This is a genomic window from Mucilaginibacter endophyticus (genome assembly GCF_003351025.1).
GTDB lineage: Bacteria > Bacteroidota > Bacteroidia > Sphingobacteriales > Sphingobacteriaceae > Mucilaginibacter > Mucilaginibacter endophyticus.
Map to the genome: position 1 here is coordinate 230,687 of NZ_QPCG01000004.1, position 461,373 is coordinate 692,059.

The 461,373-nt window shown below is 42.7% G+C and carries 409 protein-coding genes, 6 tRNA genes, 3 pseudogenes and 1 riboswitch (2 of these 419 only partly in view); of the genes and pseudogenes, 190 read left to right on the plus strand and 228 right to left on the minus strand.

Annotation, left to right across the window (positions count from 1 at the left end; genetic code table 11):
* Positions 1-1,144: the 5' portion of an acetyltransferase domain-containing protein gene (locus DUL71_RS17790; protein ID WP_114939376.1), read on the minus strand. It extends 41 nt beyond the left edge of the window; the window shows 1,144 of its 1,185 coding nt (coding positions 1-1,144); it begins with the start codon at positions 1,142-1,144; its stop codon lies beyond the left edge, outside the window.
* A 143-nt stretch (positions 1,145-1,287) separates the two neighbouring features.
* On the opposite strand from DUL71_RS17790, the gene DUL71_RS17795 reads away from it, so the two are divergent.
* Complete coding sequence (locus DUL71_RS17795) at positions 1,288-1,902, plus strand: PAS domain-containing protein (protein ID WP_114939377.1); 615 nt, start codon at positions 1,288-1,290, stop codon at positions 1,900-1,902.
* A 75-nt stretch (positions 1,903-1,977) separates the two neighbouring features.
* On the opposite strand, the gene DUL71_RS17800 is transcribed toward DUL71_RS17795, so the two are convergent.
* Together DUL71_RS17800 and DUL71_RS17805 are read right to left on the minus strand one after the other, a co-directional pair.
* Positions 1,978-3,213, minus strand: coding sequence for a hypothetical protein (locus DUL71_RS17800; protein ID WP_114939378.1), 1,236 nt, complete (start codon positions 3,211-3,213; stop codon positions 1,978-1,980).
* Between the two features lie 225 nt (positions 3,214-3,438).
* Positions 3,439-6,834: an ABC transporter permease gene (locus DUL71_RS17805; RefSeq protein ID WP_114939379.1), complete on the minus strand. Its 3,396-nt coding sequence runs from the start codon at positions 6,832-6,834 to the stop codon at positions 3,439-3,441.
* A 307-nt stretch (positions 6,835-7,141) separates the two neighbouring features.
* Here DUL71_RS17805 and DUL71_RS17810 point away from each other — a divergent pair, with 307 nt between their 5' ends.
* Together DUL71_RS17810 and DUL71_RS32720 are read left to right on the plus strand one after the other, a co-directional pair.
* Entirely contained in the window at positions 7,142-9,568 is a 2,427-nt protein-coding gene (locus DUL71_RS17810; RefSeq protein WP_114939380.1) for an ABC transporter permease, read from the plus strand.
* A 470-nt stretch (positions 9,569-10,038) separates the two neighbouring features.
* Positions 10,039-11,499, plus strand: a pseudogene (locus DUL71_RS32720) (N-6 DNA methylase); the annotation flags it as partial.
* Positions 11,500-11,574: 75 nt separating this feature from the next.
* Here DUL71_RS32720 and DUL71_RS17820 read toward each other — a convergent pair.
* Positions 11,575-11,647 (minus strand) — tRNA-Met (locus DUL71_RS17820).
* A 219-nt stretch (positions 11,648-11,866) separates the two neighbouring features.
* On the opposite strand from DUL71_RS17820, the gene DUL71_RS17825 reads away from it, so the two are divergent.
* Positions 11,867-12,289: a nuclear transport factor 2 family protein gene (locus DUL71_RS17825; RefSeq protein WP_114939381.1), complete on the plus strand. Its 423-nt coding sequence runs from the start codon at positions 11,867-11,869 to the stop codon at positions 12,287-12,289.
* Positions 12,290-12,489: 200 nt separating this feature from the next.
* Here DUL71_RS17825 and DUL71_RS17830 read toward each other — a convergent pair whose 3' ends face one another.
* A complete protein-coding gene (locus tag DUL71_RS17830) occupies positions 12,490-14,913 on the minus strand; it encodes a TonB-dependent receptor (RefSeq protein ID WP_114939382.1) in 2,424 nt (807 codons plus the stop codon).
* A gap of 130 nt (positions 14,914-15,043) precedes the next feature.
* On the minus strand, positions 15,044-15,376 hold the full coding sequence (locus tag DUL71_RS17835) for a DUF6249 domain-containing protein (RefSeq protein WP_114939383.1): 333 nt from the start codon (positions 15,374-15,376) through the stop codon (positions 15,044-15,046).
* 124 nt (positions 15,377-15,500) lie between these two features.
* On the opposite strand from DUL71_RS17835, the gene DUL71_RS17840 reads away from it, so the two are divergent.
* Positions 15,501-16,058, plus strand: coding sequence for an RNA polymerase sigma factor (locus DUL71_RS17840; protein WP_114939384.1), 558 nt, complete (start codon positions 15,501-15,503; stop codon positions 16,056-16,058).
* Positions 16,055-16,468 (plus strand): hypothetical protein, encoded by a 414-nt coding sequence (locus tag DUL71_RS17845; protein WP_114939385.1) that lies wholly within the window; start codon positions 16,055-16,057, stop codon positions 16,466-16,468. The genes DUL71_RS17840 and DUL71_RS17845 overlap by 4 nt, the downstream gene beginning before the upstream one ends.
* Positions 16,469-16,567: 99 nt before the next feature.
* Here the strand turns inward: DUL71_RS17845 and DUL71_RS17850 are convergent, their stop codons facing one another.
* Positions 16,568-17,158, minus strand: a complete 591-nt coding sequence (locus tag DUL71_RS17850) for a C40 family peptidase (protein WP_161964463.1) — start codon at positions 17,156-17,158, stop codon at positions 16,568-16,570.
* Between the two features lie 227 nt (positions 17,159-17,385).
* Between DUL71_RS17850 and DUL71_RS17855 the strand changes: the two genes are divergently transcribed.
* The gene (locus DUL71_RS17855; RefSeq protein ID WP_114939387.1) at positions 17,386-19,317 is read left to right on the plus strand and encodes a glycoside hydrolase family 127 protein; all 1,932 of its coding nucleotides are present in this window, start codon (positions 17,386-17,388) and stop codon (positions 19,315-19,317) included.
* Between the two features lie 33 nt (positions 19,318-19,350).
* On the opposite strand, the gene DUL71_RS17860 is transcribed toward DUL71_RS17855, so the two are convergent.
* Positions 19,351-20,274 (minus strand): helix-turn-helix domain-containing protein, encoded by a 924-nt coding sequence (locus DUL71_RS17860; protein WP_114939388.1) that lies wholly within the window; start codon positions 20,272-20,274, stop codon positions 19,351-19,353.
* A 78-nt stretch (positions 20,275-20,352) separates the two neighbouring features.
* A complete protein-coding gene (locus DUL71_RS17865; protein ID WP_114939389.1) occupies positions 20,353-21,207 on the minus strand; it encodes an SDR family NAD(P)-dependent oxidoreductase in 855 nt (284 codons plus the stop codon).
* A gap of 38 nt (positions 21,208-21,245) precedes the next feature.
* On the opposite strand from DUL71_RS17865, the gene DUL71_RS17870 reads away from it, so the two are divergent.
* Positions 21,246-22,997 (plus strand): hypothetical protein, encoded by a 1,752-nt coding sequence (locus tag DUL71_RS17870; protein ID WP_154402424.1) that lies wholly within the window; start codon positions 21,246-21,248, stop codon positions 22,995-22,997.
* Between the two features lie 49 nt (positions 22,998-23,046).
* Here DUL71_RS17870 and DUL71_RS17875 read toward each other — a convergent pair whose 3' ends face one another.
* The 4 genes from DUL71_RS17875 to DUL71_RS17890 form a co-directional block, all read right to left on the minus strand.
* Entirely contained in the window at positions 23,047-24,363 is a 1,317-nt protein-coding gene (locus DUL71_RS17875; protein WP_208645592.1) for an MFS transporter, read from the minus strand.
* A 136-nt stretch (positions 24,364-24,499) separates the two neighbouring features.
* Positions 24,500-25,060 (minus strand): elongation factor P, encoded by a 561-nt coding sequence (gene efp / locus DUL71_RS17880; protein ID WP_112574922.1) that lies wholly within the window; start codon positions 25,058-25,060, stop codon positions 24,500-24,502.
* 79 nt (positions 25,061-25,139) lie between these two features.
* Complete coding sequence (locus tag DUL71_RS17885; RefSeq protein WP_114939391.1) at positions 25,140-28,796, minus strand: ABC transporter permease; 3,657 nt, start codon at positions 28,794-28,796, stop codon at positions 25,140-25,142.
* A gap of 131 nt (positions 28,797-28,927) precedes the next feature.
* Entirely contained in the window at positions 28,928-31,375 is a 2,448-nt protein-coding gene (locus DUL71_RS17890) for a TonB-dependent receptor domain-containing protein (RefSeq protein ID WP_114939392.1), read from the minus strand.
* A gap of 229 nt (positions 31,376-31,604) precedes the next feature.
* Here DUL71_RS17890 and DUL71_RS17895 point away from each other — a divergent pair, with 229 nt between their 5' ends.
* Positions 31,605-32,735: a sensor histidine kinase gene (locus tag DUL71_RS17895; protein WP_114939393.1), complete on the plus strand. Its 1,131-nt coding sequence runs from the start codon at positions 31,605-31,607 to the stop codon at positions 32,733-32,735.
* 45 nt (positions 32,736-32,780) lie between these two features.
* On the opposite strand, the gene DUL71_RS17900 is transcribed toward DUL71_RS17895, so the two are convergent.
* From DUL71_RS17900 to DUL71_RS17910, 3 genes are all read right to left on the minus strand, one after another.
* Positions 32,781-33,671 carry a toll/interleukin-1 receptor domain-containing protein gene (locus tag DUL71_RS17900; RefSeq protein ID WP_114939394.1) on the minus strand — a complete coding sequence of 297 codons (891 nt, stop codon included), beginning with the start codon at positions 33,669-33,671 and terminating at the stop codon, positions 32,781-32,783.
* 265 nt (positions 33,672-33,936) lie between these two features.
* Positions 33,937-34,650 carry a LytR/AlgR family response regulator transcription factor gene (locus DUL71_RS17905; RefSeq protein WP_114939395.1) on the minus strand — a complete coding sequence of 238 codons (714 nt, stop codon included), beginning with the start codon at positions 34,648-34,650 and terminating at the stop codon, positions 33,937-33,939.
* Positions 34,628-35,680 carry a sensor histidine kinase gene (locus DUL71_RS17910; protein WP_114939396.1) on the minus strand — a complete coding sequence of 351 codons (1,053 nt, stop codon included), beginning with the start codon at positions 35,678-35,680 and terminating at the stop codon, positions 34,628-34,630. The genes DUL71_RS17905 and DUL71_RS17910 overlap by 23 nt, the downstream gene beginning before the upstream one ends.
* A 197-nt stretch (positions 35,681-35,877) precedes the next feature.
* Here DUL71_RS17910 and DUL71_RS17915 point away from each other — a divergent pair, with 197 nt between their 5' ends.
* Positions 35,878-36,696 (plus strand): hypothetical protein, encoded by an 819-nt coding sequence (locus DUL71_RS17915; protein ID WP_114939397.1) that lies wholly within the window; start codon positions 35,878-35,880, stop codon positions 36,694-36,696.
* A gap of 45 nt (positions 36,697-36,741) precedes the next feature.
* Here the strand turns inward: DUL71_RS17915 and DUL71_RS32405 are convergent, their stop codons facing one another.
* The 5 genes from DUL71_RS32405 to DUL71_RS17940 form a co-directional block, all read right to left on the minus strand.
* Positions 36,742-37,557, minus strand: coding sequence for an endonuclease V (locus tag DUL71_RS32405; protein ID WP_208645593.1), 816 nt, complete (start codon positions 37,555-37,557; stop codon positions 36,742-36,744).
* Positions 37,558-37,677: 120 nt separating this feature from the next.
* On the minus strand, positions 37,678-38,085 hold the full coding sequence (locus DUL71_RS17925; protein ID WP_114939398.1) for an EthD family reductase: 408 nt from the start codon (positions 38,083-38,085) through the stop codon (positions 37,678-37,680).
* A gap of 214 nt (positions 38,086-38,299) precedes the next feature.
* Positions 38,300-39,334, minus strand: coding sequence for a type II toxin-antitoxin system antitoxin DNA ADP-ribosyl glycohydrolase DarG (gene darG, locus DUL71_RS17930; RefSeq protein WP_114939399.1), 1,035 nt, complete (start codon positions 39,332-39,334; stop codon positions 38,300-38,302).
* A gap of 3 nt (positions 39,335-39,337) precedes the next feature.
* Entirely contained in the window at positions 39,338-39,940 is a 603-nt protein-coding gene (darT, locus tag DUL71_RS17935; protein ID WP_114939400.1) for a type II toxin-antitoxin system toxin DNA ADP-ribosyl transferase DarT, read from the minus strand.
* Between the two features lie 124 nt (positions 39,941-40,064).
* A tRNA-Met gene (locus tag DUL71_RS17940) sits at positions 40,065-40,137 on the minus strand.
* 150 nt (positions 40,138-40,287) lie between these two features.
* Here DUL71_RS17940 and era point away from each other — a divergent pair.
* The 3 genes from era to DUL71_RS17955 all read left to right on the plus strand — a co-directional run bounded on the left by era (position 40,288) and on the right by DUL71_RS17955 (position 43,926).
* Positions 40,288-41,166, plus strand: a complete 879-nt coding sequence (era, locus tag DUL71_RS17945) for a GTPase Era (RefSeq protein WP_112574931.1) — start codon at positions 40,288-40,290, stop codon at positions 41,164-41,166.
* Positions 41,167-41,358: 192 nt separating this feature from the next.
* Positions 41,359-42,660 (plus strand): ribosome biogenesis GTPase Der, encoded by a 1,302-nt coding sequence (gene der / locus DUL71_RS17950; protein ID WP_112574932.1) that lies wholly within the window; start codon positions 41,359-41,361, stop codon positions 42,658-42,660.
* 354 nt (positions 42,661-43,014) lie between these two features.
* Positions 43,015-43,926 (plus strand): NAD(P)/FAD-dependent oxidoreductase, encoded by a 912-nt coding sequence (locus DUL71_RS17955; protein ID WP_114939401.1) that lies wholly within the window; start codon positions 43,015-43,017, stop codon positions 43,924-43,926.
* Between the two features lie 220 nt (positions 43,927-44,146).
* Here the strand turns inward: DUL71_RS17955 and DUL71_RS17960 are convergent, their stop codons facing one another.
* Positions 44,147-45,733 (minus strand): S41 family peptidase, encoded by a 1,587-nt coding sequence (locus tag DUL71_RS17960; RefSeq protein ID WP_114939402.1) that lies wholly within the window; start codon positions 45,731-45,733, stop codon positions 44,147-44,149.
* Between the two features lie 106 nt (positions 45,734-45,839).
* Here DUL71_RS17960 and murQ point away from each other — a divergent pair, with 106 nt between their 5' ends.
* From murQ to DUL71_RS17990, 6 genes are all read left to right on the plus strand, one after another.
* The gene (gene murQ, locus DUL71_RS17965) at positions 45,840-46,646 is read left to right on the plus strand and encodes an N-acetylmuramic acid 6-phosphate etherase (RefSeq protein ID WP_112574935.1); all 807 of its coding nucleotides are present in this window, start codon (positions 45,840-45,842) and stop codon (positions 46,644-46,646) included.
* A gap of 106 nt (positions 46,647-46,752) precedes the next feature.
* Positions 46,753-47,319, plus strand: coding sequence for a hypothetical protein (locus DUL71_RS17970; protein WP_112574936.1), 567 nt, complete (start codon positions 46,753-46,755; stop codon positions 47,317-47,319).
* Positions 47,320-47,762: 443 nt separating this feature from the next.
* Positions 47,763-48,497, plus strand: coding sequence for a Bax inhibitor-1/YccA family protein (locus DUL71_RS17975; RefSeq protein WP_114939403.1), 735 nt, complete (start codon positions 47,763-47,765; stop codon positions 48,495-48,497).
* A 134-nt stretch (positions 48,498-48,631) separates the two neighbouring features.
* Positions 48,632-48,741, plus strand: a riboswitch (SAM riboswitch).
* A gap of 170 nt (positions 48,742-48,911) precedes the next feature.
* Positions 48,912-52,616, plus strand: a complete 3,705-nt coding sequence (metH, locus tag DUL71_RS17980) for a methionine synthase (RefSeq protein WP_114939404.1) — start codon at positions 48,912-48,914, stop codon at positions 52,614-52,616.
* 147 nt (positions 52,617-52,763) lie between these two features.
* Positions 52,764-53,720 (plus strand): methylenetetrahydrofolate reductase [NAD(P)H], encoded by a 957-nt coding sequence (metF, locus tag DUL71_RS17985; protein WP_114939405.1) that lies wholly within the window; start codon positions 52,764-52,766, stop codon positions 53,718-53,720.
* Positions 53,721-53,917: 197 nt separating this feature from the next.
* Positions 53,918-54,475: a hypothetical protein gene (locus DUL71_RS17990; protein ID WP_114939406.1), complete on the plus strand. Its 558-nt coding sequence runs from the start codon at positions 53,918-53,920 to the stop codon at positions 54,473-54,475.
* A 60-nt stretch (positions 54,476-54,535) separates the two neighbouring features.
* Here the strand turns inward: DUL71_RS17990 and DUL71_RS17995 are convergent, their stop codons facing one another.
* Positions 54,536-56,374, minus strand: coding sequence for a transthyretin-like family protein (locus DUL71_RS17995; protein ID WP_114939407.1), 1,839 nt, complete (start codon positions 56,372-56,374; stop codon positions 54,536-54,538).
* Between the two features lie 687 nt (positions 56,375-57,061).
* Between DUL71_RS17995 and DUL71_RS18000 the strand changes: the two genes are divergently transcribed.
* From DUL71_RS18000 to DUL71_RS18015, 3 genes are all read left to right on the plus strand, one after another.
* Positions 57,062-57,550, plus strand: coding sequence for a hypothetical protein (locus tag DUL71_RS18000; protein WP_114939408.1), 489 nt, complete (start codon positions 57,062-57,064; stop codon positions 57,548-57,550).
* Positions 57,551-58,214: 664 nt separating this feature from the next.
* Entirely contained in the window at positions 58,215-59,021 is an 807-nt protein-coding gene (locus DUL71_RS18010; RefSeq protein WP_114939410.1) for a sensor histidine kinase, read from the plus strand.
* A 51-nt stretch (positions 59,022-59,072) separates the two neighbouring features.
* Complete coding sequence (locus DUL71_RS18015) at positions 59,073-59,729, plus strand: response regulator transcription factor (protein WP_112574946.1); 657 nt, start codon at positions 59,073-59,075, stop codon at positions 59,727-59,729.
* Positions 59,730-59,813: 84 nt separating this feature from the next.
* Here DUL71_RS18015 and DUL71_RS18020 read toward each other — a convergent pair whose 3' ends face one another.
* Positions 59,814-60,707 (minus strand): AraC family transcriptional regulator, encoded by an 894-nt coding sequence (locus tag DUL71_RS18020; RefSeq protein ID WP_114939411.1) that lies wholly within the window; start codon positions 60,705-60,707, stop codon positions 59,814-59,816.
* Positions 60,708-60,831: 124 nt separating this feature from the next.
* Here DUL71_RS18020 and DUL71_RS18025 point away from each other — a divergent pair, with 124 nt between their 5' ends.
* Positions 60,832-61,653, plus strand: coding sequence for a phytanoyl-CoA dioxygenase family protein (locus DUL71_RS18025; protein WP_114939412.1), 822 nt, complete (start codon positions 60,832-60,834; stop codon positions 61,651-61,653).
* Positions 61,654-61,737: 84 nt separating this feature from the next.
* On the opposite strand, the gene DUL71_RS18030 is transcribed toward DUL71_RS18025, so the two are convergent.
* The 6 genes from DUL71_RS18030 to DUL71_RS18055 are packed head-to-tail and all read right to left on the minus strand — an operon-like array spanning position 61,738 to position 68,120.
* The gene (locus DUL71_RS18030; RefSeq protein WP_114939413.1) at positions 61,738-62,727 is read right to left on the minus strand and encodes an L-histidine N(alpha)-methyltransferase; all 990 of its coding nucleotides are present in this window, start codon (positions 62,725-62,727) and stop codon (positions 61,738-61,740) included.
* A 24-nt stretch (positions 62,728-62,751) separates the two neighbouring features.
* Positions 62,752-63,903, minus strand: coding sequence for an ergothioneine biosynthesis protein EgtB (gene egtB, locus DUL71_RS18035; protein ID WP_114939414.1), 1,152 nt, complete (start codon positions 63,901-63,903; stop codon positions 62,752-62,754).
* A gap of 5 nt (positions 63,904-63,908) precedes the next feature.
* Positions 63,909-65,480 (minus strand): ABC transporter permease/substrate-binding protein, encoded by a 1,572-nt coding sequence (locus DUL71_RS18040; RefSeq protein ID WP_114939415.1) that lies wholly within the window; start codon positions 65,478-65,480, stop codon positions 63,909-63,911.
* Entirely contained in the window at positions 65,473-66,435 is a 963-nt protein-coding gene (locus tag DUL71_RS18045; protein ID WP_114939416.1) for an ABC transporter ATP-binding protein, read from the minus strand. Before DUL71_RS18045 ends, DUL71_RS18040 begins: the two co-directional genes overlap by 8 nt.
* Before the next feature lie 11 nt (positions 66,436-66,446).
* Positions 66,447-67,832: a mercuric reductase gene (locus DUL71_RS18050; protein ID WP_114939417.1), complete on the minus strand. Its 1,386-nt coding sequence runs from the start codon at positions 67,830-67,832 to the stop codon at positions 66,447-66,449.
* A gap of 6 nt (positions 67,833-67,838) precedes the next feature.
* The gene (locus DUL71_RS18055) at positions 67,839-68,120 is read right to left on the minus strand and encodes a DUF427 domain-containing protein (RefSeq protein ID WP_112574954.1); all 282 of its coding nucleotides are present in this window, start codon (positions 68,118-68,120) and stop codon (positions 67,839-67,841) included.
* A gap of 196 nt (positions 68,121-68,316) precedes the next feature.
* Between DUL71_RS18055 and DUL71_RS18065 the strand changes: the two genes are divergently transcribed.
* The 12 genes from DUL71_RS18065 to DUL71_RS18115 all read left to right on the plus strand — a co-directional run bounded on the left by DUL71_RS18065 (position 68,317) and on the right by DUL71_RS18115 (position 76,322).
* Positions 68,317-68,391: transfer RNA gene (locus DUL71_RS18065), tRNA-Glu, on the plus strand.
* A 109-nt stretch (positions 68,392-68,500) separates the two neighbouring features.
* Positions 68,501-68,572 (plus strand) — tRNA-Glu (locus tag DUL71_RS18070).
* Between the two features lie 148 nt (positions 68,573-68,720).
* Positions 68,721-69,176, plus strand: a complete 456-nt coding sequence (locus DUL71_RS18075) for a carboxypeptidase-like regulatory domain-containing protein (protein WP_114939419.1) — start codon at positions 68,721-68,723, stop codon at positions 69,174-69,176.
* A 74-nt stretch (positions 69,177-69,250) separates the two neighbouring features.
* Positions 69,251-69,610 carry a hypothetical protein gene (locus tag DUL71_RS18080; protein ID WP_114939420.1) on the plus strand — a complete coding sequence of 120 codons (360 nt, stop codon included), beginning with the start codon at positions 69,251-69,253 and terminating at the stop codon, positions 69,608-69,610.
* A gap of 587 nt (positions 69,611-70,197) precedes the next feature.
* Positions 70,198-70,353: a bacteriocin gene (locus DUL71_RS18085; protein ID WP_114939421.1), complete on the plus strand. Its 156-nt coding sequence runs from the start codon at positions 70,198-70,200 to the stop codon at positions 70,351-70,353.
* Positions 70,354-70,380: 27 nt separating this feature from the next.
* On the plus strand, positions 70,381-70,545 hold the full coding sequence (locus DUL71_RS32030) for a hypothetical protein (protein WP_154402425.1): 165 nt from the start codon (positions 70,381-70,383) through the stop codon (positions 70,543-70,545).
* Positions 70,546-70,594: 49 nt separating this feature from the next.
* Positions 70,595-70,795 carry a hypothetical protein gene (locus tag DUL71_RS18090; RefSeq protein ID WP_114939422.1) on the plus strand — a complete coding sequence of 67 codons (201 nt, stop codon included), beginning with the start codon at positions 70,595-70,597 and terminating at the stop codon, positions 70,793-70,795.
* Complete coding sequence (locus tag DUL71_RS18095) at positions 70,776-71,531, plus strand: ABC transporter ATP-binding protein (RefSeq protein WP_114939423.1); 756 nt, start codon at positions 70,776-70,778, stop codon at positions 71,529-71,531. Before DUL71_RS18090 ends, DUL71_RS18095 begins: the two co-directional genes overlap by 20 nt.
* A gap of 20 nt (positions 71,532-71,551) precedes the next feature.
* The gene (locus DUL71_RS18100) at positions 71,552-72,919 is read left to right on the plus strand and encodes a hypothetical protein (protein WP_154402426.1); all 1,368 of its coding nucleotides are present in this window, start codon (positions 71,552-71,554) and stop codon (positions 72,917-72,919) included.
* 29 nt (positions 72,920-72,948) lie between these two features.
* On the plus strand, positions 72,949-73,605 hold the full coding sequence (locus DUL71_RS18105; RefSeq protein WP_114939425.1) for a hypothetical protein: 657 nt from the start codon (positions 72,949-72,951) through the stop codon (positions 73,603-73,605).
* Positions 73,606-74,118 (plus strand): peroxiredoxin family protein, encoded by a 513-nt coding sequence (locus DUL71_RS18110; protein ID WP_114939426.1) that lies wholly within the window; start codon positions 73,606-73,608, stop codon positions 74,116-74,118.
* A 29-nt stretch (positions 74,119-74,147) separates the two neighbouring features.
* A complete protein-coding gene (locus DUL71_RS18115) occupies positions 74,148-76,322 on the plus strand; it encodes a peptidase domain-containing ABC transporter (protein WP_114939427.1) in 2,175 nt (724 codons plus the stop codon).
* A 149-nt stretch (positions 76,323-76,471) separates the two neighbouring features.
* Here the strand turns inward: DUL71_RS18115 and DUL71_RS18120 are convergent, their stop codons facing one another.
* The 12 genes from DUL71_RS18120 to DUL71_RS18175 form a co-directional block, all read right to left on the minus strand.
* A complete protein-coding gene (locus tag DUL71_RS18120) occupies positions 76,472-77,221 on the minus strand; it encodes a glucose 1-dehydrogenase (RefSeq protein ID WP_114939428.1) in 750 nt (249 codons plus the stop codon).
* 92 nt (positions 77,222-77,313) lie between these two features.
* Positions 77,314-77,904 carry a Crp/Fnr family transcriptional regulator gene (locus DUL71_RS18125; RefSeq protein ID WP_114939429.1) on the minus strand — a complete coding sequence of 197 codons (591 nt, stop codon included), beginning with the start codon at positions 77,902-77,904 and terminating at the stop codon, positions 77,314-77,316.
* Positions 77,905-78,112: 208 nt separating this feature from the next.
* The gene (locus DUL71_RS18130; RefSeq protein WP_114939430.1) at positions 78,113-79,093 is read right to left on the minus strand and encodes a hypothetical protein; all 981 of its coding nucleotides are present in this window, start codon (positions 79,091-79,093) and stop codon (positions 78,113-78,115) included.
* Between the two features lie 111 nt (positions 79,094-79,204).
* The gene (locus DUL71_RS18135) at positions 79,205-79,765 is read right to left on the minus strand and encodes a hypothetical protein (protein WP_114939431.1); all 561 of its coding nucleotides are present in this window, start codon (positions 79,763-79,765) and stop codon (positions 79,205-79,207) included.
* Between the two features lie 182 nt (positions 79,766-79,947).
* Positions 79,948-80,376 (minus strand): VOC family protein, encoded by a 429-nt coding sequence (locus DUL71_RS18140; RefSeq protein ID WP_114939432.1) that lies wholly within the window; start codon positions 80,374-80,376, stop codon positions 79,948-79,950.
* Positions 80,377-80,446: 70 nt separating this feature from the next.
* Positions 80,447-80,947, minus strand: coding sequence for an SRPBCC family protein (locus tag DUL71_RS18145; protein WP_114939433.1), 501 nt, complete (start codon positions 80,945-80,947; stop codon positions 80,447-80,449).
* The gene (locus DUL71_RS18150) at positions 80,944-81,264 is read right to left on the minus strand and encodes an ArsR/SmtB family transcription factor (protein ID WP_114939761.1); all 321 of its coding nucleotides are present in this window, start codon (positions 81,262-81,264) and stop codon (positions 80,944-80,946) included. Before DUL71_RS18150 ends, DUL71_RS18145 begins: the two co-directional genes overlap by 4 nt.
* A 306-nt stretch (positions 81,265-81,570) precedes the next feature.
* Complete coding sequence (locus DUL71_RS18155; RefSeq protein ID WP_114939434.1) at positions 81,571-82,494, minus strand: helix-turn-helix domain-containing protein; 924 nt, start codon at positions 82,492-82,494, stop codon at positions 81,571-81,573.
* A gap of 16 nt (positions 82,495-82,510) precedes the next feature.
* Positions 82,511-83,437, minus strand: a complete 927-nt coding sequence (locus DUL71_RS18160; protein WP_114939435.1) for an NAD(P)H-binding protein — start codon at positions 83,435-83,437, stop codon at positions 82,511-82,513.
* 6 nt (positions 83,438-83,443) lie between these two features.
* The gene (locus DUL71_RS18165; RefSeq protein WP_114939436.1) at positions 83,444-84,334 is read right to left on the minus strand and encodes an SDR family oxidoreductase; all 891 of its coding nucleotides are present in this window, start codon (positions 84,332-84,334) and stop codon (positions 83,444-83,446) included.
* Positions 84,335-84,600: 266 nt separating this feature from the next.
* On the minus strand, positions 84,601-85,452 hold the full coding sequence (locus tag DUL71_RS18170; protein WP_114939437.1) for a DUF3037 domain-containing protein: 852 nt from the start codon (positions 85,450-85,452) through the stop codon (positions 84,601-84,603).
* Positions 85,449-86,267 carry a HipA family kinase gene (locus DUL71_RS18175; protein ID WP_114939438.1) on the minus strand — a complete coding sequence of 273 codons (819 nt, stop codon included), beginning with the start codon at positions 86,265-86,267 and terminating at the stop codon, positions 85,449-85,451. The genes DUL71_RS18170 and DUL71_RS18175 overlap by 4 nt, the downstream gene beginning before the upstream one ends.
* Positions 86,268-86,543: 276 nt before the next feature.
* Between DUL71_RS18175 and DUL71_RS18180 the strand changes: the two genes are divergently transcribed.
* Both DUL71_RS18180 and DUL71_RS18185 read left to right on the plus strand, forming a co-directional pair.
* Positions 86,544-86,849: an HNH endonuclease family protein gene (locus DUL71_RS18180; protein WP_114939439.1), complete on the plus strand. Its 306-nt coding sequence runs from the start codon at positions 86,544-86,546 to the stop codon at positions 86,847-86,849.
* Positions 86,850-87,055: 206 nt separating this feature from the next.
* A complete protein-coding gene (locus DUL71_RS18185) occupies positions 87,056-87,706 on the plus strand; it encodes a hypothetical protein (protein ID WP_114939440.1) in 651 nt (216 codons plus the stop codon).
* Positions 87,707-87,893: 187 nt separating this feature from the next.
* On the opposite strand, the gene DUL71_RS18190 is transcribed toward DUL71_RS18185, so the two are convergent.
* A complete protein-coding gene (locus DUL71_RS18190; protein WP_114939441.1) occupies positions 87,894-88,142 on the minus strand; it encodes an FUSC family protein in 249 nt (82 codons plus the stop codon).
* Between the two features lie 188 nt (positions 88,143-88,330).
* The gene (locus DUL71_RS18195; RefSeq protein ID WP_114939442.1) at positions 88,331-89,209 is read right to left on the minus strand and encodes an alpha/beta fold hydrolase; all 879 of its coding nucleotides are present in this window, start codon (positions 89,207-89,209) and stop codon (positions 88,331-88,333) included.
* A 292-nt stretch (positions 89,210-89,501) separates the two neighbouring features.
* Between DUL71_RS18195 and DUL71_RS18200 the strand changes: the two genes are divergently transcribed.
* Entirely contained in the window at positions 89,502-90,242 is a 741-nt protein-coding gene (locus DUL71_RS18200) for a hypothetical protein (RefSeq protein WP_114939443.1), read from the plus strand.
* Between the two features lie 113 nt (positions 90,243-90,355).
* Here DUL71_RS18200 and DUL71_RS18205 read toward each other — a convergent pair whose 3' ends face one another.
* Complete coding sequence (locus DUL71_RS18205; RefSeq protein WP_114939444.1) at positions 90,356-91,252, minus strand: glycosyltransferase family 8 protein; 897 nt, start codon at positions 91,250-91,252, stop codon at positions 90,356-90,358.
* 209 nt (positions 91,253-91,461) lie between these two features.
* Between DUL71_RS18205 and map the strand changes: the two genes are divergently transcribed.
* The 6 genes from map (at position 91,462) to DUL71_RS18235 (ending at position 101,303) form a co-directional block, all read left to right on the plus strand.
* Positions 91,462-92,226, plus strand: a complete 765-nt coding sequence (gene map, locus DUL71_RS18210; RefSeq protein WP_114939445.1) for a type I methionyl aminopeptidase — start codon at positions 91,462-91,464, stop codon at positions 92,224-92,226.
* 103 nt (positions 92,227-92,329) lie between these two features.
* A complete protein-coding gene (locus DUL71_RS18215; protein ID WP_161964464.1) occupies positions 92,330-92,815 on the plus strand; it encodes a hypothetical protein in 486 nt (161 codons plus the stop codon).
* A gap of 136 nt (positions 92,816-92,951) precedes the next feature.
* On the plus strand, positions 92,952-96,623 hold the full coding sequence (locus tag DUL71_RS18220; protein ID WP_114939447.1) for an ABC transporter permease: 3,672 nt from the start codon (positions 92,952-92,954) through the stop codon (positions 96,621-96,623).
* A gap of 113 nt (positions 96,624-96,736) precedes the next feature.
* On the plus strand, positions 96,737-98,065 hold the full coding sequence (locus tag DUL71_RS18225; RefSeq protein ID WP_114939448.1) for a hypothetical protein: 1,329 nt from the start codon (positions 96,737-96,739) through the stop codon (positions 98,063-98,065).
* Positions 98,066-98,168: 103 nt separating this feature from the next.
* Positions 98,169-100,766, plus strand: a complete 2,598-nt coding sequence (locus tag DUL71_RS18230) for a T9SS type B sorting domain-containing protein (RefSeq protein ID WP_114939449.1) — start codon at positions 98,169-98,171, stop codon at positions 100,764-100,766.
* A 96-nt stretch (positions 100,767-100,862) separates the two neighbouring features.
* The gene (locus tag DUL71_RS18235; RefSeq protein WP_114939450.1) at positions 100,863-101,303 is read left to right on the plus strand and encodes a cupin domain-containing protein; all 441 of its coding nucleotides are present in this window, start codon (positions 100,863-100,865) and stop codon (positions 101,301-101,303) included.
* 11 nt (positions 101,304-101,314) lie between these two features.
* On the opposite strand, the gene DUL71_RS18240 is transcribed toward DUL71_RS18235, so the two are convergent.
* The 8 genes from DUL71_RS18240 to DUL71_RS18275 all read right to left on the minus strand — a co-directional run bounded on the left by DUL71_RS18240 (position 101,315) and on the right by DUL71_RS18275 (position 106,816).
* A complete protein-coding gene (locus tag DUL71_RS18240; protein WP_114939451.1) occupies positions 101,315-102,157 on the minus strand; it encodes an SDR family NAD(P)-dependent oxidoreductase in 843 nt (280 codons plus the stop codon).
* Between the two features lie 73 nt (positions 102,158-102,230).
* Complete coding sequence (locus DUL71_RS18245) at positions 102,231-102,980, minus strand: MBL fold metallo-hydrolase (RefSeq protein ID WP_114939452.1); 750 nt, start codon at positions 102,978-102,980, stop codon at positions 102,231-102,233.
* A complete protein-coding gene (locus DUL71_RS18250; RefSeq protein WP_114939453.1) occupies positions 102,977-104,053 on the minus strand; it encodes an NAD(P)H-dependent flavin oxidoreductase in 1,077 nt (358 codons plus the stop codon). Before DUL71_RS18250 ends, DUL71_RS18245 begins: the two co-directional genes overlap by 4 nt.
* A 111-nt stretch (positions 104,054-104,164) precedes the next feature.
* Entirely contained in the window at positions 104,165-104,542 is a 378-nt protein-coding gene (locus tag DUL71_RS18255; RefSeq protein WP_114939454.1) for a nuclear transport factor 2 family protein, read from the minus strand.
* 71 nt (positions 104,543-104,613) lie between these two features.
* Positions 104,614-105,348 (minus strand): SDR family NAD(P)-dependent oxidoreductase, encoded by a 735-nt coding sequence (locus DUL71_RS18260; RefSeq protein WP_114939455.1) that lies wholly within the window; start codon positions 105,346-105,348, stop codon positions 104,614-104,616.
* A gap of 4 nt (positions 105,349-105,352) precedes the next feature.
* Positions 105,353-105,571 (minus strand): tautomerase family protein, encoded by a 219-nt coding sequence (locus DUL71_RS18265; RefSeq protein WP_114939456.1) that lies wholly within the window; start codon positions 105,569-105,571, stop codon positions 105,353-105,355.
* A gap of 29 nt (positions 105,572-105,600) precedes the next feature.
* Positions 105,601-106,134 (minus strand): YceI family protein, encoded by a 534-nt coding sequence (locus DUL71_RS18270; RefSeq protein ID WP_114939457.1) that lies wholly within the window; start codon positions 106,132-106,134, stop codon positions 105,601-105,603.
* Between the two features lie 109 nt (positions 106,135-106,243).
* Positions 106,244-106,816 (minus strand): Crp/Fnr family transcriptional regulator, encoded by a 573-nt coding sequence (locus DUL71_RS18275; protein ID WP_112568478.1) that lies wholly within the window; start codon positions 106,814-106,816, stop codon positions 106,244-106,246.
* 192 nt (positions 106,817-107,008) lie between these two features.
* Here DUL71_RS18275 and DUL71_RS18285 point away from each other — a divergent pair, with 192 nt between their 5' ends.
* Together DUL71_RS18285 and DUL71_RS18290 are read left to right on the plus strand one after the other, a co-directional pair.
* Positions 107,009-107,494, plus strand: coding sequence for a peptide deformylase (locus DUL71_RS18285; protein ID WP_114939459.1), 486 nt, complete (start codon positions 107,009-107,011; stop codon positions 107,492-107,494).
* Positions 107,495-108,064: 570 nt separating this feature from the next.
* Positions 108,065-109,105 (plus strand): DUF4097 family beta strand repeat-containing protein, encoded by a 1,041-nt coding sequence (locus DUL71_RS18290; protein WP_114939460.1) that lies wholly within the window; start codon positions 108,065-108,067, stop codon positions 109,103-109,105.
* 67 nt (positions 109,106-109,172) lie between these two features.
* On the opposite strand, the gene DUL71_RS18295 is transcribed toward DUL71_RS18290, so the two are convergent.
* Positions 109,173-109,892, minus strand: a complete 720-nt coding sequence (locus DUL71_RS18295) for a hypothetical protein (protein ID WP_154402427.1) — start codon at positions 109,890-109,892, stop codon at positions 109,173-109,175.
* 92 nt (positions 109,893-109,984) lie between these two features.
* A complete protein-coding gene (locus tag DUL71_RS18300; RefSeq protein WP_114939462.1) occupies positions 109,985-111,148 on the minus strand; it encodes an MFS transporter in 1,164 nt (387 codons plus the stop codon).
* Positions 111,149-111,494: 346 nt separating this feature from the next.
* Here DUL71_RS18300 and DUL71_RS18310 point away from each other — a divergent pair, with 346 nt between their 5' ends.
* From DUL71_RS18310 to DUL71_RS18325, 4 genes are all read left to right on the plus strand, one after another.
* Complete coding sequence (locus DUL71_RS18310) at positions 111,495-112,112, plus strand: hypothetical protein (protein ID WP_114939464.1); 618 nt, start codon at positions 111,495-111,497, stop codon at positions 112,110-112,112.
* Positions 112,113-112,460: 348 nt separating this feature from the next.
* Positions 112,461-115,454, plus strand: coding sequence for a SusC/RagA family TonB-linked outer membrane protein (locus DUL71_RS18315; protein ID WP_114939465.1), 2,994 nt, complete (start codon positions 112,461-112,463; stop codon positions 115,452-115,454).
* 24 nt (positions 115,455-115,478) lie between these two features.
* Entirely contained in the window at positions 115,479-117,107 is a 1,629-nt protein-coding gene (locus DUL71_RS18320; protein ID WP_114939466.1) for a RagB/SusD family nutrient uptake outer membrane protein, read from the plus strand.
* A 78-nt stretch (positions 117,108-117,185) separates the two neighbouring features.
* Positions 117,186-118,280, plus strand: coding sequence for a phosphatidylinositol-specific phospholipase C1-like protein (locus DUL71_RS18325; protein WP_114939467.1), 1,095 nt, complete (start codon positions 117,186-117,188; stop codon positions 118,278-118,280).
* A gap of 63 nt (positions 118,281-118,343) precedes the next feature.
* On the opposite strand, the gene DUL71_RS18330 is transcribed toward DUL71_RS18325, so the two are convergent.
* The 9 genes from DUL71_RS18330 to DUL71_RS18370 all read right to left on the minus strand — a co-directional run bounded on the left by DUL71_RS18330 (position 118,344) and on the right by DUL71_RS18370 (position 130,823).
* Entirely contained in the window at positions 118,344-118,625 is a 282-nt protein-coding gene (locus DUL71_RS18330) for a DUF4242 domain-containing protein (protein ID WP_114939468.1), read from the minus strand.
* A 227-nt stretch (positions 118,626-118,852) separates the two neighbouring features.
* Positions 118,853-119,434 (minus strand): HPP family protein, encoded by a 582-nt coding sequence (locus DUL71_RS18335; protein ID WP_114939469.1) that lies wholly within the window; start codon positions 119,432-119,434, stop codon positions 118,853-118,855.
* 194 nt (positions 119,435-119,628) lie between these two features.
* Complete coding sequence (locus DUL71_RS18340; RefSeq protein ID WP_114939470.1) at positions 119,629-120,882, minus strand: cation:proton antiporter; 1,254 nt, start codon at positions 120,880-120,882, stop codon at positions 119,629-119,631.
* Between the two features lie 24 nt (positions 120,883-120,906).
* Positions 120,907-122,208: a flexirubin biosynthesis putative acyl-CoA ligase FlxY gene (gene flxY / locus DUL71_RS18345; RefSeq protein WP_244228790.1), complete on the minus strand. Its 1,302-nt coding sequence runs from the start codon at positions 122,206-122,208 to the stop codon at positions 120,907-120,909.
* Entirely contained in the window at positions 122,205-122,582 is a 378-nt protein-coding gene (acpS, locus tag DUL71_RS18350) for a holo-ACP synthase (protein WP_114939471.1), read from the minus strand. The genes flxY and acpS overlap by 4 nt, the downstream gene beginning before the upstream one ends.
* The gene (locus DUL71_RS18355) at positions 122,579-124,261 is read right to left on the minus strand and encodes a C45 family autoproteolytic acyltransferase/hydrolase (RefSeq protein WP_114939472.1); all 1,683 of its coding nucleotides are present in this window, start codon (positions 124,259-124,261) and stop codon (positions 122,579-122,581) included. Before DUL71_RS18355 ends, acpS begins: the two co-directional genes overlap by 4 nt.
* Complete coding sequence (locus DUL71_RS18360; protein ID WP_114939473.1) at positions 124,254-125,768, minus strand: phytoene desaturase family protein; 1,515 nt, start codon at positions 125,766-125,768, stop codon at positions 124,254-124,256. The genes DUL71_RS18355 and DUL71_RS18360 overlap by 8 nt, the downstream gene beginning before the upstream one ends.
* Positions 125,769-129,623 (minus strand): trifunctional MMPL family transporter/lysophospholipid acyltransferase/class I SAM-dependent methyltransferase, encoded by a 3,855-nt coding sequence (locus DUL71_RS18365; RefSeq protein ID WP_114939474.1) that lies wholly within the window; start codon positions 129,621-129,623, stop codon positions 125,769-125,771.
* A 3-nt stretch (positions 129,624-129,626) separates the two neighbouring features.
* Positions 129,627-130,823: a DUF2062 domain-containing protein gene (locus tag DUL71_RS18370; protein ID WP_114939475.1), complete on the minus strand. Its 1,197-nt coding sequence runs from the start codon at positions 130,821-130,823 to the stop codon at positions 129,627-129,629.
* A 449-nt stretch (positions 130,824-131,272) separates the two neighbouring features.
* Between DUL71_RS18370 and flxA the strand changes: the two genes are divergently transcribed.
* From flxA to DUL71_RS18460, 18 genes are all read left to right on the plus strand, one after another.
* A complete protein-coding gene (gene flxA / locus DUL71_RS18375) occupies positions 131,273-132,856 on the plus strand; it encodes a flexirubin biosynthesis tyrosine ammonia-lyase FlxA (RefSeq protein ID WP_244228791.1) in 1,584 nt (527 codons plus the stop codon).
* A gap of 32 nt (positions 132,857-132,888) precedes the next feature.
* Positions 132,889-133,617 carry a flexirubin biosynthesis SDR family reductase FlxB gene (gene flxB, locus DUL71_RS18380; RefSeq protein ID WP_112568435.1) on the plus strand — a complete coding sequence of 243 codons (729 nt, stop codon included), beginning with the start codon at positions 132,889-132,891 and terminating at the stop codon, positions 133,615-133,617.
* A 224-nt stretch (positions 133,618-133,841) separates the two neighbouring features.
* Positions 133,842-135,062, plus strand: coding sequence for a beta-ketoacyl-[acyl-carrier-protein] synthase family protein (locus tag DUL71_RS18385; RefSeq protein ID WP_114939476.1), 1,221 nt, complete (start codon positions 133,842-133,844; stop codon positions 135,060-135,062).
* A 10-nt stretch (positions 135,063-135,072) separates the two neighbouring features.
* Positions 135,073-135,330 (plus strand): acyl carrier protein, encoded by a 258-nt coding sequence (locus tag DUL71_RS18390; protein ID WP_112568432.1) that lies wholly within the window; start codon positions 135,073-135,075, stop codon positions 135,328-135,330.
* Entirely contained in the window at positions 135,330-136,208 is an 879-nt protein-coding gene (locus tag DUL71_RS18395) for an LpxL/LpxP family acyltransferase (protein WP_114939477.1), read from the plus strand. The genes DUL71_RS18390 and DUL71_RS18395 overlap by 1 nt, the downstream gene beginning before the upstream one ends.
* Entirely contained in the window at positions 136,205-136,630 is a 426-nt protein-coding gene (locus tag DUL71_RS18400) for a hotdog family protein (protein WP_114939478.1), read from the plus strand. The genes DUL71_RS18395 and DUL71_RS18400 overlap by 4 nt, the downstream gene beginning before the upstream one ends.
* Positions 136,631-136,638: 8 nt before the next feature.
* Positions 136,639-137,283: a hypothetical protein gene (locus DUL71_RS18405; RefSeq protein WP_114939479.1), complete on the plus strand. Its 645-nt coding sequence runs from the start codon at positions 136,639-136,641 to the stop codon at positions 137,281-137,283.
* A gap of 12 nt (positions 137,284-137,295) precedes the next feature.
* Positions 137,296-137,721 carry an acyl-CoA thioesterase gene (locus DUL71_RS18410; protein ID WP_208645594.1) on the plus strand — a complete coding sequence of 142 codons (426 nt, stop codon included), beginning with the start codon at positions 137,296-137,298 and terminating at the stop codon, positions 137,719-137,721.
* Positions 137,722-137,733: 12 nt separating this feature from the next.
* On the plus strand, positions 137,734-138,870 hold the full coding sequence (locus tag DUL71_RS18415) for a beta-ketoacyl synthase N-terminal-like domain-containing protein (protein WP_114939480.1): 1,137 nt from the start codon (positions 137,734-137,736) through the stop codon (positions 138,868-138,870).
* 252 nt (positions 138,871-139,122) lie between these two features.
* Entirely contained in the window at positions 139,123-140,373 is a 1,251-nt protein-coding gene (locus DUL71_RS18420; protein WP_114939481.1) for an NAD(P)/FAD-dependent oxidoreductase, read from the plus strand.
* A 45-nt stretch (positions 140,374-140,418) separates the two neighbouring features.
* Positions 140,419-141,033: a hypothetical protein gene (locus DUL71_RS18425; protein ID WP_114939482.1), complete on the plus strand. Its 615-nt coding sequence runs from the start codon at positions 140,419-140,421 to the stop codon at positions 141,031-141,033.
* On the plus strand, positions 141,026-141,289 hold the full coding sequence (locus DUL71_RS18430; protein WP_114939483.1) for a phosphopantetheine-binding protein: 264 nt from the start codon (positions 141,026-141,028) through the stop codon (positions 141,287-141,289). Before DUL71_RS18425 ends, DUL71_RS18430 begins: the two co-directional genes overlap by 8 nt.
* A gap of 3 nt (positions 141,290-141,292) precedes the next feature.
* Entirely contained in the window at positions 141,293-142,492 is a 1,200-nt protein-coding gene (locus tag DUL71_RS18435; RefSeq protein ID WP_114939484.1) for a beta-ketoacyl-[acyl-carrier-protein] synthase family protein, read from the plus strand.
* A gap of 3 nt (positions 142,493-142,495) precedes the next feature.
* Entirely contained in the window at positions 142,496-143,545 is a 1,050-nt protein-coding gene (locus DUL71_RS18440) for a beta-ketoacyl synthase chain length factor (protein ID WP_114939485.1), read from the plus strand.
* Positions 143,539-144,312: a polysaccharide deacetylase family protein gene (locus DUL71_RS18445; protein WP_114939486.1), complete on the plus strand. Its 774-nt coding sequence runs from the start codon at positions 143,539-143,541 to the stop codon at positions 144,310-144,312. The genes DUL71_RS18440 and DUL71_RS18445 overlap by 7 nt, the downstream gene beginning before the upstream one ends.
* 184 nt (positions 144,313-144,496) lie before the next feature.
* Positions 144,497-145,105, plus strand: coding sequence for a flexirubin biosynthesis/transport protein LolA2 (gene lolA2, locus DUL71_RS18450; RefSeq protein ID WP_208645595.1), 609 nt, complete (start codon positions 144,497-144,499; stop codon positions 145,103-145,105).
* Positions 145,068-145,703, plus strand: a complete 636-nt coding sequence (lolB2, locus tag DUL71_RS18455) for a flexirubin biosynthesis protein LolB2 (protein ID WP_114939488.1) — start codon at positions 145,068-145,070, stop codon at positions 145,701-145,703. The genes lolA2 and lolB2 overlap by 38 nt, the downstream gene beginning before the upstream one ends.
* A complete protein-coding gene (locus tag DUL71_RS18460; RefSeq protein ID WP_114939489.1) occupies positions 145,703-146,062 on the plus strand; it encodes an ApeI family dehydratase in 360 nt (119 codons plus the stop codon). Before lolB2 ends, DUL71_RS18460 begins: the two co-directional genes overlap by 1 nt.
* 175 nt (positions 146,063-146,237) lie before the next feature.
* Here the strand turns inward: DUL71_RS18460 and DUL71_RS18465 are convergent, their stop codons facing one another.
* On the minus strand, positions 146,238-146,825 hold the full coding sequence (locus DUL71_RS18465; protein ID WP_114939490.1) for a DUF308 domain-containing protein: 588 nt from the start codon (positions 146,823-146,825) through the stop codon (positions 146,238-146,240).
* A gap of 114 nt (positions 146,826-146,939) precedes the next feature.
* Positions 146,940-147,536, minus strand: coding sequence for a Crp/Fnr family transcriptional regulator (locus DUL71_RS18470; RefSeq protein ID WP_112568402.1), 597 nt, complete (start codon positions 147,534-147,536; stop codon positions 146,940-146,942).
* A gap of 457 nt (positions 147,537-147,993) precedes the next feature.
* Between DUL71_RS18470 and DUL71_RS18475 the strand changes: the two genes are divergently transcribed.
* Complete coding sequence (locus DUL71_RS18475; protein WP_114939491.1) at positions 147,994-150,417, plus strand: TonB-dependent receptor domain-containing protein; 2,424 nt, start codon at positions 147,994-147,996, stop codon at positions 150,415-150,417.
* A 57-nt stretch (positions 150,418-150,474) separates the two neighbouring features.
* Here DUL71_RS18475 and DUL71_RS18480 read toward each other — a convergent pair whose 3' ends face one another.
* Positions 150,475-150,828, minus strand: a complete 354-nt coding sequence (locus tag DUL71_RS18480) for a hypothetical protein (RefSeq protein WP_114939492.1) — start codon at positions 150,826-150,828, stop codon at positions 150,475-150,477.
* A gap of 140 nt (positions 150,829-150,968) precedes the next feature.
* Here DUL71_RS18480 and DUL71_RS18485 point away from each other — a divergent pair, with 140 nt between their 5' ends.
* From DUL71_RS18485 to DUL71_RS18495, 3 genes are all read left to right on the plus strand, one after another.
* On the plus strand, positions 150,969-151,295 hold the full coding sequence (locus tag DUL71_RS18485; RefSeq protein ID WP_114939493.1) for a nucleotide pyrophosphohydrolase: 327 nt from the start codon (positions 150,969-150,971) through the stop codon (positions 151,293-151,295).
* A gap of 116 nt (positions 151,296-151,411) precedes the next feature.
* Positions 151,412-152,296, plus strand: a complete 885-nt coding sequence (locus tag DUL71_RS18490; protein ID WP_114939494.1) for a DUF4349 domain-containing protein — start codon at positions 151,412-151,414, stop codon at positions 152,294-152,296.
* 169 nt (positions 152,297-152,465) lie between these two features.
* A complete protein-coding gene (locus DUL71_RS18495; RefSeq protein WP_114939495.1) occupies positions 152,466-152,879 on the plus strand; it encodes a hypothetical protein in 414 nt (137 codons plus the stop codon).
* Between the two features lie 173 nt (positions 152,880-153,052).
* On the opposite strand, the gene dapF is transcribed toward DUL71_RS18495, so the two are convergent.
* Positions 153,053-153,838, minus strand: a complete 786-nt coding sequence (dapF, locus tag DUL71_RS18500; protein WP_114939496.1) for a diaminopimelate epimerase — start codon at positions 153,836-153,838, stop codon at positions 153,053-153,055.
* 192 nt (positions 153,839-154,030) lie between these two features.
* Between dapF and DUL71_RS18505 the strand changes: the two genes are divergently transcribed.
* From DUL71_RS18505 to DUL71_RS18535, 6 genes are all read left to right on the plus strand, one after another.
* Positions 154,031-155,566 carry a Do family serine endopeptidase gene (locus DUL71_RS18505; RefSeq protein ID WP_114939497.1) on the plus strand — a complete coding sequence of 512 codons (1,536 nt, stop codon included), beginning with the start codon at positions 154,031-154,033 and terminating at the stop codon, positions 155,564-155,566.
* A 515-nt stretch (positions 155,567-156,081) separates the two neighbouring features.
* On the plus strand, positions 156,082-156,465 hold the full coding sequence (locus tag DUL71_RS18515; RefSeq protein WP_114939499.1) for a (deoxy)nucleoside triphosphate pyrophosphohydrolase: 384 nt from the start codon (positions 156,082-156,084) through the stop codon (positions 156,463-156,465).
* Between the two features lie 283 nt (positions 156,466-156,748).
* Positions 156,749-157,324 (plus strand): DUF6134 family protein, encoded by a 576-nt coding sequence (locus DUL71_RS18520; RefSeq protein ID WP_154402428.1) that lies wholly within the window; start codon positions 156,749-156,751, stop codon positions 157,322-157,324.
* A gap of 23 nt (positions 157,325-157,347) precedes the next feature.
* Positions 157,348-157,986 carry an RNA polymerase sigma-70 factor gene (locus tag DUL71_RS18525; RefSeq protein WP_114939501.1) on the plus strand — a complete coding sequence of 213 codons (639 nt, stop codon included), beginning with the start codon at positions 157,348-157,350 and terminating at the stop codon, positions 157,984-157,986.
* Positions 157,983-158,978, plus strand: coding sequence for a FecR domain-containing protein (locus tag DUL71_RS18530; protein ID WP_114939502.1), 996 nt, complete (start codon positions 157,983-157,985; stop codon positions 158,976-158,978). The genes DUL71_RS18525 and DUL71_RS18530 overlap by 4 nt, the downstream gene beginning before the upstream one ends.
* 266 nt (positions 158,979-159,244) lie before the next feature.
* Positions 159,245-160,999 (plus strand): carboxypeptidase-like regulatory domain-containing protein, encoded by a 1,755-nt coding sequence (locus DUL71_RS18535; RefSeq protein ID WP_161964465.1) that lies wholly within the window; start codon positions 159,245-159,247, stop codon positions 160,997-160,999.
* A gap of 212 nt (positions 161,000-161,211) precedes the next feature.
* Here DUL71_RS18535 and DUL71_RS18540 read toward each other — a convergent pair whose 3' ends face one another.
* The 6 genes from DUL71_RS18540 to DUL71_RS18565 form a co-directional block, all read right to left on the minus strand.
* The gene (locus DUL71_RS18540) at positions 161,212-162,153 is read right to left on the minus strand and encodes a nitrilase-related carbon-nitrogen hydrolase (protein WP_114939765.1); all 942 of its coding nucleotides are present in this window, start codon (positions 162,151-162,153) and stop codon (positions 161,212-161,214) included.
* Between the two features lie 77 nt (positions 162,154-162,230).
* Positions 162,231-163,037, minus strand: a complete 807-nt coding sequence (locus DUL71_RS18545; protein WP_114939504.1) for a helix-turn-helix domain-containing protein — start codon at positions 163,035-163,037, stop codon at positions 162,231-162,233.
* 309 nt (positions 163,038-163,346) lie between these two features.
* Positions 163,347-164,180 (minus strand): N-acetylmuramoyl-L-alanine amidase, encoded by an 834-nt coding sequence (locus DUL71_RS18550; protein WP_114939505.1) that lies wholly within the window; start codon positions 164,178-164,180, stop codon positions 163,347-163,349.
* A gap of 130 nt (positions 164,181-164,310) precedes the next feature.
* On the minus strand, positions 164,311-165,366 hold the full coding sequence (locus tag DUL71_RS18555) for an alpha/beta hydrolase (RefSeq protein ID WP_114939506.1): 1,056 nt from the start codon (positions 165,364-165,366) through the stop codon (positions 164,311-164,313).
* A 190-nt stretch (positions 165,367-165,556) separates the two neighbouring features.
* Complete coding sequence (locus DUL71_RS18560; protein WP_114939507.1) at positions 165,557-166,393, minus strand: AraC family transcriptional regulator; 837 nt, start codon at positions 166,391-166,393, stop codon at positions 165,557-165,559.
* Positions 166,394-166,489: 96 nt separating this feature from the next.
* Positions 166,490-166,645 carry a lmo0937 family membrane protein gene (locus DUL71_RS18565; protein ID WP_112568370.1) on the minus strand — a complete coding sequence of 52 codons (156 nt, stop codon included), beginning with the start codon at positions 166,643-166,645 and terminating at the stop codon, positions 166,490-166,492.
* A gap of 166 nt (positions 166,646-166,811) precedes the next feature.
* Here DUL71_RS18565 and DUL71_RS18570 point away from each other — a divergent pair, with 166 nt between their 5' ends.
* Positions 166,812-167,978, plus strand: a complete 1,167-nt coding sequence (locus DUL71_RS18570) for a pepsin/retropepsin-like aspartic protease family protein (protein ID WP_154402429.1) — start codon at positions 166,812-166,814, stop codon at positions 167,976-167,978.
* Between the two features lie 102 nt (positions 167,979-168,080).
* On the opposite strand, the gene DUL71_RS18575 is transcribed toward DUL71_RS18570, so the two are convergent.
* The 4 genes from DUL71_RS18575 to DUL71_RS18595 all read right to left on the minus strand — a co-directional run bounded on the left by DUL71_RS18575 (position 168,081) and on the right by DUL71_RS18595 (position 171,601).
* Positions 168,081-169,472: a hypothetical protein gene (locus DUL71_RS18575; protein WP_114939509.1), complete on the minus strand. Its 1,392-nt coding sequence runs from the start codon at positions 169,470-169,472 to the stop codon at positions 168,081-168,083.
* A 299-nt stretch (positions 169,473-169,771) separates the two neighbouring features.
* Positions 169,772-170,317 carry a YciE/YciF ferroxidase family protein gene (locus DUL71_RS18585; RefSeq protein ID WP_208645596.1) on the minus strand — a complete coding sequence of 182 codons (546 nt, stop codon included), beginning with the start codon at positions 170,315-170,317 and terminating at the stop codon, positions 169,772-169,774.
* Between the two features lie 232 nt (positions 170,318-170,549).
* Positions 170,550-171,320 (minus strand): non-homologous end joining protein Ku, encoded by a 771-nt coding sequence (gene ku / locus DUL71_RS18590; protein WP_114939511.1) that lies wholly within the window; start codon positions 171,318-171,320, stop codon positions 170,550-170,552.
* Positions 171,317-171,601, minus strand: a complete 285-nt coding sequence (locus DUL71_RS18595; protein WP_114939512.1) for a hypothetical protein — start codon at positions 171,599-171,601, stop codon at positions 171,317-171,319. Before DUL71_RS18595 ends, ku begins: the two co-directional genes overlap by 4 nt.
* Positions 171,602-171,690: 89 nt before the next feature.
* Between DUL71_RS18595 and DUL71_RS18600 the strand changes: the two genes are divergently transcribed.
* Positions 171,691-172,386: an SIMPL domain-containing protein gene (locus DUL71_RS18600; RefSeq protein WP_114939513.1), complete on the plus strand. Its 696-nt coding sequence runs from the start codon at positions 171,691-171,693 to the stop codon at positions 172,384-172,386.
* 114 nt (positions 172,387-172,500) lie between these two features.
* Positions 172,501-173,352, plus strand: coding sequence for a KPN_02809 family neutral zinc metallopeptidase (gene ypfJ / locus DUL71_RS18605; protein WP_114939514.1), 852 nt, complete (start codon positions 172,501-172,503; stop codon positions 173,350-173,352).
* Between the two features lie 80 nt (positions 173,353-173,432).
* On the opposite strand, the gene serS is transcribed toward ypfJ, so the two are convergent.
* Entirely contained in the window at positions 173,433-174,704 is a 1,272-nt protein-coding gene (serS, locus tag DUL71_RS18610) for a serine--tRNA ligase (protein ID WP_114939515.1), read from the minus strand.
* A 110-nt stretch (positions 174,705-174,814) separates the two neighbouring features.
* Between serS and rsmI the strand changes: the two genes are divergently transcribed.
* Entirely contained in the window at positions 174,815-175,546 is a 732-nt protein-coding gene (rsmI, locus tag DUL71_RS18615) for a 16S rRNA (cytidine(1402)-2'-O)-methyltransferase (protein ID WP_114939516.1), read from the plus strand.
* 176 nt (positions 175,547-175,722) lie between these two features.
* Positions 175,723-177,357, plus strand: coding sequence for an apolipoprotein N-acyltransferase (gene lnt, locus DUL71_RS18620; protein ID WP_114939517.1), 1,635 nt, complete (start codon positions 175,723-175,725; stop codon positions 177,355-177,357).
* On the opposite strand, the gene DUL71_RS18625 is transcribed toward lnt, so the two are convergent.
* The 8 genes from DUL71_RS18625 to DUL71_RS18660 all read right to left on the minus strand — a co-directional run bounded on the left by DUL71_RS18625 (position 177,354) and on the right by DUL71_RS18660 (position 186,653).
* On the minus strand, positions 177,354-177,935 hold the full coding sequence (locus DUL71_RS18625) for a TetR/AcrR family transcriptional regulator (RefSeq protein ID WP_114939518.1): 582 nt from the start codon (positions 177,933-177,935) through the stop codon (positions 177,354-177,356). The genes lnt and DUL71_RS18625 overlap by 4 nt on opposite strands.
* A gap of 105 nt (positions 177,936-178,040) precedes the next feature.
* Complete coding sequence (locus DUL71_RS18630) at positions 178,041-178,790, minus strand: glucose 1-dehydrogenase (protein ID WP_114939519.1); 750 nt, start codon at positions 178,788-178,790, stop codon at positions 178,041-178,043.
* A 525-nt stretch (positions 178,791-179,315) separates the two neighbouring features.
* The gene (locus DUL71_RS18635; RefSeq protein WP_112568346.1) at positions 179,316-180,182 is read right to left on the minus strand and encodes an N-acetylglucosamine kinase; all 867 of its coding nucleotides are present in this window, start codon (positions 180,180-180,182) and stop codon (positions 179,316-179,318) included.
* The gene (locus tag DUL71_RS18640; protein ID WP_112568344.1) at positions 180,179-180,559 is read right to left on the minus strand and encodes a response regulator; all 381 of its coding nucleotides are present in this window, start codon (positions 180,557-180,559) and stop codon (positions 180,179-180,181) included. Before DUL71_RS18640 ends, DUL71_RS18635 begins: the two co-directional genes overlap by 4 nt.
* A gap of 41 nt (positions 180,560-180,600) precedes the next feature.
* Complete coding sequence (locus tag DUL71_RS18645) at positions 180,601-181,923, minus strand: TolC family protein (protein ID WP_244228792.1); 1,323 nt, start codon at positions 181,921-181,923, stop codon at positions 180,601-180,603.
* A 6-nt stretch (positions 181,924-181,929) separates the two neighbouring features.
* Positions 181,930-185,088, minus strand: a complete 3,159-nt coding sequence (locus tag DUL71_RS18650; RefSeq protein ID WP_114939521.1) for an efflux RND transporter permease subunit — start codon at positions 185,086-185,088, stop codon at positions 181,930-181,932.
* 7 nt (positions 185,089-185,095) lie between these two features.
* The gene (locus DUL71_RS18655; RefSeq protein WP_114939522.1) at positions 185,096-186,178 is read right to left on the minus strand and encodes an efflux RND transporter periplasmic adaptor subunit; all 1,083 of its coding nucleotides are present in this window, start codon (positions 186,176-186,178) and stop codon (positions 185,096-185,098) included.
* Between the two features lie 7 nt (positions 186,179-186,185).
* Positions 186,186-186,653 (minus strand): MarR family winged helix-turn-helix transcriptional regulator, encoded by a 468-nt coding sequence (locus DUL71_RS18660; protein ID WP_114939523.1) that lies wholly within the window; start codon positions 186,651-186,653, stop codon positions 186,186-186,188.
* A gap of 182 nt (positions 186,654-186,835) precedes the next feature.
* Here DUL71_RS18660 and DUL71_RS18665 point away from each other — a divergent pair, with 182 nt between their 5' ends.
* Positions 186,836-188,590: a M61 family metallopeptidase gene (locus DUL71_RS18665; protein WP_114939767.1), complete on the plus strand. Its 1,755-nt coding sequence runs from the start codon at positions 186,836-186,838 to the stop codon at positions 188,588-188,590.
* Positions 188,591-188,956: 366 nt separating this feature from the next.
* On the opposite strand, the gene DUL71_RS18670 is transcribed toward DUL71_RS18665, so the two are convergent.
* Entirely contained in the window at positions 188,957-189,232 is a 276-nt protein-coding gene (locus tag DUL71_RS18670) for a hypothetical protein (protein WP_114939524.1), read from the minus strand.
* A 1-nt stretch (position 189,233) separates the two neighbouring features.
* Positions 189,234-189,809, minus strand: a complete 576-nt coding sequence (locus DUL71_RS18675) for a sigma-70 family RNA polymerase sigma factor (protein ID WP_114939525.1) — start codon at positions 189,807-189,809, stop codon at positions 189,234-189,236.
* Positions 189,810-190,021: 212 nt separating this feature from the next.
* Here DUL71_RS18675 and DUL71_RS18680 point away from each other — a divergent pair, with 212 nt between their 5' ends.
* Genes DUL71_RS18680 through DUL71_RS18695 form a run of 4 tightly spaced genes read left to right on the plus strand, consistent with a single transcriptional unit; the run spans position 190,022 to position 193,813 of the window.
* Positions 190,022-190,879, plus strand: coding sequence for a DUF1223 domain-containing protein (locus tag DUL71_RS18680; RefSeq protein ID WP_244228793.1), 858 nt, complete (start codon positions 190,022-190,024; stop codon positions 190,877-190,879).
* Positions 190,880-190,918: 39 nt separating this feature from the next.
* Entirely contained in the window at positions 190,919-191,626 is a 708-nt protein-coding gene (locus tag DUL71_RS18685) for a cytochrome b/b6 domain-containing protein (RefSeq protein ID WP_167443307.1), read from the plus strand.
* A complete protein-coding gene (locus DUL71_RS18690) occupies positions 191,601-192,410 on the plus strand; it encodes a molybdopterin-dependent oxidoreductase (RefSeq protein WP_167443308.1) in 810 nt (269 codons plus the stop codon). Before DUL71_RS18685 ends, DUL71_RS18690 begins: the two co-directional genes overlap by 26 nt.
* A gap of 53 nt (positions 192,411-192,463) precedes the next feature.
* Positions 192,464-193,813, plus strand: a complete 1,350-nt coding sequence (locus tag DUL71_RS18695; RefSeq protein WP_114939527.1) for an MFS transporter — start codon at positions 192,464-192,466, stop codon at positions 193,811-193,813.
* A gap of 286 nt (positions 193,814-194,099) precedes the next feature.
* On the opposite strand, the gene DUL71_RS18700 is transcribed toward DUL71_RS18695, so the two are convergent.
* The 3 genes from DUL71_RS18700 to DUL71_RS18710 form a co-directional block, all read right to left on the minus strand.
* Positions 194,100-194,984: a sugar phosphate isomerase/epimerase family protein gene (locus DUL71_RS18700; RefSeq protein ID WP_114939528.1), complete on the minus strand. Its 885-nt coding sequence runs from the start codon at positions 194,982-194,984 to the stop codon at positions 194,100-194,102.
* Positions 194,985-195,154: 170 nt separating this feature from the next.
* Positions 195,155-195,727 (minus strand): peptide deformylase, encoded by a 573-nt coding sequence (gene def / locus DUL71_RS18705; protein ID WP_091176101.1) that lies wholly within the window; start codon positions 195,725-195,727, stop codon positions 195,155-195,157.
* A 17-nt stretch (positions 195,728-195,744) separates the two neighbouring features.
* On the minus strand, positions 195,745-196,974 hold the full coding sequence (locus DUL71_RS18710) for a M16 family metallopeptidase (RefSeq protein WP_208645609.1): 1,230 nt from the start codon (positions 196,972-196,974) through the stop codon (positions 195,745-195,747).
* A gap of 147 nt (positions 196,975-197,121) precedes the next feature.
* Between DUL71_RS18710 and hpt the strand changes: the two genes are divergently transcribed.
* The 3 genes from hpt (at position 197,122) to DUL71_RS18725 (ending at position 199,412) form a co-directional block, all read left to right on the plus strand.
* Positions 197,122-197,661 carry a hypoxanthine phosphoribosyltransferase gene (gene hpt, locus DUL71_RS18715; protein ID WP_114939530.1) on the plus strand — a complete coding sequence of 180 codons (540 nt, stop codon included), beginning with the start codon at positions 197,122-197,124 and terminating at the stop codon, positions 197,659-197,661.
* Between the two features lie 128 nt (positions 197,662-197,789).
* Positions 197,790-198,257, plus strand: coding sequence for a hypothetical protein (locus DUL71_RS18720; RefSeq protein WP_154402430.1), 468 nt, complete (start codon positions 197,790-197,792; stop codon positions 198,255-198,257).
* 99 nt (positions 198,258-198,356) lie between these two features.
* Complete coding sequence (locus tag DUL71_RS18725; RefSeq protein WP_114939532.1) at positions 198,357-199,412, plus strand: toxin-antitoxin system YwqK family antitoxin; 1,056 nt, start codon at positions 198,357-198,359, stop codon at positions 199,410-199,412.
* Positions 199,413-199,574: 162 nt separating this feature from the next.
* Here DUL71_RS18725 and mfd read toward each other — a convergent pair whose 3' ends face one another.
* Positions 199,575-202,922 carry a transcription-repair coupling factor gene (gene mfd, locus DUL71_RS18730; protein WP_114939533.1) on the minus strand — a complete coding sequence of 1,116 codons (3,348 nt, stop codon included), beginning with the start codon at positions 202,920-202,922 and terminating at the stop codon, positions 199,575-199,577.
* A 156-nt stretch (positions 202,923-203,078) separates the two neighbouring features.
* On the opposite strand from mfd, the gene DUL71_RS18735 reads away from it, so the two are divergent.
* The 3 genes from DUL71_RS18735 (at position 203,079) to DUL71_RS18745 (ending at position 204,723) form a co-directional block, all read left to right on the plus strand.
* Positions 203,079-203,489, plus strand: coding sequence for a DUF4199 domain-containing protein (locus DUL71_RS18735; protein ID WP_112568296.1), 411 nt, complete (start codon positions 203,079-203,081; stop codon positions 203,487-203,489).
* A gap of 61 nt (positions 203,490-203,550) precedes the next feature.
* Positions 203,551-203,790 carry a DUF2752 domain-containing protein gene (locus tag DUL71_RS18740; protein WP_244228794.1) on the plus strand — a complete coding sequence of 80 codons (240 nt, stop codon included), beginning with the start codon at positions 203,551-203,553 and terminating at the stop codon, positions 203,788-203,790.
* Positions 203,791-204,360: 570 nt separating this feature from the next.
* Positions 204,361-204,723 carry a TM2 domain-containing protein gene (locus DUL71_RS18745; RefSeq protein ID WP_091210286.1) on the plus strand — a complete coding sequence of 121 codons (363 nt, stop codon included), beginning with the start codon at positions 204,361-204,363 and terminating at the stop codon, positions 204,721-204,723.
* Between the two features lie 155 nt (positions 204,724-204,878).
* Here the strand turns inward: DUL71_RS18745 and DUL71_RS18750 are convergent, their stop codons facing one another.
* The 3 genes from DUL71_RS18750 to dtd all read right to left on the minus strand — a co-directional run bounded on the left by DUL71_RS18750 (position 204,879) and on the right by dtd (position 208,681).
* Entirely contained in the window at positions 204,879-206,525 is a 1,647-nt protein-coding gene (locus DUL71_RS18750) for a M28 family metallopeptidase (protein WP_114939534.1), read from the minus strand.
* Positions 206,526-206,630: 105 nt separating this feature from the next.
* Complete coding sequence (locus DUL71_RS18755; protein WP_114939535.1) at positions 206,631-207,959, minus strand: APC family permease; 1,329 nt, start codon at positions 207,957-207,959, stop codon at positions 206,631-206,633.
* Between the two features lie 263 nt (positions 207,960-208,222).
* A complete protein-coding gene (dtd, locus tag DUL71_RS18760; RefSeq protein WP_114939536.1) occupies positions 208,223-208,681 on the minus strand; it encodes a D-aminoacyl-tRNA deacylase in 459 nt (152 codons plus the stop codon).
* 185 nt (positions 208,682-208,866) lie between these two features.
* On the opposite strand from dtd, the gene DUL71_RS18765 reads away from it, so the two are divergent.
* The gene (locus DUL71_RS18765; RefSeq protein WP_114939537.1) at positions 208,867-210,105 is read left to right on the plus strand and encodes a cystathionine gamma-synthase family protein; all 1,239 of its coding nucleotides are present in this window, start codon (positions 208,867-208,869) and stop codon (positions 210,103-210,105) included.
* A gap of 132 nt (positions 210,106-210,237) precedes the next feature.
* Positions 210,238-211,431, plus strand: a complete 1,194-nt coding sequence (locus DUL71_RS18770) for a serine hydrolase domain-containing protein (protein WP_114939538.1) — start codon at positions 210,238-210,240, stop codon at positions 211,429-211,431.
* 245 nt (positions 211,432-211,676) lie between these two features.
* On the opposite strand, the gene rsgA is transcribed toward DUL71_RS18770, so the two are convergent.
* On the minus strand, positions 211,677-212,597 hold the full coding sequence (gene rsgA, locus DUL71_RS18775; protein ID WP_114939539.1) for a ribosome small subunit-dependent GTPase A: 921 nt from the start codon (positions 212,595-212,597) through the stop codon (positions 211,677-211,679).
* A gap of 772 nt (positions 212,598-213,369) precedes the next feature.
* Between rsgA and thrA the strand changes: the two genes are divergently transcribed.
* The 4 genes from thrA (at position 213,370) to DUL71_RS18795 (ending at position 219,047) form a co-directional block, all read left to right on the plus strand.
* Positions 213,370-215,820, plus strand: coding sequence for a bifunctional aspartate kinase/homoserine dehydrogenase I (gene thrA, locus DUL71_RS18780; protein ID WP_114939540.1), 2,451 nt, complete (start codon positions 213,370-213,372; stop codon positions 215,818-215,820).
* 172 nt (positions 215,821-215,992) lie between these two features.
* A complete protein-coding gene (locus DUL71_RS18785) occupies positions 215,993-216,991 on the plus strand; it encodes a homoserine kinase (protein ID WP_114939541.1) in 999 nt (332 codons plus the stop codon).
* Positions 216,992-217,191: 200 nt separating this feature from the next.
* Positions 217,192-218,502 (plus strand): threonine synthase, encoded by a 1,311-nt coding sequence (gene thrC / locus DUL71_RS18790; protein WP_114939542.1) that lies wholly within the window; start codon positions 217,192-217,194, stop codon positions 218,500-218,502.
* 188 nt (positions 218,503-218,690) lie between these two features.
* On the plus strand, positions 218,691-219,047 hold the full coding sequence (locus DUL71_RS18795; protein WP_114939543.1) for a hypothetical protein: 357 nt from the start codon (positions 218,691-218,693) through the stop codon (positions 219,045-219,047).
* Here the strand turns inward: DUL71_RS18795 and DUL71_RS18800 are convergent, their stop codons facing one another.
* Both DUL71_RS18800 and DUL71_RS18805 read right to left on the minus strand, forming a co-directional pair.
* Positions 219,048-219,356 carry a type II toxin-antitoxin system RelE/ParE family toxin gene (locus tag DUL71_RS18800; RefSeq protein WP_114939544.1) on the minus strand — a complete coding sequence of 103 codons (309 nt, stop codon included), beginning with the start codon at positions 219,354-219,356 and terminating at the stop codon, positions 219,048-219,050.
* On the minus strand, positions 219,344-219,529 hold the full coding sequence (locus DUL71_RS18805; protein WP_208645597.1) for a hypothetical protein: 186 nt from the start codon (positions 219,527-219,529) through the stop codon (positions 219,344-219,346). The genes DUL71_RS18800 and DUL71_RS18805 overlap by 13 nt, the downstream gene beginning before the upstream one ends.
* Positions 219,530-219,599: 70 nt before the next feature.
* Here DUL71_RS18805 and DUL71_RS18810 point away from each other — a divergent pair, with 70 nt between their 5' ends.
* Positions 219,600-220,205: an HAD family hydrolase gene (locus DUL71_RS18810; RefSeq protein ID WP_114939545.1), complete on the plus strand. Its 606-nt coding sequence runs from the start codon at positions 219,600-219,602 to the stop codon at positions 220,203-220,205.
* A gap of 161 nt (positions 220,206-220,366) precedes the next feature.
* On the opposite strand, the gene DUL71_RS18815 is transcribed toward DUL71_RS18810, so the two are convergent.
* From DUL71_RS18815 to epsC, 3 genes are read right to left on the minus strand one after another with little or no spacing between them, the layout of a single operon-like run.
* Entirely contained in the window at positions 220,367-220,564 is a 198-nt protein-coding gene (locus DUL71_RS18815; protein ID WP_112568264.1) for a DUF5808 domain-containing protein, read from the minus strand.
* A 15-nt stretch (positions 220,565-220,579) separates the two neighbouring features.
* Entirely contained in the window at positions 220,580-221,452 is an 873-nt protein-coding gene (gene cysM, locus DUL71_RS18820; RefSeq protein ID WP_114939546.1) for a cysteine synthase CysM, read from the minus strand.
* A 25-nt stretch (positions 221,453-221,477) separates the two neighbouring features.
* On the minus strand, positions 221,478-222,308 hold the full coding sequence (gene epsC / locus DUL71_RS18825) for a serine O-acetyltransferase EpsC (RefSeq protein ID WP_114939547.1): 831 nt from the start codon (positions 222,306-222,308) through the stop codon (positions 221,478-221,480).
* 126 nt (positions 222,309-222,434) lie between these two features.
* Here epsC and DUL71_RS18830 point away from each other — a divergent pair, with 126 nt between their 5' ends.
* On the plus strand, positions 222,435-222,875 hold the full coding sequence (locus DUL71_RS18830) for a nuclear transport factor 2 family protein (protein ID WP_114939548.1): 441 nt from the start codon (positions 222,435-222,437) through the stop codon (positions 222,873-222,875).
* 138 nt (positions 222,876-223,013) lie between these two features.
* Here DUL71_RS18830 and DUL71_RS18835 read toward each other — a convergent pair whose 3' ends face one another.
* The 6 genes from DUL71_RS18835 to DUL71_RS18860 form a co-directional block, all read right to left on the minus strand.
* A complete protein-coding gene (locus tag DUL71_RS18835) occupies positions 223,014-223,895 on the minus strand; it encodes a DMT family transporter (protein ID WP_114939549.1) in 882 nt (293 codons plus the stop codon).
* Positions 223,896-224,377: 482 nt separating this feature from the next.
* Complete coding sequence (locus DUL71_RS18840) at positions 224,378-224,893, minus strand: glutathione peroxidase (RefSeq protein WP_091210258.1); 516 nt, start codon at positions 224,891-224,893, stop codon at positions 224,378-224,380.
* Positions 224,894-224,936: 43 nt separating this feature from the next.
* Positions 224,937-225,362, minus strand: coding sequence for an rRNA maturation RNase YbeY (ybeY, locus tag DUL71_RS18845; protein WP_114939550.1), 426 nt, complete (start codon positions 225,360-225,362; stop codon positions 224,937-224,939).
* Positions 225,362-225,784, minus strand: coding sequence for an ATP-binding protein (locus tag DUL71_RS18850; RefSeq protein ID WP_112568252.1), 423 nt, complete (start codon positions 225,782-225,784; stop codon positions 225,362-225,364). Before DUL71_RS18850 ends, ybeY begins: the two co-directional genes overlap by 1 nt.
* Before the next feature lies 1 nt (position 225,785).
* A complete protein-coding gene (locus tag DUL71_RS18855) occupies positions 225,786-229,115 on the minus strand; it encodes a DUF4175 family protein (protein ID WP_114939551.1) in 3,330 nt (1,109 codons plus the stop codon).
* 217 nt (positions 229,116-229,332) lie between these two features.
* Positions 229,333-229,761: a hypothetical protein gene (locus DUL71_RS18860; RefSeq protein WP_112568248.1), complete on the minus strand. Its 429-nt coding sequence runs from the start codon at positions 229,759-229,761 to the stop codon at positions 229,333-229,335.
* A 431-nt stretch (positions 229,762-230,192) separates the two neighbouring features.
* Between DUL71_RS18860 and DUL71_RS18865 the strand changes: the two genes are divergently transcribed.
* Both DUL71_RS18865 and DUL71_RS18870 read left to right on the plus strand, forming a co-directional pair.
* Positions 230,193-230,915, plus strand: coding sequence for a hypothetical protein (locus tag DUL71_RS18865; RefSeq protein WP_114939552.1), 723 nt, complete (start codon positions 230,193-230,195; stop codon positions 230,913-230,915).
* A 108-nt stretch (positions 230,916-231,023) separates the two neighbouring features.
* Positions 231,024-231,097: transfer RNA gene (locus tag DUL71_RS18870), tRNA-Pro, on the plus strand.
* 247 nt (positions 231,098-231,344) lie between these two features.
* Here the strand turns inward: DUL71_RS18870 and DUL71_RS18875 are convergent.
* On the minus strand, positions 231,345-231,812 hold the full coding sequence (locus DUL71_RS18875; RefSeq protein ID WP_114939553.1) for a hypothetical protein: 468 nt from the start codon (positions 231,810-231,812) through the stop codon (positions 231,345-231,347).
* 293 nt (positions 231,813-232,105) lie between these two features.
* On the opposite strand from DUL71_RS18875, the gene DUL71_RS18880 reads away from it, so the two are divergent.
* Positions 232,106-232,609 (plus strand): hypothetical protein, encoded by a 504-nt coding sequence (locus DUL71_RS18880; protein ID WP_114939554.1) that lies wholly within the window; start codon positions 232,106-232,108, stop codon positions 232,607-232,609.
* Positions 232,610-232,641: 32 nt separating this feature from the next.
* On the opposite strand, the gene DUL71_RS18885 is transcribed toward DUL71_RS18880, so the two are convergent.
* The gene (locus DUL71_RS18885) at positions 232,642-233,865 is read right to left on the minus strand and encodes a hypothetical protein (RefSeq protein WP_114939555.1); all 1,224 of its coding nucleotides are present in this window, start codon (positions 233,863-233,865) and stop codon (positions 232,642-232,644) included.
* Positions 233,866-234,320: 455 nt separating this feature from the next.
* On the opposite strand from DUL71_RS18885, the gene DUL71_RS18890 reads away from it, so the two are divergent.
* Positions 234,321-235,823 (plus strand): glycosyltransferase family protein, encoded by a 1,503-nt coding sequence (locus DUL71_RS18890; protein WP_114939556.1) that lies wholly within the window; start codon positions 234,321-234,323, stop codon positions 235,821-235,823.
* Between the two features lie 3 nt (positions 235,824-235,826).
* On the opposite strand, the gene DUL71_RS18895 is transcribed toward DUL71_RS18890, so the two are convergent.
* A complete protein-coding gene (locus DUL71_RS18895; RefSeq protein WP_114939557.1) occupies positions 235,827-237,359 on the minus strand; it encodes a hypothetical protein in 1,533 nt (510 codons plus the stop codon).
* Positions 237,360-237,505: 146 nt separating this feature from the next.
* On the opposite strand from DUL71_RS18895, the gene DUL71_RS18900 reads away from it, so the two are divergent.
* Positions 237,506-238,810 carry a hypothetical protein gene (locus tag DUL71_RS18900; protein WP_114939558.1) on the plus strand — a complete coding sequence of 435 codons (1,305 nt, stop codon included), beginning with the start codon at positions 237,506-237,508 and terminating at the stop codon, positions 238,808-238,810.
* A gap of 284 nt (positions 238,811-239,094) precedes the next feature.
* Entirely contained in the window at positions 239,095-239,484 is a 390-nt protein-coding gene (locus DUL71_RS18905) for a hypothetical protein (protein ID WP_154402431.1), read from the plus strand.
* 192 nt (positions 239,485-239,676) lie between these two features.
* Here the strand turns inward: DUL71_RS18905 and DUL71_RS18910 are convergent, their stop codons facing one another.
* The 7 genes from DUL71_RS18910 to DUL71_RS18940 form a co-directional block, all read right to left on the minus strand.
* A complete protein-coding gene (locus DUL71_RS18910) occupies positions 239,677-240,279 on the minus strand; it encodes a hypothetical protein (protein WP_114939560.1) in 603 nt (200 codons plus the stop codon).
* A 33-nt stretch (positions 240,280-240,312) separates the two neighbouring features.
* Positions 240,313-241,293, minus strand: a complete 981-nt coding sequence (locus DUL71_RS18915; RefSeq protein WP_114939561.1) for a relaxase/mobilization nuclease domain-containing protein — start codon at positions 241,291-241,293, stop codon at positions 240,313-240,315.
* Positions 241,283-241,660: a plasmid mobilization protein gene (locus DUL71_RS18920; protein ID WP_114939562.1), complete on the minus strand. Its 378-nt coding sequence runs from the start codon at positions 241,658-241,660 to the stop codon at positions 241,283-241,285. Before DUL71_RS18920 ends, DUL71_RS18915 begins: the two co-directional genes overlap by 11 nt.
* 206 nt (positions 241,661-241,866) lie before the next feature.
* Positions 241,867-242,784: a toprim domain-containing protein gene (locus tag DUL71_RS18925; RefSeq protein ID WP_114939563.1), complete on the minus strand. Its 918-nt coding sequence runs from the start codon at positions 242,782-242,784 to the stop codon at positions 241,867-241,869.
* Positions 242,785-243,036: 252 nt separating this feature from the next.
* Positions 243,037-244,263, minus strand: a complete 1,227-nt coding sequence (locus DUL71_RS18930; protein WP_154402432.1) for a primase-helicase family protein — start codon at positions 244,261-244,263, stop codon at positions 243,037-243,039.
* Positions 244,264-244,271: 8 nt separating this feature from the next.
* Complete coding sequence (locus tag DUL71_RS18935; RefSeq protein WP_114939565.1) at positions 244,272-244,559, minus strand: helix-turn-helix domain-containing protein; 288 nt, start codon at positions 244,557-244,559, stop codon at positions 244,272-244,274.
* A 71-nt stretch (positions 244,560-244,630) separates the two neighbouring features.
* Positions 244,631-245,785, minus strand: coding sequence for a hypothetical protein (locus DUL71_RS18940; RefSeq protein ID WP_114939566.1), 1,155 nt, complete (start codon positions 245,783-245,785; stop codon positions 244,631-244,633).
* A 486-nt stretch (positions 245,786-246,271) separates the two neighbouring features.
* On the opposite strand from DUL71_RS18940, the gene DUL71_RS18945 reads away from it, so the two are divergent.
* Complete coding sequence (locus tag DUL71_RS18945) at positions 246,272-247,009, plus strand: hypothetical protein (RefSeq protein WP_154402433.1); 738 nt, start codon at positions 246,272-246,274, stop codon at positions 247,007-247,009.
* 129 nt (positions 247,010-247,138) lie between these two features.
* Complete coding sequence (locus tag DUL71_RS18950; protein ID WP_161964466.1) at positions 247,139-250,696, plus strand: ABC transporter permease; 3,558 nt, start codon at positions 247,139-247,141, stop codon at positions 250,694-250,696.
* A gap of 243 nt (positions 250,697-250,939) precedes the next feature.
* On the opposite strand, the gene DUL71_RS18955 is transcribed toward DUL71_RS18950, so the two are convergent.
* The 3 genes from DUL71_RS18955 to DUL71_RS18965 form a co-directional block, all read right to left on the minus strand.
* Positions 250,940-252,310 (minus strand): RNA-binding domain-containing protein, encoded by a 1,371-nt coding sequence (locus DUL71_RS18955; RefSeq protein ID WP_114939569.1) that lies wholly within the window; start codon positions 252,308-252,310, stop codon positions 250,940-250,942.
* 86 nt (positions 252,311-252,396) lie between these two features.
* A complete protein-coding gene (locus tag DUL71_RS18960) occupies positions 252,397-253,626 on the minus strand; it encodes a site-specific integrase (protein ID WP_114939570.1) in 1,230 nt (409 codons plus the stop codon).
* A gap of 412 nt (positions 253,627-254,038) precedes the next feature.
* On the minus strand, positions 254,039-255,088 hold the full coding sequence (locus DUL71_RS18965; protein WP_114939571.1) for a hypothetical protein: 1,050 nt from the start codon (positions 255,086-255,088) through the stop codon (positions 254,039-254,041).
* 611 nt (positions 255,089-255,699) lie between these two features.
* Here DUL71_RS18965 and DUL71_RS18970 point away from each other — a divergent pair.
* From DUL71_RS18970 to DUL71_RS32035, 4 genes are all read left to right on the plus strand, one after another.
* Positions 255,700-257,109, plus strand: coding sequence for a Wzz/FepE/Etk N-terminal domain-containing protein (locus DUL71_RS18970; RefSeq protein WP_114939572.1), 1,410 nt, complete (start codon positions 255,700-255,702; stop codon positions 257,107-257,109).
* Positions 257,110-257,160: 51 nt separating this feature from the next.
* Positions 257,161-257,640: an OmpA family protein gene (locus tag DUL71_RS18975; protein ID WP_114939573.1), complete on the plus strand. Its 480-nt coding sequence runs from the start codon at positions 257,161-257,163 to the stop codon at positions 257,638-257,640.
* Positions 257,641-257,841: 201 nt separating this feature from the next.
* On the plus strand, positions 257,842-258,342 hold the full coding sequence (locus tag DUL71_RS18980) for a GNAT family N-acetyltransferase (RefSeq protein ID WP_114939574.1): 501 nt from the start codon (positions 257,842-257,844) through the stop codon (positions 258,340-258,342).
* A 591-nt stretch (positions 258,343-258,933) separates the two neighbouring features.
* Positions 258,934-259,137: a hypothetical protein gene (locus DUL71_RS32035; protein ID WP_112568232.1), complete on the plus strand. Its 204-nt coding sequence runs from the start codon at positions 258,934-258,936 to the stop codon at positions 259,135-259,137.
* Between the two features lie 14 nt (positions 259,138-259,151).
* Here DUL71_RS32035 and DUL71_RS32200 read toward each other — a convergent pair whose 3' ends face one another.
* From DUL71_RS32200 to DUL71_RS19025, 7 genes are all read right to left on the minus strand, one after another.
* The gene (locus DUL71_RS32200) at positions 259,152-259,748 is read right to left on the minus strand and encodes a hypothetical protein (protein WP_161964467.1); all 597 of its coding nucleotides are present in this window, start codon (positions 259,746-259,748) and stop codon (positions 259,152-259,154) included.
* Between the two features lie 114 nt (positions 259,749-259,862).
* Entirely contained in the window at positions 259,863-260,414 is a 552-nt protein-coding gene (locus DUL71_RS19000) for a DUF4256 domain-containing protein (RefSeq protein ID WP_114939577.1), read from the minus strand.
* 191 nt (positions 260,415-260,605) lie between these two features.
* On the minus strand, positions 260,606-261,184 hold the full coding sequence (locus DUL71_RS19005; protein ID WP_114939578.1) for a YdeI/OmpD-associated family protein: 579 nt from the start codon (positions 261,182-261,184) through the stop codon (positions 260,606-260,608).
* Positions 261,185-261,192: 8 nt separating this feature from the next.
* Entirely contained in the window at positions 261,193-261,582 is a 390-nt protein-coding gene (locus DUL71_RS19010; RefSeq protein ID WP_114939579.1) for a DoxX family protein, read from the minus strand.
* Positions 261,583-261,591: 9 nt separating this feature from the next.
* Positions 261,592-262,059 (minus strand): SRPBCC family protein, encoded by a 468-nt coding sequence (locus DUL71_RS19015; RefSeq protein WP_114939580.1) that lies wholly within the window; start codon positions 262,057-262,059, stop codon positions 261,592-261,594.
* A 1-nt stretch (position 262,060) separates the two neighbouring features.
* Positions 262,061-262,381 (minus strand): ArsR/SmtB family transcription factor, encoded by a 321-nt coding sequence (locus DUL71_RS19020; RefSeq protein ID WP_112568216.1) that lies wholly within the window; start codon positions 262,379-262,381, stop codon positions 262,061-262,063.
* A 100-nt stretch (positions 262,382-262,481) separates the two neighbouring features.
* Positions 262,482-262,736 (minus strand): hypothetical protein, encoded by a 255-nt coding sequence (locus DUL71_RS19025; protein WP_154402434.1) that lies wholly within the window; start codon positions 262,734-262,736, stop codon positions 262,482-262,484.
* 340 nt (positions 262,737-263,076) lie between these two features.
* Between DUL71_RS19025 and DUL71_RS19030 the strand changes: the two genes are divergently transcribed.
* The gene (locus tag DUL71_RS19030) at positions 263,077-264,570 is read left to right on the plus strand and encodes a TonB-dependent receptor (protein ID WP_114939582.1); all 1,494 of its coding nucleotides are present in this window, start codon (positions 263,077-263,079) and stop codon (positions 264,568-264,570) included.
* A 115-nt stretch (positions 264,571-264,685) separates the two neighbouring features.
* On the opposite strand, the gene DUL71_RS19035 is transcribed toward DUL71_RS19030, so the two are convergent.
* Together DUL71_RS19035 and DUL71_RS19040 are read right to left on the minus strand one after the other, a co-directional pair.
* Complete coding sequence (locus DUL71_RS19035) at positions 264,686-265,162, minus strand: hypothetical protein (RefSeq protein ID WP_114939583.1); 477 nt, start codon at positions 265,160-265,162, stop codon at positions 264,686-264,688.
* A 3-nt stretch (positions 265,163-265,165) separates the two neighbouring features.
* Positions 265,166-266,128 (minus strand): heme-binding domain-containing protein, encoded by a 963-nt coding sequence (locus DUL71_RS19040; RefSeq protein ID WP_114939584.1) that lies wholly within the window; start codon positions 266,126-266,128, stop codon positions 265,166-265,168.
* A 446-nt stretch (positions 266,129-266,574) separates the two neighbouring features.
* On the opposite strand from DUL71_RS19040, the gene DUL71_RS19045 reads away from it, so the two are divergent.
* The 3 genes from DUL71_RS19045 (at position 266,575) to DUL71_RS19055 (ending at position 269,282) form a co-directional block, all read left to right on the plus strand.
* Positions 266,575-267,645 carry a serine hydrolase domain-containing protein gene (locus DUL71_RS19045; protein WP_114939585.1) on the plus strand — a complete coding sequence of 357 codons (1,071 nt, stop codon included), beginning with the start codon at positions 266,575-266,577 and terminating at the stop codon, positions 267,643-267,645.
* Between the two features lie 13 nt (positions 267,646-267,658).
* Positions 267,659-268,219 (plus strand): AraC family transcriptional regulator, encoded by a 561-nt coding sequence (locus tag DUL71_RS19050; protein ID WP_114939586.1) that lies wholly within the window; start codon positions 267,659-267,661, stop codon positions 268,217-268,219.
* Positions 268,220-268,550: 331 nt separating this feature from the next.
* A complete protein-coding gene (locus tag DUL71_RS19055; protein WP_114939587.1) occupies positions 268,551-269,282 on the plus strand; it encodes a heavy-metal-associated domain-containing protein in 732 nt (243 codons plus the stop codon).
* Between the two features lie 161 nt (positions 269,283-269,443).
* Here DUL71_RS19055 and DUL71_RS19060 read toward each other — a convergent pair whose 3' ends face one another.
* Both DUL71_RS19060 and DUL71_RS19065 read right to left on the minus strand, forming a co-directional pair.
* Positions 269,444-269,698 (minus strand): hypothetical protein, encoded by a 255-nt coding sequence (locus DUL71_RS19060; protein WP_244228795.1) that lies wholly within the window; start codon positions 269,696-269,698, stop codon positions 269,444-269,446.
* Positions 269,699-269,793: 95 nt separating this feature from the next.
* Positions 269,794-270,159 carry a response regulator gene (locus tag DUL71_RS19065; protein WP_161964468.1) on the minus strand — a complete coding sequence of 122 codons (366 nt, stop codon included), beginning with the start codon at positions 270,157-270,159 and terminating at the stop codon, positions 269,794-269,796.
* A gap of 196 nt (positions 270,160-270,355) precedes the next feature.
* Between DUL71_RS19065 and DUL71_RS19070 the strand changes: the two genes are divergently transcribed.
* Complete coding sequence (locus DUL71_RS19070) at positions 270,356-271,366, plus strand: LacI family DNA-binding transcriptional regulator (protein ID WP_114939589.1); 1,011 nt, start codon at positions 270,356-270,358, stop codon at positions 271,364-271,366.
* 157 nt (positions 271,367-271,523) lie between these two features.
* Here DUL71_RS19070 and DUL71_RS19075 read toward each other — a convergent pair whose 3' ends face one another.
* A complete protein-coding gene (locus DUL71_RS19075; protein ID WP_114939590.1) occupies positions 271,524-272,153 on the minus strand; it encodes an NAD(P)H-dependent oxidoreductase in 630 nt (209 codons plus the stop codon).
* Between the two features lie 150 nt (positions 272,154-272,303).
* Positions 272,304-274,559: a transglycosylase domain-containing protein gene (locus DUL71_RS19080; protein ID WP_114939591.1), complete on the minus strand. Its 2,256-nt coding sequence runs from the start codon at positions 274,557-274,559 to the stop codon at positions 272,304-272,306.
* A gap of 115 nt (positions 274,560-274,674) precedes the next feature.
* On the opposite strand from DUL71_RS19080, the gene DUL71_RS19085 reads away from it, so the two are divergent.
* The 3 genes from DUL71_RS19085 to DUL71_RS19095 all read left to right on the plus strand — a co-directional run bounded on the left by DUL71_RS19085 (position 274,675) and on the right by DUL71_RS19095 (position 276,826).
* Complete coding sequence (locus tag DUL71_RS19085; protein WP_114939592.1) at positions 274,675-275,763, plus strand: Mrp/NBP35 family ATP-binding protein; 1,089 nt, start codon at positions 274,675-274,677, stop codon at positions 275,761-275,763.
* 31 nt (positions 275,764-275,794) lie between these two features.
* Positions 275,795-276,073, plus strand: a complete 279-nt coding sequence (locus tag DUL71_RS19090) for a NifU family protein (protein ID WP_112568188.1) — start codon at positions 275,795-275,797, stop codon at positions 276,071-276,073.
* A 120-nt stretch (positions 276,074-276,193) separates the two neighbouring features.
* The gene (locus tag DUL71_RS19095) at positions 276,194-276,826 is read left to right on the plus strand and encodes a hypothetical protein (protein WP_114939593.1); all 633 of its coding nucleotides are present in this window, start codon (positions 276,194-276,196) and stop codon (positions 276,824-276,826) included.
* A 382-nt stretch (positions 276,827-277,208) separates the two neighbouring features.
* Here DUL71_RS19095 and DUL71_RS19100 read toward each other — a convergent pair whose 3' ends face one another.
* Genes DUL71_RS19100 through modA form a run of 3 tightly spaced genes read right to left on the minus strand, consistent with a single transcriptional unit; the run spans position 277,209 to position 279,295 of the window.
* Positions 277,209-277,835 carry a sulfate/molybdate ABC transporter ATP-binding protein gene (locus tag DUL71_RS19100; RefSeq protein WP_114939594.1) on the minus strand — a complete coding sequence of 209 codons (627 nt, stop codon included), beginning with the start codon at positions 277,833-277,835 and terminating at the stop codon, positions 277,209-277,211.
* On the minus strand, positions 277,832-278,503 hold the full coding sequence (modB, locus tag DUL71_RS19105; protein ID WP_114939595.1) for a molybdate ABC transporter permease subunit: 672 nt from the start codon (positions 278,501-278,503) through the stop codon (positions 277,832-277,834). The genes DUL71_RS19100 and modB overlap by 4 nt, the downstream gene beginning before the upstream one ends.
* A 15-nt stretch (positions 278,504-278,518) precedes the next feature.
* Complete coding sequence (modA, locus tag DUL71_RS19110) at positions 278,519-279,295, minus strand: molybdate ABC transporter substrate-binding protein (protein ID WP_114939773.1); 777 nt, start codon at positions 279,293-279,295, stop codon at positions 278,519-278,521.
* A gap of 223 nt (positions 279,296-279,518) precedes the next feature.
* Between modA and DUL71_RS19115 the strand changes: the two genes are divergently transcribed.
* The 7 genes from DUL71_RS19115 (at position 279,519) to DUL71_RS19140 (ending at position 290,319) form a co-directional block, all read left to right on the plus strand.
* On the plus strand, positions 279,519-281,003 hold the full coding sequence (locus DUL71_RS19115; protein WP_114939596.1) for a glycoside hydrolase family 30 protein: 1,485 nt from the start codon (positions 279,519-279,521) through the stop codon (positions 281,001-281,003).
* A gap of 190 nt (positions 281,004-281,193) precedes the next feature.
* Positions 281,194-283,110 carry a 7TM diverse intracellular signaling domain-containing protein gene (locus DUL71_RS19120; RefSeq protein WP_114939597.1) on the plus strand — a complete coding sequence of 639 codons (1,917 nt, stop codon included), beginning with the start codon at positions 281,194-281,196 and terminating at the stop codon, positions 283,108-283,110.
* A gap of 739 nt (positions 283,111-283,849) precedes the next feature.
* Entirely contained in the window at positions 283,850-285,430 is a 1,581-nt protein-coding gene (locus DUL71_RS19125) for a glycoside hydrolase family 30 protein (RefSeq protein WP_244228796.1), read from the plus strand.
* Complete coding sequence (locus tag DUL71_RS32410; protein WP_208645598.1) at positions 285,427-285,732, plus strand: fascin domain-containing protein; 306 nt, start codon at positions 285,427-285,429, stop codon at positions 285,730-285,732. The genes DUL71_RS19125 and DUL71_RS32410 overlap by 4 nt, the downstream gene beginning before the upstream one ends.
* A 41-nt stretch (positions 285,733-285,773) precedes the next feature.
* Positions 285,774-287,006 carry a family 16 glycosylhydrolase gene (locus DUL71_RS19130; protein ID WP_208645599.1) on the plus strand — a complete coding sequence of 411 codons (1,233 nt, stop codon included), beginning with the start codon at positions 285,774-285,776 and terminating at the stop codon, positions 287,004-287,006.
* A 65-nt stretch (positions 287,007-287,071) separates the two neighbouring features.
* A complete protein-coding gene (locus DUL71_RS19135) occupies positions 287,072-287,965 on the plus strand; it encodes a hypothetical protein (protein WP_114939598.1) in 894 nt (297 codons plus the stop codon).
* 416 nt (positions 287,966-288,381) lie between these two features.
* Positions 288,382-290,319 carry a retaining alpha-galactosidase gene (locus DUL71_RS19140; protein WP_244228797.1) on the plus strand — a complete coding sequence of 646 codons (1,938 nt, stop codon included), beginning with the start codon at positions 288,382-288,384 and terminating at the stop codon, positions 290,317-290,319.
* A gap of 192 nt (positions 290,320-290,511) precedes the next feature.
* Here the strand turns inward: DUL71_RS19140 and DUL71_RS19145 are convergent, their stop codons facing one another.
* The 4 genes from DUL71_RS19145 to DUL71_RS19160 form a co-directional block, all read right to left on the minus strand.
* Positions 290,512-291,342: an MlaD family protein gene (locus tag DUL71_RS19145; protein ID WP_114939600.1), complete on the minus strand. Its 831-nt coding sequence runs from the start codon at positions 291,340-291,342 to the stop codon at positions 290,512-290,514.
* Complete coding sequence (locus tag DUL71_RS19150; protein ID WP_114939601.1) at positions 291,339-292,130, minus strand: ABC transporter ATP-binding protein; 792 nt, start codon at positions 292,128-292,130, stop codon at positions 291,339-291,341. Before DUL71_RS19150 ends, DUL71_RS19145 begins: the two co-directional genes overlap by 4 nt.
* Positions 292,131-292,132: 2 nt before the next feature.
* Positions 292,133-292,912, minus strand: a complete 780-nt coding sequence (locus tag DUL71_RS19155; protein WP_112576073.1) for an MlaE family ABC transporter permease — start codon at positions 292,910-292,912, stop codon at positions 292,133-292,135.
* Positions 292,913-293,009: 97 nt separating this feature from the next.
* A complete protein-coding gene (locus DUL71_RS19160; RefSeq protein WP_114939602.1) occupies positions 293,010-293,720 on the minus strand; it encodes a pirin family protein in 711 nt (236 codons plus the stop codon).
* Positions 293,721-293,801: 81 nt separating this feature from the next.
* On the opposite strand from DUL71_RS19160, the gene DUL71_RS19165 reads away from it, so the two are divergent.
* The 5 genes from DUL71_RS19165 (at position 293,802) to DUL71_RS19185 (ending at position 300,469) form a co-directional block, all read left to right on the plus strand.
* Positions 293,802-294,458 carry an oxidoreductase gene (locus DUL71_RS19165; protein ID WP_114939603.1) on the plus strand — a complete coding sequence of 219 codons (657 nt, stop codon included), beginning with the start codon at positions 293,802-293,804 and terminating at the stop codon, positions 294,456-294,458.
* Positions 294,455-296,320, plus strand: coding sequence for a ribosomal protection-like ABC-F family protein (gene abc-f / locus DUL71_RS19170; protein ID WP_114939604.1), 1,866 nt, complete (start codon positions 294,455-294,457; stop codon positions 296,318-296,320). The genes DUL71_RS19165 and abc-f overlap by 4 nt, the downstream gene beginning before the upstream one ends.
* A complete protein-coding gene (locus DUL71_RS19175; protein WP_114939605.1) occupies positions 296,320-296,565 on the plus strand; it encodes a CBU_0592 family membrane protein in 246 nt (81 codons plus the stop codon). Before abc-f ends, DUL71_RS19175 begins: the two co-directional genes overlap by 1 nt.
* A 285-nt stretch (positions 296,566-296,850) precedes the next feature.
* Positions 296,851-298,713, plus strand: a complete 1,863-nt coding sequence (gene mnmG / locus DUL71_RS19180; RefSeq protein WP_114939606.1) for a tRNA uridine-5-carboxymethylaminomethyl(34) synthesis enzyme MnmG — start codon at positions 296,851-296,853, stop codon at positions 298,711-298,713.
* A 115-nt stretch (positions 298,714-298,828) separates the two neighbouring features.
* A complete protein-coding gene (locus tag DUL71_RS19185; protein WP_114939607.1) occupies positions 298,829-300,469 on the plus strand; it encodes an Ig-like domain-containing domain in 1,641 nt (546 codons plus the stop codon).
* On the opposite strand, the gene DUL71_RS19190 is transcribed toward DUL71_RS19185, so the two are convergent.
* Complete coding sequence (locus DUL71_RS19190) at positions 300,459-300,971, minus strand: gamma carbonic anhydrase family protein (protein ID WP_112576080.1); 513 nt, start codon at positions 300,969-300,971, stop codon at positions 300,459-300,461. The two genes, DUL71_RS19185 and DUL71_RS19190, sit on opposite strands and share 11 nt — an antisense overlap.
* Positions 300,972-301,055: 84 nt before the next feature.
* Here DUL71_RS19190 and DUL71_RS19195 point away from each other — a divergent pair.
* Positions 301,056-301,128: transfer RNA gene (locus tag DUL71_RS19195), tRNA-Gly, on the plus strand.
* A 137-nt stretch (positions 301,129-301,265) separates the two neighbouring features.
* Here DUL71_RS19195 and nadB read toward each other — a convergent pair.
* Positions 301,266-302,858: an L-aspartate oxidase gene (nadB, locus tag DUL71_RS19200; protein WP_114939608.1), complete on the minus strand. Its 1,593-nt coding sequence runs from the start codon at positions 302,856-302,858 to the stop codon at positions 301,266-301,268.
* Positions 302,859-303,265: 407 nt separating this feature from the next.
* On the opposite strand from nadB, the gene nadA reads away from it, so the two are divergent.
* From nadA to DUL71_RS19215, 3 genes are all read left to right on the plus strand, one after another.
* Positions 303,266-304,258: a quinolinate synthase NadA gene (nadA, locus tag DUL71_RS19205; RefSeq protein WP_112576082.1), complete on the plus strand. Its 993-nt coding sequence runs from the start codon at positions 303,266-303,268 to the stop codon at positions 304,256-304,258.
* Between the two features lie 497 nt (positions 304,259-304,755).
* Entirely contained in the window at positions 304,756-305,802 is a 1,047-nt protein-coding gene (gene thiL / locus DUL71_RS19210; RefSeq protein ID WP_114939609.1) for a thiamine-phosphate kinase, read from the plus strand.
* Positions 305,802-306,242, plus strand: coding sequence for a hypothetical protein (locus DUL71_RS19215; protein WP_114939610.1), 441 nt, complete (start codon positions 305,802-305,804; stop codon positions 306,240-306,242). The genes thiL and DUL71_RS19215 overlap by 1 nt, the downstream gene beginning before the upstream one ends.
* Before the next feature lie 154 nt (positions 306,243-306,396).
* Here the strand turns inward: DUL71_RS19215 and DUL71_RS19220 are convergent, their stop codons facing one another.
* Positions 306,397-307,767, minus strand: coding sequence for a DNA recombination protein RmuC (locus tag DUL71_RS19220; RefSeq protein WP_114939611.1), 1,371 nt, complete (start codon positions 307,765-307,767; stop codon positions 306,397-306,399).
* Positions 307,768-307,823: 56 nt separating this feature from the next.
* A complete protein-coding gene (locus DUL71_RS19225) occupies positions 307,824-308,057 on the minus strand; it encodes a hypothetical protein (protein WP_114939612.1) in 234 nt (77 codons plus the stop codon).
* Between the two features lie 113 nt (positions 308,058-308,170).
* Here DUL71_RS19225 and DUL71_RS19230 point away from each other — a divergent pair, with 113 nt between their 5' ends.
* On the plus strand, positions 308,171-308,548 hold the full coding sequence (locus tag DUL71_RS19230; RefSeq protein ID WP_114939613.1) for a hypothetical protein: 378 nt from the start codon (positions 308,171-308,173) through the stop codon (positions 308,546-308,548).
* 6 nt (positions 308,549-308,554) lie between these two features.
* On the opposite strand, the gene DUL71_RS19235 is transcribed toward DUL71_RS19230, so the two are convergent.
* From DUL71_RS19235 to DUL71_RS19245, 3 genes are read right to left on the minus strand one after another with little or no spacing between them, the layout of a single operon-like run.
* The gene (locus DUL71_RS19235) at positions 308,555-309,037 is read right to left on the minus strand and encodes a gliding motility lipoprotein GldH (protein ID WP_114939614.1); all 483 of its coding nucleotides are present in this window, start codon (positions 309,035-309,037) and stop codon (positions 308,555-308,557) included.
* The gene (gene ricT, locus DUL71_RS19240; protein WP_114939615.1) at positions 309,034-310,566 is read right to left on the minus strand and encodes a regulatory iron-sulfur-containing complex subunit RicT; all 1,533 of its coding nucleotides are present in this window, start codon (positions 310,564-310,566) and stop codon (positions 309,034-309,036) included. The genes DUL71_RS19235 and ricT overlap by 4 nt, the downstream gene beginning before the upstream one ends.
* A gap of 2 nt (positions 310,567-310,568) precedes the next feature.
* Entirely contained in the window at positions 310,569-311,714 is a 1,146-nt protein-coding gene (locus tag DUL71_RS19245) for a DNA polymerase III subunit (protein ID WP_114939616.1), read from the minus strand.
* A gap of 184 nt (positions 311,715-311,898) precedes the next feature.
* Here DUL71_RS19245 and ruvX point away from each other — a divergent pair, with 184 nt between their 5' ends.
* Positions 311,899-312,309, plus strand: a complete 411-nt coding sequence (gene ruvX / locus DUL71_RS19250) for a Holliday junction resolvase RuvX (RefSeq protein WP_114939617.1) — start codon at positions 311,899-311,901, stop codon at positions 312,307-312,309.
* A gap of 101 nt (positions 312,310-312,410) precedes the next feature.
* Positions 312,411-312,824, plus strand: coding sequence for an acyl-CoA thioesterase (locus tag DUL71_RS19255; protein WP_114939618.1), 414 nt, complete (start codon positions 312,411-312,413; stop codon positions 312,822-312,824).
* Between the two features lie 116 nt (positions 312,825-312,940).
* Here DUL71_RS19255 and DUL71_RS19260 read toward each other — a convergent pair whose 3' ends face one another.
* Entirely contained in the window at positions 312,941-313,318 is a 378-nt protein-coding gene (locus tag DUL71_RS19260) for a GxxExxY protein (RefSeq protein ID WP_114939619.1), read from the minus strand.
* A 162-nt stretch (positions 313,319-313,480) separates the two neighbouring features.
* Between DUL71_RS19260 and DUL71_RS19265 the strand changes: the two genes are divergently transcribed.
* The 8 genes from DUL71_RS19265 to DUL71_RS19300 all read left to right on the plus strand — a co-directional run bounded on the left by DUL71_RS19265 (position 313,481) and on the right by DUL71_RS19300 (position 322,074).
* Complete coding sequence (locus DUL71_RS19265) at positions 313,481-314,119, plus strand: O-methyltransferase (protein WP_114939620.1); 639 nt, start codon at positions 313,481-313,483, stop codon at positions 314,117-314,119.
* A 3-nt stretch (positions 314,120-314,122) separates the two neighbouring features.
* Positions 314,123-314,662, plus strand: a complete 540-nt coding sequence (locus DUL71_RS19270) for a glycoside hydrolase family 73 protein (RefSeq protein WP_112574193.1) — start codon at positions 314,123-314,125, stop codon at positions 314,660-314,662.
* 64 nt (positions 314,663-314,726) lie between these two features.
* Positions 314,727-315,563, plus strand: coding sequence for a glucosaminidase domain-containing protein (locus DUL71_RS19275; RefSeq protein ID WP_114939621.1), 837 nt, complete (start codon positions 314,727-314,729; stop codon positions 315,561-315,563).
* Positions 315,564-315,697: 134 nt separating this feature from the next.
* A complete protein-coding gene (locus DUL71_RS19280) occupies positions 315,698-316,507 on the plus strand; it encodes a peptidase associated/transthyretin-like domain-containing protein (RefSeq protein ID WP_161964469.1) in 810 nt (269 codons plus the stop codon).
* A gap of 147 nt (positions 316,508-316,654) precedes the next feature.
* On the plus strand, positions 316,655-317,677 hold the full coding sequence (locus DUL71_RS19285) for a DUF3078 domain-containing protein (RefSeq protein WP_223818052.1): 1,023 nt from the start codon (positions 316,655-316,657) through the stop codon (positions 317,675-317,677).
* A gap of 169 nt (positions 317,678-317,846) precedes the next feature.
* Positions 317,847-319,175 (plus strand): signal recognition particle protein, encoded by a 1,329-nt coding sequence (gene ffh / locus DUL71_RS19290; protein WP_114939623.1) that lies wholly within the window; start codon positions 317,847-317,849, stop codon positions 319,173-319,175.
* A gap of 132 nt (positions 319,176-319,307) precedes the next feature.
* A complete protein-coding gene (locus tag DUL71_RS19295; RefSeq protein WP_154402435.1) occupies positions 319,308-320,420 on the plus strand; it encodes a hypothetical protein in 1,113 nt (370 codons plus the stop codon).
* A gap of 73 nt (positions 320,421-320,493) precedes the next feature.
* Complete coding sequence (locus DUL71_RS19300) at positions 320,494-322,074, plus strand: M1 family metallopeptidase (RefSeq protein ID WP_114939625.1); 1,581 nt, start codon at positions 320,494-320,496, stop codon at positions 322,072-322,074.
* A gap of 197 nt (positions 322,075-322,271) precedes the next feature.
* Here DUL71_RS19300 and DUL71_RS19305 read toward each other — a convergent pair whose 3' ends face one another.
* Positions 322,272-322,643 carry a response regulator gene (locus DUL71_RS19305; RefSeq protein ID WP_112574199.1) on the minus strand — a complete coding sequence of 124 codons (372 nt, stop codon included), beginning with the start codon at positions 322,641-322,643 and terminating at the stop codon, positions 322,272-322,274.
* Positions 322,644-322,920: 277 nt separating this feature from the next.
* Between DUL71_RS19305 and DUL71_RS19310 the strand changes: the two genes are divergently transcribed.
* Positions 322,921-324,327 carry a glycoside hydrolase family 30 protein gene (locus DUL71_RS19310; RefSeq protein ID WP_114939626.1) on the plus strand — a complete coding sequence of 469 codons (1,407 nt, stop codon included), beginning with the start codon at positions 322,921-322,923 and terminating at the stop codon, positions 324,325-324,327.
* Between the two features lie 36 nt (positions 324,328-324,363).
* The gene (locus tag DUL71_RS19315; RefSeq protein WP_114939627.1) at positions 324,364-326,154 is read left to right on the plus strand and encodes a cellulase family glycosylhydrolase; all 1,791 of its coding nucleotides are present in this window, start codon (positions 324,364-324,366) and stop codon (positions 326,152-326,154) included.
* Between the two features lie 410 nt (positions 326,155-326,564).
* Here DUL71_RS19315 and DUL71_RS19320 read toward each other — a convergent pair whose 3' ends face one another.
* From DUL71_RS19320 to DUL71_RS19340, 5 genes and pseudogenes are all read right to left on the minus strand, one after another.
* Positions 326,565-327,488, minus strand: coding sequence for a DUF6624 domain-containing protein (locus DUL71_RS19320; protein ID WP_114939628.1), 924 nt, complete (start codon positions 327,486-327,488; stop codon positions 326,565-326,567).
* 371 nt (positions 327,489-327,859) lie between these two features.
* The gene (locus tag DUL71_RS19325) at positions 327,860-329,311 is read right to left on the minus strand and encodes a serine hydrolase (RefSeq protein WP_114939629.1); all 1,452 of its coding nucleotides are present in this window, start codon (positions 329,309-329,311) and stop codon (positions 327,860-327,862) included.
* 157 nt (positions 329,312-329,468) lie between these two features.
* Positions 329,469-329,843, minus strand: a complete 375-nt coding sequence (locus DUL71_RS19330; RefSeq protein WP_114939630.1) for a hypothetical protein — start codon at positions 329,841-329,843, stop codon at positions 329,469-329,471.
* Between the two features lie 168 nt (positions 329,844-330,011).
* Positions 330,012-330,572, minus strand: coding sequence for an REP-associated tyrosine transposase (locus DUL71_RS19335; protein WP_114939631.1), 561 nt, complete (start codon positions 330,570-330,572; stop codon positions 330,012-330,014).
* Positions 330,573-330,665: 93 nt separating this feature from the next.
* Positions 330,666-331,532 (minus strand): annotated as a pseudogene (locus tag DUL71_RS19340) (YifB family Mg chelatase-like AAA ATPase); the annotation flags it as partial.
* A 499-nt stretch (positions 331,533-332,031) separates the two neighbouring features.
* Here DUL71_RS19340 and DUL71_RS19345 point away from each other — a divergent pair.
* The 5 genes from DUL71_RS19345 (at position 332,032) to DUL71_RS19365 (ending at position 338,249) form a co-directional block, all read left to right on the plus strand.
* Complete coding sequence (locus tag DUL71_RS19345) at positions 332,032-333,018, plus strand: nucleotidyltransferase domain-containing protein (protein ID WP_114939632.1); 987 nt, start codon at positions 332,032-332,034, stop codon at positions 333,016-333,018.
* Complete coding sequence (locus DUL71_RS19350; protein ID WP_114939633.1) at positions 333,018-336,734, plus strand: N-6 DNA methylase; 3,717 nt, start codon at positions 333,018-333,020, stop codon at positions 336,732-336,734. The genes DUL71_RS19345 and DUL71_RS19350 overlap by 1 nt, the downstream gene beginning before the upstream one ends.
* A complete protein-coding gene (locus DUL71_RS19355) occupies positions 336,734-337,372 on the plus strand; it encodes a hypothetical protein (protein ID WP_114939634.1) in 639 nt (212 codons plus the stop codon). The genes DUL71_RS19350 and DUL71_RS19355 overlap by 1 nt, the downstream gene beginning before the upstream one ends.
* Before the next feature lie 50 nt (positions 337,373-337,422).
* A complete protein-coding gene (locus DUL71_RS19360; RefSeq protein WP_114939635.1) occupies positions 337,423-337,626 on the plus strand; it encodes a hypothetical protein in 204 nt (67 codons plus the stop codon).
* A 101-nt stretch (positions 337,627-337,727) separates the two neighbouring features.
* A complete protein-coding gene (locus DUL71_RS19365) occupies positions 337,728-338,249 on the plus strand; it encodes a hypothetical protein (protein ID WP_114939636.1) in 522 nt (173 codons plus the stop codon).
* Positions 338,250-338,893: 644 nt separating this feature from the next.
* On the opposite strand, the gene DUL71_RS19375 is transcribed toward DUL71_RS19365, so the two are convergent.
* On the minus strand, positions 338,894-339,274 hold the full coding sequence (locus tag DUL71_RS19375) for a helix-turn-helix domain-containing protein (RefSeq protein ID WP_114939638.1): 381 nt from the start codon (positions 339,272-339,274) through the stop codon (positions 338,894-338,896).
* Positions 339,275-339,403: 129 nt separating this feature from the next.
* Between DUL71_RS19375 and DUL71_RS19380 the strand changes: the two genes are divergently transcribed.
* From DUL71_RS19380 to DUL71_RS19390, 3 genes are read left to right on the plus strand one after another with little or no spacing between them, the layout of a single operon-like run.
* Complete coding sequence (locus DUL71_RS19380; RefSeq protein ID WP_114939639.1) at positions 339,404-340,657, plus strand: site-specific integrase; 1,254 nt, start codon at positions 339,404-339,406, stop codon at positions 340,655-340,657.
* Positions 340,654-341,646 (plus strand): tyrosine-type recombinase/integrase, encoded by a 993-nt coding sequence (locus tag DUL71_RS19385; protein ID WP_114939640.1) that lies wholly within the window; start codon positions 340,654-340,656, stop codon positions 341,644-341,646. Before DUL71_RS19380 ends, DUL71_RS19385 begins: the two co-directional genes overlap by 4 nt.
* Entirely contained in the window at positions 341,633-342,646 is a 1,014-nt protein-coding gene (locus DUL71_RS19390; protein ID WP_114939641.1) for a site-specific integrase, read from the plus strand. Before DUL71_RS19385 ends, DUL71_RS19390 begins: the two co-directional genes overlap by 14 nt.
* 97 nt (positions 342,647-342,743) lie before the next feature.
* Here the strand turns inward: DUL71_RS19390 and DUL71_RS19395 are convergent.
* Both DUL71_RS19395 and DUL71_RS19400 read right to left on the minus strand, forming a co-directional pair.
* Positions 342,744-343,421: pseudogene (locus tag DUL71_RS19395) on the minus strand (magnesium chelatase domain-containing protein); the annotation flags it as partial.
* A gap of 121 nt (positions 343,422-343,542) precedes the next feature.
* Positions 343,543-343,950: a hypothetical protein gene (locus tag DUL71_RS19400; protein WP_114939642.1), complete on the minus strand. Its 408-nt coding sequence runs from the start codon at positions 343,948-343,950 to the stop codon at positions 343,543-343,545.
* 562 nt (positions 343,951-344,512) lie between these two features.
* Here DUL71_RS19400 and DUL71_RS19410 point away from each other — a divergent pair.
* Together DUL71_RS19410 and DUL71_RS19415 are read left to right on the plus strand one after the other, a co-directional pair.
* Complete coding sequence (locus DUL71_RS19410) at positions 344,513-347,209, plus strand: outer membrane beta-barrel protein (RefSeq protein ID WP_114939644.1); 2,697 nt, start codon at positions 344,513-344,515, stop codon at positions 347,207-347,209.
* Between the two features lie 128 nt (positions 347,210-347,337).
* Positions 347,338-348,852, plus strand: coding sequence for a PA14 domain-containing protein (locus DUL71_RS19415; RefSeq protein ID WP_161964470.1), 1,515 nt, complete (start codon positions 347,338-347,340; stop codon positions 348,850-348,852).
* Positions 348,853-348,943: 91 nt separating this feature from the next.
* Here DUL71_RS19415 and DUL71_RS19420 read toward each other — a convergent pair whose 3' ends face one another.
* A complete protein-coding gene (locus DUL71_RS19420; protein ID WP_114939646.1) occupies positions 348,944-351,904 on the minus strand; it encodes an outer membrane beta-barrel protein in 2,961 nt (986 codons plus the stop codon).
* A gap of 532 nt (positions 351,905-352,436) precedes the next feature.
* Between DUL71_RS19420 and DUL71_RS19425 the strand changes: the two genes are divergently transcribed.
* Positions 352,437-352,709, plus strand: coding sequence for a hypothetical protein (locus DUL71_RS19425; RefSeq protein ID WP_112574212.1), 273 nt, complete (start codon positions 352,437-352,439; stop codon positions 352,707-352,709).
* A gap of 138 nt (positions 352,710-352,847) precedes the next feature.
* Here DUL71_RS19425 and DUL71_RS19430 read toward each other — a convergent pair whose 3' ends face one another.
* Positions 352,848-355,490, minus strand: a complete 2,643-nt coding sequence (locus tag DUL71_RS19430) for a zinc-dependent metalloprotease (RefSeq protein ID WP_114939647.1) — start codon at positions 355,488-355,490, stop codon at positions 352,848-352,850.
* Positions 355,491-355,585: 95 nt separating this feature from the next.
* Positions 355,586-356,836, minus strand: a complete 1,251-nt coding sequence (locus tag DUL71_RS19435; RefSeq protein WP_154402437.1) for an aspartyl protease family protein — start codon at positions 356,834-356,836, stop codon at positions 355,586-355,588.
* Positions 356,837-356,895: 59 nt separating this feature from the next.
* Between DUL71_RS19435 and DUL71_RS19440 the strand changes: the two genes are divergently transcribed.
* Positions 356,896-358,221, plus strand: a complete 1,326-nt coding sequence (locus tag DUL71_RS19440; protein ID WP_244228798.1) for a D-alanyl-D-alanine carboxypeptidase/D-alanyl-D-alanine-endopeptidase — start codon at positions 356,896-356,898, stop codon at positions 358,219-358,221.
* Positions 358,222-358,937: 716 nt separating this feature from the next.
* Here DUL71_RS19440 and DUL71_RS19445 read toward each other — a convergent pair.
* The 7 genes from DUL71_RS19445 to DUL71_RS19475 form a co-directional block, all read right to left on the minus strand.
* Positions 358,938-359,933: a YihY/virulence factor BrkB family protein gene (locus DUL71_RS19445; RefSeq protein WP_114939650.1), complete on the minus strand. Its 996-nt coding sequence runs from the start codon at positions 359,931-359,933 to the stop codon at positions 358,938-358,940.
* Between the two features lie 111 nt (positions 359,934-360,044).
* The gene (locus tag DUL71_RS19450) at positions 360,045-360,728 is read right to left on the minus strand and encodes a M15 family metallopeptidase (RefSeq protein ID WP_114939651.1); all 684 of its coding nucleotides are present in this window, start codon (positions 360,726-360,728) and stop codon (positions 360,045-360,047) included.
* Between the two features lies 1 nt (position 360,729).
* The gene (locus tag DUL71_RS19455) at positions 360,730-361,956 is read right to left on the minus strand and encodes an alanine dehydrogenase (RefSeq protein ID WP_114939652.1); all 1,227 of its coding nucleotides are present in this window, start codon (positions 361,954-361,956) and stop codon (positions 360,730-360,732) included.
* Between the two features lie 53 nt (positions 361,957-362,009).
* Positions 362,010-362,426: a tRNA (adenosine(37)-N6)-threonylcarbamoyltransferase complex ATPase subunit type 1 TsaE gene (tsaE, locus tag DUL71_RS19460; protein ID WP_114939653.1), complete on the minus strand. Its 417-nt coding sequence runs from the start codon at positions 362,424-362,426 to the stop codon at positions 362,010-362,012.
* 46 nt (positions 362,427-362,472) lie between these two features.
* Positions 362,473-363,450 carry an alpha/beta fold hydrolase gene (locus DUL71_RS19465; protein ID WP_114939654.1) on the minus strand — a complete coding sequence of 326 codons (978 nt, stop codon included), beginning with the start codon at positions 363,448-363,450 and terminating at the stop codon, positions 362,473-362,475.
* 433 nt (positions 363,451-363,883) lie between these two features.
* Positions 363,884-366,394 (minus strand): TonB-dependent receptor, encoded by a 2,511-nt coding sequence (locus DUL71_RS19470; protein WP_114939655.1) that lies wholly within the window; start codon positions 366,392-366,394, stop codon positions 363,884-363,886.
* 76 nt (positions 366,395-366,470) lie between these two features.
* A complete protein-coding gene (locus DUL71_RS19475) occupies positions 366,471-366,794 on the minus strand; it encodes a hypothetical protein (protein WP_154402438.1) in 324 nt (107 codons plus the stop codon).
* Positions 366,795-367,009: 215 nt separating this feature from the next.
* On the opposite strand from DUL71_RS19475, the gene DUL71_RS19480 reads away from it, so the two are divergent.
* From DUL71_RS19480 to DUL71_RS19490, 3 genes are all read left to right on the plus strand, one after another.
* Positions 367,010-367,360, plus strand: coding sequence for a hypothetical protein (locus DUL71_RS19480; protein WP_114939657.1), 351 nt, complete (start codon positions 367,010-367,012; stop codon positions 367,358-367,360).
* A gap of 307 nt (positions 367,361-367,667) precedes the next feature.
* Positions 367,668-368,378 (plus strand): peptidylprolyl isomerase, encoded by a 711-nt coding sequence (locus DUL71_RS19485; protein ID WP_114939658.1) that lies wholly within the window; start codon positions 367,668-367,670, stop codon positions 368,376-368,378.
* A 199-nt stretch (positions 368,379-368,577) separates the two neighbouring features.
* A complete protein-coding gene (locus DUL71_RS19490) occupies positions 368,578-369,345 on the plus strand; it encodes an exodeoxyribonuclease III (RefSeq protein ID WP_112572827.1) in 768 nt (255 codons plus the stop codon).
* Between the two features lie 231 nt (positions 369,346-369,576).
* Here the strand turns inward: DUL71_RS19490 and DUL71_RS19495 are convergent, their stop codons facing one another.
* Positions 369,577-370,587, minus strand: coding sequence for a zinc-dependent alcohol dehydrogenase family protein (locus DUL71_RS19495; RefSeq protein ID WP_208645600.1), 1,011 nt, complete (start codon positions 370,585-370,587; stop codon positions 369,577-369,579).
* Positions 370,588-370,683: 96 nt separating this feature from the next.
* On the opposite strand from DUL71_RS19495, the gene DUL71_RS19500 reads away from it, so the two are divergent.
* The 4 genes from DUL71_RS19500 (at position 370,684) to DUL71_RS19515 (ending at position 375,423) form a co-directional block, all read left to right on the plus strand.
* Positions 370,684-371,541, plus strand: a complete 858-nt coding sequence (locus DUL71_RS19500) for an AraC family transcriptional regulator (RefSeq protein WP_114939659.1) — start codon at positions 370,684-370,686, stop codon at positions 371,539-371,541.
* A gap of 196 nt (positions 371,542-371,737) precedes the next feature.
* Positions 371,738-373,186, plus strand: a complete 1,449-nt coding sequence (locus DUL71_RS19505; RefSeq protein ID WP_114939660.1) for a circularly permuted type 2 ATP-grasp protein — start codon at positions 371,738-371,740, stop codon at positions 373,184-373,186.
* 243 nt (positions 373,187-373,429) lie between these two features.
* Entirely contained in the window at positions 373,430-374,365 is a 936-nt protein-coding gene (locus tag DUL71_RS19510) for an alpha-E domain-containing protein (protein WP_112572818.1), read from the plus strand.
* Positions 374,366-374,454: 89 nt separating this feature from the next.
* A complete protein-coding gene (locus tag DUL71_RS19515) occupies positions 374,455-375,423 on the plus strand; it encodes a transglutaminase family protein (RefSeq protein WP_114939661.1) in 969 nt (322 codons plus the stop codon).
* Between the two features lie 230 nt (positions 375,424-375,653).
* On the opposite strand, the gene DUL71_RS19520 is transcribed toward DUL71_RS19515, so the two are convergent.
* The 7 genes from DUL71_RS19520 to DUL71_RS19550 all read right to left on the minus strand — a co-directional run bounded on the left by DUL71_RS19520 (position 375,654) and on the right by DUL71_RS19550 (position 383,329).
* Positions 375,654-376,856, minus strand: coding sequence for a glycosyltransferase family 4 protein (locus tag DUL71_RS19520; RefSeq protein ID WP_114939662.1), 1,203 nt, complete (start codon positions 376,854-376,856; stop codon positions 375,654-375,656).
* Between the two features lie 57 nt (positions 376,857-376,913).
* The gene (locus DUL71_RS19525) at positions 376,914-377,510 is read right to left on the minus strand and encodes a ribonuclease HII (protein WP_114939663.1); all 597 of its coding nucleotides are present in this window, start codon (positions 377,508-377,510) and stop codon (positions 376,914-376,916) included.
* A 137-nt stretch (positions 377,511-377,647) separates the two neighbouring features.
* Positions 377,648-378,886 (minus strand): PP2C family protein-serine/threonine phosphatase, encoded by a 1,239-nt coding sequence (locus DUL71_RS19530; RefSeq protein WP_114939664.1) that lies wholly within the window; start codon positions 378,884-378,886, stop codon positions 377,648-377,650.
* A gap of 40 nt (positions 378,887-378,926) precedes the next feature.
* Positions 378,927-380,135 (minus strand): ABC transporter permease, encoded by a 1,209-nt coding sequence (locus DUL71_RS19535; protein WP_114939665.1) that lies wholly within the window; start codon positions 380,133-380,135, stop codon positions 378,927-378,929.
* 178 nt (positions 380,136-380,313) lie between these two features.
* The gene (locus DUL71_RS19540; protein WP_114939666.1) at positions 380,314-381,444 is read right to left on the minus strand and encodes a glycosyltransferase; all 1,131 of its coding nucleotides are present in this window, start codon (positions 381,442-381,444) and stop codon (positions 380,314-380,316) included.
* Positions 381,428-382,402 carry a lysylphosphatidylglycerol synthase domain-containing protein gene (locus DUL71_RS19545; protein WP_114939667.1) on the minus strand — a complete coding sequence of 325 codons (975 nt, stop codon included), beginning with the start codon at positions 382,400-382,402 and terminating at the stop codon, positions 381,428-381,430. The genes DUL71_RS19540 and DUL71_RS19545 overlap by 17 nt, the downstream gene beginning before the upstream one ends.
* Before the next feature lie 81 nt (positions 382,403-382,483).
* Positions 382,484-383,329: a dienelactone hydrolase family protein gene (locus tag DUL71_RS19550; protein WP_114939668.1), complete on the minus strand. Its 846-nt coding sequence runs from the start codon at positions 383,327-383,329 to the stop codon at positions 382,484-382,486.
* A gap of 246 nt (positions 383,330-383,575) precedes the next feature.
* Here DUL71_RS19550 and DUL71_RS19555 point away from each other — a divergent pair, with 246 nt between their 5' ends.
* Positions 383,576-384,754, plus strand: coding sequence for a GAF domain-containing sensor histidine kinase (locus tag DUL71_RS19555; RefSeq protein WP_208645601.1), 1,179 nt, complete (start codon positions 383,576-383,578; stop codon positions 384,752-384,754).
* A 158-nt stretch (positions 384,755-384,912) separates the two neighbouring features.
* On the opposite strand, the gene DUL71_RS19560 is transcribed toward DUL71_RS19555, so the two are convergent.
* The 4 genes from DUL71_RS19560 to DUL71_RS19575 form a co-directional block, all read right to left on the minus strand.
* Positions 384,913-385,296, minus strand: a complete 384-nt coding sequence (locus tag DUL71_RS19560; protein ID WP_112572798.1) for an RNA recognition motif domain-containing protein — start codon at positions 385,294-385,296, stop codon at positions 384,913-384,915.
* Positions 385,297-385,604: 308 nt separating this feature from the next.
* Positions 385,605-386,057, minus strand: coding sequence for a 3-oxoacyl-ACP synthase (locus DUL71_RS19565; protein ID WP_114939670.1), 453 nt, complete (start codon positions 386,055-386,057; stop codon positions 385,605-385,607).
* Positions 386,058-386,319: 262 nt separating this feature from the next.
* A complete protein-coding gene (locus DUL71_RS19570) occupies positions 386,320-387,117 on the minus strand; it encodes an alpha/beta hydrolase (RefSeq protein WP_114939671.1) in 798 nt (265 codons plus the stop codon).
* Positions 387,118-387,125: 8 nt separating this feature from the next.
* Positions 387,126-388,244: a Zn-dependent alcohol dehydrogenase gene (locus DUL71_RS19575; RefSeq protein WP_114939776.1), complete on the minus strand. Its 1,119-nt coding sequence runs from the start codon at positions 388,242-388,244 to the stop codon at positions 387,126-387,128.
* Between the two features lie 299 nt (positions 388,245-388,543).
* Here DUL71_RS19575 and DUL71_RS19580 point away from each other — a divergent pair, with 299 nt between their 5' ends.
* Positions 388,544-390,109, plus strand: coding sequence for an alpha-amylase family glycosyl hydrolase (locus DUL71_RS19580; protein ID WP_114939672.1), 1,566 nt, complete (start codon positions 388,544-388,546; stop codon positions 390,107-390,109).
* 147 nt (positions 390,110-390,256) lie between these two features.
* Here DUL71_RS19580 and DUL71_RS19585 read toward each other — a convergent pair whose 3' ends face one another.
* The 3 genes from DUL71_RS19585 to DUL71_RS19595 form a co-directional block, all read right to left on the minus strand.
* Complete coding sequence (locus tag DUL71_RS19585) at positions 390,257-390,904, minus strand: gluconate 2-dehydrogenase subunit 3 family protein (protein ID WP_114939673.1); 648 nt, start codon at positions 390,902-390,904, stop codon at positions 390,257-390,259.
* A gap of 21 nt (positions 390,905-390,925) precedes the next feature.
* Entirely contained in the window at positions 390,926-392,662 is a 1,737-nt protein-coding gene (locus DUL71_RS19590) for a GMC family oxidoreductase (protein WP_112572788.1), read from the minus strand.
* Between the two features lie 132 nt (positions 392,663-392,794).
* On the minus strand, positions 392,795-393,457 hold the full coding sequence (locus DUL71_RS19595; RefSeq protein ID WP_208645602.1) for a 3-keto-disaccharide hydrolase: 663 nt from the start codon (positions 393,455-393,457) through the stop codon (positions 392,795-392,797).
* A gap of 504 nt (positions 393,458-393,961) precedes the next feature.
* Between DUL71_RS19595 and DUL71_RS19605 the strand changes: the two genes are divergently transcribed.
* Positions 393,962-395,014, plus strand: coding sequence for a hypothetical protein (locus DUL71_RS19605; RefSeq protein ID WP_114939674.1), 1,053 nt, complete (start codon positions 393,962-393,964; stop codon positions 395,012-395,014).
* Between the two features lie 354 nt (positions 395,015-395,368).
* Positions 395,369-396,739: a histidine--tRNA ligase gene (hisS, locus tag DUL71_RS19610; RefSeq protein WP_114939675.1), complete on the plus strand. Its 1,371-nt coding sequence runs from the start codon at positions 395,369-395,371 to the stop codon at positions 396,737-396,739.
* 227 nt (positions 396,740-396,966) lie between these two features.
* On the opposite strand, the gene efp (DUL71_RS19615) is transcribed toward hisS, so the two are convergent.
* The 6 genes from efp (DUL71_RS19615) to DUL71_RS19640 form a co-directional block, all read right to left on the minus strand.
* Positions 396,967-397,530 (minus strand): elongation factor P, encoded by a 564-nt coding sequence (efp, locus tag DUL71_RS19615; protein ID WP_112572781.1) that lies wholly within the window; start codon positions 397,528-397,530, stop codon positions 396,967-396,969.
* A 457-nt stretch (positions 397,531-397,987) separates the two neighbouring features.
* Entirely contained in the window at positions 397,988-398,608 is a 621-nt protein-coding gene (locus tag DUL71_RS19620; protein ID WP_114939676.1) for an ABC transporter ATP-binding protein, read from the minus strand.
* 150 nt (positions 398,609-398,758) lie between these two features.
* Positions 398,759-399,544, minus strand: a complete 786-nt coding sequence (gene lpxA, locus DUL71_RS19625) for an acyl-ACP--UDP-N-acetylglucosamine O-acyltransferase (protein ID WP_112572778.1) — start codon at positions 399,542-399,544, stop codon at positions 398,759-398,761.
* Positions 399,541-400,947 (minus strand): bifunctional UDP-3-O-[3-hydroxymyristoyl] N-acetylglucosamine deacetylase/3-hydroxyacyl-ACP dehydratase, encoded by a 1,407-nt coding sequence (locus tag DUL71_RS19630; protein ID WP_208645603.1) that lies wholly within the window; start codon positions 400,945-400,947, stop codon positions 399,541-399,543. The genes lpxA and DUL71_RS19630 overlap by 4 nt, the downstream gene beginning before the upstream one ends.
* A gap of 21 nt (positions 400,948-400,968) precedes the next feature.
* Entirely contained in the window at positions 400,969-402,018 is a 1,050-nt protein-coding gene (gene lpxD / locus DUL71_RS19635) for a UDP-3-O-(3-hydroxymyristoyl)glucosamine N-acyltransferase (RefSeq protein WP_114939678.1), read from the minus strand.
* Between the two features lie 198 nt (positions 402,019-402,216).
* Complete coding sequence (locus DUL71_RS19640; protein WP_114939778.1) at positions 402,217-403,452, minus strand: HD domain-containing protein; 1,236 nt, start codon at positions 403,450-403,452, stop codon at positions 402,217-402,219.
* A 272-nt stretch (positions 403,453-403,724) separates the two neighbouring features.
* Here DUL71_RS19640 and porX point away from each other — a divergent pair, with 272 nt between their 5' ends.
* Positions 403,725-405,278 carry a T9SS response regulator signal transducer PorX gene (gene porX, locus DUL71_RS19645; RefSeq protein ID WP_112572771.1) on the plus strand — a complete coding sequence of 518 codons (1,554 nt, stop codon included), beginning with the start codon at positions 403,725-403,727 and terminating at the stop codon, positions 405,276-405,278.
* A 96-nt stretch (positions 405,279-405,374) separates the two neighbouring features.
* On the opposite strand, the gene DUL71_RS19650 is transcribed toward porX, so the two are convergent.
* From DUL71_RS19650 to DUL71_RS19670, 5 genes are all read right to left on the minus strand, one after another.
* Positions 405,375-406,910 (minus strand): SulP family inorganic anion transporter, encoded by a 1,536-nt coding sequence (locus DUL71_RS19650; RefSeq protein ID WP_114939679.1) that lies wholly within the window; start codon positions 406,908-406,910, stop codon positions 405,375-405,377.
* 213 nt (positions 406,911-407,123) lie between these two features.
* On the minus strand, positions 407,124-407,552 hold the full coding sequence (locus tag DUL71_RS19655) for an rRNA adenine methyltransferase (protein ID WP_114939779.1): 429 nt from the start codon (positions 407,550-407,552) through the stop codon (positions 407,124-407,126).
* A 273-nt stretch (positions 407,553-407,825) separates the two neighbouring features.
* The gene (locus DUL71_RS19660) at positions 407,826-408,611 is read right to left on the minus strand and encodes a succinate dehydrogenase/fumarate reductase iron-sulfur subunit (protein WP_114939680.1); all 786 of its coding nucleotides are present in this window, start codon (positions 408,609-408,611) and stop codon (positions 407,826-407,828) included.
* Positions 408,612-408,717: 106 nt separating this feature from the next.
* On the minus strand, positions 408,718-410,652 hold the full coding sequence (locus DUL71_RS19665) for a fumarate reductase/succinate dehydrogenase flavoprotein subunit (protein WP_114939681.1): 1,935 nt from the start codon (positions 410,650-410,652) through the stop codon (positions 408,718-408,720).
* 41 nt (positions 410,653-410,693) lie between these two features.
* A complete protein-coding gene (locus DUL71_RS19670; protein WP_112572759.1) occupies positions 410,694-411,485 on the minus strand; it encodes a succinate dehydrogenase cytochrome b subunit in 792 nt (263 codons plus the stop codon).
* A gap of 168 nt (positions 411,486-411,653) precedes the next feature.
* On the opposite strand from DUL71_RS19670, the gene DUL71_RS19675 reads away from it, so the two are divergent.
* Entirely contained in the window at positions 411,654-412,802 is a 1,149-nt protein-coding gene (locus tag DUL71_RS19675) for a hypothetical protein (protein WP_114939682.1), read from the plus strand.
* Here the strand turns inward: DUL71_RS19675 and pdeM are convergent.
* Complete coding sequence (pdeM, locus tag DUL71_RS19680) at positions 412,799-413,458, minus strand: ligase-associated DNA damage response endonuclease PdeM (protein ID WP_114939683.1); 660 nt, start codon at positions 413,456-413,458, stop codon at positions 412,799-412,801. The genes DUL71_RS19675 and pdeM overlap by 4 nt on opposite strands.
* A gap of 737 nt (positions 413,459-414,195) precedes the next feature.
* Here pdeM and DUL71_RS19685 point away from each other — a divergent pair.
* Positions 414,196-414,573, plus strand: a complete 378-nt coding sequence (locus DUL71_RS19685) for a DUF6249 domain-containing protein (protein WP_114939684.1) — start codon at positions 414,196-414,198, stop codon at positions 414,571-414,573.
* 108 nt (positions 414,574-414,681) lie between these two features.
* Here DUL71_RS19685 and DUL71_RS19690 read toward each other — a convergent pair whose 3' ends face one another.
* Positions 414,682-415,197, minus strand: a complete 516-nt coding sequence (locus tag DUL71_RS19690; protein ID WP_244228799.1) for a DinB family protein — start codon at positions 415,195-415,197, stop codon at positions 414,682-414,684.
* Positions 415,172-416,386: a sensor histidine kinase gene (locus tag DUL71_RS19695; RefSeq protein ID WP_114939685.1), complete on the minus strand. Its 1,215-nt coding sequence runs from the start codon at positions 416,384-416,386 to the stop codon at positions 415,172-415,174. The genes DUL71_RS19690 and DUL71_RS19695 overlap by 26 nt, the downstream gene beginning before the upstream one ends.
* 169 nt (positions 416,387-416,555) lie before the next feature.
* On the opposite strand from DUL71_RS19695, the gene gltX reads away from it, so the two are divergent.
* Entirely contained in the window at positions 416,556-418,079 is a 1,524-nt protein-coding gene (gene gltX / locus DUL71_RS19700; protein ID WP_114939686.1) for a glutamate--tRNA ligase, read from the plus strand.
* Positions 418,080-418,292: 213 nt separating this feature from the next.
* Here the strand turns inward: gltX and DUL71_RS19705 are convergent, their stop codons facing one another.
* The 5 genes from DUL71_RS19705 to DUL71_RS19730 all read right to left on the minus strand — a co-directional run bounded on the left by DUL71_RS19705 (position 418,293) and on the right by DUL71_RS19730 (position 422,871).
* Positions 418,293-419,048 carry a 2-phosphosulfolactate phosphatase gene (locus DUL71_RS19705; RefSeq protein WP_114939687.1) on the minus strand — a complete coding sequence of 252 codons (756 nt, stop codon included), beginning with the start codon at positions 419,046-419,048 and terminating at the stop codon, positions 418,293-418,295.
* 64 nt (positions 419,049-419,112) lie between these two features.
* On the minus strand, positions 419,113-420,192 hold the full coding sequence (gene gcvT / locus DUL71_RS19710) for a glycine cleavage system aminomethyltransferase GcvT (protein WP_112572746.1): 1,080 nt from the start codon (positions 420,190-420,192) through the stop codon (positions 419,113-419,115).
* 405 nt (positions 420,193-420,597) lie between these two features.
* On the minus strand, positions 420,598-421,086 hold the full coding sequence (locus DUL71_RS19720) for a TlpA family protein disulfide reductase (RefSeq protein WP_112572744.1): 489 nt from the start codon (positions 421,084-421,086) through the stop codon (positions 420,598-420,600).
* A gap of 39 nt (positions 421,087-421,125) precedes the next feature.
* Positions 421,126-422,142, minus strand: coding sequence for a Gfo/Idh/MocA family oxidoreductase (locus DUL71_RS19725; protein WP_208645604.1), 1,017 nt, complete (start codon positions 422,140-422,142; stop codon positions 421,126-421,128).
* Between the two features lie 123 nt (positions 422,143-422,265).
* The gene (locus tag DUL71_RS19730) at positions 422,266-422,871 is read right to left on the minus strand and encodes a DUF4142 domain-containing protein (RefSeq protein WP_114939690.1); all 606 of its coding nucleotides are present in this window, start codon (positions 422,869-422,871) and stop codon (positions 422,266-422,268) included.
* A 528-nt stretch (positions 422,872-423,399) separates the two neighbouring features.
* Here DUL71_RS19730 and DUL71_RS19735 point away from each other — a divergent pair.
* The 7 genes from DUL71_RS19735 (at position 423,400) to DUL71_RS19765 (ending at position 428,963) form a co-directional block, all read left to right on the plus strand.
* Positions 423,400-424,005: a hypothetical protein gene (locus DUL71_RS19735; protein ID WP_114939691.1), complete on the plus strand. Its 606-nt coding sequence runs from the start codon at positions 423,400-423,402 to the stop codon at positions 424,003-424,005.
* Between the two features lie 39 nt (positions 424,006-424,044).
* Positions 424,045-424,704, plus strand: coding sequence for a DUF6624 domain-containing protein (locus DUL71_RS19740; protein WP_114939692.1), 660 nt, complete (start codon positions 424,045-424,047; stop codon positions 424,702-424,704).
* Positions 424,705-424,776: 72 nt separating this feature from the next.
* The gene (locus DUL71_RS19745; RefSeq protein ID WP_114939693.1) at positions 424,777-425,340 is read left to right on the plus strand and encodes a hypothetical protein; all 564 of its coding nucleotides are present in this window, start codon (positions 424,777-424,779) and stop codon (positions 425,338-425,340) included.
* Between the two features lie 263 nt (positions 425,341-425,603).
* Complete coding sequence (gene fumC, locus DUL71_RS19750) at positions 425,604-427,001, plus strand: class II fumarate hydratase (RefSeq protein ID WP_114939694.1); 1,398 nt, start codon at positions 425,604-425,606, stop codon at positions 426,999-427,001.
* A 52-nt stretch (positions 427,002-427,053) separates the two neighbouring features.
* Positions 427,054-427,635 (plus strand): fumarate hydratase, encoded by a 582-nt coding sequence (locus tag DUL71_RS19755; protein ID WP_161964471.1) that lies wholly within the window; start codon positions 427,054-427,056, stop codon positions 427,633-427,635.
* A complete protein-coding gene (locus DUL71_RS19760; RefSeq protein WP_114939696.1) occupies positions 427,635-428,429 on the plus strand; it encodes a S1/P1 nuclease in 795 nt (264 codons plus the stop codon). Before DUL71_RS19755 ends, DUL71_RS19760 begins: the two co-directional genes overlap by 1 nt.
* A 99-nt stretch (positions 428,430-428,528) precedes the next feature.
* Positions 428,529-428,963 (plus strand): low molecular weight protein-tyrosine-phosphatase, encoded by a 435-nt coding sequence (locus DUL71_RS19765; protein ID WP_114939697.1) that lies wholly within the window; start codon positions 428,529-428,531, stop codon positions 428,961-428,963.
* 133 nt (positions 428,964-429,096) lie between these two features.
* Here the strand turns inward: DUL71_RS19765 and DUL71_RS19770 are convergent, their stop codons facing one another.
* The gene (locus DUL71_RS19770; protein ID WP_114939698.1) at positions 429,097-429,597 is read right to left on the minus strand and encodes a GNAT family N-acetyltransferase; all 501 of its coding nucleotides are present in this window, start codon (positions 429,595-429,597) and stop codon (positions 429,097-429,099) included.
* A gap of 370 nt (positions 429,598-429,967) precedes the next feature.
* Between DUL71_RS19770 and DUL71_RS19775 the strand changes: the two genes are divergently transcribed.
* From DUL71_RS19775 to DUL71_RS19785, 3 genes are all read left to right on the plus strand, one after another.
* Positions 429,968-431,206, plus strand: coding sequence for a DEAD/DEAH box helicase (locus DUL71_RS19775; protein WP_208645605.1), 1,239 nt, complete (start codon positions 429,968-429,970; stop codon positions 431,204-431,206).
* A gap of 85 nt (positions 431,207-431,291) precedes the next feature.
* Positions 431,292-432,287, plus strand: coding sequence for a glycoside hydrolase family 43 protein (locus DUL71_RS19780; protein ID WP_114939699.1), 996 nt, complete (start codon positions 431,292-431,294; stop codon positions 432,285-432,287).
* 386 nt (positions 432,288-432,673) lie between these two features.
* Positions 432,674-434,290 (plus strand): aminopeptidase P family protein, encoded by a 1,617-nt coding sequence (locus DUL71_RS19785; RefSeq protein WP_114939700.1) that lies wholly within the window; start codon positions 432,674-432,676, stop codon positions 434,288-434,290.
* Between the two features lie 90 nt (positions 434,291-434,380).
* Here DUL71_RS19785 and DUL71_RS19790 read toward each other — a convergent pair whose 3' ends face one another.
* The 12 genes from DUL71_RS19790 to DUL71_RS19845 all read right to left on the minus strand — a co-directional run bounded on the left by DUL71_RS19790 (position 434,381) and on the right by DUL71_RS19845 (position 445,212).
* Positions 434,381-435,088, minus strand: coding sequence for a peptidoglycan DD-metalloendopeptidase family protein (locus tag DUL71_RS19790; RefSeq protein WP_114939701.1), 708 nt, complete (start codon positions 435,086-435,088; stop codon positions 434,381-434,383).
* A gap of 3 nt (positions 435,089-435,091) precedes the next feature.
* On the minus strand, positions 435,092-435,469 hold the full coding sequence (gene rbfA / locus DUL71_RS19795; RefSeq protein ID WP_114939702.1) for a 30S ribosome-binding factor RbfA: 378 nt from the start codon (positions 435,467-435,469) through the stop codon (positions 435,092-435,094).
* A gap of 100 nt (positions 435,470-435,569) precedes the next feature.
* On the minus strand, positions 435,570-435,935 hold the full coding sequence (locus DUL71_RS19800) for a hypothetical protein (RefSeq protein ID WP_114939782.1): 366 nt from the start codon (positions 435,933-435,935) through the stop codon (positions 435,570-435,572).
* 15 nt (positions 435,936-435,950) lie between these two features.
* Positions 435,951-437,177, minus strand: coding sequence for an FtsX-like permease family protein (locus DUL71_RS19805; RefSeq protein WP_114939703.1), 1,227 nt, complete (start codon positions 437,175-437,177; stop codon positions 435,951-435,953).
* A gap of 60 nt (positions 437,178-437,237) precedes the next feature.
* Positions 437,238-437,876, minus strand: coding sequence for an MBL fold metallo-hydrolase (locus DUL71_RS19810; protein ID WP_114939704.1), 639 nt, complete (start codon positions 437,874-437,876; stop codon positions 437,238-437,240).
* A 638-nt stretch (positions 437,877-438,514) separates the two neighbouring features.
* Positions 438,515-439,144 carry a SprT-like domain-containing protein gene (locus tag DUL71_RS19815; protein WP_114939705.1) on the minus strand — a complete coding sequence of 210 codons (630 nt, stop codon included), beginning with the start codon at positions 439,142-439,144 and terminating at the stop codon, positions 438,515-438,517.
* Positions 439,145-439,304: 160 nt separating this feature from the next.
* On the minus strand, positions 439,305-441,419 hold the full coding sequence (gene feoB, locus DUL71_RS19820; protein ID WP_114939706.1) for a ferrous iron transport protein B: 2,115 nt from the start codon (positions 441,417-441,419) through the stop codon (positions 439,305-439,307).
* Between the two features lie 11 nt (positions 441,420-441,430).
* Positions 441,431-441,646, minus strand: coding sequence for a FeoA family protein (locus DUL71_RS19825; protein ID WP_110586276.1), 216 nt, complete (start codon positions 441,644-441,646; stop codon positions 441,431-441,433).
* Between the two features lie 618 nt (positions 441,647-442,264).
* Complete coding sequence (locus DUL71_RS19830) at positions 442,265-442,663, minus strand: VanZ family protein (protein ID WP_161964472.1); 399 nt, start codon at positions 442,661-442,663, stop codon at positions 442,265-442,267.
* 1 nt (position 442,664) lies between these two features.
* Entirely contained in the window at positions 442,665-443,045 is a 381-nt protein-coding gene (gene gcvH / locus DUL71_RS19835; protein ID WP_114939708.1) for a glycine cleavage system protein GcvH, read from the minus strand.
* 126 nt (positions 443,046-443,171) lie between these two features.
* The gene (locus DUL71_RS19840; protein WP_114939709.1) at positions 443,172-444,194 is read right to left on the minus strand and encodes a tetratricopeptide repeat protein; all 1,023 of its coding nucleotides are present in this window, start codon (positions 444,192-444,194) and stop codon (positions 443,172-443,174) included.
* Between the two features lie 43 nt (positions 444,195-444,237).
* Positions 444,238-445,212, minus strand: coding sequence for a tetratricopeptide repeat protein (locus DUL71_RS19845; RefSeq protein WP_114939710.1), 975 nt, complete (start codon positions 445,210-445,212; stop codon positions 444,238-444,240).
* Positions 445,213-445,322: 110 nt separating this feature from the next.
* On the opposite strand from DUL71_RS19845, the gene DUL71_RS19850 reads away from it, so the two are divergent.
* Entirely contained in the window at positions 445,323-446,534 is a 1,212-nt protein-coding gene (locus DUL71_RS19850; RefSeq protein ID WP_114939711.1) for a serine hydrolase domain-containing protein, read from the plus strand.
* 125 nt (positions 446,535-446,659) lie between these two features.
* Positions 446,660-446,974 (plus strand): YbaB/EbfC family nucleoid-associated protein, encoded by a 315-nt coding sequence (locus DUL71_RS19855; RefSeq protein ID WP_114939712.1) that lies wholly within the window; start codon positions 446,660-446,662, stop codon positions 446,972-446,974.
* A gap of 111 nt (positions 446,975-447,085) precedes the next feature.
* Here the strand turns inward: DUL71_RS19855 and DUL71_RS19860 are convergent, their stop codons facing one another.
* From DUL71_RS19860 to DUL71_RS19920, 13 genes are all read right to left on the minus strand, one after another.
* The gene (locus tag DUL71_RS19860; RefSeq protein WP_114939713.1) at positions 447,086-448,480 is read right to left on the minus strand and encodes a hypothetical protein; all 1,395 of its coding nucleotides are present in this window, start codon (positions 448,478-448,480) and stop codon (positions 447,086-447,088) included.
* 20 nt (positions 448,481-448,500) lie between these two features.
* A complete protein-coding gene (locus tag DUL71_RS19865; RefSeq protein WP_154402441.1) occupies positions 448,501-449,301 on the minus strand; it encodes a hypothetical protein in 801 nt (266 codons plus the stop codon).
* Between the two features lie 24 nt (positions 449,302-449,325).
* Complete coding sequence (locus DUL71_RS19870; RefSeq protein WP_114939715.1) at positions 449,326-449,826, minus strand: heavy-metal-associated domain-containing protein; 501 nt, start codon at positions 449,824-449,826, stop codon at positions 449,326-449,328.
* 68 nt (positions 449,827-449,894) lie between these two features.
* The gene (locus tag DUL71_RS19875; RefSeq protein ID WP_114939716.1) at positions 449,895-450,284 is read right to left on the minus strand and encodes an HYC_CC_PP family protein; all 390 of its coding nucleotides are present in this window, start codon (positions 450,282-450,284) and stop codon (positions 449,895-449,897) included.
* Positions 450,285-450,454: 170 nt separating this feature from the next.
* Complete coding sequence (locus tag DUL71_RS19880) at positions 450,455-451,132, minus strand: YiaD family glycine zipper/OmpA-like lipoprotein (RefSeq protein WP_112574675.1); 678 nt, start codon at positions 451,130-451,132, stop codon at positions 450,455-450,457.
* Between the two features lie 255 nt (positions 451,133-451,387).
* Positions 451,388-452,722 (minus strand): HAMP domain-containing sensor histidine kinase, encoded by a 1,335-nt coding sequence (locus DUL71_RS19885; RefSeq protein ID WP_114939717.1) that lies wholly within the window; start codon positions 452,720-452,722, stop codon positions 451,388-451,390.
* A gap of 4 nt (positions 452,723-452,726) precedes the next feature.
* The gene (locus DUL71_RS19890; RefSeq protein ID WP_112574673.1) at positions 452,727-453,410 is read right to left on the minus strand and encodes a response regulator transcription factor; all 684 of its coding nucleotides are present in this window, start codon (positions 453,408-453,410) and stop codon (positions 452,727-452,729) included.
* Positions 453,411-453,419: 9 nt separating this feature from the next.
* Positions 453,420-454,292 carry a hypothetical protein gene (locus DUL71_RS19895; RefSeq protein ID WP_149301885.1) on the minus strand — a complete coding sequence of 291 codons (873 nt, stop codon included), beginning with the start codon at positions 454,290-454,292 and terminating at the stop codon, positions 453,420-453,422.
* Positions 454,293-454,317: 25 nt separating this feature from the next.
* Entirely contained in the window at positions 454,318-454,656 is a 339-nt protein-coding gene (locus tag DUL71_RS19900) for a hypothetical protein (protein WP_114939718.1), read from the minus strand.
* A gap of 185 nt (positions 454,657-454,841) precedes the next feature.
* Positions 454,842-455,780 carry an FAD:protein FMN transferase gene (locus DUL71_RS19905; protein WP_114939719.1) on the minus strand — a complete coding sequence of 313 codons (939 nt, stop codon included), beginning with the start codon at positions 455,778-455,780 and terminating at the stop codon, positions 454,842-454,844.
* Between the two features lie 356 nt (positions 455,781-456,136).
* Positions 456,137-458,044 (minus strand): beta-N-acetylhexosaminidase, encoded by a 1,908-nt coding sequence (locus DUL71_RS19910; RefSeq protein ID WP_114939720.1) that lies wholly within the window; start codon positions 458,042-458,044, stop codon positions 456,137-456,139.
* A gap of 277 nt (positions 458,045-458,321) precedes the next feature.
* Positions 458,322-459,449 (minus strand): acyltransferase family protein, encoded by a 1,128-nt coding sequence (locus tag DUL71_RS19915; protein ID WP_114939721.1) that lies wholly within the window; start codon positions 459,447-459,449, stop codon positions 458,322-458,324.
* A gap of 183 nt (positions 459,450-459,632) precedes the next feature.
* Positions 459,633-461,373: the 3' portion of a RagB/SusD family nutrient uptake outer membrane protein gene (locus DUL71_RS19920; protein ID WP_114939722.1), read on the minus strand. It continues 44 nt past the right edge of the window; the window shows 1,741 of its 1,785 coding nt (coding positions 45-1,785); its start codon lies beyond the right edge, outside the window; it ends in the stop codon at positions 459,633-459,635.

Genomic DNA, 461,373 nt, shown 5'->3' on the forward strand with positions numbered 1-461,373 from the left:
TGTAAGCGTCATAACGTTTACATAAAGGATATAGGCCTGCTACTATTAAAATCCAGGTTAGGTAAGCCACCGGCAACGAAAATCCATAGCCTTTCAGGTCGCGCGTAAACCAGATAGGTTGTTTCAGGAACCAGATTGTCCAGTCCTGGCCAGGTGTTAATGCCGAAGCAATGATTGCTATGAGGTGTATAATATAAATGTGGATAAGATAATAGAACATAGGCACCCTGCCATATACCGAAACCACATCCACAACCTTGCCCTTTAACTTTTCAGTAAATGACAGGAACAGGAAAGCCGATCCTAACGTTAGCAGAAGGTACAGCAACGATGGCGGATACTTATTCACTTTAATGAACGACAGGAAGGTATAAAACGCATCTTTTTGTGCTGTCCACTTTACCGGGTCGCCGTATACATTGGTATAACGCAGCACGATGAACGCAACCAGGCAGCAACTGCCTGCAATCAATAAGTTTTTTTGTCGTTTGACAACATCATAGCCGGTGGTATACCATCCACCCAAACAATAGCCTAACGACATAACAGCCATTAGCGGCACAATGGGATATCCTACCAGTAAAATTTCTTTATGCCACATAAAAAATTGCTGGTCATGCAGCAGCGACCAACCAAAGGCCTCCAGGGAACTTCCGGGAACATGCACACCATCTAAAAGATTATGGCCAAATATAATTACAAGACTGATCCCCAGGATCAGTTGCTTGGGCAAATGGATCAACGCAGCCAATATGATCATACTTAAACCCAATGCCCAAATGGTGATAAAGAAAAACATGGGGAACGCAATATTGAAGTTCCAGCCGAAGTTAACCACAAACATTTCGAGAAAAATGAGCCACAAACCCCGCTTTACCAGGAAAATAGATAATTCCTTTTTAGATTTCTTTTGCCCGATGAGGCATGCCGATGTTCCAGCGAGCAACATAAATATCGGCGCGCAAAAATGGGTGATCCACCGGGTAAAAAATAATACACCGCTTGTTTTTGTAAGGTCAAGCGGGTCAAAATAAAACGAACCGAAATATAAGTAATCCCTTACGTGATCAAGGGCCATAATGATCATGATAGTACCGCGGAGAAAATCTATCGAGGTTATCCGGTTCTTTAAAATTGTGCTCATTCAGGTTTTTTGGCGTGAAATTAAAGATACCATTTTTATAAATAAACATTTAGTAAAAGCCCGGTCATTATTGTTGCTTTTATCTGACTAATAACCAAATGCTTAAAGCGCTTAAAATTTAAGTCAGGCTGTATATTTATGTCATGAAACCCGGAACCAGATTTTTACATTCTCTTTTTGAAGTAGCACACGTCGAATTTCAAACTTATGACCTTTCCAATCAAAAGGTTCTGTTTTCGAGCGGAGTAACCCGTCAGCTTTTGGGCTATTCAGAAAGTGAATATGTTAACCTAAGCAATGAATTTTATCGAAGCATCATTCACCCGGATGATTACGGAAAAGTACAGCAAACCATCAACAAAACCATTCAATCAAAAAGTGGCGATGTAATAGAAATGACAGTGCGCCTGCGCCGGATAGATGGCTCATACGTTTGGCTTTATTCAAGGCAAATGATCTACCAAAGAAACCACGCTAATAGTACGCTGACCATTATAAGGGAAGTTGAGGATGTTACCCGCCTGGTTGAGCTTCAGGGCGATCTGGAAGAAAAAGTTGAACAGCTCAAAGCAATCTCCTATAAAAACTCCCATCTGTTGCGCGGGCCCGTGTCAAGCATCATCGGTCTGGTTGATTTGATTGAAGAACACGCGGTAACAAGTGATCACAACCGGCAGATATTGCATTATCTAAAGGAAACCATAGCCAAACTGGACGGCGTAGTCAGGGAGATCAATGAAAATGCAAGGTTGGGATAACCCGTTAAGGAGAAGAGCGCTTTGCGGAAAAATACCTGACTAAATTATGTCATTACTTTATGCTGCCGGATGGCTTTAACTACGACTGATTTCTTCGCACCATCTTATAAAATCTACTGTATCCGTATCATGAAACCAAAGTTGATTTTCTTTTGCCTGGTTATCCAAAATATAATTTACTGCCTTTGTTATCTCGAAATTTATTGAGCCTGTCATTCGGGCCGCCGGTGATATTTGCGTCCCCCTGGCAATCTGCTTTTCAAGATCAAAATTCAATAAACTCCATTCTTTAGCGCCCCGGATAGATATACTTCCCCTTTCTTCTCCGTTGGCAATATGTTTTACTTTTATATGGTCGTGATCCTTATCCTTCCAGGTAGCTTTATTTCCAAATAAATTTTTCTCCTCAGGCGGTGGCGCGTCTTTATATAACACTAATATCCATCCTTTATAATCAGTTACAGTTCCATTATATACCTTATTTTCACAGGTTGATCTTGCGCTTGGAAATATCAACCCATTGGCACCGTTGCTCCGAAGCCATACGCCAATGGCCTGACCAAATATATCGCCGCCACCTATTTCCAAACTCATAATGGAAGGCAAGAGCTCTTCAAAACTATTTACGGTTCCCTTCCCCAGATAATGAATGCCCGACTTTTTTGCTGCGGCCTCTGTATTTTCCAACTCCAGGTTTACAAAGGTTTTGAAAAACCAATCTTGAGTATCGGGCAATCTCAAATCTATTATCTTGTCGATATCTGCACTAATTTGTCTTATACCGTAGGTAATAGCTGATTTCGTATTCAGTGACAAGTCGTTATAATCGTGCAATAATTTTTTATTGCTGTCCGTTTCCGTTTCCAATAAGCAGGTACAGAAATAATACGGATACCTGGCATCTTCTTCTGTAAAAAACTTTTCGGCTATTAGGTAATCCGTTAGCCAGGCATCTACCTTCGGATCAAAAATCTCGGGAATAATACCCGATGCTCCGCTATAATAAGCGTACATTTCGTCTCTTAGGGTTCCAAAATCATTAAAATCATCTTCCGAACAGATAGTAAAATACCGGTTTGAAGGAAGATCACCGCCACCGGCAAATCTTCTGTTTCTCTTTCCAAAATTAAATTCGGTACCAGCTGCAGTTACAATGGTATTAATACCCTCCTTTTTCAGCTTTTCATACATATCATGCAAATCATTAAACTTTGAAAAGATTGTATCAAAAACATCCCGCATAAAAGGGAACTTAAAATCGGTATTAAGTTGTTTTAAACCGCCTTTATAATTACTAAATGGTATATCCATGGTTAACTTCTTAGTTGATTGAAATTATGGAATTTCTTGTGATTAGTTACCCCCTCTGCCGGCAGAGGACAAAACGATAAATTAAGGTGCTATTGTACCTTCTTACATCATCCCGAAAGCAATAATGAATAATATAGATAACAACAAAAAATCGGGCAAACTTGATTTTCAAGTTTACCCGATTTTTTGCAAAGCTGGAGTCAGCCTGCTTTAAAAAATTATAAATCACTCGCTCCGCAAACTTTTAACAGGGTTGGTCAATGCGGCTTTTATAGCCTGGAAACTGATGGTCAGCAGGGTTATGGCGAGAGCAATAATTCCAGACACAATAAATACTCCCAAACCAATGCTCACCCGATATGCATATTTTTCCAGCCAGTGCTCCAGGAAGTAAAGCGCCAGCGGCGAAGCAATGAGGCAACTGATCAAAACCAGCACAACAAAATCCCGCGACAGCAACAGCCACACCTGAGCTATAGAAGCGCCTAATACCTTGCGGATACCGATCTCCTTGGTACGCTGCTCGGCCACATAAGCGGCAAGACCAAACAAACCCAGGCAGGAAATAAATATAGCCAGGGCTGCAAATACACCAGCCAGTTTGCCCAAAAGCACTTCCAGATTAAACTTACTCGCATACTCCTCGTCAATAAACTTATATTGATAAGGAAAAGCCGGGTTATATTTTTGAAATATCTTGCCTATGTTTTCGATAGTAGCGTGTGTATCGACGTTTTTGGGCAGGCGATAAGTGATTACGAAACCATAAGGATTGTGGCCGAAAACAGCAGGCGCTACGGGAGTATATGGAGATTCCATCAGAGCGTCTTTGACCACTCCGATAATTTTAACCGGCGTATTGCCGAAATTGACTTTTATAATTTGATTGACCGGATCTTTAAGACCAATGCGCTTCACCATGGCTTCATTCACAATCACATTCAATGAATCACTTTTCCAATCGCCCATAAAATTGTGCCCCGCGGCAAAGGTCATGCCCATGGTTTTAAAATAATCATCCGACACCCAGATCCCGCCAATATTCACCTCTTCTTCTCCCGCGTTTTTACCAGGCCATTTCTCCAGTGAAAAATGACTATACACCTGCGTTGCCGGCGATGTAGATGATGCTATGCTTTCAACCAATCCGGATGATAGCAAATCATTTCTTAAAGCGTCAAAATGTTGAGGAAGATCACCGTTCATATCGGTCATTACCAGCCTGTCGGCATTGTAACCCGTCGGCCGGTCCTTTACAAACTGTATTTGCTGGTAAACAATAACGGTACTGATGATCAGCGCAACCGAACAGGTAAATTGTACAACCACCAATATTTTCCGAGGTAGTGTTGCAGCTTTGCCCATTTGGATGCTTCCTTTCAGTACCTTTACCGGGTTGAATGACGACAAGTAAAACGCCGGTCTGCTCCCTGCCGCCAATCCTGTCAACAGCACAAAAGCAATCATGATGCCCCAGAAACCTATGTTATTATACGGCACCTGGATATATGACCCCGTTAAAGCATTAAATGAAGGCAGTGCCAGCTGAACAAAAAGCATGCAAAGCAAAAACGACACAGACGTGATCAAAACCGACTCAAGCAAAAACTGGTAAACCAGGTCAACTCGTCCAGAGCCTATCGCTTTGCGAACGCCCACTTCCCTCGCGCGTTTTTCGGACCGCGCGGTTGAAAGGTTCATAAAATTGATGCAGGCTATCGCCAGCACCAGGATACCGATAACGCCGAATAAGCGTACATAATCTACAAAGCCACCTGCTACCTTTCCATTCTGGAAACTGCTGTATAAATGCCAATCCTTTAAAGGATGCATAAAAACCTCAGGTTTCAGCGATCTCATCTCCGGGCTTCGCTTATCTACAATATCCCTGATCTTAGGTGCCATTTGTGCATAGCTTACACCCGGCTGCAGCGAAACATAGGCAGAGAATGAATTGTAGGTCCACTTGGTGCGCCCATCCCTGATCCAGCCCTGGGTTGCTTCTGAGTAAGCAAAAGGGGTTAGATAACTGAATTGCATAGTAGCGTTAGTGGGGATATCCTTAATAACCCCGGTAACCTTCATGCTTTGTACGTTATCAAAACGCACAACTTTGCCCATCGGATCGGCATCGCCAAATAGCGCTTTGGCGGTCGATTCGGTTAGCACGATGGAGTAGATATCAGTCAATGCCGAATTGGCGTTGCCTTTAACAAAAGGATATTGAAATATTTTAAAGAAATCCGGCCCTGCAGCTCCCCCTCCCAGGTACAGCTTTTTATCGCCCACTAAAAGATCATGGTTCATCCTGCCGATATTATCAGATTCGGCCACATACTGCACTCCCGGAATTTCCTTCCTCAACACTTCAACCAACGGAAGCGCTATAGATGTTTGGGTAGATGTGCCGTTATGTTGCGAGGTCAGGTTCATTTCTACCTGGTACGATCGTCCGTAATTGGGCAGGAAACGGTCATAGGAGTATTGATTGGTCACCCACAGTCCAATCAGGAGCGCGACGGCCATACCGGCGGCCAGACCCACGATGTTCAGCGCGCTATAAACTTTGTTATATAGCATATTGCGCCAGGCAATTTTTAAATAATTACGAAACATATGATTGCGATTTAATTTCTTACCAGACCATACAGGAATGGTTCTGTGACCCGAAATTATCGCTGCAGATGCTGATAAAAGTTCCAAATCATGATTTGGGCGCTCTTTTTTCAGTTCGCTCTTATATTCTGCCGGGCTTTTGCCCGTGATTTGTTTGAACGTGCGGTTAAAAGTAGTTTTAGAGTTGAACCCGCAATCGTAAGCTATGCCTAAAAGTGTTATCCGGTCGTAACCAGGATCCCGCATCCTCCGGGTTACATCCTGTATCCGGAATTCGTTCACAAAATCATTAAAGTTTTTTCGCAGGCCGGTATTGATGATCCTGGACAATTCGTGGATAGAAATGCCGAGCTCTTTGGCCAAAGAATTTAAGCTTAGCTCCGCATCCAGGTAAAACTTATTAACTTTCATTTGATGCCTCAACCAATAACCCCGTTGTATCAATCTATCTGCTGATGATGGGCTTGCACGCATAAACTGTTTTCCAGTTATTTTATTGACCTCTTTTTGAGCAGGATATTTAGCCAGTTTTGTACACCGGTATAAATAAGTTGCAATAGAAATAAAGGCCAGCAATTGCAATACCGGCTGCCAGTATTTATACGCCGGGGTATCATAGGTAGCAAGCCCTGTGTGCACGCTTTGAATAACAGTCAGCACGTGCATACCTTGCTCTAATAACAAAGGGCTGAAGTGTGCCAGATCTTTGGCTGTAAATTTTTCTTCCGGCTTAACTATACCACGAACATAAAAAAACGCCAGCGGGCCAAGTGTCAGCAGAAACGGCAAAGGCACCCAGCTCCATCGCGGGAAACCTCTGCTCAATTGAATGTTGATACAGAAGTTTTTGAGCAACAACAATACCATGGAGAGCAGGATAAGGCTAAGCAGGCGATTGACATATCTTTTGGAAAACCATAGACTCAGACTGGAAATCAGCCCGATGAATATCGCAGCCAGTAAGAGCAAATCAAATATGTTGATATGGAAATGATTAAGAGTCATTAGTACATTGGGCTCAACTCTTATTCCACACCGACAACGCTTTGATTTATAGATATTTATTAAGAATCGAACACGTCCATTTTGTAATGATATCGAACATTTGCTGTTCGGTTTTGAAATGTTATAAGGTTCGTTGATTTAATTTCAAAGCTTTAACCGTCCGGATACAGACAGCTATTGTTCCACTCACGAACAGTTTTTAAATGCCAAACACATTGCAAAAAACTAAAAATCAGCAACTTAAAAACATGGCACAACATTTATGCTGAGTTCTTAACAAAAAGTTTCCTACTTAAACCCAAACCATATGATACGAAACTACTTTAAGATTGCCTGGCGCACTATTGTTCGCAATAAAAGCTATTCGGCCATTAATATTGCCGGACTTTCGGTAGGTATAGCAGCCTGCCTGCTCATATTTGTAGTTGTTCAGTTCGAGCTCAGCTTTGATACTTTCCAACCGGGGTATAAAAGCACCTACAGGATAGTTACCAAACATGACCGGTCCGGAACCATTAATTATAGCAGTGGTGTTGCCGCTCCCGCTGTCGACGCTTTGCGGCTGCTTTTTCCGCAGGCCACAGTAGCAGGTATCGACGCTATATACGGCAGCCAGATCATGGCGCAATCGGCAGGAGGCAATCCTGTTAACGATAAAAAGTTTATCGAGAAAACGGGTATCATGTTTGCTGAACCTCAGCTTTTTGATGTTTTTCCGACAACATGGCTCGCGGGCAGTGCATCCGCCTTAAAAGAGCCTAACATGATAGTCATAGATCAAACCAGCGCCGAAAGATATTTTGGCGACTGGCATTCGGCTCTTGGTAAAACATTGAAGATGGACAACCTGCTAACCCTGAAAGTGGCGGGGGTAATTAAAGATGCGCCGGCCAATACGGATATCCCTCTGAAATTGCTGGTTTCATACATTACCTGGAAGAAGAATGCCAAAAGCTATGGTTATTTTAACGACTGGGGCGAAACCAGCAGCAACTACCAGGTGTACATTAAATTTCCGGCAAATGTATCGCAAAGCAATATTCAAAAACAATTGACAAGTTTTTCGGATCAGCAATTTGATAACGCTAAACGCCTGGGCCACAAAAAATACCTGACAGCACAACCTTTAACAGACCTGCACTTTGACACCCGTTTCGGCAATACATTAGGTGATCATCTTACCAGCATAACAACCTTGCGCACATTATCATTGATAGCCGCGCTGATCATTGTTATGGCATCCATTAATTTTATTAATCTATCCACCGCTCAATCCGTTGGCAGGTCAAAAGAAGTGGGTGTGCGTAAAGTGCTTGGTGGTACACGCCTGCAGCTGATTGGGCAGGTTATGGGCGAAACAGCTATTATAGTGCTGTTATCGGCCGGTATTGCATTGTTTATTGCTCAGCTGGCTTTACCATTCTTGCAAAACATAGCCAGCGTGCCTGCAACCATAGGTTTGTTCAATACCGGTACGGTGCTTTTTCTTGGCAGTGTTATCATAGTGGTGATTATACTCTCTGGTATTTACCCCGCCCTGATCGTTTCCGGCTTTAGGCCAATCGTGGCGCTAAAAAATAAGATAAACGCGGCATCTGTAGGCGGTATATCCCTCCGCCGGATTTTGGTGGTTACACAGTTTACCATCTCGCAAGTGCTCATCATAGGCACAGTGATCGCCATTAAACAAATGGATTTTGTAAACAATGCCGACCTCGGGTTCAATAAAGACGCCGTGCTGGTGCTCCCCTGCCCTGCAGATAGCATTGGCTTATCGCGCGCAGTGAGTTTTAAGCAGCAGGTACTCACCATGCCGGGCGTAAAGGCCGCCAGCTTCGCGTCTGACGTGCCATCATCAGATAATAACAATTCTACCAATTTCAACTTTGATCATTCAGATAAAGACCCCGGTTTCAACGTTTATATGAAAACAGCCGATGCCGACTACTTTAAAACCTTCGGGCTTCGCTTTGTAGCAGGCCAGGGGTACGACCAAAGCGAGATCCTGCACCAGGTAGTGATCAATGAAACCATGATGCACAAACTGGGCATCAACCGCGCGCAGGATGTACTCGGGAAAACCATGAGGTTTGGCGATAGCAACTGGCTGCCGATAGCCGGCGTAGTTGCCGACTTTAAAACCAACTCCATGCGGGAGGAAGTTAAGCCGCTTGTGATCTATCCGCAAAAAGCATTTGAACAGGAAATAGCCATAAAAATTGAGGGCAGCAAACTGACCACAACCGTAGCTGGATTACAAAACCTTTGGTTAAGCCGCTACCCGGAATACGTTTACAGCGGCTTTTTTGTTGACGACAGCATTGCCAGTTTCTACAGGCAGGAAAACCAGCTCGAACTGATCTACAAAATATTTTCACTGATTGCCATTTTCATTTCCTGTCTCGGTTTGTACGGGCTGGTATCATTCATGGTAGTACAGCGTACCCGCGAAGTGGGCATAAGGAAAGTTTTAGGTGCCCCGGTAAGCAGCATCGTGTACCTGTTTTCGAAAGAATTCATCGCGCTTATTGCCATCGCATTCATGTTGAGCGCACCAACAGCCTGGTATATCATGAAAAGCTGGCTGCAAACTTTTGCCTATCGCATCTCGCCGAGTGTATGGGCGTTTATTGCAGCTATCACGGCTTCGCTATTGATAGGCTGGCTCACTGTAGGCTATAAAGCCATTAGGGCGGCGTATGCCAATCCGGTTAAAAGTCTGCGCTCGGAGTAAGATTGGATATATTTCTACAATAAAGAGAAACATTATTTAAAGCAGAGAGCACAGAATTTAAAACTCAATAATTAACCGCAGCATGATTATGTTCTTTAGCGCTAACTTAAACCTGCATTGTTCTTCAAGATAATAACTCTAAATAGATTATCTTGGCATTTCAAATTTCTACGGACGTAAACCGAACAAAAGTATTGAGCAAAAGGAGGTAACAGTTTTGATTGTTCCAAATATCCGGGAAAGTGTCAACTGGGTTGGAGGATATGCGATAAACAGACAGCGATCAAATCTTAGAGTTATTTTAAAATTGCGAAAATGCGGCGTGTTGATCCGAAAGACTTATGAAAGGAGATTCAAATGAATAAAGAGAGTCTAATCGAAGAAAATTTAATCACGCAGTTAAAAGAGTTAAAGTATATCCATCGACCGGATATTGTTGATAGGAAAACGCTTGAACAAAATTTAAAGCCAAATTTGAGGCATTAAACCGGGTACGGTTAACAGAAAGCGAGTTTTTAAGAATACGCGAGGATATCATTAATCCCGATGCTTTTGCTGCTTCCAAACTTTTGCGCGAAAGGCAATACTTTCAGCGCGAGGATGGTACACCATTGCATTATACTTTGGTGAACATTAAAGAATGGTGCAAAAATGATTTTGAAGTCATTAGCCAGTTGCGCATTAACACAGAAAACAGCCTTCATCGATATGATATCATATTGTTGATTAATGGCTTGCCTGTAGTTCAGATTGAATTAAAGCGGTTGGATATAACACCACGAAAAGCCATGCAGCAAATAGTGGATTATAAAAATGAACCCGGTAATGGGTATGGTAACTCCTTAATGTGCTTTATACAGTTGTTCGTTGTGAGCAACCGCTCCAATACTTATTACTTTGCCAATAATAAAAATCAGCATTTTCAATTCAATGCAGATGAACAGTTTTTGCCCATTTACCAATTAGCCGACGAGAACAACAAAAAAATCACCCGTCTTGAATCATTTGCCGAAAAATTTCTGACTAAGTGCACGCTTGCCGAAATGATAAGCAAATATATGGTACTGGTAGAAAGCGAACAGAAGTTGCTTGTTATGCGGCCTTACCAGATCTATGCGGTGAAGGCCATTGTGGATTGTATACATCAAAACCGCGGCAACGGCTTTATTTGGCACACAACAGGTAGTGGTAAAACATTAACATCTTTCAAAGCATCTACACTCCTGAAAGACAATCCGGATATCGAAAAATGTCTGTTTGTAGTTGACCGCAAAGATCTGGACCGGCAAACCCGCGAGGAATTCAATAAATTTCAGGAAGGCACCCTGGCGGAGGATTTTCGATTCAAGAGCTACGGTTTGGCTCCCAAATCAGCAGCCGATTTTGCTTTCCTATTACATGGATTTCACTTTTTGGGTAAGGAAGGGACCATGGCTATCATCCTACCACATGGCGTATTATTCCGTGGTGGTGCAGAAGAGCGTATTCGCACAAAATTATTGAAAGACAACAACATTGATGCGGTTATCGGTCTGCCTTCCAATTTGTTTTATTCCACAGGTATTCCTGTCTGCATTTTGGTATTAAAAAAGTGCAAAAAAGATGATGACGTATTGTTTATCAATGCCTCTGAGTACTATGACAAGGGTAAGAGACAAAATGCACTTGATGAAATACATATCAAAAACATTGTTGAGACATATCAATACAGGCAAGAAACAGAACGTTATTCGCGCAAAGTTTCTATGGATGAAATTGAGCATAATGATTACAATCTTAATATTTCAAGATATGTAAGCACGGCGAAAGAGGAGGTAAATATTAGTCTGGAAGAAGTAAATATAAAACTGACTGCGATAAATGAATCTATTAAGGCAAATACCGATAAACACAATGCCTTCTTGAAAGAGTTGGGATTAAAAACAATATAGAATATAACAAGGAGCCATTACTTACAAAAGTCAAAAGCCTCAAGACTTCCATCTTGAGGCTTTCGACTTTTGAGGTAGCGGGAACAGGACTCGAACCTATGACCTTCGGGTTATGAGCCCGACGAGCTACCAACTGCTCCATCCCGCACTGTTTTGATAATGCAAATGTACAATAAGTTATCACATCTGTGTGTCACAAATCAGTGCAGACGGTTAACAATTACTTAACACGCTATCAACTAACCCTTTAATTTCATTGATATAAGTCAATTTCTTTCTTATGATACATCAATGTGCAACTTTCCGGCGCTTTGCACTTTTGTGATGTCCTGACCGATGAACGGTCACAATCATAAAACACAAGAAAATGAAAACCGCTAAAGAATTATTGCTCGCCTATCTCGAAAATATCAATAACCCCGATAAAGCCATAGAACTTTTTGCCGATGATGCCGTTTTTGAACTCCCCTACCTGGCAAGCCTGGGTTTACCCTGGCAATGGAAAGGCCGCGAAGTGATCTACAATTTCCTCAAAAACCTGCCTAAAACATTCGGCAATTTTAAATTTCAAAACATCAGGATCCATATTGATACGCCAAACCAGGCATTTGGCGAGTATGATGTAAATGCCATAGTCAACTCTACAGGCCGGCCCTATCCACAAACTTATATGGGGCGTGTGGTTGCAGAAGATGGCAAGATCACGCTGATCCGCGAAGCGCTGGATATGGCTATAGTAGCTAAAGGGATGTTCCCGGATGGGTTAACGCATTTAACCGAACAGGCATGATTATACAGGTTTAACGAAAAACTGTCATTTTGATTGAGCAGGCCCGGACCGGGCGAATAAGATTTCTCCTTGCTCCATCGCTCTAATCCAGCCACTGTTCGTCGGAAATGACAGTTTTTATTAAAAAAATCTATATTGAAGCTTTCCTGATAGATTACTTCATATCCCCGTCGATCTTTTTAAAATAACAACTTTCTCCATCAATTAGCCACGTCATTATTTTCAATTCCTGTCCTGTTTTTATTAATCCTGTCTTTCAGGCCACCAAAGTTATAGTTGAGGCTAATGCTAAATGACCTGTAATAGTTCATGCTTTGGTAGGTTTGATTAAACTGCGGACCAAAAGTTTTGCTTACGCTGTTGCGGTATTTGGTGAACGGATTTTTAATACCGCCAGAGATACTGAATTTATTTTTTACGATATCCTTATTGAAGTTAAACGCGCTGTAAAAAAAGCCATTGGTATACCCTTGCAAACCTGTAGGGTTCCTGCTGTTCACACCAAGATCGGCATTCAGGGCCCAACCATGATTGAGGCGCACAACGTTTGATAAAGTAACACCATACATCATTATGTTGTTGTTCACTATTTTCCCATCAGCCTCACCTTGCAGCCACAGGTACATGGCGTTACCATTCAAACTTGCATTGTATATGGAAGTTACCGGGTAGCTTAGGTTAAAGTTTACACCCGCGCTGTTAGCCTTGCCGGTATTGGCGTAAGTTACTTGTGTAATTTGGGTTACCCGGTTAAAATTAACCACCTGCACATCAAGGTTGTTCATGAATGAATAATCGAGCCCGATGTTTACGGATAGCTTTTTGTTACTGCTGTAGCCAAACTGGATATCGTTCAATAAAACCGGCCTTAAATTGGGGTTACCGGTAACTTCAATGTTGGGGTTTGAGCGATCAACATAAGGGTTAAGCCTGTTAATACCCGGCCTCCTGATCCTCTGCGAAAAACCAAAGTTGATGCTGCTTTCATTTTTAAACCGTTTGCTTATCGCTATAGAAGGCACCACGTTAAAATAATTCTGAGCGGCTACGGATGCTGTGCTCATGAAATTTGCCCGGATCACAGTTTCCTCTACCCTTACACCGGCATTGATATTCCAGCTATTTAAAGCCAGCTGATAGGAGTTATAAGCGCTAAACACATTTTGTGTATTGGTAAAGGCATTTGACTGTATGGCGTCATGCTCGTAGGTGCCGCTTGCATTATTTAGTGAGCTATAATCAAAATCGCTGCTATTGTTCCTGAATATGGCTTTAACACCGGCATCAACGGTTACTTTATTTACCGGGGTGGTAAAATCAACCTGCGCGGTATGTTCTTTAAACCGTTGCTTGTCGGTCTGCCTAAAATCAGGCGTCGTAAAGTCCACACGGTCAACAAACACCACACCGTTATTCCGGTTATTGGCTTCGGCGCTGTGCATGTATGAAAAAGTAAGCAACCTGTTTTTAAACCTTCTAAAACCTAATTCGTAGTTGATACCGGCATCAATACCATGACCGGTCGCATTACCGTCGTTTTGAAAAGTGTATTGTTCTAATTGGTTTTTACCGGTTAGTGAAGATGATTGCCCATTGTGATTATTACCCCGGGTGCCGTTATAATTGAACTGAGCGGTCAGCAAATTCAGGGTATCTATCTGAAAACTTAGTTCGGTGCCCAAATAGGCGGTTTTATTATTGGAGCGCTGATAGCCGTGCTGGTCAAGTGTGGTTAAAGCGGTATCCACACGTTTGTTTGTATTATAAGTTTGAGGAGAGTTATTAATACTGCCGCCACCAAAGGCAGAAATACCAAACCTGCCCTTTTTAGCCGTAAATGAACCGCCAACTCCGGGGCCGCCTGTGGGTAAGCTTTCATTGATATTTACAGAACCATTAATACCATCATTGATCTTTTTGCTGGTGATAATATTGATGATACCGGCCAAACCTTCGGCATCATATTTTGAAGGCGGATTGGTGATCACCTCTATCCGCTCAATAGTTGAAGCGGGGATGCTTTTCAAAACGGCTTTCAGGTTATTTTCTAAACTATTTGACGGTTTGCCGTTGATGAACACCCTAAAGCTTGAATTTCCTTTCAGTAATAAATTATCATTACCATCTAACGATAGATAAGGAATTTTGCGCATCATACTTAACACATTATTTCCTTTGCTTTCCGGATCCGCTTTCAGGTCGTAAATGATCCTATCCGCTTTTTGCCTGATGATAGGCTTTTCGGCAGTAATGGTAACCTCCTTCAGGTTAGTCATTGCATCGCTTAAATAAACCGGCTTAAGCTCCATTGTTTTTTGCTGATGTGTCAGATCAAGTGTTATTGTTTTGGGGCTGTACCCTATCGCATTAATCAGAAGGGTATAACTGGCAGCTTGTACCGGAGTAAAGCTGAAAGAACCATCTTCTTTAGTGGCCGCAACCATAATGGTTTCATTGGCCGCGTTTTTTAACCTTAGGGTTATCAGCGGCAGCGTTGCTTTACTTACCGAATCGGCAACCATGCCTTTTATTTGTACCAGGGTTTGAGCGTAGCTATTGATGCTGACGAAGATAAATACAGCTATCATGATGATGAAGCGTATTGGTGTTTGCTTAGTTTTCATATGTGTAAGGAGGTTAGATTTAGGGTTAATTTTTAGACAAAAGGGTTCCCGGAGAGAAATTTCTCTCTTAAAAATTTGGAGGTGCAGGCGGCTAAACCACCCGCTTAGTACAATAAATTAAGTTGATTATTTAGTTGCCTCGGCGGCGAAGCAAGAGGTAATAAAGCAGAAAGCCCGCAGCAATAAAGATCATTTCAACACCGTAAGGCACCGGTGAGTCTTCGGCACTGTAAGGAATAAATTGCATTACTATAAAACCAATGCCGGCGCAAAGCAGGATAAGGCCCCATTTTAAGGCTTCGTTACCTGAGTTTAACTGCGCCAAAAATTTAACACTGTTCTCATCCAGCGGTCCCGCTTTAATGATACGTTTTTTCAACATATAGTTATATAATGCAAGTATGAATATGGCTATCAGTATAAAGAATACTATGATGACGATGAATGGCATTAACTGTTTCATGATATTGTTTGTTTAAGTATTTGCTACAGTAGTCAACATCTGCGGAAGCCCGGTTGCAATTATTTTAAAATATTTTTTATTTCTTTTTTGCAACCGCCAAACCGCATATATTGACTACTGTAATATGTTTAATGAACACGAGGTTGTATCCAGGATATTAAATAAAGATCTCCGGGCTTTTGAACTGCTGGTAAAGCAGTACGAGAAGCTGGTTTTCTTTGTGATAAACAGACTGGTGCAAGACCAGCAAAATAAAGAGGATATTTGCCAGGAGGTTTTCATTAAGATACACCAAAACCTGCACCGGTTTGAGTTTCAGTCAAAGTTATCAACCTGGATAGCCCGCATTGCTTATTTAACCGCTGTAAACTATTTAAAAAAGCACAAGAACAATTCCCCTTCCGAATATCCTGAAAATATTGATAACTATCACTTTACAGATGAAACCCCGGAGCAGGAACTGATAAAAAAGAATACCGCCGCCTATGTTAACCTGCTTATTGAGCAAATGCCGCATCAATATAAAACAGTACTGACGCTGTATCACCTCAATGAGTTTTCATGTGCCGAGATCGAGGAGATCACCGGCATACCGGAAGGAACAGTAAAAAGTCACCTTTTCAGGGCGCGTAAATTATTGAAAGAAAAAATTGAAAAAGATCTTAAAAAAGAAAATATATGAAAGAGCTGGATGACGACGAATTACAGGAGCTATTGAACAATGGCCTGGTTCCGGATAACAAAACACTTTCGGACGAAGACAAGGACGATCTGCTTGCTTATCAAAACCTGTTCACCGCGCTAAGCACAGAACCGGAACAAGGCTTGCCCATGAGCTTTGCGGCAAACGTAAGACGTAAGCTACAGGAACAAGCCAACCGCAAAAGCGACCTACGCTTTAACCTGCTGGCACTGGCGATATTTGCAGCGGGCTTAACGCTGGCTTATGGCTTGCTTTCGGTAATGAGCCCCGAAAATGGCGATATGTTTTTAAGTGCTGTGATCAGTTTTAAATGGGTGTTATTGGTACTGGTTGCCGGCTTTGTAGGCTATCTGTTTATAGACCAGAGATTGGTGAAGAGGAGTTATTAAAAAAGGTGTAGAGACGCATAATTGCGTCTCTGAAAATACTGAGTGCTTGTATTATAACTTGTAAATGGGAGACGCAATTATGCGTCTCTACATAGGATTTTAACGGGCTTCTTCTAATGTATCAGGCACAGCATTCTCATCCTCTTCCTGTGCTTGCGGATCTTCCTTAAACACACGGATGGTTTTAATATACCTACGCTGGTACCTGTCGTTCATGGCGGTTATTGTAACGCCGTTCTCATCGCCAGAGGTTGAGTGGATAAATTCCAACGGCTCGCCGGGTTGTGATATAACTATACCTATATGCCCTGCGCTGTGGTAATTGTGGCTGCGGGTACCGGTGAATAATATCAGGTCGCCAAATTTGGCATCTTTAATATTAATTCCCTTAACCGGCGCAAAATCTGAAGAGCTGCGGGGAATGGAAATACCAAAATGAGTAAAAACATAATTCACAAAACCCGAGCAATCAAAACCCCGTTCGGGATTGCTTGAACCGTACCTGTAGCGGATACCTTTTAGTGTTTGAGCAAATTCAACCAGTTCATCGGGTGTGGTTTCGCCTGTTTCGTAATTAGTTTCAATTTCAGCGTAATGATGCCTTAACCTGGTGTGGCTGTGCAATTTGGCTGCTTTATTTGCTTTATGTTTTTTTGATGCATGAAGTACGGCAGGCTTTACCGGCTTCATAAGTGATAGACAAGCTACAAGGAGGAGTTTGGAACCAATTACAAAATGCATGTTGTAATGATAGGTAAAAAATTCCGGGGATAGTAATCAAATTGTAAAAAAGATGGTGGAGGTATGATACTATTATTTCATTTCCTTGATCAAAAGGATCAAATTGTGTGTTAAAATAACAATTATTAAAATCATTGCTTATTTTAGTACTGCTAATCCAATTGTAGTACCCAACCATGATAACCACAAAAATACCACATCGTTTTTTAACGCTGTTTTTAATATTAATTTGCCTTTATACTTCCCTTCAGGCGCAAAGCCAATCTACTCTGCATTCGTTTAAACTGCAACAGGTTACGCTTTTACCCGGCGTGTTCAAAGATGCTCAGTTAACCGATAAAAAGTATATCCTGGCCTTAGATCCAGATCGCTTATTGGCCCCATATTTAACCGAAGCCGGGTTTAAGCCGAAAAAGAAAAGCTATGCAAACTGGGAAAACACCGGCCTGGACGGGCACATAGGTGGTCATTACTTATCGGCCCTCTCGTTCATGTATGCCTCTACTCACGATGCTGAACTGAACCGCAGGTTAGACTATATGCTGGCCGAATTGAAACGTTGCCAGGATAAAATAGGAAGCGGCTACCTTGGTGGTACACCCGGAGGCACTGCCATGTGGAAGGATATTGCCGCCGGCAAAATTGAAGCTGATACCTTCGCCCTGAATAAAAAATGGGTACCGCTTTACAACATCCACAAGCTTTTTGCTGGCCTGAGGGATGCCTATACCATTGCCGGAAAAGCCGAGGCTAAAACAATACTGATTCGTCTTACAGATTATATTTATGGCGTTTCCTTAAAATTGAGTGATCAGCAGATCCAGACCATGCTTATTTCGGAACAAGGTGGCCTAAACGAAGTTTTTGCCGATGTATCGGTTATAACGGGTCAGGATAAATACCTCAATCTGGCCCGGAGGTTCTCGCATAAAGAGATCTTAAACCCGTTGATCCAGGGTCATGATGAACTTAACGGGTTACACGCCAATATGCAAATCCCAAAGGCGGTCGGGTTTCAACGCATTTCAGAAGTTGGCGGCGACGCGGATTATGGCAAGGCAGCACAGTTTTTCTGGGAAACAGTGACCAATAACCGTTCGGTTGTAATAGGTGGCAACAGTGTTAATGAGCATTTTAACCCGACGGGTAATTTTACAAAAATGATAACAGACATAGCCGGGCCCGAAACCTGCAACTCCTACAATATGCTCAAATTAACCCGTCATCTTTTTGAACATTCTGTAGATGTTAAATACATGGACTTTTACGAACGGGTTTTATACAACCATATTCTTTCGAGCCAGCACCCTGGCCATGGCGGGTTTGTTTATTATACATCTATGCGTCCGCGCCATTATCGCGTTTACTCGCAGCCACAGGTTGATATGTGGTGCTGTGTAGGTTCGGGTATGGAAAACCATGGTAAATACGGCGAGCTTATCTACAGCTATCAGCAAAAAAACATTTATGTAAACCTATTTATTGCCTCCCGCTTAAACTGGGCGGCGCAAGGGTTGATCCTTTCACAACAAACCCAATTCCCGGATAAGGAGACCACCAAGCTTATCGTTGAAGCGGTAAAACCGGGCAAGTTTGATATTAACATCCGCTACCCGCATTGGGTAAAAGCGGGTAAGCTGCAAATTAGGATCAATGGTGCCAACGTACCTGTTGATGCTCAGCCAGGCTCCTACGTGAAGCTTAACCGTGCCTGGAAAAAAGGCGATGCCATAGAAGTACGCTTACCCATGGAGCTGAGTACCGAAGCATTACCAGATAGCTCTCACTATATAGCTTTTTTGAACGGACCCATTGTACTGGCGGCCAAAACGGATACAACAGATCTGGATAATTTACTTGCCGACGGCGATCAGTTTGGTGGCTATCGTGCGCGGGGGAAAGTGTACCCATTAAACGAAGCTCCTGTAATAACCGGCAACCTTACTGATGTAGATAAGTACCTGAAACCGGTTGCCGGTAAGTCTCAGACTTTTGTTGCCCCGGAGTTGCTCAGTCCTGCCAAGTTTAAAAACCTGGAGCTTATCCCTTTTTACAAACTACATGATGCCCGTTATATGATTTACTGGCATGAGGGTAATCTGAAATAAACAGGGAAGTTAATAAAGGGCTCCACCCTGCTCTTAGTTAAAAGACCGCCTGAACTCGAGCGGGGAAAGGTTTGTTTTGGTTTTGAATAACTTGCTGAACGATTGCGGATGTTCAAAGCCCAGCTCGTAGGCCACTTCGCTTACCGATAAACTGGTGGTCGACAGTTTTTCCTTTGCTTTTTCGATAAGTTTATGGTGGATGTGCTGTTGCGCGTTTTGCCCGGTAAGGGAGCGCAACATATCACTCAGATAACTCGGTGAAATATTTAGCTTTTCTGAAAGATATTGCACTGTCGGGATCCCCTGGCTTAAAGATCTATCGCCGGCAAAGTATTCATCCAGAATTTCTTCCAGTTTTAACAACAGATCGCTGTTTACCGCTTTCCGGGTAATAAACTGGCGTTTATAAAACCGGTTGGCGTAATTGAGCAACAATTCTATTTGGGAGATAATAACGTCCTGGCTAAAATCATCTATCCTACTGTTCAGCTCCTCTTCAATAATTTTGAAGATGGTAATGATGGTTGTTTTTTCCTTTTCCGACAAGTGCAGTGCTTCATTGGCCGAGTAAGAAAAAAAGCCGTACTGCCTGATCTTTTTCGCCAGCGGATAATTCCACAAAAAATCCGGATGGATCAGCAAGGTATAAAGGGCGCAATTGGTTTCATTATGCGCGTTATTACCGCCGATAACCTGGTTAGGAGAAGCAAATAACAATCCGCCCTCGTCAAAATCATAATAATCCTGACCATATTTTATCGGCGTGCTGAACCTTGGCCGGTACGAGATTTTATAAAAGCTTAGCACATGACCACCGGATGGCGGCCTTGGTGTGCCCGGGCTGTTCGCTTCGGAAATTAAACTGATCAGCGGGTGCAGCGGTTTGGGTAAACCAAAAGCCCTATGCACATCCGATAACGAATCAAATTTATGAGGACTGTTATCTTCCTTTTTCATCTCAAAACTTAATACAATGATAACCGATAATATGTTTAGATACCGGTTATCATGGGTGTTTTACAAAGTTGTGATTATTTATTTTGGCTGCCCCTGAGCTGCATTTGAAACAGATTCCCATTCTTCCCAAAGGGCCAATCGCTCAGCATAAGCGGCACAGATCCATGGTAAATTATGGCTACCGAGGAAAAACCGTAGCGGAGGGTTCTCCACATCCACAATTTTGAATATAGCATCAGGCGTAGCCTCCGGGTCGCCTCTTTCCATCGTTTTTAAACTATCAACAAATTTCGTTTTAAAATCTGTGTAGAGATCCATGCCGACGGCAAACTTCAACGAATCCTGGCTGCCAAATTCAGTAGCATAAGCGCCAGGCTCAATGATGGTCACTTTAATGCCGAAAGCCTCCACCTCTTTAGCCAAACTTTCGTGAATGGCCTCAAATGCCCATTTTGATGAGCAGTAATAACCAATCACTGGCAGGGTTACATGTCCAAGTCCGCTTGATGTGCCCAGGATATGACCGCCGCCCTGTTCCCGTAACAAAGGCAATGCGGCCTTAATCACCGACAACGTGCCGAAAATATTAGTTTCATACAGTGCCCTTACGTCATCGGCACTCCCCTCTTCAATAGTGCCCACCAATGAGTAGCCGGCATTATTGAGCACAATGTCAAGTCGCCCGAAATGGGCGTGAGCTTGCTCCACAGCTGTCTTAACCTGGTCTGGGTTGGTTACGTCGAGTTGTAATGCCAATACGTTTTCGCCATACTTTTCTTTAAAGTCGGCAATACTTTCCAGCTTACGCGCTGTAGCAGCTACCTTATCGCCGCGTTTTAACGCAGCATCGGCCCAAACACGTCCGAAACCACGTGAAGCGCCTGTAATGAACCATACTTTAGTGCCTTTTGAGCTATCATTTTGATGTATCATAGATCTTTTTTGAATACATCAAAGGTGTGCAGATGCGATTGGCTATACATAACCAAACCGGGGGATTTTGTAGCCAAAATGAGAATCTTATCATAAGCAACAAAGCGTTTCATCTCGTTGATAAATCACGTTACAATATTTATCTTCATTGTGTTATGAAACATTGCCTTATCACACTAATTTTCTGTACAATTCTCTTAAATATTTCTTATGCCCAATCGCCATCCGCAGCAATTGATAGTCTTATCAAATTCAAGGTTATAACAAATAAAGACCGGCCGGTGTTGGAAGGTGTACTCAGGGAGAAGAGTCATTCTTCTAATCAGGATGCAAGATCTGTTTCTGACCGGCTTGCAATCCTTATCGGGTTAGAAAGCGTTATGGAGCAGAAAACATTTCATATAAAGTCGCGCAAAACCGGCGGTATTTGGATTTCCTATAGTGGCAGTTACCCGATTAAAATGAAACGGGATAGCGCTAACAAATCACTCGGTGCGCTGCTAACAAAAATCAATAACGCGGGGCTGCTTTCTAACAAAGTCTATAAATATGCACAAAAAGATATAGATAGCAGCCGATACATAATTGATATGCAATTGATAGCTGCTTTAGCTGAAATGACTGCGCGCCTGGAATCACTGACGCCTGCAAGATTATTACCCTTGGCGGAACAGTTGCACAAAAGTGGGATTGTTAACGATACGTCGTTTTCACGATTGCAAAATGATATCCGCAATGAAAAAATAGAATCGATATCTCAACTGAATGATTACTGGCAATTGAGCCGTACAATAGACATTGAAAAATATCCTGCCGACCCGCATCTCTGGCTGGAACAGATCTATCGCGATATTGCTTCAATAATACCAGGCCTAAGCTTTACAAATTTCAGCTATACCGAAACGCAAGATACTTCTTTATCAATAGGAAAGATACAAGCAACCAAGTTTAAGATCCGTTTTAATTGCAACGGAAAGGTTTACAAACATACATTTGCTTCTATCTTTTACAGCAGCGAGCGTGATAAATTGCATCTTTCAGGTCTAACGGCCGGAGGTTTTTTCCGGGCCCTTAATAAGGTTTTAGCAGACCAGCAATCACCATTGCGGCTACATAGTGTTATTTTTAATCCACCCTATGTGGCAGAGAATTCCACCAGGTATTTAACCACTATCGCACTGACAGCAGAACAAGCCGAGATGTTTATGCATGAACCTTATTTTCGGTATGTTCTGGTAAGTATGGACAGCTATACCTATACGCTAACATCCGCAAAAATTGACAGCGCTATAGCCGGATGGAAAACTATTGGCCTTTTTGCACATCTTTCAAAAGCGGAAATAGATACTGCGGCAGATAATGCCATGGCGGACGACTGGATTTCTATGAACAGATTGCTGACTAATTTTCCAAAGGTAATTTACCCTACGGATTCTGCCATGATGTCGCCAACTTATCCATATGTAAGTTTGTTAAAACACCTTGCCGGGATCACACATGGTGCATTTAGCCCAACAAACATCACCCAGAAAAAAGTAAAGGGAGGTGTAAAATTGCAATACTCATTTAAAGGAAAAACGCACTCGCACATTTTCAATATAACAGAGGGATGGCTGGGCACCCCATTTGTCATATTCTTGAAAAACCTTGGCTTGGGAAACAATTTGCCTGGCAAATTTTACCAGCTTGATTTTGATGACGTAATCTATTTAACCCAACAACAATATAATGCGGCTGTAAAACACAAACTACTGGATTTTACGCCAGAGGCCTCTCCCAAAGACCAATAATCCCGGTGAGCTTTCGGCTTTATTCAATTTATCTTTTGCGTGCACCTACCTACTCTGCCTGCTGCCTCATCAATTTTTTAGCGCCAAGCAAAGCCAACAACGTAACAAATGCAGCAGCCGTTAGGTAATAGCCAACATATGCAAGTCCGTATTTATGAGCTAATGTAGTTGCCAGGTATGGTGTAAGCGAAGCACCCAAAATACCGGCCAGCGTAAAAGCCAGTGAAGCACCGGTATAGCGTACTGCCGGCGGAAAAATACCCGCCAGCGCCGTGCCAATCGGCCCGTAAGTAAGGCCCATCAGGAACATGCCTATCGATAAAAACCCAGTCATCCTGGTTAAACTACCGGCGGTAAATAATGGTGCGAAAACAAGCCCGAATATGATGATACAAATTGTAGCCGCAATGAGCATGCTATTGCGGTCGTATTTATCCGCCAGTACAGCTGAAAGCGGGATTCCCAGGCCGAAAGCCAGCATAGATATCATTTGACTAATAAGAAACGAACTTTTGGTATATTGCAGCGCCGAAGTGCCCCAGCTAAGTGTAAACACCGTCATTAAGTAAAACAGCAGGAAAGTAGTAACAGTTGCCAGTGTACCTAATGTAATGGCCGCTGTATGTTTTACAAAAACGTCGGCAAACGGCACTTTTGTTCGTTCTTCGTTCTTGATCATCTTGGTAAACTCAGGTGTTTCGGATATTTTTAGCCGCACAAAAAGCCCTACCCAAACCAACAACGCGCTTGCAATAAAAGGGATGCGCCAGCCATAGCTTAAAAAGTCAGCTTCGCTTATGGCATTGGTGAGAATTAAGAATATTCCGGTTGATAAGAAGAACCCAATTGGCGCGCCCAATTGCGGGAACATGCCATACCAGGCTTTTTTGTGCGCAGGTGCATTTTCTGTAGCCAGTAAAACCGCACCGCCCCATTCGCCACCCAAGCCAAGGCCCTGACCAAAACGGAACAAGGCAAGCAATATCGGCGCTGCAATACCTATAGAAGCATAGCCCGGCAAAAGCCCGATAGCAACAGTTGATGGCCCCATGGTTAATAACGCTGCAACCAACGTAGCTTTACGTCCTTTCCTGTCACCAAAATGCCCGAATATGGCTGCGCCCAAAGGCCTGGCAAAAAAGGCCAACGCAAAGGTTGCCAGTGATTCAAGCGTAGCCGAGGTGGGGTCGGCAGATGGAAAAAACAACTTAGGGAATACCAGTACCGCAGCAGTGGCATATATATAAAAGTCAAAAAACTCGATGGTAGTGCCGATAAGGCTGGCAGTAAGTATTCGGCTAACCGGGTTTCCGGTGTTAGGTTGCTGGTTCATAGCCTCAAACATATCAAATTTGAGCGAATGCACAAATTGACTGTTTATGTGTTTTGACTATTATTATTTCGTTCAGTTACCCACAAAAGGAAGCCTCAAATCTTTCGCTTTGAGGCTTCCTTTTTCGATCCAATACAGATAACTTCATTTAAAAGTTATTCCTGATAGTCTATTTTACACGCTCAACATATTCGCCGGTACGTGTATCTACTTTTATTTTATCTCCCTGATTTATAAAAAGCGGCACTTTCATTTCTATGCCATTCTCCGTCGTCGCGTTTTTCAACGCGCCAGAAGAGGTGTCACCTTTAACAGCTGGTTCAGTGTAAGTAATTTCCAGGTCAACATGATTTGGCGCAGTTGCCATTATTGGCTCTTCACTTTCAAAAGATACAATTACGTTCATCCCTTCTTTCAAAAATTTAGCAGCCGGGCCAAACAGGGCTTTAGGAATACTATGCTGGTCATAAGTAGTATTATCCATGATCACCATGTAATCGCCCTCTTCATAAAGATATTGATAATCGTTCGTTTCTACCCGGCAAATCTCAACCTGCTCGTCAGTAGCCAAACGGGCTTCTACAATTTTCCCTGTTTTAATGTTACGAAACTTATCCAAATAGAAAGCTCCGCCTTTGCCCGGTGTGCGATGTAAAACTTCCGTAACAGTTACCAATTCGCCGTTGTAGCGTAATATATTCCCTACTTTAATTTCAGATGCCTTTGCCATGAAAATACCTTTGTAAATTTTGAAGCCAAAGATAGGTCAAGTTATTGGAAAAGCTTTATCTAAAAACAACAGGGGATTACTATTCGCTCCTCAAACTCTTCACGGGATTAGCCAGGGCCGCTCTTATCGCCTTGTACCCTACGCTTGTCCAGGCAATAACTACCGATGCTAATACTGCCACAATAAATATATCGGGACCAATACTGATCCTGTAGGTAAAATCCTGCAGCCATTTATGCATAAAATAATAGCCTATAGGCGCTGATATCGCAAACGCGATAACAATAAGGACGGTAAACTCTTTTGAAAACAGGTAAATAATGTGTCCGATAGAAGCCCCTAAGGTTTTACGGATACCTACCTCCTTGGTGCGCTGCAAAGCCATAAATGACACCAGGCCGTACAAACCAAGGCACGAAATGAATATGGCTATACCGGCAAATATTTTGAAAAGTGTAGACAGCTCCTCCTCGTTGTTATAAAAACCGGCGATAGTTTTATCAAGGAACTGGTACTCATATACCCCTTCCGGATAGGTTTTGTTCCACAGGGTTTCGATACCGGCAAGTGTCTGCCTCAGGTTTTGCGGGTGAACTTTAATATTCAATTTGGAATACTGCGATTTCCATGCCGCCATCAATACCGGCGGAATAGCGCCACGAAGCGAGGCCACATTAAAATCTTTCACTACACCTGTAATTCGTGCCTTTAGATTTTTGTTATTCCATAGCATAATGTTTTTGCCTATGGCCTGCTTCGGATCAGTAATGCCCAATTTATGGATCAAAGTTTCATTAACAACGTAGCCTGATATGGTATCTGACTTATTGTACGGTACACCCGCCAAAAACTGAATATCGTATAATTTAAAATAGTCAACATCAGCCCATTTAAGGCATGCCCCAAAGTCAACCTGCTTGTCCGAATTATTGAATTTAAAGTCGCTGAACCAACCACTGTTATCAGATGGTGCATATAAGCTAACACTTACATCTTTTATTCCCGGTTGCTGCAGTAGCTGATCTTTTAATGCCCCCACTCTCGTCCTGCTGATACTATCGCCGGGGAAAGGAACTGTAATTACAGCATCCTTATTAAAACCGAGCGATTTGCTTTTGAAATAATTCATCTGATAGATCAATACCAGCGTACCGATCACCAGGAATTGGGCAATACAGAATTGAGCTACCACCAGCACCCGGCGTAAGGAAATGCCACTCGCACGCCCGGCGTTGATCTTATTTCTTAAGGCCTCTATCGGGCTAAACCCGGATAATACCAGCGCGGGATAAAACCCTGCCAAAAATGTAACCCCAATAACTACTCCAGCCAAAAACAAGATCACCATCGGGTCGGCCAGGAAGCCCCCGCTTAGCTGCACCTCAAGCAAACTGTTCAGCATTGGTAAAGTGATAAGGGCAGCAATTGCGGCCAGCACAACGGCAAACAAGGTAATGATCAAGGTTTCGGTAATAAATTGCAGAACCAGTTGGTACCGGTTGCTGCCCAAAACTTTACGTATGCCAACCTCTTTTGAGCGGTTTACGGCCTGTGCGGTAGCCAGGTTGATAAAGTTAACACAGGCTATAACGAGCAGAAACAAACCAATCAAACTGATAACATTGATGAGTTGCTTGCTAAACGGGTGCCCGCTATATAAACCCACCTCCGTGTTATAGTGCATGTCTTTCAACGGTTGTAATTGAAAGATCTCGTTTTTGTTGTAAGGAGCCGGGACATGCTTTTTAGCCAGCGATGCAAGCCCGGCGTTCAACTGCTTTTCGCTCATGCCCGGGGGCAAAACAATATAGCAATTCCTGTCGCCGAAAGTACTTATCCAATCCTGGGCATTCCCACTAAGGTCGCCTCCTTTGTCAACAAGCGTTATCCAGGATATTGCCAGTTTTAGCGGAAAATCAGTATTCACGGGGGTATCCTCCAATATCCCGGTCACTTTCAAATCACGCCTATTTTCATATCGCACTATTTTCCCCATGGCCTTATGCCAGTCGCCAAAAAACTTATCGGCTTCGCTACGGGATAGCACAATGGTATTAGGCTCTGATAAAGCGGTATTTTTATCTCCAGCCAGCCAGTTAAATGCAAAAATCTGAAAGAAGCCCGGATCAGCATAATAAGCCAGATCTTCTTTAAACTTCTTCATGGCGCCAACATTTCGCACATCTCCTACTGCATAATGCGAACCATCATTCTTCATGATATTCGATACCTGTTTTACTTGCGGAATGTCAAACTTTAGGCCTTCTGCCAGCGGCAAAGGAGTCCCCGAGTTGGCATGCGTACCATCCGGGCCGCTGTTCACAGTCACAACACGGTAGATCCTGTCTTTATTGGCATGAAAATTATCAAAGCTTGTTTCATACTGAACAACCAGGAATATCAGCAGACACGCGGCAATACCTATTGCCAAACCTGTGATATTGATAGAAGCGTAGCTTTTGTTACGCATCAGATTGCGCCAGGCGATTTTGAAATAATTTTTGATCATTGCTTTGCGATTTGGTTTCTTGTCGGTCCACTTCGGGGCCGTTTCCTGGTACGAAAATACCGTCGCAAAACGGGGCTGGCGCTCCAAATTATAATATGGTCGCTCTTTTTTGAGTTCAGATTTGTATTCTGCGGGGCTTTTACCTGTTAATTCTTTAAAAGCGCGGTTAAAGGTAGTTTTGGAATTAAAACCCGATTCAAAGGCGATACCGAGCAGGGTTAAATGATCAAAAGCCGGATTCTGCATTTTCCAGATTACCTCGGCTACACGATATTCATTAATAAAATCATTAAAGCTTTTTTTGAGCACGGTATTAATGATCCGGGACAACTCGTTGGGATGCAACTCAAGTTTCTCCGCCAGCGAGCGCAAGCTAAGTTCCGGGTCCAGGTAATATTGATTAGCTTTTAATACCCGCTTCAACCAGGTGCCCTTCTGCTTTAACTCTGCCGGTGCCGCCGGCTTTGAAAGGGCGGGTGCAACAGCAGGCACTCCAAATTCTGGTCTTAAAAAAGCAATAGCGGCGGTTCTGATAGTTAATATCGCCCCAAAAAGGTAAAAAGGGTAATAAGCGTATACCGCTAATTTATGATGATAACCCAAATAGTCAACGACTGTAAACAGCGTCCAACATAACCATAGCAAACCGAAACCAGTTAACAAATGATGAAGCCACCGCATTTCATACCGGTACCTATCGCCATTATTAAATTTAATACGCGTATAAAAGCGCCCGATAAGCCTGTGAGATAAATACAGGTAAGTAATGACCGAAGCAAACGCGAGGACCTGCAACACCGGATTTAACTGTTGAAAAATGTTTGTATTATAGGTAGGCACACCTGTTCTTATGCTTTCGTTAACTTCTAAAATTTGAACACTCAATTCAAACAATAGCGGAATAAAATGCAGTAAATCCTTATACCGGAACTTATATTTTGGATGGGTTAATTTAAGCACATAAAAGAAGATCAACGGACCAAATGCCAGCGAAAACTGTAATGGCAACCAACTCCAACGTGTGATATAGTTCGTCAATTCAATATCAATAGCCAATATGCGGGCCATGTATAAAACAACAGCCATCAGTGCCAGGGCCAGGAAGCGGTTTGCCGCCTTATTCACTCTTTTGGTGAACCATAAAAGCATGGCAAAGCCTGCTCCAAGGAAAATAGTTCCTAAAAAGGCAATATCATAAGCGTTGATATGGAATGTATAGGTTTTCAATCAGCTTAAATGGCTCAATCGTTGTTCCAAATCTACAACACATTGATCTCCATAAAGATAATCTATTTAGATAGAAATACATCGTAACAAAACCGGACATATACCCGTCCGGTTCCGGATGCCAAAGCTGATTACAACCGACTCCGCTCTTCGCCCGAGCCGCTGTCCCTTTTCTCCCGGCTCTTACCTGTTGTCCCAAACGGGCGATAGTAACTCAGTTTTACAATTGTTCCCAGCCGGGATTCTGTATTATACCTCACGTGTACTTTGGTGTTAAAAGCATCTGTGGTAAGCAGACCAACATCGCTCTGATAGCTACCGGACCTGAAGATATCGGAAATTGAAAGTTTTAAGTTTCCCTTACCCAAATCTTTCCTGACGCCCAGGTTTACAATGGTATTGCTATACGAGTGCCAGTTGGCGCTGTACGAAGGCGAATTATAATAGCCGGATAACTCGGCCGAGAGGCCATGCTGAAATTTAAAGTTCTGGCTAAAGTTAAAAGAGCCGGCCAGGAAGATTTTTTCCAGGGGATTAGGGGTAAATGAAATCCTGTATTGCGTTAGCCCCCCGGTTAGGGTATAGGTCATATCCCACCAATTGTTGATCTTAACCGGAATTGTTGCCTGTAGGGTTACGGAATTCTGCCAGTCGCCATTTTCCGGCCGTAGATAAACCACTCCTTTTACCGGCCCAGGCGTTCCCTGGATGCCGAGAATGGGATGATCATCGCGGCTGAACAATAAGGAAAACAGGTAGTCGTGATAATTATAGCCAAATTTAAGATTCCGGGTAATTGCAGGTTTTAAGAGCGGGTTCCCTGTAAAAACCGATACCGGGTCGTTATAGCTTACGTAGGAAGCCAGCTCGCTGTACGAAGGCCTCGTGATCCTTTCCGTATACGATGCCTGCCAGGATGAGTGATCGTCTAATTTTCTTGAGAAAAATACGGATGGAAAAAATCTTCCAAGCTTGCGGTCTACCCGGTAATTAACATCGGTTGATTTATCGGTATAGTTATGCGAGTACTCGTAACGGCCGCCTGCAACCAGGCTGCTAACCGAATCAAGCTGCATATTAAAAGTGACATAACCCGCTTCAATTGCCTCGTAAGTGACAAAGTTGTTCCCGGCCCCAACAGTATTAGGTTCCCAAACACCATTTTCAAAATCCTCTATACCGGAGTTAGCCGCAGTTCGGCTATAGGTAACTTTGGCACCGGTCTCGAATCCTATTTTTTTGTTCAATTTGGCAGAATAATCAAGCTTGCCGATTGAAACTTTTATTGTTGTATTGCCAAAGCTGCGCTGTTTAGGCGAATAAAGACTATCGCCGCCACCTGCCGTGTTACCCTTATCATCGGTAAATGAGCTTTCTGAACTGGCCAGCGACCGGGTATGATAATACAGGTAATCAAAATCGGCTCGCAATTTCTGCTGTCCTTTCAGGCTTCTGTCGAGATATAAATTGGTGATGGCGTTACCGATGTGACTTGAGTTATCAAACAGCGAATTGTAGGTTAGTGTGGGCGCATGCTCAAAAATGTAATAGCCATAGTTATGAGGCTGACTGGTGTTGCCACCACCCCAATAATTAATGCTACCGCCGATGGTTGTCCCGGTATCAAGTTTGATATCTGCCCCCATAGTGCCATCGTTAAAATTAGCGATAGGCTTGTTTATGCCCGTGTAGCTAAAATCTGCTTGTCCTCCTATTATCGCCGCATTTTCGGAGCCGGTGGCATAAAGGCCGCCATAGTCATGAGCGTGCCAGTAGGAATATGATCCGTAAAGATTAACATTGCCCGTATTGTGGTTAATGTTAAACCCTGCCGAGGCTTTTTCAAACATGCCATAGCCCGCCGTAAGCGTAATTGAACCATTAGTGCCGCGCTTTTTACTCTTTTTGGTTACGATATTAATGATCCCGGCATTGCCTTCGGCATCGTACTTTGCAGGCGGTGTATTCATGAGTTCTATCTGCGTGGTATTATCTGCACTCATACTATTCAACAAGGTTATCAACTGATCCATCGACATTCGCATAAGCCGTCCATCTATCATCACCTTTACCCCCGTTTTTCCGTTGAGCGCTATGGTGTTGTTATGCAGATCTATAATGACACCCGGCGACCGCTGCAATACGTCCAGTATTGAACTGCCTTGCGTCATGATGCTATTTTGTACATTAACCGTCAGCCCTTCGGCCGTTTGCTGTACCTGCGGCTTGACCGCACGGATCACCACTTCCTGCAGTTGCCTGCCGGTTTGCTTTATTACCAGGCGGCCCAGGTCTGTTTCCTGCCCGGGGCTGATATTAAAAACTGGCGATTTATAGGCCTGATATCCTACAGCAGTTACACGCAGGGTGTATTTTCCGGGATGTATATTGTTGACGCGGAAAGTTCCGGCATCAGTTACCGCGGCGGAATTAACAACCGTGCTATCAGCTATCCGCAACAATGCTACTGTAGCGAACGGGACAGGTTTACCCGCAGTATCGGCTATGCGCCCGGTTACCTGACCAAATGCACCGATGGCTACAAACAGGCATAATAAGGAGATGGCAAAAGATCTCATATATTGTATGTTTTAGTCAAAAGAACCGCTCTTATTCCGGACAGAAAAAACAGATTGATGAGCACCTGTATCCGATTGATGAAATACGGCAACGAGAAGAATTTGCAGAAAAATGGCAATGCAAAGGGCTTATTTGCCGGATGTAAGCTGTACAATGCATTTCGTCAATTATTTAGCTCCGTTCATATGCAATGTGGGTAAATATCAGCCGATTGCCTAAATTAGTACTATGACTTTTACTCCCATGAGGCAAAACTGGTTCATCCGGTATAAATTGTATCATATTCCTTTCTGGATGTTGTACGATTACTTATTGTGGGCCCTGAAGGTTGATAGCGCTACAGACGCTGTCAGGCATATTTTCCTTTCCGTTTATTTTATCAAGTGCTTCTTTTATGTGATTTTTCCGGCATTCGCCGTATATTTTAATTTGTATTTCCTGGTTCCGCGTTATCTGGCAACCGGCCGGTATATTACTTATCTGGCTTACCTGTTCTTAACAATCATTATTGCATCTATATTTATTGTACCCGGGTATTATTTAACTGCATGGTACGCCGGCAGCAGTGTGGAAAAAACCTTTGGGTTTACTACCAATTTTAAAAGCCTTTATGAACTGGCCAAGGAAGATCCCTTCCGCTCCACACTGGCGGCCACTACCCTGGCCATGAGTATTAAACTGGCCAAAAACTGGATAGAAACACAAAGACGGCAGCGGGCGCTGGAGAAAGAAAAACTGGAAACCGAGCTTAAGTTTTTGAAATACCAGTTTAACCCACATTTTTTATTCAATAGCATCAACTCTATATTTTTCCTGATCCATAAAAATCCCGATATCGCATCCGCTTCGCTTGCCCAGTTTTCTGAGTTGCTTCGTCATCAGCTTTATGAATCGAACGACAGCCTGATCTCCTTAAAAAAGGAAATTACCTATCTCGAAAACTTTATCGAACTGGAAAAACTACGGCAACGCCCCGATCTGAAAACAGTGTTTAATATCGATGATGATTATCCGCAGTGTTTGGGCGTGGCGCCATTTATCCTGATAACTTTTGTAGAGAACGCGTTTAAGCATGCATCCAAACATACAGATAGCTTGAACTGGATCAAGATGGAGCTTAAAATTGATGGCCAGATCCTGAAAATGGTTATCGTGAACAGCAGGGCCGACAATGACTCGCGCCAGGCGATCCATTACGGTGGTATCGGGCTGAAAAATGTACAGCGACGATTGGACTTGTTGTATCCCGATGGCCATCGGTTAGACATCCAACGATCGGATGCTGATTTCAAGGTAATTCTTGAATTGCAACTGGAAGAGATAAGTGTGAATTCGCAGCTTGAACTTGTAGGTAGATAACTATTTGATTGGAAAAACCTTTGGGATTATTGAAATACCTCTGAATTACGGTTGTTTGCAGATGTGTCGGACGTGATGGTAATGATCATCTAAATTTTTATGTAGTTTAAGCAAATAATCGAGAATCGAATTTAATTGCTCGCACAAGCCTTTCCTAATTATCGACATTTCTTCGCAAGCATCCTGCCTGATTATCGGATCTCTTGAATAACTTTTAGGCCTCAATTCTACCCATCTCTCAAATAAATCCTTCATTACACCCTCATAACTTCTTATCAAAATTTTTGAATCTCTATCCAATCTTTCCAAGTCGTCCGCAGTAATAGTCTCCATTACATAATTATCCCGATTTTTTAGCTCAATCCTATTATGCTGTTGATATGCAAGAGTCGAATAATTCCTTTCTCTATTATCAAACTCTTTCCCATCTATAAATGCTTTCTGTTGCGGCAAAAAATCATCTATAATCTTCAAAACATTGCCAATTGCATTTAAATTTATCGCATTCGCAATATTTTCAGTTATCTGCACTAATACCTTATCCCTTTCAGCTTTTTCCAATTGATCAAGGGGGTTAGAAGGGTTATTTGCAGATTGAAGTTCTACTAATGCTGTTGTTTTATATGCTGAATGGCTGATTGCTATCCAATATAAAATTAATTCCCCGTTGCTGGACCTTTCCAAAATGAGCGGCAACTCATTTTCCATAATAAAGTCTGAGGCAAGAAAATTGGGCGAAACTAATAAAATGGCTACACGACACGACAATAGCCTCGCTTCAATTTCATCCCGCCAAGCGGTGCCAGGTTTTATTTCTTTATCACTCCATACGGAAATTTTCTCGCCACGGGTGTATGGTTTCAGAAAAGTTAAAATGATGTTTAGCCATTTTTCATCTACATGGCTATAACTGATAAATATACCGTTTCGATACATTGTCGATATTGTTTAGGCATGAATCTTACTTACAGAAGTTGCTGATAATTAAAGTTATAAACTATTTAACAAAATTCAAATCTATTTTAATATCGAATATTTTTCCGTGTTCCCTACGTTTGCATCAGCAATTTCCTAAAGATGCTTAATATAGAAACTGGGAAATCTTACTAATTTCCTATCAAGGCAAAAATAGTATCAAAGGTATTTTTGAGAAATGTAAGAATAGAAAGTTAATCGGCACATATAATAGGCATTCGACAATTTAACCCTGTGTTTTCATCTGGATAACCTTTAAAAACCCGGCTTTGAAAAGTCTGCCCAAAGGCAGCGGTTTATCATCGAGCATTACCTGATCGGCATTAAAACTGGTGATTTTGTCTATCGCGATGATGAATGATTTGTGGATTCGCACAAAGGAATTTGACGGAAGCGTTTCTTCCATGTAGCCGAGCTTTTCGGAAGCGATATAGGATTTGTCTTTTGTATGTACTTTAATATAATCGGCCAGCCCTTCAATGTAAAGAATATCCCTGAGCATGATTTTTACCTGTTCCCTGCCTACTTTAAAAAACATATAAGCAGTATCATTATCCTTCGCCGGTTCCGGGATTTCGGCCTTGCCGCCCCAATAATGCATAAACCTGGCTACTGATTTCATAAAGCGCTCCTGCGTAATCGGCTTAACCAGGTAATCGAATACTTCCATTTCGAAGGCATCCGCGGCATATTCGCGATAAGCGGTAGTCAGGATGATTTTGGGGCTTGATTGTAACGATCTTGCCAATTCAAGCCCGGAAACTTTTGGCATCTGAATATCCAGAAAAACCAGGTCGACCGGATTTTTTTGCAGGAAAACAAATGCATCAAGCGCGTTGCCTAACGAAGCCACAATCTCAAAATCTTCAAGGCCCGAAAGATGCAGTTTAATCAGTTCCCTTGCCGGTTCTTCGTCATCAACTATCAAACACCTGATCATTACCTTCAATTTGAATTTCTAATATAACAAGATAGGAATTTTGCCCCTGAATAATTTTCAGGCCGTGTTTACCCGGGTAAATCAGCTGAAGACGTTTTTTAACATTGGCTAAACCTATACCCCCGTTATCAGAAGTCGCCTGTTTTGTAGCACCGTCACAACTATTCTCAATCGTGATAGAAAAGCGATCTGCTTGCCTGGCTACATCGATCCTGACCCAGCTTTTTTCAATAGAATCGCCAACACCATGCTTGAAACAATTTTCAACCAACGGCAACAACAACAATGGGGCTAACCGTAGATTGTCAATTTCGCCAAAAATATTGACGGCGATATCTACCCTGCTGCCATACCTGTTTTTCTGAAGCTCGATATAGCTATTAATGTAATCAATCTCCGCGGTAAGTGCTATAGTATTCTTTGATGCATCGTACAAATTGTAGCTTAAAAAGCCCGACAGATGAGCAATCAGGGCAGCCGTTTCCGGACTTGTTTTTAGGGCCGTTCCGTAGATATTGTTCAGCGTATTAAAAACGAAGTGTGGCTGCACCTGCGATTTAAGGAGATCCAACTCCGCGAGCGTGCGCTGCTGTAATAATTCCTGCACGCGGTGTTTTTCCTGGTACCAGTAACGCAGCGAGTAATACAAGGCGTACAAGCTACTTATAGCATACAGGTTTACAAAATCGACCAGGAATTTTCCAGCCGAAAAAAGCGGCATATTTAGCGCCATCGGAAAGTAGCGCGGATAAATGATATAATAATTGAAATAACGCCTGATCAGCAGTAATAAGCAGGAGCTTACAATCACCGCAAGCCAAAAAGCAGTTTTCCTACCCTTTTGATAGTATCGCTGGAAAACTACATGAACAGCCAGTATCGAAAATACTAATGATACCGGCAGCGCCATACAGGCATTGATGAAATAGCCATTGTAGTCGCCATACAATGACGCCAGCCCAAGCCACTGGTATAAAAAATACAGCGACCAGAACATGCCATTGAATGCTATATCCTTATTAAAGGTCATGGTTCTGCTTTTTTAAGCAAGTTATAGATTTTCGGTTTCCATTTTTCGGATAGAATATCGAAGAAGTCAGGTTTTCGACCAACGACCTTATTTTTCGGTCAACGCCAGATACCGACGATTTCCGTTGTGTGCAGAAGAAAGCTATTTAAGTGCCCCTGCAGCTCTATTTTTGATTCAGAGACCAGATTCCTAAATCCATGAAAATTCTTATTATAACCGGCAGGTCCTTTTACGCATTGGCGTTAATTGTATATGGCCTGCAGCAATTTTACTTCGGAACTTTTAGAGACGTATTTTTCTCGGTTTATCAGCAGCACCTGCCGTTTTTGAACGTCCTGTCTTATTTGTTCGGCTTATACTTAATTATAACCGGCATCCTTATTTGGGTACCAGGCAAAGGCCAAAAGGCTTCGCTGATACTCGGCGGTGTTTTTATGTCGTTGTTCCTTGGCACCCACATGACTTATGAACTAAATTCCGAACCTAATAAACTATACCACCTGGGACTGTGGACAACACCACTGAAGGAGCTGGCGCTTGCCGGCTGCGCGTTCGTTGTCGCCCATTCGTTCGGCACAAACCCAAGTGTTAAGAAAACCTTTTTAGAAAAGCTTGCACCATACGGAAACCTGTTCTTTTTGTACACGATAACCAGCTACGGTATTTCGCATATTATTTATGCACCCTACTTAACAGGTATGGTTCCGAAATGGATAGCCAATCATCTCTTCTGGGTTATGCTTACCGGGATAACGCTCTCCGCCAGCGGCATTGCAATCATCCTGGGCATCCGGATCAGGATTATCGCTTTATTGCTATCCCTTCAAATCTTCCTTTGGGTATGGCTGGTACATGTTCCGGGAACATTGTCCACGCCTTTAGCCGCCGACAGGGGAAATTTGCTGGCCAGTGCTTTTGACGCCCTTGCCTTTAGCGGCACAGCCTTGCTGATTGCCTTAACCATGAAAAAGCAGAAATGGGTGGAGGATATTGAGCAATGGGGCGAAAAGGGTTAGTGGTGCTTGAACGTAATAGCATAATACGGGTAGTTTAGATGGGACTTAAACTTCCTTGGTTATTTGATCAAGTTTTTTTAATATATCGGGGATTCTAAAATCCCCTTTCATACCTTCAATTAACCGGACCGCCTCGTCCAAATCAATCCCCACCGACGAAATAAACAAGGGTTTTTCGCTTTCGCCACGCTTTAGTTCCCTAACCGTTGCTTTATTGCTCAAGAAAGATGTTTTTGCAACCCCAATAATTGGTTTACGTTCATCTAATTGTTTCCAAAGATGACCACCTAAACCGAATCTGAAATCATTATCTATATAAACATATCCATCTATTAAAATAAAATCAATAACAGATAGGTCTGTTTTTTCAATGATCTTTAAAATACATGGCAGCTCTCTTTTATAGAATTCACCAGGCACATATTCACCAATGTCAGTCAAATATTCTGTTAACACAATACGGGCATGGGGTGCGCTGGGTTCAAACACTACACCTACAGCCTTTGCAATATTTTCCCGATAATGTACATCTATCGCCAAAACAAGCATCGGCTCTGGTTCAAAAACGCCTTCATATATTAAATCTCCATTTTCATTCCATTCCCTTAAGGCACCATAAGATAAATTTCGTTTGATAAACGACTCTTGCATCAACTGTCCATTTTCGAAATATTCTCTATGAAAGCCATGGGGATGACCACCTACACACTGGATTTCCGTTTGCAAATTCCCGTTCGCAAAAAACGATTCCTCCAAAATACCTGTGAAGGGTAAATTTTTGTAATGATAGATCTCACCTCCCCCAACGTCAAACCCTGTCATATCCAGGTCGGGATCATCCCATTTAATTCTCAAGCCCATTATCTAATAAAGCTAATAATTTTTATATCCTTTTCTTTATTCTGTGATAATACCCCAAACAACAAAAGCCTCAAATGAAAATTTGAGACTTTTGTTTCAGGATAAGAACTTCAGCAATATTTACTTTACCACCTCACTAACCAAAATAACAGGAGTTACATTAGTGTAATTTGCAAAATCCGCGCGAATGGCATTTATATTAGGCCCTATAGCCGCCTGGTAGTCGCTTAGGCTTTTTACATAAAAAGTACCAATAGCCATAAAAGGCAGTGGCTGGTTAGGAACACCACTGGCAATCCCCTTTTCAATGGTGTATTTAACCAAATTTGATCCTAAAAACCGCGCTACCATGGGCATGTGCTTGGTTTCATAATACTCCATATTAAAGGTTTTACCTTCAGCGTAAGGATACATGATGGATATTTTAACTAAGCCTTTTTCAACAGTAACCGTGTTCTGTTTTTCCTGACCAAATACAGTAAAACAAGTAGCAAGAAGGAGAAATGACAAAATGAGTCTTAATTTCATAACTGGTTTAATTAAATGATAAAGTATTCTTTTCTAAGAGATTACACAATATTAAAAGAAAAGACTTTATTCCCAAAACGGTATGCCAATTAACGCTTGAAGTTTATAATTTTCCCAAACCGGCATGCATATGCGATATAAAACAAAAAAGTCTCAAACTTTCATTTGAGGCTTTCATTTCGTAGCGGGAGCAGGACTCGATACGACCTTCGGGTTATAAATTATGCTGTTCAAGTCTCGTTATCGCCTGCTCAATAAATTTCCGATTAGAAAAAAGAGTGTGCTTTCTGTTGCTCCAATCTTTCAGACAAACCAATATCTTATCCAAGTCCTTGGTTTGAAATTTAATGGAAAGGAAATCTATAGTAGACAATAACTCCAACCCGAAAGTTGAGTAAAATCCTGATAAAAAACTTTTGGTCTTATTTACAATATCGAGGAAAGCGAGATTGGTTTCTTGACTAAGGAAGGTCAAAACATCGTCCTCAGCATCCATCATAATACCCAACTCCTCAAAAGGCTTTTTATCCATAGCGCTATATCCTGTGATGTAGCTTCCGTTAAGATAATAGAGCACACGCCTCACCTTTCCCGAATACGGGCCGTAGAAATTTGGTTCAAAAGTTAACTTAAATTCACTTTTTGCCCCAAAACGTTGCAGAAAATAGGCAACCTTCTCAGCGGCAAACTCTGATACAAATTCACCACTTTTTGCCAAATCAAATAAAACAGCAAGTAACATTGCCCGTGCAGGTGTTAATTTGGCACGCTCTTCCTTCATTGCATCCTTGATCACAGCATTAGGCAAATATACCTGAATATCGCTGTCAGTATCTTTTAACGTTGATTCTATCAAGTTTTTCACTTTGGCCCACTCTAATCCGCCGTGCCCGGTACCTAAAGAAGGTATCGCAATAGATTTGATCTGCTTATCGTGTATAAGTGAAGCTAATCGCTTTAAGCCAGCCTCTACATAGCTATATTCAGATGGTTTGCGCCAATCAGTTTTTGTAGGCAAGTCAATAATAGTTTTTTTACCATATAATAATGATTCTTCTTCGGTAACTATTAAATCGCCGATCTCAAAATCTTTGGCTTTGCAAGCCTGCTGATAAATCTTAAAATTGTAGGGAAACTCTTTTTTAAATTGAAGAGCCAATCCCTTGCCCATCACACCGACGGTATTAACGGTATTCACCAAAGCATCTGCTTTGCTTTCTAAAATGTTACCTTCAATGTATGTAATCATCTGTCAAAAATAATAACCAGCTTTAACAGCTATTTTGTTTTTACCAATGCCATATTCTAAAAGTTTCTGTTCAGCGCTTTCGTTATAAACAGCAAATCCTAATATCGCACTCGCAGGAATATCATCAAACACTAAAAACTCAGCCTCTTTTCTCCTTTTCAGATCGAGGTCATTATCATCCCTCCAATAGCGGGCATTTATCGCATTCACATCGATAATATCTAATATATCGTCTATATGCGTTTTATCAAAAAAATCAGTCAGATCACTTACCGCATGGCCGTTTGAAAAAACAAACTCAAGTTTGTGCATTCTGACAAGCTCAACAGTTGTTATACAGTATATAATATTCTCTGTGGCTACGGGACCTAAATTATAGTATATACTATTAACGCCCTGCTTTATCACGTACAGCATCGGCATCCTTACGCCAAAGTAAAAAGGAATGTAACTACCAAGAGTTTTTCCATTGGGCAACAAAAAACTGTCTCTTTTCGAGATCAGATTTCCAGAGCCTATTGGCACATAATTCACGTTACTATTCAACGAACGCTGATGAGTTATTCCGTTTACAAGAATGTGCGGAATATTCTCTATATGTGTCATCCTGTATAAATATATCTTTTTCAGCTTTCGGAGGTTAGTATTGCTAAATATAATCAATACACCTAAACAAAACTCAATTCAAACAAAAAAGCCTCAAATTTTCATTTGAGGCTTTCATTCTTCGTAGCGGGAGCAGGACTCGAACCTACGACCTTCGGGTTATGAGCCCGACGAGCTACCAACTGCTCCATCCCGCACTGTATTTTGTGCTATATATTTGAGATCCGGTCATAACCCCGGAAAGGTCCTTCCAATTATCAAAATGCAAATTTGCACTCCGTTTTAATTGGACTGCAAAGATATAATTCGTTTCTTTGCAGTCCAAATATATTTTTAATTATTTTTCTATGGCTCATCAGGCAGGTTTTGTAAGTATAATAGGTAAACCCAACGCAGGGAAATCAACCCTTATGAACGCGCTGGTGGGCGAAAAAATGTCCATCATTACCCCAAAAGCGCAAACAACACGCCACCGCATTTTGGGTATCGTGAATGATGAAAACTACCAGATCGTGTTTTCGGACACGCCCGGTGTTATCAAGCCGCACTACGCTCTCCACGAGAGCATGATGCACCAGGTTGACGGCTCCATTGTTGATGCCGACCTGATTCTGCTGGTTACCGATATTTATGAGGAATATGACGAAGCCGACGTTCTTAAAAAACTGGAACGCTCGTCTGCCCCTCTTGCCATCCTGATCAACAAAATTGACCAGAGTGATGAGGAAACAGTTAAAAAGAAGGTTGAGTTCTGGAAAGAGAAATTAAACCCTAAAGCCATCTTCGCCATCTCGGCATTGCATGGGCATAACATTAAAGCCATCATGGATTTCGTGATCGAAAACCTGCCGGAGCATGCAGCGTATTACGAAAAAGATGCCCTGACGGATCGGAACGACCGCTTCTTTGCTTCAGAGATGATTCGCGAGCAGGTGTTTAAACAATACAAAAAAGAAATTCCTTACAGTACCGAGGTTATCGTAACCGCATTTATAGAGGGGGAAAAACTTTACCGCATCAGCGCAGAGATCATCGTTGAGCGTGAATCGCAAAAAAATATCATCATAGGTAAAGGCGGCGAAATGCTCAAGATAACAGGTACTTACGCACGCCGCTCCATGGAAGACTTTTTCCAGCGCAAGATATTCCTGGAGATGTTTGTAAAAGTAATTCCCGATTGGCGCACCAAAAAGAACTATCTAAAGCAGTTCGGGTACGAGGGATAAATATGAGAATTGAGATGTGAGACAATGCTCACTCTTAATTTTTAAAGCATTAGTTTAAGACAAGAATATTGAGGCGAAAGATTTGAGATAAATCTTTCGCTCTGTTTATAAAGCATTAATTTTGATGTTGATTTTGGATGAATATGAAGCCCGGTCTCATATCTCAAATCTCACATCTCAAATCCAAACAATATGAGTAACATAGTAGCCATTGTGGGCAGGCCCAACGTAGGCAAATCAACATTATATAACCGTTTAACCGAAAGTCGCAAGGCCATTGTCGATGACTTTAGTGGCGTTACGCGCGACAGGCATTACGGTGTTGCCGAATGGCTTAACCATAACTTTACGGTTATTGACACCGGTGGCTACGTTGCCAATTCTGACGATGTTTTTGAAGCAGCCATTCGCGAGCAGGTTGATATCGCCATTGAAGAGGCTACCGTGATCCTGTTTGTTGTGGATGTTACTACCGGCATTACCGACCTTGACGACGAGATTGCTAACCGCCTGCGCAAAAGCAAAAAACCGGTTTTTGTTGTAGTAAACAAACTGGACAATAACAATCAGGTTGCCGATGCCATGGTATTTTACAGTCTCGGTCTTGGTGAGATCTTTACCATATCATCAATGACCGGCTCGGGCACAGGCGAATTGCTTGATGAAGTAGTAAAACACTTTGAAGATGAAGTGCTGGAAGAAAACACCCGCCCTAAATACGCCATTGTTGGTCGTCCTAACGTAGGTAAATCATCTATTATCAATGCCCTTATCGGTAAAGACCGCAACATTGTTACCCCGATAGCCGGTACCACCCGCGATTCTATCCACATACATTATAACCAATATGGTCATGATTTTATGCTGATAGACACCGCCGGGATGCGTAAAAAAACCAAGGTTAAAGAGAATATCGAGTTTTATTCGGTAATGCGTACCATCAAGGCGTTGGAAGAAGCCGATGTTATCATCCTGATGATTGACGCTGTTGAAGGTTTTGAATCGCAGGACATCAACATCTTCCACCTGGCCGAAAAGAACAAAAAAGGCGTGGTTATCGTAGTTAACAAATGGGATTTGATTGAGAAGAACAGCAAAACCATCAAAGTTTTTGAAGAACAGATCCGCGATAAGATAGCCCCTTTTACCGATGTACCTATCGTATTTACTTCGGTTACCGAAAAGCAAAGGGTGTTAAAAGTAATTGATGTGGCTAACCAGGTTTACCAGAACCGTGCCCGCAAAATCCCTACTTCAAAACTGAACGAGGTAATGCTGCCGATTATTGAAAACTATCCACCGCCATCAATAAAAGGTAAATACGTTAAAATAAAATACATTACCCAAATTGCAGGTACTTCGCCAATGTTCGCGTTTTTCTGCAATTTACCGCAGTACGTTAAAGAGCCTTACTACCGCTTTATTGAAAATAAGCTCCGCGAAAACTTCGATTTTTCAGGCGCGCCAATACAAGTTTGGTTCAGGCAGAAATAAGAAACAGAACCTTGATTTTTAGGATTTGAGGATTAACTTGAGCTTTATCCTTATAAAATCCAGACTTACAAAGTTTCATCACCTCGTCATTGCGAGGAACGAAGCAATCCCCTATTTGCAGGTCCGCCCTGTATAGTCCGCGATTACTTCGTTCCTTACAGCAATGACGTTTTCATTTTATATAGTCCAGATTTACGAAGTTTTAAAAACTTCGTAAATCTCCCCATCCCAAGTTTCTTCATCATATCAAAGCTATGTGACTGTCTTACTTTGTCACTTTAAAGACACAAAATGCAACTAAGTTGCATTTTGTGTCTTTGGATTTTACCTTTATCGCTGTTAACTCCATATCATATGAAAGATTTTGATGTAATTATTATCGGCGGTAGCAGTGCCGGTTTGTCTGCAGGTATGGCTTTGGGCCGGGCTATGCGCAAAGTACTAATCATCGACAGCGGCAAGCCCTGCAATCGCCAAACACCCCACTCCCACAACTTTTTTACCCGCGATGGTCAAACCCCGCATGAGATTTTAACCATAGCCCGCGAGCAGACGTTAAAATATCCAACCGTTACCCTGCTTCATAGCGAAGCCACACAATGCAATCCTATTACAAACGGCTTTGAAGTGGGTACAAGATCAGGAGAAACATTCAGCACAAAAAAGGTTATCCTGGCTGCAGGTATTAAAGATCAGATGCCGAATATCCCGGGCTTTGCCGAATGCTGGGGTATATCGGTTATCCATTGCCCCTACTGCCATGGCTACGAATACGGCCATCAACGTACCGGGATCTTTGCCAATGGCGAAACCGCTTTCGAAATGGCTAAACTTATCTCCAACTGGACAAAAGATCTCACCTTGTTTACCAATGGCGCATCAACGCTAACCGAAGAGCAGCAAGCCATCATCGGTAATAACAACATTCAAATTGTAGAGGATGAGATAGAAGCACTTGACCAGCACAACGGCCAAATAAATGCCCTCCGGTTACGTAATGGTTCCGAAATAAAGTTAAAAGCACTATATGCAAGGCTCCCATTTACACAACATAGTGATATCGCCTTGCAGCTGGGTTGCCAACTTACCGAACAAGGTCATATCCAGGTTGACGCAAAGCAAAAAACGACTATACCCGGAATTTACGCTGCCGGCGACAGCGCTTCGGGCATTCGCTCATTAGCCAACGCGGTTAACAGCGGCACAATGGCAGGGGTTATGGCAAATCTGGAGTTGATTGATGAAGCTTTTCTTGTAAAGGAATAGCTTGGGAATTGACAATTCCCTCCCTGGGGAGGGGCGCGTCAGAATTGCGTATTGGCAGGGAGGGGTTTATACGCCTTGTAACAGCAAGGTATCTCGCTGAAACCCCTCCCTACACCCTCCCAAGGGAGGGAATCGCACAGCCCACACTCTTAAAACCTGCTGACTATCTTTTCAGGGCTCTTACTCTCTCATGTGGAATTTTAAAACTTTTTTTTAATTCTTACTGCTCCAGCCCTTTTTTAAAGGTTACATCATCGGCATTTATCACTTTAAAGTAGGCATTATCTCCCCATTTAAAACGCGCCGTCTGGGCTTTAAGAATAGTTTTGATCGGATCCCTCGAAATCTTCACTTCATGCGAGTCCATCTCTTTAATGGTTTGCGAAGCATACAGGATAAATTTATCCACGTCATCGTTGCTAACGGCATATTGCTTTAAAAACTCCGCTTCGGTAGGATATTTTTTTAACAAGGGTTGCTGACGATCGATAACATAAGCTGTAAACAATTGCTGCTGGCTCAAATCTTGGATAAGCGGAGTATATTTGCTGGTATCCGCCGGTACAAAAACATCGGGCATTATACCGCCGCCACTAAAAACCTTGCGTCCGCTTGATGTATGATATGATGGCGTTCCTTTAAAAACGCTGTCATTCAGGTTACTTTGCTCTGAAAAAAGTTCGCCCTTTTGCATGCGCTGGGCCAGCTCATTCCTGTAGCTGTCAACCCCGTTTTTGTATGATTTTTGAATAGAGCGGCCCGAAGGGGTATAATACCTCGCCACCGTTAAATTCACAGCCGAGCCATCGTCAAAAGCAAACTGCTGCTGTACCAGGCCTTTACCAAATGACCGGCGACCAACAATAGTAGCCCTGTCCAGGTCCTGCAACGCACCTGCTAAAATTTCACTTGCCGAGGCCGAATACTCATCAATAAGCACAGTAAGTTGCCCCTTCTGGAACATCCCCGAATCGGTGGCAAAATAATCGGTACGCGGCTCGTGGATGCCTTTGGTATAAACTATCAGTTTTCCTTCGGTTAAAAATTCATCAGCTAAGGAGGTAGCAGCATTGAGGTACCCCCCGCCATTGCCACGCAGATCGAGCAGTAGTTTATCCATCCCGTCAATTTTCAGTTCGGTTAATGCTTTCCTGAAATCAACATCGGTAGTTGCCGAAAATTTACTGATCTTGATATAACCGGTTTTTGCATCGGCCATATAAGCGGCGTCAACACTGCTTAAATCTACATGGCCGCGCTTAACACTAAGTATTTTTAAATCGTTGCTTAAAGGCGGAACCACGGTCAATTTTATTTCCTCATCCTTATCGCCCCTAAAAACTTTATTGATACGGGTTGCTGTAAGTTTACTGCCCGAAAACTTTTGATCATCAACATTAATTACCTTACTGCCTACCATTAACCCAGCCTTTTCGGCCGGACCACCAGCATAAACCTGCGTAATAATCAACGTATCGCGCAGCAATTGGTATTCGATACCAATACCGTTAAAACCACCATCCAATCGTTCGTTTATAGATTGTGCCTGCTGTTTGGGTAAGTAAAGCGAATGCGGGTCGAGGTTTTGAAGCAGATTATTAACCGATACACCTTCAATGCTGTCAATGTTTACACTGTCAACATAATTACGGTCGACCAGTTGCAGCACCTTGGCAATTTTGCTGTTCGCTGTAAATGAAAGGCCGAGGTTATGGGTCGCAAAATCCCTGTTAAGCAACAAGCCTATCATTATCCCCAAAAATAGCAGGATCATTGTCCGGAAAATTACACCCGCGGTCCTCTTCATAACTTATAACACAAAGTTAACAATTGCAGGGCCAATATTTTTTACCTGCATCCTTGCATTTGATGAATTTTACCGAATTTTGTTATAAAATATTTTAAAATAGGCTATGGAAACCACCACCGAAAGGGAATCGCACTATAAAAACCTCGAAAAACAAACCGTACGTGAAATTTTAGAAAACATTAATAACGAGGATAAAACCGTTCCCCTTGCTGTGGAAAAGGCACTACCACAAATAGAAGCCCTGGCAACCATTACCGCCGAAAGGATGAAAAACGGTGGTCGTTTGTTTTACATAGGCGCCGGTACCAGTGGCCGTTTAGGTGTAGTTGATGCCTCAGAATGTCCGCCGACATTCGGCGTTCCGTTTGATATGGTTGTAGGTCTGATTGCCGGTGGCGACAGTGCTATCCGCAAAGCCGTTGAATTTGCCGAAGATGATGCCGTACAAGCCTGGAAAGACCTGGAAGCTTTTAATATAAATGATAAAGACGTAGTGGTTGGCATTGCTGCTTCGGGCACTACGCCTTATGTGATTGGCGGCTTAAAAACGGCCAACGAACACAATATAGTTACCGGCTGCATTGTTTGTAATAGCGGCAGCCCGGTAGCGGCGGCAGCACAATACCCGGTTGAGGTAGTTACCGGACCCGAGTTTTTAACGGGATCAACCCGTATGAAGGCCGGCACCGCGCAAAAATTAGTTTTAAATATGCTGAGCACAAGCGTAATGATACAGCTTGGCCGTGTAAAAGGAAACAGGATGGTTGATATGCAGTTAAGCAACCACAAATTGGTGAACAGGGGCACCCGCATGGTTATGGACGAAACCGGGCTGAATGAAGAAGAAGCAGCCGGGCTACTTAAACAATACGGCAGCGTACGAAGCGCTGTTGATCATTTTAAAAAATAAACTGAATTTGAAGATGTGCTAATTTGGAAATTTGAAAATGCTCTACTGCATTCGATAAATTTTCAAATTCAAAAAATTCAGGTTCAGACAAATTTCGAATTAAAACATGCACGATATTGAACCATATTACCGCTGGAGAGATGATTACGTAGCATCGGAAGATGAGTTTTCACCTTTTTACGCAACCGAATACAGCGAATTTGAATTTGATAAGCAGGTGTATAATTACCTGCTGCACCCGCAATGGGATTCGTTCGGCTCCAATACACTTTACCTTAAGGTGCTTTTTGCCGACTATGATAAAGGGTACACCATCATTGAATTAATTGGCGAATGGAATGACGCTATCAACAACGACATCATGCTGCTAAAGCGCGAACTACTTGACCTTATGATAGATAATGGCATCACGCATTTTATCCTGATAGGTGAAAACGTACTCAACTTTCACTCAAGTGATGATTGTTATTATGAAGAATGGTTTCAGGATGTAGAGGATGGCTGGATAGCAGGCATCAACTTCCGCGAGCATGTGATAGATGAGTTTAAAAATAGCAACATCGACTATTACATTAATTTCGGCGGCGAGCTCGATAACCTTGGCTGGCGCACCCTGAAACCTGTGCAGGTTTTCAAAAAAGTGGAAGAGCAGTTGATGCGCCGTTTAAACTAACGCTAACCCGCCGCGTCATTGCGAGGTGTAATCAGGGATCAGGGCAGCCCTGAAAAAAATTGGAATGACGTTAAGTGAGAATATATCGTTTGGTTTGCAGTTATGGTGCGTAGGCCCGCGTTAGGGATTGCAGTGTAAAGCCCGGAGCGTGTGTTGGAATGAGGTCGGGAAAGCGAGGACTTGTAACGGAAAGCCCGGGCCGCAGGCAACGCCCAAATTGTTAATAGACATCAAGAAAAAACATATTTGATAGTCAGCAATCTACAATTACGTCATTAATAAGACACGAAGCAATCCCCGATTTGTAGAGAAGCCAGCAAACCCCTCTGTACAGTTCGCGATTGCTTCGTGCCTCGCAATGACGTGTCGAAGAGGCTAACGTATATTCTTCACACAGCATTCACTTTTTATTTATAAATTCGTAGTATAATTTTTAACACAAAATGGAATTTAAAGATCCCGAATACGTTTATAAAAACGTAATACAATTAAATGAACAGGATGCATCACGTAAATTTATAGCAAGTGTATTTTTATGGATGTTTGTTGCCTTAGGTATTTCAAGCGTTTGCGCGTTTGTATTTGCCGGCACACCTCAATTATTAAACCTGCTGTTTGATTTTAACACTGGTCACTCAACCGGATTGGGCATGATAGTTATGTTTTTGCCTTTGGCATTTGTTTTAATTATGCGCTTTGGCTTAAACCGCTTGTCATATCCTGTACTTGCGCTGTTATTTATTGCATACGCCGCTGCAACAGGAATGAGCCTTTGCTATATCCTTTTGATATACACAGCATCAAAAGTAACCCTGGCTTTTGGCGTATCAGCATTAGTTTTTGGTGTAATGGCTATTGCCGGTTATACTACAAAAACAGACCTGACCAACTTTGGCGGTATCCTGATCATGTTGCTGATTGGCATCATCATCGCCTCACTGGTAAATATGTTCTTACACAGCGAAGCTTTTGATTACATCATCAGCTATTTTGGTGTAGCAGTGTTTACCGGTTTAACCGCTTACGATGTTCAGAAACTTAAACGCATTGGCGCCGGCCTCGAATATGGTGACGCTTCTGCCAAGAAAATGGCGTTAATGGGTGGGTTGACTCTATATCTTGACTTCATCAACCTTTTCCTTTTCGTTCTTCGCTTATTTGGCGGCAGAAGGCGATAATCAACCCAAAAAAATTCAATCAGAAAGCTGCCTCCGCAAAAGGCAGCTTTTTTTGTTTAACAATGTGGCTTAGCTATGATATATAGCGCATCTTATACACTTGCAAATGACAACTTTATTGCGCAAATTTGCACTGCTTATGGAGAAAGACGGAGGGATTAGACCCTGCGATGTCTTAGCAACCTGTGCTTCACAAGGTGCTACATTCTACCAGGCAGCAATTAAGCGCCCGGACAGATAAGCGAAAGTCATAATAACACCCGACTTTTCGAGATAAGCTTTTTTTTAGTTTGCAGTTTTAAGTTAGCAGTTTGCAGTTGTTGCTTTTTGTTTAAGCTACAATGTGTTTTACCTACTGCCGCCGTAAACTGACAAACTGCAAATAGCAACACTGGCAACGGCCAACTGGAAACAATGGACATTAGAAAAGAACTACAGAAACGCATCCTGGTGATTGACGGAGCAATGGGTACCATGATTCAAAGGTACCAGCTCACGGAGAAGGATTTTCGTGGCGAGCGTTTTCGCGATCATAAAAGCGACCTGCAGGGCAATAACGACCTGCTTAATATCACACGCCCTGACATTATTAAGGCTATCCATGCCGAATATTTGGATGCAGGGGCTGATATTATTGAAACCAACACATTCAGCACACAGGTAATTTCCCTTGCCGATTATCACCTGGAAGAATTAGCTTACGAGCTAAGCTACGAAGGCGCACGCATCGCGCGTGAGATAGCCGATGAATATACCCAACGCAATCCCGAAAAACCTCGCTTTGTTGCCGGCGCTATCGGGCCAACAAACCGTACCGCTTCCTTATCGCCAGATGTTAATGACCCGGGCTACCGTGCTGTTACGTTTGATGATCTGGCCGATGCCTACTATGACCAGGTACGTGGCCTGGTTGACGGCGGCTCGCATTTGTTGTTGGTTGAAACCATATTTGATACGCTGAACGCCAAAGCAGCCTTGTTCGCCATAAAACGTTATGAGGATGAGTGTAAAGCGGCCGGCAAGGATTTCCCTGCTTTCAGGGATTCGGGTGGTATCATGATCTCGGGTACTATTACCGATGCTTCTGGCCGTACCCTTTCTGGGCAAACGGTTGAGGCTTTCTGGAATTCGATAAGCCATGCCAACCTGCTATCGGTAGGGTTAAACTGTGCTTTAGGTGCCAGGGAAATGCGCCCGCACTTAGCCGAACTTTCTGAAAAGGCTGGTGTATATATTTCGGCTTATCCAAATGCGGGACTACCAAATGAGTTTGGCCAGTACGACGAAACCCCGTACGAAACCGCCCACCAGGTTGATGATTTCATTAAAGCCGGGCTTGTAAATATCGTAGGCGGATGTTGCGGTACCACACCCGATCACATCAAATGTATTGCCGATAAAGCAGCATCCTTCCCACCACGCCCTATACCTGAAATTGAGCCGGATATGCGCCTGAGCGGTTTAGAATCGGTTACAATAAAACCCGAAAGTATTTTCGTAAACGTGGGTGAGCGTACCAATATCACCGGTTCGCCTAAATTCTCAAAACTGATTTTGGCCGAGGATTATGAGGCGGCGCTATCTGTTGCCTTGCAGCAGGTTGAAGGTGGAGCCCAGGTTATCGATATCAACATGGACGAGGGCATGATAGATTCTGAAGCCGTGATGACCAAGTTCCTGAACCTGGTAGCATCTGAGCCGGATATCGCCAAGCTGCCTATCATGATCGACTCGTCTAAATGGACCGTGATTGAGGCGGGTTTGAAATGCGTACAGGGTAAGGGTATCGTAAACTCTATCTCCCTTAAAGAAGGCGAAGAAAAGTTTAAAGAACAAGCTCGCAAAATACTAAGCTATGGTGCAGCTACCGTAGTAATGGCATTTGATGAAGTTGGTCAGGCCGACTCATTGGAGCGCCGTATTGAGATCTGTAAAAGATCATACGATATATTGGTGAACGAAGTAGGCTTCCCGCCACAGGATATCATTTTCGACCCGAATATCCTTACCGTAGCTACCGGTTTGGAAGAGCATAACAACTACGCGGTTGATTTTATTGAAGCTACGCGCTGGATAAAACAAAACCTGCCTCACGCCAAGGTGAGCGGAGGCGTAAGTAATATTTCGTTCTCGTTCAGAGGTAACAACACCGTGCGTGAGGCTATGCACTCGGCATTCTTGTATCACGCCATTAAAGCGGGTATGGACATGGGCATTGTTAACGCCGGTATGCTGGAGGTTTACGAACAAATTCCTAAAAACCTTCTCGAGTTGGTTGAGGACGTACTGCTTAACCGTCGCCAGGATGCTACAGAGCGCCTGGTGGAGTTTGCGGATACCATCAAAAGTAAAGGCAAAGAGGTTGTACGTGACGAAGAATGGCGTAAAGGCACCGTTCAGGAACGCCTCTCCCACTCGTTAGTAAAAGGTATTGTTGAATACCTTGATAACGATGTGGAAGAAGCCCGCCAGGCTTACGCGAGGCCGCTTGAAGTAATTGAAGGTCCGCTGATGGATGGCATGAACGTGGTAGGCGACCTGTTTGGTGCGGGCAAAATGTTCCTGCCGCAGGTAGTTAAATCGGCTCGTGTAATGAAAAAGGCCGTGGCTTACCTGTTGCCTTTTATAGAAGAAGAAAAAAAGAATAACGTAAATGCAGATCAGCGCTCCAACGCCGGTAAGGTTTTAATGGCCACCGTAAAAGGCGATGTGCATGACATTGGTAAAAATATAGTTGGCGTGGTACTAGCCTGTAACAACTTCGAGGTGATAGACCTTGGGGTAATGGTGCCTGCGCAACGCATTATTGAAGAAGCTAAAAAGCAAAACGTTGATATCATTGGCTTAAGCGGGTTGATAACGCCATCGCTTGATGAGATGGTGCATTTCGCCAAGGAAATGGAGCGCGAAAACTTCACTATTCCGCTGATTGTTGGTGGTGCCACCACCTCGCGCATCCACGCCGCGGTGAAGATCGCTCCGCAATATTCTGGCGCGGCTATTCACGTGCTGGATGCTTCACGCAGTGTTACGGTATGCAGCAGTCTGATGAGTAAGGATAACCGCGATGCCTATATCCAGGGTATTAAGGACGAATACGCTAAAGCCCGTGAAGCACATGCCAATAAAAAGTCCGACAAGCGTTTTGTGACCATTGAGGAGGCCCGTGCCGGAAAATTCCAGATCAGTCTTGATGGCGATGTGGCACCGAAACCTGGATTTACCGGTACTAAAGTTATTGAAAACTATCCACTGGAAGAGTTGCTTCCTTATATCGACTGGACACCGTTTTTCCATACCTGGGAATTGCGTGGCAGCTATCCGAAGATATTTGAAGATAAGTACGTAGGCGACGAAGCTAAAAAGCTGTTTGACGACGCGCAGGTATTGATGAAACGCGTTGTTGATGAAAAACTATTTACCGCGAAAGGTGTAATAGGCTTTTGGCCGGCCAATGCCGTAGGTGATGATATTGAGCTTTATACTGATGAAAGCCGCACAACTGTTTTAAATCGCATCCATACCCTTCGCCAGCAGGCCGAAAAGGTAAAGAACGATCCTTATTATGCATTGTCGGATTTCATAGCGCCGAAAGAAAGCGGTGTGCCTGATTATTTCGGCGGCTTTGCGGTAACAACCGGCTTAGGTTGTGACGAGCTGGTTGCCGAGTTTGAGCGCGATCATGACGACTATAACAGCATCATGGCCAAGGCCCTTGCCGACCGCCTTGCTGAAGCATTCGCCGAAAAAATGCACGAACTGGTACGTAAAGAGTACTGGGGCTATGCCAGAGGCGAGCAACTAAGCAACCAGGAACTGATCAAGGAAGAATACCAGGGCATCCGTCCGGCACCAGGTTATCCTGCCTGTCCGGATCATACCGAAAAAACTACCTTGTTTGAACTCCTGAAAGCCGAAGATAATGCCAACATGCACCTTACCGAAAGCCTGGCCATGTTGCCGGCTGCATCGGTAAGCGGTTTCTACTTCGCGCATCCGCAGGCAAGATATTTTGGCTTAGGTAAGATCAGTAAAGATCAGGTTGAAGATTATGCGGTTAGGAAACAAATGCCACTTGAGGATGTAGAAAGATGGCTGGGGCCAAATATTAATTATTAGACGCCCCCCAGCCCCCTAAAGGGGGAGTGAAAGCGACGAATAAAAAAAGCGAGGGAATTGAGCGATTCCCCTCTTGAGAGAGGAAATTAAAAAGTATATTATAAAACTTAAATACAAAAATTCCCCCTTTAGGGGGTTAGGGGGCAAATGAAAATACCTGAACATATAGCCAATGCTAACGGCAAAACACTTTTTTCTTTTGAACTGATTCCACCTTTGAAGGGGCAGAGCATCCAGGGGATATATAACGCTATTGACCCGCTGATGGAATTTAAACCTCCATTTATAGATGTTACTACCCTGCGCGAGGATTTTATTTACAAGCAGCACCCAAGCGGCCTGCTCGAAAAACTATCGTATCGTAAACGTCCGGGCACTATTGCCATCTGCGCGGCCATCATGAACAAGTATAAGGTAGATACTGTGCCCCACCTGCTTTGTGGTGGTTTTACTAAAGACGAAACCGAGAATGCCCTTATTGAGCTTGAATTTTTAGGTATTGAGAACGTGCTGGTACTACGTGGCGATGCCCGCCTTGGCGATTCGTCATTTGTGCCTACACCTAATGGCCATTGCTACGCTACCGAGCTACTGCAACAAGTAGTAAACCTTAACAATGGCATTTATTTGCATGAAGACCATGGCAATACTGCTAAAACCAACTTCTGTGTAGGTGTTGCCGGTTATCCCGAAAAACATTTCGAGGCCCCTAACCTTAAAACCGACTTCAAATACCTGAAACAAAAGGTTGAAATGGGCGCGCAGTTCATTGTAACCCAAATGTTTTTTGATATTGATAAATATAAGGAGTTTGTAAATGGCTGTCGTGCCAATGGTATTAACGTACCAATTATTCCGGGTTTAAAACCGATTACCTCATCTAAACAATTGGTAACGCTGTCAAAAACCTTCCATATCGATATTCCGGATGATCTGAGCGATGCTATCCACGCCTGTGAAAACGAAAAAGCTGTAAAAGAAGTGGGCATCGAATGGATGATAAACCAGTGTAAAGAACTGATTGCCTTTGGAGCACCGGTATTACACTTTTATACCATGAGCAACGCCGGGCCAACCAAACGTATTGCAGAGGCGATATTTTAAGCATATCATTTAAAATGTCATTGCGAGCGAAGCGTGGCAACCGCACGGAAGTATAACCGCTCTGCAGAGCATGCGATTGCTTCGTCGTTCCTCCTCGCAATGACATGTTTTTATTATGCCCGACACTTAAACCATTGGCCCTGTTGTGATTGATAAATTAAAATATTTACTTTTAATTATCAATCCAACGCCTGCCTATGGATACCTTTAGTCACATCAAGGCTGTTATCAGCATTACACTGGGCCTTAGCATTACGCACCTGCTTAAAGGCGCAGCCAAACAAATTCAACATCCAGGCCGTGACAAGCCTTATTGGGTGCATAACCTGTGGACACTTTACCTGTTTATTTTACTGCTGCATTTTTGGTGGTGGGAAATCAACCTTCACGAAATAAAGCATTGGCTTTTTGCCGAATACTTCTTTATCATCATCTATATTGTAACCTATTACAGCGTTTGCGCCCTGCTATATCCCGATGACCTGAAGGATTATCAGGGTTATAAAGATTACTTCTACTCGCGGCGCAAATGGATCTTCGGCATTTTAGGTGCCAGCTATCTGCTTGATCTTATTGATACGGAAATAAAAGGTGCCACTTATGTGCATCATTACAGTATCGAGTATCCTATCCGCAATATCAGCCATTTCATATTATGTATGATAGCTATAAAAGTAGAAAACCGGAAATTCCACGCAGCTTTGGTGATCCTGTTTATCCTGTACGAAACATCGTATATTTTAAGGTTATTTTAACTGCTTAAATGAGAGGGCGCCGACATGCAACGACACCCTCTTCCCCGTCCACATTGCAGGTTACTTGCAAAAGATAACCTGATTCGGTTTTGCCCAGTCATTACTTTCGCCGGTGGTTAGTTTTCGGGAAGTAGTCAGGGTTAGGCTATACGCGCATGAGGGCCATGCGCTAAAAGGAGGAGTTAAAACAAAAGGTGCCGGAGCGGCCAGGTTAAATTTCTTAGCCTCGCCACGCGGAATTGTTCCGCCCGGTAAACCGCTCACATTGCCGGTAGCGTTTGACCATACCCCCAATTGCCAACTGGCAATCAGTTCATGATCAACAGTATAATCGGCATGGGCTACTCCGCTTACCGGGGTGCAGCCGCTACCACCACCCGCAAAAAGCTCTTCCAGCTTCAGCAAACTCACTTCGTTCCAATTATTGACGTAGATTTTGCCGATAAGCGATTGCGTGTTAAGATTTGGAGAGCCTGGATTGGTCGGATCATCGGTAGTTTGAAATTTGATATACAACATTTTACCGTTCTTTTGACTGGCAACCGACACATCCAATCCTGGAGTTAACCCGGCGCTGGCATCTCCTCCGCCAATAATAGTTGTAGTATTCAGGTAAAACAGCGAACCATAAAAGCCATTATCAAGCGCGGGCTGATCTACCCTTACCCAACCATTGGCGTCAGGGTGCAGTACATGATCAGGTATGGGATTAGGATAATTATCAGCAGGTACGCTGTCTGGTACAGATGCAGGCTGATTGATATCGATCACCACATCCTGAAATGCCGTAGTACCATTCCAGGTGATTTGACGGGTGCCCACCTTTAATGCTGTAGCTTCCATCTGAGCAGTAGTTACCGGGCTATAGTTCACATTATCTGTCGAGAACAAAAAGCGGTAATAAAGCGGACTGGCAGGTGCTGTAGGTACTTTCTTGGTAGCATAGCCTCCCAGCTTAACCGAACCAAAGAAACCGAAGCCGGTGCCACCTGCTCCAAATTTGCTGATGAGGGTTTTGCCACTGCCATCAATATCAGATGTGATACTAAAATTGCCTACCGATGTAAACCATGGCGTGTCGCTGGTGATGATTCCGCCGCCCGGGATACACAGTTTTACGCAGAAACAGTTATTGGCATTGTGGCGGTCATTTTGGCGGCCACGGGTACGGTCTTCGGCCAATAGCACGGTGCCCGATGAGCTTTCAATCCTGAAATAATAATCAGGTCCGGCAGGCCACTCTACATTAAGCCATGGCAATAAGGTTTTTCTGAAATTGTCGCCGGGATATACAATGGTGAATTTGCCGTTGTTATCGGTATAAGCGGTGCCCAGAAAGTCATCCTGCAACAGGTCAACATCATAGGCAAAAACCTTAACTCCCGGAATTGGCTTTTTGGTTTCACAATCGTTTACATAACCGCAAACCACCCATATATCCAGTAGCGTAAGGATCCGGCAAAACCACTTGGCATCTATTTTATAATCAAATCTCGCGTATTGAGCGTTTTCCTGGGTAGTTTTATACAGGGGTTGCAGCGTAGTAATATGAAACTGTAATAATGGCCCTTTTTTAGGCAATGGGATTTTGAAAGGTACATTGCCACAATACCAGTCCACATCAATGCTTCCACCTTCATAACCAGATTTAGCGCCATCTATTTCAATGGTAAAGTCGCCGTTTTCCTGTACGTCGGCCTGGGTAATGAACAAGCGCTCTTTAGCTTTTAGCTCATCGTCATTTACCTGGTGAAAGGTTTGTTTTGGATCGGCCACAGCAAGCCGGGTTTCATTTTGCTGATCGGATGGTCGGTAAACCTTTACCGATGTTCCCGCAACAGGCAGTTCACAATCAGAACATAACAGCCCGCGCAGGTTTCCTTTAATAATGTAGTTCATACGTTTTTGGTTAGAATTTGTACCGGCTTACTCTTTAAACTGGATTTTCAGCATACTCCACCACAAGCAAGCCCATGCAGGGCTCTTTTGCTGAGTCAAAGTTTGGGCAAAATCTAAAGGCAATCAACGTTGCTACCACGCTAATAAAGGCTGTGCTTGTACGCGATTTAAAGACGTATCACCAACATTGAACCGGGCGTATAATTACGTGCAAGGAGAGAATAGTTAAACAAAAAAGCGCCTTCCTGATTAAGGAAAAGCGCGTCCCATAAATTTTGATTTGCTACTGGTTAAGTAAAGGACTGCAAGGCCTCGGTTCCGCCGCGAGATTATAGCTCCCGGCACTGTACAAGGCCCCACTTAATATAAATATTACTTAAGGCAAGCTAATAAATAATATTTACATTTCAATATAAAAGTCCGACCATTTTAAAACGTCTTATTTCATATATAAAACCCACAAAAAACTGCCGTTAAAAGCCACGTAAGATTACAGTTTCTGATACGTAGAAATACGCATAATAAAACCGTAATAAAACGGATTAATAAAATTAAAACACTAATTATCAATGTTTTAATCGAAACCAAAACCCATCCAATACCTTACATAGCCAGGGGATATCATTGAAACAGTAGCTTATTAGTATTAGTTTTATGTAAAAAACTCTCTACACGCTATTATTTTTTATGGAAACACAAGAAAGAAGACCCTCATCACCTATCACCGGAAAGGAAGGCGCACCAATTGAACTTGATTTAGCGGCACAATGGACCGAAAATCACCGCCACCGTAATCCTAAAGATAATATATCACAATTTTTTGGCCGCGAAATATTAAATACCATACTTAATCAGCCCGATTGCATGGGTATTCGTATTTATTATGCCAATGATCAAAGACTAAATTCCTGGCAGAAGTTTTGGATTGCTATAAGTAATTTCCTGTTATCTGTTATCGCAAACGTTGGCGGGCAGCAGCATTTCATTATAACCGGGGTTCTCGAAACCGGAGAAGATCAACTACCAGAAGACAATGCACCCAAAGCTAAATCCACAGAAGGCGTTCAAACATTTTCATTAATGTCGGCAACAACATCTAATACCCTTGGCGAGATGTCGTTACCATGCCCAGGTTCATCAGGCTGTCCACAAAATAGGCTTACAGGTAAAAGCTGAGGCCAATCGCTATGCCCATAGATATTTTATTTGGCAACATTTCTGTAATTTCCGGCTTTATACCGGTAATTGTGGCTGCAGTCAATTATAGGCAGCTTGATAAGGTATTGCGGCTGCTTGCGTTATATTTTGTTTTTTCGGTATTAGTTGATATCGACCTTTGGCTATCTCTAAATATATTCAAAGTAAAAAACACAATGCCTATCCTGCATGTGTTTGTAATGATCAGCGTAATCTTATTGGGTATTGTTTATTACTACATGTACAGTAATAATTATTTAAAAAGGATATCAATTATACTCACTATTTCAACAGCGATTATTTCGATATTTTATGCACGTAATATGTTGCTATACCCCTCAATACCAATTACGGCACTGGGTATATTGTTAATCATATTCTCGCTGATATATTTTTATCAAATGCTTTATCCACATGAATATGTTCCCCTGGAAAAACAAAGTCTGTTTTGGATAAACGCGGGGATACTTTTTTACTCTGGAGTAAATATTTTTTTGTTTATGCTCTTAAATCAGATACCCGCTCAGCACAGGGCCAATTATTATATAATTCATAATGTTACGAATATCATTGCCAATATATTATATTCGATAGGATTATTCCGCAAGCCGAAGCAATTAGCGTAAAACACGGTTTGTTCACTATGGGCATGTACAAAAACACTTTTCTGCAAATATCCGAAAACGGCCTGATCCCTGTTCTGATCATAGGGACTCTTGTGGTTGTTGTCCTCATTGTGTTTTTATTCTTCTTCGTAATTATTTATCAGCGGCGGATGCTTAAAAACCAGGCAGAGTTACGCGAGCTTAATGATGCCCGCCAAACCGAATTAATGAACGCCGTTTTTGAAACCCAGGAAAGTGAACGCCGGCGCCTGGCCGAAGATCTGCATGACAGTGTTGGCCAGGTGCTTTCGGCTATAAAACTTAACCTGCACCGGCTGGATAAAAATTGTGTAAACGAAGTTACTCAACCCCTGCTTTTAGATACCCGCAAACTGGCCGACGAATGTATCCAGGAGATCAGGAACATCATCCAAAATGTATTGCCCCCGATACTTACAGATTATGGACTGCTTGTTGCGGTTGAAGCACTGTGTACCAAGGTTGAGCATAATACCCATATCAAAGTTAAGTTCACTAAAAACTTTGCCGATAAGCGCTTCCCTAACGATATTGAACTTGCATTTTACCGCATAGCGCAGGAGCTTTTTGGCAATGCCATCAAACATTCGGAAGCCACTGCTATAAACCTCAATATGGCCCTTGATGCCGGTTACCTGGTCATGGAATTTAAGGATAACGGCAAGGGCTTTAATATGGATGATGTTAAACAGGGCTTCGGGCTTAAAAATTTACAGAGCCGTGTGCAACTCATTAACGGTGAAATAAATACATACAGCAAACCGCTAAGCGGAGCAATTACAATCATTAAATTAAAAGTAGCATAGTTAAAATCAATAGCCTATATTTATTGATTATTTGAATTTTGAAAGCAACCAATGGGCCCAATTAAATTAGGTATAGTAGACGACCATAAAATTTTTAGAAATGGTTTAAAAGCTACCCTTGAAGATTGCGGGGATTTTGAACTGTTACTCGAAGCTTCAAACGGCAAAGAGCTGATAGGCTTGTTAACCGATAAAACCCCCGACGTTATATTGATGGACATTAAAATGCCCGAAATGGACGGCATTCAAACAGCCGCTTATGTTCACCAGCATTTTAAGGAAATCAAGATCCTGGCGCTGTCCATGTTTAACGAAGACAAATATATTGTGGATATGATGAAGGCCGGAGCATCGGGCTATCTGCTCAAAAATGCCGAGCCGGAAGAGATCATCGAGGCCGTATCAACCGTTCACAACAAAGGCTTTTATTTTAACGAGCACCTTTCTATAACGCTCATCAAACAACTGGTAGGTAATGACCAGGCCGATAACATCCCCAACAACAAAACTGATCTTAACGAACGCGAAATTGAAGTGCTTAAGCTGGTTTGCCAGGAATGCTCCAACCAGGAAATAGCAGATAAAATTTTTCTGAGCGTACGCACTGTTGAAGGTTACCGTGCAAGGTTATTTGAAAAAACCGGTTCCAAGAATTTAGTAGGGCTTGTTATATATGCCATTAAACGCGGCATTATTAATGTTACTTAGTTTTTAGTCCGGAGTATGGAGTCTAAAGGAGAAGAACCTGACTTCCGACTTTGGGCTTCTGACTCAAGACTTTGCATTTAACAACTACGCCGATAACTTCTTATCCCCTGCCAAATTACGCATAAACCTTTTGCGGTAATTAAGCGGGCTCAGGTTCATTTTTGCTTTAAACATTTTATAAAAATGCGATACGTCGCCAAAGCCGCTCTCAAACGAGATCTCTGAAATAGGTTTATCGGTTTGCACCAGCTGCTGAATAGCATAATTAAGCCGGTACTCAATTATGGTTTCCATAAATGTTTTGCGGGTAACTTTTTTAAAGTACTTGCAAAAAGCATTCGGGGTCATGTTGGCGATACTGGCAGCTTTATCTAACGATACATGCTTTCTGAAATTTTCAACCAGGTAAGCAAACACGGGATTGATCCGCTCCCGCTCGGTATTGGTACGTTCGCCAATAATACGATGCTGATCGAGCAGCACATATTCATCCGACGAAGCCATCCGGTGCAAGATCTCCAGCAAACCTATCAGCATCCTGAAATTGCTTTTTTCGTTAACCAGGTTAAGCAATAATTTTTTTACTTCAACTCCGGTTTCTCCATAGAACGACACTCCGCATCCGCTTTGTTGAAAAAGCTTTTTGATAAGCTGCAGTTCAAACTTGTTAAAAAACTCTTCACCCAAAAAAGCGTCGTTGAACTGGATCACTACGGCACTCGCATCGCGCAGCACTGCTTCGTTGTGTTCAAGTTTCCAGCAGTGCGGCAAATTGGGGCCGAGCAAAACCAGATCGCCCGAGGCAAAATCCTCCATATGGCTGCCAACGTAGCGTTTGCCGGAGCCGCTAATAATACACGTCAGTTCATATTCTTCATGAAAATGATAAGGCGCATCAAATGCAAGCTTATCAAATTTCCTTATCAGAAACGACTGTGTATTGGTAGGTTGAAGAATTTCGTACGAGGCTTTTATCATTGCATATATTAACGTAAATATTATTTCAAATCAAATTACGGATAAAATCACCCATAAATGTACCATTCATTTCATTTTTTTTCAACAAAAGATGAGTTTACTTTGAAATATAAACCTAAAAGCTATGAATACACAGATCGCTCACCTTCCGTCGCTCGAAAATTCCATAAAAATATCTAACCACAATATTAATGAATTTCGCGAAAAAGGCCATACCCTTGTGCACGAAGTGCTTACAAAAGACGAGATTGCAGCCTATCGTCCAATCATTGTTGGGGCGGCCGACAGGTACAATACAGAAAAGCGCAAGCTGGAAGAGCGCGACACCTATGGCAAAGCTTTTTTACAGATCATGAATTTATGGCAGGTTGATGAGGATGTTAAAACCTTTGTAATGGCCAAACGCCTTGGCAAAATTGCCGCCGACCTGATGGGTGTTGAAAATGTACGTATTTATCATGACCAGGCGCTGTTTAAAGAACCCGGCGGTGGACCAACCCCATGGCATCAGGATCAGTATTATTGGCCCATTGACACCAACAACACCGTAACCCTTTGGATGCCCCTGGTTGATATCGATGTAAACATGGGCATGCTAACCTTCGCGTCGGGTTCATACGTTAACGGCGCTGTATTTAACACCGAAATTTCCGACGAATCCGAATCAGCATTTGATGAATATGTTAAAGAGAAGGGATTTGAAATAACCCGGGCCAAAAACATGAAAGCCGGCGACGCGACATGGCACCGTGGTTTTACCATCCACAATGCCCCCGGTAACAACTCGGATAAAATGCGCGAAGTAATGACCATTATTTACGTAGCCGACGGCGCCCGCGTTACCCCCTACAAAAACGAATGGCAAAAAAACGATCACCATAAATGGCTCATGAGTAAGCCCATTGGTGAGCTGATAGATTCTGAAATGAACCCGAAAGTGTTGTAAACAGAACCTTGATTAGCTTGATTAAAGGATGACTTGATAACAAGGGCATCCTTTAATCCTAAAATCAGGCAAATCATGGTTAGGTCACGCCGCCACCCATACCGCGTCGATAAACCATTTCTTGGTATCAAAAAACTGGCCTACCGGCTGGAAGCCTGTGTTAACGGCTATCTGATCGGTTTGCATGATGGTAAACTTCTGGGAAATCTCCATGTAGATGTACTCATCCTTTTTGAAATCTATTTTTTCGTGGCCGATAGCAACCTGCTGATCCTGTAAACTAATGAGATAACTTTTGCAGGCCCCGGTTGCGGGATCATAAGTTGGATAATGTTCAAACTTGCTCACATCAAAATTACCATGTAGTTCACGATTGATACGACGGAGCAGATTGAGATTAAATTCGCGGGTAATGCCATCTTTATCATTGTAAGCAGCAAGAACCACGCGCGGATCTTTTTTTAGGTCCATCCCAATCAGCACCATATCCCCTTCCGACAGGTTGTTTCTTAACTCGCGACAAAACTCAATAGCTCCGTCAAGCGGCATATTGCCGATGTTTGAACCTAAAAACAAAACCACCTTACGTCTTGGCGAGATAGCAGCAGCCCTTTTCAGCATTTCAAAATATTCGCCGTTAAGTCCGGTAATTTTTAAACCAGGCAAGGTTACAGGCAGGGTTATGTTGAGATAGGATATTACATTCTCCGATATATCGATGGGCAGATAAGTAAAATCAGCCTTTTTATCCAGCAGATACTTAAGCAGGTAAGTTGATTTAGTGGCGTCACCGGCACCAAGTTCTATCAGGTCAAAAGCATCGCCATCAGCAATCAGCGCATCGCAGATCTCGGCTGTTTTTTCCGAAAATATTTCCAGTTCGCAATTGGTTGGATAATATTCCGGGCAGTTCATCAACTCCTGGAACAGCTTATCGCCGTTAGCATCATAAAAATACTTTGAGTTAAGGTGCTTTGGCTCCGCTTGTAACCCCGCTATAACATCAGCATAAAACTGCCTGTTTTCTTCGCTTATGGTACAATTGACGGTTGTTGTTGTAAAAACTTGATCCATAGGTGGTGGTGGTTTTGTGACAATTTACCTCGCAAGTCTTATGCCAGTAAACTGCCAGCGTAAATTTGTCTGAAAAAAATTGCGATAAGTTGCACGGCTATGACCCGGAGGCGTAACTTCCGACGCGCCGCGCAGCACTTTCTGGTTAACCATAAATTTACCATTATATTCGCCAATTGCACCCGGTGCTTTGGCAAAACCCGGGTAAGGCAGGTATGAGCTTTCCGTCCACTCCCAACGCAGCCCCCAGTTAAATTTTCCGGATGCGGCTTCCCACTCAAATTCGGTTGGCAATCTTAAGCCTTTCCATGAGGCGTAAGCATAAGCTTCAAAATAGCTGATATGTGTAACAGCACCTTTTAAATGCAAAGGCTCTAAACCTCTATAAGTGTAGCTATACCATTTGTTATCTATCAAATGCCAGTACAATGGCGCTTCAACCTTATTGGTTTTAACCCAATCCCAGCCTTCGGCATGCCAGTGACGAAAATCATGATAACCGCCACTGCTGATAAACTCAAGGTACTCGGCATTGACAACCAATTTAGGGCTTATCTGGTAAGCATTAAGGTATACTTTATGCCGGTTTAGCTCATTATCAAAGCAAAAGCCATCGCCGGTAAAACCAATTTCGTAAATGCCTTCATCCATGTTAATAAAAGCGTCTCTTTCCCCTTCATCAATATGAGGCGTAGCATATCTTTTATTATAAGCAGGGAATAAAGGATTATGGCCTAAGATGAACTTAATGTCAGTCATTAAAAGCTCCTGGTGCTGCTCTTCATGATTAAAACCGAGGATAAGCAGCTCTTTCACATCATCGCTCACATCGCCGCACAAAAAACCTTCCATGGCCTCGTCAACGTATTTGCGATAGCTATAAATTTCAACAACTGTAGGGCGGCTCAGGTTACCACGATCGGTACGGATCACCCGTGTACCAACAGTTTCATAGTAGCTGTTGAAAACATAATTATAATCGGGATTATACTCCTGGTAGCCCATAAAGTAAGGCTTAAGAATAAAGGTTTCAAAAAACCAGGTGACATGACCAATATGCCATTTAGGCGGACTAACATCAACCACGGGTTGTACTACATAGTCTTCCGTTTGCAAATACGAGCAAATTTTTTCTGTACGCTGGCGTACTTCTTTATACCGGGTAATTAAATCCATCTAAGTTATTTCTTATCCAAAAACCGCTTTAAGTTTGAAATTGTTTTAATACCCAATTGCTTAGCCTGCTGCTGCCTCATCATTAAAGCATAAGCATTATTAAAGCCTATTGGTTTAAGCCATTTAATTTGATACTTACTTTCAAACTGGCGCTGTACATAATTGTATGTGCTATCCCTGTTTACCGTTACCTCGTTAACTGTTTTTGGCGATGCCTGCAAAATAGCCAGCAAACCAGTCCCGGTATATTCAGGATAAAAATCTATCTGGTTATTGGTTAGCGCGTCAAAACATATTTTGGTGCCCCCGAGGCCCGTTTTTGTTGATACATCATGATCAGTATATCCCTTTATCAGCATGCTGTACATGTTGGCCAGGATGTATTGCTCACCAAATATCTTTGAGCCTATGCGCACTACGCCATCGCTCCCACCCCGCTCGGCCCGCCACAGTTTGTTGGCAACCAAGAAATCTTTTGCCACCCTTTCCGGGCTTTGGTGAAGATAGTCGGTACGATAATTTAAAACCGTCATGACTGAATCATTTATTTTGCCTGCGAGCTGGTTCAATGTCGGCTCAAGGTCAGGAAATTTTTTCAGGACATCATCACGCACTATGGGAGCCGCGTAATATGGCGGAAAAATATGCTTATCATCGTCCAGCACAACCAAATCATAAGCCTTTAGCCTGCCATCGGTTGAGTAACCACTAATCACGTCAAGGTGTTTTTCAAACGCGGCTTTGTACATTACGGCATCGCTGATGACTATGGTATGGATCTTTAAACCATACTTACTCCTGAGGCCAAGATCGCCATCCTGCCTTCCCATAAATTCGGGCGTGAACCCTGCAATAAGTTTACTTTCCGATTTTGCAGGGAGGATATAAAACAGGCACAATAATATCAGCAGCACCGGAAAAGCATATAAAACACGCTTCAGTCTTTTAAAGCTGATCTTCTGCACCATCGACAACAACAAATCGAATATAACGGCAAGCAGCGCCGAAGGTATGGCACCTGCCAATATCATATTGGTATTATTGAGCGAAATACCACCGAAGATAAATTCGCCCAAACCACCTGCCGCTATGAGCGAGGCCAGCGTAGCAACCCCCACATTAATGACCGTAGCGGTGCGGATCCCAGCAAATATTACGGGCATAGCCAACGGCAATTCTACCTTAAACAATATCTGCCATTTGCTCATGCCCATAGCAACTGCCGCTTCCTTAACCGCAGCATCAACCCCTAAAATGCCAGTGTAGGTGTTGCGGATTATGGGTAACAATGCGTATAGCAGCAGGGCTACAATAGCAGGCTTGGGGCCGATGCCCAGTAATGGGATCATAAAACCAAGCAGCGCTATGCTGGGAATAGTTTGCAATACCCCGGCAATACCTAAAACTAATCCGGCCAATTGTTTTCTGCGAACAATGAGGATCCCCAACGGCAATCCCACCAATACGGCTATGCAAAGCGAAATAAAGGTAAGCCCGATATGCTGCAGGGTTTGCTCCTGTAGCTTGCCCGACTGCTGCTGCATAAACTGCCATAAGGTTTGCTGCTGCTCATTCATGGGCCTGGTGGTTTTTATATTGATAAAAGGCCGACATCAGCTGCTCAAAACTTACAGCTTTTGATTCGTTTTGATCTTTGCTGATGTTAACAGTTTCGCCGTTATTGAATTTAAAGCTTTCGAGTGTTTCCCAAAGGTTGCTACCTGCATTAAATGATGATGCTTTTGCTTCTTTATTCAATTCGGGCAACAGGCCCCACAAATCGGCCAGTTTAATGGCTTTAAACTCCAGCTGCAGGCGCTGATGCTTCAGAAAATCTTTTACAAAATCATTAACGGGGTTAAAAAGCAATTGCGCAGGCGTCCCCGACTGCACAATTTTACCCTTATTCATCAAGCAGATCCTGTCGCCCAGTTCAAAAGCCTCCTGTACATCATGCGTTACCATGATGATGGTTTTACGCTTCAACTCGTCAAGCGCTTTAAACTCGGCATGAATTTTTGAGCGGGTAACATTATCCAGCGCCCCAAATGGCTCATCCATTAGTAACACAGGTGGATCGGATACCAATGCCCTCGCCAGCCCTATGCGTTGCTGCTGACCTCCACTCAGTTCGTTTGGGTAAACATCTAAATATGATGCATCAAGATGGAGTTTCTCCATCAGCTCTGCGGTGCGCTTTTCTGTTTTCGGCTTATCCCATTTTAACAGGTTAGGTACAACAGCGATATTTTGAGCAACGGTATAATGCGGAAACAAGCCGTTATTTTGAAGCACATAACCTATTCCACGGCGCAAAGTTTCAGGCGGCTGCTCTATGATATTTTTACCATCGATATAAATGGCGCCGCTTGTTGGTTCGATAAGTCGGTTGATCATTTTCAGCGTGGTGGTTTTACCGCAGCCGCTTGTACCTAACAGGATCAGGTTTTCCTGATCTGCCACATCAAACGATACGCCATCAACCGCTTTAACCCCGCCAAAATGTTTACTTACATTGTCAACTTTTATCATGCGCGTTGGTTTTAGTCGCCAAGGGTCATGAACAGGTTGTTCAGCGATTCGGAATATAGCGGGTGGGCAAAAACACAGTAACGGATCCTGTCGTAAGTAATACCACCTTCCATGGCCATCTGCAGTACGGTCATGATCTCGCCTCCTTCGGGACCAAGTACGGTTGCACCTAATATTTTCTTTGTATCCGGATCGACAATGGCTTTCATAAAGCCCCGTGTATCGCCGGTTTCAATGGCGCGGGCTACGTGAGCCATAGGCAGCTTGGCAACTTTATATTTGATGCCCTGTTTTTTAGCCTCCGTTTCATCAATGCCAATACGGCCTAATTGCGGATCGGTAAACATGCAATATGGCACCGGGCGGTCTTTTATCGTATAATCTGTACCTTCAAAAAGGTTACGATAGACAATAGTATAATCGTTATAGGAAATATGTGTAAATGCCGGGCCACCCTTGGCATCACCAAGCGCATAAACACCAGTAGCGGTAGTTTCCAGCGTATCGTTCACTTTAATATTACCATGCTCATCAGTCTCGATCCCGGCAGCTGGCAAATTTAAAGCCTCCGTTTGCGGTTTGCGGCCTATAGCTACCAATACGTGCGTGCATTTGATCTTGTGTTCCTCGCCTTTTCGCGAAGTGGTCACTGTTATTTTGCCGCCAGTTTTTTGTTTAAACTTAATAGCTTGCGTATTGCAATGGATACTAATAGATTCCAATTCGAAGATCTTCTGCATCTCTTCTGAAATATCCAGGTCCTCGTGTGATACTATCTGCTCAGACTTTTCCAGAATAGTAACCTTACTGCCGAAGCGGCGGAACATCTGCCCAAATTCTAAGCCGATATAATTTCCACCAAGTATCAGCAGGTGTTCCGGCACCTCTTCCAGATCAAGTATAGTGGTTGAATTAAGGTATTGAATCTCGTTCAGACCTTCAATCTCGGGGATTAAAGGTAATGCGCCGGGATTTAAAAAGACAAGATCAGCAGTAAACGTTTGGATCTTGCCGCTGTTAAGCTTTACCTCCACTGTTTTCTCTCCTGTGAAAACAGCCTCACCAAATACCACATCAAGGTTTTGTGTCTTTTCGGCAGCTTTTAATCCGCCATTACGCGAACGCAACACAATTTCGTCCTTGCGCTTTTTTATGGCGGCCAGATCAACCGAAAACTTTTTCACGGGCACACCCAACTCATGACTTTTACCGGCCATGTAAGCTGCCTTTGCCGAAGCAACCATAGTTTTAGTAGGCGTACAGCCATCATTAACGCAGGTACCGCCATAAAATCGCTTCTCAATTATAACAGTCTTTTTCCCCGCTTTAGCCAGTCTTTTGGCTAAAGGGGCGCCAGCCTGACCGGCGCCTATAACGATGGCATCGTAAGTTTTCATAGTTTCTTATTCAGTAATTTTTACACCTTTCCAAAACGCCACATAGTTGGTAATGTTTTTAGCTGCCTCCTTAGGCTCAGGATAATACCATGCGGCATCCTGGTTTTCCTTACCATCAACGTCAAGGGTATAATATGATGCCTTGCCTTTCCACGGGCAAGTGGTGTGTATATCTGTTTCTTTAAGATACTCGGCCTTAACGCTTTCTTTAGGGAAGTAATGATTATTTTCAACAACAATAGTGTCATTGCTTTCGGCAATGACCTGGTTATTCCAGATAGCTTTCATAAAAAGATGATTGATTTATGGAATAAAGATAGCCTTAACCCAACAAAGATTGCAAGCCCTATCCCTAAATTTTATTTTATCAAACTGATAAACAGACACTTTCATGAAATATTAAACTTTTTTTTACTATTTGTTTTAATTTTATCACTTAAACTCTATCTTTGCAATCCCAAATCAAGGGAAACAAAATAAAAAAGGCCCGTTCGTCTAGGGGTTAGGACAGGAGATTTTCATTCTTCAAACAGGGGTTCGATTCCCCTACGGGCTACCAAGACACAAACCTCAAGTCGAAAGATCTGGGGTTTTTTAATACCTTAATCGGTCGTATAATTACGATTAAGCATTTACACAATCCCAGCCATGGGAAATAAAATAAAAATGGCCCGTTCGTCTAGGGGTTAGGACAGGAGATTTTCATTCTTCAAACAGGGGTTCGATTCCCCTACGGGCTACGAAGCCGCTTTACGAAAGTAGAGCGGCTTTTTTTGTTGTCTGTGCTTTGCGAAAGTTAAATACTTCCGATATTTTTAGTGGAAATTGAGAGTTTCGGCTAATTGGGTCATGCTCACTAATATTTAGTCATCCAATAATGACAACAATTTGGAGAAATTACTAATCATTTTTATTTTCCTGAGTTTTTCAACATCCAGTCTTTATTCTCAGAATAAAACAATTAAAGGACGGCTAATTGATGATGATTTGGAAACTTTGCCATACGTATCAATCTTGATTAATGACACAGTTAAGGTTGGCAAAACAGATTTAAATGGTTTTTTCCATATAGATATTCCTATTTCCGTGGAAAAAATAATATTTAGTACTGTTGGAATAGAGCCCGCAACTATAAAGCTTGCGGATAAATGTAATGAAGTAGAGGTTGTAATGATGCTAAGCAGTACTTATGATTTTATAACTCTAAAGCGGATAGATAAACTTCGAATGAAAAGATTTAAGAAACTATCGGAATTACATAAAAGGGCATTCGAGAAAGGAATATTTAAAACGGATAAATCTTGTTATATACAAGAGTTTATGCCTTATTATAAAAGAAAATAAAAAGTGATGACAAGCAGAATAGTTTAGTGTAGTGGGCCATTAACCACATCAAATCTAAACCAACTACTTAAAACATGAAACGGGTTAAAATAACGGTACGCAATAATACAGGTAAGGTGTTAAGATTGAAGCCAGAAGGGGCAAAGTCCTTGCATGGAAAATTCGCCATTGATCCTCCATTGACAATAGAGGAATCGGGAAGTTGGACCTGTGCCTCCCAGGGGACCCACGGTCCTGGCCCGAAAGGAACTATAACCTATGAAACCGATGAAGGAAAAATTGAGATTGAGTTTTATTATAACCATCCTATAGGCAACGCTCTCAGTACCTACTATGTTACCGGCACTCCTTCTGGCGTAATAGAATATACGATAAGAGGTGATTTTAAGGCTCGTGATCAGGACATTTCTATTGAGCTGCTCCCGATAACATAATATATCCCGGATGGTTTAACCGGCATAACACTATATTAGATGAGAGACTGCAATCCAACCATCACAGACCCTAATCCATTACGAAAACTAAATTTAAGCCGAAATCTATCTCATATTAAGCCCTACCTCTGCTACCTATAAAGCTTTGTACCGCTGCCACTTTTGGTTTGCCGGGTTATTGCCACAAGTAACTACTATGGGGACCTGAGCCGTTATCAATTGCACAAATCTCCCCAATTCAGTTTGTTACTCAAGTTTAAGACATCCAGAGCTTAAAAAAACTTTCCATAACAATCGCCTTTTTTATAAGCAGCCACGCATAAAATATTACTTACATATCACCACGCGCATAATAACTACTTAAAAATTCATAAAAACTTCATGATGATTTACTATGGAGCTATTTTTTTAACAAAAAATTTAATAATTAATCTTTTGTTAATTTTTCTTTAAAAAAATTTGCTTTTATGATATGCTATTAAATACCTTAGTAAATATTACTTCGCGGGTAATAATTATTAAATAAGGGTATTTCCATGCATGAATATCCAGTTACTTGAACCTATTAAAACAAAAATCAATTACAAATGAAAACGATTAACATCGAAGAAATGGAAAAAATTGAAGGTGGTATCAGTCTTGCCGCTTTCGGATGTGGATTAGGCTTAGTAGCCGTTTTGGCCGGCCAGGAATATTTATTGCCAACTACAGCCGCTCTTTGCGGTGCCGCGATGAACGAATAAAACCCTAACACTAAATCATTTAAAATCATGAAAAACTTATCAACCGAAGAAATGGAGACCATTGAAGGTGGTTTCCCGTGGGGTAGCTTTGCTGCCGGTGTTGCTTGTGGTGTAGGCTTACTTACAGCCGAAACCGGCATTGGCGTTGCCATAGCTTATGCAAGCTGTGCTACCGCATTCATTTCAGACTAATACCTTTTTGAATGGCGGCATTTAGTGCCGCCATTCTATTATTATACTTATGACAAACAAATTCACATTTATATATCTAAAATTTATTTTAGCTATTACCTTTTTCATTTTATCCTATAATTCTTTTAGCAAACATAATGCTGTAACATTCAAAGCTATCGCGTTTGCCGTAGTGGCAATTGCCTGGACACTGTTAGGCATTTACAATTTTAAAAAGTGGAAAGCAAACAATGGCGTTGACTATAAGTGAATTATCTAAAAGCTACAGTAATAATAATGCGCTTAACAAAATAAGCCTTTCCTGCGATCTTGGCTGGGTGTATTGCTTGCTGGGCCGAAACGGGGCCGGTAAAAGTACATTGATTAACATTATTGCCAATCTTATTAATCCCACATCAGGAAGTGTTTCTTTTAACAACCTCAATTATATCAAAAATGAAGTTGAGCTAAAAAAACAAACGGGGTTACTAAGCCAATACGATCAATTGGTGGGCGATTTAAATGCACAGGATTATTTACAATGGGTTGGTTTGTTATATGGCCTAAACAAAACCGAGGTTAAAAAGCAGACGGGCAACCTTTTAAGTTTCTTTTTTGATAACGACGAAGACTTATCAGGCCCATGCGCCGGCTACTCTGCCGGGATGAAAAAAAAGCTTACATTTTGCGCGGCCGTTATTCATAAACCTAACTTATTGCTGCTTGATGAACCCTTTGCTAATCTTGATCCTGTTGCTGCCAATAAATTGTGCGATTTTTTAATCGCTTATAAAAATAGTGACAGGTTATTATTTGTTTCGTCGCATGATTTATTATATGTAGATAAAATCGCTACCCATATTGGTATTATCAATAATGCGTCTTTAGTGTATAATAATTCGATGAGCAATTTCAAAAACGATGGCACCCGCACCTTAGACCAGGAATTGCTAAAATATTTACAGCCTAAAAACAATCACTCATCCCTGCTTGAATCAATAATATAGTGGACATCCTTGTATTTTTATTGACAAAAAGATTAAAGAGCTTTTACAGTGTTAGTAACTGGAAAGGAATTTCAAGTGTGTTTTTCTTTTCGGCCATCTTAATGATTTATGCTATCGGGGTAGCCTTCTTATATGATCATTACACCGATAAAAATTTAATTTCATCGGCACAAAACGTGCTCACAGGCATTAAAATAATGCTTGTTGTTTTACCGGTATCGCTAAAGTTCTTTCCTTCGTTTGCTCTAAAAAAGCCAATTATAAGTCCGCATTACCCTGTTAGCAATTTCAAAATAGCGTTGATAGACTTTTTAGCTATAAGCTTTATAAAAGCATCTAACTGGATATTGTTCGCGTTTATAATCGTGCTTAGCCTTTCGGCCAAACATTTGCAACCGGCAGATACCAATACCATGTATTATTACTGGCTAACAGGTTTTCTCCTATCCGAAAATATCATAAATGCTGTTAGCTGGCGCAAGTACCTGTATTTAACGCTATCTGTTTTGGCCCTGGCCGCGGCTATTGTTTTTATAAAGTACCAGCCACTCCTGCCTTTAAGCATTTCGGGAATTTATGGCATTTTAAGTGTTAATGTATTATGGTTGCTGGCCAACTACTTTATATTTTATAAAAGCGATTTTGAATTTGAACAAACGGGTGGCTATTCAAATTTGAATGAAGAAACAGGCAAATTAAGCAAGTATTTATCGTTAAAATTATTGTGGCGCAACCAAAGGTGCCGCACCGCGCTGATCATAGCGTTTGCCAGTAAAATTGGCTTTCTGATTTTATTCCTATCTGGAACAGAACGTTATACCTTTAGCCAGATCCTTCACAAGGTGCCTTTTGTGTTATTGCTTGAACCGCCAATCATTGTTTTTACCTATGTTTTTAATAACATCTGGGGATACTTCATCGATTTACAGCTTAACAACATCATTATAAATCCCTCACCCAAAACGCAGGTTAAAACCTATCTTAACCTGGTAATGCCCGTATTGGTGATCGATTTTATCATTGCCCTGGCAGCCTGGGCTTATTACGGTATTCTTGATCCTAAAATCATTATTATCTATGTTGTATTTACAGCGTATTGCCTGCCACTGGGTTTTCTGAGTTCGTTCCGAAAGTATTTCCTTGTTGATCTGTCGATAAACTTCTCCAGGTTCAGAGGTAAAACATCTCAGTTCTATTCATTTTTGATGATAGCCCCGGCCATTGGCCTTGGCTTTATTTACGATGCAGACGCTTACCTGTACCTCTATCTTGGTGTTTTACTCGCCGCTTCGGTAATAATTTCCTTCTATATAAAATCAACGTTTGATGTCCATCGTCAAATACTAAAACAATCCATTTTTGGCATAAAACCAACTGCTAACCTATAAACCAACTTTTCACATCTCACTTCAAGGTTATGATTAATGAAATAAAAAATTACAGCACTGTTAAAATGTTTGGTATCTACTGTTTGTATATCATAGCATTTATGTACCTGCAGCACTTGTTTTTAATAAATGATCAGCTTTATTACGCCTCTCTATCCAATCAATTAAGTTACGATAGTATCGATAAGATGCTGGCCTTTCAAAAAAAATGGCAATGGCTTAGTTACTGCGCAATCCCCCTGCTATACTTTTTTAAATTTTTGCTTATCAGCTGCTGCCTGCTTTGCGGGTCGATATTTTTTGACGCGAAGCTTAAGTTTTCGGACGCATTTAAGATCAGCATCTTATCTGACATTGTTTTTGTTATCCCCGTTATTTTAAAAGTGGTTTGGTTTGCGTTTTTGCACAAACAATATACACTTGAAGATATACAACACTTTTCGCCACTGTCTGTGGTCAACTTCTTCGATCCAAAATCAGTAAGCGCGCTTTGGTATTACCCGCTGCAGTCTATCAACGTTTTTGAAGTGCTATACATTTTTGTACTTGGTTTCTGGATTTACAAATTCGAGAACAAAAACTACGAAAAAGGCCTCAGGCTTGCAGTAAGCACTTACCTGCCCGGGTTATTTATATGGATAGTACTGGTAATGTTTTTAACAATTAACATCAATCCTAAAATATAAATGAAAAAAATACTGGCATTTTCCCTGGTACTTATACTTGGGGGCGGGCTTGGCTATATGATCTATCATATTGTCCGCGTAAAAAAACAAACAGACATTGCCAACCAGAATAAACAGCATTTACCCGATTTCTCTTTCTTTGACCTAAATGATGTTAAAAAAGGTAGCGAAGTTGTTAAGCCCGGAGCGCCGGTGGTTATTATTTATTTTAATAACGATTGCGAGTATTGCCAGCGGGAGGCTAAGCAGCTTAACGCCAATATGCATATGCTTAACGGAACGCAGATCTTAATGGTATCATTCAATACTGTCAATGATATAAAGCAATACGCAAAAGCCAACCAGCTTGACCAGTATAAACAAGTAACCTTTTTGCGGGACAAAGAGCTAAAGTTTACGCACTGGTTTGGCAATTGCAGTATCCCCTCGGTGTTTGTTTACAATGCCCAGCACCAGCTTGTTAAAGAGTTTTATGGCGAAGTAAAAATTGAGGCTATTAAAGCCCTGATCTGATAGCCTGAAAAATCAATAAATCCAAATTGATGAAACTTACTGCTCTAAAAAAAAGTTTTGTGTTACAGCACGACCATACCGACTGCGGCGTGGCCTGCCTGCTTATGGTAACGCGTTATTATGGTGGTAATTATCCGCTCGAGAAACTGCGTGAGCTTAGCGGTACAAATTTAACCGGTACTACTTTACTTGGCTTGTATCAGTGCGCGGGCAAAATTGGCTTCACGGCCCAGGCTTTTGAAGCCGGGCTGGATAATATTAAATTGTTAGATGGGCCTTGCATATTGCATGTAATCATTGATAACATGCAGCACTATATAGTGCTTTACGGTTCCGAAACAAAAAACGGGCAGGAGCAATTTATAGTGGGCGACCCTGCCCGCGGTATTATAAATATATCTCCCGAACGCCTTACCGAAATATGGAAAAGCAAAACGTTATTACAGCTTAAGCCAAATGAGAGTTTCGTATCCGAAAAACAACAAAATCAAATTAAATGGCAATGGTTTTGTAAACTGCTTAAAGAGGATATAAACATCCTGGTGGTTACCATGATATTGGGGGTATTGATCACCGTACTTGGCCTGGCTATGGCCATATTTTCGCAAAAACTGATTGATAATATATTACCCTCGGCCGATAGGCATAAACTTGTTTCGGGACTGGTATTGTTATTCCTGGTACTATCTATAAGGGCCTGTTTAAGTTATATGCGACAGTACTTTTTGTTGTTGCAAAGCAAAGATTTTAACAACAGAATAGTAGGTGATTTTTTTCACGCTTTGGTACGTTTGCCCAAATCCTTTTTCGACCGCCGCAAAACCGGCGACATGATTGCCCGCATGAACGATACTGCCCGCATACAACGTAACATCGCCTACATAACAGGTTCGGTGTTTATCGACATCATCATTTTTTTGGTAACCTGTTTTTTTCTGATCAACTACTCACCAGTAATATCGCTCATTGTTTTTTGCTTTATCCCCGTGTTGGTGTTTACAGTATTAAGCTATACAAAACCGGTAAAAAACAAGCAACGGGTGGTAATGGCATCCAACGCGCTTAATGAAAGTAATTACATTGATACTATTCAGGGTATCGCGGTCATTAAAAGTCATAATAAAGAAGGATTTTTTACTGACAAGATCCGCAATATTTACGGGGCATTGCAAAATGAAACGCTTGAACTGGGGAAGATAGGTAACAACTTTAGCATAACAACTGATTTTTTGAGCCTGGTATTAAATGTTATATTGATAAGCGTAGCCTCGTTTTTTGTATTGAATAAACAACTTAAAACCGGAGAGATGATAGCCATTATATCGTTGGTTAACAGTCTGATCCCGGCGGTAGCCCGTTTATCACAAATAAATATTCAATTCCAGGAAGCAAACATCGCGTTTGACAGGATGTATGATTTTACATCGATACAACCAGAATATCCTGAAACTGAAGGTTCGCTTTCGCCATTAGAGTTTACTCATCTGGCACTTGAGAATGTAGCCTTTAGATTTCCCGGTCGTAAACTGATTTTGAAAGATATTTCGTTACAGCTGCAAAAAGGCGAAATGATTGCCTTACTTGGCGAAAGCGGCTCGGGGAAAAGTACGATCATATCGATATTGCAAAAGTTTTTTACGCCAGATGCCGGCGACATTAAGGTAAACGATCAACCGCTGAAAAACATAAATACCCAACAATGGCGGGATGTTATTGCCACCGTGCAGCAGGATATTAAGCTATTTAACGGAACCCTGATAAGCAATATCGGATTGGGCCAGGGAGAAGAAGAATTAGCTTCGGTAATTAGCTTTTGCGATACAATGGGTTTTAGTCGCTTTTTTGCCGGTTTTCCGCAAGGATATTTTACCCTGGTTGGCGAAGAAGGTGTAGCGCTTTCGGGAGGACAAAAGCAATTGGTTGCTTTGGCCAGGGCGCTTTACCGTAAACCACAGATTTTGCTTTTAGACGAAGCAACATCAGCCATGGACCGCAACACCGAAAAAGCTATATTAGATATTATACAAAGTGTAAAACATAGCATGGCTATTTTCCTGATCACACATCGTGTACAAACCGCAAAAATAGCCGATAGGATATATATACTTGAAGATGGTGTTATTAAAGATAGCGGTACACCGTCTACGCTTTCTACGAGGTCCAATTTTTACTCTCAGCTTATAACTGATGTTGTGGTAGCTTGACGTTATTTGGTACGATTTGAACTTGCCGGGCTATCCTTAGTCCCGGAATATTACAGAGAAGCCGGCTTCTTCATCAGAAACCGGCTTCTCTGCAGGATTTAGCTTGGCAACGCGGTAAGTATACCCCGGCTGTAAGCATTCTGCGCTATTTACAAATCACGCAAACCTCCATCCACTAAAATTTCGGTACCGAGCAGGTAAGCAGAATCGTCAGAAGCAAGGTAAACAGCAGCTGCAGCTATTTCTGAAGGCTTGCCCAGACGCTTTACGGGAGTAAAGTTGCCCATATTCTCTGCCATTTGGCGGGCTTCATCAGCTGAACTTGCAACAGTACTGAACACAGGGGTATCAATTGGGCCGGGACTCAATGTGTTCACACGGATTTTTGACGGTAAAAGATCTGCAGAAAAGCTTCTTGCCAAAGAGCGTACCGCTGCTTTTGTTGCCGAGTATGCCGCGTGGTTCGGCACACCTTTTTCGTTGACTGTAGACGAGATCATGATCACCGAAGCACCTTCCTTCAAAACCGGAATAGCTTTTTGTACAGTGAAAAATGCGCCTTTAAAATTCACATCGCTTACTTTATCAAATTGTTCTTCGGTAAAATCAGCTAATGGATTGAGTACATAAATGCCCGCATTGGCTACCAATACATCCAATTTGTTATATTGTTGTGCCACCTGCTGATAAATACGGCTTAGATCGCTGAGGCTGGAAACGTCGCCCTGGAGGCCGATAGCTTCACTGCCTAATTCTTTTACCGCATTATCCAGAGCAGATTGATTTCTTCCGGTGATAATTACTTTGGCTCCTTCTTCTATAAATGATTTGGCGATACCTAAACCGATACCGCTGCTTCCACCTGTAATCAAGGCTATTTTGTTTGCTAACTTTTTCATAGTCATTTTTATTTGTTTTGTTGACTATGCAAAGTTGCTTCAACGCCGCCTCTTCAGGAATGAAGTAGATTAGGAAAAGAAGTTGAACTACTTCAACTTTTTGGCTTTACACGCTGATTACGGATCTTAGAAAGAAACTCGGTAGTCATGCCCAGATAGGAAGCGATAACGTATTGAGGAAAGCGATAGGCCATTGCAGGATATTTTTCAACAAACAATTCATATCGTTCTTCAGCCGATTGAGTTAAGCTGCTAATGATACGACGCTGCATAAACGCGACCGAGCGCTCGGCAAGCATACGGAAAAAGGTCTCGAATTTGTGATTTTCGTCCTTAAGCCGGCTTTCCTGTTCGTGAGTTAGTTGAAGGAGCAAACTATCTTCCATGGCGATAACAAACATCCTGGCAGGCTGTTGGAATATATAACTATTATAATCAGATATCCACCACTCCTCAACTGCCAATTGTATAGTGTGATCCTGGCCTTCTTCACCAATTACATACGCTCTTAATGAACCATTAAGAACAAAGTAGCGACTTTTAGCGGTAAAATCCGGCTGAATAATAAATTGTCTTTTTTTTACACGTTGCTCTTTAAATGCAGCCGCAAATTGCTCTCCCTCCTCATCTGTCAAGGGGACAAGCTTTCTCGCATAATTAATAATGATTTCCTGAGGGTTCATAAACGCGGTGACGTTTATTGGCAAATGTAGCGAATTTATGTTTCGACTTCCCCGCCCCGCGTGGCTATTGTGATATTTCAATCTGGATTAGAAAATGATGTAATCACAACTACAGACGGCAACAAAAGTTGATGCTTATTTTACCCATCTCTTTTGAATTAAAAAAGCCGCTTTACCATCAATAGTAAAGCGGCTTTTTTTCAACAGGCTATTTGCGCCGAAACAACCTGCTGAAAAAACCTTTCTTTTCATTAGAAAAACTCCCTGTATTTTCACCTTGTTTTGAACCCGTTTGCCGTGAATTATTTTCAGGAGCGTGAAACTGAAAGGGCCTTTCGTTGAAGGCCTTATACCTGTAACTCCGTTGAGCAACTTCAAAGCCAAGTTCAGCAGGTAATGTTCCAGTCTTTTTTTGAAATGAGCCATCAAACAAATCAAATTGCACCTGATATTCAAGACCCGATAAATTTTCTGACATCGTGTTTTCCATATCAGCCAAATTTTCCGCAGAATCATCAAATATGGTTCCCAAAACCTTCAGCCAATTATCATCAATTTTCATAAAGTAGAATTCAAAAAAATTCTCCTTTTCTACCAATAGTTCATTTTTTGCGATTACGATCCGATAAGCTGGATTTTTGCCAAACTCTATATCAAAAGACATCCAAATTGCGGGCAACGTGAAGTTGACAATATCACCCATTATGCCGCCCTTGACCCCGGCCTTGCGGGAGTAAAAATTCCTGGTAAAGGGGTGGAAATGCCAGCCTGAATAATCGGCGGATATTTTTTTTAAAATATCCATGTGCGCAGAGTGATGACCATCATTCTCGTATATTTTCTGCCCGTTTTTAACAACAAACCCATTTGACGAACATTTACCGCCAAAACAGTCAACATTTATAAATGCGATTTCTGTATCGGCAAAACTTTTCGAAAGCTCGATGCTGTAATCTCTTAATTGATTCTCTACTTTATAAATCTTATCCGCCTCGTTGTTGAAATTCTCTTCGGTAAACCGGGTAAATGGAACTTCTCTCAGATTATCATTCGTTTGGCAAACAACGCCGTGAAATGGAGTAAAAAACTCATGTACGTATTGATATCTTAAATTCTTGGTAAGAGCCTCTATTAAGGAGTCACGATTATTTTCAATTTTAGCAATTAGGTTGTAGGTGATATAACTCATAAAATAATTTCTTTCGGAAAAATTTAACCCGATTAAGTTACATTATTTGGCAACTTATTCTGATACATTTTTATAAATGTAAACTGCCGTCATACAAACATCACGCAGCTGTTAATCGGCTTTTGTGTTTTTACGTTGCTCATACAAGGCCTTGTTTAAAGCTTCCCTCTTTTTATCCCAAATCCTCATCAGGTTTAACATTTGCTTGTCGGTAAGTTCCTGAGACCAAACCAAGGTCTTGATTCCGTATATCATTACCGCAGCAGCTTTTCCTGCTGCTATAAAATGCCTGAATTCATTCCCATTTTGTAGCAAAACGGTTCCAACAACATAATTAAACTTTTCAAGTTTAACTTTTATGCCATAATCATGATGCGTTGCACCTGTCATATCACCAATATCTTCAATGCCATTTTCTTTGGTAACAATGCGCTGGGTTGTTAATAAACTGTAGTTGTCTGTATCGATAATGGTTGAACAAATGATCAATTCATCTTCTTCCAGATCTAATTGCATTTCGGGGCTGAGTTGTACAAATTCCGAATTGCTTTCATAAAACCTTGCCCATTTAAAGTGATCATTAGGTTTAAAAAGACACCTTTTAATCTCGTAAATAACAAAAGCGTGTGTTACCTGGTCCGATCTTATTATTTGATTACTATTAGCGTCCATATAAATATTTGTAAAGCTAAATAATCAATAATTCATCTTATATCCTATTCCTATTACCGCAAACCAGTAAACCATAGTAAGCATGAATTTTTAGAGCAGAAGTCTAAATCCTGAATGCGTAAAAAGCCGCTCAACTTTCGTTAGGCGGCTTTTTACGTGGGACAATTTTGAAATTTTACCCCTTATAAACTTGGATCAAATTCTACAATCCATTCAATCCCATATTTATCTCTGAACATACCGGCATATGTACCCCAGGGACTGTCGCCGATCGGGCCTTCAACCTCTCCCCCTGCTGATAATCCGTTAAATATTTTGTCGGCTTCTTCACGGCTTTCGGCACTTGCATATATTTTAGACCGGTTTTCATTTTCGCTTACCCGTCCTACAAATTCAGGAACATCATTGGCTATCAACACATTGTGTTTGCCGATAGGTAGTCCGATGTACATTATCTTGTTTTCTTCACTTTCCGCCACCTTAAATTCGGCGCTTGCCAAATCCTTGAAACGGATGATCTTGGTGAACTCTCCGCCAAAAACTGATTTGTAAAAATTGAATGCTTCCTGGGCATTACCATTGAAGTTGATCCAGGGATTAATTGCTCTCATAATTTTGGTTTTTAAATTGTTATGTTCTTTTATTATCTATTAGGTTATTGACCTAATCGGCTATTTTCTCTTATGATTTTTGCGATAAGGTTATAAGTAGCTCGTCCAGGTTTGCTAACATCAAAGTAAATCCTTTGCTGAAACCATCCGTCAGCCTTTCCATTCGTTCAAGCGACTCATTATAAATGGAGATATTCACTTTTGTTATTCCATTTTGTTCGCTGAAGCTGTAATCCCATTCAGAACCCGGTAATTCGGGATTTTCGTCTTTGTCAGCAAAAGTGTTGTATAGTTTAAAATTGGTTTTGGGCGTGATGGAAGTATATTTCTGAAGCAGCCAGCGCTCCTGTCCGTCGGGGCTTATCATCGCGTAAAACCTCCGGCCTCCAACTGTAAAATCCATATGCTTGGTTTTACTGCGCATAGGCGCAGGTGCCGCCCATTGGTCAAGTATTTCGGCTTTGGTAAAAGCATCCCATACCAACGGGAGCTCCGCATCAAATTCCCGGGTTATAAAAACAGTTTGCGCTGCTTTGTCAACAGTAAAATCAAATAGCAAATCGTTGTTCATTTTCTTTGTTGTTTAATTGTTGATAATACTTTATCCAGTTGATTAAATTGAGTTTCCCAGCTTTGCTTCAATTGCGCTAACCAATTATCAAACTCCTGCATCTTCTTTACATTAAAATGGTAATAAATTTCCCTGCCAGAATGTTCGGGTTTAATTAAATCGCATTCGTGTAATACCTTAATATGTTTCGATACCGCTTGGCGGCTCATGTCAAATTTTTCGGCCATTGCATTAGGCGTTAAAGCCTGAATAGCAATTAAAGCTAAAATAGCTCTCCGTGTCGGGTCGGCTATAGCCTGAAATATATCCTGTTTCATTTTCAATACAAAAGCGCAACCCAAAAGTTGCATATACGAATATATATGCAACTTTTGAGTTGCGCAAATTTATTTACAATTATTTTTTTGAGAGTGGGTTACAAGGGAGCTTTAATGGTTCTTGAAAATGAGCGAAACTTAAGAAACTGGCCAATTCGCAAAAAAGAAGCGGTAGGGCTTTGGGAAGATGAGGAATCAAAGTACTGGAGATATTTTGTATGTAACACCGGCTAAACCATTTGAATCATAAAATAACAATACCCCTCCATGATCGAAATGCCCCGGGTTGTGGCCGAGATATACAAATCAGTTAAACGAGTGCCGAAACTCCAATGGCGACAGGTTTGTTTTAGTTTTAAACAGCTTACTGAAGGATTGCAGGTGCTCAAAGCCCAGTTCGTAGGCAATTTCGCTCACGCTGAGGTTTGTTGTTGAAAGTTTCTCCTTGGCCAGATCAATCAGTTTATTGTGCAGGTGTTGCTGAGTATTTTGCCCGGTTAAAGATTTAAGCAGTCCACTCAGGTATCCGGGTGATATATTCAGGCTTTCAGCAATGTAAGTAACGCTTGGCAATCCTTTCCTGGCAAGCTCACCGCTGTCAAAGTAACCGGCAAGCAGATTTTCAAGCTTGGTTAAAATTTCATGGTTAGCAATTTTGCGGGTGATGAACTGCCGCTGGTAAAACCGCTCTGAATAGGTCAGCAGCAATTCAAGCTGGGCAATGATCACACTCTGGCTAAAGCGGTCGATATTGGCATTATATTCCTGCTCGATATTTTGCGTAATGGTATTGAGCATCGCTTCCTCTTTATCGGAAAGGTAAAGCGCCTCATAAACCGAATAACCAAAAAACTCGTATTGCTTGATGTTTTTAGCAAGCGGTGTATTCCATAAAAAATCCGGGTGAATGAGTAGCATCCACCCTTCAGGGTGGTGCATTTCACGTCCTTTTTCTATTTCTACACCAAACACCTGGCCGGGCGACATGAAGAACAGCACACCTTCATCAAAATCACTGGCCTGCTGCCCATATTTAAATTTTACATTCTTCACCCTTTTCATCGAGATGGAATAAAAATCATAGATCAGGCTAAAGGAACCTTCTGCCAGTGGGCGGGTCAGGTTCTCCATGCGCACAAGACTAATCTGCGGATGAGCGGGCGCAGGCAGGCCCGCAGCCCGGTGATATTCCGTGATTGAATGGAACCGATATAAAGGTTGATTATTCATATCTTCTTAAAGATCGTTATTTCTGCTGATAAACCACCGCAAATTCCTTCGCGAAGTCTGCGAGTTTTACCTTACCCATCTTCGGTTTGGCTTTATGAAAATTTTCGAGCGTTTTGCCGCTGTGCATTGCTGCCCCCATTTCAATAAGCGTTTCCGCCAATTTCTCGGGCACTTTAGCCATCTTCAATCCCTGCAACATTTCTTTGTCTGAAAGTCGCACCCATTTTAGCCAAGGCTTCCCTACCGAGGTCCCTATTATCCGGGCAGCTTCGTTACAGGTCATTTCTTCGCTGCCTACATACCTGACCGTTTTTTCCTGTGGCAGCAACAGCAGTTCTTCTGCAACGGCATCGGCAATATCTTTTGGCGATACGAAAACAATACGGTCATCCCCGCCATAGTTGCCCATCAACAAGCCTGTTTTGCCGCTTAGCAATGCCCAAAGGCCCGAATAGCGCAGGGTAAGGAATTTGCCGATAAAGTTTTTACCCCTGATAAGGTCAATGGACTGGTAAAAATTGGTGTAGAAAGCAGCTGGCCGCATAATGGTTACAGATGCGTTTAGTCCGTCAAACAAGTGCTCAACATTTTCGTCTTTAACCAAATCTGCCGCCCATCCGCTTAATAATACAACCCGTTTTACCCCTGCCGACTGAAGGGCGGCAGCATAATTTTGTGCAATCCGGTGCATATAGGCACCAAGGTCGGGTTCAGTAAAGCTCAGCGGGATCATGGCATAAACAGCATCGGCTCCTTTAAAGGTATCGGCCAGGAAGCCGCCATCCGACATAGAACCGATGGCGGCTGTAGCCCCTAACTTTTCAATCGCTGTTTGCTTCGCCGGATTGCTGCTTATTACCGTTAATTGATGCCCTCCGGCAACTAAAATCTGCGTTAGTGGTAAGCTGATATTACCCAACGAGCCAGTTATAATAATTTTCATGGCTTATTACTTGGTATAAATACCATTTGCGATATCCTCAAGCAAAGTACTGTGGGTTGGCTTCCAGCTCAAGGTTTGCTGGGTCCATTCGCTTGATGCCGGGCAATCAATGGCTGCCATGTGCGCAAACCAGCCAAAATGTTCGGCAGCGACTTCCGGGGCAATGGAAACTACCGGCAAGTTCAACTCCCGGCCTATAGCTTCGGCTATTGTTTTAACAGGGATGGCTTCTTCGACCGAGGCATGATAACGGGCTGCGGGTTCAGCATTTTCTAACGCAAGGCGGAAAAGTCTAACTGCATCCAGGCGGTGTACAGCGTTCCAGCGGTTAGAACCCTCTCCGATATACGCCGAAACACCTTTTTCGAGGGCGATATTCACCAGTATGGGAATGAAACCGTGTTTATCTTCATTGCCATGTACCGATGGCGACAGGCGAACGGCTGCGGCACGAATACCCTTTGCAGCTACGGCATCGGCTGTTTGTTCGGAAGCACGCGGCCAACCCGGACTAACCGGCGGAATAATATCTTCGGTGGCTATTTTTCCGGGGCTCACCAGCGCAGTACCCGAGGCAACAATGAACGGACGGTTAGAACCTGCCAGTACATCGCCTATGGTTTCAATAGCGGTTTTATCTATTTGGCAAATTTCCTGTAAACGCGTAAAATCGTGGACAAACCCGGCATGAATTACGCCGTCAGCAACGGCGGCACCGCTACGAAGGCTTTCCAAATCTTCCAGATCGCCCCGATGAACTTCGGCACCTGCAGCGATCAACTTTTGGGCCGACGCATCCGAACGTGCCAATCCCAATACCTGGTGACCGGCACCGATTAACTCCTGCACAATAGCAGTTCCGATAAAGCCCGTTGCTCCTGTAACAAATACTTTCATTTTGTATCTTTTTGTTGATACAAAGATGGGGCGATATCAATTGCTGGATTTATCCAAATCTGCGTTTGATTTAGTCGGAATACTTAGTATAGATAAATAACCTCGTGTTTATTATCGAACGTTGCTTCCGTACCCAGCCCTTTAACTAACATAAAAGATTTTACAGGCCGAACACACCCTTCGCGCGTGCATTCTATCCAAAGCTTTTCCAAGATTTGATCAGATATTAAGTTCTGAACGTTCTCCCAATAAAGATTATATCCTTTTTAATAAGTTTTCTCGAGTGCTGTCTTAACTTTTCTTGCAAATTGCTCTGCTTCATTTTCTGTAACAATAGTAACGTTAATATCAGCATCAGACTGAGAAAGAGTGTCCTTAATAAAGGACTTTAGGTGTTCATTGGCTTTTGGAGACGTAGTCAAAAAATAAAGATTGATTTTTTCCTTTGATGATTCGAGCTCCTTGATAATACCTGACCATTTATAAACTTTATTTTTGATAGCATCGTCCTTTTTTAGGTCGAACGATAAACTCTGATAACAGTTCCATACGCCATTTTTCCATGCTTTATCGAATTTGATTTGGTCATTATCCGTTTTAACAGTATGATCTTTTAGTTGAGCAGTAATCCCTAATTTATCGAAATGCGTTTTGTATATTTTGTTCCAAGCATAAGCATCAGAGTGTATTTCTTTCGCAGAATCTGTTGTATATTTATCAACCAAGCGGTCATACAGATCATCTAACGCTTTCTGCGCATCGAGGTCTAGCGCTTTCTTTGACTCGGAAACAAACAACGCGCTATCATCTGGGATTAATATCTTATTGGTAATTTCCAGCAGACCGAATTTGTCGGGAAACTTAATAAAATCGCTTGAATTAAAAAACAAAAGATCTACATTGACTGAGCGTATCTCTTTCTGAAAATGCTTTAAAGTGCTAAGCAAAAAATAACCATTAAACTCTTCAAAGAAATTGGAAATACGACTAAATTTCGTCAATACCTTAGCATCTAAAAAGCGGCTTTCAGGTTCAAAAAGCACAATACCCACATTAACGAACTCTCCAGTAGTTCGATCATGCAAATACCTGACAACTTGATACTCAAACGTTTTCATAACAGTATCCGGTTTAGTTCATTTGCAAATAAGTCTGCGTGCGCAATCAACTGATTTAGATAACCTTTAATATCGGATATTTGTTCAGTTAACCAACCAGCAGGCAAAATAGTTTCTATTTTATTCCAAAACACATTGTCGATGACCTCCAGCCTTCGTTGAAAGCCAGAAAAATCAAATTGTTTACCTTTTAATCTATCGAAGCAAAAATTATCCCTTATCCAGTTTAAGTCCTGGTGCCTGATGGTCCATGGTTCAGAATTCCTTAAAAAGGGAAGCTCCAAGGTAAACCCGAATGCAAGCTCATGATCAAAGATCAGAATGTCGTCCCCATCAGTCAAAAAATTAGGCTTTTCAATTCTCCGATCGGCATTGCTGATCATTAGATCAAAAGCATACAAGTCGATTAACTTTGCCTCCAATACTCCGCTGATTGTCTGATCTTTTAAAACGGGAATATATCCGGTTTTATATTCATTCCCGAAATTAAACCCCAGACTGTTAGCTGCAACTTCAAAGTTTTCGTTGCCTTGCATGGTTTCAATAAAAGCCTCAGAAATATGAATTACAACAGGTTCCGGAACAGTGAAATCTAGCTCACGCGCCATCAAAGCTGCAATTAGTTCTCTCGCGCTTGCTTCTGGCGACATACGCGTTGATCTGATAAACTTCACTACATAATCTGACTTGATACCTGTTTGAATACAAACGCCATTCACTATCTGCGGGAGCGTTGTCCCTGTACGCAGAATAACACCTGCGCCAAGGGCTTCGACGGTTGGCAAGAAATAATCAAGATGTGATAGTTTAAGCACAGATACAAATATAATTAACAAAGATAATAAATTATCATATAATCAAATAGCGTGATGCCTTGCACAACGATATGCTTTGTGCGTTTCCAAATGACAGGCATTTCGGATTCATATAACAAAATATTAACAATTAATTTTTCATGAGACTCATAAGGGCAGCAAACTACTATCAAACGGCTCGCTTTATTAATTATATTATCTTGCAGACAGTAAAACCGATTGGCCAACTTCTTTAAATTTGTATAATTTTACTTCTGTAAGATTAGTCAATTTAAGATGCTCAGAAGTGAATTAAGATACGCCATATGGGTAGCGCATGGAAAAAGAGATGCATATAGTGGAGATATGATAGAGAATTTTGAAGACCTGGAAATAGATCATATCATTCCAAAATCGACAGATAAAACATTACTCCAAGAAAAAATTTCTAAATATGATTTAGGCCCTGATTTTAGCTTGAATTCATTGGACAATTTATTGCCAACCTCTAAGTTGCTAAACCGGCAAAAATCGCATATCGCTTTTAATGAATCTTCTGAACGATTTTATTTGGCTTATGCCCGGAAAAAAAAGCAAAAATAGAAGAGGAATGTAAAAAGGCAATTAAAAATCGCAAGCTAAAGGAAAAAATACAATTTGTAAAAAGCTATTCAATTGTCAACCATAACGAATCTGCATTCAGTCCATCATATTTTAACTCTGATACATTAATTGTCTTAAATGCTCTTTTGCCATCGAAATTTATTGAGTTGGGTAGTTGTGCTATCGAGTTTTACGAGGTCAGCAACATGATTGCGTTAAATCATGATCAGATTGTGCATTTAATTGAACGGAGCAAAGAATATATGCTAGAAGAAGTGATACTACATTACTATAATGAGAAAAGTGAGACAGCATTTGTTATTATTGGCACAAGTTCGCTTCACTTGAAAAAAGAGGCTTATAACCAACTATTAACTATTCTAAAGGATTTTTTAAGCGTGTATCTGGAGTTTTTACCAAGGTTTAAAAACTTTATGGGTATCGGCAACCTTGAGTTACATCAATCAAGGGAACGTTATAAAATGATGACAATAACATCTGCAGAATGGGATTTCTTAATTCATTACGCTGCCCAAAATGATCTTGATAACTCAAATAACAATCCATTCTATTTTAGCTCAAATCCTAATTATCTAATTGCTATTAACTCTGAGAATCCCATTATCGTATTTACATTATCGCCGTTGTTTGAGCATGATAGGGTAACCTTACTATGGCATTTACCACATAAACACGACCGAAAATTTATAGAAGACAATAAAGTATGGACTGCACAGAGAACGCTTAGCTGGGTTTTGCAATTGCTTGAAAGCATCAAAAGGGCAAGAAAAGTAGAAAAAGAACAATCAAAAGCAAGAGGATCACTCTTTTCCAGAATAAGAAACCGTTTGAGGTAAAATATACAGACTTTTAGATTAACAGTAGTTTATTAGTAAGTTAAACTTTTTAAATCCGATGAAGAGGAATTCTGTAATTTTCCACTCAACGGCTTCTAAAATCGCCCTACTGCTGTAAAGCGCTTTTTACAAAAAAGTGGCACGGTATTACCAACATAACTAACCCTTGACTAGCTCACTCGTGCGCCTATTTTAAACCTTTTTCTTTTACCAGCTTTTCTACTTCCTTATTTCTCAGTTTATTCTTAGCTGCTATTGGTAAATAGATAAGCGGAAGAAAAGTCAGGAAACCAAAACCATTTCTAACAGTACTGTAAACGGCAACCCCAATTAAAAAACCGATGATTGTCGCATCTAAAATATTGCCCGATTTAATTTTTTTTGCCTCTTGTAATAATTCTTCGTTTGTTAGTTGTGATAAGTCTTTTTGTTCCATTGATGTGATATCTTTTGACGGTTAAGCTATGGGTAGTATTGCTTGCAGGCTACTTTCCATGCCACAAGTTTACGAAATAATAAATCTCCGATAGACAATTAGTCAAAACCATCAACAAGCAAAATGGCCAGCGTTAACACCGGCCATAGGCAAAGCTATTTTCAAGATAATTTCCGATACAATTGTGTTTACTTCAAAAAGCCATTCAAATATCCCAGTATGGTGCTCGTCTGCATCATCAGGCTCACGTGCCCTTGCGCCGGAACAATAGCCAAATGCGATTTTGGCATCGGCCCCATATCGGCAATAACACCGCCGCCCAATAGTTTATATGTTTTTGCCAGCTCAACTTTATCAAGCCCGTCATTGTCGCCGGCTATGATCAAAACAGGGGCCGTAATTTTAGCAATATTGTCATCACCAAAATCAAACGGTTCCGCGGCGAAAGCGATCATCTGTTCTATGAACTTTGTCCATTTAGTTTTGTCGGGGGCCACTTGATCATACGCGGCTTTCATCGGGGTGTTTGTAAAAAATTCCGGCTTCCACGATTTAAAAGCGGCGGTTACTTCAGGTAGCCAGCCATTGCTTTTATAGGTAGACGAAATGATCACTAATTTTTTTACGCGTTTAGGGCTTTGGATAGCAAACTTATAGGCGATAGAACCGCCCATGCTATAACCTACAACATCGGCGCTGTCAATTTTCAAATGATCCATTACACCTTCCACGTCACTGGCCATAGCAGTATGTGATAATTTTCGCTCTGAAAATTGCGTATGCCCGTGCCCCTGCATTTCAATGGCAATTACTTTCCTCGTTTTAGAAAGCTCGGGGATTAACTGGCCCCAGTTATCGGCAATAGTCATAAAAGCACCATGCAATAAAACTATAGGCCTACCTGTACCATAAACTTCATAATAAACTTTAATGCCATTAACCGGTGCATAGCCGCTTTCAGCAGGTTTGCTTTGTTGCCCTTTTGACCGAAGTACAGTGGTAAAAAGAAGCACAGCAATTATTGATGCAGACCGAAGGATATTAGATCCTTTAAGTATTCTTTTCATAAGATGTTTTTTAATTGTTTCGATTTGATTGACAATACAAAGATCAATGACATTTCAGGATTTTGTCCTGTGTAAAAACGACAAGTTAAGGGGGAAATCGCGACAAGATGTTGACGTTCTCTTTCTCTGCCGACATCGTTTATCAACAAATAACTCCCCCCTATTTAATATTACAAGATAAAAAACAATCAGTAAATAAATTCCCCCTTATAGTTAATAACTGTGGCCTTTAGTTTGAACAACAACAAACAGAATCAATTAAAATGCTTTTATTTGCGTTTTAATTAAATTCATGAAAAACCTTAACCTTATCTATGCCTTTTTACTTTTTTCGGCATTTGTATCATGTAAAAAAGACAGTAACCAGGAAACTACTCCAAGCAAGCCCGCTCTTCCAGCAACAACAGCTATCAGAGATTCGGTTTCTTATATTATTGACGGTAAAACATATTCGGCCGGTGGTGTAAACATTAATTCATCTTCGGCCGGTGCGCAGGATGCAAACCGGAAGCTTATTTATCCCGATAACACCAATAAATACGCGTATTCACTTGTTGGCGCTCCGGATTCTGTAATGTATTATCAGAAAAATTTAATAGCTACCAGCGGCGCACATATACAAGTATTCTTTTTAAAAAAATATATCAGGCAAAAAGCGGGCTCTACCTGGATGCCAGGGCTAAGTGATGTGCTTAAATTATTCACTACCGGCAAACACCCCTTAGCAGAAGACTTTGAATGGAAAAATTCACAAAATGGTATCGCTATCAGTGTATCAGCCAATAATGAAGACTATTTATCTTATAATGCTTATAATGGACTAAATACTGTTGAGCTTCCAACAGGGTTCCAAAAAAGCTCTACATTCGAAATCACAAGCTTTACCAAATCAGCATTTGAAGATGGCGGTCATTACAACCTGGAGGCAAAATTTACCGCACTTGTATTTGATGCTGCCGGTCATCGGAAAAAATTGGACAATGGTTATCTACGCCTTCATTTTGATCTTTCATACAGCACACGGGCTAATTGATAGAAATTAAATCACGCATTCAACAATCTCATAAAGACGATAAAAAAGCCGCTCTGAAAATGCAGAGCGGCTTTTTGACGTTTATAGACTGATAAAAGAAGCACTCAACCCTCTTACTTTGAGGTTGGGGTTTTGAGTTTATACTTGATCAATCTTCCGTATGAGCGCCGGATATTCCATGCCCTTACCAGGTCGCCATACGTTGTTCTTCTGTATTTAGAAGCCCAAAATCTCGTTAAATACTTTTCCCATTCTGCATAGCCCTGATGTAAGGCAAAAGCAAATAAATCCCAAGGCTTGGGCGAACCTACAAAATGAAATATCATCCGCTCGGCTAAATCCGGCCTTTCAAAATTTGCATACCAGGCACAATTAAACCTGCGGGGAAGGGTTTTAAATTTATTGCTGAATAAGGCGTTTAAAATGGTCTGATCTACCGCAAGAAGCTCTGAGGAGAATTTATCTCCCACATCCAAACAAGCCTGTTTTATATTATCACGCCTCCAAACATCAAGGTTCATCAACAATACACCCGAATTGAAATATGGTGACTCGGGCGATAAATTGAATTCTCTGATCAGGAACTTATGCTCTATCGCGTATTCAACAGTGCCGGTTGCCACAGCCGCTATAGCTGCATCCCCTATATCAAAGTCCTCCAAATCGGTAACATCTAAATCAACTACCAGGTCGGCATCAAGGTATAATACCGTCTTTTCCGTGGTTAAAATTTCGGGGAGCAGTAACCTGCCGTAAGGTGTCCAGTCGCCATGTAATGACCGGAGTTGTCCGAAATGTTTTACCGGATCAAAATCTATAAAATGCCAGCTTCCGGAATAGTTGGCGTCTTCTAATAAATGACTGATATTTGATTTATCAACATCGCTCAAATCGGCACACAAAAACCAGATATTTAAGGATTTTGCGCGGAAACAATTTTGAGCGAGGGAGTTCAAAGTTACACCCAAACCAATGAGTGCAAGCTTGTTAACACAAAAGGCTACATTCATAAAGCAAAGCTACCGCTTTACGAATACAACGTATAGTTGTTGGAAAAATCGTAGCATATTACCCGCAATTGAACGGTTTTTCACAGATAATCCATGAAAAAACCATGAACCATTACTCAGTTTTTTTGATGTGCTGCTTATAAACTGACACTGGGTAAATGGAGCCATGTATATTAATTGTTAATTTTGCAGCAGATAAAAATTAAAAGATGTCGATAAGTACCGAAGACGAAAGAAACGGCATGCAGCAGGCAAGTGACGCCGTAGCCATTACGCTCAAGAAAATGCGTGATTACGCTAAACCGGGTATATCTACCAAAGAGCTTGATGAATATGGCGGCGAATTACTCACGCAACTGGGCGCAAAGTCGGCCCCTTTGCTTACCTATGAGTTTCCCGGCTATACTTGCATAAGCGTTAATGATGAGGTTGCGCATGGTGTACCCTCGGCAGATCAAATTCTTAAAGAAGGTGACCTGGTGAATATCGATGTATCGGCGGAGCTGAATGGTTACTGGGCCGATAACGGCGGCTCTTTCATTCTTGGAGAGGATATCCACGGCCACGGCAAACTGGTAGAGGCATCTAAGGAGATCTTAAAAAAAGCCATCAGCAATATTAAAGGCGGCGTCAGGATCTCAGAAATCGGCAAGTTGATTGAAACTGAAGCTAAAAAGGCCGGTTACACCGTGATAAAAAACCTGACAGGTCATGGTGTTGGCCGCAGCCTGCATGAAGAACCACACGAGATTGCCAACTTTTGCGACAGGTATAATACCACACGTTTTAAAAAAAATTCGGTAGTGGCGATAGAGACATTCATTTCAACAAAATCAACCATTGCCGATACGCAAGCTGATGGCTGGACACTAAAAGGTAATAAAGGTGGCTTTGTTGCACAGCATGAGCATACCATTATGGTAACTGGTGGCGCACCGGTGATATTTACTTCACAGAATGGCATTTGGGATTAATTCTGTCAAGTACGCACGCTGAAGTAATCAAACAGAACGACGAGGTTTCTGAAAATCATATGCAAGCCTTTGGATGTTTATCCAAAGGCTTTATTTTTAATGAGTGAAAAATCTTATCCTAATTATTTTCTCATTAGCTTGTTCTCTGCTGATATTGGGTTGCCAGTCTGACCCATATGCTGGCGACATGACCACAGAACAACCTAGAAGGGAAGATATTATAGGTATTTATCGGTTTAAAGAGCAAACTATTTCTGAAGCCCCGATTGACAAACGTGGGCTGAAGGCAACAATCACCTTAAAATCAGATGGTACATACCTAGCCATTGATATACCAAATGTTTTTGGTGGGCCCGACGCCGAAAATCATAAATACATTTCTGCCAAAGGAAACTGGAAAATTGAAACAATTGGCTCCATTGATACCGGATGGGGACATCCAAAACCAAACTGGGGAATTACGTTAACAGCTATTGATGAAAGTTTAACAAATATTGGTTTTACAGGTAATGAAACACCTTACGGATTGATAGTTACTTTTGATGATCCTGATTTAGCCATGGTCATGCTTTTTAAAAAAATACGCTAAATATCCGGATTATCATTGTCCCAAACAAGCGTTACTCTATTCTACTTTAGTTTATCATCCATTTTAATTAATTCGTTAACATTTTATCTATTAGTATTTTACTAATTTGGAGTGATGATTTATTGAGTTAACCAGTTTGAAACCGTATACATTCCATATTTCCCTTTATGATGCCGCGTTTTTTGGGATGCTATTTATCGGCCTCACTTTTATCCTGCTTTTATGGTTCGCCGGGAAAACCAGCCGGTCTGCAAATCGCTTTCTGGCTACGGCATTGGCTGCCGCCGTTTTGTGGATAGCACGGATACTTGCAATTGACATTCAACTGTCGGCCTATACCCCTTCCTGGAGCCGGCTGCCGCTGCAATTTTCATTGGCCATAGGCCCGCTCCTGTTTTTTTATGTACTCAAAGTAACCCGGCCCGAATATAAATTCAGACGTAAGGATCTGCTGCATTTTAGTCCGTTGCTCCTTGAGGTAAGTGCCCATATCTCTGCAACTATTGAAAGCATAAAAACAGGTGCTCCTACTTATGATACACCGATATTTCAGTGGGTAAATCCAGCATTGCAGGCATTGGCATTTATCTCGGTGATTGTCTATTTATACCTGTGCCGAACGCTAATCGAAAATTTCTATCAGCGGCAAAAATTTAACGGAGGCGACCGGTACCGGCACGAATTACAGTGGATAAATAATCTACTATTGGCTTTCGGCCTGTTATGGATCCTGTGGATCCCCTTCATGGCGGCTGATTATTTCTATTACAATCACCAATTAGGCGCCCAGGCTTACTATCCCCTGTACCTGCTTTTAATGTTAATGATCGTCTGGATGGCCGCAAGGGCTTTTTTAAGACCCGAGATTACAGCCCTGCCAATTACTGCACCGGTTTTAAAGCCATCATTACCGGAGGATCTGAGGCAAAAAGGGATCTGGCTAAAAAGAGCGATTAAAGAAACCCAATACTACCAGGATCCGGCGCTAAGCTTGAGTTCTCTTGCCGAAAAACTTGGCTTAACAACCCATGAATTATCTCGGATCTTCAATACTGTACTTAAAAAAAGCTTCAATGATTTTATCAATGAATATCGGGTACAATCGGCCATCCGTAAAATGCAGGATGCCGCTTATGATCATATCACCTTGTTGGGAATCGCCTATGAATCCGGGTTTAATTCACAAAGTTCATTTAACCGTATTTTTAAGCAAATAACAGGTAAAAGCCCCCAGGAATATAAAAACGGGCTTAAAAAAGAGTTGCCATCTTATAATTTGAGAAGTGAAGCACAAGTTGCGCCGGTAATTTTAAATCAAGAATCCGCCACTAAATGGGTTCACGACAAATTTAACCGCAACTTTATGTTTAAGAATTATTTTAAAATCGCATGGCGTAATTTAACCCGGAATAAAAGCTATGCCGCCATTAACATCACCGGTTTGGCTGTGGGTATTGCCGTTTGTATGGTGATTTTTATCATTATACAATTTCAAACAGGCTTTGATAATTTTCACTCCAAAAAAGATCGCATTTTTCGTGTATTAACTGAATACCATCACGCCGAAACAGGCAATATTACTTATGGCAAAGACATCCCCTTTCCCCTGCCGTTAGGATTAAAGACGGCCTTCCCGCAAATAGAACAGGTAGCACCCATTTTTGCCAGCCAAAACGACCAGTTGCTAATCCCCGATGAAAATGGTACTACCGTAAAAATGTTCAAGGAACAAAGGGGCCTTTTTTATGCCAATCCTTCATTCTTTAAAATTTTCGACTTTCCGCTGCTTGCCGGCTCCTATGCTTCATTAAAAGATCCGGACAATGTATTGCTTACTAAAGAGGTTGCTGAAAAGTATTTTGGCGATTGGAAATCCGCGATGGGTAAAACCATTAAACTGGAAATGGGCGGCTTTATGTTTGAGCACGGCACGGATGTATTAAGAGTTTCGGGGATCCTGGCAAACATCCCGGCAAACTCCGACTTTCAGCTGAAACTCGTGATTAGCTTCGGCACAGGGTTTACAGGCGACTATTTAGCAAAATCAACCGATTGGAACAGAACGGTAGCCGATTTTGGATGCTACATCTTATTGCCTCAAAACCTTTCTGCCGGTAATTTTAACCGGCAGCTAAGCGCCTTCTCACAAAAGGTAAAATCTGCCGATAATAAAGACAGTCATAGCATACAGGCATTAAACGCGGTACATTATGATACCCAGGTAGGCAATTACAGCAACAAAACCATCAGTCATGAACTACTTAATGTATTGTGGCTTATCGCGGCGTTCATTTTGTTAATTGCCTGTGTAAATTTTATAAACCTCTCTACGGCGCAGGCTGTTAACCGGGCAAAAGAGGTTGGCGTAAGGAAAGTTTTGGGGAGTAATAAATCTCAGTTACAACTCCAGTTCATCGTCGAAACATTTTTGATCGTGGCAAGCGCTGTAATGTTCGCAATTATCATCACTGTACTCGCGTTACCTTACGTAGGTTCGCTTTTAGAGCTATCGCTTTCGTTCAATATATTCAGTAACCCGGCAATTATTGTATTCCTTTTAATTGTAACAGTTGCGGTAACGGCGTTGGCTGGCTTTTACCCTTCCATTGTTTTATCGCGTTTTAACCCCGTTAATGCTTTAAAAAGTAAACTTTCAACAGGCCGGGCAGATGGTATTTCGTTGAGACGAGGATTGGTGGTATTCCAATTTATTATTGCGCAGGCACTTATTATCGGAACGCTCATCATCGTAAAGCAGATGAATTACTTTATGGATCAGCCTTTAGGCTTCGATAAAGAGGCCATTATCAATGTTCCTTTCCGGGTAGATAGTGTCCGCCTCAGCAAGATGGAATATTTAAAGAACCAGCTGACATCCATAACTGACGTAAAATCGGTTAGCTTCAGTTCTAATACACCCATTGAAAATGGCAACGATACCTGGAGCGCTGTCAAATACGATCACGCGCAAAAAGAAACCGACTTTAAAGCCATTACCAAATTTGCCGACCAGGATTATGTACCTGCTTATAAACTACAATTGATAGCCGGACGAAACCTGAAACCATCCGCTATGACGAGGGAGTTCTTAGTCAACGAGTCGCTGCTGAAAAACTTAGGGATAAAAAAGCCTGAAGATATCCTAAATAAAGAAATAAGTATCTGGGACGGCCTGATCGAATGCCCTGTTGTTGGTGTACTGAAAGATTTTAACGACCGGTCCTTCCGCCAGGAACTGGCGCCACTGCTTGTCACTACAGATAATGTGATGTACAACCAGGCCGGGATCAAGCTGTCAACCACAAATATGCCGGCCACGCTTGAAGCCGTTAAAAAAGTATGGGAGCAAACATTTCCAGATTTTGTTTATGAGTACAAATTCCTTGATGATAAAATCGCGGGCTTTTACAAGCAGGAAAATCAACTGGCCCAATTATATAAAATCTTCGCGGGTATCGCGATATTTTTGAGCTGCCTTGGTTTATATGGCTTAGCCTCGTTCATGGCCGTACAGCGGATAAAAGAAGTTGGCATTCGTAAAGTATTAGGCGCTACGTCGGGCAGTATTGTTTATCTATTCTCGAAAGAGTTTATCATACTCATTGCTATTGCCTTTGCCATAGCCACGCCTATAGCCTGGTATTACATGCACCAATGGCTGCAGGATTATGTTTATCGCATCAAAATAAGCTGGTGGTTGTTTGCCGCAGGCGGATTTGCTGCAACATTTATTGCATTAGCTACCATAAGCTTCCAGGCTATAAAGGCCGCAAAAGCAAACCCGGTGAAGAGTTTAAGGAGTGAATGATTATGGACTTTAGAAAAGGTAAAAAATATAAATACTTTGTTTTAACATCCATCCCCGGTAAGTTATCGGGCTTATTTTTTAATTTTAAGGGCTTATAACTTCTGGGGATTAAAATGACGCTTAAAGCTACCTATACCTTATTTTTCTTTTTAGTATTTATTTCAGGGACCTCTCGCTGCTTTGCGCAATCGGTATTTGATAAAGACTCTTTGATAGTCAGAGGGAAAGTCGTTTATATCACGCCATCTAAAAACACCTACAGCATAAGCACCAACAAGGCGTTTCTACATTCGGGAGAAGAAAACAAAACACTAACAAACGACGCGGCGTATATCAATGGCGATTTTATTAACCGTGGGGAGTTTGCACGCAAATATATCAAAGCAATTTCGCGCCAACGGTCCATAGCGCTTGCCCGCAACCCGGATATGACACTGCTGCTCCAGTTTAATACCGCCGGCCGTGTAGACGATGTGAAGTTTGTAATTGCAAAAAACGGCAGCCTCACCCCCGAGGATTTGATGGTAATAGACTCGGCCATTAAATCCTCTGTACAAATTAAATTGCCTGCAAGCGTTAAACATGCCCATAAAATTGAGCCATACACCTATCTGTTTGATTTTTTGCGGATGGCTGCTTACAAAACAGAATGGGTAGAAGGGATAGAGGAAGATACACTTCATACCGATTGGGTTAATAACGATATCAAATTAATTAACCAGGTCGTCGCATTAGATAAAAGTAACCCCCAGGCCGTCGTTGATTTCTTCGCCCCACCAGCAGATAGTCGTCCCCGGCAAGATACTTTGGGTTTTGGATGGACGTATATATACACGGGCAAGGCAGCTGGATATATTTCTGTAACCCTTGAATATTACACACACAACGGCAAGGTTGTTAGTTATGCCCTTTCCTCGCAACTCCCATACAGAAAAACGCTGGCAAATAAATATGATTCCTTACTTCGTAAAGCGCTGCCTGTTGATTCTGCTGCCCGTTTATATTATAAATTCAGGGAAGATCGCATTTTCGCTCCCCTAAGTAATCTCGCCGGCTCCGGTTATAAAAAGCGAGCCATTCCGCTTCAAATGCTGCAATACATGTCGCCCTTATCCGGAACCGTGTATGGTCAATATGGAGGGCTGCCGATAAGCCTTACCTCAAACCGGGCCATGTTTAAAGAGATCATTAAAAGATTGTCGCCAGATCAGATTGTAACTTTAATGTACAGCATCAATCCTACATCAAGACTAACGGCAATTGAATATTATTACCGTCATCCTGAACTTTTCAAAAATCATAAAACCATCGACAAATGGATAAAGACTGTTTACGTGGAAAAGCCAACGATTGAGACTATACAAGGGTGCATCATTTCAGACCTAAACGCGGAAAGCGCCGTGAGCGGCTTCGTAAAATGGCATGATCCTTTGGATGAATGAGGCCTAATGAATACCTTTAAAAATCCTTGTTTATCTGGCGATGACGCTCCGGATCTTATTTGCGGCCCTAACGTTTTAATATTATTTTAGGGGCATCCTTATCATGTTATTAAAACGGCTATTTCTTTTACTCTTTTCACTTACAGCCCTTGGCTGTTATGCCCAGGATGTTGAATTTCATTTAAACTCGCATCTGCTGCCGGGCAAAAACATTTTAAAAGTAAAACGCGATTTTAACGATCCTTATTTATGGGTGCTTGCGCAAGGTAACGAAGTTTATCGTGTTAACAGCCTTACGCTTTCAGTTGAAAATTACTCCAGCCAGTTTGCGGCCTACAACAATCTGAAATTTATTGATATAGCAGGCCGAAGCCAGGACACAGTATTTATCGCCACAAAATCTACTAACGTTATTGAATACAAAAAGGGGATTGTTAAAGTTATAGGCCCCGCAGATGGCGTTAGCACAGAAGTTAATTCAGTTGGCATACCTAAGCGCCGCGAATTTGAATCAGATCAATATACATTACTGATTGGCTCAGACCACGGAACTTATACCTATGATATGCTAAATGAGAGAATGCTTTTTATACAGCATCAATCGGCAAGTCAGGTATATGACGCAACCTATCGAAATTTCTTATATAAAGATAGCACTGCTACCTATCCCGACTGGGATGGAAGAAAGTATGTCCCGGTTTTTGCATACGGAGAAGGAACCACATTTGGCCTTTACCTAACAGAAAGTGACATTATAGGGCATAACATTAATACAGCTCATGAGATATTTGGCTCAATGTATGACTATGATATGCGTGTTAGCTACACAGGGCTTTTCTGGGGTACACGTAATGGAATGTTTCAGTTTAATGGAGACGAAAGCTATTACATCAATCGCGATTATGGACATTATCTTGATGGCATTAATGTAAATAAGATAACCTCGATGTTTGGACTTACGGCTTTTGGAAGTGGCTGGTGGAACGGTGATGGCCGCCTTATTAAGCAAACCATGCTGATTGGTACTGATAAAGGTCTTTATTTCAGCAATTCAGTTTATCAGACTTATGACCCGCAACTTCCCGGACTAAAACAAGTAACGCTGTTTCATTTTGACCTGTTGGGCAATACTATTATTAATGATGTATGCGTAAATACCGCGTCAAAAATTGAACCTGTTTGTGATGATGGCGTGTGGGTAGCAGCTCAAGATGGCCTCTACCTTCTTAAACCCGATTATGGTAAATACCTTACAGCACAATCAATAAACGCGGTGCAGTTTGACGGCATTGACGCCTCTGTTTCAGAAATGCAAATCTGTTCGGGCAGCAGCATAACGGCTTCTGTTAACACAACGGTTTATACCGGCCATACCATTCAATGGTATAAAAATGGCACCGAATTACCGGGCGAGAGCGGCAATAAGCTTATTATCACTTCTGCAGGCAACTACAGTGCGGTAGTATATGATCCGTGTGAAAACTTGCACCTTAACAGCAATACCCTTAAGGTTGATGTTATTACAAGCCCGACAGTTACACTTAATTACCCGGACGAAAATTTTTATTGCGAGGGCAGCAACGCGACATTTAAGGTTGACGATAACCCCAACTATCAATACCGCTGGTATACCGATGGGGAGTTAAACGGTAACACTTCAAATAGCATAACTGTAAGTCAAAACGGTAACTATAAAGTAGAAGTTAGCGCATGCTCCGGAGTTTGGGTAGCCTCCAAAGAAATTAAAGTCGGATTTATCAACCTGCCCTCTCCTACGTTACAAGGAAACAAAACATCCTACTGCATTGGCGATCAGGCTACAATTTCCACTAACATACAGCCCGATCCATCTTACACCATTAATTGGTATCGTGACGGGGCTCCGTTAATTGGTAATACCAATCAAACAAGCTTCACCACCGATATTGCCGGTAATTATCAGATTGAGCTTGCCAGCAATAAAATTACTTGCACACAATTATCCGCAACGCTTCCTATTGTTTTTAACCTGCTGCCAACTATCACTCTCGAAAAAATTATAAATACCTCCCTTTGTAGCGGACAAACGGTAGACCTTCAAGCAACAATTTCTGCCGGCACCATAAAATGGTCGACAGGAGAAACCAGTAGCCGAATCAGTGTTAAAAATTCCGGCGACTATAGCGCCGTAGTTACCTCCCCTTCAGGCTGCTCCGATAACAAAAGCATCAACGTACAATTCTTCAGCAACCCCGTTTTAAATCTGCAGGACGCAATGCTGTGTCCGTTTAACCAGGAGCAAATTACACTAAGCGCACCTCCGGGCTTTGCCAAATATTTGTGGAACGGACAACCTGGCAGTGATACATTCACAACGGGTTCACTCGGAAAAGTGGAGCTTACGGTAACAGATCAAAACAACTGCACTGCTACTCAAACCATAAATATCACCAGCCATTGTACAGATATAAGAATGGCTAATACATTTACCCCGAACGCTGACGGAGCAAACGATACCTGGATAATTGAGGGCCTTGATGCCAGCGCGACAGTAAAAGTTTATAATCGTTATGGCAGTATAGTATTTAACAGCCATGGTTATCCCGAACCATGGGACGGCACTTATAAGGGCGGCAGGCTTCCTGCAGGTACCTACTACTATATCATTAATGCAAAAGCCGGCGCCCAGGTTTTAAGCGGATGGGTGAGTATCATTTATTAGCCAGAGGCCTGCTTCTATCGCAATACACAAAGCCATTGTATTTGTTTAACAAATTACATAGCTTTATTGCTATACCAACCGTAAACCCAACCACATATGTTTCCCCGTTTTAAAGAAAGCATCAGCTTTGGCAGCCTCGAAATTAATTTTTTGCTTGATGGTGATGATACCAACGGTTCACTTGTACAATTTGAGCTTGTTGTTCCGCCGGGCGTAAAGGTACCAGCTCCCCATTTTCATGTTGAAGTAGATGAAACCCTATACATACTGGAAGGCACGCTTACACAATTAATTGGTACAGAAACCCGGGAGCTACAGCCCGGCGATCATTGTTTTATAAAGAGAGGAACTATTCATGGTTTTAATAATCTGCATAGCGCCACGGCAAGAGCCCTCTGCACCCTTTCGCCCGCATCTATCGGCCCTGCTTATTTTCGCGAAATTGCGGAGGTGATCAATGCCGGCGGTCCACCAGACATGCAAAAAGTACTCGCCATTATGAAAAAACACGGACTTGAGCCGGTTAAACCGGCATAGGGTTAAACCACCTATGATTCAAAATCGGCCGCAATCGTAACCTCTTTCCATTTTTCCAATTCCGCAGTCATTGTTCCGAGTTTTTCAGAGGCCCGTTTATAAGCATCCTCGCCAAGATAAAGATGCAGCGGCGGTTCGGTCAAATCTGTTAAATTCATGATTATTTCCGATGCCTTTTCCGGGTCGCCGGGTTGTTTACCATCAGCAGCAAGGTAACGTTGCTGGGCATTTTTAACGGCTTGATAGCCTTCTATATGACTTTCGGTAAAAGCCAGTGAGCCTGTAGTCAAAAAACCCGTACGGAAACCCGAAGGTTCAACCACAGTTACTTTAATCCCAAACTCTTCAACGTCAAGCGCCAGCACTTCCGAAAACGCGGCAATAGCCGCTTTGGTAGCCGAGTAAACCGACCAGCCCGGCGCGCCAACAAAACCGGCAACCGAACCAATATTGATAACATAACCGGAGCCTTGCCCCCGCATAACAGGAAGCACAGCTTTAGTTACATCAATTGCTGCCAGCACGTTTACATTAAATATATCACGGATCTTTTGCCCTTCAATCTCCTCAACCGTACCGGCCATGCCATAACCGGCATTATTTACCAGTACGTCAATTTGCCCAAATGCTTTAAGTGTTTCACGGATGGACTCTTCAATACAATCCGGGTTGCTTAAATCAACAGCCAATGGCAAAAACCTGTCTGTATCTATTAAACCAACCGCTTGTTTTAAGGTTTGCGCGTTGCGTGATGTGGCTGCTACACGATGCCCATTATCTAATAATTTTTTCACCAGGGTAAGCCCCAATCCCTGGGACGCCCCGGTTACATACCATACTTTTGTTGAGTTCATGGTTGAAACGTTTTAGGCATGAGCCATTCAGTCCGCATTTTTTAGCAGCCCATAAACTCACGCAGGTAATTATTTATAAACTTGTTTTTATGCCAGGCGCAAGAATTTTAAGCTGCCCGGCAATGCCAAGCGCGTTGAATGATTGCTGCAGCATTTCTCCCGTTTCGGTATAATGCGACCAGCCCTCAAAGTGCACTGGTATAATGGTAGCATCAGGAAAAGCAAACGCGGTGTCTATTGCATCGTTAGTACCCATAGTTACGTTAAACGGCCCCCTCGGCTTAGCCGCACCCGCAAAAATGAACACGTACTGAGGCTTAAATTTTTCCGCAACTTCTTTTATGCCATCATAAAAAACGGTGTCGCCTGTAAAATAGATCTGGAGCCCTGCAACGGTTACAATGAAACCGGTAACATCTCCGGTTAGCTTTTCACTTCCTGCGGGGCCATGCCTTGCAGGCGTGCCGGTAATCACTACGTCATCGTTTAAAGAGATACTTTCCCATGGGGCCAGGCCAATGGTATTACCACCTAATCTTTCCGCCCCAATTTTTGTGGTGAATGTCTTAGATACCTGTTTCAGCAACGCCCTGCCCGCATTATCTAAATTATCACCATGCTGATCGTGGCTTAGCAAAACCACATCTATCTTACCAATATCAGTAGTCACCGGGCCTTCTGTTTTGTGATATGCGGGTTTATCATTGATCATGAATTGCTCGCCGGCCGGGTCAAGCGTGGGGTCGGTCATGAGCCGTAAGCCGCCAATTTCTAAAATAACGGTCGGGCCACCAATGTAGGTTACATTAACTTCGTTTTTCATGGGTTCATAATTTTGGTTGTATCTGCTATTATGGATTGCATCAGCTCTGCGGCTTTGGTATGTTTTAATACGGGCGCAATCTGTCCGCCCCAAAACAAAACCATATCTAACTTTTGCTGCTCGAGCGCTGCCTTGCGTAATGGCGCCATAAATGTTGTTTGCAATGGGAAAGGTAAAAAACTGGCTTCCTTTCCTATCAGATCTTTAGCTACCCGGCTGGTTATACCGCGGCCAAGCCTGCCTGTAAATGCCCGTGACAGTGTAGTATATTTTGCAGCGTCAGAAAAAAGCATTTGCCGGTGAACAGGAAGTGCTCCCGATTCATCACAGGCTAAAAAGGCTGTACCTATCTGCACCGCGTCGGCACCCAGCGTCAGGGCTCCTGCTACTCCTCTGCCATTAGCTATACCTCCGGCAGCGATAACAGGCATTTTAACTTTTTCCTTTATCAGCTGAAGCAACACAAATGTACCAGTGGTTGATACTTCTGCCTGCGCAAGGAATGATGGCCTGTGGCCACCAGCTTCAAAACCCGAAGCGATGATCATATCCACACCACTTACCTCCAATGCAATAGCTTCATCTAAGGTAGTAGCCGCGCCAACAGTAACTATGCCCAACCTGCGGCATTGCTCCATCACATCGGCAGGTAGTGTGCCAAACATAAAGCTGAATACTTTGGGGCGCAGGTCGAGGATAGCCTGTAGTTGGTTTTCAAACCGTAGTTTAAAAGGCGCCGGTTTGTTAGGTAATGGGATTCCGGCTTCATCAAAATAAGGTTTAAACAGCTGTGCCGCATGTTCAAACTGCTCATCGGTAGCTTCGCCATTTGGTGCATCGGTTTCCGAAACCCATATATTGATATTGTAAGGTTTGTTCGTCGCCGCCCTGATCTGCCTGTCTATCTCAACAATTTCAGGTCCGCTAAGGGTATAAGCCCCGTAGCCGCCTAACCCTCCCGCGTTTGATACGGTAGATACCAACTCGACCGAGGATAAATTACCGCCAAAAGGCCCCTGCATAATCGGGTAATCAATACCCAGTATTTCTGTTGCTTTTGTGTTATACCACATGGTTTTATTATTAAGTCAGTAGTACTAAGTCCGAAATCATAAGTCTGATTTTTACTTAAAACTTATGACTTTGAACTAAAGACTATCCTTTAGTTTACCATTGAAATGATATTAGTTAGTGTCGCTGATCATTTTATTTACGATAAACCATTTACCGTTAAGTTTATGGAACGATAAAAACTCATGGTAGTTGAAATCGTACATTTTTACCTGTACTTCGGCAACCGCGATTGAATTTACTGCCTTAACAGAAATAATTTTTCCTTCAAATGGTTTGCCCGAATCCTTAGGACTTACCCTGTTTTTTACACCATCCAGGTAAACATCTAATGTTTTAGCGTAAGGCTCGCCTTTTACATCGCCAAAAAGCAAGGTGCCGGTATTCATTACCTGGTTTAACAAATCCAAATTACCTTCATAAATCCCTTTGAAGTAATAATTTTCAAGCGCCTGTTCAATGGCTGCTTTAGCTTGATTGTTAGTTTCCATTTTGATGATAAATTAAAGCATTATGCCTGCCATTTAGCAAGGCATAATGCGGTTACTATAAATTTTTACACTTAATTTAAATTACGGCCTGCTGCTGTGCCGCCATCAACATTGATAATTGCGCCGGTAATAAAATTGCTTTTAGCAACCGAGTAAGCCATTTGAGCTATGTCTTCCACTTCGCCAACGCGGTTTAGCAAGTGCAGGCCTGCAGTTTGATCTGCATTATCGCCGTGCATTGGCGTACGAATGGTACCGGGAGCAATTGTATTTACCCGGATGTTGTCTCTACCAAACTCACCGGCCAGTTGTATGGTAAGCGCGTGTACCGCTCCTTTTGAAGCCATTTGCGCTGTAATAGGAACCCCGCTGAGCGCGTGGTTAACCAGCGGAGTACCAATATTGATCACTACCCCATCGTGCTGTTTAATCATTTGCGGAATCACGGCCTGGGTGGTAAAATAGGTGCCTTTAAGATTGGTATCTAAAAAACGGTCAAGGTATGCTTCGTCAACCTCAAGGAATGGCCTGGTTTCAAAAATACCGGCGTTGTTCACTAAAACATCTACACTTCCAAATTTATCAATAGCTGTTTGGGCCAGCTTTTCGCCTGTTGCCTTATCGCTTACGTTTCCGGCAACTGCGGCAAGGTTATCGCCTGCGCCAAGTTCCTGGTAAACTGCTTCCAGCTTATCGGCAGTTGTTGAGTTAATAACTACATTATCGCCCTTTTCTAAAAAATAACGGGCTATTTCTTTACCTATACCAGATGATGCACCGGTAACTATTATGGTTTGCTTTTTCATTGTCTTACTTTTTATCGGCAGTAATGCCTTTTTCTCTTAATACCGATACCTGTTCGCCGGCATAGCCCCAATCATCCAGTTCAATTTCGCTGATCACCACATGGGTTAAGTGCGGATCTTTGTTCAGGGTATTGGTAATTAAATCGGTTATACCCTTTATCAGGGTTTGTTTCTGCTCGCGGGTAACACCTTCGCGGGTCAGTTCAATTTTTACGTATGGCATGGCTTCGGTTTTTAAGCTAAAGCTGTTGATTAAACAGCTTTAGCAGTTATGTTTACATTCAGATCAAAATCATTATAGATCAGGGTATCACCCAGGTCTTTAAAAAAGTTTCCGGAACGGAACCTCATACCGTATTTGGTACGATCAATTACAACTTTGCCGGTTGCGCTCACGGTATCAGCGGCGGTAGTAACCTGTGCGTCAAAACTTACGGGATGAGTGATTCCTTTTATAGTCAGGTTGCCGGTGATACGATAAGTATCATTGCTTTCTTTGCTGATAGCCGTAATTACAAACTGAGCTTCTGGGTAATTATCGGAATTGAAGAAGTCGTCAGAAGCGAGGTGACCTGCAAACTGGGCGTTGGTAGCCGGATCAGTTACGTCAAGTATCTTGATAGAAGTGGTGTCGATAGTGAATTTACCGTCGGCTAATTGTCCATCTGCAAAATTTAAAGAGCCTTCTTTTATAGCGATGGTACCATTGTGTGCGCCTGTAACCTTACGACCAACCCAGTCGATATTACTTTTTGCGCTGATGATTTCAAATTTTTGAGTTTCCATTTTGTTATGTCCTTAATGACAATACAAAGTTGGGGGCAAATAGCCTGGAAACTGTGTGACCTACATCACAATTGAAACGCCGCCTTATTTATGTGACCTACATCACATTTCAGGAATGGTATAAACGGCTCAGCGTTTCCCTTGAAACACCCAGGTAAGATGCTATTAGCTGTTTTGGAACTATATTATACAATGTTGGATATTGTGCCAGCAGCTCTTCATAACGGTGTTTGGCATCGTTATTCATGAACGATAAAAGCCTTTTTTGCGTGGCCACGTAACCTTTATTGGTACGCCAGCGAAAGAAATGCTCGCCTTCATGAATTTCCCTGCAAAGTTTTTCACGGTCCTGGCTGGTGAGGCAAAGCACTTCGGCATCGGTAATACAGTCTACGTTAACTGTAGCGCGCTCACCACTGTAAAGGGCGTTGTAGTCCGACGCCCACCAGGTTGGCATAGCAAACTGCAGGATGAACATTTTCATATCATCGTTAATAAAAAACGATTTCAGATAGCCTGAAAGTACAAAATACTCACAGTCTACCTTATCACCCTCACCTATTATAGTCTGGCCTTTTTTAAAGGTTTTGTAGGTGAAATGCGAAAAGAAATAATCGAACTGTTCGTCGGTTAAAGTAATGGTTTTGCTTACGTGTTCTTTTAAAATTTCTTTAGGCTGCATGATATATAAAATAACTACAAAAACTCAAATCTGGATAAGGAAGCTAACGCTTAACTTTCTCGTTTATACGGCTTCCGCTTATTTTAGTTTCGCCATTGCAGAAATAGCAGGTACAATTGGTTTAAGTAAAATTAAGTCAATTATATATTATTGCAACATTACCGGCCATAAAAAATTTACTTTTACTATAGCATGAAAAAACTGAATGATATTTTGCTGCTGGGCGATGAACGCCTTTACCAGGTTTGTGATCCGGTAATGCAAAACGAACTCCCATTGTTAAATGGCTGGATAGCCGATATGCATAACGTAATGCAGGAGATCAGGCAGAAATACAACTTCGGCCGGGCTATTGCAGCGCCGCAGTTGGGTATCATGAAGCGGCTTGTTTACATGAATATCGACAAACCGGTTATTTTCATCAACCCCGAAATACAGGACGCCAGCGATGAACTTTTTGAACTTTGGGACGATTGTATGAGTTTTCCAAACCTGCTGGTTAAAGTTAAACGGCATAAAACCATCACGGTAAACTATCTTGACGAAAACTGGCAGCAGCAACAATGGGTAATGACCGATGCCCTGTCTGAACTGATGCAACACGAGCATGATCATTTGAATGGCGTTTTGTGCACCATGCGCGCCATCGATAGTATGTCGTTTAAATGGCGGCCATAAATATGATTAAGAATAAGCCTCAACAACACAAAGGCCGGTCATTTGAAAAGTTAATAAGATATAGTAAGGAGGATTAGCTATTATACAGTCAAACGATAGCAGGAATTTAATTGTATAACAAATTCTAAATTTTTATATAGAATTTGTTATACAAATGTATTATACAAATGTTATATTTGAGATAGAAGAAAGAACAGGAGGCGAGGGACTTAGTATGAGACCTTACCCTCGCTATCAATGCCCTAAAGCAAGTTTACCCGTTCTTCATAGAAAAAGCAATTTTAAAAGCTACTGTTACCGCAGTAGCTTTTTTTTCAATCGCTTGATTTTCAAATCTAATATACGAGTAAACAAATCATTTTGGAAATTTTTATAGTGACACACTTTTGTCAGCTGTTTAAATCGTTCATGATGAGCGATATAAACTTTTATTTAACATTTTGTGCGATACTTATTTCATTTTGAATCATTTACGAACATATAAATATTGCATTCAAATAAAACTTAAAACACCTGTAACGTATAGGGGTAATATGTGGTCATAGTTGTATCACTATTAAAACCCCTTTTATGAAAAATTATATTTTACTCCTTCTGCTTGCCGGCCAAACCGCTGTTGCGGCCGCGCAGGATGGCGATAGCCGTTCATTGTACCTCACCAGGTCATTAGCCAACGATGCCATTACCAGTGCTGTAGTACGCACATCGGCCGGTGGCATTGTAGTTAGCGGACAAGCCGGACAGGCACCGCGTGTTGAAGTTTATATTAAAGGCAATAACGGCAACGAACTTTCAAAAGAAGAGATCAAAAAACGCCTGGATAAAGATTATACCCTTGATATTTCGGTAACCGGACATGAAGTGAAAGCCATAGCCAAAAGTAAACGCCAAAGCTTTTTTAACTGGAGAAGCTCACTGAGCATCTCGTTCCGCATTTATGTGCCGCAGCAATGCTCAACCGATCTGGAAACCAGTGGCGGCGGTATTGGTCTGGATAATTTAAAAGGTAACGAGAAATTTAGCACCAGCGGCGGCGGCTTACAGATAGACAGGCTCAATGGCGTTATTCGCGGTAACACCTCGGGTGGCGGCATTTATGTTTCCAACTCTGGCGATGATATCTCTCTTGAAACCAGCGGTGGCGGCATCGAAGCAAAAAACTGCAACGGAAAAATCAGACTTGAAACCAGCGGCGGCGGCATCACTTTAGAAAACCTTAAAGGCACCATCAATGCCGAAACCAGCGGTGGCGGTGTTAACGGCAATAACATCACCGGCGAACTGATCACCAGCACATCAGGCGGCAGCATCGATCTTAAACGTATGGCGGCCAGTGTTAGCGCTGAAACCAGCGGTGGCGGGTTGTACGCGCAAATGCTTAAAGTTGGTAAATACCTTAAACTGCAATCAAGCGCGGGCAATGTCGATATCGAGCTCCCTCAAAACCAGGGCTATGATCTTGACCTCAGGGGAGAAGGTGTATCTCCATCATCAGTTGCAAAATTTAACGGGCAATGGGAAAAAGAACGGGTTAACGGCAAATACAACGGCGGCGGTATCCCGGTTAAAGCCGAGGCATCCGGCGGTAGCGTTAATATTAAATTCAGGTAATTCAATGACGCATAAAAACAAGAAGCCCGGGCAAATCTGCCCGGGCTTCTTGTTTTTACAATACGATTTATTTAGCTACGTTTTTTGAATTGTAGTCATTAAACGCGGCTACTATACCATCTGCTTCCTCCTGTTTAAAAGCAGTTTTTTTGGCCATGGCTACCATGCGGGCCGCCAATCCTTTTTTTACAGGCTGATTTCCGTAGCTTCCGCTTTTGTATTTCTCCAGCACCTCCGGTGTATCTTCAAAATATTTCTGAAGGTCATAATCAAAAGCATTCCGCAGTTTATCGTTATCCTTCTGAGCCAATATAAAATACCCGCGAATCAGGGCATCCTTTTTCTCTTTCTCTCTTCTTTCCACCTCCTCTTCGCTGGCTATATAAACAGCTACATCAGCAGGATATTCATAAAAACGATGTGCCGTGATCCGGCCAACAGCCAGCCGTTCCATCATATGGTCGTTAGTGCCCATACTTTTAAGTTGAAGGTTTTGCAGGTCGACATAATGTACCTTATCAAACAAACGGGTACCAACCACATAAAACTTCATATCATCGGCCTTGATGCGCCTTGGCTTTACATTCGGATCTTTAGCAAAATCAACTGAATCTTTAACCCGGATATAGCGCTGATTATACCAGGGCTCGGCTTCGTTAAGGGCTATTACACCACCCACACGTGTGCCATCATTCATTATTACATAGCCTGGTTGGTAATCTTGCGCTTTACAGATAGAAACGCCAATAAATAATATAAATACTAATAAGGTGTAAGATTTTTTCATGTCATAAGGTTTATAAATCATTATAAAGCTACCAATTATTCACAAATGCCCTACATTAATATTATTTAATAACATTGGCATAATAATGCCGGTTAGCTATTGGTACGTTTTAACAAGGCCAGTAAACCCAGTAGCGGCCCTACGGCCAGCAGCGTATAAATATATCGTGCGTTTTCAACCGTCCGTAAAGCGGTGATGAGTTGAATACTTACAATGGTAATAGCAAAGCCAATGCAATTAACAATAGTGAGCGCGGTACCTTTTGATCCCGCATCGGCATTTTGCGCAACCAGTGTCGAAAACATTGGCGAATCTGCAATAACAGCAATACTCCATATCAATAGAAAACCGACCATAACCCAGGCCGAACCCGCAAACAAGAACAGCGGCGACACTAAACAGCAGGCACATGAAATTGCCAATGCTGACACTGCCACATTTTTTACCCCCCTATACTGAGACAGGATGCCGCTGCCCGTACACGCCAGCGCCCCCACACCTATAATAAGGAAGGATAATAGCGGTACATTTAAATCAGCCTTAGTGTACCTGGTATTATAGGCACTTAAGATGACCGGTACAAAGGCCCAAAACGTGTAAAGCTCCCACATGTGTCCGAAATAACCAAAAGCGGCTGCCCTGAATTGCCTGTTGCCAAAACTTTTAACAAACGCCGCCGGACTCAGCGCCGCTCCCTGTTTTCTTTCTGCACCGTCGGGCACAAGCAGTACCATGGCACATCCACCCAAAGCACTTAGTATCGAAGTCGACAATATAACATAACGCCATGGCAATGCTGCCATCAGGCTTTTAAGCAGGTGCGGGAACGATGTGCCCAAAACCAATGCACCCACCAAAAAGCCCAAAGCTTTACCCAACCCCTGCGGATAATGATCGGAGGCGATCTTCATTCCTACCGGATAAATGCCGGCCAGGAAAAAACCTGTTGTATACCTTAACACCAATATAATCGAGGCACCAGTTCCTGGCAGGCAGGCCAGCGTGTTAACAGCCGCGGCAATAAGCGCGCAGGTAAAAAACACGCGCACAGGCGAAAACCTGTCGGCAATGCTCAGGATAGCAAAAACCAATGTTCCGGTGATAAAGCCCAATTGAACGGCGCTTGTTAAATAAGCCAGATATGATGGTTCCAACTGCAATTGTTTGGCGATATCACCCATTACCGCGTTACCTGCAAACCATAAAGAGGTGCAAAAAAACTGGGAGAGTACAATTACCGGGAGGATACGTTTCATTGGGTTTTATCAAACGTTTTAACGCGTTGATTAAAGTGCACAATAATAGTTATAAACTGTGCTTTAAGAAAGGCGTCTTTTCTTCCGAATCTTCCATTTTGAGAGGTGCCTACGGAGCCAATATCCGCTGTTTGTATTTTTTCTATAACAGGTACCTCTACGGGGTGACTAATCACAATTTTTAACTCCGTAGGAGTATCATGTTTATAGCAAACACCTATCGGATATTGGCTCCGTAGGTGCCTCCTATTATAGGAGCGATATCGTTCGCAATTTTATTTCCTATTGCGTTGTTTTCACAAAAAATGTATCTTGAATTTCCAAAACAAACCTAACCTCATCACCTATGGAAAAACAACAAATTATTGATCAGATAAAATGGATGATTGCCGACGGCAATGCAGATCATGAAATTGAAGCCCTGCTGATTGGAGAGGGTGTTGCCCGGGCCGAAGCCAAATACACGCTTTCTGTAGTCAAAAATGAATTGTTTCCTAATGAATATCCGCTAATCATTGAACCTAAAAGCAACCGCAGCTACCTGTGGGCCGGCTTACTGATTGTTGCAGCATTGGTATCATTATTGGCTTTTCACCCATGGCGTAAATCATTAGGCACAGCAGAAAGAGAAATAAACCCTGCCGATATGATCAGGCTTATGAAAGGAGGTCCCGGCGTTTATACTACCGAGCTCAACAAGATCAATACAGGATGGACATTTAATCAGGATAAAGACAGGTGGGAAAACACAAAACGAAAAACTGCTCTCGCCATCAGAATGGACCAGGTTCTGTATATGTGTCCCGTATTGCGGGACCATTCGTTCCAGGACTATCTCGAAAATCACGAATTCAGAGATATTGTTTATTCTAAACCCGGCAGTAAGATCTTTCAAAACGACGAATTCACGTTCACGATCCAAACCAACGCAAACTATACCATGATTTCGCTGGCTTACCGGTAATTTTCATCTTACTCCCTTCTGTATACCACATATTCCATCGATTGAAAAAAGTCCAAAATTCACTTTGAATTTTTCGGGTTGCCCGGCAACCAGCTTTTTACAAAATGCTAAAGTTTAAAATCCGTTAACCCTTTGTTAACAGAGCTTATTTGTGTACGCATAGCAAAAAGCTGAAAATCAACCTCAAATAGCACATTTTAAAAAATCAAGATCAATTTTAATTAATAGATAAATTAACCCCGCATTTATTTACTGATAATAAAACAACCGTTGCTTTGCAGCAATTTATCGCCCTCATATTCTCAACTTGGGCAACTATTAAAAGGGGTTTATCATTAATTAAAAACTATGGAAAAACATTACAGATCTATCTTAAGGCTATGCCACAGATCAGGTAAAACGATTTGTCTTTTTATGCTGATGTTCATGGCTACATCAATGGCTTTCGCGCAACAACGTATCATCAGGGGTACCGTTACCGACGAAACCAACTTACCGTTACCGGGGGTGGTAGTAACAGTTAAAAGCACAGGCAAAGCTACCCCAACCACAGCAAATGGTATTTATCAGGTTACGGTGAGCGGACCCGATGACGTAATCAAGTTTACTTTTTTAGGTTCGTTACCTAAAGAGGTTACCATTGGCGACAAAAAAGTAGTTAACGTTACCATGGTAACTGATACCAAACAATTGAAGGATGTTGTAGTAATTGGCTACGGTACAGCAAGCAGGAAAGACGTAACCGGCGCTATAACATCGGTAAAAGCCGAAGAATTTAACAACGGCGTTTTAACTACTCCTGCCGAGTTATTGCAAGGCAAGGTAGCAGGTTTAAACATTACCAAAAGTGGCGACCCTAATAAACCACCTGCTGTTATTTTAAGGGGGCCATCAACCCTGCGCGATGGTGCTGCAATACAGCCTTTTTACGTAATTGACGGTGTTCCGGGTGCTTCTATTGATCTTTTAGCTCCTGCCGACATCGAAAGCATCGACGTACTGAAAGACGCTTCATCTACCGCTATTTACGGTTCGCGTGCTGCCAACGGCGTAATCATTGTTACAACCAAAAGAACTAAGGCCGGCCAAACCCGCTTAACCTACAGCGCTTACGGCGCAGTTGAAAATGTTTCAAAAAACATTGACGTACTTACCGGCGATGAGCTGCGTAAATATTTAACCGATAACGGCGTACCTAAATTAAGCGCCGCTGACGATGATGGCTCAAATACCAACTGGCAAAAACTGGCCGAAAGAACCGGTTACTCTCAAAACCACAATCTTTCATACGGTGGCGCAGGTACCAACTCCGAATATGGCGCAAGCGTAAACTACATGAAAAACAATGGTATTTTAAGAAATACCAGTCTTGAACGTACCATTTACAAAGGCTATATTAACCAGCGTTTTTTTAACGACCGTTTAAAACTGGGTATTACGCTTACTAACAGCGCTACCAAAAACAACGACATTTTTCAGAGCCAGGTGTTATCAGGTATATTATTTTACCTGCCAACAGTAGGCCCTTTTAATGCCGATGGTACTTATAAAGAAAACTACAGCCGTACAGGTAGCGGTCCGTTAAATCCATTGTCATTAATCAATAACAACTTTATCAAAACTGAAAATAACAAAACCCTTATTAATGGTTTTGCTTCAGTAGATATCTTGAACGGACTGAAATTCACCATATCCGGATCAACCCAAAAAGAACAAAATAACGTAAATACCTACTCTACAAGCCAGTCGGGCATATATGTTAACGCAGGTGGTGTGGCCGCACGTAGTGCTTATACCAATACCAGCAACGTGTTGGAAGCATATTTTAATTATGATCGCACATTTGGCCAGCATTCATTGAAGTTGTTGGGCGGTTACTCTTATCAGCAGGATCGTAACAACGACGGCTTCGGCGTACAAACACAAGGTTTCTCTAACGATTATTTGACCTATAACTTTTTGGCGCTATCAAACCCTACACAGCTGTCACAAATTGTATTTAACCCGGCTTATATCTCAACCTTGAGGTTTATCTCGTTTTATGGTCGTGCACAATACCAGTTTGCAGATAAATACCTTTTACAAGCCTCATTAAGAGAAGACGGTTCATCTGCATTTGGTATTAACCATCGTCATGGTTATTTCCCTGCGGCTTCTGCCGGTTGGAAAATCACCAACGAGGATTTCATGAAATCTGTCCCGGTTATCAGCGACTTAAAATTAAGGGCCGGCTACGGTGTATCTGGTAACAGCCTTGGTTTTGATGCCTTTACAGCACAGTTGATTTACGGTGTTCCTCCGGGCGGTGGTAAATTTTTGAATAATGGTAATATTGTTAACCCAATTGGCCCGGTACGTAACCCTAACCCCGATTTGAAATGGGAAAGTACCGCAACTACCAACATCGGTCTGGATTTCGGTATTCTGAACAATCGCATTACCGGTTCGGTTGATTATTATATTAAGAAAACATCCGACCTGATCACCACCCTGCAGGTATCAACTACTCAATACTTTTACCAGTATTTAACTGCCAATGTTGGTAAAATGAAAAACAGTGGTATCGAGGTTGTGATTAATGCCGTTCCGGTAAAATCACAGGCTTTTACATGGCGTACGTCTTTAAACTTCACCCACAATAAAAACATAGTTGAAAGTTTATCACAAGGTGGCCTGGCCCTTCCTTACATTCAAACAGCCCAGTTAGGTGGCAAAGGTCAGTCAGGCAATTTCAGCCAGATCATCCAGCCGGGTTACGCATTGGGAACTTTTGACCTATGGCACTATACCGGAAAAAACGCCAATGGTGTTAGTACTTTTGAAAAGGCCGACGGCTCTATAGTAGCAAGCCAGCCACTCACTACCGATCAGTTTATTAAATATGACGCGCAGCCAAAACTTATTTACGGCTGGACCAACAGCTTCTTTTACAAAGGCTTTGACTTGAACTTCCTGGTACGTGGTGTTTATGGCAACAAGATCCTGAACGGAACTCTTGCTTCGTTAAACAACCCGGCTGATGCTAAACTGCAAAACATCCCACGGTTTACTTTAGGCGAATCATTCAAAGATATCAACGCTTATCTGATCTCAGATCGTTTCCTTGAAAGTGGTTCATACCTGCGTTTGGATAACGCTACATTGGGTTATACTATTAAACCGCACATCCAGGCCATAAAGAGCCTGCGCTTTTATGCATCGGGCAACAACATTTTCATCATCACAAAATACCGTGGTGTTGACCCCGAAGTTAACATGGGCGGCCTGACCCCAGGTATCGATAACCGCGATTTTTACCCTAAAACACGCACATTCAGTTTAGGTTTAACCGCATCATTCTAAACAAAACCATCAGAAAGAAAAGAGATGAAAAAGATATTTATAGCATGTACAGCTTTCGCCACCATGATTGGCACATATTCATGTACAAAACTAAATGTACCTGTTGAATCACAGTACGTACAATCAAACTTTCCATCAACCGACGCGGATTACACCGCATTGCTGGGCAGTATTTATTCCAACCTTTCGTCAAGCTATGCTGTACCTTACTGGCGCATGCAAGATATGTCTACAGATGAGGCTATCCTACCCGCCCGCGATGGTAACTTTGACGATGGCGGCCAGTACCGTCAGCTACACTATCACACCTGGACCTTTGACCACCCTAACGTTATAGGCGTATGGCAGTGGGGCTTTGGCGGTATTAATAGCTGTAACCGTATCATGAGCGTTATCAATAACTCCTCATCATCGGCAGCAAAAAAAGCCTCGTCAATTGCAGAGGTTAAGGCCATGCGCGCACTTTACCTTTATTTCATGATGGACCTTTATGGTAACGTGCCAATCATTACCGATTTCCCGGTAACAACACAACCTGCAACCCAGCCGCGTGCTAAAGTGTATGAGTTTATAGAGAGCGAACTTAAATCTGTTTTACCTTTATTACCAGCCAAAAGCAACAACTCGGCAACTAACGTAGCGCAGTACGGTCGCCCAACTAAAGGCATGGTGTTTGCCCTACTTGCCAAAATGTACCTTAACTCGGGCGTTTATACCGGCACCACCCGTTACCAGGAAACCGTTACCATGTGCGATAGTGTACAGGCCAACACCAACTATTTCCTGGATGCCAAATTCCGCGACATATTTTTGCCAACAAACGGTCCGCAAATCAATGAAACTGTTTTCGCGGTTCCTTATGACCAGCAGATTCCGGGCAACCAATTTACCCGTTTTGGTTTCTTCTACTACCTGGTTAACGCGTATGGCTTTAACGTAGGTTTGAGTATTGCCATGAGCACTACGCCTGAGTTTTATAACCGTTTCAACATTCCGGGCGATGATCGTACCAAAACCTGGCTGGCCGGTCCGCAATATTATCCTGATGGCAATGGCGGCTTTACCAATCAACCCGTGTATTTTCCGACAGGAACCGCAACAGTTCCGCCAAATACACAAATCAACATCATCCCAACTTTAACCTTAACCGGTTCAAAACCGATGGACCTTGGTAACGATGTGTTGACTTCACAATCAGAAGGTGTGCGTTCAATTAAATACTATCCTGATATTAATATCATTCAGGCAACCCGTTTAAACAGTAACGACGTACCGGTATTCCGTTTGGCTGACATTTACCTGATGAAAGCCGAAGCTATTTTACGTGGCGCCGCGCCTACAACTATCAATGGCGACGCGCAAACTCCGCTTACTTTGGTAAACAAACTGCGTACCCGCGCCCACGCGCAGGCCGCCACCTCAATTGACCTTGATGGTTTATTGGACGAGCGTGCACGTGAACTTTCATGGGAAGCATGGCGTCGTAATGACCTGATCCGTTACGGTTTATTCGAGAAAGAATATCCGCTACCGGTTATGGGGGGCAAAACCGATGATCTGAAAATGAACACCGACCCAACCCGCAGGTTATATCCAATTCCATCAACCGAGTTAAAAACCAACCCTAACCTTAAACAAAACCCGGGTTATTAATCATCAACATTTTTTATAAAGCGCAAAAGAGAATCCTTTTGCGCTTTATTTCGTTAAACCAATAATATATCTCCCAAAATGAAATTTACAGGCGGATTAATCGCAGGCATTGTTCTTTCAGCATCAGCGTTATTGAACAACCCCGACGATCAGAAAATGAACCACTTCCAGGTAATAGGATCGCACAACAGCTACAAACAGGCTATTAACCCCAAGCTGTTCCGCTTTTTACAGCAGCGCGATTCGGTTGGCATGAGCAAGATAGATTATGAGCACATCAGCCTTAGCGATCAACTTAACTTAGGTTTGAACGCTTTGGAGATTGATGTTTATGCCGATACCAAAGGAGGCAAATACGCTCATCCAAAAGGGTTAGACTGGGTACCGGGCCAACCAGCATTTGACACCCAGGGCGTAATGAAGGAGCCTGGCTTTAAGGTTTTCCATATCGAGGATATCGACTTCCGCAGCAATTGCGCCACTTTTAAGCTTTGCCTGCAGGAGTTGAAAAAATGGAGCGATGAGCATCCGGACCATAACCCCATCTATATTACCATGAACGCCAAGGACGAGGCTTCCGACAAGCCCGGATTTACTGTTCCTGAAAAATTTACCGCTCAAACCTTTGCCGATTTAGACAAAGAAATTTTGACCTACCTTGGCAAACAGTATTTAATTACTCCTGATGATGTGCGCGGCTCATACAAAACCCTTGAAGCCGCAGTACTGCACAATAACTGGCCAACACTAAAAGCAGCCAAAGGCAAATTTATCTTTATCCTTGATGAAAAAGGCGAAAAAAGAGCGACTTACATAGCCGGTCATCCTTCATTAAAAGGCCGTGTATTATTTGCCGACGCGTTGCCCGGAACACCGGAAGCTGCTATCCACATCATGAACGATGCTAAAAAAGATCTGGCAGCCATTCAAAAACTGGTGAAGAAAGGTTACATCATCCGTACCCGTGCCGATTCTGATACCCAGGAAGCCCGTGCCAATGACATGAGCTCATTTGAAGCGGCGCAAAAATCAGGCGCGCAGATCATCAGTACCGATTATTATAAAAAAAGCACCCATTTTAATTCTGATTACGTGATCAGCTTTAATGGCGGTACTTATTTTAAACCCGATCCATTGTTTCAAAACGGATCGCAAGGTTCTGTTGGAAATTAATCCATACAAACACAAAAAGAGAAGGCCTGTAATTGATTACAGGCCTTCTCTTTTTGTGTGAGATTAAACTGTAACGGTACTTGTTGTGGGGTCGATCACGGCTTTCACTTCGGCAATACTGGTTACCGGGAAGCCGCCTTTCATGGCGTGTTCGCGAATAACCTCTTCGCTTTCGGCAATGTGGATGCAATAGATCTTATCGGCAGTAACAAACGATTGGATCCAGTGATATGGCTTGCCCAGGTCATTTACAACCGAACATGATGTTTGTGAAATAGCCTGTAATTCTTCGGGCGAAAGGTTGCCCGCGCCAGGCAAGTCCCGTTCAATAACAAATTTTTTCATGACACATAATTTAAGGGTTACTATTGATTGTTGGTTTAGCAAATAAACGGCGATATATTCCTTACAGATAATGTTTAAGGACTACCTGAGGTATAATCAACAACTCACCGAAAAACTAATTGGGGCAGGACGTAATACTATTTAAAAATAAATATTAGTTTCTTAGCAATCAAGCCATTAAAAAAGATTAAGCTACCAAGAGCACAGGCAATAATGATGTACAATTATTACCGCTGGTATCGCCGCCACACCTGCAGCCATTTTTTATTATTAGGATAATGCCTGTGTTTGGTCATGTTGTTGAACAACAAGGCTATCAGCAACAGGATCATTGCACCTGAAAACACGGGGCTAAATACATACATATAACCCAGCGCTTTTATTTTTTCAGAGCCGATGTTGGCTATCAAAGCTGTGGCCCCGCCCGGCGGATGAAGGGTTTTGGTAATTTGCATCAATACTATTGATATCGACACTGAAAGTGCTGCGGCCAGCCATAATTCGTTAGGAACGAGTTTGTGTATCGTAACACCAACCAGGGCACAAAGCACGTGCCCGCCTACCAGGTTGCGTGGCTGTGCCAGCGGACTATTAATCACGCCATAAATCAATACCGAAGAAGCCCCAAACGAACCGATCAGGAAAAGGTTATCTGAAGCAGTAAAGTATTTGCTGTTTAGCAAGCCAATTAGCGCAATGCCCGAAAACGAGCTGATAAATGTCCAGAAGTGTTCTCTGAAGTCAACTAAAGTTTCTTTATAAACAATGTACTTTGCTGCGCGTATGTGCCTGTGTATCCTTCTTCTCATATTATCATCGGTTTTAGCCGATAGTTTGTTCTTCTTATTTTAAAACAGGCAGTTCTTTAGCCTGTTTAATGTGCTGTCCGAAGTCTGTGACTTCTGACGACTATGCTTGTAGTCTTTGACTACATGTAGTTACAAACTACATCCATAGCTAATTCGAAGTCAGAGACTTCGAATTAGCAGTATCTGCAACGATTTTAACCAATACTTGATTCTTCTTCTGTTAAAACGGGCGGTTCTTCCAAACGTTTAACCAATTTCTTACCGGCATGCTCGGTAGCAAATGAAGCTACCACACAGGTCACCAGGATCAGGATAATAGTGCCGTTCAAAATATTATCGTCTATGATCTGTGCCTTAAAGCCAACCAGTATAATGGCCAGTGTAGCGGCGGCATGGGCACTGCTTAGGCCAAATATTAGCGTACGCTGTGTCGCCGAATATTTGAATATTTTTTGGGTGGATAGCGCCGCCAGCCATTTCCCTAACAAAGCGCCAAGCGTAAGGCTCAGGGCCACAATAGTAGCTTGCGGACCACGAGTAAGCACCCGCAGATCAACCAGCATGCCCACGCTGATGAGGAAGAATGGAATAAATATGGCATTACCTACAAAATCAATCCGGTGCATTAATGGCTGCGATTGCTGTACAGCCTTGTTCAGCGCCAGCCCGGCCACAAAGGCCCCGATAATGGGTTCAACCCCGGCAAGCTGCGAAAGAAAGGCCGACAGAAACACGATGAACAGCACAAATACATAAGGCAATGTTTTGCTGTCGCGATAGCGGTTAAAGAACCAACGCGCCAGTGGCGGTATCAGCACAAACATGATAAAGGCGAAAATCGACAGCGAGATCATCAGCTGCAGCCAGAAGCTGAAACCCAGCCCGCCATTTTTAGCACCCATAATTACCGGCAATAATATTAGTACGGCGGTATCGGTGAGGATAGTACCGCCAACGCTAATGGCCACGGCCTCATTTTTAGCCATACCATATTTGCTCACAATAGGATAAGCCACCAGCGTATGCGTAGCAAACATACTCGCTGTTAATGCCGATGTTATCAGCGGATAACCCAGCAGGTAATAACATATCGGGAAGCCAATAAGTATAGGAATACAAAAAGTAAAAAAGCCGAATACCAGGCTGCGATGTTTCTTCTGTTTAAACTCATTCAGGTCAAGCTCAACACCCGCTATGAACATGATATACAATAAGCCAATGGTAGAGAACAGGTCAATTGCCGAATTTTTCTTGAGCAGGTTTAACCCATGCGGACCAACAGCTATCCCAGCCAAAATAAAACCCACTATGCCCGGAAACCTGAACTTGCCCATAATAATAGGAGCAAGTAAAATGATCAAAAGTATCAGCGAGAAAACGAGTACCGGGTTACTAAACGGCAATTCAAACTGCTGCGTTAACCGGCCCAGGATATCGGCATTATGCATGCCGCAAAGTTAGCACATAATCACTTACTTTCTTTTATCGATGAATTTAACCGGCTTACGTACCGCCTCAGGGAATTGTAATTTCTGCATTTCATCGTGTTTTAAATAAGTGATGTGCGGGCTCACCCTCAGTCGGGCCTGTAAATTTGCACGGATCTTCCGGTCGCACTCATCGGTGTAGTTTAGTGGCAACAGATGCAGTAGCACTTCATCCATTCCTATTTCGTTAGAGTATACTTCGGCTACAAAATCTTTGATCTCTTCCATACCATTCAGCAGATCGAACAATGCCGGCGGGTAAAGGGTTGTCCCTTTAAATTTGATCATTTGTTTTTTACGACCAACGATGGATGACAGCCTGATGCTTGTACGACCGCAGGTACAGGGCTCGTCAAAATAATGGCAGATGTCGCCGGTTTTGTACCGCAATAACGGCATACCCTCTACGCCGAGCGTGGTAATTGTTACCTCGCCTGATTCGCCGGGAGCAACCGGGTTATTACCCTCGTCCAATACCTCCACTATCAGTAGTTCGGGTTGGTGATGTCCGCCCCTGCCCTCGCCGCACTCGGTAAAGGCGGTTTGCATTTCTGTAGAGGCATAAGTTGAATACAATTTGATATTCCAGGCCTCGGTTATTTTTTGGCCGAGGATATTCAGGCTAAAATCGGTATTGCGGATATTTTCACCAATACAAACCGCCTTTTTAACCGACGAAGCATTGATATCGATATTGTGCTCCTGCGCAAACTGGATCAGCTTTAAAATAAACGATGGTACGGCTACAATAGCCGTAGGCTTTAGCCTTAAAATAGTTTCCCACTGCAATGAGGGCACGCCCGGCCCCAGCCTTATAATACCGGCCCCTATCTTGCGAATGCCCGAATAATAAGCCATGCCGGCCATAAACTGCCTGTCGAGCGTAAGCATCAGTTGGTACAAATCGGCAGGCGAACCATCGGCACAGGTAAAAGAATTATACTCGTTGTATGCCAGTCGCTCTAAGTCATTTTCAGTAAGTGCTATAGTTACCGGGCTACCCAGCGTACCTGATGTAGAACTGTACTCAATGATCCTCCCTTTATCCACGCATAAAAAATCATCATTGCGTTTTTGCAGGTCCTCTTTAGTGGTAGTCGGTATCAACCGCAGATCATCAAGCGTTTTGATCTGGCTGATATCGATATGATGTTTGGCAAAAAGGTCTTTATAAAACGGAGAGTTGAGGCTGAGGTAAGCCAGCAATTCCTGCAATTTTTGCTCTTGTATTTCAACAACCTCGTGCTTAGGTTGGTATGCTAATGATTTAGGTGGATATGCTATCACTTTTCGATAATTACCACGGCTGATGCCATTGTTTTTAAATGGGTTAATGATACGGATATTTTAAGCGGGCCCTCACGATTGATTACTACGGCACTTTCACCAATGGCTTCAAGATATGGCTTGCCGTTTGCATCATTGCTGATCTCAATTTCGTTAAAGGCGGTATCTTTTAGCCAGCCTGTGCCTAAGGCTTTAAAAAAAGCCTCCTTAGCGGCAAAGCGGGCTGCGTAGTGCTGATACTTGTTGGCTTTACTCTCGCAATAAGCAATCTCCCTTGCCGAAAAAACCAGCTCACGAAAGCCCTGTTCTTTGGCAATGCTGCTTTGCACACGCTCCACTTCTATCATATCAATACCTACTCCTGCTACCGTCATGAGCTTAGCTTTTTAGTACATTTTTCAACCTGCTTTTTAATATAGTTTCCCTCGTTTACGGTGGCAACAACTTTGGTTAAAGCCGTTTTATAATACTCCAGGGCTTTTTTATAGTCGTTGTGCTTAAACGAGTAGTCGCCGGCTATTACATACGCATGGTAAAACTGCGGGTTGCTGGCTACCACACTATCGGGGCTAATTTCGCCGCCATCAAAAGCTTTTTGTTTCAGCGTACGGAAAGTTATGAAATCATGGTAAGCTTTGCTGTTTAAAAACGGATCCGGTTTAATGGTTCGAGCGCTGTCGATAACTTCATGATCGGTTTGCATGCCTTTCATGGCAAAAATCTTTTTCAGATCATAAGCCACAAATTGCCCCAGCTGCCATGGCGAAGTGGATACCCAAACCAACAGCTTTTGCGGTTCAAACACCACTGAGTGATGGGCGATCAGTTGGTTCAACGCCTTTTCGTTACCCATGCCAATATCCTCGCCGTGTAAACCCTGGCGGTCACGTAAAATATCAACAGTTTTTTGCACGGTGTTTTTGCCCTCGGCGTTCAGCAATTCCATTAAGCGTTGGTAGCGATATGGCGAAGCGCTGTTGCTCAGTTGTACCAGGTTTTCTTTAGAATGTGCCAGTCCTTTGCTTTGAAAATGGTTGGCGCAAACTATATAGTTTTGGTGCGGGTCATACACATCCAGCGTATCGGGCGTTTTTTCGATCACTACCGCTCTATTATCCTCTGCCGAGGCTACCAGGAATGATTCGGACACAAACATTTTGCGCTTTTTGGCGATAGCTATGGCTTCGTTAATGTTTTCGGCGTATTGCAATATCTCACGGGCAACCAGGGATACCGGCGTGGCCGAACCTGAGGGGATATTGGTTTTATCGGCATTGATGGTAACGCTCAGGCCTTTTTCGTTCATGCCCGATACCGCCCCTACAAAACCGCCCCAGGTTATGGTCATGAATTTATGCCCCTCGGATGGGTTAAAGAAAGCCACTATTTTATCGTGCGCGAAGTTATCACCTACATAAAAATCAAAATTACGGCCTACAATCATGGTACCATCAGCCGAGCGGTCATTCCAGGTACCAAAGGAGGTGCAGCCCACCAGCGCCATGCTTTGCAGGGCATGACCAATGTCATGCGCGGCATGGTAATTCAATATCCGCTGATAATTGGAACCGATATACTGGTATTTATCCGAGGCCGATTTAGAGATGCCGTAAATCTCCTCTTTATATTCTTCACTCACATTTTTCGCCAGATCGCGGTTAAACCAGGCTATAAAATACTTCAGGAATGACAGGTAAGATTTTGAAGGGATAATCTTGTTGATCTGGTCGGTAAAGTAGACTTCCTGGTTAACCACCAGTTCTTTACTCAGTTTACCGTTAATCACCCCACGTTCAAAAGGTTTACCCTCTACATACATCTCAAACAAGCCGCTTTTACTTTTCCTGAACCAGTTATTATTGATGGTATAAAAGCCCGGCGACGGTTGCCTCCGCTGTAACTGCAAGCTGCTCAGATCGGCAGGTTTTGGGGGATAATCAATAGCTACACAATACAGGTAAATAAAGCCAATAAGCAGTAGCCCCACAAACACCAGGCTTGTGTACAGCAACCGTTTCCCAAACCGCTTCCAGCTGAATTTCCTGTTACGCATTTCTTATTTTATCTATCAGATCATCATTGCCCAACAAAGCGCAACAGGTTACTATCCCGCTCATCGCTGCCCCCAAAATGCCATGTAAATTAAGGTTTTGCCCCGTGAAGTACAAATTGGGCAGTTTGGTGCGTGGCGAGATGAATGTTTTTAGCGGATGTTTATAGTCTTTAGCTATGCCGTAAAGTGAGCCATCGTCATTACCAATATAGTCACGGTACGAGAGCGGTGTGGCGGTATAGTATGAATGGATCTTATCCCTTAATCCCGGAAACTTCAGTTCCACATCATCCAGTAAAACTTCGGCTTTACGCTTTTTAAATTGCTCATACGTTTCGCCGCGATAAGCTTCGTCAGATACGGTATTAAAAGTATCCTCCCAGGGCTTTACTTCCTCATAGCGCATATATGCCAGGATGGTCATGCCCTCGGCATATTCCTTGTTTTTTGATGATGGCGTCATGAACACAGCATAACCCAACGGCCAGTTTTGCTGCGTATAATTGGCCATATGCCATACCTGCCCGTCCTTAAAACTGTAAACGTTGTGGCTAAAATATTTAAACGTTTCTTTTTTAAACACGATGTTGATGGTGAACGACGATACCGAGTTTTCCAGGCTTTTCAGGCGATTACGGTACACGTTCTTGATCACCGCCGAATCCGTCATTTCCAGCGTTTTTACCGGGTGAATGTTGGAAATGAAATGACCGGCATACAGCTTTTCGCCATGCTGTAATTCAACATACGCTATTTTACCATCCTGTTCCACCAATTTTTTTACGGCTTTATTCCGGATGATAACGCCGCCCCTGTCGCGGATATTGCGGGCAATGAGTTTAGCAATCTGCGAACCGCCGTCAACACATTTCCAGGAACTTTCAATGTAACTGTTGAGGATGAGCGCATGTACGTATAGCGGCGTTTTATCGGCTTCCCCGGCGTATAAGGAGTTGTTACCGGCCAGTACCTGTTGCAGCTTTTTATTATTAGTGATAGATGCCAGGAATGCTTCAGTATCTACCTCCAGCACATCGGCCTTTTCATAAAAATCATCCGACGAGCGCAGGTTATACAACGGGAATTTGTCACAAACTTCCTTCAGCTTGTCACAATAGGCGCGCAAAGCAGGCCCTTCATCCGGAAAATAAACCAGTAGTTGTTTGATAAAATTATCATAACCCTGAGCCTGCGGATACTCCACCGGATCATTATCGATCATGATCTTGTCAAAGGCATCGGGGTTTTGCTTTTCCAGCTTCAGGTTATCAATAATATCAATGTACTTAAAGATCTGGTATAGGTTTTGGCCTTTATCAAGTCCACCAAGATAGTGCACCCCCGAATCAAAGATCACCCTGTCGCGCACATAGGTTTGCAATGAGCCACCAAGCTGCCTGTTCTTTTCAACAACGCAAACGCGGTATCCTTCGCGACCGAGCATATCGGCACAAACCAGGCCACCCATTCCGCTGCCAATGATCAGTACATCAAACTTATCGTCCATTTAAACCTGCTTCCCTTCCTTTTTCATCACAAAAATAATATTTGATGTGTACCGGCTATTGTCAACCTGAGTGCATGACATACCATGCACCGCGGCCAGCTCCCGGAGCACTTTTCCCGAAATAAACGACAAGCCTTTTTTTCCTGTTTTATTAAAGCCCAACAAACGTGTGGAAAAAAGCTCGGTTAAAGCCGTTCCCCTTTGCCTCTGCTGCAGATCGGCATCCCCATCGCGGATAATAAGCGTACCGGCAGGATTTAAATTGGCGATACACTTTTCAATCAATCGCGTTTGCTCATCGGGCTGTAAATAGTGTAGCATATCTGCCATGATAATGGCATCGTAGTGCTGCATTTCAAAGGCAAGGGCATCGGCATAACCAAAATTGATACCGTCTGTTTTGCCGAAGCAATTTGCAGCCACCTCTATTTTTTCCTCATCGTAATCAACCCCGGTAAACTCACGACCTGGTGCTGCAAAATGCAGCATGTAAGGCATAAAGCCATACCCACAACCCATATCAAGCATTTTGCCTTGTTTAGGCAGCAGATCATGAAATACCTGGTAATTTTTTTCGAGCCTTAGCTTGATACGCATGTACCATTCCAGCACCGGGCCCTTGTACAGGTAATTGTATATCAGTTGCTCCTTAAAATAAGCAGGCAGCTCAATTTCGGCGCTTAATTTCTGGTATTCTTCTTTAAAATAACGGCTGATATTTTTAGTGCGCTCGGCATAACCTGTACCAAATGAAGCATCATCAGCTGCTATACGCGGCAGGTACTTGATGGTGATCGTTCCGTTTTTCAACAGAAAATCGCCTTTGGTCATGTTGTAGCCGGTGCCGTGCAGCACAATGGGCAGGATATCCATGCCCAGTTGTTCGGCCAAAAAGAACGCGCCTTTATGGAAACGCTTCATTTTGCCATCGGGCGATCGACTGCCCTCCGGGAAGATCACCATCGAATAACCCTGCTTTACTTTTTCGGCCAGTTCATCAATGTTCTGCTCCACACCTTCGGCCACCGGAAAATAGCCTGCCATCCGCACTACAGCTCCAAACACCGGCGAATTCCATACCCAGTGATTGGTAAACAGGATGAGCTTAGGATGCTGCATGATCAGCACCAAAATGTCCAAAAACGATTGATGGTTGCTGATTACCACGGCGGGTTTTTCAAAGCTGTCCTTATCCACCACGCGCTTACGCAGGTTGGGCATAATATACATCATCGACCAGCAAAACTTCGCCAGGATAGCATGGTAAACATATTTGCTCCTTTCGCCTTTAAATGGATTAAGCTTGATCAAAACAAAACCAATCAGGCTTGACAATAAACAACCGCTTACAAAATAAGTGAACGCGAAAACCGAGATCACAAAGCCGCTCAGCGTCCATGGGAAGCGTTTAGCCTTTACCCTGTTCCTGATCAGCAGGTTAAACAAAAACGGGATCAGGATCTGGGCCATCACCACCACGCAAACTATACCGATAATGGAGATCAACGCGATGGAACGCAAGGCCGGGTGTTTGGCAAATATCAATACGCCCAAACCTACTACCGTAGTAATGGCCGACAGGAATATAGATGATTTGTACGACGACAGGTTTTTTTTGCCGGTTTTATACTCCTGCAACAGCCCATCCATAATAAACAGGCTGTAGTCATCGCCTAAACCAAATATCAGGGCCGATATGATGATGTTTACAATATTGAACTGAATCCCCAGCAAACCCATCAAACCCAATATCCAAATCCAGGAAATAAACATCGGGATAAATGAAACCAGCGTAAGCTCAATTCGCCCGTACGTAAGTAACAGCACCGTAAACACCAATAACGACGACATGATAGCGATGCTTGCAAAATCATTGTTGATGATACCCACAAAGCGGGTGGTAAGGTATTGTTTATCAACTACGGTAACATTTGTTGAGCTCTCAAACAGGTTGTACAGTTTGGTTTTATCCTCCGGGGATATTTTAACCAGTGTGATCACGCCCGCCCGACCCGGTCGCTCGGTGATATAATCATCCAGTAAACTTTTACGGATGCCGGCCATTTCCTGCTGTCCAACCGGTTTAAAGTTTTTGTTGATGAGCTCCTGAAAATGATCAAAAGCGGAAGGCTTAAAACCTAAAGCGGTTCCTTCTTTAATCAATACCGCCATCAATTGCTGTTTCTTAGCGGGTGTCCAGTAGTTATTCCATCGGGCAATTCGCGCTTTTTGCAGCGAATCAGATATGATAAGCGATGATACTCCGGAGTATTTTTTGACGATATTCTTTTCTTTCAATGAGTCTATCCGGGCCGATAGTTTTTCATTAGTCCGAAGAGCTTGATCCAGTGTCTTGCCTTCGGCCAGCAGATAAACCGATTGCAGGGCATATTTATTAATGGTGTTCAGTTTGGCTTCGGATGCTTTGAGCTTATCGGTCATGAAATTCATGCGGTTCATATCCGTTTCAAAACTCACATTGCGGGCGGTGTAGCTAAATACAACCGTAAGTACCACAATAGCCGAAATAATAAATTTATTATATTCGGGGTTGTAGGCCGACAGCTTGTCTATCCAGGAAAGCTGGGCGATATGTTCATGCTGCTCCTTTTTTGAGGCGATGAAATGCGGCAGGAACACCAGCGAACAAAACGAAGCGCCAATTAAACTAAAGGCCGCGAACAGACCAAGGTCTTTCAGCATTTCAGATTGTACAAACTCCAGGCAAAAGAAACCGCCTATGGTTGTAAAGCTGCCCACGGTAAGCGGCATGGCTAAATCACGGATCACCTGTTCAATGCTCCGGGTATGGCGGTAATGGTTAAACACATGCAGCGAATAATTAACCGCTATGCCCAGCACCACCGAACCTGTGCCCAGGGCAATAACCGAAATACTGCCTTTCACAAAATAAACCACCGCCAGCGAAAACAACGCGCCAAACAATACCGGCACCAGGATCACAACCGGGGCACGCTTTTTCCTGAAATAAAAACCCAGGAACACAATCAGGAACACCACCGTAATGCCCTGGGTAAACATGGAGTCGCGCCGTAATTGCAGGGCATTGCCCACCGATACGGCTGTAGTGCCGAAGTAGCTGCAATCAACCGTTTTAAAATTTTTAGCTTCCAGGCTATCAATAACCTGGTCTATGCCTTTAAGCATTACCGCGTTCTCGCCGGTATTATTGGGCGAGTATTTTGGCGTGATGAACAATAGCAGGTTCTTGTGATCTTTAGTCATCACATAGCTATCATACAGTTCAAAATTTTCGTCGTACTGTAGCTGCTGTAATTTTTTTAAGCCGAGGTATGAAATACCAACAGGATCGCTGCTGATCATGCTTTTCAGCGCAAGTCCGGCGGGAGAGGTAAGCGTACGCAGATCACGGGCGAGGGTTTCTTTTACCTGATCCGGGCGGATGAGCGTATCGATATTGAGGTAATCACGTTCGGTGAGGTAAATGGGCAGGCTTTTATTAATAGTGCCAAACAACTCTAATACCAAGCCATCATCAACCTTAGCATTTATCTTACTGATATACCGTGGCAGTTTTTGCTGAATGGTTTCTGTAAAATTATCAGCAAAGGCTATGAGGCTATCGGGTTGCTGCTGTGCGGAATCTTTAAGCGACACCATCACCACCAGCTTATCAACAAATTTGGAGTTCTGGAAAATGTAGTTGAGCTTTTCTATTTTTTTATCTTTGGGAAGTATCTTGGAGATATCCTCTTCAAACCTTATCCGCGAAGCAAAAAAACCTACAAGCGCAAAGCTTAGCGCAAACACCGTATAAAACAGCGGCTTGCGGGCATTAAAATAAGTATAGATGCCTACCAGGATTTTTTCCATGAATTACAGCGCGGGGACAGGCCTCCGCTTAAACAGCTTTAGTAACGCAAAAGTGAGCAATCCTGCTATAATACCTGCAAAAATGGCCAGCGAAATGCTGCCGTAAAGATATTGTTCCAGATGTTCGCCAATGGCCTTAATCGAAATTTTATCCAGGGGGATCTCCACATTACCGCTGCCCATCCATAAACTACCTGTTTTATAGCTCAGAAAAATAATGACCGGTATCATTGGCGGAAAACTAATATGCGCCGCCGTAATTACAATAGCCTTATTAAGCCTGAATATGAAAGCCAGCGAAATAGCCACTAATAATTGAAAACCCCAGATAGGCACAATCCCCATGAAAACGCCAAAGGCTACAGATTTAGCCTTAAGCTGCGGTGAATGCTCGGGGTTAAAGAACAGGTTTTTGAGCATCTGCTTCGCTTTTTTTTTATCAAAAAGCGTCCTGAAAAAGTCGCGGGGCTTAATATAAGCGAATGTAATGATCACCAATATAGTGTTAAGCACACTGATGCGGGAGAAATCCTGAAAGGGGCGAAAATGCGATACCCGAGTTTCTTTCGGGGCATAATAAACTTTTACCGGTACCCAGTCTATCTTGATGCCTTTCCAGGCGGCAAGTACTATAACCTCTATCTCAAACTCGTATTTACGAGTGATAAATTTAGTGTTTTTGAGCAGGTGGATGGGATACAAACGGTAACCAGATTGCGTATCCGGGCATTTGATCCCGGTTTCTACCCAAAACCAAAAATTAGAAAACTTATGCCCGAAACTGCTTTTCCCCGGCACCGATGATTGCTCCATATTGCGCGAACCAATGATCAGCGAATCCGGTTCCTGTTCCAGCTTTTCAATAAAAGCGGGCAGGTCGGCCGCAAAATGCTGCCCGTCCGAGTCAATGGTGATGGCATGCTGATAACCCTGTTCTGTGGCAAATTCAAAAGCTTTGCGCAAAGCCCAGCCCTTGCCTACATTTTGGATATAGCTTACGGATTTAACCTGCGGAAATGAATGGATAATAGCTTGTGTACCATCTGTCGAACCGTCGTTTACAACAATAATCTGATCGGTATAAGCTAAAACATCGGCAATAACAGCGGCCAGCGTGCCCTCGTTATTATAGGTGGGTATAATAACGCATACCTGTAATTGTTTAAACTTTGCCTGTATAAGTTGTAAGTTATCCGTCATATAATCAATCGCACGTACCGGCTTCAGTCCAGGTTTTTATCAATGGGTTTTGTGGGTTTACGTTTAATGCTTTACAAAGTTATTCTTTCGGGTTAAATTAAACGTTAAATTTTTGTGTGGAAGTATGTTGTTTATTAAAAAGTATTTTGTCATGCTTCGTTCCTCAGGATGACAAATTCAAAAAATGGGTGTCATGCTGAGCCTGTCGAAGCATGGTGGGTGGGCCTCTGCGCGCGTCCTTCGACAGGCTCAGGATGACAATCCCTCCACACCTAATGTTATCTTACCTTCACAGATCTCTATTTTCTTCAATTCAGCATGACAAAGCGTAAAGGTTCATACAATACCCGTCGGCCAGAGGCCGTTTAATAGCTGCCACCCGGCTGGAGCCGGGCGGTGACTGTGTTATTTTCAAATCCGAACATTTACCTTATTTTCGCCCTGATTTTGTGGAAAAGAATAATCAAACCTTATTAAATAAAACTGCTGTGCCCATACTACAGGTTGGAGGAAAAGCCCTTACACTGGATGATTTTTACCAGGTAATTTTTAAAAACACCGCGATTGTTCCCGACGAACAGGCGCTCGAAAAGGTAGAGGCCAGCTTTAACTTTCTTGGCAATTTTTCATCCAATAAATTGATTTACGGCATCAATACCGGCTTTGGCCCCATGGCACAATATAAGGTGAGCGATGAAAACCGGCTGCAATTACAGTACAACCTCATCCGCAGTCATGCCTCTGGCGGCGGCAATTTAATGCAGCCCCAACTGGTAAAAGCTTTAATGCTTGCACGGCTTAACAGTTTTATGCAGGCACATTCAGGCGTGCATCCCGAACTGGTGAACCTGCTTGTCGAGCTCATCAATAAAAATATTACTCCCTGCATATTTGAACATGGCGGCGTAGGTGCCAGCGGCGACCTGGTGCAGTTAGCCCACCTTGCCCTGGTACTCATCGGCGAAGGGGAAGTGATTTACAATGGTGAAGTAAAACCAACAGCTTTTGTTTTTGAGCAACTGAATATCAAACCCTTGCAGATCCATATCCGTGAAGGGTTGGCTATTATCAATGGTACATCGGCCATGACGGGGATTGGTTTGCTGAATATTATCCGTGCTAAAAAACTACTCGGCTGGTCGGTGATGCTCTCAGCTATGATCAACGAAGTTGTGGGCGCTTTTGATGATCATTATTCGCACGAGCTGAACAGGGTAAAACACCATACCGGGCAAAACGCAGTAGCGTCACAACTGAGGGAAATCCTGAAAGACAGCCAAATGACCCGCAGCCGGTCAGAGCATTTGTACAATCCCGAAAATATCGACCAGGAAGTGTTTGAGGATAAGGTACAGGAATACTATTCGCTCCGTTGTGTTACGCAGATCCTCGGCCCGGTGTATGACACCATTGCCCAGGCCGAACATGTGGTTGTAGATGAGCTTAACTCGGTAAATGATAACCCGGTTATCGATCATGAAAATCATAATATTTTTCACGGTGGCAATTTCCACGGCGATTATGTTTCGCTGGAGATGGATAAACTAAAGATAGCCGTTACCCGCGTATCCATGTTATCCGAAAGGCAGCTCAATTACCTGCTCAACGATAAACTAAATCAGAAATTTCCACCGTTTTTAAACCTGGGGGTGCTCGGTTTTAACTTCGGCATGCAGGGCATGCAGTTTACGGCCACCTCAACTGTTGCCGAAAATCAAACCCTTTCGTACCCAATGTACGTACACAGTATCCCAAACAATAATGATAACCAGGATATTGTAAGCATGGGCTGTAACGCGGCGTTATTAACCAAAAAGGTGATCGATAATAGTTTCGAGGTATTGGCGATACAGGCTATGACCCTGCTACAGGCCGTCGATTATCTTGATTGCGCCAACAAGCTATCAACCCAAACCAACAAAGTTTATACAGACTTAAGGGCTATTTTCCCTAAATTTATTGAGGATAAACCCAAATACCAGGACCTGCAACAAGTGAAAACCTATTTTGAATCGGCCGAACTTATTTCCTGAATTATTAAACCTTTTAACACCAAAAATATCATATGAAATGTGCATTAGTAACCGGCGGCTCAAGAGGAATTGGCAGGGCCATTTGCTACAAAATGGCCGCTATGGGTTATTATGTGCTTGTTAATTATAAAGGCAACATTGATGAAGCCGACAACACCCTCGCCGAGATCAAAGCCAATGGCGGCGATGGGGAATTGTTGCAATTTAATGTGGCCGACAAGAACGATATCCAACAAAAATTAGGTAGCTGGATAGAAACCAATACCGAAAAGTACATTGAAGTTTTAATAAACAACGCCGGCGTTAAAGACGATGGCCTGATGATGTGGATGACCGACCAACAATGGGATGGCGTGCTGAACACCAGCCTAAACGGTTTCTTTTATGTTACCCGCCTGGTGTTAAACAGCATGCTGGTTAAAAAATACGGTCGCATTGTTAATGTGGTTTCACTATCAGGGTTGAAAGGCTTACCGGGACAAGTAAATTACTCGGCCGCCAAAGCGGGGGTTATTGGTGCTACCAAGGCATTAGCGCAGGAAGTTGGTCGCCGGGGTATAACAGTAAATGCTGTAGCCCCGGGCTTTATAGCTACGGATATGACTGCCGGGCTTGATGAAAAGGAATTGAAAGCGATGGTGCCGCTAAAAAGGTTTGGCACACCGGAGGAGGTTGCCCATGCGGTAGGTTTTCTGGCTTCGCCGGAAGCCGCTTATATTACTGCCGAGGTGCTTTCGATAAACGGGGGATTGTATTCCTAATCCCCAAAGGCCACCGCTCGGCTCCAGTCGAGCGGTGGCAAATTGATTTGAGAGTAATTAACTCTTAATATTAACTTAATTATAAGCTATTAACATACAGGTATTTTAACCGCTTATATTTGAACCACTTTAAGGAACGCGATACATACAAAAGCATTGAAGTTTAATTTTTTTGTATTTTTATCATATTTTGTTGACTATGTATTATCAGTTTTTGCTCAGATATGAATAGGGTTGTGATAACAGGGATGGGTATCTATTCGTGTATTGGGAAAAATCTTGATGAAGTTAAAGAATCCCTTTATACCGGCCGTTCCGGCATTGTATATGATGCTATCCGTAAAGATTTTGGTTATCGCTCAGGCTTAACGGGCGCGGTTGAAAAACCAAACCTGAAAGGTACGCTTGATCGCCGGGCTCGCATTATGCTGCCCGAACAAGGCGAATATGCCTACATAGCCACTATCGAAGCGCTACAGCAGGCCGGTATCGATGCTGAATACATCGCCCAGACCGATGTGGGTATTTTATACGGTAACGATAGTACTGCAAAAGCTGTTATTGAAACCACTGATATCATTCGCGAGAAAAAAGACACCATGCTTATTGGTTCCGGTGCGGTTTTTCAAACCATGAATTCTACCGTTACCATGAACCTGGCTACTATATTTAAGCTTCGCGGGGTTAATTTTACCATCAGCGCGGCTTGCGCCAGCGGTTCTCATTCTATAGGTATGGGTTACCACCTGATTAAAAGTGGAATGCAGGATTGCATCATTTGCGGCGGCGCGCAGGAACTGAGCCATTATTCGATGGGGAGTTTTGACGCGCTTTCGGCATTTTCTATACATGAAACAGATCCGGCCAAAGCCTCCCGCCCGTTTGACCGCGATCGTGATGGTTTAGTGCCAAGCGGTGGCGCGGCTACTGTGATATTGGAGAGCCTTGATTCGGCACTCAAAAGAGGTGCTACTATTTTAGGCGAGGTTATCGGTTACGGCTTTTCTTCAAACGGGGCGCATATCTCAAACCCCACAGTTGAAGGTCCGGTACGCTCGTTGAACATGGCACTGAAAGATGCCGGCATACAGGCTTCTGAAATTGATTACATCAATGCCCACGCTACCTCCACCCCTGCTGGCGACGCCAGCGAGGCAAAGGCTATCGACGAGGTTTTTGGCGATTATAAACCGCTGGTAAGCTCTACCAAATCCATGACCGGCCACGAGTGCTGGATGGCTGGCGCGAGCGAGATCGTTTACTCGATGCTGATGATGCAAAACTCGTTCGTGGCACCCAACATTAATTTTGAAAACCCCGATGAAGATTCGGCTAAGCTTAATATCGCTACCGAAACCGTCGAAAAAAATATAGATACATTCCTGTCAAACTCGTTTGGGTTTGGCGGCACCAATTCGTCCCTGATTATTAAAAAATATATTTAAACCAGCCATTATGCAAATTGAAGAGATCATTGAAAGAATCAACAGCTTCCTGGCCGAAGAATTTGAGGTTGATGCAGATAAAATGGTACCCACAGCAAACCTGAAAGAAACCCTTGACCTGGATAGCCTTGATTATATCGACCTTGTTGTTGTAATTGAAAGCAACTTTGGGTTCAAAGTAAAACCAGAGGATTTTACGGGCATTGTTACCTTCCAGGATTTTTACGATTACGTAGTATCACGCGTACAACCTAAGGAGCTTGCATAATGCCCGCCTGGCAGGGAAAGTCTAAAGGCAACACCCTTGGCTATCGCATTTTTGTAAGCGTTTTAAAAACTGCCGGTGTAATGCCGGCTTATTTTATGCTGAGGTTTGTGGCGCTTTACTACTTCCTGTTTTCGTGGCAAACATCAAAAGGCACTTACTACTATTTCCATAAGCGGCTCGGTTACGGCAAGGTAAAATCCATATTCAAGCTCTATCGTAATTATTACCTTTTTGGGCAAAGTATTATTGATAAAGTGGTGATCATGTCGGGCATTCCCAACAAGTTTACCTTTAATTTTGATGGGATAGATAACCTGCGGCAGATAGCAGCCATGAACAGAGGCGGCTTACTGCTCAGCTCGCACATAGGCAGCTGGGAAATAGCAGGCGAACTGCTTGATCACATCAATACCCGCATTAACATTGTAATGTTTGATGGCGAAGACAAGCAGATCAAGCAATACATGGATTCGGTAACGGGCGAGCGGAAAATAAATATCATCGTGATCAAGAATGATCTGTCGCACATATTCCGGATCAACGCGGCATTCCAGAACAATGAGCTGGTTTGCATGCATGCCGACAGGTATATCGAGGGCAATAAAACCATAACACGGGAGTTTTTAGGTGAGGACGCGAAATTTCCGGCAGGCCCTTTTGTAATGGCCGAAAAGTTTAAAGTGCCGGTAACATTTGTTTACGCACTTAAAGAAAGCGCGTTGCACTATCACTTTTTCGCCAGCCCGGTAAAAGATTATTCGGACCTGGGCAAGGGTAAGGGAATGGAACAGCTGATAGGTGATTTTATCACCAGCTTTGAAAACAAGGTAAAAACGTATCCCGAACAGTGGTACAACTATTATAATTTTTGGAAATGACCTTACCAACACAGGATGTTTTATCACTTGTTCCACAGCGCCCACCGTTTGTGATGGTTGATACACTGGTGTCTTCATCTGATAATACCACGTTGACCTCGCTGCTGATACTACCAGAAAATGTATTGGTAAGTGACGGAGAGTTAAGTGAAGCCGGTATGGTAGAGAACATTGCCCAAACCGCTGCGGCAGGCGCCGGATATGTCGCCCAACAATTGGGCAAACCCGTGCTGCCGGGCTTTATTGGTGCTGTAAAAAACCTGGAAGTTTTTGCTTTGCCAAAAGTTGGCGACACCATAGAAACCGAAGTAAAAATTGAGAACCAGGTTTTTGACGTTACCATCATTAAAGGAAGAGTTACCTGCAAGGGCAGTACGTTAGCCCAATGCGAAATGAAAATATTTATACAACCCCAACAATAATATCAACCATGAAAAAAACCGCAATTAAACTGAGTTTACTTATAGTTTTATTAACCGCTTTCTTAAAACCGGCATCAGCCCAAACAAAGGCCGAGGTGTTCGACAAAAAAACACCTGTTACCTGGCTGGGACTTGATTTTTCTCAAATGAAATTCATCGGTTCGGAAGCTGCTTATAAAGGTGAGGTGATCAATGCCGAATTTGTTGGCAAATACATCCCGGCCTGGGCAAATTTCTTTATCATCGAGCCTAAAAAATATAACCCGGCTAAAGCTGTTCACCGCGACTCGGTTCATTTTGCCATGAACGTTACCGAAAAAGTTAACAACGCGCTTACCAAAAACTTTTTTGATACCAACCCTAACGATTTCAAAGTACTGACCGAAAAAGACATTGATGCCCTGGTTAAAAACTACGATTTTATGGGTAATAAAGGTATCGGCATGCTGCTTATTGTTGAAGGTATGGATAAAGGCCGTAAAGAAGCCGGAGCCTGGGTAACCTTTGTAAACATGAACGATAAAACTGTGCTATACACCGTTTTCCGTACGGGCAGCAGCTTTGGTTTCGGCTTTAAAAATTACTGGGCGCATCCTTGGTACGAGATCCTGAAAGATTTTGGTAAAGATTTCGACCTGTTTAAAAGATACTAATCCCTTCGTGTTTTGCAGCAATCTTTAATAAATACTATAGAAATAGAGGTCAAATTCAGCGATGTGGATATGCTGGGCGTAGTTTGGCATGGCAATTACATTCGTTATTTTGAGGACGGCCGCGAAGCTTTCGGCAAGCAATATGGCCTGGGTTATATGGATGTGTATAACGCGGGCTATGTTGTACCTATAGTTAATGTAAACTGCGATTATAAACGCTTTTTACGCTACGAGGATAAGGTGATTATCGAAACCACTTACACCCCTACCGAATCAGCGAAGATCAATTTTACGTACCGGCTGCTCAACGCTCAAACCGGCGAACTGATTGTTAAAGGCTCAACCGTACAGGTATTTGTGCGCCGCGAAAATTTTGAACTGCAACTCACCAATCCGGATTTCTTTTTGGATTGGAAACAAAAACAAGGATTGATATAACACAACGCCACGATGAAGAAGGTTTTCCTTGTTGCCGATAATATTATCTCGCCGCTGGGCACTACAACTGCGCAAAACTTTGAGCACTTGGTTAACGGCGTTACGGGCGTGAGGCAACATGATGATAAAGCCATGTCTGACGGGCGTTTTTTCGCATCGTTATTTGAAAAAGGATATTTTCAAACTGATGAATGCTGGACAAAATTCGAGCACCTCCTCATTGCTTCTTTAACCGAAATCTTGTATGGAGTCGATAAAAATATATCCGACAAAAAAACTGTTCTGATCATTTCCACCACTAAAGGCAATATCAGCCTGTTGGAAACTGAAGAACCAGGCCCGGAATTAGATGCGCGCATTGCCCTGCATACTTCAGCCAAAAAAATAGCCCGGCATTTTGGTTTTGTAAATGAACCTATAGTTATTTCGCATGCCTGCATCTCGGGTTTAGTTGCCATGATCACCGGGATGCGATTAATCCAATCCGGGCAATACGACCATGTTGTTGTTGCCGGGGCCGATGTGATCTCAAAATTTGTATTATCTGGTTTTCAATCTTTCCAGGCTGTTAGTCCAGGCTTGTGCAAACCTTTTGATACAGACCGGGACGGGATCAACTTAGGCGAGGGCGCAGCTACAGTTATTCTATCGGCAGAAAGACCGGATGGAGAAGTTATTGAATTAGCTTCGGGTGCCGTGAGTAACGATGCCAACCATATTTCGGGGCCATCGCGCACCGGCGAGGAATTATTTTATGCCATCAATAAAGCGATGGATACGGCAGGCTTAAAGCCGGAAGATATCGACTTCATATCTGCCCATGGCACCGCGACCGTTTATAACGACGAAATGGAAGCAAAAGCTGTAACGCTGGCCGGTTTGCAAAATGTTCCGCTCAATAGCCTGAAAGGCTTTTATGGGCATACTTTAGGTGCTTCGGGCTTGATAGAAGCTATTATTTCAGCGCAATCGCTGAGGCAAAATACTATTATACCAACAAAGGGCTTTAGCAAGCAGGGCGATGCCAACCCGGTAAATGTTTGCAGTCAATTGATATCAAAGCCGCTCAGCAATTGCCTTAAAATAGCATCGGGCTTTGGGGGCTGTAACGCGGCTATAATTTTAACCAAATTAAAAACAGCACCATAGGGTTGTGCTATATTTCTTACAATGAATAGGACAGGAATAAAAAATATAACAGCACAGCGCGTACACAATTTGGAGATTCAATTCATTGCCGTTGGCTTTAGCCAACGGTAAAAGAGACAGGCAATACGGGCTTTAGCCCAAATGTCCGCGTGGTATTGGGCTGAAGCCCTTGTTAACTTTACATTACTCCGTTGGCTAAAGCCAACGGCAATGAAATTTTAAATACATAAATAATATAATCATAGATTATAAATGAACACAGAACAGGTAGACGTATTGGTAATAGGTGCCGGTCCGGCGGGAACGGTAGCCGCATCCATTGTACACCAGGCAGGTTTTAAGGTAAAAATTGTAGAAAAACAGCTTTTCCCCCGCTTTGTAATTGGTGAAAGCTTACTACCACGCTGCATGGAAGCATTATCCGAAGCCGGTTTTGTGGATGCAATAAGCGAAAAGGGCTTTCAGCAAAAAGCAGGTGCCAAATTTGTGAAAGACGGCAAGATCTGCGATTATCAATTTGCCGATCAGTTTACCCCCGGTTGGAACTGGACCTGGCAGGTGCCCCGTGCCGATTTTGATAAAACATTGGCCGACACCGTTGAAAAAATGGGTGTGCCTGTTCATTACGAAACTACCGTTACCAATATCGTTTTCAACGGCCAGGATTCGGTAACCACGGTGGTGGATAAAGAGGGTAACCAAACCGAGATCTCGGCCCGCTTCATTATCGATGGCAGCGGCTACGGCCGGGTGATCCCGAAACTGTTTAACCTCGACAGGCCATCAACCCAGGTTCCGCGCAAAGCGCTTTTTGTGCACACTGTTGATAAAAAACGATCAATGGCCGATGAGCCAAACCGCATCACCATTGTGGTTCACCAGCCCGGCGTTTGGATCTGGATCATCCCTTTTGCCAACGGCATTACCTCGCTTGGCTTTGTGGGCAATCCGGAGTTTTTTAAACAATACGAAGGTACCGACGAGGAAATTCTGCGCGGCTTAATTGCATCGCAGCCATATTTTGCCGAGCGTTTTGAAGATGTGGAGTTTGCCTTCGCGCCAAGGGTTTTGGAGTCATGGTCTGCCACTACAGATAAGTTTTACGGCGATGGTTTTGTACTTACGGGCAATGTTACGGAGTTCCTTGACCCCATATTTTCATCTGGCGTAACACTGGCTACAGTATCGAGCCAAACAGCAGCCAAACTGGTGATCCGTAAGTTGAACGGAGAAACTGTGGATTGGGACAAAGAATACATGCAGCACATGATGCAGGGTGTAAATACCTTCCGCTCATATGTTACCTCGTGGTATGAGGGTGTTTTGGATACTATATTTTTTGCGGATAACCAGGATTCGCTTGTGAAAAGCCAGATCTGCTCCGTATTGGCAGGTTATGTATGGGACCTGGATAACCCTTACGTTAAAAATCACGAAACGGCATTGCATAAACTGGCCCGTACCATTACCCTGAGGGATATGGTAGCGGCCGATAAAAGCTAAAAGCCTTTTACTTGATTGTGAATCTATCAACAGACACTATATAAATTGAACGATCAGTATTACATATCAGCTCATTGCAGTATCAGCAACAACATTGTTAGTTATAACAACGAGGCGGTGTTTGAGGGTACCGGTCATGATATTCCCGGTTTTTTACTGTCGGTTTACCAGCATCTTGGGGTAAAATACCCTAAGTTTTATAAAATGGATAACCTGGCAAAGCTGGGCTGGCTTGCCGCCGAAGTTTTGCTGAAGGATTTTGATAAGACAAAATATCAACCGACCGACATAGGCGTGGTATTAAGCAATGCGGGTTCGAGCCTTGATGCTGATAAGCGATACTATGATTCGGTGCAGGATATTGCAAGTCCGGCGTTGTTTGTTTATACCTTGCCCAATATTGTTATTGGAGAGATCTGCATTCGTCATCATTTTAAAGGCGAAAACGCTTTTTATATTTTTGAGCGGTTTAATGCCGAATTCATAAGCAGCTACGTTTCTGTTTTATTGGAGACCGGACAATTACAAGCTTGTATCTGTGGTTGGGTAGAAATGACGGCGACAGGCTATAAAGCCGTTTTGTTTTTGGTAGAAAAAGAAGGAGCAACACCCTTCACAACAGAAAATATTAATAAAATTTACAGTACAGCAAATGGATAAATTAATAGCCGATCTGAAAGAGCAGATCATCGAACAGTTGAACTTACAGGATGTGAAGCCGGAGGATATAGGTGATGATCAGTCGCTTTTTGGTGATGGTTTGGGGCTTGATTCGATAGACGCGCTGGAGCTGATTGTGCTGTTACAGCAGAAATACAAAGTAAAACTCTCTAATGCAGAGGATGGCCCTAAGATCTTCCGTTCGGTTCGTACCATTGCCGAGTTTATTGAAAGTAACAAGATCCCGAACGCCTAAGCAATGGATCAACCTGTTTTTATAGCCGGTGCTGGGGTAATTTCGGCCATAGGTAATACTGTGGCTCAAAACCTGCTGTCGCTTGAACAGGAAAAAACGGGCATTGCCCCTATCCAATACCTGGATTCAGAACACAAGGATGAATTTCCGGTTGGAGAAGTTAAACTAAGCAATGATGAGCTTGCGGAACTGTCGGGATTTAAACCCGGAATCAGCCGCACAGCTATGCTGAGTTTAATCTCCGCGCGGGAGGCTCTAACCGATGCAGGGATCGCCAATCTTGCAGGCTTAAGAACAGGCTTCATTTCTGCCAATACCGTTGGCGGCATGGATAAAACCGAAGATTTTTTCAGGGATTTTTTAAGCGATAATGCCAAAGGCAGGTTACGCGACGTAGTTAACCACGAATGTGGAGCAGTTACCAATTTAGTTGCTGATCAACTGGGGATCCGGCATTATGTAAGTACCATCAGCACGGCATGTTCTTCATCGGCCAACGCCATTATGTACGGGGCAAGGCTCATCAAAAATAACATGCTCGATGTGGTGATAGCCGGAGGCACCGATGCCCTAACCCGCTTTACACTGAATGGCTTCAATACCCTTATGATATTGGATAAGCAGCCTTGCCAACCCTTTGATGCCAATCGCCGTGGCCTTAATCTTGGCGAGGGTGCAGGCTATGTGGTACTGATATCTGAGCGGATAGCGGCATCGCTTAAAAAAGAATTGTATTGTACGTTAAGCGGTTATCACAATGCCAATGATGCTTATCATCAAACAGCATCATCGCCTACGGGAACAGGATCATTACTGGCAATGGAAGGGGCATTAAAAAGAAGTGGTTTGCAACCTGCTGATATCGGTTATATTAATTTACACGGTACAGGCACACAAAATAATGATAGTTCGGAAGGGGCGGCTATCAGCAAGCTATTTGCAGGGCATAATCCAAAAATGAGCCCTACCAAAGCTTTTACCGGGCATACGCTTGGAGCCAGTGGCGGCATTGAAGCCGTATTTTCGGCATTGGCTGTGCAGCGCGGCTTGGTATACCCTAATCTGCGTTTTGAAACGCCTATGGAAGGATTTCCCTTTACGCCCGAAACCCGCTTTTCATCACAGCCGGAAATAAAACATGTACTGTCCAACTCGTTCGGATTTGGCGGTAATTGTTCATCATTAATATTTTCAAAATTATAGGCGATGTACATCAGGGCAGCAAGCAATATATCGCCACAAAATACCTTCGGCAATCAGCCGTTACTTCAGGAACTGGCCGAATACACCGGCGACAGGCTGAGCTGTATCGAACCGGATTATAAAGCCCTGATCGATCCCAAACTCATCCGCCGCATGAGCCGCATCATTAAAATGGGCGTAGCCGCCGGGATGGATTGTTTGCATCAAGCCGGGATCCAAATACCCGATGCAATTATCACCGGAACCGCCTATGGCTGTTTGGAAGATACCAATACTTTCCTGAGTAAAATGGTGCAGCAAAACGAGGAAGCACTTGCCCCTACCGCGTTCATCCAATCAACCCATAATACCATCAGCGCGCAGATAGCCCTGTTGCTCCAATGCCATCAGTATAACAATACATTTGTAAATGGCGGAGCATCATTTGAAAATGCCCTGCTTGATGCCATGATGCTTTTGTACGAGGGAGAGGCCTCCAATGTATTGGTTGGCGGCATTGATGAAATCACCAATAACAGCCACGCTATTTTAAAACGGATAGGCTTATATCGCAGTCAACCGGTATCAAACTTTGAACTGTTTAATACTCCGGGCAAGGGGACAATGGCTGGCGAAGGTTCGGCGTTTTTTATGTTAAGTAAGGATGCTTCCGATGCCGATTGGGCTAAAATTGATGGTGTATCCAGCTTTTATAAACCTCGCAATACTGCTGAAATAAAGCAACAGATCAGCATCTTTTTGCAAAGCCAAAACACCAATGTCCATGAGATAGACCTGGTAATAACCGGCAATAACGGGGATTTAAGAAATGATGCCCTTTACGGACAATTGCAGCAATATGATTTTGCGAATGTGCCCGCGATTAATTACAAAGCCCTCTGTGGCGAATACCCAACCTCTTCCGCATTTGCAATGTGGCTGGCGGCTCATGAAATTAAAAATGGAACCTGTTCATTTGTACCAGAAAGCGAAGAAATTCCGTTAAAGAAAGTGCTCATTTATAACCACTATGAAAATATCCACCACTCGTTAATCCTGCTTTCGGCATGCTAAACTTCAGGAATACCAATATCCTTTTTATTGGCCTGCTGGGGTTAATAATCTGGCAGCACATTACCGAAGGGGTATCATGGTGGAGTTACCCGGTGCTGATCTTTGTTTACTCGCTGATATTGTTTTATGGATGCTATTACATCGGCTCCAACTTTTTTATGCGGGTGATGTGTTCGCTTAAAACAAACAAAAAAATCATTGCCATTACTTTCGATGACGGGCCAGATGCCGTGGCTACCCCTCAGATCCTGGATATTTTAAAACAGTATAACACCCCTGCAGCGTTCTTCTGTATTGGTAACAGGATCCAGGGCAATGAAGCTATTGTAAAACAAATTCACGAACAGGGGCATATTATCGGCAACCATAGTTTTTCACACCATTTCTGGTTCGATCTGTTTTCAGCGGTCAAAATGCAGGATGATCTGCTTCAGGCCAACCAGCTGGTCAGGCAGACTATTAATTTAAGCCCGCTATTGTTCAGGCCTCCTTATGGAGTGATCAACCCCAACCTTAAAAAAGCAATTTTAAGAAGCAGGGCGATACCTATTGGCTGGAGCGTACGATCAATGGACACCGTTATTAGTGATCCTGAAAAACTGTTAAAAAAGATCACCCGCCGCTTAAACCCCGGCGCAATTTTCCTGTTTCATGATACGGGAGCCGCAACAATTTTGGTATTGCCCCTGTTTATTGAACAGGCCAAAGCAAAGGGCTACGAGATAGTGCGGCTGGATAAAATGCTAAATTTACAGGCTTATGTGTAGATTGATTTTTATTGAAGAAAATATAAAAGATGTTGAATTTGGGGCTGTGCGATTCCCTCCCCTGGGAGGGTGTAGGGAGGGGTTTGATCCGCGTTTAACCCCTACCTCCTCCTTCCCCAAGGAAGGAATCGCACGTCCCGTCGCACATTTAACATTCTATAAATTATTGCTATTTTTTTGTATCGTGTTTGGCTCAGCCATCACCGCCCAGGCTCAACACGCAGGCTATACCCAACTCTCCGATCTCACCAAATTCAAACAGCAGTTTGCCGAAGTAGCAGCGAAAACCAACAGTATCAAAAGCGATTTCACTCAGGAAAAAAACCTGAGCATGCTTTCGGAAAAGATCACTTCAAAAGGAAAATTCTGGTACCGCAAGCCCAATATGCTGCGGATGGAATATACCCAACCATTCAACTACCTCATGATCCTGAATAAGGATAATGTATACATTAGAGACGGTCAAAAGGAAAACAAGGTATCCACCCGTTCAAATAAAGTTTTTAAACAGATCAACAAAATTGTGGTCGACTGCATCCAGGGCACAGCCCTTAACAGCGGCGATTTTAAATCGGCAGTTTATGAAAACAAGGGCACCTACCTGGTTTCACTTTCGCCGGTTAACAAACAACTGAGCGATTTTTTTAAAACCATTGAGATCACCGTAGACAAAAAAGATTATTCGGTAAACACCATCGAAATGCTGGAAAGTTCGGGCGATAGCACCATCCTGCATTTTACTAATAAAGAGATCAATGCCAATATTCCGGACGCGCTTTTTGCTATTAAGTAGTTGCCTGCTCGTACTGGCCGGCTGCTCATCGGTTTACAAAAACCTGAAACCGGCAGAGGGTAACGTACGTGAGATCAAGAAATTCGCGCCCGATTTCACCAACGTACTTTATAAAACCGAGGTAGATGTTGTAGGCGGTCACCATTTGAGCGGACTGCTACTTATTAAAACCCTGCCCGATAAAAGCGTACGCATGGTATTCAGTAATGAGATGGGTTTTAAGTTTTTTGATTTCGAATTTAAACCCGATGGAGGGTTTAAGGTATATTATATCATTAAACAAATGGATAAGCGCCCGGTGATCGTCACCCTGCAAAAAGATTTTGAACTGGTGATGATGCGTAAACAAAACCCCGAAACAGGTTATATGCGCCAGGATAATAGCTTCCTGTACTATGTTTTCCCGCAGGAAAAAGGCGCTAATTATTACATTACCAACCAAGCAGGAACAGAGCTTATCCGTATCGAGCGCTCATCCGACAGGAAACCGGTAGTGCAGGCCATTATGCATAATTTTCACGATGGCATTCCTGATACCATAGGTATCAGCCATAAAAACTTTAAATTTAATATTGGCCTAAAACGCCTAAAACGATAATGCTCAAGGATACTTTTTTTACTTTCAGCCCCCCTGAAATTGATGGCAATTTGCTTAAAACCACCATTACCCTTAACCCAACGCATGATATTTTTAAAGGGCATTTTCCGGGCAACCCTGTTGTGCCAGGTGTTTGCATGATGCAGATGATCAAAGAGGTATTGGAGAGCTATTTAAGTAAAAAGCTGAAGCTTGTTAAAGCTGATAATATCAAGTTTCTATCGTTCATTGATCCTAATCAACATGGGCAGGTTGGATTACAGGTTAAGATGAGCGTGGTTAATGAACAGGTTAAAACCGATGCGCAACTGGTAAATGAAGAGGTTGTGTTTTTGAAGTTTAAGGGAATTTTTCAATAGAAATATGCCATTCCTTAATTCCCTCCTCGGGGAGGGCTGCGAAGGAAACGAGTAGTGGCAGGGAGGGGTTTATCCAACTTCTTTATCGAATAAGCATGTTGAAGAAACCCCTCCCTACACCCTACCAGGGGAGGGAATCGCACATCCCCCCGCTCTCGTTGGCTAATGTTAACTATTAATTCTGTGCAACCGCTTTAGCGCTTTTACCTAACCTGATAGCCGCTAATAAATAATAAAAAGCGCCAAAGGCCGAATATCCTGCCAAATTCACAATACCCATATTAGGCGAATGTGCCATGGCGATAAATGATATACCGGCAAGCATGGATTGGCCGCCGCTTAATATCATTGGCCATTGGCCGCCAAATTCTTTCCGTCTTTTTAAGCCCAATACCAATTGGATCAAGCCAGTTAATAAGGCCCAGGCCCCAAATACAATTAAGGCCGCAGGTACGCCTTTGGTTATAGCAAAACCCACTGCCAAGGTGGTGACAATACTGATGGCGGCGTTAACATACTGTGGCGTTACAGATGTTCCATTACCCTTATTAGCGCGAATATCGAGGAATGTACCTACAACATCCCACAGCGGATAGATCACGAGCAGTACAACTGCCGCGGTGTAAGATGTTTTAGCCAATAAGGATACCAATAATACCCAGGTAACAGAAAATGCTACCCTGATAAAATAAAGTTTGCGCAGCTCGCGCGCTGTATTAGCCGCGGCTGATGTTTCTATGATCAATGTTTTATTTGCTGACATGGTTTTCAATATTTATTTCGTTTTGTTTGACGAAGCAAAGTTGGGCACAAAACGAGGCAGTAATTTTCACCTGGGTGAAAACTACAGACGGCATTTGTCAGCAGAGTTTCGTTTTTAGGGCTTTTGCTGCGATAGCCGCTTTTTGATGCGGGTAAGCGACGGGTTTTTGATGCCCAGGTAGGATGAAATGTGATATGCAGGAATACGGCTTACAATATTGGGGTGCTGTGTTATCATTTTTAAATAACGTTCTTCAGCCGTATTGAACATAAATTCTTCGGTACGAGCCTGGGATTGGTTAAAGAATAATTCGGCTATCAGGCGACCGAAGCGTGGCCAGCCGGTTGGCGTGCCATAAAGATACTGCAGGTCGTTGTAGTTGATGGATATGATCTCGGCATCTTCCATAGCCTGGATATAATAAGCGCAGGGATACTGATTGACAAAACTCCGGAAGGATACCAGGAACTGCCGCTCGGAGAAAAAGTAGATATTTTTTTCTTCCTGCGTTTCGGGATGCACATAGTAGATCCGGAACAGGCCTTTGGTGATCAGCGCCAGATCGGTACATACAATGTTCTGCATGTTAAAAAAATCGCTCTTCTCAATTTTACGGGTGCGCCAGTAAGGCAAACTAACGTTGACATCGTTTGCCGATAGCTCGGCAAACTTGCCAAGCAAATCGTTCAATACTTCCTGTTTTGATTCCATACTGTTAACAAAGCGTAATCATTCCAAATATCGGCACAAAAAACCACAGTAATTTTCACCAGGGTTAATAACATCAGGTTTTATTTTCTTATTTTACAATCAAACTAAATTGAACAAAAAACAATCACGTAATCAATCAATATCATGAAGAATATAAATACATCTCCCCATGTTAGTGAGTTTGATAGAGATAACCCTCTTCCTGGCAGCTATTATCCTGGCCGTGTCGGGTCCTCGAAAAAGCAAAAAGAAAAGTAATAACCTCCATTCGGATGCCCTTTTGCGCTCCGAATATCACGTAACCGAAAGTGGGGGATTGGAACATGTAAAAAGCGAAATCTAATACAAGGCCAAGCCTCCGGAAACATATCTAAAAATAAAATAGAGCCGTCGCTAAACAATTAGCGGCGGTTTTTTATTTATTTTACAAACATTATAAACCACAACCTGCCCCCGTTTGAAACATATTTACAGCGTTCTGTTTTTCAGTTTGATTTATAGCGGCCTGTTTGCCCAGGTAAAAGTATCCGGTAAAGTAACCGGCGTTTCCCAAAATCCCTTAGTCTTTGCCGTTGTTAATCTGCAACAGCAAAACTCCGAGCAAACCCGGGCGGTACAAACCGATTCAGTAGGTTGGTTTAGCTTTACTGCTGTTGATAAAGGCAATTACAACCTAACCGTCACTTATACCGGCTATCAAACAACAGTGCTTAAATTAAGCCTGCAGCAGGATACTACCTTATCCGTTACCCTTGTGGATAATACCACACAGTTAAATGAAGTAAAAGTAACCGCAAGTAAAGCCTCTGTCGAAAATAAAAGCGATAAACTGGTTTACAACGTATCTACAAGTGCAACATCTGCCGGGGCGGATGCGCTTACAGTTATTGGCCGGGTGCCGGGCGTAAAAGTTGGGGATAACGATTTAAGCATTGTTGGCAAAGGCAGTGTTAAAGTTATGGTGAACGAAAGACTGGTTCAGCTGGCAGGTACCGATCTGCTTCGTTACCTGCGGTCGTTATCCGCAAGCCAGGTTGGCACCATCGAGCTGATTAAAAACCCGGGGGCCGCTTATGATGCCGAAGGGAACGCCGGGCTTATTAATATTACATTAAAGCATAGCAAAAAGCAGGGTTATTCGGGCAGTGTGCAGGTAAATCAAAAACAATGGCTGCATAATCCGGCTTCGGTTTATGGCACCAGCAACTATTGGTGGCTTAATGCAAGCGGCGATATCAATTATAATACAGCCAAACTATCAGCCTATGCTAGTGTAAACGTTGATCATGACCACGAGCTGGAAGGCTTTGAAACCGATATCTATTACCCTAAACAAACCTGGCTGCAAACCGATACGGGCAATTACCGCTACCATAATTTAAATTTTATTGCCGGGGCCGATTACCGGTTTAGTCCGAAGGTTACCGCCGGGGTAAACTACCAGGGCGGCAAAAACACTTATGATGGGTCGGACCATGTGAATAACCCAATCATCAATAACGGCAGCGGCGCTATCGATTCAACGCTGAAAACCTACGCTACTTATCACCCGGTGGCCATCAGCAACGCGGTGAACCTGCATAGCACTATCAGCCTGGATACCGCCGGCGCAAAACTGGTACTTAATGCCGACTATTTTAATTACTACCGCACCGACCGATCTGATTTTGAGAGCAACACCTACCTTGCCGATGGCTCATTGAATGCCGACAGCCGAAACCGCTATCATGATACCAATAAACAGGATATCAACATTTACACTTTTAAAGCAGATGCTTTTTTACCTACCAAATACGCCCGCTTTGCTTTTGGTGGTAAGCTGAGTTTTATCAATAATTACAGCAACGCTTTTTACTATAAAAAGACGGCTAACGATTCATTGAGTTATGACCGCAACCTGAGCAATGAGTTTACCTATACCGAAAATACCCAATCGGTTTATGGCAGTATCAACCGCGAAGATGGTAAATGGAAATACCAGGCCGGCTTGCGTGTTGAACGTACCGAAACTAAAGGTTTTTCGCATACGCTTAACCAAACTACCATTAACAATTACACCCGGCTATTCCCGTCGGCAACAGTTAGTTACCAGGCAGGAGTCGACCACAGCCTTGCGTTAAATTTTGGCAGGCGGGTTAACCGGCCAACTTTCTGGAACCTTAACCCATTCAAGAGCCTGTTCACCGCTTACAGTTACGGCGAGGGGAACCCTTATCTCCAACCTGAGTACAATACCAACTTTGAGCTTTCGCATACCTACAAAAACAGGCTTACATCGGCCATATTTTTAAACGTCACCAACAACGGTTTCAACAACGTAACCATTGCCCGGGCAGATACCAACCTGGTTTATACCACGCCGCTCAACTTTATTAAAACTTACCGGGCAGGCATCTCCGAAAATTATTCGATGCAATTGCTGAGCTGGCTTGATAATAATAACCAGTTCACGTTTTACCATACCGATGCAAAATCGGCATTAGCGGCAGTAAAAGGGATCAGCGGGTTCGGGGCTTATATAGCTACCAACAATAACATTTATTTTAATGCCGGTAAGAGTTTTTCTGGAGCCGTGAATTTCTGGTACCAATTTCCTGAAATTGATCACATTGGCCGCAGCGATGCTTATTATAAACTTGACCTCGGTATTAAGGCCTCCGTTTTTAAAAAGAAGGTAGATGTTTCATTTGTGATGAATGATGTTTTCAGGAGCAGCGCTTCGGCAGTTACTACCGTTGTCAATGGTGTACGGCAAAAGTATACCAACTTCCAGATTAACAGGTATGCCCTGGTGGGCATCAGCTATCGTTTTGGGAATAGCCTAACTAAAACCGAGAAACAGGATACCGGCAACCAAGACGAGAAAGGCAGGATCCATTAAAAGCAAAAAGGGAGCCACTGCGGGCTCCCTTTAAACAATCACAAAACAAAAGCAAGGTTACATTTTACCTGAGCTGTCTTTGCCCATTTTACCTTTACTCATTTTACTTTTAGACATTTTATCGTGGCTCATTTTATTTGAACCCATTTTGTCTTTTGACATTTTATCAGCGCCCATTTTGTCTGAGGCCATTTTATCGTGGCTCATCTTGTCTTTGCCCATTTTATCTGAGGCCATTTTATCATGACTCATTTTGTCTTTACTCATCTTATCCTTTTTCATTTTACCGGTATCACTAAGTAAAACGGTATTATGCAAAGGAGCCAATGTTTTAGCCTGTACATTAACTGTAAGGCCGGCAATAGCAAAAATGGCGATAAAAGCGCCTGAAATGATTGATCTGGTTTTCATGTTTGATTTTTTAAGTTGTTTGCCCCTTAGTCGTGCCGGGCAACGAAACCTTACAATGTATTTTCATTTTGTTTTCGGGAGATACCTATTCGCCTCATTCCAAAAATTTTCATGAAATTCGGCCACAATAAAACTGTTTTATGGAGATCAGCGAAGCACAAAAACTGGTAGATAACTGGATAAAAACAATGGGGATCCGGTACTTTAACGAACTCACCAACACCGCCATCTTAATGGAAGAGGTTGGTGAAGTAGCCCGCATTATGGCCAGGCAATACGGCGAGCAATCATTCAAAAAATCAGATACCGAAGTTAACCTTGCCGATGAAATGGCCGATGTGCTTTTTGTGCTCATTTGCCTGGCCAATCAAACCGGCATCGACCTTACCGAAGCCCTTGAAAAAAATATGCAAAAGAAAAGTATCCGCGATGCTGAACGGCATAAAAACAATAAAAAGCTCAAATAGATAAAATTTAATTTTATCTATTGCATAAAAACAAAATTAAATTCTTTAAAACTTAATTTTAATGCAATTTAATAAGGAAAAGGACGTTTAATCCAAAACAATTAAACAGCCTTATTATGAAAACCTATTTTTTCCTGTCGATAAGCTTTTTGCTTGTACTAACATCATGCAAACATGATACAGAACAAAAAGTAAAGGTGCAAGACGTAGTGTTAACGCCACCTCCTCCTGTAGAAGAAAAGAGCATTGCAGCTACAGATCAGCTGGAAGATGCCGGTACTGCTAATAAACCGGCCGCGCCTAACCCATCCATTACCGACACTGCTAAAAAGATCATTAAGGAAGGTGATATTCGCTTTGAAACTGGTAACCCAAAGGCGGCTAAACAAAATATCGTCTCTTCACTAAAAAAGTTAGGCGGTTATCTTGCCGAAGAAAACGAAACTACCAGCAGCGAAACCAATCAGAAAGAGTATAGCCTCAAGATCAGGGTGCCCTCCAAAAACTTCGATGTATTTTTAAACAATTTAACGTCCAGTGCAGACCATATCGAATCAAAGAATATCCATATCCGCGATGTAACCACGCAGTTTATAGATGTTCGCGCCGAGATCGGCAATAACAAACAGTTAGAACAACGTTATCTGCAACTGGCGGCCAAAGCAACCAAAATGACCGATTTGCTGGCGATAGAAGATAAACTGGCCAGTATCCGTACAGCTATTGATTCGGCCCAGGGGCAACTTAATTACCTGAGCAGCCAAGTTAGTTACAGCTCACTTGATATCAGCTTTTATACCCGGCATGCGGGAGAAGTAAACACCGGCAACGGCTTTGGTTATAAATTTAAGACCGCAATTGGCGAGGGCTGGGAAGTTTTACAAAACCTGTTTTTCGCGCTTATAGCATTGTGGCCTTTAATGATGGGCGCTGTCATCTTTCTGCTGCTGATCAGGCGCTGGAAAAGGCGGAGAAAAGCAAACATTATAACCGAGGTGTAAAAATTATCGCTAAAGTTAATTTAATATTAAAATTATAAAATACTAAAATGATAAAAGGTATTACTTTATGAAGATTTAATTATAAGAGTAGAATCTTTATTAAATTAATTAATAAATGCTTGACAAGTAGAAATTTAACGCTAATTTTAAGCATCCTAATTGATTGATCATGATCCGTGTACGGTCTAAAGTTGTACTGTTGGTTGCCCCACATGTAGTTGGGCTTGAGGTATTGCCTAATAACAAGGTTTTTAAACATATTTCAACAACCGCGGCTATCTTTCCGGTCATACATGATATCAAACCCAACCTGCTCATTCTCGATTACGACTATCTTGTTCAGGATATCGAAAAAATCCTTCGTCGCTTAAGTTCAAACCCCGCATACAAAGGCATCAAAATTTGCTGCTATAAAAATAAATGGCACTCTAAAGTCGATCCTTTCCTGAAAACCTTAGGCGTTGATCATATTTTTTACGCTGAAGACATGAAGCAGGAAGCCTCTCGCAAAACCGCCTTTGAAGCCATCGGCGATGTTATAATGGATGGAACGTTTTTCAACTTGCTAAAACCGGTACATTAAGAGCCCCTCTATTATTTCATGCCGTTGCGAGGAGGAACGACGAAGCAATCGCATACTATACAGAGCTACTCTGCTTCCGTGCGGTTGCCACGCTTCGCTCGCAATGACATAGTTTTTTGCCCCCGTTTTTCAACTCCAAAACTCTTGATTCCTGAATCTAATAGTCCTGATTCTTAAATAACCACTTCTCCCTCAAAAACCTTAACAGCCGGACCTTCTAAGAAGATATCGGTAAAAGCTTTGCCATCATAATCAAAGCGAATGTTGAGGTTACCGCCCAATACCTTTATAGGAGTGGTGATATGTCCTGTTTGTTCGTTATGTTGCGCCATGGCTAATGCTACCGCTGTAACACCCGTACCGCAGGCAAAAGTTTCATCCTCTACCCCACGCTCAAAGGTGCGTACAAAATAACCGTCTTCGGCAGGCTCAACAAAATTTACATTGATGCCTTTTTCGTGATAGGTTTCATTATTGCGGATGGCATAGCCCTCGGTATACATATCGCGCTCGGCCAGGCCGTCAACCAGTTTTACATAGTGTGGCGAACCTGTATTGAGCACATAGGCCTCAGCATCTTTGCTAACATCGTTTACATCTATCATTTGCAGGCTCACCCAATCGCCCTCGTCTGAAATTTTGGCATAATGCGGACCATCGACAGCCAAAAATTCAGTTTCGGATTCAATAACGCCTAAAAATTTGGCAAAAGCCACAATGCACCTACCGCCATTGCCGCACATGCTGCTCGGCTGACCATCGGCATTGTAATAAACCATCTCAAAATCGTACCCTTCTTTGTTCTGCAGCAGCATGAGGCCATCGCCCCCGATACCAAAACGGCGGTCGCAAAGGCTTGAAATTAGCTTAGGATTATGATGATCAACGCTGTTATCGCGGTTATCTATCAAAATAAAATCATTTCCGGCGCCCTGGTACTTATAAAAATGTAAATTCACGTTATTATACTATTTAATGTCAGCTTATTAGTATTAGCAAAACCCGTGCTAACAATTAAAAAAGCCAATGTTGATCTATTTAACAAATTTTAACATAAAACGCAATAACTTATCGTTGATTATCTCGTCTATATGGTATTAAATTTGATTTGTAAAATAAGTAAACTTAATAATAAGAAAGGCAAATTATAAATGAAAAAGATAGGTTTAACACTATTAACCGCTTTTGTTGGAGGGGCGATGGCCTTAGGGGTATACAAGGTTATCGAAAACAAGTACTCAGACAACATGAGCTTTGAGGACAAACAGAAAGTATATTTTACCAGCAACCCGTCGGCTCCGGTATCATCAACCGGCGATCTGGATTTTACACAAGCGGCTGCCGTAGCTACCCCAGCGGTGGTTTACATCCGCACTACGTATAGCAGCAAGGCCAGCGGTGGCGGTCAGGATCAGCTGGAGCAAATGTTTGGCGATATGTTTGGTCAGCGTTCGCGTCCGCAAGGTCCGCAAATGGCATCTGGTTCGGGCGTTATCATTTCGCCTGATGGCTATATCGTAACCAACAACCACGTGGTTGAAAAGGCCGACAAAATTACTGTTGCCACCAATGATCACCGTACATTTAGCGCCAAAGTTATAGGTACCGATCCAAGCACCGACCTGGCCCTGATTAAAGTAAGCGCTACCAACCTGCCTATTGTAAAATTAGGCAACAGCGACGACGCTAAAGTTGGCGAATGGGTTTTAGCCGTTGGTAACCCGTTTAACTTAACTTCAACCGTTACAGCCGGTATCATCAGCGCTAAAGGCCGTAACATAGGTATTATTGGCAGCGAAGATAATTCGGACGAAAACCCGTTCGGTCGTACACGCCAGCAAACCGGCCCTAAGCTGAACAAGGCTATCGAGTCGTTTATTCAAACAGACGCGGCCATTAACCCTGGAAACAGCGGTGGCGCGTTGGTTAACACCCGTGGCGAGCTGATTGGTATTAATGCTGCTATCGCTTCGCACACCGGCTCATACGAAGGCTATGGCTTTGCTATCCCGGTTAACCTGGCTAAAAAAGTATTGAACGATATCAAAAAATTCGGTACTGTAAAACGCGGTTTTGTAGGTGTTACTTTCACCGAACTTAACCCTGATGTAGCTCAGAAACTTGACGTAACAACCACCAACGGTTTATACGTTAATGATCTTGTACCGGGTGGTGGCGCCGAACAGGCAGGTTTAAAGAAAGGCGATATCATTGTTAAAGTTGAAGGTCAGCAGGTTTATGAATCATCCGACTTGCAGGAACGTGTAGGTCGTTTGCAACCTGGCGATAAGATTAACGTCACCGTATTGCGCGATGGCAAGGATAAAGATTTCGCGGTAACCCTTAAAGGCGACGCGGCACCGGCAACTAACCGTACTGCAGCCACATCTAAATCGGCCGAAGAGCTGTTTAACAAACTGGGCGCAAGCTTCCACGCTTTAACCCCGGCCGAAAAAGCAAAACTGCATGTTAACGGTGGTGTACTGGTAACCCAGGTACGCGAAGGTGGCTTATTTGATGCTGCCGAAATTCCCGAAGGTGTGGTAATCACCAGCATCAATAAAATAGCCATAGGCAGCATTGATGATATTGACAGGGCTATTGTAAAGCCGATACAAGGCAATATTATCATCGCCGGTATCTACCCTGATGGGTCGCACTTCAGCAGCGCGTTCCCGGCTCAATAAGTTTTTTAAGTGATTTTCTATATGAAGCCCCGGTCTATTTAGATCGGGGCTTTCTTTTTTGGCTTTAAAAAAGCGTGGCCTTGAGCGATTCCCTCCCTTGGGAGGGTGTAGGGAGGGGTTTCTTCAACCATGCTTATTTTGTTAATTAGGCGTATAACCCCTCCCTGCCAATACACAATCCTAACGCCCCCCTCCCAAGGGAGGGAATTGTCAACACACGGGTGTGTTTCTACAATAGCTAGGATTCGTAACTTAAGAACTTTTGTTGTAACCAACTTACATCGTCGCCCTCTTGGCCGCGGAGGCCAGTTACTTTACCTTAGATGCAAAGTAACCAAACATCAAGACAAAAAAATGCTTCCCCCCACAGGCTATACTCCCAGGCCCGCTTTTTTGTCGGGCCGGCGCGCTTTTGTTTTGGGGATAATAATGTCTTCTGTTCTTTATAAACTTTACGGTCTTGTTTCCTGACTCTTGCCATCTGGTTTCTTCTTCCAAACTCATATCTTAGAAACGTGATCAAAGTAACCTGCGCTATTATTGTTAATGCCGACGGACTCGTTCTCGCCGCCCAGCGGAGCGCGACCATGAGTCTGCCGTTAAAGTGGGAGTTTCCCGGCGGCAAAATTGAATCCGGCGAAACCGCCGAAGCCTGCCTCATCCGCGAGATTAAGGAAGAGCTTCATGTGGATGTTGAAATTGTTTCTTCTTTGCCAGCTAATACCCACCTTTATCCTAATGTGACCATACAACTGATCCCTTTTATTTGTAGAATTACCTCTGGCGAGATTATTCTTAAAGAGCACCTTGATTTCAAATGGCTACCTAAAGATGAATTGTTAGCTTTGGATTGGGCGGAAGCGGATGTGTCGATTGTTAAATATTATATTGAAAATTAGTTTCTCTTTTCTTTCCAATTATTTTCTACATTTACAATCTATATAACTCACATAGACATAGTAGTATTTAATTAATCAAACAAAATAATGCAAAGGCATAGGGGTAAAAGTTTAGAGTGTTGTAATAAAGTAAACGCGTTAAAAGCTTTATTCAATCACTTTAAAATAATTACCCATGATACCCGCTTTAATAATTTGGTTATTTAAAAAATATATCCGGCCTGCCCTCCAAAACAAAACTTTTCCAACGTTAAATATTTCCGCTCCGCTCAAGTGGATGGCAATGGCAGTTGCTTTACTGTGTCTTGCTGCCGGGGCTGTGGCGCAGGAGCAAACAGTTAAGTACAACGTGTTGCACAGCGGCAAGGTGGTTGGTCACATGAACCTGTACCAAAAACGCCAGGGCGATGAGTTATACCTCAAAATGATCTCCGAGGTAAAAATGCGCTTTATTTTCAGCGTTAAAGTTGATATCCAGGAGGAGAGCATTTTTAATAATGGCAAACTCATCAGTTCTCAGGTTTGCCGTAATGTTAACGGTACCGAAAAGTGTAACCGTCAAACTAAAGCCATCGCTTCGGGCTACCAAACCATTGCCGAAGGTAAATGCGGCAAGACTGTTGATCAAAAACAAATTGCCGCCAACCTGATGTTGTTGTACTGCCGGGAGCCCGAAAACCAGGCGCAGGTATACTCTGATAACTTTCAGCAGTTTTTGCAGGTTAAACAGGTGAGCCCGCATGTATACCGGATAGACTTGCCCGATGGTAACTACAATTTCTACAGCTATACCAATGGTGTGTGCAGCAAGGTTGATATCCATCACACATTATACACCATCCAGATTCAGCTGGCGTGATTGATTTTTAACATTTGGGCTCTATGAATTTAACGGCCAAACAAGCTATCTTTAGCGCTAACATCTCCCCTCTTAAAGTGGAATATAGCGATAGCACGGCCATTGGTTTAATTAAACAGGGAAGCCAGAAGGCTTTTGAGCGACTTTTTAAAGATCACTTTAAAAGCCTGCATGCCTACGCCTACACTTTTTTAAAGGATGATGAAATGGCCGAAGAGGTAGTACAAAATGTTTTTTGCCGCATTTGGGAAAAACGCGATCAGCTTAAAACCGATGGCAGTATCAAGGCTTACCTGTACCGGTCTGTACATAACGAAAGTTTGAACTATTTAAAACACCAGAAGGTACGCGCCAATTTCGGCGTTTATTATGCCGATGAAATGGAGCAGGTTGGCAATGATGATTCGGCTTCAAAAAAGCTGCTTACGGCCGAACTTCAAAAGCATATTGAAAAAGCACTGAGCGAACTGCCCGAGCAGTGCCGAATCATTTTTCAGCTGAGCAGGTTTGAGCAGCTTAAGTACCAGCAAATTGCCGATCAGATGGGACTATCGATCAAAACCATCGAAAACCAGATGGGCAAGGCGCTGCGGGTAATGCGCCAGAAACTGGCGGAGTTTTTACCCATTATTTTATTGTTATTTATTAATTGGTTTGTATGAGCTATACCGGTATGCCCATAGATGATGATTTGCTGGTGAAATACCTGGTTGGCGAAGCTACGCCAACCGAGGAGGAAGCTATACAGAACTGGATTGCCGCTTCGCCTGCTAACAGGCAGGAGTTTGATAATTTTAAACTGATTTGGGATGAGAGCCAGCATATCGCCTCTACCAAAGCCTTGGATGAAGATGCCGCCTATCTCCGCCTGCAAAAAAGGCTAAACAACACAACACCGAACGTTGAAGCGCGATCAGCGCAAGTCCGCAAAATGAAACCCAGCTGGTGGATTGGCATAGCGGCATCGTTATTATTGATTTGTACCGTGGCCTGGCTAACCATCAGTCATTATTATGATAATAGAAACATTGCTTTTGTTAAGATAAACAGCGAGGCTAAAACCCGTACACAAACCCTGCCCGATGGTTCGGTGGTTACGCTGAACAGTCACAGTACCCTTATTTACCCGGAAAAATTTACAGGTACCATCCGTCCGGTTACTATGCTGGGCGAGGCGTTCTTCAAGGTAACGCCTGATAAAACAAAACCTTTTATAATTAAGGTGAACGGTGTAACGGTTAGGGTGGTTGGCACGTCATTCAATGTGAAAAGCCGCGACGATAAAACGCAGGTAATTGTGGAAACGGGCATTGTTAACGTTAGCGAGAAAAGCAGGAATGTAAATCTTAATCCCGGCGAAAAGGTATTAGTTACAAAAAAGGATGGCCTGCTGGCTAAGGAGAGCATCAAAGGGCGCTTATATAACTATTATGCAACTCACGAACTGGTTTGCGACGAAACCCCACTACATGAACTGGTAGGTTCGCTGAATGAGATTTACGGATCGCATATTGTTATCGGCAACAAGGCTATTAATAATCTGCCTATTACCACGGTGTTTAAAGATCAGTCGTTAGATGAAACGCTGCTGGTGATTTCTGAGACCTTTAAGATTAAAGTGGAGCGTGGAAAAAAGGGGATTGTGTTGAAGTAAGCACTGCACGATAAATAGAAACGGGCATTACTATAAAACCATGTCATTGCGAGCGAAGCGTGGCAACCGCACGGAAGCAGAACGGCTCTGTATAGTATGCGATTGCTTCGTCGTTCCTCCTCGCAATGACACAATTAAAACCAGTGTCATGCTGAGCCAGTCGAAGCATGGTGGGTGGGCCTCTGCGCACGACCCTTCGACAGGCTCAGGGTGACAGAGCCCAGCCTTGGTTAATGACATATTTTAATATACATGTTAGATATTTTATGTTGTATAAACTACATCGTTACCTAAACTATACCATCTGCCTGCTGTTCCTAACGGCCTTCACTGCCCATGCCGATTCCATCCTATCAAAAAACATATCCGTCCATGTAACCGAAATGCGCCTGGGAACGGTGCTAAAAACCATAGAGCAAAAAGAGAATTTTTACTTTTCTTACAATAGCAATATCGTAAAAACGGATAGCCTTGTTTCCATTAATGCCGATAACTGGACCATCAAAGAAGTGCTTGACCATATGCTCAGCTACCGCTTTGAATACCGCGAAACCAAGAATTTCATTATCCTGAGATATGCGCCGCTCCAGCTCACCATAGTTACCGACAAAGCCGCAACCGAAGGCGATAGCTACAGCATCAGCGGAACGGTTACCGACGAGCAAACCGGCCATAAGCTGCCCAATGCCAGCGTGTACTCGCACGAGCAACTACAATCGGTGTTAACCGATAGAGAAGGTCATTTTGATATGACGCTCCGCAACGAAGGGCAGCCGATCACGCTTACCATCAGCAGGGAGTTTTACAAGGATACTACGGTTACTTTCCTGGCAGATGTTAATGTAAGAAGTACCGATACTACCCTGAAGAAAAAACGCAGCCTGCTGGGTTATATACTAAACGATGATTATTCGGGCGTTGAAAATACTGCGCTGGGTAAGCTTTTTCTCTCTACCAAGCAACAGATCCAGGCAGCTAACCTTGGCGGATTGATTGCACAAGCCCCCTTCCAGGCCTCTGCCATACCGGGCGTAAGCACCCACGGCAATTTCAGCGGACAGGTAGTAAACGTTGTTTCTCTAAACGCGGTCGGCGGGTATAATGCCGGTGTAGATGGTTTTGAAATGGGTATCATTTTCAATTTGGATAAAGGCGACGTTGGTGCGGTACAAATAGCTGGGATTTTTAACGTTGTCGGCGGGTCGGTTAATGGCATCCAGGTTGGTGGTTTATACAACAATGTATTAGGCAATGTGCGGGGCATTCAACTGGCGCTGCTGCATAACAGTGTAAAGCAAAACATGAACGGTTTGCAGCTATCTGCATTGTACAATCATACCCGGGGTTCAGTCCGGGGTATTCAGTTGGGAGCGATAGGCAATATTGCCGGTAAAAACTCCGACGCGTTGCAAATTGGCGGTATTGGCAATATCGCGCAACAAAAGTTTAGCGGCCTGCAGGTGGCAGGCTTGTTCAATTATGCCAAACACCTTACCGGCGTACAGCTTGCGCTGGTGAACATTGCCGATACATCATCGGGGTTTAGTATTGGTCTGCTGAATATTATCAACAGCGGTTATCACAAGCTGGCTGTTTCCACCAACGAAACGCAGAACATCAACCTTGCCTTTAAAAATGGCAACAATAAACTGTACACCATTTGGCAGGGCGGCATGCGGGTAGATGGAAACAGTAAACTCTATTCCTTCGGCTTAGGTTTCGGCCGGGAATTTGGTTTGGGGCAACACCTTGCTATTAATACCGAGATAGGTTCAAGCTACCTGTACCAGGGCACCTGGTTAAAAACCAATCAGCTTAATAAGTTCAATCTGGATTTTACTTACAAGGTAAGCCGCAAGTTCTCCATTTTCGCCGGGCCATCATTAAACTTTCTATATTCAGATCAGCGGACTCCGGTTGATGGTTATGCCTATGTCCGGGACCTGCATCATTCTTTTATTCATGATAGCCGCAACTGGACCGGTTGGGTTGGATGGAGTCTCGGAATTAATCTGTTTTAAACCCCAATTCTTAATTATGTCATGCTGAGTGATTTAAATCCGTTGGCCTGTGAAGGAGAAATGATAAAAGTCGAGGGTGTCACCCTGAGCCTGTCGAAGGGTAGCGCGCAGAGGCCCTGTCCACCATGCTTCGACTGGCTCAGCATGACACCCTTTTTTGAAACATGTCATGGGTAGGATTAAAGCAACCATACTCATGCTGCACCCCAATTTCAAAGCCAAACCACTTTTTGAAAACTTTGATGTTCCTGGCCTATAATATCACGGTATAACTTAGGCTTTCTGGCCTGGATGTAACGATAGCCGCCTGCTTTGGTCAGTTTATCGGGTGTAAGCTCGGCTATTGTAAATTCATTATCTAATGACCGGCATTCGGTCATGATATCGCCGTAAGGATCAATGATCATGGAGCAGCCGTTTTTTAGCTGATCATCGTCCATTCCTATCGGATTGGAGAACACTGCATAAATGGCATTATCATACGCCCGGGCGGGCAACCATTTCATTAACCATTGCCTGCCTTTTAAACTATCAAATTCCTGCCGCAACAGTTGCCCATTGGCTTCTTTGTTTTTCCATAGCTCCGGGTCAACAAAACCGGCTCCTGGCCGGGTTGATGGCGTGCACATGGTAACGTGCGGCATAAAAATTACCTGGGCACCCAGTAACGTGGTTGCGCGTACATTTTCAATTACGTTGTTGTCATAACAAATAAGGATGCCACACTTCCATCCGTACAAATCAAATACGGTATACGCCGTTCCCGGTAAAAGATGCGGGTTAATAAAAGGATGTAATTTGCGGTGTTTAGCAATCAGTCCGGTTTTATCAACGCATACATAGGCTTTAAACAGGTTATCGTCTTTATCCTTTTCAAACAGACCGGCCAGTATAGCGATATCATATCGGCGAGCATATTCGATTAACGCCACGATGCTCGGTCCGCCGGGGATTTCTTCGGCAAGGTCAAGCATTTGTGCTTTGTCCAGATTCCGGGCAAACGTATAGCCTGTTACCGAACATTCATGAAATGCTATGGCTTTGGCCCCTTTTGCCGCGGCATCAGCGGCCATTTTTTCTATGATTGATAAGTTATAGGCTTTATCTCCGCTTTTATTTTCAAACTGCGCCGTGGCTATTGTTAGGGTTTCCATATGCTGATCTTGTTTTAACATTCCAAAACTATCAGGAACATAACGAAAGGCATTGTAAAAAACCGACAAACGTATTTTTAAGCGAGGGGCATAAAATTTATAGCCAGCAAATTATGATTGGCTTTATATTGCAATGGAGTAACACCTGTGTGTTTCCGGAAAAAGTTGTTAAGATGCGCCTGGTCGTAGTACCCGCAGGCATAGCTCAAACCGCTTACATCTTTTACCGAAGCAAGTTTTTGAAGCTGTTTGAGATAGTTTTGAAATTTAACCGCGTCAATAAATTTTTTAGGTGAGATCCCTACTTCCTCATTGAACTTACGCTCAAGCTGCCGTTCGGTTACAGGCAGCACATCAAGCAAGTTTTTAACATTAACAATGCCGCTATGCTTATGAATGATGCTTATAGCCCAATCTGTAATACTTATAGCTATGCTTTTAGAAGCTATCTTTTTCAATAAAAATTGTTCGGCAATGGCTGCTGCTGTAGAGAGATCCGTGACGTTTGCAATCTGATCTTCAAGGTCGGCACCCTCCTGCCCGAAAAGATCTTTTAAGGGGACAGTATTGTTATTAAGTTCATAAGCAGCCACATCAAGCAGGGTTAATAACGCGTTGGGCTGCAAAACCACTATCAGCATAGCCAATTCATTAACCGACATAATATCGTTATAACGCGTTATCTGCCCATAAACAAAACTCCCCGGTTGCTTATTGGTAACCCGATGCTGATCGTACTGTAACAACGGCGCTTTTAAATGAAATACCATTCCGGGATTGCCATCAGAAAACAGGCGGTAATTTATGGCAGTACGCTCATTATGCGCTATAATTAAATAGTGCTTAACAATACCCGAGAGCAAAGGGTGCGGTGCTATTTGCATGATATTATAACGGCTTGATAAAGGTAATCATTATTTTACCTGAGAAACCACTTGATGCTCCCCCTTGGGTACATCGTTAGGCATAATCGCGATATCAGTGGGCATATCTACTCACCCCGACATCGTTGCGCTTGTCACTCCTCTCTACGCAAGCGTAAAGAGGGGATTCTTTTTTTCATTTTTCTTTTCCCTCTATGCGGCGAAGCCGGAGAGAGGGTGGTCCAGCGAAGCGTAGACCGGGTGAGTCAACTATGCAACCATTTTCCGCTGCTATTCAATAATATCACGCCCCTTTAGGTAGCCGGGGGGCTAATATTTCCTATACACATTATAAAGAATATTCAAATCCAGTTGTGTCATTGTTGGTGTTTCGTCAGTTTGCACAAAGTGGCGTTTAAAGGCAACAATAGCAACCGGCAAATTACTGGTATCATAGCCTATAAGCTTAAGCGCGGTGGCATAATCAAAATTATCCGGCGGAAGTTCAAGCAGTTCTTCCCGCCAAAAGCCAAAGCCTTTTTGGGCTAACAGTTTCCAGGGGAACAATGGCCCCGGGTCGGGTTTGCGAAGTGGCGCTATATCCTGATGCCCTATAAAATTGGCCTGCGGAATGTTGTAGGTTTTCTTGAGCTGAGCCAGCAACGCCAGCAGACTTTTAACCTGTATATCATTAAAAGGCTCGTGCCCGTTATTATCAATTTCGATACCGATAGAGCAGCTATTCATATCACTAATGCTCCCCCATTTACTGATGCCCGCATGCCAGGCCCGCAGGTAATCATTAAGCATGTGGTAAACCTTACCATCTTTACCCACTACATAGTGTGCGCTCACTTGTGGTTTTACTAAGGTAAAAGTAGTGAGGGTTTGCTTAACCGAATCCTGTGCTGTATAGTGAATGATCACGTAATTGGGCTTGCGCAGATTGAAATTCACGGTGCCCACCCATTCGGAAGGAATGGCCCCGCCGGTGCTGTCAACCAGCATGGCGGCCTGCTCCCGGCTAATTACTTCAATTAACGAATCGGTTTGTGTATGGTATACTTTGTTGGTGGCGGCGTAAGGCTGTATTTTGGGCGAACAAGCGCTTAGGGCAGCTATCGAAACAATAAATAATATAGCGCAGATGTTTTTCTTCTCCATGAACCTTGATAAACCCGATTAAGGGGTCTCCTGATGATTTAAACCAAGTATACAAAAACCATGCTATACAAAAAAATTGCCTGATGTTTTACAACATCAGGCAAGCCTCAAATCAAGTTAACCGGGGGCATTATTTAGCTAATGCTTTTTTAATTTCGGCAGCAGCATGTAACATGGCAGATTGAGTTGCTGGTACGTTAGCTATTGGGTTAAGCAAACCCCAATCGTGGATCATACCGTTGTAACGGATAGCGGTTACTTTAACACCTGCTTCATCCAATTTACGGGCATAGGCTTCGCCTTCATCGCGCAGCACATCGTTTTCGGCAGTCTCAACTACAGCGGTTGGCAAACCTTTTAACTGATCGGTAGTGGCCTGCAACGGAGAAGCATATATCTGTTTACGTTCATCAGGATTGGTGGTATAATTATCCCAGAACCATTTCATAGCGTTTTTAGTAAGGAACCTGCCGGTAGCAAACTGATTATATGATTCTGTTTCGAAATTCGCATCGGTTACCGGCCATAACAGTACCTGTAACTTAATTTCGGGGCCTTTTTTGTCTTTGGCCATTAACGCAACCACAGCTGCCATATTTCCGCCAACACTATTGCCAACTACGGCTAAACGTTTGCCATCTACATTAATTTCGGCACCATGGGCCGCAACCCATTTGGTGGCGCTGTAAGCCTGGTTAATAGCTACTGGGTAATGTGCCTCGGGAGATGGGGTATAGTTTACAAATACAGCGGCGACACCTGAATTAACTACCAAATCACGAACGAGACGTTTGTGGGTAGGGAAATCGCCAAGTACCCAGCCTCCACCGTGGAAGAACATGAACACCGGCAACACGCCTTTTGCATTGGCAGGTTTAACAATGTCTAATTTTATTTGCTGACCATCTTCGGTAATGGTTTTCTCAGTAACCGTGATATCGCTGTAATCAAATTTTACTGATTCTTGCGCGCCGGTTAATACCGCGCGGGCATCTTTTGGCGAAAGTTGTTCAAGCGGTTTTCCTGTACCTGAATTAAGCACATTTAAAAATGCTTTAACATTACTTTCTATATGTGGGTCCTGCGCAGGATCAATGGGTTGTACTGTTTGGGCAGATGCGCCGGTGCCTAAAGCTAAGGCTAATATTACTGTTCCGATTTTGGTAGTTATAGATTGAGTTTTCATTTTGTTATGTATTTGATTTATTATCTCTTTTTGTACACAACAAAGGTAGGGTGCCAATCAAGGCCACTCAATGCACGGATGTAGACACGGACAGGACAATTTTCCCCCGGTGCAAACGGAAGCTGTCAGTTGGCGGTTTTTAGCTGACTGCAGGCTGATATCAACAGGTAATTCTTAACCACAGGCGTTATTATGCCTGGTACTGCGTCCTGAAATTCTGCGGCGATGTTTCGGCCTGTTTGCTAAACAGGCGGATAAAATATGAAGGATCATCATAGCCCAGTTTATAGGCTATTTCTTTTACGCTTAGCTGGGTATGCACCAGTAGCCGTTTGGCTTCAAGAATAATCCGGTTTTTGATGATATCGTTTGGTGTGGTATCGCTGTAGCGAGTAATACGTTTGTTTAGTGCTTTGGGGGTAATGTTAAGCATATCGGCATAATCGGCCACGGTGTGCAGTTTGGTATAATTCCATTCCACCATCTGGCTAAAAGCGCGCGAAAACTCAACTTCCTGCCGTGCTTCTTCGGTGGTAATGTGGTGCTCCTGCTTCCAGATACGGGTTGAGCGAATGATGATCTGCTTTAATAAAATCCTCAGCATTTCCTCAACACTGCTGTCACTGGCATCTATCTCAGCTTTTATTTCTTTAAATGAAGCCTGCATCATGGCCGATGCCTGCTTATCCATCATCACTACCGGGATATCGTACACATTGTGAAAAAGGATCCCATCGCAGGCTACCTCCTTATCGTGTATTTCAACGCAATAAAAATCACGGTTATAGTACAACATAGTACCCGTACAATTATCATCAAGCTTGTGAAACTGGCCGGGATTGATGAAGAAAAGCACATCCTGTTGCAAACTATACTCCTTAAAATCGATAACCGCGCTGCCTCCGGCTTTTACAAACAGGATCTGGATAAATTCGGTATAATCTTTCTTTTGTAATTGAGCGGTATAATCATGTTCAAAATCCAGATACCCGAATTTTTTAAAGGAGAATTGCTTGAAGCCGGCCATCAATGAAATAAATTTTAGAGCAGATAAGGCACAAAGATACCAACAAAAAAGCCCGGCCTAACAAGACCGGGCTTCAATTTTATATTTCCAGTAGCCTTATATCGCCGTCGACCGCCTTATTACGCCTAATAAAAGCGCGATAACGGCTATCACCAATAAAATGTGGATAAGACCACCTACAGTTGTAAAGAATACGCCAATTGCCCATCCTATGATCAGGATGACTGCAATGATATACAGGAGTGAGTTCATAATAATTTGTTTTTAATTAATGATTTTCATAGATATCTGTATAATAGCTGATGCCGCCCAAAAGTTTTAAGTTTTGTATTTTTTGTGGCCGACGGCACTCATTTACAGCTGCATTTGGGTGAGAATTATTCCTGATGTATATTTAGGCTCCTAACCCATGAAAACAATGAAATATATTTTTCTGTCTGCGTGCCTGCTAACTGTCGCCACTGTTGTCAATGCTCAATCAAAGCTGCCGGTTATCCGGGCCACATCAAAAAGTGTTGCTATTAATGATGGCGGCTTTCTGGATAAAAATGCCTGGTCGCTTTCGCCAAAAACAAGGCCCGATATTTACACTGCCGACAGAACGCGGGAAACCAAATGGGTTACTTTTTATACCGATATTGATTCGATAAGGGTGAAAGTTAAGCCTGGTACACGATATGATTTCATCATCCTGCTTAACGGTAAGGATTCATGCTATACGCAGGTAGCAAGTGCCATTCCACCGGTAGATAAAAACCAAACATCGGCCAAAAACGATACTATTCCGTTTAAACTCACAGCGTACAATGCCATAGCGGTAAAGGCCGTGCTAAATGATACCGATACATTAAACCTGCATTTCGATGCAAGCTCGTTCGATTTTCATTTAACAAGAGATGCCATTATAAAAAAAACAAAGTTACTTCCCAACCAGGCTGATGTATTGGCAGGCAAAGCCAAACCTAATTTTAACAGCATGAATAAAGCCCAAAAACTGCAAATGGGAACTGCGGTTTGGTATAACCAGGAAATGCTACCCACAGGATTAAGCTCGCGCGAAATGGATGGGCGCTTTGCCTGGAACCTGTTTGAAGGCAAGCAGATAGAGGTTGATTATGACAACAACCGCATCATCATCCATAATAAAACCCCTAAAGACCTGAAAGGCTACGAACGGTCGAAGATCGGCTTTATCAAGTCGTTTCCTTATGCTACCGGAACATTTGAAATAGCAGGTAAAAAATACACCGGCAATTTTACGATGGATACGGGTTCCGATCAGTCGTTGATCCTGGATAGCGCATGGGTAGCTAAAAACAATTTCCCAACAGATTTAAAACTTATCAAATCCTCAACCATCAGCGATCCGCGTGGCGTAAAATATGAAATGAAAATAGTGGAAGCTCCGCTGTTCAGGCTAAATGGCTTCCCTACTGCCAATATACCTACACTTATTTTGAGCAATAAGAATCCGCTTGGTTTTGAAATCAACTATTTGGGCAACGGGCTTTTAAAGCGGTTTAATATGATCCTCGATTTTAAAAATGATTACTTGTATTTGAAGCCAAATAAATTATCAAGCTGAATAAAAAAGCTTTAGAAGCTTTGTAAAAATTAAAACGCTTCATGGCCGTTGACTTTAGTCGACGGCAATGATTACATGCAAATTATCGGACCAATTGACGCTTTAATTTCCAGCAGGTACCGCCCAGCTTTGCTCATCTAAAACGGGGTTTACGTCCATATTATCATACTGAATGTTGAGCTTTTGCTGACCGCTTGTGGTTGCCTCACGATAGGGAATGGTGATACCCTGTACCGGCCGAAGATCTGACAACATGGAGAAAAGCGTTTTGTCGCCTACTTTATAGCCATAAGCCATCAGTTGGTTTTGATCATTTATAGCAAACACATATTCGTTGCCGTTTAACTTGCATTGAACCGTGTACATGTTATTGTTGGGGATTTTTTGCGTATTCATGATCTGCATTTGATCAAGCAATGATTTACGTAAGCCGATAACGCCAGTGTATAGGGCAGTTTTTACCTCGGCTACGTTATTGGCCGGCAATTCAGATTTGTTGCCGCTGCTCCATTGCCACCCGGCATTACCTTCGGTTTGCTGCACCGAAACAGGTTTGCCGTTTTTCCATATTTCAACGCGCACCTTGCTATTTGGAATGTCAATCAGCTCCACAACTTTTAATCCCGAAACCGAGCCGGTTAAACGCGCTGTTTTCAAAGCGTTCAATTTATCGCCGCCATGCGCGGCATTAGCTTTTAAAAGCAATGTTTTGCCATCGGGCAGGGCATTATTATCTGCAGTTTCGGAATTATCTGAAGCTTTTTTTAGCGCAGTTGGCGACTTTGTATTCTTATTAGCCGTTTTGTCATTATTATCTACAAAAAATACCCGCCCATCAACTACGGCCATACGGGTTTTACCGCCCATGTCGCAAAAAAAGCTGTGCAGTTCGATATGGCCATCGGTATAGGCAAGCGTAAGTACACCCTTGTTTATTTTATAGGTACCGCTACCGTCCTTGCTGCTTGAACTGCCTCCGCCAACATTTTCACCGGCTACAACGGAACCCGAATAGCGCGAGTTGCTGAAATGTCCCTTACCATCAAAATTTAATCCCTGTGTACTCAAAGCGCCAACATAAGTTGTACCATAGGCCGCGCCACCACCACCCATAGCGCTGATAAATGAATAATAACCTTCCGGTATAATGTTACCCTGAAGTTTGAACAACTCATGTGCGTAATTAGAAAGACTTCCGTACTTGGTAATGGTATAAACAGACGAACTTTTAGTGTATTTAAGCGTTACCTCTCCCTTGCTCACGGTATATCTGCCGCTTACGTTGGTTTGCCAGTCGGCACGGTTAAGCAAATCGTTAAAGGTACCATCGGGCCTGAACAATACGGAAACATCCCGCCTGTTCATGCCACCGCCAAATATGGGGCTTGGCGAAAACTCACATCCGGCATAAACGCCATCTAACTTATCCTGGGCAAAAACATGATCGTAAAAGCAACATAACAAGGCAAATAGTACCAGGGTGAATTGTTTCATAGGGCGTCGGTTTTGTCGATAAACCGCGTTGGCTAACTATTGTTTGTAGAAATGTTTTAATTAATGTGCAATTAATGTTGAAGAGAAGCTCAATTCCCTCCCTTGGGAGGGGTGTGATGGCAGTAGGGGTTGCAGGGAGGGGTTTCTACTTTTGTTATAAACCTATCGAAGCAACCCCTCCCTACACCCTCCCAGGGGAGGGAATCGCGCAAGGCCCCAATTTGGCATTAGAATTTTTAATAAAAAACGGCCGCGAGGAATAGCTCCCTCACGACCGCTCTTAAAAAACTAATAAACGGTTAAGCTTTTTCAATTTTCGAGGCCTGGTTAATACCGGCTTCGGCAATTTGGGTAAGCAGGCTATCGCATGTTTTTTCCTCATTCAGGGTTGAATCAAGCAGTTCGGCGGCATGCTCATAACCTAAAACACTTGCCAGTGTACGGAGCGTACCATACGAAGCAATTTCGTAATGTTCAATTTTTTGCGCGGCCGAAATAATACCGGCATCGCGGGTGATACTGCCTTTCTCGGTTTCGGCCACAATTTCCTCTCCTTCTTTGATAAGCCCAGCCATGGCTTCGCATTTTACAGCTACAGCTTTTTGACCTATAGAGGCGAAAGCATCCTCCAGGCGGATGATTTGGCGCTCGGTTTCGGCCTGATGGCTTTCAATAGCCGAACGCAGCTCGTCGGATGTAGCAGCTTTCGCCATTTTTGGCAATGCTTTCGAAAGGTGTTTTTCGGCCCAGTAAATGTCTTTCAATTCATCAATAAACAATTCGTTCAGGGCCGATTCCTGCACATTATTGGTTTGTTCGGGTGATTTTACTTTAGTTGTTGCCATGGTAGATGTTTTAATGTTTTTGTGAGATAACATCTACAAACACAAAGCCAACTTTGTTACTTTAAACAATTAAATTAATTATTAGGATAATTTAGGTTTGAATTTTTATCTCAATAAAGTAACCTTGATCTTCTTGCCCTACAACTATAAGTTCTAAAAAATATACAGCCTGCCCGATTTTAAGGAATTTACCGGGTGACTTAGGGCTTCCAACTCCAGACTTAAGACTTACCTAAGCCCCTTTCTTGGTTTTTAAACTGGCCATCAGCTGGTCGTACAAATCGTCACTGCCGGTTTTGCGTGGTTTAAGTTTCTTAACCTTCGCGCGTTTGCCTTTTGATTTAGCCTCGATGATCTTAAGTAACTCATCGTTGTACTCATCTTTAAATTTGGATACATCAAAATCTTCGGCGTATTGATTGATCAGGGTAAGGCCCATATCCAGTTCCTTTTTACTCACATCAATTTTATCGGGCAGGTTAAGATCTTCCGTATCACGAATTTCCTGTGCAAAACGGATCCGAGTTACTACCAATACATTTTTTAACGGATGGACAATACAAAGGCTTTCGGTACTGCGCAATACAAAACGCGCCAAGCCCGCTTTTTTTGATTGCGTAAGCGCCTGGATGAGCAGCGCGTAGGCTTTATTGTTTTTGGTGTCGGGCTCGGTATAATAGGAGGTTTCGTAAAACATGGGGTTTACGTCGACTATATCAACAAAGCTTTCTATTTCAATCACTTTACTTTTTTCGGGCGCGGCATCTTCAAAATCTTGCTCATCCATGATCACATATTCCTCATCAAGCTTATAACCTTTTACAATTTTGTCATAAGGTACTTCTTTATGGGTGTTTTCATTAACCCGCTGATAACGGATACGTGCATGATCGCGGCTATCCAGCATATCAAAATCAAGCGAGCTGGTTTGCACTGCCGAATATAATTTCACCGGGATGCTCACCAACCCAAAACCTATCGAACCTTTCCATATTGATCTCATAGCCCAATAACTTTAATGTGTTGTAATATAACCATAAAGGGTGTAAAGGGTTTCGGGGAATAATGAATGACGGTGATTTTACTCACCCCGACATCGCTGCGCTCGTCACCCCTCTCTTCGCAAGCATAAAGAGGGGTTTCTGTTTTTATTTTCTTTCCCTCTTTGCGGCGAAGCCGGAGAGAGCGTGGTGCAGCGTGGCGCAGACCGGGTGAGTCATCTTCCTCCTGCGTAATTATTTCTTGTCCCAAACAAATCCACCCTCTCGCTTTATTTACAAGCATACCAATGCTTTAGGAAATAATTGTAGCCTTCCTGTTACATATTAAACTAAATACACGTTACCTTAGTCATAACATCAAATAAAATACACATGAAAAAGCTATTTATCCTTGCCGCACTATTAGCAACTACTTTTGGTGCATTTGCCCAAAACGTTGACCTTAGGCGTAAAATTGAAGTTACCGGCATTGCCGAACAGGAAGTTACTCCTGATATTATAAACGTAACCATATCACTACAGGAATACATGGATGGCAAAAAACACATCGCCATTAATGACCTGGAAGACCAACTGGAAAAAGCCGTTAAAGATGCCGGCATCCCATCGGCCGATTTTACGGTGAACAATGTATCGGCCTGGAACAACACTTATCAAAAGAAAAAAGCACCAGATTTTTTGGCCAGCAAACAATATGGTTTACGCGTGCGCGACCTGAACAAGTTTAACCAGATCATGTCGAAAATTGATCCTAAAGGTATCCAGTCTACCAATATTGAAAGCTACGACTATTCAAAAATGGCTGATCTGAAACGCGACCTTAAAATTAAAGCCCTGCTTGCAGCCCGCGATAAAGCAACTTACCTGCTTGCAGCACTTGGCGAAAAACTGGGCGGCGCCATAAACATTACCGAAAGCGATAATAGCAGTTTTCCTCAGCCACGTGTTTATGCCAACACCATGATGTTCAAAGCTTCGGCTGACAGCAACGTTGGTGACTCGGATATCAGCTTCAAAACCATTAAGCTTAACTTCCAGATCCAGGCAGTGTTTGAGATTGTGAAATAATTGCCCCCCGGCTCCCTAAAGGGGGAGCGAAAAAATCTGAAGCCTCTGTTAAAACAAACAGGGGCTTTTTTCATTTTCTTGATTATGGCTCCCCCTTTAGGGAGCCGGAGGCATATGCAATGGTTTGGCAGACGCGAAAGCGATAACGTTAATGATGAACGCGGCGGTGGTGGCGGCAGATTAGCCATAGGCGGCGGGGTGCTTGGCCTGATAGCCGCTGCTATTTATTTCTTTACCGGGGTTGATCCTTCTGCCCTGCTTAACCAGGTGGCAACCAATCAGCCCGCCCGGCAGGAGCAAACAGCCAACAAAGGCCCCGAAGATGCCGGAAAGCACTTTGTACGTGTTGTTTTGGCCGACACGGAGGATATCTGGACAAAGCTTTTTAACGATATGGGCCGTACCTATGAAAAACCTCAGCTGACGTTATTTAATGACTATGTTGAGTCGGCCTGTGGGAGGGCCAGCTCTGCAAGCGGTCCGTTTTACTGCCCGGGTGATTCGCAGGTTTATATCGATCTTTCGTTTTACGACGAGCTTAAGAACCGTTTTGGCGCGGCCGGCGATTTTGCCCAGGCTTATGTTATAGCTCATGAGGTTGGCCATCATGTGCAAAACCTGCTGGGCATCTCACAAAAAATGGACGCGGCCCGTTCAAGGCTTAGCGAACGCGCCTACAATAAACTATCGGTAAAGCTGGAGTTACAGGCCGATTTTTATGCCGGCGTATGGGCACATTACGAAAAAAACATGAAAAACGTACTCGATAAAGGCGACATAGAAGAAGCCCTGAATGCCGCAAATGCCATTGGTGACGACCGGCTGCAAAAACAAGCCCAGGGACATGTTGAGCCTGATAGCTTTACCCATGGCACCAGCGCCCAGCGTATGTACTGGTTTAAAAAAGGGTTCGAAACCGGGGATATCAACCAGGGCGATACTTTTGGGAATGGGGATTTAGATTGAACGCATCCCCTTATAATAAAAACGCGCCATGATGAGGATATCACAATGGCGCATTTTTATTATTGGATTGATTAAAAAACTTAATCAATCCATTCAAACTTGGTATAAGGCACAAGCACTTCAGGCACTTTAATCCCTTTTTCAGTTTGGTTGTTCTCTAACAAGGTAGCTACTATACGTGGCAGAGCCAATGCGCTACCATTCAGGGTATGTGCCAATTGTGTTTTACCATCGGCATTACGGAAACGCAGTTTAAGCCTGTTACTCTGAAAAGTTTCAAAGTTTGATACTGATGATACTTCCAGCCAGCGTTGTTGTGCAGCGCTCCAGGTTTCCATATCATAAGTTAAGGCAGAGCCAAAACCCATATCGCCGCCACAAAGACGCAATACTCGGTATGGCAAACCTAATTTTTGCAACAATCCTTGTACGTGGCTGCTCATGAGTTCCAATATCTCGTATGATTTATCGGGATGGGCAATGGTTACAATCTCTACTTTATCAAACTGGTGTAAGCGGTTCAAACCACGCACGTGCGCACCATATGAACCTGCTTCGCGACGGAAACATGGGGTATGGCCACAGTTACGTACAGGTAACTGATCTTCCTTCAATATCACCTCGCGGTACAGGTTGGTAATAGGTACCTCCGCAGTAGGGATCAGGTACAGGTTATCAACGCCTACATGGTACATCTGCCCTTCCTTATCCGGTAATTGTGAAGTACCGAAGCCTGATGCTTCGTTTACCATTAAAGGTACACTAACTTCACTGTAACCTGCCTTTTCGGCTTCGTCAATAAAATAATTGATCAAAGCGCGCTGCAGCTTAGCTCCTTTGTTTTTGTATACAGGGAACCCGGCTCCGGTTATTTTAACGCCCAGTTCAAAATCAATGAGGTTGTATTTTGCTGCCAGCTCCCAATGCGGCAAAGCATCGGCAGGCAGTTCCGGTTTGTCACCGTTTTCTAACACCACTTCGTTATCTTCGGGTGTAAGGCCTTTAGGTACCGAGCTGTGTGGCAAGTTAGGCAGCAATACTAATTTCTGATATAATTCTTCTTCGGTAATGGTAAGCAGGTCGCCAAGCGTTTTGATCTCTTCCTTCCATGCGCCAGTTTTACCTTTAAGGCCTTCGGCTTCTTCTTTTTTGCCGGCTCGCATCAGCTCGCCAATTTGTTTCGCAGCTGCATTGGCCTCGGCCGAAACATTATCCATACTGGTTTGAGTGGAGCGGCGTTTGTCGTCCAGTTCAATTATTTCATCAACCAGTTGGAGCTGTTTAAAATTTTTTACAGCCAAACGTTCCAAAACCTGTTCCCGGTTATCACGGATATAACTAACTTGCAGCATTATTTTATTTTTTAGGCAAAGATATAATTAGTTCATTGTTTATGGTTCATAGTTCATAGCTGATTTATGAAATTTAAAACCATCAAACCAATAACTATGATCTATGAACTATGAACCCAACACAAACAGGCAAACTATACTTAGTCCCCACCCCGATAGGTAATCTGGAGGATATGACCTTTAGGGCTATCCGGGTACTGAAAGAGGTGGATTTGATACTGGCCGAGGATACCCGTACTTCCGCCCCGTTGTTGAAACACTTTGAGATCCATCAAAAAGTGTTCGCGCATCATCAGCATAATGAGCACCAATCAAGCAACGAGATTGTTAAGTTTTTGCTGGAGGGTAAAAACATCGCGCTTATTTCGGATGCGGGTACGCCTGCCATTTCTGATCCGGGCTTTTTCCTGGTACGCGAAGCTTTAAAGTTTAACATCGCGGTAGAATGCCTTCCGGGAGCTACAGCCTTTGTGCCGGCCCTGGTTAACTCTGGTTTCCCGACAGATAAATTCTGTTTTGAGGGATTTTTACCGCTGAAAAAGGGCCGCCAAACCCGGTACAAGTTTTTGGCCGAAGAAGAGCGCACCATCATACTATATGAATCGCCCCACCGTTTGTTAAAAACACTGGATGAGATGGCTACTTACTTTGGTGCCGACAGGCAAATCTCGGTATCGCGCGAGCTTACTAAAATGTTTGAAGAAACCGTACGGGGTACTGTTATCGAAGTAAAACAATACTTTGAAACCCACCCCATGAAAGGCGAATTTGTAATGTGCGTGGCCGGGGCGACTGTTAAGCCCGCAAAGGGAAAGTATGACAGGGACGAGGAGGAAGAATAGCCGGTAAACACAACCATGTCATTGCGAGCGAAGCGTGGCAATCGCACGGAGGCAGAGCCGCTCTGTATAGCATACGATTGCCACGCTTCGCTCGCAATGACATATTTTTAATATAACTAAATAAAAATCCATCATTGCGAGGAACGAAGCAATGACGCGTGTGAATATCACTCTACATGAAAAAAAACCTACCATTAGCCATACTATCGGGCTTATTATTATGGATAGCCTGGCCACCTACTCCCTATACTACGTTTTTACTTTTCATTGGCTTTGTGCCTATGCTGCTGGCTGTCGAAAACATCATTAATGATGATAAGCCTAAAAAAGGCAGGCGGGTATTTAACGTAACTTTCATCGGCTTTTTTATCTGGAACTCATTATCTGTTTACTGGGTTTATAACGCGCTTAAAATAGTTGGCGAACTTGTAGCTGTTCCCATAACGCTTATCCCCTATTCGCTTGGGCCCTTGCTGATGGCTGCCGCTTTCTGGTTGTATTACCGTTTTAGACTGGTCGTGCCCCGTTGGATAGCGCTCATTGGCCTGGTTTGCTTCTGGATCGGGTACGAATACCTGCATCAAAGCTGGGACCTTTATTTTCCGTGGATGACACTCGGCAATGGCTTTGCCGTAGTGCATCAGTGGATACAATGGTATGAATACACAGGTGTATACGGTGGTACTGTATGGATTTGGGCTGCCAATATCCTGGCCTTTTTAATTTACATTGGCTTCCGCGAAGCTCAGGTAAAAAAAAACCGAATGGCATTGTCCGGAGCTTTGCTGATCGTCATCATAGTGCCAATCGGCTGTTCATTATCAGTTTACAGCAATTATGTTGAGGAAGTGAACCCATCAAATATCGTTGTTGCCCAGCCCAATATCGATCCTTACGAAAAAGATGGCACCATTCCTCCTGCTTTGCAGGTTGATATCCTCATCCACCTTTCGAGGCAGGTAGCACAACCCAATACCGAGTTTTTTATCTGGCCGGAAACAGCTATCCCTGCGCCTGTATATATTAACGAAGAACTGATAGGCCAAAACACTTTTATTAAGCAAGCCCAATTCTTTTTACGCAAGTACCCCAATGGCAACCTGGTTACCGGCGCCGAAACATACCGCCTTTATAATAACAGGGCTACACCAACAGCTATTCCCTCACCATTTGGCGGCGACCAGTTTGCCGATTTTTACAGCACAGCCCTCAACTTAGAAAATGGCGACCGGATCCAAACCTATCATAAGTCGCGCTTTGTGCCCGGGGCCGAATCCATGCCTTTTGGCGAAGCGCTCTCGTTCCTGAAACCTGTATTTGAGCATTTAGGTGGTGCTACCGGTAACTATGCTCCCGACAAAGACGCTAAAGTTCTTTACTCACAAAGCGGTATCGGGGTTGATCCTGTTATCTGCTATGAATCGATATGGGGAGGCTATATTGCCCGCTCCGTTAAAAAAGGGGCGCAATTTATTGCCATTATCACCAATGATGGCTGGTGGGAAAACACTTCGGGTAAAGACCAGCATTTACAATACGCCAAACTTCGCGCTATTGAAACACGCCGTTGGGTTTGTCAATCGGCAAATACCGGTATCTCCGGCTTTATCAATCAACGAGGCGATGTTGTTAAACATACCGAATGGTGGACTAAAACGGCCATCAAACAGGATATCAACCTTAATAGCGAACTTACTTTTTATGTTAAACACGGCGATTACATTCCGCAGGCAGGCAGCATACTGGCAGGAATTGGCATGGTGTTTTTACTGGGAATGAGATTGAGGAAGAAACAAACGCTAACTGCCTAATCAAGTACCGACAGGGTTGTTTTGATAATATCATCAAAAAAAGCTTTGTCGGCCGTTGCTTTGGCTGATACCTGCATACCCCGCACAGCGTTAATGATAAACCGGGCCAAGGCCAGGGCATCTTGCCGGTTATGGATCTCGCCACTGTCCTGCCCTTTTTTTACGGCAAGGTAAACAGCCTTTTCAAATTGCTGCTCGTTGCGGCATATCATCTCCTTTACCTCGGCATCGTGCGCGGCAAGCTCAATTTCGGCATTTACCATAAAGCAGCCTTTGCGCTGTTCGTCATTTAACAAATCTCGCGTGGTGAGCTCCAAAAGTTTTTTTATCGCTTCTTTGGCCGATGTTTCATCTTTTATGATGCTGCACATCTGGTCGCCCCCCGACTTTTGGTAGCTATCCAAAGCTTTAATATATAAAGCATGCTTATCGCCAAAGGTATCGTACAAACTGGAACGACTTATGCCCAAACCTTCCACCAAGTCCTGCATGGACGTGCCATTGTAGCCCTTATGCCAAAAAATGCAAACGGCCTTGCTCAGTACCTCGGCTTCATCAAAATCTTTACTTCGTGCCATAACAGAAAAGCTTTACCCGTTTGTGGGCAAAGCTATTCATTTTTAATTAATTGTTTAATCTAATGCCGTGCCCGGTTTGTTTTTAACCGGAACATTCCGGATTAATTATCTTACACCGCCGCTGGCAATGATAATTTCGCCGGTTAACCAGCGTGAATCGTCAGAAGCCAGGAACACCGCTATTGGAGCGATATCATCTGGCTGACCGATACGGCCAAGCGGTGTAGTTTTTTCGATCTCTATCTGGAAATCGCTACCTATAAAGCCTGCAGTATGTGTACCTTCTGTTTCAACCATACCTGGATTGATGGCGTTTACGCGAATCTTTTTAGCACCAAGTTCTTTCGATAATACCTGTGTGATAGAATCAACAGCGCCTTTAGTACCGGTATAAATGGCGCTTTGTGGCGGAGTGATACGGGTAACAGTTGAGCTAACGTTGATTATGCTGCCGCCTTTATCGCCAAAGCTGTTAACTGCGGCTTGTGATGCAAGTAATAAACCAAGTACGTTGGTATTAAACTGGCGGTGAAACTCATCTTCAGTAACGGCTTCAATTGGTGTAAATTGATAAACACCAGCATTATTTACCAAAACATCAACACCACCAAAAGCTTCTGTGGTTTCGGCGAAAAGACGATCAACATCTGCTTTTACTGCTACGCTACCTTGTACCGCGATGGCTTTGCCGCCATTAGCTGTAATTTCAGCAACCACTTTATCAGCACCTGTTTTATCTGATGCGTAATTTACTACTACTGCTGCTCCTGCTGAAGCCAGGCTTTTAGCTATGCCTGCGCCAATACCTTTTGATGCTCCTGTTACTACTGCAACTTTGTTCTCTAATTTTTTCATTTTCTGGAAGATTAATTTTATTTTGGATCAATCGTTCCGTAAAGGTAAGCTCATTTTGGAATAAACGTTCCGTAATTATTTTTTATTAGGCTGGGATGACAAAAGGGAACTAAAGTCACAATTAAAATTTGACGGTTTTAAAGTTTCATTGCCGTTGGTTTTAACCAACGGATAATGGCCAGCGATAAGCGGGCTTCAGCCCAAATCAGCTTTCAGATTTGGCTAAAGCCTGGAATTATTAAGCTTTTTACCGTTGGTTAAAACCAACGGCAATGAATATCTCCTGTACTGAAACAGCTGATATACCCATTCAGGTAATAAATAGTTTTTGACTGAAAAGATGTTACTTCAAGATATAGTAGACAGGCAATGTGAGGACTAAGATAAATTTTACCGCTTACAAGCGTGCCATAAAACATATGTAAGCGTGGTGTGTAAGATTTCTCCTCACTCCTGTCCCCAATTCTTAACGCCGTTTGTCGACAAACGGTTTTATTGATTTGTAAAAAGATGCTTTATCTGTCCCTATTCCTCAGTAGCCATTTCATTGCGCTTGAGCACAAAAGCCATCAGGTCGTTGATTGGCTGCTTGATGATCTTGCCGGTTTTTACGCCATGCAGCGTGCAAAGCGCGGTTAATTCATCGGCAAAAGAGTAGGCTATGGAGCCTACAAAATGGCATTTATATTTATGATACTCGGGGTACGATTTGATATTACTCTCAATAAATTCAACCAGGCCGTCAACCAGCATGGAGTGGCCGTATTCGGTTTCCTTGATCTCGCTTACAAACTTGCTAAACGATGCCAGATAGGTATTGGCATTGGGCTTCTGATATACATTTTTGATCACAATCTCCTTATTCAGGTGATAAGCCTTATCAAATTTCTGGCTGATCTCATGCGGCATATTGCCGTATAAAAAATCGGTGATAAGCTTTTTGCCAAACCAAGTGCCCGAGCCTTCATCGCCCAACACAAAGCCAAGGCCGTGCTGCCCATCGTAAATATCTTCACCGTCAAAAAAGGAAATATTACTGCCGGTACCCAACACACAGCAGATCCCCTTTTCATGACCGCAGGTGGCATAGGCGCATCCCAGCAAATCGCTGTCAACACTAATGTATGCTTTGCCAAAATGCTGACTTAGGGCATTAGATACAACCTCATGCCTATCCGGGCTGCTGCATCCAGCTCCAAAAAAGTATACCTCAGAAATTTCGGCTGCAAACGCCACCATTTCAGGTGCCTGTTCAAGAATAATACGGGCAATCTCCTTTTCGGTTAAAAAATAAGGGTTTAACCCGGCTGTAAGGAACGAGCGGGTTTCCTGGTCTGAAACGGTAAGCAGCCAGTCGGTTTTTGATGACCCGCTATCTGCAACTAATATCATTGACAAATTTCTTCGAGCACTTTAACGGTAAGTGGTTTATGAATAAACTGAGTGATATGCTTATTATCACTTGACTGCTTCATATCTGTAGGATCAAGCGATGATGATAACATATATATTTTAATTCCTTTTTTAGCTATTTCTAACCCATCATATTCGTGCAGAAATTCAAAACCGCTCATCATTGGCATCCTGATATCTAAAAAAATAACGTCGGGATCTACCGATCCGTCCCTTAACGATTCAATGGCCTCCATCGGCGACTGACGCACAATGATGTTCTCGGCAAAATTACTGCTCTCTAAAACCCGCCGCGTTATGAAGTTATCAATGTAATTATCATCAATAAGCAGGCAGGTTTTAAAAGGGGTAGTCATATCTCAAAAGTAGGCTTTTAAACCTATTTTTAAAATATTTTTTATTGGATGTTAATACTATTAGTGATTTGTTTTAACATGATCTCGGCCTGTTTACTCTGGTACTGCGCGGCAAAAAATTTTGATTGTGCGTCGAGGTAATTACGTTGTGCTTCCCTTACCTCAAGTGGCGTAATGTTGCCCAATTTATATTTATCGAGTGTAATATCCAGGTTCTTTTTGTTAAGGTTCACGTTAGCTTCTTCCAGTTTTACCAGGTCGAGCCCTGAAAGGTACGCCACAAACAAACTGTTAATCTGACTTTCGATATTCAGCTTGGTTTGTTTAGCAGCAATACCGGCATTATCAATCTGGATCTTAGCATTTTTTTCGCGCCTGTTTTGATTGAAGCCGTCAAAAATATTAATGGATGCTGTAAGCCCGTAGTTAAGACCATGGGCATTTTGCGATATGGTAAACCCAGCCGGTGTTTTGCTGTTGGTAAACACATAGCCCGATGTTAATCCTACCTGCGGGTAACGTGTCGAGCGTACCTGTTTCAGATTGATCTCGGCCAGGCGCTGGTTAATTTGTGCCGATAAGATCCCCGGATTTTGCAGCTGCGCGTTGTTAAGTACATCGGCCAAAATAAGTTTATCATCAACCACAATGGTGTCTGCCACCGAAAAATCCGTTTGCAGATCGCGGATCAGCAACTGGTTAAGCTGTATTTTGGTTGACTTAAATAACTGGTACTGGATAATCAGGTTGCCGGTATCCGTATTCAGATTCACCTGGGCGTTTAACACATCAAGCCTCGAGGCGCGGCCCACATTAAATTTATCTGTAGCAATGCGTAATTGTGTCCGGGATATGTCTATCGCCCCTTTCAATGCCTTAACCTGTTCGTTTTGACTGATGAGATCATAATATGTATTGATCACGCTGGCAACGGTACGTTGTACAGTATCCTGTAACCTCAAAACGCCAAGCTTATCCAGCTGTTTAAGCTGATCGTAGTTGGCGAACATGCCAAAGCCGTCAAAAATTGTCCAGTTAAGGTTTACGCCATAGCTATTGTTAGAGTTATGGGCATTAATGTTATTGTATTTGCCGGTGTTAAGCGTTTGCTTGGTTGACTGGCGGCTGTTGTTGTCGGTAAAATTACCATTAAGTTGAGGCAGCATTCCCGCGTTACCCGCCGTAACGTTGTTTGACGCTATGGTTGAATTGTTTTGCGACAGCTTAATATTATAGTTATTCTTCAGGGCTATTTCCACCGCGTCCTTAAGCGTTAGCAGTGGTTGCTCCGGCTGCTGGGCCTTCACGATGGCCGATGCCATCGCGAAAGTAAATACCAGGCAAGCTATTTTCTTGATCATCATATTATATTACAGGTTTTCGATCAGTTTAGGTTCGTGGTGATGCGGGTGACGTGCAGCCTCAGCTATTTCGGCTTCGGCAGCCATGTCTTCAGGATCATGGTCATGATCTTTACGGGTTTCAGCAGCAAGCAACATGTACATCATCGGGATAATATATAGTGTTAATACCAACGAGAATAACATCCCGCCCATAATAACAATCCCCAATGATACACGGCTTTTTGCGCCGGCACCCAAGGCAAACGCGATAGGCACAGCACCAAGTACTACCGCCAAACTGGTCATTAATATTGGGCGAAGACGGGCAGTAGCTGCTTCAATAACAGCCTCATATTTAGGCACACCCTGTTCCATCCGCTGGTTGGCAAACTCTACGATGAGGATACCATTTTTAGTTACTAAGCCCACGAGGGTAATGATCCCAATCTCGCTGAAGATATTGAGCGTTTGGTTAAACAACCACAATGAAAGGAATGCACCCGAAATTGCCAGCGGCACCGTAAGCATCACAATAAACGGATCCATAAAACTTTCAAACTGGGCAGCAAGTACCAGGTAGATGAGCAACAACGCGAATCCAAAGGCAAAAAGGATGTTTGATGAACCTTCGGCATAGTCACGTGAAGGGCCGCTGAGCGCGGTACTGAAGGTATCATCAAGCAAACTTTTGGCTATCCTATCCATCTCCTTAATACCATCACCAACAGTATAACCCGGCGCAAGACCGGCAGATAATGTGGCCGATTTATAACGGTTAAAGTGGTAAATGGCCGGCGGTGTAGCACCTTCCGTCGTTTTTACTACGTTATCCAGCTGTACCAAATTACCTTTTGAACTGCGCACATAAACCGATTTCAAGTCAAGTGGCTGGTCGCGGTTTGCACGGTCAACCTGAGCTATTACCTGGTATTGCTTACCGTTAATCAGGAAGTAATCCAAACGGCCGGCACTATAGTACAACTGTAGCGTTTGAGCAATATCATCAACCGAAACACCTAAATCACGCGCCCGCTCACGATCTGTGATTACGCGCAACTCTGGCTTGGTAAATTTCAGGTTAACATCCGTTCCCTGGAAAACCGGGCTTTTTGAAACCTCCGCAAAAAACGTTGGCAATACCTTGCGGATCTTTTCAAAATCCTGGTTCTGGATTACGTACTGCACCGGTAACGAAGTTTTTGAACCCGAACCGCCGCCGCTTATCGTTTGCTCTTGTATAACAATGGCACGGGCATCTGGCATTTTGCGTAGTTTACCGTTCAGCCAGTCGGCAAGCTCCTGTTGAGTACGAACGCGTTCATCCGGCTTAACAAGCCCCACCCTGCCAAAACCTGTATTAGCAGCTCCACCGCCGCCAAATGATGGCGAAACAATTTCAAGGTTTACGTCAGCCTCCGGGATAGAATCGGCCACCAGATTAGACACCTTGTCCATGTACTTCGTCATATACTCGTACGTAGCACCTTCCGATCCGGTAACGCTGTAACGAAGCAAGCTGCGGTCGTCAAGCGGAGCCAATTCTGAAGGGATCACTTTTACCAGGATACCAATAATAACAATGGAGGCCGCAAGAATGGCAAACGAAACCCACTTACGCTTCATGAACTTAATGAGCGACTCCGAATACGAATTGGTCATGTTCACGAAGAAAGGTTCTGTTCTTTCGTAAAACTTTGATTTCTTTTGGTTTTTACGGATCAGTTTCACGTTAAGCATCGGCGTTAATGATAGCGATACAAACGCCGAGATTAATACCGAACCGGCAACAACCACCGCGAACTCACGGAACAAGCGGCCTGTAAAACCCTGTAAAAATACGATTGGTAAAAACACCGCTGCCAGCGTAACCGATGTGGATACAACTGCGAAAAAAATCTCGGCCGAGCCCTCAAAAGCAGCCTTGCGGATGGCCATGCCGGCCTCTACTTTTTTATAGATATTCTCCGTTACTACGATACCATCATCTACCACCAGGCCCGTTGCCAGTACTATCCCCAGCAGGGTTAGGATATTGATGGAAAAACCGAAGATATACATGATAAAGAAAGCCCCGATCAACGATACCGGGATATCTATCAGCGGACGGAAAGCGATAAGCCAATCACGGAAGAAGAGGTAAATGATAATTACCACCAGCACAAAGGCTACAATAAGCGTTTCCTGTACTTCGGATATCGACTGGTTGATGAACTTAGTGTTATCCAAAGCTACTTTTACGTGGATATCATTTGGAAGGTCTTTTTTGATCTGCTCAAGACGAACATAAAAATCCTTAGCTATCTGCACATAGTTGGCACCAGGCTGTGGCACCAAAGCCAAACCAACCATCGGCACACCCGATTCTTTGAATATGGTTTCTTCATTTGCCGAACCCAGCACCGCGTAACCCACATCTTTCAGGCGAATAACCTTGTTACTGTCAGTACGGAGAATAAGGTTGTTAAAATCCTGTTCGGTGGCCAGTTTACCCAGCGCCCTGATGGTAACCTCGGTGTTATTGCCTTCAATTTTACCGGCAGGCAACTCTACGTTCTCTTTAGCCAAAGCCGCGCCAATATCTGTTGCGGTAAGCCCCTGAGCCGAAAGTTTGGCCGGATCAATCCACAGGCGCATAGCATACTGGCGTTGCCCCTGCACGTTGATTGTACTTACGCCCGGAATAGTTTGTAAACCCTCCAATAAAACGTTCTCGGCGTAATCATCAAGCTGGTTAATATTACGCGAGTCGCTGCTTACTGTTAGGGTAATGATCTGGTCGGCGCTGGCATCGGCTTTTGTAACTACCGGCGGCGCGTTGATATCCTGTGGCAACTGGCGTTGTGCCTGGCTCACTTTGTCGCGCACGTCGTTAGCAGCTGTTTCCAGGTCGGCATCAAGGTCAAACTCAACTGTAATGTTGCTTTGCCCAACCGAACTGGTTGACGAAATATTACGGATGCCCGGCACACCGTTGATAGATTTTTCAAGCGGCTCGGTTATCTGTGATTCAATTACATCGGCATTTGCACCAGAGTAACTGGTAGATACCGAGATAATGGGCGGATCCACAGAAGGAAAATCCCGCACCCCTAAAAATTTGTAGCCGATAATACCGAACACAACAATAACTACAGACATTACTGTTGCCAATACCGGCCTTTTAATACTTACTGAGGATAAGCTCATATCGGGTTTATTTAATAACTTTTGAAATATGCAATGGCACTTTTGGCCTCATTTGTATCAAACCTGAAACTACCACACTATCGCCAGGTTGCAAGCCCTCAATTATCTGGATCCTGGTATCGGTACGCAAATCCGTTTTAACCGGCTTTGATTCCGCTATGCCATTTTTGTAAATCCAAACAATATTGCTTTTCAAATCAGGAATAACAGCCTGTGTTGGCAGCAGGATAGTTTTAGGGATTTGATCAAGCGTTAAGCTGATCTTGGCAAAACTACCGGCAGTAAGTACGCCTTTAGGATTTGGTGCCTTAGCGCGAACTGTAATAGTACGTGAAGTGGCGTCAATAGCCGGATCGATAGCGTAAACAGTACCAACAAAGTTTTCCATCGAGCTTTCGGTACGGAACCTGATCTTACTTCCCGGACCAAGGATAGACAAATACCTCTCAGGCACCGAAAAAGTAACCTTAGCCGGATCGATATTAACCAGCGTAGCAATAGTTGATGATGGCGACAGGTAGCTGCCCGGGCTCACGTTTCTTAAACCAATAGTTCCTGAAAATGGCGCGCGGATCTCGGTACGGGCCAATTGTGCCTTGATTACATCGGCAGCAGCCTTTAACGAGTTAAGGGAAGTTAATGAAGTATCATATTCTTCCTGGCTTATGGCCTCTTTTTGCAATAACTGACGGTTGCGGCTTTCCTGTTGCTTAGCCAGCGCAACCTGGTATTGGTTCTGTTGCAATGAAGCCTCCAGGTCCTGGTTATATACCTTAACTAACAACTGCCCTTTGGTAACTTTAGTTCCTTCATTAAAATAAATCCCCGTGATGTTGCCGGCTGTCTGGCTCACAAGGTTTACTTTTTCGTTAGCATCAATAGTACCGGTAATATCTATGACGTTGCTAACGGCGGTGTCCTTAACTATCATCACATTAACATTCACCGGGCCACCGCCTTTTTTCTTATCACCCTTACCCGAAGCCATAGCCGCGGCCGATTTCTTTGCCCCCTCGCTAAAAAATTTGTTGTAAATTAAATAGGCAACCAGCAGGGCCAGCGCCGTGTAAATAATATATTTCGTTTTCATACTTTGTTTAATCCGTGTGTGGTTTAGCTTGTAGGGTTGTTTCGGGTGATATTAATGGTTTTAAATTTTTGTGCATCCGGGTAAGTACACTTTCAAATACCTGCATATCGGCTTCAGATATGCCCTCGGTAATATCTGTGTTGATGTTTTCAAATGTTTCGAGTATCTGGGGTACAGCCAGTTTAGCCTTTTCGGTAACCCGTAGTAGTTGCTGCCGTCTGTCGTTCGGGTTATTTTCGCGGTAAACAAATCCTCTTGACGATAATAGGTTAATGATGTTCACCATGGCCGATTTATCCTTGCCCAACATGTGAGCCAGCGCGTTTTGTGTAAGCTGTCCGTCATGAACATAAATAAGCGAAAGGATATAATGGTACCTCGTAACTTCCAGATGTGCGGTTTGCTTTACCAGTACATCCAGGTACAATTTACCCAAGCGGAGCAGCTTGCGCGAAATAGGTTCAATCAGTTCCATTTTACTTAAAATCGTTGTAAAACTAATAGCATAATATTAACAATAGTTGCATGTATCAACCATTTTACAACGACGTTTTGAGCACAGGAATGCCAGATATTTAACTGATTATATAATTTTTATAAATTGCGTGCATGAAACTGACCAACCTACGCACGTTATTTTTTCTAACGCTTTTTATTATGAGTACTACCATCAGCGAGGCAGCCGCCAACGCTCAGATTACCTACAATGTTTCGTTTCCAGAAGCCCAGGCCCATTATGCCGATATTGAAATGCACATTACCGGGCTTCAGCAAAACACACTTGAACTGAAAATGCCGGTATGGACGCCCGGCTCGTACCTTGTCCGCGAGTTCGCGAAAAACATCGAATCATTAAGTGCCGAAACCAGCGGCAAGCTTGTTGCAGCACCCAAAATCAATAAGAACACCTGGCAAATTGTTACAAAAGGAATTTCATCGGTAACGGTAAAATACCGCGTTTATGCTTTTGAACTTTCGGTACGCACCAGCTTTATTGATGCGTCACACGCATTCCTTTCAACTACTGGTATCTTTATTTACCCGGCAAACATGCTGCATTCGCCGGCTACCATCCATATTAAGCCTTATAAAAACTGGGATAAGGTTTCGACCAGCTTAGATATGGTAAACAATGATCCCTTTACCCGTTTATCACCCAACTTCGATATCCTGTTTGATTCGCCTATTGAAGTGGGTAACCAGGATGTTTTTGGCTTTGACGCGTCGGGCGTTCATTATGAAATTTGCATGTATGGCGGTGGCAACTACGACAGGGAAAAACTAAAAGTCGATATCCACAAAATTGTTGACCAGGAAACCGCTGTATTTGGCGAAAACCCGAACAAACACTATGTATTTATAGTACATAACCGCCAGCGCAACGGTGGTGGTTTGGAGCACCTGAGCTCGACCGTTTTAGGCGCTTCGCGCGATAATTATGCCAACGATAAAGGCTATCAAAGCTTTTTAGGCCTGGTTGCCCATGAGCATTTTCATTTATGGAATGTAAAACGCTTACGCCCTATCGTATTAGGCCCGTTTGATTATGATAACGAAAACTATACTACCAACCTGTGGATAGCCGAAGGCTTTACCGAATACTACCAAGGCATCATCGTTCGCCGTACGCAATTATTCCCTGTCGAAAATTATTTTGACACCCTGGAAGGCGAGTTCAACATCCTCGAAAACCTGCCGGGTAAGGACGTACAAACCGTTGCCGAATCAAGCTTCGATGCCTGGATCAAAGCTTATCGCCCTAACGAAAACTCAAACAACAGCACCATATCATACTACAACAAAGGGGCCATCATTGGTATGATGCTCGATCTGGAGATCATTAACGACAGCAAAGGCAAATACTCGTTAGATGATGCGATGAAATACATGTACACCCAGTTTTACAAAACAAAAAAACGTGGTTATACCGATGCTGAGTTTAAAGCCGCTTTTGAAAAATTTGCCGGTAAAAAACTGGACGATTTTTATGCTAAATACATCAATGGCCTAACCCCTGTAGACTATAACAAATACTTAGGCTATGCCGGTTATAAAGTAGTTGATGAACTGGCTGGTAAAAACGATGCCGCCCTGGGTGTTACTACAGCGGCAAACGCGGCCAAAAAAATTATTGTTACCGGAGTACAACGTGGCACCGCAGCCTATATAGACGGCATTAACGTTAACGACGAAATCACGGCTATTGACGGCACACCTGTTACCGATGCAGCAAACATGATCAAAGATAAAAACCCCGGAGATAAGATCCAGGTTACAGTAACCCGCGATGGCCAAGCTATTATCCTACCGGTTACCCTGCTCAAAAGCAACCGCGTTAAATACAACATTGCTACAATTGACAGCCCAACCGAGCAGCAACTGGTTGTAAGGAAAAAGTGGTTGAGTATATAAGAGATTCTCTATTGAACGAAGAAAGGGTCGGCTAAAAAGCTGGCCCTTTTTTAGTTTGAACACTTGTTGCTCCTGAGGTAAGAGAAAATTAGGATCTGTGTATGTGAAATAAAGTTAGGTGTAGTGGGACTGTCATCCTGAGCCTGTCGAAGGACGCGCGCAGAGGCCTACCCGCCATACTTCGACCAGCTCAGCATGACACCCTTTAACGTAGCTATAATGAAGGGGTATATAAAATTGCTTATAGTGCAAGTCTTGAGCCCGGGAATGTGCAATGGGAGGCTTGTGCTCTTGGCCAGGCACAAGTGAGCAATACCCACCGGCAACCACACAACACTTGCGCCAAAGGTATCTTCGTAATAAGATCTAATTATTACCCAACCCCTCCTCAATCTTTGCTTGCAGCTCTGCTTTAAAATTTTCATCTAATTTCAATTCACTCCTTAACGAGTCATGAAAAAGTTGTTGTACCATGGTATTAATAATATGGCTTTGCTTGTTGTATAACACACACATGCCACAACCGGCAAGGTGAATGCGCAGCTCTATTTCCTCGCGAAAACTAAGCCGTTTAAGCTGCTTTTTTTCGATAAGGAAAGTAGCTTGTTTGCAGTTGTATATGATTTTTTTAAGATAACTCATTTTAATTCCAGTTTTTTTGGAGGCAAGCCCTCAGGTTAACTTTTGCCCGATGAATAATTACCCAGAAATTGGCCTGGGTAACATGCAGTTCGGTGCAGATATGCTCGGTTGCGGCATCATCAACATGCTTCATGGTAAAAACCGCGTTCCACAGTGCCGGGAGTTTTTGCAGGCATAATTGTAAAATCTTGTTCAGCTCCTTTTGCAATAATGGGTCCTGTTCATCCATCCCGGCAATGGGTTGCGGGGCATATTCAGATTTCCAATGACCATTCCCTTCGTCAAAAAACTCATCCTGCTCCTGTGTGGCTTTATTTGCGGCAGCTACAGCAAGGCCGGAGGATTTTTTTCGGTATACATCAATAATTTTATTTTTAAGGATTGCAGTAAGCCACGTTCGTTCGGTGCTTCTGCCCTCAAACCTGTCAACCCTTTCAAGCGCTGCCAAAAAAGTTTCCTGCACCAGGTCTTTAGCCAGATCCTCATCATTAATACGCACAATGGCGTACATATACAGGTAATCGGCATAGGTGGCAACCCATTTGTGCGGGGCCAATACATTATTTTCGGATATCATTGAATGCTTAGCTAATACAATACCGGATTAGTCGGGCGGGGGCACTAATCCTTACAAAAATAAACTCATTTAGTTTATTTTAAACTAAGCCATCCCATTTACTGCCATCCCGCATGAATAATGAGCTTATTATGCCGATATTTATGTCAGCCAAAAAAGAAAAAATTTATTGTAAGGTTATTCCCGCAAACCCGACAAAGCAGTAAAAACGTATGTCATTTAATCTAAACAATATGGGAAAGATCAAAATAATTGCGCTCCTACCGCTTTTGATTGGTGCAATTGCTGTTTTAGCCGCTTTTACTAACTGCAGAAATACAGCCAAAGGAAATGGTAAAACGCCGGAAGCTGAAGATAAAGGCTTTGCTTTGGTAGAACTGTTCACCTCCGAAGGATGCTCGAGCTGCCCATCGGCTGATAACCTGGTAGCCAAAGTTCAGAAAGAAATCGGTGACAAGCCTATCTATATTTTAGCCTATCACGTTGATTACTGGAACCGCCTTGGCTGGAAAGATATTTTCAGCAGTGCTGATTATTCAAAACGCCAAAATGAATATGCCAATTGGTTAAACCTGTCGCAGGTATACACCCCGCAGATTGTAGTTAATGGCAAAACAGAATTTGTAGGTTCGCAGGAAGGGGCTTTACGCAACGCCATCAAAGCCGGGCTACAAGGCAATAGTAGTGCAAGATTGAATCTTAAAGCTACACGCAATGCCAACAATACAGCTTCGGTACAGTATAAAATTGAAGGAGAAACTGAAAACTCGCATAATGTAATATCCCTTGCATTGGTTCAAAAACAAGCTGTTGTAAAAGTTGAGCGTGGCGAAAACGGCGGCCGTACGCTGGCACACACCCAAATTGTGCGCAACCTGCAAACTCTCCCTTTAAACAGCACCGGAGGCAGCGCAACCATAGCCTTACCCGCCGGTTTTGATGCCCAGGGCTGGGAGATAATAGGCTTTGTACAAAATACCGGTAACGGAAATATCTTAAGCGCGGCAAAGGCTTCATTTAAGGTATCCGCAGATAGCGGCAGCCAAAGGGACGCTAAAAACATACAATAGTTAAACACTGTTTGTGCAAAAACTAAAACGGCCATTTAAATGAAAGTGATCAAAGAAAAACACCCACTGCTAATGCGCTGGACGCATTGGGTAAACTTCCCCATCCTAACTATTATGATCTGGAGCGGGCTGCTTATTTACTGGGCTAACGACACTTATACGTTCACGCTCTTTGGAGTTACTTTCATCCGATTTTTTCCACAGGGGTTTTATGACGCCCTGCACATCCCAAAACGATTGGCCGAGGGGATGGCTTTTCACTTTTTGTTTATGTGGTTTTTCGCGCTGAACGGGTTTCTGTACGTAGCATACACCATTATATCCGGTCAGTGGCGGGAACTGGTGCCCAATAAACATTCATTTAAAGAAGCCTGGCAAGTTGTTTTGCATGACCTGCATATCCGCAAGATGGCGCCGCCCCAGAACAAATACAACGCCGCCCAGCGTATTGCCTATACAGCCATCATTGTAATGGGCTTTGGCTCGCTGATTACCGGGCTGGCTATTTATAAACCGGTACAATTTAACTACCTGGCCTGGCTCTGCGGCGGCTACCACCTGGCGCGCATATGGCATTTTGTACTCACCATTGGTTATGTGCTGTTTTTCCTGGTACACGTTGTACAGGTAATCCTTGCCGGCTGGAACAATTTCAGATCTGTTATTTCGGGCTTTGAGGTGATTGACGAAAAACCACAACCCGCTATCCAAATTCAAAACGATGAAACTAACGAAAAAGCTGAGTAAGGTTTTCAGCAAAAATAAATCCCCCAAAAAGGAGCTGACTGTTGAGCAGAAGATAAGTCGCCGCAATTTTATCGCCTTTGGCAGTTTCCTGGCTTTGGGTAGCGCGGCATACGGCGGCTGGCGTTGGCTGTACACTTCGCCCGAAGAAAAAGGCGGGGTAACCGCGGGTGCCCACGGCCCATTGCGTGCAGTACTTAATACCAACGAAAAAGTAGTACGCCAGTTATACAGCAATAACAACCTTGTAAAAACATATCCAAAAGAAATGGCCGCCAAAGTGGTGCGCCATAACAGCGATATAGGCTCGGAAGGATTAATTGATGTAGATGCCTGGAAATTATCAGTCAAAAAAAATAGCGGCGAGGTGCTGAATATTGGTATCGACGAAATAAGGAAACTACCCAAAACCGAGATCATTTATGATTTTAAATGTGTTGAGGGCTGGGACCAGATCTCGCACTGGGGCGGCGTAAAATTCAGCGATTTTATAACCCATTTTAAACTTGATGCCGAAACCCAATTTGAATACGTAGGCATGGAGACGCCAGACAAGGAATATTATGTGGGGGTTGATATGCCGAGCGCTATGCACCCGCAAACCTTACTGGCCTATGAGGTAAATGAAAAACCGCTGCCGCCTAAACATGGCGCGCCGTTACGGCTCATTATTCCGGTTAAATATGGCATCAAAAACCTGAAGCGGATTGGGAGTATCAACTTTAGCAATACCCGCCCCCCTGATTACTGGGCCGAACAGGGATATGATTATTACGCAGGGTTGTAAAGATCCCGTTAAACCTTTGAGATATCTGATGTAATATTTGCATATTGCATTAGATGCCAGCGGATAAACCACCACTTTCCAAACAGCTTGCCTATGCCTGCGGAATGATAGGCTGGAGCATCATGACCAATATTATTATTGTGATGCTGCCCTACTTTTATCTGCCGCCAAGTAATGCCCGGCTTACCCCCTTAGTTCCCCAGCTGCTGCTTTTCGGGGTGTTTAATATCATGTCGGCCATAACTGCTTCGGGGCGTTTGGTTGACGCCTTTTTTGATCCTTTTATTGCTTCGCTAAGTGACAAAAGCGAAAACCGCAAAGGCCGGCGGATCCCCTATATGAAGTGGGCCATTATTCCGGCTGTTGTTTTTTGCTCCCTTACTTTTTGCCCGCTGGTAAAAGGCGAAAGCATCCATAACGCTTACTGGCTCGTTTTTACCCTTATCTGCTTTTTCATGGGTGCTACGGCCTACATTATACCCTATAATGCACTGCTCCCCGAGCTTACACGCACAGGTGCCGAACGGGTTGAATTATCATCCTTGCAACAGGTTGGTTTTGTGATTGGCATTATCCTGTCGGCCATGGTGAACAACTTTGCCGATTGGCTGCAAAGCTTCACCCACATTACCAATCGCGATACCGCCGTACAATACACCATTTGGGGTCTTGCGATTTTTGCCGGGCTGGTAATGCTTGTGCCTGTGTTTGCCATTGATGAAAAACGATATTCAAACAGTCAGCCATCGCACCTGCCCTTGTTGCCTGCAATTCAAAAAACTTTCGGCAACCGCAATTTTAAATATTATCTCATCTCCGACTTCTCGTTCTATATGGCGCTCAGCATCATATCAAGCGGACTGTTATTCTTTTTAAAATCGTTGCTGGGGCTACCCGAGTCGTTGGGTGGCGAATTGATGGGCTCCATGGTTTTGGTATCGCTGGTGTTTTACCCGCTGGTAAACTATCTCAGCAAAAAAATAGGCAAAAAACCAATTGTGATATTTTCGTTTGGTTTATTGAGCCTCGTTTTTATAGCCATATTTTTCCTCGGAAAATTTCCTATTGCACCTAAGCTGCAGATCTATGCGTTAGTACTCAGCGCTTCTTTTCCACTGGCTTCCTTAGGCATACTTCCCAACGCCATTCTTGCCGAAATAGCCCAAACAGACGCCAAACAAACCGGCGAAAACCGGGAGGGCATGTTCTTCGCGGTAAAATACCTATTTGTAAAACTCGGCCAAACTTTGGGCATAGCGCTGTTTGCTTTCCTGACGGTATACGGTAAAGATCCGGGTAATGATTACGGCCTGCGTTTAAATGGTATTTGTGGCTGCGTGTTATGCTTACTGGCAATTGTGTTCTTCAGCAGGTTCCGGGAATGCGACAATGCCAGAGATTAACCGAGCTTGTAAAATAAACCCTACATAGTCATCCAGACGGCGATTTCCCTAATCAACTATCTGCCAGTTTCTTTTGTCACGGAGCTTGGTTGCCTTCCGCTTTGTGCTTCGGCCGCACAGGCAAAAAGAAAGGAAGCCAGTAAAACTGCTATAAGATATTTGATTACGGTGGGGCTCATTTTTCCTGCTTGCCTTAAATGATGATATCAATGTTAATATTGATGAAATAAAAAAGCCTGCAATTTGTTTTAATTGCAGGCCCCTATATCTGTGTGTAAAAGCAATATTACACCAAATTCTTTTTAATGTAGCTGATGCTTTGGCTAATGCTGTCAAAAGGATCGCCTGGGCAAACATCCTGCTCTACAAAGAAATACTGAAGACCTGATTTTTTGGCCTGGGTAAAGATCTTTTTAAAGTCGATAGTACCATTACCTACCTCAGTAAATTTCTTTTCAGGGGTTTTATCCATATCCTTAACATGCCATAATGGGAAACGGCCCGGATGCTTATTGATTAAGGCGATAGGATCCTGGTTGGCTTTGGTTACCCAGTAAAGGTCCATCTCCATTTTTACAAGATTTTTATCGGTGCTATCCAGCAAAATCTCGTAAGGATATTTGCCGTTTTCCTGGATAAATTCAAAATCGTGGTTATGATAGCAAAGCTGGATGCCCGCACCTTTACAGGTTTCGCCGGCTATATCAAGCATGTTGGCAACGTTTTTATAATGATCAAGATTGCCACGCTCAGATTGCGACAGGTAAGCGCAAACCATATATTTTACACCTGCTTCTGCAGCATCGTCAACGGCCTTTTTCCAGTCGTTCATGATGGTGCCTTTCTGGTGTTCGCCATTAACCAGCTCTTCGCCTAAGCGATAGTGCGCGCTTGGCATAATCAGGCCGTTTTGTTTTAAAACATTGGCAAAATCAGTTGGACGCATGCCATAAAATAATTCGGTACCGGTATAGGTTGCACCTTCAACAGATGTGAAGCCCGTTTTGGCAACTTTTGCTAACGCGGCAACCGGATCGGCAGCCATAGCATCGCGTACAGTATATAATTGTAAGCCGATGTATTTTTTATCATAAGCAAACAAATTAGGAGCTGCCAGCAAGCCTGCTGAAAGTAGCGCCGAGGTTTTAAGGAAAGAGCGTCTGGTAGTCATTGGTTATGTTTTTTGATTGGTTGTGTAAATATAACACATTAAAAATGCCAATTCAAAGACACAAACAACATTGATTGGTTTAATGCCATATCCAATAAAAATAATACAAATAGGATTGAGCTAAACAAAAAAGGCCGCTAAAGCGACCCATAATTCAGTGTTTTTAAAAATTATCTTCCTTTTTTAATGTTCGGAAATTTCATTTTATAATCCACATCAACCATGCCTTTTGAAATATCGTTAAGCTTTTTCTCGATAAGGCGCTTGCGCAAAGGGCTTAGCTTATCGGTAAACAACTTACCTTCAATATGGTCGTACTCATGCTGAATAACGCGTGCTGCCATGCCTTTAAATGTCTCTTCGTGGTGTTTCCAGTCGGCATCATAGTATGACATGCGTACAACCGGTTTGCGATATACATCCTCGCGGATATCCGGAATGCTCAGGCAACCCTCGTTAAAGCCCCACTCCTCACCTGTTTCTTCCAAAATAGTAGCATTAATGAATGCCTTCTTGAAATCCTTCAATTCCGGTTCATCATCGTCAAATGGGGTAGCATCAACCACAAACAAACGCATAGACATGCCTACCTGGGGAGCAGCCAAACCAACGCCACGGGCAGCATACATGGTTTCAAACATATTCTCAACCAATTCTTTTATATGCGGATACTCGTCGGGCTCAATGGCTGTCGCTTTCTTTCTTAAAACAGGATCACCGTAGGCAATGATAGGATACTTCATCGTGCAAAAATAAAGGATTATTGCTTAGGCTCAAATAGCAAAGTTATCAAGCGGTTATTATCAAAAATTTCATTGCTGATCTCCAATAGTTGTTCGGCACTCACCTGGTTAATTTTAGCAAAGATCTCTTCCAGCGTATCAATGCGGTTAAAATCAACCATGCTTTTGGCCATGGCTATAATAAGGCTCATGCGGTTTTCTTCTGCCAGGGCTATCTGCCCTATAAATTTTTGCCGGGCCTGGTGCAACTGTAATGTTCCCAGCTTTTGCTCCCTCAGCTTTTTCAACTCCTTATGAACCAGTTTTGAGGCCTTGGCCGCCTTTTCGGCATCGGTACCAAAATATATCGAGAAGATCCCGGTATCGGTTAGCGGAGTATAGTTTGATTCGACAGTATAGGCAATTCCGTGCTTTTCCCTGATCTCCAGGTTTAGGCGACTGCTCATGCCAACGCCACCAAGCAGGTTGTTAAGCAACAATAAACCCCATTTATGCTCATGCGCCGTTGAATAAGCCTGCGTGCCTATAATGCAATGCGTTTGCGAAATAGGTTTGTTAACGAGGTGGATGCCGGCCGGGCTCAATACAGGCTGTATCCTGTTTTTCTGAAGCTGATTGAAAGGTACGTGCCCGAAATATTTTTCGGACATGGCCACCAGTTTTTTGAAATCATAATTGCCATGCACGGCAAAGATCATTTCGGTGGTGTTGTAATTGGCCGCTATAAACTTGCGGATATCATCGCCGTTAAGCCGGCCAACGGTTTCGGGGGTACCCAAAATATTTTGCCCCATCGGATGGCCCTTAAACAAAAGCTCCTCAAAATCATCCTGGATAGCTTCTTCCGGCTGGTCGAGATAAGACGCTATTTCATCTAAAATAACACCCCGCTCCTTTTCCTGCTCATCATCCGGAAAGGTAGAATGGAATAAAATATCCTCAAAAAGATCCATCGTGCGATCGAGGTGCTGGTTAAGCAACGACGCATGGATGCAAGTATATTCCTTAGTGGTATAGGCGTTCAGGTCGGCACCAACAAGCTCAAGCCTGTTTAGGATCTGGTTAGTGTTGCGCCTTTCGGTTTCTTTAAACAGCAGGTGTTCAATAAAGTGCGCAAGCCCCTCCTGTCCCGGAAGCTCATCTCTTGAACCTGCATTTACAATAAAACAGCAATGTGTAATTGCCGATGGCCAGTGTTTGTAAAGTATACGAATGCCATTGGGCAAAGTATAAAGTTGATAGTCAATCATTCGGCTGCAAAGATACGCTTATAAGTCATAATTATTTTTCACGCTATTGTAAGTGATTTATGGTATTTTAGGCGCTTAAATCCAACTACATCTACCGTTAAATAGCAATGTTTAACACATTGAAAAACAAAAAGACTGACCCCAATGAAAAAACAAATTGCCGACCTTGAATTTGAACCAATGATTACCGCCCAACAGATCGAAGAACGGGTAAAAGCTATTGGTGCACAAATAAGTGAAGATTTTAAAGACACTGTTCCTGTTTTAGTAGGCGTACTTAACGGCAGCTTCCTTTTTATCGCCGATCTAATTAAAAAAGTGTCTATTCCCTGCGAGATCAATTTTACCAAGCTGGCTTCCTATTATGGAGGTACCACCAGTACTTTAAAAATAAGAGAGGATATTGATTTAACCGTTGATATAAAAGGCCGCGATGTGCTTATTATTGAAGACATTGTTGATACCGGCAATACCGCTCATTATTTGATTGAAAAATTGAAAGAAAGGGAACCCGCTTCATTAAAGATGTGTTCGCTGTTACTAAAACCAGCTGCCCTCCAAAAAAAGATAGAAGAACTTAAGTATGTGGGCTTTGAAATTGAAAACGAATTTGTAGTAGGTTACGGGCTCGACTATAAAGAAATGGGCAGGAACCTTGCCGATATTTACAAAAAAGTAGGCTAAAGCAATCCGGCGTTTTGATTGGTTTATAGGAAGTTGCGCGCAATTTTTTTAACACCCGATTAAAACAAAGACCAACCTATGCCGTTTTAGGGTTTATGAAATATACATCTTTACTTTTATCAGGCTGCATGGCAGCATCGTTCTTGTTCTCTTCATGTGATAAAGAAACGTCAACAACCTCAAACGTTGCTATTACTGTAACCGATGGCTTAACCGGAGCGGCATCGGCTGGTGCTACCGTAAAACTGTACGACGACGTAAATAAACCCAACACCGGCGAAGCCCCTGCCTATACACTTACTGCAGATGCTTCAGGAAAAATATCTGCACCGGTTGCCTATATTGGCGGCTATTACATTGTTGCTGAAAACGGCACCCGCAAAAGCTATTACGGCGGCCTTATTCCGATAGGTATTTTCAAAACACAATCGGATATCGACGCAAGTCCAAAGCAAACTCCGGCAGCAACAATAGGCTCGGTAAAGTTTAAGGACACCAACGGCGATGGCGTTATCAACGATGCTGACAAAACACATGCGCCGCTCTTGTTCCTGGAAGCAGGACAAACGCTAACTTACAGTACCGCGGTTTATTAATTTTTAAACATATTATCAAAGAGGGATGCAGGTATAAACTGCATCCCTTTTATTATTTATACGGTATGGTTTTGATTTATAGTTTTCTACATTTGGTACATGTTGAAGAACCTATTATTTCTTGTCATACTTTTTTTTGCAATAAAACCGGCAAAGGGCCAAATCAAAGACACCACGATATATTACTTCAGATATACAAGCATAAGCCAAAAAACAGCCAAAACCGTTATTACGGCCGATAGTGCTGATTTCATCAGGGTTATTTTACCCGCTGATTCAGGAGATCAAAAACTAAATATCAGAGAATATTATCCCAATGGCCAAGTAAAACTCGCCAGTAAAGCATATACCAACAATCCGAATAACCTGGAGGCCTTTAAAATTTCATTGGCAGGCGATTGTTTAAGTTTTTATCCTGATGGAAAGCGGAACCGTGTAACTCATTACGATAATGGATACAAGAATGGGGATGAATTTCAATATTACCCTAATGGCAAACTGTATTCCCGTATTACAAACAGACTGAACAAAAATGGAAGATCAGACAGAAGTCTTTTTGCCGATTGTTACGCTCCCGATGGCAAACAAATTTGTACCGATGGCAAGGGCTATTGGGTTATTTATAACGAGAATGACTTCAAAACTGTAACTTTTGAAGGTCAGGTTTTAAATGGTTTACCAGAAGGTAGCTGGCGCGGTACTATTTACACGGGCGACACCATAAAATATGTTTATAACTATCACAACGGAGAGTTTATCAGCGGAATTGGATTTGACGAAAAAGGCGGCGCACACCCGTTTAAAGATGAAGTTTCAGATGCTTATTTCAAGGGGGGAACGCAAGCTTTTATAAATTTAATAAATCGAAAGGTTCATCACCTCAATGATTCAACGCGTCAAAAGCTATCGCTAAAGAATGTATTTGCCCAGTTTACGGTCGAAAAGAATGGCAAAGTATCGAGTGTAAAAATATATGCAAATGATCTTACCGCATTTGCAAAACAAGAAATTGCAGCAATATTATCGGATACAGAGTGGGAACCTGCAAAATACGTTGGTGTACCGGTAGCTGATAGCGTTTTTACTGCCTTAGAACAAGGTTACTCATCATATAATGATACAACGAACCATATATTTATCCGTACAGATAACTAATTATGAAGATAATCGCAATTAGTTGATGTGTTTTTACATCAACTAATCGTGTTTTAATATCTTTAGATGAATAGCCGGTATCCTTCCACGAATTGCCGTGTAACACGACAATTTGTTTTATGAAAGCAGTGATACCGCGGGGACACACCAATGGGAAGATAATTATGCTATCCCAGCTACTTCGCTCAACATCCTCACCGCCTCGTCAACGCTATCAATTCCCTCAATCCCTAACCGAAGCGTGTTTTTTACCTCTTTTAAATTAGTACGCCTTGGGTTATTTTTTACAAAATCGAGCACATTACGGAAAGCTTCTGTTTCAAAATAGCTTGACTGCTGGTTGGTGATAAAATACCCTCTCAACACGTTTTTCTTGAGCGAGATCTTTTCAAATCCAATTGCTTTACCCAACCATTGCAAACGCATGGTATTTAGCAAACTGTCAACCTGAGGCGGCACAGGGCCAAATCGATCGTGCAACTTTTGCCTGAAAGCGTTTAGCTCAACTTCGTTTTCCAGTTTAGAAAGCTCGGTATACAGGTTATATCGTTCAGAGAGATTAGTCACATATTCATCAGGGATCAGGATCTCCAGGTCGGTATCTATCTGCGTGAAAGAAATGTATGGCCGAGGTTTATCTTCCGGGAACACATCTTTAAACTCATCATCCTTCAGTTCCTGAATAGCCTCGTCCAAAATCTTGTGGTACATTTCAAAGCCTATTTCCGCAATGAAACCGCTTTGCTCGGCGCCAAGCAGGTTACCGCTTCCGCGGATATCCAAATCTCGCATTGCTACGTTGAAACCACTGCCCAGGTCGCTGAACTCTTCAATAGCGCTAAGACGTTTACGGGCCTCGCTGGTGAGCGTTGATAACGGCGGACTTAACAGATAACAATATGCTTTTTTATTGCTCCTGCCTACGCGGCCACGCATCTGGTGCAAATCGCTCAAACCAAACATATGGGCGTAGTTGATGATGATGGTATTGGCATTAGGAATATCCAACCCGGCCTCAATAATTGTTGTGGCCACCAATACATCATACTCGTGGTTCACAAACTTCAACATCACGTCTTCCAGATCGTCACCTTCCAATTGCCCATGCGCTATGCCTATACGGGCCTTAGGAACCAGCTTGCGGATCATACCTCCCAATTGCGGCAAATCGGCCACGCGGTTATGAATAAAGAAGATTTGCCCGCCGCGGTCTATTTCAAATTCAACAGCCTCCTTAATGAGCTTATCATTAAATACATGCAACTCGGTAACTACCGGCTGGCGGTTTGGCGGCGGCGTTGATATGATAGAAAGGTCGCGTGCGCCCATTAACGAAAAATGAAGCGTACGCGGTATAGGCGTTGCAGTTAACGTAAGCGTGTCCACATTGGCGCGCATCTGTTTCAGCTTTTCTTTGGTTGATACGCCAAACTTCTGCTCTTCGTCAATGATCATGAGGCCAAGGTCTTTAAACTTCACATCCTTGCTTACCAAACGATGGGTACCTATGATGATGTCAACCTTGCCCTCCTTTAGTTTCTCTAAGGTATCCTTGATCTGCCTTGTCGATTTAAAGCGGTTTACGTAATCAATGTTGGCAGGGAAACCCTTGAGCCTGTCGGTAAACGTTTTATAATGCTGTGCCGCAAGGATAGTTGTCGGCACCAATATGGCCACCTGCTTGCTATCGGCAACGGCTTTAAAAGCCGCGCGGACAGCTACTTCGGTTTTGCCAAAGCCTACGTCGCCACAAATGAGGCGATCCATAGGGTGTGGCGACTCCATGTCTTTTTTAAAATCGGCAGTGGCCTTTTCCTGGTCGGGCGTATCCTCATACAGGAACGATGCCTCCAATTCGGTTTGCAGATAACTATCGGGCGAAAAGGCATTACCGTGCTGGGCTTTACGGAGGGCGTAAAGCTTGATCAGGTCACGGGCTATGTCCTTAACTTTTTTTTTTGTTGTTTTCTTAAGACGTTCCCAGGTATCAGTCCCCAGCTTATTCATTTTGGGAACTGAGCCCTCTTTACCGCTGAATTTAGAGATACGGTTAAGCGAGTTGATGTTCACATACAGCAGGTCATTATCGGCATAAATAAGCCTGATCATTTCCTGTTGTTTACCGTTTACATCTACTTTTTCCAGGCCGGCGTATTTGCCTATACCATGGTCAATATGGGTAACATAATCGCCGGGCTTAAGGTCACGAAGTTCTTTAAGGGTGATGGCCTGCGAACGCTGGTAGCCTTTGCGCGTTTTGTATTTGTAGTAACGATCAAAAATCTGGTGATCTGTGTAACAGGCCAGTTTTTGCTCCTGGTCGATAAAACCTTCGCGTACCGAAATACTAATAGGCGTAAATTTTACGGTTTTATCCAGATCATCCAAAATGGCGTATAAACGTTCAATCTGTTTAGCCGAATCGGTCAGGATAAAATTCTCAATCTTTTCGGCTTCGTTATTTTTAAAGTTATGGATAAGCAGCGTAAAATCTTTATTGAACGATGGCTGCGGACGCATATCAAAATTGACAACGGTAGCATCATGGTAAAAGAATTGCTTGCCAAACTCCACCACCGGGAAATCGTGTAACTGATCGGCAATCAGTTTTTCGTCGGTAAAGCCAAACTTAGGGTCAATCCAGTCAGGGTTTTGCGCTTTTTCATCTGCCGACAGCGCTTTCCAAAGGTTTACCGCTTTTTTGTACCCGGTTTGGATAATATCCAGCGTAAACTGAACATCTTTTATCCATACCTGTGTACCCGGCTCCACATATTCCAGCAGGGAAATATTATTCTCTGTCAAAAACTTGGATTGAACGTTAGGTACAATGGTAATGCTTTTAACCCGCTCGGCCGATAGCTGGCTTTCGATCTCAAACGTACGGATGGATTCGATGTAATCGCCAAAAAACTCCACCCGGTACGGAAGCATATGCGAAAACGAGAAAATATCAACGATACCGCCGCGAATGGAGAATTGTCCCGGCTCATACACAAAATCAACCCGCTCAAAATCGTACTCAATCAAAAATTCATTGATAAAATCGATGCTGAGTTTATTTTCAACAGCAATTTCAAGTGTGTTTTTTTCGAGCGAGGAACGATCTATAACCTTCTCGGCCAGGGCCTCGGGATAAGTAACAATCAACTGACCGTACTCAGTACTGTGATTAAGCTCATTCAAAACCTCGGCACGGGCGAGCACATTGCTGCTATCTGGCTGGGTAAATTCAAATGGCTTACGGTACGATGAAGGAAATAATAAAGCTTCTTTGCCGGTAAGGTTTTCCAGGTCGGCCTGGAAATAACCCGCTTCTTCGCGGTCGGGCAGTACAAACACCATGTGCTTGTGCTGCAAAAAATACAATGCTACCGCCATGGCCGAATCACTTGATCCCACCAAACCACGTAACTGTACTCTCGGATTTTTTGACGCGTTAAGCGCAGTAGCTAACGCTTTGATCCGGTCATCAGCCTTGTATCTGTCTAATATATCACGGATATTCAAATCGGCGCAAAGATAAGCAAAAAAGAAAAACCAAATTAAAAAGCGTTATGGTAAAAATTAATGAAAACAATATGCGGACTTATTTACTTTTTAATGATAAATTTATGCGTGTAAACAAGCATAGACGCACTTATAAACCTATATAAATTTATAATTATGAAGAATGCAGTTTTATCAGGGGGCATTATTGGAATACTAAGTATTATCTGGATTTTTGCCATGCCGCGTTTAGGCGTTATGCCGCAAAAAGATGTGGTATCCCCGGCCGAATACTTTTCATTTATAATACCGGCCATCGGGCTTTTCTTCGGTATCATGAGCTATCGAAAAAACGACTGTAACGGCCAGATGGGGTTTTTAGAGGCCCTTTTTCAAAGCTTTAAAATATTAATAGTAGGCGGTATCATAGCCGTTTTTGGTTCTATCCTTTATATCAGCTATGTATCATCATCGGGCGATAACATAAAGGATTTTTCTGAACGGATTTTTGGTGCGTTGATAGTTGGGGTACTGCTCGCCTTCGCGGTATCGTTATTGTTCGCCAACAAAGCAAATAAACTTGATTAAGCGTTATTTTTCAAAATATTTCGAACTATTGTTCTGGACAGCGGCGATGCTTTCGTTGGCTATGAGTTCGCCAACGGAGGCGTCGCACTTTACGCTGTGTCCGCTCAAGCTGATGGGCATTGGCTGGTGCCCTGGCTGTGGCCTGGGGCATAGTATTATTTATCTTTTTCACGGCGATATCAGCAACTCGTTCCGTGCACACTGGCTTGGCATCCCCGCCGTGGCCGTGATCTTCAACCGCATTTATGTACTTACAAAGGCGAGATTGATGGAGAGAAGTCAGTTTAAGAGCTTGACTTGATTTTATATGGCGGGGGCGACAATACCGGCCGCAGGCTTAAATATTGTAACGTCAACATTCCTGTCCATTATTTAACGGTATGCTCATTTCCATCTCGTCATTATAAGGTACGAAGCAATCGCGAACCACACAGCGGGCTCTTGCATAGCTACTCTGTAAGCAGGGGATTGCTTCGTTCCTCGCAATGACCTTATTCTAAGTTACTGATTATTAATAATGTTTTTTTGATTCAATTTTTGTAAATATGGGCGTTGCCTGCGGCCCGTGCTATACGCTCATACTACACTGGCATTAGCCACAAGGCCGGTATCCGCTCCTATCACTAACGCGGCCGCCGCACACCATCGCTAAAATATACGCTATACCTCATCACGTTTTTTTCAGGCCCGCCTGATGATTACTCGCAATGACGCTTTGACATAGTATCTAAAACTGTCCGATACTTTTCACCGTCAAAACCCGTCATTTCACCGACTACTTATCTCCGCTAACCTATCTCCTATAGGCGTTTTATATGGTGCGCTGTACCTTTATATCATAAAACAATCGCAAACTTTAAAACTTACTGAGATGAACGCTTATCAAAATCCATATATGTCATTCGACGGTATCACTCCTGAAGAATATACATTTCTGCAACAGGCTACCGCCTCATTAACAGAAGACCAGGCCCGCACTTTTATGTCATTTTATGCCAGCAAAAGGCGCAACCCACAAGATATCATGTTTGCTACGCTTGCCGGTTTCCTTGGTGTATCCGGCGTACAACGCTTCATGACCGATCAGATTGGTATGGGGATCCTTTACTTTTTCACCGCCGGTTTCTGTTTCATCGGTACCATTGTCGACCTGATCAACTATAAAACCATCGCCAACGATTACAACAGGCAAATGGCCTATGAAAGCTTCAACATCGCTAAAATGAGCAACTAAATCCCTTTAAGGGTATAGTTTCACTATATATCAATAAAAAATCCACCTTCTGTTACGGGGTGGATTTTTTTTACCTTTCCCAACCCTCTCCAAAGGAGAGGGCTTAAAAAGGATTATTCTTAAAGTCTCCCTTTAGGGGAGATTTAGAGGGGCTTCTATTTCATCGATTTTTCCCTTATCGCTTTAAACTCCGAACCATTTTTCCAACCGGGGAAAGTTGTTTCGTTGCTTAGCCTGGTGCCAACCTCATACAGGATATTTGCTATCTGGGCCATCCCTGTAGCATCCATTGTATCAGAATAATTATCTGCTTGTTGGTGATAGCGGTTATCGCCATAATCTTTTTGTTTGGCTTCGCCGTAACTGCCATCATGTATTACACTGATACTTCCATTGTTAATATCAAGCGCCGGAATCCCCACTTTGGCAAAGTTGAAATGATCTGATCGGTAATAACTACCAGAACCAGGATGCCTGTCGCCAACCGTGCTCAGGCCTTGCGCTTTAACAATCTCATCAACATAGTCTTCCAGTTCGTTCTGACCTTTACCGGTTACGGCGATATCCTTGGTTTCGCCATAATCACCCAAGGCGTCCATATTCAGGTCGGCAACGGTTTTGTTAACCGGGAAAATCGGGTGAGTGGCATAATATTCTGAGCCCAGTAAACCCTGCTCTTCGGCTGTAACTGCTAAAAACACAATAGAGCGTTTTGGTTTTTCTTTTGCCTTGCTGAAAGCTTTTGCTACGCTTATGATAGCTGCAACGCCATCGGCATTGTCAACAGCGCCATTATAAATACTGTCGCCTTTGGCATCGGGCTTACCTACCCCAAGGTGGTCCCAATGGGCTGTGTACAAGATATATTCATCCGGTTTGGAACTGCCTTTGAGCGTACCTATAACATTGTGCGATGTAGAGTACTTCAACTGGTTGGTAATGGTGAGGTTAACAGACTGTTTTAGCGGGATAGCCTTAAAATCTTTTTTGCGGGCCAGCGCACGAAAATCGCCTGTGATGCCGGCCTCAGCCAATAGCTTTTTACCCATATCTTCGGTGATCCAGCCTTCAACCTTGCAACGGTTCATATGCTTATCTTTTTGCTGCAGGTAAAGTTTGGCGCCGGTATTACTGTTAGCCACTACTTCCCAGCCATAACTTGCCGGTTCTTTTTGGTGAATGATGAGCACTCCCGCTGCTCCCTGGCGGGCAGCTTCTTCATACTTATAAGTCCAGCGGCCGTAATAGGTCATGGTATCGCCTTTGAAAAATGTAGGATCACCATTTTTAAATCCGGGGTCGTTCACCAACACCACAACGGTTTTGCCTTTAACATCAAGGCCGGCATAATCATTCCAGTGATATTCCGGCGCAACAACGCCATATCCCGCAAAAACAAGCGGCGAGTTTTTAAGCGTTACCGAATCAACCTCACGGCGACTGAACGTCACGAAATCAGTAGTAGCTTTAAGGCTGAGCGGGCTTTTACCACCAGTAATCTCCATTACAGGCGATGGCGTGCTGGTGATCTGCACCATGGGTACGTCCTGGAAATAACTGCCATTGTTACCTGGCTCAAGTCCGGCTGCCTTAAACTGCTCGGAGATGTATTTGATGGCCTTGTCTTCGCCGGGGGTGAAAGGCTTGCGGCCCATCATCGAGTCATTAGCCAATGCCGAGATATACTTTTTGATTTCGGCGGGGGTAACGGCCTTTTCGGCGGGTACGTTTTTGTTATTCTGGCAGCCTGCAAAAATAGCGAGACCGCCTAAGAGCATTAGGTATCTGTGTTTGATTTTCATATTGATGAGAAATTTTGCGAAAGAACCGAATTTACGCAAATCCCCGGCAATTCTCCAATTGCCATATGTGCGATGAAGTTTTAAGCACGAAATATTCGTTCAGAATTATTTTTTCAGCTTCAACTCGGGCCTGCTAAGCTTTATCACTTGCCAGGCCACTTCCGCGCTTGATAAAGCCACCAATGCAAAAACAGCAGCCGAAAGCGCCTTTGGTGTCGAACTTAATGCACCGCCAAGCGCAACACTGTAAACAATAAATGGCAACAGCAAAACCAGGCAAAGCCCGGTAACACTAAGCGGGATGCGGAAAGGCCTTTCCTTTAACGGCTCTTTAATGCGGAGTTTTATAAGGGCGATATATTCTAACGACAGTCCGGCACCATAAACCGTTACATCAATAATGAGCAGGTCGGCGAAGGTCCACAGCACCATAAAGCTTACCACTATAGAGCAGATAATGATGGAAATAAACGGTGTTTTAAAGCGAGGGTGAAGCCTGTTGAGCCCTTTGGGCAATAAATTATCTTCGGACATTACCTGCGGTACACGCGATACCGACAACAATACCGCAGTGTAAATACCCAGGGTACTGGCCATGCCACCCGCTGCCACCACTATCCCCAGCCAGTGCCCGCCAATAAGTACGCCCAACGCCGGGAACCCGCTATCGGTTAAGGTATCATGATTAATACCCGATTGCTGGGCTACCCAAATGGCAAAAAAGTACACCACCATTACCAGGGCAAAAGCGGTAAAAATAGAAACCAGGTAAGAGCGTACCGGTTTCTCAACCTCCTCGGCATAGGTAGTTACGTTGTCCCAACCCAGGCAGTTCCACATCACGGTGTACAGCGCCATCCCAAATGATGGAAAACTGAGCCCTTTTAATGAAGTTGCGGGAATGTGCATTGCCCCGCTATGATGGTATATACCTAAGGCTATCAGCAATATAATTGGAGCGAGTACAGCAGCACTTAAAAATACCGAAACCCTACCTACAGGCATAATGCCCAAAATGTTTAAGCCTGCCGATGCCCAGATGATCACTAAACAAACCGGGATCTGAAAATTCAAGAGCTCCGGAAAAAAGAAACCGGCATACTGCACAAACAGCACCGGGTAAATGGCGAGATCTACAAAAGTATAAAGCCAGGTCCACCAGCCTTCAATAAAACCCCAATGCGTCCCCAATGCATATTTCACCCATTTATAATAACCTCCGGTTATCGGCATCATGCTATTCAGTTCAAGCACCGTAAATATGGCAGGAACGTCCCACATCAACGGGGTTATCAGCAGAATGATCAATGCCCCATGATCGCCGGCATAGCTTAACAGCGGCTCGAGGCCATAAGGGCCGCCAGATACAGTAAAGAAAATAACAGCGACAAGCTGTATGGGACGTATTTTTTTTAATGAGGCTGCAGAGGGCATAAGCTATAAAAATATAACTTATACATTAATATTTTAATTTTTTGTTGGGCTCTCCGCTATTCTAAACGGTCGTTTAAATCGATGCCGCGTTTACCGACATAAAAATTTCATTGCCGTTGGTTTTAACCAACGGAATAATGATTAGCAACAAGAGGGCTTCAGCCCAACTCCGCTTGTATAGTTAAGCTAAAGCCTGGACTTTTAACTTTCTCAAACCGTTGGTTAAAACCAACGGCAATGAGTATTTCGTTTTCAAAAGCTTTCTAATGATTATCCTTATCCCTGGTATCCATGATAATTGTCACCGGGCCATCATTCAGCAAGTTGATTTTCATATCCGCACCAAAAATACCGGTCGCTACTTTTTTGCCGGTTAGTGTTTCAAGTGCCTGGATCATCTGTTCATACATCGGGATAGCCTTATCAGGCTTAGCAGCCCTTAAAAACGACGGGCGATTGCCCTTTTTGGTTTGGGCAAAAAGCGTGAATTGGGAGATCAGTAGGATATCGCCATTAATATCGGCAAGGGCTTTGTTCATAAGGCCGTTCTCATCACTAAAAACACGCATACCTACTATCTTATTAGCCAGCCACTGCAGGTCCTCGACAGTATCGGCATCTTCAATACCCAGTAAAACCAAAAAGCCGGCGGCTATTTCACCGGTAATCTTTCCATCAACAGTACAGCTTGCCCGGGTAACGCGTTGCAGAACAGCTCTCATATATTATCGAACATTAATTTTTTACTAATAAAACGATTTTCGCAAATTTCCGGGTACTATTTTAATAACATTAGTGTCAATTCCGCCGGTTAATGAATTTTCGTAGCCCATCATTCGTTTAATTAGGGCGTAATTAATTAAGTTCGCAACCGCTATTATGTATATCTAATTAATAGGATAAAAAAATGAGTACCAAAAGAGGCTTCACTACCACCATATTACATGCCGACCGTTTGGGCAAACCCGAACACGGTTCATTGCATAAACCTATCCATACCTCGGTAACCTACGGACACGAGGATGTGCAGGATTTGGTTGATATTTTCCAGAACAAAAAAAGCGGCTACGCTTATTCGCGCCAGGGTAACCCTACCGTTACCGCTTTAGAGCAAAAGGTATCCCAAATGGAAAAAAGTGTATCAAGTATCGCTTTCTCAACCGGTATGGCGGCTATTTCGGCAACGGTAATGGCACTTATTAAAGGTACCGATCATATTGTAGCCAGCTCATTCCTGTTTGGTAACAGCCGCAGTATTTTCCAAACCTTTATTGATATGGGTATCAGCATTGATTTTGTTGATGCAACCAATGTTGATCATGTACGTGCGGCAGTAAAAGAAAATACCCGCATGGTGTTTGTCGAAACCATTGCCAACCCGGCCACTCAAATTGCCGATCTTAAAAACATTGGCGACCTATGCGAAGAAAAAGGCATTATGTACGTGGTTGATAACACCATGACCTCGCCATATTTGTTTAACCCGATAATCGTTAAAGCCAGTTTGGTAATTAACTCGCTTACCAAATACATTGGCGGTCACGGCAATGCTCTTGGTGGCGCGGTAACCAACACCGGCTTATTTGACTGGGCAAATTATCCAAACATTTTCCCCGGCTTTAAAGCGACTGTTAAGCCAGAAAATCTGGGCATGACCCAAATCCGCAAGAAAGGCTTACGTGACGGCGGTGGTACTTTATCGCCGGAGGCCGCGCACAGCATTTCTGTAGGTGCCGAAACATTAGCTCTACGCCTTGACCGTGCCTGCAGCAATGCTTTGGCACTGGCTAAATATTTTGACAATCACCCTATGGTTAAAAAAGTGTTTTATCCAGGTATCAAGTCGCACCCGCAGCATGCGTTGGCAGGTGAACTGTTCGCCCGTTATGGCGGTTTGATGAGCATCGAGTTGGATGAAAGTATCGATTGCCTTGCATTTTTGAATAAACTGAAACTGGTTGTAAAATCAAGCAACCTTGGCGATACCCGCACACTGGCCATCCCGGTTGCGCAAACCATTTTCTTTGAGCTTGGTGCTGAACGGCGCGCCGAAATGGGCATCCCCGAAAGCATGATCCGTCTGTCGGTAGGTATTGAAGACCTTGAAGATTTACTTGAAGATTTCAAAACCGCTTTAGGCGAATAAATACTAAGGCCTTGTGTTATTCACAAGGCCTTTTTTATTGAATGATTATTTGGCAAAACTATCTTATCAGCATGCAAAATAATTTTCATTAACCGATAGGGGTTTACATATTCTTTGTTGTAATATAGACATATGAAAACCTATAAAACCTTGAAAACACTTCTTTCCATTCTGACCTTCGTGCTGCTGTCAAACGTCATTGCAGCACAAACCAACCCAGATTCTTTAACAACTAAATTGCAGCAGACTTTTACGAAGGAAAGCCTGCCTGGCATGTATGTGATCATGACCGATGGTAATAAAATTACTTATTCGCACAGTTTTGGTTATGCCGATATAGCTAATCAGGTTCCTTATTCGGCCAATACGGTTCAAAACATTGGCTCGGTGAGCAAAACTGTTATAGCCGTAGCGTTGATGAAAGCTATCGAGTTAAAGTATTTTACGCTGGAAACAGATATTAACGATGTGCTGCCCTTCAAAGTAACCAATCCTAATGATCCCAACGGAAAAATAACCATCAGGGAATTAACCAACCACACATCGGGCATTGTTGATAACCCCGAAATTTATCACTACAGCTATCACTTTTATCCTAAACTAAGGGCTTATGACAGTGTTTCGGTAAACACGCTGAATCAGATGGGCTTTGGCGATAAACTAAAGGATACTACCCTTGCGCAATTCTTTTTCAACTATTTATCGCCACAAGGCCAGTATTACGGCAAAGCCAATTTTGGCGAAGGGCCCGCGGGAGGCACGTCCTCATATTGCAACATTGGTTCGGCGCTGGTGGCATATCTTATCGAGATTAAATCGGGACTTACTTACGCGGATTTCACCAGGAAATATATTCTTAAACCACTAAAGATGGACCATTCAGGCTGGCATGTATCAGATATAGATTTAAAAAAGCACGCCTATTTGTATCTCGACCTCAAGAACCGGTTTCCGTTATATGACCTGGTTACTTATCCCGACGGTGGCCTCAAGACTTCGCCTGAAGATTTGAGCAAGTATTTGATGGCGATTGCCAGGCATGACAAAAGACTGCTAACCGAAGCATCATATCAGGCTATGTTTACAGCGCAGTTCAGCAAAGAGCATCCTCCTAAAAACATCAATTTAACCTACCGCAATAAAGGCATTTTCTGGAATTTATATACCAACGGCACTATTGGCCATGATGGTGATGATCCGGGCGTTGGGACATATTTGTTTTTTAATACCACAACTGGCAAAGGAGGCTTGTTCCTAACTAATAAATATCTGCCTAATAAGCAGGCTATTGTTGATGTGTTGGTGAAGGAAGCAGAGAAGAAGTAAGTAAACCTAAAAATAGCGCGGTGATCATCAGTCTAAAAAACAATGTCATTGCGAGGAGGAACGACGAAGCAATCTCGTAACTATACAGATCGGTCATGCATTGGCTACGAGATTGCCACGCTGCGCTCGCAATGACATATTTTTTAACGAGGCCTTGCTTAAAAAAAGCTTGCTTTCTTGTCTCTTGATTCCAAAAATCCTGGTTCTTTTTCCTGCTTCCTGACTCTAACAGTCTTGCTTCTAAATCAGGCTCTTGTGTCGTTGCCGTTGTAAATACTCAGGTAACTATCGTAACGTGTCGGCGAAATCTCACCTTCTTCTAAAGCTTCAAGTACGGCGCAGCCGGGTTCGTTAATGTGGCGGCAATTATTAAAACGGCATTCGTTCATGCGTTCGCGCATTTCTGGGAAGAAATGGCCAAGCTCCGGTTTTTCAATGTCGATAACGCCCAGTTCGCGAATGCCGGGGGTATCAATGATAAAGCCACCCTGTGGCAGTTCAAACATTTCGGCAAAGGTAGTGGTGTGCATACCCTTGTCGCTCCAGTCGGATATCATGTGTGTACGTAGCTCAAGCTCGGGCAGCAGCGCATTAATTAGGCTGGATTTACCTACACCCGAGTGACCGGAAAACAGGGTTACCTTATCTTTCAGCAGATCCTGTACCTGGTCGATATTTGTGCCTTCAATGGCTGAAACTTCAAAACAGGGATAACCGATATCTTCATAAATAGCCTTGTAATCGGCTAAAATCTCCAGACCTTCGTCGCTGAAAAGGTCCAGCTTGTTAAATACCAATCTTGCCGGGATATCGTAGGCTTCGGCGGTTACCAAAAAACGGTCAATAAAACCGAGGGAGGTTCGTGGAGAAGCCAGCGTTACTACCAGTATGGCCTGATCGAGATTGGCAGCAATGATCTGGGCCTGCTTGCTCAGGTTAATTGCCTTACGGATGATATAATTTTTGCGTTGATGCAGATTGGTAATCACACCATCTTCACGGTCGGGCTCCATTTCAAAATCAACCACGTCGCCAACAGCTATGGGGTTGGTGGTAGTAATACCTTTTATACGGAACTTGCCCTTGATGCGGCAATCTATCTTTTGCCCATCGGGGGTTTGTACCTGGTACCAGCTTCCGGTTGATTTTGTTATTAATCCCTGCATATTCAAGCTTCAAAAGTAACAAATTAAATTTATTGCGGATTTTTTAGCCAGGAAGGTAATCGCCCGAAAATCGCATTCAGAAGCACGGGGCTCCTATGGAGCCGGATGTGAAGTTACATTTTGGCTATAAACACGATACTCCTTCGGAGTTCTGCCTATTGTAAACTTATAACCGGAGTATCACAATACCTGCAAATTTTTTTTGACGGGACCATATTTCCGACAAATACGATACTCTTACTGCATTCTGTTCTTGTATTAGCACTCCGTAGGAGTATCGTGTTTATAGCAAATCCGCTCAACAAATAACGGCTCCGTAGGCGCCACGTGTACATCTTAAACCACGGGTAGCTGTTTATAAAATCTTTTATTTATCATCCTCATTAATTAGATCCAGACTTACGAAGTTTTTGAAACTTCGTAAGTCTTCAACACCCTGTGCAAATCTTCAACAACACTTGCCGCTGATAAAACCTTTTACTTATCACCCTCATTATCAAATCCATCATTTACTTACCCAACTACCTGATAATTATTACGAAAATCATAATTTGTAAAATAATCCTTGCTTATTAAAAAATAATCTACTTACTTTACAGACATTATATATGACAATTAACAACACCATTACTACAATTATTATTACCACCGGCATAAACCTCGGAGGAAGATAATCGTATGGTGTAAAAACATAAAAAATGAAACCAAAAGAAAAACCTTCCTCCACAAAGAGGAAGGTTTTTTTTGTTATAGAACGATTACTAAACCATAAATGAAAGTTTTAAAATTCGGAGGTACTTCCGTTGGATCCGCAGCCAGTATCCAAACCCTGTTAAGCATCCTGAAGGATGAAGTAAAAAATGAAGAGAAGCCGGTGGTGGTATTATCTGCCATGGGCGGCGTAACCAACCTGCTTTCGGCTATGGCCGAAGACGCGGCAAACGGTAAAGAGTTCACCGCCGGTTTGGCCGAATTGGAAAAACGCCACTTTGATACGGTAAAAGCCCTTTTGGATGTTCAAAACCAAAACCCGGCGCTTACCCGTTTAAAAATTCACTTCAACCAACTGGAAGAACTTTTACAGGGCGTGCTTACCCTTCGCGAACTTACCCCGAAAACGCGCGATCAGGTATTGGCCTTCGGCGAGCGCTGCTCAACCCTCATGGTGAGCAAAGTTGCAGCCCAGCACTTTGGCGATGTGTTGTTTGTTGATGCCGCTGATGTGATCAAAACCGACAGCGCTTTCGGCAATGCCAAGGTAAACACCGAGCTTACCGAAAGACTGGTACAGGGCCTGTATGCCGAAAATAAAGGCAAAACATTAATCGTTACCGGTTTCATCGCCTCAAACGATGCCGGGCAAACCACTACTTTAGGTCGCGGTGGTTCTGATTATACTGCTGCTATCTTCGGCGCGGCGTTAAATGCCCAGGAAATCCAGATCTGGACAGATGTTAACGGCATGATGACCGCCGATCCGCGCATGGTTAAAAAAGCGTTCTCTTTAACCGAGCTTACTTATACCGAAGCTATGGAGCTTTCATACTTTGGTGCCAAGGTGATCTATCCGCCAACCATGATCCCGGCGTTCTTAAAGAAGATCCCTATCGTTATCAAAAATACTTTTGAACCGGAGTTTGCTGGTACCGTGATCCGTCACGATTGCAAGGCCTCTACCCTGCCAATCAAAGGTATTTCCTCTATCAATAACATCAGCATCCTCAATTTAGAAGGTAGCGGCATGGTGGGCAAATCGGGCTTTAGTGGCCGCTTATTCTCCCTGCTTGCCCGCGAGCAGATCAACGTGATCCTGATCACCCAGTCATCATCTGAGCATAGCATCACCTTTGCTGTTCAGCCACAGGATACCGAAAAGGCTAAACAAGTTATAGAGCAGGAGTTTGAGTTAGAGCTTGCAGCCAAAAAACTGGAGCATTTAGTAATCGAAAAAAATCTGGCTATCCTGGCAATCGTAGGCGAAAACATGAAACAAACGCCGGGCATGTCGGGCAAATTGTTCCATGCGCTTGGCCGTAATGGTGTAAACGTAAGGGCTATTGCTCAGGGTTCCTCAGAGTATAATATCTCGGTGATCATCTCAGCTAACGACCTATCGAAGGCTTTGAACGCCGTGCATGACGCTTTCTTTGTGCAGCTTACCAAAACCCTGCACGCGTTTTGTTTGGGCACCGGTAACATCGGCAAAACAATGTTTAACCAACTTAACGCCCACAGCGAGTATCTGAAAGACAATAACGGCATCCAGGTTAAAATAGCTGGTATCAGCAATACCCGCAAAATGACATTCAACAGTGATGGTATTTCGTTAGATACCTGGCAGGATGACCTACAGGCCTCCCCTTACGAGGCCGATCTGCAATCGTTCATCAATCGGATGAAAGAAATGAACCTGCCAAACTGTGTATTTATCGACAATACTGCAAGCCCGGTTCCAATTGGTTTTTACGAAGAGGTTTTCAAAGCCAATATCTCGGTGATCACCTGTAATAAAATAGGTAACTCGGGCAGCTATCAGCAATACCGTACTTTTAAAGATACCGCCCGCGCCCATGGCGTCGATTTCTTTTACGAAACCAACGTTGGTGCAGGTCTGCCTATCATCAATACCCTTAAAAACCTGATGAACAGCGGCGACAGGGTGCAGCGCATCGAAGCAATACTTTCGGGCACTATATCGTTCATCTTTAATAACTTTAAGGGTGATGCCAATTTCCACGATGTGGTAAAAGAGGCGCAAGACAAAGGTTATACCGAACCAGATCCTCGTGATGACCTGAGCGGAAAGGATTTTATGCGCAAAATGCTCATCCTGGCCCGCGATGCCGGTTACGCCCTTGAAGAAAGTGACGTACAAATAGAAAGCGTATTGCCAAAAGCAAGTCTGGAAGCTAAAAGCGTTGAAGATTTTTATGCGACCCTTAAAACCGAAGACGCGCATTTTGCCAAACTAAAAGATGCAGCCGAAAAAGACGGTCGCGTGTTGCGCTACATCGGTAAGCTGGAAGATGGTAAAGTAAGTATCACCCTGCAAATGGTTGATGAAAACCATCCGTTCTACATGCTGTCGGGCAGTGATAACATTATATCTTTTACTACCGACAGGTATCGCGAGCGCCCACTGGTTGTAAAAGGCCCTGGCGCAGGTGCCGAAGTAACCGCCGCCGGCGTATTTGCTGATTTAATAAACGTGGGCGCGAATTAAAAGCCGTTTTCGCTCCCCTCTTGAGAGGGGGCGCGCAGGAAATGAGCGAAAGCAGGGGTGTGTTATCCAAGCGATAAGCAAAAAACAGAAACACACCCCTCCACCCCTCTCAAGAGGGGAATCGCACAGGCGCAGCTTAAAAGCGACGAATGATAGTTTGATATTTTGAATAATGGAAGATAATAAGTTACAAGAATTAGCCCCTGCACCTTTGGCTCCTCTTTCAGTGGGTGGGGGCCGGGAGAGCATCCACGTTTTTGCTCCGGCAACTGTGGCCAATGTGGTTTGCGGTTTTGATGTACTGGGTTTCGCGGTTGATGAGCCTGGTGATGAGGTAATCATGCGCCTGACCGGAAAACCGGGTATCACCATCAGCAAAATTACCGGCGATGACGGTCGTCTGCCCCTTGATCCGGCAAAAAACACGGTAAGTGTTAGTGTTCAGCATTATTTACAGAGTGTTGGCCGTAGCGATATTGGTTTGGATATCGAGTTGCATAAAAAAATGCCTATCGGCAGTGGTTTGGGCTCAAGCTCGGCCAGTACAGTTGCCGGTTTGTTTGCTATCAAAACATTATTAGGTGATGATGCCGACCCGATAAACCTGTTACCATTTGCCATGAAAGGCGAAGAAATGGCTTGCGGTCATGGTCACGCGGATAACGTTGCTCCTGCCCTGTTTGGTGGTTTTGTATTGATCCGCAGTTACGAGCCGCTTGATGTGGTAAGGCTGCCGCATCCTAAAAACCTGTGGTGTGCTATCGTATTCCCGGATGTGGATGTACCAACAAGGGAAGCGCGTCAGATTATCCGCAAAAATATCCAGATGAAGGATGCTGTAACACAGTGGGGCAATATTGCCGGCCTGGTGAGCGGTTTATTTATGCAGGATATCGACCTGATTGGCCGCAGCATGAAAGATGTGCTGGTTGAACCTGTACGTTCTATGCTCATACCCGACTTTTATAAAATGCGCGAAATGGCCATGGAACTTGGCGCCGTGAGCTTTGGCATATCAGGCTCAGGCCCTTCGGTTTTTGCCTTTACTAAAGATGAAGCAACCGCCCGTACCATCACTCAAAAGTTGCAACAGCATTTAACCGCGTTAAAGATCGGCTCAAACAGTTACGTATCAACCATTAATGACGCAGGGCCTAAGGTTTTGGGATAGTTTTAAGTCTTAAGTCCAGAGTCGTAAGTTTTAGGTCAAAACAATAAAAGCCATGTCATTATAAGGTACGAAGCAATCTCCGATTAGCAGGTTCGCCCTGTATAGTTCGCGATTGCTTCGTACCTCGCAATGACGAGATGGAGAAATCCATAAATTGAAATTAAATCCGAAATCGAACATCCGAATTCCGAAATCAAAAAATGAAACTCTACAGTACCAATAATACCCTATCCGAAGTATCGTTCAAAGACGCGGTTTTTAACAGCATGCCGCAGGATAAAGGCCTGTATATGCCTTATGTTATCCCGCGTTTGGATGATGAGTTTATCAATAACCTTGATAAATATTCTCTGCCCGAAATTGCTTTTAAAGTAGCCCAAAACCTGCTTGGTGACGCTATACCGGAGGCAGACCTGAAAGCCTTAATTGATGAAGCTATTAATTTCCCTGCCCCTATTGTAAAGCTGGAAGACAAGGTTTACGTCCTTGAGCTTTTCCACGGACCATCATTGGCGTTCAAAGATTTTGGCGCACGCTTTATGAGCCGTGTCATGAGCTATTTCCTTGAGCCCGGCGAAAAACAACTGGACGTGCTGGTTGCTACCAGCGGCGATACCGGAGGTGCCGTTGCCCTTGGCTTTTTAGGCGTTCCAAATACCCGGGTAACTATCCTATATCCAAAAGGCAAAGTGAGCGGCGTACAAGAGCAGCAACTAACCACCAACGGCCAAAATATCCGCGCGTTAGAGGTTGACGGCACTTTTGATGACTGCCAGGCATTGGTAAAACAAGCTTTTGTTGATAATGAGCTGAACGAGAGGTTCCGCCTTACATCGGCTAATTCTATCAATATAGCACGCCTGGTTCCGCAGACATTCTATTACTTCAATGCTTACGCGCAATTGTTAAGGCAAGGCATTAAAAAAGTAGTGTTCTCGGTACCAAGCGGCAACTTCGGCAATATTGGCGCGGGATTGTTAGCCTGGAAAATGGGCTTACCTGTCGAAAAGTTTATCGCGGCTACCAATGTTAATGATACCGTACCTGAGTTTTTAAAAACCGGCGTTTATCAGCCCAAACCATCGGTAGCTACGCTTTCAAACGCGATGGACGTAGGTAACCCAAGCAACTGGGTACGTATTGCCAATCTGTTTAAAAACGATACCGAAGCCCTTAAAGAACTGGTTGTTGGCTTTAAATATGATGATGAGGAAACTGTAAAAGCCATTAACTGGGTATTTGACAATTACGGTTATGTAGTTTGCCCGCATACGGCTATTGCATGGCAGGCCCTAACCGATTATAAACAAGACCACGCCGCCGCTGATACCACAGGCGTATTCCTTTCAACCGCGCACCCTTGTAAATTCCCGGATGTTTTCAGTGAGGAAGTTGCTGCTAAAATTGACGTACCGGAACAGGTAAAAGAACTGGAATCAAAAACTAAGCTGGCTATAGCCATCAGTAAAGATTTTGCTGATTTTAAAGGCTACCTTTTAGGGGTTGATTAATTTCAGTATTTTTAGATGCTGGAAATAGGCTTCTGCAAGGAGGCCCGTCACCAACATGTCATTGCGAGGAACGAAGCAATCGCAAACTGTGCAGATCCGCTCTGCCTCCGTGCGATTGCCACGCTATCGCTCGCAATGACATCGTTGGGAAGGCACAGCCAGCGTCTGATTCAATACCGAAATATAAAATGCTTAACAAAAACCTGATATTTATCTGCCTTGTGGCAGTTGGCCTTACCGCTTGCAACCGTAAACAAAAGTTCGACCGTGATAAATGGGATGATGGCGACGGGATAACATTTGCGTACCGGCCAGCCTTGGTTGATGACCTGATAGCCAGCAAGCAGCTCAACAATCTTAAATATCAACAGGTGATACACCTGCTTCACCGACCGCAGTTAAGCAGCAAGGACAGTATGGTGTATGACCTTGACAGGAAATACGACAAGGGAGTATTAACTTACACCCAAACACTTGTTGTTTTCCTGAAAGATTCGGTGGTTACCAAGGCCGAGGTTCATGAAACCCATCCGAAGAAGAAATGATCATTTTGTTTTGAAGGCAGGGCTGTTTTTAAGTAATCGTTTGCTGTGATGAACGGTAAGCACATCTATTCTGGTTTTGCTTACAATTCTATAAATCACCCGATAACTACCAACAAGCACCTCTCTTATTGAAGGATCTTGTTTTTCGGGAACAACTTTACCTCTTTTCGGGAATCGTTCCAATGGCTTAACGCTTAATAGTAAGCGTTGAACCTGTATTTGGGCGTAATGCTCTGAATCCTTGGCTATAAATTCGGCTATGTTATCAATGTCTTTAACAGCCTGTTTAGTCCAGTTTATTTCAACCATTTACCCAGGCTTTTCTTTGCTTCATCTGTCGAAAGAACTTCGCCTTTGTTTGATTGCTCAATACCAATTTCGATTTTATTCAATAGCATTAACCGGTCTAATATCTCTTCAAAGCTAAATTCTCCGGGCAGCTCATTTACCGTTTTCAACACTTCTTCTTTCGTCAACATCATTAACTATTTAATAATCTAAATTTACTAATTAAAATTTAAAGTGTTTATTAGCTTTAAGTTTTTACATAGCATGATCAACACTATCATATTTGATCTGGGCGCTGTCCTGATTGATTGGAACCCGCATTATTTATATCGCACCCTGTTTACCGATGAGCAGGAAATGAAAGATTTTCTGGCCAATATCTGTACATCCGACTGGAATGAAGAACAGGATGCCGGGCGGTCGCTACAGGAAGGTACTGATCTGCTTGTTGCTCAACATCCCGAACACGAAGCTAACATTCGGGCTTTCTATTCGCGCTGGGTTGAGATGCTGGGCGAACCACTTCATGGCACAGTTGAAATTTTTAAACAATTAAAAGCAAGCGGTAGGTACACGATTTATGCGTTAACCAATTGGTCGGCCGAAACTTTCCCTTTTGCCTTGGAGCGTTATGCTTTTTTGAACTGGTTTGACGGCATTGTAATGTCCGGCGCCGAAAAAATGCGAAAGCCATCACCTGCTTTTTACCAGCTCTTACTTGATCGTTATGATGTAAAAGCCAACGAAGCTTTATTTATTGACGATAATTATCGCAATATATTAGCAGCCGAAAAAATGGGGATCAAAAGTACTCACTTTACGTCAGCAGAGATTTTGGAGGTTGAGTTAAAAGGCCTGGGAGTATTATAAAAACTGTTCAAGGCGGCTGTGGGGACACGGCCTCCGGATAAAAAATATCATTGCGAGCGATAGCGTGGCAATCTCGTAGCAAATGCATTTCCAATCTGTATGGCTACGAGATTGCTTCGTTCCTCGCAATGACATGAAGTTGAGGTGTCTCAACGCGCAAACTACTTACTTGGCGCTATTATCCACGCTACAACTACCAGCGCCAATAATATGCCCATAATCAAATAGCTAACCGGCCGGGCAAAATTCAGCGTCCAGCCGAGGTATTTAATTCTTTTGGGTACGATTATACGGTTGTCATCCTTGTTGTAATAAAACACACCGTATTTGTAATTGCTAAGGTCTTCTGTAGGCTCCATAATTAAAGGGTAGTATTATCCAAACAACTCGCTGCTTAAATACCTGTCGCCACGGTCGCAGCAGATGAATACGATTACGCCTTCTTCCAGTTCCTGGGCCAGCTTTATAGCAGCTGATAGCGCCCCACCACTGCTCATCCCTGCAAACACACCTTCTACTTTAGCCATCTGGCGGGCCATTTGAGTGGCATCTTCCTGGGAGATGTCCATCACCCGGTCAACCCGAGTAGCATCAAAAATCTTAGGGAGGTATTCTTCCGGCCACCTGCGGATACCCGGGATCGATGAACCCTCAACGGGCTGACAACCTACAATCTGCACATTGGCATTTTGCTCCTTCAAATATCTCGAACAGCCCATAATTGTACCTGTTGTACCCATAGCGCTTACAAAGTGGGTGATCTTGCCTTCGGTATCCTTCCAGATCTCGGGGCCGGTAGTTTTCACGTGCGCCATATAGTTATCCGGATTGGCGAATTGGTTCAGCAGAAAATATTCGCCGGTAGCGGCTTTTTCTTCGGCATAATCGCGGCAAAGCTCAATTCCTTCCAGCAAGGTAACTTTAGCACCAAAGGCTTCCATGGTAAGCGTACGCTCGCGGGTGGAGTTTGAGGGCATAACCAGTTCTATCTCCAAGTCAAATAAACGGGCTATCATCGCCAGCGCAATACCCGTGTTACCGCTTGTAGCTTCAATCAGCTTGGTGCCGGGTTTGATATCGCCGCGCTCAATGGCGCTCCTGATCATGTTGAGGGAAGCACGGTCTTTCACGCTGCCCCCCGGGTTATTTCCCTCCAGCTTAGCGAAGATCTGCACTTTGGGATTCGGATTCAGCTTTTTTATTTCTACCATAGGCGTATTGCCTATCAGGTCTATTAATCCAGCCATTGTATATTTTTATTAAGTAAATGCTCTATTTTTTGTGCCCGAACAGTTTTATGCTCAGCCTTTTCAAAATCCTATGATTTGGGGCATGATAAACCTTTGAGTTGGGTGGCAAACTTTTGGTAAGCCAAACGTTCCCTCCTACTACACTATTGTGCCCAATAATGGTTTCTCCGCCTAAAATAGTAGCACCTGAGTAAATTACTACATTATCCTGAACTGTGGGGTGCCTTTTGGTATTCGCCATGCTTTTATCTACACTCAAGGCCCCGAGGGTAACGCCCTGATATAATTTTACATGCTTGCCTATTATACAGCTTTCGCCAATAACAATACCGGTGCCATGATCTATATAGAAATACTCGTCTATTTTGGCAGCAGGATGAATGTCGATCCCTGTTTTTGAATGCGCGTATTCGGTAAGGATCCGCGGCAGCAAAGGAATATCATCAACATAAAGGCTGTGCGCCACACGATAAAGCGAAATGGCATAAAAGCCCGGATAAGTACGGATCACTTCAAACTCACTGCGGGCAGCAGGGTCGCCGTTAAAAATAGCCTGGATATCGGTATTCAGCACACGAAATAATTCGGGAAGCCCCTCAAAGAATTTTTTTGACAGTTTTGAGGTATCGCAATTGCTGCAGGCCTTGGTGGCATGCATAATTTCGCACAGTTCATTCTCAAGCCTTAAAAACTCATCCTTCAGCTCATCTACCGAAGCAAACTGTTTGCCGGTTTGTTCGGGATACAGCAAATGGATCACTTTAAGCGCCCAGGCCGTAATTTCACGGTTTGAAGGCACAGCCTCCAGGTTTTGCTGTTTAGCAAAAATATGTTGATAAAAATCCTGACTCATGTTTTATGGTGGGCTGTTTTGGGAAAACAACCATTAACAGTACAAGTTTATATAAAAGATTGTTGTTAATATGTAAAATGAGCTGGATAATTGATATTTGGTTATAAAAACATCGATACCCAACCTATGAAAGATCAAATAATTGCCACAGTAACAGCCCTGTTTAGCGGAGCAGATGAACGGGACTGGGCCAAAGTTAAAAACGCGTTTGCCGAAAACGTAGAGCTTGATTATAGCTCCATGACCGGAAACCCGGCCGGCACTGCGTCATCTAACGATATTATTGCCGCATGGCGGGGCCTCTTGCCCGGCTTTGACAGAACCCACCATCAACTGGCCGATTTTTATGTGATGCAAAACGGCACGGTAGCCCTGGTGCATTATTATGGCAAGGCCGATCATTTTATTGGCGACGAGCTATGGATTGTGGAAGGCACTTATGATACCGAGCTTATTGAAACCGATGGCAAATGGATCGTCACCAAGCATAAACTTAACCTTATTAAGCAGGATGGTAATATGGATTTACCGGCGAAGGCTGCGGCAAGAGTCTCGGAGCAGAGTTGAATGGGCAAAGAGGGTGTCAGTCTGAGCCTGTCGAAGACTCATGCGTAGAGGCCTACCCGCCATACTTCGACGCGCTCAGTATGACACCTTTTTTGAAGACTTACGAAGTTTTAAAAACTTCGTAAGTCTGAGTTTACACTATAAGTCTGCCTCTATCCTTTTTCTCCGGCTTAATCCCGCCTGCAATATCACAGAAACGATGATTACTAACAGCCCCGCATAAAAAGATACATTAAGCTGGCGGGATTCATTGAATAAAACCATCGCCAGTAAAATGCTATAAACTGGTTCCAGGTTAAAGGTTAGGTTGACCGTAAAGGCAGAAATCTTCTTTAAAACCTCAGCCACCATTACATATAACCCAACGGTGCAAAAAAGCGCCAGAATGAGCAGGTACATTATGTCTAATGTACCCGGCAATATTGTTTTTGACGGGAAGAAATACAGATATACCGGTAGCACTATAGTTAAAGCAGCGCTTCCGGTCAGCATCTGGTACATGTTCATCACCGTGGCATCATACTTTTTAACCAGCCGCTCATTAAAAATAGTATACAGCGATGCCAGGAAAGATGATATTATCCCAAGTACAATCCCGGTACGGAACGAAGTATCGAAATGAAAGATCAAACCAATGCCAGCCAATGTAAGCGTGCTTAACAGAAGCTCGGTTATGTTAAACGGCTTCCTGTTGATAAGCGGGGCCAGGAACGCTGTAAAGAAACTGGTAAGGCAATAACAAACTACGCCTACAGACACATTTGAATATTTGATGCTGGCATAAAAAAACACCCAATGAAAGGCTATCAATAACCCGGCCTTCCCCATTTCCCAAATGCTGGCCCGTGAGTGGTTAAACTGCGGCCTTTGAATCCAAACAATAACCAACAGGAATAAAAAAGAAAACAGGGTGCGGTACCAGGTGAGTAAATATTCGTTTAAAGAGATAAGTTTCCCGAACACGCCGGTAAAACCGGCAAGAACTACAGCTATATGTAACAGAACAAATGTTTTTTTCATTTTTTGCTAAAATAAGATTGAGCGGGCAAACACAACGATGCATATGATTGCCCGCGTTAAATTAAATTGTTTTGAAAATGGCGTTGAAAAAGGATCAAATACAGTTGCACTACAACTGATTTTGATTAGCAAAAAAGAAAGAATGGTGGATCATTAAAAAAAGGCTCCGAGACCAAAAATGTCCGGATAAGAGATTTGAGATTCTCTTTGGCGCCATATTTAATGTTTGCTGTTATCATTTGTTGATAAGCCAAAGATAGGAAAAAGTTTTATTGCGCCAATACATTGTGTTGTTTTGACACTAAAAATCGGATCAAACTGTCCTTTCCTCGCAAGCAGTTTATGGCGTATAAGATTTCTCTTTCGCCCTACGCACCACTCCTCCCGTGCTCTATCGAAATGACGTCGGCTTTTTTTAATTTCTGTTAATAAAAAAAGCCCCGGCTATCGCCGGGGCCTGCATTTCTTCAATAACAAAACGCTTAGTTCAGGTATTTGGTAATATCCTCAGATAGCGGAGTTGTTTGTGACCTGAAACGGTGGATCAGTTTGCCATTTTCGTCTATCAGGAATTTTTCAAAGTTCCATTTAATGTCGCCGGTAAAATCTGGGTTTGGAGCTGTTGTCAGGTATTGGAACAAGGGATCGATATCCAAACCTAAAACGCTAACCTTTCCGCTCATCGGGAATTTTACGTTAAAGTTTTCTTTGCAAAAGGTTTTGATGTCCTGATTTGTACCTGGTTCCTGACCGCCAAAGTTATTGGCCGGGAAGCCTACTACTACCAGCTTGCCTTTGTATTGCTCAGACAGTTTTTCCAGATCGGCGTATTGTTTGGTGAAGCCGCATTTTGAGGCGGTGTTTACGATCAATACTTTTTTGCCTTTGTATTTAGCTAAGCTAAAATCCTTGCCGTCGATAGTTTTCAGTTTAAAATCATATACTGAAGATGGTGCAGCAGCAAATAATAAGGCGATGATGAGTGCCAGTGTTTTCATGGTTTTTACAATTGATTGTTAATAATCCAGCATAAAAGTAAAGCTAAAAATTCCTTTTAGCTAAGTACTCATCTTCTTTTTGTGTCATTTTTTCTTTTGTAACAACACTTTTATCGGTATAACCTAAAAGGTGCAGGGCCCCGTGAATAATAACACGGTGCAGTTCGTTGGTTTCGCCGGTTTTAAACTTGGCGCCGTTTTCACGGATCCGGTCAATCGAGATAAAAATATCACCAACAATATCGCCCTCCACTTCCGAATTGTCAAAAGTTACGATATCGGTAAAAGTATCATGATCAAGATATTGCTGGTTTATTTGCAGCAGGTACGCGTCTGAGCAAAAAATGTAATTAAGCTCTTTCAGTTTAAAGCCTTCAGCAGTTAGCGTGTCCTTTATCCACTGTCTTAATAGTGCTTTTTGTTTCGGCTTAAAGGTAGTGTCTTCCTCAAAAAAATTAATAGCGGGCATCAGATCTTAAAGTGAAGTTCAATTTCATTACCCGAGGCATTGAAAATGCATTGATCGGCAAGGTGTTTAATGATAAACACACCGCGGCCAGTAAGGTTCTCCAGGTTTTCGGGGGCAGTAGGATCGGCAAGGTTATTATAGTCGAAGCCGGGGCCTTCATCGGTAACGGTCCAGATAATACGTTTCGGTTCTACTTCCGCATTAACAATCACCTTTTTAGTCTCATCCTGTTTGTTACCGTGTATGATGGCGTTAATAACCGCTTCATTAAGGCAGGTCATCATATTGGCGAAGGTATCCTCTTCAACATGATATTTATCAGCAATTTCTTCTATCAGCTGCTCAAGCAACGCTATGCTCTCCGGTTTTGACGGTAGCTGCAACGTGTATAGCTCGCTGGTTTGAACATTTGCCTCTTCCATATTATTTGGCGTTAAGTTGATCAAAGTAAGATTTTATTTTTTGTTTATAATACAAATTAAGTGCCGGAGATACTGTTCTGATCTGCTCCGTCTGTTTCGCTTTTTGTTGCTGGTACCCCTGCAGTGCTTTTATATAACCCGGTGGCAAATCCTTGCCCGCATTGCTCTCCCGTTGCTGATCCTGATCTCTTTGCTGCTCGGCCTTTTCGGCCTCTAATAATCGGGTTTGTATCTGCTGCTGCCTTTTTAGCGCGTCATCTGTAATCCTCCTGTTTACGAGATCACGTTCCGTTTGTTCCATTTCTTTCGAAATTTTATCCAAATTGCCCAATCCTCCGGTGCCGTCTTTGTTTTCGTCCCTGTCAATTTGTTGCAATGCCTGCCGTATCATCTGCTGCTGACGTGCCATTTTAGCAAACTGCTCGCTCATGCTGCCACTATTGCCCTGCTGGCCTTTACCCTGATTACCCTGTTGCTGCATTTGCTCGCGGGCCTTTTGCATGTTCTGACTAAGCTGCTGCTGCATTTTAGCCAGTTGCGATATTGATTGTTGCTTACCCTTGCCCCCTTTACCGCCCTTGTTCATCATTTTTTGCATTTGTTCCAGCGCCTCACTCAGCATCAGGGCCAAGTTGTTCATAGATGTCATGGCATATTGCTGATTGCGGTTTGCTTCAAGCGTGCGCCTGTCGCCCAACTGCTCAAGGGCCTGATCAATATGTTCGTTAATACTGGCTATCTCCTTGTTTACAGTCGACTGGATCTGCGGTACCCTCCTGCTGATAGCGTACAAACTATCCTCTGCGGTTTTCAGGTTATCCTTGATATCCTTCTGGCTTTGCGACAAAGTAACATATGATGGATCTGTAGGATTAGTGTTTTTAAGCGTTTGCATCAGCTTTTCCTGGTTAAATGAGCTGTTAACGAGGCTTTTCAACAATTCCCTTAACTGCTGCGCGTCAACAGCATTTTCTTTTGATTCGCCCTCGTCACTATCCTTTTGCATTTTGGCGGCAAGCGCTTTCATTTGTTTTGCTGCCTGCTGCTGCGATTTTGAAGCCTTTGAATTATCCTTTTTTTGCAGATCACCGGCGCTTTGATCCATCTGCTGCTCAATATCTTTGGTTTCTTTTTCGGGGTTCTGATAATCAGATTTTCGCTCAGCCTGATCGTTGGTTTTCTGTAATTCGTCAAAGCCTTTCTTTACATCCTGAAAATCCTGTTTCAGTTTATCCTGCTGCTGCTGCAAATTCTTCTGATCGGCCCCGGATTGTTTGGTTTCTTCGGATAGTTTTTGCTGTTGATCTGCCAGTTTATTCAGCTGGTCGAGGTTTTGATTCAGTTTTTGCTCAAACTCCAGTTTTTTGTACAATTCCAACACCCTGTCCAGCTCCTTTTTCAATGATTTATTATCCATCTGCATTTTAGATAATTCATCGCGGGTGGCATCTTTTTGCTGCTCATTAAGCATTTGCTGCAGGTTTTGAAGCAGCTCTTTCGTTTTTTGATCAAGCACGTTATTAAACAGATCCTCTATCTGTTTTTGCTTAGCCATGATCTCGTCCGTTTGCTGCTGATTTTCCTGGCGGTTGTATAAATTCTTTTTGTTATCGGCCTGGATATCCTTTACCAGATCTTCCAGGTCTTTGCGTTTTTGCATCAGGTCTTCCACCTGCTTTTTCTCATCAAAGGAGAGCGTGTTTTTGTTTAGCAGATTCTGATTTAGCTTTTGCGCATCGCGCTCAACCTGGCCGGCTAATTTAATGGCCGATTGCATTTTTTCTTTTATAGCTTTTGACCCTGCGTTTAACTGTTGGTTAATCTCCTTGTTGTCAGGGACATTTAGTGTATGTTTTGCTGTACGGGCTGTTTTGTGTCCGGTCACTTCGTCGTTATCGGCAACCTCAAAAAAGTAGCTTACATGGTCGCCCGGATTGATGCCCATTTCCTTCAGGTTCCAGTAATAAAAGAAATCTGTTTGTGTCTGGGCCAAATCAGCATTAACTTTTTTGGTAAACTCTTTTGTTTTGCTACTACCGGTGGCTTCAATAGTATAATGAAACGTTAGCGACGAAAACCCGTGATCGTCCTGGATCTTGCCATTAAAATAAAAGGCTTTCATACTTACCGAATCCGGCTTCTCATCAACCATAATCGAAGGAGCTTCATCAGTAATAACATTAATACGATACGAAGCCGAATCGCTTTGATTTACTTGTGCGTTAACCGGTAAAAGTTTATAAACAGAATTTTTAAGCACCCGTTCGCGGTGCTCAAACACATCGGTACCGTTTTGCACTGCCGGGCGGCTTTGGCCATTCATATCAAACATCAGCGCGCTGGCATATTGTGTATGCAGCTGCCAGTTCACCGTTGTACCGGCCAGGATAGTTAAATCGCCGGCATTTAACAGCTTCTCATTTTTTTTATGCAGATAGGCGGGATAATTCAGCTCGACGTCAAAATGAAGCAATGCCGGCTTTTGGTTCACCTTGATCTCGTAAACCACCGAACTAAAACCGTTACCCGATAATTTAAACCTTGTATTTTGCTGCAGATTGCTAAACTGATAATGAAAACGGCTGATGTTATCCTTATCCAGCTTAAAGGTATTTTCACCGGCTTCAACATAGACATCGGCAGGCAACTTATCGCCCTCCAGTTTAATATCAACCTTCAAATCATTCCCCTGAACAACCGACAGGGTTTTGTTCAACACAATAAACTTAAACGGGGCGGCAGGCACAAAGTATTCATTATGCCTGATGAGCCGCTTGGTACTTTCGGTTAGTACCGATGGCGCCGCTAATGCTATGATAATGATTACCCCCAGCGGACCAAGGACCCATTTTAAATACTTAGTATTCTCCTTAAGGTTGATGGCCGACGGAAAACTCACCGGTTTAAGTGCTTCTATCTTTTGGTCGATACTGGCTTCGATGAGGGCTCGGTGGTTCTCATCTTCGGCAGCAAGCTTTTTTAGTTGCAGGGTGTTGAGCAATTTGTCATGAACATCATTAAAGTGCCTGCCTATAATTTCGGCCGCTTCATCATGCGTTAGCGTTTTGCCCAATTTAAGCCAGGCCAGCAACGAGGGTAAAACCAACCAACAAACCAATACGGTATTAAGCAGGATAAAAAAGTAGAAAAGTATGGTGCGCAGCAGAATGCTAAAATTGCCAAAATATTCGCTCAGGGTTACAACCACATAAGCGGTGAAAAGACCGGCACCTAAAAATATTAATCCGCGCAGAAAATTATTGAAATAATACTTCCGGGTGAAAATATTGATTTTGCCAAGCAAAATTTCATAGTTTTCTGTCGAGGCCATGGTACAGGTGAAAAAATGTCAAATACACACTTTAGTTAAACGCAAAAGCAATGTATTAAATATATACGTGTTGGTTTAAGTTAAAAAATTAAAGCAATAATAATAAAATGTTAACTGTTTTATGACAATAAAAAATGATTAGCCCGATTTACCAGGATAGGTCCGGTTGTAAACCGGGAGAACATAGCAATTTAAGGATAATTCCGCTTTTTTTGTTCTACGCCCTTTCTTCTTCCTCAACCATTTCTGGTTCGAGCTTATGGAGCCAGATGCCAGCTATACCTGTAATTGAATATGGGAATATAATTACCGCAACAGAAGATATAGCCGAAACTTTTTTTTCGAAAAGTAATTCAAAAAAGGAGAGTACAGTAATGATGAGAATAGCTGTGGTTAAACCGGTTTTGATATAAAGCGGATCTCTTTTTTTTGATAAATAATAAACAGCCATCCAAAATATAAAGGCAAAGGGAATAGTGACCAGCAAAATCATATCGGCAAAAATGATGTAATCTTTCCTTATCTCATCAACAAGGCTTATTTGAGGATTCTGAATAATAAACCACGATAGAACCAATTGCAGCAGCGGGGCCACAATAACCAGCATCAGCCAAACCTTTAAGCTATACGTAAATGACCTGTTCATAATTTATTAAGTACGCCAACAATATACATAGCAAGCAATAAAATAACAATAGCTCTCACTTGCAGGCAATTTCCCTTATGTATAAATAGCGCTATCATGTTTAACAGCTATAAAACAATAATAATTAAAAGCAACACATTGCTTTAACAGGCTTATCGGTAAAATATAGAACTGATTTTTTTACTAAAAATTATCCAGGTATTAACAGAATTTTTCCTGTTATACATACAGGAATATTAATTTGAAGTCGTCTCCGATAAAAGAAGCTCAGATGTGCAATTAACGACGTAATTGGCTCATTTAAACCTCTTCCAGCCGAATTAACTACCGATTAATTTTAATATATTAAATTAACGTAAAATAGGTGATTTAACGGGTTGTTAAGCGTATAGTTAATTATTATCTTGCATTCACTTAGCCGATCCCCTATCATGACTACACCTAATCACCTGGATGCTTCTATATTGAACTATTTTAGTGTGGGTAACGTTTGGCAAAACATTGTATTTTATGGCATTATCATTTGCCTCTTATACATCAACATTTTTTTAACCCGGCGAAAGAAAACCTATAAACTACAGCTTGTTACTAATACACCTGCCGAACAAGAAAAACTGACACAGCGGACTACAGATACTTCAGCCAGGGCCTTATATAAAACAAATGCCAATTTAACTGATGAAATAGCTATCCTGAAAAAAGAACTATTGGCACAGGGAGAAGAGTTAGAACTTTCGTACATGAAATCTGACAGGCTTAATGATCAGCTATCAGAAATATTGGATTGCCTTGAATTAACCATAAATTATGACCATAATCCCTGGGACTGGTCGCTGGATTACAGCAGCGGTGTGGTTACACTTTCAGAATATGGTTTGCGGATCCGCGGCTTTTCAGAAAATGCCAAGCCTGTTTTTGATGAAACAATTACAGTTGTTGATCCCCGGTATCGCCAGGCGATGATAGATGCCATTGAAAACTCCTTTAAAACCGGAGCCGATTTTTCAATGACCTACCTCATTAATCCATTGGATGGTAGTCGGCCAAAAGAGATAAAAGCAACAGGCCAGGTACAATACAACGAACTTGGGATTCCTGTAAAACTATCCGGAAAATTCGCGTTTACTTATAGCGAGCTGTTGGCAAAAAAGTAGGGGTATCGCACTTTGTTATCCGGTAAAAAATCAAAAGCGTCCTTTTTGATGCTTGCATTTTGAATAATACTCACAACAATTATATTTGCAATCCGGCTATACTTAAATCGGGATGTAGCGTAGCCCGGTATCGCGCCAGCATGGGGTGCTGGAGGTCGTGGGTTCGAATCCCGCCATCCCGACTTGAAAATCAACGACTTATGATTTCTTAATCATAGGTCGTTTTTTTGAGGTCTAACATGGGTCTAACTTTTTCATTGTTCTTTGATAGGTTTTTTTATCAAAAATGACTTTAAATGTTTAGGATAGTAATTGCTTTCAAGAATTATGGTGAAATATTGATGAAAAGAATGAGTTGATCAGTTCGACTCCGATAATTTCACGTATTGATTTAGGCTTAGATTAGCCCATCACGACTTTTTTGGACTTTTAGAGGCCAAAAGAATAGGCTGCTCTTAAGCTAAAGAAATGGATTGTTGATCCGTTGATATCGGGGTATCTGATTGAGCTTTCAAAGCGTACGCCAAGGTCGATTGCGCTTTTGGGCGAAAGTGAAAATAAATAACTGATTTGAGGCGCATATACAAAAGCAGCTGTTTTTGTATATCCTGTCTCATTTTTGTTCAGAAGAAAAGAGGCGCCGGCATCAACCTGAACATGAAAATTTTGGCAGGCATAAAATTTTAGCCCAGCTTTCAGCGGCGAACGATGAATATCAGTTACGTCAAGGTTAAAATTGTTGCCTTTGATGCTTTTCCCAAAAACATTATTATAGCCAACGTTTGCCGTTACTGCCAAACGGTCCGCTTTAGGAAATTCCGCCTGGACAGAGGCACCCAGGCTCCATTTATAAAGGTCATTAATAACTTCCGGTGGGTAACCCAGCGTCTGCCCCAAAGCTCAAACGGATAGATGAGGCTGGAACTGATGATTTTGTTTGCGCTTTTACGATTTGAGAAAGCCCTACATGCTGCACACGGTATAGGAAACGGATAGAGTTCATTTTTTTCCGCCTTGCCTTTTTGGTTTTTTTTTATTTTCAGTTGCTTTTTTATCAGATCTTTTTTCAGCCGGCCCACTTCTAAAGTGTCGCAGATCTGGCACCCCAATGAGAATATTTATTTAAGTTGATTTTGGAAATTTAACAGTTTATTAAAAAATAATTATATTTATGATAAAAATTCGTACGGATGAAAATATTTAATATAAGACCTATTACCGTCACAAAATACATTTTCAATGAGGAGCGATTAGATAAATTCGCTACAGACTTTGGTTGTGAAGTTGGTTTTGGATTTAGTGGTATGAAAACGGAATCATTAAATACACTTGTTATTTCATTTGGTATACTTTGCCATGCGGGTAAAGGAAGGGAGTCAATTCTATCCAAAGAAGCTATGGATCATGGCCACTATCAGTATGAATTTGTAACGGAGAATACTGATGATAATCTTTTATTTTCCTATGACAGTACTTGTCAATTTAACTTTGAAAGTGAAAGTTTTAAATCAGATTTATCCTCGATAACAGAATTTTTAGATACCTACTATGCACACACTGAAAAGTTTTTTCAAGAATATGGATTTAAAACCCTGCCCGAGATAGAAGAAAAGATCGGGTCAGGGCGTAAGTTAGACATACACGCTCTTTCAGCAATTGACAGCTTGCGGGCCAATAATATGTATGAGTTCTAAAAGATAGTTTTATATTGAAAGTTAAATTGGCTTTAAGGAAGAACGGCATTTCGTACCTGAGATGTACTTACAGATTTTGTGGTTGTTGTACTTACAGGGGACTGGCCTGGTTTAGTTACAGTATGTCTGGTTATTTTCGTTCCAACCCAGTTTAGTACAATAGTAGGAAATCCAACGGGGCCATGGCTATGTGGTCCATTAGTCATTAGTGTGGTATACCATGTGTCTTCTGTTCCGTCCGGCAAAATAGATGTTGAAGACCCATTTACCACCGCAATAGTCATACCTGAAACTGATTCTACAATGGCTCCTCCTCCGTTTGAATTCATTGAGCACCCAATAACTGCATAATAGCGAATTTTTGCAGGATTTACAGTAGGCATCCCGGCCGGATCAGTGATCACGTCTGATTGGTCAACTACAAGATTCCACCTAAAAGTGATACCTCCGTACGGCGGTCCTCCATTACTACCTGAACCGCTACCTGATCCGCTGCCACTGCCAGAACCACCAGAACCTCCACCTCCAGTGTTTGGGCAGCTGGAGCCCGTAAATGTATCGACTACCGAAGTGATACACCCATTAGAATCTGTTGTAATTACTTCGTTATAATAAAATATGCAGCCGCTCCCTGTAGAAGGTGGAAATCCAACCATGGTGGGAAAAACCGGCTGACACTCTGAAGGGTCACTATTTACCGATAGTGCTTTGGCTTTTATCGCGTCCTCTGTTTTGCTTTTAAATACAGCTTTCTTATCGCTTTTTCGGCCATTTTCGTAAACAGCACTATTCAATTGTTTATAACTGGCATCATATTGTAGAATTTCACCATTAAAACCAATGATATTATTTTGATTATAATTCTTCAGAAGAAGATCGAGGTTGTCATTCACATTGTATTTATTCCCAACTAATTCAATAAGCTTTCCATCAGTAATGTTATTGCCGGATGAAGTATAAACGAAAAAACGTCTGATTGTAATTTCATTGTTTGCTACGTAGTTTTCTGAAGTTGGCGCGACCAAAAGATTGCTACCATCGGTTGATTTTAGCGTCCAGGAGTCTTTCCAATAAGGACTTAACTTGGGTGCATTAGCATCAACGTGTTGTAAATGCCAAATCTTGGCAGATTCCAACAACTCGGATGACGCGGATGTTCTTTCATTGATGACGTTATTAATTTCTCTACGGCAGGCAAAGATTAACAAACAAATGCTGAAAAACACCGTAATGGCGAGGAGGGAACGTTGTTTCATAAGGTTTAGTTTTATAAGGTTATAACAAATTTAACCTTATTATCTTCAATTCCAAATAATATTGTAATTAATATCTTTATACTAACTATTTATTAAAGATCGCTTGTTAACTTGAATATAAATCAGGATATTGTAACCTCTTAGAGTCAATAACCTAACCTCATGAAACGCCCCTCCCTCTATCTTGTGCCGAATTTTATATATAAAACATGCTGCATTTATACATCAACGGGAATTATGAAATACCGACCTCGATGATGCCGCTTTTAAGTTTTCTATTGATGTTTATCGAAAAAGTCGAATGATGCCCTTCCGGTTGCTATTTGTAGGATCGACGGCTAAAGGAAAATCCATAGTGTTGCTTTTAATATAGTGTTGCTTTTAATAAAGTGAGCGTCCATAGGTATGATTAGCAAGAGAAATCAACGTTATCAATTACATGTCATGAGTAAATTATGAGTTTGAATACCGATTTAATAAAAGGGAGAAGTTGCTGGCTTTTATTTAGCGTTGTTGTGGTATATCTCTTCGTTGCATATAATGCGAATGGGTTTCATAATGCCGACGAGCATTTTCAGATCATTGAATTTGCAAATTACAAGCTTGGGGTCGCCAAAGCAGGAGATCTGGCTTGGGAGTTTCATTCAAGGATAAGATCTGGATTGCAGCCTATGCTATGTGTTATATTTTTCAAACTGATGCGATTTTTGGGGATCGATGATGTATATTATTTATCGTTCGGACTACGTGTCCTTAGCGCGATCTTATCTGTGATTATTATCCGCTACTTTGTAGCTTCTGCCAAGGGAGCAGTTGAAGAGAAGAATTATAATTTCTTCATAATATTGTCGTATTTCATTTGGTTCATCCCATATATCAACGTTCGGTTCTCTTCGGAAAACTGGTCTGGTATGTTTTTCCTGGCTTCCTTAGCGCGGATACTATATGGGCATTATCAAAACAGCGTAAAAAACCTCCTAATACTGGGCATTCTGTTGGGGATTTCTATTCTATTCCGCTATCAGTCCTTATTGTTGACGATGGGTATTTTGCTGTGGCTGTATTTCATTGCAAAATCAAAGATCAGAAACATTGCCTTAATTGTAGCTGCCGTTCTCATGGTTTTGGTTATCGGCTTCTTCATAGACAGATGGTTGTATGGAATTTATTCCTTTACACTTTATAATTACTTTCATGTTAATATAGTTGATAATGTGGCTTCCAATTATGGGGTATCACCTTGGTATGAGATTTTGCTTTATATAATTAGAAACCCGGGGCCACTCGGCGTATTTATCTTCTTCTCATTTATCATACTAATCTTTTTTGATCCCAAAAGCCTGTTAGTCTGGTCGACACTTCCATTTTTGGTTGTTCATATGATCATCCCTCACAAAGAGTTACGATTCTTGTTTCCGATTGCTGATCTTGTCCCTATTGTGCTTATTTTAGGGTATCAAAAAGTTGTTGTCTTTTCTCGATTATTTAAATATAAGTGGATTTGTTTTGCTCTATCAATAGCTTTAATCTTAATTAATATCGCAGGATTAATAGTTGTTTTATCTAAAGGAGCGGGAAATACAAGGGTATCGGTTACAGCTTATATCCACACCAAATACGCAGGTAAAAAGGTTAACCTAATATACACCGACGGATCAAATCCATATTACGACTGGCCTTTTCCAAAAAATACTTTTTACCACAGCGGAGAAATTGAAATGACAAAAATTGCCTCCGTTTGGCAGCCCGGTTTTGCTACGCATCGCAAGCCTGGTTATGCTAATTTATTAGTGATTTCTCAAAATGACATAACCGGCCCTAAAACAATCGCGCTTTTAAAGGATCTTCATTTAATTCGTGTTTATCAAAGCATTCCAACCTTTGACCAAAAAATCATTGGGCTATATAATGAATCACTTAATGAGGATAACTTTCTGCTCTATGAATTCAGCGATTAAGATTTACTTTTCTTTATAAAGCATATATCCCCGTTTGTTGCCTGAATAGTTGTAATCGATAATTGCTGCACTCCCTGCCGCTTTTTTCCAGGGATTAACCAGTTGGTAGAACAAGATAGGCTGTTCCAAAAAATACCGCTCAGAAACATACTTTATTGTATCAATATTATTCTTCCTGAGAAAATCGATCAATGGTTTATTTGGAAGGAAATGGGCCGAGGTTTCCATCTGATTGTTCCCGGTTTTAAAATCAATTGCATTAATCTGTCTCTCCGGATGAGTAAATATTTCCGTCAGTAAAACATTAATTAATATAGCCGAAAGCATCAGGGAGCCAAGTAACGGCATAGCGCGTTTAATCCCTTTGCTGATTTTCAGGGCCAGATAAAGGCCGATAATTACATATATTGAAAGATAATAACGGAAAGAACAATTAGTTGTATATACAGTAATAATCCCCAGATATGTAATAATAAAAAAAGCATACAGGGAATTTTTTTTACTGACGATGTCCTCTGCGAGATAAAAAACAAGATAAAATCCTATAATGCTGCCACCAAGAAGAAACCACAGTCGAAATAGGAATTGAAAGGGATAGGAGTAAGCATGAACCAGTAATTTATAATTGGATAAGATGTCAAATAATGCCAGTCCATGAAAGATAACAAAAGAAGCGGATAGGAGCAGCAGACATATATAAGTAACCTTTACGTTAACTTTTACCATTAATTTATCGGCGATGACGACCTGTCGCAACCTATTAACTGCAAACAATTCGATCCCTGAAATAACTACTGCAAAAAACAGAATCGTAAGCCAGGATATAGATGTCAGTAGCTTAAAACGCATTCCTACAAAAACCAATATTAAATTCAAAAGGTTGCAGGTCAGCAACGCAATGAGTTTTTGATATACACTAGTTCTGATATACAAGCTCCATAAAATAAGGCTGATTAAAGCAGCAACAGATATTGCGGAGAACAATATATGATTGTAGGTCCCTATAACATTGGTACAAAATAATAATAATATCCAAAAAGGTTTTAAAACGTTTAAATCAGACAGTAAATTAACGGTTGCGGCTATGAGCAGCGATATGAAAAACAAAGTGAATGTATTTACTTCCCAAGCTACCCTTGGGCTAATCAAATACAACGCAGATTGTGAAAGTATGAGCAGGAAGAGAATTGATATGTTAGCTTGATTATAACGCCAAAGAGTTCGGTAAATGATAAGCAGGCCCAGCGAGTTGAAGACTGCGCCCGCAATTCTCAATTGAAAAATACCCAAACCGAATACTTTGAAAAATGTCGAAACGATCATCGGTTGCAGAATGCCAGTATAGGTGTTCATTCCATATATACCGTCAATTCCCGTTTTATTGAACTGATCCGCTTTTAGCCCAACCCAAGCTTCATCACCGTGTAATCCTGGCAGGACATCTAATTTATAAGTCCACCAGAAAGCCATATAAACTCCCAGTAATAGAATCCCTACCGGAGTTGCTTTTGTTAAGATTTTAGATTTCGCTAACATGTGCGACGTAGAGTGAAATTGTTAAGTATAAGGTTTAGTATGCAGTTTATTAAATGGCTCTTCTAAAGGTATATATTGAATAGCAGTAAATAAGAAATATGCATGATATTTATTTATATTCTGTACTTTTATGTTAACCTAGATCGATGAGAAATATTCCACTATACCTAACGTGCAGAATTTATGATACCCTGGGGCGTATCCATATCCTTTTGCTTTTCCTATGTATCGCGTTTATTTACTGGCCGGTATATCGTTTCGATTTCTTATTTGGATGGGATGATCAATGGTTTGTTACCAACCATTTTACACAGAATGGATTCACGCCGCAAAACCTATTTGCTATGTTCACGGAATTCTATTACGGCCAATATGCTCCGGTTAACCAGATATATTATACCTTTCTTTACAGTCTATTTAAATACAATCCGGCCTATTACCACATTATCAGCGTCTTTATTCATAGTGTAAACGTTATATTAGTTTATTGTCTGGTCTGTAAAATTACGCCCAAAGTTGCCGGTGTTCCGGATATTCAGGCAAAACATATCGCATTTTTAACATCAATGTTATTTGGTATTTTGCCAGTAAATGTGGAATGCATTGCCTGGATAGCGGCTTCAAAAGTACCAATCTATGCCCTGTTTTACCTCATTGGCTTGAATCACTATTGCCGCTATTTGGAAAAAAACAAACCCTATGATTTCTACCTTACCCTTTTGTTTTTTGCGGTTTCATTTGGCGCTAAAGAACAGGCCTTGACTTTCCCATTGTGCTTACTCTTATTTGATTTTGTGTACGGCAGATCTTTGAAGCAGAAAATAATACGGCTTGAAAAAATTCCGTTTTTTGTTCTCGGGCTACTTTTAGGTATCATTACAATCCAATCGCAGGGTGTAGAGGGTTCCGGGCAAGCGTTTTACTCTGTATATCAGCGGATCCCGTTGGCTTTTTATACACTTAGCGAGTATTTCACCAAGTGTTTGCTGCCGCTTAATATTTCTTATCTATACCCGTTCCCATTTTTGACAAATGAACCAGTTCCATGGTATTTTTGGGTGTATGTTCTTGCAATTCCAACGATTGTATTTTGTTTTTTCAGGGAGATAAAAAGCCGGCCAATTCGTTTCGGTTTGTTTTTCTTTTTGATACATATTCTATTAGTTATCAATCTGTTTTCCTTGGCGCGATTTTCTGTTATGGCTGACAGATATGCTTACCTTGCATCCATTGGGCTATGTTTTATTTTAAGCTATATTTTTGTTTCGTACTTGCGCAAGCTAAAATTCAAGAACAGGTTGCTTATCCCTGGGGGGGCATATGTTGTTGCTCTCATGTGTTACTCTGCGATGCATATTCCTGTATGGACCAATGCTTATACGCTGAAAGAGAAGCTTAAAACAACGATTGAACAGAGAGATGATTTTAATGAATTAAAAAAATTGAAGTAATGTCCAGTTGTCATAAAAATAAAATTCTTCTCGGATGCTTATTCCTTGTCTTAATCATCATTATGAATTTATTCTATGCGGCAAGTTATTATAACTTGAGCAAAAGAAAAATCCCCCAATTTTTTGTCTGGCAAACAAATGTTGAAAAGCCCAAACGGTAAGCCCTTGGTCAATTTTTTTGCAAATATTATTTAAAGAAAAACTATCGTTCTTTGGGTAGAGTTGGTTTGGATTTATAAATATTAAAACTAATAATTGATGTAACCTTTATAAATCACAAATCTATGAAACAGCGTTCCTTGCTTATTATTACGGTATTTTTCAGTGTCTGTTTGTTAATCTTTGCCTGCCGCAGAGATATCAACAATATGATAAATGACAGAACCGCCACTTCTTCTGCATTATTAGAATCTGCCAAAATTTGGTATTTAAAGCAAACTGTTAATAATGATAGTAAGCTAGTTCCGAATTGGAAATATTCCTGGACCCTAAAATCTATTAACGGGGAAAACTTATTAATTGTTCCGGCACCCGAGTTGACCAATCAACGAACGGAGTTGCTCAGTAAATTTCCTCTGCACACACCTACCACATTACCGCTTAAACAACAAGAAGCTCAAAACGGGAAAATTGTCAAGGGCCGCGGTGGTAGCCGCGGTTTACTATACCCTTGACTGTTTTCCTGTGTCGCTACCTTTGTGACTGCGGTGGCGTGGTTTTCTGTGCGGCTGGAAGACAGGTGTGTATGAGGAACGAATACGTGCCTGTGTGCGGCAACTAGGCTGGCTGCAAAATGGAACCCGGCGCATAGCGCGGTGCAATGCAGCAACCTGCCGCAGTTGCGTTGCCTCTTTATCTTACCTCCATCACTTATTTGCTTTCACCTTTTCCAGCTTCCGCTTAGCTTCCTTTTGATCCTTATCTGCCTGCGCAGCTACGGATTCGGCAGCAATTAACGCCTGCTGTTTTACCATTGCTTTTTCAGCCTTATCTATAAAATCTCTCGGATCCTCCGCCAACTTTGTATCGATGGTCTTAGCAACCTTTGGATAAAGCGCCCTGACTATCCAGAAGTTATAAGCTTCACGATTAAGGTCATCATTTTGATGATAGAGATATAAAGTACTCCCGAATGATCCGGCTGTAATTATAAAACAAACAACCAAGCCAATAATCAAATTACTCGACCAGGCACCTAAATGGTGACTGTTTTTCACACGAATGACTTTCGGTACTGTCGCTAGTACGCCATTTAATTCATCGATTTGCTGCTGGATCTTTTGATCTTTATACCGCTTATTAGCAGTTTCAATTCGCGATGAGATCGTTTCCAATGTGCCCCGGTACTGCTCCAGAAAGCTTTTTAGAAACTCGGCTACGCTGGTTTCCATCACACTGATCCTACCGGCAAAACCTTGGATCAGTTCTTCCATGATATTTACTTTCTCTTCTAATTCTTCGTTTTGCATATCAAATCGTTTTAAGGTTAATCCCATTTTTTTTTACCTGCTTATACCCTGTGACTGGGAGTGTTCCGCCTCGTGCTTCTTCCGTTTTCTGCGGGCGATATCTGCGTCACCCATTGGATCAGGAGGCCCGGCAACAAATTGTGGTTCCAGCAGCACTTCCAATAAGCCTTTACCTACACCGGGGTTATGGCTGTATTCCGCCTGAACGCTCTGCCGGATTGATTCACGCAGTTGGTTAGCCATAAATGGTTGATTGGCTTCCCTTGCCGCATGATACTGCTGTACCTGTTGGTTTCGGTTTAAATTGGCATCAATACGGACAAAACTCAAGCTCCGGTCAATAGCGGAACCTTTCATTTTTATGTTGCCTTTTTCAAAAGAGATGCCCTGAACTTCATTGGTACCGCTACGGAATTTATAAGCAATGGTAATTCCCTGCCTGGCAAGCTGCGCTTCCAACTGTTTCCAGTTAGTGGCCGTTTTCATGCCTGCTTTAATAGCATCGTATAATTCGTACCTAACCTTCTCCCTGCCCTTTAACGCCTGGCGGTTCACCAGATCTTTACCTTCGCCTATATGATAGCCGTATTTCAGGGTAATCTCCTTGCAGGCTATTACATTCTTAGCGAAATTGTTTTTGTCACTAATGGTCTTGCCGTTATTATCCACCCGGTTGTAAACAATATGGAGATGCGGATGATCGCGGTCGTTGTGACGAACGATCACATACTGTGTATTTCGGATACCTGCTTTTTCCATGTATTCCCTTGCCCGCTCCACCATGATATCATCGCTTAATTTAAGCAGGTCTTCCTTGCTCCAGCTGAGTACCAGATGTCCCACTGCTTTGCCGAGTTCCGGCCGCATTTTACGTTGCATATTGAAATCCTGAATTATAGCGTTCGCATGCTGCATGCGAACGCCTTCTGCCGATAAAATCTTTGCTTCCGGCTTATTCACCATATAGCGGACACAGCCGCCAAAGCTTTTCCCGGTGATTGGTTTACCCATCATGGCTGCTAAGTTTTGTAATTAACTCGTCCACTTGTTTAAGGATGTTTTGGCACTTCACGGCAAGCGTAAAGAGGCCTGCCACATGTGCTAAGTGCGTTAACTGGTTGAGGTTATTCGCTACCCCAGCCAGCATCCTGAACCAGCTGGTTTCCTCTGGGGTAAAGCGCGAAAATACTCTGGCGTTTTTCGCGGCCCTCCGGAACCACTCACTGGGTTTCAGCCCGGCATTTTTCGCCCTACCTTCGATCAGAATTTTTTCTGTTGGCGTTAAACGTACCATTAAAAAATCACTCCGCCTGATCGACTTTTTGGGTCTGCCGGGGGGCCTCATTTTTTTTATTGTTTTATTTTCATTAGCTGTTAGCATGTATTCATTTCATTTTTTGTTGCTATAAAAGTTCGACCAACGGGAGCGAGTTCCGAATCACCCCGTCGGGGTGAATTCGGGTTTTTGTGTAGCAAAAACATTAACTCGCTCCTTACAATTCGAAAAATTGGCCGGTGGTATATTCAGCTATCTGTATATATCCCAATACCGAAAACCGGTATCCATAGGCCATGGCAAAATTTGGCTTAGCGCCAAATTCCCCTGCTCCTTTCTTCCTGTGCTCTGCGCCGGATCTGCGGTTGTAAACAAGCCTGTCTTTGGGCAGCCAGGTACTCATTGATGTCGTTAAAACCCTTGTAAAAGCCAGATGCATCGGTGAAGCTGATACCCGCAGCCTGCAACTTTTCAGCAGCTGCAATCCCGGCTTTGTCATGGTTAAGCATCAGGAAATTTTCCTGATAGTTCTTCAAAACAGGCGCCGCTCTTTCAGCCATCGCAACAGAATTCAGGATGATAAAATCCGACTGGTATTGACCACCTTTCATTTGCAAGAGCGAAAGAAAATCCATAAAACCTTCAAGCACGATGGCGGTGTTATGACTGCCGTCAATGATGGTAATGTCCTTGGGAGACGATGCGCCTTTGAACCAGTTATTCCGCAGCTCGTAACCACCCGAACGATTGGCAAATCCAATGGCGAAATAGGCTTTGCCACTTATTGTAAAATCGACCTGTTTGCAATAGGTAGTGGCAATGGCCGGATCAATACCGCGGGTTTCCAGGTAAGCGATCAAGGCCGGATGTTCAAGTGCCTTTACACCGGTAATGATCACCGGATTATCCGACTGGGGTTCTACATTTCGCGAAGTTTGCTGATGAAAAGAAAAATCAGTATTGCCATTATTTAAACGCTCCAAAAACTCCTCCACGGAACAAAGGTGCATACGTATTCCCAGATCAATTAAATTACCTCCGGTACCTTCGCCAAAATCCATCCAGGCGTTAAGCCTGGTATTTACTTTGAATGAAGCGGTCTTTTCTTCGCGCAGTGGTGATAAATACCAGTAATTATCACCTTTGATCCGTTGCGGCTGAATACCGCATTGCTCCAGGTAACTAATGATAGAGAGTTCTTTTGCTGTTTTACAGTTATATCGTGTCATGTTGTAAAATCTAAAGGTTTGTTATTAAATGATGCCGGTACCAAACCATACGGGAGGGCTGACCTTACATTTATGATGAATGATGAGCTATAGCCGTAACTATTTATAAATAAATAATTTATATGCTCATCATTACCTCATCATGGTTTTCCGCTTTGATGAGTTTGCTCATCGCGCTCATCATTGCTCATCATGCATCATCAAACGATGATGAGGATGTAATGCACTGACAAGCAATTTGATAAATATGACTTAGCCCGACTCATCAAACTTTTGCCTGAGCCACTCTTCAGTAATGGTATAGTACCTGCCTGTTTTGGCCACCGTTACCAATTCGTTGAGGTTATTATAACAATAGGTTGAATAGCTTAAACTGTTGGGTACGGGGACAAGCCCCCACTCCTGCTGCATCAGCTGCGATACATCCTGTCTTGTCAGGCGCGGCATGCTTTTTTTAAGCAGATCGAGGATATCCTTATTGGCAAAGCACATTTTCTGGCCGAGATCGTGCTCCTGGATCTCTTTCAACAATAACAACAGTTCGGTTTCCAGCCGGTTGCGGTTATTGCGCATTACACGCAATAAAGCATCCGTTCGGATCTGCTGCTCGGAAAACCACATGCGGGTGTTGCCAACCGGCACCGATAACGGCCGTTCCAACAGATGGAACAGAAAAGCGGGAATCTCAGCTGTCATTTGTTCCAGAAGCCGAACATTTTCTTTTTCAAATACCGGCACTTTCCTTACCCAGTACCGGGTTTCCGTCGGCTCAATAACAATAAAATTATATTCGTTATTGGAACACAGGATGAACTTGCCGAAGAATTCCGTTTCTCGCTTATCCTTGCTTTTGGCTTCCACCTTGGATACTTTAGCGGTGCTCAGGTTCTTGATCTTTTCCGAATCCTCCTTTTTGTCCAGCAGCACTTCTTCCACGGCGATGATCAGCGTATTCATCCAATCGGAATTGAACTGTGACCGGAAATCATGGTTCCCGTTAAAGGTCATGTTATTGCCGAAGATGACTTTGAGCAGGTCCAGGAAAGTAGTCTTACCTGTTTTGCGCTCCTTGGATACCAGGCACAGAATTGGCAGTTTAATGACCGGCCTCGTATAGAGCAAGGCTATGTAATCCAGTCCCACTTCATACTGCTCGCCAAAGATGTGCTGCAGAAAGCCCAAAATGGTCTCGCAGGAACCCGGTTCCGGTTTGAATTCCAAAGGATGGTACCTGTTAAAATAGTTGCCGATGGTTTCCCGGTAATCGGTATGGCTGGGGACACAGCAATACGCATCGAACTTGCGGATCTTCTTGATCGCGTCCGCACTCAAATCTTTTTTGAGTGTTTCCGATGACCAAAGTAACCAGCCGTCTGTATAGCCTCCGGTAACCATCGGTTGCCGCGTACGCTTGTAATACGAGGTCTGCACGCGGATATAACTACCCGGTTGGTGTAAAGGGAAAAACTGATCAGCCATAGCAGTACTTATTTTGCGACGGCCTGCTGGCCGCTGCCGATCCATGCCAATAGTTTTTTACGGGAGAAAAGCAGCTTGCCTTCCACTTTACAGAAAGGGATCTTTTTTCTTTTCACCAGCCCGTAGACTGATGTGACTTCGTACTTGATCAGCTCGGCTGCTTCCTTGGTGTCCAGCAAAGTATCATCCTCATCATCCGGGCGGATTGGTTTTAAGTGGACGGCGTTTCTGACAGATGACTCAATGAGTTCCTGGAACTCCTGTGTCGATAGGGTAGTAAAAAAAGTTGTGTTCATAAATTAAAAAATTTGATGAACACAAAAGAGTATGAAAATAACCCAACGTTAATGAACGAAGTTGAACGTCGTTAGGATCTCAGTATATAAGTAGGTACTTTCTTTAAGACTTTGTAGGCTTTTTTAGCATAGGACCCGCTGCTTTTATGCACAAAGTCGATAGCTGTATCTTTCTTCTTGGTCATATTCCGTTGAATGTCACCCACCGACTCGTATGTTTCAAAGGAAGAGAAGTTGGATTTAAGGAGTTCACAGTATTTCACTTGTGGTACTTTCAGATAGGTCGTATTGAGCTTATAGGTGGCGTGCATTAACAGGCATAAAAGATTCTGATAGCCTGGTGCCATTTGATAATAATATTCGCTATCGCTTAACGACCACATTTGTTCCTGGTCATCCAATTTGAAAAGTCTGCCCAGCAGTTCTTTGATCTCATCTTCGCTATTAAAGACTTTCGGCACTTGCATCAGTTGGCAAAGTTGGGCGTCCAATAAAGCGCACCAAAGGTCGAATATTTTACTAGCTGGATATCGTAAAAGGATATGGCTATCAGCATCAGGCCGTGTAATTTGCGGCGGTGACGGTTTCGGCGCAGCTTCTACAGATGCCTCAAATACATAATCAGGTTTTACATCCGGCTCAGGCATTTTGAAAACAGGATAAACATTAACCACCGGTGGTGCCTGCTCTTTTTCGTTCAAGTTTTTCAGGTTGCTGTACTCCTGAAATCCTTTGACCAGCGATGCCTGGATGTAGCCCAATGCATAAATCACCTCGGGAACAGCAAAGCCTTCAAAATACAAGTTGGTATGACAGTAAGTGATGAAATCCCGAAGCGCCTGCTTTTTTTGCTCAAGCCCCAGCGATAAAAAGGTTTGGCCGATCTCCTCATAGAAATTTGCCATACCCTCATCATAGCCGGAATAGAATATGTCAGCCAGTTCTTTGGTATATGCCTCTTCAATCGGCTTAACGTTGTTGACCAGTATCTTGTTATCAACTGTTGCATTATTCTTAAAAACCTTTAGTAAGTTCGGTTCACTCACATAAATTGATCTGCTTTCACTTAGTTCGATCTGTTCAAAAGGAAAACTTCTATTAAAGTTGTATTCAAAATCATCCGGTTCGAACAAGCCATCGGTCGATTCCAGAAACGGGTATTTGTTGTGGTTATCGGTATTGATACCCTTAATGGGATGAAATCCTTTGAGGTTAAGAAAATACATAGGCAACTTAAAAAAAGCAAACGCCAAATCCCCAAAAATAGTGTTTGCTTTTTTTATAAAGTAATGGACAAGAATACCATTTTCGTTATATAACCCTTACCTATTTGGCTAACTACTTGAGTATTCATAAATATCTGTTTAGGTCATCAGTCAATCTAAAGCTAGTCTAATTAATGTCCTATACTCTAATTGAAAATACATAATTCTAATTAACAAATGTGCTCTAAGGCGTTGTTAGCCTATATTTATACACCATTCTCTAATTAAACTCTAATACATAATCTTCAACCCTTCTACTATTAGAGATAATGTTCCCGTAACACTTTTACAGCATAAATGAAACACCTTCCAATTGTGAGCTTAAGTACCTAATATCAAGCAGATTACAGACCACCCCACATACGAATAATGGTTAAACAGTTAAATCTTGTTAAATTTTTTTGACATATCCGATGCAATTGGGATATTAAAATTATATATCACATCATGTGCAATAAGACATGCTTAGTTATCATTTTAGTTTTACTGTTTTTTCCAATCAGTTTAACAGCACAGCAAAGAACGCTTTTGCATGGGCGTGTTTCATCAACAGATTCATTGCAAATATCCGGTGCTAAAATCATTAACAAAACATTAACGGACAGCACTATTAGTGACATTGCAGGACGCTTCTCTATTAAAGCAAAAATGGAGGACACTTTATGCATATTTAAACAAGGATACACACCCTTTAAACTTGCTATTGCAAACGATAATTATCTTGAAGCAAAACTTCAGAAAGTTGTTGATCTTTTCGAAGTAACCGTTCGAGCAAAATCTCTTAGACAGGAGCAGATGGAAGTAATAGATCAGTATCGCAGTAAAGGTATTTATTATAATGGCAAACCTCCATTGGCTGCCTATCTTCCCCTACCTGGAGGGACTCCCCTAACAGTTTTACATGAACTTCTTGGAGGAGATACCAAGAGGGAAAAAAGATTTATTCAAAACGCAGAAAAAGAAAGGGAGGCAATTGAAATCGATCGTCGCTTCAATGCCCCCCTTGTTTCTAAGATAACTAGCTTAACAGGAAAAAAGTTAAACGATTTTATGGATATTTATCGGCCAAACTATAAAAAATGCAAAAAGTGGTCTGATTATGACGTTATTATTTATATAAAAAAATGTTATAATTCCTATAAAAACACTATTGCAAAGAACGAATATACTTCTCCGTTTAACTAGTCCACGTTTAAATTCTTTTTTGAAGAGATCGGATCCTAAATAGATTTAGCTAAGTTTCGATTCTTAAGAAGAAACAAGAAAATGTGCAAGGTCTTATTAAATTAGGCATCGATTTAAACGTCTGCTATTTTGAGTTTATATATGTTCCATATCAACTTGTACAACAGTGCGCTGGTAGGAATGCTGTTTGTTGGGTTGACTTTTGCCATACAGCTATGGTTTGTAAAAAGCGATAATCATCCGGCAAAGCGGTTTCTTGCTATGGCTTTGGCTGTGCTCGCCTTTGGGTTGGGCGGAATATTGTGTACTGATATCGAACCTCGAATACAGCTACCGGAACTTTCGCTTGCATTTGGCCCGCTGATCTATTTTTACGTACGGAAAACTATTTGGACATCACGACAATTTCGTATGAAAGACCTGCTGCATTTCTGTCCCGTTCTTTTAGGGCAGACTTTTTGGTTGCCTGATACTGAGATCATATTAAAACCATTAACATTCATATCCGTCGGCACTTACCTGTATCTATCTCACCGGCTGATAGAACGATTTTATGATGATCAACGATTTAAAGAAGGAGACCGTCACCGGTATCAATGGCGTTGGTTGAATCTACAATTGGTAAGTTTAGGTTTGGCGCTATTGTTATGGATTCCACTCGTGGCTATTGATTATTGGAATTTCCACATGTCGTTAGGTCGCTACGTTTACTACCCGCTAAATTTGCTTTTTGGATTGACAGCTATCAGGATGGGTGTAGTAGTATTTTTCAGATCAGAAACTGATGCAATTACCGGTGCCCCATTGTTTCCAAAACCATCCAGTTCAATAGCTTTAAAGCAAAAAGGAGCTCGGCTAAAAGAAAAGATTGAAGCCGGACAGTTGTATCAGGACCCTGATTTAAGTGTTGGCACTTTGGCTGAGCAACTGAATTTACCAGCCCATGAATTGTCACGGATTATCAATATAGGACTCAAAAAAAACTTCAGCGATTTGATCAACGAATACCGCATCCGCGATGTGATAGCCAAATTGCTCAACCCGGCTTATAATCACATTACCCTCCTGGGCATAGCCTATGAATCGGGTTTCAATTCCAAAACAACTTTTAACCGCGTTTTCAAAGAAATAACCGGAAAAAGCCCCGTCGAGTATAAGAATGAGCTTAAAAAAGGGCGACCATTTTCTAAAATGGAACGTTTTCAGAAAAACAGGCCGGTAGTTTTACATCATGATACCGTGTTTAAATGGTCTCGTGAAAAAAGCTACCGTATTATTATGTTTCGAAATTATTTAAAGATTGCGTGGCGCAATACTATTAACCACAGAACTTATTCTGCGATAAATGTTGCAGGCCTTGCCGTGGGATTTGCCGCGTTCCTCCTGATTTTTCTTGTGGTTCGTTATGAACAGAGTTTTGATCAGTTTCATATTCATAAAAAACAGTTATTCCGTTTGATACGCGTTGCGCGTAACACGATGCATGAAGAATACCGTATGGGTGTGCCGTTTCCGGTAGCTCCAAGTTTGAGAAGCAACTTTCCGAAATTAGCTAATGCCGGAGCTATTGTTCCTGATGATTTTGTACAGGTCATTATTGGCGACAATGGAAATGGCGCTACTAAGAGATTTAGAGAAGTGCACGGTATGTTTTTCGCCGAACCGCAGTTTTTTGACATGTTCGATTTCCCGATCGTAGCGGGCGAATATCGAAACTCGCTTAAATTACCGGGGAATGTTTTATTAACGCAAAGCCTTGGTGATAAATACTTCGGACGCTGGCAGAATGCTACAGGCAAAATGTTAAGGATGGATGGCGTACTGGTACGGGTATGTGGTATTTTAAAAGATTTGCCGGCAAATACCGACTTTCCGATTAAAGCGGTATTATCCTATGCTACCCATCAGGACTATGCGCAACTGAAAAAGTTCATGAGCGACTGGGGCTATATTGAAGAAGATAATTACTGCTTTGTACAATTAAATGAGAACGATTCACCTGAAGTCTTCAAACGTGAGCTTAAACAATATTCCGATACATATATCAAACCTCTGAATCCATATTATTTTCTTTCGATACAGCCATTAAATGAAATGCACTTTGATGCGCGTTACGGCACATTTGACGGGCGGGTTTTCAGCGATAACCTCATCATTGTATTGAGCACCATCGGCATTTTTCTATTGGTAATAGCCTGTGTAAATTTTATAAATCTCAGTACGGCACAAGCCGTAAACCGAGCGAGGGAAGTTGGGGTACGTAAAGTACTGGGCAGTAACCGCCGTCAACTGATCCTGCAGTTTCTGGGCGAAGCGGCGCTTGTGAGTTGCTTCGCATTTTTCATAGCCCTGGTGACTGCGCTACTCCTTATACCGGCCCTTAATAATTTGCTGGAAATCCAAATTTCTATTTCCGCCTTGTACAAGGGTAATATGGTCTTCTTTCTTTTCTCTGCGTTGGCTTCGGTGATCCTCTTAGCCGGGTTTTACCCAGCTTTTCTGCTGTCTGGCTTTAACCCGGCGCGTGTATTAAAAGGTACACTTTATGCACAACAGGGAGGTATTTCGCTGCGCCGTGGCTTGGTTATTTTTCAGTTTTTTACAGCACAGGCACTCATTATTGTTACGTTGGTGATAGTGTCACAGATGAGGTATGTCAATTCGGCTGATATGGGTTTCAACAAGGATGCCATTTTAACTGCCCAACTTCCGCAGGACAGTGTAGGTATCACCAATCAAACGGTATTGCGAAATGAATTAATGAAGATCCCGGGTATCGAAAAAATAAGTTTCGGTAATGGGGCGCCTATTGGCAGTGGCCGGTTTACCGACTTGCGAACACCTGACAACGTAGGTAAAGCGCCCAATATGATTACATCCTTTAAAATGAACGACACCAGTTTTTTTAGCCTGTTTCATTTGCAGTTTGTCGCAGGCCGCCCCTATCGAGACTCTGATACACCTCGCGAATTTGTTGTAAACGAATATGTGACCCGTAAACTTGGGTACCGTGACCCTCAAAACGCCATAGGCAAAACGATAGCTGTGGCGGGCATTAAGCGACCTATCGTGGGCGTGGTAAAAGACTTTCATATTGCCTCATTGCGTGACAGCATGCGAGCCGTAGTACTAACAACCTATAAATTGGAGTATGGCATGGCCAGCGTTAAACTTAAAATGATGCAGGCAAAGCCTGCTATTGCCGCCATGGAAAAAATGTGGAGTAAATATTATCCTGATTTCGCGTTTACAAACAGTTTCCTTGATCAGGATGTTGCAGCTTATTACCGGCAGGAGACCCAATTATCGCAACTTTATAAGCTATTTGCAGCCGTTGCGATATTTATATCCTGCTTGGGGTTATATGGGTTGGTAACATTTATGGCGGTTCAACGAAAAAAAGAGATCGGCGTAAGAAAAGTTCTGGGTGCCCCCATAAGCTCGATACTCATTCTGCTATCACGGGAATTTACTTTGCTGATTGGTATCTCGTTTTTGCTTGCTGCGCCAATAGCCTGGTATTTTATGCAAAATTGGTTAAAGCAATATGCTTACCGGATTAATTTGGGACCTGAGCTTTTTATCATAACCATTCTTGGCTCAATGCTGGTTGCATGGGCAACAGTAGGTTATACTGCAATCAAAGCAGCACTGGCCAATCCTGCCCAAAGTTTGCGTAATGAGTAGGCCTTAAAGATTTCGGGCCGCAAATCAGTTTCCGGATTGACCGGGCCATTCCAATCCGATTAGACATTTTTGATCATAAACTGGCCGGAGTTCGAAGATCAAGAGCGATTTCTTGATTCTGAGAACGGGCTCGAGCTTGCAAGTCTCTGAATTAAGATACAAGCCAACAATATTATAATTAATTATAACATTGTTATTCTCATAAATAAAGCTTTTGGAACCGCCTTAGGCGTTCGGTGATAACTAATTGTTTTCCATCGGGTCGGCAATTATAAAATAACCGCCTGTTTTACGGCTTCCTCGCCGTTCAATAAGATTTTGCGACACTAATTCTTTAATTTGACGTTCAATTGTTTTCAAAGGCCTGTTTTCCAAAAATGATGGCAAAACTTTAGCTTGTATGCCAGGATTTCTAACGATGATTTTCAACAATGATTTTAATCCCTCATTTAATCCCTCATTTAATCCCTCATTTAATCCCTCATTTTCATTAAGCAGACTTGTACTGATTTTTTGCTCTTTATAACTTAAGGCAATTAAAAATCCGTTTGGAACTTCATCAAATGACAGGTCCATTGATGGATAAGACTTTAATTCTTTCCTGATCCTTAAAAAACCGCTCCCATACTTTTCTATATCGCCGGTAAGGTAAAATGCTTCTGCGATGAGCTTATTACGAGCAAATGCCTGATAACTGTCTTGTTTTAAATCATTAACCGTTTGATCTCCATATAACTTACCAGGATTGAAAAAAGTAATATTATTATCAAATATTTTTATTTGTACATCAGCAGGACTTAAATAGTCCCGGTGGATTAAAGCGTTCAATACTATTTCACGCAAAGCGGGTAATGGGTATTCGAATATCTCAGTCCTTTGCGTCGGCATGCCTTTAATTTCAAAGGCAACTTTAAGCCAAGAAATAAGGTAACGCATGGTTTCCTCGACCATTTCAAACAAGGTGCCATTCAGCATCTTATCGTCAATAATGAAAGTTGGCGTTTTAAATCGCCCAAGATGGATGTTGTATCCAGTGGCTTGTTTGCCGAAAAGAAGCCAAGCAGCGTTAGTGATAGTGTCCCCTTTAATAAATTTCAGCTTTTCCAAATTAGCCATCGTGTTATCTTCCAACAAAAAGCGACCGGCTTCATTTACTTTTTTGACAAACTTTTCAACCTTCTCCAAATCAATATCGGCAATTGTTCTGCCATGTGCAGGATAGGAATCCCATGAAATTTGAAGTGATTGTAAACTGAGGTCTGCGATTTCAATCACAGATAATTGATGATTGGAATTATTCACCCGTTTAAAATAGCGCCCCCTAAAAGCGACCGGCTTAACCGGAAATTCCTGAATCGACAGGGATGCTATATTTTTTCCCTGTATTTGAATAACTTCAGCGTCGGGGATTATGCTGGGTTGAGTTTTATTTTTAATTTCATTAACCCAAGTTTGAAGACTTTCTGAGCCGATGATGAAATTATTAACAGGATTGCCATTGTTGTCAATTCCAATAAGCACCTTTCCTCCTTTGGTATTTGCAAAGGCTACCAAACTTTCAATTACACCCTCCGAAAAGTTACTTTTAAATTCTGTTTTATTGTCTTCCTGCATGAAATCTTTTAAAGTGTATCCATCCCAAAATGCAATTGATGATCTAAAGTATTGTTTAGAAGTGGTTATCCTACAAAGATATAAAGTCAAATACTATCATTGATACGATCATCAAATAACGGATCTCCGATTTCATCAAGATATATTTCTGTTGTTTTTGTGCTGTCATGTCCCAAGGTTTTTCCTATTTCTTCAATGGTTAATCCCTTTGCTTTGAGTGTTGTAGCATAGGTATGCCGGGCGACATAAGTTGTGATATTTTTCTCTATCTCCGCTTTTTTCGAAATTATTTTCAAATCCTGATTTACGCGCTTAAGAATTTTCATCCGACGGTCTCGTTTGGAGCGAACAGAAGCGTGTCGTTTATAAAGTATTGGGAAAACGTAGCCATCATCACTATTGCCTTCCATTGACTTATAAAAGGCTAAAATGCGTAAAGCTTCGGGGTGTAATTTAAAATCAAATTGTTCTTTTGTCTTGGCCCTGATATAATTCAAATTTCCATCTATGATATTTGTCCATTTCAAGTTCGCCAGGTCTGTGAAATTCAAGCCCCGGCAATAATAGCTAAAAAGGAAATAATTACGGGAGTTTACCAGTTTATCATCATCTAATTCAAGATTCGCAATTTTTTTAAACTGCTCCTGGGTGATAGCCCGCTTCTTCGTTTTCGGATTATTGTATTTAGAAAAAGCAAAATCTTTGAATGGGTAGTGATTTTCTTTACAATGCTTCTCCTTTATAGCGTTTCGCCATACCGTACGGAATGTTCGCAGGTCAATACTTCTAGTTGTCACAGCGATATCTTTCTTTATCATCCAATCCTCAAATCTTCTAATGAAATTCAAATCGATATCCTCAAAAGTCATGTCGATATGGTTCATGAATTTGCTTAAACGGTTTTTGGTCATTACATGTACAGAAGCGTATCCTAATCTATCCATGCTCTTCAATCTATTAATTTCGTCATCAAAAAACTCCAGTAGCTTTTTAGTTGGCGCTTTCTGTATGGCTCCTGTTAACCGCGCAACTATTTCTTTTATAGCACCAACACGGGACTGCTGGTCGTCCTGTAGACTTGCGAAATATAGTGTTGTTTTAACTTTAATATTGTTCAATAAAGCATTGATAGGCTTGTGGTTGGGATGGCTTGTGTGCACCGTCTGGGTACGCCCATCCCAGTCTTTTAACAATGATGACTTTTTCGTAGAAAGCTCATAATTACGCCTTTCCTCGGTAATTCGAAACACGATGGGATGTTCGCCATTAGGGAGGGTCTTATTAATTCTTAAAATTATTTTGATGTTAATTGCCATAATAGGTCTAACATTAATTATTTTTAAACACTAAAAACTGCATTTTGGACAAATTAAGGCCATTTTTTGAACAAAATTAGGTCTAACATAGGTCTAACAATTGCGTCTAAAATAGCTAAATTTAACTCAAAATACAATAGCGAAAAACATAAAAAGTGCATTTAAAGCGAATTTAAGCGGTTTTTGATAAATCAAAAAGAGAGACAAGTAAGCATGGGGTGCTGGAGGTCGTGGGTTCGAATCCCGCCATCCCGACTTGAATCCGTCGTTGAAAAGCATATTTGATAGGTAGTTTTACCGATTGGATATGCTTTTCTGTTTTTAAAGTTTATGGCATACGGCGCCACTTTTTATATACCGTAAATCCTCAAAACACCAACAGCTTATCTACAATAGTCCCGCTTAAGTCTTATCAGTCTCTTTTAACCAACTTTTTAAACTGTTTAAAAAACGAATCTATCGTTAGCTGGGTATGTATCATAGCCGGTGTTCGTACAATTTTAAACTCTTTGTCCTTTGAGAAGAATTTTTCCATAAGGTTTACCTTATATATGTTAGCTTCGGCAGCCGAGAAGTAATGCTTAGATGCATTTTTAATTTTATAAAGATTAAGGCAATCGGTTGGTGGTACTGTTTTTTCTGGGTTAGCGCGGCCAAGCCAGGCTTCATAATAATATCGGTAATCTGTTATTTCCGGCTCTTCACATTTAGCCAGATACGCCCCTTTTGCATACCAGAAGTTAAACCAGATCCACCCTTCTTCCGACGGGAATAGTCCCGCCTTTTGCTTATCTTCTTTATTTAATAACTGTATGTTTTTCCTCCAGTTTTCAAACGTTTTTGTAAACAAAAGGATCTCTTCAAGTGAGCGGGAATGCAGGTTATGTGTCATTCCTTTACTATGAAAGTATAAAAAAGTGCTCTTTGGATCCTGTTTTGCTAAATCGTGCATTAATTTAAATGCAGGATATTCAAATTGATTGATTGTAGAAACGCTTACTATTGCCGAAGGAGTAATTTTGCCTATGATCTCCTTTATTTCTGTTGTATAGTTGTTGGTATCGGTTACATGAATATATAACTCCGCTTCGGATAAAATCCCGTAACCCTTTAATTGAAATAGCTGCCCTGCGAGGATGGCGCGCCAGTTTGAATGCGGACTGGTAAAAAAATAATATATGATCTTTATTGTACTTTCCGCTTGCGCGAACGAAATGGTTATATCTTCTGTATATCGATCTTCGAGAATGTTGTAAACCCGATCACCAATAGATATTTGCAGATATTTTTTATCATTGCCATTAACCGATCCAAAAACCTTATGAAAGACCAAATCTTTCGGTATTCGTATAACATCGCCACTTACATAATCATTGATTTTATCAGAAACATCAATAGTTTCTGCGGGCAGCATATCTATATTAAAGGTTCCGTATAATGCTTTATTCACAGCAGGTTGCATTCGTGTATCGGATTTAGGTTAGTACTAATCCAGTGCTTGCTTTAAGCTTGGCTATTCAATAAAGTGGGACACATTTTTGCAAAACAAGCCCGCTCTTCGCCGCCAAAGGTACGGCAAATGACCAATTGGTTCCAAGCCAAAACAGCCACCTGTTAAAACCTCATTACCAGGTACATCAATACCCAAGACCATTAAAAGCCTTGGTGTAGCCACGTAAAAAGCATCGCTTTAGCGGCTGAAAGAGCACATTTACCAAGTGTGTTGCCGATTAGATATGCGTTTCTCCATTTTTAAGCTTAAGATATTTCATAGCTATTCCCCTCTTTGATACGCTGCAATTCGTTATAACATTAAACACCTATGGCCACGATAATCAATCGGTTAAAAACAACCAGCGAACTAAAATCATCGATAAGCTGACCATTAAATGTTGTGTATAGCGCTTTACAATTTTTGAGGTGGAATTGAGAAGCTTAGCTATAACAAAATGTGAAGCACTATGAAAATCGACGATACCAGCATCTGTCTAAGAAACAAACCATTAACGCATCTGTTCAAAATAGATAACATTCTAAATTACAGATATTTACAATTAACAAAATCAATATTCTATGAACGAGGATCACAACAAAGGTCCGGGAGGGAATATTTCAGGTCTTTTATTCCGCAACAAATATCTCATTATTGCTTCTGTTACAGTATTTGTATTAGCAGCTTCTGCTTATTTGCTTTTTTCATCACCCAAATACAAAGTGCGGGTAGAAGTGGCCATATCCAACAACTGGCAATTACCGGTTACCGCAATCAACGAACTACGGTCTGAAGCTGCGATAAAAAATGCCGTTAAAGCGCTAAAGCTTCAGGTAAGCTACTATCGCAAAGGCACTTTTACAACAACGGAACTCTATGGAGATTCGTTACCCATTAAGTTTATGCTTGGCAAAGGGAGTACCTATAATTCTCCCACTGAAATCACTATTAATTTAATCAATGGCAGCGTCTGCAGGATCGATCAAAACAACGTTCTTACAGATGTGCCGTTATATCATCCTGTTAAATATGGCTCTTTAAATTATACCATAATAAAAGGTCCTGCTTTTAAACCAACACTACCTCCGCTAACACTTAAAATCACGCCCTTTGCTAATTTGACTGAACAGTTTGGTAAAAATTTGAATGCAAAAGTTTTAAGCAGTAACAGTTTTGAACTGAGTATAAATGTAAATAATGCTCAAAAGGGTCAGGCCTTTTTAAATAAGCTGATAGAAATTATAAACAACCGACACGCGAAAACAAGCTTAACCGGTAAAACTGCGGCTATTGACAATTCATTAATCCCTAAGTTAAACGATAGCATAACATATTATAAGGCAATTGCAAACAAATACCGGCAGCAGCAGAACGTGCTGAACCACATAAGAAAAACGATACCAACTGTTACATCCGAAAAAGAGAAAGTTGCTTTAGACGCATTTGACGCCATTAAACCCTATCTCACCAAACCCCTCTACACCTTTGTTTTAATCCCCGACGGCTATGATGTTGGCGACAGTCACATCGAAAAATTAATAACGGATTTTAATAACGCGCAACTTGAAAAACAGCGACAGCTACGTGATTCCGATGCAAACGCGTCCGCTTTCAATTTGGAGATCGGATCATTACAGAAAAAACTTTTAAATGCCATAACGTTCAGGGACAAGCGGATTAGGGACAGCAGCCAGCCTAAATGGACAAGATCTGTAGGCGCCTTTTTATCCGAGCAATTAAATGACTCCATGGCCCAGGTAAACGCAGTTATCAAAAACAAGCAGCAACAATATACCAGGCTAATAAATGGATCTGGTACACCGGGGACTGACCTAAGCCTTACTATAATTGAGAAATCGGACACCCGGGAATCGATGCTTCCGAGAACATTGTTAATATATCTTTTAGCACTATTGGCAGGTTTGATATTGCCCTCTTTGTTGCTGGCAATCAATGAACATTTTATATCTAAAAGACAGACCGCTCATTAAAAGCAAAATCTCAAAACGAAGAGTATTAATTAAAATATAAACATTAAAACCATGAAAACGAATTATTTAAAATCAATCACAACGGCTTTAGCCGTATTGTTTTGTTTGGTAACCTTCGCCGCAATGGCAGGGAATCCGGATAAACCAGGCGCAAAAAAAGACGATTCTCCTAAGAAGCTATCGCCGAAAGCATTGGCCAACATGAAAATCAAAAACATCGAGTTTGGGTTCAACAAATCAACCATCCCGGATAATGCCCACAACAACTTGAAAAATGTGGCTAAACTGATGAAAGACAATAATGCCTCGCTCAAGCTGGGCGGCTATGCTGATAACAAGGGCGCGTACGTTTACAATTGGATGTTGTCAAAAGCACGGGCCGAAGCAGTCAAAACATATCTTGTACAAAACGGCGCCGATTCGGCACGTATTGCAGCTACCGAATATGGCTATACCCATCCTGTAGCATCAAATAAAACAATTGCCGGCCGGCAGAAAAATAGGCGTGTTGAAATCCACTTTACAAACTAAACATCGTGTTTTCGTAGTAATGCAAAACGGCTGATCGGGATTTATGATCAGCCGTTTTTGTTTTTAATCGGTTACAGGGTCAGTTCATTTTTAAATTCCCTCCCCATTAATGCAACCCACGCATTAACAGATAACAAATCGGCATTTTATCGCATATGTTATCCTCCTACCTTTGGACAAAGGAAGTTTAAATGATATGTTATGGAGCCGATAAAGTTTAGAGATGCCACAGAAGCCGATTTAAGCAAAATAGTTGAAATATATAATTCAACCGTTGCATCACGGATGTCAACCGCTGATACCGAACCCGTTTCTGTTGAGAGCAGGAAAAGGTGGTTTTATGAGCATGGTCATACCAGGCCTTTATGGATAGCGGAGGATGGCAACCATAATGTTGTTGGCTGGATCAGCTTTCAATCCTTCTACGGGCGACCGGCCTACAATGCAACCGTCGAGATCAGCATTTACATTGATGCCAACCATCGGGGCAAAGGGCTTGGAAAAAAATTACTTGAACACTGTATTGCTGCTGCACCATCGCTTCAAATAAAAACCTTGGTCGGCTTTATTTTCGCGCATAATGAGCCCAGTTTGCGACTATTCAAAAACTTTGGATTTGAAGAGTGGGGAAACCTCCCTAATATAGCTGTCCTGGATAACCAGGAAAGGGGGGTAAAAATCCTGGGAAAAAGAGTTGGTTAAGTACAAGAGCTTACGCGGCCCGCTTTTTATTGACTAAGTTAATTCGCAAAACTTCTTCCAGCTTTCGTATCCGCAGAAGTTTGACAGCACATTAAGTGTATGTAATGATGGCTTAAACTTTGTTTCTTTAAACCCGTATAACTTGCACAAGGAGATTGGGCTTAGCTCTTTACGTGTCACTTGCCTAATCTTGTCGGTTAAAGCCTCCATGTCGGCCTCCATAACCGTAAATATATCTGCATTAATCAAAACTTGCTTCTTTAACAACTCAATTTTCCCCTCTGAATGTTCAAACATCTCCCGCCTTCTTTTCTGATTTTAAGCCTATTACGATAATTTTGTTGCAGGGTTGCATTTATTGCGTCTTTTAAACACAATAAAATATTCAAATTCCGGCAATCCACATTCATCGACACATTCACACTAATCGTCGATTCTGTTTTGATAATGGGATCTAAAAGTTTTCATTTGTTAAACACGCCGCACCTTAATCACATCCCTAAAGCGGCATGCGCAATTAAATCCTGTTACAGCAACCTATATGTGAATATCAAATGTTGGTTGATTGTAGCGATTACAAATATTACCACTATGAAGCCAACAGAATACGACATTTTATTAGCAGGCGAACGACGCATTTTAGAGGCTATTCAGCAGTTGGAAACAGAATATAACTTCCATTTAGATGGCATGAAAGCCGAGCTGGAAAGGGTACGGGAAGCGCTGACCAAATGCAGTATGTCTGTAGTTCATGTAAGCGATAATATCAACGGAAAACTACAGTCAAATAAATAATTACAACCAACTCACTACAATTCAAAACTCTTCATTAATTCCACTTTAACTTTTTCCATATCACCGGCAAGAATATTGTAAACGGTATCATACTGGCTGCACAAATCAAAAATGCCAACGCTGTACTGGCCGATATATCTTTCCCGGGTTTCGTCATCATTCGAGTTTTTTATTTTATCGGCAAGGTCCAGCACGTTGAGATACAGCTCATGCGATTTATTATTGGCGGCAATCAGTTCATCATAGGATAGAGATATGTTAAAGTACAAACCGATCAGGTTATGTTTCCAGTTGTCGATATTCATTTTTTTGAGCTGAGCATCGGCCTCCTTCAAACTTTCAGTCATTGAGCGGTAGCTGGCCTCACTGCGGGGAATACTCCGACCCTTCCATAGTTGAACACTTTTTTTAAGAATAGACATCGTTTCGCCGGTGACGTAATAATAGCTTTCGGCTATTTCTACCTGTTTGCTCCGGTAGCGTTTTTTCAGGTCGATATCTGCTTTCCTCTTATCGCCCAAATAGGCAAACAGACCGGTAAGCATTTGTGAAATCAACGCTCCGGCAAGTCCCGAAAATGCGCTTACAATTAGTGTAGTATTTTCTGCCATAGGTATGTGTTTTGATCACCCAATGAAGGACAAGCGCATACACAACAACCAATGGCACAAAAGGTTACTTAAAAAAGGTATCGAAAAGTAAATTGTGCAATAACTGTGAAGAAATTAAACCCTCAACATCCCCCTGAACCCCCTGGCAGCATAGTATGATTCGGCACCGTTGTGGTAAATAAAAATAGTATCGTAACGATAATCGGCAAAAATAGCCCCGCCGAGTTTCCTGATATTATCAGGTGTTTTTATCCAGCTTGATGTTTTTGTATCAAACTTTCCCAGCTTATGCAGTTCGCGGTACTGTTCTTCATTTAAAAGCTCAATACCCATATCCTTCGCCATTTCAACGGCGCTGTTTGCGGGTTTATATTCTTTCCGGGCTTCCAACGCTTCATGATCGTAACAAACACTCCGCCTGCCTTTGGGGCTTTCGGCAACACAATCATAAAAAACATATTCGCCGCTATTTTCATCATAAGCAATAACATCCGGTTCGCCGCCGGTTATTTCCATCTCATTAAGCGACCATAGCTTTTCGGCATTGGTTTCCAGCTTTGCCTGTACTTTGGCCCATTCCATACCGGCATGGCGGTTCATGTTTTTCTCAAAACGGGTTTTCAATATCCCAATAAGTTCCTGCTGTTGCTCTGGTGATAGTTTCATGTTATTGGTGGTTATGGTTTAATGGTTGATAATCTTTTTCATTCCCTCCCTTGGGAGGGGTGTGCGAGGACGAGCAGTGGCAGGGAGGGGTTTACACGGCTTTACAATTCCGGCGCTGAAACCCCTCCCTACACCCTCCCAAGGGAGGGATTCGCACAAGTCAGCTTTTTTTATTTTATATGTATCTTATATTAATCATTCAACCCCTTGCCATTTAAAATCTGAGGCATCCATTTCTCAACCCTGGCTTCCCGGGTTGATGATTGTTTGGGTTGCGAAAAATGCAGCAGGTAGGCTTTTTGGCGGCCTGGCGTCAGGGCTTCAAATGCGGCTTTCAGTGCCGGAATCGAATCTAATTTGCTTTGAAACTCGTCGGCCACGACAAAATCTTCTGTCTTTTTCAGGATTACCTTTAAGCCTGCCTTTTCCACCTCAATGGCTTCATAAATGTAGGCTTTCAGGATACTCCTTCGTTCGGTTACCTCTTCAACATTGGTAAACCGGATCTGCCGGGCTGCCTGCACATTCTCCGATTGCTGGATCAGGATCTGATGTGTGTCGCTTAACAACGCGCCCTTGAAAAATAAAAACGCGCAGTATTCTTTAAATACGTGTATTAAAACAATGTTGCTTTCGCGGTAGGTATAACATGGGCAACCCCATTTCAATTCTTCGGTCAATCCGCAATCAAGGGCAATCAATCTCAATTGCGCTATTTCTTCCCGCCACTTTTCGGCTTCGTTAAAATAAAAATCAACCTTAGGGTTCATGTTGTTTATTATTGATAAACCGGGCCCATCTTTCTGTCAACCGGTCTGAAATAGTACGAAATTACTGTTAGTACCAGTAAAAGCAAAGCAGGAAATATCTCATTCACCGCATTGCCCGCCGCAAGATGCGAAAAAATCGCTCCCGACATAGCAAAGAAGAAACCTGCGTAAGCCCATTCTTTCACCACCGGAAATTTAGGAATGAGCACCGCTATAACGCCCAAAACTTTCCAGACACCCAATATCGTCAGAAAATAAGCGGGATAACCCAAACGGGCAACACTATCGGCCCCTCCTGCTCCCGATTTCATTTTCATTAACTGTACCGCCCCGGTTGATATCATCCCCAAGGCAAGCCAAAGGGTAGCAATCCAGTAAATAATTTTATTTCTTTTCATAACAGGCTATTATTTCAATTTGTTTAATACTTCCTGCAGACGGTTGTGCGCCATGTTTATGCCATATTCAAAAGGCAGTTTCAGCATCTGATCCCTGAGCTCGGGCGTCCTGTACACCACATGCATATTGAGCCGACTGGTATCGTCGGTAAGTTTTTCAAATTCCAGGAACTCCAGCTGTACATCAAATGGCGCGTTGTCCATTTCAAACGTGCGGGTAATTTTTTGGTCGGGTATAAACTCATGAACGGTTCCGTTGGCTTTAAAAACCACGTTACCATGTGGGTCTTTGGTTTCAAACAGCCAGCTGCCGTGCTTTTTATTTTCCAGCTTCAGCACCCTGGTTCCCATCCATTGCTCAACAATTTCGGCCTCGGTATATGCTTTAAAAAGCAGCTCGACCGGTAACTCAAATACCCTGGTTATGGTTAAATCCTGTTTGCCGTTTTCGGCGTCAATTTTGGTTTTCTTCTCCATGTTATTTGCCTTTATAGTTTTTCATGATATCTTCTAATTTGTTGAACCGCTCTTCCCACATAGCGCGGAAGGGCTCAATAAAGTCGGCTACGTCTTTCATTCTTTCAGCATTGATATGATAATAGATCTCCCTGCCGTTTTGCTCCTGTTTAAGCAATTCGCACTCGGTAAGTATTTGCAGGTGTTTGGAAACAGTGGGCCGGGCGGTATCAAAATTGGATGCAATTACGCCGGCAGTCATGGCTTGGGTGGCCACAAGCAAAAGGATAGCCCTCCGGGTTGGATCGGCTATAGCCTGGAATACGTCTCGTCTTAAATTCATCGTGTAGCTATTTGACTACAAATATAAATGTAGCCATTTAACTACGCAAATGTTTTTAACATTTTTTTCGACGCCTTAATAACTTTAGGGAAAGGGTAGTTTAATTGGTGACCACTTTTAATATCGGTACTTCATCCAATGGAGAAGCAAGCATCCTGGCAGCCATTAAATGGCTTTCCGGCCCAAACCATGATTTTCCGTTTGTCATCACGGCCGTTATGCGGTACGTTGAACCAATCTCAACAAATTTGCAGTGATATACCTGTTTCGTTACTTTATTTTCAATAACGGCTGAACCGTACCTGTTTGATATGGGCATGAACGAAACGTCAATTTGCCCGCTTTTTAGATCCATTTCTGAAAGGGATTTAAATAACCTGTGATTTAAAACTTTTGCATTCATATAAATTTAAACATATGAGTGCTAAAAGAGGGCTGTTCAGATTGTTCAGTTTTTGATTAGGGCAAACCCGCCTGTTCAGCGCTGCTGCATGAAGATATCTTATTGATCCACAAACCTTCCAGCACGCCGCGATAACCTGTCAAAAACACATTAATTTATTTTCTGAAAGTAATAAAATGAGGCTTTACTTATTTTGTAATACATTCTTAACACGCCTTCGCCTAAAAAAGTGTAATTTTAGGTCTTCTTAGGTTATACTACTGGTAACAGTAAACTATAATAATTTATGGGTATGAATGCCATTCACAATAAAGATATTGGGACCAAGCAAAAAGCACTGGCCATTAATCTTAACCCCGAAATTTATGGCTCATTTGCCGAAATTGGAGCAGGACAGGACGTAGCAGCAAACTTTTTTAAAGCCGGGGCATCATCCGGCACAATAGCCAAAACCATGTCGGCCTATGACATGCTTTTTTCAGATGCCATTTATGGCGTACAACAAAGTCGCCGCTATGTGAGCGAACCACGGTTAATGGCTATGCTTAGCCACGAATACGGCCTTATCATTGAGCGCCTTGGCGCACAACGCGGTGATACATCAACGTTTTTCGCTTTCGCGGATACGATATCGGCCCTTAACTACAACAAAACTAACGAAGGCCACGGCTGGATGGGCGTACGCTTTCAGCAGGAACCGAATGGGCAGTATAATGATGTGGTGATTCACGTTAAGCTGCTGGATAATGATAATAACCTGCAGCAGCAGGCCGTAGGCATATTAGGTGTAAACCTGATGTATGCCTGCTTTTATTACAATGAGATTCCGCCGGTATTCCTGCTTTCGCTGATGGATAACCTCTCGCGCGACAGGATCCAGATTGACATGATCCGCTTTGAAGGGCCAAACTTTACCAAGGTTGATAACCGCCTCATGAGCCTTCACCTGGTAAAATACGGTTTTTCGGATGCTGCGCTGTTCGGGCCGGATGGTAAAAACCTTCAGCCTTCAGAAGTTCTGTACAAAAAACACATCGTAATGGTGCGCGGTCGTTTCCGCCCGGTTATTAATGTGCACATGGATATGTTGAACACCGGCGTTAAGCAATTCCTGCAGGAATCGGATGTTGACAAGGAAAATGTAGTGGTAGTTACCGAGCTCACACTACAGGCCCTTAAAGAACGTAACGCCGATATCAATGCCGATATCGATGAAAAGGACTTCCTTGACCGGGTAGACATCCTTGGCTCACTGGGGCAAACGGTAATGATCTCCAACTTCCATGAGTATTATAAGCTGGTGGCCTACCTGTCAAAGATCACCAAACTTAAAATGGGCGTTGTACTCGGCTTCCCTAACCTGGAGTACATCTTCTCTGAAGAGCATTATAAAGATCTGCCGGGTGGTATTTTGGAATCATTTGCTACACTATTCAGCCGTAAGGTAAAATTATTCATATACCCTACCCTGCGCGATGGCGTAATCTGGAACTGTTTACGTTTTTACCTGCCGCCGCACCTGATAGACTTGTATCGCTACCTGATAGCTAATAATAAGATAGAGGATATCAGGCATTATAACGAAAACAATCTTAACGTTGAAACCGACAATGTGCTGGAGTTGATAAAACAAGGGGTCGATGGCTGGGAAGAATTTGTACCTGCCGAAGTGGCCTCTATCATAAAAGAACGCCGCCTGTTTGGTTATGCTTCCGGATTGGAGCCGGCAAAAGCACTTGATGCCCCTCCGACGGATGGTGATCGTACAGAAATTGATATCGCTTAAAAAGCAGAAAGCCCAAGGCTTAAGGCCGATTGAGCAAGTATCCATATTATAAAGCAGGGATGATGAATTAATTCACCATCCCTGCTTTGTTTTTATTTATAAAACGAGTTAATTACTACGGCAAAACCGACGGCTTTTGACCAAGGATGTATTTAATCCTTTCGGCCTGGCCTGAAGTATCTGTTTTTAGGTCGAGCGCTTTACCATTTAGCTGCTGATAATTAACAGCCACAGTATTGCCCGACGAAGCCGTTTTAACCACTTCAACCGATTCAACATCTGATGGGATCTTAGCGCCAAACCAGTGATCATCTTCTTGCTGCTTCCAGGTTACCAGTGTAAAAATCTCATTTCCGGCAATTATCTTATTCCCCTCAATGGCAGCTTTTAGTGCCAGATCATTACCATAAAGCGTTGAAGCCGTTCCTTTTGTTTTATTAACGAACGATGTAATTACCTTCAACCCATCGAGGTTATATTTAGGCGACGATGGCAGTGCGGCTTTGGTGTTGTACAGTTCAACCGGCTTATTATCTGAGCAGGCCGCCAGCATTAGCGTGCAAGCTGCAAGTAAACTATATAATACTTTCATAGGTTAATGTTTAATTGGTTGGGTAAATACAAAATCTTCGGCGGCCATTGGCTTATGGCAATTCATACACTCATTTGTAAATAATACATTGGCGCCACCGTACGGAACCATTTTGGGTGTTTTAAACCTTGCCCATCCCCAGCCATAGGTCGACGCGTATTTTTTATCATCCTTTATCATGTACTCAACCTGTTTAAATTCTCCGGTGTGCGTAGTTCCGTCTTTATCCTGTAATTGCGCCCAGGCCACTTTGGCAAATATGGCTCCGTTTGGCCATGGGTGTATATTGTTTTCTTTGATGGCCTTTACGGCTATATCATTACCAAAAATCACGCGCAGGGTATTGTTATCAAAGCGCTCGGTGGTGCTGATGGGCTGCCAGTTTTTATAATCGGGGATATAAGCAATACCGTTGGCGGCTGTTGGCAATTTGGTGATAGCCGGTTCATTTTTTTCCCAATGCTGATATTGCTTGTCTGCCGCGTTGATAGCAGCAGTATCGGCAGGCTTACTATGAACCATACTTGCAAGATAGTTTTTCAACACAGCCAGGTCGGCCGGTGATACTTTGGCTTCGGTATGGACCGCCGTATAGCTTGGCAAAGGCATGGCCCCGGAGATAATTTGATTGATGGACTCCCAAAGTTTTGCTTTTTGATCAGCTGGTGCGAGTTTATTCCATTCTGAAAAATTAAGATCGACCCTGCCATCCTTGATGTGCGAAGCCACACCCCAATAAACCGGGACTATCTTATCATACCAGCGTAAGTTGGTATTGTTAGAGTGGCAATCATAACAAGCACGCTGAACAATGGCCTTCACATCGGCAGGCACTTCCAGGTCGCCGGTTACGGGTGGATTAGGGACATCGGGGCGTACAAACTGGATACCCACAAAGCCCAGGAATAAAATCATGATAATAATGAATACTTTTCGTTGATACAAAGGTTTTCTGTTGGTTCTCATAGCCTTTCGGTTTTGTGATACAAAGAAAAGTACAATCACTAACAATGAATATCACAATTAGTTGAGCAGGTGAAAACAATCGTTAAACGGGTAAAAAAGGAAGTTGAAACTACAAAACAAGCGGTTTTTGTGCACCATTGTTTTATTCCCTCCCTTGGGAGGGTAATAGCCCATCATTAGACAGCAACAGAAAATGACAGGCCGTATAGTTTACTCACCCGGTCTGCGCTGCGCTGGACCACCCTCTCTGCCCTCCGGGCAAAGAGGGTAAGAAAAAACAAGTTAAAATCCCCTCTTTACGCTTGCGTAGAGAGGGGTGGCGAGCGCAGCGATGCCGGGGTGAGTCGATACTTGCAATGTTTTCACCATCAACAATCTAATTATCATATCCGAATAAACTTTAAATTAGCTTGGCAGTCAAACACGCGCATAAATCATCCCAACAAATGAAAACAAGATCAATCTTACTCTTATTGCTTATTTCCCTTTGCGCTGTTAAAGCGGATGCGCAATACAATTTCAGCAAGGTTGATAACTGGTTAAACGACCATGCTTCAGAAATGGGTGGCCGGGTGGTACTTGTTATTTATAAGGATGGCAAGATCGTTTATAACCATGCCGCCAATGACATGAATATGCGGCAAAAATTTGTAAGCCGGATGGTAGCCCGTAGACAAGGTAAAAAGGCCGATCTGGATGATTACACCTCTACTTCAAGGGCAGCTATTGCCAGTTGTAGCAAATGGCTAAGTGCCACATTGGTAATGACCTTTGTTGATGAAGGTAAAATAAAACTCACCGATACCGTTGGCAAATACCTGCCTGTGCTCTCCCAACATGGGAAAGGCAGTATCACCATAGGTCAGTGTTTATCGCATCAAACGGGGATCAAAACCCCTCCCTTAAAAGAAAGCCTGGAGGATATGCGCCAGGATAACTCGATGGACGATGCCATTGCCGATATTGCGGCCTTACCAATGGAAGGCACACCTGGAAAGGTTTTTCATTACAGCAATGCCGGTTTGCAGATTGCCGGTGCCATTTTGGAAAAGATTAGCGGCAAGAGCTTTGAAGCCCTGTTTGCCGAGCGCATAGCGCGCCCGTTGAATATGCAGCACACCGATTTTGGTAACGCCAAAGTGGCCTTACCCGCCGGCGGGGCTTATAGTACTCCCGAAGATTACCTGAATTTTTTAACCATGATCATGAACCGCGGCGTTTTTAACGGCAAGCGCATCCTGAGCGAGAACAGTATAGCACAGATGCAGATAAACAGGATCACGCCCGACGTAAAGATAGCCTACTCCCCTGCCGAAGCCGGAGGTTTAGGTTACGGATATGGCGAGTGGGTATTTGATGAGCACACAGTAAGCAGTCCGGGACTGTTCGGTAGTTTCCCCTGGATTGACAAGGATAAAAAATATGCCGCCTTTATGATGACTTTCTATCTTAAAAACGACGGCCGGCAGCAACGCTACAAGGAACTAAAGCAACTGGTGGATGAAGCCGTAAAGTAGTAGTTTTGCAGCCATGAAGCTGTATATTAAAAACATGGTTTGCAGTCGCTGCAAGATGATGGTGAAAACCGAGCTTGAAAAAGCCGGGTTGCAGCCCTTATCTGTTGACCTTGGCGAAGTAGAAGTTAAGGAAGCTCCTTCCACATCACAGCTTAAACAATTAGAAAGTTCATTAAACGAACTTGGTTTTGAATTGATAGATGATCAAAAGAGCCGCCTTATTGAGCAGATCAAAACGCTTATTATTGAGCATGTTCACTATAATGAAACACAATCGCCCTTAAAACTTTCTGCCCTGCTTACATCAAAGCTTAACTATGATTACGGCTACCTCAGTAATCTGTTTTCGGCAGTAGAAGGTACAACTATCGAAAAATACCACATCGCCCAGCGAATTGAAAAAGTAAAGGAACTGCTGGTTTACAATGAGCTTAATCTCTCGGAGATAGCATTTCAATTAGGTTACAGCAGTGTTGCTTATCTGTCCAGTCAATTTAAACAGGTAACGGGGATGACGCCTTCTGCTTTTAAGGCTTTACAGGGCAGTAAACGAAGGAATCTGGAGGATATATAGAAAGCCCTTTTGGGCCTGCCTATCAAAGAATGTACACGGAGTGATGAAATCCAATGCCTTTGAAGTATAGATGTCTTAGGTGTGGAGAGCCTGTCATCCTGAGCTTGTCGAAGGACGCGCGCAGAGGCCCCAACCGCTATGCTTCTACTGGTTCAGCATAACCCCCTTTTTTTATTGTTATCCTTTGTTCTTGAGGATGACAAATACTTAATAGCTTATCTTATTATCCCCTGTTCTCCCACACCTGTAAATCTTATAAATCATAACTATAATACTGTAACAGCTTACGCACAACCCCATGGTAATTTTGTATCAACAATTACAAATTATCATGACGCATACATATAACATTACCGGAATGACCTGCACCGGATGTCTTGCTAAGGTGCAAGGCCTGTTGCAACAGGTCCCTAATATTGAGAAAGTTGATATTTCACTGGCCGAAGGTACCGCCGATATCACCATGACAAAGCACGTATCAACAGCCGATCTTCAGCAGGCGCTCGCCGCCTATCCAAAATATCAACTTAGCGAAGCAGAGCCGAACCACCATACTATGAGTATGGCCGATGATACCGAAAACCGCACATGGCTTCAAACTTATAAACCCATCCTGCTTATATTCGGATATCTGCTGGCGGCATCATTAATTGCGGGCTATAGCAGCGCATTTAACATCATGACCATGATGCGCGTTTTCATGAGCGGCTTTTTCCTGGTGTTTTCATTTTTCAAGCTGCTGGATATTGGCGGCTTTGCCGATAGCTATAGCATGTACGATGTAGTAGCCAAACACTGGCGTGGATGGGGTTACGCTTATGTTTTTGTTGAATTGGGCTTGGGTCTTGCCCTTGCATTGAATATAGCACCGGCAGCAGTCAACACGATCATGGTTATAGTAATGACTATAAGTCTTGTTGGTGTACTGCAAAGCGTTTTCAATAAAAGGCAGATCCGTTGCGCATGCCTTGGCGCTGTGTTTAACCTGCCCATGAGCACCGTAACCATTATTGAAGATGGCTTGATGATTTTGATGGGGATTGTGACATTGGGCCTGATGTAAAAGGCCCCTAACAGAATGTCATTTCGATGGATCGGAAGAGGGCTGCGCATCGGTGCGAAAGAGAAATCTTATACACCATGTAAAGTTTGCAGACCGGGCGTATAAGATTCCTCCTTACTCCCAAGCAAATCCTTGCCCTGTTCGTCGAAATGACATTTTTTTTACATCCTGAACCGCAAAGCCACAGAGCGTCCTAAAGCCTGAGCAAAGTCCGGTTCAATCACAGGGCCTTCGCCAGCTTGCACCCAAACACGGCGAGCATCTTTTTGCAAAATGATCTTCTCTCCGTTCAATAAAATTTCGAGTTCGCTGGTGGCCGAAGTAATTGGCGAGGTGTTGATTTGATACACGTAATCGGTATCGTTAAAAGTTATTCTTAGTGGCAATCCCATCTTTATCTTCTCTCCGGTAAACATACATATCCCACGTTATAAAAACAACAACAGTTGGTTTATGGCTTCAATTAATATCTTAACTGCCTTTATTTCAGCGAATTATTTTACAAACCCGATTACGCGGCCAGCTGTAATTCAACCTTGTGGATGAGGCTGTTCATGCCAAATGGCTTGTGCAAAACGTCGTCCGGACCTCCTTTTTGTGGTATGATTGCATCCGTTTCCTCACTTTCTGAACAAACAATTACACGCAGATTTTTTGTTGCTGAATTCAATTTAATAAGCCGGCAAAGCTCCCGTCCGTCCATACCCGCATTAACAACATCCAGGATCACCAGGTCCGGATGACAAGCTTTAATGATCTTAAAAATTTCCTGGACACGGGTTGATGAGGCTACCTGGTAACCTTTACCGAGCAAAATGTAGGTCATTACCTCTATCATCAGCTCGTTATCATCAACTATCAAAATTCGTTTCGCCATATCCGTGCCCTTCTTAAGGTCATAATAGCAATACAAAGCACATGCCATTGATTAACTTACAGTTAAGCGGCAAAACCCTATATCAAACAGTGTCTGTTTTTCTAATGAGATTTTAACATTTATCGCCTTGATTATTAAACACAATTGATCTGTTTTATTACATTTGGCATGTAGTAAATAGATTTAGCAGGTAAAAATGGATAATATTAATATCAAGAAACTGGCAAAAGAGCTCAACATATCCACTTCAACTGTATCGAGGGCCTTTAACGGAAATACTGATATTAATAAAGATACCAAAGAGCGCATACTGGCTTACGCCAAACAACATAATTATTTACCTAACCACTACGCCAGTAACCTTCGCGATAAAAAAACCAAAACCCTTGCCGTTATTGTTCCTGAAATTGCTAATGACTTTTTTTCGCAGGCCATAAACGGAATTGAAGAGGTTGCCCGAAAAAAAGGCTTTTATATTTTGCTTTACCGCACCGATGATGTTTTTGAAAAAGAGGTTTCGTTTGTAAACTATCTTAACAACGGCAAGGCCGATGGTATTATCATGTCGGTATCCGGAGAGGCCAATGACCATAATTATTTAGGCCAACTGGAAAAAAAACACGTCCCTGTTGTTTTCTTCGACCGTGTTTATGAGGATATCGAGGCTGCCAAAGTAACCACCAATGACTATGACAGTAGTTTTTCGGCTACCGAACACCTGATTAAAACCGGCTGCAAAAAAATAGCCTACCTGGTGGTTAATAAAAGTATTTCGATTGGTAAGGTGAGGATGCAGGGGTATTTGGACGCCCTGGCCAAACACAAGATCGCGTTTGATGATAACCTGGTTATCGACTGCAGCAACGACGAAAAGGTGAATTATAAGATCCTTAAAAAAGCCCTGCAGGAAATTAAACCCGATGGCATTTTCAGTTCGGTAGAGCGTTTGGCTTTCGCCACCTATTATGTTTGTAATGATCTCGGCATTTCAATACCCAATGATCTGAAAGTAATTAGTTTCTCGAGCCTTAGGGTAGCCCCGCTGTTGTGTCCTCCCCTTTCAACTATTACACAACCAGCCTATGAAATGGGTGTGAAAGCGGCGACACTATTATTCGATGTACTCGAAAATAACGGCAGTGCGTCTAAAAAGGAGCATGTATTAAAATCGAAGCTGTTTATCAGGAAGTCTTCGACTGGTGAGTAGTGAGTAGTTGATTGGGTGAATGGTTTAGTTCTAATACCTAAAGTCATTCAATCAACCTATTTAGCTGAGTTGTGAATAGTTGGCTCGGTGAGTGGCTTAATCTCAGCATATAAAACCACTTAACCTAATCAACCATTCACCTAATCAACCAAAAAATTTACGCTTCAATAAAAAGCTCGCCTTGTGGGCGGCGTACTTTTATCATTTTGCTGTATGCATCATCTTCGGCACGGAAACCTACCGCGGCAATTACTGTAGTGGTTAATCCTTTTTCTTTAAGACCAAGGATCTCGTCAAATTTTGCAGCGTCAAAACCTTCCATCGGAGCGGCATCTACACCAAGCTCTGCGGCTTCGGCCAATAAAACGCCTAAAGCGATATAAGCCTGTTTGTGCGACCATTCAACTTTTTGCGCATCCGTACGGCTGGCCAGCGTGCCTAATACCATTTGCTCATAACCTGCAAGGCTTTCGCGGGCAATGCTGCGGGTTGAAGCCACAAGATCGATGAATTTTTTGCCGAAATCTTCGTCAAGGTTTGTTAATGAAGCAAATACAAACAGGGCCGATGAATCGGTGATTTGCGCCTGGTCATACCCTACCGCACGTAGTTTTTGTTTGGTTTCGGCATCCTGTACAACAATCACTTTATATGATTGCAAACCTAATGATGATGGTGCTAACTGGATGGCAGTTTTTAAAGCATCTAATTGTTCTGCACTTATTTTTTTGCTGGGATCGAATTTCTTAACAGCCGATCTCCATTGTAATTTTTCTACTAATGACATGATTATCTCAATTGTTAAAACAAATATAAATGTTTAAACATATAAGTTTAGCCATGTAATTGTAAATTGATAATTTTTCGGGTTTATTAAATACAAAACGGGCATTCTGCAAACCAGAATGCCCGTTTGAATATATAATATATCGGAACCTCACGGCATCTTATCCTTCAGCTCCTTTTCCTTTTCATCCTCTTCGTTCCGTAACCGTCGTTTCTCCTGTCGCACTTCTTTCCGGGTTCGGCCGCCCGTGGTATCTACGGCGTCAATCTTCAGCTTGTATTCGGCTTTGAGCGCCTCTATTTGGGCTTTGATCTGTTCTTTTAAGGTTTGCTCTTTTTGTTTCTGCTTTTCTTCCGCTTTTTGTTCGGTAGTATCTTTTTTACCGAAAAGACGCTGGAAGAAATTTGGCCGTTTCACAGGCTCTTCAACCACAGGTAAAATGCTGTCATCGTCTGCTCCGCCTTGTTTCATGAGGCTATCGGCAGTAGCAGTATCAACTGGTGCAATCTGGCGGCGCAGGCTCTCTCTTAAGCGCACTTCGTAAAAACCATAGGCATTGGTATCGCGGGCGGTATAACCTTTTATAGCCATCAGCTTTCCTATCAGGTTAAAATAGCCATGCAGTCCCGGTCGTAAACTGCCATCCGGCTGAAACGCGTACAGGCCGCCTTTAGGATATGGAACAATGCTGGCCAGGTAAATACTTTCGCCCAAACTAAGTTCAGACGGCGCTTTGCCAAAGTAATAATGTGATGCTTCGGCAATACCATAAATGTTCTTTCCCCATTCAATAATGTTAAAATAAACCTCCAGCATCCTGTCTTTGGTCATGATGCGGTTGTTTTCGATAAGCCAAACAATCAGGATCTCTTCTATTTTACGCGCCATGGTTTTTTCACGGCTCAGGAAAGCGTTTTTAACCAGCTGCTGCGAGATCCCGCTGCCACCGCGTTTATATTTTTTTGTTTTAAAGTCGGTAGCAATTGATTTACGGATAGCCTCCATCACAAAACCATGATTGGTGTAAAATGAAGGGTCCTCCGCTGTCATCACCGCGTTTCTCAAATTAGGCGAAATCTGCTGCAGCGGGGTAAACTCAGGGTTTTCCGGGCCAATCAAATGCGGCGCCATTGGTTTGCCTTTTTCGTATGGCGTATAAATGAATGGGCTGTTCAATTTGGTTAAATCGGTGCGACCAAATTTCAGGATCCGGAAGTTATCTTTATCCATCCCCGAATCAAATATCAAATCGTCGGGTTTTGAAGTATCCATGAAAAAGTTCATGTGATAGTTCAGCTTACCGGCAACCTGGATCCCATCAAGCGCGTCAAACATCCCGGTAGGGAACGAATCAAACATATCGGCGGCGTTAAGCCATCCGGTGTTCAGCTTCAGTTCATAAATTTTTACCGGGTTAAGCGTGTATTTAATAAATGGATGGGCTGTTAATTTTTTTACATGGATGGTGGAGGTACTATCGATAGATACATAATTGGTACCTACTTTAACATCGGCGTCAATAGCAGCCTCCGGGAACACAATATCCGTAGATGAAATGCCTGGATGATGGATCAACAAATTTTTTACCGACCATGAACCCGATATCGAGGTTTCGCCGCTGCTGTGATCCTCCTTGGTTAGTTTGGTTTGCAGCGTATCGAAGTTAAGCTTCAGGTTAAATTTCTTTTCGATGAAAGGCAGCTCCACTTTTTGGCGATTATCGGCATAAAGCATTACGTCGATGTCCTTATCCGACGGATGCATTTTACCGGCAAAGTGCCAGGTAGCTTCCCCATCGTTTACTTTTATAGTTGAGCTTAGCTGTCCGTCTTTGATCAGCGCTGTTTGGGCTAAAAGCTTAAGCTGCGCGCTGTCACTTTTAAAGCTGATCATGAAATTATTGAGCGCCAAGTTATCCGGAATCTTATAAAGTACTTCGTTGATCAGGTTATGAGCTATATTGCTTAAATCGGCTTTAGTATCAGTAGCCGTCGAATCCTTTTTCTTTTTAAACAGGAAGTCGAAGTTTTTAACCCCATTCTTATCGATAAGGTGAATGAAGCCGTCCTGTAATACCACATCCGATAGTTTTACCTCACCCAACACCAGCGGCATGATCCTTACACTCACCACAAAGTTTTTTATATTCAGCAAACTATCGCGCCCATCAGGTACAATGCTGATATCCGAAAATGAAACTGTGCTTAGGCCGGTAAATCGGGCCGATCCTATTTTTACATCTAAATTATAATCTCTTTTGGCTTTTAATTTAGCTTTGTCAATGGCTTTTTCGAGCAGTGCTCCGCGTTTTGAGTAGGCAACATATCCGCCGATAAGCAGAATAAGAATTAAGGGAACGAGAATGTATGCGGCTATGCGTATATATTTAGGATTAAGGCGCTTCATTTGTTAATTTTATCCAAAACTAAACTAAATCTTATCCCCTGCAAACGGTTGTTTATGCAAATTGTTTCCCAATAAACTTAATCAACGACCTGTTTTCATAAATTTGCCTCATATTATGACAATTACTAAAGAACAAGTATTACAGGCGCTGGGCAATGTTGAGGAACCGGATCTAAAAAAAGACCTCGTAACCCTTAACATGATCCAGGATATCCGTATCGATGGCAACAACGTAAGCTTCTCGGTTGTGCTTACCACACCGGCATGCCCGTTAAAGGCCATGATCGAAAATGCATGTCGCAATGCAGTCCTCCATTTTGTGAGCAAAGAGGCCGTTATTAATATCAACATGACCTCGCAGGTAACAACTCAAAAAAACACCGGGGTACCGGGTGTAAAAAATATAATAGCTGTAGCATCGGGCAAAGGCGGCGTTGGTAAATCAACCGTAGCTGCAAACCTGGCTTTAGGCCTGGCAAAATCAGGTGCTAAAGTTGGTTTGATTGATGCCGATATATATGGCCCATCGGTACCTATTATGTTTGGTTTGGAAGGTGCACGCCCAATGGCCAGCCAGGTTGATGGCAAAACACGCATTGAGCCTATTGAAAAATATGGCATCAAATTACTGTCGATAGGTTTCTTTACAGATCCTAACCAACCCGTGCCATGGCGTGGGCCGATGGTATCAACCGCGGTAAAACAATTGTTTAATGATGCCGACTGGGGCGATCTGGACTATTTAGTGATCGACCTGCCGCCGGGTACTGGTGATATCCATATCACAGTAACACAAAGCTTCCCGGTAACAGGGGCAGTTATTGTTACCACGCCGCAAAACGTAGCGCTTGCCGATGCTAAAAAAGGAATTGGCATGTTTATGATGCCGGCTATCAATGTGCCTATATTAGGAGTGGTTGAAAACATGTCGTACTTTACCCCTGCCGAACTGCCGGAGAATAAATATTACATATTCGGAAAAGGCGGTGGCCACAAACTGGCCGAGATATTGGAAGTCCCTTTTCTTGGAGAGATCCCATTAATTAAAGGAATCAGTGATTCGGGCGATGCCGGCAAGCCTACTGTGCTTGAAGAGGATGGCCCAATGACAGCCGCCTTTGTTGAAATGGCCGAGCGCGTTGCCCAGCAGGTTGCCATATCAAACGCCAAAGCACTAAGTGCAGAAAATATTGTAAATAATTAATAACTTTACATAACGTTATAAATTAATAAAAATGAGTTTATTAAATCAGGTTGAAGCAGCTTTAGATACTATCCGTCCGTATTTGGAGGCTGATGGGGGGAATGTTTCTGTTGAGGAGATAACTCCTGAAGGTGTTGTTAAATTAAAGCTGCTGGGTTCATGCGGATCATGCCCAATGAGCATCATGACCCTTAAGGCCGGTATTGAGCAGGCCATTAAAAAAGCCGTGCCCGAAGTTACCGCCATTGAGGCCATTAACCTAACGGACATTGACGACCCTAATGCCGTACTTCCGGAAAATTTAAGGTAATTGTTAAGTAATGTTAAATCCCCGGTTCAAATTGGGGATATGACTTACTTTTGATGAAGTTTAAAAACTATTTTAACCCTGTCAGCGTAATATATGTTGAGGTAAGTAGTTAATGGTTTTATGAAGTATTTAGTTGGCCTGTTATTTCTGTTTGTATCAATGGGAGCTTTTGCGCAAAGCAAAGACCGCCCTGTTGTGCAGTTTACAGGCATCACACATAATGCCGATAGTGCCAAGATCACTATCCCTTACGTAACCATTACCAATACAACAGCACATAACATTATTAATGTATCCAACTACAAGGGATACTTCTCATTTGTAGTACACGAACGCGATACCCTGCGTTTTACCTGTGTTGGCTACGCGCCGGTTACTGTGGTTATACCGGCAAACCTGCCGAATGAAAGCTATACTACTCAGGTATCCCTTAAAGCGCAGATCATTAACCTGCCTACGTTCCACGTGTTTCCGTGGGCAACTACCGATGAGTTTAAGAAAGACTTTTTGGCTATAAAACTTGCCGATGATGATTTGGAAATAGCCCGCAAAAACATCAGCAAAGCAACTTTATCGGCACTGTACAATACTTTACCCCGCGATGCCCAGGAAATACAATCTGCCAATGCGCAAAGCATGCACACCACTATCCTGAACTCGCACTCGCTTACCCCAAACCCGTTGTTAAACCCACTTGCATGGGGCAGCCTCATCAAGTCAATATCTGACGGGGATAAGAGTAATAGTAAATAATTAAGGTTTTTCCTCTATGCTATTATTAGTGCCAATAATAGCAGCATAACGAATTAGAAAATAAAACGCCACCGCTCGGCTCCAGCCGAGTGGTAATTATTGCGACGGCCTCCGGCCGTAGTGACTAAACTTCGACCAATTTTTCTATTAACTTAACTGAATGCGCTTCGGCGGCCAGAGGCCGTTTGATAGTTACCACTCGGCTGGAGCCGAGCGGTGGCAGAATCATGTCATTGCGAGCGTAGCGCGGCAATCGCACGGAAGCATGGCCGCCCTGTATAGCTACGAGATTGCTTCGTCGTTCCTCCTCGTAATGACATTTTTTGGTTTTCCCTAATCTCCAGGCAGAACAAAACAGTAACCAATTTACTCCAAAGGAGGTTTATGATAACCCCTCAAAATCTATTACCTCCCCTTCAAACAATTCCAGCTCCTGCAAATTATGACTTACGATAATAGTCGTAAGTCCCAATTGCTTAATTAAAGGCTTAAGTTCAGCTATTAACGTAGTTTTCATTTTGCTATCCAGAGCCGAAAACGGCTCATCCATTAAAAGCAGTTTGGGTTTAATGGCTAAGGCTCTTAAAATGGCCAGGCGCTGTTGTTGGCCTCCAGAGAGATGGTCGGGTTTATGATCAACAAATTTATCCAGTTGCCCAAGTTTTACTAATTGCTTTATCCAGCCCGCATCTGTTGTAGCATACTCCAGGTGCTGTTGTACGGTCATGTTCGGGAACAAGGCATAGCTTTGAAATACAAACCCCGTATGTCTTTTTTGAGGCGGCAGGCTAATTTTTCGTTCAGCATCAAACCAGGTAATACCATCAACTACAATTGTCCCGTTTTCGGGCGATGCCAAACCGGCTATCATTTTCAGCAAAGTAGTTTTTCCCGAACCGGATGGGCCTAAAATTTTAGTGATACTGCCCGCGGCAAACTGCCTTTTAATTTTAAGCAGTTGCCTGTCGTGGTAGGACTTTAGCTTGATTTCAATATTTACCTTGATCATGCTAAGGGACCTTTCGCCTGGTATTTATTGAATATAAAAACTGTCATCACCAAGATAAACGTAATGGAAAATAAAATGAGCGAGTAATTATTTGCCGAGGCATAGTCCATCTTTTCTACCGAGTCATACACAGCGATAGATGCTACCCTTGTAACACCGGGAATGTTCCCGCCTATCATCAACACTACACCAAACTCGCCCAAAGTATGGGCAAAGGTTAAAACTGCCGCCGTTAATAATGATGGTTTGATATTGGGTAATAACACATACCTGAAAGTTTGCCATTCGGTTTTACCCAGCGTGTATGACGCTTCGGCCAGGGATGCCGGCAATTGCTGCAAAGCTGATTTTACCGGGCCTACCATAAAAGGCATACCGTATATCACCGAAGCCAGGATTAAGCCAGGGAAAGAGAAAACCAGTTGTACATCAAAAGTATCATGCAGCCATTTTCCCAAACCATACTGCGGACTAAAAGCCAGCAGCAAATAAAAGCCCAGTACCGATGGCGGCAGCACCAAAGGCATGGTAATAATTGCTTCGATGATGAGCTTAATAAATGATCTGCCCCGCGAAAGCCACCAGGCAAACGGCAACCCGATAAGCAGCAGCAACAGTGTTGTAATGCCTGCTAATTTTAACGTAAGCCATATGGGCGATAGGTCCATCAATAAAAATACAAATTATTGCACCCGGTAACCATAAGCCTTGAAAATACTTTTCGTGGCCGGACTTAAAATGTAGCGATAAAATTTATCTGCCGAAGGGTTATCAGCACCGTGTTTCAGGATCACGATACCTTGTTGTATCGGCTCATAGCTTTTTGGGTCGATAACCTTATAATATAATGTTGTTTTATTTCCGAGTTCCTTCACCAGCGATTGTGTGGTAAAACAAACATCAGCCACACCTGTGGTGATATAAGTATTTACCTGCGAGATGCTCTCGCCATAAACAATTTTAGGTTTAGCATCATCCAAAATGCCTTTATCCTGAAGCGATTGTTCCGCGGCTTTACCATAAGGAGCAATAGCAGGATTAGCTACCGCGATCTTTTTTACCCGAGCCGAAAGCAGCATCCGCTCCCAGTTTTCAAAACCGATATTTTGCGTACTGCAAATAATCAGACTGCCGGAGGCGTACACTACCGGCTTCTCTTTCGCGAAACCATTCTTAAACAAGGTCTCCGGAAAACTCATGTCCGCGGATAAAAACACATCAAACGGTGCTCCGTTACTAATCTGTGCTACCAACTTACCCGACGAGCCTATTACGGCATCAATAGTAATACCCGTTTTTTGCTTAAAGTCTTTTTGCAAAACCTCCATTACCGGCTGCAGGTTGGCTGCCGCCGCAACCCGGATATTCTGCGCGTTTGCATTTAAACATGCTGTAAACAGCAGGGTAAATAAAAAAAATATAATTTTTTTTGAATTGGTATTGTATTGTTCGCTTTGCATAGCTTTTATAGTTTTTTGCCTTGCAGGCAATAGTTTCGTTTGGTATCCAAGCGTATCATAATTTCTTAAAAATGGCCATTTGATACCACAACACCACAAATATACGCTTGTTATAGCCATAAGCGGTTCATATATTAGTAATGTTAAGCTATCAAATAAACCAATTTTTAACAAAAATAAAGCCGCTAAACTTCAGTCAATCCGGCTTTAAACGTATCCCTGAATGAAAAATAATTTTACAAGAGTTCTGTTAGCCTCATTTATCACTGTCGGCGTTTTTAGTGGCGAAGCCTGTGGCAAAAAATCAACCGTTACGCCAGCGCCCACTGTTCCGCCCGTTACGCCACCGGTAGTAACGCCGGTTAAAAGCGATGTGACCATGTGGCTTACTACTGCCGATCAAACCATTGCTTTCGCTAAACAAAATGCAGCTATTAATTTTAGCACAACAGCTGGCAGCGGCTCAACTATTAATATCAATGCGGCCACTACCTACCAAACTATTGATGGCTTTGGTTATTGCCTTACCGGAGGCAGCGCCATGGTACTCAATAAACTTACTGCTCAAAAACAGGACGAAGTGCTGAAAGATCTTTTCCAGACCGATGACACCCACATTGGCGTGAGTTATCTCCGCATCAGCATAGGCGCATCTGATATGAGTGCTACCGATTATACATATGATGAAGTAACGCCCGGTCAAACAGATGTCGACCTGAAAAGCTTTTCTATCGATGCCGAAAAAGCCGATCTGATCCCCGTTTTGAAAAAGATCCTTGCTATTAACCCGAACATTAAAATATTAGGCAGCCCCTGGACGGCCCCTACCTGGATGAAGGTTAACACGCTTGGCAACAACGGATTTAAAGCTGGCAGTTTAAATACAGCATACTATGATGCTTATGCCCGCTACTTTGTAAAATACATTCAGGCCATGAAAGCGGAAGGCATTACCATTGATGCCATAACACCGCAAAACGAGCCGCTGAACGCAAATAATAACCCGGCTATGTATATGCCATCAAACGAGCAGGCTAATTTTATTAAAAACAACCTTGGCCCTCAGTTTAAAACAGCAGGTATCACCAGCAAGATCATTATTTATGATCACAATGCCGATAATACCCGTTATCCCGTAGACATTTTCAGCGATGCCGCAGCTAACCCTTTTGTTGATGGATCGGCTTTCCATTTATATAATGGCGATATCAGCGCGCTTGGCCCGCTGCACGATGCCTTCCCTAACAAAAACCTTTATTTTACCGAACAATATACCCCTTCAAACGGAGGCTTCGGCGGTGATTTGTCATGGCATGTAAGCAACCTCATTATCGGCGCAACCCGTAACTGGTGCCGCAACGTACTGGAATGGAACCTTGCCACCGATACAGAATACGGTCCGCATACCGATGGTGGCTGTACAACCTGCCGCGGAGCATTAACGGTTACTTCATCATCGGCGGTAACAAAAAATGTGTCTTATTATATTATTGCACATGCCTCAAAATTTGTGAGACCGGGGGCCGTGCGGATCTCTTCTGATAACGTAGCAGGCTTACCAAACGTGGCTTTCAAAAATACCGATGGCAGCACAGTTTTAATAGTGCTAAATTCAAGCGGAAGTCAGCAAACCTTTAATTTTAAGATAGATGGAAAAACAGCCTCAAGCACTTTAGCCAACGGTTCGGTAGCCACTTATGTGTGGTAAAAACCGTATATTAACAACAAATAGCTAAAAATTAACAATTTAAATAACTGTATATCGTACTTTTAATAGGAATAGAAAAATAAAAATATTATAATTGTATCCGGCCTGACGCTAACCAAACAACCATTTCATTCGCGCCTGTAATGAATCCAACATTACAGGTGCGAAAAACATCCTTTTTGCTGAGCCTATGTTTAAACTGCTACTGAGATCATTTATCGGTATTGTTGTGTTTTGCTTATGCTTTTCAACAGGCATAAAGGCCCAAACTACCGTTCAAATAAATGATAATGTAAACCAGCACATTTTTGAATATAAGCAAATCATTTATTTTGAGGATACAACCGGAAAGCTCGGTCTGGATGGCATCCACGCCGCTTATCTTGCGGGTAAATTTCAGGCAAATCCGCAACCTACCCCCGTTACCCAGCATAATAACTCGGCCTATTGGTACCGTATAAAAATTGGTAAGACCAATGCCACCAATAACAATTGGATCCTGGAGTTTTTTGATCAAACCATTGATAGCATTACCGTTTACTCGCCGGTCAATGATACTTACCGGGCAACTTCATTAGGCAGTAGTCATCCTTTTTCCGCCCGTTTCTACAAACACAAAAACTTTAGTGTAAACATAAACAGCAACCATGGGCCCGATGACGTTTATTACATCCGCATCCGTTCGGGGCACTCGGTTAATGTGATCATGGTTTTACGCACGGTAAGCCGGTTTATCGGCTATGCGCTTGACGAATATTTCTTTTTCGGTGTTTTTTACGGGATGATCCTGGTTTTTGGCCTGTATAATTTCATGATGTTCATAGCCATGCGCCAGGTACAATACCTGTACTACATTATCTATAACCTGAGCATCGGCCTTTATGAAATGTGCGCCGATGGGATAGCCTACCAATACATCTGGCCGGATTATCCCGCATGGAACAACTATGCTTACGGTATAGCCTTGTTTTCGGCCAGTATTTTCGCCATTCTTTTCGCACAAAAACTCCTTAATTTAAAAGTTAACGCCCCTCGCTTAAACAAGGTGATAAAAGGGGTTATCGTTTTCAGATGTCTTTATTTCCTGGCCTGTATAACTATTAATATGGCCTGGTTCAATTACAAGATCATCGAATTTTTACCGCTATGCATCTCCTTTTATGCCGGTTGTTATGTACTGATCAAAGGCTATAAGCCGGCACGCTTTTTTGTTATCGGTTATACCTTCCTGCTTACGGGCTTTATCATTAAAACCTGCATAGCACTAAATATCTGGTGGCTTCCCGTTACCGAGTTTGATTATTATAGCCTGAGTGTTTGTTTTATTATGGAGATGCTGTTCATCTCTTTTGCTATAGGTGATAAGGTGCGGATCCTAAAAAAGGAAAAGGACGTTGCCCAGCAAAATATCATAGCACAGATGAAGCAAAATGAGGAGCTGAAAGATACGCTTAACCGCAGTCTCGAAGTCCAGGTTCAGGAACGTACCCGTGAGCTGGTTGAAAAATCATCAATGATTGCCGAACAAAATGAAGAACTGAAATCAGTTAACGAATTGCTGCAGCAACAAGCCGAAGAGATCTCGCGCATGAATGTGCTGCTCGAAAAAGATAATATCATCCTGCACAACGATATCGAAAAAGTAACCCACGACAGGGTAATGCTCACCGAAGTTGATTTTGAAGAGTTCAGCCGCATTTATCCGGACAGGGAGACCTGTTTCAAATTCCTATCCGACCTGAAATGGGAACATGGCTATGCCTGCCGCAAGTGCAGCAACACCCACTATGGCAGCGGGCATCTCCCCTATAGTCGCAGATGTTCAAAATGTGGTTATGAAGAATCGGTGATAGCCTACACCATTCTGCAAAATACCCGCATCCCTATCAATAAAGCTTTTTATATGATCTTCCTGATGTACTCAACCAAGGGCAAGATCTCATCACATAAACTTTCCGAAATCCTCTCTATTCGCCAAAGTACTTGTTGGGCATATAGCTCACGCATCAAAAAAGTAATGGAGCAACGAAAAAAAGAGATCAAAAATGCCGGTGATAAAGGATGGAGCAAATTGGTGATTGATAATTCGGGAGCAGCAGATAAGTAATTAGTTTCAAGAGTATTAAAAAAGATCGTCATTCTTCGCTAAGCAGAATCGCAATGCATAGTGAAGAGGATCCTTCGTCACTACCCATGACATAATTAAAAATGGGGTCATGCTGAGCCTGTCGAAGCATAGCGGGGTGGGCCTCTGCGCACGTGCTTCGACAGGCTCAGCATGACAAGCCACCCACAGCTAATCTTCCGTAGAAAGGCCCAAGTAGCCTTTACCCATATTGCCAGCCCTTCATACTTGCGCCAGTAAAAAGTGAAACCGGGAAGTTTTACACTGTCTACTTTTTACTCCTACCCCCTCTCCTGTTATTTATTTATAGCTCAAAGCTATAATTACTGCTTATTGCTTTAAAAGCAATTGTGAAATAAGCGTATCACAAAAAAATTTTCATTGCAACAAAAACGTTGCACAGGCCATTTAAAGTAATTTTTACAGTTTTAAACCATGTGATGCAAGCGTATTAAAATCCATATAATACACTATAAATCAATTATTTATGAACATTTTATTTGATTGATCCGTTTAAATTCCTGTAGATTTGCTACAACCAATTTTAAGCTATACATAGCTCTGCTTTATGGAAAACAGTATTGTATGGGCGCATCTGCCCCAAAACAATGCTTTGATATTCTTAAGCGACAGTTAAATATCATTATATGTATTTAACTGTTGTATAGCGGCTTATGTGATGTTTTTTGAATATCAAATCAATCAACTAAATAATAACTAAATGAAAATCAATTACAAATTAATGCGGCTTGCAGCCCTCACCCTGCTTTCTGCCGCTACTTTTTACTCCTGTAAAAAGAATGTAAACGCCCCTGAAGCGCCTGATCAAAAGCAAAGCGGTACCGTGGCCCGCGCAGCCAACGAAGTAGTAAACGCCTGGCTTACAACTGCCGACCAATCTAAGCTTTTACAGGCTCAAACTAGCTTTAACTTTGCTGCCGATGCCGGTACCAATGCAACAACCATTACGGTAGACGAAACCCAAACCTACCAGGGCATCGATGGCTTTGGTTTTACCTTAACCGGTGGCAGCGCCGGACTGCTTAACGGCCTCGGAGCCAATCAAACCAATGTACTTAATGAGCTTTTTGGTACGGCCAACGGACAAATTGGTATCAGCTATATCCGTATCAGTATTGGTGCTTCCGACCTCAGCGCCAACGATTTTACCTACAACCAAACCGCCGGCGACTTTAACATGAACAACTTCAGCATCAGTGCCGAAAATCAGGACCTGCTGCCGATCCTTAAAAAGATCATCGCCATAAATCCATCCATCAAAATTATAGCTACCCCATGGACAGCCCCCACCTGGATGAAGGTGAACACAACCGGTAATAACGGATACACCGGCGGTAGCTTAAACACAGCAGCCGGTTATTATGATGCATACGCCCGCTACTTTGTAAAATATTTGCAGGCTATGCAGGCCCAGGGTATTACTATCGATGCCATTACACCTCAGAATGAGCCGCTTAATCCTTACAACAACCCAAGCATGGTGATGCAGCCCAATGAGCAGGCTAATTTTATCAAAAACAACCTCGGGCCGCAAATCAGGGCGGCGGGTTTCCAAACCAAGATCATAGCCTATGATCATAATACCGACAGAATAGATTATCCCGAAACCGTACTTGCCGATGGTGGTGCTAATCCTTACGTTGACGGCTCTGCATTTCACCTGTACGCAGGCAATATCAGTTCTCTAACCGATGTGCATAATGCCTATCCTAACAAAAACGTTTACTTCACAGAGCAATGGGTTGGCGCACCAAGCAATTTTGGCGGCGACCTTTCATGGCACGTTAACACGCTGATTATTGGCGCAACCCGCAACTGGAGCCGTAACGTGCTTGAATGGAACCTTGCAGCCGATCCAAACAATAACCCGCATACAGCAGGGGGCTGCAGCACCTGTTTAGGCGGCATCACCGTTAGCGGCACATCTATTACCCGTAACGTTGGTTATTATATCATCGGCCATGCCTCAAAATTTGTACGTCCGGGTGCTGTGCGTATCTCCTCAAACCTATCAGGCAGTATCCAAAATGTGGCTTTCAAAAACGCGGATGGTAGCAAAGTGCTTATCGCCCTTAACAATGGCTCGTCAAGCACCAGCTTTAAAGTAAAATGGGGTGCCGAATCTTTCACTTACACTTTAGCCGCGGGTGCTGTAGCAACCTTTAAATGGACAGGCACACAATCAAGCGGTTCAAGCTCTGGCGCGCCTATTGGCTCTACTATCACCCTAAAAGGCTTTAATAATCAATATGTAAGCAGCGAAATGGCACTCAGGCTATGAATTGCAATCGCCCTACAGCATCTGCATGGGAGCAATTTCTTGTTGTTGATGCAGGGGCCGGCAAAATAGCGCTGCAGTCGATGGGTAAATATGTATCATCAGAAAACGGCACACAGGCCATTACCTGTAACCGCACAACGTATGGCGACTGGGAAAAATTTGACTGGGTACCTACAACCGACGGCAAGGTTACCTTAAGGGGCAATAACGGCAAATTTATCTCCAGCGCGAACGGCACGCAGGCCATGACATGTACCCGCGCTACGGCATCGGGCTGGGAAGCCTTTGGTGTAAACCAATAATTACTTACGAAACCAATTAATTATTCATCAATACCATCATTATGAAACAACTTTTAAACTTTGCGAAGAGTGCCGTTACCGCGTCGGCGTTCATGCTCTTAATTTCATCCTGCAGCAAGGATTTGAACAGGCCGGCACCTGCCATTAAAACAGCCGATGAAACAACAAGCGGCTCAAGCACCACACCAAGGGCCGGTACGCTGCTCTGGAGCGATGAATTTAACGGCACCAGTGTTAACACAGCTAACTGGAACATTGATAACGGCAACCCCGGGGTTAACAATGAAAAAGAATATTACCAATCGGCAAATGCCACGGTATCAGGAGGTTTCCTCACTATTACCGCCCGCAAGCAAACAGTTGGCGGTCAGCCGTATACATCGGCCAAATTGACTACTGCCGGTAAATACCAACCAACATCAGGTCGTATTGAGGCAAGCATCAAACTTCCGGGGGTTCAGGGTACCTGGCCCGCATTCTGGATGCTGGGTGCAAATATCGGCACCGTAGGCTGGCCGCAATGCGGCGAAATAGATATTATGGAGCAGGTAAACACCTCCAATACTATTTTGGGCACCATGCACTGGTATAACAACGGCGGCCATGTGCAATATGGCGGCAGCACTACCACAACGCCAACCGGCTTCCATACCTACGCGGTTGAATGGGATGCCAATTCTATCCGCTGGTATGTAGATAATACCTTGTATGTAACCGGTAACATTGCCAATAACATTAACAATACCGGAGCGTTCCATAATCCGTTCTTTATCATCCTTAACCTGGCTATCGGCGGCGATTTACCTGGTAATACCATTAACGATGGCGCGTTGCCTTGCAATATGGTGGTTGATTATGTGCGGGTTTATGACCTTTCCGGTAGCAGCACTAACCCACCTATTGGGCAAACTATTACCCTAAAAGGCTTTAACAACCAATACGTTAGCAGCGAAAACGGCACACAAGCCATGAATTGTAACCGTCCTACAGCATCGGCCTGGGAACAATTTACTGTAGTTGACGCAGGCGGCGGCAAAGTAGCGCTACAGGCTATGGGTAAATATGTATCAAGCGAAAATGGTACTCAAGCCATCACCTGTAACCGCACTACCGTAGGCGACTGGGAAAAATTTGACTGGGTGCCAACTACCGACGGAAAAGTTACCTTCAGGGGTAATAACGGCAAATTTATCTCAAGCGAAAACGGTACTCAACCCATGACCTGTACCCGTGCAACAGCATCGGGCTGGGAGGCTTTTGGTGTAAATCAATAATTTAAAATGATATATTTAGCCTGCCCTTGATTAAAAGGGCAGGCTTCTGTTTTATAAACCTATCCATGAAAAAACTTACCGGCTTTTGTTTTTTTTGGCTGATGATAAGCACTCCTGTGTTATATGCCCAATCTGGTAATAACAAACTGCAGTTTAATATTACCGATGGCTATCAGCGCGAAAGCTTTCACTGGTCGATAGCCGGCAACAGCAATGGTCAAAACCCTAATGTTTTTTCGGAATTAAAATGGACAAAACTCGGCGGACAAAATATTGCCGCATCCCTGCAATGGAATGTATATCAAAAGTTTAGTGTTTATGCTGATTATACCCGCCAATTTATCACATCGGGCACAGTAAATGATTCGGATTACAGCGGTGATAACCGCACCGGCAATACTTATAACGAAACGTTTAATGCAGGTAAAGGCCATACACAAGGCTGGGCTTTAGGCATTGGATATCAATTAATTAATGACAATTGGCTTAAGCTTACTCCTTATGCTGGCTACAGTGATAACAGGCAATCGTTATATTTATATGATGATGCTAACCGTTTTCCAGGCTTAAACAGTAGTTATCAAACCCAATGGAAAGGTGCATTTATTAAGGCTATAGCTTCATTTAAAATAATAGAAAAGTTAAGATTTAACGCCGATATCACCTATAACCAGGTAAGTTACAATGCACAGGGCAACTGGAATTTGATCACTACTTTTCAGCATCCGGTTAGTTACCGCCACCATGCTAACGGCTATGGCTTAAATATGAATGGCACGTTGGCCTACTCCATCAGCAAACTTATGGCTATACAAGCCGGCGGCGGGTACCTGCACTGGCAAACCGGTAATGGTACCGACGAACTTTATCTCAACAGCGGAGAAGTTGATAAAACCCAGATGAATGGCGCATTCAGGAACGGATTTAGGGTATTTGGAGGGTTGGTAGTTTCACTGTAAAGCTTTCTACGCTGACACCGGTTTTTAAAAAAACCGCCACCGCTCGGCTCCAGCCGAGTGGTAACTATCCCAAGGCCTCTGGCCTTTATACGGCATACACCGGCCGGGAGGCCGGGCAATAACTGACACTCGGCTGGAGCCGAGCGTCGGCATGCGTTTTTTAAAAAACATGTCATTCCGAGTGAAACGTGGCAACCGCACCTAAGCATAACCGCCCTGTATAGCATGCGATTGCTTCGTCGTCCCTCCTCGCAATGACATGGTTTTAGTATATATCTCACCACAAATCGTCATAAAATCATCATTCATTGAGCTGATTATTACTTAGTTTAGATTGCTGTAAACCATCATTTAAACCCTTAATACCGCTCCCGATGAAGATGAAACTCCTATGTACGCTTTTCCTTTGTCTTTCCATGTCAATCTTGATTGCCCAAACGACAAAAAACTATCATATTAAATCGCCGGATGGCAAGATAAATCTGAGCGTGGCAACCGGAGATAAGATAACATGGTTGGTGAAACACGAGGATACTGAGATTATCATGCCATCGGATATATCTATGACACTTCAGAGCGGCGAAGTTTTGGGAAAATCACCCATAGTAAAAAACGCAAAAACCACATCAGTTGATCAGTATTTCAATACACCTATCTATAAAAAAGATAAAGTACACGATCAATACAATCAGCTCATTATCAATTTAAAAGGAGACTACTCGCTGATATTCAGGGCTTATGATGATGGTGTGGCTTATCGTTTCATCACGCAGAAAAAAGGCGATATCACCATTATGAATGAAGAAGCCAATTTCAACTTTAAGGATGATGATAAAGCGTATCTCCCCTTTGTAAATGATTACCGCAATAAAGATAGATGGACAACTTCTTTCGAAGCATTGTATAGTAAGCTTAAACTTTCGGAAGTAACTAAGGACAGCCTGGCGTTTTTGCCGGTTTTAGTGGATGTTGGGAATAATAAAAAAGTCGCTATTCTTGAAGCCGATCTGCAGGATTACCCCGGAATGTATTTAACCGGAAATGAGCAAAGTTTGCAGGGTGCATTCGCAAAATATCCTACAGTTGAAACTACCGGCGGGTATGCCAATATGAATTATGTGGTTAACGGTCGCGCCGATTATATAGCCAAAACCAAAGGCACGCGCAGCTTTCCGTGGCGGGTTGTGATCATCAGTACAGATGATAAACAACTGGCTAACAATGATATAGTTCAAAGACTATCAGAACCATCGCGTATCAAAGATTTGTCCTGGATAAAGCCCGGTAAAGTAGCCTGGGACTGGTGGAATGATTGGAATATCACTCATGTTGATTTTAAAGCGGGTATCAACAACCAAACCTATAAATATTACATCGACTTTGCATCGGCAAATAAGGTAGAATATGTAGTATTGGATGAAGGCTGGTCGAACATTGTCGATCTGAACCAGATTTCGCCGGATATTAATCTGCAGGAACTGATTGATTACGCTAAACAAAAAAATGTTGGCCTTATTTTGTGGACAAGCTGGTACGCCCTCACCCGGCAAACGGATGCGGCTATGGCCAAATTTTCAAAAATGGGCATTAAAGGTTTCAAGATAGATTTTATTGACCGTGATGATCAAAAGATGGTTTCTTCATTATATGAAATAGCTCAAAAAGCAGCTGACAATCAATTGATTGTAGACTACCACGGTATGTATAAACCCAGCGGCATCCAGCGTACTTTTCCTAATATTCTTAATTTTGAGGGAGTTAAAGGCCTGGAAAACGTAAAATGGGGTGTTAAAGATCATCCTGTTTACGACGTAAGTATCCCATTTATCCGGATGCTTTCCGGCCCGATGGACTATACTCCCGGAGCTATGCGTAATGCCAGTAAAGCCAATTTTCGCCCGGTTAATGGTAACCCCATGAGCCAGGGGACCCGTTGCCATCAGTTGGCCATGTACACCATTTTTGAAGCCCCGTTACAAATGATGGCCGATAACCCAACGGCCTATCAAAAAGAACAGGAAAGCACCGATTTTATAGCAGCCGTGCCCACAACGTTTGATGAAACCGTTGCCCTGAGCGGGAAAGTAGGCGAATACGTTGCCATTGCCCGTCGAAAAGGTTCCACGTGGCACATTGGCGCAATGACTAATTGGGATGCACGTGAATTAGCTATCGATCTCTCCTTTTTAGGCGAAGGCACTTATAAAGCCGTAATTTTTGAAGATGGCATCAATGCCGACAAGGATGGCACTGATTACAAGCGAACTGTAGTTAATTTAACCTCAAAAGATAAGCTGAATATTAAGTTGGCTTCCGGAGGTGGCTGGGCAGCGAGATTGGAGAAAGTTAATTAATTTAACACACTGATTTACAGTATATTAAATTAAAAAAACTGTCATTTCGATAGAGCAGGGATAGGTATTAGCGCCGGGGCGAAAGAGAAATCTTATACGCCATGCGAAGCGATCGCGCATGTAGTATAAGATTTCTCCTCACGCCACCTCACAATATCCGGGCTTGTTCGTCGAAATGACATTAGTGTTTAATCAATTATTATCCTTCTGCTTATCAGCAGCTTCTTTAGCAGCTTTTTCCTTTTGCTTCTGGGCTTCTTTGGCTGCCTTTTCTTTATCCTCCTGAATCTGCTCCTTTGCCTTTCGGATACTGTCCTGGCGTTTTTGCTCCATTTTCTTTTTCTTGTTGAAGAAACCTCTCAGCAAAAAGTTATGCTGCGCAGCGGTAAGGTCTTCATTAAGCGTGTTGGTTGTACTATGAACTGTTTTTATGGTAGTCTGGGCTTGCTTAACGGTGCCTTCCAGGTCGCGGGCCATTTTGTCGCTGTTCAACAGGCGACCTATACTTCCCTGCCCGTTATTGATTTTGGCAACTATGCCGGTCAGGTTTTCGGTCAGCGATTCGGCGTTATCTGCCACACGGGTAAGTTTATTGATAATCCTGTCTACATCAACCGGGTTTATCGAACCTAACTTTCCGCCGTCTTCAATCTCCTCGTGGCTAACAATGCCCCCCGGTGCTATTACAACCAGCTTATCCCCCATTAAACCATCGCTGCCTATACTTAGCTTCGAATCCTTCTTGATAAACTTTTTAACGCTTTTATTCAGTGTAAGGTCAACCCGTACCGAACTATCGGTAACAATATTAATTGACTGTACTACACCTATGTTAATACCCGCAAACCGCACATTATTACCTACCTGTAAGCCGCTTACATTTTTGAACCGCCCGTAAACATGAAAGGTTGAATTGAACAGACTTTTTTGATTGCCTATTAAAAATATAGCTACTAACAGCACCGCTAGCCCCAAAAAGGTAAACAGGCCTATTTTTATTTTTTGAGATGACGTAGTTTTCATGAAGGTTCATTAAAAAAAGATCTAACCATTTCGTTATCCGATTTTTCGAGCTCTTTATAGGAGCCCTCGGCTATATATTCGCCATCATCCATTACCAGGATCCGGTCGGCCGTAATGCGGGCACATTCCATATCGTGGGTAATGATGACTGATGATATTTCATATTTGCGCTGCAGGCGATTAATAAGCTCACTAATTTCGCGGGATGTAATGGGATCAAGCCCTGTAGTAGGCTCATCGTACAGCATAATCTCGGGGTTAACTATCAGCGTACGGGCCAGGCCTACCCTTTTTCGCATCCCTCCCGACAGATCTGAAGGCATTTTATCTATCGCGTCTAACAAACCAACGGCATCTAATACACCTTCCACCTTTTTATTAATCTCTTTTTGGTCTTTGAGTTTTAACACCCTCGTAAGCGGAAACTCCAGGTTATCACGGACTGTCATAGAATCATACAGTGCCCCTCCCTGAAAAAGGAAGCCTATCTTCATTCTTAACTGCTTCAACTCGTCATCGTTCATGGCAGTTATATTCTCACCAAAAACTTCCAGCTCACCACCATCGGGTTGCAGCATACCAACCACGCACTGAATGGTCACAGATTTTCCCTGACCCGATTTACCCAGCACCACAATGTTCTCGCCTTTCTTCAGGTCGAAAGTGATATTCTTAAGCACCTTCTTTTTGCCAAAGGATTTTTTGATGCCTTTAGCATGGATCACCACCTCCTGCTTTTGTTCAGGTTCCTTTTTCTTAGGCTCGGTATGTTCGTCTGCTTTTTTCATCTTTATTTATAAAATAACAAACTGGTGATCTGGACAGCTATCGCGTCAATAATGAAGATCCATAACGAAGCAGTCACTACGGCCGAATTAGCCGCCACGCCTACACTTTCGGTACCTTTATCGGAGTGATACCCTTTATAACATCCCACAAAGCCCACCGCGAAACCAAAAAGCACAGTTTTAGCTACAGCGGGCAACAGATCAGTAAAATCAAGCGAGGCTATACATTTGTTGAAGTAAAGAGAGAAACTGATACTATCAGTAAAGTTTAACGCCAGAAAACCACCAAACAGGCCGATAGCATCACCTATAATGGCCAATAATGGGATCATGAAGCTGGTAGCCAATATCCGTGTAACCACCAGGTATTGCACTGGGTTGGCGCCAGATACTTCCATGGCATCAATCTGCTCGGTAACCTTCATACTGCCCAGCTCGGCGCCAATACTTGATGCTATTTTGCCGGCGCAGATAATGGCAGTAATAACCGGCCCTATTTCACGAACAAGCGCAACCGAAAGTGTTTTGGGTAACATACTTTCGGCTCCGAGTGTAATGAGCGATGGCCTGAGTTGCAAAATAAGCACCAGGCCCATGATGAAGGAGGTAATGCCCACCAGCATCATGGATCTGTAGCCTATTTCATAGCATTGCCTCACAAACTCCGACCATTCAAAGCCGCCGGCAAATATGTTGCGAAAAAACCGCGTGAAGAATACTACATAGTCGCCTATGCCTTCAAGCCATTTTCTCCATCCGCTTAGTTCCTGCTGTGCTTCCATCAGTGAATCTTAAATAATTGTTAACTACAACAAAGCAAGGCTCAATTGTTTTTGAACTTTCAGTAATATTCACTTTCTGGACTTAGGTAAATACTGATTACGACATTGGTACGTCAATGATCAGGAAACTGGAGGGCTCTTCGGTTATAATTGTAAGTGAACTTGTATCATAAACGCCCAGCGCATCTTTTTTGTTTAAAACCTGGTTGTTTATTTTAGCCACTCCATCCAATACAAACACATAAGCACCGTTGCCTTCAGTTTTAATGTCATAGTTAATGGTTTGCCCGGCCTCAAACTCTCCCATTGAAAATGTAGCATCCTGGTTTATCCAGAGTGTGTTGTTACTTTTTTCGGGAGAGATCAGGGTGGTTAGCTCATTCAATTTAAACCTGTCTTTAAAACTCATCTGGTCATAACGGGGCTGAATATTTCTTTCTTTAGGAAACAGCCAAATTTGCAGGGTATTGGCCGCTTCTTTATGCCAAGCGTTATATTCCGAGTGATAAACACCTGTCCCGGCCGACATCACCTGTACTTCGCCGGCATTAACTACACCGGTATTGCCCATGCTGTCTTTATGCTCCAACCCTCCCTTTAAAGGTATAGTGATAATTTCCATATTATCATGAGGGTGGCTACCAAAACCACGACCGGCTGCAATGATATCATCATTTAATACGCGCAATGCGCCAAAATTCATTTTCTCCGGGTTGTAATAAGATGCAAAGCTGAATGAAAAATTTGCTTTTAACCAGCCTATATCGTTATGTCCGCGTTCTGCTTCGGGATAAAATATTGTTTTCATGTTATTTAAAATATATGTTTAAACACACAATATTTATTCCACAATTTAATTATGCGTATTTTTGCGGAAAATCAATAAGTAATGGCAAAAAAAGCTGTGATTGCAGGCTCAAGCGGACTTATTGGCAGTCACCTCCTGCAAATTTTATTGGAACAAGCCTATTATGATGAAGTATTGATCCTGGTCAGAAAAAAGTTGCCAGTTCAGCATCATAAATTAACGCAGCTTGTTATCGACTTTGAACAGCCCGAAACATACCAGCAAGAGCTGACTGGCCATGCTTTGTTTTGTTGTTTAGGATCAACCAAAAAGAAAACGCCCGATTTAACTATTTATCGCAAGATTGATCATGATTATCCGTTATTACTGGCGCAATTAGCTAAACAAAACGGGATTGAACAATATCATTTAGTTTCATCAATAGGAGCCGATATAAACGGAGTTAATTTCTATACTAAAACCAAAGGTGAAACCGAAGCCGATATAAGTGCTGTAGGGATACCCGCTGTACATATTTACAGACCATCCTTTTTAGCCGGTGACAGGCAAGAAAGCAGGCCGATGGAGAAATTTGTCAATGGCTTAATGAAAGTGGTAAATCCACTGCTTTTTGTCAGCTGGAAAAAATACCGAAGCATAGCGGCATCTACGGTTGCTACGGCCATGTATCAACAATCAATAAAAAACGCGACTGGTGTATTTATATACGAGTCGGATAAAATAAAACAACTATCGTGAGTACTTATCTTTCTGCCGAGAACCTTGGCCATCAATTTCATGACAACTGGTTATTTAAAAATGTAACCATAGGTATTAACCGCGGCCGTAAGGTTGCTCTTGTAGGCGTTAATGGTGCCGGCAAATCAACCCTTTTAAAAATATTAGGTGGTACTATAAAACCTACCGAAGGTAAAGTAGTACAGGCCCGTGACCTTAATATGGGTTACCTGGAGCAGGATCCAAACTTCAAAAACGCGGTTACCATCAGCGACTATATTTTTCATGCCGATGATGTGCAGCAGCAACTGATCCGCAGGTATGAGGAGTTGATGGAGAACGATCCTGAAAATACCAAGGCCATTGAAAAGGTAATGGAAGAGATGAGCGAGGTTGACGCCTGGGAATATGAGTACAAGATCAAGACCATTTTAGGCCGTTTAGATATTCATCACCTCAATCAGCACATCACTACCCTATCGGGCGGCCAAAAGAAACGTTTGGCTTTAGCCAAGCTGCTTATTGAAGATCCTGAAGTTTATATACTGGACGAGCCTACCAACCACCTGGACATTGATACTATCGAATGGCTGGAGAAATTATTAACGGAAGGAAACAAAACCATTTTAATGGTTACCCACGACAGGTATTTCCTGGATAATGTATGTAACGAGATATTGGAGATTGATCGTGGCAAAATTCAGCCCTATAACGGCAGCTACGGTTATTACCTCGAAAAGAAAGCCGAACGTGAAGCAGCAGATGAAGCAGCGTTTCAGAAAAACTCAAACCTATTAAGGAAAGAGCTGGAATGGATGCGCCGCCAGCCCCAGGCCCGTGGTACTAAATCTAAAGCGCGTATTGATGCCTATTACGACTTAGAGGAGAAAACCAAGAACGGCGGTATCCGTGATAAAGTTGAACTGAGTGTTAAAACAGCACGCCAGGGCAACAAGATCATGGAGATGGACAACCTGTACAAGTCGTTCAATGGTAATACCTATATCAATAACTTCAGCTATATATTTAAAAAAGGCGATAGGATTGGTTTAGCCGGTAAAAACGGTAGCGGTAAATCAACACTATTAAACATCATTACCGGCGCTTTACAGCCCGATAAAGGATCCGTAGTAAAAGGAGAAACAACTGTAATAGGCTATTTTCACCAGGCAGGTATCACTTTTAAGGATGATGAGCGTGTTATTGATATAGTAAAGAACGTTGCGGAGTTTATTACCATGGCCGATGGTAAAACTATTTCGGCTTCTGCATTACTTACCTTGTTTCTCTTCCCTCCTGCCAAGCAATATGGTTTTATATCAAAGCTAAGCGGTGGCGAAAAGAAACGTTTGCAATTGATGAGCATCCTGATGAAGAACCCGAACTTCCTGATACTGGATGAGCCTACTAATGATTTGGATATTGATACCTTAAACGTACTGGAAGAGTTTTTGACCAATTACGGCGGGGTATTAATGATGGTATCGCACGATAGGTATTTACTGGATAAATTAACCGATCAGCTTTTCATCATGGAAGAAAAAGGCCATGTAAGGATCTTTAATGGCAACTATTCATCATATCGTTTGGAATTGGAAGAAGCCAAACAACAAGCTAAGAAACCTGCTCCCGTAGCTCAAACAACTACCTCAGCAGCTAAAAAGAGCAAGTTAAGCTTTAAAGAAGCAAAGGAATTAGAAAACATAGAAGGCGAGATAAACACTATTGAAGCAAGTATAAAGGATAAAACTGCACAACTTGATACAATAGGCATCGATCCTAAAAAGCTTGATGAGATATTAAAACAAATAGAGGTTTTAAATAAACAACTGGACGATAAAAGCGCCCGCTGGATGGAATTAACCGAGTTAAACGAAGGATAATGAAACCATCAGATATCATAGCTACAACGGGTGTAATCATACTTTTGATTGCATTCCTATTGAATTTAGCCGGCAAACTATCAGCCCAGAGCAAGCTTTACAGCTTAATGAATTTCATAGGAGCCGGTACCTGCGGCTATGCTTCATATATGATCAGCTTCTACCCTTTTGTAGTATTAGAAAGCATTTGGGCAATTGTAGCTTTAATATCATTATTCAGAGTTCCACGTGGAACATCTGCTTAGATGAGGTAATTTTGTAGTTCATTAATAAGTCTGAAGCACCAAGTCAAAAGTTAAAAGTCAAAAGTTAAAAGTCAATAAACTTCAGCATTAAATTCATACAGATGTTCTACGTGGAACATCTTAACAAGGTGAGGTTTCAGGTCGAAAATAATCAACATAAAACCCCACTCAATACTTTAAAAAAACGTTCCACGTGGAACAATCAAGTCGGAGTAGAACGCCAAAAATCAAGTAGGCTTAGAACTTATTACTTGATACTTCTAAAAACGGAACAAGGAGGATAAAATGTTTAGGAAATATAATGTAATTGTAGTTGGTGCCGGGCATGCGGGCTGTGAAGCTACCGCTGCTGCTGCCAACTTAGGTTCATCAGTTTTACTGATAACCATGAATATGGGTACTCTTGCTCAGATGAGCTGCAACCCTGCTATGGGCGGTGTGGCCAAGGGACAGATAGTACGTGAGATTGACGCGCTGGGTGGATATTCGGGCATTATAACTGATAAAACATCTATCCAATTCAGGATGCTTAACCAGTCAAAAGGCCCTGCAATGTGGAGCCCACGTGCTCAAAGCGACCGCATGAGGTTTGCCGAAGAGTGGCGTTTATCCTTAGAACGTACTCCTAATGTTGATTTTTGGCAGGATACCGTAACCTCATTATTAGTAAAAAATAACACCGTTTGTGGTGTACGTACTTCTATAGGCATCGAAATTGAAGCGGATGCAGTGGTATTAACCAACGGAACTTTCCTGAATGGTGTGATCCATATCGGCGAAAAAAAGTTTGGCGGAGGTCGTACGGGAGAAAAAGCAGCTACTGGTTTAACCGAGCAATTGGTTGAATTAGGGTTTGAAGCGGGCCGTATGAAGACTGGTACCCCACCCCGTGTAGATGGTCGCAGTTTAAACTATAGCCTGATGGAAGAGCAATGGGGTGACCCTGTAAGAGGCAAATTTTCTTTCACCGATGTACCTTTTATAGAAGAGCAACGCTGCTGCTGGATTACCTATACCAATACCGATGTACACGAAACTTTGAAAGAAGGCTTCGAAAAATCGCCAATGTTTACTGGTAGAATTAAAGGTTTAGGCCCCCGTTATTGCCCATCAATTGAAGACAAGATCAACCGTTTTGCTGAGCGCGACCGTCACCAAATTTTTGTTGAACCGGAAGGATTGAATACAGTTGAGATCTATGTAAATGGCTTCTCAACCTCACTACCCGAGGACGTACAATACAAGGCACTCACTAAAATTCCAGGATTTGAGAATGCCAAAATGTTCAGACCAGGTTACGCAATTGAATACGATTTCTTCCCTCCTACACAATTAGGTTTAACGCTGGAGACCAAACAGATCAGTAACCTGTACTTTGCCGGCCAGATCAACGGTACCACCGGTTATGAAGAAGCTGCTTCGCAAGGCTTCATTGCAGGTATCAACGCACACCAAAAAATTAATGATAAACATGAATTGATCCTGAAAAGATCAGAATCATACATTGGGGTTTTGATAGACGACCTGGTGACAAAAGGCACTGAAGAGCCTTACCGCATGTTCACTTCAAGAGCTGAGCACCGCTTGTTATTACGCCAGGATAATGCTGATATCAGGCTCTCGCCTATGGGTCATGAGTTAGGCCTGATCAGTGATGAGCGTCTGGAAAAAGTTAATCAGAAAATAAAAAACTCCGACGATATTGTAGCTTATACCAAAAGCAAGTCAATCGATCCATCAACAGTAAACGGCTTGTTAGAAGAATTAGGCACCAGCGCTCTTACTCAAAGCAACAAGCTATTCAATTTACTGAGCCGTCCGCAGGTAACTTTTGATGATCTTAAAAAAGCAGACGCCCCCTTGGCCGAACTGCTTTCGGCCTATGATAAAGAAACTATTGAACAGGCTGAAATAAAAATCAAATATGAGAGTTATTTCATCAAAGAGATGGAGATTGTAGACAAGATGAAAAAAATGGAAGACCGTGAGATCAATCCAAATTTTGATTATCACACTTTGGTGTCGTTGTCAAAAGAGGCCCGCGAAAAATTAATGCGGATAAAACCACGCACTTTAGGTCAGGCATCACGAATTTCTGGCGTTTCACCATCCGATATCTCTGTTTTAATGATTCACGTATCAAGATAACACGTAAATAACTGATAATTATTTAATTACAAAATATCCTTTAAAATCGATTATTTTTAATTTTTAATAGTACTTGTTATAAAAACATAAAAATCGCTTATATCGCCTAAAAACCATGTTAAATACAAAATCGGCTATTTTTTACAAAAATTCGTTACTGATTTTTATCGTTTTATTCATTTTTGGATGCGCGGCCCAGCAACCACCGCAAGGAGGGCCGCGCGACCAGACTCCGCCCAAATTAGTGAAGGCAATTCCGGGAAATAAAACCAGGAATTTTAATGCCAAACAAATCGACCTGGAATTTGACGAGTTTATCAAACTCACCAACGCTTACCAGGAGATCAGCATGAGCCCGGCTATGGAGAAGCAACCCGAGTACTCATCCAACAAAAGAAAATTAAAAATCGAGTTTAAAGACACCCTTCTGAAAAATACAACTTACGTTATCAATTTTGGGAAGGCGATACAAGATGTGAACGAAAGTAACATCCTGAAAAATTTCACTTACGTTTTTTCGACAGGCAGTCATATCGACTCGTTAAGCATTAGCGGTTCTGTCACCAACACGCTCACCCAGGAAAAAGAGAAAGACGTACTGGTATTTATTTTCCCGGTGAAACAGGATACACTCTTCGGAAAAAAGAAGCCATCCATTTTCGCACTTACGGATTCATCAGGAAATTTCGCGTTGAATAATTTACGCGAAGACGACTACCGCATCTACGCTTTGAAAGAAGCAAGCCCGGATAAAATATTTAACCGAGATGATGAGTTGATCGCTTTCCTTAAAAAACCGATCCATCTTAGGGCTGATACATCAAACATCCAATTAAACTTATTTAAGCAGGATCCCGAAAAATTCAGGGTATCAGAAAAGCGTTTTGATACCGACGGAAAATTACTGTTGGTTTTCAATAAAGGTTTAACGCAGCCGGCCGTTAAGATCCTCTACCCTTCTGATGTAGATAACCGGAAACAAGTATCCTTTTCCCGTACCAAGGATACCGCATCTGTTTACCTGCGCAACATGAACTTTGACTCCCTACGGGTAGCCATATTTGATAAAGGTAAAGCGATAGATACCATTTACCAGCTAAAACGTAAAAACGAAAGCTTTACACGCACTTTAACAGCAAGCTACAATATTGGTAACGACAGTAAATTAAAACCGGGCGGCAACCTGGTAGTTACCGCAAGCATACCTATTGAAAACTTCGACCAATCTCAAATCACTTTAAATGAGGATTCGGTTGCCACAAGCGATTATACCATCCAAAAAGATACGGGAAACTATAAACTGCTTAATATAAAATACCGCTGGCGCGAAAACAGTAAATATGAACTGATAATTAACGATGGCGCTTTAACCGATATTTACGGCGATAAGAATAAACGCTTATCCAAAAAATTCCAAATCAATAAGCTCGACAATTATAGCCAGCTTACTGTGAAGCTAACCGTTCCCGATACGGCAAAAGCATATGTCGTTGAGCTTTTAAGCGAAGACAAAAAGCTTATTCAAAGTGATGCCATTACTAAAAGTACCTCGCTGGTTTATAAGGGTATTTTGGCAGCCAAATATTACGTCAGGATCATTTATGATGAAAACAAAAACGGTAAATGGGATAGCGGTAACGTAAAGCTAAAACGGCAACCCGAAAATATCTGGCTGAACGAAAAACTCATCACCCTGCGGCCAAACTGGGAAGCCGAAGAAACGGTCACTATTCCAAAAGAAAAAGTTACTCCTTAAACCAGCCGGAGTACATAATATAATTTTGAGGCAATTGCTTCAACATAGCCCTTTGCTCATCAGTAAGGGGCTTTATTTTTTTTGCAGGAATACCGGCATATAAATACCCTGACTCACAGATGGTATTTTCCAACACCACAGCACCTGCAGCTATGATCACAAACTCATTTACAACCGCGTGATCCATCACAATAGCACCCATGCCTACCAAAGTATGGTCGTGCAGAGTACAGCCGTGTACAAGCGCGTTATGCCCAATAGAAACACTGTTACCTATATTGGTTGGAGCTTTCAAATAAGTAGCATGGATCACCGCGCCATCCTGAATATTAGTATTATTACCTATTTTAATATAGTGTACATCGCCGCGGATCACGGCGTTAAACCATACCGAACAATTATCACCCATCACCACATCCCCAACTATAGTACAGTTTTCGGCAATAAAACAATCATTACCCCAAACAGGGCTTTTATCCTTCACAGGCAAAATAACAGGCATAGATTAATTATTAAATGGTAATTTAAAAATCCGAAATCTAAATTCCGAAATCCGAAATTTTAGTTATGTTTGAATATAAAATAAGCGAAAATAGCTCAGTCGGTAGAGCGTCAGTTTCCCAAACTGAAGGCCGCGGGTTCGAATCCCGTTTTTCGCTCACTCACAAAATTTTTCTTAAATAATCGTCATTGCGAGGTACGAAGCAATCCCAAACTATACAGAGGAACTTGCTTAGCTACTCTGCTTATTGGGGATTGCTTCGTACCTCGCAATGACGTAGTGTATAATACTATTTTAAAACACCGTATCCTGTACCTTATCAGCATGTTCAGGATAATCAGTAGTGTAGTGTAACCCCCTACTCTCCTTACGTAGCATAGCCGATTTTACTACAATAAATGAAACCTGTATCAGATTGCGCAGCTCGCAAAGTTTTACAGAAAGCTTTGTTTTTTTATAGAAATCTTCAGTCTCTTCATATAATAATTTCAACCTGCGCAAGGCCCTATCCAGCCTGAAATCAGACCGAACAATACCCACATAGTCATTCATTAACTTCTGCATTTCGCGCACGTTGTGGGTCACCAGGATATCTTCATTTGACAGCTGAACACCTTTCTCATCCCAGTCAGGAATATTATCCGGGATCACGTTATTTTCAAATTGGGTAATGGCATCTTCATAAATACGATGCGCAAAAACCAGTGCCTCCAATAACGAATTTGAAGCTAAACGATTTGCTCCATGCAGGCCTGTTGACGAACATTCGCCGCAGGCATATAACCTTAATATAGACGATTGACCGACATGGTTAACCAAAATACCGCCACACATATAATGACAGGCCGGCGCAACCGGGATCATATCCTTGGTCATATCGATACCGATTTCCAGGCATTTAGCATAAATATTAGGGAAATGGTTCAGGATATCCTTCTTACTGCGATGCCTAACATCCAAATAAACAAAGTCTTCACCAGATTTTTTGATCTCGGCATCGATAGCCCTTGCCGTAATATCACGGGGCGCTAATGATTTACGCTCGTCATACTCGTGCATAAATTCTTCACCATTGGTACGTTTCAACACACCTCCAAAACCACGTACAGCTTCAGATATCAAGAATGATGGATATTCGCCAGGATTATATAAGGCTGTAGGGTGGAATTGCATAAACTCCATATTACGTACTTTACCCTTCGCACGATAAACCATAGCGATGCCGTCACCGGTAGCAATGGTTGGGTTTGTGGTAACCGCATAAATATGCCCTGCCCCACCTGCAGCCATTACTGTAACCTTCGAAAGGATCTTTTCAACAATCTTGGTCTCTGTATTAAAGGCATAAATCCCGAAGCAGGTAATATCGGTACTTGATTTACCCACCAGCTCACCTAAATGGTGTTGTGTGATCAAATCGACAGCAAAATAATGCGTAAGTATCTCAATATTAGGGTTTTTATGAATTTCTTCTAAAAGCGAACGCTCTATCTCCCAGCCAGTTACATCTTTATAATGTAGTACACGAAACTCAGAATGTCCACCCTCTTTTGCCAGGTCATAAACGCCTTCATTGGTCTTGTCGAAATTGGTTCCGTAATCAATTATTTCGTTAATACGCGCCGGACCTTCTTTAACAACAGCTTCAACAACTTCACGGTCGCAAAGGCCATCTCCACTTATTAAGGTGTCCTGGATATGTTTTTCAAAAGAATCTTCTTTTTTATCCACAACCACCGCAACGCCTCCCTGGGCATATTTGGTGTTGGATTCATCTTCGTTAGATTTTGTAACTATCAGAACCTTACCACGCTTCGCGGCTTTGAGCGCAAAACTTAATCCGGCAATTCCTGAACCCACTACAAGGAAATCAACAGTTCGGGTCATGTTTTATATGAAATGTGTGTAAAAGTAGTACTAATGTTAATAACAGCTGTAAAACCTGTTAAGTTTATGTAAACAAAAAGTGAAAAATAGTTTACAGTGTGTATAACTCCCTTTCTCAGGTCGAATATCAATATTTTTTGATCGACTTTTCCGACACTTTAGTCATAAAGCTAACATTTTGTCAACCCTGAAAATATTAACATAAAACTTTTTCAAATAAAAATTGATTGTCACAGATATCTAAAAATCAGCATACTTTTGGTGGAAAAATGTTTATAAGTGTTAATAAATTGTGAAAACTAACTTTTAAAACAAAAATTACTCCGACTTTTGCACATTACCAACACCCCAATAAACAATAAGTCTTTTTATATTAAAAATTAGTTGTTATTAATTGAATTGTGGAAATGAATACCTTCGAAGAAATAAATCTGAAAGGATACGTGGATGAAGAAATTGATCCGACGCTTGATCTTTTCGCGGAAATTGAAAAATTAAAAAAGCAAAAAAATGCGGTGATCCTGGCGCACTATTACCAGGACGGTGATATACAGGATATTGCCGATTACATTGGCGATAGTTTGGGATTATCCCAACAAGCTGCCAAAACGGATGCCGACATCATTGTTTTTGCAGGCGTACATTTCATGGCAGAAACAGCCAAGATCCTGTCGCCAACAAAGAAGGTTTTGCTGCCGGATATGAAGGCAGGTTGTTCATTAGCAGATAGTTGCCCGCCTCACTTGTTTAAAAAGTTTAAGGAAAACTATCCCGATCACCTGGTGATCACGTATGTAAACTGTACGGCCGAACTGAAAGCTTTAACTGACATTGTTTGTACATCAAGCAATGCCGTACAGATTGTGGAGAGCTTACCGAAGGATCAGAAGATCATTTTCGGTCCTGATAAAAACCTTGGCGCGTATGTAGCCAAGAAAACCGGTCGCGACCTGGTATTGTGGAACGGTGCCTGTATGGTGCATGAGATATTTTCGAGAGAAAAAATCACTAAGCTGAAAGAAAGGCATCCGGGAGCAAAACTGCTGGCGCACCCTGAGTGCGAGGATGTTATCCTGGAAATGGCCGATTATGTTGGTTCAACAACCGGTATTTTGAAATATGCCGGCAGCCGCCAGGATAAGGAATTTATTGTAGCAACAGAATCGGGTATTTTACACCAGATGCAGAAGGAAAATCCGGATAAAATATTTATTCCGGCGCCGCCAAATAACAACTGCGCATGTAACGATTGTCCGCATATGAAGCGTAACACATTGGAAAAATTGTACCTGTGTTTGAAAAATGAAACGCCTGAGGTAATTGTACCAGAGCATATTATTGAAAAAGCGGTAAAACCAATAGAGCGCATGCTTGAAATTTCGGCCCAGTTGGGATTGTAGAAGAATAAAGACTTACGAAGTTTTTAAAACTTCGTAAGTCTGAAAATATAGAGGTTGATTTTACTGATTTTTTGTTGGTGAGATGGCCTCTTGGTAAAACTTATAAACCGGGTAATTGTGGAAAACCCGGAGGCATAAAAATGAAGGTATTTTTACTGGAAAAGTGCCTTCAGGCTGGTAAAAAGGCTAAAAATCATAAAAAATTTTTCCGCCAAAGGCGGATATAATGTAGACAGGTTGCGGCCCGGAAAATTGGGTTATCCACATTATTGTTAAAAAGTATAAGGTGGGGATAAGCTGCAAACAGGGATAGGCGTCGATATATTTGTAGCCCAATTTCTGGGTAATTGGAGGTCTGAAGCTTGAAGTAGCCTAAAAATCCAAAAAATTTTTCCCGCCTTCGGCGGATGGAGTAAACCGGGTTGCGGCCCAAAATGTAAAGAATAAAAAATTTAAAAGTTTTTCCGCCTTCGGCGGAGAAATTTAAAGGGTTAAATATGTTTGAAAATCAGGATAGAACCAATTTAGAGGAGCTTGGCGAATTTGGCCTTATCGGTCATCTCACCAAAAATATCAAGCTCACCAACGAAAGCTCAAAAAAGGGCGTTGGCGATGATGCCGCGGTACTTGATTTTGCCGGCAAAAAAGTGCTGGTAAGTACCGATATGCTGTTGGAAGGGATCCATTTTGATTTGGCCTACACGCCGCTTAAACATTTGGGTTACAAAGCGATACAAGTAAACCTGAGTGATATTTATGCGATGAATGGCATAGCGTCGCAGGTCACTGTATCTATCGGCATGTCGAGCAAATTTCCGCTCGAAGCCATTGAGGAGCTTTACCAGGGGATTTATATCGCCTGTGAAAAATATAATGTGGATTTGATAGGTGGTGATACTACCGCTTCAAAACAAGGATTGGTTATCAGTGTAACTTCAATTGGCTATGCCGATGAAGCTGATATTGTGTACCGTAACGGTGCCGAAGAAGGTGATTTGATTTGTGTATCCGGAGATTTGGGGGGTGCCTATACCGGTTTACAACTGTTGGAGCGTGAAAAATTGATTTACCTGGAAAATCCTAATATTCAGCCAGATCTGGAAGGTAAGGACTACATTGTTGAACGTCAGCTCAAACCCGAAGCGCGCCGTGATGTGGTTGAACTATTGAAAAGTATAGAGGTTAAACCCACTGCTATGATCGATGTATCCGACGGTTTAGCTTCTGAGTTACTGCATATCTGCAAGCAAAGTAATAAGGGGTGTAACCTGTACGAAGAGAAAATTCCGCTTGATCCGATGACTTTTGAAACCGCCCGCGAATTTAACCTCGACCCCACTATTTGTGCCTTAAGCGGCGGTGAGGATTATGAATTATTGTTCACCGTAAAGCAGGCCGATTACGATAAGATCAAATTTAAAATGGATATCAGCATTATCGGGTATATCACCGAGCCATCGGCCGGTTGTAACCTGATCACCAAAAGTGGCACTGTTCATGAATTGAAAGCCCAGGGTTGGAACGCGTTTAAAAAAGCAGAATAATGTTACAGGGAGCATTTGATAAATTTTACCTTAACAACCATCCCGATGGCAAGCCGCCGGTGATATTTGTAAAGGGAATTTTATTGCTTTACCTGGGTTTACTGATCCAAACGGTTAACAATTACCTCGATGGGTTTAATTTTTCGGCTATCCTGTTTGTATTTTTTGCCGTTGGCTTCCTGGTTTTTGTAACCGGTGAAGGAAAAAAATGGGCGAGGATCATCCTTTCGGTTTTGATACTGCTGAATGTATTTTTCCTGGGATCGTCATTGTTGTATAGTTTTGGGATTTTGCATGATAGCAGCGTTGCAAAAAAGGCTATCCAAATGCCGGTTTACCTTATCATTTTAACCTTCGCCGAGATTATTGTTGAGCTATGGGGATGGGCTCTGATGTTTACCAAGCAGGCAGATTGGTGGTTTGAACGGAAGTATAATTAAAAAAGAAAACTTAGCCACCGCTCGGCTCCGAAATATTTTATGTCATTGCGAGCGAAGCGTGGCAATCGCACGGAAGTAGAGCCGCTCTGTATAGCATGCGATTGCTTCGTACCTCGCAATGACATGGTTTTTATGTGGCAATTTTATTACTTATTTACTCTTCCCCAATAAACTTCTGATCTATTTGCTTATCCGCTTTAGCACCAAGTTTCTTGATCTTTTCGGCGGTAATGGTAAGGTTACCCCTACCCTCCGATAACTTATTGACAGCATTATTATAGGAGGATTGTGTTTGATTAATGTTTTTGCCAATGCTATCCATATCACTTAAAAAGCCGACAAATTTATCGTACATATCACCACTCAAGCGGGCTATTTCCAGTACATTACGGTTTTGACGTTCCTGTTTCCACATACTGGCAATTGTACGCAGCGTTGCCAATAATGTCGACGGACTAACGATTACTACTTTCCTGTCCCAGGCGTAATTAAACAATTCATTATCAAGTTGTACCGCTATACTGAATGAGGACTCTATCGGCACAAAAAGCAACACAAAATCAGGGGAATTGATCTTATACAAATCGTGATATTTTTTGGCAGAAAGGCCGGCCACATGGCCTCGAATGGATTCAACATGAGCCTTTGCGAAGAGTTTTCGGTCGTCCTCGGTATCGGCATTAACCAGTTTTTCATAGGCTATGAGCGATACTTTGGAGTCGATAATGAGGTGCTTATCATCCGGTAAATCGATGATGACATCGGGTTGATATCTTGTACCATCGGTAGCCTGCATAGCGGCCTGAATCCGGTATTCCTGATCTTTAACCAGGCCTGAGCGCTCCAGGATCCGCTCCAGGATCATCTCGCCCCAATTGCCTTGCTTTTTGTTATCGCCTTTGAGTGCTTTGGTTAGGTTTTGTGCCTCATCGCTGATCTGTTTATTCAGGTCCATCAGCTGGGTGATCACGCCTTTAAGCGTGTTTCGTTCCGCGGCTTCCATGTTATAAACCTTCTCTACCTTATCCTCAAAAGCCTTCAGGTTTTCCTTTAAGGGGTTAAGGATAACATCTAAATTACTACGGTTGATATCAGTAAATTCTTTCGATTTTTCTTTAAGCAGCTTTTCGGCCACATTTTCAAATTCCCGCTGAAATTGCGTACGGATCTGTTCTATTTCTGCTTTTTGCTCCTGCAGTTTTTCCTGCTGCGATTTATAATAGGCCCGGGCACTTTCTAAGGATTGATTGGCCTGTGCCAGCTGGGAGCGCTCGTATAAAAGCTCATCAATCAGGCGGTTCTTTTCCTCCTTTAAAAAGTTGGTAATGCTTTCTTTTTCAGCAGCTAAGCCGTTAGATTTTTCTTCGGCTTTGGCCAATAAAATTTTAAGCTGATCATGATCATAACGAAGTTTATTCAGCTCTTCGGCAGAGATCAGCTCAACCGCTTTTGGCTTTTTCAGGAATAAAAAAACAGCAATCAGCAGGATGATCAGCGATACAAATACTAATATAATACCAGTCATTTATTTGATAAAAATATTAGCAAAGTAAAGTATTAATTTTAATAAATGCTAATAAATTAATGCACCGGGTGTACAGCCGAATCTGTATCTGCACCAAGTGTTGTAGTATCAGATGAGTTAGGTGTAGATGCACTGTTTCCGGATGTTGTAGTTTTGGTTGAATCGGCGGGGCCGCCGCTGCCTTTCGCCGCGCTGGTATCATTTGTACGGTTTGGGTTTTTATCGTTGCTGTGGCAGGCTGTAAACGCTATTGTAACAGTAATTAAAAACAGAAAAATGAATTTTTTCATAAGTGATGTTTATGGTTTAACGGTTATTAAATAGTTCAGTTTTGTTGCGGTAAGTTAAAAGCAAATTTTGTTGACTGGTATAAATTAAGCATATTCACAAATAAAAACCAATTATGAAGCAACTGATTTACGGGCTACTAATAAGCGTGCTATTTGTATCATGCTCAAAAAAGAGCACGGATCAACCACCGCAGCCACACACCATAAAAGTTACGGTAAGCGGAGCAGATGCTTTTAATGTTTCATTATCTGTATATAAAACAACGGATAGTGGGCCTAAAATAGTTGATGCGAAAGCCGTTGTGCAGGGATCTTCGTATAGTTATACCACTACACTGAACCAAAATGACGAAGTGACATTGGTTGTCGCGTCAGATGTTTCCAATACAGTAACCTACAAAATTTCCGATAACGACAAAGTAGTTGTACAGGATACAGACAGGGAAATAGTTACCCATGGTTCGGTTACTCTAACTTATGATATTCCTTAAGCCGGATTATTGAGCTTTTTCTACCCGTAGACCTACATCACTGATTTCATGCAGCGGGTTATCACGCATGTTTTGCTCTATCTGAAACCGGTAAACGCCTTTTGCAGGGAAATGATAATTTTTGCGCAAAAGTACTTGATAGCTGTATAAATTGCCCGATCCTTTGCCCAGCCATTCGCCATCAGGATTGGCCAGTTTTACTTCAAAACGAGTAGTTTGTGTTTTTTTATCAGGCGTTGTCTGGTAAACCAAAACGAATATATTGGAGTATTTGTAGTTGCCTGTTACCCGCAAATTGAGGTACTGGTTATAGGCTGCTTTTTCATCATTAATTTTAACATCAAAATTTACGCGGTTAACGTACGACCAGTTGTGATCGGCAATTTCGGTGTTGGTATCAATGATACTGTTAGGATCGGTACAAGACCCGGCAAACATCGTTATCAGTAACAATGCTGCCGGGTAAATAATATTTAAAGCCCGTTTCATTCAGGTTTTGCCTGTTGATTGTTGTTGTTATTATTCCGGTTTGGGCGGTTTGGCCTGCGGCGCCTGTTATTATTACCGCTGCCTTCACCTTGTGGTTTTCCCTCACCTTGCGGAGGTCTTGGTTCACCTTGTGGTCTTCCTTCTTTTTGTGGTTTAGCTTCACCCTGTGGTTTAGCTTCACCCTGTGGTTTTCCTTCTCCCTGCGGTTTATTTTGCTGAGGAGGACGGTTTCCCTGTGGCTTGTTGTTTTGTTGAGGCCGGTTCCCTTCAGGACGTTGTTGTTGTGCCGGTTTTTCCTGCTGATTGCCAGAGCCTTGCTGAGGCTGCTGCGGGCGTTGCTGCTGTTGATTAGCCGGTTTACCTTCTGATGCTTGTGCCTGACCTCCGGGTTTTTGGTTTTTATTGCGGTTTTTGTTCTTCTTTTTATTGTTATTGCGGCGCTCATCCAAACGGGTAAGACTATCCTGACCAACAACGTTTTCGTAATCAAGTACTTTTGCTGGTGCTGCTTCAACCACAACAATTTCGCCCAGATCTTCAGGAATCACGCCATCTTTATTCTGCTGCTGGATCTCTTTAACCTTTTTTATTGGCAGCGGAACCCATGATTCTTCTCCAGGATAGCTAAACCACATCATCCTTTTAAAGATATCGGTTTTTTGCAGACGGGCATCACCTTTTTGGGTTCTGAGTATGTTTACATTATCGGGGATATGTTTTAATGCATCCATGTAAGTATCCAGCTCGTAGTTAAGGCAGCATTTTAATTTGCCGCACTGGCCTGCCAGCTTCAGGGTATTTAATGAAAGATTTTGATAACGGGCGGCCGAAGTTGATACCGTTTTAAAATCGGTAAGCCAGGTTGAGCAGCACAGTTCGCGGCCACATGAGCCGATACCGCCCAGGCGGCTTGCTTCCTGCCTCATACCTATCTGCCTCATCTCGATACGGATGCGGAAGGTTTCGGCCATTTTCTTGATCAGTTCCCTGAAATCAACACGGCCTTCGGCTGTATAATAAAATGTAGCCTTGGTTTTATCGCCCTGGTAATCAACGTCGCTCAGCTTCATGCTCAGGTTAAGGTCAAGTGCCAGCTTGCGCGATTTGTGCATGGTTTCCCATTCCATATCTTTGGCGGCTTTCCATTTGTCAACGTCGGCAACGGTAGCTTTACGATAGATCTTTTTAACCACATCAGCTTCCTTCACGTGGCGTTTAACCATTTGCATGCGCACCAGTTCGCCGGTTAGCGAAACGTGGCCTATATCATAACCGCCGGTAGTAGCTTCAACAGCTACTAACTCTCCTGATTCGAGGTATATATTATCGTTGTTTAAATAAAACTCTTTGCGCGAGCCTTTAAACTTAACTTCAATTACCTGAAAAGGCTTATAGTTAGTCGGCATATCCATGTGGGATAGCCAATCGTAAACATCTAATTTGCTGCAACCATTAGTAAGGCAACTGCCGTTACTTTTGCAGCCCGCAGGCGTACATCCGCCACCTGTTGAGCAACTTCCACATCCCATAATTAACTTGGCATATATTGATTCCCCGCAGGGACATTTTTATTAATTAGTATTTTAATAATTTGTAAAGATACATCTAAAAATAAGATTTTAGGATTAGCGTTTCGCTCCACGTGATAATGCGCTTTTTCCAGCTCATCAATAATCATTTGCGATTTGCCAATACTCAGCACGTTGCTCATTTTTTGAGCGGTATCCAATTCCTTAGCCGGCAAATGTACCAGGCTGCCTGCTCCTGCAATCAGCAAACAGCACTCGCGGATAAAGCTTGTGCCGTAACGCAAAAAATTCTTTTGGTTTTCGCGCCCCATTTTGGCAAACTGCTCAACAAAGGCCATCACCTCGATGCCCTTATTGCCAAAGCAATAGCGCAACCACTGAACAAACAGCTCATGATAGCTTTTGTTGTCTTGCTGCAACATGGCCAAAGCTTCGGTCATGTTGCCATTGCTCAAATAGGCTATTTCAGCAGCGGCCTCTTCGGTTTGGTGATGGGAGCTTATTAAATGTTCTTTAATTTCATCGTACTCCAGCGATGGTATTTTAACCAGCTGCGTACGTGATAATATGGTATTCAGGATCTGATCCTGGTTTTGGGCAACTAATAAAAACAGGGTGTTAGGTTGCGGTTCCTCAATAATTTTAAGCAGCGAGTTGCCCTCCTTATCCAAGTACTCGGGCAACCACAGGATCAGGATCTTGTATTCCGATTCAAATGGTTTAAAGCTTAATTTCTTGATGATCTGGTGGCATTCGGCAATGTTGATGTTGGCCTGTTTGTTTTCGGCATCCAAATATCCGCGCCAAATATCAAGGCTTAAATACGGGTTGGTGGTTAAAGCTCCGCGCCATTGCTCAATAAAAGTAAGCGCCGTATCATCCTTATGTTTAGCGAAGAACGGGTACGAAAAATGCAGATCGGGATGCATAAGTTTTTGATACTTTCTGCATGAAGAACATACACCACATGAATCAGCTGGCTGTTTATCTTCGCAGGATAGATACTGAGCATAGGCAACAGCAAGCGCCAGGCTGCCCGAACCTTCGGGGCCCAAAAATAATTGCGCGTGACTTACCCGGTTCTCGCTCACCGTGTTAAGTAAACGTTGCTTTATTGCTTCCTGTCCTACTATTTCTTTAAACTGCATTTGGTGCAAAATAGTAATTAGATTTTAGATGTGAGATATTAGATGTGAGATTTGAGAAAGGAATGAGGTTGGTTTATATTAAAGAAAGCGAGATATAAAAAACCCAAAACCATACATCTAATCATACATCACCTATCTTTACCAAATGAAATCTCACGTCTCACATCTAATATCTCACATCTAAATGAGAGTAATGGCATTTGATTATGGCACCAAGCGCATCGGCATAGCGGTTACCGACCCCCTGCAGATCATCGCGACCGGCCTTGATAATATCCACCCCAACAGTATCATCGAGTTTTTAAAAAAATATCTTCAGACCGAACAGGTAGAGCGTTTTATTGTGGGCGAACCCAAGCAGATGGATAATACCCCTTCACAATCGGCCGTGCACGTAAAGGGCTTCGTAAACCTGTTGAAGAAAACTTTCCCGGAAATGCCTATTGAAATGGTTGACGAACGTTTTACCTCTAAAATGGCCTCGGCAACTATCGCGCAAAGCGGCATGAACAAAAAGAACCGTCAAAACAAGGAGCTGGTAGATACCATATCGGCCGTGATTTTACTGCAAAGCTGGATGGGGACAAGATTCTGAACCATGATTTGCATGATGAAAGAATTTCTTCATGGACTGTAATTTGTGGTGCTGTTTCTCGTTACTATATCCTTTAATCAACCGTTAAAAACAAGCTGCAAATGAGCTTTACTAAAACTTATACTGTAAAAGAAGAACATATTGACGTTCAAAATATCATGGATGGGTTATACTATCCTTTTTATATGGAATGGTGCCGCCACGATTTTATCCGCGAAGTACTTGGCTTTGATTTTGAAGAACAGGCACATTTGGGCGTAAACATGGTGTTATCAGAATACTCAATAAAATTTGTACGCTCGCTAAAAAGCGGCGATGAATTTACCGTAAGCTGCGATCTGTATGCCGATGCCAAAGGCCTGCCCCGTTTACATTTTAAACAAACTATTACCTGTCGTGGCAAAGTTATGACCACAGGCGTATTTACCGGTACCTGTATCTCAGCCGGCGGAAGGCCTTATTTGCCGGAGATAATTTTGGAGCAGATAAAAGATAGACCAACGTTGGAACCCTGATTTACTTGATTTAAGGATTTCCTGATAGATGGATTTAGATAATCGGAGATTATTTCTATGTGGGTTAAATTGTAAACTTTTTGATCCGAAGATAATTCTTGAGTAGGTAGATAAATTTAGAAGATAGGGTTGTTATTATGAACTCGTTTAAATTGCAAGCTTTTTGAACCGAAGTTTATGAGCAACCCTATTTCCATTTTGTAAGCTTCGAGATAATTCATGGCTTGAGCAAGGTGTACTTCTTCCAGGGATATGATGGCTTTTATTTCAACCATAATACATCCTTCAATAAAAAAATCTACCCTGCGTTTTCCTATATTAACACCGTCATAATAAATGATCATTTCAAGTTCCTCGGCAAATTTCAAATCAGCTTTAGCTAATTCTAAAGCCAATGCTCGCTGATAAATCAACTCCTGAAAACCATTGCCAAGTGTATTATGAACCCGCATGGCGCAGCCTATTATCTTTTCGGTAAGCTCTTTGTATTTCATGATAAGGTTAAAATCAAATTAAAAATATAACATCAAAAATAAGCATCCAAAAATCATCAGGAAATACGCTAATCAAGCGAATCAAGGTTCAAAATGGAGCGATGTAAAGCATCAGGAAATCCTTAAATCAAGAAAATCAAGGTTTTTGTTTATCTTTGCGCCATGGATATTCTCCCTAATGCCTTATTGGCTTACTTAGATGACCATTGCGACCCGGAGCCGGAAGTGCTTAAAAAGCTCAACCGCGAAACGCATATCAAGGTGTTAAAACCTAACATGCTATCCGGACATTACCAGGGCCGTTTGCTTAGTTTTTTGAGCAAAATGGTACAGCCTAAGCGCATCCTGGAGATAGGTACCTACACAGGATACTCTGCTATTTGCCTGGCCGAAGGTTTGGCCGAAGATGGCATCCTCCATACCATTGAGGTTAACCGCGAGATGGAGGAAATCATCAATTCACACCTTAAACTAACAGATGTTGAAAATAAAATAAAACTGCATTTTGGGCCTGCAGAGACCATTATTGCTGATTTACAGGAAGATATTTTCGATTTGGTGTTTATAGATGCGGATAAAAAGAATAATTATACTTACTTTCAATTAGTTTTTGACAAAGTCAGATCCGGAGGATTAATAATAATTGACAATGTTTTGTGGAAGGGAAAGGTATACGGCCACGAAAAAGATGCCGATACTGAAGGAATCCGCAAACTAAATGACCAGATAGCTGTTGATAGCAGGATAGAAAAGTTGATCCTGCCAGTACGCGACGGGCTGCTGGTTATCAGAAAAAAATAAATTATGAAGAAAATCTTACTGATTACAACACTGTTGATTTCAACATTAGCTGCTTCAGCACAGAAAAATACCTCATTATCGTACATTGATAAATTCAAAGATGATGCCATTCGCATCATGCACGAAACCGGAATCCCGGCAAGCATCGTTTTAGGTGTAGCCATGCACGAATCGGGCTGCGGTAACAGCACCATCGCACAAAACCTTAATAACCAGTTTGGAGTAAAAGGTTACAACACTGTAGTTTATACCAAACACAACAAAAAAGTCCGTACTTCATACAAAAAATACGATTCGGTTTTTGATTCATTCCAGGACTTTGCCCGTATCATGACCGAGCGTAAACAGTTCAGCCACCTGGCCGACGCGCTTACCCATTATGATTATAAAGGATGGGCAAAAGGTATTCAGCGTGCCGGTTATGCAGGCAGCCGCAAATGGGCCGCGCAGGTATTAGGTATTATTAATAAATATGACCTTAACGAACTTGACGAAAACCCGGCAACCCAAACGCAACTGGCCGACGCGACAACTAAACAATAATATTTACGTTTATAAATCTTAATTTGGCCCCTATTTATATGCCACTCAATAAGATTTAAGCATAATGCGAAAAATTATATACCTGTTTATTGCTGTAGCCTGCTTCAGTTCGTGCTCTGCCCGTAAAAAAACGTCGACTGTATCAAACCGCGATGCCCGGCGGAATAACAACAGTATTCAAAATGCAAATAAAGATGCCGTTGCTAACTACAAATCATACACTTCTTTAGAATATATTGAGCGTTTTAAAGCTATTGCCATACAGGAAATGAACCAGTATGGTATCCCGGCTAGTATTACTCTTGGCCAGGGACTGTTTGAATCGGGTGCCGGTAGCAGCGATCTGGCTAAATATGCCAATAACCACTTCGGCATAAAATGCACCAGCGACTGGGCAGGCAAAAGCTATTACAAGGATGATGACAACGTGAACGATTGTTTTCGTGTTTATGATAACCCCGAAGATTCTTTCCGTGACCACTCCAACTTTTTAAAACGTAAAAACTACGCCAAGCTTTTTGAGCTGGATAAGGATGATTATAAAGGTTGGGCTTATGGCTTAAAAAAGGCAGGATATGCAACCAATCCAAATTACCCTCAGCTGCTGATCAATATCATTGAAAAATACAACCTGGCCCAATATGATCGCCCTGAAGGTGAAATAGCCAAAATTAAACGGGAAGACCGTGTTTTGACCCAGATCAATAACAACATCAATAAACCCGCGCAGGATACCCTATCCAAAACCCCGCCCGACGATAAGATCTACACCGTTAAACAGGGCGATACACTATACAACATTTCTAAACGTTTTGGAATAACTGTCGACGACCTGCGGGCGTTAAACAGTATGAACGACAACAGCATTAAAATTGGCCAGAAGCTTGTTGTAGTCAAGTAAGGAATAGAGCCAAGACGGCAAGATTCAAGAATCAAGAAGAAAGAGGAAGCAACCCACTCCACTTTGTCTTGTATCTTGACTCCTGACATCTTGATTCTGTCTCCCCCCTTAAAAGTTAATTGTTGTTAAATTATATGATTACCCGTTGTGCAACACGTATTTTTGCCTACTCAATGAAATTGTGGACGCTCTTGATATGTTTTGCGCTGCCTGCAGCTAATGTTTTTGCCCAGCAAAAAACGGTTGACGGGGTTGTGTTTGATAAAGACAGCAAGGATCGGATAGCCAAAGTAAATGTACAGAACATCACAACCGGCAAATCCATTTACAACACTTTTAAAGGCGAATTTAAAATAGAAGCCCAGCCGGGCGATGTGCTTGTTTTTACTAAATCCGACCATCATCCCGATACCTTAAAAATTCAAGGCGGCGAATCGTTGGCTGTGTACATGAAGCGTACGGCCATACAGCTTAAGGAAGTTATTGTACGCGATACTTTGCTTAACCCACAAAAACGGCTGGCTGCTACCAAAAACGACTATACCAGGATCTTCGGTCCGCTCAATAATAAAGATTTGCTGAGCTTTGGCCCCGGCGGAGCTGGCTTAAGCATTGATGCCATTTATAATGCGCTAAGCCGCAGTGGACGGAATGCCGCCAAGCTTCGTGAAACTATCGAAAAAGATTACCAGCAAAACGTTATCGACTACCGCTTTAACCGTACCTACGTAGGGGCTATAACTAACCTGAAAGATCAGCAGCTTACCGATTTTATGCTGAGGTACCGTCCCGGCTATTACCTGGTAAAAACCGCGAGCGATTATGAGTTTATAGCCTCTATTAAAACCAACCTTAACCGTTTTTTAAAGTATAAAAAACGCCCGTATTCGCTTACCCCTCTTGTTACCCCCGAAGACAGCAAGAAGGATTTGGGTAAGGATTAACTTTGATAAACCTTAATAAAAGGTTCATTTTAATATCCGATAATTCCAATATTTTTGCGTCAAAGTCGTTAACCTGATTAAACCATGGGGCAACAATTTTGTTTATTGTAGGTAAAAAAGAAGATTTTTTGCTTTAATTTGTTTACTATGTTTAAAACACTACCTGGATTTCTATTACTTGCATTATTAGTCACGTGTATTTTGCCAGCCAGGGCACAAACGGATTCCCTGAAAAAAGACACTGTTAAAATAGACACCGCGGTACTCAATAAATACCGGATAAATTCCCGCAAAAACGCTATCCCAACCCGGGTTCGGCCCATACAAATTCAACGCGAAATGGTACCGGTAACCATGCTCGACTACAAAGTAAACTACTGGAAAAAAGCCGTTACTTTTGGCCTCAATTTTAGCCAGTCGGCGTTTAGTAACAATTACGCGGCGGGTGGTGTAAGCGCGGTAGCTTTGGGCTCAAACTTTATTTACCATACAGAATATAACAAGGCTCCATTCAGTTATGTATCCGAGCTAAACCTCACTTACGGTGTATCAAAAAACAAAGGCCAGGGCAAGCGTAAAACGCAGGACCGTATTTATTTTGACAACAAAGTAGCTTCTCAATTATCAAAAAGCTGGTACTTTTTCGGCGCGTTAACCTTCGAGTCGCAGTTTGATAAAGGGTTTAATTACGTTGATAATGGCAACGGAACATTTACGCCGCAGTATATATCCAATTTCATGTCACCGGGCTACTTAACCGAATCTGTCGGTTTTGAGTATAAGCCAAAAAGTTGGTTCGATTTGCGTTTAGGTACCGGTACCGCAAGACAAACTTTTGTACTTGATCACGCCATTCATAAATTCCAAACAGATAACTATGGTGTGGATACATTAAAAACGGTGAAGAATGATCTGGCATTCCAGATCGTAGCCCTGTTTGATAAAGATATTGCTAAAAACATTCACCTTAATACGCGTTACGCGCTGTTTATTCCCTATGCGCAATCACCCAAATTTATCACGCACCGTGTCGATTTGGTATTATCGGCAAAGGTTAACAGGCTCATTAGTGCAACAGTTAACGGAACCTTGCTTTACGATAAACACACCGCCTCTGCGGCCCAGGGCTATGAAGGTATTGGACTGGGGATGCTATACCGGTTCCCGTAACGGATTTTGTAAAATATTAATAACATTAACAGGCTTCATATTTATGAAGCCTGTTTTGTTTGCAGAAAGTGCAATTGGGCTATAAGTTAATGTGCCAAGTAATTGAGTTAATATAGTTCAAAATCATACCTTTGTATCCTTATAAAAAAGATTAAAGTTTTTTAATATAATGTTTGAAAATCTTTCGGATAAACTCGACAGGGCGTTCAAGGTCCTGAAGGGTCAGGGAACAATTACAGAAATAAACGTGGCCGAAACCATGAAGGAGATCCGCAAGGCCCTTCTTGACGCCGACGTAAACTATAAAACCGCCAAAGCATTTACAGATGATGTTAGGCAAAAGGCGCTCGGTAATAATGTATTAACATCTATTTCGCCGGGCCAGTTGCTTACCAAGCTCATGAACGATGAGCTTACCAGCTTGATGGGTGGTACCACTGCCGATCTGAACTTCCCGGCCACGCCTACCATTATATTAATTGCAGGTTTGAACGGTGCTGGTAAAACCACCTTTACCGGTAAGCTTGCCAATTACTTAAAAACACAACGCAACAAAAAGCCTTTACTGGTTGCTGATGATATTTACCGCCCTGCGGCTATTGACCAGCTGGAGGTATTGGGACAGCAAATAGGTATCCCGGTTTATGCTAACCGCGATTCGAAAGATCCTGTGGCTATTGCCCGCGAAGGTATAGCACAGGCAAAGCAAAACGGCAACAACGTGGTAATTATAGATACCGCCGGCCGTTTAGCTATTGACGAGGCCATGATGGTGGAGATTGAACAGGTAAAAGATGCGGTGAAACCACATGAGATCCTGTTTGTAGTTGACTCCATGACCGGTCAGGATGCGGTGAATACTGCCAAGGTGTTCAATGATCGCCTTGACTTTACCGGTGTTGTATTAACCAAGTTAGATGGTGATACCCGTGGTGGTGCTGCATTATCTATTAAATCGGTTGTTAACAAGCCTATCAAATTTATTGGTACCGGCGAAAAGATGGAAGCGCTTGATGTTTTCCACCCTGATCGTATGGCGTCAAGGATTCTGGGCATGGGTGACGTGGTATCGTTGGTAGAACGCGCGCAGCAGCAATTTGATGAGAAGGAAGCTGCGGAACTACAAAAGAAGATCCGCAAAAACAAGTTCGACTTTAATGACTTTTACGGCCAGATCCAGCAGATCAAGAAAATGGGTAACATGAAAGATCTGATGGGCATGATTCCTGGAGTTGGTAAAATGATGAAGGATGTTGAGGTTGATGATAACGCTTTCAAAGCAATCGAGGCTATTATCCAATCAATGACCCCGTTTGAAAAAGAAAATCCTGAAACAATCAATCAAAGTCGCCGTAACCGCATAGCCAAAGGTTCGGGTACCGATATACAGGAAGTAAACCGCTTAATGAAGCAGTTTGATGATATGAAAAAGGTGATGAAGCAAATGAGCAACCCCGCAGCAATGGCCAACATGATGCGCAGGATGCCGAAGATGTAAAACAACTTTTTATCTGAATTATAAAATGCCCCTTGTTTTCGCAAGGGGCATTTTTTGTATAGCCAAAATATTTTCAAATCTGAACGTATGCATGCATTGGTATTGATGGGGGTTATATCTATTTTTAATACAATGAAGAAACTGCTATTTGTTATTGGGTTATTTATTGCTGCTCAAGTAAACGCGCAATCCGTTACGGTTGGCAAAAACATTCATACAGATATTCCGGGTATAACTAAACAGCAGATAATTAATGCATTGGATAGCCTCGTATATAAAATTGGGGCCGGTAAGCTAAATATTAATGATGTTGAACAGGATAAAGGCGGGTTAACCGTTTCCATTTTAAAAGACCAGCAGGCAGATATAAATGATACTACAAGTCAAAAACAGTTGATCAATATGTATCCCGTTGCGCTGGGGCAATATTTTATTTCGATGGCTGTAATGAGCTCAAGCGGCCCCGCTCCCTCGTTAAAAAAGATTATTAATTTGATAGCATGTGACAGAGGCGGAAAAATAACCTTCGCTTTGCCGCTAAACTATCTCACCCGCTTATGGAAGATCCGGAAGGTAGGCAACATCATTTATCACTATCAGGATGAGATCAATATCGACCGTGCTAAGAAATTCAATGAAAAGAACACGCTCATTTCAACCAAATTAGGCCTGCAACCCGAGGTCCTGAATTTTTATTTATGTAATAACTACCAGGAAATATTGCCACTGTTGGGATTAGGGTATAGTGCAGAAGCTAACGGCAATACCAGGAATGGCTATGGTGTTGATGCTAATTGTATTTTCTCCGTAATGCACAACGAAGATTTTTCGCATGATTTATTTCACTATTATGCAGCCAAAGTACGTAAGGCTCCGCGGAATTCAGCCGCGGAAGAAGGTATTGCATATAGTTGGGGAAATGCCTACTATACAGATGAAAAAGGTGAAATGATATTGCAAAAGAACCTGGTGATACAATTGAGGTTGTATCTGCAGCAACACCCCAACGCCAGTTTATATGATATGTTTTCGAAAAATCCGACGATATTTAATTCAATGGCCAAAGTAAGATCGGTTATTTCCGGTGTTATATGCGATGAAGTGGAACGACAAAAAGGTACGTCAGGAATTATAGCGCTGATCAATTGTGGCAAGGGCGATGATAACTATCTGGCAACAGTAAACAGCCTGATCAATATCAATAAAACAAATTTTGATACCGCTGTTAAGGCATTGTTAAAGTAGCGCATCGCGAAGCAAAAAAGAGGAGGCTTTTTTATTAGCTTTGTTGCAGAACACAACAAACAGCAGGAAGCTTATGCGCAGGATATTTTTAGTTCTTCTATCGTTACCTACCCTATTTACTATACCAACATTCGCCCAGGCTCCCGGGGCGCCAATTGATGTTAAGCATTATACATTTGATATTAAACTGAATGATGCCGATAATAACATTGAAGGAAAAGCCACTGTTACAGTTCGATTTTTGAATGCTGCGGACGGCTTTAACCTTGATTTGGTGAAAAAGAATGCAGCAGGCAAAGGGATGCTGGTTTCGGACGTAACCGAAAACGGAAAGCCGGTAAAATTTACCCAGGACGATGAACAACTAAAAATAAGTACCCGCGCATATAAAGGCAACACCCGCGACTATACTATAAGCTATAGTGGCGTACCTGCTGATGGGCTCATCATATCAACCAATGCCTTTGGCCACCGTACTTTTTTTGGTGACAACTGGCCAAACCGCGCGCATAACTGGCTGCCTTGTGTTGATAATATTGCCGACAAAGCCCCGGTTGATTTTATTGTAACTGCGCCTGATCATTACCAGGTGGTATCAAACGGCCTGCAAACCGAAGAAAAACAGCTCGACGGAAAAATGAAGCTAACCCATTGGGTTGAAACCGTTGCCCTGCCAACCAAAGTGATGGTAATTGGTGTGGCCGAATTTGCTGTTGATCGTCCGGGTGATGTTAATGGTATCCCGGTTTTTACATATGTTTTTCCTGAAAGCAAAGAGACTGGTTTTAAAAGCTACGCGGTGGCTAAAGACATTCTCCCCTACTTTATAAAAAATGTTGGCCCTTACAGCTATGAGAAACTGGCCAACGTACAGTCAAAAACCATTTTTGGCGGCATGGAAAATGCCAGCGCCATATTCTATTTTGAAGAATCGGTTAAAAGTCCTGAGATAGAAGAGCTGATGGCGCATGAAATTGCTCATCAATGGTTTGGTGACGGAGCAAGTGAAAAAAGTTTCGGGCATTTATGGCTGAGCGAGGGCTTTGCCACTTATATGACTAACCTGTATCTCGAAAGTAAATATGGCGCGGATACACTAAAAGCCCGCTTAATAGCCGACCGCAAAACAGTGCTTAAGTTTGAAAAGTCGAGATTATCGCCGGTTGTGGATACTGCCGTTAAAACCCAGTATATGCAACTGCTTAATGCCAACAGCTACCAAAAAGGTGGTTGGGTGCTGCACATGCTGAGGCGAAAACTGGGAGATGATATTTTTTGGAGAGGGATAAGAAACTACTATTCAAAATACCAGGGAGGCAATGCCAATACCGATGATTTGAGGCGAGTGATGGAGCAAGCCAGCGGCAAAGATCTTAAACAGTTTTTTACCCAATGGCTGCGTATAGCAGGGCATCCAAATTTGGCTGTTAGCTGGAAGTTTGATGAAAAGGATAATAATATCACTATCAATGTAACCCAAACCCAGGAAAATGTTTACAACCTGGCGCTGGAGATTTCTGTTGATGGGCAACTGCTGACAGTGCCGGTAAAAGAAAAATCTACTACAGCGCGTTTTCAGCTAAAAGCAAAGCCTGTGGATGTAAAGATCGATCCGAACGTGAATCTGCTGGCAACTTTTGAAGAGAATAAATAACAAGGATCTTCCGAGAAATTAATAATTATTAAGGAACGTTTAATTCCCCTCTTGAGAGGGGGCGTAGAGGAAAGAGCAATGGCAGGGGTGTGTTATTATAAAAGGCGATACGCAAAGACACACCCCTCCACCCCTCTCAAGAGGGGAATCGCACCGGCCTCCGCTCTATCGCTGGGCTGTGAAAATATATTTTAAAGCTACGCGGCAATAACCGTACTGATCACCTTCTCCAGATCTTCCAGATCGAAAGGCTTGGCTAAATAGGTTTGAGCGCCGGCGTGGTTGGCCAGGATCTGAATATCGCTGTTAGCCGAAAAATAAATAACAGGGATATCTTTAAGGCCTTCTGTTTTTTTAAGGGTTTGTGTGGCGATGATCCCTCCCGAGTCGGGGATCCAGTTATCCATCATGATAACATCGGGTAAAATGCCCGAAACCTTTTCAATGATGTTATTGCAATCGCTAAAGGTATGTACTTCCCATCCCTGTTCTTCCAAAATGTAGCTGCAAATAGACAGGATATCCTCGTCGTCATCAAATATGACAATCTTTTTGTGTGAAGTACTCATGAGATAGTTGTACGTGAATTTATAAACATCTTTTCATTAAACCAAATGTTTTAAATTCCTAATTAAATTTAGCGTGTTTAAACGGGTTTTTCTCTCTTTTTGATTCAAATTATCATAATAAATACCACTTCTTAACCACTACAAAGCCTGATAATTGATTTTGTAACCGATTAATTACGGCGTTTTACTGAAAACAGTAATATTTTTACCTATCCAATTTCATTAACCCTTTATTAATTCCTGTTATACCAACAAATACACCTGTAAATTCTGTTTCATGAATACGCAAATCAAATCGATTTTATTGGGCGCTATGCTGCTGGGCACTACCGCTGCAGTAAACGCACAAACAACAAAGGCAAGCCTGTGGCTCACTAAGGCCGATAGGTCGGTACTTTTTGAACAACAAAAAGACCCGCTTACATTTAAAACCGGGGAAGCCGCGGGCACAACTATTACTGTTGACGATAAGCAGCACTATCAGCCTATAGATGGATTTGGGTTTGCACTAACCGGGGGGAGCGCCATGCATATCATCCGTATGAGTGCAGATAGCCGGGCCGCCTTATTGAAAAACCTTTTTGCTGTAACCGGGAACGATATTGGGATTAGCTATTTAAGGCTAAGCATCGGTGCGTCGGATCTGAACGAAAAAGTTTTCTCCTATGATGATATGCCCGAGGGCCAAACCGACCCAACGCTGAAGCATTTTGATCTTGGCCCGGATAAAACAGATGTGATCCCGGTAATGAAACAGATATTGGCTATTAATCCTGCTATTAAAATACTGGGCTCTCCATGGTCGCCACCGGCCTGGATGAAAACCAATAGCGATACTCGTGGCGGCAGGTTAAAACCCGATTGCTACCCGGTTTATGCTAAATACCTGGTTAAATATATCCAGGCCATGAAAGCTAAGGGGATTAATATCGACGCCATTACCATTCAGAACGAACCATTACACCCCGGCAATAACCCAAGTTTGCTGATGGTTGCACCAGACGAAGGCGATTTTATCAAAAACAACCTTGGCCCCGCATTTAAAGCTGCCGGCATAAAAAGCAAGATCATTCTATATGATCATAATGCCGACAGGCCTGACTACCCTATCTCGATACTGAATGATCCTGCAACCCGTAAATACGTGGATGGCTCAGGCTTCCACCTGTACGGTGGTGATATTTCGGCCCTTACCGATGTGCATAATGCCCATCCTGACAAAAATATCTATTTCACCGAACAGATGACCGTTGAGCCGGAAAACCAAAGCACCATCAATATAGCATGGCCTGTTAAAAGCCTGATCATTGGTGCTACCCGTAACTGGAGCCGTAACGTGCTGGAATGGAACCTTGCCGCCGATCCCGAATATAAACCATATACAGATCGCGGGGGGTGCCCGATGTGCCAGGGTGCTGTAACTATCGATAAAAATAACGTTAAGAAAAATGTGGCTTACTATTCAGTTGCCCATGCTTCTAAATTTGTGCGTCCGGGCTCGGTACGCATAGCCTCAAACAGTTCAAAAACATTATCTAACGTGGCTTTCAAAACGCCCGATGGTAAAAAAGTGCTGATTGTGACTAATACCGGCGAAGGTACGCAGGATTTCAACATCAAATACGAGGGCAAAATATTGGCTGTTAAGCTCGATAAAGGCTCGGTTGGAACATATATCTGGTAGTATAAACAGGTTCAGAAAAATTAAATGCACAACAACATGTTAACATCGTTAATAAAAAATATAAAGTTAAAATCAGGAATTAAGGTCCTGCTGGCCGCGGCTCCTGCCCTGTTCGTATCGCTGCAAGCCAACGCGCAAACCGGTTTCTTAAAGGCCGATGGAAAAAAAATAGTTGATGAAAAAGGCCAGAATGTATTGCTGCGTGGCATGGGCTTGGGCGGATGGATGTTGCAGGAAGGCTATATGCTGCATATCAATAAGGACAGCCGTCAGTATCGCATCCGCGAACGACTGGAAGAATTGATGGGCCCCGCCGAAACCAAAGAGTTTTATGATACCTGGCTGGCCAACAATACCCGCAAAATAGATGTGGACTCGATGAAACGCTGGGGTTTTAACTCTATCCGCCTGCCGATGCACTACAACCTGTACACCCTGCCAGTTGAAAAAGAACCGGTAGCCGGGCAAAATACATGGCTGGATAAAGGATTTAAAATGACCGATGATTTGCTGGCTTGGTGTAAAGCTAACCACATGTACCTGATCCTTGATCTGCACGCTACCCCTGGTGGTCAGGGAAACGACCTGAATATCTCCGATCGTGACCCCGATAAACCATCGCTTTGGGATAGCGAGGCTAATAAGCAAAAAACCATTGCCCTTTGGCGTAAACTGGCCGAGCGTTATAAAAATGAGCCAAACATTGGTGCCTACGATATCATCAATGAGCCAAACTGGGGCTTTGATGATCCGCAGAATGACAAGAACGGGTTGAAAGAAAAAACCAATGGCCCGTTAAGAAAACTGATGGTTGATATTACCGCCGCCATTCGCGAGGTAGATAAAAAACACATCATCATTATTGAAGGCAATGGCTGGGGTAATAACTACAATGGTATTTTACCTCAATGGGATAAAAACATGGTGCTCAGCTTCCATAAATACTGGAATTTTAACGATCAAAAATCGGTTGACCATATCGTAAAAGTCCGCGACCAATATAACGTCCCGGTGTGGCTGGGCGAAACTGGCGAAAACTCCAATACCTGGATAACCGAGGCTATTGGTTTGTTGGAGAAAAACAACATTGGCTGGTCGTTATGGCCATTGAAAAAACTGGGTAATAATAACCCAATGGAAATTGTTTCAAACCTGAACTACGATGATGTTGCCAAATACATGAACACAGGCAAGCACAAACCTAAAGAAAGCAATGTGTATAGCGGTACGCTGGAACTGGCCACTTATGCCAAATTAGAAAACACCATCATCCACCATGATGTGATAGATGCCATTTTCCGCCAGCCCCATACAACGGTTACCAAGCCGTTTAAGGCCAATAAAATAGGTAACGGAATTACCATCAACGCGGTAGATTATGACTTGGGTCGTAATGGCTACGCGTATTTTGATACCGATACTGCCGACTATCATACATCTGGCAAGCCGGGTGTTGGCAACAAAGGGCATGTTTACCGCAATGATGGCGTTGATATCAGCAAAGACTCAACCCAATATAACAGCTATTATGTAGATCATATCGAAACCGGCGAGTGGACACAATACACCGTTCAGGTTAAAACAGCAGGCGTATATTCCATTAGTATGAAAGTAGCATCAGCAACAGATGATGGTAAATTATCGGTATTGGTTAACAACACCACCCAGGCAAAAGAAGTGGCTGTACCTAACACCGGAGGGCTAAAAAAATGGCAGGTTATTGCCGTTAAAAACATTGTTTTAAAAGCGGGTACAAACAAAATAAAAGTATTGGCCAACAATGGCGGGTATAACCTGCATTACCTGCAGTTTTGGAAGGGTAAATAATATTTAAACGCTAAACCATATTGAACAGCCGGTGCATTATTATTTGCGCCGGCTGTTTTGCATTTATATATTATTAACTCCGCTAAACACCGTTCAATAGCTAAAGAAATAATATTATTTTTCTTATAAAAGCTATTGTAATTAACTGTTTTTATAGTTAAATTTATTATACCAATTATCAGTATAATCTAAACAGTAAACAGGGGATTTCGTTATGAAAAAACAAGCTAACATAGTTTGTCAGCCTGATAAGACTGAGACTACACAACCATTATCCGTAAATTGTCAGCCACCGCATCAAAAAATGTATCGTGATCATACGCATTGCGATCACCAGCACGGCAGGGTTAACAAGTTTCCAATTGGCAGCAGCCGCGGGCCATGTTTTTTTTAAACCTGGTTTAGCCGGGTTATTTTATGTAATAGTACAATTGGCTGTAAGACCTAAAGTTTTGCAGGTAAACTGCTAACGTACATAAACCAATCTGGCTTCGCCGGGTATCAACGCCGGCCTCATCGGCAATGGCATAAGCTTCGTATTGCCCATTGTTGAGCCGCAGATGTGTGCCATAGATTTGTGTATTATTTTCATACAACGCGATATTGTCGGCCAGTATAGCAAAACCTTCGGCCGGGAGTGATCCGTTGAGCGCGGCAATCCGCACTATGGCAAAGTATTTTTTCTGGTTAGCAATATTGGCATGGAGCAAGGTTGTGATCAGGGCTTCCGGTCCGTCGGGGCCAAAGTATTCCTTGCTTTTCCAGCCATAAGTGTTAACTATGGATGTTATTTTGATATAATTAACCGAATCCGTTTCGCGAAGGTGGAGTTTAAATGATGTTGCCTCTTTGGATGTTTTACCATGCTGGTCAACCAGTTGCTGGTATTGCTCAAAATCTTCCTTATAATTTTTAAGCATTTGAGACAGCTCCATCGCTACCGATGGAATAAGCTTAACCCTGTTTTGATGAATGGCGGCTAAGATAGTTTCCCATTGGCTATCGCGGTGTAACCTGGTAAAAAGCGGATCGGCAGATAGCATCCTTTCATTTTCAAAACCATGGCCGGCTATAAATTCAAGGTATAAAAAGGCGCTGTCCCGTTTACCGATATTAGCCCAGCTGGCAGCCGCTTTATACAAATGCGTGGTATCCAACACGCCATAATTGAGTTCACGTACCTTAGCATAAACCGGAGCCGCTTTTTTGTATTGTTTTGCTGCAAATAGGGAGTCGGCTATGTGAAGCGGTTGGGCGAAGTTTTGCTTTTCCTGCGCTTTACTTTTGTAGGAAAATAGTATAACTAAGCATAAACAGAAGCATTTCAGATACATGGTATAGGTTTAAATGATAATCATGAAAACGTATTTACCAGGTTAAAAGATATATCTGAATGTTGGATTTAACATTTGAGGGCGAAGATTTAACAAATCCCCCTCTTAATACACCTACTGTGTACAGATCTTTAGGTGTTTTAATACTCAAAAGAATAAATTGTCGATGAAACAGTGGGAGGAATTGCACTATGGGTTGAGGAGAAATCTTATACGAGCGGTTTCAAGCATGATATATAATGCATATCGTATAAGATTTCTCACCCTTGCCCTCTCTATTTCCCCCTCAAAGGGTTCGAAATGACAACGCGTTTTTATTTTAAAAGCTGTGTACACGCAGTAGCTTAATACACAAGAAATAATTGCCTGCTTTACTCCGCCCGTTTCAGTTCCATCTTATTGCCACCGTCAAAGAGCGTAACGTGAATTTTGCCATCGGCATCTTTGCTAAACTCCAGTTCGTAAGGCAGATCTTTCATAAAAAAGCGGTTGTTTGATTGCGGATAAAGCTCCCGCTTACCCTCGCCGCTGGCCAGGGCATAAAGCTTGCCGCCATCTTCGCTTATAGTTAAAGTTCGTGGCGGACCGATATAAAATTTACCGGCGTAGCTTTTTAAAACGTCGGCAGGCACCGATACAACTTTCTTGATGTTGGAATGAAACAACCCTTTAAAGTTATAAACCTTGGCTACGCTGTTGATCAGTTCAGGGATAACGTTATCATTATCGCTGTTAACCATTACAACTACGCCATTGCCGCCCTCCATACTTCCATAATAAATGCAGCGAAAGCCCTCGTTTACACCACTATGGCTGAAATATAAAACGCTGTCCTTTTTATCTATGAACGCGCCAAAGCCCACATCATTCCCAGCATGAACAGAGAGCCTGATCTTAGTGGTTTCCTGGTTCAAAACCTTGGCTGATTTACCTTCATAGGCCAACTGGGTTTCAATAATGTATTTTGCCAGGTCGGTTGGGTTGGTCCATAAGCCTGCCGCGGCCTGCTCGGGGTAAATATGATAATTGCCTTTTATTGGTTTTCTATCAGGATTATAGGCAACGGCGAGTAGGCTCTGATCCACATCATAGGGCGGCTGGGCGTATGTGCTACCTGTCATGCCGAGGGGTTTTAATACTTCCTTTTTCATATAATCGGCGTATGGCATACGAGTTATATCCATCACAATCAATTGCGTAATGGTAGTGCCGCCGCCCGAATATTCATAGCGCGACCCCGGCTCAAACATAGATTTAACGGCAGGTGAATTGGCCGGTTTTTCACCGTTAAGCACTTGAACAATAGTAGGCAATGGAACTCCCGGTTCATATCCGCCAAAGCCGTGCACCGTTAAACCGGCGCTATGGCTTAACAGGTTTGCTATGGTAATCTTTTTGCCTTTGGATACGCTATCGTAAGGAAACTTCCAGCTTTTAAGATAAACATTGATATCGGTATTAAGATCGAGTTTTTTATCCTGCACCAGCTTAAGCACCCCGACCGAGTTAAGGGATTTGCTGATAGATGCCGCCTGGAAAAGAGTTTTTGCGGTTACCGGAATTTTCGTGCTGTCGTTTGCCATGCCATAGCCTTTAGCCCATACAATTTTATAGTTTTGAATAACGGCAATGCTCAATCCCGGAATTTTATAGTAAGCCATTCGGTTTAACAGGTTCCCCGGCTTTTCTCCCTCGATCTGGATATTGCCAACAAGGTTATTTTCTACTTGTGCGATTTTATCCTGACTGTTATTCTGCGCGTGAACGGCTACCTGTATAAACAACAGCAGGGGGAGGATCAATGATTTGCTTAAGATTTTCATAGGTTGGGTTTAAAACCGTGTTTGTATCGGTTTATGTATGCTAAAATAGAATTTAGTGTACATAAAAGCAATAAAATCAGAATTTAATTTTGAAAATGTTTTTTATAAGAAATTAAATTCCGGCCATGTAATACTACATAAGCTGTTTTACACCGTACTACTTATTAACGTACTTGTGCTTTTTTCCACCATCCTGTACTTCAATGGTTTTAATAGTGCTTATAGCTATTGTTCTTTTAAGCGAAAGAAATCTTGATTCAAGACCAATAACAGAATCCCGTACAACCCAGGTTCGGTCGAAATAAAAGGTAGATCGCTTGCCGTTAATATCTGTAAAACGTATTTCAATGGATGGGCCGTTCTTTAACTTATAAGGAGTTCCGTCTTTATCGAAACATTTTATGGAATCAATGGGATAAACACTGTAGGTTTGGGTATGGCCCCATGGATCTTTCATGGTAACCTGTTTTAGGTTCACCGTTTCCAGGCTCGGCACCTGTTCTAAAAAACTACCTACAGGTATGTTGTACATTTTGCAGGAGCTGAGGCTGATTGTTAGCAGAATAATGCTTAAAGCATTCGGAAATCTATTTGTCATATGTGTAAGGTTGGTTGTTTTCTTTATAACATTGCTTTTTACTGGCGCAAGTATGAAGGGTTGGACATAGCGATGGCTACTTGTGCCTCGACGTCTTTTCTTTTAGACCAGCAGCGGATCAACTAATATAATGTCTAACAGGCCGGGTAAGTCATAGTAATTCCGGGCACTGCTATATAAATAATCTTCAGGTTTCTCTACAAAGCCGGCTTCAACAGGGTTGTTATGAATATAATCTAATTTTTGATGTAATACGTTATGATTGAATAACATAATAGGATGATTGTCCTGCTGCCACAATTGAAATCTTTCATTATTGCTGTTTTTTGTTCCGGCACGCTTCATCATCCATAACATCCATTCCTTCCTGCTTTCAACGGGATTATTTTCAATTGCATTTCTGAGTACAGTTGCAGAATGCCTTTTCATATCCCGCAAAATGTCTTCCATTTTGTCGCCATTACTTCCAATAATCATATGAACATGGCTGGTCATGATACACCATCCATATATTTCGAGGCCTTTATGTTTCTGGCAATGTTTCCAGCTTTCAAGCAATATCTGTTTGTATTCGTTTCTTATGAAAAGGTCTATCCAGTATACAACAGAAAAGCTTACAAAGTATAATTTGTCCTGATCGTGAAATTTATATTTGTTACTCATAGCGTTCTATTTGGCACAAGTAGCCTTTACACGCATGGCCTACCCTTCATACTTGCGCCAGAAAAAATATTTTATCCATTGTATCGCTTCTTATTATCCGGCCCAGCCTTCCCTATCCAAACTTCTGAAATGTATGGCTTCTGCCAAATGTTCCAATTTGATCTCCTCGCTTCCCGCAAGATCGGCGATGGTGCGGGATACTTTGAGGATACGGTCGTAGGCCCGGGCCGAGAGGCCGAGTTTTTCCATAGCCTTTTTAAGCAGCATTTGACCGGCGGCATCAATCTTACAAAGGTCGCGAACCATTTGGAAGCTCATTTGCGCGTTGGCATGCATGTCGGGCCGGTTGCCAAATCGCTCTACCTGGATTTCCCTCGCCCGGATCACCCGTTCACGGATGAGCTCGCTTTTTTCAGCAGCCCGGTCAGATGATAGTTCGCTGAAGTTTACGGGTGTAACCTCCACATGCAGGTCAATCCTGTCAAGCAGCGGACCCGAGATTTTGCTCAGGTATTTTTGCACCATGCCTGGTGGACAGATACATTCTTTTTCGGGGTGGTTATAATAACCGCAGGGGCACGGGTTCATACTGGCCACCAGCATAAAGCTGCTGGGATAATCAACCGTAAATTTGGCGCGCGATATGGTAACGCGACGCTCTTCCAAAGGCTGACGCATTACTTCCAGCGCGCTGCGTTTAAATTCAGGCAATTCATCTAAAAACAAAACACCGTTGTGGGCCAGCGAAATTTCGCCGGGAGCGGGGTTACTTCCCCCTCCTACCAAAGCAACATCGCTGATGGTGTGGTGAGGGCTTCTGAACGGACGGATGGTCACCAGCGCGTCTGCAGCTGCAAGCTTACCCGCTACCGAATGGATCTTGGTGGTTTCTAATGATTCATATAAACTCAAAGGCGGCAAAATGGATGGCAGTCTGCGCGCCAGCATGGTTTTACCTGCATTATGTAAAGCTTTACATAATTCAGGTTATGGAAAGTAAATAATTATGTAAAGCCGTCTTCTTTAATTCGCTGCATTGTTCTAATTCAGTGATCTATCTTCATTTATACTTTACATTTTGTTAATGAAAATAATGACTCAACTATAAGTCATTTAATCATGGAAGAATTACTATAGATTAATTCGTAAACGAGTTTGATAAATACCTTTGGCCCATGTTATTAAAAATTCAACTGTTTAACACTTTATAGTTTAGATTACTAATAAATTATTCATCGTTCCATCTATTGAATCAAAAAAGGCACTAACACACCCTTAAAACTTAAAGGATAAAATTTAGAATTCTGCATGTGTTGATTTCACGAGGTTCTTTTAAGTATTAGATAGCATTTTTATAAAAAAAAATTAAACACTTATTGCTAATTTTTTTAGCTTTGATTGTGTGTTTAAAAAATATACTAATTCATTTAATTTTTAATAGCTTCGTTAAAAAACCTAAATGAACTTATTAACGCCGACTTTGAATGCCCGAAAGGAATATAGTCAATCAAAAATAGATTTAATTAAGGCTTCAATACAGGAAATTGAAGAACTTAAAAAACATAAGAACTTGTGCATTTATGTTACTGGATCCTTTGGAAGGCAAGAGGCGACGGAGTATTCTGACGTAGACATTTTTTTTATTAATTCAGAGACAGAAGATCAAATATCAAAATTGTCTAAAACACTTATTGATGCCGATTTCATTAGATTAATAGATAAAATGGGATTTCCGCCTTTTAGTAATGACGGACAGTTTTTACAAATTCATTCTTTGGAGGATATTATAAGCCATTTGGGAAGCCCGAAAGATGATTTTAGCAATTATTTTACTGCTAGACTGTTATTACTATTAGAGAGTTCTCCATTATACAACGAAGAGTTTTATGACGAATCGGTAGCTAAAATGATAGAGACTTACTATCGTGATTTTCATAGACACGTTAAAGACTTTTTACCTATTTTTTTGGTAAATGATGTCATTAGGTATTGGAAGACTCTTTGCCTAAATTATGAACATCGAAGAAATACAGAGGTTGATGAAGGTAAAAGGAAACTTAAAACATATGTTAAAAACCTGAAGCTAGTTTTTAGCAGAAAGTTAACCTGCTATTCTTTCGTCTTACAGGTTATTGCAAATTACAAGTCGTTAGATAATGCTCTTTTATTAAAAATAGTCAAGATGACACCGGTAGAAAGGCTGAATAATTTAGCTTTAATTGACAATAATTTATCAGGTTTAATACAGCAAATTTTGGAGTTATACTCATGGTTTATAGATTTATGCAATCAGCCTGAAGATCAGCTGTTTAAATATATTGAGGTTGAAGCTAATCGTGATTTGGCATTTGAAAAGGGACGAAGCGAGTTTGGGGGAAAGCTTTTCGATTTGATTATAAAATTGACTGATAAAAGCCCTGAAATATTAAAATACTTAGTTATCTAATGGCTAAACCAAAGATATTTTATGTTATAGATATTAAAGATAGAAATTTACAAACTATCATTGACGGTATCAGAATATTAGCAAATCCAGACGAAAAGCATTTTGCTCATATCACCGTAAGGGGACCTTATGAACAAAAAATACGTGAAGAATCTCTAACTAACATTAATGACATCATTCGAAATAAGAATGTAGGTGTCGACGGGGTGGCTAATTTCTTTGAATATGGGCAAAATACAATTTATTTAAAATGCAATTCGCCAATACTTAAAGACATTTGGTTTAAAAAAGATTATAAAGAATCGTTCAATCCGCATTTGACTATTTACGACGGAAGAAGTAAAAACTTTGCGCAAAAGCTTTATGACATATTAAATCGATATTCATTTAGTTTTGATATCAAGGTAGATGAAATTAAACCAATACGTTCCCATAAAAGACAGTTTAATGAAACCTTTGCTTACGAGTATAATTTCGATCTTCTATCATATTATTTAAAGAAACAACTCACTTTTGATAATATCCAATTATTGGACGAAGAAACAAGGTTATCATACATAAGTGACCTATGTAAATATTTTGATAGTTGGAAAAGTAAAGCAATATACCCCAGTCCAATTAACAGCATTTTTGAGTCATTAGATTTAAACACAGAAAACGGGTTGTTTTATTTCTCTGACTTTGATAAATGGAAGAGCCGGTTTCCCTTTCGGATTTTGCGGGCATTATTGGAAATAAAACCCTATGCAATATACAGTTTACTAAAATCAGGGCCGGTAGAAGAATTAAATTCCGAACTTGAGAATCACCCTAAGCCATTCAACCAACCTATAATACTTTTTTTCGATAATCCTTCTAAAATTCAAGAAGAAGAAATTCACAAACAGGTGTTTAGTTTTGGTCAATCCCCTGTTATATTTATAGACAAGCTAAACAAAATTGAAGTTTTTAATGGACTTCAATTCGACAATAAAAGCAAAAATTACAAACTATTAAAAATAGGCGGAAACGAAGTATTACCGAATTTTAACTATAGGAAACTATTTAGTGGAAATAGCTGGCTTCAAACTAAAGGATTTAATGACATTAAGAAAATAGATGAATATCTACTAGAAAATCTTAGCCAAGCAAGAAATGTTTTAATTGATAAATTCGATATAAACCCCTCGATTGTCAATAGCCTCATCGGACGTTTGTTGTTTATTAAATATTTAGTGGATAGGGGGGTTGAATTTCGAAAAGAAGACTCAAAGGATGATGATTATTTTCCAGGGAAAGATAAATATGCTAGGAATCAAAAATTCTTAGTTCTTATTGGAAATCCGATTAACTTATATCATTTTTTTGATTACCTACAGCGTAAACTAAATGGTGATCTTTTCCCGGTTACCGAAGAAGAAAGAAGCATAATAAATAAATCCCATTTAGAGGTTTTGTATTACCTTTTTCAAGGCGCAAAATCCTATTATAATAGTAATCATGATTACCATATTCAAGGTTCGCTATTTGACGTATATGATTTTAAAGTAATTCCGATTGAATTAATAAGTAACATTTACGAACAATTTATAGGTGATGGCAAAAGATTGCAAAACAAATCATTTTACACACCATCTTTTTTGGTAGACTATATTTTGACAGAATCAGTTACAAAAAAGCTGTCAGAAAATGGCGATATATCATGCAAAGTCCTTGACCCTTCATGCGGCTCTGGAATTTTTTTAATTGAAGCTGTAAGAAAAATTATAGAGAAGTATATTGCAAGTCGCGGTGATAATAGTATCGATAATAATAAGCTTTGGTCGTTAGTACACGAAAATATTTTCGGCATAGATATAGACCCCAATGCTATTGAGGTTGCTATTTTCTCATTATATGTAACGGTCTTAGATTATGTTGAACCTAAAATTATCGCTAAGGATTTTACTTTTAGAAAATTGAAAGATATTAACTTTTTTCCTGAAGCCGATTTTTTTGACACCTCTCACTCATTCAACGCAATTTTAAATAACATACATTTTGATTTTATCCTTGGCAATCCACCATGGGGCCAAACCAATAATTCTTTATATATAAAATACTGCCGGGAAAGAGAAAAAAATGAAAGTCAAAAAAATGATATAAAAGTTAAAATTGATATTAGCGATCGACAAATAGCACAAGCCTTTATACTTAGAGTTAGCGACTTTTCGAAAGCAAATACCCAATGCGCCTTAGTAGTCACTAGCAAGGTTTTATATAATTATAATGCAAAATCTTGGAGGAAATATTTTCTAACTAACTTTTTTGTCGACGAAGTATTTGAATTATCAGCAGTAAATACCAAAATTTTCAATGGGGCTAAATGGCCAGCTGCCATCTTATTTTATTCATATAATCACGATAAATTAGATGTTTCCGAAAATGTGATTCGTCACATAACACTAAAACCAAACAAGTTTTTTAATTTGTTTAAAACTATTATAATTGAAAAAGTCGATTATAAAACTATAAAGCAAAAGTATTTCATAGAAAGTCTAGGGGGCGATGATTGGTTATGGAAAGTACTTTTATATGGAAATACACTAGATTATTTCTTTATAAAAAGATTAAAAGATGAATTTAAATCAGTTGAAGAGATAATTGAAGAAAATGATTTGGAGCATGGTGTAGGGCTTAAAAGAAAGGATGCAGATAGAGCAAAAGATGCCAGGAGTTTACTTAACCATCCTTTTTTAGATACTGACAAAAAAGAGTTTCGCCGATTTTCAATAAAGCCTTCTACTAATTGGAAAGAATTGACGGCTGCAGCAATCCCCAATAAAGTAGATGTTAATAACTTTCCAATCTTATTTAAAGGTCCAATAGCTTTAATTAAGGAAGGTTTAGATACCGGATATAAAGGTGTGTCAGCATTTTCCCCCAGCCCTATCATCTTTACACATTCTGTAAGAGCAATAAAAGGGACGGAAGATCAAATAAACATTTTAAAATCATTGGTGTCCTTGTTTAATTCTAACCTTTTTGCCTATTATATTTTTTTAACAGGGTCTAGTACTGGTATAGATTTTATAAGAGCAAATCAAATTGAGCAGCTGTCTTTTCCTGTGGTTATCGATGATAAGCTTGCTGTACTTAATGATGAAATTGAAGCATCTATTAAAAGTAATGAAAGCTTAATTTTCATCAATCAGTCAATAGATAACTTGTCAGAATTGGATGAAGCCATTATTGAAATTTATAATATCAATGACGTTGAAAAGGATTTATTAGATTATACTAAAAACATTTCAATTCCTCTTACTAAGGCTAGTGAGTTGAACAAAATATGCCGCTCTATCAACCCTGATGAGGGCATTATCAATACCTATGCCCAATTATTTAAAAGCTACTTTGATAAAAGATTAAAAATAGTAAATCGGTGTTTAACACCCAAAGTGATTATGGATAATGATTTCATTGCCATTATATTTAGTACAGGAACGGAAAATTTAGATTTCGTAATTCAAAATTCAAACGATGTTATGGATGATTTAAAAACATTATATAACATTTCTTTCTCCCAAATTAGTAAACAATTATATATTCAAAGGGATGTTAAAGGGTTTGAGGCAGAATCATTTTATATTATAAAACCTAACGAATATAAAAACTGGCATAGAGCCATAGCAAGATTGGATTTAGCGGAATTTATTGATGCCATACTTAAAAGTGGAGCAAAACAATATATGAATTAATGAATGCAGACATATTTCAAGACAGCGCTTTAATTTACGATTATGAATTTAATCAAATAATGGATTTTGTTCTTCAATGCTATCACTTGATGTTAAAAAAATATCAAGGAAAGCAGATTGAAAACAATGAAAATAAAATTAGAAACCGACTATATAAAGACTTTTTAAATTCAAATCAAACAAGGCAATTAATTGATATTTTTCCATGCCGGTTTGAGTGTGAATGTGCCGAAATAGACACCCAATATAAAGAGATTGGATATACAGATATAAAAGTCTTAACAACAATTAGCTTAAGTAATTCAGATGCTTACTATATTATTGAATGCAAACGAATTGATGGTAGTAGACATTTAAACAATGAGTATATAAAGGAAGGCGTTTTTAGGTTTGTCGACGTTTTAAAATATCCATCATACAACAATGTTTGTGGAATGATTGGCTTTGTCGTAAAAGAAATCGATACTGATAAAAACATCCAGAATCTAAATGAGATTTTGATTGAAGTATCTAGCCCTGCTCCCTTAAAATTGATAGAGCAGTCTGCACTAGGTCGGTATACCTCAATTCACACAAAGACAAATAATAAACCTCTTAAAGTATCTCATCTAATGCTTGACTATTCTTCAATTGTTTAGTAGAAATGAGGCTACAAATTCGTTATATTCACAATTGTTAATTTAATGGCATGGAAAATATTCAATACGAAAAAGTAGCTATTTTACTGCTTGATCAGGATAAGCCTATTACAATTGAAAAGCTTTCGGTTTTGTCAAATATGCCGATGAAAGAATTGGAAGAAGTTTTGAGATTTTTTAACTCAGAACATTTTTTGGTCTATCAGGATAACTGGCAAAAGATATTAATTACTGACAACGCGCGAGGGCAATAATGGAAAATATTTATTATTGTCTAATCTCAGGCGTTTTGGCATTTTGCCTATGTTGTATTGAAATCTTATACGGCAAATATAAATTCAACCATTTACTCGTCATGAAAAAGCCTAGATACATGCTTTGGTACAGTTTTATATATGGCACTTTAGCTTACCTACTGACGCTATTAGTCATTAATGGAAGTTTAACTATAAATAACTATCATCCTAAGGATAACCCATTGTTGGTTTCGTTTTGTATAGGAATTGTAATTAAGGCCCTGGCAAAAATGAGCTTCTTTAATATTACTATTCAGAATAGAACTTTTCCCGTTGGGCCGAAGCTGGTATTTATTTATCTTGATGATTTTCTTTTAAAAAGACTTAATGATGATATTGACAATCAATTGATAGAACATATTAAAAGAGTTTCAAAAAAACTTAGCAAGGTTGGAACGTTAACTCACCAAGATGATTTTTTCGATGAGGCGATGCCAACGAATTTTTCTAGAATTACTAGGCAAAGTTATATGAAGGAAATAATTAGTCTGAAAAAATCGTTTGACAAATGCAGGCATTTCACTTCCAAGTTTGGGTATACAAGACTATTGTTAATTGAAAAGCATGTTGATTCGGAATAGGCAGACAGTGCATTCATACTGTTGCTCTTACAAACCTCTTATCCGCTTGGGGTTGTTTTATTTGGCACCATATATTCTGCCTTAAAAGAAATGATACCCGAACTTTTAAACCAGGCAGTCGCTTTTAATACTAAAATCCACGCGGTATTGAATTGAAAGTCGGTCCGGATAATAACTAATTGAAAATTTTTATCGTCGCACAGTGTGGCCACCTCCACCCGATGGTGGTATCTTTCCTGGTTGACATTGTCAGGTCTGGTGTATAAGTCACAGTGCAAATACAATAACGAATCACTTAATAGATGAACTATATAGAAGCGGCCATCCATTATTAAATGTACAAACTCTGTTTCTTGGTGTTTAATTGCCTGGATTTTCACGTCGCCGGGTGTTGGAACGGTTATTATTAAATCTCTCCAGCGCAAAAAAGTATGGCGCGGGTTATTACTTATTCGTATTAGAGGTACTGGTATACCCGAAGAACGAAATAAGCAAGCCCACGCCAATAGCGTGAGCGTTGCGCTTATTCCCTCGTTCTTCTTTGAAAGTTACCAGTTTTCTAATACGAGATCCTATGCGAACGCAAAGCATTCAAATATTGTTATACAGCTAAGCTGTGCTTCTATATAATTGCAAATATAGCATTACAGATTGGTTTCCATTTTCCATTTTATCGCTACCGATTCAACTTTTTTGATTCCAATGAATCGATCAATTACTTCTTTTATAATAATTTTATCATAGGTCGGCATTTCTTTCAACTTTTCAAGTGAGCTCTCAAAGCCGGCGAAATCAAACTTCGTGTTAACGCTTATGCCGGCTAATTCTTCAAAAGGTATATTTAGTGCAGCGCTTAATTTGTTAATCACTAAGTCAGATGGCTTGGCTGTATTATTTTCATAGCGATTTATCTGAACATTAGATATTCCCGATAAAGTCGCCAAATCTCTTTTTGTCAGTCCTTTCTTCACACGTAAACTTTTCAATTTGTCACCAAAGTTTCCTTCCTCAAACTGATTTGCCATTTTGTCAATTCCGTTATAATTATTACATTTATTCACATACAATATAGTAATATATTATGAACATTGCAATACACAACGAAATATATTGAAATATACATAATTATGTAGTGACATATCTAAAAAGATGTAATGAAAGAAAAACAACAAACTATTGACCGATTAACCGGTGATTTTATTGCCTATTTAAAATCCATAAATCGTTCACAAAGTACCATCGAGGGTTATAGTTACTCTTGGGGGAAATTAAAAGCATACATGTCAACTCGAAATATAACCGTTTTTAGTAAAGACATTGTTGAAGAATTTTTGACATTTTTATTTGGCGAATACTCTTACCAAACACTTTTGCCAGGTCAAAAGCGCATGATAAATGAGTTATTGGCTTTAGGGGAGTTTCAGGATGAGGGACGGATTGTTAGGTCGTTCAAAATACCTCCCAAGGTATTTGATGGATCCATTGGAGAATATATTTTAGACTATATAGCTTATAGAAAAGCGGCTTTCAATTCCGCTGAACGTACAATTATAAGTTATCACCACCATTTACATGTATTTCTTAGCTTTTTAAGAACTAAGGGAGTTGACGACATACAAAAAATAACGCAGTCGGTTGTATATAGCTTTATTGAAAGTCTAGACAAGAATAAGCTAGCAACAAAGTGCATTATGGCAGGTATGTTAAAAAACTTTTTTACTTATCTGTCCGACATCAAAAAAATACCTAATTGCCTGATAATTATTCCCCCACAAGTTAACTATAAGCAAAGCCCACGCTTACCTTCAACGTTCACAAAAGACGAAATTAGTACTTTACTTCATTGTGTAGATCGTGCAAACCCTCGTGGAAAGCGCGATTATGCAATTTTGCTTCTTGCTGTGAAATTGGGCATGCGCTCATCCGATATAATGGGTTTAAGGTTTGAAAATATCTTATGGGACAAGAATCTTATTAAGTTTACTCAAAGGAAGACGGGTAAAGACATTACGTTGCCTTTAATGCCTGAAATAGGCAACGCAATAATAGATTATTTTAAATACGGACGCCAAGAATCAAAAGAGGATTTTTGTTTCCTCCAGGCAGTGTCGCCTTATTCACCTATGAAATACGGCGAAGTAGGGTCACTAACTCAACAACATTTAGCTCGCTCTGGAATTAACCTTCGGGGTCGAAAACATGGCCCTCACGCGTTAAGACATAGCTTTGCAAGTCAATTATTGGATCAAAAAACACCTCTGCCAATTATATCAGAAGCGATGGGCCACTCTAGAACTCAGTCTACAATGACCTATTTGCGCATAGATAGTGACACATTAAGGCAATGTGCATTGGAAGTGCCATCGATTCCTTTTTCTTTTTATCCTAAAAGAGGAGGCAATTTATGAATCGATTTTTTTTTAGTGTATACGGTAAATATATTGAGCGTTATATCTGTCATAAAAGAAATCTTGGATTCAAGTATAGGGATATAGAATATACTTTTTATCTGTTTGATAAGTTAGCGTTTCAACGTGGTGAAACCGAAGTAGGCATATCCAAAGAGATCGCAGAGGAATGGGGAAAGAGTCGGCCAGGTGAAGCTCCAAAGACGAGAACGGAAAGAGTATCGCTACTAAATGGTTTCTCCGTATATCTTAGGACGACAGAAAATAAAGAGTCCTATGTGATGCCTGTGCCTAAGTTCGTTAGTACATATACACCTTACATATTTTCTAAGAAACAAATTGCGTCAATATTTGAAATATGTGACAGTCTGAACGTTTCCAATGGACGCCCTGATTCAGCTATGTACGCAGCCCCTGCATTATTTCGATTGCTTTATGGAACTGGTATTAGAGTAGGTGAAGCGCTTAATTTACATACTGACGATGTAAACCTAGAAAGCAATCATCTTACCCTTCGTAGTTGTAAAAATGGCAAAGACCGTTTAATTCCTATATCTGCATCATTAACACGGATATGTAAAGAGTATCTAAATTTTCGAGGCACATTGGCTATTGAAGACGCTTCACCATTTTTCTTTGTCAAACCGACAGGTCAACCTTGCTCCAAAGACCAAGCTTATGCCTGGTTTCGCACAGTTATATATAAGGCCGGAATTCCGCATGGCGGCAAGCGCTTGGGGCCAAGACTTCATGATTTTAGACATACATTTAGTGTACATTCCCTTGCGTCGATGGCAGAGGCTGGCGTTGATCTGTATTATTCATTACCCATATTATCCCAATATCTAGGACATGATAAAATTGAATCAACCGATAAATATGTCAGATTAACCGCCGAAATGTATCCTGATTTAATAGCGGGAGCCAACAAACTATCGCCTTATTTATTTCCTGATCTTTTAAATCAACCTAACGATGAAACCGACTGATTTTTCCAAAAGCCTTACAGACTTCCTTTCTAAATATTTACCTGGCGAAAGGGGCATGAGCACTAATACAATACAATCGTACAAAACCACCTTTATTCTGTTCATTACCTTTATGGAGAGTGAGATTGGCATACCCGTTACAAAGCTCAATCTTAAAGAAATCACGCAGGAACAAGTGGTTAAGTTTTTAAATTGGTTGCAAACTAAACGTAAATGTTCTAATTCTTCTCGAAATGTACGCTTGGCTGCGTTTCATTCTTTTACGCGTTATCTTCAATATTCAATGCCTGAAAGCTTGTACGAATGGCAGCGCATTTTGGCTATCCGTATGAAACGGAGCCATAAAAAATCTATTAACTACCTTACCGTTGATGGTATTAGGCTTTTATTGGAACAACCAAATCAAGCGACAATGGGGGGCCGTCGCGATTTAGCCATGTTAGCGTTAATGTATGATTGCGCTGCTCGTGTGCAGGAAATTATTGACTTAACGCCGGTAATGGTACGTCTGAATAACCCCCCAACGATAAAACTAATTGGAAAGGGAAATAAGGCAAGAATAGTTCCTCTTTTAAACAAACAAACGGTACACATTGAACGCTATATGCGAGAGCATGATTTATTAAACGATCATGCCAACTTATATCCACTTTTTAGCAATTATCGAAAGGAAAAGCTTACTCGTGCAGGAGTGGCACATATACTAAAAAAGTACCTTGACGCTGCTCGCCTTGAATCTCCTAAACTTATTCCAGAGACTGTAAGTTGTCATTCTTTGCGCCACTCCAAAGCGATGCACTTGTTGCAAAATGGAACTAATCTAGTCTACATACGTGATATTCTCGGTCACGCTTCTGTTCAAACGACAGAGGTATATGCGAGGGCGGATTCAATGCAAAAGAGGGAAGCTATTGAAAAGGCATATGTTGGCTTAGTCAAAGATGAATCGGCTAGTTGGATGGCAAATGATGATTTGTTGAGCTGGCTTAAAAATCTATAAAATAATTTCTTTTGGAATTATGCAAAGCAAAAAGGCCAAAATTCCCATAGCTTAAAATCAAAACGTTATAACTTTACATAATAATCGACTTTACATAACCTGCTCCCGGCGGACCGATCAGGATCACATTATGGCCGCCCGCTGCGGCAATTTCCAATGCACGCTTGATATTTTCCTGACCTTTTACTTCGCTGAAGTCGCTGTCGTAATTACAGAGGCTATCGTAAAACTCTTCGCGGGTGTTTACTATTTCGGGTTTTAGTTGAGATGTGCCGTTAAAAAACTCAACTACATCTTTAATGCTTTCAACGCCGTAAACCTCAAGATCATTTACAATGGCTGCTTCACGGGCGTTTTGTTTAGGGAGGATAAAACCTTTAAAGCCATCTTTACGGGCTTGTATGGCTATAGGTAAAGCACCTTTTATCGGCTGCAGGCTTCCATCAAGCGAAAGTTCGCCCATGATGATGAATTTATCAAGGGTTTCGTGCTCTATCTGTCCGGATGCTGCTAATATGCCAGTAGCGATGGTAAGATCATAAGAGGAACCTTCTTTTTTAATATCAGCGGGAGCCATATTAACTACTACCTGCTGGCGGGGCATCCTGAAACCGCAGTTTTTTAATGCCGATTCTATCCTGAAATAGCTTTCTTTTACAGCAACATCGGGCAGACCAACAATAAAATACTTAGTTCCCGATGCAATATTCACTTCAACCGTTATGGTAATAGCCTGTATCCCATAAACCGCGCTTCCAAAGGTTTTAACCAACACTGTGATAAAAGTTTATTTGAAGCGAAAGATATAGATTTTTGATGAGGTGATAAAGCCGCGCCGTATAAAACAAAAAACCCGCCGGTACCGGCGGGTTTCGTTATAATAACAATGTTTAATCCTATCTTAAAAACGCGCCTGCTTCGCAAACAATCAACAGCATGGTGCAGGAAACTATTACGCAAACCATCAGCATTATTGACCATGTATTAGGGTTGTGTTTGCTGATGCGGGCAAACGCGGTATTGATTTTTTTGAAGAAGCGGCTGTTCAACAATACAAAATAGTTAAGTATAAACGCGCCTGTCGCTCCCATCAAAATCATTAAGCCTGATAGCGGGGTTAATTGAAACCAGCCGGCATTTAAAAACAATTGCGCCACGCTTACTAAAATGGCCAGCAAAATGATCATTAAAAAACTCGCCCCGAAAAGCGCGTTGGCTTTTGGCAATCCGCCATGACCAAAGTTTTTAACATTCCACCTGTAAAACGTTACATAAATGGATTTGTAGGTTTCTGCTGCTTTCATAATGTTATGGTTTTAGGTAATTAATTCGGTGCAAAATAATATTACTTGCACAATATTGGTTTAAAAACGGAATCGGCAAAATTTTATTGCGATTGTGTTTGATTTTTATCGTTTTTGTATTCATTTATTTGGTTTGATGCTTATATCGCAAAAAAATATCGCACCGGAGGGAATAGTCTTACTTTTTGCCATATTGATGAAAAAAGAGAAAATTTTTGGTAAAACAAATGTTACAAATCCCAGATTACGGCGTCAAAAGGCTGTTTTGAACGCAGACAACGCAATATTTGCGTTAATTTGTTGTTATAAGGGCATCTTTATAGCATATAATGTAGCCTTGTAGGCTTGTAGTGTAGTGGATAAGTAGAGGATGGTTATTTATGCTTTAAACCTTTACAGTTGATATTTGCAGGACGCGCGTTTATCAACAAAATAATTAACCAGAGCACTAACATCTAAACCCTATACTACCTCATGAATTAAGTTTCCTAACAGTACCACACGGCCCTACATCTCTACCTATAAATTAATCTAACCTTATAACATCTGCACCTAAACCTGGATGAAAACAATTTTTCTTTCACTGATCCTGCTATGCCTGTTTTCGGCGTCTTTTGCCCAAAACCGGGCTGCTATTAAAGGCAAAGTCACCGACTCGTTGAATAAGCAACCTCTTGAACTAAGTACCGTCGCGATGGTCGATCTGAAAGATACCTCGCTTATTGCTTATACCCTCAGTAAAAAAAATGGCGATTTTGAACTCCAGCGCTTACCTGTTGATAAAGAAGTGCGCCTGGTTATTTCGTTTGCCGGATACAAAAGTTACATCCGCCGGTTTAATTTTAAAAAAGGCGATATCGTTGATTTAGGCACCGTTGCGCTCAACAGCAAAATGCTGAGCGAGGTTGTGGTACGTGCCGAGCGGGTGCCTATTAAAGTAAAAAAGGACACCATTGAGTTTGATGCCGCCGCTTTTAAAACCCGGCCCAATGCTGCTGTCGAAGAACTATTAAAAAAGCTTCCCGGCGTACAGGTTGATGGCGACGGAACAATTACTGTTAACGGTAAACAGGTTAGCAAACTATTAATAGATGGCAAGCAGTTTTTTGGCTCCGACCCCAAAATTGCTACCAAAAACCTCGATGCAGCTATTGTAGCCCAGGTACAGGTTTATGACGACAGGGAAAACGACCCAGATCATTTGGTGAGCGAGACCCAGGTACAAAAGATCATCAACATCAAACTAAAAAAGGCTATTAAGAAGAGCATTTTCGGTAAGGTGTTCGGCGGTGCAGGTTCGCGCGACAGGTACGAGGCCGGTGGGTTATTCAATATGTTTCGCGATACTTTGCAGGTAAGTATTATCGGATTAAGCAATAACCTTAACCATACTGGTTTTTCGCGTGAGGAGCTTAACGCCCAAGGTGGGTTTGACCGCAGCGGTGGTAACACCTCCTTTAACGGTGGCCGTAACTGGGGTGGCGGTATTGAGAAGATCACCTCAGGAGGCTTTAATCTTAACCAGAACTATGGCGAAAAACTAAAACTTAACCTGCAATATTTTTATACGCAACGGAATAATACGGTTGAATCGGCTAATTTTCAGCAGCAGTTTCTGAAAGATACCACGCTCTTAACCCGTGCCTCAAGCAACAGGTATGCAAACAATCATACGCACACGATCAGCGGGCTTGTGGAGTGGAAGCCGGATACTGTCCGAAACCTGCGCTATAATCCATCGTTAAGTTATAATTCTAATAACAGCGGTTCCTCTGCTTTGGGCAATACGTCAAACAATTTTGATATGCCGGTAAACAAGTCGGTATCAAACTCCACGAACGATTGGCATTCAACGCAGTTTAATCAAAGCTTTTACTTTCATAAACGATCTAAAAACAAAAGCAAGGAATCGTTTACCATATCACACAACCTGAGTATTAACCCTAACCACAGCAACAATTTCAACAATAATGATGTGGTAAATTACCAGCGCCCCGACTTATCGGATAGCTTGCACCGCCTCTCTGTCCATACGTCAAATAATGCTTCGGGTAATCTCGATTTTAGTTACCGCTACCCCGTAACCAAAAATCTTATTGTTGATGTAACCACATCGGGCATATACAACAAAACCAGCGACCAGGTTTTTACCTATGATCGTAAAACCGGCCTCGACTCGCTGATCAGCAATCAAAGTTCTGACCTTAAGCGTGACCAGTGGACGGAGAACATTAAGCCGGGTATTACTTATCAGCTTAACAAAAAAACACAGATCATCGCAGGGCTTAATACCCAATGGCAGCAAATCAACAATAACTTTGTAACCAGCAGGCTTATGCAAAATTATTTTTTCCTGCTGCCAACTATCCGTATCGAGGCTTATGGGATATCCTTTAGCTATGAGCGCCGTGTTAACCAGCCGGGGATATCAAATTTACAGCCTATTACTATAGTTTACAGTCCGTTGTATAGCTATACGGGTAATCCTAACCTTGTGCCCAGCATAAACAACAACTATTACATTAACTTTTTTAAATACTTTAATGACAGCCAATTGGGGATTTACTCATACGGCAACATCTCTTCGCAAAAAAACATGGCGGTTACGCAGCAAACCATTAGCTCGGACGGGGCGCAAACCAATACAACGGTTAACCGCGATGGCAGGCCAAGTTATAATTTTTCTGTTGGGGTGTTTAAACGGTTTAAAAAAGTTAAAGAGTGGCAGGTTAACACATCAACCAATTTTTATGGTAACTATTACCAAAGCCTTAACCTGCTTAATAATGTTGAAGGCTGGCAGAACACGGTTTCGTATGGGGTACATGAAAACATTGGCGTAAACTGGAAAGATGTGATTGACCTGAATACCGGCGTGGGCTTTAATCAATCAAATACCAAATACCATTATGATGATTTCAGGAGCGTAAGAGTGGGTACCTATAACATAAGCAATAGCCTGGTGGTGAGGTTCCCTAAAAAGATAATCTGGGAAACCAAGCAGGATTTTAATTACAATGGCCAGGTTACGGCAGGCTTTAAAAAGGGCGTTAACGTAGTGAGTTCATCACTGGCCCTGCAAATGCTTAAAAAAGACCGGGGCGAGTTGAAGTTTTCTGTTTATGATATCTTTAATCAAAACGTAAGTGTGTACCGTTACATCAACAGCAACTCGGTTAACGATGTGCAGAACAATACATTGAAACGCTATTTTATGGTTACTTACAGCATTAAGTTTAATAAGCTGAGCACAAAATAGACTGATAAGTAAACGGTAAAACAAAGAGGCTGTATCAAAGTTAAAAGATGCAGCCCCATTACTTTTTAAGAGGCTGTTGTAACTATCTTTATTAGGGCGGAGTCTTACTTATAACCAAAATGCCCATCATGATGAAAACCAGGACCTATCTTTTTTTAGCTGCTACTATGGCGCTATCATTCGGCCTATTGGGCCGTGTAAATGCTCAGGACATGCCCGGTAAGCGCGATTCTATCAATTCGGTTGTATTGAATGAGAAACGTGTGATACAGGTAATACTACCCGATGGTTATAAAGTAGGCTCAACAACTAAATACGATGTGTTGTATATCCTTGACGATTGGAATATAAAATTGGGGCGCGATATACAGCATTTCATTTTTGACGAGCACACCATGCCGCCAATGATAATTGTAGGCGTGTTAAATACCGACCGGGACAAAGATTTTTTGCCAACGCATAACAGTGGCAATAAAACATCGGGCGGAGCCGATAAATTTCTGAAGTTTTTTAAGGATGAGCTAATCCCTTATATCAATAAAGCCTATCCATCTGATGGTGATAACACGCTTTTCGGTCATTCCTTTGGTGGTGTGTTTGTTACCTATGCTTTGTTGAACGAGCCGCGGCTTTTTAATAATTACGTTGCCGGCGACCCGAGTTATTGGTGGGATAATGGCGTTATGCTTAAGCAGGTTAAAGAGAAGTTGCCGTCACTTGCAGGCTTGCAAAAGTCGCTTTACATAGGTGGCCGCGAGGGACAGGGTATGAAAGAAATGAGGATTACCCCAATGGATAGCCTGTTAAAAAAGGACGCGCCGGCCGGGTTTGAATGGGTTGTTAAGGCGTATCCTAAAGAATCGCATGGAACGGTACGCCTGAAAAACTTTTATGATGGCCTGAGGTTTGCCTATAATGATTATGGAGGCAAGCCGTTGGAGTTTCACCCGTCCCGGGGGATTGTGCTAAAAAATAAGCCGATAAAGATCTGGTACTTTGATGATACAACTAAGGTGCATTATACATTTGACGGTTCTCAGCCGGTAACGACATCGCCATTTGTAAAATCTGAGATTGAATTAGCCGGTCCTGCAACGGTTACCATGCGACAGATTGCCGGGCGGCCTAAATTTGATAAAACCTCCAGCGGGGAATTTAAAGAAGGGGCCTATCTGCCGGCGTCATCACTCAGGAAAAACTATAAACCCGGCGGCTTTCATTATGCTTATTACGAAGGCCAATGGGATAAGCTGCCCGACTTTAAGACATTAAAACCGGTTAAAGAAGGTACAGAAGACAGTCTCTTCAATATTAATAAGCTTCCGCGCCAAAACAATTTTGGCTTGGTTATAGACGGGCAATTTAAAGTTGAACAGGACGGCTATTATATTTTTGGATTAGGATCGGACGATGGTTGTAAAGTGTATCTGAATGATAAGGTTATCATTGATCTGGATGGTTTGCATGACGGTGATATTGAGCGGTCATATATCGTTCCGCTGAAAAAAGGGTTTTATCCATTGCGGATAGAATATTTTCAAAAAGAAGGAGGCCGGAAACTTGATTTTGTATATGTAACTCCGGATAACATCGCCAAAAAGAAGATTACACCTATTCCGTATTCATTGAGATATGGAAAATAAACGCGCTTGGTTTTAAAACCCAGCTTAAATAAAAAATGCCGATCAATTACGATCGGCATTTTTTAATATTTTAAATCATGTGTGCTGCAGGTTAGAAAGAGCCTGGGCCGCCTGGTCCACCCCCACCCGGGCCGCCGCCTGGCCCACCCGGACCTCCGCCATCGCGGTTAAACCTGCGCTGGCCAGGCTCTTGGGTTGGAGCTTTACCCGCAAATTTTTGCAAACGAAGCGTGAATGTTAACAGGTAGTAACGACCGAGCCTGTTTACTGTTGATTGCGTGGTGATGTTGCCATTTACAACAGATGTATAACCGGTATTTTGGTTAAACAAATCATATGCTGCCAAGCGGATAGTGGCACGATGGTCTTTCAAAAACCTGCGCTCAACATAGGTATTCAGGATGTTCGGGTTTTTAATATCGAGGCTGGCGTCATAACCGTAATTTACTGTACGGGTAAAGTCGTAGCTCAGGGTCCAGTCTTTCCAGAAATAGTTTTTTCCGGCCAGTCCTAAATTCAACGTACGGAAGTTTGAACTACCGTCAATAAGTGTGCTGTGGATAGAGTTGGTTGTTTTATTGATACCGTAGCTACTGCTGGCTTCTGCATCGATAATATCAACAATGTTCACCCTGAATTTTAAACCCGGAGTAAAGTTGAGGTTTTTAGCAATGTTTTTTAAAGGCGCGGCAGATGCGGCAACATTGTTACTGTCGATAGTATTAGAGAATGCAACGCCGTTGGTATACGTTAAAGCGCCATTGAATTGCAGGGTAAATTTGCGCTGGGCCCACGGTTTTGCATATACCACATTAGCACCACCGGTATAATAGCCGCCGGCGTTTAAGTAGTTGGTAAGGTTAGTTCCCTCGAAGCTTTTTAGCGCTGGGTCTGCGGCCAATACAGCCTGGCTAAATTTACGTGGATAAGAAATGGTGTTTTGTACTATTTTATTTTGTGTTGCCGTAAAATTGAAATTGGTAAAGAAAATATCGCCGGTTTGGAAGCTGAAATTATTATACCTCAACGAAAAATTGTTGGCAAACTCTGGTTGCAGGGTAGGATTACCTTGTACCGGGTAAAGCGCGTTTGTGAAATCAATTACCGGCTGCAGCTGAGTAAATGATGGCTGGTTGCTTGATCCGCTATATAAAAAGTTTAAAGCCTTGCCTCTTGAGAAATTATAACTGAAACGTGCAGTTGGTATTACGTTAAAGGTGGTTACATGGGTAGCCGAATCATTTTTAAGGTTGAGGCCGTTTAAGGTGGCCGGCTGTACGCCAATCCCTAAGGTAAGGTTGTATTTTTTCTCAATAAATCGATAGTTTAAGCCAACCCGGTTTGTGGTGAAATTGTATTTATAATTATTGCTCAGCCTGTCGTAATGATCATATGTATTGGCTGTATTAAGTGTATCAGTTTCCTTATCACTTGTGGTGTTTGAGCGGTTAAAAGCATAATTTAATTCCAGATACCCCCGTTTGCTTATTGGTTCAATGTATGAGAGGTTGGTACCAAAAGTGGTTACGCGGCTATCTGTATTGGTTTGCTGATTTGCCGGTGCCTGGCGTGGCGCGCCATCGGCATAATCATAGGTTGGATTGTCAAACTGTGACGTTTTTGATGTATTGGCGCTGATGTTAATGCTTAAATTACGGCCATGTCCGTTAAAACGGTGGTTATACAAAGCATTAATACCATAGCTTGGCGTGGTGCCATCGCTGTGGGATAATGAGGTATACGATGAGTTTGTTATCCCGCCAATGGTTGACGATACCGACTCGTTTGCGTTGGTATTGGTACTTGAATAAGTGAAGTTTGGTACAACCTTTAAATAGTTGATTGTATCGGGCTTCCACTCCAGGTTAAAGTTAAAGCGATGATTGATTGGGTTATCAGTCTGGTTGCTTTTTTGTGTACTGATACTTGGAGTTTGGACATTGTTGGTTTGGATAGACGAGCTAAGGGTGTTGGTGGTATTATCCGTATAGCTGTAACTGCCATAAACAGATAAGGTTTTACCCCACTGATCGCGGAAGTTGGCACCGATGGCATGCGCGTTGGTGATACCGTTCGCGCTGGTAGTTGAGCTGCTGGAACCACGCAATGCGTTGCCCCTGCCGCCGCCCCCGCCGCCAAATCCACCACCACCTCCGCCACCTGAGGTAGCGCTGCCATAGGTGAATGTATTTACGTTGGTGTTGTTTATAGTTCCCAACACGGCTATCTGCTGCTCATTGTTAAAGTTGAAGAATTTAAGATCGCCGATGTAGCGGTTGGCGTTGGCTATGCCCTGGTCTTTCGGTAAAAAGTCTTCGCCATCGCCGGCTGTGGCCTGGCCGAAGTAGCCGTGGTTTTTGTCTTTACGGATGGTGATGTTCAGGATCTTGTCGGGCTCACCGGTTTTAATACCGGTAAGGTTGGCCTGATCGCCATAATCGTCAATTACCTGGATGCTTTCTACTACGTCGGCAGGCAGGTTTTTGGTAGCGGTTTTAACATCGCCTCCAAAAAAATCCTTTCCGTTAACGCGCACTTTGGTAACCGATTTGCCCTGGGCGGTTACGTTGCCATCTTTATCCACATCAACGCCGGGCAGTTTTTTTAATACGTCTTCAACCGGGGCATTTTCGCGTACGGGATAAGCGCTTACCTTATATTCGGTTGTATCCTCTTTTAGTATTACAGGGTTAACACCAACAATGGTAACCTGGTTAAGCATATTGGTTTCGGCCTTTAACACTATCGCGCCAAGATCAACCGGTTGGGTGCCGGCATCAAGCGAATAATGTTTTTTTATGGCTGTGAAACCTATTGACGAAATGGTAATGGTTAGTTTGTTGCCCTTTACCACCGGAAACGAAAATTTACCGGCAGCATCGGCAATAGCGATGGTGCTATCACCGCCGTTTGAAACCAGCTTAACACTACTCCCGGGTAAGGATAGCTTTGTGGAATCAACGACAGTTCCCTTTACCTCCCGCCCCGTCTGGGCGTAGGAGCCAAAGGCAGATAAAAGAATAAAACTCAAGATAAGAAGTAGGGGTTTCATAAATGTTTTTTCAGCGTACGATTGTTGTATTTGGGTATATAGACGTAATATGAACTACAAATGTTCAACTTAAAATATACATAAAGTCAAATCAATATATTATTGTTACACATAAAGCCCGTAAAGGCCTATCAATCATATTAATGTTACAAAATATTAAATGAAAAGGCCGGAATTTTCCGGCCTTGAGGTTGTTATTAAGATCAGTCAGTCAATTTCGGGCAGGAATGAGGGCGAATACCGGTGCGTTTTAAGTTTTATAGGCTGTTAAGTGTTGCAAAACCTAAGTGTGTACCGTAATCATGTAATAAGATTCGGGTTTGAGCAAGGCCATGATTAAGTGATTCACTTGCTTTAAGCATTATTACGAAAATGTGGAAAATTAGTTTCATTAATTGTTGTGAGAGATACCAATAATGATCCTGATACGTTTAAGTAATTCACACAAGAAATAAACTATTGTTTAAAATCCGTTGATACAATAGTAACATTGTGGCACAGTATTTCGTAATACTTAACCAAACATTAACCTATGAACAATATTGGAAACACGCTGCACGCAAAAGTGCACAAATGGATAGATACGATCGGGTTCCGGCTCAACACATCGCAAACCAACAGCAAAAGCCATATTACAACCAATCATTATTTTTTTGAAACCTTTAATTTTTTCGAAAAATCAAAGAAAAATAAACCGGAGGCCACTAAGTTTTTGTGCTTCGATGCTTACGGTGAAAAGATAAATGTAAAGTCGCTGCTTGACTTGCAGGTTGCTTTTTTTGATAATATTAGTCAGCTTAAATAGCAGGCGGGCCTTTTCTGACACCTATTCCTTATAGTATTAAGCAATTTGGCGGGGTTTTTAATATGCCCATAAAATAAAAAATCCCGCCCTAAAAATAAGGCAGGATTTTAAGAAGGATTTTTGAAGGGTTACCTCAAATTAGTTTTCAACATTGGTGCGTGGCCAGCAATTCATACTTCCTGTTTTCTCATTCAGTATATCCTGGTTAGCGGTGCTTATACCCCTGATCATTCCCCCTCCGATATTTACAACCGGTCTTGTCGGGTTAAGGGCTTCCTTTATCCTGAGGTGAAGGTCGGCATAATGAGCTGCTGTTATGGCATCGCCGCCTTTTGGTAAGCCGGTATCAATTTTCTTTAACTCGGCACGTACCATAGGCCTGATATCAGACAGTACGATGTTGATTGGGGTAAAGCCCCAACTCGCCAGCTGCGCGCTTGATACACCCGGGAACGAAAAGCTTGCATCTGTGTTTAACAGGTTTTTCAGATTTTCAATGTACCCTCTTTGCAGGTTACGCTGATAACCATCTGGTTTAGCGGTACCAAATATGCCGGTGTGCAGATCTGTTAATAATTGAGCTACGGTATATGCGTTAGCGCCGTTCTTTGCCTCATTATCATACATACGGGCCAACCTTGACGGATTAAGCTCGTTGCTCAATAGTGAAACCTGCATAGCTTTAATACGGTTTATGATAACGCCGTTATCAAATTTTGCGAGCTCCGGTTTGTTAATAAGCCATGATGGCGTAGCGTACAGTTGCTGATTTAAGAATAAAGCGGCTTCGCGCTGACGGGCCTTGCTCACAAAATCATATACAGCACCTTTTTGATCATAGGTTTTAAAGTTTTCGTTCATGCCGCCAATGTTGGTGGTTACATGGCCCATGTAACGATAAAACTGTCCTAAAACTTCATTGTATAATTCGTTAAGGTCGCTATAGTCCTCATCTTTTTTGTACGACCATTTTTCGAGGTTCGGCAAAATACGTTTCAGGTTGGCGATACCGTAAGCGCTGGCTTTCATGGCATTGTCGCCCAGGTCTTCGTTTTGTAAACGAGGGTCGATAGAAGTGCCCTGGCGACCGAAGTAGTAAACAGGGTTACCCGCATTCTTGTTGGTCCATACGGCTAATATTTCTTTTTCCTGCTCCGGAGTTTTATTACCCGGGAACCAGGTATATCCCCATTTAATAGACCAGTCATCATACTCCCCTATTTGTGGGTACAGGTGTGTAACGCCATCGCCGGGTTGGGCAATGTAGTTAAAACGGGCATAGTCCATGATAGATGGCGCGGTACCGTGTTTGTCGGTAAAGGTTTTTGAACGTAACGAGTCAACCGGGTAGGCATAGCTTGAACCAAAGTTATGTGGTAAGCCCAAGGTGTGGCCAACCTCATGAGATGATACAAAGCGGATTAACTCGCCCATCTGGTCGTCAGAAAATTGTGCGTGACGGGCATTTGGATTTACTGCCGCTGTTTGGATCAGGTACCAGTCGCGCAGTAATTGCATTACGTTGTGGTACCAGCCAACGTGGCTTTCCAGGATCTCGCCGCTACGTGGGTCGGCTACGTGAGGGCCATAAGCGTTTTCAACATCCGATGCAAAATACCTGATTACGCTATAGCGTGCATCTTCGGTACTAAATTGAGGGTCTTGTTTGGCTGTTGGAGCTTCTTTAGCAGTAATTGCATTTTTAAAGCCTGCCGACTCAAACGCTTTTTGCCAATCGTTTACACCCTGTATTAAATATGGCACCCATTTTTTAGGGGTAGCTGGGTCAATGTAAAATACAATTTGTTTTTTTGGCTCAACCAACTCTCCTTTTGCATAGGCAATAGGATCTTTAGGCTCCAGTTTCCAGCGGTGGATGTAAGCAGTAACCAGGGCTTTCTGCGCATTGGTGCCATAATCTGTTTGGCGCTGACCAAAAAAGCCCACGCGCGGGTCCATGATCCTGGACTTCATCGGAACTTTAGGTAACAGCAGCATGGAGGTGTTCAGTTCAAATGTTACCGCGGCGATGCTGTTATCGGTTGGCGATTCACCGGCGCGGTAAGTTTTTAAGGTGTGCGCCTCAATATTTATCGGGAAGCTTTTAATGGTATCGATGTATGAACGAGAGTTATCAACGCCCATGGTTTTGTAGGCTTTCTTGATATCGTCAGACAGACCGATAGCGGCGATATCGCCATTATAAAAATCGGTAACGTCAATTAAAACACCGGTGGTATCTTTGTTAAAAGCTTTTATTTCAAAAGAGGCCAATATTGCATCCAGGTTGGAGTTTTTAACCGATTGATACATATCGCTGGTGCTATCGGCACGTAACGAATAGCTTGGAACCCGGATAAATACCTGCTTATCGTGCTTTTCCCATTTCCAAACCTGGTCGTTAATTTCTTCGCCGCCGTACTGCTGGCCAAATGTCTTTAAGCCGCCTGGTGTTTTTACAAAGCGGGTAACCACAAGCATTTCGCGGTTAATTAACGAATCGGGTATTTCATAATAATATTTGCCATCAACTTTATAAGTATTAAAAAGTCCGCTATCGGCCTTGGTTTTAGCCGGAATAAGGTCGCTGAATTTTTTAATTCCCTCTTTTTTGGGGGCACCGGTTGTCGCGGTAGCAACAGTTCCGTTAGCTGTAGTAGTGGTTTTTAGTGTGAGGCTTTGGTTTGCAGCTTGCTTTTTGGTAGCGCATGAGCCAGCCAAAACAGCAAGTGCCAGTACTGAGCCGCGTAAATAAATACCCGGCAGCGAATGTTTTTTCATTTATTACAATAGTTTTAACCGTAAATTTATATAAAAAGCAGTTCTTTTTTTGCTGATAAAGCGTTTTATCATTAATAATTTACAAGTATTATTAATTATATGCGGCGTTTTAGGGTTAACACAACTTTATCAACCCGTTTATCATGATAAACTTCAAGCAACAGGCTCCTGTCATCTTTTGATTTAAAAAGTTCATCAATTTCCTGGAGGTTCATTCTTGAAACGGGCTTGAAATTCACCGATATTATTTCATCATCGCGTTCAAGGCCAATTTCATCAGCTGCCGAACCGGGTTCAACCCTGCTGATGACTATCCTTTCCAAATGATCACCTGCCGCATAATATTCAAGGCCGCTCATGTCGTGTTCAAAAGGATCATTATAGGTAAAGTTGGGTTTTAAATACATAGCGCTATCCGGGTAATCAAGGATAACTGTAAAGCGCTTCAGAATGCCTACGCCCAGGTTTCCATCTCGCGGAACAGCCAGGTGGGTTTGGTTATTGCCATCGTCCGGAAAAGAAGCTATTACTTTTTTCATCCTGAACTTACCCAGGTCAAACTCCTCCATCCTGCTTATAAAGCCATTTATGGGGCCATTTAAGCCAATACCCAGATTAGCTGAAGAAATGAATTTTTGCGGAAGCCCGTAGGTTTTGATATAACGCTCAATGGATACCGGGTGGCCTGCGCCAAGGTCAACAACCAGTTTGGTTTTTATGGGGGCGATACCAGGCATAAAGGCCTTAGCATATACATATGCTTTCCTGTCCTCAACAGACATTGGGATCTTATTCGATTTCCTGAACGGCTTAAGGTCTTTAGGCCTGCAAACGGTAAGGGTGCTGTCCTGGAAACTAATTTTTACCGCAAGGTTGTTAAAAAACTCATAACCAAGTAAGCCATGGATAGGCATGCCCGCATAGCCCGAAAGGTTAAATATATCTTTCCTTAAAATAGCTGCGGCAACATCGTAACTAACAAGGCCCGTTATAGCTACATCTAAAGTTGAGGTTACATAAGCTTCAGAATCCTCTCCCTCGCCAAGGCCGGGGATTTTTAATATACGTTTGTTAGGAATGCTGATAGAATCGGCTAATTTAGGATCGGTTATGATCATGAGGCCTACGCCTGTATCCAATATAAAATTAAAGGGCCCCTTATGGTTGATTTTGAGTGGGATGATCATCAGGTTCCGCTCCAGTTTGAACGGAATAGTCACCTTTTTTTTATGCACATCAAGATCAAAGTACTGGGCCCGGGCTGTGGCAGCAAAGCAAAATGTTAACACGAATGCAAGCCACAATGCCCCCGGGAGGCGTAAATTATAATATAGCTTGTGTAACAAATCGGTTATAGTTGGTGTATTAAATTTACGAGATTTATTTGTTAAATAATTATTTTATTATGCGAAAGTCAACAATTTCATTTCTGTTAATTGTTTGTGTTTTATCCCTTTGCCATGATACTATTTATGCCCGTTCAATAAAAAAAAGAAAGGTTAAAAAACTGTTCAGGCATTCGCAAATTGTTAATGATCATTTTACAGGGTTTGCCCTTTATGATTTGGACGAGCATAAAATGATATATGAATTAAATGCCGATAAATACTTCACGCCGGCATCTAATACCAAGCTTTTTACTTTTTATACTTGTCTTAAAATGCTTGGTGATTCGATCCCTGCATTACGCTACCAAACCCGGGGCGATTCGCTGATATTTTGGGGTACCGGCGATCCTTCCTTTTTGCATAGCGATTTAAAAGGGGTTAATGGGCTTAACTTTTTAAGGAATAGCAATAAACAGCTGTTTTATTCGCCAGGGAATTATACGGGCGAACTTTTTGGCGCCGGTTGGGCCTGGGATGATTATAACGATTATTACCAGGCCGAAATTACAGCCTTGCCCCTTGAAGATAACGTTGCCCTGCTTTATGCAGATTGGGACGGCAATATGCAGGTAAAGCCCAATTATTTAAAAAGGTTTTTGAATGCCGATATCAACTATCGCCCCAAACAGTTTAAGGTAAAGCGTGATGTTATCAGCAATAATTTTGTGTACCCGGCCGGTGAGATCCCGGTAAATTATAAACAGGAAATTCCATGGAAAACAAGCTTGCAGTTAACTATGGCGTTACTGCAGGATACACTGAAAAAGCAGGTGGCCCTGTTACAGGAACCCATGACCGCCGACGCCAAAACTGTTTACAATACCAGTGCCGATTCGGTTTACCGAAGAATGCTACAGCCAAGCGATAATTTTATCGCCGAACAATTGCTGCTGGTATGCTCGTCATTAAAATTTAATACCCTTAACACCGATTCGGTGATCAATTATTCAAAAACGCATTTTTTAAATGATTTGCCCGATGTGCCGCAATGGGTTGATGGCTCAGGACTGTCGCGTTTTAATTTGTTTACACCGCGGGATATTGTAGCCCTGCTGCTTAAAATTCAGGATGAGGTGAAAGACGAAAACCTGCTGCACAGCATGATGCCGATAGGCGGCGTAGCCGGTACAATCAAAAGCGCTTATAAAACAGATAACGGGCAGCCCTTTGTGTGGGCTAAAACCGGATCGTTAAGCAATAACCATAACCAAAGTGGCTACATTGTTACCCGCAAAGGCAAGCACCTGGCCTTCGCGTTCATGAACAATAACTTTACCCGCTCAACCCGCGAAATCAGGGATGAAATGGTAAGGATCATGACGTATATCCATGAGGAGTTTTAAAATGTATAATAAAAATATGCCATTGCGAGTGGGCAAAATTGGGAGCTTTGAAGGAAAACGACATTAACTCTTATTGTCATCCTGAGCGGGGAAAATAGGGACTTGTGAAGGTAAAATGACATATCCGCCGCGTCATTGCGAGGCACGAAGCAATCGCACAGAGGCAGGTAATGACTATTGTTGTATTGAACTTCCATCGTCGCGCTCCTGGCCGCGCGAAGCCAGGTACTTTTGTCGCCACAAAAGTACCCAAAAAGGCTTGCAGCAGAAAGGCTTCTTTGCCCGTACCCTACCCTAAGTCCACCACCCGGCCTTTGCCCTGCAAAACGAACAGAACCACGGGCTGCAATTATTTTGCCCCGATTCGCCCTATCCCCAGTTTCTGCAAAAACTTGCTATGCCCCTGCAGCCGCACATTCCCCGCATTGTTCTGTTCGTTTTCACCCGAAGCAGATCTGCTGCGAAAAACATCCGGTTTTAATTATGTCATGGGTAAGGCACGAAGGATCTTCTTCATCATGCATGGCGGCTCTGCATATTGCCTAAGATTCTTCGCTTTCGCTCAGAATGACAGACTCTTTTTTGACGTGTCGTTGGTAAGTGGAATTACGAAGCAACTGCACAGAAGCAAAGCGAGTAAACTCCCTTTTTGTCGCAAGTGTTGCGCGATGGATGATGCGGGGCTCACTTGTGCCCGGCTTGCTGTTCCAAAGAATCTAACCTTTTCCTTCTCCGTCCTTTTTTAAATTCCCTTCAAGTTGTGGGTTTTGGGCTGGAAGTGTTTTTACCCGGTGTTCAACTTCAGTTTGCTGAACATGAACCGCATAATCAGCCGGTTCAATATGGCTCCCGCTGGCCTCGGCGTAAACCTGCGTAAATTCGGCACCGATATATAATATTGCTGAAGTATAATAGATCCACACCAAAATCACGATGATGGAACCCGCCGCGCCGTAGGCCGAACCCTGCGCTGTATACTGTATATAAAGACTAATAAGGTATTGCCCAATCATAAACAGGATAGCTGTAAATACCGCACCGCTGCGTACATCGCGCCATTTGATCTTAACATCGGGCAGAAACTTAAATATGATACCAAACAGGGTGGTGATCACCACTAATGTGATACCCAGGTTTATGCCTTTAACAAGGATTTGTGTTATAGAATCAATCTGCGGGAAGAAGCGTTGAATCTGGTCTTGCACGGCACTTATCACAATATTGATAATAAGTGTAGCCAGGAGTAAAAACCCGAGACTGATGATCAGTGAAAATGATACAAAGCGATTTTTTAGCAATTGCACCCAGCCGCTTTTGGGTTTAGCCTTAACCCGCCATATCATATTGAGCGAGTCCTGGATCTCAATAAAGATACTGCTCGCACCTAATAACAGCGTCACAACACCAATAACAACAGCAATGCCCGATTTTCCGGACAATGCAAGGTGTTTTAGGGCGTCCTGAATTTGAGCTGCCGGCCCTTTTCCAACGTAATGAACAATTTCCGGGTATAAACGATCTGTTGCTGCATCCTGCCCAAAAACAAGCCCGGCAACTGATATCACAATGATTAATAAAGGCGCGATTGAAAATACCGTGTAATAAGCCAACGAAGCACTTAATTTTAAGCCGTTATCTTTTGAAAAGCCAGTGAAGGACGCCAGGAGTACCTTCCATAGTTGTTTAAAATGTTCTTTGCTAAAAAACTTCATGCCGGTAGATTAAAGGTTAACATCTGTTTGCGAAAGATTATACAATATTGATGCCTTTTGTAAGGTGTTTGTAATAAAAGGTGTAAGTTTTAAATGGAGGTATCAAAAGCGTTACAGCGCCTGAACCGGAATGTCCAGCAATTCGTACTCGGGCCAGCCGGTAAAGTCATAATGCCACCATTCGGTTGAGATCACTTTGAAGCCATATTTGGCCATTACGGTTTTTAATAGCTCGCGATTGGAAATTTCCTGTGCCGGTAAATCCATGTAGTTTGCACCGGCCTTACGGCTAAAGCTGTCAAAGCCCGTTGGCATGTCCAGTTCCTTCCCGGTTTTAAGGTTGATAAGAGAAAGATCGATAGCACAGCCCCGGTTATGCTTTGATCCCTTGCGCGGGTCGGCTACAAAATTGGTATCGGGGGCCATTTCATAAAAATTAACGGTAACGGAATATGGCCGGTACGCATCATAAATTTTAAGGCCAAGGCCCTGGGTTTTTAATTGGGCCTCCACCTGCTGCAGTGCTTTTACCACAGGCAAACGTGCAAATGCCTTAGCCGTTGTATACATGCGGCGGTGCATGAAATTGTTGGTGGTAGCATACCGGAGGTCTAAAACTATTTCCGGAATATATTTTTTGATCTCGACAAGCTGTTTATCTGGATTGGCCTTAACCTGTACTTTATAACGGGCAACGCCGCATATTTTTGTACTGTCGATATACTTATAATGCTGCGCGCTAACATGCAATGAGCCGGCGACAAATACCAATAAGATCAAATATCTGCGAAGCATATTATCTGTGAGATACGATCAGCAGGTCAAGATCTTTACATGGGATGGAGAAACGCTCGCCGATATGTTTATTGGTGAGCTGGCCGTGGTAAATGTAAACCGCATTCCGCACGCCGGATTTTTCCCAAATCAGGTTTTTGATGCCACCCATATCGCCAATATCAAGCAGAATAGGCGCAAAAATATTGGTGAGCGCATAGGTAGCCGTACGGGCAACACGCGACGCGATATTAGGCACGCAATAATGGATTACATCATACTTGCGGAAAACCGGGTGGGTATGGTTAGTAACCTCGGATGTTTCAAAGCAGCCACCTTGGTCAATACTTACGTCAATAATTACCGAGTCGCGTTTCATGCGGCTAACGGTAGCCTCTGAGATAATACATGGACTGCGACCGTCTTCGGCACGGAGCGCACCAATGGCAACATCGCAGGTGGTAATGGCTTTTTCCAACACAATGGGTTGAACAACAGAAGTAAAAACCCGGTTGCCAATATTGTTTTGCAGACGGCGAAGCTTGTATATTGAGGGGTCGAACACTTTAACTTCGGCACCAAGTGATATGGCGGTACGTGCGGCATACTCTCCTACTGTACCAGCGCCAAGAATCACGATTTCTGTAGGCGGAACACCGGTTATGCCGCCCAGCATCAGGCCTTTGCCTTCAAAAACATTGCTTAAATATTCGGCAGCAATGAGGATAGAGGTTGCGCCTACAATTTCGCTCATGGCCCTTACGACGGTCAAAATATTGCCTTCATCACGAAGATGTTCAAAACTTAAGGCCGTGATTTTTTTAGCCATGAGGGCTTGAATATTTTCTGCCTTGAGCGTAGCCATTTGCAGGGTTGAGATCAGGAGCTGTCCCGGCTTCATCATTTCAATTTCCTGTGCGGTGGGCGGGGCTATTTTGATGATGATATCGGCTTCATAAACCTTTTTGGTATCATAAACTATTTGGGCTCCCTGTTCACTATAGTCCTTGTCCGAAAAATTAGCGGCCTGACCCGCATTGTTTTCCAGTAATACATCGTGCCCATTGTTAACCAATAAAGCTACCGACAGCGGTGTTAAAGGCACCCGGTTTTCCTGGAAGGATACTTCTTTGGGAATGCCGATGTACAGCTTGTTTTTTTTGCTTTTTACCTCCAGCAACGATTCCTGGGGTTGCATCATTGCTTGCTTGGCAATATCCGAAAACCCGCTATAGATCCCTGAACTCATGATGTATTGTTTTAAAGGCTGTTGAAGATAATAAAAAACGATGGATGATAAAACTAAATATTTTCGATGCTGATGAGGCGCGAATTGGCGTCTGATATCTCGATCCTGACAGTGGTATAATGGATGGGAAGCAGGTCCGGAATTTTTTCGGGCCACTCAATAAAGCAGTAGGCATCACTGTAAAAATATTCTTCATAGCCCATATCCAGTGCTTCGGTTTGGTTTTTAAGGCGATAGAAATCAAAATGAAAGATCCGGCTGTCCCGGCCAATGTACTCATTAACAATAGAAAACGTTGGACTGGTGGCCTGTTCGGTTACCCCCAACTGCTCGCACAAGGTTTTGATGAGCGTGGTTTTCCCGGCCCCCATTTCGCCATAAAAAAGAAAGATTTTGTTCCCCGCCGAATTGGCCAGGATGGCTTCGGCAGCCTGCGGTAACTGAGATAGTGAATTTACAGATAGTTGCACGTGTAATGATGTTGTTCTATATCCAAAAATACTCAAAATCCCTAAATTATAAATTAGCCGTAAGTGCTTTAAAAAAGGCTTCTTTAGCTTCAATATGCGGGATGTGACCGCAATTGTCAAATTCAATCAGCTTACATCCGGGAATCCTCTTAGCGGTTTCCGGGCCTAATATTTTATACTGCCCATGTTTAGCTTTCTCTTCGTCGCTCAGCAACGCTTTGCCAACTATTGTTTTATCCTCTTTCCCTATGAATAATACAGTAGGCACTTTAATCAGTCCGAACTCGTAGCAAACAGGCTGCTCATAGATCATCTCAAATGTTAATGCTGCTACTTTGGCATAACGCGGGAAATCGGCACTTTTACTTACCCCTGCTCCAATGTTAACCAGGTATTCATACTCGGGTTTCCAGGATGTGAAGTAGGATGTTTGATAGTATTTCTTAACGCTTTCGTAGCTGGTTTTTAACTCGGCTTTGTAATCATCCTCTGCGCTGTTATAGGGTACAAAAGTTCGGTAATCTTCTAAGCCGATAGGGTCTTCAAGCAACAGTTTTTCCACCCTGTCAGGATACATCAGCGTAAAGCGGGTAGCCAGCATCCCTCCCATAGAGTGTCCCATTAAGGTGATTTTTTGTACACCTAAACTATCCAGCAGGTTTTTATTAAGCCTTGCCAGCAGATGAAAGCTATAGTGAATAAATGCTTTCGAGGATTTGCCAAAGCCGATCTGGTCAGGTACAATTACGCGATAGCCTTTCCCGGTTAGTGTCTTAATCACATCCGTCCAGTAATAACCACCGAAGTTTTTTCCGTGAAAAAGCATCACGGTTTTACCGTTTGGGGCAACCGGCTTTACATCCATATATGCCATGCGGAGATCCTGCCCTTCCACTTTGATGGGCATAAAGTTTACCGGATACGGGTACTTTACGTTTTCGAGTGTGATGGAAAGGGTATCGGACTGGGCATTTACAACAATGCTTGCCAATACGAGAGCAAGAAGTAACAGTATTTTACGCATACAAAAGATACAGGAGACGGAATTAAATGTTTGGCTCCTGCTGCCTAAAAAGGGAGTTTGACCTGTAGGTGACGATTGCTGCCTAAAGTAACAAGCTCGCAAGCGGGAAGGTGACAGGATGATATTAACAATGTAAAATATTCATTGCCGTTGGTTTTAACCAACGGAATAAAAGTTGAAAGGTCCTGGCTTTAGCCCAACTATACAAGCGGATTAGGCTGAAGCCCTCTTATTGTTGCTCATTACTCCGTTGGTTAAAACCAACGGCAATGAAGTTTTATCTACCGGTAAGCTATATCACCAAGCTTAAACAGCAGCTGCGAAGAACCTTCATGGTTGCTAAGGATGGCAAAGGAAATAAGAAATAAATAGTCATATAAACAAAAAAGTCCCACCACAAAGGCGGGACTTTCGGTTAATAGTTTAAATGTTATCAGGATTTTTTATTGCTATTAAACCCAAAAGGAACAACCACTTTGAAGCTGATATTACGCCCCATATTAAATATGCCCGGGTGTACACCTTCAGGTACGTTAGGGTTATCAAAATATTTAAGCCTGCTCATGTTTGATTGATAGTTAACATTGGCAAGGTTAGTGCCCTCAACAAAAAGTTTGATAACCGGCTGGCCAGCCTTGTTAACAATGTTGCCTCCAAAACCGGCGCTTAACAGGTTGTAGCCTGCTGTATAGGTTTCTGTGCCGTATGCAGCGAAAAAGCGGTCTTGAGCGCTATAGTGGTCAAACCCAACAAAGGCATAAATGCTTTTGATTTTACCAAAGCCCCCGTTAAATGTACCCCGCAGCTCGGAATGTGTATGCAAAGGCGGAATAAAAGGCAGATATTTTAAACTATCAGCAACCGGGCCGCCGTTACCTTTGTTTTCTCCATAGGTTAAGCTTAAGGCGTTTTCAAAATGCAGCCATGATATAGGGTGCAGGTCTACATTTACCTCGCCGCCATAAATGTGGGCTTTGCTTTGCACATAAGTAAATGTGGTATAACCCTGTGTATAAACCGGGCTACCATCGGCAGCTAATACCTGTTGCTGGTAAATATAGTTTGACAGGTTGTTGTTAAATACCTCAACACTGGCCGAAATATTTGGCAGGGTAAGGAAAGTGCCTATATCTTCCTGTAAACTAAACTCCGGTTTGAAATTTTTATCACCGATGTGGTAGATCTGTGAGCCCGGATCTGGGCCGTTGGCCGAAATTTCAGCTATGCTTGGCGCCCTGAAACCGCGAGAAATATTGCCTTTGATCAGGAACGCGTCTGACACATTATAAGTTGCTCCGAAACTGCCAGAAAATCCGCTGAACCTTTTGTTAAAGGAATCAAACTGTTTGGTGACGTTTGCTGTGGTTTCGGGATTGCTGCCGGTATATAACTGCGGGAATCCGTTGCGGCCAAGTGTATCAACATACGCCGCGCTATTGCTGAATGAGCGGGTATCGTACCTTGCGCCTGCCGAAAGGTCAAGTTTGCCGAAGCTCTTTTTTATTACAAAGAAAGGGCCTACATCAAACTGGTGATAGGCAGGTATGGGGAAATCCGTCGCGTCGCCGATGGTGTTGTTTTGGTACTGGCCGTTAATGCCGAAGGTTGTTTCATACTCGTTGCCGATGTTAAAGTTATACTTAACATCATATGTATAAGTAGTTAGGTGCAGGTTAAGCCCGGCAATGTCGCCGGCTTCGGGGTGGGTAAACTCACGACGGTGACTGTATTGATAGCCCAGGTTAACTGCCAGGTTTCCGTTACCTAAAATAAAGTTACTGTTATTGTAGATGCGGTAAAGTTGTACATGCTGGTGCAAAGTAGGGATGCTATACGAGTTTAAAACAGACTGCGGAACAATTGGCCTGAAGGCGTCATCTTCGGTAATTTGGCGGGTAAACTTGCGGGTAAGCGAGTCGCGACTGCCATCCGGAATAGCTTGTTCATCATCAAACACCGATGCATGCAGGTATGAGTAACCCCATGATTTATTTAGGCCCACCATTACGCGGGCATCTTTTTCACGGTAGTTGGTAGCGTATACACGGCCATCATGCTCATTCTGATAGTCCTTACTGCCTTTGGCCGAGATCACGGTACCCCAGATAAGACCGTTTTGGTTTCCCTGTAACCTGAACGAGCCATTATATAAGCCCTGGTTTGTACCGTACAATCCCTGAACCGAGCCGAGGATTTTCCCTTCGGGTACCGGTGCCGGTGATATCAGGTTTACCACGCCGCCGATAGCATCTGAGCCATAGGTTAAACTTGCAGGTCCTTTGATCACCTCAACCCTGTCTATCGAGTTTTGATCTACTTCAATACCATGCTCATCGCCCCATTGCTGACCTTCCTGGCGTATACCATCCTGCAGGGTGATCACCCTGTTGTAGCCCAGGCCATGAATAAATGGCTTTGATACGTTGGGGCCTGTAGTAACTGCGCTTACACCTGGCAGGGTAGCTATCTGATCAATAATATTGCCGGATGCCGCACGCTGCTCCAAATAGGTTTTACCTACTGCAACCATTGGTACAGGGCTGCGCTTTATTTCGGTGGCTTTGCTTACACCGGTAATAACAACTTCACCGGCTTCAAGCGATGAGGTTTGCATTTTAACATCAAATACACTTGTTTTTGAAAAGTCGACCCGTTGGTTAACGGTTAAATAGCCGATATAAGTTACCTGAACAAGGAAAACGCCTTTAGGGACGCTGCCGAAGCTGTATTTGCCGTTTACATCGGTAATAGCCCCTTTGCGTAAATCCGGAATGTTTACTGTAGCGCCAATGATTGGTTTGCCGTCGGCTTTATCGGTAATAGTACCCGAAAGACTGCCAATAGCATCTTCGGTTTTATTGTTTATAATAGTAGTATACTTGTTAGCAAATGCAGAAACCTGCACAAACGACAATATAATGAAGCTTATAAGCTTTAATTTCATGATGAAAATTTAAGAAAATCGATAATTACCGTTTAATGATAACGGAGTTGTTTTTAAGAAAAAATATAGGACAGCGTTATGCCCTAACCGGAGGTGCCCTCCCGGCCGACAGGATAAGCGCGATGCTTATAAAGTCATAATCGCCAGGCTTAAAAACATGATCGGATGTTACGAGGGGTATTAAAAATGAGGTATTGCTAACTGCCACAGCATCGGTATGGTGCATGGCATCGCACATTAAACATTTTTCTTTAACGGTTTGCCGGCCCTCTGCCAGGTGGTTGTGTTTGGTGATCCCCTTAATGAGGGCATGCTGGTGCGAATAAACCATATATTGCCCGGCCACAAAGCAGATAAGCAGCAGCCACGCGAATACAATATGTAGGCGGTTTTTTTTCACAGTCAACATTCCATATAACGGAATACGGCAAAAGTAAGTATTAAAACGGGAATATTAATGCAACATTGTAACAATAATGCTATCGTTCATTCGTTCACTTGTTCATTGGTTTATTGGTCCGTTCTCGCGTATACAGTCGCCGTCAAAACAAGTTGTCAAACTTTTCACTAATGAACCAATGAACAAGTGAACCAATGAACCTATCTTTGCCAATTATGACACCTGCCGAGATCAATAAAAAATGGGATGTGCTGCAGCAGCGGATAGCTGAGGACTTTGACAACGAAAAGCCCGATATTAAAGTGATGCTTTTTTTGATCGGGGTCCAGGAATTGGGGCAAGGTCCGCGGAAGTTTAGCAAGCGCCAAAAAGAAGAGCTGATGCATATTGCTACCTGCCGCTTAATGAGTATGATGGGTTTTTACGAACTTGAAGGCCTTGACCAGGATGGCTGGCCACACTGGAAGCGCGTAAAAGTAATCCCTAATTATACCCTGCTTGAGCAGGAAATGCTCATGAAATCGCTCATCGTGAATTACTTTGAGGAGATGGATGGAGAAAATTAGTGAGTGGTTTATTGGTTGATTAGGTGAATGGTTGGAGACGGATAATGTATTTGTAAAAGACTTTTGAGCTGGGGATACGTGCGATTCCCTCCCCAGGGAGGGTGTAGGGAGGGGTTTCTCGACTATACTTGTTAATTGGCAATGCGTATAAATCCCTACCTGCCGACACACTTGACAGCCGGACCCCTCCCGAGGGAGGGAACTTAAATTATTCGAACACCTATAATTTATCTATATCAACAATAAGGGTTATTGAAATCAGGAAAAAATCAACTCAATCAGCGAAATCAAAAACAATCAACGGTCTATGAAGAAACTTTTTACCTTAAGCGTTCTGCTATTAACCCTTACGGCCGCCTTTGCCGGTCCGCCTAAAAACCAGTATGTGCGCATCCATACTACTTATGGCGATTGCATCCTTCGCCTGTATAATGAAACGCCTTTGCACCGGGATAACTTTATCAAGCTTACCAAAAAAGGTTTTTTTAATGGTACACTGTTTCACCGGGTGATCCAGAATTTTATGATCCAGGGCGGCGATCCAGATTCGAAAGATCCGATAAAAGCCAAACCAGGTGCCGAGCTGGGCAATGGTGATGTTGGTTATACCATCCCGGCCGAATTTCGTGATAGTATTTTTCATAAGCGCGGGGTGCTTGCTGCCGCGCGTGACGATAACCCTAAAAAAGAATCGAGCGGCTGTCAGTTTTATATTGTAGAGGGTAAGCGCTTTACCGATGGTAAGCTGGATACGCTTGAAAATACAAGGCTTAAAGGCCGTAAGATCCCAACGTGGCAACGGGAATGGTATAAATCAGTTGGCGGTTCTCCGCACCTTGATCAAAACTATACCGCTTTCGGCGAAGTAGTGTCGGGCATAGATATGGTAGACCGTATTGCCGCTGTTAAAAAAGACGGGAACGATCGCCCGGTAGCGGATGTGCCGATGACTGTTGAGTTGCTGAGCAAAAAGGAATGTAAGCAGTTAGATAAAATTCTTTTCCCGAAAGTGAAATAAAAACCAATGTCATTTCGAACGAGGAACGAGAGAGAAATCTTATATACCTCGAACAGCCAATAAGCAAATTCGCTATGTCTGTCGCTCGTATAAGATTTCTCTTAAGCCCCCTTGGCCATCTTCAGCTCAGCCGAAATCACAATTTTGTCGTAGTTTCGTAATTCAAATTAAATCCGAAATCGAACATTCGAAATCTCATATGAAAATACTTACCTATAACGTAAACGGCATTCGTTCGGCAATAAACAAAGGCTGGCTGGCCTGGTTGCAGGCTACCGACGCTGATGTTGTTTGTTTGCAGGAAATTAAAGCGACGCCCGATGTGCTGACCGATCTTGGTTTGGTTGACCAGATGGGCTATCAGCATTACTGGTTTCCGGCCGAAAAAAAGGGCTACAGTGGTACGGCCATTTTTACCAAGATTTTGCCTAAGCATATTGAATATGGCTGCGGTATTCCTGATTTTGACCGTGAAGGGCGTTGTATTCGCGTAGATTTTGATGAGGTATCGGTAATGAGTGTTTATTTCCCATCCGGATCAAGCGGCGATGAGCGGCAGGTTTTTAAATATCGTTTTTTGGATGAGTTTGGCAAATACCTCACCCTGCTTAAAGTAGAATACCCCAATCTGGTAGTTTGCGGGGATTATAACATTTGTCATCGCCCTATTGATATCCACAATCCAAAATCAAACGCTAACTCATCGGGCTTTTTACCGGAAGAGCGCGAATGGATGGAGAACTTTATTGAAGGCGGGTTTATTGATACTTTCCGTCATGTAAATAAAGAACCACATAATTATACCTGGTGGAGTTTCCGTGCCGGGTCTCGCGGTAAAAACCTGGGCTGGCGTATTGATTATGCCATGGCCAGTACACCGCTTGAAGATAAGATCCGCCGCGCGGCAATATTGCCCGAGGCAAAACACTCTGACCATTGTCCGGTGTTGCTTGAGCTGGAGTTTTAAAATGTTAATTGATAAAATAAACAAACGAGCCGGAGATGTATCATCTCCGGCTCGCTTGTTTTTAACTAAGATTGATTTTCTTGAATTTCTGAGTTGGAAAATCTGTAGTCCCCTGAAGGTGTCATAGTAAAAGTAGGGCTGTCAGTCTGAGCCTGTCGAAGACTCGCGCGCAGAGGTCCTGCCCACCATGCTTCGACAAGCTCAGCATGACCCCGTTTTGAATAGATGATATTATTCCGCTACATCAATCACCAGCTTTCCATTTGCTTTGCCCTTTTCCAATACATCGTGGGCCTCGCTGCCGGTTGCCAAAGTAAATTTGCGTTCATCAACCAGTGGTATAAGTTTACCTGCTTCGGCAAGTTTGGTAGCTTCCTGCATGATTTCGCCATGGTGTTTACGGCCTTTCCCGGTGATCATAGGCATTAAGGTAAACACGCCGGAATAGGTAGCCCCGCGGAATGATAGTGGCGCCAGCTTGTGTTCGCCCCAGCCAAGACAGCTTACCACGTGGCCGGTATAATATTTAGCAGCAGTAAAAGAAGCATCTAAAGTTGCTCCGCCTAAAGTGTCATACACAATATCAAAGCCTTCGCCGTTGGTATACTCGTTAACATATTGTTCAACTGTTTTTTCGCGGTAATCAATAAATGTAGCGCCAATGCTTTCTATGTATTGTTGTTGGGCCGCGCTTCCGGTGGCATAAACATCTGCTCCGAAAGCTTTTGCTATCTGCACGGCAAGGTGACCAACACCTCCTGCCCCACCATGAACTAACACTTTTTGACCTTCGTGTACATTTGCCCTGTCAACCAGGCCTTCCCAGGCGGTTATGAAATTAAGGGGCATAGAAGCTGATTGACGCATACTCAGGCTTGATGGTTTTATGGCAAGCAGATCGGCATCGAAAGCCGCGTACTGTGCGTAGGTGCCCTGCAGGCCACCAATACCACCGGCAAGTCCGTATACTTCATCTCCAATTTTAAAGCGGGTAACGCCTGTGCCAATTTCTTCAACAATGCAGGCAAAATCCATCCCTAAAATGGCCGGTAGTGGTTGTTTGGCATGAGCGCCTTTGCCGGTACGGATTTTATTATCGAGCACGCTTACGCCGCTGGCTATAATGCGTACCAGTACCTGGCCTGCGGCGGCTACCGGGCGTTTAACTTCCGTAAGGGTAAAAGGGGCGTTCGCTTCGGAAGCTATCAGTGCTTGCATGATGGTTTTATTTTGAGTGTTCATTGTAGTATTTGCTTGGTTTTAATTACAATGCAAAGGTATACCGGCCACAGGATGAGTCTCTTGTACAAATCCTCGTAATAATTGTACATTTACACTATGGTTAAAGATAATTTATACCAGCCCTTTGAGATCGTGTTGCGCGAACCTCTCGAAGCTTGCCCCCGCAATGAACATTCACATAGCTTTTTTGAGTTTATTTATATAGTGAGTGGAACAGGTAAGCAATGTATCAACAACAGCAAGTTTACCTATAAGGCAGGCCACCTGTTTTTGCTTACTCCTAACGACTCCCACTATTTTGAAATTGCAACCCTTACGCAGTTTCTGTTTATCCGGTTCAATATGGCTTATATTAAAGATTATAAGCTGCCCGGTAACGCGGTTAAGCACTTGGATTTTATTCTGAAAAACGCGGCGCAGGCGCCCGGGTGTGTATTGAAAAATCAGGAGGATGTTGCTGTTGTAAAGCCCATTATGCAGGCCGTCATCAGCGAACAGAAAAAAAACGGCCTTTACAGTAAAGAGCTTTTGCAGCAATATATCAATACAGTTATTGTAATTGTTGCCCGTAATGTGGCCATGAGCATGCCCGATGAGGTAGATGAAAATACAGAAGAAAAAGTACTCGATATTCTGCAGTATATCCAGACCAATATCTACTCCCCCGAAAAGCTCAGGGTTGATGTTATTGCCGATAAAATGGGTGTTTCAGAAACCTACGCGGGCCGTTATTTCAAAAAGCATACTAACGAAACTCTGCAACAATACATTATTAAATACAAACTTAAATTGATTGAAAATCGCCTGTTGCATAGTAATATGCGCATGGTTGAAATAGCCAATGAACTTGGTTTTAATGATGAAAGCCACCTGAACCGAATTTTTAAAAAGTACCGTCATGTTAACCCTTCTGAGTTTAGGAAGATTGGCGGTGAGCCGTCTTTGGCTGTTTAGTGGTTTTGACCATTTGTTTTACATCTTACAGTCGATAAAAGCACAAATTTTTATTCCGAAAATTATATAAAATTGAAAATTTGATTAAAATAAATTCAAAAATTTCAAAATAATTTGCTTTTTTATCAAAAACACTTCATAAATTACAATTCTTAAAGATAACTGATTGTCAATTTTTAAACTATTGTAATTTTTCATGGAAGAATCAGCTTATTTTGATAAATATAGCCCAATTAATAATGTTTGGGACGAAATGTATGGCCTTGATGCTAATGTTCGTGAGCATTATCGTAAAGTTATTGACTACATTTCAAAAGAATCGGCAGATGATCTGAATAAAAAGGAAGAACTTGCCAAACGACTTTTCATGAGCCAGGGCATTACCTTTACCGTTTACAACAGCGGCGAAGGCATTGAAAAGATCTTCCCTTTTGATATCATCCCCCGTATTATCACTGCCGATGAATGGGCCTTTGTTGAGCGGGGGATTAAGCAGCGCCTTAACGCGCTTAATCTGTTCCTGAAAGATATTTACCACAATCAGTTTATTGTAAAGGATGGCATAGTACCCATTGATATCATTTACTCGTGCCCGCATTTTTTACGTGAGATGTACCAGCTCCAGGTACCCTATGATATTTATGTGCACATTTCAGGTATCGACCTTATTCGTGATGAAGATGGTACTTTTTATGTGCTGGAAGATAACCTGCGTACCCCGTCGGGCGTAAGTTATATGCTCGAGAACAGGGAGATCACCAAGCGGTTATTTCCCGATCTGCTGCCGCAATGCAGCGTGCGGAGCGTTACCGAATACCCGTCGATACTATATAAAAACCTGCTGGCCTTATCGCCTCGGCAAATCCATAACCCAACTATTGTTTTACTTACGCCGGGCATTTATAACTCGGCCTATTTTGAACATACTACGCTGGCCCGTTTAATGGGTGTTGAACTGGTAGAGGGGCGCGACCTGGTAGTGAATAACCACAAGGTATACATGAAAACCACAACCGGCCTGCAGCAGGTTGATGTAATATACCGCCGAGTAGATGATGAGTTTCTTGATCCGCTGGTGTTTAACCCGGAAAGTATGCTGGGCGTAGCGGGTTTGATGGGGGCTTATCGTAAAGGCAATGTGGCCATTGTAAACGCGACAGGTACAGGTGTTGCTGATGACAAGGCGGTTTATGCCTATGTGCCCGATATGATCCGCTATTACCTGAACGAAGAACCTATCCTCAAAAATGTGCCAACACACCAGCTGGGTAACCCCGATGAGCGCGAAATGGTATTTAAAAACCTCAATAATATGGTGGTTAAAAAAACCAATGGCAGCGGAGGCTACGGGATGCTGATGGGGCATGCGGCAAGCGAGCAAGAAATAGACGATTATAAAAAAGAGATCCTTAAAGATCCCCGTAACTTCATAGCGCAGCCAACCATCAGTCTTTCAGCCGCGCCATGTTATATGCAGGGCGAGTTAAAGCCGCGCCGGGTTGATTTAAGACCTTACGCGCTTTATGGTCCCGATGGCATTGAAATAGTACCGGGTGGTTTAACCCGGGTGGCCTTAAAAGAAGGCTCGCTGGTGGTTAACAGCTCGCAGGGAGGCGGTAGTAAAGATACGTGGGTATTAGCCTGAGGTGAAAGAGGAAGGAATAGCGAATAAAATCCCCTCTTGAGAGGAGGCGCGAAGGACCGCGCGGTAGCAGGGGTGTGTTTCTGGGATGAGTTTATTACAACCATAAACACACCCCTACACCCCTCTCAAGAGGGGAATCGCACAAGTCCGCGTTTTTTGAATAAAGTACAAAAGTATAATTAACAAGGCCGGCGATTTTACCGCCGGCATAATCATTCCCCCTTTAGGGGGTTAGGGGGCATTATGTTAAGCAGGGTTGCAGCAAGTTTTTATTGGTTAAGCCGTTACATTGAGCGCAGCGATGGTATGCTGCGGATGCTCAAAATTAATTATGCCTCATCGCAGGATACCGTGCAGGAGTTTACCTGGGAGCCTGTTATGAGGATTTTTGCAGGTTTGGATGCCGTTGAGGCCGAAAAGCTGGAAAATGACAGCCGGTCGGTTTTAAAGTACATGGTTACGGGGAAGAGCAATCCCAATTCCATACTCAACATTATCACGCTCGCGCGCGAAAATGCCCGGGGGGTACAGGAACACATCACCAAAGACCTTTGGCAATGCCTTAATGAATATTACCACACCGTAAAAGACGTGCGTTTGGAACGTGCCCTGCACCGGGAGGATCCAATAGGTGTGCTGGATGTTTTAATAAAACAGGTGATGCTTTATTATGGCACGGTTGAAATTACCATGGAGCGCGGCGAGGGCAGGGCCTTTATGAATATTGGTAAGTATTTGGAACGGGCCATCCAGTCGGTTGATATCTTGGATACCAAGTTTAGTTCGATAAGTGATAACCCCGACCTGCTTACAGATACCACTTACTGGAAACACCTGTTGCTTTCCCTTGGTGGTTATGAGTTATATTTAAAAACCTATCGGGAGGGTTTTGAGGCCGAAAACGTACTGGAGCAGGTTGTGCTGAATAACGACTTTCCACGCTCGGTTATTTATTCGGTAAACAATATTCAGCGTTATTTCGACAGGTTAAAAAACGACAGTAATGCAGATGATTACCGGGAGATGTCGTTCCAGATAGGCAGGCTGCAAAGCCGTATAAAATACAGCTCGGTAAAAAGCATTAAACAGGAAGGTTTGCACCTGTTTCTTACCCAGATCAGGAGCGAACTATACGGTGTGGGTAATTCATTGAACCAGCACTATTTTGCTAATTCATAAAAACGATTTGAAAATGTGTCGATTTGAAAATTTGAAGATGTTTGCTCAACGTCATTTTCAAATCAGCTAATTAACTAATTAAAGAAAAGATGCCTGAATTTAAGATCCAACACATCACCAAATACACTTATGCGGGCCCTGTTCGTGACAGCGCTAACCAGATCATTCTTTTCCCCATAAAAGATGAATACCAGGAGGTGGTAAAACAAGAGCTGAGCATAACCGGTAACCCTGTGGTTGATACCCATATTGATTATTATGGCAATGAGGTTGGCAGTTTTACTTATAGCGATCAGCACAACATGCTGGTGATTAATTCAAAACTGGTTGTTGTTACGCGTCAGCGTCCATTGCCGGTGAACGATATTTTTCCGGAGCAACAGTGGGAAGCCCTAAAGCGCCTGCAATACATGGTGCCTTACATTGATTTTTTAAAACAGGAATATTTTGAAGGCCTCCCCGAGTTGCAGGAAATAGTTGAACAAGAGCGGCGTAAGGACGAAACGCCTTTCCAGGTCGCCCTTCGTTTTTGTGGCTGGGTGTACAATAATTTTGAATACATCAAAGGTGTAACCACAGTTGAAACCACGCTTGATGAGGTTTGGAAACTTAAAGCAGGCGTTTGCCAGGATTTTGCCCATATTTTGATGGTGATGCTCCGTCAGCTTAGAATCCCGTCACGGTATGTAAGTGGCTATATCTGTACCCATAGCAGCGCCATGCGTGGTGAAGGTGCTACTCATGCCTGGGCCGAGGTGTATGTACCCGACTACGGCTGGCTTGGCATCGACCCAACCAACAATTGCATCGCGAATGAAACCCATGTGCGTTTGGCTGTAGGTCGCAATTTTTCCGATTGCTCGCCGGTTAAAGGTGTTTACAAAGGCGCATACGGTCATAAGCTTGAAGTATCAGTTGTGGTAGATGATGCCGATACTATTGTTTTTGAAGATAAAACCCATGAAGCGCCAGCTATGCACGCGGTGACCGAGTTTCCTAAAAACAGCTATCAGCGATATATGGAGATCATTCAGCAGCAACAACAGCAGCAGCAGTAGCAGTTTGCAGAGAGTTCTTTTAAAAAGTCATGTCATTGCGAGGAGGAACGACAAAGCAATCTCGTAGCTATACAAGTCGGATATGCATTGGCTACGAGATTGCCACGCTTCGCTCGCAATGACATGATTTTTTAACCAGCATTTTCAACCGATACTCATCTTTCGAGTATTTATGGATATAACAGCATAGTCACCTAATCTCAATTCAAGAAATCCTTAAATCAAGCCAATCAAGGTTCCACGCTCTGATAAAAAGCAACCAGCTTGGGGGCTACAACATGCACGTCGTGTTGTTCTTCAATCAGGCGGCGGGCGTTGAGGCCTATATTGCGACAAAACTCCTCGTCGGTAATGCAGCGTTCAATGGCATCATAAAACTCTTGCCGGTTATTGGCAATTAGGATGTTTGAACCATTGGTGAAATTGATGCCTTCGGCTCCTAATGAGGTGGAGATGATACATTTTTCCATGGCCATACCTTCTACTATCTTAACCCGCATGCCTCCGCTTGAAAGCAGCGGTACTACCATGATAGCCTTGCTGTTTACAAACTCCGAAGCGTCGTCAACCTCGCCCTGGATAAAAATCTTACCCATCACCTCGTAATCATCAAAGCTATCGGGAATGTTATGGCCGGCAACATAAAACCTTACGCGCAGGTCGCCATCGGTAAGGTCTTTATAAAAGTTCTCAATAAACCATTCGATCCCCTCTCTATTCGGCATCCAATCCAATGAGCCAAGAAAAAACAAGCTCGGAAATTCTGTTTTGTTATAGTTGGGCTTGTAATCGGGCAGGGAAATACCAACCGGAAAAATTTCGACCGGGATAGTGGCGCCGTATGACAACAGCGTTTTTTTATCCTCGTTAGTAAATACCGCTATAGCATCAAATTTATTGAGTTGTTGCAACTCGTAATCCTTTACCTTGCGTGCCAGCAAATGCAGGTACCATTTCTTAAACAGGTCGCTTTTTTGCTGGGCGAGGCGCATCCATACCTGGTGTTCAATATTGTGCGACCGATAAATCAGCCTCGCTTTCGCATGCTTACGGACAGCAGCCAGGTAAGGTGTTACAAACAGTCCCTCAAATTGGATAACATCGTATGTTGTTTGGCGTAGTTCGCGCAGCAGCAGCTTTTCAAATTCGGCATCGTAATAACGGTCGACATCGTTTGATTTTTTGCTGAACAGGTTGCCTATGGCATCAAGTACAGATACGTTGATGTTGATATCGTACGATGTGTATTGGATTTTTTGCAACAACTCATCTTCGGTGGTTTGAACGCTGCCGTGATATTTTTTTCCGTTTAAAGCTACCAGCGCAACTTCGTGCCCAAGAGCAATCAGCCCTTTAATGGTATTGCAAACCACAATGGCATAGCCGCCATTTTGCGGAAATGGTACACGATGTGTTAAAATTAGGATCTTCAAACGGTGGATTGGGTTTTTAACAAAAATACCATCCTGACGGTGGTATTCAAAACTTCATTAAAAAATACTTAACTGCGGATCGGTTACCCTGAAAGTACGGCGGTGATATGGCGTAAAACCAATTTTCATTACCGTTTCACGATGCTTGGTTGTTGGATAGCCTTTATTGGTATGCCATTCATACTCCGGATGCTCGGCTGCTATTTGCATCATATAATCATCACGGTAAGTTTTAGCCAATATGGATGCAGCCGCTATGCTGAAATATTTTCCGTCGCCTTTGATGATGCACTCATGCGGAATGCTCCGGTATTTTTTAAATCGGTTACCGTCTATGATCAAAAACTGTGGTTCGAGATGTAGTTTTTCAATAGCGCGGTGCATAGCCAGGAAAGACGCGTTGAGGATGTTGATCTCATCTATCTCCAGGTTATCAACAGAGGCTACAGCATAAGCGATAGCTTTTGCTTCAATTTCAGCGCGGAGCTGGTACCTCACCTCTTCGGTAAGTTGTTTGGAATCGTTTAGCAGGTGATGGTCAAAATCGGGCGGCAAAATAACCGCAGCGGCAAAAACGGGCCCTGCAAGGCATCCACGTCCTGCTTCGTCGCATCCTGCTTCCAAAAATTCGTATTGGTACCTGGCTGATAACATCCTGCAAATATAATAAGTGTAGTAAACGGGTTAGTGAAGTAATTAGTATTATCCGTTTTTCAACATAGTGGATTATGAGGCTTAAACGGTTTTGTTTCTTGTTGAGACGCATCACATGCACCTTCTTCCATTTGACGTTAAAAAATCTTTAGGGTGAGCAGCGTAATATCGTCTATGGGTTTGCTTTTATGCACATTGCTCAGGTAGTCCATTAACGCCTGGTTGAAATTATCGGGCGATAGCTCGCCGTGGGCCAGTACAAAATCGAGTAGCTTGTCCTCGTTCCATATTTTGGAACTTGGCGATTCAAAATCCATGAGCCCGTCTGTATAGTTAAAGATCAGGCTGCCGGGTTCCACATCAACCTCGCCCTCGTTTAAAAAAGGGAGGTCTTCAAAAACGCCAATCATGGTGGTGCCAAGCTTAAGCGGGATGGCCCCTCCTTCTGAATACAATATGGTTGGATTATGCCCCGCGTTAATATAATTAAGCCTGCGGGTATTTTGATTATAACGCGCCAGGAACAGGGTAATAAACCGCTCGCCTTTGGTGTTGTTGAGTACTATCTTGTTTAACCTGTCAACAATATTGGTTAAATCACCATCAACGGCAGCCCAGGCGTGCAGGCTGGCCTGGAAATTAGCCATCAGTAATGCCGCCGAAATTCCCTTGCCGGATACATCCGCAATGCACCATAAAAACTCATGCTCATTAAGGCGGATGAAATCAAAATAATCGCCGCCAATATTTTGGTGCGGAAGGTATTTGGCGCCAATCTCCACACTATCGTCCTTATGTTCCCGCATAGGGATCAGCATGTTCTGTACCTCTACCGCAAGCTCCATTTCACGCTGAAAACGTTCGGATTGCAGGCGCTCGCGAAAAAGCTTTTTGTTTTCCAGCGCCACAATGATCACGTTCATCAGCGTTTGGATGAAGTTAAGATCGTTGTTAAGCATCTCGCCGGAGGTGTTGAAATCGCCTATGAGGGCGTAGGCCAGCGCTTTACTTTTATGATATACCGGGATGAAATAGTTGTATTTTTTAAGGATGGGATCGTGATGGCCGGATATGGCAGTTGGTGCTTTAACCTTACTTAGTTTTTTGCAGGCACGGGCCAGCACTACCGACGACTCAATATCACCGCCATATTTGGCTATGCAGGCAAATTTATTATCCTTCTCAATTAAAAAACGTAGCTTGCCTACCTGCAAATAGTTTTGCAGAATAACCTCCAGCATTTGAATGAGGATAGGAGTAGCGGTGTTTTTGTTTATCGCCCGCGTAATTTCCAATAAAGAATTTAATTCCGACTGCCGTTTGAGCAAAAGCCTGATCAATTCGTCTTCGCCGGAACCGTCGTCTATATTCAGCATATTGATATAAGTCCGCTGACTAAAATAGAAGAAATAATTTTTAAATACGAGTACTTTGTGATTTTATATCAAAGGCATCGCGCAGGCCAACAGTAACCAGGTTAAAAGCATAAACCAGCAGCATAATGGCCAAGCCCGGAATTATAGCTAAAAACGCCGAATCCATAACAATATAGCCGTAATGTTCCTTGATCATGCCGCCCCAGGTTGGCGTAGGTGGTTGTGCGCCAAAGCCTAAAAAGCTAAGCCCGGCCTCCAGGAGTATAGCCGATGCAAAGTTTGATGACGCCAGTACCAGTATTGGCCCGGTGATATTGGGTAAAATATGTTTAGCTATAATGCGCTTGTTGCTAAAGCCCAGGGCCCTTGCCGCCTCAATGTATTCTACCTGCTTAAGGCCCATTACCTGCCCGCGTACTAACCGCGCAACCTCAACCCACATAGACAGGCCAACGGCTATAAATATTTGCCAAAGCCCCTTGCCCAATGCAAATGATATAGCAATTACCAACAACAGCGCCGGTAGCGCCCACAAAATATTCATGAGCCAGCTTAACGATGCATCAACCCAGCCACCGAAGTAACCCGCAACAGCCCCAACGGTTACCCCCAACAACATGCTGATGATAACCGACATTAAACCTACCGCAAGCGAGATTCGGGTACCTAAGAGCAGTCGGCTCAGCATATCCCGGCCATAGCCATCGGTGCCAAGCCAAAAGGTTTTAAAGACAATGTTCTCGTCCCTGATCCGGGCATCGTATTTTTGAAAAACAGCAGCAGAGGCGGGTACCGTTGTCGCCTGGCCATTATCATTGAAGATAACATTACCGTTTCTATAAACGGGCTTTTGTCCGGACAATACCTCAAAAATATTATATGCTTTTTTTTCGGGCTTGTCTTCATCGCCGATGTAGCCGTTTACATAAATGGAATCTTTAACAAAGCGGTAGCCGGTTATTGGTACATCTTTATAGAAAGATGGCTGGCCATACAGCATTTTAGCAAGCACATTTACGGTATCAACAGGCTCCGCTTTGCGGAGTTTTAGCATCATGTAAGCTGATCCCGGCTTTTTTGTACTGAGCTGAATGATCATGTTATTGGCCAGCGGGGTATCGTCGGGCATAATGAGATAGCCCAGTATGGCAACCAATAAGGTAAGCAGGATAAATGCCAGTCCGGCTACAGCAGTTTTATTATGCTTAAAAACACGCCAGGTGCGTTTTGCTGGTGTAATTTCGGCCAATGTGTTAATAGTTCATGTGTATTGGCTAAATATCGCTTAAATAGGTGCAATTAGCAATAAGGGACGGTTTCTTTACATTTATATAGCCGAAAAGCTTAACGCTAAAAGCCTAAAGTGATAAGTTGCTATTTGGGGCTTTTAGCTTTCAGCATTTTGCGTTCGGCTTTCAGCCTCAAGCTTATCTAACCACGCGGCCTTTCCACGCGTATTTTTTGTTTTTTCCTAAAAAGCCAATGATTACGAAATAGAGCACGTTGAGGGGCAAAACGAAGCTTACATATAATAGCAGTTCGCGTCGTTTTAAAAAGTTCATGATCGGCGTCATGTAAAATAGGTCTATCGCGTATTTAATCCCGATGGTGAGCAAAAACAGTTTCAGGAAATAGATATTAAAAATCCCCAGCACAGCCGTAAATAACAACATGAAATTGCACAGCCAAATGCTGAGCGCGAAAGCCACCATTTTTTTGTTTTTGTACTTGGTTGATTTTGATGCCCAACGACGCCTTTGCTGCATAAACTCTTTTAAGTTTGGTTTAGCGTGGGTGTATACAATCGCTTCGCGACGCTTTAAAAAGCCTATCCTGCCGGGATAGCGCTCCCCTACTTTGTGCAATAGCAGCTCATCATCTCCCGAGGCCAGGTCGTCAATACCGGTAAAACCTCCAACTTCATAAAAAACATCTTTACGATAGGCAAAATTTGCGCCGTTACAGGTAGCCGCAAAGCCATGCCCTAAAAACGAGCCGCCCATACATATGAGCGACGAAAAATCAAGCGTTTGCATCCGCTCAAATACCGATTGCTCCTGGAAGTAGGTTACCGGCGATGAGATCATCACCAGGTTGTTTTGTTCATAAAAGACAACTATGTTGCGCAGCCACTGATTGCCCATACGGCAATCGGCGTCGGTTGCTACCATCAGCTCGCCCGTTGAAAGTTTTATGGCTTCGGCTATGGCTTTTTTCTTGTAAGAGTTGAGCGTTTCGCCGAGGCTAAGCTTTAGCAGTTTTACTCCCTGCGGCGCATAGCTGCTTATAATGGCGGCAGTATTATCCGTCGAGTGATCATCAACAATAATGATCTCGACAAGGTGTTTGGGATAATCCTGGGCTAAAATATCTTCAATGGTGAGGCTGATCTTTTCTTCCTCGTTACGGGCCGCGACGAGCACAGTTACTTTAGTGTTAACAGAATCGGCAACAATGGGCGGCGTGGTGACCTTTGCCCAGCCTATCCGCAGATAAATCAGCAACACCACATAAAGCCCTATAGAAAACAACGAAATAATACTAATCAGCGCGGTCAAAGAATTTCAGTTTTAAAACGAATAACGATCCTAAAATAGCAGGAATAAATAAATTAATAAGCCATATTGATGATACCCCGGCTATTACGGCGATATTTTGATCTGTCACATAAACAAACAAATGCGAGGCGGTAAAGCCACGAACACCAATATCAAAAAGATCAAGTGATGGTATAGCCGACGACACCAGGAAAAACAATGTCAGCATCATCATCATGGGGCCAATATTCATGTTAGGTACCAGCATCTGGAATACCAGGAAATACTGGAACGAAAACGTGAGGTAACGGGCTATGCTGAACCCCATTATCGTTATGAGCTCATGGGTATGGTACCGCCCCATTACTTCAAAAAAACGATGGTACTTTTTGATGAAAGGAACCCTGTCGAGCAAGGTTACGGCCCAATTAATATTAAAGTAAAAAATAAGCTGAATGGCCACAATTATGGCGCAAACGGCAGTTACACTCCATGCCAATACTAAATTGGTATGAAGGTAGGTGGCCACAAACCAGGCCATAGCTATTACCCCCAAAACATTGGTTACCGAGCCCTGGCTAAATGAGCCTACGCCCATGGCAAAAATTCCCGGCACGCGTTTGCGGGGAGGTAAAAACATAACCCGTCCACCATATTCGCCCAGGCGGTTAGGTGTGGTTACCGCCCATGTAAGTCCGCAAAAAACGGCCTCAACAGCCTCCCACAGCGAAATATTAATGAGTGTTTTGGTTACATAACGCCACTTCAGCGCTTCTAAAAACCAGTTCAAAAACATCAATAAAACTACCAGCCCCATCACGATAACAACGTGGGTAGTACTTATTTGCGATGCAAAATGTTCAAACTGCTTTAGGTCGTTATTTTTTTTGTTGAATTGCCGGTAAATAAACCAGCCCGCAATTATTAATATACCAGCCTTAAGAAGATAAGAAACAACCTTTTTAGTAGAACCTGTCAAGTAGATAAATTTTATGCAATGTTACAAAAAAATGGGGCAAGGATTAACTTGCCCCATACAACACTACACGGTTAGTTTTGTTTACTTCAATCGTGCTTTTAAAAACGTTAATGTATTGGCATAAGCATCTTTTGTGGCCTCGCTATTGTAAATAGGATTACTTGGATTAGCAAAGCCATGGTCGGCATCGTACTGGTGCAGGTAAACTTTTTTACCGGCGGCTTTCATATCGGCCTCAAACTTAGCTACTACTTTTGGATTGATCCATTGATCTTTATTGGCAAAATTGCCCAATACATCGGTGTTTAAGGTTTTTAATTTATTTACGTCCTGCTCGGGCATGCCATAGTACATTACGCAAGCTACAGCCTTTTTACCTGCAAGCAGGCTGGTTTGCAGGCTCCATCCACCGCCAAAGCACCAACCAATGGTTGCAATACGCGCAGCAGGACCGGCATAGGCAATAGCTCCGTTTACAATGGCGCGTGCCCTGTCGTCATTTACGGCCTGCATAAATTTGCCGGCATCTTCGCGTGTAGTGGCTACTTTGCCGTCGTACAAATCAAGGTCGATGATGTTTACGTTGCCCAGGGCGTTATATAATTTTTCTGACTCCTTTTTTACATAGTCATTAAGGCCCCACCACTCGTGTATCACCAGTAAATAATTATTAGTGGGTTTTTTGGCTTTCATAAAAAAAGCCGAAGCCTGTTTGCCATCTGATGTTTTGTAGGTGATGGTCTGCCCTATGCTGCTTTGAAAGCGAAATGGCAAAGGGTTTTTGTGCGACATTTTGAACTGCGGGCTTGAGGCCAGCATGGCAAACTGTTGTGTTGCAGATGGATTGCTGCAGCAAACTACTTTACGTTGAGCAAAAGTTATGGCAGCTAAACCAATAAATAATGTTAATAGAAATAGTTTTTTCATGGGTAAAAGTTTAATGTTAGTTAAAGCTCTGGGGTTTGTTTTAAAACAAATACGGCTGTATCGCGGTTTTAGTTGTCAACGGCACTGCAATTGGCCGGCATAAATTTATGATAATGTAATCTACAATTATCTAAAATTAATGCATACCTGTTTATTATTCATGGAACCTTATGAATTAGAAACACGTATATAATAATAACCAATATATTATATAATATGCCTGTCCCGCCAATTCCTGATAATGAAATGGAAAGGCTTTTTAGCCTGTCGGAATTTGATCTTGATTATGCCGAACATAAAGACAGTTTTAAGGATTTGGCCAAGCTGGCCGCCAAGGTTGCCGGCACCGAAATTTCGTTAGTAAACCTGATTGATTCGTACACCCAATGGAGTATCAGCGGCCATGGGCTCGAGATTGAACAAATGCCGCGTGAAGACTCGGTTTGCCAGTATACCATCATCAACGGCGAATATTTTGAGGTGGAAGACCTGCAAAGGGATGAGCGGTTCAAGAATAAATTTTACGTTACGGATGAGCCCAAACTGAGGTATTATTACGGGATTCCGTTAAAAACGAGCGATGATCACAATATCGGCGCTTTATGTGTGCTCGATAAAAACGTTAAGGAACTCTCCCCCGAAAAGGTTGAGCTTTTAAAGATCATTGCCGATGAAATAGTTAACCGGTTAAAAGACCTGAAAGTAATAGGCAAGTTAAAAAACAAGCTTTCTGAAGCTAACGAAGCACAAAAAAAGGTTGCCCATGATATCCGCGGGCCGTTAAGCGGCATTATCGGCCTGGCGCAACTGATCAGCGAGCAGGGCGAGGCAAACCAGATAGAAGAAGTGTTGGAGTTTATCAACCTGATCCATAAAAGCGGTCGATCAATACTGGAGCTTGCAGATGAGATTTTAAGTGCCGATAAAAAAGATCACAAACCCATATCCAAAGGATCCGATTTCAATCTGCTTGTTTTTAAGGATAAGATTGAGCGGTTGTTTATCCCACAAGCTCGCAACAAAAACATTTTGCTTACAGTTAAAACTTCGTCCGAGTCGGAACAGATACCCATTGCCCGTAATAAACTGCTGCAAATAGCCGGCAACCTGATCTCAAATGCCATAAAATTTACCCCTGCCGGTGGCGCTGTTGATGTTGATCTGAGCCTTGAGGTAAACGATCATATCAGCATATTACAGGTCCTGGTTAAAGACAATGGGGTTGGCATTGACGAAAAAGGTATCGAGAAAATATTGAAAGGCAATGCCGCCTCAACAACAGGAACAACCGGCGAAGCCGGATTTGGCTTCGGACTGGCTTTGGTAAAACACCTTATTGAAACGCTTAAAGGATCCTTAAATATTTACTCAAAGCATGGCCAGGGAGCCGTATTTGAAGTAAGGCTGCCACAAAAAATACAATAATAAAAATCTAACTGTTTGGAAAATTCAGGACATAGAAAATTGCGTAAGGCAAAATATCCTTAAATAAATTGTTTTCCGGAAAGGTAGATTTACAGTGCATTATCTAAATTAAAATACCGGATCAAAGGAACCCGGTATTTTAATTTAGGTTATATTTTTTACCAGCTTTTGCCGCCGCCGCCACGATTGTCTCTTGAATAGCCGCCGCCACCGCCGCCGCGGTTGCCACCACCATAACCACCGCCACCACGGTTACCACCGCCGTAGCCGCCACCGCTGCTTCTGCGATCACCGCCTGGTTTTTTCTCTTCTGCCTGGCTTACTGCAATTGACCTTCCTTTAACTTCAGAACCGTTTAGGCCGCTTATAGCTTGTTGTGCTGCCTCATCATCTGCCATTTCAATGAATCCGAACCCTTTGCTTCTTCCTGATTCCCTGTCAATAATAATTTTTACTGAGTTAACTTCACCATAAGCTTCGAAAAGCTGTTTTAAATCGGCTTCCCCTAAAGAAAAAGGAAGACTTCCTACGAATATGTTCATTAATATTTAGTTTTTAATGGGCATGCTTGTTAATTACCCACGTTTTGTTAACATCAAATATAGTAATAGATATTTGATGATTACTGCATGTTTATGTGAATGAGTGCTTTTATTTTAAAAAAAATTATTTTTTTTCAGGTTTTGAGCGCCTAATTGGCATTAGGCAACCCATTATTACAAAGGGATATACATTTTGTTTTAAAAACAAGGTGTTTTTGTAAAATAAATATGGAAAACACGTGCAACCATATTTTTTTAATATTAACGTAACAAAAAAATTATTTTTCGGACATAACAGACGGCAAAAATTAAGCAACTGACGCTATTTTATAGGGCTTTCCGTTCAGTGTAAACTCATCCCCTGCTTTTTTACCGTTAAGCATATTACCCACCGGCGATGCCGGTGATACCGCGAAATAGGTTTTGCCTTCGTGCGCTAAACTGCCCGCGCTTATGGCCAGGTAAAAATTGCCGCTGTTGGTAATTATCACACTGCCAGGTTCGGCATGTGTTGATATACCGGTAGTTGGAATGCGGTTTAAGGCAACCAACAGCTTGTTGGCTTCATTAAGCTGGGCCATATTACGGTTGGTTTCCTGTTGCATCATTTCGCGCCCGGTTTCGTATTTATCGCCTGCACTGCTTTTGGTATCATCGGTTGATGCCTTTTGCGCGTCGGCTATGGCAAGCTCTGCGGCCTCCATAATTTTGCGTACATGATTAACACATAGTTGATGTAATTCTTTCTTCAGATCGTCCATTTTCAATATCAAACAAAAAACTAAAATAGAAGAAAAGATCAATACATATGGGCAGAGAAATGGAGCTGTAAAAATAAAAGCCCCCTTGCACTCGCTGCTTGGGGGCTTTAAACCTAAACCTTATCACTATTTGCAGGTGTTAACCTACAAAGTAGGTAAACGTTACTAATAGTGATAATGGTATGTTCGACTAATCAAATCTGACAAAATAATGATATTCGCATATTATGATACAACTGTTAGTTTATATTAAAGGCCTCGCTTACAGCTTGCCCGCAAAAAACTTAAGGGTTGATATAATATGCTTTGCCCAGTACAACCATTCATGCCCGCCCGTATTTTCTTCATAAATATGCTCTATCTTTTCCTTGGTCAGCTTTTTATGCAGGTCGCGGTTGTAATTGATGAGCAGGTCATTGGTTCCGCAATCAAACCTCACAGGAGGCAGCTGGTCCCTGTACTTTTTAAATGTTGCAAATACGTCTTCGTCGGCTATGATATCCTGCGCGTAGGTTTTCAATGGCTCTCCGGCAAAAAGTTTGATCTGCGGCAGGCTTGTTATAGATGAAAGGCCCGAAATAGCTTTAAACTTATACCCGTATTTTGCACCTATCCTTAAAGCGCCGAAGCCCCCCATAGATAGGCCTGCAATAAACAAAGGCGAATTTGGTGTTGCGCCGGGAATGTTTTCCATTATTGCTGTAGGCACATCATCGGCAATCCATTGCTCAAAATTGAAGCCGCTGTGCGGTAAGTATCCAGAGCCATCGCCCCAAAGCCCGTCTGACGGCATGGCGAGGATCATTTTTGGCAGTTCGCCTTTTTTAATGAGTTCGTTGGTGGTTAAATGAACGCCGGCACTCATGGCCCAGCTCCAGGCACTCCCGTATACACCATGCAATAATATCACAATGGGCAGTACTTCATTTTTATTGTTCCCTGGCGGAACATATACGCAAATATCTCCCCTGCCCTTCAGGTTTGGGGTTTTTACAGTTATAAACCGTAGATGATTGCTTTCATATTGCGGGTTGGAAATTTCTGTGGTTTTAAATGGCATGAGCTTGTTCAGTCGAAAACGATAACACCTTTGGCGTTCCTGCCCTTCAGCATGTCGTCAAAAGCCTTATCAAGTTCGTTAATAGGGTATGTACGTGTAATCATTTCTTCAAGTAATAAGTGCCCGCTGGTATAGTGTTGTACTATATCCGGAAAATCAATTTGCGGGCGGCATTTGCCATAAAGCGGATTGATATAAATTTTATCCCACTCAAAAAGGCGCATATCAATAGTAATGTCCTGTTCAATGCCGCTTACTTGCACGGCAGTGCCCGCGTTGCGAACCATAGCTAAAGGCGCCGCTCCTAACTCGGGGATGGCGGTACATTCAAAAGCATAATCGGCACCGCGGCCATCAGTAAGTTTTTTTACTTCCTGCGCTGCATTAAGTAGGCCGGTATCATCTTTTGAGGCCAGAACAGTGTGCGTGGCGCCAAATTTAACAGCCATTTCAAGCCGTGCTGGGTTAATATCAACGGCGATGATCTTTCCTGCGCCTGCAACCTTTGCGCCTTGTATCACATTAAGGCCCACGCCGCCGGTGCCCAGCACTACGGCCGATGAGCCTTTTTTTAGTTTAGCGGCATTTATAACAGAGCCATAACCCGTCATTACCCCGCAACTGATAATACTCGCCGCCGGGAACGACATACTCTCGGACGTGTTTTTTACCACCGCCGATTCTTTTACCAGGGTATATTCGGCTATAGTGCCAATGTTGAATGATCTTAAAATGGGTTCGCCGTTTAATGTGGTGCCTTCAAGTTCGGCATGGCCCGGAGTGTAGCCGTTGCCGCCGGCTGCAACCGGCGAGGCTACTTCACACAAATGCTGATTGCCTTCCAGGCATTGAAAGCATTTGCCACAATGCATAGCCCAGTTCAGGATCACCTTATCGCCGGGTAACACACTGCTAATATTTTTCCCGACAGAAACCACAATGCCGGCACCTTCATGGCCTATAATGAGTTGTTTACCCCAATTAAGGGAATCATGATCGGTATGGCAAAGCCCCGCGGCTTTTATTTTAACCAGCACTTCATCGTCTTTGGGCTCGTTCACCACAATATCCTGTATCGAAAACCCGCCTTTGCCATTGGCAATAGCAGCCTTGCACGTTATATCCATAATCGTGATATATATTGAGGTTGTTTCATTGGCCCCGCTTAACAATATAGGTGTCATTAAAGCAGCATACCGGCGTAGCCGAAATATGCTTAACTTATAAAACAAAAATATACTAACACTTGGTTTTAAAACTTTAGCAAATTGTCCAAAAAGTGGCTTATTTTATCCAGGACTTTGTTTTTGAGTAATTTTGCCGCTTGTTTGACACAGCGAGGGATAAAATAAGCCACTTTTTCTCACTTATAGTAATTGTTAATTATCAGGGCTTTATGTTACTTTAAAAACCGATTGTAACTTTTATGAAACTAAACAGGCAATTTATCCTCAGCTGTTTGTTGTTTGGGTTAATTTTCACGACAATTAGCGCAAAGCCTAAAGCGGCAAGCAACGATGAAATCATTTATCATATATTTCAGCGAAGTTTTTATGACAGCAATGGCGATTATCATGGCGACCTGAATGGCATCCGGCAAAAGTTGGATTATTTGCAGGACCTCGGGGTGACCTCTATCTTGTTAACCCCGCTGTATGAATCGGCATTTTATCATAATTATTTCGCTATCGATTTTGAAAAGATCGATCCAAAGTACGGTACCCTTGCTGATTATCTTAAGCTGATTAAAGAATTGCATCGCCGTGGAATGAAGTTTTATATGGACATGGAAACCCAGTATGTGACTGAAGATTCCCGATGGTGGAAGGAAGCTTTCGGGAATCCCCAATCGCCGTATAGCGACTATATTTTATGGGATGATAAGGACAATCAAAAGCCATCGACCATAGTATATAACCTCACCGGGCTCAAAGGTTACGACGGCATAACGCGCAAAATAACCACTGCTAATCTCAACAGCGACGCCTCAAAAGCTTATAATCTTAAACTGTTCAGCTACTGGATTGATCCTAACGGCGATGGCAAATTTGATGATGGTGTGGATGGTTTCCGGCTTGATCATATGATGGACGATCTGGATAATAAAGGTCGCCTTCCCCACCTGTTTGATACGTTTTGGAACCCGATGTTAGCTCAATTAAGGGCCATCAACCCTAAAATAAAAATAGTTGCCGAACAGGCTAATTGGTTTAGCCTGGGTAACGAATATCTGGAACATGGCGGTGTTGATCGGGTGTTTGGGCTGCGTTTGTGCTTCGCTATCCGGTCGTTTGATAAAAAGCTGCTTTTAGCCAATGCCGATTCAACGCTGGCTATGCTGCCACCCGGCAAACAGCAGGTGGTTTTTATCGAAAATCATGACGTTCCCCGCTTTAGCTATGCAGTGAAGGGAGATTTGACAAAGATGAAGGTGGGCTGTGCTTTTAACCTGCTGATGGGCGGCATCCCTACCATTTATTATGGACAGGAATTGGGGATGACCGGTACTTCGGCAAATTTTGGCGCTACTGATGCCAATGAAATTCCCGACAGGCAAGCATTTGAATGGTATAAAAGCGATACCGGCAAAGGCATGGCGCTATGGTATAAGCAAACAGGCCCCTGGAAAGATCAGTTCAATGGCGATAAACCGAACGATGGTATCTCTTTAGAGGAAGAACAGCAGGATCCTAATTCGTTATGGCATTACTATAAAAAGATGATCGCCATTCGCAAAGCAAACCCCGCCCTTGTTGACGGCAGTTATAAAACTATCGGTAATGATAACGATCATGTTTTTACTTTTATGAGAAGGGACGCCAGGCAAACCATATTGGTGGCCATAAATCTGTCGGATAAAGAAACCGGGGCAAACATTGATGCCGGTGGGAATCCGGTTGGTATTATTGGTGATGTTAAACCGGCGCTGAAAGATAGAAAACTGGCGGTTACTTTGCCTGCTTTTGGCGTTGCGGCCTGGGCGTTAAAATAAAAAGGGGCTTCAAGCCCCTTTTTATTTGTTTATCACATGTCATTGCGAGCGAAGCGTGGCAATCGCACGGAAGCATAGCCGCCCTGTATAGCATGCGATTGCTTCGTCGTTCCTCCTCGCAATGACATTATTGAAGCGAGTGGTGGCCTACATCGAAGCCGAAGCCTTCACGTTCTCCATACCGTAATGTTTCAGGATATCATCAGGAACACCTGTCCATTTGCCGGGCTGGTTACCTGCATAGCCAATATCTTTTACACCAATTTCGCTGGTGAAAAAGCCGGAGGCGGTAAGATCACGCATGCGGTTAAAGAAAGCAACACCCTGGGCCATTTCTGGCTTGGCTTTAGCTGGGTAAGCGATCATATCAACCAACTGGATCTGCTGATCTTTAGTGCAATCGGTAAATGGTTTGCCAAAGCGGTTAAGACACTGCAAGTCAAGCCAGCGCAGGCCACCGCGCATTGGTGTTTGATGGTCCGGAATATCTTTTACGATAAACTCGATAAAATCAGGAACCTTAGCATCGGAGGCACTGCCTGATTTGTCATCTTTAGGGATAATAATGTCGGCAAGTACGGTGATGGTGGCCATTTCTGCCGCGGTGAAAAATTTATCGGCATGCAGTTTTTTGTCGCGCTCAACCTCAAACGGCTGGCGACCGGTTTCGTCACCTGCAGCAGCCGTGGTTGTTTCTTCCGCGCCTTTTTTAGTATCGGTTTTACAGGCCTCCAGTAATAATCCTGCCGAAAGTGTGGTAAAGCCTAATGCTTTAAGGGAATCACGTCTGTTCATGATATTTTATGGATGTGCTTGTTAAACGTTTAATTTTTTTCTTTCCTGAATAATGTATTCTGCTGTACGCATTGATAACGCAAGGATTGTCCATGTAGCGTTTTTATCGCCCTGTTGAACAAACGGAGCAGCATCAACTACAAACAGGTTTTTACAATCATGGGCCTGGCACCATTTGTTAAGGGCCGATTTTTTAGGATCGTTACCCATACGGATAGTACCTACTTCGTGGATGATCTTACCTGGTGCTTCCAAACCGTAATTGGTTTCCGGACCTTGCGGCGGACCATAAATGGCACCACCCATATTGTGCATGATCTCCTGGAAGGTTTCCTGCATATGTTTGGCCTGTTTAATTTCTTCAGGAGCCCATTTATAATGGAAACGCAATACCGGGATACCGTATTTATCAACTACGTTAGGATCAATTTCGCAATAGTTATCATAACGGGCTATGGCAGTACCACGACCGGCCATGCCAAACTGGGTACCATAAAAACGACGATAATCGTCTTTCAATGATGCGCCATAGCCACCGCCATCTTTCATTTTACCATCGCGACCGGGCACTACGCCGTTCATGTTTTGGATACCACCGCTGAAACCGTATGATGGCATGTGTAAACCACCGCCGTATTCAATATGGTAACCACGAGGGAAGTCCAGTTTTTTATTATCCAGCCACCATGGTGAGTAGATATGCACACTACCAACACCATCTTCGTTATAACGTTTACGGTCTACCAGTTGCGGAAGGAAACCGCCCGCGCTTGAACCGGTTGAGTCATGCAGGTAACGGCCAACAACACCGCTGCTGTTAGCTAAACCGCCCGGGTGCTGAGCTGATTTTGAGTTAAGCAGGATCCTGGCAGATTCGCCGGCACTTGCACCGAGGATAACCGTTTTGGCGTTAACCTGGTACTCTTGTAAATCTTCTTTATTAATGTATGATACACCAACGGCTAAACCTTCGGCATTGGTTATCACCTCACGCACCATGGCATTAGTGATCACTTTTAAGTTGCCGGTTTTAATAGCCGGGATAACCAGGCAAGAAGAAGCCGAGAAATCGCCATAAACCTTACAGCTACGACCGCACTGGCCGCAGAAGAAACAGGCGCCACGATCTTTATTGCCCGGTAAAGCTTCTGTTAAAACCGAACCACGGCCCGGAATAATTTTAACGCCTGCTTTTTGAGCACCCTGTACAATGTACAGCTCGTTAAGTCTTGGTTTTGGCGGAGGTAAGAAAATACCATCCGGCTCGTTTTCCAAACCTTCTTTGGTACCGTAAACACCAATCATGCGGTCAACCTTATCATAATAAGGTTTTACATCGTCATAGGTGATTGGCCAATCGTCGGTAAGTCCGTCTTTGGCCTGGAAATCGCGCGGGCCCATCCTTAAAGAGATACGGCCCCAGTGATTGGTACGGCCGCCCAGCATACGCGAGCGGAACCAGAAAAACTCGGTTTTATCTTTAGTGGTGTAAGGCTCACCATCAATTTGCCAGCCACCGAAGGCCGCGTCAAAATCGCCGAACGGACGGGTTGTGCCCGCACCGCGGCGTGGTGATTCCCACGGCCATTTTAACTGTTGTGAATCTTTAGCAGGGTCAAAATAGGCACCGGCCTCAAGCATTAAAACTTTTATACCGGCATTGGCCAAAACGTAACCGGCCATACCCCCACCGGCACCCGAACCAACAATCACCACGTCATAGGTGGCTGATGATTTTTTAATTTGCAGATCGCTCATATTATATCAAAGTATCCTTCTATTCTTATATGGAGAGGAAATTACACATGCCATAGCATGTTAAACACAATTTAAGTTAAGGTATAAATATATGAACAGGGCGCTATAAACGTACCCTGTTCATGAAAAATATTAAAGCTCTTTAAGTTTAATGTTACGGTAACTAACCAGGTGACCATGATCCTGTAAAGCGATGTGGCCTTTAGGATATTGAGCAAAACCCTTCCAGTTTTTGAATTTGCTATCTGCCAATGCTTTGTTCCACTCCTCGCTACCCATTTTCACGTCAACAATCTGGGTGCCGTTAAGCCAGAAAGTAAGCTGGCCATCTTTTTTACGCAGCTTTACTTTGTTCCATTCGCCGGCAGGTTTGCATACATCTTTTGATGGGGCAATCATATCGTATAATGAGCCCGCAAGGTGGTTTGCTTTTTTATTGTCCTCGGCATCTTTATTATCCAATACCTGCATTTCCATACCGGTTAGGTAGGTTGCGCCAAATTGAGGATCTTCATGCACACCGAAAATGATACCGCTGTTACCTTCTTTGCTGATGTTCCACTCTAAGGTAAGCTCATAGTTTTCGTATTCGCCGTCGGTAACCAAGTCACCATGACCTTCTGCTGCTTTCGGATCGAGTTGTAAAGCGCCGTCAACAACTTTCCAGCCTACTACTTCTTTTTTTAAATAGGTGTGCCAGCCTTTGGTGGTTTTCCCGTCGAAAAGTTTGGTCTGTGCCGATACCGACAGGCAAAAGGCAGGGATGGCCATAAGGCCAAGCATGATCTTTTTCATAAGTTATAATTGTTTTTTATAGTATCGGAACCGCCATGTAAATAGCTTTGGTTGGTTGAAGCGGCTCCTGTTGGTTTCATAGTATTTGCTCTGTACAAGGTATGTGACTTAAAAAGTTTAAAACTGTTTAAGAACTATATTTTGATAAAACGTTTTAATTACAAATTAAGCGAACATTTTTTAGGTTGCGATAAATATATTGGCTTTTTTTTAATGCTAAAACGATTATCGCAAAAATAAAGTATAAGCCGGCGAAAACAGAGGTAAAAGCTTGGTTACAATATTCGTTTAACGATATAAACAGCCAACAAACGTGTATAATTTCCGGCAAATGTCATAAGAAACAAACTGCAGATACATTTACTTAGCCCTGACATATCCCTGATTGTACAAAAACTTATAATAAGTAATATTGCGCCGTTATTCTTAACCGTATGTTAACACATAGGGTTAACCATAAGCAGCTATAATCCAGGCATTATCGGTAAAACAATACTTACTACATTGATCAATTTTTATTTTATAAAACCGGATTTTAAGAAGTCCGCTTTAACACTCCGTCCTAATTTTACGTTTGCGTTAAAAGCAATTTGTGCGCTGCTCATTTTTATCGCAGTTGATAACTCAAAGGCCATTGCCGGCATTAACACCCCTGCCCCGGCAGACTCATTGGCCGATAGCACGCTGATGAAAAAGCGCTTGATTAACCAGGCTTTCGATCATATTTATGAGCAAAACCTGCGTGTATCCGAAGGTGGCAACGATTACTTTAACAAGATAAAAACACAGCTCACTGCCGATCTGGCGCCGAACTTTGTTTTATTCAGTACGCCAAAATCACGTTTCTTCTTCGTGTTTACGGCAAGGGTGAAAATCCGTTTGCTGGCCTCGCAAGGTGCGCCGGTAAAATCGCCAAGCTTTATGCCGGGCGCTACCCTGTATTTCAGGGTGAACGAGGATACCTACAATCCAAAATTCTTCTCGTTTGGTTACTCGCACCACTCAAACGGGGTACGCGGCCCATCGCTTAACCCTGATGGCAGCTTTAACCGCGATAGTGGGAAGTTCACTACCAACTTTTATACTTTAACTTATTATAGCGGTAAGCGCTTCGACAAAAAAGACCTGATCATTAACCGTTACGATAACCTGGGTTTAGAGGTTCATGCCGGTTTGTTTAACCTGGGATTGTCTGAAGGATTGAAAGATCATTACGGTTTTATCCGCATCAACGGCAGCCGTATGTACAACTTTGCCAAGGCCTATGAAGACCCTACAGATAAAAGCAAAAAGATCTATCAAAACTGGCAGCGGATCCGGTTCGACTTCACTTATATTGCCGATAAGTATGATAATTACTCGAGCTTTGATTTCAAAAAACGTTTAAACGTGAGCCTGAAATATTACTACCAGTTTCCGTTTATGCCCGATGCTGCCCTCATGATTGGCGGCGGCTATCGTGGTCAGGACGATTATAACCAGTTTTTTGAAGACAGCTATGGTTATGTTACCATTGGCTTTGCAAGTAGCTTGACTTTTAACGCGCATAAGCGGTAGGATTATCGCTCATCATTGAATAGGATTACAAAAAAGAGGGTTCGTTTTCGAACCCTCTTTTTTTGTTTTAAATCGTCGCCGCTGCTCGGTTCCAGCTTACAAGTGTTGGAAAGAGTAAAGTTATCTGGAAAAACAAATAACAACCCTGTCATTGCGAGCGCAGCGTGGCAATCTCGTAGCCAATGCATGACCGATCTGCATAGCTACGAGATTGCTTCGTCGTCCCTCCTCGCAATGACATAACTTTTTAATCGCTGCCGCAAGCCTGTGGCTTGTGGCCCTCAGGTCAGGTAACACATTACGCAACCCCGCTCATCCCAACACGCATAACCCTCTTTTTTGTACATTTGCGGCATGGCATCCATTAAACCATCCGTACCCAAAGGCACCCGCGATTTTTCACCGGCCGAAATGGTGAAACGCAATTATATTTTTGATACTATTAAATCTGTTTTCCGCAAATACGGCTATCAGCAGATAGAAACACCGACGATGGAAAATTCATCAACCTTAATGGGAAAATATGGGGAAGAGGGGGATAAGCTGATATTTAAAGTGCTTAACAGTGGTGATTATCTTGCCAAAGTTGATGAGCAAAAACTTATTGAGCGTAACTCAAATTCTGTTGCGGTCGCGATTTCTGAAAAAGCCCTGCGCTACGACCTTACCGTGCCCTTCGCGCGTTATGTAGTACAACACCAGAACGAGATCACCTTTCCGTTTAAACGTTTCCAGGTGCAGCCGGTTTGGCGTGCCGACAGGCCTCAGCGCGGCCGTTACCGCGAGTTTTATCAGTGCGATGCGGATGTGGTTGGTTCCGACTCACTGTTGAACGAAGCCGAGTTTATTATGATCTATGACGAGGCTTTAACCAATCTTGGCCTTAAGGATTTCAGCATTAAGATCAATAATAGAAAAATACTATCCGGAATAGCTCAGGTTATAGACAAAGCTGATAATATTATTGATTTGACTGTAGCTATTGATAAGCTGGACAAGATAGGCCTTGATGGTGTGATCAAGGAGCTGCTTGAAAAAGGCTTTACGGATGCCGATATCGACAAATTGAAGCCTGTAATCCTGCTTGAAGGTAATAACACTGAAAAGCTGGCAAGTCTGCGTGATGCATTGGCACAATCAGAGATTGGTTTAAAAGGCTGCGATGAAATAGAAACTGTTTTTGGCTATATAGAGCGTTGCCCGCTGCAAACTGCCAAGCTTGAATTAGATATTACGCTTGCCCGTGGTTTGAACTATTATACCGGCGCTATCTTCGAGGTGAAAACCAACGAAGTGAACATGGGCAGCATCGGCGGTGGTGGTCGTTATGATGATCTTACCGGCATGTTTGGTTTGAAAGGCCTTACCGGTGCGGGAATATCCTTCGGTGCCGACAGGATTTATGATGTACTGGAGGAGCTTAACCTGTTCCCTGCAGGCAGTAACCAGACTACCCAGGTGCTTATATGTAATTTCGATAAAGAAGGCGAACTTTATAGTTTATCTCTATTGCGGGCGCTTCGCCGCAATAATATCAATACCGAGCTTTATCCGGCAGGCGCGAAAATCAAAAAGCAAATGGAATATGCCAACAATAAAAACATCCCTTATGTGGTAGTTATCGGCGGCGATGAAATGCAAACCGGCTTATTGACGTTTAAGGATATGACCAGCGGCGTGCAGGAGAAGTTGACCGCGGACGAAATTGTGGCGAAACTGAACTAATAACTAACTATTATATGTCATTGCGAGGAGCGGAGTAGGGTCTGAACTGCGGGCGACGCGGCAATCTCGTCGTTATGCCTGTGAGACATGCAAAGCCGCTGAGCACAGCTACGGGATTGCCACGCTATCGCTCGCAATGACATAAGAGCAAAAAGAGAAGGGGTTTCGCAACGCGAAACCCCTTCTCTTTTTATTAAAACCATCACTCCCCCTTTAGGGGCCGGGGGCTATCCTTTCACGCGCTCAACGTAAGCGCCAGTAGCGGTATCTACCTTAACCTTATCGCCAATATTGATGAACAATGGTACACGGATCTCCGCGCCGGTTTCAACTGTAGCGTTTTTCATGGCACCGCTTGAAGTATCGCCTTTAACGGCTGGTTCTGTATAAGTAATTTCCAATTCCGCAGAACCTGGGATTGAACCCATGATAGGCTCTTCGCTTTCAAAGGCAACAATTACGTTCATTCCTTCTTTTAAAAATTTAACTGCCGGGCCAAATAATGCTTTTGGCACGTTATGCTGATCGTAGGTAACGTTGTCCATTACTACTAATGAATCACCTTCGTCATATAAATACTGATAATCGTTGGTTTCAACGCGGGCTATGTCAACCTCTTCATCTGTACGGAAACGGTATTCAACCAATTTACCTGATTTAACGTTGCGCATGCGGGCCTGGTAAAACGCGCGTAAGTTGCCCGGGGTACGGTGTAAAAACTCTTCTACCTGAACTAATTCGCCATTGAAGCGAAGTACATTTCCATTTTTAACATCTGATGCCTTAGCCATAAAATAATATTGAGGCGCAAACTTAGTTACTTAAGCGCAAAGAAACAAGTAGTTAGTGGTTTAGTGAGTGGTTGATTGGGTTGATTAGGTGAGTGGTTTACTGTTTTGATGAGGAATAGGCGATTTATTGAAGAGTTGTTAGCGGGCCTGAAAAAACGGTTTTTGAACTGAAATTTATCGAATTAAGGATTCTTCTATTTATTAGAATGCCTTTAAATCATGATAAATTGTTTCTGGCGTGTATACGGAACTCCTATGGAGCTGTTTTATTTATGGATAGATTACTATAAACACGACACCCCTATGGGGTGTAATATCGGGTAAAATTAAACTCCGGAGGAGTATCGTGTTTGTAGCTAAGCGAGAGGCGTTTGTTGGCTCCGTAGGAGCCTCGTAATTAAGACATACACAGCTCAAACCACTCACCTAATCAACCCAATCAACCATTCACTAAAAGCTAAACCTTATAATCCACAATACTTAGCTTGTGATTACAGAAGCTGTACTCATGTTCCTGGTTGGAGCATACTATGGTAAGGCGGCCGGCGGCAAATTGTTGTACGAGGTTTAAATACCAGTCGACACCCTGGGTATCCAGGTTGGAGGTTGGCTCATCAAGCATGAGCATGGGGGTATCGGCACAAAAAGCGAGTGCAAGCTTAAGGCGCTGTTTCATACCCGATGAAAAGTATTTGATAAGCTTATTGGTGCTTTTAGGCAGATTGAGCAGTTCGATCAATTGCGCTTTATCCATGCCTTGTTTAAAGCTTTTAAACCTGAAATGAAAGTCAACCATCTCGCTCATGGTAAACTCTTCAATAAGCTCCAGATAAGGGGCAGCAAGGCTTAAATGGGTAAATACAGTATCTATCTCAACCGCTTTGCCATCGTTGGTAAAATCAATCTGGCCAATAGAAGGCGACAGGCTGCCGTTTAGAACCTGTAATAAAGTTGATTTCCCGGAGCCATTGGGCCCAAGGATGGCATAAGACTCGCCGGAGGTAAAAGTATAATCCACCCCTTTGAAAATCCAGTCGCGGTTAAAGCGGCGGCCGATGTTTTGGAGGGTGATGATCATAGGGAGCTTATGGTTGATGGTTCATAGTTCATAGCCGAAGAACCTGTTTATAGCTTATGGTTGAATCCTGTTTTGGAATTATAGTTCATGGTCATATATAAAGCGGACAAGCATCCGGCTATGTGCCATGAACTATAACCCATCAACCATTTAGGTATTCCCAAAACCTTTCATGATACCGCGTTGCGAGTTTTGCAGGAAGTTGATGATCTCATCGCGTTCCACGCTTGGGGTAAACTCAGCCTCGATGATATCAAGCGCTTTGGTTACGTTGTATTTTTTAAGGAATATGATCCGGTAGATCTCCTGGATTTCGGCAATTGTAGCTGCCGAAAAGCCCCTGCGGCGTAAGCCCACGGAGTTAATCCCTACATATGATAATGGCTCGCGACCAGCCTTGGTATACGGAGGCACATCTTTACGTACCAATGAACCACCTGAGATCATACTGTGCGCGCCAATTTCAACAAACTGGTGTACGGCAGATGAACCACCGATGAAGGCATAATCATAAACTGTAATGTGACCGGCCAACTGTACCGCGTTGGCAACAATAACATTATCGCCAATAACACAATCGTGTGCTACGTGTACATACGCCATCAGCAAGCAGTTGCTACCAATGGTGGTGGTATTTTTATCAAGCGCGGTACCGCGGTTAAGGGTAACACACTCACGAATGGTGGTGTTATCGCCTATGGTTACGGTGCTTTGCTCGCCTTTGTATTTTAAATCCTGTGGCGGGGCAGATACTACCGCGCCGGGGAAGATACGGCAGTTTTTACCTATCCGGGCGCCGTCCATAATTACGGAGTTGGAGCCGATCCAGGTACCTTCGCCAATTTCAACATCCTTGTGGATGGTAACGAAGGGTTCAATTACCACATTGTCGGCAATTTTGGCCTGTGGGTGGATATATGCTAATGGCTGGATCATGCTTCTGTTTCTTTTACTTTAACAATTTGAGCCATCAGTTCGGCCTCAACAACAACGCGGTCGCCTACCATACCAACGCCTTTCATGGTAGCTATACCACGGCGGATTGGGGCTGTAAGATCACATATGTAAATAATGGTATCGCCGGGTACAACCTTGCTTTTAAAGCGCGCGTTCTCAATTTTCAGGAACAGGGTAAGGTAATTTTGCGGATCGGGAACGGTATTTAACACCAGGATGCCGCCGGTTTGAACCATGCCTTCAATTTGCAGTACGCCCGGAAAAATTGGTGCGCCTGGAAAGTGCCCTTTGAAAAATTCTTCGTTAATGGTTACGTTTTTACAGCCAACAACGTGGTTTTTGGTAAGCTCCAGAATCTTGTCGATCATCAGGAACGGCTGGCGGTGAGGCAGCATCCCCATAATATCAACGGTATCAAAAAGAGGTTTGGCATTCAGATCATAAGTTTTAACCTGCTTGCGGCTTTTTTCTTTCTTGATTAAAGCTTTAATCTTTTTAGCGAAAGCTACGTTAGCCGCGTGGCCCGGCCTTGCAGCCATGATATGGCCTTTAAGCGGAACACCAACCAATGCCAGATCGCCAATCATATCCAGCAGCTTGTGGCGTGCCGGCTCATTTTGATGGCGAAGTTCAATGTTATTTAAAATACCTTGCGGGGCAACGCTGATATCCTTGCGGTTAAACAGTTTTGCCAGGTGATTAAGTTCTTCTTCGTCAACATCCTTATCAACAACCACAATGGCGTTGTTCAAGTCACCGCCTTTGATCAGGTCGTGCTTTAACAGCATTTCCAGTTCATGCAAAAAGCAGAAGGTACGGCAAGAGGCAATCTCTTTTTTGAACTCGCTGATGGTTGAAATGCTGGCATGCTGGCTTCCCAGCACCTGCGAGTTATAATCAACCATACAGGTAAAGCGGTAATCATCTAATGGCATAGCTACCATTTCCACCTTACGGTCGGTTTCAGAATAGTGAATGTTATATGGGATGTGATAGTATTCACGATCGGCTTCCTGCTCAACAAGGCCTGTTTCGGTAATTACGTCAACAAACTGAATCGAGCTGCCATCCATGATCGGTGTTTCCGGGCCATCAAGGTCAATCAGTACGTTATCAATTTCAAGTCCAACCAAAGCGGCCAGTACGTGTTCAACAGTATTTACAGTAGCACCGTTTTGGCTGATAGATGTTCCGCGGGATGTATCGCTTACGTTATCAACATCGGCATCAATAATTGGAGCACCGGGGATATCAACCCTCCTGAATTTATAACCGTGGTTTTCAGGGGCAGGATTAAAGGTCATAGTAACGCTTTGTCCGGTGTGCAAGCCTGTTCCTGATACCGAAACCGGCGCTTTAATAGTTCTTTGTTTAACGTTCATATTTAAAATTACAGGCTAAGGCTATTCGCTCGCCTTGCCTTTACGTAGTTCTTCAATCAATTTTTCAAGCTCATAAACCTTACGGTCAAGCTCTGGCAGCTTTCGCAGCTTAGCATGGGCACGAAGGTAGTCTTTATATGGCATATATGGAGAACCTCCCCATGCCTTGCCTTCTTCTGTAACAGAGCCGTTTACGCCAGTCTGAGCCGAAAACTGCGACCCATTGGCTATGTTTAGATGCCCTGCAAAACCTACCTGCCCGCCTATAACAACTCTTTCGCCAATTTTGGTACTGCCCGATATGCCGGATTGCGCTGCAATTACGGTATTTGCGCCAATTTCAACATTGTGCGCTATCTGGATCAGGTTATCAATTTTAGCACCTTTGCGTATTATGGTTGAGCCCATGGTTGCCCTGTCTATAGTGGTGTTTGAACCCACTTCAACATCATCTTCCAAAATTACATTGCCAATCTGTGCAATTTTAGTATAAGTACCATCCGGATTAGGTGCGAAGCCAAAGCCATCGCTGCCAATTACGGCCCCTGAGTGTACAATTACATTGTTGCCTATTACACAGTCAAAATAAACTGTAGCGCCTGCAAACAGGGTTACATTATTGCCAAGGGTTACATTATCGCCGACGTTAACGTTAGGATAGATCTTGCAATTGTCGCCGATGGTTGCATTTTGGCCGATATAAGCAAAAGCGCCGATGTATGCCCCTGCCCCAACCTGCGCGGTTGGATGGATAAAGCTTGGTTGCTCAATACCTTTTTTATCAAGCCTGAAAGTATTATACTTTTCAAGCAGAACGGTGAATGAGCTATAAGCGTTCTCAACCCTGATGAGCGTAGCCTTTACCGGGCCTGTTAATTGCTGATCGTTATTAACGATAACAATGGAGGCATTGGTGGTGTACAAAAATTGCTCATACTTAGGGTTGGCCAAAAAAGAAAGACTGCCTGCGCCGGCTTCCTCTATCTTGGCAAGCTGACTAACAGTTGCCGAAGAATCGCCTTCAACAGTTCCGTTGAGCAGTAAACTTATATCATGAGCGGTAAATTGCATCGGGCAAATTTAAATGTTAAAATTGAAGCAACAAATTATTAATGAGTTATGAACACGCGTTAAAAAGTTTTGACTGTCAATGCGTTTTATTTTTCACCATATCTTCATTTGTGAAGTCCTAAGTCGCAAGCTTTATTCGTAAGTTCTAAGTCACGCCTCTATATATCCGACTTAAGACTCTGGGCTTAAGGCTTAGAACTAATTATTCAACAACTCCTTATTATAGCAAAGGATATGTTTTTTTACTGTTTTTGCCAAAGCTACCAGGTTTGAATTATCACTGGCTTCGGCAATATCTTTTACCTGGCCATTTTTCATTAATATGCAAATGTTGCCATCGTTCTGGTTGTAAGCATTATTGCGGATGGATGTGGTGAACACAAAGTATGCCGCGGCATCTTCATAGCTTATACCATATTTCTGCATCGCTTTTTGACGAAGCTGTTCAACAAAGGCCTCGTCCGGACAATCATTGGTGATATCAACCCTGAAAAGATTGCGCTGTACCAGGTTTTTACATAAGTGAGAAAGTACCAGGTCGGGATGGTAAGCCCACACTTTTACCGAGGCCATAATATCGGTATCATCCAAACAGGCAAAAGTTTCCAGGTGGCGGTCTTCATTCATAAATGCCTCGCGACTGATGCGGTTCTTTAAAAAATGCATCAACGCGGGTGTCGCGAATAGGTTTTCGCCCTGCGATATCAACTCCCGGCCACGCCTGAAGATTTTGGTGAGTACCTCCTCGCCTGCTATTACTGTTTTATGCAGATAAACCTGCCAGTACATCAACCTGCGGGCAATCAGAAATTTTTCTATCGAATAAATGCCTTTTTCATCAACCACTACATGATCGTTTTTAACATTAAGCATTTTGATGATACGCTCGGAGCTGATCACACCTTCGGATACCCCGGTAAAGAAACTGTCGCGATTAAGGTAATCCAGCCTGTCCATATCCAATTGACTGGATACCAGTTGGTGCAAAAACTTACGCGGATAGGTATCATTAAAAATATCGATAGCCATGGTAAGCTTACCTTCAAACCTCGCGTTAAGCTTATTCATCAGCATTGATGAAATATCCTCATGGGCTATGCCATCAATTATGGTATTTTCCAAAGCGTGCGAAAATGGCCCGTGACCGATATCATGCAGTAGTATGGCAATGGTTACGGCTTCTTCCTCTTCGGCCGAGATCTGATGGCCTTTGCTGCGTAGTGTTTCGAGTGCTGTATCCATCAGGTACATCGCCCCTAATGCATGATGGAAACGGGTGTGCAGCGCGCCGGGATAAACCAGGTGGGTCATGCCTAGTTGCTTTATATAACGTAACCGCTGAAAGTATGGATGGGATATAAGGTCAAATATCAGTTCGGTAGGGATACTGATGAAACCATAAACCGGGTCGTTAATTATTTTCTTTTTATTCAATGTTGCTTGTGTAAATGCAAAAATGTAAAACAAAGGTAAAATAAGAGCGTCAGGTTTGTTAAATTTTGTTAATACCTTTACTGTGCAACAACAAATACATCTCTTTGGGGTTTATTGTCTGAATCAGAATTCGCGGAATTTGTCTGAACTCGAATTTTTCGAATTAAAGAATTACCTGAATTTCAATCCGATATTTGTACGCCGGATGAACTAAAATTCGATGAATTCATTCATTCGATAAATTCCGGTTCTGACCTTAACATATACATACCATGCAAGACACCACCATTTTATGGGCCGATGACGAAATTGACCTGCTAAGACCACATATACTTTTCCTGGGCGAAAAGGGCTATAAAGTAACTACCGTAACCAATGGCTACGATGCTGTTGACTCGTTCAAGAGCAACTATTTCGACCTGGTTTTTCTTGATGAGAACATGCCAGGCCTTACCGGTTTGGAAACCTTGCAGCAGATCAAGAACATCAATAATGATGTGCCTATAGTGCTGATCACCAAAAACGAGGAAGAATACCTGATGGAAGATGCCATCGGCTCCAAGATAGACGACTACCTGATTAAGCCGGTACATCCTAAGCAGATATTGTTGACCATTAAAAAGTTGACCGAGAACAAGCGCCTTGTAACCGAGAAAACCACCATGGCTTACCAGATGGATTTCCGGACACTGGGCATGACACTTAACGATAACTTGAGCCACCAGGAATGGGTTGACGTTTACAAAAAATTGATTTACTGGGAGCTTGAGCTTGAAAAGCTGGAGGATGCTGGCATGCACGAAATCCTGACGCTGCAAAAGGCCGAAGCCAATATGCAGTTTTGCAAGTTTGTGGAACGCAATTACCTGAACTGGATCAAAAATCCGGACCTGGCGCCAACCTCATCGCCTCAATTATTTAAAAAGAAGGTATTTCCTAAGCTGGATGGCAAAGGCCCGCTGTTTTTTATTTTGATAGATAACCTGAGGTATGATCAGTTTAAGATCATTAACCCCATTATTTCTGAATATTTCAGGCTGGAGGAAGAAGATACTTATTACAGTATCCTGCCAACGGCAACACAATATGCGCGTAACTCCATCTTCTCTGGCCTGATGCCTTTGGATATGGAAAAACGCTATCCATCCATGTGGCAAAACGATGAGGATGAAGGTGGTAAAAACCTTTACGAGGCCGAGTTTTTGGCCGATCACCTGAAGCGTGTATTACGTAAAGATTGTAAACATTCATACCACAAGATCCTGAACATTGACGAAGGTCGTGCTCTTAACGAGTCGGTAAATAACCTCATGAACAATGAGCTTAATGTGATCGTTTACAACTTTGTGGATATGCTGTCGCATGCCCGTACCGACATGCAGATGATCCGTGAGCTGGCGAGTGACGACGCTGCTTACCGTTCATTAACACTGTCATGGTTTGAGCACTCGCCATTGTTTGACTTGTTAAAATATTTAGCGCAGAAACAAGTACGTGTAGTGATCACTACCGATCACGGTACTATCCGCGTAAAAAACCCGAGTAAAATTGTGGGCGACAGGAATACCAACACTAACCTGCGTTATAAACAAGGTAAAAACCTGAACTATAATGCCAAAGAGGTGTTCCATATCCGCAACCCGCATGATGCCATGCTGCCAAGGTTGCACATTAGCTCAAGCTTTGTTTTTGCCAAGGAAGACAGCTATTTCGTATACCCGAACAACTATAACCACTTTGTGAATTTCTACAACGAAACCTTCCAGCACGGAGGGATCTCGTTAGAAGAAATGATTGTACCAGTGGTTACTTACGGGCCCAAATAAGATGGTTAAAAGGCAATAATGTGCCTGCGATCTTAAATAGATGATACAATAAAGGCCCGGATTTTCCGGGCCTTTATTGTTATGGAAAAATCGTCGCTATTTTTCAACCACCACCCGATAAGATGGATCTTCGAGGATGTTAACGTTGATGATCCCTTCGGCGTTTTTGAGCAGTGTTACGCAATCTTCGCTTACGTGTTTTAGCTGTAGTTTCTTGCCGGCCTGGCGATATTTTTCGGTGAGTTTGTTTAGCGCCTCAATGCCCGACATATCCGCGATGCGGCTATCTTTAAAGTCGATCACTACTGCTTCCGGATCACCCGCGATGTCAAACTTTTCATTAAACGCCATCACCGAACCAAAAAACAATGGGCCGTATATTTCATAATGCTTTACACCCGCTTCATCAATGTATTTGCGCGCCCGGATGCGTTTGGCGCTCTCCCATGCAAAAACCAACGCCGAAATAATAACGCCTATCAATACCGCAAGGGCAAGGTTGTGCAGCCTTATCGTAATTAGTGCTACCAGGATCCCAACAAATACATCCTGTTTAGGCATTTTATTAATGATGCGGAAACTGATCCATTCAAAAGTACTAATGGCCACCATGATCATCACCCCGGTAAGCGCGGCCATAGGTAACTTTTCAATAACCGGCGCACCGAAGAATATAATAAACAGGATGGTCAGAGATGCTATGATACCTGATAACCTCGCCCGTGAGCCCGCAGACAGGTTAACCAACGTTTGAGCAATCATTGGGCAACCGCCCATGCCCGAAAAGAAACCATTGAGGATGTTTGCGCTTCCCTGGGCAATACATTCACGGTTGCTGTTGCCGCGGGTAGCAGTCATTTCATCAACAAGGTTTAAGGTTAACAAGCCTTCGGTAAGGCCAACTCCTGCCATGATGAGCGCGTAAGGGAAAATGATTTTTAATGTATCGATACTAAGTGGGATAGCCGGGATATGAAACGGAGGAAAGCCCCCGCTTACTGCCGCGATATCTCTTACTGTTTTGGTATGGATCCCGAAACCAAAAACCAGTGCAAACACTACAATAATAGCCACAAGCGATGGAGGAACAGCTTTGGTGAGCTTAGGTAAAATAATTACTATGGCGATGGTTAGAGCTACCAACCCGGCCATGATTAGCAGCGGCGTGCCACTGAGCCAGATTTCCTGGCCGTTAACTACGGTTTTAAATTGCTCCAGTTGAGCCATGAAAATGATAACGGCGAGACCGTTAACAAAGCCGTACATTACCGGCTGCGGCACCAGGCGGATAAACTTGCCCAGTTTAAACAAGCCGACCAGAATTTGTACTACACCAGCCAAGGCCACCGCCGCGAAAACATACTCCAACCCGTACGATTTCATGAGGGCGATAAGCACCACAACGGTTGCCCCTGCCCCGCCGGATACCAGTCCTGGTCTGCCACCGAATATGGAAGTTATCAAGCCCATGATAAAGGCGGCATACAATCCCATCAGCGGCGGAAAGCCGGCAAGGATAGCAAACGATAATGATTCGGGCATCATGGTCATGGCTACCGTTAATCCGGCCAGGACCTCTTTTTTATAGTTGATTTTTTGCGAAAAGTCGAAAAGACGTAAAGAAGGCTTCATCCTAAGTTATTAAGCGATTGATTTTTGGTTGACAAGCTTTTGTGACGTAAATAAAAAGCATGCTTAACTGAACTTAGCATAGCGGGACTATGGTAGATTTTAGTCATGCTGCAAAAATATACAAAATAAAAGGACTGAAACAAACGCCATGTCCATTGCGTAACTGCTTCGTGTCTTATAAATGATGTGATTTTTAGAATCGCTTTTAACCTCTTAGAGGATGCTTACCCGCTCTATCCCATTGTTAATCCCTGCCCTGATCATATTGCCATAACCATCATCAGGCAAAAACCGGGTGAAACTTAAACCCAATTGATAGTTTTCAAGCGCCTTGTCAAGGTTCTTCAGATCCTCATGGCATTTAGCTATGTTAAGGTAAAGTGAGGGATAAACCGCTTTTACCTCGTCCCCTTCTATACCAAGCGCAAGGTTTAGAGCTGTTTCATCCCATTTTAGTTTATCTGCAACACTTTGTTGGTGCCGGGCAACGTAGTGGGCGGCAATAAACTTTTCTGTGGTATTGGTTGCTTCATCCCATGCCTGATGGAACAGGGCCGATGCTTCATTTGGTTTGCCTTCGCCTTCTAATAACATTCCTTGCCCGCAAAGTTTGTTAACGTGGTTTTCGGGGTCGATTTGCATGTGGATGCTGGGCTTGTAATTTTCGTGAATTAAATTTATGATTTTGGGAACATAAGTAAGTAAAAGATTAACAATGTTATTATAAAAATGATGAAGGTAAAAAAATGTCATTGCTAGCGCAGCGCGGCAATCGCATGCTATACAGAGCGGCTATGCTTCCGTGCGATTGCTTCGTTCCTCGCAATGACATGGTTTATGTCTGTTTGTATTACTCTTAAAACAAAAACGGCCCGGATAAACCGGGCCGTTACTATATCTTAAACAAAAGGTCAATTAATGACCCTGTTCGTGTACTTCATCTTCCCTGAACAGTTTCGCGCTGAAATAGTCGTTGTTCATGCGGGCAATGTTGGTCAATTTAATTTCCTTAGGGCACTCGGCTTCGCAGGCGCCGGTGTTGGTACAGCTACCAAAACCTTCTTCGTCCATTTGAGCAACCATTGATTGCACACGACGGTAGCGCTCTGGCTGACCTTGTGGTAATAAACCTAACTGGGTGATCTTAGCTGATACGAACAGCATTGCCGAAGCATTTTTACAAGCCGCAACGCATGCTCCGCAACCGATACAGGTAGCCGAGTTGAAAGCCTCATCGGCAATAACCTTAGGGATTGGGATTGCATTACCATCGGGTACACCACCTGTGTTTACCGAAACGTAACCGCCTGCCTGCTGGATCCTGTCAAAAGCTGAACGGTCAACCGCTAAGTCTTTTACGATAGGGAATGCTTCAGCGCGCCATGGCTCAATGGTGATAGTTTCGCCATCGTGGAAGGTACGCATGTGCAGCTGGCAGGTAGTGATACCGCGTTTTGGTCCGTGTGGGTGGCCGTTGATATATAATGAACACATACCGCAGATACCCTCGCGGCAGTCGTGGTCAAAGTTAATTGGCTCATCGCCTTTATGGGTAAGGCTTTCGTTAACCACGTCGAGCATTTCAAGGAACGACATGTCAGGCGAAATATTTTCGGCTTTGTAGCTTACAAATTTACCCGAGGTTTGAGCATTTTTTTGACGCCATACTTTAAGCGTCAGGTTCATATTTCCGTTACTCATCTTTGTTTTAGATTTGAGTTATCGTTGTTTTTGTTGATTGAGTGAGTAGTTGATTGGGTGAAGGGTTTAACTTTATCAACCACCCACCTAATCAACCATTCTCTAATTAAGCATAGTTTCTTTGAGACAGGTGAACTGCTTCAAATGTCAATTGCTCTTTATGCAATTCTTCCGGCTGATTTTCACCTTTGAATTCCCAGGCAGCTACAAACGCGAAGTTTTCATCATCACGTAGTGCTTCGCCATCTGCAGTTTGTGATTCAACCCTGAAGTGGCCACCGCATGATTCTTTACGCATTAAAGCGTCATCTATCATCAGCTCGCCAAGTTCAATGAAATCGGCCACGCGGCCAGCTCTTTCTAACGAAGCATTTACCTCTTCGTTTTCGCCGGTTACGATAGCGTTTTTCCAGAAATCAGCTTTCAATGCCTGAATCAGGCCTTTTGCTTTTCTCAAACCTTCGTCGGTACGGGCCATACCGCAATATTCCCACATAATGTGGCCAAGCTCGCGGTGGTATTCGTTAGTAGTTTTAGTACCTTTAAGGGCCAGTAATTTATTTACGTGGTCAACTACGTCTTTTTTGGTGGCTGCAAAAGCTGGGTGGTTAGTGTCAACCTTTTTAGGGCCGATCTTAGCCAGGTAATCACCAAGGGTATAAGGGATCACGAAGTAGCCATCTGATAAACCCTGCATCAGTGCAGATGCACCAAGGCGGTTAGCACCGTGATCAGAGAAGTTACACTCGCCCAAAGCATATAAGCCGGGGATTGTAGTGCTCAGGTTATAATCAACCCAAAGACCGCCCATGGTATAGTGAACCGCAGGGTAAATACGCATTGGCTGTTTATACGGGTTCTCATCGGTGATCTGGATATACATATCAAACAAGTTACCGTATTTGGCTTTAACGGTTTCTTCGCCTAAACGCTTAATAGCATCGGCAAAGTCAAGGAATACTGCGAAGCCCGAACCTCCTACACCTTTACCTTCTTCAACCATTTCCTTAGCGTTACGTGAAGCCACGTCGCGCGGAACAAGGTTACCGAAAGCCGGGTATTTACGCTCAAGGAAATAATCGCGATCGTCCTCTTTAACCTGGTCTGCTTTCAAAGTGCCTTTGCGTAATTGCTCGGCAATTTCAACAGTTTTAGGAGCCCATACCCTACCGTCGTTACGCAGCGACTCAGACATCAGCGTTAGCTTAGACTGGTGATCGCCGGTTACCGGGATACAGGTTGGGTGAATTTGAGTATAGCAAGGGTTACCGAAGAAAGCACCGCGTTTGTGTGCCCTCCAGGCTGCCGTTACGTTTGAGCCAATAGCGTTTGTTGACAGGTAGAATACGTTGCTGTAACCGCCGGTACATAACAATACCGCATGACCATCGTGGGTATCAATGGCGCCGGTTAGCATATTACGGGTAACAATACCTTTGGCGTGGCCGTCGATAGTTACCACGTCAAGCATTTCGTGGCGGGTATACATTTTTACCTTACCGGCATGGATCTGGCGGTTAAGGGCAGAGTAAGCGCCTAATAAAAGCTGCTGTCCTGTCTGGCCCCTTGCGTAGAAAGTACGGGATACCTGTGAACCTCCGAATGAACGGTTATCCAGCAAGCCGCCGTATTCGCGGGCAAAAGGTACGCCTTGTGCAACGCACTGGTCAATAATGTTTACCGAAACTTCGGCCAAACGGTGAACGTTTGATTCGCGGGCGCGGTAGTCGCCGCCTTTAATGGTATCGTAAAATAAACGGAAAACACTGTCGCCGTCGTTCTGATAGTTTTTAGCGGCATTGATACCACCTTGTGCCGCAATAGAGTGCGCACGGCGGGGGCTGTCCTGAAAACAAAATGCCTTAACGTTGTAACCCAGCTCGCCCAAGGTGGCAGCTGCCGAAGCGCCTGCCAAGCCGGTACCTACAATAATGATATCGTATTTACGCTTGTTGGCGGGGTTAACCAGCTTCAGATCAAATTTATGCTTGCTCCATTTTTCGGCTAATGGGCCTTGAGGAATTTTAGCATCTAATGTCATCTCTTTTTGTATTTATGTTTATGGCTTTTGGCCAGCTAAACTTAGTGAGCTCCCTGGGTTGATAAATAGTAATAATAAACCGGCATGGCGGCAAAAGCAAGCGGAATAATAACCGCGAACAGCCATGTGCCAATAAAATAAACTACCGGAGTATATTTACGGTGTACCCAGCCCAGCGTACGGAACGCGCTCTGGAAACCATGTAACAAGTGAAATGCTACAGCGCCCATGGCTATTACGTAAAATATAACGTAAATAAGGTTGCTGAAGCTATAAGCAACACGTGCGTGCAAGTCCTTTACCCTAACAACTTCCACATTGTTTTCGGTTGATACCGAGTGACTGAATTCGGCGTTAGCAGGAGTATAATCACTAACTTTTGTTTCGCCTGTTGCCAGATCGGTACGGTACTCTTTAAAGCCCATGGTTTTGTCGTTGTGGTAACGGAACCAGAAATCGCCCATGTGGATAACGATAAACAGGAACATGATTGAACCTAAAAGGCCCATGTTTTTTGATGACCATGAGGCATCAGATTTTGCCGCTACTGCATAGCGTACCGGGCGGGCTTTACGGTTTTTGACAGTCAGGATCAGGCCGTATAGTGCATGCACCAAAATAGAAAGGTACAACAGGTATGCTATAACTTCAATAGGCGGGAAATGCGTAAGGAAGTTGGCATACACGTTAAAACTGAAACCGTTATCGTTGTTAAACAATAGCAGGTTGCCGCCTACGTGCACAATTAAAAACGTGCACAGAAACAAGCCTGTTAAAGCCATGATCAGCTTTTTGCCCAGCGACGAGTTTAAGGTTTGTTTGAATTCGCTCATTATGAATTGGATTTATAAGGCAAAAGTATTTATTAAATAACAAAACATAGAAGAGGTTTTGGCTTATTGAACACCAAAAATCTATTTAGAATCAATCTAAAGCAATGCGTTCTTTTTTTATGCCAATTATGCCTGTTGTACTATATTAGTGCTGTCTAAATTTTATCTATGAAATATTTTTCGGTTGTTTTACTTGCCCTTACCATCAGCGGATGCACTACCAAATACGCTCATGTTGAGTTTGAAGGAACCGCTAAAGGCGTTAAAAGCGGCGTATTTATTGTTAAAGACCATTCAAAAAACTCGCTTTACGGAGTAAATATTAAAGATGGCAAATTTCATATAGAAAGCAAGGTGCTTGAGGTGCCCGGCTATTATGTGATGGATATAACCGATGATGCCAATTCGCGGGAGCAGCACAATCCCTTTGAGATTTACCTGGAAGATGGGAAATATTCCATTGAGGCCGAAGCGGATAAGCTTGCAAATTACCCCAAAATAACCGCCCCCTCATCTGCTACGCAACAGCAGTTAACAGCATTTTATACCATGGTTGACCAGATGAATGGCGACCTGAACCAAAAACTGGCCGAGCTAAACGCTAAAGTTAACAGTAAAGCATCTGATGCCTTACCCAAGGATCAGTTTAACGCCCTCCTTAATTCGGTATCTGAACTGGAGGGTAAAAAGTATGGTATAGTGGAGCAGGCATTTGAAAAGTATGTAACCGAAAACCCACAGAATACCATAGGCGCGCATGTTATGCTGAGGCAGGATTATGAAAGCGATCCGGTTTTTTATAACAAGATCTACCAGAAATTTAGCCCGGCAGTTAAGGCTACCGAAGATGGCAAAGAGATTGGTGATAAATTAAGTAAACTGATAAAATTGGTACCCGGCCACGAAGCGCCACCCATTGCAGGGAAATTGATAGATGGTAAGCCTTTTGATCCGAAGGGCATGCACAAGAAAATTTTCCTGGTGGACTTTTGGAGGGCAGGAAACCAGATTGCCCGGATCAACCATGCTGAAATTAAAACTATGCTTAAAGACCTCGGCAAAGGTGGCTTTGAAGTGATCAGCGTATCGATGGATACCAAACGGGATTGGTGGACAACCGCCGTTGATGAAGATAAAATAACCTGGACACAGGTATCAGACCTGAAAGGCGATGATTCGCCTAATACCCAGAACTGGAGCGTAACCCGGCTGCCACGCTATGATTTGGTTGATGGCGATTGGCATATCATTGAGCGGGACATTACTTTTAGCCAGGTTTATTTAGAAGTTCAGCAGTATTTAAAAAAGCATCGTTAAGCAATAGCCACAACCTTATCTTTTAAAACGGCGAAGATCCTGTCGGTTTGAACACTGCGGATAGCTATCCGGCCGGTAAATTTTCCGAACGAGGGCAAGACCCCCTGTTTGCTTCCAAAGGCAAAACAAGGGAGCGTAATGCTTTGGCGCGCCTTGCCGCTCAGGTTTACCCCGGGGTGGATGTGCCCGCAGAAAACGTAACCCGCTTTTTCCTCCTGATCATTGGCCAGCGGATGGTGCATCATCAGGAATGGGCCTATCAATAGTTCGTCGTGCAGCTCGATATTCAGGTTGTGGTAATGTTTATCGGCAATGATATCATGATTGCCCCGGATCAGCACAATCTGTAATGCCGGGAACTGGCTTCTCCAAAGAATAAACCAATCCCAATCGTTATTCATATCGCTATGGAACAGATCCCCCAGAAAAATTAACTTCTCCGGTTTGTATTCGTAAATCAGGTCCGACAGTACAGCCAGGTCGCTTTGCTCCATATCGCGCGGTACTGCTATGCCCGCCTTGCGGAAATGCCCAACCTTGCCCAAATGCACATCTGCAATGATCAGGGCGTTTTGTTGATGCCAGTAAATAGCTTTTTGTGGTAATAATAAAAGATCCTGCCCCAGCAGGTTAAAAGAAGTAGCCGCACTAATCATTAAGGCAAATGTACTACGAAATTTTAAGTTGATTGATTCTGTTGATCCACATATAAAAATTTTGTCATGCTGGGTGGAAGAAAATAGAGATCGGTGAAGGTCAAATGACATATCCGCCGCGTCATTATAAGGCACGAAGCAATCGCGCAGAGGCAGGTAACGACTATTGTTGTAATGAACTTACATCGTCGCGCTCTTGGCCGCGCGGGGCCAGGTACTTTTGTCGCCACAAAAGTACCCAAAAAGGCTTGCAGCAGAAAGGCTTCTTTGCGCACACCCTACCCTAAGTCCACCGCCCGGCCCTTGCCCTGCAAAACGAACAGAACCACGGGCTGCAATTATTTTGCCCCGATTCGCCCTATCCCCAGCTTCTGCAAAAACTTGCTATGCCCCTGCAGCCGCACGTTCCCCACATTGTTCTGCCCGCTTTCACCCGAAGCTGCTCTGCTGCGAAAAACATCCGGTTTTAATTATGTCATGGGTAGGTACGAAGGATCTTCTACACCATGCACGACGGCTCTGTATATTGAAGAAGATTCTTCGCTTTCGCTCAGAATGACAGCCGCTTTTAAATATGTTATCAGGTGCTCATTTCTGTCAATAAACAAAAGTTTATTATTTTTTTATTTTGGGTGTAACCTGTTTAAAAAACGTGTGGTCATAGTTTACAAATACGCCACAACGGGGTATTTGCAGAGATAAAGAACAATATTAACTTAATTAAAAAAACAAATATTATGGGCGCAGGTGAATTGGGTGTATTAGCAGGAATAATAATACCCCTCAGCTTATTCGCAATGATCTTCGGGATCGTTTATTTAAACAAACGGGAGAAATTAGCAATGATCGAAAGAAACATGGATCCAAGGAGTTATAAACCGCAGTCGGCTCCTTATCAAAATTTAAAATGGGGCTTGCTGCTCATCGGTTCAGGTATCGGCTTGTTTTTAGCCTATGTTTTAAACCGTGGTATATTCAATAGTTTTGATGACGATGTTTTCTTTTTATATGTATCGCTAATAGCTGTTTTTGGAGGAGCCGGTCTGTTTTTATCATACCGCATCGAAAAAAGGGAAGTGCTTGATAAAGAAGAGCAGCGTATCGAGAAATTATAATAACACATTAGTGAGTAAAGCCCCGGTCAAAAGAACGGGGCTTTTTTTGTTGAGAGTTATCGCTGTAAAGCACGGATGGCTGATTGCCAGAAAAGTATTTTGAGTGTTCTACTCAATCCCGTACCGCTCTTTAAATAAATTTAAATGATGACGTTCATGTCCGGCCAGCATATACACAAATGATGCAACGGTAAAAAGGTGGTTACTGGCAATCCCGGTGCGGGCTAATTGCTCATCGGTGAAAGCTTTAACCATATACAGGTTACCCTGGCGTAAGGCCCGGAACTCTTCGGCAAGGTCTTTTATATCCTGGCTATTAAAATCGGTGTTGTTAACATATACGTCCTGATCAAAACCAGGTAGTTCGGTATAGTTGCGTGAAAATACCAGCGCGCGGTAGGCAAAGGTTCGCTCGGTATCAATCATGTGGCCCAAAGCCTGTTTAACTGTCCATTTGTCCGGAGCGTAGGCATATAAACCCTGCTCGTTGGTTAAATTGCTGAACAGCTTGTAGCTGGTATCCATTTGCTGTTCAAGCATGTTAATTACATCATTGTCGCCAACAAGCCCTACATATCCCGCTGCAAATGGCGAATAATCACCTGGTTTTGGTTTTGTTATCATTGCGCGTGTTTTTTAATACTATCCTGAAAGTTGTTCCCTTCCCTACTTCCGAATCTTTCACAAAAATTTGCCCGTTATGGTAGTTCTCCACTATACGTTTGGTAAGCGATAAGCCCAGTCCCCAGCCCCGCTTGCGCGTAGTATAGCCCGGTTGAAAAACGGTATCGAATTTTGAACGCGGGATACCTTTGCCGGTATCCGTAATATCAATAAAGATCTGGTTTTTTACCTTGTTTCCGCTGATCTCCACCTTGATACTGCCCTTGCCCTCAATGGCGTTAACGGCATTTTTTAGTATATTTTCTATCACCCAATCAAACAGCGGAATGTTAAGTCCGGCTTTTAAGTGTGGGTTTCCGGTAAGTTCAAAGCTGATGTTTTTGCTTACGCGGACTTTAAAGTAATCAACAAAATCTTTCACTACAGCATAAACACCGTGCTCTTCCAAAACTGATTTGGAGCCTATTTTAGAAAAACGATCCGCCACAATTTCCAGGCGTTTTACATCGTTCTCCATCTCGGCTATCAGCACATCGTCTTCGGCGTTAAATTTCTCCTTCATCAACTCAATCCAGGCAATGAGCGATGATATGGGCGTGCCCAACTGATGGGCAGTTTCCTTGGCCAAACCTACCCAAACCTGGTCCTGCTCCGATTTGCGCGAGGAACTAAAAGCCGTGTAGGCCGTCAGTAAAAATATGGCAATTACCGTGAGTTGGACGTATGGAAAGAGCCGAAGCTGCGTAAGCAGCGGCGAATCTTTATAGTAAACATAATTGTCATCGCCCAAAACCTTAAATTTGATAGGTGCATGCTGCTCCTTCATGTAGGCCAGTTCTTCCTTAAAATAGCTTGGGTCGTATTTTTTCTTTTTATACTCGGCTTCCAGCTTGGTGTATACTTTGGAGGTGTCCAATCCACGGCTTAAAATGATCTCTCCTTTTTCATCAGTAATAATGGCGGGCACTGTTAAGCTGTCGCGTACAGCAATTACGTAGTTAAAAAAGTCGTCATCGTCCGAATTGAGTAACTGCCTCATCGTCATGGCCCAAACCTGGGCGCGTGTGCGCTCGGAGCGGGCAATGTTTTTTACCAGGTAACGGGTATAAACCAATGAGCCAATTGCAATTACTACGGCAAACGTAAGGAGTAAATATTTCCAACGTTTTTTCTGTTGATATGGGTTCATGCTGGGCACAGCCCAAATAACGTAAAATTGCTTTGTAAAATATAATTTTTGTTAGTGGTTCATAGTTGATGGTTCATTGTTCATAGTTGCGCCATTTCTGCTATAATACTATGAACCATGATCTATGAACTATAAGCTTTCCGCTTAATAACCTATCTTTGCCCCCATCATGACCGATAAAAAAGTAAGAGTCCGTTTTGCGCCGAGCCCGACCGGTGGTTTACACCTTGGTGGTGTGCGCACCGTATTGTTCAACTATTTATTCGCCAAAAAACATGGCGGCGATTTTGTTTTACGAATTGAGGATACCGACCAAACCCGTTACGTGGAAGGTGCGGAACAATATATTTTAGACTGCCTAAAATGGTGCGGTCTGCACCCGGATGAAAGCCCAGTTGCCGGAGGCCCGTATGCGCCATACCGCCAAAGCGAGCGTAAAGTGCTTTACCGCGAATACGCCGAACGCCTGGTGATGGAAGGTCATGCTTATTATGCCTTTGATACTGCCGAAGAGCTGGACAAAAACCGTAAGGAAATTCCTAATTTTCAGTACGGCTTAGCTTATCGTCATACTTTAAGAAACTCGCTTTCATTACCGCAGCACGAGGTGGATGAATTGCTTGCTGCCGGAACACCGCATGTGATCCGCATTAAAATGCCGGAGGGCGAAACCGTTAATTTTAACGACATGATCCGTGGCCACGTGAGCTTTGAAACCAGCCAGGTTGATGATAAAGTATTATTGAAAGCCGATGGTATGCCTACTTACCATTTGGCCGTTGTTGTGGATGATTACTTGATGAAAATCACCCACGCTTTCCGCGGCGAGGAATGGTTGCCATCTGCCCCCGTGCATTTACTGCTTTGGGAATATTTAGGCTGGAAAGCCGATATGCCGCAATGGGCGCATTTACCGCTGATATTAAAACCGGATGGACATGGCAAACTGAGCAAGCGCGATGGCGCCCGTTTGGGCTTCCCGGTTTATGCTATGAACTGGTTTGATGCAAAATCGGGCGAATTAACGCAGGGCTTCCGTGAATTGGGCTTTTTGCCTGAAGCATTCCTGAACCTGCTGGCAACTTTAGGCTGGAACGATGGTACCGAGCAGGAAATTTTTACGCTTGACGAACTGATTGAAAAATTCTCGATAGAGCGTGTTAATAAATCAGGCGCTAAGTTTGATTTTGAAAAAGCCAAATGGTTCAACGCCGAGTGGATTAAGAAGTCGGAAGTTGAAAGTTTGAAGTCGGATGTTATAAAAGTGTTTGCTGATAAAGGCGTTGTTGTTAACGACGATGTGTACCTGGCAAAAGTTATCGGGTTGATCAAAGACCGTTGTGTGTTACTGCCTGATTTTTATCAGCAGGCAGGCTTCTTTTTTGAGCAGCCAAAGGAGTATGATATTAACGCGGTAAAACCTAAGTGGACTGATACCAAAACAGAGTTTTATCGCGAGTTCATCGCCCTGTTAAATAATGAATCTACTATCGATGCGCATGAACTGGAGGCTAAGTTCAAAGCACTTGGTGAGCAAAAAGGCTTAAAGGTGGGCGATGTGATGCTGCCATTCCGCATTATGCTGGTAGGTGGCAAATTTGGCCCGCATGTATTTGATATCGTTGCCCTGCTTGGTAAAGAAGAAACCATCAGCAGGATTGAAAAGGCCTTGGTGGAGTTTACCGCGGCGTAAATAAAAAGAAAACGTCATTGCGAGGTACGAAGCAATCCCCGATTAGGTTCGACCTGTAAAGTTTGGGATTGCTTCGTAACTCGCAATGACGTTTTAAAAAAGGCTGTCATGCTGAGCCTGTCGAAGCATGGTGGGAAGGCCTCTGCGCGCGAGTCTTCGACAAGCTCAGACTGACAGGCCTTCGCTCAGTGTTGTTTTTTAAATATCGCTTCTTTATACCGCCAATTTCACCAGCTTCTCCCCTTCTAAAATTGGAATAGCCGTAGTAAAATCAATTTGTAAGCAAAACTCAATATCTTTTTCGATGCCTAATTTCTTAAGGCGTTCGCCGTGGGATGTTTTCTTGAGATAAACATTGATATCGTTTTTCCCAGCCTGGAAAAGATCGTTGGCTGCAATAGCGGCATCGTCAAGTACAAAACCTTTATCTTTTAACTGGTCAACCACAGCGCCTGCAAACAGGGTGTCTTCCAGGTTGAAATTATTTTTCCAGCCGGCACATACCAGCAGGATGTTTTCATTTTGGGTGTTAAGCCAGTTGCTTAAGGCGGTAAGGTTCAGGAACGAACCGATAACAATCTTTTTAGCACTTCGTGATAAATGAAGCGCGTGCGTGCCGTTTGTAGTAGTTAGCACGATTGTTTTACCGGCTACTTTTTCTTTAGTGTATGAAAATGGCGAGTTGCCAAAATCAAAACCATCAACTACCGATCCGTCGCGCTCGGCGGCAAGAAGGTAATCCAGCCCTTTCTCTCTATACGCGGCACACTCCTCAACTTGTGATACCGGTATAATAGCCTCAGCACCGTTTTCAATACCATAACATATAGATGATGTTGCCCTGAAAATATCAATAACCACTACAATATAATCTTCCACATTAAAAAGTGGCAGCAATGCGGGGGTAAGGCAAACGTGTGCCCCCCGGCCCCCTGAAAGGGGAGTTTGTGTATTAATATTCTCGGACATTTGTTGTGTAATTTATTTAAAACTTTACAGGTAGTTCCCCCTTTAGGGGGTTAGGGGGCGAGACCTATTTATAAAACGGAGGTTTTACAATCTGCGCTTTGATTTTATTGTCCCTGATGCTGATGTAGATTTCGGTACCTTCTTTAGCGAAAGCGGTATCTACATAGCCCATACCAATAGCTTTTTGTAATGATGGCGACTGCGTACCCGAAGTTACTTTACCAATATTGTTACCATCGGCATCAACAATAGCGTAATCATGACGTGGAATACCACGGTCAATCATTTCAAAGCCAACCAGTTTGCGACTTACACCTGCTTGTTTTTGAGCCTGTAAAGCTTCGGCATTGGTGAATTCTTTGTTGAATTTGGTAACCCAGCCCAAGCCGGCTTCAAGCGGTGAGGTGTTATCATCAATATCATTACCGTAAAGGCAAAAGCCCATTTCCAAACGTAAGGTATCACGTGCGCCTAAACCAATTGGTTTAATACCGAATGGCTCGCCGGCTTTGAAAATGGCGTCCCAAATCTGCTCTGCGTATTGGTTTTCAAAATAGATCTCGAAACCACCAGCTCCGGTATAGCCTGTAGCTGAAATCAATACGTTATCAATACCTGCAAAAGTTCCTTTTTGAAAAGTGTAATATTCCATAGACACCAAATCAACTTCGGTAAGGCTTTGTAAGGCTTCAGCAGCTTTTGGTCCCTGGATGGCCAATAGTGAGGTACGATCAGATATGTTTTTCATATCTACACCATTGGTATTGTATTTAGAGATCCAGTCCCAGTCTTTTTCAATGTTTGAGGCATTAACAACCAGCATATAGGTTTTCTCATCGATACGGTAAACCAATAAGTCGTCAACAATACCGCCGGTTTCATTTGGCAGGCAAGAGTACTGCACTTTGCCGTCGTATAATTTCGCGGCATCGTTGCTGGTAACACGCTGGATCAGGTCAAGCGCGTTATCGCCTTTTAAAATGAACTCGCCCATGTGGCTCACGTCAAAAACGCCAACTGCCTTACGCACAGTTTCGTGCTCGGCGTTAATGCCTGCATATTGAACGGGCATGTTGTAACCGGCAAATGGAACCATTTTGGCGCCGGTTTTTACGTGGATATCGGTTAATGCGGTATTCTTCATCGTCAACTTAAATATTGGCCGCAAAGGTAACTATTCTGAATCGTAATCAGTACCCCTGGTTGGTTTTGATTATGTTGATTGCTTTATGATTTTCTCACCGGCCTCTGCGAGTTTAAGTAAGTTGAACCCCTCTGGGGTTCGGATAAGGGGTGGGACATTATTTTCTACAAACCTTTTCCCCCTCTGGGGGATTTTTACAATTTTAATAAACAGTATTAACTGAGATGTGCTTAAGGACAGCTGCACCAGAGGTGCAAAAGGTTTGTAGCCTATATTTTCGGTAATGTTCCTTTGCCCCGGAGGGGCAAAACTTAAATATCCGAGGTGTCTCCGATGGGAGGTTAAACAAAAAATCCGGTTAAACTTCACGAAGTTTAACCGGATTTCTGTCAGCATTAAAATACTTTATACTTTTTTAAGCGTTTCCATCAGCACCGGAATTTTTGGCACTTTTGGATACGACTGGAATAGTTTACCATACTTATCATAAATAGCAATGTATGGGGTGGTTTGTACGGCGTAAAACCTTTGCACAAGGTATGTATAACCCTCGGTACCAATGGTGATGTTGTGGTATTTGGCCAGGTCAAAATCGCGCTGGAATGTTTGAATGCCTTTAAGCATAGGCATAAAGGTGATCATCACAATCTGCACATCTTTTAATTTAGGCAGCTCGGGTTTAAGATCATACATCAGGTGCTGGCAATGGCTGCAATCAGGCGAAAAATAGATCACCATTACCGGCTTGTTTTTTTTGAGGTTTGCAGGAGTAACGTAAACACTGTCTGTAGTGAGGATGTGATATGGCGGTAAGCCCGAGTTGGCAGGTGGCGTTTGTGCCTGGCTGCACCCGGTGGCAATAATCAGACAAAGCAGTAAATACAGTTTCTTCATTATTTTAATTAGCGTTTAATAAGCATAGTTACAACATTTTTAGCTTTCAAGCAATTCAATTTGCCAGGCAACATGCTCTTCGGTTACAGGGAATAACGCGTTTTCGCGCACGGTATGATATACGGCGTCAAATATCCCGTTATAATTACCTTTTGGTGACTTTATCCACTCTATGGTTTTTTGGCCGTCGGCACCCATTAGTACCAGTTTGCCGTCGCTGCCTTCCGGTTCAATGCCAAAGCCCTCGTCGGTAGGCATCATATCAGCATCAAGCTGGGCTTCCTGAACATCGGTACGCATTTTAACAAAGCTGCCCAAGGTGCCGTGAACTACAAAGCCGTAAGTATGCTCGGCAATCAGCAGGCCCGATGTTAGGTAAACATTAAGCTGGTTGGGGTATTTGAGGTGGATGTTGAAATAATCATCAACCTGCGAGCCTGGCCTGTACGCGGCAGTGGTTTTTTCATAGCTCAATGGTCGGCCAAAAATGCTGATAGCGTTGTCAACCAAATGCGCACCAAGGTCATAAGTAAGGCCACCTCCGGGAACGCCCGCGGTTTCCTTGAACTTTTTAACACCGATGGCCATGCGGTACCTGTCAAGCCTGAAATGAACCTCCATCAACTCCCCTAACCTGCCGCTTTCAATTACCTCTTTTACCGAAAGGAAGCCGCTATCGTACCTGCGGTTTTGATAGATCATCACTTTCAGATCAAGCTTTTTACCCAGATCATACAGCGCTTTTACCTCATGAGAAGTTACCGCAGCCGGTTTTTCGATCAAAACATGCTTGCCCGCGTTCAGGGCCTGTACGGCGTAATCAAAATGGGTATTGTTTGGGGTGTTAACAATGATTAGTTCTATTTCGTCATCATTCAGCAACTCATCGATAGTATCATAGCTAATTACATCCGGATATTTTTTACCGGCCTTTTTTTCATGGCGCTCAACTACAGCCTTAAAAGTAAAGCCGGGATTGGTAGTTAAAAACGGGGCATGAAAAATCCGTCCCGACATTCCGTAGGCCATGAGGCCGGTTACTATTGGTTTCGACATAATGTTTAAAGTAGATTTTACTGTGTTAAAAGTATCGTTTTAGCTACACCCGTACAAGTTATAAAAAAGAAAAAGGGAGATTGTTACATCTCCCTTTTCCGTTCTGAATTAATCAATAGCTGATTATTTCATGCCTTTTTGTATCGCCTCAATTTCGGCTAAGTGGTGCTGAATGGTAGGCAATGTTTTAGCCGCCCACGCTTTCAGGTCAGGATCTTTGCAGTTTTTAGAAGCATCTTCAAACATTGAAGCTACTTTTTTATGGCCGCTAACCATGGCATCAACATAAGCTTTGTCAAAGTCGGCGCCTGATTTAGCGGCAAGCTCGGTTTTCTTTTTCTGATGATCGGCATCCGGCTCAGTTGGCAGGCTGATGTTTTTAGTTTTGGCAAGCGCCATCAGCTCGTCATTGGCTTTGGTATGGTCGGTAACCATCATTTTGGCAAAGTCTTTTACTTTGGCGTTGGTAGCTTTTTCGCTGGCTAACTGACCGATTGCCACTTCGGCTAAGCCTGCATTGGCTGCACCGGTAGCAAATTTAGCGTCGTCGGCAGTAACCGCGATGCCCGTAGCGCCGGTAGTAGTGGTGTCTTTAACTTTGTTGGCGCTGTCGGCAGTATCTTTTACAGCTGCCGAACTATCTGCGGCACCATTTTTAGCGCCGCCATTACACGCCTGGAACGATAAGGCTGCAAGTGCCATCATCGCTATTAAACTTAACTTTTTCATAGTAGGTGTTTTATGTGTTTGTTTGTCAGTTATAACATTTTATAGTTAATTAAGTTTGATTTTCTTATTTGTAAAATTTAATAACTAAGATTGAGCGCAATCATAGTTACTCAACTGCTTTTCTTTAACTCTCTTTCAAGAGTAATAGGTTATAAAAGGGCAATGCGGAAAATGACAGGCCTCTTAGCTGACTCACCCGGTCTGCGCTACGCTGGACCACCCTCTCTCCGGCTTTGCCGCAAAGAGGGTAAGAAAGTTTAAAATTAAAACTCCCCTCTTTACCCGGAGGGTAGAGAGGGGTGACGAGCGCAGCGATGTCGGGGTGAGTCGATAAAGCGCGATCATTTACACAATTACCGTCTGGGCGGCTATTACCTTTCCGTACGGGAGAATATCACATATTATTTCTCTTTATCAGCTAATAAAGACCTCCACCCTCTTATTCACATATTAATGAATATTTAACAATTGTTTAAAAGCACTTTTATAAGTTGAGGTTTATAATAACGCGACTAAATTATACCTGATATGTTAATAGGATCATTGTTTTTGGGCAAGGTGCATGAAGTAAACGGGCAGTGGATAGAGACCAAATTTGTGGTTATTGGCATTCCGCTGTTCCCAACCAGTTCTATGTTGGTAACCCGATCGGCCTGGCGAAGCCGTAACGGGTTTAATATCCCGCTGAACTATCAAAGCATTATTGCCGGTTATGCCCGCATGTTTTCGCTGATCATCGCTTTTATAGCTTTTATATTGTTTTTTATCGAGCGTGATTCAACCGCCTCTATAATTGGGGGAGCAGGTTTATTGTTATGGCTGTACTTTTATTTTGTATTTGGCAGCGCCGATACGGCAGAGGCCGAAGAACGCAAAAAAATGGGCGACCTTACCGGCCTTTACATTAAACCGGAGTGGCTTGATCATGATGATGCCTACAGGATCTACGAGCGTCTTGAGAAAAAATACCGGACTGAGTTTGATGGTGCCGATTGGCTTACCGATTTGCAGCAAAATGAGATAGCGCCGGCCAAGTTGCCGCTGTTATACGCGTTATCGCGGTTTAACTACTCGTTAGGTGCTACGGACTGCAACAGGAAACTGTTTGAAAAGGCCGATAGCTTATACTTGTAACACAGGTTTTTGCGTTTATTTGCTTAAACCTTATTTACTATGAAAAACCTGATCCTCGCCCTGTTGCTTTTGATGGCCTGCACAGCATCTGCGCAGCAAAAGTTTAACCCTGTTTTAAAAAAGCAGCTTGACAGTGTGCTGGCCCTTGATCAAAAATACCGCGAAATACTAACTTACTTGATGGATCCGGGTAAAAAGGATTCGATACTGAAAACGCTGCCTGTTAAACCCGAAGAAGCAACAGGCTACTATTGGAGACTCCAAAGCCTGGCCGATTCAACCAATCTTGTTTTTATTGAGAACGTAGTTGCAAAATACGGCTATCCCGGCAAATCACTTGTTGGCGAGCCAACCAATGAGGCTGTATGGTCGGTAGTGCAGCATTCGCCTAAAATAGATAAATACCTTCCGGCTATAAAAACTGCTGCCGAAAATAAAGAACTACCCTTCAGGCTATACGCCATGATGCTCGACAGGCAGTTGATGTATGAGGGCAAAGAACAGATCTATGGTTCGCAGGCTACATCAAAGCCGTTACGCAACGGTCAAAAAGTGGGTTACTATGTTTGGCCCATCAAAGATGCCGCTAAAGTGAACGAACGCCGTAAACAAGCTGGCTTTGATCAAACTGTTGAACAAAATGCTAAAAGGCTGGGTGTTGATTATAAGGTAGTAAAAATTGAAGATGTGAAGTGGTAGTGGGGAGACATAGGGATAAAAAAGCCCCCTGCCGTTGTACATCCACAACGGCGAGAGAAATTTTTATATCATATGAGTATAAGCGAAAAGTACGATCGGGAAATATCAAGAATTTCTGAGTTAAGTGTTTCAGTCGAAACCAGATTTATTTTTTCCAATGTCCTGCTTTTTCGGGAATATCAATCCAGACTTTTTGCATGGAAGTTGGCTTTGAATTTTGACGGAAACGACTTCTTCAATAAGAGGAAATCTTACCACAATCTTTTTACTGACTTGAATCCAGCCTGGATTGAAGAACTGGTACCAGAAGATAAGATAGTGAAAGACTTGAATTCTGCGGGCTGGCACTTTGTCCGCTCCGGCTATAGAGAGTTTATGGGATATTTTATGTTCTTATTTGTGAATTGGGAGATCTTTAAAGCAGAAAAAGAAGTTACGCGGTTTATTAATTTACCTCATCCTTATGAACCTCTTTTTATGATTTTGCAAAGGCGAGGCTTAATAGATTTCTCTGACAATAAGTTTGTAATTAATGGACGAACTTATTTAAAGTATGATAACACTTTTAGATTACCATCAACAGATAGTGATTTTTTAAACTTTATCGATACAAAATCAACAGATTTTCCAAATTAAGAAACCGTAAACAACCTTTGGAATGAATACAGAGCCGAACAAGACAAAGCATTGAAAAATAATGAGCTGCTATAATATCATCGAAAGTTATCCGTCTGGAATCATTTAGCAAAACTAAATGGCAACATCAACAATGACGGGCGTTCTGTTAATTCCTGAATTCCGTAAATTCGGATTCAGACACTCTCCCATCAAAAAGTTTACACCCTGCGTTCCCCCGCATCATATAAAAACATAACTTTGCCCCTGCAAAATTTAATACCATGAGTTTCAGAACCGAACACGATACCATGGGCGAGGTACAGGTACCTGCCGACAAATACTGGGGAGCGCAAACCGAACGCTCACGCAATAATTTTAAAATTGGTCCGGAAGCATCAATGCCAAAGGAAATTATCGACGCTTTCGCTTACCTGAAAAAGGCTGCCGCTTTTACTAATACCGATTTAGGTGTATTGCCGGCAGAAAAACGCGATTTGATTGCACAGGTGTGCGATGAGATCCTGGCTGGCGGGCTGGCTTCGGAGTTTCCGCTGGTAATCTGGCAAACAGGCTCGGGCACGCAATCAAACATGAACGTGAACGAAGTTGTTGCTAACCGTGCACATGTATTACAAGGCAATAAACTGGGCGAAGGTAAAACCTTCATTCACCCAAATGATGACGTGAACAAATCACAATCATCAAACGATACTTACCCAACTGCCATGCACATCGCGGCATACAAGATCCTGATTGATGTAACTATTCCAGGTATTGAAAAACTGCGCGATACTTTGCAGGCAAAAGTTGAGGCATTTAAATCGGTAGTAAAAATTGGTCGTACCCACCTGATGGATGCTACCCCGCTTACTTTAGGCCAGGAGTTTTCAGGCTATGTTTCACAATTGAACCACGGTTTAAAAGCGTTGCGCAATACGCTTGACCACCTATCAGAACTTGCACTTGGCGGTACTGCCGTAGGTACAGGTATCAATACTCCTAAAGGCTATGATGTAAAAGTTGCTGAGTATATAGCCCAGTTCACCGGCTTGCCATTCATCACCGCCGAAAATAAATTTGAAGCCCTTGCCGCTCATGACGCCATTGTTGAAAGCCATGGCGCGCTGAAACAAATAGCGGTTTCGTTGATGAAAATTGCTAATGATATCAGGATGCTGGCATCTGGTCCGCGTTCGGGTATTGGTGAGATCCATATTCCGGATAACGAACCTGGATCATCTATCATGCCAGGTAAGGTTAACCCAACCCAAAATGAGGCTGTTACCATGGTAGCTGCACAGGTTATGGGTAACGATGTGGCTATTTCTATCGGTGGTTCAAACGGCCATTACGAGCTGAACGTATTTAAACCGGTTATGGCCGCTAACTTCCTGCAGTCGGCAAGGTTAATTGGTGATGCCTGCGTATCATTCAATGATCATTGCGCGGTAGGCATTGAGCCAAACTATGAAGGTATCAAAAAACACCTTGAAAACTCATTAATGCTGGTGACCGCGCTTAATCCTCATATCGGTTATGAAAACGCGGCTAAAATTGCTAAAACAGCACTTAAAAACGGCAGCTCACTACGCGAAGCAGCTATTGGCTTAGGCTTACTAACCAACGAGCAGTTTGACGAGTGGGTACGCCCTGAAAATATGATAGGCAGCTTAAAATAGTAGCCTCACCCCAACCCCTCTCCTTTGGAGAGGGGCTTTTTAATTTTCGCTTATGCAAAAACGCTATAGCTTTCTCTTTTTTTCTTTCAGCTTTCGGCTTTTCGCTTTAAGCCTTCCGCTTTCCGCTTTCAGCTCAAAGAAAGCCTTTCGCCTTTTACCTTTCGCCTTTTGCCTAATCGTAGCCTCTTGCAGCAGGAACCCTGATATGCAGGAGCCGGGAGATAGCAAACTGCAGGGGGAGTGGCGGCAGGATTCGGTACCGGCGCAAAAAAGCCTGGTAACATATTCGCTATACGACATTAAATTCAGCTGCGATTCATTTCTTTTGAAGATTAGTACCGTGAGCAAGGTTAATTACGGTGCGGATACCTGCATGAGCAAAGGACATTGGGCCGAATATGTACGGGGAACTTACTCGCAAAGACAGGATACGCTGCACATTAAAGGTCAGTTTTGTAATGCCGACGGCTCGTATAAAAATGAACAGGGCTGTTTCAGGTTTGGCGATTATGAAGAATATTTTAAAGTTCACCTCACTGGCGATTCGCTCATCAGGTTTGTAAGTACATCCAACGTGATACCTATCAACGCGCATCTAATTAAAAGAACAAGCTGTATTCCAAAACCATTGTAATGAAAACACAAATTTTAAAGAAACTTTTACTGCTGGTGGCTATATTTTATATCCCCCTGCAAAGTATGGCCTGGGGCACCAACGGGCACCGCATTTGCGGACAGGTTGCCGATAGCTACCTTACCCCTAAAGCCCGTAAAGCCATAGAGGCCATTTTAGGCAACGAGTCAATTGCGATTACCAGCAACTGGGCCGATTTTATCAAATCAGATCCTGCATATGGTTACCTGTATAACTGGCATTTTATCGATTTAGATAAGGCTTATACTTATCCGGAGCTGCAAGGCTATCTAAAAGCGGATACAGCCGTTGATGCCTACACTAAAATGAACTTTTTGATTGCTGAAATTAAAAAGAAAACTACCACCAAAACCAACAAGCTGCTTTACCTGCGGATGCTGATACACATCGTTGAAGACGTACACCAGCCACTTCATACCGGCCATACCAGCGATAAAGGCGGTAACGATGTAAAAGTTCAGTGGTTTGGAAAAGACAGCAACCTGCACTCGGTTTGGGACAGCCAGCTGATTGATTTTCAGCAGTTGAGCTATACCGAGTATGCAACCATGATTAACCATACTACTGCTGCCCAGCGCGCCAAATTGCAGAAAGACCCGATAAGCCAATGGTTGTTTGAAAGCAATCAGATTGCCGAAAAGCTGTACACTGATGTTAAACCAGGCGAAAACCTGAGCTACAAATACAACTTCAAATACATTGGTATCCTAAACGACCAGATGGTAAAAGCCGGCGTTCGTTTGGCCGGTGTATTGAATCAAATTTTTGGTTGATTGGTGAATGGTTGATTAGGTGAGTAGTTAAGCAGTTACATAACCACTCACTTAATCAACCCAATCAACCACTCTCCTTCCACCCAATCAACCTAAAAAATGAAAATACTAATGGTATGCCTCGGCAATATCTGCCGTTCGCCGCTGGCCGAAGGGATCATGCAGCATCTGGCAGATGAAAACGGCCTGGGCTGGGATGTGGATTCGGCGGGTACGGGCAGATGGCATATAGGCGAAGCTCCCGACAGACGCTCCATCCGTGCTGCACGGAACCACGGTATAGATATCAGCAAGCAGGTTTGCCGCCAGTTTAAACGTGCCGATTTTGACGAGTTTGACCACATCTTTGTAATGGATCGCAATAACCTGAGCGATGTACTTGATATGGCCCGCAACGAAGAACAGGCAGCAAAAGTAAAACTCCTGTTAGGCGATAAGGTAGTGCCGGATCCTTATTATGATGACAGCCAGTTTGAGCCAGTTTTTGAATTGATTGAAAGCGGTTGTAAAGATATTATTGAAGGGTTGAGGTAAAATCCTATGTCATTGCGAGGAGCTGCACGGCCTTGTGCGATGGCGCGACGTGACAATCCCGTAGCTGTGCATATTCGCCTTGTATGGCTACGAGATTGCCGCGCTTCGCTCGCAATGACATCTCTTTTATTACCTACCGCTCAATCCTGAAAAACGGCACATCCTCGCCGTACCAGAATACAATTCCTTCCTTTGCAAACCCGGCTTTGATCAGTACCCTTTGTGATGCCACGTTTTGCGGATGGGTAACGGCACAAACCTCTTTCAGGCCAATTTTATTTAAGCCATAGCTAACCAAGGCCTCTGCCAATTCGGTGGCAACGCCCTGGCCCCAGTATTTGAGGTGCAGGCGGTAGCCCAATTCAATCCGGCTCTTGTCATAGTCGCTGGGTTTGAGGGCACAAACACCTATAAAATCATTGTCGGCAATGTTGAATACTCCCCACCTGCCCAGGCCCGAACCATTTTTGTATTCTTTCAGGGTATCCTTAAAAACCTGCTTACTCTCCTGCGGGGTACGTTTCTTTACGTATTGGGTAAGCCGGTCGTCTTCGTCTATTATGAGTAAAAGTTCTTCATCTTCGGCTGTAAGTTCACGGATGAGCAAGCGCGGCGTTTGGGTGATAATATTCATAGGTATTCAAAAATATATTTTTTGAACCTGTGTTGTACATTACTTAGGTAAAACATATGTCAATTAATGGGTTTCACAAGCGAATTTTGCGGCGCACGGTCTTGAAATGTAATAGGAGGCACCTATGGAGCCTCAATATCTGCCTTGTTTTTGACTGTAAACATGATACTCCTATGGAGTTTAAAAAGCATGCATAGAACTCCATAGGAGTATCATGTTTATAGAAATGAAACAAATCCTTTTGGCTCCGTAGGCGCCTCCTGTATTTACACGATGATTTTACCCCGCCTTTAACCGTAGTTCATTTAAGGCCAAACAGGATATTTACCATTAAAAATGTATACCTTGCATAATTTACTTATAAGATATAGTGACTTTCCAGGATTTTAAATTTAACGAGCAATTATTTGAAGGTGTAGAGAGTATGGGTTTTGTAAACCCAACCCCCATTCAATCTATGGCTATCCCGGCCATTATGGAGGGGCGCGACCTGATAGCATGCGCTCAAACCGGTACCGGTAAAACCGGCGCCTATTTGCTGCCTGTTTTAAACAGCATCAGCAAAACCAATAAACACCATACCAGTGCCCTTATACTTGCCCCTACCCGCGAGCTTGCCCAGCAAATAGATCAGCAGGTTGAAGGCCTTGCCTATTTTACCGGTATCAGCTCTATCGCTGTTTTTGGCGGTGGCGACGGCATTGTTTACGAACAGCAGCGTCGTGGTATCCAGAATAATGTAAACATTATTGTGGCCACTCCCGGCAGGCTTATAGCCCATCTTACTTCAGGTGTGTTAAAGCTCAATCACCTTACCCACCTGATACTTGACGAGGCCGACCGTATGCTGGACATGGGATTTTCGGATGATATTATGAAGATCATCAGCTACTTGCCTAAAGAGCGTCAAACACTGTTGTTTTCGGCCACTATGCCGGGACGGATCCGTTCATTGGCTAAAGCCATTTTGAAAGATCCGGAGCAGATCAATATCGCCATTTCGCAGCCGGCTGTCGGTATCGATCAACAAGTTTACCGGGTGCATGATCAGCAAAAAACGCCGCTGGTGCAACATATCCTCAAAGATTCGGCATTTACAAGCATCATCATCTTTGCCTCACGCAAGGAGATAGTTAAATCATTATACAAAGAACTTAAGGCCATCAAGATCAACGCCATGTCATTCCACTCCGATTTGGAGCAGAAAGAGCGTGAAGAAATCCTTCTTAAGTTTAAAAACAAACAATTGCCGGTTATTATTGGTACCGATGCCCTTTCGCGGGGTATTGATGTGGAAGGTATAGACCTGGTGATCAACTACGATGTTCCGGGCGATCCGGAAGATTATATCCACCGTATTGGCCGTACAGCCCGTGCAGCAACAACCGGCACCGCTATTACGTTTGTAAACCACCGCGACGAACGTAAGCTTAAGAACATTGAAAAGCTGATAGAAAAGCCTATCAAATTGATGGTATTGCCTGATGAGCTGGCCACCATACAACCGCTTAAGCCAGAGCCTGTACAGGGCGATGCTAAAAAGAAACCCAACCGCAGATGGGGAAAAAAGAAACCAAAGCAGCAAAACACCGGTAACCCAAAAGCATAAGCAACACGGCCGGTGTTGTTTTTTTGAAATAAACTAAAACGTTTTATCTATTTCTATATCTTTAGAACCAAAAATCTGTATCACCATGTTTATCTCAAGAAAAATCATGTTCCTGCTGGGCGCTGGTTTGGCATTGTCATCAATAGCTAATAAGGCTTTAGCGCAGGAGAAAAAAACATCCGGCAATCCCATTGTGGAAGGTTGGTATGCCGACCCTGAAGCTAAGATCTTTAACAAACACTATTGGGTATATCCTACCTATTCGGCAAAATATAACGACCAGGTATTTATGGATGCCTTTTCATCGCCCGATTTGGTTAACTGGACAAAACACCCTCGCATTATTGATACTGCTGCTGTAAAGTGGGCTAAGCGCGCTATGTGGGCGCCGGCCGTGACCGAAAAGGATGGCAAATACTATATCTTTTTTGGCGCTAATGATATCCAGAACAATAATGAAGTTGGTGGTATAGGCGTTGCCGTTGCTGATAAACCGGAAGGTCCGTTCAAAGATCTTTTAGGTAAACCGCTTATCGGGCAGATCATCAATAAAGCTCAACCTATTGATCAATTTGTTTTTAAAGATGATGACGGCCAGTACTACATGATCTATGGTGGCTGGGGGCAATGCAATATCGTAAGATTAAAAAACGACTTTACAGGCATCGAGCCGTTTAAAGATGGCGAAACCTACAAGCTGATCACTCCGAAAGATTATGTTGAAGGTCCGGTTATGTTTAAACGTAAAGGCAAATACTATTTTATGTGGAGCGAAGGCGGCTGGACAGGCCCGGATTACCGGGTAGCCTACGCCATTGGCGACTCGCCGTTTGGTCCGTTTAACCGCATTGGAACAATATTAAAACAGGATGCCAGTATAGCAACAGGTGCAGGTCATCACTCGGTGATCCAGGTACCGGGTAAGGATGAATGGTACATCGTTTACCACCGACGCCCGTTAACCGAAACAGACGGCAACCACCGTGTAACCTGTATCGACAAAATGTATTTTGACAAGGATGGCAAGATCCTGCCGGTGAAAATCACCAATGAAGGTGTAACAGCAAGGAAGATTAAGTAGCCCCCCAGCCCCCTAAAGGGGGAGTTTGCAGTGTACGTAACTCCCCGGAAAAACTTATGAAGTTTCAAAAACTTTTAATTTATGTCATTGCGAGCGATAGCGTGGCAATCTCGTAGCCAATGCATTTTCGAAATGCACAGCTACGAGATTGCCACGTCGCGCCCTGCCGATATCCCTGGCCTGCTCCTCGCAATGACATATTTTGATATAATTTCTGGCAAAACTTACGAAGTTTCAAAAACTTCGTAAGTTTCTCAATCTGCACATCTGAAATCTTCCCATCTGCACATCAATCTTTATTTCCCCCTAAAAGGGTGAGCTTGATAATTCCTGATATTTAGTATCTTAAACCGTTTTTTTTGACTGACATTTATTCCTTTATCATTATGACGCGATCATTTTTTCGGGCATTAGTATTATTACTTGCCCTTGCCGGTAGCAGCCGCTGTTTTGGGCAAGCCGCCGAAAACCTACCCACCGATTATTTAAGCAAAGAATTTCATGCCGGAAGACGACAGGCGCTTCGTGACCTGATGCCCGCTAATTCGGTAACCGTGATCTTCTCCTATCCGGAGCAGGTGTTTTCAAATGATGTTAATTACGTTTATCACCCTAACCCCGACCTGTATTATTTTTCGGGATATAAAGAGCCAAACTCGGTGCTGTTGGTGTTTAAAGATACGCAGGCCGATGGCGACAGCAGTTATAACGAAGTGCTGTTTGTGCGTCATAGAGATGCCGGTCGCGAGCAGTGGACTGGCAGGCGTTTAGGCGTTGAAGGTGCTAAATCACAATTGGGCTTTAAACGCGCTTACAACAGCGAGGATTTCGCGAAGTTCCCGGTTGATTTTAAAAAGTTTACCAATGTATATTATGATACCCTGCCCGAAGATGTTACAGGAGATGGATCGACAGGTGAGTTAAAAAAACTGATAGCTGCTTTTAAAACAAAAGCGGGGATCCCGGATGTTGACAGGCAAGCGGTAAACGATATGAACCTGATTGCCAATCGTACAACGCCGCAAAACTTATCGCGTATGGTTACCTTCTTTAAAAGCAGGTATAATAACGATATAACAAAGGCGAGCCCATTGGTGCAGGAATTATTAGCCAAGCCCGATTCTGTTACACTGATGGCGGTTAAAGCTAAAATAGGTAACACTTTAGGAGGTAATGTAGGTTTCAACACTTTTACAAGCAAGCTGCGCGGCGTAAAAACCACCGAGGAACTGGCTGTATTAAAGAAAGCAGTTCAAATATCAAGCCTTGCACATCTGGAAGTGATGAAATCGGTAAAGCCAACTATGAGCGAACGCGAGGTTGAAGGCATCATGACCTATGTACACAAAAGGTATGGAGCGGAAGATGAAGGTTATCCCCCAATTGTAGGCGCAGGTGCCAATGGTTGTATCCTTCATTACGAAGAAAATTCGGCCACAAAAATCAATAATCAGTTGCTGCTGATGGATGTTGGTGCCGAATATCATGGTTACTCTGCTGATGTTACCCGCACAGTACCTGCCAATGGTAAATTTACTGAAGAGCAAAAAGCGATTTATCAACTGGTGTACGATGCCCAGGAGGAGATTTTTAAGTTATGTAAAGCAGGTGTTCCGTATGCGAGCCTTGAGCAAAAATCGGCAGAGGTATTAGCCGCCGGATTGATCAAACTGGGTATCATCAAAAACGCTTCCGAAGTGCGTAAATACTATCCGCATGGCTGCTCACATCATTTGGGACTTGATGTGCATGACAAAGGCGGCCGCGGTAATTTGGAAGAGAACTGGGTGATTACCGTTGAGCCGGGTATCTATATCCCTGCCGGCAGCCCATGCGATAAAAAATGGTGGAATATTGGCGTACGCATTGAAGATGATGTACAAATTGGTAAAGATGGTGGTACCATCCTGTCTATTGATGCGCCACGTAAATGGCAGGATGTTGAAAAAGCAGCAACCGAGAAAAGCATTTTTGAAGCCGCTAAGTTCCCGGAACTGAAATAGAAGCTTAATCAAAATAGATTCGACATTGCGGGGAAACACTTAGTTTTTTCGCAATGTTTAATAATGATTTATCTGTGTTGGGAAATTAAGTTACCCTGCATTCACCGCGTCCGGAAACCTCAAAATCAAACCCGGATCAGGAATATTCTTTTGCCAGATCTCTTTTTCTGAAAATTTACAAACACCGGGGTAATCGCCCTGTTTACCTTCCATATCAAACATGAGTTGAAAATGCAGGTGCGGTGGCCATTGGCCATTTTCGTCAATATCTCCCAGGGTTGCTATCTGCTGATCTTTAAAAACAGGCATACCAACTAAAAGCCCTTCCAAACTTTTACGGCTTAAATGGCCATACAGGCTATAAAGGGTTAAGCCGTCTAAATCGTGTTGTAAAATGATAGTTGGGCCGTAATCGCCAATGTTGTTATTATCCTGGTAGCTGTGCACCAGGCCATCAAGCGGGGTATAAACCGGAGTGCCTGCATCGCCCCAGATATCAACACCTAAATGTAAGCGCCGGGGCTCATCATCAGCATCAAAATGGCTGCTGAAAGCATAAATGGTGCGGTGCTCCATATAGCCACCAATGCCATAGCGGCAATTATTACCGCGTAGCTTGTTGTTAACCCAGCTGCTAAACAGTGGTGTATTATTAATGACCTCTGCCGTCAGTTCATTGTTGGCGGCAGTAAGGTCAAGTTGGTACAGGCGGTCGCGTTCATGATCAAAATCAACCACTTTGCCAATGGCTTCCGGGTGATTGTTGATAAAGTTTGTTAACAACGCGTGCCGGTCCATTAATTAATTTTCTTCGGTATCGGGCTGGCGTTCTTCTTTGCTTATTTTATCAAAAATCTTGTCCATACGTTCAACGTACTCGCTGGTATCATCAATAAAAAACTCAAGCTGCGGGATGATCCTTACCTGATCTTTAATGCGTGCACCCAGCTTATACCTGATCTCTGAAGCGTGCGATTTGATGGTATGCAAAGCCGTTTGCACATTAGGATTACCTAAAAAGCTTAAAAATATACGGGCTATGGCCAAATCGGGTGTTACACGTACCTTGGTTATGGTTACCAGTGTATTAGGCAAATAATTCATGCCTTCGCGCTGAAAAATAGCTGCAAGGTCTTCCTGTATTACTCCGGCAAATTTTTGCTGACGTTTTGATTCCATTGGTTATTAGTTAACGCCGATAAGGCAGATGAGTGTTTAATGCTTAATGCAAAAGCCTAAGTTATTGTTTTTGGCTTTTATTAACAATGACGGCAGGGTGTTAATTACACACGTCCTGCGGTATCTCTTTGGTTATTTTTACTACTTTTTTTACAACAAGGGTGCTGTCATATTCAGACCCCATTCCTGCTTTGCCCGATTTTGATTTGATGCCTTCTACCTCTACATAAACGGGCTCGTAAGGTTTTTCGAAATTAAGCTGTGAGTACTGCAGCTCTAACTGGGCCGAACTGTCAACAGCCCAAAACTCCTGGCCGCTATCGCAATCTTTGAATGATTTTATTTCGGGGCCGGCGCTGTATAAACCTTTATAAAGCGTAACCTGATCCTTTTTATGGGCATCGTTATTACATGCATAAACAGCAATAACAATAAGCAAGAAAATAGAAACTTTGATGTACCTCATACCCATTTAACAAATTTACAAATCCTGTTTGATTTCATCCAACCCTTTAATACTTAAACGGGCGCTTATACCGGCCGCAATTACCGAAATACCTCCAACGGTTAACAGCACCAGGCCAAAATCCTTAACCTTAAGATCAATAGGGTACGCATCCAACACCGTCATTTTAGCACCCATTTTTATCCAGCCATAATGCTGTTGCAACAGGCAGAAAATGGTGCCCAATATAATACCGATAACGCAGCCAACGGCGGTGATCATCATCCCCTCGAAAAAGAAGATTCCCTGGATCATGTTTTTATTAGCGCCTAATCCGCTTAAAATGGCTATGTCTTTTCGCTTGTCGATAACCAGCATGGTTAACGAGCCAATGATATTAAATATTGCGATAATAAGCACAAAGGTAAGGATCATGTAAACCGCCCAGCTTTCGTAATTGAGGGTTTTATAAAGCTCGCTGTTTTGCTCCTTGCGGTTTTTAACGGTAAAATCCTTACCTATTTTATCAATAATGTCTTTTTGAACGGCATCGATATTGGTGCCGCGTTTAAAATTTATCTGGAGCGAAGACACATTTACGGGTTGGTCAAGCAGGTCGCGGGCAAATTCAATTGGTGTTACGGTTATATCGTCAAACTCCTGCTGTATGGCAAATACGCCCGATGGATTGATGCTGCGAACAACAAACTCATTTAAAGGATTGGCCGAATTTTCGGCATCGCGACGCGGCGAAAATACCTGTATCGGTGTAAGTTCGTCATGTACATTGATGCCTAAAGTACGTTGGATGGTAGCGCCAATTACAGCAAGGTTTTGATTGCCGCTTTTAAGTGTGAACGATCCGCTGGCAATGGTACTGTCGAGTTGCGGGTTTTTTAAAAAATCTTCGCTCACACCCATTACGGTACCCAAAAATGGGTTATCGCCGTATTTGATCAGGGCTTTTTCCTGCAAAACTTCGGTGAAGGAAAAAACGCGGGCATCTTTATGCAATGAGGCAAAGTAGGGCGTATTAGGGTCGAATGTTTTGCCTAGTTTGGCCTCTATCTTCAATTCGGGCGTAAAGTTGCTGTATAACGAAAGAATAACCTTCTCGAAGCCATTGAACACCGAAAGAATAATGAGCAAAGCCGCGCTGCCAATAAGTACCCCCAGCATAGAAATGCCCGAAATGATATTGATAGCATGCATCTTTTTACCCGAAAACAGGTAACGTTTTGCTATGTAAATGGACGTGTTCAATTGTGCGGGGGATTATGCGTTCAGGTTTGCTTTAGTCGATAAACGTTATTAAGCTGTTAACTAAGTTAAAAACGGATTGTTTTGTTTTTCGTAGCCGATGGTTGTTTCGGGGCCATGGCCGGGATAAACGGTAACATCCTCGGGCAGGGTAAACAGCTTGGTTTCGATATTATCTATAAGTAAGCTAAAGTTACCACCCGGTAAATCCGTACGGCCAATACTGTTCCTGAACAATACATCGCCGCCTATCAGGATTTTATCTTCCTTGTCATAAAAACAAAGGTGGGCAGGTGAATGGCCTGGCGCGAAGATCAAATGCAGGGTTGTATTGCCGAAATGGATTGTGCCGGTTTCGGGCAAAAATTCATCGGGCATAGGCGATACATCATAACGGAAACCCATTGATGGGGCATAAGCCACAACAGCGGTCAATGTTTCTGACTCACCAACATGGAAACGGGGTTTAAGCCCGTATTGGTCAAAAACAAATTTATTGCCCAATACGTGGTCAACATGGCAATGCGTATTGAGCAGCATAATGGGTTTTAAGTTGTTGTTTTTGATAAAACTAACCACCGTGTTTTGCTCAGGTGCCGTGTACATGCCCGGGTCAATGATCACGCATTCGCCGGTTTCATCGTACAAAATGTAGGTGTTTTCCTGGTAAGGGTTATTTACAAATGATATAACTTTTGCCATGCGGTAAAAGTACGGAATAAATTGATTGGGTGTTGGGGGAATAAGATTGGCGAAAGGTTGAAGGTGCGTTCGTAATTACAACATAATTAAAGATGTCTGTCATTCTGAGCGATAGCGAAGAATCTTCTTCAACAAGAAGGGCCGTTTTGTATGGTGAAGAAGATCCTTCCTACCCATAACAAGTTTCAAAAAGGGTGTCATGCCGAGCAAGTTCATTAAGTTAAGAGATTAATATACTGCACCAGAGGTGCAAAAGGTTTGTAGAAATCAAATGAATGGCATTTTTTTTGTGTCAGAGGTACACAACTCCGGTGTTTCGTACCTCTGGCACGGTTGTTTTGGGATATAATATTGCTACAGACCTTTACCCCCTCTGGGGGATTTTCCTTAACTTAATGACGTTGCTCCGGGTGACAGCCTATACTTTTGTTGTTGCTCCTTCACAGGCTAACGGGTTTAAATTACTCAGGATGACATAATTAAAACTGGTGTCATGCTGAGCTTGTCGAAGCATAGCGGGTTGGGCCTCTGCGCACAAGTCTTCGACAGGCTCAGACTGACAGCCCTCCTTTTGTCATTTCACCTTCAAATGCGCCGATTCGGCCATTTACAATGACGAGTTTAAATAAAAAAGTCCGCTACGCTGCCGTTGCCCCTTCTATTAACTCTACCTCGGCCACCGGGCTAAACAGATAAACCCTTCGGGTTGCCACCTCGGTGCATTTAAAGCGCTTACGCAGCTTTTCGTCCTTGCGGAACACTCTGCCATCCTTTAGTTTAAACAATGCCTTAAGCGGGATCTTTTCTACCGTTAAAATGGCTTCCGATTCTTTTGGCGGATCATACTTGCGCAGTGAACGGTATAGGTTCAAATCCGAGCAGCTTGACGCGGCCGGATTATCCAGGTAGTTTACGATGGCCTTTTTAATATCAGGCGGAAAAATTTCCTTTTCAAAAAATGGCTGCATCATTTTTTTGAAATTGTTTTTCCATTCGGTTCCGTGGGGTTTGGCATTTTGTTTATGCTCGTTCCAGGTATGCAGGTGCGCAAACTCGTGCACGGTGGTTACCAAAAACGCATAGGGATTAAGATCATAATTAACCGAGATCCGGTGACCTTTACCTCCGTAAGGTGAACGGTAATCGCCAAATTTGCTGTTGCGGTTACGCGAAATTTTAAATTCGCATTTGAAGTAGTCAATCCACCGGGCAATAAGCGGGGCCGCTTCTGCCGGTAAATATTTCTCTAAAACTTTTACTTTATCCAATGTTTACCTCAACACAAATATAAGGTTTTTGTGGCGTATAGTTCATAGATCAAGGTTCATAGCTTTTTTGTTATTGTTCTATGACTTAAGCAAAAAATTAAATGGGATACTAAAAAGCTTTTACCATGAACCATCAACTATGATCCATGAACTAAAAAAGCTACTTCAGCCAGTGATATACAATAAATGATGCCGTATAAGCCAACGCCGTCATATAGGCAAACTGGGCAGCAGGCCATCGCCAGTCTTTGGTTTCACGGTAAACAACGGCTACTGTACTGGCGCATTGCATGGCGAAGGCATAAAACATCATAAGCGAAAACGCCACCGCCAGCGTAAACACGGGCTGACCGGTTTGCGGATTTTTGGCCTCGTGCATTTTTTCCTGTACCGATTGCAGCTTATCCGCATCGCCCTCAACGCTGTAAATGGTGGCCATGGTGCCCACAAATACCTCTCGCGCGGCAAATGAACTAATCAGCGCTATGCCTATCTTCCAGTCGAAGCCAAGTGGCTTAATAACGGGTTCAATAACATGACCAAACACACCGGCATAAGAGTTTTCCAGTTTCTCCGAGGCGATGACTTTGGTCAGGCTGTCCGGAGTCATGGTTTTGGTATACTGAGGTTGGGCGTACTGCTTATCTATCCGGGCAAACCTGTCGCCTGGACCGTATGATTTCATTACCCATAATATCACGGATACAGCTATGATTACTTTACCGGCCTGCAGTACGAAGGTTTTTGAACGGTCGTACATGGTAAATATCACGTTTTTCCACCTTGGCATACGGTAAACAGGCAGCTCCATAATAAAGTAACCACGCTCGCGGGCTTTCAGGATAAATTTCATCACAAAGGCTACGATGATAGCCGAAAAGATACTGAGCACGTACATGGCCGTAAGCGCTAAGCCCTGCAGGTTAAATACCCACCAAACATTACGGTTAGGCACAACCAACGCAATCAATAACGTATAAACCGGTAAGCGGGCAGAGCAGGCCACCAATGGTGTTACCATGATGGTGATCATCCTGTCTTTCCAGTTTTCGATGGTGCGGGTGCTCATGATAGATGGCACCGCGCAGGCAAAACCGCCGATAAGCGGCACTACCGATTTTCCGTTCAAGCCCACCTTGCGCATCACCTTATCCATCATGAACGTAACACGCGACATGTAGCCGGTATCTTCCAAGATAGAAATAAGGGCGAACAGAATGGCTATTTGCGGTATAAACACCAATACCCCGCTCAGGCCGGCAAGCACACCATCGATGATCAAACTGCTCAGCGGGCCTGCTGGCAATACTTTAGCAGCACCGGCCTGTAGCCAGATAAACAGATCTTCGATGAGCGACATCGGGTATGCCGACCATGAAAAAATAGCCTGGAATATGAACAGTAAAATGGCGAAGAAGATCACAAAGCCAAATACTTTGTGCGTAAGGATCTTGTCTATTTTGTTGCTGATGGTTTCATCATGGGCCGCTTCGGGCTTGGTGACCGTATCGTAAAGCAGGTCATTAATAAAATTATAGCGGGCAATGGTTTCTGTAGCCTGCGCCTTTTGCGAGTGGAAGGAGTGCTCCTGCTCCAGTTGCTCAATGCGGTCGCTTTCGGTGGTTGAAAGATAGCTCAGTGTTTCATGCTGGTGGGCAAGCTGCAGGGCTACATAAGGATTGTCAACCTGCATCTCCCCTTTTATCTGCGCTATTATGCCCGGAGCGATGCTTTCAATATCAATGGTATCCTGTTGCAGCGCTACGCTGTTGGCAAACGCAATGGCATTTTTGAGTTTATCGATACCTGTATTTTTCCTTGCAGAGATAGGTACGACAGGCACACCCAGCTTTTTGGCAAAAAGATCGATATTAATTTTGATGCCTGCTTTTTCAGATACATCGATCATGTTGAGTGCCACCACAACGGGGATCTTCAAATCAGCTATCTGGGTATAAAGCAGCAGGTTTCTTTTAAGGTTTGATGCGTCAAGGATCACCACTACCAGATCGGGCACCATGCCTTTTGACTTATCGGCCAGTACCGAAAATACAATGGATTCGTCTTTACTTTTTGGGTAGATGCTATAGGTACCGGGAAGATCAATGATTTCGGCCGTACGACCGTCGGGCAGGGCGCAAAAACCTGTTTTTTTATCAACAGTCACCCCCGGAAAGTTTCCGATTTTTTGATTTAACCCGGTTAGTATATTAAAGAGAGTTGATTTACCGGTGTTGGGATTTCCTACAAGTGCAACTCTTATATCGGCTTTCAATGCTTACAAAACTACTGCAAAATGATGGTAGACGCTTCAAACCTGCGTAAGCTAAGCTGATAGCCTGATACGCTGATGGCAATAGGATCGCCAAGGGGGGCAATACGCGAAATGCGCACCTCTTCGCCGGGTAAACAACCCATCTCCATCAGTTTTACCGACATTTCAAGATCGGTAAATTCCTTTACGATACCAGTTTCGCCTACTTCCAGTTGTGACAGCTTCATCATTTATAATATAAAACGTAGCAAATGTAAGCTTATTTATATTAAATCCAAATAAGACGAGTAATGATATGCAGATTTTAAATGTGCAGCTGTGCAAATGACTTTAGCGTGAAGTTTGGAGGGAAATAAGACAGATTCCAGATGTGCAGATTTCAAATGTGCAAACGACTTTTTAATGCTATCGATTTTGCTTTTTCTGCTTTTACTGACATGATCCCGTCAGTGTTCAATTTTTAAAAAAGGATTGTTCAACTTTTAATTTCTAAAAAATGCAAGTCGCTGATTATCAAAGATGATTTGTTCATGTTTGATAATCAGTCAATAGTTGTTGAAATTAATTCTCTGATTATCAGCGGTGTTTTTGTTGGAAATAATTGCAAGTGTTTACACTTTAAAAAATTGAACACTCATAAATTGAATAGTAACTGTGCTTTGCCAGTAGGTTAAGCAATCATTTGCACATTTAAATAAAATCTGCACATCTACGCCATCATTTGCATAGTGTCTTTGGAATCTGCCGCTTTAACTTTCCCGAAATGCGGGCAGCCGCATCCTTTGTGAAAAATACCACATGATGATATTGCCATTAACAGCAGCGCGCCTAATAAAATAACCAGTTTATTTTTTTTCATTTTTTCCAATCGCCTCAATAGTCAGCATAACACTAAAAACGCCCATGCAGGCACCCAGTACATCACAAAAGAGATCGTTCCAATCACCAGTACGCCAGGTAAAAATGGAGACCTGCAGTATTTCGATAAGCCCCCCAAAAATTATGCTGACAGTCCAAATGATGAACATGCCTGTATACGTAAGTCGCTTAGGCTTTTGTTGCCTTATTACGCCAAAGCAAACCAATACAATCAGCGTGAAAAATAAACCGCAATGCGTTAGTTTATCAAAGCCTTCAAAAAACAACGGCGATTTATCAACTGAGTCGAGATGTACCGAGCAGATCACTAAAACAAATAAGGCCCACAAAATAGCGGGCCCGTGATATTTTAAAAACAGCTTCATTTTATGCGCCGATAACCGCCTGGTACTCGTCGGCAGATAAAAGAGCGTCAACATCAGCTGCATTAGCCACGGTAATTTTTACCATCCAGCCTTCGCCATATGGATCGCTGTTTACCAGGTCTGGCTGATTGTTTAGCGCCGGGTTAACTTCGGTTACAGTACCGGTAACGGGCATAAACAGGTCAGATACAGTTTTTACTGCTTCAACAGTGCCAAAAACTTCGTCTTTAGCAACTTCTTTACCTAATGAAGTAACATCAACATAAACAATGTCGCCCAGCTCGCCCTGAGCAAATTCGGTGATGCCTACGGTAGCTACATTGCCTTCAACCTTAATCCACTCGTGATCTTTGGTGTATTTTAATTCAGCTGGAAAATTCATGTCATTAAATTTTGTGTGCTCAAAAATAGTAAAACTTTGGTTTTCGCAATTATGGATATGTAAATTATGCAATCATCATTTTCTATATGTCATAGTGATGATTTATCGGAAATATATTTGTCCGTTTTAAAACTCGCGTTTAGTGTTGGCTACCCAGGTGTCCAGTGCGGTTAGTTGCTTTTCGTTCTCCTTAAACCATTTGGCATTTTCTTCCTGGTTAGCGGTTAATGATACCAGATGTGCAAACGCGTCCATGTTTTCGCTTTGACCAAGTTGTTTAAAATAATCGGCCATATAGCGAGTATAGAAATCATTTTTCTGATCGCCGTAAAAACTTGAAGAAACCTTAAATGCTTCAATAAGCTGAAATTTAAGCGAGTCGGTAACTGAGAGATTAGTTTTACCCGATGTTGCATTAACGATGGCCATGGGCAAAATCAGGTTACCGGTATTGAGATCATTTTTATCAATCGTCATATTGATACTTTTCTCGCCGGTTTTTTTAATGCCGTAATGTAAAATGGACTGGATGCTTTGGTAGGCCCCCGCCGATCTTTTAGTTTGGGGTTCGAGCATCAAAAAGCTGCACCAAGCCAACAGGGAGCAACCCCGCTTGCCTTCCATCGCAAGCGCCATCGCATACGCCCGCTGGCTGCTGGCATGTTTGGGCTGAAGTTTAATGGCATCTACAGCGGCATCTTCACTTTCCTTGTATTTTTTTACCCTGTAATAGGTTATGGCTAAATTATAATGGAGGCGCTGATAATCCGGATCTATCGAAATACCTTTTTGAAACAACTCAATGGCTTTTTCGGGTTGATTGTCGTCGTCATAAATGCTGCCCAACATATCGTATGCGCCGCCACTTTTAGGATCCAGCTTCATTAACTTTTCAAGGTAAGGAATAGCCTCCTTTCCCTTGCCACTGCTAAACAGCGTATATGACATTTCGTGATAGGCGGTGGGATAATTAGGATCCAGCTTTAGCGCGGCCTGGTACTTTTCAATAGCCTCGGCATATTTACCCTCATCGTGAAGGGCAACACCCTGCTTTACAAGATTAACGGCTTCCTGGTTGGTTTGCGCTTTAACTTTAAATGACAGGGTTACCGCTATAAATAGCAAAAGGATTTTGTGATAGGTTTTCATACCGAAATTTACGAAACCTGTTTTGCAAAAAACAAGAACCGACCTAAAATTTTCTTTCGGCAGATGCCATCCATTCGTCCAATGCTTTACGCTGATCGGTATTGTTTTGCAACCAGTTAGCAGCGCCCGCTTTATCGGCACTCAGACTAATCAGTTTAACAGCGGTTGAAAAGTTGGGCGACTGAGATAGTTTATAAAAGAAGGCCGCGTAGTAGTTCCAAAAGAAGGATTGCATGCCCGGTTTTTCTCCGAGTTTGCCAACAGCGGTAAAGATATTTTTCAATTGGGTTTCCAATTGACCGCCCGGTGCAACCGCGGCGCTTAAGGTTTTATTGAGGAGCAACGTTTCGGCATCTGCTTTTCCTGCTTTCAGGTCGCCGCCTTTTAGTAAACTTTGTAGGTTGGTATAGGCTTCATCTGCGCGCGAGCCTTCCGGGTCAAGAAGCAGGAAGCTGCACAAGCCCATTAATGCCGGTACCCTTTTGTTTTGGTGGAAAGTTACCAACCCGTAAAGGCGCTGGCTATTGGCATGTTTGGGATCGAGCTTAATGGCTTCAATGGCTGCCTGTTCGGCATCGGCATATTTTTGCGCACGGAAATAGGCTATCCCCAAGTTAAAGTATAAGGGCTGATAATCAGGTTTTAACTTAATTCCTTTCTGGTACGCCTCAATGGCTTGCTGCGGCTGATGCGAGGCATCATAAATGCTGCCCATGAGCTCATAAGCGGGGCCGGTTAGGTCGCCGCCGGCTTTTATAACTTTATTTAAGTATGGGATACCTTCTGTCCCTTTTCCGGCAGCATTGAGTGTGTAGGCCATCTGGTAATTGGCCTGGGCATTTTCAGGATCGGTGGCCAGGGCCTGGTTATATTTTGTCATAGCCCCGGTATAATCCTTTTCGCTGTTAAGTTTTATACCTTCTTTTATAATGCTGTTTATGTCAGTATTTTGAGCCTGCGTTAATCCGGCGGCAAGCATAAAAGCGATAATAAGCAATCCTTTTTTCAACCAAATCATACTTAAACATACTAATTGGTGCTAACTAACAGAAAATTTTAAAACTTTAATTAATACCTGCTGTATAATTTCTAATTTTCGCATTCGTTTAGTGTGAGATAAATTGCTTTATGAGATTAGTGTACAAAAGCCTGGTAGTGTTTACTGCCCCCCTGTTACTGTTATCCTGTTCATCAAAAAATAAAAATAAAGACCAAGCGCAATCGCAGGTTACGGCCAAGCCGCTCGATACCGCGGCGCTACTGGCTTATAATCCCAAAAATGCCGATAAAAAGATAGATGCCGTAATGCAGGAACTGCACCGTACCCGTGGTTTTAACGGCAATGTGCTGGTGGCAAAAAAAGGTAAAATAGTGTATGAAAAAGCCATAGGCTGGGCCGACTACCTGCATCGCGACAGCCTGAAGATAGGCTCACAGTTTGAGCTGGCTTCAGTTACTAAAACCATGACTTCAACAGCTATTTTGATGCTGATGGAGCGCGGCAAACTCAAACTTGACGACGACGTTAAAAAGTTTTTCCCTGATTTTCCTTACGATGGCGTAACCATTCGCCTGCTGCTCACACACCGGTCGGGAATGATGAATTACGTATATTTTATCGATGACATATACCGAAAAAATCATTTGAACCAACGCAAAGGACTTACCAATGCTGAGGCCATGAAAATGATTGCCGATTATAAGCCAACACGTTTCAACGAGCCTAATAAGCGCTTCCTGTATAACAACTCCAACTTTATGGTACTGGGCTCTATCATTGAAAAAGTGAGCGGAATGAGCTATGCGCAATTTATGCAGGAAAATGTATTTAAACCGGCCAGCATGGCGCATACCCATGTTTACTCAAAAGCGGTATATGATAAAATTCCGGTTGATGTTGTTGGTCACGATCGCGGCCAGTGGCGCTACTCGGTAGTACAAAACTTTTTGGATGGCCCTGTAGGTGATAAAGGTATTTACAGCACGGTTGGCGATTTATTCCTGTTTGATCGTGCCCTGCGTGCAGGCTTGCTATTAAAGCCTGCAACACTTGATTCGGCATATGTGCCACGCAACCCAATGGTACATGGGCATTTTAGCTACGGCTATGGTTGGCGTACATTTACCGCCCCTGGCCAGGAAGTAATTTATCATACCGGTTGGTGGCACGGGTTCAGGCATATTTACCTGCGCGATATGAAGAATGATATCACCGTTGTGCTGCTTACCAACCTGGCCAATGGCAGTTTGCTTAAACTCGACGATCTGTTTAATACAGTTGGCATGCCTGTTGTACGTAAAAGTGCATATAACGGTAATGGTGATACCAGTGATGATTAATTTTTTGTGGTGAATAGTTGATTAAGTGAATGGTTAAGGGCAGAGAGCTATATCGATTCATTTTTTGACACTTCCAACTACTCACCTAATTAACTCAATCAACCACTCACTTAATAAATAAAATCATGTTTGATAAATTAATGGAAGCCCAGCAAAAGGCTGGCGAAATGAAAAAACGCCTTGATGCCATCGGTGTATCAGGCGCGGCCGAGGGCGGTAAAATAGTTGTTAATGCTAACGCCAATAAGGTGATCCAGTCAGTACAGATAGACCCGGATTTTTTAGCTGATGCTGATAAGGAAGAGTTGGAAGAGTTACTTGTTGTTGCTATTAACAAAGCCATTGAACAAGCAGAAAACATTAGCCAAAGCGAAATGGCTGCCATGACCCAAAGTATGTTTGGTGGCCTGGGCGGGCTTGGCAATATGTTTGGTAAATAAGAATAATATGTACGCCTGCTTCAAAAAGGCATTAGTGATAATCGAAATCTTATACGTCATCTCAATTAGCTGAGATGACGTATAAGATTCTGCCTGATTTACACCGGCCGATTACATTCTCATCAGCGCCGGGCTTATCCTTAAATAAACTTCAAACCCGACCGGAGCGCTGCCATAAAGAGGCTTCAATGCCGATGGTGAAACATTGAGTGTAGCCTGTATCCCACCGGTTACATTGGTGTTTTTAAAGCTGCTTAAAATATGGTTAACCCCCAATGTTAAGGCATTGATATTAAAGTTTGGGTTAAGCGGATAGGTATCATGCATATCCAGCTCTTCGGCATCTTTCTGCACAAATTCATATCTGCCGTAAATAGCTGTTTTGTTGAGCTGGAAAGTATTCTCCAGCAAAACGGATGGCTGTGTTTTTTTGTTGTCCGAATAATGATTTTGCCCGTAAACCACTGTGGTTGCCACGTAGCTGTTTTTACCCAGCATTTTGGTATGGATGGCCGATGCTGTAAACCTGTTCACGTTTTGGCTGGGCTCGGCTTCTTCGGGGCTATGGATCCATCCGTCGGACACCTGTAATGCCCACTCTTTGGATGGGTTATAGGACAACCGGGCCGAATATGAATCAAACCGCGCTTTATCAAAATCATAACGGTGCTCGTCCGGCTCACGGCCGGTAAATATCGAGCCTTCCAGTTTTACATTTTTTATGCGGAAGGCTAATGTTGCTACCCCGAAGGTGATGTGCGTTGCATCCTGGTAATGGTGACCAAGCGGTGCGTCGGGATCATTTATGGCCGAAAGGCGGTGCATAAACACCGGCGGACCTAAAGCAGGCTCGCCCGGGTATCCGAAGGAAAGGGAGATATCAGCATCCTTCGCCACCCGCTGGGTATAAGCTACGCTCAGTTCTGCAAAAAGGTCGTGCGGGTGTTGTTTATCAACCAGTTTGCGCCCTTTGTACGATTCGCCGGTTTGGTACAGCAGCGGATAGCCGCCATTACCTACCAAAAAAGGGTCGAACGAGAACATGGTGTTGATAGAGAACAGGCCATTGTTGCCAACTTTGCGCTGAGTCATAAACATGAGCCAATTAGGCACATCAATCCTGTTGCTGCCTCCGCGTTTACCGGAGTTAAACAGGTCCTGATTATTATACCGGGCGAAAAAACTACCGTGTACCATACTCATCCATTTTTTACCATGGATCATATAGGCGTACATCGGTGTTTCGTCCGGTACCCATGAGGTTCCTGAGCCATCGCGGTTCATGGGGAGATCACGCGAGAACTGGCTGGTCATCGTCATATGATGATGCATAGGGGTATCCATTTTCATGCCGCTCATGTCCATGCCATCCATAACCATGGGTTTGGTGCTGTTCATGCGTAGGTTTTTCTTTGTGGTATCGCTCATTTGCATATCATGGTGATGCTGAGCGGATACACCGAAAGCAGCCAAAAATATGGCGATGAACAATATATATTTTTTCATAATAATAGTAGTTGTAGGGGTTACAGATTAAAAAAGTTGTACTCCAGTCTGATGAGGTACATGTTTTTGGTGTTTCGCTGCATATCATTGTAGATAGGCGTCCGGTACGAGAAATCCACGCGGCAGGCACTGTTGAAGATCAGCTGCAGGGCCGGGGCAACATCCAGATAACTTTCGCCATGCCCCGGATTGGTTTTACCCAGCAACTCACAATACACATTAAGGTTTACCTGTTTGTAATCCCGGTAATTGCGCGGCAGCAGCAAATAACCTCCCGACAATGTATAGGCCACGGCATTGCGCACCCTATCCACCGGTAGTTCATAGTTCCCGCTATTGTTAAAAGCGCGCAAATAGCTTGCCGATCCGGAAAGCGCCAGTTTATGCAGCAGTTGTGTGAAAACCACCCCACCCTGCGCGCCGCTGTTGTCGCCTTCTAAAGTAATTTCCCGGTTAACTATAGGGTTATTGATGCTTGACAGTTTGGCAAAAAAAGCACCTCTGAAATGGCGTTGAACGGTATCAATAGATAAAAACCGGTACTTGGCATACACGCTGCCGCCTTCAAAATGTTGATTGTTACTGTAGTAATCAGACATATAAACCGAGCCATGAACCATAAGGTGGCGGCTAACACCGTACATGGCCTCAATGGTGCTCCGGCTTTTATAGGTTGGCGAAAAATATCCCTGGTTTTCGACACGAATGCCTAATGAACTGGTTGCCATATTGCTGGCAGGCTCGGTATTTACATACAGCTCCTGTGCAAACAACGGGCAAGCCATTGCCATAAGGCAAATAGCCAATATTATCCTCTTCATAAAAAATGATGTTAAATGAAGGGCTTATATAGCTAAATGATAAACGCGACCACTTGCCGGAGCAGTGTCGGTAACCTGGCCAAGATATTTTTTGGATACTGATTTTGGAGCGAAGCCATTATCAACCACAGTAAAGTTTACATCGCCGGTAAATGATTTATCGGCAGCGTTAAGCAGGCGGTAGGTATCGCCTCCATAGTTGAAAGTGTTTTCGGCAACCTTGGTGTTAGCGAAGTTAAAAGTGGCTTTTAAACTGTTAACCGAAAAGCCGGAACCCTGAACCTTTTTGCTGATCTGCTCGAAATTTACAGGCACATCATTTTTAAAGGTAATGAGGTAAGTATTGCGGATCAGGTCGGTTTTGATATCACCAACAAAAGGCAATGCCCGTAACGCTTTCTCGGTTGATTTGGCGCAAAGGGCGCAGGTAAGGCCGCTAACCTGTAGTTCGGCTTTGGTGAATTGTGCTTTAGCTGCGGTTATAGAAAGCGAAAATATAAGGATGAATATTTTTAAAGATTTCATGTTGATCGTGTAATTAATTGTTAGATAATAAACTGAAGATAAGGTTTATCGGGTTAACAATTAACAGATCAAATACGGAAGATACAGTTGCGGATAAATGAAGCAATGCCCTTCACTGGAGGATCTGGCGGGCCGCGGTCATAAAATTTGTCTGAAGAAGAAGCAGGCAATGCCGGAAACAAGCTATCAAACGACCAGCTTGGCAATTCAAACCCAAACATTTTCGCCAAAAATGAAGTGCTTTCACCCTGGTGGGCATCTTTCACTTTTACTTCAACCTGCTTGTCTTTACAGCATTTCATTTTGCCGCCCTGCTTGTCCATTTTACAATTAACAGCCGGGGCATCAATTTTTACCGATGCTACATAATCGCCGCAGATATGGAAATTAAGAGCAAAGCCCAACACTGTAACTGTGTACAGCATAGTGAGTAATATTGCTCCTGATCTTTTTACCATATCGCAAAAATAAGTGATTAACTTGTTGATTACAAAATGTTTTTATCAGTTTGGGTAACAGATAGTTTAACAAATGTGCAAATAGTGATTTTTGCATATACAAAAAAGCCCCGGCCTTGCGCCGGGGACTTCCTCATTAAACTATTAACTGATCTTATTATCTTCTTTAATTATTGAGCCTGCTTAGCCTGCTCCTTCATTTTATCATTAGCTGTAATGGTTATTTCAACCCTGCGGTTTTTTGTACGGCCATCCGCAGTAGTATTATCAGCAATTGGCTCGCTTGAGCCCTTTCCGGTAACTGTCATGCGTGATAAAGCCACATTTCCCGCAGCTAAATATGATTTTACAGCATCGGCCCTTTTTACCGAAAGCGTTTGGTTGAAACTATCGGGGCCGGTATTATCGGTATGTCCGATGATGCTAATATTAGTTTCCGGATTTTTTTGCAATGAAGCTGCAAGGTTTTGCAGGTTTGTTTGCGCATCAGGTTTCAAATCTGATTTATTGGTATCAAACAAAATACCCGAATCAAATTTCACCAAAATACCTTCGCCTTCCCGGGTTACCGTTGCGCCAGGTACCGTTTGTTTAATTTCGGCAGCCTGCCTGTCCATATTACGGCCAATAAAAGCGCCCGCGGTACCACCAACAGCACCACCAATGATAGCGCCCAAAGCAGTATTACCTGCGGCTTTACCAATAAATGCACCTACTGTACCTCCGGCACCTGCGCCAATGGCAGCTCCTTTTTGTGTTTTTGTAAGTGAATTACATCCTGAGCCTAATATGCCTGCTGTTGCTAATGCTATGCCAAGGGTGGCTACTTTTAATTTAAGCGTTCTCATTGTACTTGTATAATTATGTATACTGTGCATTTTACAAAGCAGATGCCAAAAAAGGGCGATGGCAGTTTTAATAAGCACATTCTTTAAAAGAATGTACCTTCTCAATCAGAGCAACATTTTTTTAATGATTAGTAAAGTTAATTTCAACGGAGTAAAGAATGCTGAATTGAGGATTTTTTAGCTACTGCCCGATTTTTAGTACAAAGCGGTAGTAAAATTTTTGATACAGTACAATTTGGCAGCTTATTTCACACCTCAGCTTACCACTATCAGTGTAGCCGGGAATATCAATTTAAAGGTGCTGCCCTTATCTTTTTCAGACGTTACATCAATTTCGATATCATGAAAAGCTGCGATTGATTTTACAATGGGCAGTCCCAGTCCAAAACTATCCTGCTGCAGCGATTGCCTGAATTTTTTGAAGCGGTTAAAGATCAGTGGGATCGCGTCTTCATCAATGCCTATCCCGGTATCGGTTATGCTGATCATGTATTTATGATTCACTACTACGCCGGTTACCCTGATACTGCCACCCTCATTATTATATTTAATGGCGTTGTTAATAAGATTGAAGAACAGGTTAAAGAGTAAAAACTTATTGATATTGACAAAATGCCAGTTTTCGGGCATCGACATTTCGTACTCTATATTTTTATCCTGCAAACGGATCGAAATTTCGTCATAAACCTCCTGCAATAGTTCGGATACCGAAACCCTGTCTTCCTTCAAAAACTGTTCGTTTTCTATCTGGGAAATGAGCAATAATGTTTTGGTGATGCTTTTTAGCCGGTTCAGGATTTTTTGCATTTCCAGCAACCTGACCTTAAGCTCATCATTAATATCCTCCTCCTCAAACATATTCTCAATTTTTGACTGGAGGATCGAGATCGGCGTCATGAGCTCATGAGAAGCGTTGGAGATAAATTCGCGCTCTTTATGAAACTTATCGGCAATGGTTTCAATCATGTTGTGGATACTGATATCCAGGTGCTGAAAATCTGACGTAGTGGTGCGAACCTGCCGGTAGGTATGAAAGTTAGGGAACTTTTGACCTACAAGCTTGGTTTTGATAATAAGCCTTAACGGTTTAAGTACATAGGTTGAATATACCTGGTCGGCCAGTACGGTAAGCAGGATCATCCCCAGCAACACCTGGAAGGCGATATTTTGCAGGGGCACACTTGTTTCGTCCAGGGTATCCACGCTTTTGCCTATCTCCAGAAGGTAATTTTTGTTTTTAACTTTAAAGGTGTGGCTTAGTATGCGATACTCTAAGGTATCACCCTCACTAAAAAGGCGCTTGCCCCTTTTTATGGTATCCAGGAAATAGTCCGGATCAACTTCATCCAAACTGATGTACTCGTCCTTAAGCGGCAGGTAACTGCCATAGGCTTCTCCATTTTCGATATAGGTTTCAATGCCTTTGCTTTTTACAATTTGCAGCAGCTTGTTTTTTTGTTTGATGAGTTTGCTGTCAACGTAATTGCGACTGATGTTTTTGATCAATACAGGAACAAGCAATACAAACAGTATCACGATAACCAGCTTGGAGATGGCGTTAAAAAGGGTAAGTTTTGTTCCTAATTTCAAATACTCAGGCGTTGATCTTTATTTTATAGCCCAAACCTCGTACCGTTTCCAGCCAATCGGGCGGGGCGTAAGCATTTAATTTTTTGCGGATGTTTTTTATATGCGCGTCGATGTAATTGCTGTCGTAGTCGTTATTCACCACGCTGCCCCAGATATGTTCGCTAAGCTGCATACGGGTAAGCGTACGGTTTTTATGTAAAATGAGATAGGCTATCAGGTCGAACTCCTTTTTGGTGATGGTATTAACAACGCTGTTGTAGTAAGATATAGTACGTGCAGTAAGGTCAATCAGGAAACCACCCAGCTCAACAATGTTGTTTTTTACCCCGAATTTACGCCTGATGATGGCCTGCATGCGGCTTTGTAGTTCAAGCAGCGAGAAGGGCTTAGGCAGATAATCGTCGGCACCAAGGTCAAGGCCTTTAATGCGGTCGTTGATTTCGGCACGGGCAGTTAATATGATACAGGCGGCTTCCGAGTTGGTTTTTTTTGATTCGCGGAGCAGGTCAAGACCATCATAATCGGGCAAGCCGAGGTCGATCAATATAAAATCATACAGGTTGGTAGCGATCTTTTCGGATGCCGAAGTGCCATCAAAACAAACCTCGCAGATGTAGTTATAATTTGAAAGAAAGATCTTCAGTTCGTGGGCAAGTGCTTCTTCGTCTTCTATTACTAAAACATTCATGAATTATGGCTAATAAAAAACGTAATAAAAAGTTAAGTTATAAAACGATTCCCGGCGATTGAGCAATACCCCTTCTACGTTAACGGGGATAGAGTATTTATATGAAAATTCAAACGTGTAATGTGGCCGGTTATAAGCCACCGGGATTTTGAAGCTATAATTAAGCATATTGAACCGGCGGTTACGACTGGCGTAACGCGGATCATACTCGATAGATATATTGGCCGCTTCGTCCCTGAAATGATGATCGAGCGAATAACGCTGAACAAAGTTTTGTGTACCCAGGATAAAATTGAACGATGGATTAAATGACAGGAAATCCTGGTCGTCAAAAATGCTCCAGCTGCTTTCCCAGTATTTGGAGTTACTAACCGTCAGGAAAATATCGTTTGATTTACCGAAAAGGTAATCAACTACCGCGCTCGTTTTCAGGTATTTCCAATCGTATGAGTTTTTGAAATTGATGTCGTTTGATGAGGCCGATTTAATAACCTGCGCGGCATCCCGGGCAAAAAAGAACCGGGTATAACTTGCCGATCCTGAAAACGCCTTTGAAAATTTATAAAAATAGCCGCCGCCCACATCAACTTCATCAACAGGGGCATAGCCCAAAACCTTGAAAGCCGAACTATATAAAAATATGCCCGATTTAGTATTATAGATCAAATCTGCTGTCACAAAAGGGTACTTCACAGGCCCGGTCCGGCCAAAAAACAGCACATCGCTGCCATAACTTACCCCGGCCGAAACAGAGCGTTTGCGGATAATGGTATCTGAGTCGGCTACTAAAGAATGCTTACCGGCAAAAAGGTGCAAATCAGCATCCGCGGCAAATACGGAACTGCTTGCAGCTATAAATAAAAGTAAGCAAAGGTATTTCATCAATATATTTAACTGTTTAACCTGTTTAATTACCATTCCTTCTCGGTATTTCGGGCGGTCGCTCCATGCCTTCGGGCCGGCGCTGCCTTTTTGGTTTGGGTTTAGGCGGTACTGCGTCGTCATCAACGGTTGCCGGCTTAACCTGCCGCTTTGCTTTGGCTATCTCTTTGATTTTTTTCTTTTCTTCCTCTTGTTGCTTTTTTGTTTTGGTTGTATCGGTCTTTAATAGGGTATACGACAACGTTACCAGCTTTTTGTTACCGGTATAGGCATGCACATCAATGTTTTTTGTAAGAGCATTGGCAGATGATATACGTGTTGCAAATATCAAAAACAGGACAATATACGCAAACCACTTTATCATTGAGGAGAGGAAAAGGTAAAAATAAGGCTCAAATAACGGTCAAATTAAATGTTTACACCAAAATGAGAAAGGTACAATAATAACAATTCAATTGCAGGGGCACTTGTAAAAATGCCGATGCAATTGAATAATACGGTTCACAAATTATGATGAAAGGTTTATGAATTAACTTTAATTGCTGAAAATTAAAGAACTATATCTTTTGACGGATAAACCCTGTTTTGATCATCAATAATAACACAGGCAACCTGGTTAAGCTGATTGATCATGTACAGGCCCGCGTTAACACCAATGGAGAGTATTGGAGTTGCCAAAGCGTCAGCAAATTCGGCAGTAGGGCTTAAAATGCTTACGCTGGTAATGCCGCTAACCGGAAAACCTTTTTTGGGGTTAAATACGCTGGTGAATTTTTTTGTGCTGATGCTTGCATATTTTTCGGCATTAACCGAGGTGGCAAAAGCAAGATTGCTGATCTCCAGATCGGCAAATGGCTGGTTTTGTTGAGTGCTATCAGCATCGGCAACAGTCCATGGCTGCAGGTTGGGCTGTAAGCCCCATGCAAGCAGGTCGCCGCCAAAGTTAATTACGCCGCTGCTTACGCCATTCATTTGCAATACATATTTGGCCCTGTCGGCGGCGTATCCTTTACCGTTGGCGCCAAAACCTATACGCATTCCTTTTTCTTTCAGAAATACGGTTTGATTTACAGCATCAAGCGCTATGTTTTTGTAGCTGGCAAGGGCCAGTGTACGTTTAGCTGTTTTTACCGAAGCTGATTCTGCAGCGTCGTCGTTAACCGAGTTATCAGCCAGGTAGGTGATATCAAAAGCGCCGTAAGTAAGTTCTGATATTTGTAATGCCCGGTCAATAAGCCTGAAGGTTTCGCCGTCGGCTTTAACCGGGGCAATACCTGCATTACGGTTTATCTGGTTGATGCTGCTGTCATCGCTAAAAGCCGAAAGCAGTTTTTCAACCCTGTTAATCTCATCAATGGCAATGTCTATTTGCTCATCGGCCAGTAATGGGTTGTTACCCACCACACTAATCTCAAATTTATCGCCCATTAAACGTACTTCACGCTTGTAGACTGTTAAATTATCGGTTAAAGTTTTTATAGCCAGCATAAAATTAGTTTTAAGTATCTAAAAATGAACACACAATGTATTGTAATTACCTTACGCAGAGTAAATCAATTACGCTACATCACTCCTTTACAAAAACTAAAGTAGCGGCGCTTTATGAAATTGAGATGAAAAAGCCTTTTTGATTAACGTAATTGACTGATTTTTACATTTTTTAACACTTTGATGATAAAAAAGATAGAAGTGCACAGCAGCTTCGGCGGGAGGGTGGTGACTCGTAATTATAAAACTGCGGAGGGAATATCTTTGAGGCTACTGAAGTATCTCCTCTGAATTACAAGAAAATAAAAAGCCCTCCGAAATTTAATCCGGAGGGCTTTTGTTAACTAATAATTATCTTATTTCTTGATCCTGCTTTTAAGCTCGGCCAGCGGCATGGTAACCATACGGCCTACCGGCTTTTTACCGCGATAGGTGATCACTCTTAACGTAGTAGCATCTTTAGGGGCATCTATTGGCGCTGTATACTTAGGGTAAAACCTGTCGGGGAACGAGTTATCAAAGCTGTAATAGGTGTCCAGTCCGTTTACTTCATTAGTCAGGGTGATTTTTAGGGTGCTGTCCGCGTTTAACGTAGCATCAAATGCCGGATCGTATACACTTGGCGCTATCTTAGTCTCGGCTTCGTCAAAGCGGGGGAAGTGTTTCTCTACCCTACTGAAAAATCCGTCCCAGTTTTTAGTGCCTTTTGGCGACCATACATCCTCAGCAATGGCCATACCGCGTGGCCAGGTCATATATTCGGCCTGGCGAATGTTATATACCTGTTCTGTCCACAGGTTAGCCTGGCCCCCTTTGATCAGGCGCGCATCAACGCTGTCAGGAACCGGCTCCCATGAATAAGTTTTGTTTAAACGGAGGGAAGCATAAATTTTAGTTTCATTCACACGGTCGCTCTGCATGTAATCAAGATAAGCGAATGTTGTAGGGCTCATGACAACCTCGTGACCAGCTTTGGCCGCGGTAATACCACCCTGGATACCGCGCCAGCTCATTACCGCCGCGTTAGGCCCCAAGCCGCCTTCAATGATCTCATCCCAACCCATAAATTTTTTGCCTTTTGATTCAACAATTTTTTCCAATCGTTTTTCGAAATAAGCCTGTACTTCGCTCATGGTTTTCAGGTTTTCTTTAGCCATTAGCCCCTTTATGGCATCGCTTTGCTCCCAGAAATTCTTAGCGCACTCATCGCCGCCTAAATGGATATAGCCAAATGGGAAAAGTTGAGCAACTTCGGTAATTACTTTATCCATGAAGGTATAAACAGCTTCGTTGGCCGGGCAAAGGGTATTATCAACAATAGCGCGGTTATGCGGCCCGCTCCAGTCCATGAAAGGCTCGCCAGAGTTTACAACATATTTATCGGCTCCCGGTGTGCATGAAAGCTCGGGATAAGCTACCACGGCGGCAAGGCTATGACCCGGCACATCAATCTCGGGCAGGATGTTTACAAACCTGTCTTTGGCGTATTGTACCAGTTCTTTGATATCTTCCTGGGTATAAAAACCACCGTAAGTGCGTGGCTCATCAGCGGTTGGTGGCGTAAACGTACCAAACTGACCTACCTTTTTAACATTGTGCGATCCTACTTCGGTTAACCTCGGCAAGCTTTTGATTTCCACACGCCAGCCTTCATCATCGGTTAAGTGTAAATGCAGCAGGTTAAATTTGTATTTAACCATAGCGTCGATATATTGCTTAACCTCGGCTTTGGTAAAAAAGTGGCGTGATACGTCAAACATTAAACCTCTCCATCCAAATCTTGGGTAATCGGTAATTTCAACCGCAGGAGCTGTCCATTTTATGCCTTTGGCTACTTCCTGTCCTTCAACTTCTTTAGGCAGCAACTGGAAAAATGTTTGTACACCATAAAATAAGCCAGCAGCATCATTAGCACGGATCACTACTTTTTTAGGGGTTACGGATAGTTTATAACCTTCAGTTTTGATCACTGTATCGGCGATTTTATTCAAAACCAGTCTGATAGTGGCTGTAGGCGCGGTACTTTTTACAGTAATAAGTGAACCTGTAGCAGTAGATAATTTGCGTTTAAGATAGGCGGTAACATTTGCCACCTCGGCAGATGAGCCGGCTTCAACAACTACGGTTTTGGGCAATACAAACTCGCCGGTTGTTTGAGTAACTTTTACCGGCTGCGGGATAAGCGCGAGGGCCGGTTTGGTTGTTTGGGCTACAGAGAGCAGGTGCGCCATACAGCCGCAAAGCAATAAGGATAATTTCTTCATAAAGAATTGTTATTTAATTGGATGTACGCAAATTAAACTTTTTAAATAATATTAAGAAGTAATTTCTAAACCATGATTTTTATGATTTAAAGATGAGCAGGATATTGTCTGAACCTGAATTTTAAGGGATTGTTGGAATTTTTTGAATTTGTAGGGCATTTGGGTAATTACTTAATTCTTTAAAATTCGGGTTCAGACAAAAACACCAGCATGCGGCCGTGAGGACACGGCCGCCGGAGGATAAAAAAATCCGAAATCGAATATTCGAAATTCCGAATTACACCCTGATATAAATATTCCGCTTGTCAAGTATATAAGCAACCAGCCAACAGATTAGCATAAAGCTGATGGCAAACAGCAATGAGCCTATTGGCCCGGGCGCTATGGCCTGGTAAAAAGCCGTGTTTATCCAGTCTACGGCATTTGTGCCGCCTATAATGATTATGCTTACCGGGATCAGTAATATTTCCGAAAGCACATAAATAGGCAGCGGGTTTTTACCCATGGTGGTAAAAAATTTAGCCCAGTTACCTTTGTTCCAATTATTGATTTCCAGCGTGTAAATCAGCGCCGACAGGATCACAAGATCAAGACCGGTTGTAACCAGCACGAATGAACTTGTCCATAGTTTTTTATTGATTGGGAAAACCATGTTCCAGCATAAGGCCAAAAAGATAAACAAACAACCGGTTAAAAGTAGTTTGGTTGTGGTATCATAGCCCTTTCCTTTTTGCTGGATAAATTTACCCGCATAATAACCAACCACTACGTTAACAATAGCGGGCAAAGTGCTTAACACACCTTCCGGATCGAACGGAATGCCTTCGCCATGATACAAATGATTAGTGCCGAATAAAAATTTGTCGAGATAAATGCCTGCGTTGCCGGTCATACTTAGCGGATCGGCCGGGTTGCCGTATACGAGCAGGATGATCCAATAGATCACCAAAAACAATCCCGATAAAATAAAAACCGTTTGTTTAGATAGGAAATGGATCATGAGCGAGGCAAAGCAATAGCACAACGCGATGCGTTGTAAAACGCCCATGATGCGTGTATGTGCAATAGGTTTTAAATGAAAGCCTCCGTTTGTTGAAAAGAAAGGGAACCAATACATCAGGTAACCTATTAAAAAAATGAGCAGCGTACGCCTGAAGATCTTGCTTAGCACTGCCGCGTTACCCATTTCCTGGTAACGTTTCATTGAAAAACTCATGGCATTGCCTACAGCAAACAGGAATGAAGGGAATACAAGATCGGTTGGGGTGAAGCCGTGCCATGCGGCATGTTCAAGCGGCGAAAAAGGGGCTGCCCCACTGCCGGGCGTATTTACAATGATCATGAAGCATAAAGTCATGCCACGAAACACATCCAGCGATAAAAACCGCGATGATGATTTGTCCATAAATGGGTTTAAAAAAGTTTATAATCAGCTTTCCAGAAGCAGGGGTGTTAAGGCAAGATAATAAACTTACCGGGAATTGTGCAATCCCGGTAAGTTGTAAGTTTGTAATCAATTTTACGCATTAGCTCGTTGCAAAACTGAACGCCGGTTTAATAGCTTTTGGCTTTGCGCGTTTTGCTTTTATTAATGGTAACCCGGGTTTTGTTTCAATACCGGCGCCCCGCCTTTTACACTCAGGTCAATTTCCTTTTGTGGTATAGGATAATATTCGTTTTTACCTTTCAGGAACTTACCGCCTTTAACATCATTGGTGATGGTGCTTTGAAAGCTGATGTAAGCGTTAAGCTCGGTATCGGCAATGCCCCAGCGTACCAGGTCAAAAAAGCGGTGGCCTTCCATTGCCAGCTCAATTTTACGCTCAAAATATATAGCCTTTAACGCGAAATCCTTGCTTGCGAAAGCGCCTCCCGGATATGGGCTTACTTTATAGTTAGCAGCCGGCTCATCAGTAAAGCCGCCCGTTGGGTCTTCATCATCTGCATATTTGTGTACAAAGCCTTCCGGATTTGCGGCACGGTTACGTACCATGTTTACATAACTTTCTGCTTTGTCCAGACTACCAACCTGCACCTCAACTTCGGCAGCCATCAGCAGTACATCGGCATAACGGATGAGGTTATAGTTGATGCCCGAGCCGGGGGCCCATGAAGTATTATCACCATTGGTTTCCTGCTCGGCCTGGCCATAAACGTTTTTAAGCGGCGAATACGGGCCGCCGTAATCCTGGTCGCGGATCCAATCGGAGCCAGGGTGTAATCCCCAGTCAAGATATGGGATACCACGGCGACCGGCAGTCCAGTCTAAACGCGGATCGATAGTACCATCATCTGGCGTAAAGTCTTTTGATGAAGCAATATTCATATCGGTTTTGATGGCATGGCTGTTGTAATCATCAAGGTAAGGCAAGCCGGTTGTTGGATTAGTACGGAAGTGGTTTGCCAAATCAACAGATGGCTGATAGAAACCACAGCAGCTGAACGGACTGCTGTTGCCATAAGGGAAGTTCAGCATATCGCCGTTATTAGCTTGTGATGGTCCGTTAGGATCGGCATTGGCAGCAGCCTGCACCGCAAATACAGATTCAGCGCTGTTGTTGGTAGCCGTACGGAAGTTATCATTAAACTTAGCGTTAAGGGCATATTTTTGCCCTTTGGCAGTTACCCCCTGAGCTATCACCGCGTCAAAAATAGGTTTGGCATCGGTGTACTTGTGCTCAAAAAGATATGTTTTGGCCAAGTAAGCACCTGCTGCCCATTTGTTGGCACGGCCAGCGTCTGGCTGTGTAGTTGGCAGATTGGCGTAGGCAAATTTAAAATCATCCTCAATCTTGGCCCAGATATCAACGCCCGAATTTGGCTGGTTGATATCGGTAGTGGTTTCATCAAGGTAAGGCACATTGTTGAACATTTTTTTCAGGTCGAAATAATAATGCGCCCTTAAAAAACGGGTTTGTGCAAGCAGGTTAGCTTTATTGGCATCAGATATTTTAGGAACGCTCATGATTGATTTGATGGTGTTATTGCAGCGCGAAACACCTTCATAATCAGCACGCCATTTACTATCAAAAAAGCCGTTGCTGCCATCCGAGTTATATTTCATGATAGGCTCAATTGGTGTTTGGTCACCGGCCACGCTGCCTTTAGATGCATCGCCACCGGCTACGCCACCATAAATCCAGTTATCCGGTGCTGCTTCCCATGCGCCGCCTCCGCCAACAGCGGCATCACCGCCTTGTTGTCCGTCAAGAACAGCGTACGCACCTACCAGCAGTTCATTGGCGCCAGCTTCTGTTTGTAAAAACTGTGGTTCAAGCGCACCTGTAAGCGGCTTTTCTAAATATGATTTTTTACATGCGCTAAGTGCT

What these genes read in the sequence shown, in the direction of transcription:
- DUL71_RS17795 (WP_114939377.1), top strand. Translation starts at nt 1,288, where the DNA reads ATGAAACCCGGAACCAGATTTTTACATTCTCTTTTTGAAGTAGCACAC.
- DUL71_RS17800 (WP_114939378.1), bottom strand. Translation starts at nt 3,213, where the DNA reads ATGGATATACCATTTAGTAATTATAAAGGCGGTTTAAAACAACTTAAT.
- DUL71_RS17805 (WP_114939379.1), bottom strand. Translation starts at nt 6,834, where the DNA reads ATGACTCTTAATCATTTCCATATCAACATATTTGATTTGCTCTTACTG.
- DUL71_RS17810 (WP_114939380.1), top strand. Translation starts at nt 7,142, where the DNA reads ATGATACGAAACTACTTTAAGATTGCCTGGCGCACTATTGTTCGCAAT.
- DUL71_RS17825 (WP_114939381.1), top strand. Translation starts at nt 11,867, where the DNA reads ATGAAAACCGCTAAAGAATTATTGCTCGCCTATCTCGAAAATATCAAT.
- DUL71_RS17830 (WP_114939382.1), bottom strand. Translation starts at nt 14,913, where the DNA reads ATGAAAACTAAGCAAACACCAATACGCTTCATCATCATGATAGCTGTA.
- DUL71_RS17835 (WP_114939383.1), bottom strand. Translation starts at nt 15,376, where the DNA reads ATGAAACAGTTAATGCCATTCATCGTCATCATAGTATTCTTTATACTG.
- DUL71_RS17840 (WP_114939384.1), top strand. Translation starts at nt 15,501, where the DNA reads ATGTTTAATGAACACGAGGTTGTATCCAGGATATTAAATAAAGATCTC.
- DUL71_RS17845 (WP_114939385.1), top strand. Translation starts at nt 16,055, where the DNA reads ATGAAAGAGCTGGATGACGACGAATTACAGGAGCTATTGAACAATGGC.
- DUL71_RS17850 (WP_161964463.1), bottom strand. Translation starts at nt 17,158, where the DNA reads ATGAAGCCGGTAAAGCCTGCCGTACTTCATGCATCAAAAAAACATAAA.
- DUL71_RS17855 (WP_114939387.1), top strand. Translation starts at nt 17,386, where the DNA reads ATGATAACCACAAAAATACCACATCGTTTTTTAACGCTGTTTTTAATA.
- DUL71_RS17860 (WP_114939388.1), bottom strand. Translation starts at nt 20,274, where the DNA reads ATGAAAAAGGAAGATAACAGTCCTCATAAATTTGATTCGTTATCGGAT.
- DUL71_RS17865 (WP_114939389.1), bottom strand. Translation starts at nt 21,207, where the DNA reads ATGATACATCAAAATGATAGCTCAAAAGGCACTAAAGTATGGTTCATT.
- efp (WP_112574922.1), bottom strand. Translation starts at nt 25,060, where the DNA reads ATGGCAAAGGCATCTGAAATTAAAGTAGGGAATATATTACGCTACAAC.
- DUL71_RS17890 (WP_114939392.1), bottom strand. Translation starts at nt 31,375, where the DNA reads ATGAGATCTTTTGCCATCTCCTTATTATGCCTGTTTGTAGCCATCGGT.
- DUL71_RS17895 (WP_114939393.1), top strand. Translation starts at nt 31,605, where the DNA reads ATGACTTTTACTCCCATGAGGCAAAACTGGTTCATCCGGTATAAATTG.
- DUL71_RS17900 (WP_114939394.1), bottom strand. Translation starts at nt 33,671, where the DNA reads ATGTATCGAAACGGTATATTTATCAGTTATAGCCATGTAGATGAAAAA.
- DUL71_RS17905 (WP_114939395.1), bottom strand. Translation starts at nt 34,650, where the DNA reads ATGATCAGGTGTTTGATAGTTGATGACGAAGAACCGGCAAGGGAACTG.
- DUL71_RS17910 (WP_114939396.1), bottom strand. Translation starts at nt 35,680, where the DNA reads ATGACCTTTAATAAGGATATAGCATTCAATGGCATGTTCTGGTCGCTG.
- DUL71_RS17915 (WP_114939397.1), top strand. Translation starts at nt 35,878, where the DNA reads ATGAAAATTCTTATTATAACCGGCAGGTCCTTTTACGCATTGGCGTTA.
- DUL71_RS32405 (WP_208645593.1), bottom strand. Translation starts at nt 37,557, where the DNA reads ATGGGCTTGAGAATTAAATGGGATGATCCCGACCTGGATATGACAGGG.
- DUL71_RS17925 (WP_114939398.1), bottom strand. Translation starts at nt 38,085, where the DNA reads ATGAAATTAAGACTCATTTTGTCATTTCTCCTTCTTGCTACTTGTTTT.
- darG (WP_114939399.1), bottom strand. Translation starts at nt 39,334, where the DNA reads ATGATTACATACATTGAAGGTAACATTTTAGAAAGCAAAGCAGATGCT.
- darT (WP_114939400.1), bottom strand. Translation starts at nt 39,940, where the DNA reads ATGACACATATAGAGAATATTCCGCACATTCTTGTAAACGGAATAACT.
- era (WP_112574931.1), top strand. Translation starts at nt 40,288, where the DNA reads ATGGCTCATCAGGCAGGTTTTGTAAGTATAATAGGTAAACCCAACGCA.
- der (WP_112574932.1), top strand. Translation starts at nt 41,359, where the DNA reads ATGAGTAACATAGTAGCCATTGTGGGCAGGCCCAACGTAGGCAAATCA.
- DUL71_RS17955 (WP_114939401.1), top strand. Translation starts at nt 43,015, where the DNA reads ATGAAAGATTTTGATGTAATTATTATCGGCGGTAGCAGTGCCGGTTTG.
- DUL71_RS17960 (WP_114939402.1), bottom strand. Translation starts at nt 45,733, where the DNA reads ATGAAGAGGACCGCGGGTGTAATTTTCCGGACAATGATCCTGCTATTT.
- murQ (WP_112574935.1), top strand. Translation starts at nt 45,840, where the DNA reads ATGGAAACCACCACCGAAAGGGAATCGCACTATAAAAACCTCGAAAAA.
- DUL71_RS17970 (WP_112574936.1), top strand. Translation starts at nt 46,753, where the DNA reads ATGCACGATATTGAACCATATTACCGCTGGAGAGATGATTACGTAGCA.
- DUL71_RS17975 (WP_114939403.1), top strand. Translation starts at nt 47,763, where the DNA reads ATGGAATTTAAAGATCCCGAATACGTTTATAAAAACGTAATACAATTA.
- metH (WP_114939404.1), top strand. Translation starts at nt 48,912, where the DNA reads ATGGACATTAGAAAAGAACTACAGAAACGCATCCTGGTGATTGACGGA.
- metF (WP_114939405.1), top strand. Translation starts at nt 52,764, where the DNA reads ATGAAAATACCTGAACATATAGCCAATGCTAACGGCAAAACACTTTTT.
- DUL71_RS17990 (WP_114939406.1), top strand. Translation starts at nt 53,918, where the DNA reads ATGGATACCTTTAGTCACATCAAGGCTGTTATCAGCATTACACTGGGC.
- DUL71_RS17995 (WP_114939407.1), bottom strand. Translation starts at nt 56,374, where the DNA reads ATGAACTACATTATTAAAGGAAACCTGCGCGGGCTGTTATGTTCTGAT.
- DUL71_RS18000 (WP_114939408.1), top strand. Translation starts at nt 57,062, where the DNA reads ATGGAAACACAAGAAAGAAGACCCTCATCACCTATCACCGGAAAGGAA.
- DUL71_RS18010 (WP_114939410.1), top strand. Translation starts at nt 58,215, where the DNA reads ATGGGCATGTACAAAAACACTTTTCTGCAAATATCCGAAAACGGCCTG.
- DUL71_RS18015 (WP_112574946.1), top strand. Translation starts at nt 59,073, where the DNA reads ATGGGCCCAATTAAATTAGGTATAGTAGACGACCATAAAATTTTTAGA.
- DUL71_RS18020 (WP_114939411.1), bottom strand. Translation starts at nt 60,707, where the DNA reads ATGATAAAAGCCTCGTACGAAATTCTTCAACCTACCAATACACAGTCG.
- DUL71_RS18025 (WP_114939412.1), top strand. Translation starts at nt 60,832, where the DNA reads ATGAATACACAGATCGCTCACCTTCCGTCGCTCGAAAATTCCATAAAA.
- DUL71_RS18030 (WP_114939413.1), bottom strand. Translation starts at nt 62,727, where the DNA reads ATGGATCAAGTTTTTACAACAACAACCGTCAATTGTACCATAAGCGAA.
- egtB (WP_114939414.1), bottom strand. Translation starts at nt 63,903, where the DNA reads ATGGATTTAATTACCCGGTATAAAGAAGTACGCCAGCGTACAGAAAAA.
- DUL71_RS18040 (WP_114939415.1), bottom strand. Translation starts at nt 65,480, where the DNA reads ATGAATGAGCAGCAGCAAACCTTATGGCAGTTTATGCAGCAGCAGTCG.
- DUL71_RS18045 (WP_114939416.1), bottom strand. Translation starts at nt 66,435, where the DNA reads ATGATAAAAGTTGACAATGTAAGTAAACATTTTGGCGGGGTTAAAGCG.
- DUL71_RS18050 (WP_114939417.1), bottom strand. Translation starts at nt 67,832, where the DNA reads ATGAAAACTTACGATGCCATCGTTATAGGCGCCGGTCAGGCTGGCGCC.
- DUL71_RS18055 (WP_112574954.1), bottom strand. Translation starts at nt 68,120, where the DNA reads ATGAAAGCTATCTGGAATAACCAGGTCATTGCCGAAAGCAATGACACT.
- DUL71_RS18080 (WP_114939420.1), top strand. Translation starts at nt 69,251, where the DNA reads ATGAAACGGGTTAAAATAACGGTACGCAATAATACAGGTAAGGTGTTA.
- DUL71_RS18085 (WP_114939421.1), top strand. Translation starts at nt 70,198, where the DNA reads ATGAAAACGATTAACATCGAAGAAATGGAAAAAATTGAAGGTGGTATC.
- DUL71_RS32030 (WP_154402425.1), top strand. Translation starts at nt 70,381, where the DNA reads ATGAAAAACTTATCAACCGAAGAAATGGAGACCATTGAAGGTGGTTTC.
- DUL71_RS18090 (WP_114939422.1), top strand. Translation starts at nt 70,595, where the DNA reads ATGACAAACAAATTCACATTTATATATCTAAAATTTATTTTAGCTATT.
- DUL71_RS18095 (WP_114939423.1), top strand. Translation starts at nt 70,776, where the DNA reads ATGGCGTTGACTATAAGTGAATTATCTAAAAGCTACAGTAATAATAAT.
- DUL71_RS18105 (WP_114939425.1), top strand. Translation starts at nt 72,949, where the DNA reads ATGATTAATGAAATAAAAAATTACAGCACTGTTAAAATGTTTGGTATC.
- DUL71_RS18110 (WP_114939426.1), top strand. Translation starts at nt 73,606, where the DNA reads ATGAAAAAAATACTGGCATTTTCCCTGGTACTTATACTTGGGGGCGGG.
- DUL71_RS18115 (WP_114939427.1), top strand. Translation starts at nt 74,148, where the DNA reads ATGAAACTTACTGCTCTAAAAAAAAGTTTTGTGTTACAGCACGACCAT.
- DUL71_RS18120 (WP_114939428.1), bottom strand. Translation starts at nt 77,221, where the DNA reads ATGAAAAAGTTAGCAAACAAAATAGCCTTGATTACAGGTGGAAGCAGC.
- DUL71_RS18125 (WP_114939429.1), bottom strand. Translation starts at nt 77,904, where the DNA reads ATGAACCCTCAGGAAATCATTATTAATTATGCGAGAAAGCTTGTCCCC.
- DUL71_RS18130 (WP_114939430.1), bottom strand. Translation starts at nt 79,093, where the DNA reads ATGAGTTATATCACCTACAACCTAATTGCTAAAATTGAAAATAATCGT.
- DUL71_RS18135 (WP_114939431.1), bottom strand. Translation starts at nt 79,765, where the DNA reads ATGGACGCTAATAGTAATCAAATAATAAGATCGGACCAGGTAACACAC.
- DUL71_RS18140 (WP_114939432.1), bottom strand. Translation starts at nt 80,376, where the DNA reads ATGAGAGCAATTAATCCCTGGATCAACTTCAATGGTAATGCCCAGGAA.
- DUL71_RS18145 (WP_114939433.1), bottom strand. Translation starts at nt 80,947, where the DNA reads ATGAACAACGATTTGCTATTTGATTTTACTGTTGACAAAGCAGCGCAA.
- DUL71_RS18150 (WP_114939761.1), bottom strand. Translation starts at nt 81,264, where the DNA reads ATGAAACAGGATATATTTCAGGCTATAGCCGACCCGACACGGAGAGCT.
- DUL71_RS18155 (WP_114939434.1), bottom strand. Translation starts at nt 82,494, where the DNA reads ATGAATAATCAACCTTTATATCGGTTCCATTCAATCACGGAATATCAC.
- DUL71_RS18160 (WP_114939435.1), bottom strand. Translation starts at nt 83,437, where the DNA reads ATGAAAATTATTATAACTGGCTCGTTGGGTAATATCAGCTTACCACTA.
- DUL71_RS18165 (WP_114939436.1), bottom strand. Translation starts at nt 84,334, where the DNA reads ATGAAAGTATTTGTTACAGGAGCAACGGGCTTTATCGGAACTGCTATT.
- DUL71_RS18170 (WP_114939437.1), bottom strand. Translation starts at nt 85,452, where the DNA reads ATGAAAACGTTTGAGTATCAAGTTGTCAGGTATTTGCATGATCGAACT.
- DUL71_RS18180 (WP_114939439.1), top strand. Translation starts at nt 86,544, where the DNA reads ATGCTCAGAAGTGAATTAAGATACGCCATATGGGTAGCGCATGGAAAA.
- DUL71_RS18185 (WP_114939440.1), top strand. Translation starts at nt 87,056, where the DNA reads ATGATTGCGTTAAATCATGATCAGATTGTGCATTTAATTGAACGGAGC.
- DUL71_RS18190 (WP_114939441.1), bottom strand. Translation starts at nt 88,142, where the DNA reads ATGGAACAAAAAGACTTATCACAACTAACAAACGAAGAATTATTACAA.
- DUL71_RS18195 (WP_114939442.1), bottom strand. Translation starts at nt 89,209, where the DNA reads ATGAAAAGAATACTTAAAGGATCTAATATCCTTCGGTCTGCATCAATA.
- DUL71_RS18200 (WP_114939443.1), top strand. Translation starts at nt 89,502, where the DNA reads ATGAAAAACCTTAACCTTATCTATGCCTTTTTACTTTTTTCGGCATTT.
- DUL71_RS18205 (WP_114939444.1), bottom strand. Translation starts at nt 91,252, where the DNA reads ATGAATGTAGCCTTTTGTGTTAACAAGCTTGCACTCATTGGTTTGGGT.
- map (WP_114939445.1), top strand. Translation starts at nt 91,462, where the DNA reads ATGTCGATAAGTACCGAAGACGAAAGAAACGGCATGCAGCAGGCAAGT.
- DUL71_RS18225 (WP_114939448.1), top strand. Translation starts at nt 96,737, where the DNA reads ATGACGCTTAAAGCTACCTATACCTTATTTTTCTTTTTAGTATTTATT.
- DUL71_RS18230 (WP_114939449.1), top strand. Translation starts at nt 98,169, where the DNA reads ATGTTATTAAAACGGCTATTTCTTTTACTCTTTTCACTTACAGCCCTT.
- DUL71_RS18235 (WP_114939450.1), top strand. Translation starts at nt 100,863, where the DNA reads ATGTTTCCCCGTTTTAAAGAAAGCATCAGCTTTGGCAGCCTCGAAATT.
- DUL71_RS18240 (WP_114939451.1), bottom strand. Translation starts at nt 102,157, where the DNA reads ATGAACTCAACAAAAGTATGGTATGTAACCGGGGCGTCCCAGGGATTG.
- DUL71_RS18245 (WP_114939452.1), bottom strand. Translation starts at nt 102,980, where the DNA reads ATGAAAAACGAAGTTAATGTAACCTACATTGGTGGCCCGACCGTTATT.
- DUL71_RS18250 (WP_114939453.1), bottom strand. Translation starts at nt 104,053, where the DNA reads ATGTGGTATAACACAAAAGCAACAGAAATACTGGGTATTGATTACCCG.
- DUL71_RS18255 (WP_114939454.1), bottom strand. Translation starts at nt 104,542, where the DNA reads ATGGAAACTAACAATCAAGCTAAAGCAGCCATTGAACAGGCGCTTGAA.
- DUL71_RS18260 (WP_114939455.1), bottom strand. Translation starts at nt 105,348, where the DNA reads ATGAAAAAGCAAACCATAATAGTTACCGGTGCATCATCTGGTATAGGT.
- DUL71_RS18265 (WP_114939456.1), bottom strand. Translation starts at nt 105,571, where the DNA reads ATGCCATACGTAAAAATTGAACTGACCCGCGAAGGTGTTACCCGCGAG.
- DUL71_RS18270 (WP_114939457.1), bottom strand. Translation starts at nt 106,134, where the DNA reads ATGGAAACTCAAAAATTTGAAATCATCAGCGCAAAAAGTAATATCGAC.
- DUL71_RS18275 (WP_112568478.1), bottom strand. Translation starts at nt 106,816, where the DNA reads ATGCAGCCTAAAGAAATTTTAAAAGAACACGTAAGCAAAACCATTACT.
- DUL71_RS18285 (WP_114939459.1), top strand. Translation starts at nt 107,009, where the DNA reads ATGAAAAAACTGAATGATATTTTGCTGCTGGGCGATGAACGCCTTTAC.
- DUL71_RS18290 (WP_114939460.1), top strand. Translation starts at nt 108,065, where the DNA reads ATGAAAAATTATATTTTACTCCTTCTGCTTGCCGGCCAAACCGCTGTT.
- DUL71_RS18295 (WP_154402427.1), bottom strand. Translation starts at nt 109,892, where the DNA reads ATGAAAAAATCTTACACCTTATTAGTATTTATATTATTTATTGGCGTT.
- DUL71_RS18300 (WP_114939462.1), bottom strand. Translation starts at nt 111,148, where the DNA reads ATGAAACGTATCCTCCCGGTAATTGTACTCTCCCAGTTTTTTTGCACC.
- DUL71_RS18310 (WP_114939464.1), top strand. Translation starts at nt 111,495, where the DNA reads ATGGAAAAACAACAAATTATTGATCAGATAAAATGGATGATTGCCGAC.
- DUL71_RS18315 (WP_114939465.1), top strand. Translation starts at nt 112,461, where the DNA reads ATGGAAAAACATTACAGATCTATCTTAAGGCTATGCCACAGATCAGGT.
- DUL71_RS18320 (WP_114939466.1), top strand. Translation starts at nt 115,479, where the DNA reads ATGAAAAAGATATTTATAGCATGTACAGCTTTCGCCACCATGATTGGC.
- DUL71_RS18325 (WP_114939467.1), top strand. Translation starts at nt 117,186, where the DNA reads ATGAAATTTACAGGCGGATTAATCGCAGGCATTGTTCTTTCAGCATCA.
- DUL71_RS18330 (WP_114939468.1), bottom strand. Translation starts at nt 118,625, where the DNA reads ATGAAAAAATTTGTTATTGAACGGGACTTGCCTGGCGCGGGCAACCTT.
- DUL71_RS18335 (WP_114939469.1), bottom strand. Translation starts at nt 119,434, where the DNA reads ATGAGAAGAAGGATACACAGGCACATACGCGCAGCAAAGTACATTGTT.
- DUL71_RS18340 (WP_114939470.1), bottom strand. Translation starts at nt 120,882, where the DNA reads ATGCATAATGCCGATATCCTGGGCCGGTTAACGCAGCAGTTTGAATTG.
- acpS (WP_114939471.1), bottom strand. Translation starts at nt 122,582, where the DNA reads ATGACGGTAGCAGGAGTAGGTATTGATATGATAGAAGTGGAGCGTGTG.
- DUL71_RS18355 (WP_114939472.1), bottom strand. Translation starts at nt 124,261, where the DNA reads ATGCGTAACAGGAAATTCAGCTGGAAGCGGTTTGGGAAACGGTTGCTG.
- DUL71_RS18360 (WP_114939473.1), bottom strand. Translation starts at nt 125,768, where the DNA reads ATGGACGATAAGTTTGATGTACTGATCATTGGCAGCGGAATGGGTGGC.
- DUL71_RS18365 (WP_114939474.1), bottom strand. Translation starts at nt 129,623, where the DNA reads ATGGAAAAAATCCTGGTAGGCATCTATACTTATTTTAATGCCCGCAAG.
- DUL71_RS18370 (WP_114939475.1), bottom strand. Translation starts at nt 130,823, where the DNA reads ATGACGGATAACTTACAACTTATACAGGCAAAGTTTAAACAATTACAG.
- flxB (WP_112568435.1), top strand. Translation starts at nt 132,889, where the DNA reads ATGAAATGTGCATTAGTAACCGGCGGCTCAAGAGGAATTGGCAGGGCC.
- DUL71_RS18385 (WP_114939476.1), top strand. Translation starts at nt 133,842, where the DNA reads ATGAATAGGGTTGTGATAACAGGGATGGGTATCTATTCGTGTATTGGG.
- DUL71_RS18390 (WP_112568432.1), top strand. Translation starts at nt 135,073, where the DNA reads ATGCAAATTGAAGAGATCATTGAAAGAATCAACAGCTTCCTGGCCGAA.
- DUL71_RS18395 (WP_114939477.1), top strand. Translation starts at nt 135,330, where the DNA reads ATGCCCGCCTGGCAGGGAAAGTCTAAAGGCAACACCCTTGGCTATCGC.
- DUL71_RS18400 (WP_114939478.1), top strand. Translation starts at nt 136,205, where the DNA reads ATGACCTTACCAACACAGGATGTTTTATCACTTGTTCCACAGCGCCCA.
- DUL71_RS18405 (WP_114939479.1), top strand. Translation starts at nt 136,639, where the DNA reads ATGAAAAAAACCGCAATTAAACTGAGTTTACTTATAGTTTTATTAACC.
- DUL71_RS18415 (WP_114939480.1), top strand. Translation starts at nt 137,734, where the DNA reads ATGAAGAAGGTTTTCCTTGTTGCCGATAATATTATCTCGCCGCTGGGC.
- DUL71_RS18420 (WP_114939481.1), top strand. Translation starts at nt 139,123, where the DNA reads ATGAACACAGAACAGGTAGACGTATTGGTAATAGGTGCCGGTCCGGCG.
- DUL71_RS18430 (WP_114939483.1), top strand. Translation starts at nt 141,026, where the DNA reads ATGGATAAATTAATAGCCGATCTGAAAGAGCAGATCATCGAACAGTTG.
- DUL71_RS18435 (WP_114939484.1), top strand. Translation starts at nt 141,293, where the DNA reads ATGGATCAACCTGTTTTTATAGCCGGTGCTGGGGTAATTTCGGCCATA.
- DUL71_RS18440 (WP_114939485.1), top strand. Translation starts at nt 142,496, where the DNA reads ATGTACATCAGGGCAGCAAGCAATATATCGCCACAAAATACCTTCGGC.
- DUL71_RS18445 (WP_114939486.1), top strand. Translation starts at nt 143,539, where the DNA reads ATGCTAAACTTCAGGAATACCAATATCCTTTTTATTGGCCTGCTGGGG.
- lolB2 (WP_114939488.1), top strand. Translation starts at nt 145,068, where the DNA reads ATGCCAATATTCCGGACGCGCTTTTTGCTATTAAGTAGTTGCCTGCTC.
- DUL71_RS18460 (WP_114939489.1), top strand. Translation starts at nt 145,703, where the DNA reads ATGCTCAAGGATACTTTTTTTACTTTCAGCCCCCCTGAAATTGATGGC.
- DUL71_RS18465 (WP_114939490.1), bottom strand. Translation starts at nt 146,825, where the DNA reads ATGTCAGCAAATAAAACATTGATCATAGAAACATCAGCCGCGGCTAAT.
- DUL71_RS18470 (WP_112568402.1), bottom strand. Translation starts at nt 147,536, where the DNA reads ATGGAATCAAAACAGGAAGTATTGAACGATTTGCTTGGCAAGTTTGCC.
- DUL71_RS18480 (WP_114939492.1), bottom strand. Translation starts at nt 150,828, where the DNA reads ATGAAAACCAGATCAATCATTTCAGGCGCTTTTATCGCCATTTTTGCT.
- DUL71_RS18485 (WP_114939493.1), top strand. Translation starts at nt 150,969, where the DNA reads ATGGAGATCAGCGAAGCACAAAAACTGGTAGATAACTGGATAAAAACA.
- DUL71_RS18490 (WP_114939494.1), top strand. Translation starts at nt 151,412, where the DNA reads ATGAAAACCTATTTTTTCCTGTCGATAAGCTTTTTGCTTGTACTAACA.
- DUL71_RS18495 (WP_114939495.1), top strand. Translation starts at nt 152,466, where the DNA reads ATGATCCGTGTACGGTCTAAAGTTGTACTGTTGGTTGCCCCACATGTA.
- DUL71_RS18505 (WP_114939497.1), top strand. Translation starts at nt 154,031, where the DNA reads ATGAAAAAGATAGGTTTAACACTATTAACCGCTTTTGTTGGAGGGGCG.
- DUL71_RS18520 (WP_154402428.1), top strand. Translation starts at nt 156,749, where the DNA reads ATGGCAGTTGCTTTACTGTGTCTTGCTGCCGGGGCTGTGGCGCAGGAG.
- DUL71_RS18525 (WP_114939501.1), top strand. Translation starts at nt 157,348, where the DNA reads ATGAATTTAACGGCCAAACAAGCTATCTTTAGCGCTAACATCTCCCCT.
- DUL71_RS18530 (WP_114939502.1), top strand. Translation starts at nt 157,983, where the DNA reads ATGAGCTATACCGGTATGCCCATAGATGATGATTTGCTGGTGAAATAC.
- DUL71_RS18535 (WP_161964465.1), top strand. Translation starts at nt 159,245, where the DNA reads ATGTTGTATAAACTACATCGTTACCTAAACTATACCATCTGCCTGCTG.
- DUL71_RS18540 (WP_114939765.1), bottom strand. Translation starts at nt 162,153, where the DNA reads ATGGAAACCCTAACAATAGCCACGGCGCAGTTTGAAAATAAAAGCGGA.
- DUL71_RS18545 (WP_114939504.1), bottom strand. Translation starts at nt 163,037, where the DNA reads ATGCAAATAGCACCGCACCCTTTGCTCTCGGGTATTGTTAAGCACTAT.
- DUL71_RS18550 (WP_114939505.1), bottom strand. Translation starts at nt 164,180, where the DNA reads ATGGAGAAGAAAAACATCTGCGCTATATTATTTATTGTTTCGATAGCT.
- DUL71_RS18555 (WP_114939506.1), bottom strand. Translation starts at nt 165,366, where the DNA reads ATGAAAACTCAATCTATAACTACCAAAATCGGAACAGTAATATTAGCC.
- DUL71_RS18560 (WP_114939507.1), bottom strand. Translation starts at nt 166,393, where the DNA reads ATGGCCGGCTTCAAGCAATTCTCCTTTAAAAAATTCGGGTATCTGGAT.
- DUL71_RS18565 (WP_112568370.1), bottom strand. Translation starts at nt 166,645, where the DNA reads ATGAACTCACTCCTGTATATCATTGCAGTCATCCTGATCATAGGATGG.
- DUL71_RS18570 (WP_154402429.1), top strand. Translation starts at nt 166,812, where the DNA reads ATGAAATATATTTTTCTGTCTGCGTGCCTGCTAACTGTCGCCACTGTT.
- DUL71_RS18575 (WP_114939509.1), bottom strand. Translation starts at nt 169,472, where the DNA reads ATGAAACAATTCACCCTGGTACTATTTGCCTTGTTATGTTGCTTTTAC.
- DUL71_RS18585 (WP_208645596.1), bottom strand. Translation starts at nt 170,317, where the DNA reads ATGGCAACAACTAAAGTAAAATCACCCGAACAAACCAATAATGTGCAG.
- ku (WP_114939511.1), bottom strand. Translation starts at nt 171,320, where the DNA reads ATGAGATCAATATGGAAAGGTTCGATAGGTTTTGGGTTGGTGAGCATC.
- DUL71_RS18595 (WP_114939512.1), bottom strand. Translation starts at nt 171,601, where the DNA reads ATGCTTGTAAATAAAGCGAGAGGGTGGATTTGTTTGGGACAAGAAATA.
- DUL71_RS18600 (WP_114939513.1), top strand. Translation starts at nt 171,691, where the DNA reads ATGAAAAAGCTATTTATCCTTGCCGCACTATTAGCAACTACTTTTGGT.
- ypfJ (WP_114939514.1), top strand. Translation starts at nt 172,501, where the DNA reads ATGCAATGGTTTGGCAGACGCGAAAGCGATAACGTTAATGATGAACGC.
- serS (WP_114939515.1), bottom strand. Translation starts at nt 174,704, where the DNA reads ATGCTGCAAGTTAGTTATATCCGTGATAACCGGGAACAGGTTTTGGAA.
- rsmI (WP_114939516.1), top strand. Translation starts at nt 174,815, where the DNA reads ATGAACCCAACACAAACAGGCAAACTATACTTAGTCCCCACCCCGATA.
- lnt (WP_114939517.1), top strand. Translation starts at nt 175,723, where the DNA reads ATGAAAAAAAACCTACCATTAGCCATACTATCGGGCTTATTATTATGG.
- DUL71_RS18625 (WP_114939518.1), bottom strand. Translation starts at nt 177,935, where the DNA reads ATGGCACGAAGTAAAGATTTTGATGAAGCCGAGGTACTGAGCAAGGCC.
- DUL71_RS18630 (WP_114939519.1), bottom strand. Translation starts at nt 178,790, where the DNA reads ATGAAAAAATTAGAGAACAAAGTTGCAGTAGTAACAGGAGCATCAAAA.
- DUL71_RS18635 (WP_112568346.1), bottom strand. Translation starts at nt 180,182, where the DNA reads ATGATATTAGTTGCAGATAGCGGGTCATCAAAAACCGACTGGCTGCTT.
- DUL71_RS18640 (WP_112568344.1), bottom strand. Translation starts at nt 180,559, where the DNA reads ATGACTACCCCTTTTAAAACCTGCCTGCTTATTGATGATAATTACATT.
- DUL71_RS18645 (WP_244228792.1), bottom strand. Translation starts at nt 181,923, where the DNA reads ATGATGATCAAGAAAATAGCTTGCCTGGTATTTACTTTCGCGATGGCA.
- DUL71_RS18650 (WP_114939521.1), bottom strand. Translation starts at nt 185,088, where the DNA reads ATGAGCTTATCCTCAGTAAGTATTAAAAGGCCGGTATTGGCAACAGTA.
- DUL71_RS18655 (WP_114939522.1), bottom strand. Translation starts at nt 186,178, where the DNA reads ATGAAAACGAAATATATTATTTACACGGCGCTGGCCCTGCTGGTTGCC.
- DUL71_RS18660 (WP_114939523.1), bottom strand. Translation starts at nt 186,653, where the DNA reads ATGGAACTGATTGAACCTATTTCGCGCAAGCTGCTCCGCTTGGGTAAA.
- DUL71_RS18665 (WP_114939767.1), top strand. Translation starts at nt 186,836, where the DNA reads ATGAGTACTACCATCAGCGAGGCAGCCGCCAACGCTCAGATTACCTAC.
- DUL71_RS18670 (WP_114939524.1), bottom strand. Translation starts at nt 189,232, where the DNA reads ATGAGTTATCTTAAAAAAATCATATACAACTGCAAACAAGCTACTTTC.
- DUL71_RS18675 (WP_114939525.1), bottom strand. Translation starts at nt 189,809, where the DNA reads ATGATATCCGAAAATAATGTATTGGCCCCGCACAAATGGGTTGCCACC.
- DUL71_RS18680 (WP_244228793.1), top strand. Translation starts at nt 190,022, where the DNA reads ATGTCATTTAATCTAAACAATATGGGAAAGATCAAAATAATTGCGCTC.
- DUL71_RS18685 (WP_167443307.1), top strand. Translation starts at nt 190,919, where the DNA reads ATGAAAGTGATCAAAGAAAAACACCCACTGCTAATGCGCTGGACGCAT.
- DUL71_RS18690 (WP_167443308.1), top strand. Translation starts at nt 191,601, where the DNA reads ATGAAACTAACGAAAAAGCTGAGTAAGGTTTTCAGCAAAAATAAATCC.
- DUL71_RS18695 (WP_114939527.1), top strand. Translation starts at nt 192,464, where the DNA reads ATGCCAGCGGATAAACCACCACTTTCCAAACAGCTTGCCTATGCCTGC.
- DUL71_RS18700 (WP_114939528.1), bottom strand. Translation starts at nt 194,984, where the DNA reads ATGACTACCAGACGCTCTTTCCTTAAAACCTCGGCGCTACTTTCAGCA.
- def (WP_091176101.1), bottom strand. Translation starts at nt 195,727, where the DNA reads ATGAAGTATCCTATCATTGCCTACGGTGATCCTGTTTTAAGAAAGAAA.
- hpt (WP_114939530.1), top strand. Translation starts at nt 197,122, where the DNA reads ATGAAAAAACAAATTGCCGACCTTGAATTTGAACCAATGATTACCGCC.
- DUL71_RS18720 (WP_154402430.1), top strand. Translation starts at nt 197,790, where the DNA reads ATGGCAGCATCGTTCTTGTTCTCTTCATGTGATAAAGAAACGTCAACA.
- DUL71_RS18725 (WP_114939532.1), top strand. Translation starts at nt 198,357, where the DNA reads ATGTTGAAGAACCTATTATTTCTTGTCATACTTTTTTTTGCAATAAAA.
- DUL71_RS18735 (WP_112568296.1), top strand. Translation starts at nt 203,079, where the DNA reads ATGAAGAATGCAGTTTTATCAGGGGGCATTATTGGAATACTAAGTATT.
- DUL71_RS18740 (WP_244228794.1), top strand. Translation starts at nt 203,551, where the DNA reads ATGAGTTCGCCAACGGAGGCGTCGCACTTTACGCTGTGTCCGCTCAAG.
- DUL71_RS18745 (WP_091210286.1), top strand. Translation starts at nt 204,361, where the DNA reads ATGAACGCTTATCAAAATCCATATATGTCATTCGACGGTATCACTCCT.
- DUL71_RS18750 (WP_114939534.1), bottom strand. Translation starts at nt 206,525, where the DNA reads ATGAAAATCAAACACAGATACCTAATGCTCTTAGGCGGTCTCGCTATT.
- DUL71_RS18755 (WP_114939535.1), bottom strand. Translation starts at nt 207,959, where the DNA reads ATGCCCTCTGCAGCCTCATTAAAAAAAATACGTCCCATACAGCTTGTC.
- dtd (WP_114939536.1), bottom strand. Translation starts at nt 208,681, where the DNA reads ATGAGAGCTGTTCTGCAACGCGTTACCCGGGCAAGCTGTACTGTTGAT.
- DUL71_RS18765 (WP_114939537.1), top strand. Translation starts at nt 208,867, where the DNA reads ATGAGTACCAAAAGAGGCTTCACTACCACCATATTACATGCCGACCGT.
- DUL71_RS18770 (WP_114939538.1), top strand. Translation starts at nt 210,238, where the DNA reads ATGAAAACCTATAAAACCTTGAAAACACTTCTTTCCATTCTGACCTTC.
- rsgA (WP_114939539.1), bottom strand. Translation starts at nt 212,597, where the DNA reads ATGCAGGGATTAATAACAAAATCAACCGGAAGCTGGTACCAGGTACAA.
- thrA (WP_114939540.1), top strand. Translation starts at nt 213,370, where the DNA reads ATGAAAGTTTTAAAATTCGGAGGTACTTCCGTTGGATCCGCAGCCAGT.
- DUL71_RS18785 (WP_114939541.1), top strand. Translation starts at nt 215,993, where the DNA reads ATGGAAGATAATAAGTTACAAGAATTAGCCCCTGCACCTTTGGCTCCT.
- thrC (WP_114939542.1), top strand. Translation starts at nt 217,192, where the DNA reads ATGAAACTCTACAGTACCAATAATACCCTATCCGAAGTATCGTTCAAA.
- DUL71_RS18795 (WP_114939543.1), top strand. Translation starts at nt 218,691, where the DNA reads ATGCTTAACAAAAACCTGATATTTATCTGCCTTGTGGCAGTTGGCCTT.
- DUL71_RS18800 (WP_114939544.1), bottom strand. Translation starts at nt 219,356, where the DNA reads ATGGTTGAAATAAACTGGACTAAACAGGCTGTTAAAGACATTGATAAC.
- DUL71_RS18805 (WP_208645597.1), bottom strand. Translation starts at nt 219,529, where the DNA reads ATGATGTTGACGAAAGAAGAAGTGTTGAAAACGGTAAATGAGCTGCCC.
- DUL71_RS18810 (WP_114939545.1), top strand. Translation starts at nt 219,600, where the DNA reads ATGATCAACACTATCATATTTGATCTGGGCGCTGTCCTGATTGATTGG.
- DUL71_RS18815 (WP_112568264.1), bottom strand. Translation starts at nt 220,564, where the DNA reads ATGGAGCCTACAGAAGACCTTAGCAATTACAAATACGGTGTGTTTTAT.
- cysM (WP_114939546.1), bottom strand. Translation starts at nt 221,452, where the DNA reads ATGGCTGGATTAATAGACCTGATAGGCAATACGCCTATGGTAGAAATA.
- epsC (WP_114939547.1), bottom strand. Translation starts at nt 222,308, where the DNA reads ATGAGTCAGGATTTTTATCAACATATTTTTGCTAAACAGCAAAACCTG.
- DUL71_RS18830 (WP_114939548.1), top strand. Translation starts at nt 222,435, where the DNA reads ATGAAAGATCAAATAATTGCCACAGTAACAGCCCTGTTTAGCGGAGCA.
- DUL71_RS18835 (WP_114939549.1), bottom strand. Translation starts at nt 223,895, where the DNA reads ATGAAAAAAACATTTGTTCTGTTACATATAGCTGTAGTTCTTGCCGGT.
- DUL71_RS18840 (WP_091210258.1), bottom strand. Translation starts at nt 224,893, where the DNA reads ATGAAAACACTGGCACTCATCATCGCCTTATTATTTGCTGCTGCACCA.
- ybeY (WP_114939550.1), bottom strand. Translation starts at nt 225,362, where the DNA reads ATGCCCGCTATTAATTTTTTTGAGGAAGACACTACCTTTAAGCCGAAA.
- DUL71_RS18850 (WP_112568252.1), bottom strand. Translation starts at nt 225,784, where the DNA reads ATGGAAGAGGCAAATGTTCAAACCAGCGAGCTATACACGTTGCAGCTA.
- DUL71_RS18855 (WP_114939551.1), bottom strand. Translation starts at nt 229,115, where the DNA reads ATGGCCTCGACAGAAAACTATGAAATTTTGCTTGGCAAAATCAATATT.
- DUL71_RS18860 (WP_112568248.1), bottom strand. Translation starts at nt 229,761, where the DNA reads ATGAACAGGTCATTTACGTATAGCTTAAAGGTTTGGCTGATGCTGGTT.
- DUL71_RS18865 (WP_114939552.1), top strand. Translation starts at nt 230,193, where the DNA reads ATGACTACACCTAATCACCTGGATGCTTCTATATTGAACTATTTTAGT.
- DUL71_RS18880 (WP_114939554.1), top strand. Translation starts at nt 232,106, where the DNA reads ATGAAAATATTTAATATAAGACCTATTACCGTCACAAAATACATTTTC.
- DUL71_RS18885 (WP_114939555.1), bottom strand. Translation starts at nt 233,865, where the DNA reads ATGAAACAACGTTCCCTCCTCGCCATTACGGTGTTTTTCAGCATTTGT.
- DUL71_RS18890 (WP_114939556.1), top strand. Translation starts at nt 234,321, where the DNA reads ATGAGTTTGAATACCGATTTAATAAAAGGGAGAAGTTGCTGGCTTTTA.
- DUL71_RS18895 (WP_114939557.1), bottom strand. Translation starts at nt 237,359, where the DNA reads ATGTTAGCGAAATCTAAAATCTTAACAAAAGCAACTCCGGTAGGGATT.
- DUL71_RS18900 (WP_114939558.1), top strand. Translation starts at nt 237,506, where the DNA reads ATGAGAAATATTCCACTATACCTAACGTGCAGAATTTATGATACCCTG.
- DUL71_RS18905 (WP_154402431.1), top strand. Translation starts at nt 239,095, where the DNA reads ATGAAACAGCGTTCCTTGCTTATTATTACGGTATTTTTCAGTGTCTGT.
- DUL71_RS18910 (WP_114939560.1), bottom strand. Translation starts at nt 240,279, where the DNA reads ATGCAAAACGAAGAATTAGAAGAGAAAGTAAATATCATGGAAGAACTG.
- DUL71_RS18915 (WP_114939561.1), bottom strand. Translation starts at nt 241,293, where the DNA reads ATGATGGGTAAACCAATCACCGGGAAAAGCTTTGGCGGCTGTGTCCGC.
- DUL71_RS18920 (WP_114939562.1), bottom strand. Translation starts at nt 241,660, where the DNA reads ATGCTAACAGCTAATGAAAATAAAACAATAAAAAAAATGAGGCCCCCC.
- DUL71_RS18925 (WP_114939563.1), bottom strand. Translation starts at nt 242,784, where the DNA reads ATGACACGATATAACTGTAAAACAGCAAAAGAACTCTCTATCATTAGT.
- DUL71_RS18930 (WP_154402432.1), bottom strand. Translation starts at nt 244,263, where the DNA reads ATGGCTGATCAGTTTTTCCCTTTACACCAACCGGGTAGTTATATCCGC.
- DUL71_RS18935 (WP_114939565.1), bottom strand. Translation starts at nt 244,559, where the DNA reads ATGAACACAACTTTTTTTACTACCCTATCGACACAGGAGTTCCAGGAA.
- DUL71_RS18940 (WP_114939566.1), bottom strand. Translation starts at nt 245,785, where the DNA reads ATGTATTTTCTTAACCTCAAAGGATTTCATCCCATTAAGGGTATCAAT.
- DUL71_RS18945 (WP_154402433.1), top strand. Translation starts at nt 246,272, where the DNA reads ATGTGCAATAAGACATGCTTAGTTATCATTTTAGTTTTACTGTTTTTT.
- DUL71_RS18955 (WP_114939569.1), bottom strand. Translation starts at nt 252,310, where the DNA reads ATGCAGGAAGACAATAAAACAGAATTTAAAAGTAACTTTTCGGAGGGT.
- DUL71_RS18960 (WP_114939570.1), bottom strand. Translation starts at nt 253,626, where the DNA reads ATGGCAATTAACATCAAAATAATTTTAAGAATTAATAAGACCCTCCCT.
- DUL71_RS18965 (WP_114939571.1), bottom strand. Translation starts at nt 255,088, where the DNA reads ATGCAACCTGCTGTGAATAAAGCATTATACGGAACCTTTAATATAGAT.
- DUL71_RS18970 (WP_114939572.1), top strand. Translation starts at nt 255,700, where the DNA reads ATGAACGAGGATCACAACAAAGGTCCGGGAGGGAATATTTCAGGTCTT.
- DUL71_RS18975 (WP_114939573.1), top strand. Translation starts at nt 257,161, where the DNA reads ATGAAAACGAATTATTTAAAATCAATCACAACGGCTTTAGCCGTATTG.
- DUL71_RS18980 (WP_114939574.1), top strand. Translation starts at nt 257,842, where the DNA reads ATGGAGCCGATAAAGTTTAGAGATGCCACAGAAGCCGATTTAAGCAAA.
- DUL71_RS32035 (WP_112568232.1), top strand. Translation starts at nt 258,934, where the DNA reads ATGAAGCCAACAGAATACGACATTTTATTAGCAGGCGAACGACGCATT.
- DUL71_RS32200 (WP_161964467.1), bottom strand. Translation starts at nt 259,748, where the DNA reads ATGGCAGAAAATACTACACTAATTGTAAGCGCATTTTCGGGACTTGCC.
- DUL71_RS19000 (WP_114939577.1), bottom strand. Translation starts at nt 260,414, where the DNA reads ATGAAACTATCACCAGAGCAACAGCAGGAACTTATTGGGATATTGAAA.
- DUL71_RS19005 (WP_114939578.1), bottom strand. Translation starts at nt 261,184, where the DNA reads ATGAACCCTAAGGTTGATTTTTATTTTAACGAAGCCGAAAAGTGGCGG.
- DUL71_RS19010 (WP_114939579.1), bottom strand. Translation starts at nt 261,582, where the DNA reads ATGAAAAGAAATAAAATTATTTACTGGATTGCTACCCTTTGGCTTGCC.
- DUL71_RS19015 (WP_114939580.1), bottom strand. Translation starts at nt 262,059, where the DNA reads ATGGAGAAGAAAACCAAAATTGACGCCGAAAACGGCAAACAGGATTTA.
- DUL71_RS19020 (WP_112568216.1), bottom strand. Translation starts at nt 262,381, where the DNA reads ATGAATTTAAGACGAGACGTATTCCAGGCTATAGCCGATCCAACCCGG.
- DUL71_RS19025 (WP_154402434.1), bottom strand. Translation starts at nt 262,736, where the DNA reads ATGGATCTAAAAAGCGGGCAAATTGACGTTTCGTTCATGCCCATATCA.
- DUL71_RS19030 (WP_114939582.1), top strand. Translation starts at nt 263,077, where the DNA reads ATGAATGCCATTCACAATAAAGATATTGGGACCAAGCAAAAAGCACTG.
- DUL71_RS19035 (WP_114939583.1), bottom strand. Translation starts at nt 265,162, where the DNA reads ATGAAAGTATTATATAGTTTACTTGCAGCTTGCACGCTAATGCTGGCG.
- DUL71_RS19040 (WP_114939584.1), bottom strand. Translation starts at nt 266,128, where the DNA reads ATGAGAACCAACAGAAAACCTTTGTATCAACGAAAAGTATTCATTATT.
- DUL71_RS19045 (WP_114939585.1), top strand. Translation starts at nt 266,575, where the DNA reads ATGAAAACAAGATCAATCTTACTCTTATTGCTTATTTCCCTTTGCGCT.
- DUL71_RS19050 (WP_114939586.1), top strand. Translation starts at nt 267,659, where the DNA reads ATGAAGCTGTATATTAAAAACATGGTTTGCAGTCGCTGCAAGATGATG.
- DUL71_RS19055 (WP_114939587.1), top strand. Translation starts at nt 268,551, where the DNA reads ATGACGCATACATATAACATTACCGGAATGACCTGCACCGGATGTCTT.
- DUL71_RS19060 (WP_244228795.1), bottom strand. Translation starts at nt 269,698, where the DNA reads ATGTTTACCGGAGAGAAGATAAAGATGGGATTGCCACTAAGAATAACT.
- DUL71_RS19065 (WP_161964468.1), bottom strand. Translation starts at nt 270,159, where the DNA reads ATGGCGAAACGAATTTTGATAGTTGATGATAACGAGCTGATGATAGAG.
- DUL71_RS19070 (WP_114939589.1), top strand. Translation starts at nt 270,356, where the DNA reads ATGGATAATATTAATATCAAGAAACTGGCAAAAGAGCTCAACATATCC.
- DUL71_RS19075 (WP_114939590.1), bottom strand. Translation starts at nt 272,153, where the DNA reads ATGTCATTAGTAGAAAAATTACAATGGAGATCGGCTGTTAAGAAATTC.
- DUL71_RS19080 (WP_114939591.1), bottom strand. Translation starts at nt 274,559, where the DNA reads ATGAAGCGCCTTAATCCTAAATATATACGCATAGCCGCATACATTCTC.
- DUL71_RS19085 (WP_114939592.1), top strand. Translation starts at nt 274,675, where the DNA reads ATGACAATTACTAAAGAACAAGTATTACAGGCGCTGGGCAATGTTGAG.
- DUL71_RS19090 (WP_112568188.1), top strand. Translation starts at nt 275,795, where the DNA reads ATGAGTTTATTAAATCAGGTTGAAGCAGCTTTAGATACTATCCGTCCG.
- DUL71_RS19095 (WP_114939593.1), top strand. Translation starts at nt 276,194, where the DNA reads ATGAAGTATTTAGTTGGCCTGTTATTTCTGTTTGTATCAATGGGAGCT.
- DUL71_RS19100 (WP_114939594.1), bottom strand. Translation starts at nt 277,835, where the DNA reads ATGATCAAGGTAAATATTGAAATCAAGCTAAAGTCCTACCACGACAGG.
- modB (WP_114939595.1), bottom strand. Translation starts at nt 278,503, where the DNA reads ATGGACCTATCGCCCATATGGCTTACGTTAAAATTAGCAGGCATTACA.
- modA (WP_114939773.1), bottom strand. Translation starts at nt 279,295, where the DNA reads ATGCAAAGCGAACAATACAATACCAATTCAAAAAAAATTATATTTTTT.
- DUL71_RS19115 (WP_114939596.1), top strand. Translation starts at nt 279,519, where the DNA reads ATGAAAAATAATTTTACAAGAGTTCTGTTAGCCTCATTTATCACTGTC.
- DUL71_RS19120 (WP_114939597.1), top strand. Translation starts at nt 281,194, where the DNA reads ATGTTTAAACTGCTACTGAGATCATTTATCGGTATTGTTGTGTTTTGC.
- DUL71_RS19125 (WP_244228796.1), top strand. Translation starts at nt 283,850, where the DNA reads ATGAAAATCAATTACAAATTAATGCGGCTTGCAGCCCTCACCCTGCTT.
- DUL71_RS32410 (WP_208645598.1), top strand. Translation starts at nt 285,427, where the DNA reads ATGAATTGCAATCGCCCTACAGCATCTGCATGGGAGCAATTTCTTGTT.
- DUL71_RS19130 (WP_208645599.1), top strand. Translation starts at nt 285,774, where the DNA reads ATGAAACAACTTTTAAACTTTGCGAAGAGTGCCGTTACCGCGTCGGCG.
- DUL71_RS19135 (WP_114939598.1), top strand. Translation starts at nt 287,072, where the DNA reads ATGAAAAAACTTACCGGCTTTTGTTTTTTTTGGCTGATGATAAGCACT.
- DUL71_RS19140 (WP_244228797.1), top strand. Translation starts at nt 288,382, where the DNA reads ATGTCAATCTTGATTGCCCAAACGACAAAAAACTATCATATTAAATCG.
- DUL71_RS19145 (WP_114939600.1), bottom strand. Translation starts at nt 291,342, where the DNA reads ATGAAAACTACGTCATCTCAAAAAATAAAAATAGGCCTGTTTACCTTT.
- DUL71_RS19150 (WP_114939601.1), bottom strand. Translation starts at nt 292,130, where the DNA reads ATGAAAAAAGCAGACGAACATACCGAGCCTAAGAAAAAGGAACCTGAA.
- DUL71_RS19155 (WP_112576073.1), bottom strand. Translation starts at nt 292,912, where the DNA reads ATGGAAGCACAGCAGGAACTAAGCGGATGGAGAAAATGGCTTGAAGGC.
- DUL71_RS19160 (WP_114939602.1), bottom strand. Translation starts at nt 293,720, where the DNA reads ATGAAAACAATATTTTATCCCGAAGCAGAACGCGGACATAACGATATA.
- DUL71_RS19165 (WP_114939603.1), top strand. Translation starts at nt 293,802, where the DNA reads ATGGCAAAAAAAGCTGTGATTGCAGGCTCAAGCGGACTTATTGGCAGT.
- DUL71_RS19175 (WP_114939605.1), top strand. Translation starts at nt 296,320, where the DNA reads ATGAAACCATCAGATATCATAGCTACAACGGGTGTAATCATACTTTTG.
- mnmG (WP_114939606.1), top strand. Translation starts at nt 296,851, where the DNA reads ATGTTTAGGAAATATAATGTAATTGTAGTTGGTGCCGGGCATGCGGGC.
- DUL71_RS19185 (WP_114939607.1), top strand. Translation starts at nt 298,829, where the DNA reads ATGTTAAATACAAAATCGGCTATTTTTTACAAAAATTCGTTACTGATT.
- DUL71_RS19190 (WP_112576080.1), bottom strand. Translation starts at nt 300,971, where the DNA reads ATGCCTGTTATTTTGCCTGTGAAGGATAAAAGCCCTGTTTGGGGTAAT.
- nadB (WP_114939608.1), bottom strand. Translation starts at nt 302,858, where the DNA reads ATGACCCGAACTGTTGATTTCCTTGTAGTGGGTTCAGGAATTGCCGGA.
- nadA (WP_112576082.1), top strand. Translation starts at nt 303,266, where the DNA reads ATGAATACCTTCGAAGAAATAAATCTGAAAGGATACGTGGATGAAGAA.
- thiL (WP_114939609.1), top strand. Translation starts at nt 304,756, where the DNA reads ATGTTTGAAAATCAGGATAGAACCAATTTAGAGGAGCTTGGCGAATTT.
- DUL71_RS19215 (WP_114939610.1), top strand. Translation starts at nt 305,802, where the DNA reads ATGTTACAGGGAGCATTTGATAAATTTTACCTTAACAACCATCCCGAT.
- DUL71_RS19220 (WP_114939611.1), bottom strand. Translation starts at nt 307,767, where the DNA reads ATGACTGGTATTATATTAGTATTTGTATCGCTGATCATCCTGCTGATT.
- DUL71_RS19225 (WP_114939612.1), bottom strand. Translation starts at nt 308,057, where the DNA reads ATGAAAAAATTCATTTTTCTGTTTTTAATTACTGTTACAATAGCGTTT.
- DUL71_RS19230 (WP_114939613.1), top strand. Translation starts at nt 308,171, where the DNA reads ATGAAGCAACTGATTTACGGGCTACTAATAAGCGTGCTATTTGTATCA.
- DUL71_RS19235 (WP_114939614.1), bottom strand. Translation starts at nt 309,037, where the DNA reads ATGAAACGGGCTTTAAATATTATTTACCCGGCAGCATTGTTACTGATA.
- ricT (WP_114939615.1), bottom strand. Translation starts at nt 310,566, where the DNA reads ATGGGATGTGGAAGTTGCTCAACAGGTGGCGGATGTACGCCTGCGGGC.
- DUL71_RS19245 (WP_114939616.1), bottom strand. Translation starts at nt 311,714, where the DNA reads ATGCAGTTTAAAGAAATAGTAGGACAGGAAGCAATAAAGCAACGTTTA.
- ruvX (WP_114939617.1), top strand. Translation starts at nt 311,899, where the DNA reads ATGAGAGTAATGGCATTTGATTATGGCACCAAGCGCATCGGCATAGCG.
- DUL71_RS19255 (WP_114939618.1), top strand. Translation starts at nt 312,411, where the DNA reads ATGAGCTTTACTAAAACTTATACTGTAAAAGAAGAACATATTGACGTT.
- DUL71_RS19260 (WP_114939619.1), bottom strand. Translation starts at nt 313,318, where the DNA reads ATGAAATACAAAGAGCTTACCGAAAAGATAATAGGCTGCGCCATGCGG.
- DUL71_RS19265 (WP_114939620.1), top strand. Translation starts at nt 313,481, where the DNA reads ATGGATATTCTCCCTAATGCCTTATTGGCTTACTTAGATGACCATTGC.
- DUL71_RS19270 (WP_112574193.1), top strand. Translation starts at nt 314,123, where the DNA reads ATGAAGAAAATCTTACTGATTACAACACTGTTGATTTCAACATTAGCT.
- DUL71_RS19275 (WP_114939621.1), top strand. Translation starts at nt 314,727, where the DNA reads ATGCGAAAAATTATATACCTGTTTATTGCTGTAGCCTGCTTCAGTTCG.
- DUL71_RS19280 (WP_161964469.1), top strand. Translation starts at nt 315,698, where the DNA reads ATGATTACCCGTTGTGCAACACGTATTTTTGCCTACTCAATGAAATTG.
- DUL71_RS19285 (WP_223818052.1), top strand. Translation starts at nt 316,655, where the DNA reads ATGTTTAAAACACTACCTGGATTTCTATTACTTGCATTATTAGTCACG.
- ffh (WP_114939623.1), top strand. Translation starts at nt 317,847, where the DNA reads ATGTTTGAAAATCTTTCGGATAAACTCGACAGGGCGTTCAAGGTCCTG.
- DUL71_RS19295 (WP_154402435.1), top strand. Translation starts at nt 319,308, where the DNA reads ATGAAGAAACTGCTATTTGTTATTGGGTTATTTATTGCTGCTCAAGTA.
- DUL71_RS19300 (WP_114939625.1), top strand. Translation starts at nt 320,494, where the DNA reads ATGCGCAGGATATTTTTAGTTCTTCTATCGTTACCTACCCTATTTACT.
- DUL71_RS19305 (WP_112574199.1), bottom strand. Translation starts at nt 322,643, where the DNA reads ATGAGTACTTCACACAAAAAGATTGTCATATTTGATGACGACGAGGAT.
- DUL71_RS19310 (WP_114939626.1), top strand. Translation starts at nt 322,921, where the DNA reads ATGAATACGCAAATCAAATCGATTTTATTGGGCGCTATGCTGCTGGGC.
- DUL71_RS19315 (WP_114939627.1), top strand. Translation starts at nt 324,364, where the DNA reads ATGTTAACATCGTTAATAAAAAATATAAAGTTAAAATCAGGAATTAAG.
- DUL71_RS19320 (WP_114939628.1), bottom strand. Translation starts at nt 327,488, where the DNA reads ATGTATCTGAAATGCTTCTGTTTATGCTTAGTTATACTATTTTCCTAC.
- DUL71_RS19325 (WP_114939629.1), bottom strand. Translation starts at nt 329,311, where the DNA reads ATGAAAATCTTAAGCAAATCATTGATCCTCCCCCTGCTGTTGTTTATA.
- DUL71_RS19330 (WP_114939630.1), bottom strand. Translation starts at nt 329,843, where the DNA reads ATGTACAACATACCTGTAGGTAGTTTTTTAGAACAGGTGCCGAGCCTG.
- DUL71_RS19335 (WP_114939631.1), bottom strand. Translation starts at nt 330,572, where the DNA reads ATGAGTAACAAATATAAATTTCACGATCAGGACAAATTATACTTTGTA.
- DUL71_RS19345 (WP_114939632.1), top strand. Translation starts at nt 332,032, where the DNA reads ATGAACTTATTAACGCCGACTTTGAATGCCCGAAAGGAATATAGTCAA.
- DUL71_RS19350 (WP_114939633.1), top strand. Translation starts at nt 333,018, where the DNA reads ATGGCTAAACCAAAGATATTTTATGTTATAGATATTAAAGATAGAAAT.
- DUL71_RS19355 (WP_114939634.1), top strand. Translation starts at nt 336,734, where the DNA reads ATGAATGCAGACATATTTCAAGACAGCGCTTTAATTTACGATTATGAA.
- DUL71_RS19360 (WP_114939635.1), top strand. Translation starts at nt 337,423, where the DNA reads ATGGAAAATATTCAATACGAAAAAGTAGCTATTTTACTGCTTGATCAG.
- DUL71_RS19365 (WP_114939636.1), top strand. Translation starts at nt 337,728, where the DNA reads ATGAAAAAGCCTAGATACATGCTTTGGTACAGTTTTATATATGGCACT.
- DUL71_RS19375 (WP_114939638.1), bottom strand. Translation starts at nt 339,274, where the DNA reads ATGGCAAATCAGTTTGAGGAAGGAAACTTTGGTGACAAATTGAAAAGT.
- DUL71_RS19380 (WP_114939639.1), top strand. Translation starts at nt 339,404, where the DNA reads ATGAAAGAAAAACAACAAACTATTGACCGATTAACCGGTGATTTTATT.
- DUL71_RS19385 (WP_114939640.1), top strand. Translation starts at nt 340,654, where the DNA reads ATGAATCGATTTTTTTTTAGTGTATACGGTAAATATATTGAGCGTTAT.
- DUL71_RS19390 (WP_114939641.1), top strand. Translation starts at nt 341,633, where the DNA reads ATGAAACCGACTGATTTTTCCAAAAGCCTTACAGACTTCCTTTCTAAA.
- DUL71_RS19400 (WP_114939642.1), bottom strand. Translation starts at nt 343,950, where the DNA reads ATGAAAGCAGCAGAAACCTACAAATCCATTTATGTAACGTTTTACAGG.
- DUL71_RS19410 (WP_114939644.1), top strand. Translation starts at nt 344,513, where the DNA reads ATGAAAACAATTTTTCTTTCACTGATCCTGCTATGCCTGTTTTCGGCG.
- DUL71_RS19415 (WP_161964470.1), top strand. Translation starts at nt 347,338, where the DNA reads ATGATGAAAACCAGGACCTATCTTTTTTTAGCTGCTACTATGGCGCTA.
- DUL71_RS19420 (WP_114939646.1), bottom strand. Translation starts at nt 351,904, where the DNA reads ATGAAACCCCTACTTCTTATCTTGAGTTTTATTCTTTTATCTGCCTTT.
- DUL71_RS19425 (WP_112574212.1), top strand. Translation starts at nt 352,437, where the DNA reads ATGAACAATATTGGAAACACGCTGCACGCAAAAGTGCACAAATGGATA.
- DUL71_RS19430 (WP_114939647.1), bottom strand. Translation starts at nt 355,490, where the DNA reads ATGAAAAAACATTCGCTGCCGGGTATTTATTTACGCGGCTCAGTACTG.
- DUL71_RS19440 (WP_244228798.1), top strand. Translation starts at nt 356,896, where the DNA reads ATGCGAAAGTCAACAATTTCATTTCTGTTAATTGTTTGTGTTTTATCC.
- DUL71_RS19445 (WP_114939650.1), bottom strand. Translation starts at nt 359,933, where the DNA reads ATGAAGTTTTTTAGCAAAGAACATTTTAAACAACTATGGAAGGTACTC.
- DUL71_RS19450 (WP_114939651.1), bottom strand. Translation starts at nt 360,728, where the DNA reads ATGCTTCGCAGATATTTGATCTTATTGGTATTTGTCGCCGGCTCATTG.
- DUL71_RS19455 (WP_114939652.1), bottom strand. Translation starts at nt 361,956, where the DNA reads ATGAGTTCAGGGATCTATAGCGGGTTTTCGGATATTGCCAAGCAAGCA.
- DUL71_RS19465 (WP_114939654.1), bottom strand. Translation starts at nt 363,450, where the DNA reads ATGCGTAAAATACTGTTACTTCTTGCTCTCGTATTGGCAAGCATTGTT.
- DUL71_RS19470 (WP_114939655.1), bottom strand. Translation starts at nt 366,394, where the DNA reads ATGAAATTAAAGCTTATAAGCTTCATTATATTGTCGTTTGTGCAGGTT.
- DUL71_RS19480 (WP_114939657.1), top strand. Translation starts at nt 367,010, where the DNA reads ATGACACCTGCCGAGATCAATAAAAAATGGGATGTGCTGCAGCAGCGG.
- DUL71_RS19485 (WP_114939658.1), top strand. Translation starts at nt 367,668, where the DNA reads ATGAAGAAACTTTTTACCTTAAGCGTTCTGCTATTAACCCTTACGGCC.
- DUL71_RS19490 (WP_112572827.1), top strand. Translation starts at nt 368,578, where the DNA reads ATGAAAATACTTACCTATAACGTAAACGGCATTCGTTCGGCAATAAAC.
- DUL71_RS19495 (WP_208645600.1), bottom strand. Translation starts at nt 370,587, where the DNA reads ATGAACACTCAAAATAAAACCATCATGCAAGCACTGATAGCTTCCGAA.
- DUL71_RS19500 (WP_114939659.1), top strand. Translation starts at nt 370,684, where the DNA reads ATGGTTAAAGATAATTTATACCAGCCCTTTGAGATCGTGTTGCGCGAA.
- DUL71_RS19505 (WP_114939660.1), top strand. Translation starts at nt 371,738, where the DNA reads ATGGAAGAATCAGCTTATTTTGATAAATATAGCCCAATTAATAATGTT.
- DUL71_RS19510 (WP_112572818.1), top strand. Translation starts at nt 373,430, where the DNA reads ATGTTAAGCAGGGTTGCAGCAAGTTTTTATTGGTTAAGCCGTTACATT.
- DUL71_RS19515 (WP_114939661.1), top strand. Translation starts at nt 374,455, where the DNA reads ATGCCTGAATTTAAGATCCAACACATCACCAAATACACTTATGCGGGC.
- DUL71_RS19525 (WP_114939663.1), bottom strand. Translation starts at nt 377,510, where the DNA reads ATGTTATCAGCCAGGTACCAATACGAATTTTTGGAAGCAGGATGCGAC.
- DUL71_RS19530 (WP_114939664.1), bottom strand. Translation starts at nt 378,886, where the DNA reads ATGCTGAATATAGACGACGGTTCCGGCGAAGACGAATTGATCAGGCTT.
- DUL71_RS19550 (WP_114939668.1), bottom strand. Translation starts at nt 383,329, where the DNA reads ATGAAAAAACTATTTCTATTAACATTATTTATTGGTTTAGCTGCCATA.
- DUL71_RS19555 (WP_208645601.1), top strand. Translation starts at nt 383,576, where the DNA reads ATGGAAAGGCTTTTTAGCCTGTCGGAATTTGATCTTGATTATGCCGAA.
- DUL71_RS19560 (WP_112572798.1), bottom strand. Translation starts at nt 385,296, where the DNA reads ATGAACATATTCGTAGGAAGTCTTCCTTTTTCTTTAGGGGAAGCCGAT.
- DUL71_RS19565 (WP_114939670.1), bottom strand. Translation starts at nt 386,057, where the DNA reads ATGGACGATCTGAAGAAAGAATTACATCAACTATGTGTTAATCATGTA.
- DUL71_RS19570 (WP_114939671.1), bottom strand. Translation starts at nt 387,117, where the DNA reads ATGCCATTTAAAACCACAGAAATTTCCAACCCGCAATATGAAAGCAAT.
- DUL71_RS19575 (WP_114939776.1), bottom strand. Translation starts at nt 388,244, where the DNA reads ATGGATATAACGTGCAAGGCTGCTATTGCCAATGGCAAAGGCGGGTTT.
- DUL71_RS19580 (WP_114939672.1), top strand. Translation starts at nt 388,544, where the DNA reads ATGAAACTAAACAGGCAATTTATCCTCAGCTGTTTGTTGTTTGGGTTA.
- DUL71_RS19585 (WP_114939673.1), bottom strand. Translation starts at nt 390,904, where the DNA reads ATGAACAGACGTGATTCCCTTAAAGCATTAGGCTTTACCACACTTTCG.
- DUL71_RS19590 (WP_112572788.1), bottom strand. Translation starts at nt 392,662, where the DNA reads ATGAGCGATCTGCAAATTAAAAAATCATCAGCCACCTATGACGTGGTG.
- DUL71_RS19595 (WP_208645602.1), bottom strand. Translation starts at nt 393,457, where the DNA reads ATGAAAAAGATCATGCTTGGCCTTATGGCCATCCCTGCCTTTTGCCTG.
- hisS (WP_114939675.1), top strand. Translation starts at nt 395,369, where the DNA reads ATGGCATCCATTAAACCATCCGTACCCAAAGGCACCCGCGATTTTTCA.
- efp (WP_112572781.1), bottom strand. Translation starts at nt 397,530, where the DNA reads ATGGCTAAGGCATCAGATGTTAAAAATGGAAATGTACTTCGCTTCAAT.
- DUL71_RS19620 (WP_114939676.1), bottom strand. Translation starts at nt 398,608, where the DNA reads ATGATCATCACCCTCCAAAACATCGGCCGCCGCTTTAACCGCGACTGG.
- lpxA (WP_112572778.1), bottom strand. Translation starts at nt 399,544, where the DNA reads ATGATCCAGCCATTAGCATATATCCACCCACAGGCCAAAATTGCCGAC.
- DUL71_RS19630 (WP_208645603.1), bottom strand. Translation starts at nt 400,947, where the DNA reads ATGAACGTTAAACAAAGAACTATTAAAGCGCCGGTTTCGGTATCAGGA.
- lpxD (WP_114939678.1), bottom strand. Translation starts at nt 402,018, where the DNA reads ATGCAATTTACCGCTCATGATATAAGTTTACTGCTCAACGGAACTGTT.
- porX (WP_112572771.1), top strand. Translation starts at nt 403,725, where the DNA reads ATGCAAGACACCACCATTTTATGGGCCGATGACGAAATTGACCTGCTA.
- DUL71_RS19650 (WP_114939679.1), bottom strand. Translation starts at nt 406,910, where the DNA reads ATGAAGCCTTCTTTACGTCTTTTCGACTTTTCGCAAAAAATCAACTAT.
- DUL71_RS19655 (WP_114939779.1), bottom strand. Translation starts at nt 407,552, where the DNA reads ATGCAAATCGACCCCGAAAACCACGTTAACAAACTTTGCGGGCAAGGA.
- DUL71_RS19660 (WP_114939680.1), bottom strand. Translation starts at nt 408,611, where the DNA reads ATGAGTAACGGAAATATGAACCTGACGCTTAAAGTATGGCGTCAAAAA.
- DUL71_RS19665 (WP_114939681.1), bottom strand. Translation starts at nt 410,652, where the DNA reads ATGACATTAGATGCTAAAATTCCTCAAGGCCCATTAGCCGAAAAATGG.
- DUL71_RS19670 (WP_112572759.1), bottom strand. Translation starts at nt 411,485, where the DNA reads ATGAGCGAATTCAAACAAACCTTAAACTCGTCGCTGGGCAAAAAGCTG.
- DUL71_RS19675 (WP_114939682.1), top strand. Translation starts at nt 411,654, where the DNA reads ATGAAATATTTTTCGGTTGTTTTACTTGCCCTTACCATCAGCGGATGC.
- pdeM (WP_114939683.1), bottom strand. Translation starts at nt 413,458, where the DNA reads ATGATTAGTGCGGCTACTTCTTTTAACCTGCTGGGGCAGGATCTTTTA.
- DUL71_RS19685 (WP_114939684.1), top strand. Translation starts at nt 414,196, where the DNA reads ATGGGCGCAGGTGAATTGGGTGTATTAGCAGGAATAATAATACCCCTC.
- DUL71_RS19690 (WP_244228799.1), bottom strand. Translation starts at nt 415,197, where the DNA reads ATGATAACAAAACCAAAACCAGGTGATTATTCGCCATTTGCAGCGGGA.
- DUL71_RS19695 (WP_114939685.1), bottom strand. Translation starts at nt 416,386, where the DNA reads ATGAACCCATATCAACAGAAAAAACGTTGGAAATATTTACTCCTTACG.
- gltX (WP_114939686.1), top strand. Translation starts at nt 416,556, where the DNA reads ATGACCGATAAAAAAGTAAGAGTCCGTTTTGCGCCGAGCCCGACCGGT.
- DUL71_RS19705 (WP_114939687.1), bottom strand. Translation starts at nt 419,048, where the DNA reads ATGTCCGAGAATATTAATACACAAACTCCCCTTTCAGGGGGCCGGGGG.
- gcvT (WP_112572746.1), bottom strand. Translation starts at nt 420,192, where the DNA reads ATGAAGAATACCGCATTAACCGATATCCACGTAAAAACCGGCGCCAAA.
- DUL71_RS19720 (WP_112572744.1), bottom strand. Translation starts at nt 421,086, where the DNA reads ATGAAGAAACTGTATTTACTGCTTTGTCTGATTATTGCCACCGGGTGC.
- DUL71_RS19725 (WP_208645604.1), bottom strand. Translation starts at nt 422,142, where the DNA reads ATGTCGAAACCAATAGTAACCGGCCTCATGGCCTACGGAATGTCGGGA.
- DUL71_RS19730 (WP_114939690.1), bottom strand. Translation starts at nt 422,871, where the DNA reads ATGAAAAAGTTAAGTTTAATAGCGATGATGGCACTTGCAGCCTTATCG.
- DUL71_RS19735 (WP_114939691.1), top strand. Translation starts at nt 423,400, where the DNA reads ATGTTAATAGGATCATTGTTTTTGGGCAAGGTGCATGAAGTAAACGGG.
- DUL71_RS19740 (WP_114939692.1), top strand. Translation starts at nt 424,045, where the DNA reads ATGAAAAACCTGATCCTCGCCCTGTTGCTTTTGATGGCCTGCACAGCA.
- DUL71_RS19745 (WP_114939693.1), top strand. Translation starts at nt 424,777, where the DNA reads ATGAGTATAAGCGAAAAGTACGATCGGGAAATATCAAGAATTTCTGAG.
- fumC (WP_114939694.1), top strand. Translation starts at nt 425,604, where the DNA reads ATGAGTTTCAGAACCGAACACGATACCATGGGCGAGGTACAGGTACCT.
- DUL71_RS19755 (WP_161964471.1), top strand. Translation starts at nt 427,054, where the DNA reads ATGCAAAAACGCTATAGCTTTCTCTTTTTTTCTTTCAGCTTTCGGCTT.
- DUL71_RS19760 (WP_114939696.1), top strand. Translation starts at nt 427,635, where the DNA reads ATGAAAACACAAATTTTAAAGAAACTTTTACTGCTGGTGGCTATATTT.
- DUL71_RS19765 (WP_114939697.1), top strand. Translation starts at nt 428,529, where the DNA reads ATGAAAATACTAATGGTATGCCTCGGCAATATCTGCCGTTCGCCGCTG.
- DUL71_RS19770 (WP_114939698.1), bottom strand. Translation starts at nt 429,597, where the DNA reads ATGAATATTATCACCCAAACGCCGCGCTTGCTCATCCGTGAACTTACA.
- DUL71_RS19780 (WP_114939699.1), top strand. Translation starts at nt 431,292, where the DNA reads ATGTTTATCTCAAGAAAAATCATGTTCCTGCTGGGCGCTGGTTTGGCA.
- DUL71_RS19785 (WP_114939700.1), top strand. Translation starts at nt 432,674, where the DNA reads ATGACGCGATCATTTTTTCGGGCATTAGTATTATTACTTGCCCTTGCC.
- DUL71_RS19790 (WP_114939701.1), bottom strand. Translation starts at nt 435,088, where the DNA reads ATGGACCGGCACGCGTTGTTAACAAACTTTATCAACAATCACCCGGAA.
- rbfA (WP_114939702.1), bottom strand. Translation starts at nt 435,469, where the DNA reads ATGGAATCAAAACGTCAGCAAAAATTTGCCGGAGTAATACAGGAAGAC.
- DUL71_RS19800 (WP_114939782.1), bottom strand. Translation starts at nt 435,935, where the DNA reads ATGAGGTACATCAAAGTTTCTATTTTCTTGCTTATTGTTATTGCTGTT.
- DUL71_RS19810 (WP_114939704.1), bottom strand. Translation starts at nt 437,876, where the DNA reads ATGGCAAAAGTTATATCATTTGTAAATAACCCTTACCAGGAAAACACC.
- DUL71_RS19825 (WP_110586276.1), bottom strand. Translation starts at nt 441,646, where the DNA reads ATGAAGCTGTCACAACTGGAAGTAGGCGAAACTGGTATCGTAAAGGAA.
- DUL71_RS19830 (WP_161964472.1), bottom strand. Translation starts at nt 442,663, where the DNA reads ATGAAGCTGTTTTTAAAATATCACGGGCCCGCTATTTTGTGGGCCTTA.
- gcvH (WP_114939708.1), bottom strand. Translation starts at nt 443,045, where the DNA reads ATGAATTTTCCAGCTGAATTAAAATACACCAAAGATCACGAGTGGATT.
- DUL71_RS19840 (WP_114939709.1), bottom strand. Translation starts at nt 444,194, where the DNA reads ATGAAAACCTATCACAAAATCCTTTTGCTATTTATAGCGGTAACCCTG.
- DUL71_RS19845 (WP_114939710.1), bottom strand. Translation starts at nt 445,212, where the DNA reads ATGATTTGGTTGAAAAAAGGATTGCTTATTATCGCTTTTATGCTTGCC.
- DUL71_RS19850 (WP_114939711.1), top strand. Translation starts at nt 445,323, where the DNA reads ATGAGATTAGTGTACAAAAGCCTGGTAGTGTTTACTGCCCCCCTGTTA.
- DUL71_RS19855 (WP_114939712.1), top strand. Translation starts at nt 446,660, where the DNA reads ATGTTTGATAAATTAATGGAAGCCCAGCAAAAGGCTGGCGAAATGAAA.
- DUL71_RS19860 (WP_114939713.1), bottom strand. Translation starts at nt 448,480, where the DNA reads ATGAAAAAATATATATTGTTCATCGCCATATTTTTGGCTGCTTTCGGT.
- DUL71_RS19865 (WP_154402441.1), bottom strand. Translation starts at nt 449,301, where the DNA reads ATGAAGAGGATAATATTGGCTATTTGCCTTATGGCAATGGCTTGCCCG.
- DUL71_RS19870 (WP_114939715.1), bottom strand. Translation starts at nt 449,826, where the DNA reads ATGAAATCTTTAAAAATATTCATCCTTATATTTTCGCTTTCTATAACC.
- DUL71_RS19875 (WP_114939716.1), bottom strand. Translation starts at nt 450,284, where the DNA reads ATGGTAAAAAGATCAGGAGCAATATTACTCACTATGCTGTACACAGTT.
- DUL71_RS19880 (WP_112574675.1), bottom strand. Translation starts at nt 451,132, where the DNA reads ATGAGAACGCTTAAATTAAAAGTAGCCACCCTTGGCATAGCATTAGCA.
- DUL71_RS19890 (WP_112574673.1), bottom strand. Translation starts at nt 453,410, where the DNA reads ATGAATGTTTTAGTAATAGAAGACGAAGAAGCACTTGCCCACGAACTG.
- DUL71_RS19895 (WP_149301885.1), bottom strand. Translation starts at nt 454,292, where the DNA reads ATGAAATACCTTTGCTTACTTTTATTTATAGCTGCAAGCAGTTCCGTA.
- DUL71_RS19900 (WP_114939718.1), bottom strand. Translation starts at nt 454,656, where the DNA reads ATGATAAAGTGGTTTGCGTATATTGTCCTGTTTTTGATATTTGCAACA.
- DUL71_RS19905 (WP_114939719.1), bottom strand. Translation starts at nt 455,780, where the DNA reads ATGCTGGCTATAAAAACTTTAACCGATAATTTAACAGTCTACAAGCGT.
- DUL71_RS19910 (WP_114939720.1), bottom strand. Translation starts at nt 458,044, where the DNA reads ATGAAGAAATTATCCTTATTGCTTTGCGGCTGTATGGCGCACCTGCTC.
- DUL71_RS19915 (WP_114939721.1), bottom strand. Translation starts at nt 459,449, where the DNA reads ATGGACAAATCATCATCGCGGTTTTTATCGCTGGATGTGTTTCGTGGC.